Source organism: Streptomyces hundungensis (genome assembly GCF_003627815.1).
Classification (GTDB): domain Bacteria; phylum Actinomycetota; class Actinomycetes; order Streptomycetales; family Streptomycetaceae; genus Streptomyces; species Streptomyces hundungensis_A.
In genome coordinates this window covers 283,352-744,724 of the sequence record NZ_CP032698.1, presented here as the reverse complement: position 1 = coordinate 744,724, position 461,373 = coordinate 283,352, and the positions used below count along the sequence as shown (strand labels likewise).

General features: G+C 68.7%; 355 protein-coding genes, 1 tRNA gene and 24 pseudogenes (2 of these 380 only partly in view). 198 read left to right on the top strand and 182 right to left on the bottom strand.

Translation table 11 applies throughout. The features are described 5' to 3' along the window. The 4 genes from DWB77_RS03380 to DWB77_RS03365 form a co-directional block, all read left to right on the top strand. Nucleotides 1-17, top strand: partial view of a hypothetical protein gene (locus DWB77_RS03380; protein WP_120719805.1) — the 3' end only. The gene continues 199 nt to the left of window position 1, outside the view; 17 of the gene's 216 nt are visible here — the last part of the coding sequence; its start codon lies beyond the left edge, outside the window; it ends in the stop codon at nt 15-17. 4 nt (nt 18-21) lie between these two features. Beyond that, nucleotides 22-279: a hypothetical protein gene (locus tag DWB77_RS03375; protein WP_120719804.1), complete on the top strand. Its 258-nt coding sequence runs from the start codon at nt 22-24 to the stop codon at nt 277-279. Nucleotides 280-346: 67 nt separating this feature from the next. Then, nucleotides 347-2,464 (top strand): glycogen debranching protein GlgX, encoded by a 2,118-nt coding sequence (gene glgX, locus DWB77_RS03370; protein WP_120719803.1) that lies wholly within the window; start codon nt 347-349, stop codon nt 2,462-2,464. 108 nt (nt 2,465-2,572) lie between these two features. Then, nucleotides 2,573-3,019, top strand: coding sequence for a hypothetical protein (locus DWB77_RS03365; protein WP_120719802.1), 447 nt, complete (start codon nt 2,573-2,575; stop codon nt 3,017-3,019). A gap of 98 nt (nt 3,020-3,117) precedes the next feature. On the opposite strand, the gene DWB77_RS03360 is transcribed toward DWB77_RS03365, so the two are convergent. Both DWB77_RS03360 and DWB77_RS03355 read right to left on the bottom strand, forming a co-directional pair. Then, on the bottom strand, nt 3,118-3,471 hold the full coding sequence (locus DWB77_RS03360; protein WP_120719801.1) for an NTP pyrophosphohydrolase: 354 nt from the start codon (nt 3,469-3,471) through the stop codon (nt 3,118-3,120). A gap of 99 nt (nt 3,472-3,570) precedes the next feature. Then, nucleotides 3,571-4,260: a TetR/AcrR family transcriptional regulator gene (locus DWB77_RS03355; RefSeq protein ID WP_120719800.1), complete on the bottom strand. Its 690-nt coding sequence runs from the start codon at nt 4,258-4,260 to the stop codon at nt 3,571-3,573. Nucleotides 4,261-4,329: 69 nt separating this feature from the next. Here DWB77_RS03355 and DWB77_RS03350 point away from each other — a divergent pair, with 69 nt between their 5' ends. The 4 genes from DWB77_RS03350 to DWB77_RS03335 all read left to right on the top strand — a co-directional run bounded on the left by DWB77_RS03350 (nt 4,330) and on the right by DWB77_RS03335 (nt 9,780). Next, nucleotides 4,330-5,448, top strand: coding sequence for an FAD-dependent oxidoreductase (locus tag DWB77_RS03350; RefSeq protein WP_120719799.1), 1,119 nt, complete (start codon nt 4,330-4,332; stop codon nt 5,446-5,448). 176 nt (nt 5,449-5,624) lie between these two features. Continuing rightward, nucleotides 5,625-6,044, top strand: coding sequence for an ATP-binding protein (locus DWB77_RS03345; protein WP_246033387.1), 420 nt, complete (start codon nt 5,625-5,627; stop codon nt 6,042-6,044). A gap of 172 nt (nt 6,045-6,216) precedes the next feature. Beyond that, the gene (uvrA, locus tag DWB77_RS03340; RefSeq protein WP_120719798.1) at nt 6,217-8,685 is read left to right on the top strand and encodes an excinuclease ABC subunit UvrA; all 2,469 of its coding nucleotides are present in this window, start codon (nt 6,217-6,219) and stop codon (nt 8,683-8,685) included. 201 nt (nt 8,686-8,886) lie between these two features. Beyond that, the gene (locus tag DWB77_RS03335; RefSeq protein WP_120719797.1) at nt 8,887-9,780 is read left to right on the top strand and encodes a glycoside hydrolase family 19 protein; all 894 of its coding nucleotides are present in this window, start codon (nt 8,887-8,889) and stop codon (nt 9,778-9,780) included. Nucleotides 9,781-9,852: 72 nt separating this feature from the next. On the opposite strand, the gene DWB77_RS03330 is transcribed toward DWB77_RS03335, so the two are convergent. The 3 genes from DWB77_RS03330 to DWB77_RS03320 are packed head-to-tail and all read right to left on the bottom strand — an operon-like array spanning nt 9,853 to nt 14,065. After that, nucleotides 9,853-10,074, bottom strand: coding sequence for a hypothetical protein (locus DWB77_RS03330; RefSeq protein WP_120719796.1), 222 nt, complete (start codon nt 10,072-10,074; stop codon nt 9,853-9,855). A 5-nt stretch (nt 10,075-10,079) separates the two neighbouring features. Then, nucleotides 10,080-12,596, bottom strand: a complete 2,517-nt coding sequence (locus DWB77_RS38720) for a S8 family serine peptidase (protein ID WP_246033386.1) — start codon at nt 12,594-12,596, stop codon at nt 10,080-10,082. Then, nucleotides 12,593-14,065 (bottom strand): S8 family serine peptidase, encoded by a 1,473-nt coding sequence (locus DWB77_RS03320; RefSeq protein WP_162952392.1) that lies wholly within the window; start codon nt 14,063-14,065, stop codon nt 12,593-12,595. Before DWB77_RS03320 ends, DWB77_RS38720 begins: the two co-directional genes overlap by 4 nt. A gap of 91 nt (nt 14,066-14,156) precedes the next feature. Here DWB77_RS03320 and DWB77_RS03315 point away from each other — a divergent pair, with 91 nt between their 5' ends. Continuing rightward, the gene (locus DWB77_RS03315) at nt 14,157-15,104 is read left to right on the top strand and encodes a helix-turn-helix domain-containing protein (RefSeq protein ID WP_162952391.1); all 948 of its coding nucleotides are present in this window, start codon (nt 14,157-14,159) and stop codon (nt 15,102-15,104) included. A 60-nt stretch (nt 15,105-15,164) separates the two neighbouring features. On the opposite strand, the gene DWB77_RS03310 is transcribed toward DWB77_RS03315, so the two are convergent. Continuing rightward, nucleotides 15,165-16,025: a GNAT family N-acetyltransferase gene (locus tag DWB77_RS03310; protein WP_120719794.1), complete on the bottom strand. Its 861-nt coding sequence runs from the start codon at nt 16,023-16,025 to the stop codon at nt 15,165-15,167. 154 nt (nt 16,026-16,179) lie between these two features. Here DWB77_RS03310 and DWB77_RS38715 point away from each other — a divergent pair, with 154 nt between their 5' ends. From DWB77_RS38715 to DWB77_RS03295, 3 genes are read left to right on the top strand one after another with little or no spacing between them, the layout of a single operon-like run. Continuing rightward, nucleotides 16,180-16,560: a cupin domain-containing protein gene (locus DWB77_RS38715; RefSeq protein WP_120727298.1), complete on the top strand. Its 381-nt coding sequence runs from the start codon at nt 16,180-16,182 to the stop codon at nt 16,558-16,560. Continuing rightward, complete coding sequence (locus tag DWB77_RS03300) at nt 16,557-16,979, top strand: hypothetical protein (protein WP_120719793.1); 423 nt, start codon at nt 16,557-16,559, stop codon at nt 16,977-16,979. Before DWB77_RS38715 ends, DWB77_RS03300 begins: the two co-directional genes overlap by 4 nt. Before the next feature lie 31 nt (nt 16,980-17,010). Continuing rightward, complete coding sequence (locus tag DWB77_RS03295) at nt 17,011-18,816, top strand: hypothetical protein (RefSeq protein WP_162952390.1); 1,806 nt, start codon at nt 17,011-17,013, stop codon at nt 18,814-18,816. A gap of 59 nt (nt 18,817-18,875) precedes the next feature. Here DWB77_RS03295 and DWB77_RS03290 read toward each other — a convergent pair whose 3' ends face one another. The 13 genes from DWB77_RS03290 to leuA form a co-directional block, all read right to left on the bottom strand. Then, a complete protein-coding gene (locus tag DWB77_RS03290; protein WP_120719791.1) occupies nt 18,876-20,096 on the bottom strand; it encodes an NAD(P)/FAD-dependent oxidoreductase in 1,221 nt (406 codons plus the stop codon). Beyond that, nucleotides 20,093-21,490, bottom strand: a complete 1,398-nt coding sequence (locus DWB77_RS03285) for an FAD-dependent oxidoreductase (protein WP_162952389.1) — start codon at nt 21,488-21,490, stop codon at nt 20,093-20,095. Before DWB77_RS03285 ends, DWB77_RS03290 begins: the two co-directional genes overlap by 4 nt. Next, on the bottom strand, nt 21,487-23,583 hold the full coding sequence (locus DWB77_RS03280; RefSeq protein WP_120719789.1) for a molybdopterin oxidoreductase family protein: 2,097 nt from the start codon (nt 23,581-23,583) through the stop codon (nt 21,487-21,489). Before DWB77_RS03280 ends, DWB77_RS03285 begins: the two co-directional genes overlap by 4 nt. Further along, a complete protein-coding gene (locus DWB77_RS03275) occupies nt 23,576-24,955 on the bottom strand; it encodes an MFS transporter (protein WP_120719788.1) in 1,380 nt (459 codons plus the stop codon). Before DWB77_RS03275 ends, DWB77_RS03280 begins: the two co-directional genes overlap by 8 nt. 119 nt (nt 24,956-25,074) lie before the next feature. Beyond that, nucleotides 25,075-25,896, bottom strand: a complete 822-nt coding sequence (locus DWB77_RS03270) for a PAS domain-containing protein (protein ID WP_120719787.1) — start codon at nt 25,894-25,896, stop codon at nt 25,075-25,077. A 69-nt stretch (nt 25,897-25,965) separates the two neighbouring features. Further along, complete coding sequence (locus tag DWB77_RS03265; protein ID WP_120719786.1) at nt 25,966-26,706, bottom strand: SDR family NAD(P)-dependent oxidoreductase; 741 nt, start codon at nt 26,704-26,706, stop codon at nt 25,966-25,968. Further along, nucleotides 26,706-26,942 (bottom strand): acyl carrier protein, encoded by a 237-nt coding sequence (locus DWB77_RS03260; protein WP_120719785.1) that lies wholly within the window; start codon nt 26,940-26,942, stop codon nt 26,706-26,708. The genes DWB77_RS03265 and DWB77_RS03260 overlap by 1 nt, the downstream gene beginning before the upstream one ends. Nucleotides 26,943-26,972: 30 nt before the next feature. After that, nucleotides 26,973-28,064 carry a cytochrome P450 gene (locus tag DWB77_RS03255; protein WP_216826820.1) on the bottom strand — a complete coding sequence of 364 codons (1,092 nt, stop codon included), beginning with the start codon at nt 28,062-28,064 and terminating at the stop codon, nt 26,973-26,975. 74 nt (nt 28,065-28,138) lie between these two features. Beyond that, nucleotides 28,139-28,570, bottom strand: a complete 432-nt coding sequence (locus tag DWB77_RS03250) for a hypothetical protein (RefSeq protein WP_120719783.1) — start codon at nt 28,568-28,570, stop codon at nt 28,139-28,141. 76 nt (nt 28,571-28,646) lie between these two features. Further along, nucleotides 28,647-30,182 (bottom strand): amino acid adenylation domain-containing protein, encoded by a 1,536-nt coding sequence (locus DWB77_RS03245; protein ID WP_120719782.1) that lies wholly within the window; start codon nt 30,180-30,182, stop codon nt 28,647-28,649. Nucleotides 30,183-30,225: 43 nt separating this feature from the next. Then, nucleotides 30,226-30,594, bottom strand: a complete 369-nt coding sequence (locus DWB77_RS03240; protein ID WP_120719781.1) for a cupin domain-containing protein — start codon at nt 30,592-30,594, stop codon at nt 30,226-30,228. 186 nt (nt 30,595-30,780) lie between these two features. Then, complete coding sequence (locus DWB77_RS03235; RefSeq protein ID WP_120719780.1) at nt 30,781-32,010, bottom strand: MFS transporter; 1,230 nt, start codon at nt 32,008-32,010, stop codon at nt 30,781-30,783. 250 nt (nt 32,011-32,260) lie between these two features. After that, the gene (gene leuA, locus DWB77_RS03230) at nt 32,261-34,057 is read right to left on the bottom strand and encodes a 2-isopropylmalate synthase (protein WP_120719779.1); all 1,797 of its coding nucleotides are present in this window, start codon (nt 34,055-34,057) and stop codon (nt 32,261-32,263) included. A gap of 189 nt (nt 34,058-34,246) precedes the next feature. Here leuA and DWB77_RS03225 point away from each other — a divergent pair, with 189 nt between their 5' ends. From DWB77_RS03225 to DWB77_RS03210, 4 genes are all read left to right on the top strand, one after another. Then, on the top strand, nt 34,247-34,936 hold the full coding sequence (locus tag DWB77_RS03225) for a FadR/GntR family transcriptional regulator (RefSeq protein WP_120719778.1): 690 nt from the start codon (nt 34,247-34,249) through the stop codon (nt 34,934-34,936). Next, nucleotides 34,926-35,705: a thioesterase II family protein gene (locus tag DWB77_RS03220; protein WP_120719777.1), complete on the top strand. Its 780-nt coding sequence runs from the start codon at nt 34,926-34,928 to the stop codon at nt 35,703-35,705. Before DWB77_RS03225 ends, DWB77_RS03220 begins: the two co-directional genes overlap by 11 nt. Nucleotides 35,706-35,900: 195 nt before the next feature. After that, nucleotides 35,901-36,557 carry a cutinase family protein gene (locus tag DWB77_RS03215; RefSeq protein ID WP_120719776.1) on the top strand — a complete coding sequence of 219 codons (657 nt, stop codon included), beginning with the start codon at nt 35,901-35,903 and terminating at the stop codon, nt 36,555-36,557. 210 nt (nt 36,558-36,767) lie between these two features. Further along, entirely contained in the window at nt 36,768-38,633 is a 1,866-nt protein-coding gene (locus DWB77_RS03210) for an aldo/keto reductase (protein ID WP_120719775.1), read from the top strand. 60 nt (nt 38,634-38,693) lie between these two features. Here DWB77_RS03210 and DWB77_RS03205 read toward each other — a convergent pair whose 3' ends face one another. Together DWB77_RS03205 and DWB77_RS03200 are read right to left on the bottom strand one after the other, a co-directional pair. Next, complete coding sequence (locus DWB77_RS03205; protein ID WP_120719774.1) at nt 38,694-39,152, bottom strand: RrF2 family transcriptional regulator; 459 nt, start codon at nt 39,150-39,152, stop codon at nt 38,694-38,696. A gap of 103 nt (nt 39,153-39,255) precedes the next feature. Further along, entirely contained in the window at nt 39,256-40,491 is a 1,236-nt protein-coding gene (locus DWB77_RS03200) for an acyl-CoA dehydrogenase family protein (protein ID WP_120719773.1), read from the bottom strand. Between the two features lie 406 nt (nt 40,492-40,897). Between DWB77_RS03200 and DWB77_RS03195 the strand changes: the two genes are divergently transcribed. Next, complete coding sequence (locus DWB77_RS03195; RefSeq protein WP_246033385.1) at nt 40,898-41,572, top strand: restriction endonuclease; 675 nt, start codon at nt 40,898-40,900, stop codon at nt 41,570-41,572. 20 nt (nt 41,573-41,592) lie between these two features. Here DWB77_RS03195 and DWB77_RS03190 read toward each other — a convergent pair whose 3' ends face one another. Then, a complete protein-coding gene (locus DWB77_RS03190) occupies nt 41,593-42,552 on the bottom strand; it encodes a GlxA family transcriptional regulator (RefSeq protein WP_120719771.1) in 960 nt (319 codons plus the stop codon). A gap of 92 nt (nt 42,553-42,644) precedes the next feature. On the opposite strand from DWB77_RS03190, the gene DWB77_RS03185 reads away from it, so the two are divergent. From DWB77_RS03185 to DWB77_RS03175, 3 genes are all read left to right on the top strand, one after another. Beyond that, nucleotides 42,645-43,238: an MBL fold metallo-hydrolase gene (locus DWB77_RS03185; protein WP_120719770.1), complete on the top strand. Its 594-nt coding sequence runs from the start codon at nt 42,645-42,647 to the stop codon at nt 43,236-43,238. Nucleotides 43,239-43,487: 249 nt separating this feature from the next. Next, nucleotides 43,488-44,141, top strand: a complete 654-nt coding sequence (locus tag DWB77_RS03180; RefSeq protein WP_246033384.1) for a hemerythrin domain-containing protein — start codon at nt 43,488-43,490, stop codon at nt 44,139-44,141. A gap of 211 nt (nt 44,142-44,352) precedes the next feature. Further along, complete coding sequence (locus tag DWB77_RS03175) at nt 44,353-45,138, top strand: alpha/beta fold hydrolase (protein ID WP_162952387.1); 786 nt, start codon at nt 44,353-44,355, stop codon at nt 45,136-45,138. A 117-nt stretch (nt 45,139-45,255) separates the two neighbouring features. Here the strand turns inward: DWB77_RS03175 and DWB77_RS03170 are convergent, their stop codons facing one another. Then, nucleotides 45,256-46,143: a LysR family transcriptional regulator gene (locus DWB77_RS03170; protein ID WP_120719768.1), complete on the bottom strand. Its 888-nt coding sequence runs from the start codon at nt 46,141-46,143 to the stop codon at nt 45,256-45,258. Between the two features lie 341 nt (nt 46,144-46,484). On the opposite strand from DWB77_RS03170, the gene DWB77_RS03165 reads away from it, so the two are divergent. The 5 genes from DWB77_RS03165 to DWB77_RS03145 all read left to right on the top strand — a co-directional run bounded on the left by DWB77_RS03165 (nt 46,485) and on the right by DWB77_RS03145 (nt 53,127). Further along, nucleotides 46,485-47,519, top strand: a complete 1,035-nt coding sequence (locus tag DWB77_RS03165) for an AAA family ATPase (protein WP_120719767.1) — start codon at nt 46,485-46,487, stop codon at nt 47,517-47,519. Then, on the top strand, nt 47,513-49,312 hold the full coding sequence (locus tag DWB77_RS39230; protein WP_120719766.1) for a helix-turn-helix domain-containing protein: 1,800 nt from the start codon (nt 47,513-47,515) through the stop codon (nt 49,310-49,312). The genes DWB77_RS03165 and DWB77_RS39230 overlap by 7 nt, the downstream gene beginning before the upstream one ends. 209 nt (nt 49,313-49,521) lie before the next feature. Next, complete coding sequence (locus tag DWB77_RS03155) at nt 49,522-50,391, top strand: NAD-dependent epimerase/dehydratase family protein (protein ID WP_120719765.1); 870 nt, start codon at nt 49,522-49,524, stop codon at nt 50,389-50,391. After that, a complete protein-coding gene (locus DWB77_RS03150; protein WP_246033383.1) occupies nt 50,384-51,211 on the top strand; it encodes an MBL fold metallo-hydrolase in 828 nt (275 codons plus the stop codon). The genes DWB77_RS03155 and DWB77_RS03150 overlap by 8 nt, the downstream gene beginning before the upstream one ends. 437 nt (nt 51,212-51,648) lie before the next feature. After that, nucleotides 51,649-53,127, top strand: a complete 1,479-nt coding sequence (locus DWB77_RS03145) for an MFS transporter (RefSeq protein ID WP_120719764.1) — start codon at nt 51,649-51,651, stop codon at nt 53,125-53,127. Between the two features lie 95 nt (nt 53,128-53,222). On the opposite strand, the pseudogene DWB77_RS03140 reads toward DWB77_RS03145, so the two are convergent. After that, nucleotides 53,223-54,083, bottom strand: a pseudogene (locus DWB77_RS03140) (aminoglycoside phosphotransferase family protein); the annotation flags it as partial. 164 nt (nt 54,084-54,247) lie between these two features. Continuing rightward, entirely contained in the window at nt 54,248-56,251 is a 2,004-nt protein-coding gene (locus DWB77_RS03135; RefSeq protein ID WP_120719762.1) for an ABC transporter ATP-binding protein, read from the bottom strand. 499 nt (nt 56,252-56,750) lie between these two features. Here DWB77_RS03135 and DWB77_RS37565 point away from each other — a divergent pair, with 499 nt between their 5' ends. Together DWB77_RS37565 and DWB77_RS38705 are read left to right on the top strand one after the other, a co-directional pair. After that, the gene (locus DWB77_RS37565; RefSeq protein ID WP_162952386.1) at nt 56,751-57,044 is read left to right on the top strand and encodes a hypothetical protein; all 294 of its coding nucleotides are present in this window, start codon (nt 56,751-56,753) and stop codon (nt 57,042-57,044) included. A 140-nt stretch (nt 57,045-57,184) separates the two neighbouring features. Then, nucleotides 57,185-58,483 (top strand): annotated as a pseudogene (locus DWB77_RS38705) (MFS transporter); the annotation flags it as partial. A gap of 177 nt (nt 58,484-58,660) precedes the next feature. Here DWB77_RS38705 and DWB77_RS03120 read toward each other — a convergent pair. The 4 genes from DWB77_RS03120 to DWB77_RS03105 form a co-directional block, all read right to left on the bottom strand. Next, nucleotides 58,661-59,467 carry a DUF998 domain-containing protein gene (locus tag DWB77_RS03120; RefSeq protein WP_120719760.1) on the bottom strand — a complete coding sequence of 269 codons (807 nt, stop codon included), beginning with the start codon at nt 59,465-59,467 and terminating at the stop codon, nt 58,661-58,663. Between the two features lie 200 nt (nt 59,468-59,667). After that, entirely contained in the window at nt 59,668-60,834 is a 1,167-nt protein-coding gene (locus DWB77_RS03115; protein ID WP_120727292.1) for a carboxylate-amine ligase, read from the bottom strand. A gap of 82 nt (nt 60,835-60,916) precedes the next feature. Beyond that, entirely contained in the window at nt 60,917-62,671 is a 1,755-nt protein-coding gene (locus tag DWB77_RS03110) for a SpoIIE family protein phosphatase (protein WP_120719759.1), read from the bottom strand. Between the two features lie 267 nt (nt 62,672-62,938). After that, complete coding sequence (locus DWB77_RS03105) at nt 62,939-63,700, bottom strand: SDR family oxidoreductase (protein ID WP_120719758.1); 762 nt, start codon at nt 63,698-63,700, stop codon at nt 62,939-62,941. A gap of 190 nt (nt 63,701-63,890) precedes the next feature. Here DWB77_RS03105 and DWB77_RS03100 point away from each other — a divergent pair, with 190 nt between their 5' ends. The 6 genes from DWB77_RS03100 to DWB77_RS03075 all read left to right on the top strand — a co-directional run bounded on the left by DWB77_RS03100 (nt 63,891) and on the right by DWB77_RS03075 (nt 68,484). Further along, nucleotides 63,891-64,751 carry a helix-turn-helix transcriptional regulator gene (locus tag DWB77_RS03100; protein WP_120719757.1) on the top strand — a complete coding sequence of 287 codons (861 nt, stop codon included), beginning with the start codon at nt 63,891-63,893 and terminating at the stop codon, nt 64,749-64,751. Nucleotides 64,752-64,793: 42 nt separating this feature from the next. Continuing rightward, nucleotides 64,794-65,378, top strand: coding sequence for a TetR/AcrR family transcriptional regulator (locus DWB77_RS03095; protein WP_162952385.1), 585 nt, complete (start codon nt 64,794-64,796; stop codon nt 65,376-65,378). Between the two features lie 90 nt (nt 65,379-65,468). After that, nucleotides 65,469-66,449 (top strand): zinc-binding dehydrogenase, encoded by a 981-nt coding sequence (locus DWB77_RS03090; RefSeq protein WP_120727290.1) that lies wholly within the window; start codon nt 65,469-65,471, stop codon nt 66,447-66,449. A gap of 316 nt (nt 66,450-66,765) precedes the next feature. After that, nucleotides 66,766-67,185 carry a polyketide cyclase gene (locus DWB77_RS03085; protein ID WP_120719755.1) on the top strand — a complete coding sequence of 140 codons (420 nt, stop codon included), beginning with the start codon at nt 66,766-66,768 and terminating at the stop codon, nt 67,183-67,185. After that, entirely contained in the window at nt 67,182-67,610 is a 429-nt protein-coding gene (locus DWB77_RS03080) for a MarR family winged helix-turn-helix transcriptional regulator (protein ID WP_120719754.1), read from the top strand. Before DWB77_RS03085 ends, DWB77_RS03080 begins: the two co-directional genes overlap by 4 nt. A 283-nt stretch (nt 67,611-67,893) precedes the next feature. Next, nucleotides 67,894-68,484, top strand: coding sequence for a phosphodiesterase (locus DWB77_RS03075; protein ID WP_120719753.1), 591 nt, complete (start codon nt 67,894-67,896; stop codon nt 68,482-68,484). A 111-nt stretch (nt 68,485-68,595) separates the two neighbouring features. On the opposite strand, the gene DWB77_RS03070 is transcribed toward DWB77_RS03075, so the two are convergent. Next, on the bottom strand, nt 68,596-69,603 hold the full coding sequence (locus tag DWB77_RS03070) for a helix-turn-helix domain-containing protein (protein ID WP_120719752.1): 1,008 nt from the start codon (nt 69,601-69,603) through the stop codon (nt 68,596-68,598). Between the two features lie 122 nt (nt 69,604-69,725). On the opposite strand from DWB77_RS03070, the gene DWB77_RS03065 reads away from it, so the two are divergent. The 3 genes from DWB77_RS03065 (at nt 69,726) to DWB77_RS03055 (ending at nt 73,300) form a co-directional block, all read left to right on the top strand. After that, entirely contained in the window at nt 69,726-70,754 is a 1,029-nt protein-coding gene (locus DWB77_RS03065; RefSeq protein ID WP_120719751.1) for a saccharopine dehydrogenase family protein, read from the top strand. 260 nt (nt 70,755-71,014) lie between these two features. Continuing rightward, on the top strand, nt 71,015-71,806 hold the full coding sequence (locus tag DWB77_RS03060) for an alpha/beta fold hydrolase (protein ID WP_120719750.1): 792 nt from the start codon (nt 71,015-71,017) through the stop codon (nt 71,804-71,806). A gap of 141 nt (nt 71,807-71,947) precedes the next feature. After that, nucleotides 71,948-73,300: a M1 family metallopeptidase gene (locus tag DWB77_RS03055; RefSeq protein WP_246033808.1), complete on the top strand. Its 1,353-nt coding sequence runs from the start codon at nt 71,948-71,950 to the stop codon at nt 73,298-73,300. A gap of 73 nt (nt 73,301-73,373) precedes the next feature. Here DWB77_RS03055 and DWB77_RS03050 read toward each other — a convergent pair. Next, nucleotides 73,374-73,447, bottom strand: a tRNA-Met gene (locus DWB77_RS03050). 82 nt (nt 73,448-73,529) lie between these two features. Beyond that, nucleotides 73,530-73,970, bottom strand: a complete 441-nt coding sequence (locus DWB77_RS03045; RefSeq protein ID WP_120719748.1) for a MarR family winged helix-turn-helix transcriptional regulator — start codon at nt 73,968-73,970, stop codon at nt 73,530-73,532. Nucleotides 73,971-74,045: 75 nt separating this feature from the next. Here DWB77_RS03045 and DWB77_RS03040 point away from each other — a divergent pair, with 75 nt between their 5' ends. Together DWB77_RS03040 and DWB77_RS03035 are read left to right on the top strand one after the other, a co-directional pair. After that, nucleotides 74,046-74,420: a cupin domain-containing protein gene (locus tag DWB77_RS03040; RefSeq protein ID WP_120719747.1), complete on the top strand. Its 375-nt coding sequence runs from the start codon at nt 74,046-74,048 to the stop codon at nt 74,418-74,420. A gap of 383 nt (nt 74,421-74,803) precedes the next feature. Next, complete coding sequence (locus DWB77_RS03035) at nt 74,804-75,109, top strand: hypothetical protein (protein WP_120719746.1); 306 nt, start codon at nt 74,804-74,806, stop codon at nt 75,107-75,109. Between the two features lie 94 nt (nt 75,110-75,203). Here DWB77_RS03035 and DWB77_RS03030 read toward each other — a convergent pair whose 3' ends face one another. Both DWB77_RS03030 and DWB77_RS03025 read right to left on the bottom strand, forming a co-directional pair. Continuing rightward, the gene (locus tag DWB77_RS03030; RefSeq protein ID WP_162952384.1) at nt 75,204-76,268 is read right to left on the bottom strand and encodes a hypothetical protein; all 1,065 of its coding nucleotides are present in this window, start codon (nt 76,266-76,268) and stop codon (nt 75,204-75,206) included. A 68-nt stretch (nt 76,269-76,336) separates the two neighbouring features. Then, a complete protein-coding gene (locus tag DWB77_RS03025; protein WP_120719744.1) occupies nt 76,337-76,909 on the bottom strand; it encodes an RNA polymerase sigma factor in 573 nt (190 codons plus the stop codon). Nucleotides 76,910-77,642: 733 nt separating this feature from the next. Between DWB77_RS03025 and DWB77_RS03015 the strand changes: the two genes are divergently transcribed. Then, complete coding sequence (locus tag DWB77_RS03015; protein WP_120727288.1) at nt 77,643-78,284, top strand: polysaccharide deacetylase; 642 nt, start codon at nt 77,643-77,645, stop codon at nt 78,282-78,284. A 372-nt stretch (nt 78,285-78,656) separates the two neighbouring features. On the opposite strand, the gene DWB77_RS03010 is transcribed toward DWB77_RS03015, so the two are convergent. Next, a complete protein-coding gene (locus tag DWB77_RS03010; RefSeq protein WP_120719742.1) occupies nt 78,657-80,120 on the bottom strand; it encodes an MFS transporter in 1,464 nt (487 codons plus the stop codon). A gap of 174 nt (nt 80,121-80,294) precedes the next feature. Between DWB77_RS03010 and DWB77_RS03005 the strand changes: the two genes are divergently transcribed. Further along, the gene (locus tag DWB77_RS03005) at nt 80,295-80,936 is read left to right on the top strand and encodes a TetR/AcrR family transcriptional regulator (protein ID WP_246033382.1); all 642 of its coding nucleotides are present in this window, start codon (nt 80,295-80,297) and stop codon (nt 80,934-80,936) included. A gap of 507 nt (nt 80,937-81,443) precedes the next feature. Here DWB77_RS03005 and DWB77_RS38700 read toward each other — a convergent pair. Next, entirely contained in the window at nt 81,444-81,650 is a 207-nt protein-coding gene (locus DWB77_RS38700) for a CGNR zinc finger domain-containing protein (RefSeq protein WP_246033807.1), read from the bottom strand. On the opposite strand from DWB77_RS38700, the gene DWB77_RS39600 reads away from it, so the two are divergent. Beyond that, a complete protein-coding gene (locus tag DWB77_RS39600; RefSeq protein WP_246033965.1) occupies nt 81,615-81,827 on the top strand; it encodes a hypothetical protein in 213 nt (70 codons plus the stop codon). The two genes, DWB77_RS38700 and DWB77_RS39600, sit on opposite strands and share 36 nt — an antisense overlap. A 133-nt stretch (nt 81,828-81,960) precedes the next feature. Next, nucleotides 81,961-82,353, top strand: a complete 393-nt coding sequence (locus DWB77_RS02995) for an HAD family hydrolase (protein WP_162952383.1) — start codon at nt 81,961-81,963, stop codon at nt 82,351-82,353. A 170-nt stretch (nt 82,354-82,523) separates the two neighbouring features. Here the strand turns inward: DWB77_RS02995 and DWB77_RS02990 are convergent, their stop codons facing one another. Both DWB77_RS02990 and DWB77_RS02985 read right to left on the bottom strand, forming a co-directional pair. After that, the gene (locus tag DWB77_RS02990) at nt 82,524-83,336 is read right to left on the bottom strand and encodes an amidohydrolase family protein (RefSeq protein WP_120719740.1); all 813 of its coding nucleotides are present in this window, start codon (nt 83,334-83,336) and stop codon (nt 82,524-82,526) included. Nucleotides 83,337-83,594: 258 nt separating this feature from the next. Then, a complete protein-coding gene (locus DWB77_RS02985; protein WP_246033806.1) occupies nt 83,595-83,999 on the bottom strand; it encodes a MarR family winged helix-turn-helix transcriptional regulator in 405 nt (134 codons plus the stop codon). A 141-nt stretch (nt 84,000-84,140) separates the two neighbouring features. Between DWB77_RS02985 and DWB77_RS02980 the strand changes: the two genes are divergently transcribed. Then, on the top strand, nt 84,141-84,422 hold the full coding sequence (locus DWB77_RS02980) for a tautomerase family protein (protein WP_216826818.1): 282 nt from the start codon (nt 84,141-84,143) through the stop codon (nt 84,420-84,422). Between the two features lie 268 nt (nt 84,423-84,690). Here the strand turns inward: DWB77_RS02980 and DWB77_RS02975 are convergent, their stop codons facing one another. The 4 genes from DWB77_RS02975 to DWB77_RS02960 form a co-directional block, all read right to left on the bottom strand. Then, nucleotides 84,691-85,446 (bottom strand): anti-sigma factor, encoded by a 756-nt coding sequence (locus tag DWB77_RS02975; protein WP_120719738.1) that lies wholly within the window; start codon nt 85,444-85,446, stop codon nt 84,691-84,693. Beyond that, entirely contained in the window at nt 85,443-86,027 is a 585-nt protein-coding gene (locus tag DWB77_RS02970) for a sigma-70 family RNA polymerase sigma factor (RefSeq protein WP_120719737.1), read from the bottom strand. Before DWB77_RS02970 ends, DWB77_RS02975 begins: the two co-directional genes overlap by 4 nt. 210 nt (nt 86,028-86,237) lie before the next feature. Beyond that, complete coding sequence (locus DWB77_RS02965; RefSeq protein WP_120719736.1) at nt 86,238-87,224, bottom strand: MBL fold metallo-hydrolase; 987 nt, start codon at nt 87,222-87,224, stop codon at nt 86,238-86,240. Nucleotides 87,225-87,503: 279 nt separating this feature from the next. After that, nucleotides 87,504-88,412: an NAD(P)-dependent oxidoreductase gene (locus tag DWB77_RS02960; RefSeq protein WP_120719735.1), complete on the bottom strand. Its 909-nt coding sequence runs from the start codon at nt 88,410-88,412 to the stop codon at nt 87,504-87,506. Between the two features lie 83 nt (nt 88,413-88,495). On the opposite strand from DWB77_RS02960, the gene DWB77_RS02955 reads away from it, so the two are divergent. The 4 genes and pseudogenes from DWB77_RS02955 to DWB77_RS38690 all read left to right on the top strand — a co-directional run. Continuing rightward, on the top strand, nt 88,496-88,858 hold the full coding sequence (locus DWB77_RS02955) for a winged helix-turn-helix transcriptional regulator (protein ID WP_120719734.1): 363 nt from the start codon (nt 88,496-88,498) through the stop codon (nt 88,856-88,858). Between the two features lie 547 nt (nt 88,859-89,405). Beyond that, complete coding sequence (locus DWB77_RS02950; RefSeq protein WP_246033380.1) at nt 89,406-89,864, top strand: hypothetical protein; 459 nt, start codon at nt 89,406-89,408, stop codon at nt 89,862-89,864. A 978-nt stretch (nt 89,865-90,842) separates the two neighbouring features. Continuing rightward, the gene (locus DWB77_RS02940) at nt 90,843-91,883 is read left to right on the top strand and encodes a vWA domain-containing protein (protein WP_120719733.1); all 1,041 of its coding nucleotides are present in this window, start codon (nt 90,843-90,845) and stop codon (nt 91,881-91,883) included. Nucleotides 91,884-92,180: 297 nt separating this feature from the next. Then, nucleotides 92,181-92,494 (top strand): annotated as a pseudogene (locus DWB77_RS38690) (IS110 family transposase); the annotation flags it as partial. Here DWB77_RS38690 and DWB77_RS37560 read toward each other — a convergent pair. Both DWB77_RS37560 and DWB77_RS02930 read right to left on the bottom strand, forming a co-directional pair. Next, complete coding sequence (locus DWB77_RS37560) at nt 92,464-92,856, bottom strand: hypothetical protein (protein ID WP_162952280.1); 393 nt, start codon at nt 92,854-92,856, stop codon at nt 92,464-92,466. The pseudogene DWB77_RS38690 and the gene DWB77_RS37560 overlap by 31 nt on opposite strands. Before the next feature lie 134 nt (nt 92,857-92,990). Then, complete coding sequence (locus DWB77_RS02930) at nt 92,991-93,542, bottom strand: SMI1/KNR4 family protein (RefSeq protein WP_246033379.1); 552 nt, start codon at nt 93,540-93,542, stop codon at nt 92,991-92,993. Between the two features lie 286 nt (nt 93,543-93,828). On the opposite strand from DWB77_RS02930, the gene DWB77_RS38685 reads away from it, so the two are divergent. Further along, entirely contained in the window at nt 93,829-94,410 is a 582-nt protein-coding gene (locus DWB77_RS38685; protein WP_246033377.1) for a hypothetical protein, read from the top strand. 65 nt (nt 94,411-94,475) lie between these two features. On the opposite strand, the gene DWB77_RS02920 is transcribed toward DWB77_RS38685, so the two are convergent. The 3 genes from DWB77_RS02920 to DWB77_RS37555 form a co-directional block, all read right to left on the bottom strand. Continuing rightward, nucleotides 94,476-94,835, bottom strand: a complete 360-nt coding sequence (locus tag DWB77_RS02920) for a DUF805 domain-containing protein (protein WP_120719731.1) — start codon at nt 94,833-94,835, stop codon at nt 94,476-94,478. A 234-nt stretch (nt 94,836-95,069) separates the two neighbouring features. Further along, on the bottom strand, nt 95,070-95,477 hold the full coding sequence (locus DWB77_RS02915) for a hypothetical protein (RefSeq protein ID WP_246033376.1): 408 nt from the start codon (nt 95,475-95,477) through the stop codon (nt 95,070-95,072). Nucleotides 95,478-96,493: 1,016 nt separating this feature from the next. Further along, nucleotides 96,494-96,676 (bottom strand): hypothetical protein, encoded by a 183-nt coding sequence (locus DWB77_RS37555; RefSeq protein WP_162952382.1) that lies wholly within the window; start codon nt 96,674-96,676, stop codon nt 96,494-96,496. A 183-nt stretch (nt 96,677-96,859) separates the two neighbouring features. On the opposite strand from DWB77_RS37555, the gene DWB77_RS02905 reads away from it, so the two are divergent. The 8 genes from DWB77_RS02905 (at nt 96,860) to DWB77_RS02875 (ending at nt 113,085) form a co-directional block, all read left to right on the top strand. Next, nucleotides 96,860-100,138: a DUF6603 domain-containing protein gene (locus tag DWB77_RS02905; protein ID WP_120719728.1), complete on the top strand. Its 3,279-nt coding sequence runs from the start codon at nt 96,860-96,862 to the stop codon at nt 100,136-100,138. A gap of 6 nt (nt 100,139-100,144) precedes the next feature. Beyond that, complete coding sequence (locus DWB77_RS02900; RefSeq protein ID WP_120719727.1) at nt 100,145-102,373, top strand: hypothetical protein; 2,229 nt, start codon at nt 100,145-100,147, stop codon at nt 102,371-102,373. Then, nucleotides 102,373-106,014 carry a hypothetical protein gene (locus DWB77_RS39225; protein ID WP_216826817.1) on the top strand — a complete coding sequence of 1,214 codons (3,642 nt, stop codon included), beginning with the start codon at nt 102,373-102,375 and terminating at the stop codon, nt 106,012-106,014. The genes DWB77_RS02900 and DWB77_RS39225 overlap by 1 nt, the downstream gene beginning before the upstream one ends. A 26-nt stretch (nt 106,015-106,040) precedes the next feature. Then, on the top strand, nt 106,041-107,378 hold the full coding sequence (locus DWB77_RS02890) for a hypothetical protein (protein ID WP_120719726.1): 1,338 nt from the start codon (nt 106,041-106,043) through the stop codon (nt 107,376-107,378). Between the two features lie 268 nt (nt 107,379-107,646). Next, nucleotides 107,647-108,918, top strand: coding sequence for a hypothetical protein (locus DWB77_RS02885; protein WP_120719725.1), 1,272 nt, complete (start codon nt 107,647-107,649; stop codon nt 108,916-108,918). Nucleotides 108,919-109,412: 494 nt separating this feature from the next. After that, the gene (locus DWB77_RS02880) at nt 109,413-112,652 is read left to right on the top strand and encodes an RHS repeat-associated core domain-containing protein (RefSeq protein WP_246033805.1); all 3,240 of its coding nucleotides are present in this window, start codon (nt 109,413-109,415) and stop codon (nt 112,650-112,652) included. Nucleotides 112,653-112,668: 16 nt separating this feature from the next. Continuing rightward, nucleotides 112,669-112,800: a hypothetical protein gene (locus DWB77_RS39220; protein WP_281279973.1), complete on the top strand. Its 132-nt coding sequence runs from the start codon at nt 112,669-112,671 to the stop codon at nt 112,798-112,800. A gap of 93 nt (nt 112,801-112,893) precedes the next feature. Next, nucleotides 112,894-113,085, top strand: a complete 192-nt coding sequence (locus DWB77_RS02875) for a hypothetical protein (protein ID WP_120719724.1) — start codon at nt 112,894-112,896, stop codon at nt 113,083-113,085. Nucleotides 113,086-113,157: 72 nt separating this feature from the next. Here the strand turns inward: DWB77_RS02875 and DWB77_RS02870 are convergent, their stop codons facing one another. After that, nucleotides 113,158-113,400 (bottom strand): ABC transporter permease, encoded by a 243-nt coding sequence (locus tag DWB77_RS02870; protein WP_120719723.1) that lies wholly within the window; start codon nt 113,398-113,400, stop codon nt 113,158-113,160. Between the two features lie 263 nt (nt 113,401-113,663). Here DWB77_RS02870 and DWB77_RS02865 point away from each other — a divergent pair, with 263 nt between their 5' ends. Both DWB77_RS02865 and DWB77_RS02860 read left to right on the top strand, forming a co-directional pair. Next, complete coding sequence (locus DWB77_RS02865; protein WP_162952381.1) at nt 113,664-114,581, top strand: hypothetical protein; 918 nt, start codon at nt 113,664-113,666, stop codon at nt 114,579-114,581. A 15-nt stretch (nt 114,582-114,596) separates the two neighbouring features. Then, a complete protein-coding gene (locus tag DWB77_RS02860; RefSeq protein WP_120719721.1) occupies nt 114,597-115,994 on the top strand; it encodes a hypothetical protein in 1,398 nt (465 codons plus the stop codon). A gap of 219 nt (nt 115,995-116,213) precedes the next feature. Here the strand turns inward: DWB77_RS02860 and DWB77_RS02855 are convergent, their stop codons facing one another. Further along, entirely contained in the window at nt 116,214-120,218 is a 4,005-nt protein-coding gene (locus DWB77_RS02855) for a LamG domain-containing protein (protein WP_120719720.1), read from the bottom strand. A 354-nt stretch (nt 120,219-120,572) separates the two neighbouring features. Here DWB77_RS02855 and DWB77_RS02850 point away from each other — a divergent pair, with 354 nt between their 5' ends. The 8 genes and pseudogenes from DWB77_RS02850 to DWB77_RS02815 all read left to right on the top strand — a co-directional run bounded on the left by DWB77_RS02850 (nt 120,573) and on the right by DWB77_RS02815 (nt 133,358). Then, the gene (locus tag DWB77_RS02850) at nt 120,573-127,043 is read left to right on the top strand and encodes an RHS repeat domain-containing protein (RefSeq protein WP_162952380.1); all 6,471 of its coding nucleotides are present in this window, start codon (nt 120,573-120,575) and stop codon (nt 127,041-127,043) included. Between the two features lie 93 nt (nt 127,044-127,136). After that, nucleotides 127,137-127,346 (top strand): hypothetical protein, encoded by a 210-nt coding sequence (locus DWB77_RS02845; protein ID WP_120719718.1) that lies wholly within the window; start codon nt 127,137-127,139, stop codon nt 127,344-127,346. Between the two features lie 46 nt (nt 127,347-127,392). Next, nucleotides 127,393-128,331 carry an NADP-dependent oxidoreductase gene (locus DWB77_RS02840; RefSeq protein ID WP_120727281.1) on the top strand — a complete coding sequence of 313 codons (939 nt, stop codon included), beginning with the start codon at nt 127,393-127,395 and terminating at the stop codon, nt 128,329-128,331. 533 nt (nt 128,332-128,864) lie between these two features. Then, complete coding sequence (locus DWB77_RS02835; protein ID WP_120719717.1) at nt 128,865-129,068, top strand: cold-shock protein; 204 nt, start codon at nt 128,865-128,867, stop codon at nt 129,066-129,068. Nucleotides 129,069-129,399: 331 nt separating this feature from the next. Further along, the gene (locus tag DWB77_RS02830) at nt 129,400-130,938 is read left to right on the top strand and encodes a DEAD/DEAH box helicase (protein ID WP_120719716.1); all 1,539 of its coding nucleotides are present in this window, start codon (nt 129,400-129,402) and stop codon (nt 130,936-130,938) included. Between the two features lie 45 nt (nt 130,939-130,983). Then, a pseudogene (locus tag DWB77_RS02825) lies at nt 130,984-131,310 on the top strand (CBS domain-containing protein); the annotation flags it as partial. A gap of 220 nt (nt 131,311-131,530) precedes the next feature. Next, nucleotides 131,531-132,748 carry a PP2C family protein-serine/threonine phosphatase gene (locus DWB77_RS02820; protein ID WP_120727280.1) on the top strand — a complete coding sequence of 406 codons (1,218 nt, stop codon included), beginning with the start codon at nt 131,531-131,533 and terminating at the stop codon, nt 132,746-132,748. Between the two features lie 43 nt (nt 132,749-132,791). Continuing rightward, nucleotides 132,792-133,358: a hypothetical protein gene (locus tag DWB77_RS02815; RefSeq protein WP_120719714.1), complete on the top strand. Its 567-nt coding sequence runs from the start codon at nt 132,792-132,794 to the stop codon at nt 133,356-133,358. A gap of 186 nt (nt 133,359-133,544) precedes the next feature. Here DWB77_RS02815 and DWB77_RS02810 read toward each other — a convergent pair whose 3' ends face one another. After that, the gene (locus tag DWB77_RS02810; protein ID WP_120719713.1) at nt 133,545-134,237 is read right to left on the bottom strand and encodes an NAD(P)-dependent oxidoreductase; all 693 of its coding nucleotides are present in this window, start codon (nt 134,235-134,237) and stop codon (nt 133,545-133,547) included. Nucleotides 134,238-134,313: 76 nt separating this feature from the next. Between DWB77_RS02810 and DWB77_RS02805 the strand changes: the two genes are divergently transcribed. The 3 genes from DWB77_RS02805 (at nt 134,314) to DWB77_RS02795 (ending at nt 137,843) form a co-directional block, all read left to right on the top strand. Further along, a complete protein-coding gene (locus DWB77_RS02805) occupies nt 134,314-134,970 on the top strand; it encodes a TetR/AcrR family transcriptional regulator (protein ID WP_120719712.1) in 657 nt (218 codons plus the stop codon). A gap of 911 nt (nt 134,971-135,881) precedes the next feature. Then, a complete protein-coding gene (locus DWB77_RS02800) occupies nt 135,882-136,748 on the top strand; it encodes a helix-turn-helix transcriptional regulator (protein ID WP_120719711.1) in 867 nt (288 codons plus the stop codon). Between the two features lie 177 nt (nt 136,749-136,925). Then, nucleotides 136,926-137,843, top strand: coding sequence for a helix-turn-helix transcriptional regulator (locus DWB77_RS02795; protein ID WP_120719710.1), 918 nt, complete (start codon nt 136,926-136,928; stop codon nt 137,841-137,843). On the opposite strand, the gene DWB77_RS02790 is transcribed toward DWB77_RS02795, so the two are convergent. From DWB77_RS02790 to DWB77_RS02780, 3 genes are read right to left on the bottom strand one after another with little or no spacing between them, the layout of a single operon-like run. Further along, nucleotides 137,833-138,900, bottom strand: a complete 1,068-nt coding sequence (locus DWB77_RS02790) for a DUF7405 family protein (RefSeq protein ID WP_120719709.1) — start codon at nt 138,898-138,900, stop codon at nt 137,833-137,835. The genes DWB77_RS02795 and DWB77_RS02790 overlap by 11 nt on opposite strands. 9 nt (nt 138,901-138,909) lie before the next feature. Continuing rightward, nucleotides 138,910-139,542: an SDR family oxidoreductase gene (locus tag DWB77_RS02785; RefSeq protein ID WP_120719708.1), complete on the bottom strand. Its 633-nt coding sequence runs from the start codon at nt 139,540-139,542 to the stop codon at nt 138,910-138,912. Between the two features lie 2 nt (nt 139,543-139,544). Continuing rightward, nucleotides 139,545-140,489, bottom strand: a complete 945-nt coding sequence (locus tag DWB77_RS02780) for a zinc-binding dehydrogenase (protein WP_162952379.1) — start codon at nt 140,487-140,489, stop codon at nt 139,545-139,547. Nucleotides 140,490-140,593: 104 nt separating this feature from the next. Between DWB77_RS02780 and DWB77_RS02775 the strand changes: the two genes are divergently transcribed. Then, nucleotides 140,594-141,508, top strand: a complete 915-nt coding sequence (locus DWB77_RS02775; protein WP_162952378.1) for a LysR family transcriptional regulator — start codon at nt 140,594-140,596, stop codon at nt 141,506-141,508. A gap of 116 nt (nt 141,509-141,624) precedes the next feature. On the opposite strand, the gene DWB77_RS02770 is transcribed toward DWB77_RS02775, so the two are convergent. From DWB77_RS02770 to DWB77_RS02745, 6 genes are all read right to left on the bottom strand, one after another. Then, nucleotides 141,625-142,710, bottom strand: a complete 1,086-nt coding sequence (locus tag DWB77_RS02770) for a 3-oxoacyl-ACP synthase III family protein (RefSeq protein ID WP_120719705.1) — start codon at nt 142,708-142,710, stop codon at nt 141,625-141,627. Nucleotides 142,711-142,768: 58 nt separating this feature from the next. Further along, complete coding sequence (locus tag DWB77_RS02765; RefSeq protein ID WP_120719704.1) at nt 142,769-143,452, bottom strand: HAD family hydrolase; 684 nt, start codon at nt 143,450-143,452, stop codon at nt 142,769-142,771. Beyond that, complete coding sequence (locus DWB77_RS02760; RefSeq protein ID WP_120719703.1) at nt 143,452-144,516, bottom strand: ScbA/BarX family gamma-butyrolactone biosynthesis protein; 1,065 nt, start codon at nt 144,514-144,516, stop codon at nt 143,452-143,454. Before DWB77_RS02760 ends, DWB77_RS02765 begins: the two co-directional genes overlap by 1 nt. An 82-nt stretch (nt 144,517-144,598) precedes the next feature. Next, a complete protein-coding gene (locus tag DWB77_RS02755; protein WP_120719702.1) occupies nt 144,599-145,612 on the bottom strand; it encodes a ketoacyl-ACP synthase III family protein in 1,014 nt (337 codons plus the stop codon). Further along, entirely contained in the window at nt 145,609-147,120 is a 1,512-nt protein-coding gene (locus tag DWB77_RS02750) for an FAD-dependent monooxygenase (RefSeq protein ID WP_120719701.1), read from the bottom strand. Before DWB77_RS02750 ends, DWB77_RS02755 begins: the two co-directional genes overlap by 4 nt. A gap of 155 nt (nt 147,121-147,275) precedes the next feature. After that, complete coding sequence (locus tag DWB77_RS02745; protein WP_246033375.1) at nt 147,276-148,745, bottom strand: MFS transporter; 1,470 nt, start codon at nt 148,743-148,745, stop codon at nt 147,276-147,278. Between the two features lie 150 nt (nt 148,746-148,895). Between DWB77_RS02745 and DWB77_RS02740 the strand changes: the two genes are divergently transcribed. From DWB77_RS02740 to DWB77_RS02705, 7 genes are all read left to right on the top strand, one after another. Then, nucleotides 148,896-149,294: a nuclear transport factor 2 family protein gene (locus DWB77_RS02740; protein WP_120719699.1), complete on the top strand. Its 399-nt coding sequence runs from the start codon at nt 148,896-148,898 to the stop codon at nt 149,292-149,294. 35 nt (nt 149,295-149,329) lie between these two features. Continuing rightward, nucleotides 149,330-151,780 (top strand): alpha/beta fold hydrolase, encoded by a 2,451-nt coding sequence (locus DWB77_RS02735; protein ID WP_246033374.1) that lies wholly within the window; start codon nt 149,330-149,332, stop codon nt 151,778-151,780. A 128-nt stretch (nt 151,781-151,908) separates the two neighbouring features. Next, nucleotides 151,909-152,664, top strand: coding sequence for a TauD/TfdA family dioxygenase (locus DWB77_RS02725; RefSeq protein WP_120719698.1), 756 nt, complete (start codon nt 151,909-151,911; stop codon nt 152,662-152,664). 6 nt (nt 152,665-152,670) lie between these two features. Further along, the gene (locus DWB77_RS02720; protein ID WP_120719697.1) at nt 152,671-153,450 is read left to right on the top strand and encodes a TSUP family transporter; all 780 of its coding nucleotides are present in this window, start codon (nt 152,671-152,673) and stop codon (nt 153,448-153,450) included. A 63-nt stretch (nt 153,451-153,513) separates the two neighbouring features. After that, nucleotides 153,514-154,545: a UDP-glucose 4-epimerase GalE gene (gene galE, locus DWB77_RS02715; protein WP_120719696.1), complete on the top strand. Its 1,032-nt coding sequence runs from the start codon at nt 153,514-153,516 to the stop codon at nt 154,543-154,545. Nucleotides 154,546-154,786: 241 nt separating this feature from the next. After that, nucleotides 154,787-155,287, top strand: coding sequence for a hypothetical protein (locus DWB77_RS02710; RefSeq protein WP_120719695.1), 501 nt, complete (start codon nt 154,787-154,789; stop codon nt 155,285-155,287). Between the two features lie 92 nt (nt 155,288-155,379). After that, on the top strand, nt 155,380-156,060 hold the full coding sequence (locus tag DWB77_RS02705) for a PhzF family phenazine biosynthesis protein (RefSeq protein ID WP_120727276.1): 681 nt from the start codon (nt 155,380-155,382) through the stop codon (nt 156,058-156,060). Between the two features lie 231 nt (nt 156,061-156,291). Here the strand turns inward: DWB77_RS02705 and DWB77_RS02700 are convergent, their stop codons facing one another. After that, a complete protein-coding gene (locus tag DWB77_RS02700; RefSeq protein ID WP_120719694.1) occupies nt 156,292-165,576 on the bottom strand; it encodes a non-ribosomal peptide synthetase in 9,285 nt (3,094 codons plus the stop codon). Next, nucleotides 165,576-169,592, bottom strand: coding sequence for a non-ribosomal peptide synthetase (locus DWB77_RS02695; RefSeq protein ID WP_281279972.1), 4,017 nt, complete (start codon nt 169,590-169,592; stop codon nt 165,576-165,578). Before DWB77_RS02695 ends, DWB77_RS02700 begins: the two co-directional genes overlap by 1 nt. 937 nt (nt 169,593-170,529) lie before the next feature. Between DWB77_RS02695 and DWB77_RS02690 the strand changes: the two genes are divergently transcribed. Together DWB77_RS02690 and DWB77_RS02685 are read left to right on the top strand one after the other, a co-directional pair. Further along, entirely contained in the window at nt 170,530-171,108 is a 579-nt protein-coding gene (locus DWB77_RS02690) for an antibiotic biosynthesis monooxygenase (protein WP_120719693.1), read from the top strand. A gap of 239 nt (nt 171,109-171,347) precedes the next feature. Then, nucleotides 171,348-171,779 carry a VOC family protein gene (locus tag DWB77_RS02685; RefSeq protein WP_120719692.1) on the top strand — a complete coding sequence of 144 codons (432 nt, stop codon included), beginning with the start codon at nt 171,348-171,350 and terminating at the stop codon, nt 171,777-171,779. A 47-nt stretch (nt 171,780-171,826) separates the two neighbouring features. Here the strand turns inward: DWB77_RS02685 and DWB77_RS02680 are convergent. Next, nucleotides 171,827-172,424: pseudogene (locus DWB77_RS02680) on the bottom strand (helix-turn-helix domain-containing protein). A gap of 157 nt (nt 172,425-172,581) precedes the next feature. Between DWB77_RS02680 and DWB77_RS02675 the strand changes: the two are divergent. After that, on the top strand, nt 172,582-173,187 hold the full coding sequence (locus tag DWB77_RS02675) for a dihydrofolate reductase family protein (RefSeq protein WP_120719691.1): 606 nt from the start codon (nt 172,582-172,584) through the stop codon (nt 173,185-173,187). Between the two features lie 254 nt (nt 173,188-173,441). Beyond that, on the top strand, nt 173,442-174,299 hold the full coding sequence (locus DWB77_RS02665) for an alpha/beta fold hydrolase (RefSeq protein ID WP_120719690.1): 858 nt from the start codon (nt 173,442-173,444) through the stop codon (nt 174,297-174,299). Nucleotides 174,300-174,597: 298 nt separating this feature from the next. Here the strand turns inward: DWB77_RS02665 and DWB77_RS02660 are convergent, their stop codons facing one another. Next, a complete protein-coding gene (locus DWB77_RS02660; RefSeq protein ID WP_246033373.1) occupies nt 174,598-175,593 on the bottom strand; it encodes an acyl-CoA desaturase in 996 nt (331 codons plus the stop codon). A 347-nt stretch (nt 175,594-175,940) separates the two neighbouring features. Between DWB77_RS02660 and DWB77_RS02655 the strand changes: the two genes are divergently transcribed. Together DWB77_RS02655 and DWB77_RS02650 are read left to right on the top strand one after the other, a co-directional pair. Then, a complete protein-coding gene (locus DWB77_RS02655) occupies nt 175,941-178,109 on the top strand; it encodes an acetoacetate decarboxylase family protein (RefSeq protein WP_162952376.1) in 2,169 nt (722 codons plus the stop codon). 35 nt (nt 178,110-178,144) lie between these two features. After that, the gene (locus DWB77_RS02650) at nt 178,145-178,402 is read left to right on the top strand and encodes a hypothetical protein (protein WP_120719688.1); all 258 of its coding nucleotides are present in this window, start codon (nt 178,145-178,147) and stop codon (nt 178,400-178,402) included. Between the two features lie 53 nt (nt 178,403-178,455). On the opposite strand, the gene DWB77_RS02645 is transcribed toward DWB77_RS02650, so the two are convergent. Both DWB77_RS02645 and DWB77_RS02640 read right to left on the bottom strand, forming a co-directional pair. Then, complete coding sequence (locus tag DWB77_RS02645; protein ID WP_120719687.1) at nt 178,456-180,075, bottom strand: peroxidase family protein; 1,620 nt, start codon at nt 180,073-180,075, stop codon at nt 178,456-178,458. A gap of 39 nt (nt 180,076-180,114) precedes the next feature. Then, nucleotides 180,115-181,404 (bottom strand): cytochrome P450, encoded by a 1,290-nt coding sequence (locus tag DWB77_RS02640; protein WP_162952375.1) that lies wholly within the window; start codon nt 181,402-181,404, stop codon nt 180,115-180,117. 284 nt (nt 181,405-181,688) lie between these two features. Between DWB77_RS02640 and DWB77_RS02635 the strand changes: the two genes are divergently transcribed. Then, on the top strand, nt 181,689-182,375 hold the full coding sequence (locus tag DWB77_RS02635; protein ID WP_120719685.1) for a lysophospholipid acyltransferase family protein: 687 nt from the start codon (nt 181,689-181,691) through the stop codon (nt 182,373-182,375). 107 nt (nt 182,376-182,482) lie between these two features. Beyond that, nucleotides 182,483-183,736 (top strand): beta-ketoacyl-[acyl-carrier-protein] synthase family protein, encoded by a 1,254-nt coding sequence (locus tag DWB77_RS02630; RefSeq protein ID WP_120719684.1) that lies wholly within the window; start codon nt 182,483-182,485, stop codon nt 183,734-183,736. A 248-nt stretch (nt 183,737-183,984) separates the two neighbouring features. On the opposite strand, the gene DWB77_RS02625 is transcribed toward DWB77_RS02630, so the two are convergent. Next, nucleotides 183,985-184,713 (bottom strand): hypothetical protein, encoded by a 729-nt coding sequence (locus DWB77_RS02625; protein ID WP_120719683.1) that lies wholly within the window; start codon nt 184,711-184,713, stop codon nt 183,985-183,987. A gap of 479 nt (nt 184,714-185,192) precedes the next feature. Between DWB77_RS02625 and DWB77_RS02620 the strand changes: the two genes are divergently transcribed. Both DWB77_RS02620 and DWB77_RS02615 read left to right on the top strand, forming a co-directional pair. Continuing rightward, complete coding sequence (locus DWB77_RS02620; RefSeq protein WP_120719682.1) at nt 185,193-186,380, top strand: phospholipase D-like domain-containing protein; 1,188 nt, start codon at nt 185,193-185,195, stop codon at nt 186,378-186,380. Between the two features lie 367 nt (nt 186,381-186,747). Beyond that, nucleotides 186,748-187,071, top strand: coding sequence for a putative quinol monooxygenase (locus DWB77_RS02615; RefSeq protein ID WP_120719681.1), 324 nt, complete (start codon nt 186,748-186,750; stop codon nt 187,069-187,071). A gap of 351 nt (nt 187,072-187,422) precedes the next feature. Here DWB77_RS02615 and DWB77_RS38675 read toward each other — a convergent pair. From DWB77_RS38675 to DWB77_RS38360, 3 genes and pseudogenes are all read right to left on the bottom strand, one after another. Continuing rightward, a pseudogene (locus DWB77_RS38675) lies at nt 187,423-187,901 on the bottom strand (GNAT family N-acetyltransferase). Nucleotides 187,902-189,453: 1,552 nt separating this feature from the next. Continuing rightward, nucleotides 189,454-189,672, bottom strand: coding sequence for a hypothetical protein (locus tag DWB77_RS38365; RefSeq protein WP_216826816.1), 219 nt, complete (start codon nt 189,670-189,672; stop codon nt 189,454-189,456). A gap of 31 nt (nt 189,673-189,703) precedes the next feature. Next, a complete protein-coding gene (locus DWB77_RS38360) occupies nt 189,704-189,994 on the bottom strand; it encodes a hypothetical protein (protein WP_216826815.1) in 291 nt (96 codons plus the stop codon). On the opposite strand from DWB77_RS38360, the gene DWB77_RS39215 reads away from it, so the two are divergent. From DWB77_RS39215 to DWB77_RS02565, 5 genes are all read left to right on the top strand, one after another. Further along, complete coding sequence (locus tag DWB77_RS39215) at nt 189,993-190,427, top strand: hypothetical protein (RefSeq protein ID WP_120727270.1); 435 nt, start codon at nt 189,993-189,995, stop codon at nt 190,425-190,427. The two genes, DWB77_RS38360 and DWB77_RS39215, sit on opposite strands and share 2 nt — an antisense overlap. Nucleotides 190,428-191,279: 852 nt before the next feature. Next, nucleotides 191,280-191,498 carry a hypothetical protein gene (locus DWB77_RS02580; protein ID WP_120719678.1) on the top strand — a complete coding sequence of 73 codons (219 nt, stop codon included), beginning with the start codon at nt 191,280-191,282 and terminating at the stop codon, nt 191,496-191,498. Between the two features lie 104 nt (nt 191,499-191,602). Further along, nucleotides 191,603-192,271, top strand: coding sequence for a class I SAM-dependent methyltransferase (locus DWB77_RS02575; RefSeq protein ID WP_120719677.1), 669 nt, complete (start codon nt 191,603-191,605; stop codon nt 192,269-192,271). Nucleotides 192,272-192,648: 377 nt separating this feature from the next. Next, a complete protein-coding gene (locus tag DWB77_RS02570; protein WP_174248504.1) occupies nt 192,649-193,374 on the top strand; it encodes an SDR family oxidoreductase in 726 nt (241 codons plus the stop codon). A gap of 550 nt (nt 193,375-193,924) precedes the next feature. Then, a protein-coding gene (locus DWB77_RS02565; protein WP_428985093.1) for an IS5 family transposase occupies nt 193,925-194,856 on the top strand; the annotation gives its coding sequence in 2 pieces (ribosomal slippage) (nt 193,925-194,302 and nt 194,305-194,856; 930 coding nt in all). Nucleotides 194,857-194,871: 15 nt separating this feature from the next. Here DWB77_RS02565 and DWB77_RS02560 read toward each other — a convergent pair. After that, nucleotides 194,872-195,234 carry a hypothetical protein gene (locus tag DWB77_RS02560; RefSeq protein ID WP_246033332.1) on the bottom strand — a complete coding sequence of 121 codons (363 nt, stop codon included), beginning with the start codon at nt 195,232-195,234 and terminating at the stop codon, nt 194,872-194,874. An 85-nt stretch (nt 195,235-195,319) separates the two neighbouring features. On the opposite strand from DWB77_RS02560, the gene DWB77_RS39595 reads away from it, so the two are divergent. Then, entirely contained in the window at nt 195,320-195,544 is a 225-nt protein-coding gene (locus DWB77_RS39595; protein WP_428985184.1) for a Mu transposase domain-containing protein, read from the top strand. Continuing rightward, nucleotides 195,531-196,348 (top strand): annotated as a pseudogene (locus tag DWB77_RS38660) (transposase); the annotation flags it as partial. The gene DWB77_RS39595 and the pseudogene DWB77_RS38660, both read left to right, overlap by 14 nt. Nucleotides 196,349-196,355: 7 nt before the next feature. Here the strand turns inward: DWB77_RS38660 and nusG are convergent. Next, entirely contained in the window at nt 196,356-196,538 is a 183-nt protein-coding gene (gene nusG, locus DWB77_RS02545) for a transcription termination/antitermination protein NusG (protein ID WP_162952372.1), read from the bottom strand. Between the two features lie 1,076 nt (nt 196,539-197,614). Here nusG and DWB77_RS39590 point away from each other — a divergent pair. Beyond that, nucleotides 197,615-198,681, top strand: a protein-coding gene (locus tag DWB77_RS39590; RefSeq protein WP_428985090.1) for an IS630 family transposase whose coding sequence is annotated in 2 segments (ribosomal slippage) — nt 197,615-198,058 and nt 198,061-198,681 — 1,065 coding nt in all. Because the reading frame shifts where the segments join, the coding sequence is not laid out codon by codon here. A 28-nt stretch (nt 198,682-198,709) separates the two neighbouring features. Here the strand turns inward: DWB77_RS39590 and DWB77_RS02530 are convergent. The 3 genes from DWB77_RS02530 to DWB77_RS02520 form a co-directional block, all read right to left on the bottom strand. Next, nucleotides 198,710-199,948 carry a hypothetical protein gene (locus tag DWB77_RS02530; RefSeq protein WP_120719674.1) on the bottom strand — a complete coding sequence of 413 codons (1,239 nt, stop codon included), beginning with the start codon at nt 199,946-199,948 and terminating at the stop codon, nt 198,710-198,712. A 42-nt stretch (nt 199,949-199,990) separates the two neighbouring features. Then, the gene (locus tag DWB77_RS02525) at nt 199,991-200,440 is read right to left on the bottom strand and encodes an IS110 family transposase (RefSeq protein ID WP_246033804.1); all 450 of its coding nucleotides are present in this window, start codon (nt 200,438-200,440) and stop codon (nt 199,991-199,993) included. Nucleotides 200,441-200,823: 383 nt separating this feature from the next. Then, on the bottom strand, nt 200,824-201,603 hold the full coding sequence (locus DWB77_RS02520; RefSeq protein WP_246033371.1) for a barstar family protein: 780 nt from the start codon (nt 201,601-201,603) through the stop codon (nt 200,824-200,826). A gap of 661 nt (nt 201,604-202,264) precedes the next feature. Between DWB77_RS02520 and DWB77_RS38655 the strand changes: the two genes are divergently transcribed. Beyond that, the gene (locus DWB77_RS38655) at nt 202,265-202,804 is read left to right on the top strand and encodes a hypothetical protein (protein ID WP_246033370.1); all 540 of its coding nucleotides are present in this window, start codon (nt 202,265-202,267) and stop codon (nt 202,802-202,804) included. Between the two features lie 45 nt (nt 202,805-202,849). Here DWB77_RS38655 and DWB77_RS37550 read toward each other — a convergent pair whose 3' ends face one another. The 3 genes from DWB77_RS37550 to DWB77_RS37545 form a co-directional block, all read right to left on the bottom strand. After that, nucleotides 202,850-203,017, bottom strand: coding sequence for a hypothetical protein (locus DWB77_RS37550; protein WP_162952371.1), 168 nt, complete (start codon nt 203,015-203,017; stop codon nt 202,850-202,852). A gap of 333 nt (nt 203,018-203,350) precedes the next feature. Then, entirely contained in the window at nt 203,351-203,695 is a 345-nt protein-coding gene (locus DWB77_RS02505; RefSeq protein ID WP_120719671.1) for a hypothetical protein, read from the bottom strand. A gap of 39 nt (nt 203,696-203,734) precedes the next feature. After that, a complete protein-coding gene (locus DWB77_RS37545) occupies nt 203,735-204,292 on the bottom strand; it encodes a hypothetical protein (RefSeq protein ID WP_162952370.1) in 558 nt (185 codons plus the stop codon). A gap of 803 nt (nt 204,293-205,095) precedes the next feature. Here DWB77_RS37545 and DWB77_RS02495 point away from each other — a divergent pair. The 4 genes from DWB77_RS02495 (at nt 205,096) to DWB77_RS39585 (ending at nt 219,685) form a co-directional block, all read left to right on the top strand. Then, a complete protein-coding gene (locus DWB77_RS02495) occupies nt 205,096-215,988 on the top strand; it encodes a LamG-like jellyroll fold domain-containing protein (protein WP_162952369.1) in 10,893 nt (3,630 codons plus the stop codon). Between the two features lie 103 nt (nt 215,989-216,091). Further along, nucleotides 216,092-216,559, top strand: coding sequence for a hypothetical protein (locus tag DWB77_RS02490; protein ID WP_120719668.1), 468 nt, complete (start codon nt 216,092-216,094; stop codon nt 216,557-216,559). Nucleotides 216,560-217,321: 762 nt separating this feature from the next. Then, nucleotides 217,322-217,909: a hypothetical protein gene (locus DWB77_RS02485; protein WP_246033368.1), complete on the top strand. Its 588-nt coding sequence runs from the start codon at nt 217,322-217,324 to the stop codon at nt 217,907-217,909. A 1,659-nt stretch (nt 217,910-219,568) separates the two neighbouring features. Then, nucleotides 219,569-219,685 (top strand): hypothetical protein, encoded by a 117-nt coding sequence (locus tag DWB77_RS39585; RefSeq protein ID WP_120719666.1) that lies wholly within the window; start codon nt 219,569-219,571, stop codon nt 219,683-219,685. Nucleotides 219,686-220,339: 654 nt separating this feature from the next. Here DWB77_RS39585 and DWB77_RS02460 read toward each other — a convergent pair. Further along, entirely contained in the window at nt 220,340-221,032 is a 693-nt protein-coding gene (locus DWB77_RS02460) for a hypothetical protein (protein WP_162952368.1), read from the bottom strand. Nucleotides 221,033-222,185: 1,153 nt separating this feature from the next. Here DWB77_RS02460 and DWB77_RS02450 point away from each other — a divergent pair. Next, a complete protein-coding gene (locus tag DWB77_RS02450) occupies nt 222,186-222,731 on the top strand; it encodes an EF-hand domain-containing protein (protein WP_162952367.1) in 546 nt (181 codons plus the stop codon). Nucleotides 222,732-222,785: 54 nt separating this feature from the next. On the opposite strand, the gene DWB77_RS02445 is transcribed toward DWB77_RS02450, so the two are convergent. Then, on the bottom strand, nt 222,786-224,195 hold the full coding sequence (locus DWB77_RS02445; protein ID WP_120719662.1) for an AMP-binding protein: 1,410 nt from the start codon (nt 224,193-224,195) through the stop codon (nt 222,786-222,788). Nucleotides 224,196-224,381: 186 nt separating this feature from the next. Further along, the gene (locus tag DWB77_RS02440) at nt 224,382-224,870 is read right to left on the bottom strand and encodes a hypothetical protein (protein ID WP_120719661.1); all 489 of its coding nucleotides are present in this window, start codon (nt 224,868-224,870) and stop codon (nt 224,382-224,384) included. A gap of 351 nt (nt 224,871-225,221) precedes the next feature. On the opposite strand from DWB77_RS02440, the gene DWB77_RS02435 reads away from it, so the two are divergent. Then, a complete protein-coding gene (locus DWB77_RS02435) occupies nt 225,222-226,070 on the top strand; it encodes a methyltransferase domain-containing protein (protein ID WP_246033367.1) in 849 nt (282 codons plus the stop codon). Nucleotides 226,071-226,234: 164 nt separating this feature from the next. On the opposite strand, the pseudogene DWB77_RS02430 reads toward DWB77_RS02435, so the two are convergent. After that, nucleotides 226,235-227,449: pseudogene (locus tag DWB77_RS02430) on the bottom strand (cation:proton antiporter). Nucleotides 227,450-227,678: 229 nt separating this feature from the next. Between DWB77_RS02430 and DWB77_RS39580 the strand changes: the two are divergent. Continuing rightward, nucleotides 227,679-228,016, top strand: a pseudogene (locus DWB77_RS39580) (DUF7144 family membrane protein). On the opposite strand, the gene DWB77_RS37540 reads toward DWB77_RS39580, so the two are convergent. Beyond that, nucleotides 228,003-228,176, bottom strand: coding sequence for a hypothetical protein (locus DWB77_RS37540; RefSeq protein WP_162952366.1), 174 nt, complete (start codon nt 228,174-228,176; stop codon nt 228,003-228,005). The pseudogene DWB77_RS39580 and the gene DWB77_RS37540 sit on opposite strands and share 14 nt — an antisense overlap. 617 nt (nt 228,177-228,793) lie before the next feature. Between DWB77_RS37540 and DWB77_RS02420 the strand changes: the two genes are divergently transcribed. Then, on the top strand, nt 228,794-228,982 hold the full coding sequence (locus tag DWB77_RS02420; RefSeq protein WP_162952365.1) for a hypothetical protein: 189 nt from the start codon (nt 228,794-228,796) through the stop codon (nt 228,980-228,982). A 661-nt stretch (nt 228,983-229,643) separates the two neighbouring features. On the opposite strand, the gene DWB77_RS02410 is transcribed toward DWB77_RS02420, so the two are convergent. The 3 genes from DWB77_RS02410 to DWB77_RS02400 form a co-directional block, all read right to left on the bottom strand. Further along, complete coding sequence (locus tag DWB77_RS02410; RefSeq protein ID WP_120719658.1) at nt 229,644-230,003, bottom strand: hypothetical protein; 360 nt, start codon at nt 230,001-230,003, stop codon at nt 229,644-229,646. A 568-nt stretch (nt 230,004-230,571) separates the two neighbouring features. Beyond that, nucleotides 230,572-231,558: an LAETG motif-containing sortase-dependent surface protein gene (locus DWB77_RS02405; RefSeq protein ID WP_162952364.1), complete on the bottom strand. Its 987-nt coding sequence runs from the start codon at nt 231,556-231,558 to the stop codon at nt 230,572-230,574. Nucleotides 231,559-232,130: 572 nt separating this feature from the next. Next, the gene (locus tag DWB77_RS02400; protein WP_120719656.1) at nt 232,131-234,086 is read right to left on the bottom strand and encodes an APC family permease; all 1,956 of its coding nucleotides are present in this window, start codon (nt 234,084-234,086) and stop codon (nt 232,131-232,133) included. Between the two features lie 410 nt (nt 234,087-234,496). Between DWB77_RS02400 and DWB77_RS02395 the strand changes: the two genes are divergently transcribed. Next, the gene (locus DWB77_RS02395; protein WP_120719655.1) at nt 234,497-236,338 is read left to right on the top strand and encodes an APC family permease; all 1,842 of its coding nucleotides are present in this window, start codon (nt 234,497-234,499) and stop codon (nt 236,336-236,338) included. 169 nt (nt 236,339-236,507) lie between these two features. Here the strand turns inward: DWB77_RS02395 and DWB77_RS02390 are convergent, their stop codons facing one another. The 5 genes from DWB77_RS02390 to DWB77_RS39425 all read right to left on the bottom strand — a co-directional run bounded on the left by DWB77_RS02390 (nt 236,508) and on the right by DWB77_RS39425 (nt 243,162). Then, nucleotides 236,508-237,722 (bottom strand): metal-dependent hydrolase family protein, encoded by a 1,215-nt coding sequence (locus DWB77_RS02390; protein ID WP_246033365.1) that lies wholly within the window; start codon nt 237,720-237,722, stop codon nt 236,508-236,510. A 124-nt stretch (nt 237,723-237,846) separates the two neighbouring features. Further along, a complete protein-coding gene (locus DWB77_RS02385) occupies nt 237,847-239,586 on the bottom strand; it encodes a flavin monoamine oxidase family protein (protein ID WP_120719654.1) in 1,740 nt (579 codons plus the stop codon). Further along, nucleotides 239,583-241,223 carry a glutamate--cysteine ligase gene (locus DWB77_RS02380; protein WP_120719653.1) on the bottom strand — a complete coding sequence of 547 codons (1,641 nt, stop codon included), beginning with the start codon at nt 241,221-241,223 and terminating at the stop codon, nt 239,583-239,585. Before DWB77_RS02380 ends, DWB77_RS02385 begins: the two co-directional genes overlap by 4 nt. Before the next feature lie 59 nt (nt 241,224-241,282). After that, nucleotides 241,283-241,936, bottom strand: a complete 654-nt coding sequence (locus tag DWB77_RS02375; protein WP_120719652.1) for a hypothetical protein — start codon at nt 241,934-241,936, stop codon at nt 241,283-241,285. A gap of 977 nt (nt 241,937-242,913) precedes the next feature. Next, complete coding sequence (locus tag DWB77_RS39425) at nt 242,914-243,162, bottom strand: AMP-binding protein (RefSeq protein WP_120719651.1); 249 nt, start codon at nt 243,160-243,162, stop codon at nt 242,914-242,916. On the opposite strand from DWB77_RS39425, the gene DWB77_RS39210 reads away from it, so the two are divergent. From DWB77_RS39210 to DWB77_RS02350, 3 genes are all read left to right on the top strand, one after another. Continuing rightward, a complete protein-coding gene (locus DWB77_RS39210) occupies nt 243,066-243,764 on the top strand; it encodes an AMP-binding protein (protein ID WP_120727264.1) in 699 nt (232 codons plus the stop codon). The two genes, DWB77_RS39425 and DWB77_RS39210, sit on opposite strands and share 97 nt — an antisense overlap. Before the next feature lie 663 nt (nt 243,765-244,427). After that, nucleotides 244,428-245,795, top strand: a complete 1,368-nt coding sequence (locus tag DWB77_RS02355) for a pectate lyase family protein (RefSeq protein ID WP_120719650.1) — start codon at nt 244,428-244,430, stop codon at nt 245,793-245,795. 282 nt (nt 245,796-246,077) lie between these two features. Then, complete coding sequence (locus DWB77_RS02350) at nt 246,078-248,063, top strand: LuxR family transcriptional regulator (protein ID WP_162952362.1); 1,986 nt, start codon at nt 246,078-246,080, stop codon at nt 248,061-248,063. A gap of 191 nt (nt 248,064-248,254) precedes the next feature. Here DWB77_RS02350 and DWB77_RS02345 read toward each other — a convergent pair whose 3' ends face one another. From DWB77_RS02345 to DWB77_RS02335, 3 genes are all read right to left on the bottom strand, one after another. Continuing rightward, nucleotides 248,255-249,118, bottom strand: a complete 864-nt coding sequence (locus tag DWB77_RS02345) for a carbohydrate ABC transporter permease (protein ID WP_120719648.1) — start codon at nt 249,116-249,118, stop codon at nt 248,255-248,257. Then, a complete protein-coding gene (locus DWB77_RS02340; protein ID WP_120719647.1) occupies nt 249,115-250,074 on the bottom strand; it encodes a carbohydrate ABC transporter permease in 960 nt (319 codons plus the stop codon). The genes DWB77_RS02345 and DWB77_RS02340 overlap by 4 nt, the downstream gene beginning before the upstream one ends. Before the next feature lie 90 nt (nt 250,075-250,164). Next, nucleotides 250,165-251,487, bottom strand: a complete 1,323-nt coding sequence (locus DWB77_RS02335) for an ABC transporter substrate-binding protein (protein WP_120719646.1) — start codon at nt 251,485-251,487, stop codon at nt 250,165-250,167. 254 nt (nt 251,488-251,741) lie between these two features. On the opposite strand from DWB77_RS02335, the gene DWB77_RS02330 reads away from it, so the two are divergent. Together DWB77_RS02330 and DWB77_RS02325 are read left to right on the top strand one after the other, a co-directional pair. Further along, nucleotides 251,742-254,177 carry a glycoside hydrolase family 2 protein gene (locus tag DWB77_RS02330; protein ID WP_120719645.1) on the top strand — a complete coding sequence of 812 codons (2,436 nt, stop codon included), beginning with the start codon at nt 251,742-251,744 and terminating at the stop codon, nt 254,175-254,177. Beyond that, entirely contained in the window at nt 254,174-255,208 is a 1,035-nt protein-coding gene (locus DWB77_RS02325) for a LacI family DNA-binding transcriptional regulator (protein ID WP_120719644.1), read from the top strand. Before DWB77_RS02330 ends, DWB77_RS02325 begins: the two co-directional genes overlap by 4 nt. 48 nt (nt 255,209-255,256) lie before the next feature. Here the strand turns inward: DWB77_RS02325 and DWB77_RS02320 are convergent, their stop codons facing one another. Next, nucleotides 255,257-256,276, bottom strand: coding sequence for a LacI family DNA-binding transcriptional regulator (locus DWB77_RS02320; RefSeq protein ID WP_120719643.1), 1,020 nt, complete (start codon nt 256,274-256,276; stop codon nt 255,257-255,259). A gap of 90 nt (nt 256,277-256,366) precedes the next feature. Then, nucleotides 256,367-257,704, bottom strand: a complete 1,338-nt coding sequence (locus tag DWB77_RS02315; protein WP_120719642.1) for a cellulase family glycosylhydrolase — start codon at nt 257,702-257,704, stop codon at nt 256,367-256,369. Between the two features lie 523 nt (nt 257,705-258,227). Here DWB77_RS02315 and DWB77_RS02310 point away from each other — a divergent pair. Further along, complete coding sequence (locus tag DWB77_RS02310) at nt 258,228-258,440, top strand: helix-turn-helix transcriptional regulator (protein WP_120719641.1); 213 nt, start codon at nt 258,228-258,230, stop codon at nt 258,438-258,440. Between the two features lie 1,289 nt (nt 258,441-259,729). Here the strand turns inward: DWB77_RS02310 and DWB77_RS02300 are convergent. Beyond that, nucleotides 259,730-260,680 carry an EamA family transporter gene (locus DWB77_RS02300; protein WP_162952361.1) on the bottom strand — a complete coding sequence of 317 codons (951 nt, stop codon included), beginning with the start codon at nt 260,678-260,680 and terminating at the stop codon, nt 259,730-259,732. Nucleotides 260,681-260,720: 40 nt separating this feature from the next. On the opposite strand from DWB77_RS02300, the gene DWB77_RS02295 reads away from it, so the two are divergent. Further along, on the top strand, nt 260,721-261,245 hold the full coding sequence (locus tag DWB77_RS02295) for a MarR family winged helix-turn-helix transcriptional regulator (RefSeq protein ID WP_120719640.1): 525 nt from the start codon (nt 260,721-260,723) through the stop codon (nt 261,243-261,245). Between the two features lie 176 nt (nt 261,246-261,421). Here the strand turns inward: DWB77_RS02295 and DWB77_RS02290 are convergent. Next, nucleotides 261,422-262,653, bottom strand: a protein-coding gene (locus DWB77_RS02290; protein WP_120719390.1) for an IS3 family transposase whose coding sequence is annotated in 2 segments (ribosomal slippage) — nt 261,422-262,326 and nt 262,326-262,653 — 1,233 coding nt in all. Because the reading frame shifts where the segments join, the coding sequence is not laid out codon by codon here. Nucleotides 262,654-262,983: 330 nt separating this feature from the next. Between DWB77_RS02290 and DWB77_RS37535 the strand changes: the two genes are divergently transcribed. Continuing rightward, entirely contained in the window at nt 262,984-263,514 is a 531-nt protein-coding gene (locus tag DWB77_RS37535; protein ID WP_162952360.1) for an EF-hand domain-containing protein, read from the top strand. Between the two features lie 74 nt (nt 263,515-263,588). Here DWB77_RS37535 and DWB77_RS02280 read toward each other — a convergent pair whose 3' ends face one another. From DWB77_RS02280 to DWB77_RS02270, 3 genes are read right to left on the bottom strand one after another with little or no spacing between them, the layout of a single operon-like run. Continuing rightward, nucleotides 263,589-265,325 (bottom strand): AMP-binding protein, encoded by a 1,737-nt coding sequence (locus DWB77_RS02280; protein WP_246033364.1) that lies wholly within the window; start codon nt 265,323-265,325, stop codon nt 263,589-263,591. Next, nucleotides 265,322-266,599: a cytochrome P450 gene (locus DWB77_RS02275; protein WP_162952359.1), complete on the bottom strand. Its 1,278-nt coding sequence runs from the start codon at nt 266,597-266,599 to the stop codon at nt 265,322-265,324. Before DWB77_RS02275 ends, DWB77_RS02280 begins: the two co-directional genes overlap by 4 nt. Beyond that, nucleotides 266,596-266,856 (bottom strand): phosphopantetheine-binding protein, encoded by a 261-nt coding sequence (locus DWB77_RS02270; protein WP_120719637.1) that lies wholly within the window; start codon nt 266,854-266,856, stop codon nt 266,596-266,598. The genes DWB77_RS02275 and DWB77_RS02270 overlap by 4 nt, the downstream gene beginning before the upstream one ends. A gap of 103 nt (nt 266,857-266,959) precedes the next feature. Here DWB77_RS02270 and DWB77_RS02265 point away from each other — a divergent pair, with 103 nt between their 5' ends. The 3 genes from DWB77_RS02265 (at nt 266,960) to DWB77_RS02255 (ending at nt 268,901) form a co-directional block, all read left to right on the top strand. Further along, nucleotides 266,960-267,688 (top strand): SDR family oxidoreductase, encoded by a 729-nt coding sequence (locus DWB77_RS02265; RefSeq protein ID WP_120719636.1) that lies wholly within the window; start codon nt 266,960-266,962, stop codon nt 267,686-267,688. A 664-nt stretch (nt 267,689-268,352) separates the two neighbouring features. Beyond that, nucleotides 268,353-268,637 (top strand): hypothetical protein, encoded by a 285-nt coding sequence (locus tag DWB77_RS02260; RefSeq protein WP_120719635.1) that lies wholly within the window; start codon nt 268,353-268,355, stop codon nt 268,635-268,637. A gap of 18 nt (nt 268,638-268,655) precedes the next feature. Then, on the top strand, nt 268,656-268,901 hold the full coding sequence (locus DWB77_RS02255; RefSeq protein ID WP_120719634.1) for a hypothetical protein: 246 nt from the start codon (nt 268,656-268,658) through the stop codon (nt 268,899-268,901). 784 nt (nt 268,902-269,685) lie between these two features. On the opposite strand, the gene DWB77_RS02245 is transcribed toward DWB77_RS02255, so the two are convergent. The 4 genes from DWB77_RS02245 to DWB77_RS02230 all read right to left on the bottom strand — a co-directional run bounded on the left by DWB77_RS02245 (nt 269,686) and on the right by DWB77_RS02230 (nt 272,918). Then, nucleotides 269,686-269,979 carry a hypothetical protein gene (locus DWB77_RS02245; RefSeq protein ID WP_246033363.1) on the bottom strand — a complete coding sequence of 98 codons (294 nt, stop codon included), beginning with the start codon at nt 269,977-269,979 and terminating at the stop codon, nt 269,686-269,688. Nucleotides 269,980-270,494: 515 nt separating this feature from the next. Beyond that, entirely contained in the window at nt 270,495-270,887 is a 393-nt protein-coding gene (locus DWB77_RS02240; RefSeq protein WP_246033362.1) for a GNAT family N-acetyltransferase, read from the bottom strand. Between the two features lie 104 nt (nt 270,888-270,991). Then, nucleotides 270,992-271,993 carry a clavaminate synthase family protein gene (locus DWB77_RS02235; protein WP_120719632.1) on the bottom strand — a complete coding sequence of 334 codons (1,002 nt, stop codon included), beginning with the start codon at nt 271,991-271,993 and terminating at the stop codon, nt 270,992-270,994. Between the two features lie 40 nt (nt 271,994-272,033). Then, nucleotides 272,034-272,918, bottom strand: a complete 885-nt coding sequence (locus DWB77_RS02230) for a hypothetical protein (RefSeq protein ID WP_246033361.1) — start codon at nt 272,916-272,918, stop codon at nt 272,034-272,036. Nucleotides 272,919-273,495: 577 nt separating this feature from the next. Between DWB77_RS02230 and DWB77_RS02225 the strand changes: the two genes are divergently transcribed. From DWB77_RS02225 to DWB77_RS02210, 4 genes and pseudogenes are all read left to right on the top strand, one after another. Next, on the top strand, nt 273,496-273,732 hold the full coding sequence (locus tag DWB77_RS02225; RefSeq protein ID WP_162952357.1) for a hypothetical protein: 237 nt from the start codon (nt 273,496-273,498) through the stop codon (nt 273,730-273,732). Nucleotides 273,733-274,472: 740 nt separating this feature from the next. Beyond that, nucleotides 274,473-275,931, top strand: a pseudogene (locus DWB77_RS39575) (DUF4157 domain-containing protein). 1,110 nt (nt 275,932-277,041) lie between these two features. After that, a pseudogene (locus DWB77_RS02215) lies at nt 277,042-278,019 on the top strand (IS5 family transposase). A gap of 59 nt (nt 278,020-278,078) precedes the next feature. Further along, on the top strand, nt 278,079-279,224 hold the full coding sequence (locus DWB77_RS02210) for an IS701 family transposase (RefSeq protein WP_120719399.1): 1,146 nt from the start codon (nt 278,079-278,081) through the stop codon (nt 279,222-279,224). A gap of 172 nt (nt 279,225-279,396) precedes the next feature. Here DWB77_RS02210 and DWB77_RS02205 read toward each other — a convergent pair whose 3' ends face one another. The 5 genes from DWB77_RS02205 to DWB77_RS02185 all read right to left on the bottom strand — a co-directional run bounded on the left by DWB77_RS02205 (nt 279,397) and on the right by DWB77_RS02185 (nt 285,838). Further along, nucleotides 279,397-279,987: a transposase gene (locus DWB77_RS02205; RefSeq protein WP_120719629.1), complete on the bottom strand. Its 591-nt coding sequence runs from the start codon at nt 279,985-279,987 to the stop codon at nt 279,397-279,399. Then, nucleotides 279,984-280,478, bottom strand: coding sequence for a winged helix-turn-helix domain-containing protein (locus DWB77_RS02200; RefSeq protein WP_428985095.1), 495 nt, complete (start codon nt 280,476-280,478; stop codon nt 279,984-279,986). Before DWB77_RS02200 ends, DWB77_RS02205 begins: the two co-directional genes overlap by 4 nt. Nucleotides 280,479-280,736: 258 nt before the next feature. Continuing rightward, on the bottom strand, nt 280,737-281,051 hold the full coding sequence (locus DWB77_RS02195; RefSeq protein ID WP_120719628.1) for a DUF6980 family protein: 315 nt from the start codon (nt 281,049-281,051) through the stop codon (nt 280,737-280,739). A 255-nt stretch (nt 281,052-281,306) separates the two neighbouring features. Next, a complete protein-coding gene (locus tag DWB77_RS02190) occupies nt 281,307-282,524 on the bottom strand; it encodes an arylsulfotransferase family protein (protein ID WP_120719627.1) in 1,218 nt (405 codons plus the stop codon). A 1,100-nt stretch (nt 282,525-283,624) separates the two neighbouring features. Then, nucleotides 283,625-285,838 (bottom strand): MMPL family transporter, encoded by a 2,214-nt coding sequence (locus DWB77_RS02185; protein WP_120719626.1) that lies wholly within the window; start codon nt 285,836-285,838, stop codon nt 283,625-283,627. 158 nt (nt 285,839-285,996) lie between these two features. Between DWB77_RS02185 and DWB77_RS02180 the strand changes: the two genes are divergently transcribed. Then, complete coding sequence (locus DWB77_RS02180; protein ID WP_120719625.1) at nt 285,997-286,869, top strand: TetR/AcrR family transcriptional regulator; 873 nt, start codon at nt 285,997-285,999, stop codon at nt 286,867-286,869. Nucleotides 286,870-287,078: 209 nt separating this feature from the next. Here DWB77_RS02180 and DWB77_RS02175 read toward each other — a convergent pair whose 3' ends face one another. Continuing rightward, entirely contained in the window at nt 287,079-287,759 is a 681-nt protein-coding gene (locus DWB77_RS02175; protein ID WP_246033360.1) for a TetR/AcrR family transcriptional regulator, read from the bottom strand. A gap of 390 nt (nt 287,760-288,149) precedes the next feature. On the opposite strand from DWB77_RS02175, the gene DWB77_RS02165 reads away from it, so the two are divergent. The 7 genes from DWB77_RS02165 (at nt 288,150) to DWB77_RS02140 (ending at nt 293,117) form a co-directional block, all read left to right on the top strand. Further along, entirely contained in the window at nt 288,150-288,542 is a 393-nt protein-coding gene (locus tag DWB77_RS02165) for an ester cyclase (RefSeq protein ID WP_120719624.1), read from the top strand. An 84-nt stretch (nt 288,543-288,626) separates the two neighbouring features. After that, nucleotides 288,627-289,313, top strand: coding sequence for an SDR family NAD(P)-dependent oxidoreductase (locus DWB77_RS02160; protein WP_120719623.1), 687 nt, complete (start codon nt 288,627-288,629; stop codon nt 289,311-289,313). A 63-nt stretch (nt 289,314-289,376) separates the two neighbouring features. Beyond that, the gene (locus DWB77_RS37530; protein WP_162952356.1) at nt 289,377-289,553 is read left to right on the top strand and encodes a hypothetical protein; all 177 of its coding nucleotides are present in this window, start codon (nt 289,377-289,379) and stop codon (nt 289,551-289,553) included. Nucleotides 289,554-290,053: 500 nt separating this feature from the next. After that, nucleotides 290,054-290,968: an NAD-dependent epimerase/dehydratase family protein gene (locus DWB77_RS02155; protein ID WP_120719622.1), complete on the top strand. Its 915-nt coding sequence runs from the start codon at nt 290,054-290,056 to the stop codon at nt 290,966-290,968. 175 nt (nt 290,969-291,143) lie between these two features. Further along, complete coding sequence (locus DWB77_RS02150) at nt 291,144-291,548, top strand: Dabb family protein (RefSeq protein WP_120719621.1); 405 nt, start codon at nt 291,144-291,146, stop codon at nt 291,546-291,548. Nucleotides 291,549-291,703: 155 nt separating this feature from the next. After that, the gene (locus DWB77_RS39570) at nt 291,704-292,114 is read left to right on the top strand and encodes a nuclear transport factor 2 family protein (protein WP_428985097.1); all 411 of its coding nucleotides are present in this window, start codon (nt 291,704-291,706) and stop codon (nt 292,112-292,114) included. Nucleotides 292,115-292,118: 4 nt separating this feature from the next. Further along, nucleotides 292,119-293,117 carry a cytochrome P450 gene (locus DWB77_RS02140; RefSeq protein ID WP_162952354.1) on the top strand — a complete coding sequence of 333 codons (999 nt, stop codon included), beginning with the start codon at nt 292,119-292,121 and terminating at the stop codon, nt 293,115-293,117. On the opposite strand, the gene DWB77_RS02135 is transcribed toward DWB77_RS02140, so the two are convergent. Further along, a protein-coding gene (locus DWB77_RS02135; RefSeq protein ID WP_120719390.1) for an IS3 family transposase occupies nt 293,101-294,332 on the bottom strand; the annotation gives its coding sequence in 2 pieces (ribosomal slippage) (nt 293,101-294,005 and nt 294,005-294,332; 1,233 coding nt in all). The two genes, DWB77_RS02140 and DWB77_RS02135, sit on opposite strands and share 17 nt — an antisense overlap. Before the next feature lie 104 nt (nt 294,333-294,436). On the opposite strand from DWB77_RS02135, the gene DWB77_RS39200 reads away from it, so the two are divergent. Beyond that, nucleotides 294,437-294,652: a cytochrome P450 gene (locus DWB77_RS39200; RefSeq protein WP_216826897.1), complete on the top strand. Its 216-nt coding sequence runs from the start codon at nt 294,437-294,439 to the stop codon at nt 294,650-294,652. Nucleotides 294,653-295,221: 569 nt separating this feature from the next. On the opposite strand, the gene DWB77_RS02125 is transcribed toward DWB77_RS39200, so the two are convergent. Together DWB77_RS02125 and DWB77_RS02120 are read right to left on the bottom strand one after the other, a co-directional pair. Next, on the bottom strand, nt 295,222-295,752 hold the full coding sequence (locus DWB77_RS02125) for a transposase (RefSeq protein WP_162952353.1): 531 nt from the start codon (nt 295,750-295,752) through the stop codon (nt 295,222-295,224). A gap of 839 nt (nt 295,753-296,591) precedes the next feature. Continuing rightward, a complete protein-coding gene (locus tag DWB77_RS02120; protein WP_120719616.1) occupies nt 296,592-297,809 on the bottom strand; it encodes an IS110 family transposase in 1,218 nt (405 codons plus the stop codon). 414 nt (nt 297,810-298,223) lie between these two features. Here DWB77_RS02120 and DWB77_RS02115 point away from each other — a divergent pair, with 414 nt between their 5' ends. Continuing rightward, nucleotides 298,224-298,553 (top strand): DUF6192 family protein, encoded by a 330-nt coding sequence (locus tag DWB77_RS02115; RefSeq protein ID WP_216826814.1) that lies wholly within the window; start codon nt 298,224-298,226, stop codon nt 298,551-298,553. 82 nt (nt 298,554-298,635) lie between these two features. Then, a complete protein-coding gene (locus tag DWB77_RS02110) occupies nt 298,636-298,998 on the top strand; it encodes a hypothetical protein (protein WP_246033332.1) in 363 nt (120 codons plus the stop codon). A gap of 15 nt (nt 298,999-299,013) precedes the next feature. Here the strand turns inward: DWB77_RS02110 and DWB77_RS02105 are convergent. From DWB77_RS02105 to DWB77_RS38635, 5 genes and pseudogenes are all read right to left on the bottom strand, one after another. Next, nucleotides 299,014-299,945 (bottom strand): IS5 family transposase gene (locus DWB77_RS02105; protein ID WP_428985093.1). Its coding sequence is split into 2 segments (ribosomal slippage): nt 299,014-299,565 and nt 299,568-299,945, totalling 930 coding nucleotides; the frame shifts between segments, so codons are not numbered across the junction. 30 nt (nt 299,946-299,975) lie between these two features. Beyond that, nucleotides 299,976-300,173, bottom strand: coding sequence for a TetR family transcriptional regulator C-terminal domain-containing protein (locus DWB77_RS02100; RefSeq protein WP_246033359.1), 198 nt, complete (start codon nt 300,171-300,173; stop codon nt 299,976-299,978). Nucleotide 300,174: 1 nt separating this feature from the next. Then, on the bottom strand, nt 300,175-300,312 hold the full coding sequence (locus tag DWB77_RS37525) for a hypothetical protein (protein ID WP_162952352.1): 138 nt from the start codon (nt 300,310-300,312) through the stop codon (nt 300,175-300,177). A gap of 74 nt (nt 300,313-300,386) precedes the next feature. Next, a pseudogene (locus DWB77_RS38640) lies at nt 300,387-300,726 on the bottom strand (MFS transporter); the annotation flags it as partial. Between the two features lie 20 nt (nt 300,727-300,746). Next, nucleotides 300,747-300,898, bottom strand: a pseudogene (locus tag DWB77_RS38635) (IS701 family transposase); the annotation flags it as partial. Nucleotides 300,899-301,128: 230 nt separating this feature from the next. Between DWB77_RS38635 and DWB77_RS02085 the strand changes: the two are divergent. Then, nucleotides 301,129-301,734: an ALF repeat-containing protein gene (locus tag DWB77_RS02085; protein WP_120719615.1), complete on the top strand. Its 606-nt coding sequence runs from the start codon at nt 301,129-301,131 to the stop codon at nt 301,732-301,734. A 187-nt stretch (nt 301,735-301,921) separates the two neighbouring features. Here DWB77_RS02085 and DWB77_RS38230 read toward each other — a convergent pair. Then, nucleotides 301,922-302,272, bottom strand: a pseudogene (locus DWB77_RS38230) (transposase family protein); the annotation flags it as partial. A 275-nt stretch (nt 302,273-302,547) separates the two neighbouring features. Next, nucleotides 302,548-303,129 (bottom strand): annotated as a pseudogene (locus tag DWB77_RS38225) (DNA repair ATPase); the annotation flags it as partial. A gap of 138 nt (nt 303,130-303,267) precedes the next feature. On the opposite strand from DWB77_RS38225, the pseudogene DWB77_RS02075 reads away from it, so the two are divergent. Next, a pseudogene (locus DWB77_RS02075) lies at nt 303,268-304,328 on the top strand (PucR family transcriptional regulator). 353 nt (nt 304,329-304,681) lie between these two features. Here the strand turns inward: DWB77_RS02075 and DWB77_RS02070 are convergent. From DWB77_RS02070 to DWB77_RS02060, 3 genes are all read right to left on the bottom strand, one after another. Continuing rightward, a complete protein-coding gene (locus tag DWB77_RS02070) occupies nt 304,682-305,155 on the bottom strand; it encodes a hypothetical protein (RefSeq protein ID WP_120719614.1) in 474 nt (157 codons plus the stop codon). A 1,234-nt stretch (nt 305,156-306,389) separates the two neighbouring features. Then, nucleotides 306,390-306,938: a hypothetical protein gene (locus DWB77_RS02065; RefSeq protein WP_162952350.1), complete on the bottom strand. Its 549-nt coding sequence runs from the start codon at nt 306,936-306,938 to the stop codon at nt 306,390-306,392. 96 nt (nt 306,939-307,034) lie between these two features. Then, nucleotides 307,035-309,845: a DNA/RNA non-specific endonuclease gene (locus tag DWB77_RS02060; RefSeq protein WP_162952349.1), complete on the bottom strand. Its 2,811-nt coding sequence runs from the start codon at nt 309,843-309,845 to the stop codon at nt 307,035-307,037. 258 nt (nt 309,846-310,103) lie between these two features. Between DWB77_RS02060 and DWB77_RS02055 the strand changes: the two genes are divergently transcribed. The 3 genes from DWB77_RS02055 to DWB77_RS02040 all read left to right on the top strand — a co-directional run bounded on the left by DWB77_RS02055 (nt 310,104) and on the right by DWB77_RS02040 (nt 313,098). Further along, nucleotides 310,104-310,346, top strand: a complete 243-nt coding sequence (locus DWB77_RS02055; protein ID WP_162952348.1) for a hypothetical protein — start codon at nt 310,104-310,106, stop codon at nt 310,344-310,346. A 31-nt stretch (nt 310,347-310,377) separates the two neighbouring features. After that, nucleotides 310,378-311,444 (top strand): IS630 family transposase gene (locus DWB77_RS39565; protein ID WP_428985090.1). Its coding sequence is split into 2 segments (ribosomal slippage): nt 310,378-310,821 and nt 310,824-311,444, totalling 1,065 coding nucleotides; the frame shifts between segments, so codons are not numbered across the junction. A 151-nt stretch (nt 311,445-311,595) separates the two neighbouring features. Then, complete coding sequence (locus DWB77_RS02040; protein ID WP_120719610.1) at nt 311,596-313,098, top strand: hypothetical protein; 1,503 nt, start codon at nt 311,596-311,598, stop codon at nt 313,096-313,098. Between the two features lie 295 nt (nt 313,099-313,393). On the opposite strand, the gene DWB77_RS37515 is transcribed toward DWB77_RS02040, so the two are convergent. The 4 genes from DWB77_RS37515 to DWB77_RS02015 form a co-directional block, all read right to left on the bottom strand. After that, entirely contained in the window at nt 313,394-313,702 is a 309-nt protein-coding gene (locus DWB77_RS37515) for a hypothetical protein (RefSeq protein WP_162952347.1), read from the bottom strand. 887 nt (nt 313,703-314,589) lie between these two features. Then, nucleotides 314,590-315,030, bottom strand: a complete 441-nt coding sequence (locus DWB77_RS02025; RefSeq protein ID WP_120719607.1) for a hypothetical protein — start codon at nt 315,028-315,030, stop codon at nt 314,590-314,592. Beyond that, nucleotides 315,027-315,308: a hypothetical protein gene (locus tag DWB77_RS02020; RefSeq protein ID WP_120719606.1), complete on the bottom strand. Its 282-nt coding sequence runs from the start codon at nt 315,306-315,308 to the stop codon at nt 315,027-315,029. Before DWB77_RS02020 ends, DWB77_RS02025 begins: the two co-directional genes overlap by 4 nt. 1,340 nt (nt 315,309-316,648) lie before the next feature. Next, nucleotides 316,649-317,452, bottom strand: a complete 804-nt coding sequence (locus DWB77_RS02015) for a hypothetical protein (RefSeq protein ID WP_246033358.1) — start codon at nt 317,450-317,452, stop codon at nt 316,649-316,651. A 736-nt stretch (nt 317,453-318,188) separates the two neighbouring features. Here DWB77_RS02015 and DWB77_RS38630 point away from each other — a divergent pair. Next, entirely contained in the window at nt 318,189-318,998 is an 810-nt protein-coding gene (locus DWB77_RS38630) for a hypothetical protein (RefSeq protein ID WP_246033357.1), read from the top strand. Between the two features lie 15 nt (nt 318,999-319,013). Here the strand turns inward: DWB77_RS38630 and DWB77_RS02005 are convergent, their stop codons facing one another. Continuing rightward, nucleotides 319,014-319,397, bottom strand: a complete 384-nt coding sequence (locus tag DWB77_RS02005) for a hypothetical protein (RefSeq protein ID WP_120719605.1) — start codon at nt 319,395-319,397, stop codon at nt 319,014-319,016. An 80-nt stretch (nt 319,398-319,477) separates the two neighbouring features. Here DWB77_RS02005 and DWB77_RS02000 point away from each other — a divergent pair, with 80 nt between their 5' ends. Next, nucleotides 319,478-319,858 (top strand): replication-relaxation family protein, encoded by a 381-nt coding sequence (locus DWB77_RS02000; RefSeq protein WP_120719604.1) that lies wholly within the window; start codon nt 319,478-319,480, stop codon nt 319,856-319,858. 47 nt (nt 319,859-319,905) lie between these two features. Here DWB77_RS02000 and DWB77_RS39560 read toward each other — a convergent pair. Both DWB77_RS39560 and DWB77_RS01995 read right to left on the bottom strand, forming a co-directional pair. Continuing rightward, nucleotides 319,906-320,016: pseudogene (locus DWB77_RS39560) on the bottom strand (hypothetical protein); the annotation flags it as partial. Nucleotides 320,017-320,165: 149 nt separating this feature from the next. Further along, entirely contained in the window at nt 320,166-320,489 is a 324-nt protein-coding gene (locus tag DWB77_RS01995) for a replication initiation protein, RepL2 (protein WP_342777904.1), read from the bottom strand. A gap of 583 nt (nt 320,490-321,072) precedes the next feature. Between DWB77_RS01995 and DWB77_RS01990 the strand changes: the two genes are divergently transcribed. Then, a complete protein-coding gene (locus DWB77_RS01990; RefSeq protein WP_120719603.1) occupies nt 321,073-324,297 on the top strand; it encodes an RHS repeat-associated core domain-containing protein in 3,225 nt (1,074 codons plus the stop codon). Between the two features lie 932 nt (nt 324,298-325,229). Here the strand turns inward: DWB77_RS01990 and DWB77_RS37505 are convergent. Next, nucleotides 325,230-325,943: a hypothetical protein gene (locus tag DWB77_RS37505; RefSeq protein ID WP_162952346.1), complete on the bottom strand. Its 714-nt coding sequence runs from the start codon at nt 325,941-325,943 to the stop codon at nt 325,230-325,232. A gap of 528 nt (nt 325,944-326,471) precedes the next feature. Between DWB77_RS37505 and DWB77_RS37500 the strand changes: the two genes are divergently transcribed. The 3 genes from DWB77_RS37500 to DWB77_RS01960 all read left to right on the top strand — a co-directional run bounded on the left by DWB77_RS37500 (nt 326,472) and on the right by DWB77_RS01960 (nt 328,289). Next, nucleotides 326,472-326,801: a hypothetical protein gene (locus tag DWB77_RS37500; protein WP_162952345.1), complete on the top strand. Its 330-nt coding sequence runs from the start codon at nt 326,472-326,474 to the stop codon at nt 326,799-326,801. Between the two features lie 44 nt (nt 326,802-326,845). Then, on the top strand, nt 326,846-327,025 hold the full coding sequence (locus tag DWB77_RS01975; protein WP_120719600.1) for a transposase: 180 nt from the start codon (nt 326,846-326,848) through the stop codon (nt 327,023-327,025). A gap of 727 nt (nt 327,026-327,752) precedes the next feature. Next, nucleotides 327,753-328,289 carry a hypothetical protein gene (locus DWB77_RS01960; protein ID WP_246033354.1) on the top strand — a complete coding sequence of 179 codons (537 nt, stop codon included), beginning with the start codon at nt 327,753-327,755 and terminating at the stop codon, nt 328,287-328,289. A gap of 381 nt (nt 328,290-328,670) precedes the next feature. Here the strand turns inward: DWB77_RS01960 and DWB77_RS37495 are convergent, their stop codons facing one another. Next, complete coding sequence (locus DWB77_RS37495; RefSeq protein ID WP_162952279.1) at nt 328,671-328,862, bottom strand: hypothetical protein; 192 nt, start codon at nt 328,860-328,862, stop codon at nt 328,671-328,673. 22 nt (nt 328,863-328,884) lie between these two features. Between DWB77_RS37495 and DWB77_RS01955 the strand changes: the two genes are divergently transcribed. Further along, a complete protein-coding gene (locus DWB77_RS01955; RefSeq protein ID WP_120719598.1) occupies nt 328,885-329,280 on the top strand; it encodes a hypothetical protein in 396 nt (131 codons plus the stop codon). Here the strand turns inward: DWB77_RS01955 and DWB77_RS01950 are convergent. The 4 genes from DWB77_RS01950 to DWB77_RS01935 all read right to left on the bottom strand — a co-directional run bounded on the left by DWB77_RS01950 (nt 329,262) and on the right by DWB77_RS01935 (nt 332,379). Beyond that, nucleotides 329,262-329,714, bottom strand: coding sequence for a hypothetical protein (locus tag DWB77_RS01950; protein WP_120719597.1), 453 nt, complete (start codon nt 329,712-329,714; stop codon nt 329,262-329,264). The two genes, DWB77_RS01955 and DWB77_RS01950, sit on opposite strands and share 19 nt — an antisense overlap. A gap of 51 nt (nt 329,715-329,765) precedes the next feature. After that, nucleotides 329,766-329,993 carry a hypothetical protein gene (locus DWB77_RS01945; protein WP_120719596.1) on the bottom strand — a complete coding sequence of 76 codons (228 nt, stop codon included), beginning with the start codon at nt 329,991-329,993 and terminating at the stop codon, nt 329,766-329,768. A gap of 146 nt (nt 329,994-330,139) precedes the next feature. Beyond that, nucleotides 330,140-330,337, bottom strand: coding sequence for a hypothetical protein (locus DWB77_RS38355; RefSeq protein WP_216826813.1), 198 nt, complete (start codon nt 330,335-330,337; stop codon nt 330,140-330,142). Nucleotides 330,338-330,729: 392 nt separating this feature from the next. Further along, on the bottom strand, nt 330,730-332,379 hold the full coding sequence (locus DWB77_RS01935; RefSeq protein WP_120719595.1) for an FAD-dependent monooxygenase: 1,650 nt from the start codon (nt 332,377-332,379) through the stop codon (nt 330,730-330,732). Nucleotides 332,380-332,528: 149 nt separating this feature from the next. Here DWB77_RS01935 and DWB77_RS37490 point away from each other — a divergent pair, with 149 nt between their 5' ends. Continuing rightward, entirely contained in the window at nt 332,529-332,672 is a 144-nt protein-coding gene (locus tag DWB77_RS37490) for a hypothetical protein (protein WP_162952344.1), read from the top strand. A gap of 367 nt (nt 332,673-333,039) precedes the next feature. Beyond that, the gene (locus DWB77_RS01930) at nt 333,040-333,429 is read left to right on the top strand and encodes a peptidase inhibitor family I36 protein (RefSeq protein WP_120719594.1); all 390 of its coding nucleotides are present in this window, start codon (nt 333,040-333,042) and stop codon (nt 333,427-333,429) included. 202 nt (nt 333,430-333,631) lie between these two features. On the opposite strand, the gene DWB77_RS01925 is transcribed toward DWB77_RS01930, so the two are convergent. Continuing rightward, nucleotides 333,632-334,483: a COG4705 family protein gene (locus tag DWB77_RS01925; protein WP_246033353.1), complete on the bottom strand. Its 852-nt coding sequence runs from the start codon at nt 334,481-334,483 to the stop codon at nt 333,632-333,634. Between the two features lie 397 nt (nt 334,484-334,880). On the opposite strand from DWB77_RS01925, the gene DWB77_RS37485 reads away from it, so the two are divergent. The 4 genes from DWB77_RS37485 (at nt 334,881) to DWB77_RS01910 (ending at nt 338,590) form a co-directional block, all read left to right on the top strand. Further along, nucleotides 334,881-335,234: a hypothetical protein gene (locus DWB77_RS37485; protein WP_162952343.1), complete on the top strand. Its 354-nt coding sequence runs from the start codon at nt 334,881-334,883 to the stop codon at nt 335,232-335,234. Then, nucleotides 335,231-335,752: a hypothetical protein gene (locus DWB77_RS01920; protein WP_120719593.1), complete on the top strand. Its 522-nt coding sequence runs from the start codon at nt 335,231-335,233 to the stop codon at nt 335,750-335,752. Before DWB77_RS37485 ends, DWB77_RS01920 begins: the two co-directional genes overlap by 4 nt. Before the next feature lie 32 nt (nt 335,753-335,784). Continuing rightward, nucleotides 335,785-336,303, top strand: coding sequence for a MarR family winged helix-turn-helix transcriptional regulator (locus DWB77_RS01915; RefSeq protein ID WP_428985096.1), 519 nt, complete (start codon nt 335,785-335,787; stop codon nt 336,301-336,303). A gap of 184 nt (nt 336,304-336,487) precedes the next feature. Further along, nucleotides 336,488-338,590, top strand: coding sequence for an MMPL family transporter (locus tag DWB77_RS01910; protein ID WP_120719591.1), 2,103 nt, complete (start codon nt 336,488-336,490; stop codon nt 338,588-338,590). A gap of 114 nt (nt 338,591-338,704) precedes the next feature. Here DWB77_RS01910 and DWB77_RS01905 read toward each other — a convergent pair whose 3' ends face one another. From DWB77_RS01905 to DWB77_RS38620, 4 genes are all read right to left on the bottom strand, one after another. Next, nucleotides 338,705-339,169 carry a hypothetical protein gene (locus tag DWB77_RS01905; protein WP_216826812.1) on the bottom strand — a complete coding sequence of 155 codons (465 nt, stop codon included), beginning with the start codon at nt 339,167-339,169 and terminating at the stop codon, nt 338,705-338,707. Between the two features lie 767 nt (nt 339,170-339,936). Beyond that, a complete protein-coding gene (locus DWB77_RS01900; RefSeq protein ID WP_120719590.1) occupies nt 339,937-340,368 on the bottom strand; it encodes a cupin domain-containing protein in 432 nt (143 codons plus the stop codon). A gap of 31 nt (nt 340,369-340,399) precedes the next feature. After that, nucleotides 340,400-341,476 (bottom strand): protein-L-isoaspartate O-methyltransferase family protein, encoded by a 1,077-nt coding sequence (locus DWB77_RS01895; protein ID WP_246033352.1) that lies wholly within the window; start codon nt 341,474-341,476, stop codon nt 340,400-340,402. Nucleotides 341,477-341,493: 17 nt separating this feature from the next. After that, nucleotides 341,494-341,847, bottom strand: a complete 354-nt coding sequence (locus DWB77_RS38620; RefSeq protein ID WP_246033351.1) for a hypothetical protein — start codon at nt 341,845-341,847, stop codon at nt 341,494-341,496. A gap of 721 nt (nt 341,848-342,568) precedes the next feature. Between DWB77_RS38620 and DWB77_RS01890 the strand changes: the two genes are divergently transcribed. Then, on the top strand, nt 342,569-343,318 hold the full coding sequence (locus DWB77_RS01890) for a transposase family protein (protein WP_120719402.1): 750 nt from the start codon (nt 342,569-342,571) through the stop codon (nt 343,316-343,318). Here the strand turns inward: DWB77_RS01890 and DWB77_RS01885 are convergent. From DWB77_RS01885 to DWB77_RS01870, 4 genes and pseudogenes are all read right to left on the bottom strand, one after another. Then, nucleotides 343,296-343,892 (bottom strand): hypothetical protein, encoded by a 597-nt coding sequence (locus DWB77_RS01885; protein ID WP_246033350.1) that lies wholly within the window; start codon nt 343,890-343,892, stop codon nt 343,296-343,298. The two genes, DWB77_RS01890 and DWB77_RS01885, sit on opposite strands and share 23 nt — an antisense overlap. A 596-nt stretch (nt 343,893-344,488) precedes the next feature. Continuing rightward, complete coding sequence (locus DWB77_RS01880) at nt 344,489-346,045, bottom strand: FAD-dependent monooxygenase (RefSeq protein WP_246033349.1); 1,557 nt, start codon at nt 346,043-346,045, stop codon at nt 344,489-344,491. 91 nt (nt 346,046-346,136) lie between these two features. Next, nucleotides 346,137-346,217 (bottom strand): annotated as a pseudogene (locus DWB77_RS39555) (site-specific integrase); the annotation flags it as partial. Nucleotides 346,218-347,266: 1,049 nt separating this feature from the next. Beyond that, nucleotides 347,267-347,881, bottom strand: coding sequence for a hypothetical protein (locus DWB77_RS01870; RefSeq protein ID WP_120719587.1), 615 nt, complete (start codon nt 347,879-347,881; stop codon nt 347,267-347,269). 502 nt (nt 347,882-348,383) lie between these two features. Here DWB77_RS01870 and DWB77_RS01865 point away from each other — a divergent pair. The 4 genes and pseudogenes from DWB77_RS01865 (at nt 348,384) to DWB77_RS37480 (ending at nt 352,604) form a co-directional block, all read left to right on the top strand. Next, nucleotides 348,384-348,716, top strand: a complete 333-nt coding sequence (locus DWB77_RS01865) for a metalloregulator ArsR/SmtB family transcription factor (protein ID WP_120719586.1) — start codon at nt 348,384-348,386, stop codon at nt 348,714-348,716. Then, on the top strand, nt 348,713-349,444 hold the full coding sequence (locus DWB77_RS01860; RefSeq protein WP_162952342.1) for a DUF2071 domain-containing protein: 732 nt from the start codon (nt 348,713-348,715) through the stop codon (nt 349,442-349,444). The genes DWB77_RS01865 and DWB77_RS01860 overlap by 4 nt, the downstream gene beginning before the upstream one ends. 177 nt (nt 349,445-349,621) lie before the next feature. Beyond that, nucleotides 349,622-350,678: pseudogene (locus tag DWB77_RS39550) on the top strand (IS701 family transposase). An 846-nt stretch (nt 350,679-351,524) separates the two neighbouring features. Beyond that, nucleotides 351,525-352,604: a hypothetical protein gene (locus tag DWB77_RS37480; RefSeq protein WP_162952341.1), complete on the top strand. Its 1,080-nt coding sequence runs from the start codon at nt 351,525-351,527 to the stop codon at nt 352,602-352,604. 439 nt (nt 352,605-353,043) lie between these two features. Here DWB77_RS37480 and DWB77_RS01850 read toward each other — a convergent pair whose 3' ends face one another. The 4 genes and pseudogenes from DWB77_RS01850 to DWB77_RS01835 all read right to left on the bottom strand — a co-directional run bounded on the left by DWB77_RS01850 (nt 353,044) and on the right by DWB77_RS01835 (nt 359,624). Continuing rightward, nucleotides 353,044-353,634, bottom strand: coding sequence for a transposase (locus DWB77_RS01850; RefSeq protein WP_120719585.1), 591 nt, complete (start codon nt 353,632-353,634; stop codon nt 353,044-353,046). Then, nucleotides 353,631-354,125 carry a winged helix-turn-helix domain-containing protein gene (locus tag DWB77_RS01845; protein WP_428985095.1) on the bottom strand — a complete coding sequence of 165 codons (495 nt, stop codon included), beginning with the start codon at nt 354,123-354,125 and terminating at the stop codon, nt 353,631-353,633. The genes DWB77_RS01850 and DWB77_RS01845 overlap by 4 nt, the downstream gene beginning before the upstream one ends. 139 nt (nt 354,126-354,264) lie before the next feature. Continuing rightward, nucleotides 354,265-355,036 (bottom strand): annotated as a pseudogene (locus tag DWB77_RS01840) (transposase family protein). Nucleotides 355,037-355,259: 223 nt separating this feature from the next. Next, entirely contained in the window at nt 355,260-359,624 is a 4,365-nt protein-coding gene (locus DWB77_RS01835; protein WP_162952340.1) for a ricin-type beta-trefoil lectin domain protein, read from the bottom strand. A 793-nt stretch (nt 359,625-360,417) separates the two neighbouring features. On the opposite strand from DWB77_RS01835, the gene DWB77_RS01830 reads away from it, so the two are divergent. Beyond that, nucleotides 360,418-367,626 (top strand): RHS repeat-associated core domain-containing protein, encoded by a 7,209-nt coding sequence (locus tag DWB77_RS01830; protein ID WP_162952339.1) that lies wholly within the window; start codon nt 360,418-360,420, stop codon nt 367,624-367,626. Between the two features lie 5 nt (nt 367,627-367,631). After that, on the top strand, nt 367,632-368,123 hold the full coding sequence (locus DWB77_RS01825) for an SUKH-3 domain-containing protein (protein WP_120719582.1): 492 nt from the start codon (nt 367,632-367,634) through the stop codon (nt 368,121-368,123). A gap of 217 nt (nt 368,124-368,340) precedes the next feature. On the opposite strand, the gene DWB77_RS01820 is transcribed toward DWB77_RS01825, so the two are convergent. Next, nucleotides 368,341-369,134 (bottom strand): IS5 family transposase gene (locus DWB77_RS01820; RefSeq protein WP_120719581.1). Its coding sequence is split into 2 segments (ribosomal slippage): nt 368,341-368,789 and nt 368,789-369,134, totalling 795 coding nucleotides; the frame shifts between segments, so codons are not numbered across the junction. A gap of 278 nt (nt 369,135-369,412) precedes the next feature. Here DWB77_RS01820 and DWB77_RS01815 point away from each other — a divergent pair. From DWB77_RS01815 to DWB77_RS01805, 3 genes and pseudogenes are all read left to right on the top strand, one after another. Beyond that, entirely contained in the window at nt 369,413-370,162 is a 750-nt protein-coding gene (locus DWB77_RS01815) for a transposase family protein (protein WP_120719402.1), read from the top strand. A gap of 78 nt (nt 370,163-370,240) precedes the next feature. Further along, nucleotides 370,241-371,211, top strand: a pseudogene (locus DWB77_RS01810) (site-specific integrase). A 575-nt stretch (nt 371,212-371,786) separates the two neighbouring features. After that, the gene (locus DWB77_RS01805; protein ID WP_120719580.1) at nt 371,787-371,975 is read left to right on the top strand and encodes a hypothetical protein; all 189 of its coding nucleotides are present in this window, start codon (nt 371,787-371,789) and stop codon (nt 371,973-371,975) included. Nucleotides 371,976-372,559: 584 nt separating this feature from the next. On the opposite strand, the gene DWB77_RS39545 is transcribed toward DWB77_RS01805, so the two are convergent. From DWB77_RS39545 to DWB77_RS01785, 3 genes are all read right to left on the bottom strand, one after another. Beyond that, nucleotides 372,560-372,937: a ribosomal protein L7/L12 gene (locus DWB77_RS39545; protein WP_428985183.1), complete on the bottom strand. Its 378-nt coding sequence runs from the start codon at nt 372,935-372,937 to the stop codon at nt 372,560-372,562. Between the two features lie 346 nt (nt 372,938-373,283). Continuing rightward, nucleotides 373,284-373,916, bottom strand: a complete 633-nt coding sequence (locus DWB77_RS01790) for a hypothetical protein (protein WP_120719577.1) — start codon at nt 373,914-373,916, stop codon at nt 373,284-373,286. 17 nt (nt 373,917-373,933) lie between these two features. Beyond that, complete coding sequence (locus DWB77_RS01785; protein ID WP_246033347.1) at nt 373,934-378,670, bottom strand: ricin-type beta-trefoil lectin domain protein; 4,737 nt, start codon at nt 378,668-378,670, stop codon at nt 373,934-373,936. A gap of 276 nt (nt 378,671-378,946) precedes the next feature. Between DWB77_RS01785 and DWB77_RS01780 the strand changes: the two genes are divergently transcribed. Further along, entirely contained in the window at nt 378,947-379,462 is a 516-nt protein-coding gene (locus DWB77_RS01780; RefSeq protein WP_120719576.1) for a winged helix-turn-helix domain-containing protein, read from the top strand. Continuing rightward, nucleotides 379,459-380,049, top strand: a complete 591-nt coding sequence (locus DWB77_RS01775) for a transposase (protein WP_120719575.1) — start codon at nt 379,459-379,461, stop codon at nt 380,047-380,049. The genes DWB77_RS01780 and DWB77_RS01775 overlap by 4 nt, the downstream gene beginning before the upstream one ends. On the opposite strand, the gene DWB77_RS01770 is transcribed toward DWB77_RS01775, so the two are convergent. Together DWB77_RS01770 and DWB77_RS01765 are read right to left on the bottom strand one after the other, a co-directional pair. Continuing rightward, nucleotides 380,043-380,639: a hypothetical protein gene (locus tag DWB77_RS01770; protein ID WP_120719574.1), complete on the bottom strand. Its 597-nt coding sequence runs from the start codon at nt 380,637-380,639 to the stop codon at nt 380,043-380,045. The two genes, DWB77_RS01775 and DWB77_RS01770, sit on opposite strands and share 7 nt — an antisense overlap. A gap of 367 nt (nt 380,640-381,006) precedes the next feature. After that, nucleotides 381,007-381,402: a contact-dependent growth inhibition system immunity protein gene (locus tag DWB77_RS01765; protein ID WP_120719573.1), complete on the bottom strand. Its 396-nt coding sequence runs from the start codon at nt 381,400-381,402 to the stop codon at nt 381,007-381,009. A 560-nt stretch (nt 381,403-381,962) separates the two neighbouring features. Between DWB77_RS01765 and DWB77_RS01760 the strand changes: the two are divergent. After that, nucleotides 381,963-382,757: pseudogene (locus tag DWB77_RS01760) on the top strand (RHS repeat-associated core domain-containing protein); the annotation flags it as partial. Nucleotides 382,758-384,444: 1,687 nt separating this feature from the next. On the opposite strand, the gene DWB77_RS01750 reads toward DWB77_RS01760, so the two are convergent. The 3 genes from DWB77_RS01750 to DWB77_RS01735 form a co-directional block, all read right to left on the bottom strand. Then, nucleotides 384,445-385,437 carry an LAETG motif-containing sortase-dependent surface protein gene (locus tag DWB77_RS01750; RefSeq protein ID WP_120719571.1) on the bottom strand — a complete coding sequence of 331 codons (993 nt, stop codon included), beginning with the start codon at nt 385,435-385,437 and terminating at the stop codon, nt 384,445-384,447. Nucleotides 385,438-385,771: 334 nt separating this feature from the next. Further along, on the bottom strand, nt 385,772-385,945 hold the full coding sequence (locus DWB77_RS01740) for a CsbD family protein (protein ID WP_120719569.1): 174 nt from the start codon (nt 385,943-385,945) through the stop codon (nt 385,772-385,774). A 94-nt stretch (nt 385,946-386,039) separates the two neighbouring features. After that, on the bottom strand, nt 386,040-387,215 hold the full coding sequence (locus DWB77_RS01735) for a PP2C family protein-serine/threonine phosphatase (protein ID WP_120719568.1): 1,176 nt from the start codon (nt 387,213-387,215) through the stop codon (nt 386,040-386,042). Between the two features lie 85 nt (nt 387,216-387,300). Here DWB77_RS01735 and DWB77_RS01730 point away from each other — a divergent pair, with 85 nt between their 5' ends. The 7 genes from DWB77_RS01730 (at nt 387,301) to DWB77_RS01700 (ending at nt 393,610) form a co-directional block, all read left to right on the top strand. Continuing rightward, a complete protein-coding gene (locus DWB77_RS01730; protein WP_246033346.1) occupies nt 387,301-387,816 on the top strand; it encodes a MarR family winged helix-turn-helix transcriptional regulator in 516 nt (171 codons plus the stop codon). Between the two features lie 422 nt (nt 387,817-388,238). Beyond that, nucleotides 388,239-389,111, top strand: coding sequence for an STAS domain-containing protein (locus DWB77_RS01725; RefSeq protein WP_120719566.1), 873 nt, complete (start codon nt 388,239-388,241; stop codon nt 389,109-389,111). After that, the gene (locus DWB77_RS01720) at nt 389,108-389,512 is read left to right on the top strand and encodes an STAS domain-containing protein (protein ID WP_120719565.1); all 405 of its coding nucleotides are present in this window, start codon (nt 389,108-389,110) and stop codon (nt 389,510-389,512) included. The genes DWB77_RS01725 and DWB77_RS01720 overlap by 4 nt, the downstream gene beginning before the upstream one ends. Further along, a complete protein-coding gene (locus DWB77_RS01715; protein WP_120719564.1) occupies nt 389,496-389,957 on the top strand; it encodes an ATP-binding protein in 462 nt (153 codons plus the stop codon). The genes DWB77_RS01720 and DWB77_RS01715 overlap by 17 nt, the downstream gene beginning before the upstream one ends. After that, nucleotides 389,954-390,964 (top strand): SpoIIE family protein phosphatase, encoded by a 1,011-nt coding sequence (locus DWB77_RS01710; RefSeq protein ID WP_120719563.1) that lies wholly within the window; start codon nt 389,954-389,956, stop codon nt 390,962-390,964. The genes DWB77_RS01715 and DWB77_RS01710 overlap by 4 nt, the downstream gene beginning before the upstream one ends. Next, nucleotides 390,961-392,220 carry a PP2C family protein-serine/threonine phosphatase gene (locus DWB77_RS01705; RefSeq protein WP_120719562.1) on the top strand — a complete coding sequence of 420 codons (1,260 nt, stop codon included), beginning with the start codon at nt 390,961-390,963 and terminating at the stop codon, nt 392,218-392,220. The genes DWB77_RS01710 and DWB77_RS01705 overlap by 4 nt, the downstream gene beginning before the upstream one ends. A gap of 190 nt (nt 392,221-392,410) precedes the next feature. Continuing rightward, complete coding sequence (locus DWB77_RS01700; RefSeq protein ID WP_120719561.1) at nt 392,411-393,610, top strand: PP2C family protein-serine/threonine phosphatase; 1,200 nt, start codon at nt 392,411-392,413, stop codon at nt 393,608-393,610. A gap of 34 nt (nt 393,611-393,644) precedes the next feature. On the opposite strand, the gene DWB77_RS01695 is transcribed toward DWB77_RS01700, so the two are convergent. Beyond that, nucleotides 393,645-394,121, bottom strand: coding sequence for a MarR family winged helix-turn-helix transcriptional regulator (locus tag DWB77_RS01695; protein WP_120719560.1), 477 nt, complete (start codon nt 394,119-394,121; stop codon nt 393,645-393,647). A gap of 1,072 nt (nt 394,122-395,193) precedes the next feature. Here DWB77_RS01695 and DWB77_RS01690 point away from each other — a divergent pair. Further along, entirely contained in the window at nt 395,194-395,943 is a 750-nt protein-coding gene (locus DWB77_RS01690) for a transposase family protein (RefSeq protein WP_120719402.1), read from the top strand. Here the strand turns inward: DWB77_RS01690 and DWB77_RS37475 are convergent. After that, the gene (locus DWB77_RS37475) at nt 395,921-396,280 is read right to left on the bottom strand and encodes a hypothetical protein (protein WP_162952336.1); all 360 of its coding nucleotides are present in this window, start codon (nt 396,278-396,280) and stop codon (nt 395,921-395,923) included. The two genes, DWB77_RS01690 and DWB77_RS37475, sit on opposite strands and share 23 nt — an antisense overlap. A gap of 685 nt (nt 396,281-396,965) precedes the next feature. Between DWB77_RS37475 and DWB77_RS01680 the strand changes: the two genes are divergently transcribed. Both DWB77_RS01680 and DWB77_RS37470 read left to right on the top strand, forming a co-directional pair. Continuing rightward, nucleotides 396,966-397,322 (top strand): PRC-barrel domain-containing protein, encoded by a 357-nt coding sequence (locus tag DWB77_RS01680; protein WP_120719558.1) that lies wholly within the window; start codon nt 396,966-396,968, stop codon nt 397,320-397,322. Nucleotides 397,323-397,349: 27 nt separating this feature from the next. After that, nucleotides 397,350-397,520, top strand: coding sequence for a hypothetical protein (locus tag DWB77_RS37470; RefSeq protein ID WP_162952335.1), 171 nt, complete (start codon nt 397,350-397,352; stop codon nt 397,518-397,520). Nucleotides 397,521-398,054: 534 nt separating this feature from the next. Here DWB77_RS37470 and DWB77_RS01675 read toward each other — a convergent pair. Further along, entirely contained in the window at nt 398,055-399,053 is a 999-nt protein-coding gene (locus DWB77_RS01675) for a SigB/SigF/SigG family RNA polymerase sigma factor (RefSeq protein WP_120719557.1), read from the bottom strand. Nucleotides 399,054-399,691: 638 nt separating this feature from the next. Here DWB77_RS01675 and DWB77_RS39540 point away from each other — a divergent pair. The 3 genes and pseudogenes from DWB77_RS39540 (at nt 399,692) to DWB77_RS01660 (ending at nt 404,420) form a co-directional block, all read left to right on the top strand. After that, nucleotides 399,692-400,330 (top strand): sortase domain-containing protein, encoded by a 639-nt coding sequence (locus tag DWB77_RS39540; RefSeq protein WP_120719556.1) that lies wholly within the window; start codon nt 399,692-399,694, stop codon nt 400,328-400,330. Nucleotides 400,331-400,957: 627 nt separating this feature from the next. After that, nucleotides 400,958-402,763 carry a hypothetical protein gene (locus DWB77_RS01665; protein ID WP_162952334.1) on the top strand — a complete coding sequence of 602 codons (1,806 nt, stop codon included), beginning with the start codon at nt 400,958-400,960 and terminating at the stop codon, nt 402,761-402,763. 281 nt (nt 402,764-403,044) lie between these two features. Continuing rightward, nucleotides 403,045-404,420: pseudogene (locus DWB77_RS01660) on the top strand (IS1380 family transposase). A 421-nt stretch (nt 404,421-404,841) separates the two neighbouring features. Here DWB77_RS01660 and DWB77_RS01650 read toward each other — a convergent pair. Further along, a complete protein-coding gene (locus DWB77_RS01650) occupies nt 404,842-405,420 on the bottom strand; it encodes a DUF4383 domain-containing protein (protein WP_120719553.1) in 579 nt (192 codons plus the stop codon). A 457-nt stretch (nt 405,421-405,877) separates the two neighbouring features. Between DWB77_RS01650 and DWB77_RS01645 the strand changes: the two genes are divergently transcribed. Next, complete coding sequence (locus tag DWB77_RS01645) at nt 405,878-406,474, top strand: fasciclin domain-containing protein (protein ID WP_246033345.1); 597 nt, start codon at nt 405,878-405,880, stop codon at nt 406,472-406,474. Nucleotides 406,475-406,674: 200 nt separating this feature from the next. Here the strand turns inward: DWB77_RS01645 and DWB77_RS01640 are convergent, their stop codons facing one another. The 3 genes from DWB77_RS01640 to DWB77_RS01630 form a co-directional block, all read right to left on the bottom strand. Beyond that, on the bottom strand, nt 406,675-407,163 hold the full coding sequence (locus DWB77_RS01640) for a peroxiredoxin (RefSeq protein WP_120719551.1): 489 nt from the start codon (nt 407,161-407,163) through the stop codon (nt 406,675-406,677). 94 nt (nt 407,164-407,257) lie between these two features. After that, entirely contained in the window at nt 407,258-407,908 is a 651-nt protein-coding gene (locus tag DWB77_RS01635) for a fasciclin domain-containing protein (RefSeq protein ID WP_120719550.1), read from the bottom strand. Between the two features lie 101 nt (nt 407,909-408,009). Continuing rightward, nucleotides 408,010-409,602 carry a molybdopterin-dependent oxidoreductase gene (locus DWB77_RS01630; protein WP_120719549.1) on the bottom strand — a complete coding sequence of 531 codons (1,593 nt, stop codon included), beginning with the start codon at nt 409,600-409,602 and terminating at the stop codon, nt 408,010-408,012. 457 nt (nt 409,603-410,059) lie between these two features. Between DWB77_RS01630 and DWB77_RS37465 the strand changes: the two genes are divergently transcribed. Next, nucleotides 410,060-410,221 carry a hypothetical protein gene (locus DWB77_RS37465; RefSeq protein ID WP_162952333.1) on the top strand — a complete coding sequence of 54 codons (162 nt, stop codon included), beginning with the start codon at nt 410,060-410,062 and terminating at the stop codon, nt 410,219-410,221. 645 nt (nt 410,222-410,866) lie between these two features. Here the strand turns inward: DWB77_RS37465 and DWB77_RS01625 are convergent. The 4 genes and pseudogenes from DWB77_RS01625 to DWB77_RS38615 all read right to left on the bottom strand — a co-directional run bounded on the left by DWB77_RS01625 (nt 410,867) and on the right by DWB77_RS38615 (nt 415,400). Then, nucleotides 410,867-411,622, bottom strand: a complete 756-nt coding sequence (locus DWB77_RS01625; RefSeq protein ID WP_120719548.1) for an anti-sigma factor — start codon at nt 411,620-411,622, stop codon at nt 410,867-410,869. Continuing rightward, nucleotides 411,619-412,200: pseudogene (locus DWB77_RS01620) on the bottom strand (sigma-70 family RNA polymerase sigma factor). Before DWB77_RS01620 ends, DWB77_RS01625 begins: the two are co-directional and overlap by 4 nt. A gap of 327 nt (nt 412,201-412,527) precedes the next feature. Further along, nucleotides 412,528-414,210 carry a molybdopterin-dependent oxidoreductase gene (locus DWB77_RS01615; protein WP_120719547.1) on the bottom strand — a complete coding sequence of 561 codons (1,683 nt, stop codon included), beginning with the start codon at nt 414,208-414,210 and terminating at the stop codon, nt 412,528-412,530. A 911-nt stretch (nt 414,211-415,121) separates the two neighbouring features. Then, nucleotides 415,122-415,400, bottom strand: coding sequence for a hypothetical protein (locus DWB77_RS38615; RefSeq protein ID WP_246033344.1), 279 nt, complete (start codon nt 415,398-415,400; stop codon nt 415,122-415,124). A gap of 131 nt (nt 415,401-415,531) precedes the next feature. Here DWB77_RS38615 and DWB77_RS39535 point away from each other — a divergent pair. After that, a protein-coding gene (locus DWB77_RS39535; RefSeq protein WP_428985094.1) for an IS630 family transposase occupies nt 415,532-416,598 on the top strand; the annotation gives its coding sequence in 2 pieces (ribosomal slippage) (nt 415,532-415,975 and nt 415,978-416,598; 1,065 coding nt in all). 372 nt (nt 416,599-416,970) lie between these two features. On the opposite strand, the gene DWB77_RS01585 is transcribed toward DWB77_RS39535, so the two are convergent. Beyond that, nucleotides 416,971-418,260, bottom strand: coding sequence for an FAD-dependent monooxygenase (locus DWB77_RS01585; RefSeq protein WP_120727241.1), 1,290 nt, complete (start codon nt 418,258-418,260; stop codon nt 416,971-416,973). A gap of 372 nt (nt 418,261-418,632) precedes the next feature. Then, nucleotides 418,633-419,619, bottom strand: coding sequence for an MsnO8 family LLM class oxidoreductase (locus DWB77_RS01580; RefSeq protein ID WP_120719544.1), 987 nt, complete (start codon nt 419,617-419,619; stop codon nt 418,633-418,635). A gap of 418 nt (nt 419,620-420,037) precedes the next feature. Between DWB77_RS01580 and DWB77_RS01575 the strand changes: the two genes are divergently transcribed. After that, nucleotides 420,038-420,952, top strand: coding sequence for a methyltransferase domain-containing protein (locus DWB77_RS01575; protein WP_120727239.1), 915 nt, complete (start codon nt 420,038-420,040; stop codon nt 420,950-420,952). Nucleotides 420,953-421,601: 649 nt separating this feature from the next. Further along, a complete protein-coding gene (locus DWB77_RS01570; protein ID WP_162952332.1) occupies nt 421,602-422,156 on the top strand; it encodes a hypothetical protein in 555 nt (184 codons plus the stop codon). A gap of 961 nt (nt 422,157-423,117) precedes the next feature. Here DWB77_RS01570 and DWB77_RS01565 read toward each other — a convergent pair. The 3 genes from DWB77_RS01565 to DWB77_RS01545 form a co-directional block, all read right to left on the bottom strand. Beyond that, nucleotides 423,118-423,891 carry a hypothetical protein gene (locus DWB77_RS01565; protein ID WP_120719542.1) on the bottom strand — a complete coding sequence of 258 codons (774 nt, stop codon included), beginning with the start codon at nt 423,889-423,891 and terminating at the stop codon, nt 423,118-423,120. Between the two features lie 336 nt (nt 423,892-424,227). Beyond that, entirely contained in the window at nt 424,228-424,830 is a 603-nt protein-coding gene (locus tag DWB77_RS01555; RefSeq protein ID WP_120719540.1) for a YdcF family protein, read from the bottom strand. Nucleotides 424,831-425,359: 529 nt separating this feature from the next. Continuing rightward, nucleotides 425,360-425,791 (bottom strand): cupin domain-containing protein, encoded by a 432-nt coding sequence (locus DWB77_RS01545; protein WP_120719538.1) that lies wholly within the window; start codon nt 425,789-425,791, stop codon nt 425,360-425,362. 305 nt (nt 425,792-426,096) lie between these two features. Between DWB77_RS01545 and DWB77_RS01540 the strand changes: the two genes are divergently transcribed. Continuing rightward, nucleotides 426,097-426,501 carry a YunG family protein gene (locus tag DWB77_RS01540; protein WP_120719537.1) on the top strand — a complete coding sequence of 135 codons (405 nt, stop codon included), beginning with the start codon at nt 426,097-426,099 and terminating at the stop codon, nt 426,499-426,501. Nucleotides 426,502-426,519: 18 nt separating this feature from the next. Here the strand turns inward: DWB77_RS01540 and lanL are convergent, their stop codons facing one another. Then, nucleotides 426,520-429,300, bottom strand: coding sequence for a class IV lanthionine synthetase LanL (gene lanL, locus DWB77_RS01535; RefSeq protein WP_246033343.1), 2,781 nt, complete (start codon nt 429,298-429,300; stop codon nt 426,520-426,522). Nucleotides 429,301-429,451: 151 nt separating this feature from the next. Beyond that, the gene (locus tag DWB77_RS37460) at nt 429,452-429,607 is read right to left on the bottom strand and encodes an SflA family class IV lanthipeptide (RefSeq protein ID WP_162952331.1); all 156 of its coding nucleotides are present in this window, start codon (nt 429,605-429,607) and stop codon (nt 429,452-429,454) included. Nucleotides 429,608-430,410: 803 nt separating this feature from the next. Here DWB77_RS37460 and rox point away from each other — a divergent pair. The 4 genes from rox to DWB77_RS01515 all read left to right on the top strand — a co-directional run bounded on the left by rox (nt 430,411) and on the right by DWB77_RS01515 (nt 434,037). Next, the gene (gene rox / locus DWB77_RS01530) at nt 430,411-431,838 is read left to right on the top strand and encodes a rifampin monooxygenase (RefSeq protein WP_120719536.1); all 1,428 of its coding nucleotides are present in this window, start codon (nt 430,411-430,413) and stop codon (nt 431,836-431,838) included. Between the two features lie 299 nt (nt 431,839-432,137). Then, a complete protein-coding gene (locus DWB77_RS01525) occupies nt 432,138-432,641 on the top strand; it encodes a hypothetical protein (RefSeq protein ID WP_342777902.1) in 504 nt (167 codons plus the stop codon). 47 nt (nt 432,642-432,688) lie between these two features. Next, nucleotides 432,689-433,096: a hypothetical protein gene (locus DWB77_RS01520; protein WP_120719535.1), complete on the top strand. Its 408-nt coding sequence runs from the start codon at nt 432,689-432,691 to the stop codon at nt 433,094-433,096. Between the two features lie 485 nt (nt 433,097-433,581). Then, nucleotides 433,582-434,037: a hypothetical protein gene (locus DWB77_RS01515; RefSeq protein WP_120727233.1), complete on the top strand. Its 456-nt coding sequence runs from the start codon at nt 433,582-433,584 to the stop codon at nt 434,035-434,037. 183 nt (nt 434,038-434,220) lie between these two features. Here DWB77_RS01515 and DWB77_RS01510 read toward each other — a convergent pair whose 3' ends face one another. Continuing rightward, nucleotides 434,221-435,420, bottom strand: coding sequence for a hypothetical protein (locus tag DWB77_RS01510; RefSeq protein WP_120719534.1), 1,200 nt, complete (start codon nt 435,418-435,420; stop codon nt 434,221-434,223). Nucleotides 435,421-435,633: 213 nt separating this feature from the next. Here DWB77_RS01510 and DWB77_RS01505 point away from each other — a divergent pair, with 213 nt between their 5' ends. Further along, nucleotides 435,634-437,805 (top strand): TerD family protein, encoded by a 2,172-nt coding sequence (locus tag DWB77_RS01505; RefSeq protein WP_120719533.1) that lies wholly within the window; start codon nt 435,634-435,636, stop codon nt 437,803-437,805. 1,212 nt (nt 437,806-439,017) lie between these two features. Here the strand turns inward: DWB77_RS01505 and DWB77_RS01495 are convergent. Both DWB77_RS01495 and DWB77_RS01490 read right to left on the bottom strand, forming a co-directional pair. Next, on the bottom strand, nt 439,018-440,466 hold the full coding sequence (locus DWB77_RS01495; protein WP_120719531.1) for a hypothetical protein: 1,449 nt from the start codon (nt 440,464-440,466) through the stop codon (nt 439,018-439,020). A 592-nt stretch (nt 440,467-441,058) separates the two neighbouring features. Next, nucleotides 441,059-442,081 carry a hypothetical protein gene (locus DWB77_RS01490; protein ID WP_120719530.1) on the bottom strand — a complete coding sequence of 341 codons (1,023 nt, stop codon included), beginning with the start codon at nt 442,079-442,081 and terminating at the stop codon, nt 441,059-441,061. A 392-nt stretch (nt 442,082-442,473) separates the two neighbouring features. Here DWB77_RS01490 and DWB77_RS01485 point away from each other — a divergent pair, with 392 nt between their 5' ends. Genes DWB77_RS01485 through DWB77_RS01470 form a run of 4 tightly spaced genes read left to right on the top strand, consistent with a single transcriptional unit; the run spans nt 442,474 to nt 447,729 of the window. Beyond that, nucleotides 442,474-444,660, top strand: coding sequence for a HAMP domain-containing protein (locus DWB77_RS01485; protein WP_120719529.1), 2,187 nt, complete (start codon nt 442,474-442,476; stop codon nt 444,658-444,660). A 4-nt stretch (nt 444,661-444,664) separates the two neighbouring features. Beyond that, nucleotides 444,665-446,149: a poly-gamma-glutamate synthase PgsB gene (pgsB, locus tag DWB77_RS01480; protein WP_120719528.1), complete on the top strand. Its 1,485-nt coding sequence runs from the start codon at nt 444,665-444,667 to the stop codon at nt 446,147-446,149. Further along, nucleotides 446,146-446,628: a poly-gamma-glutamate biosynthesis protein PgsC/CapC gene (locus DWB77_RS01475; protein WP_120719527.1), complete on the top strand. Its 483-nt coding sequence runs from the start codon at nt 446,146-446,148 to the stop codon at nt 446,626-446,628. Before pgsB ends, DWB77_RS01475 begins: the two co-directional genes overlap by 4 nt. A 24-nt stretch (nt 446,629-446,652) precedes the next feature. Then, entirely contained in the window at nt 446,653-447,729 is a 1,077-nt protein-coding gene (locus tag DWB77_RS01470; RefSeq protein ID WP_120719526.1) for a C40 family peptidase, read from the top strand. Nucleotides 447,730-448,063: 334 nt separating this feature from the next. Here DWB77_RS01470 and DWB77_RS01465 read toward each other — a convergent pair whose 3' ends face one another. Continuing rightward, nucleotides 448,064-448,651: an alpha/beta fold hydrolase gene (locus DWB77_RS01465; RefSeq protein ID WP_120719525.1), complete on the bottom strand. Its 588-nt coding sequence runs from the start codon at nt 448,649-448,651 to the stop codon at nt 448,064-448,066. Nucleotides 448,652-448,837: 186 nt separating this feature from the next. On the opposite strand from DWB77_RS01465, the gene DWB77_RS01460 reads away from it, so the two are divergent. The 5 genes from DWB77_RS01460 (at nt 448,838) to DWB77_RS01440 (ending at nt 453,374) form a co-directional block, all read left to right on the top strand. After that, the gene (locus tag DWB77_RS01460; RefSeq protein WP_120719524.1) at nt 448,838-449,533 is read left to right on the top strand and encodes a response regulator transcription factor; all 696 of its coding nucleotides are present in this window, start codon (nt 448,838-448,840) and stop codon (nt 449,531-449,533) included. A gap of 333 nt (nt 449,534-449,866) precedes the next feature. Continuing rightward, a complete protein-coding gene (locus DWB77_RS01455; RefSeq protein WP_246033342.1) occupies nt 449,867-450,994 on the top strand; it encodes a sensor histidine kinase in 1,128 nt (375 codons plus the stop codon). A gap of 44 nt (nt 450,995-451,038) precedes the next feature. After that, nucleotides 451,039-451,455: a hypothetical protein gene (locus DWB77_RS01450; protein ID WP_120719523.1), complete on the top strand. Its 417-nt coding sequence runs from the start codon at nt 451,039-451,041 to the stop codon at nt 451,453-451,455. Between the two features lie 14 nt (nt 451,456-451,469). After that, nucleotides 451,470-451,643 (top strand): hypothetical protein, encoded by a 174-nt coding sequence (locus DWB77_RS01445; RefSeq protein ID WP_162952330.1) that lies wholly within the window; start codon nt 451,470-451,472, stop codon nt 451,641-451,643. 525 nt (nt 451,644-452,168) lie between these two features. Then, nucleotides 452,169-453,374 carry an erythromycin esterase family protein gene (locus tag DWB77_RS01440; protein WP_246033341.1) on the top strand — a complete coding sequence of 402 codons (1,206 nt, stop codon included), beginning with the start codon at nt 452,169-452,171 and terminating at the stop codon, nt 453,372-453,374. Nucleotides 453,375-454,105: 731 nt separating this feature from the next. Here the strand turns inward: DWB77_RS01440 and DWB77_RS01435 are convergent. Further along, on the bottom strand, nt 454,106-454,639 hold the full coding sequence (locus tag DWB77_RS01435; RefSeq protein WP_120719520.1) for a Repetin: 534 nt from the start codon (nt 454,637-454,639) through the stop codon (nt 454,106-454,108). A gap of 609 nt (nt 454,640-455,248) precedes the next feature. Between DWB77_RS01435 and DWB77_RS38350 the strand changes: the two genes are divergently transcribed. Continuing rightward, a complete protein-coding gene (locus tag DWB77_RS38350; protein WP_216826811.1) occupies nt 455,249-456,013 on the top strand; it encodes a toxin-antitoxin system YwqK family antitoxin in 765 nt (254 codons plus the stop codon). On the opposite strand, the gene DWB77_RS01425 is transcribed toward DWB77_RS38350, so the two are convergent. Then, the gene (locus DWB77_RS01425; RefSeq protein WP_162952328.1) at nt 455,921-458,515 is read right to left on the bottom strand and encodes a hypothetical protein; all 2,595 of its coding nucleotides are present in this window, start codon (nt 458,513-458,515) and stop codon (nt 455,921-455,923) included. The genes DWB77_RS38350 and DWB77_RS01425 overlap by 93 nt on opposite strands. Nucleotides 458,516-458,658: 143 nt before the next feature. Here DWB77_RS01425 and DWB77_RS37455 point away from each other — a divergent pair, with 143 nt between their 5' ends. Together DWB77_RS37455 and DWB77_RS01405 are read left to right on the top strand one after the other, a co-directional pair. Then, a complete protein-coding gene (locus DWB77_RS37455) occupies nt 458,659-460,482 on the top strand; it encodes a hypothetical protein (RefSeq protein ID WP_162952327.1) in 1,824 nt (607 codons plus the stop codon). A 544-nt stretch (nt 460,483-461,026) separates the two neighbouring features. Beyond that, on the top strand, nt 461,027-461,373 hold the 5' end (the start) of the coding sequence (locus DWB77_RS01405; protein ID WP_216826810.1) for a hypothetical protein. Its footprint extends 493 nt past the window's final position; the window shows 347 of its 840 coding nt (coding positions 1-347); its start codon is at nt 461,027-461,029; the stop codon falls past the right edge of the window.

Genomic DNA, 461,373 nt, shown 5'->3' with positions numbered 1-461,373 from the left:
GCGTCGTGGACGAGTAGCCGCATGTCGCCTGATCAGGGAGCGCGCCGCTCGCGCGTCGTCATGGTGGAGCCCGCGCTCACCCAGCTGGCGAAGCTCAGCGCGAGCGAGACGCACCGCTTGGACCGCGCGATCGTAGCCGTCAGCGTCAACCCGGAGCTGGGCACCGAGGTGCCGGGCACCCTGCTGCGCGACTACGCGGACGACATCGACGCGGTCCGCGTGATCTATTACGTCACCGCCCTGAGGACGATCACCATCGTCGCGTACGTCGAAGCCTGACGCCCGCGCCCCTGTCGGGGAGTGTCGTCGAGGAGTGCCGTCCAGGGTCTCGTGTTTTGATGCGTGCATGGAGACGTGGCCTGGTCGTCCTTATCCGCTCGGTGCCGTTCACGACGGCGCCGGAACCAACTTCGCCCTCTTCTCCGAGGCGGCCGAACGGGTGGAGCTCTGCCTGTTCGACGACCGGGGCGCCGAGAGACGCGTGCCGCTCACCGACGCCGACGGTTCGGTGTGGCACGCGTATCTGCCGGGGGTCGGCCCCGGGCAGAGGTACGGCTATCGGGTGCACGGGCCGTACCGCCCTTCCGAGGGCTTGCGCTGCGACCCGGCGAAGCTGCTCCTCGACCCGTACGCCACCGCCGTCGACGGGCAACTCGACGGCGACCCCTCGCTGCTCAGCGCCGACCCGGAGAACCCCGGGACGCCCAACGGCCTGGACAGCGCCGGGCACGGGATGTTCGGCGTCGTGACGGACCGCAGCTTCGACTGGGAGGGGGACCGGCGCCCGGGCCACCCCTACCACGAGTCCGTCATCTACGAAGCTCACGTACGTGGTCTGACGATGCGTCATCCGAGCGTGCCGAAGGAGCTGCGCGGCACCTACGCGGGCCTCGCGCACCCCGAGGTGATCGACCACCTCAAGGAATTGGGCGTCACCGCCGTGGAGTTGATGCCGGTGCACCAGTTCACGCAGGACGGCTTCCTCGTGGACCGCGGCCTGTCGAACTACTGGGGCTACAACACCATCGGGTTCTTCGCGCCGCACAACGGCTTCGCGGCGGCCGGCACCCGGGGGCAGCAGGTCGTGGAGTTCAAGGAGATGGTGAAGTCCCTGCACGCCGCCGGGATCGAGGTCATCCTGGACGTGGTGTTCAACCACACGGCGGAGGGCAACGATCAGGGGCCCACACTGTCGTTCCGGGGCATCGACAACGCCGCCTACTACCGTCTCGTCGACGACGACCCGGCGCACTACTTCGACACCACCGGTACCGGCAACTCCCTGCTGATGCGGCATCCGAACGTCCTCCAGCTCATCATGGACTCGCTGCGGTACTGGGTCACGGAGATGCGCGTCGACGGCTTCCGCTTCGACCTCGCGGCCACGCTGGCGCGTCAGTTCCACGAGGTGGACCGCCTTTCGGCCTTCTTCGACCTGGTCCAGCAGGATCCGGTGATCAGCCAGGTCAAACTCATCGCCGAACCCTGGGACATCGGGGACGGCGGCTATCAGGTGGGCAACTTCCCGGCCCTGTGGTCGGAGTGGAACGGCCACTACCGCGACACCGTACGCGGCTTCTGGCGGGGCGACGACGACACCCTGGCCGACTTCGCGTCCCGGCTCACCGGCTCCTCCGACCTCTACCAGCACGACCGGCGACGGCCACGTGCGAGCGTCAACTTCGTGGTGGCACACGACGGTTTCACCCTGCGCGACCTCGTCTCGTACGACAGCAAGCACAACGAGGCCAACGGCGAGGACAACCGGGACGGCGCGGACGACAACCGGTCCTGGAACTGCGGGGTCGAGGGTGAGACCGACGACCCGAACGTGCGGGAGCTGCGGTCGCGCCAGCAGCGCAACCTGCTCGCGACCCTCCTGCTCTCGCAGGGCGTACCCATGCTCGCCCACGGCGACGAGTTGGGACGCACCCAGGGCGGCAACAACAACGCCTACTGCCAGGACAACGAACTCTCCTGGGTGGACTGGGAGTTGGACGACGAGCGGCGCGGGCTGCTCGACTTCGCCCGGCGCGTGGTCGCCCTGCGCCACGCCCACCCCGGGCTGCGCCGGCGCCACTTCCCCGTGGGCCCGACCCCGGACACCCCGCCCGAGCGCGCCGAGGTGGTCTGGTTGCGGCCCGACGCGTGCCAGCTGGACGACGACGACTGGAAGCGCGGCGACGCACACGCCCTCGCGGTGTATCTGTGCGCCGACAAGCCGATGGAACGCGACGCCCGGGGACGACCCGTCACCGACGACACGTTCCTGCTGCTGTTCAACAGCTACCGGGAGCCCATTGACTTCCGTCTGCCGCCGGCGGCGTTCGGCGAGGAGTGGCAGCTGGTGTTGGACACGGCCGACCCGGCGGCGGACGCGGACGGCGCGCCGATCACGGCGGAGGCCGAATTCCCGATGGAGGCCCACAGTCTGCGGGTGCTGCGGCGCGATCGAAGGGAGTGACGGCCGCGGCAACGGCTCGTCGAACCAGCCAACCGGGCCGGCCATGCCATGCGCGGTGGCGTGGTCCAGTATGAACTCCCGCACCGACAAGGCAGGGAGAAGTACGTCGTGACCCATGAGTGGCATGTCCTCATCGAGGAGGACACCTGGACCAACGAGCGCGCCGACGGCGTCGCTCTGCGGCTGCACCGCTGGACGCTGGCGGGTACGTACCGCATCGGTCAGGACGAGGCGGAGGCGGTCGCCGCCGCCGAGGACGCGGCCCTGCACTACATACCGCGTGCCCTTGCCCGACGTGCCCGGCCCGGTGACGAGCCGGCCCGGGAGGCGTTCCTCGGGCGGGACGGCACCTGGGTGGTGCTGGTGAGGCAGCGTCAACGGGTGTGCCACATCCGGGTGTCGGCCGCCCGCCTCGTGCACGCGCGGAAGGAGGCCGAAGCGCCGCCGAAAACCCTCAAGGAGAAGCTCCGTGGCGCACTGGACGGGCCGCCGCCCCTCCCGGAGCCCTGGGCGCCCCCGGGCAGCCCTGCCCGGACGCGTCCCGAGCGCGATTGATTCCCTCCACCCGGCGTGTGCGGACGAAGACCGGCGCGGGCCGCGAATGACCCGGGCGCCAAGGTGTTGGAGGACCGGTCAAGGACCAGGACCGAGGCTCAGGCGGGCCGCACCGTACGGGGGCCGACACACTCGGCGCCGTACGCCCTGACCCGTTCGCGCAGCTCGCGGTCCGCGGTCACGACCGTGCAGGGACGGTCGGCATGGGCGGCGGCGAGTTCGACGATGAGGTCGTCCCCGCTGCCCGACGCGGACTCGACCCGCACTCCGGGCACGGACTCGACGCCCCGGGCCGCTCCTTCGACGACGAGGACGACCTCCTCGCCAACGTGCCGTTCGGCAAGTCGGTCCCGCAGGCGCTCCGCCGCTCCCTTGCGGTCGCGCCACCAGCCGTCGGGCACGGATCCGACGACGTTCGCCGCGTCGACGATCAGCACGGGGCGCCCGCTCATGACCCGGTTCCGCCCCAACGGGCCGCCTGGCGTGGCGTGCTGCGCATTCCTTCTCCGGTCATGTGCCGTGATTCTGCCACCTGCTCCTCCAGAGGGTTTTCAGGCGGGCGGGCCGATTTTGGCGGACACCGCGTCGAGGATCCACTCCAGGCCGGTCGTGAAGGATGTCTCGGCGTCCACGTGCGTACCGTCGTGGACCATCTTGGCCAGCGCTGGGAAGTCGCCCGTGGCCAGCATGTGCGTCAAGTGCGGGCCGGACGCGCGCTGCCAGTCGTGCTTGGACAGACCCGTGGCGCGCTCGGCCCGCAGGTTGGCGATCTCCCGTCGGATCGCGCCGATGTAGTAGGCGCTGACGGTCTCCACGGCGCGCATGGCGGTGTCGACGTCCACGAGGCCGTCGAAGGCGGCGAGCGTCGCCTCGGCCACGGCGAGACCGTTCGGGCCGAGGGCCGGACGGCCGCCGAGCAGGTCGGCGAGCCACTCATGACGCAGAGCGGCCTGCCTCGTGCGGTGGGCCAGGGCACTCAACGTCTCGCGCCAGTCCGCCGGTTGCCCCTCCGGGACGATCTCGCCCTGGACCTCGTTCACCATGAGGTCGAACAACTCCTCCTTGGAGGAGACGAATCTGTAGAGCCGCATCGGGCCGGCGTCCAGGCGGGCCGCCACCTTGCGTACCGACACCGCTTCAAGCCCGCCCTCGTCGGCCAGCGCCAGGGCGGCGGCGACAATGCGCTCCCGGTCGAGCGGCACGGGGCGAGTCGTCGGTTCCGGACGGTCCCACACAGTCATGCCCACACCGTACGTGCCGATCCGTCGAGCCTTGCCGTGTGTCGAAGCGTACCGATACGGTGTATCGATATGAGACAGCGTATCGGAACCATCGGGGGTGGCCCCGGCGGGCTCACCTTCGCCCGCGTCCTGCACCGCCACGGCATCCCCGTGACCGTCTTCGAACGCGATACCGCCCCCGACGCCCGACCCGCGGGCGGCACGCTCGACCTGCACGAAGGGATGGGCCAGCTCGCCATGGGAAAGGCGGGGCTGTTGGCGGAGTTCCAGGCGCTGGCCCGTCCCGAGGGGCAGGCCATGCGCATCCTGGATACGGATGGAACCGTACTGCGCGACTGGCGGCCCGGCCCGGACGAACGGGCCAACCCGGAGATCGACCGCGGACACCTGCGTGACCTGCTGCTCGGGCCCCTCGACGTCCAGTGGGGGCGAGGGGTGGCACGGGTGGAGCCGGAGGGTCGGAACGGCGCCACGGTGCACTTCGCCGACGGGCGGCAGGAGACGTTCGACCTCGTCGTCGGCGCCGACGGCGCCTGGTCCCGGACCCGCCCCGCGGTGTCACCGGCGACACCGCAGTACACCGGGGTCACCGCGATGGAGACCTTCCTGGACGACGTCGACGACCGCCACCCCGACCTCGCCCGCTTGATCGGCGGCGGCTCGGTGGCCGTGTACGGCGTGCACCGCTCCCTCGTCGCCCAGCGCAACAGCGGCGGGCACGTCAAGGTGTACGCCAGGTTCCGCGCACCGCTCGACTGGCACGCGCACCTGGACCTGACCGACGTCGAGGCCGTGCGGTCGCATCTGCTGGCCCGCTTCCACGACTGGGCGGAGCCCGTCCTCGACCTCCTGCGCCACGGCACGGCCTTCGTCCACCGCCCCCTCCACGTCCTGCCGGTGTCCCACACCTGGACGCATGTCCCCGGGGTGACGCTCCTCGGCGACGCCGCCCATCTGATGCCTCCGCTCGGAGCAGGCGCGAACCTCGCGATGCTGGAAGGCGCCGAACTCGCCGAGACCATCGCCCTGGGGCCGGACGACCTCGACGACGCCGTCCGTGCCTTCGAGGAAAGGATGTGGGTGCGGGCCGCCAGATGGGCACGCATCACGACGGCGGGCCTTGAACGCCTGGTCAGCGCGGACCCGACGGAAGCCCTCGCCCTCTTCGACCAGGTCCAGCCATCCTGATCCCTTCGAGCCGTCCTGCCGACGCGGGACCAATGGCCCGAAGCGGCGGGACCGAGACCGTCTCGATGGCCGATGTTCGCGCGGACCGCATGGCGGTGCACTGGAGAATGCCGAGTCCGGGGCGAAGGCCGGGCGCGGCAGAACACTCGCTCCTCGAAGAAGGGTGGAAGCATCCCGTGCTCGTCATCGAATCCCGTGCCGCAGACGCGGCCCAGGCCCGCCGTGCCACCGCCGACTATGTGCGGGACGCCTGCCCGTGGGTCGACCGCGACGCCGTCGTGCTGGTCGTCAGCGAACTGGTCGGCAACGCCGCACGTCACACGGAACGCGGCGACTGGCTCCTGTACCTCCGCTGCCAGGGCCCGGTCCTGACCGCCGACGTCCAGGACACCAGCACCGCTCCTCCGGCCCCGCGCCGGCCCGACCTGGCCGAGGGAGGCGGCATGGGATGGCACATCGCCGAAGACCTGACCTCCTCGCTCACCGTTCTGCCGCACCCGCACGGCAAGACCGTCCGAGCCGAATGGCACGCGGCCGACGCGGAACCGGCGAACCGTCCGGCCGGCCGTGGGTCGACCCGAATGGCACTCTGCTAGCCGCGAACGACGACTGCCGCGATCGTCAAGTCCGGTTGTTCTGGGGCGCGTTGACGTCATGGGGAGGAGCGGGGGCGCGCCGGTGTGCCGAGCACGTCCAGGGTGCCTTCGGTGCGCGCCTGCTGGCGGCGCCCGTCGCGCGGCTCGCGGCGCGATGAGGTAGTCAGGAACGGTGAACAAGGACGCGAGCGACCCCTTCGTGCACGTCAGGGCCGCCACTGAGAACAACCTGCGGAACATCGATGTCGACGTTCCGCGGGACGCGATGGTCGCCTTCACCGGCGTCTCCGGTTCGGGCAAGTCCTCGCTCGCGTTCGGCACGCTCTACGCGGAGGCCCAACGGCGCTACTTCGAGTCCGTGGCGCCGTACGCCCGAAGACTGTTGCAGCAGGTCGGCGCGCCGCACGTCCAGGAAATCACCGGCCTGCCGCCCGCCGTGGCCCTCCAGCAGCGACGCGGCTCGCCCAGCTCGCGCTCGACGGTCGGCACCCTCACCACCCTGTCCAACCTGCTGCGCATGCTGTACTCCCGCGCCGGTACCTATCCGCCCCGGGCCGACCGTCTCGAAGCCGAGTCCTTCTCACCCAACACGGCGGCCGGCGCCTGTCCGGAGTGCCACGGACTGGGCGTCGTGCACGACGTCGCCGAGGACCTGCTCGTCCCGGACCCCTCGCTGAGCATCCGCGAGGGGGCGATCGCCGCCTGGCCGGGCGCCTGGCAGGGTGCCAACCTGCGCAGTGTCGTCAACGGCCTGGGGATCGACATCGACCGGCCGTGGCGCAGGCTCAGGAAGAAGGACCGCGAGTGGCTGCTGTACACGGACGAGCAGCCCTCCGTGTACATCGAGCCGGAGGAGGAACGCGTCGACTACGGCTACCAGGGCACGTTCTGGAGCGCCCGCAAACACGTCATGCACGTCCTCGCCGACTCCAAGAGCGAGAGGATGCGCGAACGGGCGCTGCGGTTCGTCAGGAGCGTGCCCTGCCCGGAGTGTCACGGCAGCGGACTGCGGCCCGAAGCGCTGGCCGTGACCTTCGCCCGGCGTTCCATCGCCGAGGTCAACGCCATGCCGCTCACCGAGGTCGTGGCGCTGCTACGGCCCGTCGCAGGCAGGGCCAAGGCCGACGCCGCCACGTCGTCCGCCAGGTCGGGGGAGACGACCGAGGTCGCGGTCCGGATCTGCCGCGATCTGGTCGCCCGGGTCGACGTACTGCTGGAGCTGGGTCTGGGATACCTCAGCCTCGGGCGCCGCTCGACGACCCTGTCGCCCGGCGAGGCGCAGCGCCTGCGGATCGCCACCCAGCTCCGCTCGGGTCTCTTCGGCGTCGTCTACGTCCTCGACGAACCCTCCGCCGGCCTGCACCCGGCCGACGCCGAACCGCTCCTCGACGTGCTGGAACGCCTCAAGGCGGCGGGCAACTCCCTGTTCGTGGTCGAGCACGACATGGACGTCGTACGGCGCGCGGACTGGGTGGTCGACATCGGCCCCGGCGCCGGCGAGGGCGGCGGACGCGTGCTCTACAGCGGCCCGGTCGCCGGACTCGAACAGGTCCGGGAGTCGGCCACGAGCCAGTACCTGTTCGGGCGCGCCCGGCCGCTCGATCACCGCCCGCGCACACCGCACGGCCGACTGCGCCTGCGCGGAGTCTCCCGCCACAATCTCCACGACGTGTCCGTCGAGGTGCCGCTGCGCGTACTGACCGCGGTGACGGGCGTGTCCGGTTCCGGCAAATCCACGCTGGTGACACAGGTGCTCGCCGAGGTCGTCCGCGGCCACCTCGGACTCGTACCCGAGGAACCCGACGAGGCGCGCCTGGAGGTCGACGTCCAGGACGCGTCGGGGGTCGAGTCGTTCGACCGGCTGGTCCTGGTCGACCAGCGGCCCATCGGCCGGACACCCCGCTCCAACCTGGCCACGTACACGGGCATGTTCGACGCGGTGCGCAAGCTGTACGCGGCGACGGACGAGGCCAGGGCGCGCGGCTACTCCGCCGGGCGGTTCTCCTTCAACGTGCCCGACGGGCGGTGCGAGACCTGCCAGGGCGAAGGGTTCGTCGCGGTGGAACTGCTGTTCCTGCCCGGCACCTATGCGCCGTGCCCGACCTGTCAGGGCGCCCGGTACAACGCCGAGACGCTGGAGGTCACCTACCGCGGCAAGAACATCGCCGAAGTGCTGGCCCTGTCCGTCGATGCCGCCGCCGCATTCCTGTCCGCCGTCCCGTCCGCCGCCCGCAGCCTGGAGACACTGCGCGAGGTGGGCCTTGGATATCTGCGTCTTGGGCAGCCCGCGACGGAACTCAGCGGTGGTGAGGCGCAACGCATCAAACTCGCCACCGAACTCCAGCGGGCCCGCCGCGGGCACGCGCTCTACCTGCTCGACGAGCCGACGGCGGGGCTGCATCCCGCGGACATCGCGCTGCTGCTGCGACAACTGCACCGGCTCGTCGACGCCGGCAACACGGTCGTCCTCGTCGAGCACGACCTGGACACGATCGCCGGCGCCGACTGGGTCATCGACCTCGGGCCGGGCGGCGGCGACGCGGGCGGCCGCGTGGTCGCGGCAGGCCCGCCGGCCAAGGTGGCGAAGTCCCGTCGCAGCGCCACCGCGCCCTACCTCGCGGCCCGGCTCGCCCGCTCCTGACGACAGGGCGCGGCCCGCACGGCGGTTGACGCACCGGCAAGCACTGCCCTGAGCGGACGACGCCTGCGGCTGCGGCTCGCGGGGCGGGCGCGTCTCGCTGCTCGCAGGGCGCACCGCACATTGGTCTGGACCTTGACAGGTTCAGACCATTCCGCTTGAGTCTGGCGTGATCCCCCCTCAACTCCTAGAAGGAGTGGTCGCGTGTCGAGACAACGGCTCATCGCACTTCTCACCGCGTTCGCGGTCGCACTGGGGCTCGCCCTCCTCGTGCCGCTGGCGTCCACCGCCTCGGCCGCCGCCGGCTGTGTCGGCGCGTGGAGTTCCTCCTCGGTGTACACCGGCGGCATGTCCGCCTCGTACAACAGCCACAACTGGCAGGCCAAGTGGTGGACTCAGGGCGAGACGCCCGGCGTGGCCGAGGTCTGGGCCGACCAGGGCGCCTGCGGCGGCGGTTCGACCACGCCGCCCTCCAGCGGCTCCTTCGTGGTCAGCGAAGCCCAGTTCAACCAGATGTTCCCGAACCGGAACTCGTTCTACACCTACAGCGGTCTGACGGCCGCGCTCAGCGCGTACCCGGGCTTCGCGACCACCGGCAGCGACACGGTCAAGAAGCAGGAGGCCGCGGCGTTCCTCGCCAACGTCAGCCACGAGACCGGCGGCCTCGTCTACATCGTCGAGCAGAACACCGCCAACTACCCGCACTACTGCGACGCGACACAGCCCTACGGATGCCCGGCCGGCCAGTCCGCCTACTACGGGCGTGGCCCGATCCAGCTGAGCTGGAACTTCAACTACAAGGCGGCGGGCGACGCGCTCGGCATCGATCTGCTGCACAACCCGAACCTCGTGCAGAGCGACTCGGCCATCGCCTGGAAGACCGGCCTGTGGTACTGGAACACGCAGAGCGGCCCCGGCACCATGACCCCGCACAACGCCATGGTCAACGGCGCCGGGTTCGGTGAGACCATCCGCAGCATCAACGGCAGCATCGAGTGCAACGGCGGCAACCCGGCTCAAGTGCAGAGCCGGATCAACGCCTATCAGAGCTTCGTCTCGATCCTCGGAGTCCCGGCCGGCGGCAACCTGAGCTGCTGACGGGTACGGACGATGCCGGTGTGCCCCCGTCGCAAGGGAAGCGGCGGGGGCACACCGACGTGCGGACGGCGATCACAGCTTCATGCGGTGCACACCTCCCCGCACCGTGCCGACGTACAGCCAGCCGCCCGCGGTCGCCAGGCTGGTGGCGTTGAGGTTCTGTAGGCCGTTGGAGATGTTCTGCCAGCTGCGGCCGCCGTCCGTGGAGCGCAGGACGCCCCGGCCGCCACGCGGCAGGGCCGCGTCCCAGGAGCTGGTGGTGGCCGCGTACAGGGTTTCACCTACCGTGATCAAGTCGCCTACGCGCAGGGTAGTTGACCCGTGTCGGCGGTGCGGAAGGTCCGGCCGCCGTCCGTCGAGACCTTGATCGTGTCCCCGCCGGTCAGCATCTTCGAGCCGGCGAACTCGATGGTGTCGACGCGGCCGTCGGCGACCTTGGTGATGTCGTCGCCGCCGTTGTCCGAGCGGTAGAGGCCGTCGGGGGCGCCGAGCCACAGCCGCTCGGGGTTCTTCGGGTCGCCCGCGACCGCGGTGAAGTGCGTTTGGTCGTGGAGGAGGTTCTTCCAGGTGGTGCCGCCGTCCTCGGTGGCGAACAGGCCCTTGCCCAGCAGGTTGGAGTACGCGACGTACACGCGGTCGGGGTCGGCGGGGTGCACCGACAAGGCGTACACTGTGCCGTTGCTCTGGCCCTTGTCCTGCCAGGTGGCTCCCGCGTCGCCGCTGCGTTGCAGGTGGAAGTCGCCCCAGGCGCTGTACCGCACCCGCCACACGATCCGCGAGTCCTTCGCTGAGGCCTGGAGCAGCCGGGTCTCGGCGCCGATCATGCCCTCGCCGCCGGTGGTGCCCCACTCCGCGCCGGAGGCGGGCAGCGAGGTGCGGTGGGTGCCCTGCGGACCCGCCGCGAGCAGCCGATCGCCGCTGACGGCAAGGGAGTTGACCGTGCCGCCCTGTACGCCGAGCCGGTGGTAGTCCTTGCCGTCGGGGGTGCCCCGGTAGACGCCGGCCGCGTCCGCGGAGACGGTCAGTGAACCGTCGGCCCAGCGGTCGAAGTCGGAGGTGGTGGAGGCCTTGTTCGGAGAGGGGATGGCCGCCCAGCGACGGCCGTGGTCACGGCCGACCCGGATCTCCTTGCCGTAGCCGGCGTACAGGTCGCCGCCGGTGAGCGTCAGACCCGTGGCGCCGGGGCCGTGGTTGTCGAGGGTGGCCCAGCTCCGGCCGCCGTCGAAGGAGCCGACGATGCCCGAACCGATCTCGTAGACCGCCACCACCTGGCTGTCCGCCACGACGTTCACGGAGACCCTGCCGCCGGGGGAGTCGTACACCTTGGTCGCCTTGCCCAGGGCGCCCAGGGAGAGCCCGTCGCGCTTCCAGAGGGACTTGCCCGCCGAGAAGTAGAGGCTGTCACCGCCGATCGCCACGTCGTAGATCCGGTCGACGGGGAGGCCGAGCGGTTCGGTGGTCCAGGTGTCGCCGCCGTCCTTGCTGATCAGCAGGTCGGTGGCGGTGACCGCGACGAGGGTCCTGCCCGTCTCGTCGGTGAGGAAGTCCGTGAGGTACGCGTCCGGGGTGTTCAGGGTCGCCCAGGTGCGGCCGGCGTCGTCGGTGCGCAGGATCGATCCCTTGCGGGGAATGCCGGACCTGCTGTTGGCGGCGTACCACCAACGCTTGGCGTTCTTCGGGTCGATGGCGGTGAAGGCGCGGCCCGCCACGTCACCCAGCGGCAGCCGGGTGTGCTGCTGCCAGGTGGCGCCGTTGTCCGCGGTCGACCAGGGGCCGAGCTTGCCGTACTGGGTGAGCACGGCGGCGCCCGGGGCGCTCGGCGCGGTGGTGATGTCGCCGCTCTCCGAGTTCGGACCGACGGGCTGCCACCGCGAGCGGCGGCTGTTCTCGGGGGTGACCTCGAAGCCGTCCTGGTTGGCGGTGAGGGTCTTGCCGTCGAGGGTGCGGCCGCTCGCGGAGACCAGATGGGCGCCGACGCCGCGACCGGTGATCCGCGCCTCGTAGACGTTGCCGGAGCGCGGCGTGGTGGCGACCGTGTAGGGCCTGCCGTGCGGCGGCGTGACGGTCAGGACGGGCGGCTCGGCGAGCGCCGCCGGGGTGAAGACGACGGCGCTGGAGGTGCCGTCGCTGGGGTCGGGGCCGGCCTGGAGGAACAGCTGCCGTACGACCAGGAGGTACGGGACGCGCAAATCGCTGCCGTGATCCGGGGTGACGGTGACCGTGCCGGAGATCTCGGCCTCGCCCGCGGGACGGTCGGCCCGCAGAGTCACGGTCGCCGTGGCGCTGCCCCCGGCCGGGATGCGCAGGGCGTCCGGACTGACCCGGGCCCCGCCGCTCACCGCGAGCCGGACCGTACGGGCCCTGGTGCCGGAGTTGGTGACGGTGAGCTTCTTGCTGCCGCCCACCGTGCGGGTGGCGAGGTCGGCGAGCCCGTAGGAGAGGGTCGCCGGGGTGGTGGTGATGCCGGTGTCCGCCGCGTCCGCGGCCGCGGCGACATCGAGGCGCCCCGAGCCGACGGTGCTCGCGCCGTAATCCCCGAGCCGCTTGCTGGAGCCCACCAGTGCCGAGGTGATCTTCGCGGGCGCCTCACCCGGGTGCAGCTGGCGCAGCAGGGCGGCCGAGCCCGCGACGTGCGGCGCCGCCATCGACGTACCCGACATGCGGTAATAACCCGGCGCGTAAAGGGACTTGGGGATGGTGGAGCGGATGTCGTAGCCGGGGGCGACCAGGTCCGGCTTCAGGTTCCAGCGCTGGTCGGGGCCGCGCGAGGAGAACGACGCCATCCGGTCCGTGACGTCCGTACCGGTGATCGTCACCTCGACCTTGCCCCGGCGAGGCGGCGGCCGAGCTCGGCGTACTGGGTGGAGTCCATGCCGAACATGACGATGCGGTCCATGCGCAGCGAGTCGCCGGAGTCCTTGAGCGAGGTCCGCGCCACGAGCGGGACCGAACCGTCGGCGGAGGAGCGCAGCGGGCCCTGCTCCGTGGAGTGCGGCGCGGCGAACACCGGGCCGCTGTTCCCGGACGGCCCGCCGAAGAGAGCGACCGCCCCGCGCCGCTCGGCCTCACGGGCCATGTCGATCTCGGTCATGTAGAGGTCGAGCGAGGACTGGGCCACCAGCATGTCCACGCGGACGGCCTTGCCCGTGACGTCACCCGCCCTGTCCCACTCCTCCGGGGTGCCCCGGCCGACGTCGACGAGCGGGGTGGTGAGGGGCTTCACGGGCGGGTTGGCGGAGACGAGTCCGCGATAGATCTGGATCTTTCCGCTGCCCTTGTAGGCGGCGGCGGGTATCCGCAGCCCGCTGATGGAGGCGCCGACCGCGATCACGCCGTCGGCGGCGGCCGGGGTGCTGATGGTGTTGCCGCCCGGGCCCTCGTTGCCCGCGGAGGCCACGACGACAACTCCCGCCCTGACGGCGGCCGTTGCGGCCGCCCCGAGCGGATCGGTGCCGTCTCCGACGCCGCCGAGGCTCAGGTTGATGACGTCGGCGCGATGGGGGTTGGCCGGGTCGACGGCGGCCTCGATGCCGGCCACGATGTCGGAGGTGTAGCCCTCTCCGGCGTCGTCCATGACCTTGTACGCCAGGATGCTCGCCCCCGGCGCCACACCGGTCACGCCGTCCTTCTCGGCGGCCTTGCCGGCGATGATGCCCGCGACGTGGGTGCCGTGCCCGTTGTCGTCCATGGGGTCGCCGTCGCCGTTGGCGAAGTCGTAGCCGCCGACCACCTTGTGGCCCTCGCCGAAACCACCGCCGAGGTCGGGGTGGGTGTAGTCGACCCCGCTGTCCAGGACGGCGACGGTGGTGCCCCGGCCGTCGGCGCCGTGGCCCGCCGGATCCTTGCGCTGCCACACCTGCGGGGCGTTGATCAGCGGCACACTCGCGTCGGTGAGGACGCGCATCTTGGCGTCGGGGACCACGGACACCACCCCGGGCAGCTTGCCAAGGGCGGCGACCTCGGAGCTCTTCACGGTCACCGCGACCGCGTTGAGCAGCAGGTTCAGCTTGCGCGTCGACGAGGTGTGCAGCCCCGCGCCCTTGGCTCGGTCGAGGAACGACTTCTGGCGGGCGGCGATGGCGACGCGATCGGCGTCGACCCGGCCGGTGTCGGCGGAGCGCACGGCGCCCTTGCCCGCGAGGGCGGCTTCCCCGGCCAGCGTGACGATGACGCGCCGGCCGGGATCTTGTTGCGGTTCCGCGGTGGCGGACTGGGGCGCCGCGGACAGCAGACCGCCGAGGACGGCGGCTGTGAGCGCGGCGGTAAGGGTTCTTCGAGGGGTCATGCTGGACCAAGTAATCGGAATCCAGTGGTCCAGACAACGTTTTCGCCTGGCCCATTGCTGCCCCTGGCACCTAGGGGCCAAGATCCAGGGCATGTCCCAGCTGACCGCGGCCGGAATCGAGCCCTTCGACGAGAGCGTCTACCGGGCGATCCTCGTCCGCCACACCGCCTCGCCCGCCGAACTCGCCGAGGACCTTTCCTGCTCGCCCGAGCGCGTCGCCCGCGCCCTTGACCGGCTGCGCGAGAACGGCCTGGTGGGCCGGTTGTCCGGAACGCGCCGCCGCTACGCGGCCATTGTGCCCGGAGCGGCCCTCGAATCCCTGGTGCGCTCCCGCGTCGAAGACCTCGACGCCGTACGGGCGGCCGCCGGCGAGCTCTCCCTGCTGTTCACCGCGGCTCAGCGCGGCGGCGCCGAACAGATCGAAGTCATCAGCGGCGGCGAGGCGTTGGGCCGCTGGTTCGTACAGCTCCAGCAGGAGGCCCACGAGGAAGTCATCACGCTCGACAGTCCGCCGTACGCCCTCACCACCTCCAACCCAGTCGAGTCGACCGCCCTCACGCGGGGCGTCCGCTACCGCGCCGTGTACGCCCCGGAGGCCCTGGAGTGGCCCGGAGTCCTGGGCGACATAAGGGAGGTGGTGTCCCGTGGCGAGCAGGCCCGCGTCCTTCCAGGCCTGCGCGTCAAGCTGGCCATCGCCGACCGGCGCCTGGCCCTGCTGCCGCTCACCCTCGACTTCACGACGGAGGTACGGGCCGCCGTCATCCGCCCCTGCGCCCTCCTGGACGGCCTGATCGACTACTGGGAACTGTGCTGGCGGACGGCCACCCCCCTGGACGCCCCGGCCGACGACCCGCTCAGCGAGGAGGACCGCCAGATGCACACCCTCCTCGTCAGCGGCCTCAAGGACGAAGCGATCGCCCGCCAGTTGGGCTGGTCGGTACGGACGATGCGGCGCCGCATCAGCCGTCTCCACGAGGACCTGAACGCGGCGAACCGCTTCCAGGCGGGGGTGATCGCGGTGCGCCGGGGCTGGATATGAGGCGCCGGACGTTTCGGGCGGGTCGACCTCGTGCCCTCGCAGCGGGGGTCCCTACCGGCGTCACGCCTTCCGGATCCGGTCGGCGATCTCCGGCCGCGCCGCGAACCCGGCCGCCGCGTACGTGGCGACGCCGCCGGCGTTCGAGCTCGGTGTGCACACCCGCACGCTCGACGAGCCCAACTCCCGCAGCGCGGCCGCCCCGGCGACGGTGATCGCCCGGCCATGGCCGCGGCCGCGGTGGTCCGCGTGGACGCCCATCGGCTCGACGAGGCCCGGCTTCCCCGGCCCCGCCGACCAGACCGTCACCACCGCCACGGGGCTGCCCCGGTCGTCGTAGGCACCCAGACATCGGGCGTCGGCGGAGAACGGCGCCGCGGCCATCGCGTGCCGGTACGCGCCAGTGGGCCTCGCGGTGTTGAACGCGGAGCGCAGGACGTCCGCGAAGTCCCGCGCCTGCTCCAGGCCGATCGCCTCGATCCGCACGCCGGGGTCCTCCACCGGATCGGTGAGGTCGCGGATGAGCGACGGCTCGTCGAAGCCCCACCCTTCCACGGTCAACAGGTCGTGGAGCAGCAGGCCTTGCGGCGCCTCGATGGACACCGCGCCGTCCGGCAGCACGCCGCGCTCAGGCAGCGAGAGGTCCTCGACGAGCCGCCGCGCCAGGGCCTCGTCCCGGAAGGCGTCGGGCGCGACCGTCATCCGCACCACGGTCGGCGAATCCAGCAGCCCGACCGCGAGGATCCGTCCGTCCCGGCTCCACGTCCTGACCGCCGCGGCCGTCTCGGCCGTTCCCAAGCGGTAGTTCCAGCAGATGTCCCCGGGATGCAGCTGCATCGGCGCCTCGTCGTGCTGCCACTGCCGCAGCGCCGCAACCGCCTCGCGCACCCCGTCGGCCGTCGGCGTACTCAGCACCATCGTCATGGTCGGGATCCCACACCCCGTCCCGGTCGCCCGCAACCGATTAACCGGCTGACCGGGGGGCCCTCAAGCGCGGTCCGGCGTCGTGACGTCACCTTGTGACGGGGAAAGCTCACGCCTCATGGGTGACGGCATCGAAACGACACTGGAGGCCATCATGCCGCGCACACGCAAGGACGAGGCCCCGCTCCTCGTCGACACCCCGGTCATCAAGGGCCGGTACGCCGAACTCGACGACTACACGGTCTCCTTCGAGACCTTCCCCGAGGACGCCGACGGCACGCCGGCCTTCCGCGGACTGCCCGACGACCGGTGCCCGTGCCCGCACTGGGGCATGGTGATCTCCGGCCGCCTGGTGCTGCACTACCGCGACCACGACGAGAGCTACCAGGCCGGCGACGTCTACTACGCGCCGCCCGGACACATACCCGTCGTCACCGCCGGGACCGAAACCGTCGAATTCAGCCCGACCGCGGAACTCCGGCGGACGATGGAGGTCGTGGCCGCCAACATGAGCCAGGCCGGAGGTGCGTCATGAGCACCGTGCAAGCCACCGCCGAAACCACGGCACACGAGCTGGCCGACACGTTCATCACCTTCCTGGAGACCGGCGCCGCGCCGCGGGGCCTGTTCACGCCGGACACGTTCATCGACTTCACGATGCCGCAATGGCGTCTGCAAGCGCAGGGCATCGAGGAGGCCGTGGCCCTGCGGCTGGCCGGTCACCCCGGCCCCAGCCGGGTGCCCCGGTCCCGGTTCGACGCCACGACGACGGGGTTCGTCCTGGAGGTCGAGGAGCAGTGGGAGCAGGACGGCGAGTCCTGGTACTGCCGGGAGCTGTTCCGAGCCGATGTGTCCGACGGGTCGATCTCGCAGCTGTCGGTGTACTGCACCGGCGACTGGGACCGGGCCCGCGTCGCCGAACACGGACGGACCGTGCGGCTGCTCAGGCCCTGACCGCGAACCCCCACCGCAGTATGATCTGATCATGGATTCAGCGGCCCAGCGGGTCGCCGCCGCCCGAGCGGCACTGCTGGAGGCCTACTACCGAGCCCGTGACACCGGCGACGCCGACCTCATGGCGGCGGCGGCACTCGATCTGCCGTCGAGCCAGCGCTTCGGCACCCACCCGGGCCACGTACCGGCCCTGATCCACGAGGCCTACGCCGCGGCGGTCACGCCGGTCAGCCGCTGCCGGCTCGCCGCCGCGCTCGCGCGGGCCTGGGTCTACGGCGGCGACGCCCAGCGGGCGGTGACCTTCGCACGCGAGGCGGTCGCCCTCGCCGACGGCCTCGGCGAACCCGAGGTCGTCGCCGAGGCCCTCGACGCGGCGCTGGTGGCTCACTGGGGGCCCGACGACTTCACCGAACGGCTGGCCCTGTCGGCACGCCTGGCCGACGCCGCGGCCCATCTCACGGATCCCGGGCAGCGGTCCACCGCCCACCTGTGGCGCCTGACCACCGCGTGGGAATGCCTCGACGTGGTGTCGGTACAGCGCCAACTGCGCGCGCTCGACCTGCTCGCCGAGGAGTCCGGCGCCCCGCGTGACGCCTTCTTCGCCGCGTCACGCCGGGCCATGCACGCCCTGGTCACCGGCGACATCGAGGCAGTCGACCGCCTCATCGCCGTCACCGACGAGCTGGGTCGGAGGACGGCCGAACCCGACGTGGAGGCGGTCACGCACAGCCTGGCCGCCGCCCGGGCGCTGCGCGCGGGCGACATCACCTCGCTGCGGGAGGAGGCCGCCGCGTTCGCCGCTTTCGGCGCCGCCGAGGGGGTGCCCTCGGTGTCGGCGGAGGCCGCACGCCTCTGGCTGGCCGCCGAAGAACCCGACCGTGCGCTGGGGCTCCTGAACCAGCTCGCCGGCGCCGGGCTCGACACCGTGGCACGCGACGTCGACTTTCTGCTCACCGTGACCTCGCTCGTCGGCGTCGCGGCCGAGCTGCACGTCGACGACATCCTCAGCGACGGCGTCCGCCTGCTCGAACCCTTCGCCGGGCGCGCCGTGCTCAACGCGGGCGCGGTCACGTTCCACGGCGTCGTCGACGACTACCTCCACCGCGCCGGGCAGGCACTCGGCCACCCCGGTGCGACGGCTTGGCGTCATCGCGCGGCCACCTCCTATCAGCGCATCGGTGCCACCTGGTGGCAGGAGCGGCTCGTCGCCGCCCGGCCACCGAGCGCGACGGCCCGCCCGCTCACCGTGCACCTGCACCAGGACGGCAACCGCGGCTGGGTCGTCGGCACGGGCGACGCCACGGTCGGGCTGCCCGACCTCAAAGGGCTGCACTACGTACGTGAACTGCTCCGCAACCCCGGCGTCGAAAGGAGCGCGCTCGCCCTGTCCGCCGCGGCGCCGGGCCATGCGGGGACCGTCGTCGCCGACTCCGAAACCGGCGCGGTCATCGACAGGCAGGCGCTGGCGGCCTACCGCCAACGGCTGCGCGAGATCGACGCCGAGCTGGACACGGCCGGGTCCTGGAACGACGAGGCCGGGCTCGACCGGCTACGGCTCGAACGCGAGGCGCTGCTCGCCGAAGTACGCGCGGCCACCGGCCTGGGCGGACGGCGCCGCCGATTCAGCTCGACGGAGGAGCGGGCCCGGGTCGCGGTCCGCAAGGCCATCGCCGCCGCCCTCGACCGCATCCAGCAGCACGACGCCGCCCTCGCCCGGCTGCTGCGCGACACCGTCCACACGGGCGCGTGCTGCCACTACGACCCGGACCCGGCACGGCCGGTGACCTGGCTGCTCGACCCGCCCACGACGGATTCCGCAACCGGGACCCGCCCCTGAATCCGGTCGCCTTCAACGCAGACTCCTTCAGAGCGGTGTTTCGAGTCTCGAAAGGGCCGTCATGGAAGGAAGGGGAGGTCGGGAGCGAGGAGCTGTTCCAGGTCCGCGGGCGGTCGTCGGCCGAGGAAGGACGCGAGGGCGAGCGGGGAGGCGGTGCCTCCGGCGACCATTCCACCGAGGAGCGCTCCGCTGTCCCGCCGCAGGAAGAACTTGGCGTACCGGGTGCTGCCCTGGGCGAAGACGACTTCGAGGGCCTGGCCATCCGCAGGGCGGGTGGCGCCGAAGGAGGCGACGTTCACACCGAGGAGTTTCAGCGTGGTGGCGGTGTCCGAACCGTCGAAGGGCTCGGTGTCCTGGCCCATCAGCTGACGCGCCACGTTGTCCGCCATGCGGTAGCCCGGGGCGACCAGACCGTGGCAGCGCCCCTCGACGGCGGCGCATTCACCGATCGCCCAGACGCGCCCGTCCCGCGTACGGCACCGGTCGTCGACCGCGATGCCGCCGCGCTCCCCGAGTGCCAGACCCGCCGATACGGCCAGCTCGTCGCGGGGGCGGATCCCGGCGGCGAAGACCACCAGCTCCGTCTCCACAACGGTTCCGTCGGAGAGCCGCACCGCGCGCACCGTGCCGTCGGGGCGGGCCTCGATCGACGCGGTCGCGGTCGAGCAGTGCAGCCGGAGACCGAGCTCGGTGGCCTGCTGGTGGAGCACGCGCGCCGCGCCCGGGTCGAGCTGGGCCGACATCAAATGCGGCGCCGTCTCCACGATGTGCGGATGCATCCCCAGCAGACGCAGGGCGTTGGCCGCTTCCAAGCCTAGGAGACCACCGCCGATCACCAGGCCGGGCCGGCCGGCGCGGGCGGCCGCGCGAATGGCGTCGAGGTCGTCGAAGGTGCGGTAGACGAAACACCCCACGAGGTCGTGCCCCGGGACCGGGGGGACGAACGGGCGGGAGCCGCAGGCCAGTACCAGGGCGTCGTACGCGATGTCGTCGCCGTCGGCGGTTGTGACCGTACGGGACGTGCGGTCGACGGACACTGCCGGGCAGGCGAGGCGCACCTCCACCCTGGCGTCGTGACGGAGGACCGGCCCGGCGATGGTCAGGTCGTCCTTGCTCTTGCCGTCCAGATACGAGGAGAGGGAGACACGGTCGTAGGCGAGGTGGCGCTCCTCACCCAGAACCACGATGCGCCAGGTGCCCTCGGTGTCCAACGACGTCAAGCGGTCCACGAGTTGATGCCCGACCATTCCATGGCCGACGACGACGAGTCTCCGGGTCACGCCGCATCCTTCAGTTCGGTATGCCGCCCAGGTGCCCATGCCGCGCACAGTTCCCGTACGCGCTCACCGCAGCCGCCGCACCCCGTTGTGACGCGGGTCGCCGTGGCGAGCGCCGGGACCGTGCGGGCGCCCGCCTGCCAGGCCTGGCGCAGGGCCGTCTCCGTAACGCTGTTGCAGAGGCACACCAGCGACCGGGCCTCGGGCTCGGCCGCGTCGGACGCGGATCTGGGCGGCCATCCCAGGAGCAATCCCACGAGGTCGTACGGGAGTTGTTGGCTGAGCCGGTGACTGCGGACGATCGGGGCGATGGCCCCCGGAAGGCCGAACAGGACGGCGCCGACGACGCGTTCGCCCCGCAGCGCGAGCCGGGCGTACCGTCGCTCCTTCGGGTCGGTGAGGGTGACGAGGCGGGTGTCCGGGCCGTCGAAGTCGGCCGGCGTTCCTATGTGGCACACGTCCGCCGCGCGGATGCGCAGTCGGAGCACGGGCGGTGCGGCCCGGTAGGTACCGCCTCGCCCGGTGAGGATCCGCGCGAGGGTGTCGGCCTGCTCCAGAGCGGCAGCGGGGCCCTCCGTCGCCCGCCCCTCGTGCTCGACGCCGGGGCCGATGGCGTGGACGTGGGGGTCGCTGCTGCGTAGCTGGGCGTCGACAACGATCCCACTGTCCGTCAAAAGACGTGCTGCGACGGCGAGTTCAAGGTCAGGCACGACGCTGGGACACAGCACCAGGGTGTCGGCCGGCAGGACGGTTCCGTCATCGAGGTGCAGCCGGCCCGGGGTGCGCCGCACGGCGGTGCGGCCGCCGAGCACGGTGACCCCGGCCCGCTCCAGCCGCTCGGCGAGCCAGGCGGCACAGGTCTCACCCAGGCGCTCCTCCAAGGGGTGGGGGCGCTCGCACACCAGCGTGGTCCTGGTACCCCGAGCGGCCAGCGCGCTCGCAATCTCCACGGCCTGCGGCCCGCCGCCGAGCACGACGGCGCTCTCGCCGCTGATCCGCTCGCGGTCGGCCGCGGTCCGCGGGACGACGACCCCCGGGCCGAGGCGCCCGTCGGGGGCGGCGATGCCGGGAAGGCGGGGGAGGAGGGGGCGCGCCTCCAGGGCGAGGACCAGCGTGTCGTACGGGAAGACGGTCTCGGCCTCGCCGACCAGCGCCCGCACCCGGCGCTGCGCGCGGTCGATGGCGACCACCCGGGTGTCGGTGCGGACGTCGAGGCCGGGCGGGGGCGGCAGTTGAAGGTCGGCAGGGGCGAGCAGGGCGTCGAGGAACGCCTGGTGGTGGGTGGCCCCGGGTTCGGTCCCCAGGAGGGTGAGGGGCCCTTCGTGCCCGTGCTGGCGCAGCCGGTCGGCGAAGTGATGGGCTGTCGGGCCGTTGCCCAGGACGAGGACACGGTTCACGGCGCGACTCCTGACACGGGCTCGACCCGCACGGCGCACACCTTGAACGAGGGCATCCCGCTGTGCGGGTCAAGGGCCGGATGGGTGAACAGGTTGGCCCGGCCCTCGCCGGGAAAGTGGAAGGGCGCGAACACGGTGTCCAGACGCATCGTCGGATCGACCCGGACGCGGGCCGTCATGCTGCCGCGCGCGGAGATGACCCGGGCGAGGCCCGCGTCGGACACCCCGGACCGGAGCGCGGTGTCGGGGTGCATCTCGACGAAGGGCCCCGGCACGGCGTCGTTGAGTTCGGCCACGCGGCGGGTCTGCGCACCCGACTGGTAGTGCGCCAGGACCCTGCCGGTCGTCGCGTGGAGCGGGTAGTGGGGGTTGAGCTCCTCCGCCGGGCCCTGGTGGTCCACGGCGGCGAACCGCGCCCTGCCGTCGGGGTGTTCGAACCGGTCGAGGAAGAGCCGGGGCGTGCCCGGGTGGGGGTCGGGGGTGTCCGGGCAGGGCCAGTGCAGGCTCTCCCCGGCGTCGAGGCGCTCGTAGGAGATACCCGCGTAGTCGGCCCTGCCGCCCCGGGAGGCGGCGCGCAGTTCGTCGAAGACCTCCTGCGGGACCGTGGGGTAGCGGCTCGCGGGCTCGCCCAGGCGTACCGCGAGTTCGTGCAGGACCTGGAGGTCGCTGCGCACCTGCCCCGGCGGCGAAAGCCGCGCGCGGCGGCGCAGCACCCGGCCCTCCAGATTCGTCAGGGTGCCCTCCTCCTCGGCCCACTGGGTGACGGGCAGCACCACATCGGCCAGGCGGGCCGTCTCGGACGGCACGAAGTCGGCCACCACCAGCAGATCGAGGGCTGCGAGCCGCTCGGTCACCCGTGTGGAGTGCGGGGCCGAGACGGCCGGGTTCGACCCGAACACCAGCAGTGCCCGCGGGCCCCGGTCGCCGCCCAGGGCGTCCAGGAGTTCATAGGCGCTGCGTCCGGGACCCGGCAGCTCTTGCGGCGCCACGCCCCACACGGCGGCGACATGGGCCCGCGCCGCCGGATCGGTGATGGACCGATAGCCGGGCAACTGGTCGGCCTTCTGCCCGTGCTCGCGGCCGCCTTGACCGTTGCCCTGCCCGGTCAGACACCCGTATCCGCTGCCCGCGCGGCCCGGCAGGCCGAGGGCGAGGGCGAGGTTGATGAAGCCCGCCACCGTGTCGGTGCCCGTGCTGTGCTGCTCCACTCCGCGGCCCGTCAGCACATAGGCGCCGCCCGCCCTCGCGAGCATGTGTACGGCGGCGCGCTGGTCGCTCGCGGGGATGCCCGTGACGGCTTCCACCCGCTCGGGCCACCAGTCCATCGCGCGCCGCAGCGCGGCTTCGAAGCCCCGGGTGCGGTCCTGGATGTAGTTCCGGTCGAGCAGACCGTCCACGGCGGCGATGTGGAACAGGCCGAGCGCGAGCGCCAGATCGGTGCCCGGCGCGGGTTGCAGGTGCAGCGCCGCCCGCTGGGCGCTGGCGGTCCGGCGCGGATCCATGACGATCAGCTCGGCCCCGTCGAGGTGCTGCATCAGCGGCGGCATCGTCTCGGCGACGTTCGCACCCGCCAGCAGTACCGTCCGCGCACCCTGGAGGTCGGTGACCGGGAACGGCAGACCCCGGTCCACGCCGAACGCCGCGTTGCCCGCCGCGGCCGCCGACGACATGCAGAACCGGCCGTTGTAGTCGATCTGGCTGGTCCCCAGCGCGAGACGGGCGAACTTACCCAGCAGATACGCCTTCTCGTTGGTGAGCCCGCCGCCACCGAAGACCGCCACACCGTCCGGGCCGTGCTCGGCGCGGATGCGGCGCAGCTCCCCGGCCACCCTCTCCAGCGCGACGTCCCAGGACGCCTCGGCGAGCCGGCCGTCGCGGCGGCGGACCAGCGGCCGGGTCAGCCGGTCGGTGGCGGACAGGACCGCGGGGGCGGTCCACCCCTTCTGGCACAGCCGGCCCCGGTTGACCGGGAAATCGTCGGGCCGCACCACCACGCCGGTCTCCCGGTCACCGGCAAGGCGCGTACCGCACTGCAACGCGCAGTACGGGCAGTGGGTCGCCACCTCCCGCAGTGGCGGGCCGAGTTCAGACATGGCTGGCTTCCTTGACGCTCTTCGTGGTGTGCCCGCCGCCCGTGGCAGAAGGGCGCAGATAGACGAAGCGGATGATGGCGACGCACAGCGCGTAGTAGGCGAGGAAGACCACGAAGGCCGGGATGCCGGAGCTGGAGCCGTTCGCGTACGACAGCTTGAACGCGAGGTTGATGGCGGCACCGCCGAGCGCGCCGACCGCACCGGCGATCGCGATGACCGCGCCCGACAGCCGGCGGGCGCGGGCAAAGGCCCCGCTCGCGTCGTGGCCGCGAGTGATCTCGTCCTCGGCCTTCTTCGCGAACACCGCCGGGATCATCTTGTACGTCGACCCGTTGCCGAGGCCACTGAGCACGAACAGCGCGGTGAACCCCCCGATGAACAGCGCGAAGGAGTGCAGGCCCGCGGCGACGATGAGCACGACGGTGCCGGCGCCCATGCCGAGGAAGTTCCACAACGAGACCCGTGCGCCGCCCTTGCGGTCGGCCAGCTTGCCGCCCAGCGGGCGTGAGAAGGACCCGAGCAGCGGGCCGAGGAAGGTGTAGCCGACCGCCTGGAGCGGGGTGGAGCCGAACTCGTTCTGTAGGACGAGACCGAAGGCGAAGCCGTAGCCGATGAACGAGCCGAACGTGCCGATGTACAGGAGGGAGATCCACCAGGTGTCACGGTGCCGGGCCGCCTCGCGCTGGGCGCCGGGTTCGGCCCGTACGGCGTCGACGTTGTCCATCTTCCACGCGGCGAGCAGGGCCACGACCACGATCAGCGGCAGATAGACGGCCGCGACATAGGAGGGGTGGGTGTTGCCGGCGAGGGAGATGACCGCGAGGCCGACGAGTTGGACCGCCGCCACGCCGAGGTTGCCGCCGCCCGCGTTGAGCCCGAGGGCCCAGCCCTGATGGCGTTGCGGGTAGAACGCGGTGATGTTCGTCATCGAGGAGGCGAAGTTGCCGCCGCCGACGCCGGCCGTGGCGCCGATCACCAGGAACACCCACAGCGGGGTGCCGGGGCGCTGCACGAAGTACAGGGCGAGCAGCGCGGGCACCAGCAGGATCGCGGTGGCGAACACGGTCCAGTTGCGCCCGCCGAACCGGGTCACCGCGTAGCTGTACGGCAGGCGCAGCAGCGCGCCGACGACGGTCGGGGTGGCGACCAGGAGGAACTTCTCACCCGGGTTGAAACCGAGGCCGATGGCGGGGGACATGAACAGGACGAGCACGGACCACAGGGTCCACACCGAGAAGCCGATGTGCTCGGCGAGGACGGAGAGGATCAGGTTGCGGCGGGCGATGCGGTCGCCGCCCCTGTCCCAGGCGTCCTCGTCCTCGGGATCCCAGCCGGTGAGCCAGCGGCCCCGCCCGGCGGTGGTGTCAGCCATGGTGTGCTCCAGATGAGTCAGGGGTTCCGGGGCAGGGCCGGGCCCCGGCGACCAGTGGCCGCCCGGAGCCCGGGTTTCGCGGCGAACAGCGAAAGGGGGTGGTGGTGTGGTGCCGCTGCTCAGAAGTTGAGGTCCAGCGCCTTGACCTTGTCCCGCTTGCGGTCCGGGTGGCTGTCCGGGAAGACGAAGCAGCGGGTGTTCTTGAGCTTGTTGTCCTCGACCTTGGCGGTGGAGAAGATCACCACGGGCACCCGCTCGCCCTTGTTGAGGAAGTCCGCACGGAAGTCGATGATCGGAGCGTCCTCGCCCCAGCGGCCGAGGAAGTCCTCCACGACCTCCTGGTCGGCGTAGATGTGACGGATGTGGTGACCGACGTAGGTGTCCGGCTGCTCGCTGGCACCGACGATCGCGATGTCCTTCCAGTTGGCGTGGGCGACGGTGCCGTCCTCCTCGATGAGGTGGATGGCGACCGGGCAGTTGTCGTAGTACGCCCGGATGAACTTGACGGCGTCTTCGCCCACGGGGGTGTACGCCGCGTTGCTCCGGTCGACCTGGCTGATCCACGCCTGCGCGGTGGAGTTGCCCTCACCGGCCTGCGAGGAGGGGGTCGGGTGCGTGGTGACGGGGCGCAGCGCCCAGAAGCCGTAGGTGCTGCCCTCGACCTCGCCGAAACCGACGTTGGCGTAGCCGGACGCGAAGTCGGGGTTGACGAAGGTGGCGTCCAGGTTCTCCACCGGCTCACCGGCCGCGAGCAGAGCGGTGTAGCCGTTGATGCCCAGGGCGTCGGCGAGCTTGGTGCCGGAGCTCGCCCGGTCCGCGAGGAGCTCCACGGCCGCCTTGTTCGCCAGCACGACGAGACCGTCGGCGTCCGTCACCAGCATGGCGGGCGAGGCCCAGTTGAACAGGTCGAGAAGCTGCTCGGACGAAGGGTAGTTGGACATGGCTGTGCCTTTCGAAGGAGGACGGAAGAGGGGGTTGTTCGCAGGGGAAGAACGCGGGGGAGGGGCCGGTCACAGCACCTTGCGGCTGTAGTTGAAGACCTGGCCCGTGGGCCCGTTCGACGGGAACTCGGCGATGGAGACGATCCATTCGGCCACGGTGCGCGGCGCCTTGAGCCAGTCCGTGCCGAAGCCCTCGTTGATGGCGCGGATGACCTGATCGCTCACCTCGCCGTCAAGTCCCGCCAAAGTCATGGCAGTTGCGACCGGGCCCGGTCGCACCTCGTTCGCCACGACGCCGTCGTCGGCGAACTCGACCGAGCAGGCCCGCATCAGGGCGGTCATCGCGGCCTTGCTCGCCGCGTAGGCCCACCGGTCGGGCTGGTAGCCGTTGGCCAGGCTCGCCCCGACGAAGGTGAGCGAGCCGTCGCCGCCTCGCCCGAGCAGAGGTGCCGTCGCCTGGATGAGACTCAGGGCGGTGTGCACATTGTTCTCGTACGCGTCGGCCGCCACCTGCCAGTCGAGCTTGCGGAGGTCGACCGGGTCGGGCGAGACACCGGAGTTGAGCACCACGGCTCGCACACCGCCGGCCGTCGTGGACGACACCGAGTCGAGCGCCGACCGCACGGCTGAGTCGTCCCGGAGGTCGGCCACGCAGTCGACGTACCCCTTCTCCTGCGCGAGCGTGGGGTTTCCCCGCCGGGACAGGCCGACGACGGTGTAGTCCCGGTTCAGGAACTCCGTCGCGACCGCCGCACCGATCCCGGACGAGGTCCCGGAGACCACTGCGACACGGGAGGTGTCCGAGCCCATCAGGCAGCCTGGAACACGGTCGTGTTGATGGCGTCGAGGGTCCGCATGGACTCGATGTTGATGACGCCCGGGTCCAGCTTCCGGCCGTGCAGGCGCTCGATCTCGATCACCATCTGGACGAACTGGAGGCTGGTCACCACGCCCGACTCGACGAGGTCCGTGTCGCCCTGGATGCTGACGGGCTCCTCGTGCAGGTCGCCGAGCCACTCACGGAGCAGCGCTATCTTGCCTTCCACGGCTTCCTCTTTCTCTTGCTTGACATGCGATTACTTGGTCCTGAAATGCACGGAGAAACCGGCCGGGTGCGCGAACGACTGGCTCTCCATGGCCAGTTGGTCGCGGGTGACGACCACCTCCGAGCAGCGCTCGACGAGCCTCTCGACGAGCAGCGAGAACTCCGCCTTGGCGAGCATCGCTCCCGGGCAGGCGTGCGCCCCGACCGCGAAGGGGATGGAGCCCTTCAGGCTTCTGCCGGTGGTGAACCGGTCGGGATGGTCGAAGATCCGTGGATCCCGGTTGGCCCCGGCGATCGAGGCGAGCACCGCCGAGTGCCGTGGGATGTCGACGCCGTGGACCGTCACGTCGTCGGCCGCGAAGCGCACGATCGTCTGCACCGGTGGGTACAGCCGCAGGACCTCTTCGATGAACTCGTCCCGGGCCACTTCGTCACGGAGTTCGTCCAGATCGAAGATGGAACGCCCCATGCAGTACACCAGCGAGGTGATGAACGCGCTGCTGGTCTCGGTGCCGGCCAGGAAGAACAGCAGGGCCGTCGAACGCACTTCGCTGTCCGTGAGGGTGATGCCCTTGCGGTCGCGGGTCCGCTCGATGGTCTCCAGGAGGGACCGCGGGTCGGCCGCCCCCACCGCGCGCTGCTCCTCGATCAACCTCAGCAGCTCGCTGACGTTGGCATGGGTCTGGGCGGTCTCCTCGGTGGGATAGTCCAGGAGCCGGGCCAGCGGGCGGGTCAGCTTGTGGAAGCGGTCCTCCAAGGCCGGGTCGATGCCGAGGATGGTGCAGACGATGCCGTAAGGGACCTTGTGCGCGAAGGAGTTGTAGAAGTCGTCCGTCTCGGTCCCGGCGATGGCGTCCACGAGCGCGTCGATGAGCCGGGGCATCAGGGTCTGCTTGTACTCCGCGATCCGCCCCCCGGACAGGACCGGAGCGAGCAGGGCGCGAAAGGCCCGGTGGGCGGGGCCGTCGGCGTCGAGCACATTGGGCCCGAAGGCTCGGGCGCTGGCCTTGAGCGGGTGCTCGGCCACGATCCCGGGGTGGGTGAGCACCTCGTGCACGGCGGCGTTCCCGGTGGCGGCGAACAGCCCGTCGTCGAGCCGGTGCACATCGGTTCCCGGAGGCAACTCCCGGTACCAGTAAGGCCGCGCCAGCAGATTCGCGGGGCTTTCCGAGGGCCTGGCGGGAATTTCTTCGGTACTTACCCCGAGCACGTGACGTACCCTCCGACGCCCAAGCCGCTGATACCGGCCAGCAGACGCATCGCATCGAGCCATTCGGAATCGGTGAGCCCCATGGAACCGGGGGCTGTGTAAAATGCGGTGAGTGTTCCCGAGCGCCCCTCGGCGCCGACGATGTCACAGTGGAATCGGGTCGTGCCGCGGCTCCCTTCTTCGGGGGCCTTCTCATCGGTCGTGAAGGAGAGGTCACCGAAGGAAATGGAGACTTCTTCGGTGAAATTGCGGCGAATGAGTTCGAAGGCGAGGCGCAGGCGCTCTTGTGGGTCCTGCTCCTTCGCATACCTGTCGAGGAGAGCGTTCGCCGCTTCCATGACCCGCTCGATCCGGCGCTTGCTCTGTATGGATTCCAGCGCTAAGGAAAATTTCTCTTCCGTGCGGCTTTGCGTACTCAAAACGAGAGTCCTTCCCTGTATGGGACCGCCAAATGACAAGGGGAAAGGGTGGCGCGGTGCGGAGGAGAGCCGGCCCTCAGGAGACGTAGCCGAAGCGTGCCGAGAGTTCGCGCTTGTTGATCTTGGTGTTCTCCAGCAGCGGCATGGCGGAGACGAAGTGGACCTTGGCGGGCACCATGTAGGCGGGCAGCAGCTTCCCCAGCCGGCCCTTCATGTCCGCTTCCGTCATGGAGTCATCGGGGGTCTCCGCGAACAGGATGATGCGCGGGGTCCCGCTGCGGTCGGGGATCGGCATCAGGACCGACCGCCTGCTGCCCAGCGAGCGGGCCGCCGACTCGATCTCCGCAGGCTCGATCCGGTGCCCGGCGACTTTGAGCTGGGCGTCCTTGCGGCCGGCGAAACGCAGACGGCCGACGTCGTCGATCCAGCCGTGGTCGCCGGTCAGGTAGACCCGGCGCTCGTGCCCGTCGACCAGCACGTTCGTGAAGGCGGCCGCGGTCTGCTCGGGGGCGTTCAGATAGCCGAGAGCGAGCCCGGCGCCGCCGATGGCGATCTCACCGGTCTCGCCGGGGGGCACGAGGGAGCCGTCCCGTACGACATGGAGATCCGTGCTGGGCACCGGCCGGCCGGCCGGAATGCCGCCCGCCTGGGCGGTGTCGGCCTCCGTGATGCGATGAGTGCTGGCGAACACGCACGCCTCGACGGGGCCGTACCCGTTGTACAACTCCATGCCGGGATGGGCCTCGAAGAGCCTGCGGCAGCTGGCGGGTGACGGCTTGTCGCCGCCGAGGAGCACCGCGCGCAGACCGGCGAGGCAGTCGATGTCGCCGGCCGCGATCACATCGAAGAGCGACGGGGTGAGGAAGAGGTGGGTCGCGCCGAAGTCGCTGATGTAGGCGCGGATCGCAGGTGGCAGCAGGAGGTCGCCGTCGTGGACGACCGCGGTGCCGCCGGTGAGCAGCATGCCCCACAACTCCAGGGTGAAGGCGTCCCAGGCCACCGCCGCCGCATGGATCATCACCGGTCGTTCGCCGAAGTCCATGAAGGGCTCGGGAGTGAACAGCCGGGTGGTCGCCCGGTGCGGGGAGAGCACCGCCTTGGGGGTACCGGTGCTTCCGGAGGTCCAGAAGACGGTGGCGCACGCGTCGGGTGCGACCGTGGGCAGCGGGCGGGACGGAGCGCTCTGGGGCGCCGCCGGGTCCAGCAGCTCGCTGAAGGTGAGGTGACCGATGGCCGCCTGTTCCAGGCCGGCGGATCCCGCGGTGTCCGCGAGGACGACCTGGGCGCCCATGGTGTCCAGGAACTGGGCGATCCGGGCGGCCGGCCACCGCACGTCGAGGATTCCGTAGGCGCCGCCGGCCATCAGGATGCCCAGGAGGACCGCGGCCAGCTCAGAAGACCTGCGGGCCACCACGGGAACGACACTGCCGGGCCGGATCCCGAGTCCCCCCAGGTGGTGGGCGATGCGCCGGGCCTCGGCGGCCAACTCCGCGTACGTCGTCGCGCCGGCGGCCGAGACCACGGCCGGGCGATCGGGGAACTGCCGGGCCACCCGCGCGAACGCGTCGTGGATGGTCGCTTCCCCGTTGGTCGAGCCGTACATGCTGCTCATGATCGATGCCCCCGTTCGATGCAGTTGCTGGCCGTCGCCCGGCTCAGTCGAACTTCATCGACGACGGAACGATCGAGCCGGGGGCGAGGTCGAGCCGCGGAGGAGCGGAGAATTCCAGGAGCACGGCTCCCTCTTCTCCGACGAAGGTGGCGGTGTGCCGCGAACGCGCGGGGATGTAGGCCACGTCACCGGAATTGAGTTCGTACTCGGTGCCCTCGCAGACGAAGCGAATGGACCCCTCGGTGACCACGACCCACTGCTCGTTCTCGTGCCAGTGCGGCGGGAGGTTCAGGTCACCGGACTGGTCGGCCACCACCTTGAGGCAGGACATCTCCTGGCCGAATGCGAACCGCCGGGCCAATGCGATTCCTTCGGCCTTCAGTTCCTCGTGGTCGTCCCAGTTAATCTTCATCGGTCCCCCTGTGATCGTATGGCGACGTGACGGAACGGGAAAGTCGCGCGCCGGCCCTTGAGTTCCATTCGGCGGCGTTTCCCGAATCTGTTTCGACCGTACGTGGTACTTCCGGCCGTGCTCAATGCCATTTCAAATACTGGACAGTTGAGGGTGGCGGCCGACATTGGGAGGCAGGGGGTTTCCTCAGGTGTTCCGGGAAAACTCCGTGGCGTTGGCCGAGGTGGGGGCCGGGTGCTCGGTCCCGGCGGCCTTGTGGTCGGGGAGGCGCAGTGCCAGGACGACGGGAGCCACGAAGACGGCGAGCAGCGCGTAGAACGTCGCGCCAAGACCGGCCCGGTCGGCCAGCCAGCCGAACAGGGGGGAGCACAGGCCGCCCGCTGCCATGGCGAGGCCCAGGGTCAGTCCGCTGGCCGTGCCCGGGCGGTTGGGCAAGTAGTCCTGGGCGAGGGTGACTTGGGCGGCGAACGGCAGGAACATCGCGGCGCCGAACACCACCGTGCTCACCACCAGGACGGGGAACGCGGGAGCCCAGGCGATGCCCAACAGGGCGGGCAGGGCCACGAGATAGCCGATCCGGACCGAGGCCATCCGGCCGTAGCGGTCACCGACCCAGCCGCCGAGCAGGGTGCCGACAGCTCCCGCCGCGGTGTAGCAGGTGAGCACGGTGGCCCCTGCCCCGGCGGACTGCCCCAGGTCGCGCTGGGCGTGCAGGGACACCAGCGAGGTGACCGTGACGAACGGGATCGACCAGCCGATGATGACGACCACCAGGCGGGTGAAGGAGCGCCAGTCGTCCCTGCGTCCGCCGTCCTGCGCGCCCGTGCCGGCCGGGGCGCGGATGACCAGCGGTGCCGCCGGTGTGTACCCGCGCCACCGCATCCAGGGCCCGCGCAGCAGCCAGAGCGCCACCATGGCCAGGGCGGGGATGGCCAGGAGGTAGCTGCTGGAGAACCCCAGGGAGCCGATCACGAGGGTGACGAGGGCGGGGGCGAGCGAGCCGCCGACCGTGCCGCCGACGGAGAAGACGCTCATGGCCTTCTGCGAGGAGCCGCCGGCCGCACGGGCCTCGCTGGTGGCCGGCGGGTGGTAGGCCGCTATGCCGATGCCCGCGAGGGCGACACACAGCCAGGTGAGGAGGTAGTTGCCGGCAAGGCCGGCGGCCACCACGCCGAACGCCGCCGTCGCGAACCCGACGGGCACCAGCCAGGACCGTGGTTTGCGGTCGGACAGCAGCCCGAACAGCGGCTGGAACAGACTGGACACGCCGCTCGCGGCGAACGCGAGACCGGAGACGGCGGCATAGCTGTAGTGCCGCTGTGACATCAGGAGCGGCAGCATCGCGGGGATCGCGCCCTGGTACAGGTCGTTGACCACGTGCGTACCGGCCAAGAAGCCGAGTTGCCCTTTTTTCATCCTGAACCGTTCATTTCCGTCGGTAGGGGTGCGGTTGACCTCAGGTCCTCAGGTCCTCTGAGGTGTTACCTTAACGAGCGATCCGGGCGGCAGCAAAGCCCTTGCTGAGCAGGTGAGTTGGCCCCTCGTAAGGGTGTTGGTCAAGGGTGTTGCCGGTGGGACGCGCCGGGTCGGCACACCCACCGGCAACCCGCCGTCGGGCCGGGTTACGGCGCGCCGCTCACCCGGACCGAGGACACGTGGAGCACGGTCACCGTCCGGCCTGTCCGGCCCGGTTGACGGCGGCGAGCACGGCCTGCACCGACGCCGCGAGGATGGAGGTGTCCCAGCCGGCGCCCCAGAACGTTTCCCCGTCCACCCGGCACTCGGCGTACGCGACCGCGGGGCTGCCGGGCCCCACGCTGGTGGCGTGCTCGGCGTAGTTCAGGATGTCGACGGCGATGCCGGCGCTGGTGAGGACCTGGGTGAAGGCGGACAGCGGCCCGTTTCCGGTGCCCTCGTAGGACCGTTCCTGGCCGTTCGCGGTCAGGACACAGCTGAACCGGTGCTCACCGGGTCCGGTCTCCGTGGTGCTCCACGAGTTGAGCAGGACCGGACCGTCCTGGGCCGGGGCGATGTAGTGCGTGCGGAACAGGTCCCACAGGTCCTTGTGCGAGAGCTCCTGCCCGCTCGCGTCGGTGGCCCGCTGCACCGCGCCGGAGAAGTCCGGACGCATCCGCTTGGGCAGGTCCAGACCGTGGTGGGTGTGGAGCAGGTGGGCGATGCCGCCCTTGCCGGACTGCGAGTTGATGCGGATGACTTCCTCGTACGTGCGCCCGATGTCACCCGGATCGATCGGCAGGTACGGGACCTCCCACGGCGCCTGCTTCGCCGGGACGCCCAGCTCCGCCGCCCGCTTGGTGTGGTGGGCCATGCCCTTGGAGATGGCGTCCTGGTGGGTCCCGGAGAACGCCGTGTGCACGAGCTCACCGACATAGGGGTGGCGCGGGTGGATGGGCAGCCGGTTGCAGTGCTCCACCACCTCGCGCACGGCGTCGATGTCGGAGAAGTCGACCATGGGGTTCACGCCCTGCGCGTACAGGTTCAGGGCCAGCGTGACGAGGTCGACGTTGCCGGTCCGCTCGCCGTTGCCGAACAGACAGCCCTCCACCCGCTGCGCCCCTGCCAGCACCGCGAGTTCGGCGCACGCGACGCCCGTGCCGCGGTCGTTGTGGGGATGCACGGAGAGGATCACCGCGTCGCGCCGGGCCAGGTGACGGTCCATGTACTCGATCTGGTCCGCGTACACATTGGGGGTGGCGATCTCCACGGTGGCCGGCAGGTTGTGGATCACCGGCCGGTCAGGGGAGGCGTCCCACAGCTCGGTGATGCTGTTGCAGACCTCCAGGACGAAGTCCGGTTCGGTGAGGTTGAAGACCTCGGGGGAGAACTCGAACCGGATGTCGGCTCCCGACTGCTCCTCGGCGCGCCGCATCAGATAGCCGGCGGCGTCCAGGATCATCCCGTGCAGCTCGGTGCGGGAGCGGCCGAGTACCACGTCGCGCCAGGCCGGTGCGGTCGCGGTGTAGAGGTGCACGACGGTGCGGGGGAGCCCCTCGATGGAGGCGATGGTGCGGTCGATCAGGTCGTTGCGGGCGGCGGTGAAGACGGAGATGGTCACGTCCTCGGGCACGGCGCCGCTGGTGGCCAGGTGGCGCACGAAGTCGAAGTCGGTCTGGCTGGCGGAGGGGTAGCCGACCTCGATCTCCTTGTAGCCCATGGTGACCATCAGGTCGAACATCCGGCGCTTGCGCTCGGTGTCCATGGGCTCGGCCAGCGCCTGGTTGCCGTCGCGCAGATCGACCGGCACCCAGAGCGGGGCCCGCTCCAGTCGGCGCGACGGCCAGGTCCGGTCGGTCAGCGGCAGCGCCACGCGGTCGTGCGCGGGCCGGTACCGCTCGTGCGGCATCGCGCTCGGCCGCTGGGGGTTCCACGCGGGAGCACCCTCGGGAACGGGCCCCGACGGGGTGCGCAGCGTGGCGAAAGCCTGGGTGGGGGATGTAGCCATGAGACGGAACCACTTTCAGTCGGCCAACTGGTGACCGGCACGTCTCGACACCCGCTGCGGGGTGCCGGTCGATTCAGGCCCCGCAGCGGCAACCGAGAAGAAGAAGCTCGCACAGCGACATGCCGGGTACAGTAACCACAATCCAACACCTCAGACAACCCGAGATGTGAAAGCGAAGGTGAACGTCGAATGCCACTGGGCGCACTGCGGCCAACTCCCTTGGTCGAGCAGGCCACTGAGCGGCTGCGCGAGCAGATCACGCAGGGCGAGTGGAGCGTCGGGACCAAACTTCCCGGCGAGAACGCGCTCGCCCAGATCCTCGGCGTGGGACGCTCGACCGTGCGTGAGGCCCTGCGCGCGTTGGCCGGCGCGGGACTCGTGCAGCCGCGTCAGGGCGCCGGTGTCTTCGTCATCGCCACCAAGCCCCAGGAGGACTGGCCCACGAGCCTGCGGCGCGCGGCCGTCACCGATGTGTACGAAGTGCGCATGCTCATCGAGGTCGAAGCCGCGCAGATGGCCGCGCAGCGCCGCACCGACGATGACCTCGTCGCCCTCGACAAGGCGCTGGCCCACCGCAGGGACGCAGCGGAAGCGGGTGACGCGGAGTTCGTCGACGCCGACATCGCCCTCCACGCGGCCGTGGTCGCCGCGGCCCACAACCCCGTACTGACCGGCCTGTTCGCCGAGTTCGTGCCCGTACTGCGCCAGGGGCTGATCGACCTGGTGGAGCTGCTCGGCCTGCGCTCCGGGGACCCCAACCACGGCGACGACGGCCACACCCTGCTGGTGGAGGCCATCGCGCGCGCGGACGCGGAGTCCGCCGGGCGAACCCTGCGCGAAGAACTGAAGCGGACCCTCGAACGCCTTCATGCGATCTGACGCACCGTCAGGGTTCGCCCCGCACATCCGCCCCTTCCCGACCACGGCGTCCGCCGACGGCCACCCGCAGCTCCTGTTCTTCCCGCACTCGGGCAGCTCGGCCGGCTCCTACCGGGGCCTCGCAGGCCGGCTCGCCGACACCGCGCGGCCTGCCTGCGTCCAGTACCCGGGCCGGGCGGAGCGCCGTTCGAGCCCGCCCTTCACCGATGTGCACGCCCTCGCCGACGAGTTGGCCCAGGCGTTCGCCGCGTGGCACGAGGGCGGGCCCGTCGTCCTGTTCGGGCACAGCCTGGGAGCGGTCGTGGCGTACGAGGTCGTCCGCAGGACGGCCGACCAGCGGCGGCTGGTCCTCGTGGCCTCCGGGCACCCCGCGCCGTCCCGGCTCGGCCTGCCGTCCATCGTCCCGCCCGGGGACGGCACCGAGGATCCGGACCAGCCGCTCGTCGATCTGCTCCGGTCGCTGGGCGACGACTCCGGGCTCCTGGACCACCCCGTCCTGCGGAGCGTATTCCTGCCCGTCATCCGCGGCGATCTGGCCGCCCACGGCCGCTACCGGCCGGAGCCCGGGGGTACCGTCGCCTGCCCCGTCGTCGCCCTCATGGGGAACGCGGATCCGCTCACCGACCCCGCCGACGTCCAGGCGTGGGAACAGCACACGGCTGCCACCTTCCGGATGCACACCTTCCACGGCGGCCACTTCTTCACCAACGAGCGCGCCGGAGAGGTGGCGGACGTCCTACGCGCCCTGTGCGCCCGAGCGGCCTCCTGACGGCAGGGCGGCGCCAGCCCGACCCCGCCCCCGGCCGTGGCATGACGTACCGGGGACGCAACGCCTGGCATGTCTCGATCCCTCGGCGGTTTCAGTGGAATTTCATCCGTCACTGCCACGGTCGTTCATGAACTCGGCCGACCGTGCACCGCACCGGGCGGCAGACGGGCAGGCCCACTACACAGGGAGAACCGCATGCGAAAAGGAAGGATCGCGGCCGCGTTAGCCGCTCTCCTGCTGACATCCGGGCTTTCACTGGCGCAGGGATCCCCAGCACAGGCGGTCACAGCCCCGTGCGACGGCACGTACACGATCGTCGTCGGGGGCACGTGGAGCACGTGGGACAACGACCGGTTCGTCGGCAACATCCAGCAGCACGTGGGCTACGCCAGCCAGGTACCGAGCGGCCCGAGCGTCCGGCAGGGCGTCGGCGAGCTGAACCGGCTGGTCCGGGAACAGCGTGCCGCGTGCCCGTGGCAGCACGTCAAGATGGGCGGCTACTCCCTGGGTGCCGCGGTGGTCCACGTGTGGGTCAGCGAGAACTGGAGGACGTTCGACAACGTCAACGCAGTCCTCATCGCGGACCCCAAGCGGCAGGGCGGTCCCGGCACCAACGGCAGTGCCGCACCGTTCGGCGGCGTCATCGGCCCTCCGCTCTCGGGCGCTGACCGGGACTTCGGCAACGTGCCGGTGAAGTCCATCTGCTACTGGGACTACATCTGCGACGAGTCCGCCGGCTTCTGGACCTACCCGGGCAACCACAACAACAACTACTGGCCGGACTTCGACATGAACCACCACGCCGACGACTCCAACGAGCAGTGGTACAACGGCGCTTGGTACCCCTGGTAAGGGAGAGAACCGCCGGAGGCCGACCCCTTCCAGCCGCGTGGTGACTTCAATCCTCACCACGCCCCAAGGGGCCGGCCTCACGCTTGGGGCCCACGCAACCGCTATGTGGCCGGGAACGAAGTGGCCGGATTCCAGGCGCAGTTACCCGGGTTAGGGGCGTAGCTATAGGCTGGCAGACCCAGTTCCGGCTCGCGTCCGTGAGAGGACCCCATGCACGCCAACGAGCAGGCCCGGACCCCCCAGAGCAGGACGCCCCGCAAGGGCGCGGGCAGGGCCCCGGCTCCGGAGAGTGCGATACCCCCTCGGCTCCTCGCACTCCAGGGCGCCGCCGGCAACGCGGCCGTGGTCCAGATGCTTCGAGGGTCCGGCCACGCCTGGTCCCAGGACCAGCACGCCCCCACGGACGGCTGCGGGGAGCAGCAGCATGGCCAGGCAGAGGCCGTGGCGGTGCAGCGGCGCTCGGCCGTCCACGATGTGCTGCGCGCGCCCGGTCGTCCGCTGGACGACCACACCCGGACGGACATGGAAGCCCGCCTCGGGGCCGACTTCACCGGCGTACGCATCCACGACGGCCCCGAAGCCAAGGCGTCCGCCGCCGAAGTCGGAGCACGCGCCTATACGAGCGGTGACCACGTCGTCCTCGGCGACAACGGCGCCGACAAGCACACGCTGGCCCACGAGTTGACCCATGTCATCCAGCAGCGTCAGGGGCCGGTCACCGGTACCGACCGCGGCGACGGCCTGCGCGTCTCGGACCCCTCGGACACGTTCGAGCGCGCGGCGGAGGCCAACGCCCGCCGCGCGATGGCCGGTTCGGCGCCGCTCCAGCGCGCCACCGTGCCCGATGACGGCCCCCGGCACCAGCATTCCCCGGTGATCGCCCGGATGCCGGCCGACACCCACGCGTCCGAGGCAGCCAAGCCGTGGCTGGTCTTCGGCGTGGACGGACGCAGCAAGGAACAGCTCACCAGCGCCGTCGACGCGGGGTACCGGCGCTTCGACACGGCGGAGAGCTACCGCAACACCGAGCTCGTGTCCGAGGTGCTGAGCGGTCTGCCGCGCGACAGCTACGAGATCCTGTACAAGTTCGACGTCCGCTCCGGCGAGTCGACCGACGTGCTGCGCGCCCGCCTCGAACGGGTCGCCGCCCTGTTCCACGGGCGCTTCGACAGCCTCGTCATCCACAACCTCGACGGCGACAAGCGGGTGCTCGCACAGGCCTGGCAGGTCCTCACCGAGCTGAAGGGCGACCGGGTCGCCGCTCAGATCGGGCTCGGCAACGTGGGCGAGACGAACGCGGGGCTGCTCGCCGAGTTCGGCGGCGTCGACGTCGTGGAGAACTCCGTCGAAAGCGCTCTGCTCAGCGAGACCGTGCAGAACGCGATCAAGGAGTCGGGCGCGCACCTGTACTACTACGACGTCATCAGGACGGCCCGGCAGATGGAGCTCGACATCACGTCGCCGGACGACCTCAACGGCCTCATCTACACCATGGCCGGCACGTTCCACCGGCCCGACGGCACCTCCAACGCCACCATGATCAGCAGCAGCGGATCGCCCGGTACGCAAGCGGCCAACCTGGAGAACTTCGGCGGCGGCCCCGACCACGAGGACTTCACGGGGGACGAGCAGTACGGCGCGATGGAGAAGATCGACAAGTGGCGCAAGCAGCAGAGCGCCGGACAGACGAACGACACCTCGTTCGAACTCCGCCCCGAGCTCGGAACCTGGCTGGCCGGCCTCTGTGAAGGGGGTGGCGCCGACGCGCTGCGCACCGCCCTGGTGGAGGCGGCCCAGGAGAAGGGGCAGCCCGTGACCCAGTCCTTCATCGAGGAGTGGCTGGTGCAGCGGGGTCCCGTCACGGCCGAGGACCTCGGCTCGGTACGCGTCCCGTCCCGGGTGGGCCTGAAGCGGCGCTACATCGGCATGCCCCTGCGGGACACCCTGGCCGCGCTGTTCGGGGTGAAGAACTGCGACTGGAAGTGGTCCATCGAACTGGTGCAGTTGCTGTTCAGCGACGTCGACACATGGGACTGCGCCCTGCGGTTCGGGGCGGAGGGGATCGTTCAGGAGTGAGCGCCCCGGGATCCGAGTCCGTCACGCCGCGCTTGCGTCGAAGGTGAGCGGTCCGGCGCCTCAGGGGTTCGTCCACGCCCCTGGAGCGTCGGCCAACTCCGAGACGGGGGACGGGAGTTGGGCCGACGCGACATCCGCGAGGGACACGCCGTCCAGGATCTCGCGCACATTGGCCCGCAGCGCGATCCACAGGGGGAGCAGGGATGCGGCGGGCCCGGTGTAGGACAGCTCCGGAGGGCGTACTCCGCGTACCGACACCAGCGGCCCGTCCACGACGCGGATGACGTCGGCGATGCTGATGGACTCGGCGGGCTTGGCCAGCCGGTATCCGCCGTTGACGCCCCGCTGGCTGAGCACGAGACCGCCCCGGCGCATGTCGTTCAGGATGCCTTCGAGGAACTTGTGCGGGATGCTCTGGGCTTCGGCGATGGCCTCGGCCTTCAGCGGCGCGGCATCGCGTGACGCGGCGAGCTGCAACGCGGCGCGTACCGCGTAGTCGGCCCTGGCTGAGATCCTCATGTCCGCAGTATCCCGTACGGAGCCGCTCGGCGTTCAAGGCGCTGGGCGCCGCCGTGCAGAGGAGACACCGCCTCCCGTGTGACGGGCGTGGGGCTCCCGGTCCTCAAGGGCGGGCAGGGAGTGTGAACGCGGGGTGCGCGCCGTTGAGGAAGTAGTCCCCGACGTCGCGGAGCCGGGGGGCGACGGGCTCGTACAGCGTGTGGGCCCGGGTATTGCGCCAGAAGCGGTCGAAGCCCAGCCGCGCGGAGGCGGAGCGGGAGCCGATCACGTCCAGGGCACGGGTGGTCGACTCCTGCGCCGCCTTGGAAGCGGCGGCTTCCGCCATCGCCACGAGGACGGAGATCTCCGCGTACTCGTCGAAGGACAGCTCCTCGCCGCGTGCCAGCCCGGCCTGAACGCCGGTGACCGCCTGGTCGGCGAGGGCGGAGGCGGAGCGGGCCAGGACGGTCAGCTCACCGTAGGTGGTCAGGACGTGCGGGTCCTGAAGCGACCCGATCGGCCAGTCCGGGCGCCAGGGGGAGTGGGCCGCCCTGCCGTACTCCCTTGCCTCGGCGAGCATCCCCTCGGCCATGCCGAGCAGGAGCTGGGCCGAGAGGAGACGCCCGATCGGCGATGCGAGAGCGGTCCGGGGCGACAGGACGTCCTCGTCCTCGGACAGGGAGCCGAGTATGTCCTTGGTGGCGACCGGTACGGCATCGAACTCCACGTTTCCGCCGGCCGCGAGCCGCTGGCCGAAGGTGTCGGCATCGTCGTCGATCCGTACGCCGAGACAGGTGGCATCGACGACGACGGCGAAGGTCTCGCCCGTGTCGGCCCGCTCCGCCCGCACGGCGATGCGGTCGGCCACCAGGACGCCGGTGGCGTAGTTCTGCCGCCCGTTGAGCACATAGCCGGCGCCCTTCCTGGTCAGCGTGAGAGGCAGATCGTGGCCGCCGAGCCCACCACCCCAACACCACTGCTGCGCCGCGGACTTCCGCTCGACCTCCTCGGCCAGAGCCGGTCCGGCGAACAGTCGGGCACTCCACGACAGGAAGTAGTGACAGGCGAGCAGTTGACCGACCGCGCCATCGGCGGCGGAGATCTCCCGCAGGACGCCGCAGGCCGTCGACCAGTCCGCGCCGCCTCCCCCGAACTCGCGCGGTATGAGGAGCGTCAACAGCCCCGCCTCACGCAAACGGGCCACCTCGTCGAAAGGAGCCTTGCCCGCCTGCTCCCTCGCCACGGCGTCCGTGGCCAGGTCGTCGGCGGTCTCGCGGGCCACGCGCGACCAGTGTGTACGGCTGAGACCGATCCGGCCGGCATCGGAAGCGGTAACGGACGGCGCGATCGCAACGCCCATGGCGGCGCTCCTCAAGTTCGGTAGGACGGTGGGGTGTTGGGGCCGCGCACTGGTTGGATCAAGGTACGTGCATCCCTTGGCCAAGCAGCGATCCGGGCGCCCGTACGGGGCCAAGACGCGTGAGCGCGGTGCTCTACGCGTGGCGACAGGCGGCACTGGTGACGCGACCGAAGTCGACGTGCCGTCGGCGAACGAGTCGTCGCTGCGAGGGGGCCATGGCCCCATCCTGCGCACCGGACCGACGGAGCGTCAATGCTTTCCTAGTAAATCAGTGGGAAATGTGGGTGCGGGTCTTCTGGCATGAGGGCCCTCTTGCCGGGGCGTGAGAACGGCTTGCAGACTGCGGGGCAGGGTGGGGGAGTGCGGGAGTGGGGGAGTCATGGCGGCACAGCGACGGCTTTGGCGCATGAGGAAGCGGACGCTCAGGCAAGTCCAGGGCTGGAGCTCGATCGTGGGGGCGGTCGCGGTGGTGTGGCTGGCCGCGCACTGGTCGGCGGTGTGGCCTGTCCTGGTGACGGTGTTGGGCGCGGCCGTGCTGGGTTGTGTCGCGTGGGTGGTGTGGCGGGCGCACCGTACGGCGGTCTCACGGGACCGCGAATGGCGGGCTCAGGAGGAGGCGAAGGCCCGGGAGTTGTCCATGGCGCAGGTCGACGCGCTGTCCTGGCAGGAGTTCGAGACGTACATCGCCGAACTGTGTCGGCGGGACGGCTGCACGAAGGTCGTCGTCAGCGGCCGCAGCGGGGACTTGGGCGCCGATGTCATCGGTTATCTCGCCGACGGCCGCAAACTCGTCATCCAGTGCAAGAAGTACGCCCCGCACCGCAGCGTGCCGTCACAGGACATGCAGAAGTTCGTCGGCACCGCACGCCTGGAACATGGCGCGGACGTCGCCCTGTTCGTCGCGACCTGCCGCGCCTTCACCAAGGACGCCATGGGCCTGGCGCTGCGCCAGGACATCGTGGCCATCCACCGAGATCTGCTCGGCGCCTGGGTCAAGGGCGCCCCTTTGGAAACCCTGATTCCCCTGAACGGGTCGGGCGGCGGTAGCGGCGCCGGTACCCGGCGGCGCCCCTCCGCCTGAGCGTGGCTGGCACTTACGGGTCAGCGGGGCGCGGTGGTGAAGGCCTGCCGGTAGGAGCGGGGTGGGACGCCCCGGCGTCGTACGAACTGGTCGCGCAGTACGGCCGCGCTGCCGTAACCGACCTGGCGGGCGATCTCCTCGATGGCCAGGTCCGTGGTCTCCAGCAGCTCCTCCGCCCTGCTCAGCCGCAGGTGTCGTAGCCAGGCGTGCGGGGTGGTGCCGGTCGCGGCGGTGAAGCGGCGGGCGAAGGTCCGCTTGCTCAGCATGGCGCGATGCGCCAACTCCGCCACGGACTGCGGCTCGTGGAGGTTCTCCCGGGCCCACGCGAGGACCTCCGCCAGCCGTACGTCATCACCGTCCTCGGGAACGGGCGTGGCGAGATACTGGGCCTGGCCGCCGTCGCGGTGGGCGGGCAGCACCATGTCCCGGGCGATGGCATTGGCCTGCGCGGCGCCGTACTCCCGCCGCAGCAGGTGCAGGCACAGATCGAAGCCCGCGGCGGCACCCGCGCCCGTGACGATGCTGCCCTCATCTATGTAGAGGGCGTCGGCTTCGACGGTGACCCCGGGAAACCGACCGGCGAGGAGCTCGGCGAACCGCCAGTGCGTGGTTGCCCTGCGCTGGTCGAGCAGTCCTGCGGCGGCGAGCGCGAACGTACCGACGCAGTGGGCCGCGACCACGGCTCCGCGCGCGTGCGCCGTCCGCAACGCGTCGAGTACGGGTGGGGCGGGCGGTGTGCGGAAGCCGGCGCCGGGCAGGGCGATCACGAGGTCCGCTTCGGCGAGCCGGTCCACCCCGTGTCGGACGGAGAGCGGTACTCCACAGTCCGCGGCCACCTCTCCGGGCCGGTCGGTGCAGAGCGCGAAGTCGAAGCCGGGCAGCGCCGCTCCATGGGGGCCGAACACCTCGCTGACGATGCCGACGGCGAGCATGCCGACGCCGGCGGGGGCGTACGCGGCGACGGTTTTGAAGGGCGGCATGAGTGCAGTGTGGCAGAGGGTGGCACGAATCCTGCGATCATGGGCAGAGGTGCCACTCGTCACCCTGCCTCGGTCCCAGCAGGATTGCGGTCATGACAAACGCACCGCTCGGCCGCAGCGCCGCATTCAAGGTCCTGACCACCGGTTACGTGGGCTCCACCGGCCCCGGGGTCGCCGCGACCGTTTCCTATGTCTCCGACGCGGGACGCCATGTGATCTTCGACCCGGGCATGGTGGCGAGCCGCGACGACATCCTGGCGCCGCTCGCCGAACTAGGCCTCGCCCCCGAGGACATCACCGACGTCGTCCTCAGCCACCACCACCCCGACAACACCATGAACGTGGGTCTCTTCGGCCGTGCCCGGGTGCACGACCACAAGGTGGAGTACCTGGACGACCAGTGGACGAATAGGGATGCCGAGGGCTATGAACTCACCCCGTCCCTGCGTCTGATCCGCACCCCGGGCCACAGTCCTGAGGACATCACGCTGTTGGCGGGCACGGACGAGGGCGTGGTGGCCTTCGCGGGCGACCTGTGGTGGCACGCCAACGGCCCGGCGGACGACCCGGTGGCCCCGGACCGTGAAGTGCTGCGCGCCTCCCGGCTGCGGGTGATGGCCACGGCGGACCTGATCGTGCCGGGCCACGGCAGCCCGTTCCACCCGACCGACACCACGCCGGTATGAGGAGGCGTGTCCCAGAGGGCTTCTCGAGCGAGGGCGCCACGCGAAGGCGTCGCGCGAGAAGCGGAGACGGGGGAGACGGGGAGGCGGGGGAGGCGGGGCATCGATAACCGCTGAGTTATCGATGGGCTCACAAAGTCCGCGTTGATCCCGCGGTGGCTCCGGAGGAGGCTGGCATGTGCCAGGAACGACGTGTGCGTCGAGTCCTGACGCAGCCTCAACAAGCCATTGACGCCCGGGAGTTGGACCTACGTGAGCGAGAGGCTCGACATGACCGTGACCCGCGTGGTGCACAACGCGCTGCGCAGGGAGTTGGGGAACGTCGCGCGGGCAATCACCGTCCACCGCGCAGGTTTACGGCGTGCCCTGCGCGCGGCCCCGGGCTGGTGGATGTTCCAGAGCGCCCTGCACGTACACCAAGCCGCCGAGGACGAGGCGTTGTGGCCCCCGCTGCGCCGAGCCCTGGCCGGTCGCCCCTTCGACCTGACACGGCTGGAGGCGATCGAGGCCGAGCACGCCGCTCTCGTCTTCCTCGTCGGAGCGGTCGACGACGGGCTGACCGGCGTCGCGGCCGGACCGGACCTGCTCGCGGAACTCGCCGACTGCCTGGTCACCGGCCTCGACAAGCACCTCGACCACGAGGAGGAGGCGGTTTTGCCGCTGGTTCAGGCCGTCTTGAGCCAGGAGCAGTGGGAATTCTTCGGCCGCGCCCACGCCCGGTGGATCGAACCCTGCGCGGCGCGGCTCCTGCCCTGGCTCCTGGACGGCGCCGACGAGCGGACCGCCGCCTCGGTCCTGGACCAGCTCCTGCCGAAGGACGCCCACCCCACGTATGCGCACCGGTGGCGACCCGCGTACGAGGCGCTCGACCTGTGGGGCACCGGAGACACCGTCGTCGTCACCTGACCGTGAGATCCGCACGGCCCATACTCCGCGAGCTCGCCCGCCTGGTCCCCCTGCCGGAGTCGCGAGGCGAGAGGGCGGAACTTTGTCCGGAGCGCCGACCCTGTCCACGGTCCCGTCGCGTGTTGACCCGCCGACGCGCAGCCACCCGGCACCGGGACCGGCCGACCGGCCAAACCCACGTCATCGCCACAAGAAAGGAAGGCCCGTTCCCATGTCACGAGAGTTCACGGTCGCGGCAGTGGACATCCGCCTGCGCGGTGTCGACTCCCTCGGCGACGGACCCCCGCTGCTCTTCCTCAACGGAGGGTTCTCCACGCGGCGGCAGTGGAACCGGGTCATCGACCGGCTGGGCGGCGGGTACCGGACCGTCACATTCGACGGCCGCACCAGCGGCGGCCCGGGCACTCCCGCGGAGTACGCGGTGCGCGACGCGATCGACGACGTGGACCGGGTGATCGAGGCGACGGTTCTGCGACGGCCGATCCTGGTCGGCTGGTCCCACGGCGCGACGATCGCCGTGTGTTATGCGGCGGAGTACCCGGAGGTCGTCGGCGGCCTGGTCCTCGTCGACGGCGCCTGCCCGGTGTCGGTGCTCGACGAGGCCGGTAAGGACGGCGTGCGGGAAGCGTTCCGGCGATCCGGTCGGCTCACCCGCGTCACGGCCCGGCTCGGCGGTGCACCGGGGCTGTCCCCCCGGCAGAGGGCGGAGGCCGTCATCGCGACGGACGAGGTGAACGGCCAACTCGCCGCCGATTTCGCGTCCTTGCGCTGTCCGACCGCCTTCGTCGTCGGGAGCGGTGGGCATCCCGAGGCGTCCCGCGAACGGACGCGCATGCTGCGGGCCGCCGCGCGGGCCGAGGCGGACAACGCCCAGGTGACCGTGTTCGCCACGACGACCGCCGGACGTCCTGCGCACGTCCTCGCCCGGGACGCCGACCTCGTGGCCGCCGCGATCCACGAGGTCGCCCGGCGGACGACACGTCTGGCCGTCCGATGAAGGGCCAGTCCACTCGGCAGTCGGCGTACCGTCGCGGGCGCGAGCTTCGGGCCGCAGGCGTAACCGGGCGGCCCGGACCGCCATCCCGGCACCATCACCGAGCACCGCGGCAGCGCGTCAGAACTGGAACGCGCCGAGTTCGCGGACCGTGTCGGCGAGCGCCCGGATCGCCTCGTTCTCGCACTCGGTCCGCCATATCAGGACGTAGGACAGGGCGGCCAGGTCGGGGACGGGTATCCAACGGATGTTCGCCATGCCCCAGTGCCGGGTGACGTGGCTGGGGAAGCCGTGGATGGTGTCGCCCATGCCCACCTGGTTGATCAGGTCCTCGGCGTTGGTCGTGGGCCGGCCGCGCTCGATCATCCGGCCCCGCGGCGTGTTGAAGGGCAGATAGCCGTCCTCCCAGTAGTCAGGGATGCCGGGCGGCATGGCGTGCTGAAAGTCGGCCAGCGTCTCAAGGCGGACCGAGGTGCGCTGCGCGAGTGCGTGGTCGGCGGTCACGGCGAGGATCCGGGGGTCCTTCATCAGAACCGGGCCGATGGTGAAGTCCGGCTCCTCGACGGGCAGCCAGACGACCAGGACGTCGAAGTCGCCGTCGCGGAGCCGGCCGAAGGGGTCGATGTACACCAACTGACGGATCTCCAGCTCCCACTGGGGATACCGCGATCGGAAGGCTTTCCAATAGAAGTGCAGGTCGGCGACGTTGAACGGCATCATGCCGATGCGGAGGCGGCCCGTGACACCGCGGGCGGCGAGCCGGGCGCGTTCCACGGACGCGTGCAGGCCCGCGTAGACCGGCTGAAGGTCGTCGCGCAGTTGGCGTCCCACTTCGGTCAGGCGCACGGTGCGACTGGTGCGCTCGAACAGCGCGGCGCCGATGCGTCGTTCCTGCTTCCGGATGGCCTGGCTGACCCGGGCCTGGGAGACCCGCAACCGCTCGGCGGTCCGGCCGAAGTGCAATTCCTCGGACAGCACCAGAAAGATCTCGATGTCACGCAGCTCCATGATGCCCCCGTGTCCCACCCCACGCCCCCGCGGCCGTCGAGCCCCGGAAGTATATGGCGATCGTTCGCCATGGCTGAAACACTTCATCTCGCTCGTCAGGCGCCGTTCGTGGCCGGCGCCGTCGCGCCCCGGCGGCCGGTCGAGCACCTGCCTCAACTGCGCTGATGCGGCGGGGACTTGATGAGGCTGAGGCCTGTTGGCGGGTTTCTCCTTCCCTGAAGAACACCAACCTGCCCGACGCGGCCGGCCCACGACCGCGAGATTCACGACCGCGAGACCCACGCCATTGCCAACCTCGCCCACCACGACGGTGAGGCATCTGAAAGAGGAGAAGAGCGCCGATGACCGACGCGGTCCTGGCAGATGCCGCCGAGCGGAGACCCGCCGACCTCAGCGGTCGGAACGATGAACGCGAGCTTCTCGACGGGCTCTTGCGGGGAGCCCGGGAGGGCCGGGGTGGGGCCGTTGCGCTCCTCGGGGAGGCCGGATCCGGCAAGACGGCGCTCCTCGACCGGTGTGCCGCGGCGGCGGGTGGAGCTCGACTGTTGCGGTGCGCGGGCGTCCAGTCGGAGGCGGCGCTGCCGTACGCCGGTCTGCAAGTGCTCCTCCGTGGCACGCTTGATCGACCCGGCCGCCTGACGGAGCGTCAGTTGACGGCCCTGCGTGGGGTGATCACCCTGGATGCCCCGCCCGCCGGGGACCGCTTCCTCGTGGGAGCCGCGACGCTCGGCCTGCTCGACGAGTTGGCCGAGGAACGTCCGGTCGTGGTTCTGGTGGACGACGCGCACTGGCTGGACCTGGAGACCGTGGACGCGTTGCTGTTCGCGGCCCGCCGGCTCGGGATGGGGCGGGTGGCCATGGTGTTCGCCGCACACGAGGAGTCCGCGGTCTTCGACGGTGTGCCGGGCGTGCCGAATCTGCGCCTCGGTCCGCTGTCCGACGCAGAAGGAGCGGCCCTGCTCGCCGGCCGGGCGCCCCACCTGCACGCTGCCGTGCGTGACCGCATCCTCGGGCTCGCGCAGGGCAATCCCCTCGCCCTGGTCGAACTCCTCGGGGCTCTGACGACGGCCCAGCGGGAGGGGAGCGAGCCGTTGGACGCACGGGAGATCGCCGTGCTGCCGGCCTCGTGGCGGGTGCGGCGCATCTTCGACGAGCGGATCCGCGCGCTGCCCGGGCCGACCCGTTCGCTGCTGACGGTCGCCGCCGCGGACGACACGGGGGACGTGGCGCTGGTGGTGGCGGCGGGGGAGCGGGTGGGCGCGGCGGCCGGGGACTTCGGGCCCGCGGAGGCGGCGGACCTGGTGCGGGTCTCCGGGCAACGGCTGACGTTCCGGCATCCGCTGGTGCGGGCCGCGGCGTACCAGGGGCGGTGCTGAGCGAGCGGACAGCCGCTCACCGGGCGCTCGCCGAAGCGACGTCGGCCGCCGGAGACCTGGGCCGCCGGGCCTGGCACCTGGCCGCGGCCACCGTCGGCTACGACGAGGCGGTCGCGGCCGAACTGGAGCGCAGCGCCAAGCTGTTCCGCTCGCGGGGCGGCCGGGCCGCGGTCGCCGCCGCCTATCGACGGGCCGCGCGGTTGACCGAGGACCGGGAGGCCCGGTCGCTGCGCCTGGCCGCGGCGTCGGCCGCCGCGGCGGAAGCCGGACAGGCGCCGCTCGCCGAAGCGCTCGCCGACGAGGCGGGCCCGGTCAGCGGCCCCTCGGCGGCGGCCCGGATCGCCAGCGTGCGGGCGGGGCTTGAGCGGGAGCGGGGCCGCCCGGAATCGGCGCGGCTGCTGCTCGTCGAGGCGGCTTCCAAGGTGGCGGCGCGCTGCCCCGCCAAGGGGGCGCGCCTGCTGTTCGAGTCGGCCACGATGGCCTGGGACGCGCCGGACCCGGTCGCGGCGGCCCGGGACACCCGGGCGCGGGTGGCAGGCCTGGACTTCGCCGGGCACCCCGTACACCGGGGCGCGACGGGAGTGCTCGACATGCTGACGGGTGATCCGGTCGGCGGGGCGGCGGCGATACGGGAGTTCGCCGCGTACGTCGTGCGGACCCGGCAGGAGCGCAGCCTGACCGACCAGGTGCGCCTGCACGGCTGGGACATGCTGCTCGGCGAGTACCGGACGGTGCACGACGAGGCCGTGGCCCTGGAGCGGGAGTGCCGCGAGGAGGGCGCCGTCGGGGTACTGGCGCGGGTGCTGCTGCGGCTCGCGCGCCTGCGGCTGTTCCTGGGGCGGCACCGGGACGCGTACACGACCGCGATCGAGGGCCTGGAGATCGCTTGTGACACGGGTCAGCGCCATCTCGCCACCATGCTCAGCGGCGTCCTGGCGGTGCTGGCAGCGCTCGACGGGCAGGAGCCGGACACTCTGGAAGGACCGAAGGGAACCGAAGGACCGGGCGGCGGATACCGGTGGGATCCCGCCGGGCGGGCGGGGGAGCCCCGGGGTCCCGGTGTCGAGCCGATCCCCATCTGGCTGACCAGGGCACAGGGCCTGCTGGACCTCGGGCTGGGCCGCTACGACGTGGCGATGCAGCGTTTCATCGGTCTGACCGGCGGCCCGCACCGCCACCTCATGCTTTCCGTGCACAGCCTGCCCGATCAGGTGGAGGCCGCCGTGCGGATCGGCCGCGCCCCCGACGCCGGGCCGGCCGCCGACCGGTTCACGCGCTGGGCCCAGGCCACCGGGACCGCGTGGGCAGGCGCCGTGGAGCTGCGCTGCCGGGCCCTGCTCGCCGCCGACGACGGGCGGGCGGAGGAGCTCTACGAGCGGGCACTCGCCGCCCACGAGGGGGACGGCCGCCCGTTCGAGCAAGCTCGTACCCGGCTGCTGCACGGGGAGTGGCTGCGCCGTGCCAAACGCCGGGCCGCGGCCCGGGAGGCGCTGACCGTGGCGCTGGAGTCGTTCGAGCGCATGAGGGCGGCCGCGTGGGCGGACCGGGCCCGCACGGAACTGCGGGCCGTCGGCGCCGCCCCGACTGCTCCTTCGGCGGACGTGCACCGCGTCGACCGGTTGACCGCGCAGGAACTGAGGGTCGTCCTGCTCGCGGCGACCGGCCTGAGCAACCGTGAGATCGGCGCGCGCCTGTTCCTCAGCCCGCGCACGGTCGGCTACCACCTGTCCAACGCCTACCCGAAGCTCGGCGTGACGTCGCGGGCCGCCCTGGGAGCGCTCGAACTCGGCTGACGCCCACTCAACCGCCATCCCTTGAAGCCCTGTTGAGCCCGCCCATGCGGTCGGCCTCGTCACCCGCACAGGCCGGTAAGGCACCCGGTCGTTCGACGGATCCGCGATCCGGGCGCGTTCCCTACGGTTCTCCTGTTCTGAAACATCGACTCCTCCGGCACATCGACCTCTGACACATCGACTTCCGCAACATCGACTTGGGACGGTTCATGAAGGTTCTGGTACTCGGCGCCACCGGCTACATCGGCTCCGCGGTCGCGTCGCAGCTGACACGGGAAGGCCACGACGTGGTGCCCCTGGTGAAGAACAAGGCCGCGCATCCGGAGACGGCGGTGCGGGTCGGGGATCTGACGGACCCCGCGTCACTGCGCGCCGCGGTGACGGACGACGTGGACGCGGTGGTGAACCTGGCCACGCCGACCGGCGACGAGGCGGTCGACACCGCCGCCCTGGAGGCGCTGCTCGCTCCGCTGCGCGGCACGGGCCGGGCGTTCATCTACACCAGCGGCGTCTGGGTGCTGGGTGCCACGGGGGACACCGCCCTGACCGAGGACGCCGACACCGACCCGATCGCCATCGTCGGCTACCGCCCGCGGATCGAGCGGCGGGTGCTGGCCGCCGCCGAGGACGACGTACGAGCCGTGGTGATACGCCCCGGCATCGTGTACGGGCGTGACGGTGGCATCCCGGGTCTGATGACCGGGTGGGCCAGGGAACACGGCACGGGTCGCTACGTGGGGCCGGTCACGACCCGCTGGCCGATGGTGCACGTCGACGACCTAGCCGAGCTGTACGCCCTCGCGCTGACCAAGAGTGAGTCCGGCGACCTCCTGCACGGCGTGGCATGGGAGTCCGTCCCGGCGGCCGCGATCGCAGCCGCAGTCGACATCGCCGCGGGCGGCACGGGCCGCGCCGAGCCGTGGCCGCGTAAGGAAGCCGCCGAGACGCTCGGGGAGCCGTTCGCCGAGGCCCTCGCGCTCGACCAGGTGGTGTCGGGACGCCGGGCCGTCGAGGAGCTGGGCTGGCGACCGAGCCGACCGTACGTCCTCACCGAGCTCGCCGGAGGCAATCGTGGCTGACACCGCCGTCCTGACGACGACCCCGATCTGCCGCACCTGTGGTACGCAGTACGCCGCTCCGCGCCCCGACTGCCCGGTCTGTCTCGACGAGCGGCAGTATGTGGGTCCGGACGGCCAACAGTGGACGACACTGGCCGAACTGCGCGAAGAGGGCCACACCGGCCGCTTCGAGGAGCAGGGCCCCGGTGTGCTCGGCATCGGCGTCACCCCGCAGTTCGCCATCGGCCAGCGGGCCCTTCTGCTGCGTACCGCCGCCGGCAATGTCCTCTGGGACTGCACCCCCTACCTCGACGACACCATGGTTCGGGCCGTCGAGGAACTCGGCGGCATCGACCACATCGCCATCAGCCACCCCCACTTCTACTCCTCCATGGTGGAGTGGGCCCACGCCTTCGACGCCCCGGTCCACCTCCACGAGGCCGACCGCCAGTGGGTCGGCCGCCCGGACCCGGCCGTGCGCTTCTGGAGCGGCCGCACCCTCCACCTCACCGACGAACTCACCCTGATCAACCCGGGCGTCCACTTCCCCGGCAGCGCGATCCTGCACTGGAGCGCCGGTGAGGGCGCCCTCTTCACCGGCGACGTGGTCAACGTCTGCCCGGACAACCGCTGGGTCACCCTCATGTACAGCTACGCCAACCACATTCCGGAGCGCCCGCACGCGGTTCGCGCCGCCGCGGAGCTGCTCGCCGAGTACCGCTTCGAGCGGATCTACGGCGCCTGGTGGAACCGAGTCGTCACCTCTCAGGGCAATGAGGTTCTGGCCCGGTCCGTCGCACGCTATCTCCGCTTCGAGCAGGAGACGGTCCCGGGCACCTGACACGTACGTCGTTCCGGGGGACTGACGACGGGGACCTGCTGCACGTTCGGCCGCACCACGGCTCGACCCTCAGCCACCGACCTGACCGGCGGCGGTGGGGGCGCGTTAATTGCGGTGCGGCTGAGCGCGGGGTGTCGTAGCGTGGACGGGTCCCTGTGCCGCGGTGGTGGTGGCAGGGGCCCGATTTCCTGTTCCGTCTGCGTCGATCCCGAGGTGACGTCCTATTAACCAGGCCATGTAGTCGTCCGCGTTCCCCACGTGCTGTCGTGTCGCACGTGTTCGGGGGCGGACGTCGCGTCGGCCTGAGTTGCGTCACCCCCCGTTGTTCGTCTTTCCCCGGGTGCAGCTCTGCCATCTGCCCCGGGTTTCGTGCTTTCCGGCCCCGGCGCGGCTGTCGGCAGGGCTCCCCGATTCCCCCGGATCAGGAGTTTCCCGTCGTGTCTTCCTCCGCGCTCGACAGCGAGCCGCAGCACACCACCAAGCACCCGACCCGACGCACACCCGGACCGTCGAAGACGGGCTTGGCGGCCCGCATCGCCCTTGTCGTGCTGCTGACAGCCGAGCTCATGGACATCCTTGACCAGTCGGTCGTCCTGACCGCCCTTCCCGCGATCCAGGAATCGACCGGCGCCGGACCAGCCGCGGTGCAGTGGCTCACCACCGGCTATTCCCTGCCCGTCGCCATCGGGCTGATCACCGGTGGCCGCCTCGGCGACCTCTACGGCCGGCGCAGGGTCCTCCTCACCGGCACCGTCGTCTTCACCGTGGCCTCACTACTGTGCGGCCTCGCCACCGGGCCCGGCGTGCTGATCGGTGCCCGCTCCCTCCAGGGCGTGGGAGTGGCCCTGATGATCCCTCAGATCCTGGCCACCCTCCACGTCACCTTCGCGGGGCAGAACCGCAGCAAAGCCTTCGGTCTCTACGGAGCCGTCCTCTCACTCGCCAACGTCCTGGGACCGGTGATGGGCGGACTGCTCACCGAAGGTGACCTGTACGGACTGTCCTGGCGGCCGATCTTCCTGATCAACGTGCCCGTCGGCCTCGCCGTCATTGTCCTGGGGCGCCGCTTCATCCCCGAGTCGACGGCCGGGACGGCCCGCCGGCTCGACCTGGCCGGCATGGTGCTGTCCGCACTGGCCATGATCCTCATCGTCTTCCCGCTCACCGAGGGCCATCTTCGCCACTGGCCGCTGTGGTGCTTCGCCCTGCTCGCCGCCGGCCTCCTCACCCTGGGAGCCTTTCTGCGCCACCAGCGGCGCAAGCAGAACAACGCCCCCCTGCTGCCCCTCGCCCTCTTCAGGGACCTCCACTTCTCCGGCGGCACCGCCGCACAGGTGGTGCACGGGCTGCTGTGCGGGCTGTTCTTCATGACCTGGACCCTCTACCTCCAACGCGGCCTGGGCATGAGCCCCGTCCACGCGGCCGTCGCCTTCGTGCTGCTCTCCCTCGGAGAACTGGCCGGCGCGACGATCGCGGCGAAGAGCGCCGGGCGTTTCGCGCGACGGCTGCCGCAGAGCGGAGCCCTCATCGCGACCGCCGCGATGGCCGCATACGGCCTCCAGGCGGAACGGAGTCAGGGGGATCTGACCCTGCTGGCGATGACCACCCCGGTGGTCCTGATCGGTTTCGGCCTCGGCATGGTCAGCGGCCCCCTCGCCGACATGTCGCTGGCCAGGGTGGAGCACGAGGACGCCGGGGCCGCTTCGGGCCTGTTCAACACCGCCATGCACCTGGGCATCGCCCTCGGCACCGCGCTGACCGCCCTGGTGTACTTCGCCACCACCGGCGGCTCACCCGACGCCGGACTCAACCGCGACGCGTTCATCACCGTGCTGTGGTGGGTCGGCGGCCTCCTCGCCCTGCTGTGGGCCTTGTTGTTCTGCCTGCCCAGGCGAGCCGACAACCACGCCGACTGAACTCCCCGCCTGTATACGTCAATTACTCCGCCCGGCGGCCCCACCGGCGAGGTCATGCTCTCTGGTCGAGTTGGCCGGCGCCATGGCCGGAAGGGTCAGGAGTCGAGCAGTGCCTGGGCGATGGCCGTCTGCTCGGGATCGAGTGCGACCGCGCCGTCCTCGATGTCCCAGAGGCAGTTCTGGAGGACACGGCCCAGCGTCCACCCGGCCGCCCGCTCCCGGTCCAGACCGACGACTTCTGTCATCAGGTGGAAGCGATGGCGTACGGCACGGGACACGTCTGCGGTGGCGGTGACGTCGTCCCACCGGTTTCGCAACGCAGGCAGCAGCTCGAAGCCGGGGTCACCGGCAAGGGGTTTGGGATCGATGGCGAGCCAGGGAGACCGTCCCGCAACCCGCGAGGAAGGGAGTGGAGCGAGAACGTTGTCGTAGTGCAGGTCCCAGTGCAGCAGCCGGTCGCCGGGCTCGTCGAGCAGTTCCCTCATCGCCGCCGCACACGTAGCCAGCAGTCGTCGTTCGGAAGGGGCCGCGAGAGAGCGCGAGTAGGAGGGGACCTGGTCGAGCATGGCCTGAGCGATGTCGGCCAGTGGCCGCAGGCCGGCGGGGGCCGGCACCGTGGACAGGTGCGCCAGCAGCTCGGACAGCCGCTCCAGAGCCGCTGTACCGTCGGGCACCGTCGCGAGCGACCGGGCGGGGTCGAGACGTTCCAGCAGCATGACCCCGGAGTCCGGTGCGGCGTTGAGCAGTTCGACCGCGTGGCGGCCGCCCCAGACGCGCAGGGCGACGGGCTCGTCCCGTGTTTCCTCGTCGACGGGCTGGACCTTGAGTACCGCAGGCGAGGTGTCCGCCTGAAGCACCGGCAGTACGAGTGCGACGGCCCCGCGCATGGGCGGCCCATCGAGCCGCAGGTTCCAGCGGTCCAAGAACTCCTTGGCGAGCGTCGGCAGGGCGGCGATCCCGGGATCAGGCATGACCGCACACTACTGGTCAGCCGCAGACTACTCGTCGCACTCATCAACTGACCACGCTGGAACGGTGGTTGACCGTTGACCTCTTCGCATGGCGAGGCGCGCCGGCCGATGGCGGTCGATGTCCACCGGCCGAAGGTGACGAGCGCGGTTCACTGCGGCTGTCCGTGCGAGGACGGTGTGCTCGGGCGTGGGCCGGGCACGGAGTCGTCGTCCGGGAGGCTCGTGTACTCGGCGGCCTGGGCCAGGAACATGGCCCGGTAGCGACCGTCGGGGCGGGCCATCAGCTCCTGGTGGGTGCCGGACTCGATCAGGCGCCCCTGGTGCAGGACGTGGATCGTGTCGGCGTGGCGTACCCCGGACATGCGGTGGGTGACCAGGACGACCACGCGGTGGGGTGAGGCCAGAGCCCGTACGCGCCGGAACGCTTCGATCTCGGTCTCCGGGTCGAGGGCGGAGGTCGGCTCGTCGACGATGAGGACGCTGTCCGCGTCCTGAGTGACGGTCCGCCGGTGGGTGCGGCCGAGACCGATGCGCTGCCACTCGCCCCCGGACAGGTCCGCAGCACCCCGGAACATGCGCCCGAGAAGCGTCTGCCAGCCTGCCGGGAACTTTTCCCACAACCGGTCGGCGTCCGCGTGCCGCAACGACTCCATGAGCCCGTCCTCGGTGTGCTGGTGCTCGGGCCGCCCGATGCGCAGGTTCATCGCGGCGGTCAACGGCCACCTCTGGAAGTCCTGGGTAAGGACGGAGACGCGGCTGAAGACGTCACGCCGGTCGACGTCGCTCAGGTCTTGGCGACCGAAGCGGATCGTGCCGGTCCCGGGGCTCACCAGCCCCGAAAGGACCTTCATCAGCGTGGACTTGCCGGATCCGTTCTCGCCGACGACCGCGACCACCCGGCCCATCTCCAGCCGTAGCGACACCTCGTGCAGCGCCTCTTGCTCTCGGTCGGGATACCGGTAGGAGACCTTCTCCAGCTCCACCGCGCCGAGCCGACACGCGAGCGGGGCGCCGCCGGAGGGGAGCGTGCGCGTGGCGGCACCGGTCACGAAGTTCTCGTGATCGCGGACGTACAGGGCTTCCTCGTTCAACTGGTTCAGGTTCATGACGAGGGAGCCGAGCGACGCGGATCCGGACCGGATCGCCAGGATCGCGGTGCCCGCCACCGCGAGGCTCATCCACCCGGTGGTGATCATCCCGTACACCGCCGCATACGTCAGTGCCGTCGCGAGGCCGGACAAACCGGCGGCGACCAACTCGATCATGGCCTTGCGGGTCGCGAGACGCCGCTGCTCGGACTCGGCGCTCTCCGCCATCTCCTCGTACTTGATCAGCAGATAGGGCCCGACCTGGTGCACCCGGACCTCCTGCGCCGCCGTCCGCTCGGTCAGCAGATTGCCGATCAGCCGGGAGGCCCGGACGTGCTCGATCCATGTGAGCCGGGAGACGTAGCGCTCCTGGGCGACCCGCATCGCCCCCCATGCGCGCGGGGCGGCGATCAGCAGGAGCATCGGCAACAGCCGCACGTCCAGGACGCTCAACACACCCGCCGCCGACACGAGGCTGATCACCCCGTTCAGCGCCGCGATGCACGCGGAGATCATCCTGCGGGAGGCGTCCACCCCGAACTGAGCCACATCCATCAACCGCTTGAACTGCGGATCCTCGATCGCCTCCAGCTCCACCTCGGCCGCGGCCCGCAAATACTGGACGGTCGCGATCCGCTCCACCAGCGGCTCCAGCCGCCCCGCCCGCGACGTGGACAGCCCCGCCAGCAGCGACCGGACCACCGCGGCACAGGCCCCCGCCATGACCGCCGGCAACGCTTGATGCAGCCGCTCCGACGCGCTCCCGCCGCCCAGCAGCGCGTGCATGACCGAGTTCACGATCAGCAGCCCGACGGCTGCCGCGATGCCCTGACCGATCTCCGCGATCCCCAGCACCACCAAACCCGACCGGTCCGCCCGCCACGCTCGTCTCACCGTCGCCCCGACCAGACGCGGCATCGACCGCAAGGCCGACAGCAACGTCACTTCCACACGCGACCGTTCGTGCTCAGACCACGCCGCGTCGTAGCGCAACGCCCCGCCGAACAACTCCTCTTCCGCCGCCGAGACGGCCGGCTCCGTCATCCGCGCCCGCCACAGACTCATCGACAACTCCCCGAGCGCACACGGCCGGAACCCGCCGCACCGCACACCGAACAGGCCGCGCGACCAGGGTGCTGTTCGAGACGTCCGCTCCGTACGGGGGCGAGGCAGAGCACATGCATGGAGGCCTCCAGCGAGGTGGGTGAGGGGTGCAGGGCGACAGCTAAGCGCATCCGACGGGTACCGATGTGCGTTTTGAAGAGCGGACCAGTGAAAGCCAGTTCGATGAAAGGCCGACGGCCCAAGTCCCGTACGGGCAGGCCTAGTTGAAACCCGCTTATTCGAGTACCCGGCACTTGGACGGCTCGCCCGCGCGGTGCTCTTTCGGTCATCTACGGCGTGGTTCGCGCCGCGACGACGCACCCCCTGAAGCGTGACCCGCCCCGCCGCGCTGGGTCCACACATTGACCGGTTTCACCGCACCTCGCCTGCGAATACCGCTCGGACGTGCCAGGCTGACCATCGCCGACTGCGCCGCGAACTGCCCGAGACGGAGACACACATGGAGACGGAATTGGTCGGTCGTCTGGAGGAGGCGGCGACGCGTTTCGTGACCCCTTTGCGTATGAACGAGGGGTTCGATGAGCGGGCGCTCCTCCAGCTGCGTGAGGAAATCGATCGGTGCGGGTCGGCGTGGCGGGGAGCAACCCATGTACCGAAGCGTGCGGCGTTGATCCTCGCCGAACTCTCCCCAGCGATCGAGGCTTGCGCCTGGCTGTACGAAGGGGACGTGCGTCAGCGGATCCAGGAGGCCGGGGTGATGCTGTCCGAGGCGGTGATCGCCGCTCTGGACTGAGTGCCTTCCGCGCTACCGGGCCGCGTACCCCAGGCGACCCGTCCGCCCGTCCGGCAGGCGTCCGGGGTGCGACGGAGCGAGACTTGACCGCAACCCGTGCACGGGCGCGGAAATCCGGCGGTAGGGAGGGGCGGGTCACGGTGCGGGATCCGGTGCCTCAAGGCGGGGCGACGACGAGCGGGGACCGGCGGGCTCCCGGACGTTGGGCTCTGCTGGCGGCGACGGTCGGCAGCGCGGTCGAGTCGTTCGACTGGACGCTGTACGCCCTGTTGGTTCCTTATTTCTCAAGCCAGTTGGTCGCGCCGGGCGCCGGGGGAGTGCTGGTCGCGTACGGGGGGTTCGCGGTCGGCTTCCTTGCCAGGCCGCTGGGCAGTGTGCTGTTGGGCAGATGGGGAGACCGCAAGGGCCGGCGGGTGGCGATGCTGGTGTCCATGACGGTGGTGGCAGCCGGCTCCTTCGCCCTCGCGGTGCTGCCCACGGCCGCTCGCCTGGGAGCGGGTTCGGTCGTCGTGCTCCTGGTCGGGGTGCGTGTCGTCCAGGGCCTGGCCCTGGGCGCGGAGAACGCGACGGTTGCCGCGTACGTGAGCGAGACGGCGCCGCGCGGGCGGCGGATGCTCTACAGCGGAATCTCGTACGGCGGAGTGATCGCCGGCACCGCCCTCTGCTATCTGGTGTTGGCCGCCCTGCTCGCCCAGCTCGGGCCGGAGGGGCTGCGTGAGGGCGGGTGGCGGGCGGGATTCGCCGCGGGCGGCCTGCTCGGACTCACGGCCCTTCTCATCCGCGGCTGGGCCGCCGAATCTCCTGAGTTCCTGGCTCGGGCACGCCGTGAACAAGGCGACCCGCCAAGGCCCGTGCGTAGCTCTTGGCGCGCTGTCCGGCGCAATGCGGCCGCCGTCTTCCTCATGACCGCCGGGCTCACCTGCGGCTACTACCTGACGGTCACGTACTTGCCGCAGTACACGGCACACACCACCGGGACGTCCGGGGCGCAGGGGACCGCGCTGCTGATCGCACCGATCCTGGTCCTGCTCGTCGCCATGGCCGCGATGGGGGCCCTTGCGGACCGGATCGGCGCCCGGCCCGTCTTCCGCGGCGGCCTGCTGCTGACCATGCTGGCCACGATCCCGCTCTATGCGGCGATAAGCGCAGAGCGCCTGACGCCGTGGATCGCGGCCACCCTCCACCTGGCCTGCCTGGCCGGTCCACTGGCCACCGCGAACGTTTTCTTCGCGAGCCTCTTCCCGGTACGGGTGCGCGTGGTGGCTCTGGGCCTTCCCCTGACCCTCTCGATCGCCTTGTTCGGCGGCACCTTTCCCCTCGTGGCCGAAGCCCTGGCCGAGGCCGGCCACATCGGGCTCGTGCCCTGGATCGCGAGCGCCACGGCCGCGCTGTCCCTGACCTCGACGTGGCTGATCCGCACGCCCGAGACGCACGAGCAGGACGAGCAGGATGCGCAGCACGGGCACGACGGGCAGAACCGGCCGATGAGCAGAGCCGGCCCGATGAGCCGGACGAGCGGTACGGATCGATCGAGCAGATCGGGCACTGAGGCCGGGCGCACCGGACGTTCCGGCCCCGGAAGTTCCTGCCCCGGCCGTCCCGTACGGCCGAACAGATCATGCGCAACGCCCTCTACGCCCCCCGTACCACTTGCGCCCCCAGCGCCCACTTGGTTCCCCGCTGGAGTCCGGCCCTGCCGGGGCTCCGGGAGGTATGGTCCGGCCCGCCAGGAGCAGGAACCAGAGTCCGACGGACAGCAGATGCAGCCGCTGGGCAACACCTTGGCCACCCGGGTGGCCAAGCAGGGGGCCCACCGTGGCGACGGCCGCGGTGAGGGAGAACGCGAGCAGCCATCGCCCCCAGCGGTGGACGCGAAGGTGGCCTGCCGGGCCGCGAGGGCCGTGCGCGCGTGCGTCCGCGATGAACAGGACCATCGAGGCGAACAGCGACACATGGACCAGTGCGCTGGTGGTGGTGTGCCAGGCGTGGACGGGAGCGCACTGCGCGTCGACGGACGGTGCGCACTGCATCGGCACCAGCACGTCGAGGATGGAGAACGAAGCGAAGGCGACGATCGCAGCCCACCCGGCCCGGGCAAGAGTCCTTTGGTCGTCCCGGTACGCGCACAGCGCCGCGAGGATGAGCAGGCAGGCGCAGAGGAGCTCGATGCCGCTGAAGAGCACGCGGTGGGGCTGATTGGCGGCGAACGTTTCACTGACGTACGAGTTGGCCTGGTCCAGACCGGTCGGGACCAGGAATTGCAGCAGCCAGTCGTTGTACGTCAGGGCGGACACGGCCAGGAGCAGGAAGGCGACGGTACGCCGCCGCCCGGCGCGAGGGCCGTCCGGCACAGGGCTGGGGCCGTCGCTGCCGGGGTGAGGTAGGGGTGCGTGGTGGCGGCCGGACGCCGGCTCACGGGTCATGTAGAAGGAACTACCCCCCGGCTCGGGTGATCGCCGGACGTGTCATCCGTACGGGTAGTTGAACGCCCGGGCCACATGGTCCAGGCGCCCCCGTTCTCCCTCGCACCCGCACGTGACGGAGACCCGTCATGCCGGGCGGGCAGCGAACCGCATCGGCGAGGGTGTGGCGCGGCCCGAGTACCGCGGGAGACGTCCCTGAGTCAGGCGGTCGTCTGTTGGACGAGGTGGTCGACGACGTCCTGGTAGCTGTGGCGCCGACGATAGGCGGCTCGCTGTCGGTCGGCTCCGTTGCCCTGATCGGCTAGGCGTTGGCGCGCCAACTGCACGGTGGCGAGGTCGTCGGGGGGCAGCCCGGGCAGGGCCGTGTTCCAGAGGTGGTCGAGATGGCGGGTGGCGGGCTGGAGCCGACCGGTGGTCAGGTCCATGCTCTGGCCCCGGATGCCGTCCCGCGCCGCGCGCCAGTACGCGGCCCGGAGCAGTTCCACCTGGGGGCGCGGCGCGGTCCGTCCGTCGCGTACCGCTGTGAGGGCCGCGATGGCGAGGCCCTTGACGGCGGCGGCCAGGAGGAGCGTGTCGTCCGGGGTGGGGGCGGCGTCGGCGACCCGTACTTCGAGGGTCGGGACGTGGTGGGAGGGACGGATGTCCCAGTACACGCCCGCGCGGTCCAGCAGGGTCTGGCTGGTGAGGAGTGTGCTGACGAGGTCCTCGTACTGTCGGGGGGACTCGAAGTAGGGCGGTGGCCCGGCCACGGGCCAGCGGCCCCAGGTGAGGGTGCGCCAGCTGTCGTAACCGGTGTCCTGGCCGTCCCAGTAGGGCGAGTTGGCGCTCAACGCGATGAGTGCCGGAAGCCAGGGACGCAGGTGGTTGCTGACGGCGAGCGCGGTTGCCAGGTCGGGGATCTCCACGTGGATGTGGCAGGCGCACACGGTTTGTTCGTGGTCCAGGGCGCGGAACGTGGCCAGGCTCTGCGCGTAGCGTTCGCCGGCGGTGAGCGGCAGGGGAGTGTGCTGGCCCAGGACCGGAGTTCCGGTGGAGACGATGCGCAATCCCAGGCGGCCGGCGGCCCGTGCCACGGCGTGGCGGGTGTGACGCAACTCCTCGCCGAGCGCGCCGAGGCTGGTGTGGGGCCGGGTGCGGACCTCGACCTGATAGCGGGTCAGTTCGGTGGTGACGCGGGGGCCGAGTTCGGTCGCCGCTTCGGCGACGACCTTGTCCGCGCGGGTGCTCAGCTGCCGGGAGATCGGGTCCACCACGAGGTACTCCTCCTCCACACCCACCCGCACCACGGGCGGACCGGCGTGACGGGAAGGGGAGGGACTGTCGACCGGGGCAGCGTCGGAGAGGGATGTCCGCTTCTCGCTCGTCATGGTCACCAGTCTGTCGCTCAAGGTGACGAGAGGTCACGAGAGGCGGCGCGCGTTGGCCGGAAGGCGTCGAGGGGGGCGCGGGCTAGGGAGCGTCACGTCTGTGGGCGGTGTCCTGTCTGGTTCTTGCGGGTGTGCGGAGCGCCAGCACGGCGACGTCGTCGTCGTTGTCGCTCGGGCGGACCTGCTGGAGAAGTAGATCGCAGAACGATTCGAGGGGGCGGCGGGCGAGGGCGGCCGCGTGGCGGCGGAGCCGGTCCAGGCCGTCGTCGATGCAGTGGTGCGGCGATTCGACCAGGCCGTCGGTGTAGAACATGACGGTGCTGCTCGGCGGCAGGACGGTGACCGCATCGGGGCGGGGCGCGTTCGATCCGGCCCCCAGCAAAATGCCGTGACCGTCGGTGAGGTAGCGGGCTTGACCGTCGTGCTCGACGAGCAACGGCGGAGGATGGCCGGCATTCGTCCAGCGCAGTCGCCACAAACCGTCGTCCCCCATGGCGAGGGTGCCGAGGATCATGGTCGCCATGGGCACCTCGGCTATGTTTTTCAGGGCTTCGTCGAGTTGGGCGGCGACGGCGCTGGGCGCGTCGCGCGGCCGGGACCAGGCGAAGGCCCGCAGCATGTTGCGTACCTGCGCCATGCCCGCGGCGGCCGTGAGATCGTGCCCGACGACGTCACCGATGACCAGGGCATGGGTGCCCTCGGTGAGGGCGAAGGCGTCGTACCAGTCTCCGCCGACGTAGGAGGCGTGCGGGGCGGGCACGTATCGGGCCGTCATCTGGATCCCCGGTACCCGGGGCAGCTGGGGCAAGAGGTGGCGTTGCATGGTCTCGGCGACCTTGCGCTGACGCTCGTACAGGCGCGCGTTGTCCAGTGCCAGACCGGCGCGGCGGGTGATGTCCTCCAGGAGCGGCAGGTCGGTGGAGGTGAAGGCGTCGGGCCGTTCCGCGCGTCCCAAGGTCAGGGCTCCGAGCACGTTCCGCAGGCCCCGGATGGGCGCGATGATCGCGGAGTGCATCCCGGTCTCGGTGAACAGGCGAGCTTGTTCGACCGCGATCCCGGAGTCGGGAGGGCCCTGATAGGTGGCCGGCCCGGCCAGGGAAGACGCCGCTCCACGCAGAGCCCGCGAGAGCGGCATGGGGGAGTCCTCCAGCACGGGGGGCATGGGACCTTGCAGGTCCTCGCGCTCGATCAGAAGACCTTCCTTGTGTTCCACCACCAGAGCACGCCGTACTTCGTCCTGCTCCGTGAGCAGATCGATCACCGCCCAGTCCGCGAGCCGCGGCACGGTGAGGGATGCCAGGCGACGCAACGCGTCGTCCACATCCAAGGTGGAGGTCAGCTGCGTGGTCGTCTCGGCCAGCAGCGCCAGGCGGTCCAGCTCCGTCAGCCGGCCCGCATGGACATCGCCCATTTCGTCCAGGGTGACGGCATCCGCCTCGTACAGCACCACCCATGCGCCGCTCTCGCCCGAGCTCGACGTCCACGGGGTGCTGAGCCAGGAGAGCTGGACGAGAGCGCCGTCCTTGCGGACGAACCACTCCTCCTCCCCGTGCTGCGTGGCGCCGGCGAGAAGGGCCCTCCTCAATCGGCAGCGCACGCGCGGCACGGGGTGCCCGTGACTGTTGCGGTGCAGCAGGTCGTGCAGGTCCTGTCCCTGGAACTCCTCGGCGCGGTAGCCCAGCATGCTGTGCGCGGCGGGGTTGCTCGAGACGATGCGGCCGTCGATGTCGATGACGATGACAGCTGCCCGCACGACCTCCGAAGCCGTGCCGAGCAGCGCGTCCGACACCGCGGCAGGACCTGGATGGGAGGCGCCCCCAACGTCGTGACCCGTCATGTCCATCTCCCTAGCTGGCGAAAGCCGCCCTGCCACACTTGCCCGCAATGCAGCCACGCAGCCGTCAGTGGCGCGAGACGATCGCCGCTCCCAGCAAGTGTGCCAGGGCGACAACTCGCCAAACCGTGTCCGGCGACTCAGTTGTGCGCGGCAGCGCCCTCGGCACGGGGCAACCCACGGCGTGGGACCGCCCGGGTTCTCCTCGGAGCTGTCCGGGACCTGACGAGTGACGGGGTTGAGGAGGCCGCCCATCGCGGGGAACGGGGGTCAGCCCTGGCGGCCGGGGAGCATGGCCAGGGCCTGGGAGCGCTGCGCGACGAGGGCGTCGTAGGTGCCGTCGCGCTCGGCCCAGCGGTGCATGAGGACGCCCTTCACGAGGATCTCGTGCGGGGTGGGGTCCTGCGAGAGCAGGTGCATGACCTCGGTGGCGAAGTCGTCGAGCGGTAGCGCGTGCGGGTTCACCTTTTCCTGTCCTGCCGTGGCGACGGCCGGGGGGACGAGCTCGACGACACCGACGCCGGTGCCGTCGAGCTGCGCGCGCAGTGCCTCGGAGTAGGCGTGCACCGCGGCCTTCGAGGCGGCGTAGCTGGGCATGGGCGGGAACGGCAGGAAGGCGATGCCGGAGGTGACGGTGATGAGGGTGCCGCCGCCCCGCCGGATGAGGTGCGGGGTGAACGCGTCGACGACCCGGATGGTGCCGAGCAGATTGGTGTCGATCGTCGTTGCCGCCGCCTCGAAGTGCGCGGGGTCGCGCAAATCCTCAAGGAGCATGACGCCCGACATCGTCACCACGGTGTCCAGTTCGGGATACCGGGCGAGGACGGCGTCGCGGGCCGATGCGACGGAGGCACTGTCGGTGACGTCGATGGTGATCTTGCCGAAGCCTTCGTCGGCGAGCTCCGTGAGTGCCTTGGGGCTGCGGCCGCCGACGGCCACGGTGCTGCCTGCCGCGGCGAACCGCCGGGCCAGCTCCCGCCCGATGCCCGAGGTCCCGCCGACGATGAGAACGGTGCGGTTGGAGAGGTCCACGCGATCTTCCCTTCAGTCCAGGGCGCCGACGGCGTTCAGGCCCACGGCGCAGACAGTGATGCTCTCCGTCTCTTGGGAGACGGTGCTGTCGCAGTCTTGACGGCATCCACCCGGGCGCGGCAGTACCCCCGTCTTCCCTGGTCCTGCCAGGGCCCCCGCTGAGTCACGTGCACCGCATTACGGTGTCGATATGAAGGATGAGGGATCCGGTAACCGGCTCGGCAGCTACCTGCGCGCTCGACGGCAGCTGGTCTCCCCGGCGCAGGCAGGACTACCGCCCGGCGGCCACCGCCGTGTGCCGGGCCTGCGCCGTGAGGAGGTCGCCCTGCTCGCCGGAATCAGCCCCGACTACTACCTGCGGCTGGAACGGGGCCGCGACAAGAACCCCTCACCGCAGGTTCTCGAATCGCTCGCGCGCGTCCTGCACCTCGACGACATCGAACGGGCCTATTTGCTCGGCCTCGTGGCAGCACGCCCGAGGGCTCCGCGTCGCAAGCGGCCCGAACACGTACCGGCACGGGTGCACGAACTGCTAGCCCACCTTCAGATCCCCGCGTTCGTCGAAGGGCGGGCGTTCGACGTCCTGGCCTCCAACCCCATGGCCGTCGCGCTCTCCCCCCGTCTGCGGCCAGGCCAGAACCGGCTGCGTTCTCTCCTCCTCGACCCCGAGGAACAGGCCTTCCAGCAGGACTGGTTGAAGGCCACCGCCGATTTCGTCGCCGCCCTGCGCACCACCATCGGGGACGACATCGACAACCCCCGGTTCGTGGAACTCGTCGGAGAACTCGCGCTGTCCAGCGAGCGGTTCCGGAGCCTGTGGGCCCGCCACGACGTCCGCGGTCTCGACGGAGGCACGACCACGATCAACCACCCCGTCGTCGGTGAACTGCGCCTCCACCGCGACAAACTCACCATCGACGACGTCATCCTGGTCCTGTACTACCCCGACAAGGACAGTGACAGCGACGAGAAACTGCGTCTCCTCGCCGCGCTCTCACTCACCGAGTCCGCCGGCCCGGCACACGACCGCTCTGCGGGCGATCCGCGCTAGCCCGGGCTTGTTCTTGAATGAGTGCTCATGTATTTTCGTGTCATGCCCCGACCGCGCGAGTTCGAACCTGACGCCGTACTGGACCAGGCCATGCTGCGGTTCTGGCAGCAGGGCTATCGGGCCACCTCCATCGAGGATCTCGTACGGGCGACCGGGGTGAAGCCCGGCAGTCTCTACGGCGCGTTCCCCGGCGGAAAGCGCACGCTGTTCCTGAAGTCGCTGGAGCGCTATTCCACGTTGGTCGTCCCGCGGAAGCTGGGCGAGTTGACGGCGCCCGGCGCCTCGATGGACGCGCTGCGCGGCTACTTCGACGGGCTGGTGAGCGACCTGCTCAGTCCGGAGGGCCGTCAGGGGTGCCTGCTGGTCAACACCGCGATCGAGAACGCGGCCGAGGACGACGAGGCCGCCGCTGTCGTACGGGGTCACCTGGCCCGCCTGGAACAGTGCATGGCCACCGCCCTGCGCAACGCTCGCGACACCGGGGAAGTCCGCGTGTCGGTGGATCCGGTGGCCAACGCCAAGCTCTTGGTCGCGACGTGCCAGGGCCTAATGGTCGTGGGCAAAGCCAACCCTGACGAGACGGTGCTGCGCGCCATCGTCGACACCGCCTTCGCCGTCCTCGCCTGACCGTCTCCCCTCGGGCCACCGCATGTCATGCCGGTGGCTCGTTTTTCGGCCCAGTAATTGAACGCCTATTCAAGAATGGACCTCACAGCCATGAAGGCCATAGTCATCTCCGCCTACGGCGCCCCCGAGGCACTGCACATCACCGAGCTGCCCGACCCCGTCCCCGCGCCCGGTGAGGTGCTGATCCGGGTGAAGGCCTTCGGCCTCAACCACGCCGAGGTGTACATGCGCGCAGGCGCCTGGGGTGAGGTCGCGGCCGTCCCGGGGATCGAGTGCGCCGGATGGGTCGAGTCCGACCCCTCGGGTCAACTCGCCCCCGGCACAAGGGTGGTGGCGATCCTCGGTGGTATGGGACGCACCCGAAACGGCAGCTACGCCGAGCTCGTCACCGTACCGGCCACCAATGTGGTGACGGTGAACTCACCATTGGATTGGCCCGAGTTGGCGGCCGTGCCCGAGGTCTACGCGACGGCGTGGCACGGATTGTTCGGCAACCTCGGCCTGCGCCGCGGAGAGCGGGTCCTGGTCCGGGGCGCGACGTCCTCCCTCGGCCAGGCCGCCGTCAACCTCGCCGTCGACCACGGCGCGAGCGTGCTGGCCACCACCCGCAACCCCGCACACGCGCCGCTCCTGAAGGAACTGGGCGCCGAGCGCGTCCTCATCGACGACGGCGACCTGGCCGCCCAGGTCCGTAGCGGCGACCACGCCGTCGACGCGGTGTTCGACCTCGTCGGCAACAACGTCCTGCGCGACTCCCTGGCCTCGGTCCGCCCCCGCGGCCGGGTGTGCCAACTCGGCTTCCTCGGCGGCTTCGAACCCGTACGGGACTTCAACCCGATCGCCGACCTCCCCACCGGCGTGCAGCTCAGCTTCTTCGGCAGCGCGTTCGTCCTGGGCAGCCCCGAGTTCCCGCTCACCGACGTACCTCTGGACGCGATCTACGCCAAGGTCGAATCAGGAGCCGTGTCCGCTCGGCCCGTCCGCGTCTTCCGCTTCCACGAGATCGTCGAAGCCCACCGGGTCATGGAGGCGGGGGAGGCGCTGGGCAAGATGGTGGTGATCGTCGACTGATGCGCTCCAGGCGGGCGCAGGCCCCAGAGTGAGGGGCCGGCGTCCCGAGGCCCGAGGGGGTGACGCCTCCGACGGGAGCGGGCGGATACGCGCACGCAGGCCTGCGCTCATGAGCGGATCCGAGAGGGCGTTCGGAATCGGCGCCTATTTTTGGGCGCCCCTGCCCGCCCCTGCCTGCCCTGCCCGCCGGTGCAGACGGCCGAAGGTGCAGGTAGGGCGCGGAAGCAGAGAACGTGTCGACAGATATTCTTCGCACAGATAATCTGTCCGAAGACGAAATATCCAACCCGTCCGAACCAGGAAGAGTGACGTACTCATGTGGACGTATGAGCACAGCATCGAGACCGACGCCGCGCCCGAGGCGATCTGGGGCCTGTGGGCCGATGTGCCGAACTGGGGCGACTGGAACGCGGACATCGCGAACATCCGGATCAGTGGCCCCTTCGAGGCGGGCGCCGAGATCGTCATGACGCCGGCCGGGGACGACCCGGTGCACTTGCTCGTTGCCGAGACGGCTGTGAACGAACTGTTCGTGGACGAGGCACGTTTCGACGGGCTGCTCCTGCGCACCACCCATCGGCTCGACCAGGGCGAGAGCCTGCGCACTCAGGTGACGTACCGGATGGAGATCACCGGGACCGGGGCCGACGAGGTCGGCCCGCAGATCGGCCCGGCCATCACCGGGGACTGGCCGGACACCATGGCCGCCCTCGTCCAGCTGGCGCAGGCCCGATGACCCTCAAACCCGGCGACAGCCCCGGCTTCCTGCTCTGGCACGCCACACTGCGCTGGCAGCGCGACATCGCCGCGGCTCTCGGTCCCCTGAACCTCACCCACGTCCAGTTCGTTCTGCTCGCCTGCACCTGGTGGATGAACACCCACGACGAACATCCCAACCAGCTGACCCTCGCCCGTCAGGCCGGCACCGACGTCAAGATGACCTCGCAGGTGTTGCGCGCCCTGGAGACCAAGGGGCTGATCGAGCGCGAGGTCGACCCCGGCGACACCCGTGCCAAACGGCTGCGCGTCACCAGCGCCGGAGCCGAACTGGCCCCGCGCGCGATCGCGGCCGTCGAGGGCGTCGACGCACGCTTCTTCCAGCCCGTGGCGCACGGCGACGCCGTAACCCTGCTCGGCCGCCTCGCCAACCCGGAAGGCTGAACCCTTACGCAAGGTGCCGCCACGGCGGGACGAGACAGCGGGGGAGTGGGTGCTTCCGGCGGGTGCACCCGTGACCGTCCCGGCCCGTACGGGGTACTGACTTGTACGGGGTACCGAGGAGAAAGGGTTGAGGCCGGTGAAGGAACACCGCGGAGGCGGCGCGGGTCCGCAGGAGCAGCGAAAGGCTGACCGAGCGGTTCGCGCGATGGCCAGAGGGGTGGCGGCGTCGCGTCGTGGTCCCGCCCTCCACACGAGAGGGACCCGCTTCGACGCGGAGCTCGTCATGCGTCCAGAGCCGGGGCCGCTCTGGGGTGTCAACTGGCTTGATACGCCAGGGAGTTACCCGGCGACGGGCCGCTGGTCCCGCGCCCTGGGACTGCCCGACGCGCTGCCCGACGGTGCCGGAATCGCGCTGCGGACCACGGACGCCGAAGGCCACCCCCTGGACCTGCTGATGACGACAGCGGGAAGCGGCCGGCTCTCTCGGCACCTCCCGCGCGCTCGGTGGAGCGCGACCTCCGGGCCGTACTCGACGCTGCTCAGCTATGAAGTCGGGACCCGCACCTGCGTGATCGCCGCCTTCCCCGCACGCGGCACCCCTCCCGTCCCGGCCACACCCAGCCGCTTCGCCCAAGCCCTCGCGCACCTCACCCTGCGGTTCGAACTCCGCGCCCAGGATCCCTTCTCCGGGGCCTGGCGTACGTTCGGCATCCTGTCCCTACGGGAACCGGCGGACGATACGCCCATCGCGTTCGACCCCTACCGAAACCACCTTCCGGATCTTCGGCCCACCGCCCGTTTCGCCCGCCTGCGGACCACGGCGTACACGGGCTCCCGAGAAGGCCGCCATGCGCCTTCCGAACGGTTGCGGTGAAGGTGCCGCACGGAAGTCAGCGATCCTCTGGTCGAGTACTCAGGGGGTGATCGGCTGGTTCCGGCCTCCCCGACTGACCGCTCGCCGGCCCCAACTCTGCGCTGTCCCTTGTCAGTTCGCGACGGCGTGGCGGGCGGCGGGCTTTCGGTCGTCTCGGCCCGTCGGCGCATTCCGTAGGTCGATGTGGGAGCGGAAGGTGCGGCGGTAGGTGTCCGGAGCCACGCCGACGGTGCGGTGGAAGTGTCGGCGCAGGGTGGTGGAGGTGCCCATGCCGGTGGCCGTGGCGATGGCGTCGATCGTGTCGTCCGTGGTCTCCAGGAGTTCCTGGGCGTGGCGGATGCGCTGGGTGTGGAGCCACTGCAACGGCGTGGTGCCGGTGAGGGAGGTGAAGTGGCGGGCCAGGTGGCGTGAGCTCATCCGTGCCTGGCGGGCCAGGTCCTCCACGGTGAGCGGCTCGTCCAGGCGTTGCAGGACCCAGGGCAGGAGCTCGGCGAGCGGGTGGTTGCCGGGGTCGGGAACCGGGGTGCGGATGAACTGGGCCTGCCCGCCGTCCCGGTGGGGCGGAACGACGAGGCGGCGGGCGATCTTGTTGGCGTTCGCCGAGCCGTGGTCGAGGCGAACGAGGTGCAGGCACAGGTCCATGGCGGCGGCCTTGCCGGCGGAGGTGAGCACGTCGCCGTTGTCGACGTAGAGGACGTCCGGGTCCACCGTGATGTGGGGATGGCGTCGGGCGAGTGCCTCGGTGTGCGCCCAGTGCGTGGTGGCGCGTTTGCCGTCCAGCAGCCCGGCGGCGGCCAGGACGAATGCCCCGGTGCACAGGGAGGCCACGCGTGCGCCCGCCGCATGGGCGGCGCGGACCGCGTCGAGGAGCTCCACGGGCGGGTCCACATCGGTGTCGGCCCAGCCGGGGACGATCACGGTGTCGGCGTGTGCGAGGTGGTCGAGTCCGTGGTCCATTTCGAGGCGGTAGCGGTCGATCCGCACGGCACCCGGTCCGCACAGCGCGAAGTCGTACCAGGGGTCCACGACGTGGGTCAGGTCCGAGCCGAACACCTCGATCGCCAGGGACAGTTCGAAAGGCAGCATGCCGTCGGTGACGGCCAGTGCGACGGTGGGCATGTCCGAAAGTGTATGACGCGTGTCGTTCCAGACACTCCTGAGGGCTGCTGTTCCTCGACAGGATGTCCACAACGGATCACAGCGGAGCAACCGCGGATCAGCCGGATCGCAGGGAGCAACTCATGAACTCGGGCCAGCAGGTGGCGGTTTTCGGCGCGTATGGGCACACCGGACGGTTCGTCGTGGCGGAGCTGCTCCAGCGCGGATACGTTCCCGTGCCGAGCGGCCGTGACGCCGACAAGCTGAAGGCGCTGGCACACGAGGCCGGCCTGGAGGCCCGGGTGGCGTCGGCCGACGACCCGGCCTCGCTCGACCGTGCCCTGGCCGGTACGTCTGCCGTGATCAACTGCGCCGGGCCTTTCGCGTCCACAACGGCCCCCGTCATCGAAGCCGCCCTGCGGGCCGGGATCGCGTACCTGGACGTCGCGGCCGAAATCGAGGCCAACCTCGACACCTTCGCGCACTTCGCCGACCGGGCGCGGGAAGCGGGCGCGCTCGTCGTCCCGGCGATGGCCTTCTTCGGCGGCCTGGGCGACCTGCTGGCCACGGCGGCGATGGGCGACTGGACCGAGGCCGACTCGGCGCACGTGGCCTACGGGCTGAGCCACTGGCACCCCACCGCCGGCACGCGCCTGTCCGGGGCGGTCTCCCGGGAGCGGCGCGGCGACCACCGCCTTCGCTACGCCGGCGGCCAGTGGGAGCGACGCACCGACGCCGCACCCGTCCTTGAATGGTCCTTCCCCGAGCCGATGGGATCACGACAGGTGATCGGGGAGTTCACCATGGCCGACGTGGTGACCATACCCACCCATTTGTCCATCCCGGACGTGACCACGTACATGACGGCCGAGGCGGCCCGCGACGTGGTGTCGCCCGACACGCCCGCGCCGGCCCCGTCCGATGCGAGCGGCCGGTCCGACCAGACGTTCCTCATCGACGCCGTCGTGCGCTCGGGCGACACCGTGCGACGGGCCGTCGCACGGGGCCAGGACATCTACGCCGTCACCGCCCCCCTCGTGGTGGAGGCCCTCGACCGCGTCCTCGACGGACGCACCCGCGCGGTCGGCGTCGCCTCCGCGGGCCAGATGTTCGACGCACCCGACTTCCTGCACGCGCTGGCCCCGCACATCACCCTGGAACTGCATCCCTGACGATTGCCGTTCGCCGTACGGCGGCCCTGATCCCGGGAGCGGAACCGCGCGTGTAGGCGAACGCGGATCACGGGCTGTTCGCCGCCCACGCGGATCTTCAATGAGGGCCTGCGCATCTTCGCCCCCCGCCCGCGCCGGACGGTCGCTTTCCTCGAGGAGGTTGATCCCGCCTCCCCCTGCCGATTGGGCGTGCGGATCCGGACGGCGTTCGCGGAAGGACCGTCACCACGACATGCCGAACCAAGGGAGATTTGCCCGCCATGCCCGTTCAGCCGACCCGCGCCGCCCTGACCATCGATGGCCGCACCCTGTCGTACCTCGACTTCGGCGGAACCGGCCGCCCCCTGGTGACGCTGCACGGCCACCTCTCCGAAGGGGCGTCCTTCACCGCTCTCGCCGACGCCCTCGGGCCCGAGTGGCGGGTGATCGCACCCGACCAGCGCGGCCACGGCGACTCGGAGCGCGCCCGCGAATACACCCGCGCCGGTTACGTCGCCGACCTCCTCGCCCTGCTAGACCACCTCGGCATCGACCGTACGGTCCTCCTGGGCCACTCCCTCGGCGCGTACAACGCCATTCAACTCGCCGTCAGGCGAACGGAGTTGGTGGAGTCCTTGATCATCGTCGACACTGCGGTGGACCTGCCCGACCACGGCCACAGCCCCCTCGCCTTCGTCCTCGACTTCCCCTACACCGCGGCCACCCGCCAGGAGCTGGCCGCCGCCTGCGGGCCCCTGGCCGCCGCGCTCGGCCCCCTGCTGCGCCCCCTGCCCGACGGCTCCGGTTGGCGGCTGCCCTTCCACCCGCGGGACACCGTCGACTCCGAGAACCTGGTCCACGGCGACCACTGGAGCAAGTGGCTTGCCACGGACTGCCCGGCCCTGGTGATCCACGGGCTGCGCAGCCAAGTGCTGCCCGCCGAACAGGCCCTGGCCATGTGCTCCACACGCCCCGCCACGACCTACCGCCCCCTGGACACCGACCACTTCGTCCCGCAGGCCGACCCCGAGGGCTACGCCAGGGCGGTACAGGAGTTCCTCGCCAGCATCTGAACAGGGCAGCCACCCAACGGGCCGTGAGGCCGAAGGCTCGGCGGTCGACTGTCGGAGGGGTCGCGTCCGTGCACGCTTCTCCCTAGCCTCCCGCGTATGACCCCAACTCACCGCCATTTACTGCTCGTTGGGCCGTTGAGCATGCTCGCCGCCCTCCTGATCGGCGTCCCGGCCGCGCGGGCAGCCGATCAACCCGTGCGCACCCCCGACCGGATCGGCTATGACGTCGTCCTGCGTGCCGATGACTCGGGCACCCGATGGGTGGGAAGGGAGCGGATCTCGTTCACCCACACCGGCGGGGGCCCGGCCCTGCGCGAGGTGTACGTACGGCTGTGGGGCAACGGCGCCGACGGCTGCGGCAGTCCGGGAGCCCCGTCGCCCGTCAGCGTTTCCCGGGTCAGCGGTGGTGTGGCCGACGCTCCATCGGTGAACTGCACGGCCCTGCGCATCCGCCTGGCCCGTCCCCTCGCCCCTGGCGCCCGGACCTCCGTGGCCTTCGACGTGTCGCTCGCGGTGCCGGACCGGATGGCGCGCTTCGGCCGGGGTGGCGCCTACCGCTACCTTGGCAACGCGCTGCCGGTCCTGGCCGTGCGCGACGGGCGCGGCTGGCACCTGGATCCCGATGTGGGCTTCGGCGAGAGCTACTTCACGCTCGCCGCCGACTTCCGCGTCGCCCTCGACCATCCCGCCCGGCTCGCTGTGCCCGCGACCGGCACGACAACGACCCGGCCGGGCGAGCCGGGGCGTGCGGTCACCGTCTCAACGGCCCACCGAGTACGGGACTTCGCGTGGGCGGCGGGGCCGTTCCGTACCGCCACGTCGACCAGCCCGGGCGGTGTGCGGGTGCGCGCCTACTGGACCGAGAACACGGACCCGTCCGGCGTCGCGTCGGCCCGGCAGGAGAGCGCGGAGGCGGTGGACGCGTTCGGGAAGCGCTTCGGCAGCTACCCGTACGGGGAACTCGACGTCGTCCTCAGCCCGGACTTCACGTTCGGGAGCATGGAGTACGCGGGCTTCGTACTGGTGTCGACGGGCCCGGACGGCAGCGCCGTGGTCCACGAGATCGCGCACCAGTGGTGGTACGGGATCGTCGGCGACGACGAGTACGCCGATCCCTGGCTGGACGAGGCGTTCGCGACGTACGCCCAGGACCTCTTCTACGGCGACAACGCGGAGGGCTGTTGGCCCGACGTGTTCTGGCCGCGGCCCGACGCGACGGTCACCGCCGACATGGCCTACTGGGCTCGGCCTCCGGGCCACAACGGCTGGACCGCCGTCGTGTACCGGGCGGGTTCGTGCGCGCTGCACGACCTGGAGCGCGAACTCGGCACCCCGGCGATGGAACAGATGCTGCGACGCTACGCCCGCGACCACTGGTACGGCGTCTCGACCGACGACGCCTTCATGCGCGCCGCGCAGGCGGCGACCGCCAAGGACCTGACCCCGTTCTGGCAGGAGCACCGGATCCGGGCGCACGGCGAGAGCGCGCGCTAGCCCCCGGGCCGGAGCGGGCGTCCAGGACGACAAAAAGGCCCGGAGCATCGATGCTCCGGGCCTTCTCGTGCAGTAGCGGGGACAGGATTTGAACCTGCGACCTCTGGGTTATGAGCCCAGCGAGCTACCGAGCTGCTCCACCCCGCGTCGGTGAACACCACCTTACGCCACGTCTCGACCAGCCCGGACCGCGGGCCTACCCGACCTCCGGAGCGGTGGGGCCGTCGGTTCACCACGCGGGGCGGATCGGTCCTGGTGGTGCGAGGCGTGTCAGGTCGGCGACGAGTTGGCTGAAGCGCGCCTCGCCCAGTCCTTCGCGCCAGGGTGCGACGGCAGCCCGGGCCGCCTGGTCGGCGGCGCGGGTGGCGGCTCGGCCGGCCTCGGTCAGTCCCAGGAGCCGGGCGCGGGCATCGTGCGGGTGTGGATGCCGCTCCACGTACCCCTTGCGGACGAGTTCCTCGACCAGCTGGGCGGCGGCCTGCTTGGTCACCCCCAGGTGCTCCGCCAGGTCGGCCGTCGTGGCGCCGCCCATAGAGATGCGGGCGAAGGCGAAGCCGTGTGCGGGGCGTAGGTCTTCGAATCCCTGCTGGGACACATTGGCGTGGATTTCCTGCACCAGCTGTCCGGAAAGTGCCAGCACGACTGCGGAGAAGGCCAGGGCGTCGTCCATGGGCTTGACTATAGCTCGTCAATCAGCTTGTCTATCTAGACAAGAAGCTTGTCTAGAGAAGGGTTGGGTCGAAGCATGCCGTTCATCCGCAGTGAAGAGGCCGTTGTGCACGAGATTCACGGTGGTCGTTTCGCTTCCTACGTCCGTCCGGACACCGGCAGCCGGGACCTCGCCGGCTGGCGCGTTGAGATTCCGGCGGCCATGGTGGGGCCGACCCACACGATCAGCGCCGAGGAGACCTTCTACATCCTGTCCGGTTGCCTCCAACTCGCCATCGACGGTGAGAGCGCCGAACTCGTCGCGGGTGACGCCGCGGTGGCACCCGCAGGTTCCGAACTGGCGATCGCCAACACCACCGACCAGCCCGCCCACATCTGGGTAACCACACGCGTCGGCCTCACCGCCAAACTGGCAGACGGCGACACCCTCACGCCGCCCTGGGCCAACTAGCGCCAGCCACGCGCAGGTTCGCCGCCCTGGCGGAGGGCGCGTTGGCGGACGGGCGAGGGCGTGCGTGCCCGGTGTGACCAGCCTGTTTAATCGGCCGCCAACAGGTCTTGCGCTTGACGCCGGACAACAGCCCGAGCGGTTACGTGCGGGGGTGCCGGCGGTTCCATCCCGCCGGAACCAGCCCGCGATCCGGGCCATGGCCTGGCCGGACAACGCCCCCCACCGGTACGGCTCTACGCTATGGCTCGCGGCCACCGCACGATCTTCAGGAGCCCACGCGCCCCCCGATGATCACGCGGAGGCCGCTCCCGCCCCGGGCCAGGTCCTGAGCAGTGCCAACTCCTCGCTTCAATCCGGCGGCCCCGAATCCACGAAATGAGCACATGGACAACGACCCTCTTCAGATTCCGCTCGATCAGCTCCGGCACGCCTTCGAGCTGGCGCTGCACCACATCGAAGCGTCATCCGGCAACGCAGTGGTGGCGCTCGAGCACGACTACTTCTGGTCTGTTCCGGGCGACGAACTCTATGACGTCCCCAACCAACCGAGAACGATCACAATCGGGCAGCTCTCCGAGTCATGGCAGCACCTCGAGGACCTCCTCGCCGACCCGGACCGGGCCGTGGGCCAGCACCTGGTCTGGCTCGCCGATGTCCTCCGTGCGATCGGGCAAACCACCGCCCAATAGTCACCACTCGCGGCAAATGATGGGGAACTGCGAAGGCGCGCTGAGGTATTAAGGGCTCCATTCCTGCCTGGCCCAGCAACCGTGGTCACCGAGCTCATGCCAGGTCGGCGAGGCCGCGGACCGTCGCCGTACCGGTGCGGACGATGAAGAGGCCGCTGCCGGCAGGCGTCTCTTCCGACTGAATCCGCAATTCCTCCACGTCCGTCAAGGGCGGCCAACGAGTCTCGCGCTCTGACCAGCGGACCCCCGTCAGGTCGATCCCGTCGAGATGGGCGCTGCCCAGATCGGCGGTGGTGAAATCACTGAGGAGGCAGTGCAGTGCCTCTCCCGACAGCTCGGGCAGCGACATGTCCAGGCGTTCTTCGATCTCCGCTCGCAAGGCCGACACACAGACAGCGCTCAGCCCCTTCGCGGTCCGGAGTGTCTCCGCAAGGAGCTCGGCGTCACCGCGTCCATTTCCGTAACTCCGGTGAGAGGGAAAGCTGTGCGCCAGGACGTTCCTGGCCTTGCGGACGCTGACGGTGAGCTGCGCGCTCTGCGTGCTCAGGAGAACGGGCGGGTTGCCGGTCGGTCGGGACAGGAGCGGAACGATCAGGAGAGCCAGGTGCAGAGCGTGTTCCGTAGCCTGCTTCATCGCATGGTTGAAGGCCACCTGCACCAACTCATTGGGATAGGCGCCGACCATGCTGGTGACCTCGTCCAGGAGGGACATCGTCTCGTCGACCTGCACCAGCTCCCGGTCGGGGACGACGCGGCCGATAAAGGCGACCAAGGAGATCAGCCGTGGCAGCAGTTCGTGCCCCCACGGATACGGTTGCGGTTGGTTGAGCTGGGTGAGATCAACGCAGAAGTGCCACGCGAACTCGGTGCATTGCAGCAGGGCGCTGACCGAGGGGAAGCCACGGAGCCGCATGCGGTCCTCCGCTGCGACGAGTGAGTGAAGAGACCCCTCCAAGGCGGAAGACCAGACCCTGTCGGCCGCCTCCCCGAGCGCCAGGTTCTGTGAAAGGGGCGTCTGGGCCACGGACTTCGATGCGGTGGCGTCCTTGAGGATCGCGGCCAGACCGGCTTCGGTGTCGGTCAGGCGGCGCATGTCTTCCACTGAAGCGTCGTGATGCTGCTGGAGCAGAATCTCGCGGAGCCCTGCATCGACGTCCAAGTGGCTCCCAAGGGCATGAGCCAGGCGGATCTGTTCGTTCGAAAACCAGTCAGTGAAAGAAGGGGTTGTCATTTGGCGTCCCCCGTCTGCGAGAGGAACTGGGTGGCGGTACGCCGGGCCTTCTTGAGGCTGCTGCGGACGGCCTCGGCGGTCATCCCCAGCTCCTCGGCGATCTCCGTCGAGCTGTATCCGCTCAACGTCCAAGCGAGGACTTGGCGTTGGCGAGGGGGGAGCGCTCTGAGAACGCGGAGTATGTCCTGTTCCGACTCCCACGTGGCGATGGCGTCCGGCCGCGGCAGCAGAGAACTCGGTTCGGGAACGTCTTCGGCGGGCTCTTCAAGCACGGTGGCGATGTGCCGAACCAGGGCCCGGGACGCGACCCGGTGGACCCAGGCACGTGGCTGTTCGATGTCATTCCAGCGTCTGTACGCCTTCATCATGGTGTCCTGCGCGATGTCCGCGGCCAGGTGGGCATTGGCACCCTGGTTCATGAGGAACCAGACAAGCGAGCGGATCATGCTGCGGTAGAAGGCGGGGAACTCGTGCGTGCGGGCCAGGATGTTGAGGCTGTCGGCTGATGCCCCTTCCAGCGTGGCGGGCTGCTTCAGAGGTCCTCCGTCTGTGGGCTCGAGGCCACTCATCGCGAGGTGTCCTCTCGCCCAGGAGCCCCGGGGTCGAGGCGAACACGAATGCGCCGCCCGTCCCCTTGCTCGTCATCGACTTCCAAAGAGTGGGACGGAGCAGCCCGAACCAGTCCCAGCAGGTGGTCGCGGTGTGCGGTGTCGGTCTGGCTTCGCCACCGAAGCCGCAACCACAGGGTGAGGAGCGTCCCCACCTGGGCGGTCACGATTGAGACGACCGTGACGATGATGGCCGGGTCCATGGTCCCTTTTCTGTCGGATCGTTGAGCCCGCCGGGGGCCCTCGTGAAGGAGGAGCCTGGAGGACCCGCGTCCGTGAACCCCCAACTCCAAGATTTTTATCGGGAAGCCGGGACGGTCCTGATCCAACACGGCACAGGCGATTCGGTTCTGCTGCCAGGACGTGCGCGTATGTGCAGACCAGACACAGTGAGCGCTCAGGCATGTGCGTCACGTCTCGAACACGATTCCGTCATGGTCTGTCGGTCGGTGCCGAACATGAACGGGTCCCTGCACGGGACCCGGGGGTGCGCGCGCCCTGAGTCCACCAACTTCCGCACCTCGCAACGTAGTTGACCGTGAGCAGTCGAGGCACACCTACCGGTAGGGGCACAAGGTCCCGGTGCGCGCCATGCCCGGGCTGGTCTCAGCCGTAACCGGGACAAACGGTTGTTCCCGTCCTCTCCGCACAGGTACAGATATGCGCGACCAGTCAGTACAAGGAGGGGAAAGTCATGAAGAAGACCACGAAGTGGACCATGAAGAACGCTGTCGGCGTCGTCCTGGGCCTGGCGCTTGCGGGCACGCTGGGGACCGCAGGTGCTGCTGAGGCGCAGGCGCAGCCGTCAGTCGCGGCACCGGCACCGGCACCCGTGCTCGGCGCGGCGGGCGCGGCCGGTCCGGCCGTCGAGGCGCCTGCCTCGGTCGTCGCGGACCTGAAGGCGGCGACGAGCAGGGCACGCGCCGCGCTGGCACCCAACGCCCGGGTCATCTGCTACGCCGCCCACGTCCAGGACATCGGCTGGCAGTCCGCCGTATGCGACGGCGCCGTGGCGGGCACGACGGGGCAGAGCCGCCGGATGGAGGCGCTGGCCGTTTCGACCAGCGGCGTCGGCGGCGTCTGTGCCAACGCCCACCTCGCCGACATCGGTTGGCAGGGCTGGGCGTGCGGCTCGGACGGACAGGTCGTGACGGTGGGCACCACCGGGCAGTCGCGCCGTATGGAGGCGCTGGGTGTCCAGGTCGGCTCGGGCAGCGTAGGGGCGCAGGCGCACGTGGAGGGCTACGGGTGGTTGAGCTCGGTCGCCGGAAACCCGGTCTACGCCGGAACGACGGGCCAGTCCCGCCGCATGGAGGCCGTACGCATCTGGGTCTGACCCGGACTTCCTGACGGCTGACACGTGCAGGGGCAGGGGCGGTGCCTCGCGGGCACCGCCCCTGCGTCTGCCCCCCAGCCGTTTGAACGCGCTTGTCCGATGCGTCGGCAGCAGGCCCTCCGGTGGCCCGCGGGGGAGGAACTCCTGGCGAACTGGGGGCGCGCGCGGTCGGCCCTTGCCGTTTGATCCGCGCACGTTCGGTCCTCTTCACGTGCCCGGGATGCTCATCGGGGGTCTCGCCGGTGGCGGTCGGCTGGCGCGCTCAGGGGCGGCCGGTTCCGGCGCAGGAATGGTCGGCCCAGGGCGAGCGGGCCGGTGGCTAGTGGGGGTTCGCCGCCGGCCGGAGCGTGCAGAAGACAGGCCGGTTGGCAGTCAGGAATGCGCGGGCTGCTTGCGGTTGCGGAGGAAGACCGTGGCGATGAGGACACCGAGAAGGACCAAGGCGGCGTTGACGCCGATGGCGACGGTGACGCCGTGGAGGATGGCGCCTGCGGTGACGGCCCCGGAGGTGGCGGCCGTGACGACGGCCGACATGACCGGCGTGCCCATGGTGATGCCGATCTGCTGGGACATGGTGGCCAGGCCGGTGGCCAGTCCCTGCTCACTGTCCGGGAGCCCGGAGGTGGCGGTGACCATGAAGCCGACAATGACCAGCATGTTGCCGATGCCGCCGAAGAAGGTGGCGGGCAACAGCAGCCACATGGAGGCGCTCTCGGGGCCGAGCAGGAGCAGGACCGCGGTGAAGGCGGTCTGGATCAGACCGCCGGCGACCAGCGCGGTGAGGGTCGAGTACTTGGCGATGACGCGCGGGGCGAGCATGCCGCCGACGACGGTGCCCAGGCCGAGCACGCCGAAGGAGATGCCGGCGGTGAGGGCGGAGAAGTTCAGGGTCTTCTGCATGTAGAGGGTGAGGAGGTAGACCAAGGAGGTCTCGGTGACGAAGGCAAGCAGGCCGAGGATGTTGCCCCAGGTCACCGAGGGCCGCTTGAGGATCCGCAGCGGGACCAGCGGCTCTTCGACCCGGCGCTCGACGAACCAGAAGACGACCAGGAGTACGGCGCCGACGAGCAGTCCCATGAGGGCGGCCGGGTGGGCGAAGCCGTGTTCGCCGGCCTGGGTCAGGCCGTAGACGATGCCGAGCAGGCCAAGGGTGACCGACAGCGCGCCGGGCAAGTCCATCTTCGGGCGCCGCTCGGGCCGGGAGTCCTTGATGACGGCCGGGGCGATGAGGAGTACGGCCACGGCGACGGGGACGTTGATGAAGAACGCCCAGCGCCAGGAGAGCAGGTCGGTCAGGATGCCGCCAAGGATGGCTCCGGTGGTGAAACCCGCCGACATCAGGGCGCCGTTGAGACCGAGCGCCTTCTGCCGCAGCGGGCCTTCGGGGAAGGCGGTGGTGAGGAGGGAGAGGCCGGCCGGGGTGACGGCGGCGGTGGCCAGGCCCTGGGCGATGCGGGCGGCGATCAGGACTTCGGGTGTCGTGGCGAGGCCGCCGATCAGGGAGGACAGACCGAGGACGGCCAGGCCGCCCAGGAAGACGCGCTTGCGGCCCATCAGGTCGCCGATGCGGCCGAAGAAGAGGGTGAAGCCGGCGGCGGAAAGGGCGAAAGCGGTGGCGATCCACTGGAGGTTGGAGAGGGAGAAGCCGAGGCCGTCGCCGATCGCGGGAAGAGCCACGTTGAGGATGGAGAAGTCGACGGCCAGCATGAACTGGGCGACGAGGAGGACGGCGAGGACCACCTTCAGGCGGCGGGTGAGGTGCTGCGGTTCCGCCTCGAGGGTGGCGGCTGCAACCCGGGTGGTTTCGCCCCGGGACACGGTTCGAGTCGTGGACATGAGCGTGGCTTCCTTTCGCGTTCACCGGCCGGCTGGGCGGGCGGCGACGTCGGAGTGAGTGCGGGTGTGATCGATGACCGCGCGCAAGGCGCCGCGCCCCACAAACGGTTCTGTTGTTCCGTTACGCTGGAGAACGTAGCACCGTGGCCGCTTTAATGGAACTGGAGACCCGTTATGACGCTCGATGGTGAGATGGCGCCCGCCCCGACGCCGGGCAGTCTCCGCCCTGGCGGGCGTACCGCACGCGTCCGTGAAGCGGTGCTGAAGGCAGCCGGGGACACCCTCGCCGAGCAGGGCTTCGAGGGCCTCGACCTCGCCGACATCGCCCGCATCGCAGGCGTCGGCAAGACCACCGTCTACCGCCGCTGGGGTACCCCGGCCCTCCTCGCCGCCGACCTCCTGGAGGACATGGCCGAGCAGTCCCTGCCCCGCGCACACACCGGGAGCCTCGAAGGGGACCTGCGCGCCAACGCCCGTCTGGTCGCCCGCACCCTTGTCGATCCGCGCCAGGGTCCGCTCTTCCGCGCGCTGATCGCGGCGTCCCTCTGCAACTCCCAGGCCCAGCAGGCACTTCACCGCTTCTACGCCGTCCGCATCGAGGAATGGGCGGGCTGCGTCACCGAGGCCGAACAGCGCGGCGAGGTACCCGAAGGCACCGACGCCAAGGCGGTCGTCGCGGCCGTCTCCGCCCCGCTTTACTACGCGATGCTCAACACGGGTGACCCCGTCGACGAGGCTCAAGCCGACCGGGCGGCGGCCGCGGCGTGCGCGGCGGCGCGTGCGGGGCTCTACCGCGAGGTGGACCGGTCGCAGTAGGTCGGTTGTGCCCTGCGGCCGCACGGTTGCGGCTTGGCGCGGGCGGGGACCCGGCGACGTAGCGGGCGGCGAGCCGTGTGTCTCAGGCTTGATCGCGCAGATGCGGGTGCTCCTGGCCTTCCATGTGCGGGCGCAGGAACGGGAGTTGAGGACGGCACGGCCGCGGATGTCGTGACGGGGGACGAGGTTCACGGTGAGTTTGCGGCTTCTTCGCGTGGGCCGAGGCCCGCCCCGAACAGCACCGCCGCCAATCTCTACGGCCCCACCTAACTGACCATCATTTGCGCCGAGTTCACCTTGCCGCGCCGACTTAACGCACTGGCCGCACAAGGACTGGCACCGGACCGGCGACCGGGTACGCCAAGACAACCGCCGGGCTGGTCCATCTGGGACGCCTTGACCGCCAGGTCAAGACAACGGGTATCGGGTCGAGCTGGGAGAGATCGAATTTTCGCCGCGCGGGCTCGCCGCCCTGCGGAGTACGCGCGGATTCCCGCCCCCGGCCCGTCAGGCGTCGTGAGGGCTGGGCGGCACCGCCCCGGAGGGAAGGGAGGCGGACTTGCGGCGGCGATAGGCGGAGGCGTTGGCCCGGCTCCCGCAGGACAGCTTGTCGCACCAGCGCCGATTGCCCGCTCGCGAACGGTCGAGGAAGAGCCGGGTGCAGCTCGCGCCGGCGCAGTGCCGTACGAGGTGTCGGTCGTCACCGCCGAACAGTTCGCCGCCCTGGCCGCGACGGTGGCCAGCGCCTGGTCGATGCCGCCGCGCCGCTCGGCCTCGCCCAGCGCCTTGAGAGCGACGACGACCTGGGGTCCGGCAGCGTACTCCCGGATCAGGCGTACATCGGCCGCCGCGGCGCCCTCGCCGCACTCCGCCGCGAGGGCCGTGCGGTAGACGGCCTCGCGCAGCAGCCTGGCGCGGTCGAGCGCCGCGCGGCCCCACCCGGCCCGGGCGGTCGGTCAGGCCCGCCTGAGTCACCCAGGCCGCCAGATCCGCCGGCTCGGCCAGGAGCTCGATGGGGTAACTGGTGCGCGGCGCCCGCACGTTGCTGACCCGGCTCCGCGACGCGGACATCCCCACCGCCCTGGTCACCTCCGGCGGACTGGCATACGCGACCCACCACCTGGCCCGCCTCGACATCGAGGCTCACTTCGCGACGCTCGTCACGGCGGACGACGTCACGTGCGGCACACCGGACCCCGAGGGATACCTGCTGGCGTGCCGCCGACTGGGCGTGCGTCCGAGGGACGCGCTCGTCTTCGAGGACTCGGCCGCGGGCATCGAAGCGGCCCGTTCGAGCGGCGCCTCCTGCATCGCGGTCGGCACGCCGTCGGCAGCTCTCGCGGCGAAAACGCTGGCCGTGGTCGACGACCTGGCCGACACGCCCGTGATTCTGAGGGCGGCGGGTGGAACGGGGTAAGGCAACAGGCGCACGCCGCGTCCTCCCAGCTTCGCCGCGCCCTTAACTCCCGTACGTCGCGCGGCATTAGCGGCCCTGCAAGCAGCCACCGATCTCAGCGACCCCGGGCACCGCACCCTCACCCGTCAGGCCGCACTTTCCTCGCTGCTCGGCGCGCTGAGCCATCGTGGTCAGAGGCTGAAGACCCGTCGTGCGTTGCCTGACAGGAACAGCTGGGTGGCTTCCTCGTCCAGGCCCAGCTCGTCGAGGTGTTCCAGCGCCTGAGCGGGGGTGATCATGGGGTAGTTGCTCCCGAACAGCACTTTCCTGCGGCCGCGGCCACGCAGGTAGTCGGTGAGTTCGGGCGGATAGCGGCGGGTGGTGTAGGCGCTGGTGTCGATGTAGACGTTCGCGTGCTTGTCGGCCACCGCGATCATCTCCGTGGTCCATGGGTAGCCGATGTGTCCGCACACGATGGTCAGTTCGGGGAAGTCGAGGGCGACCTGGTCGATGTACGGGATGGGGCGTCCGGTCTCGGACGGACGCAGCGGACCGGTGTGTCCGACCTGGGTGCAGAACGGGATGTCGAGTTCGACGCAGGCGGCGTACAGCGGGTAGTACAGCCGGTCGGTGGGTGGAAGCTGCCACAGCCAGGGCACGATCCGCAGGGCTACGAAGCCGAGTTCCTCCACGGCCCGGCGTACTTCGCGCACGGCCTGGACCGGCCGCGTGAGATCTGCGCCGGCCACTCCGCGCAACCGGCCCTCGGACTCGGCGACGAACCCGGCCACCTCGTCATTGCTGATCAGCGGCCCCTGCGGTCCGTACCACGCGGCCGAAAGACCGATCTCGACATCGGCCGCGGCCAGCGCGGCCACCGTCGCCTTTACGGGCAACGGTTCCTCCAGCAGCCCCTGACCCGTCCACCGGCGCAACGACGCGAACATCTCGTGGTTGGAGTGACGGAGCGTGGGGTGCTGCATCCACGCATCGATGACCGGCATCGGGGCCCTGCCTCTCTGCTGGCGCTCCAGCGCGCTGCACCGGTGCGGCTAAGCGTTCGCTTACCCGGACCCTAGCCGGTACGTGCCGTCCGCAACCAGCCCTGGAGTGGCCCTGCTTCAGGCTTCGACGAGACTGGTCCCAGATGCGGTCGGCGACGCTTGAGACGCCCTTCGGCGAGTACGAGGTGGCCGGAGGCGGGAGGACGGCAACATCCATCAGCCCCGGGCAGGCGTCCGCATCACCGAGGCGCCCCTTCCTCAGTCGCCTTCATCGGCCATGGCCGCCTCGTATGCCCGCAGAGTCTGGACGAACATCTGCCGCTGTTCGGCGGTCAGGGGGTGCAGTGCCTGATGCCAGGCGCGTGCTCCCCGTGCCAACCAGGCGTCGATGGAGGGTCGTTTGCTCTCAGTGATACTGACGATGCGCCGACGCCGGTCCGATGCGTCCTCGCGCCGTTCCAGGATGTCCTTCCGGCTCAGCTCGCTGACCATGAGGCTGACGGTGGTCGGGGCGACCTCCAGACGGGCGGCCAGATCGTTCACGGTCATCGGACCGTCGAACAGCAGATAGGACAGCAGCGACAGGTGCCGCGGCGCGAGCGCGAGCGACTGGAGCTCCTCGGGCACCCGGATCCGCTTCGCGCGTCCCACCATGCGCGGCATGAGAAGCAGCAGTGCCCTGATCGCCTCGTCGACTCCCGGCTCGTGTCCCTCCCGGTTCGCCTTGCGGCCGCCGCGGCCGCTGCCGCTCTCGATTGACATCGACCATCACCGGTCAAGGTATATGGAGAGCGAGTACGCGCCATGGCGGTCGTCGAGCTGTTCGGCATTCCACGCCACCGCTGGGGCATCGGCGGCGTGCCCGCCACCATGAGCACACCGATCGTCTCGCTGAACGTGCGAGAAGCGGCGTTGCACGTGCCGGGCGTCGACAACGCCCCCACGCAACTGATCACGTCCATCACCGATGCCGTGGTCGAGGTCTTCGGCGAATCCGTCCGACGGCATGTGACTGTGTACGTCGTCGGCGTCCCCGCAGGGCGCTCCGGCGTCGGCGGCGAAGTGGACCCGCCCCCAGCGAACTGAGCAGCGAGTGGGAGCTCGTCCCTTCAGTGGGCCGACGCGCCGAACTCGGCATGCCGAGCGCGCTGTTGGAAGTCGGCGTCGTCCCCAGGCGCGTCCTTCGGAGGGGGCAGGGCGGTTCGGCGTGCTTCCTCACGCGCTCGGGACACCAGAACCCGGAACTCCTCGTCCGTCATCAGAGATCACGTCCTCCCGGCCGTCACCGCATCGGAGGCCTCACAAGGGATTCGGCGCGCCTCGGCATACGGATTGCCTGCGTCCCGTACGCGGCTCAGGCGTTGGGGAACGCCATGAGGGCGAGGGGTGCGGAGGTGGGCCGGACGGAACCGCCCGCCGGTTCGACGGTGATGCCCATGCCGGACGCCTGGTCGACGTGACCGGACAGCAGCACCGCTTCAGCGGTGTGGGCGGGGTTCATGAGGCCGGCCGACCGCATGGTGCCCGCGTCGTCGAACCAGAGCTGGTAGACCTTTCCCGCGGGCGGTCGAGCCATGTTGGACGCCAGGAACACCGCCTGGTTCCGGCTCCGGGCGACGACGAGGGTGCCGCTGGCGTCACCCGCGAGCCGACCGTGGGTCGCCTTGGCGTCGGGGGCGGCAAGGACGTCGGCCAGTTGCTGTGCCTGTCGCTGCGCGGCCTGGGCCTGCTCCCGTGCGGTGTCGGCTTGCTGATGCTGCCAGGCGGCGACCCCGCCGAGCCCGACCGCGGCGGCGAGACAGGCGGCGAGTGCGTACCGCGTCAGGGCGCGCCGGCGGCCGGTGCGTCCCCTGGCGGGGAGCGGACGTCCGGTGTGGGGGGCTTCTTGCCGTACGGTGCTGATCCTGCGCAGCACGTCCGCTTTGAGCGCCGCCGGGGGAGGGGCGGTCATGGCAAGCCCCAAACGGCCTGCGGTGGCGGCCAGTTCACGCACTTCCAGGGTGCAGGACGCGCAGACGGAGAGGTGGCGCTCGAACTCCTCGCGTTCGTCGTCAGAGAGCGCGTTCAGTGCGTAGGCACCGGTCAGCGTGTGCAGGTCGGCGCTGGTCACGCGGTCACCCCCAGGCAGTCGCGCAGTCGGATGAGTCCGTCGCGCAGGCGGGTCTTGATGGTGCCGAGCGGCACGGACAGCAGCTCGCTGACTTCGCGATAGGTCAACCCGCGGTAGTAGGCGAGGGTGACCGACTCGCGCTGGAGTTCGGTCAGGGTGCGCAGGCAGCGGCGTACGGACTCCCGTTCGAGACGGGTCTCCACTTCGTCGCTCACCTGGTCGAAGTCGGGGGTGCGGGCGAGCAGTGCCGCTTTCGTGTCGCGTTCGGCCGCGGCCTGCGCCGAGCGGACCCGGTCCACGGCCCGGCGGTGGGCGAGGGTGAGGACCCAGTTCATGACGCCTCCCCGCGCGGGCTCGTACCGGGCGGCCGTGCGCCACACGTCGACCAGTACCTCCTGAGCGACTTCCTCGGACTGGGCAGGGTCGCGCAGGACGCTGCGGACCAGCCCGAAGACGGGCCCGATGACGGCGTCGTACACGGAGGAGAACGCCTGCTCGTCACCGCGGGCGGACAGGGCCAGGAGCTCGGCCAGGTCGGGGCCGGCCTGCCGTACTCCACCGATGTGCACGGTTTCTTTCACCCGCTGATCCTCCCGGAGTTCGTGTCTACTCGGTGTCTACTCGGGTGATTCGGAGCCGGAAGGTCGCCGGATTGGTGTAATTCCCCTGATCCCCATTGACCGGCCCCGGAGCGGCCTGGGATCAGTACGTTGTCCCATTGCCTGAGAGGGTGTGCGGGCTGTGGTTCCGAGGCCGGAGGTGGGAGGACCTGGGGTAGGGGGCTCTGTCCCCTAGCGCGATCGCGAGTCCGCCGACGCGAGGTCCCATGCGATGTGCGCTGCCTGGTTCACCAGGGCGACCATGTCGACGTCGGCGGAGTCCTCGCTGAGGTGGCGGAACTCCGTGCCGAGGGTGATCGCGAGCCGCTCCGGCAGCCCCAGGCCGGGGTAGCGACCTTCCTTGATCAGGATGCGGACGGCTTCGCTCGAGGTCCGGCCCTGGGCGTACATCGTGGCCGCTTGGTCGGCCAGGTCGTCGAGGTAGGCCATGTACGCGCGCAGGTCGTCGGGGGTCATGACGGGGCCGTGGCCGGGCACGATCCACTCCGGGTCGAGTGCCAGGATGCGCGCACAGGCGTCGGAGATCCGGTGGAGGGGGCCGGCCCAGTGGGGCGGGTGATCGCCGGCGAAAGCGATGTCACCGGCGAAGACGACGCGCTGCTCGGGCAGATGGACGATCAGGTCACCTACGGTGTGTGCCGGGCCGACTTCGAGCAGCACCGCGGGTACGGCACCGACCTGCACGTCGAGCCGGCCAGCGAACGTGGTGGTCGGGGCGAGCACCCGTATGTCCGAGAAGTCGAACCGTCCGAAGTGCTGGCGGAAGTACCAGCCCAGGGGCTGGTCGGGGTCGCTGGAGCGACCAAGTGCGGTCAGTTGTGGGGGTGTTGGCTCCAGACATTGGTGTTCCAGAGTGGCCCGGGTCGCGATGATCTCGGCGTCGGGGAGCTGCTGAAGACCCCAGGTGTGGTCACCATTGGCGTGGGTGATGGCGACCCGGGTCAGCGCGTTGTGACCGGTTGCCGCGCGGGCGGCTTCGAGGAAATCGTCGGTCAGGGCGGGCGTGTAGGGGGTATCGATCAACAGCGACTCACCTTGAGACGTGATCAGACCGCAGTTGGCCAGCCCCCATACGCCGTCCTGTCCGGGTCGCCACACGAACACTCCAGGGGCGATCTGTTGCAAGTCAGATGAAGCAGGTGCCGTGGCAGGTGTCATAGCAATGCATTCTGCGCGGGTGCGCGGCCTGGCGGAAATCGCCTCCGCCAGGACCGGGCTACGGCCGCAGTCTGTTCTTCACTTACGGTGAGATGGATGGACGTCCATGGTGGCGCCCAACTCCCCTACATAGGGTAGGGAGTTCGCGAACACCGCGCCGCGACAGTGCCTGCATCACGGCGGCGAGTAGAAATGGAGGCAGACCCAGGGACTGCACCGGGGCCGGCGGGGGCTGGGCGGAGTCATGCCGAGGCGTGTGGCTACCGCCCGCGCGTTTGGTCAGCGCGGTCCGCGGATGCTGTCGATGATTCGGGTCCAGTTGTCGCTGCCGTGTCCATCCTTGATCGCGCGCCGATAGTGGGTCTGCACGGCCAGCGGGAGCGCTAGGTCGAGGCCGAGTGACGTGCTGGTCTCGACGATGTGATCGGACGTCGCACCCATCATGGTGACCGTGCTGAGGTCGCCGGGATGCTCTCCAGCATCGAGCGCGGCACCGGGGTTCTCCTCTCCAGCCCTCAGGATGTCGCCGATCGAGTCGGCGGAGGAGAGCAACTCCGGCAGTGCTTCCCGGGCCTTCATTCCTGCGGTGCCCAGCATCGCGGTGGCGTGCATCAGTCCGGACAGGGTGGTGAGGAACAAGGCGAGTTGAGCTTGGTACATCATCTGGGCGAGGCCCGGGTCATCGCCCAGATACCTTGGTGTGCCGAGCAGAGTCAACGTCGCCAAGTGACTCTTCATCGCCTCTTCGGGGCCGCTGTAGTAGACATGCGCTGCCTCGGTGCCGACCATCGGCGCGGGGACCATGACACCTCCCGTAAGGAAGGCGGCGCCGTGGCCCGCTGCCCAAGTTGCCGCCTCACGTGTGCGGTCGGGAGTGTCAGAGCTCAGGTTGACCAGCGTCCGTCCGGCGAGCGATTCGGTGGTGCTGTCGAGGACGTCGTACATGGCCCGGTAGTCGGTGAGGCTGAGGATGACGAGGTCGCCTGCTTCGACCGCCTCCCCGGGTGTCGACGCGAGCGCCGCTCCGGCGGTGACGACGCCGTCGGCCCGACTGGCGGTGCGGTTCCAAACGGTGACTGGGTGGCCGGCAGTGAGGAGGGTGCGTGTCATCGCCTGCCCCATAGGACCAAGCCCGATCACGGTGACAGGGCTCTTCTGCCTGGTGATGCGGTTCTGTTGTTCGTTCACCCCTCCATGCTCGGAGAGCGGCCGTACTCTCGGAAGTACCCACTATTTTCTGCGGTACTTACCTTTTCGTAAGGGGATCAGCGATGGCCAAGGCGCCGAGACGCGGGCCTTATATCTGCGGCATCGATGCTGCGCTCGACGTGGTGAGCGGCAAGTGGAAGGGGCTGATCCTCTGGGAACTCGATACCCATGGCGTACGCCGCTTCGCCGAGCTCCGTCGCGGTCTGCCGGGAGTGAGCGAGAAGATGCTGACGCAGCACCTCCGCGAGATGGAGGTGGACGGACTCGTGCACCGGAAGGTCCATGCCGAGGTGCCTCCGCGTGTGGAGTACTCCCTGACTGAGCACGGGCGCACGCTCAATCAAGCGCTCGGGCCGCTCGGCGCGTGGGGGACTCAGCGAATGCGTCGCGAAGGCTACGAAGCGGTCGACGTAGCCGAGACCTGAGGGTGCGCACGCGGTCAGCCTTCAACTCAGCGCCCCTGAACGGAACTTCACGGGATTCATGACTGACCGTCAGTACGTGCCGCGCAACGACAAGCGGCCACTCACCGTCACACGAACTGTCGAGTCCACATGGCTCAAGCAATAAGGGCCGGATCGGCGGCACGGCTAGCTGGACCGGCAACAGCCGCGCGGGCGTAAGGTTTTGAGCGGCCATTCGTGACTTGCACGAGGTTCCCCGCCGGGCCAGACCAGGCCTGGCCCGCCTGGTTCGCCAGCCGGAGTGTCATGGCCGCTACGGGCAGCGCCGGACGGGCTCGGCCACCGCGCCCCCAGTATTCGGTGCGGACACAGCGCGGCAAGTGTGGTCGGCAGGAGGCTTCACCTGCGGGTTGACCGTACGCATGTCCACAACCTGAAGAACCACCCATCCGAGGGTCGTGGTATCTGTCGCGTTCCGCTCGGGCTGTCCCTGTGCGAGAGTGCCGAGGGGTGCCCCTCCGCCCTCCACGGTACGGCAGAACGAGATTCCCAACAGGAAGGACCAGCGATGCGCCTGCGACGTACCGCCGCCCTGACCACGGCCACCGCGCTCGCCCTGCTCATTCCCGCCGCTGACGCGAATGCCGCCGGGGTGGCTTGTGGGGGTGGCGTCTCCAGCGGCCGGGTCGCAGTCAACGGCTGCATCAGCGCCCAGCGTTGGAAGGACGGCAAGGTCTTCTTCCGTGACATCACCGCCTACGCGAAACTTCGGAACACTGGCCCGCGCGGCGTGAACGTTGCCTACGAGGCGTTCTTCCGCATCGTGTCCGGTGGCCACTGGGTCAAGATCGGCACCGGCCGCACCTATGTGGCAGCCGGAGCGACCGAGGGGCCGATGGCGATCGGTGACACCAGCCGCGTCTGCGGGCCCTTCAACGTCAAGGCGGAGATCCGCGTGCACGCGAAGGCCGACGGCGGCGCCTGGAGTAACTGGTCGACGGCCGCCACCTCTCAGTGCCAGACGTGAGCCCCGCCGACGTTCCCCAACGGAATCCCAGCGCGAGTGAAGCCCTCGCCTGAACAAGGGGGCGCCGGCCTGACTTAGCTGTGGTTGCGCCGTGCACTGTTTCCGCTTGCCTTCGAGGCTGAGGTTGCGTTTCCACCTCGGATTGGCCTCCTGGACGGCCGATGCGGTTCCCTTCACGCGGAGGTTCCGGAACTCCCTGGGCCCCTCGTGGCGGCGCTCAACAGCGGTTCCCTGCATCAAGTGCTGCCCACGCAAGAGAGCCTGGCCGCGAAGTGGACGCAGCCCAAGCCGGCGGAGACTCTGACATCGGCTCAGGGACCGGGGTTGATCGTCGCGGCATCTGCCGACTATCTGATGGGGACGCCGGAAGCCAAGGTCTCCTTCATGGCCGCGGCTTGCATCAATGCGGAAAAAGCGCATGAATTTTCCAACGCGGTCAAGAAAGCGAATGACGATAGCGGCCGGGCGGAGGCGGACGGTCTCACTGTTCCGATGCCGAAGATCGGCGACGAGCAGTGGGCCGTGACCGCATCCGGCACCCAAAACGGCCCCGGCGGTGGCTACATCGCTCTACGTGTCGGCACAGTCGTCCCGTCCATCCGCGGCACCCGATCCCCTTCACCCCCGCCGAGCCGGGCGGGTGTGTGCTGCTCCAGTTGCTGCTCGCGGTTCCCCCATCCAGGACCGGTTCCCCGACCCTGTCGCCACCGCCACCGCCACCGCCACCGCTGCCACCGCCACCGCCACCGCTGCCACCGCCACCGCCACCGCTGCCACCGCCACCGCTGCCACCGCCACCGCTGCCACCGCCACCGCTGCCACCGCCACCGCTGCCACCGCCACCGCTGCCACCGCCGCAGCGAGCGCTCCCTCCGCTTCCCCGACCCGCGAAGGCGACCTCTCGGTCCAAGATCGATTGTCAGTGGTGGGTGCGATGATCGATGCATCGAGTCGAAGAGCCGATCGAGGGGATGGCCCATGCCCGGAGTCCAGAACTACATCAATCACGTTGCCCTGGTGCTGGACGCGAGTTCGTCCATGTCGCATCTGAGCCGGAAGGTCGTCGAGGTAGCCGACCAGCAGATCACGTATCTGGCCCGCCGCTCACAGGAGTTGGACCAGGAGACTCGTGTCACGGTGTACGTCTTCGCCGACAAGGTGGAGTGCGTCATCTATGACAAGGACGTGTTGCGCATGCCGTCCCTCAAGGAGATGTACCGGACTGGCGGGATGACGGCGCTGCTCGCCGCGACCCTCAAGTCGCAAGGGGAGCTCGGGCAGACGGCGCAGCTGTACGGCGACCACAGCTTCCTGACGTTCGTCCTGACCGACGGACAGGAGAACGCCAGCCACCGCTGTCCCGACGCCCCCAGCACCAACCCGCGGGAACTCGTGCAAGCCGTAGCCCAGTTGGTTGCGACGCAGCAGGACAACTGGACGCTGGCCGTGCTCGTGCCGGACCAGATGGGCAAGCGTGAAGCCATGCAGTGCGGCTTCCCGAAGGACAACATCGCGATATGGGACGCCACGAGCACCCAGGGCCTCGAGGAGGCGGGGCAGGTCATTCAGCAGGCCACCGAAAAGTTCATGGTGGGCCGCGCCCAGGGCATCCGCGGTTCGCGGGCGGTGTTCTCCACGGGGGCCGACGCCGTCAACAAGGACACCATCGAGGCAGCGGGTCTCACCCCGGTCGACCCGGCGAAGTACCAACTGATTCCGGTGGCCCGCGACGCGGGGATACGGGAGTGGGTCGTCGAATGTGGACACACCTACCGGACGGGGGGTGCGTACTACCAGTTGAGCAAGGCGGAGAAGATTCAGGCCGGCAAGCAGATCGCGGTGCTGGAGAAGAAGACGGACCGGGTGTTCACGGGGCCGCAGGCCCGCGCCCTGCTCGGCCTGCCCGACACGGAGGTCCGCGTCAAGGCGGACCACAACGACGACTTCACGATCTTCGTACAGAGCACCAGCGTGAACCGCAAGCTCGTTGCGCACACGCGGCTGCTGCTGATGATCTGACGTAGTTCCGGCAGAGCTCTTGCGGCGCTTGAGCGCCGACAGCCGGGATCGCCCTGCCCCCAGAAGAACGGCACCCGCCCCGCGAAATCCGCAGGGCGGAGGCCGTAGAGGAGGTGCATGCTGTAACCGAGCCATGGACCGGCCTCGCGCCCTTGCGCCCCGCCAACAGACGCACGGGCCCCAACCCGGTCGCCGACCCGGCACCGGCAGCTGCTTGACATCCCCTTGGGCGCGTTCAGTTCACCCCCTTACCTTTTTCGTGGCTCCACAATGGGGCCTCCGGCCTTCGGGTCCGGCATGACTCCCCGCCTTGTTGTTCATGATGTGGGGGGTGGTGTCACCGGGTCCGGAGGCATCAGCCTGGACGTCGGCAGGGGCGAACACCACGCCACCGCCGTCACACCGGCCGGCAAGAAAGCGTTCGACAAGCGTCTGCCCAACGCCGACGCAAGCTCCGCGAGCTCTTCGCGAAACTCCAGGCCAAGTACGGAACGGTACTGGTTGTGGTCGTGGTCGACCAGCCGGCCTCGATCGGCGCCCTGCCGCTGGCGGTCGCGAGGGACATGGGCTGGCCTGTCGCCTATCTGCCGGGGCTGACGATGCGGGAGTTGTTGCTGCCGAACAGCATGGACCGGGTACCGAACTCGTCGACGACGCCCCTCCACACGCGGTCCTCGCCTGCCCACTGGCGGACCGCACCCAGCAGGACCGCATGTTCGTCAGCGTCCAGTACGCGGTCGGGCTTGAGCCAGACGCGGTGGTGCGCGAACTCGGCATAAACCGAGGCGATGCCGTACTCGTAGTAGCGCTCCGGGATCAGATCGCGGAACACGCCCGCGACGCCGGTGCTGGACCAGGCGCCCCGCTCTTCCCAGACGCGTTGTTGCTCGGACAAAGCCCCGGACCGGCACTCCGCGAACAGCAAATGGTCCATCAGCATGCGCAGGGCCAGCTCCGACTCCTTCCCAAACATTCCGGGACGTCGCAGGGCGAGATTCAACTGGTCGGAACGTGGTCATGGGCCGGCGCCAAGCCTTTCTTCTAAGCCGCATCCGGGGCCACCCCCCGCCGGGAGCCCTCCCCATCGACCGCCTGGCCAGGGAACGGCTACAACCGCGCGGAAGCCTCGGGCCACGGCGCCATGTCGAAGCCTTCGTCCGCTACGTCCTCCTCGTACCATCCCCGGCCCGCCAGCCAGGTCTCAAGCCACTCTGCCAAACTGCCCGCATCCACAAACCACGCTCGGGACAGGTCCTGCTCGCTGATCGCATTCGGCTCGAAGAGGAGGACCGTTCCGTCGTCGTTCCGGCAGTCGACGCACGCGACCATGGCACAACCCCAGTCCAGGATGGGCAGGACGCCCTTGGGCCACGACCACCAGGTGTCCGCATCCGTAGCCGGGACCCGTCCCAAGTAGCCCTCGACCGCGGCCTCCTCGTCATCCGGATTTGAGTTACCGGACAGAGGCAGCAGCGCATCCATCGGGCCGAACCCGCCGTTGCCCACCTTCGAGTACAGCGCGGCGAGGAGAGGGTGCAGAGGAAAGCCGAGCCTCTGCTCGGCTTCGTTCAGAGCCTCCGTTGAGACCGGGGGCCGGAGCCGCTCGCTTTCGGCTGCCTTGGCTGCGACTCGTTCAACCAACTGCTTAAAGTTGTCCACGGTGGCATGCTCGCCTACGACTCCGACGGACTCACGGGCAGGCCCGCCCGGCCGGGATCCACTACCGTGAGCGGAGCCGGCCACGACGCCCCACCACCGCCGGGTGACGTCGTATCTGGTGCCCATCCGGAGCACTCAAGGTCACTGGCTGCTGCCCATAGTGTTCCCCCGATGGCTGCTACTTCACGTGAACGAAGCCGAACCTCCGCTGAGTTGCCGCGTGGCGAGGTTCCCCCGCCCGGCGTGCGCCAGTACGCGGCCACCAGCAGGGCTCGGTCCTGAAAGGGTGCACGCGTGGGCCGCCCTGGTGAGCGCCATCGAGCGCGGCTACGGCGACGACATCTACGAGTACACCAACGACCTCTACTGCCGAAACTGGCTGCACGAGGCGTGGCTTCTGCTGGACGAACACATCGTCCAGCTATGGGCCCGTCAGATCAAAGCTCTGGACGACCGGTACGAGGCCGCGACCGTCGACGACGACGGGCAAGCACTCGACCAGTTCCACAGGCTCCCCGGCCCCGACCTGTGGTGGTGGCGGCGACATCCCCGCATCCTCACCGGAGACCTCGGGTGTTCGCTTCGCTCGGCCGGCGCCATCGGCACACACAGCCTGACCGTCAGCCCCACGGGATTGCGGGACGACGCTCAGCGGGTATCGCGCTTCCAAGCGGGGCGCCGCATGTCGGGGTACTGGGTGGAGGGAATGGCGCCGTGCCGCAGCCCGAACCGAGCGGGCCCCAGCCGTGCCGCAGTCCTGCCAGGGCGCCCAGCGAGCAGCATCACACTGGGCAAGTCGACGCCTTCCGACGTCCGCGACGTGGTCGACCGCCCGCGGTCGGTGCACCAGCGGACAGCCACCGGCTGAGCAACACGTCGGGCCCCGGCGGAAGCCATGGTGGCTGTCACCGGGTCCCGACGTGTGGCGGAGGATTAGACGGCGGGCAGCGGGTCGGCGGTGCCGGGGTACGCCCCGTACGACTCGTCGGTCGAGCTTGCGCCGGCGCACATGATCAGTACTGCGAGCGCCCCGATGGGGATGATGCTCCACAGCACGTTCCAGCCGGACCGGCCGGTGTCGTGGAACCGGCGGACGGTCACGGCCATGTTCGGCAGGGCCGTCGCCAGGGTGTAGACGAGTACGGGCGTCATGCCGAGGCCCAGAGCCGGTCCGCCGAAGTAGAGCGCGGCCGTGATGATGGTGTCGATCAGCACGAACATCCAGAACTCGGCGCGGGTGGCCCGGCCCTTGAACGTGGCGTACTTCTTGAGCACATCAATGTAGTAATGCATGGTTGATCCGCCCACGGGACAGATGGATGTGCTTGTCCCGAACGGAGCAAGTCAAGGCGAGGAACATAAGCCACAAGTAAAGTGCGGGTCAATCGAGATGGACCCGGGTCGGCGGCAGGGCGTCAGCGGCCACGCGGGGATGCCTAGCGCAGTGACGAGTTCACGGACTCCGGTCGTGTGGTGCTGCTGGCGTGACCGACTCGGTGACGCCCGTTCGGACCCCGTGACGTGTTGTCAGGCGGCCACGGAACCGCCACTGTGCCCATGGTGTTGGGCAGGGCGGTGGCGCCGGGTGTAGTAGGCGTAGGTCAGCACCAGTACGAGCGGACCCCACAGCATCCCGGGGGCGATGCAGATGCGGGCCAGTGTCTGCCAGCCGGCACTGCTGAACCGGGCGGCGTCACCCACACCGAACCAGCTCAGCAGCACGGGTGCCCAGAACGCGGTCGCGCCCAGGCCGCCGAGGGTGGCGGGGATGATCGCCGCGGAGGAAGCGATCCGCTTACCGCCGATGAACGGCAGCCATGCGGGGGCGACTTCGCCCCATCCCCGCACCAATCCGAAGGACAGCAGTGCCAATCCCTCCGTGATCAAACTGAGCCCGAACACATAGGGGACGGACACCCACAACGACGACGGCATCGTCCCATCCGCGTCCAGCCCCATCTCAAAGCCGAAGGCGAACGGTAACCGCCACGAGCACTGGGGCAGCAGGAGCAGAGGGATCGCATGGGCGGTGATGGAAGCCCATGGTGGGACCGGCCGTTCGGTGCCATACGCAGTCGTGGTCGGGTGAGGTCCGTCGATCGCTGTCATGGCATCAGCCTCTTCGACGCCTCGGCGGCTGGTCATCATCCCCGAGGCGGTACCGCCGTCTGCATGGGGGAGCCTTGAGTCGGCCTTCGGGATGATGCGCGGTGAGCAGCGTCAGGACGGATGCCTCGTGGGTCAGCAGTCTGGGCCCGTGGTGGCGGAAGAACGGCTTTGCGAAAGTCCGTTGCACCCTGGGGAGTGCCGTCGTCGAGCGCCACCCCAGTGTTCCTCGAAGACGGCCGACCCCGCTCCAGCTACAGAGCCAATAAACAATCAGTAAATGCTTGTCAGGAACGGTTCGCTGCGGGCTACTTGCCTCCCCGCGCCTGTCTGCGCTCTCTCGTACCCGAGGTAATGCTGACAGTGTGGACGAATTCCGGTTCATGGACATCGAGCACCTTAAGTTTGACCTTTAGCAGCCGCGTCCCGCACTGCCGTGTGAGCCATTCCGTCCGATTTCCATCGTAAGTTAGTCAATGACCCACCGACCTATTCCACCCTCGCAAACGCAGTGCAACGTCAATCCGCTGACCGTGCCGTGCGGGAAGTGTGACCGGGGACGGCTCGGGGACCTCTGACCCGTAGAACGGCGGCGGCCCATCAACCGGAACGATGAAGTGTGCCCTCGACGCCCTCCGAGTGTCGGCCAAGGGCAACCAGGCGGCCCCGCTTGCCTGGGTCCACGCAGCTCTGCCACCCGCGGTCCCGGAGCGGAGGAGCACGTCCAAACCGAGCGTTCCCACGGGTCGCACTATCCGCCCGCCGGTCTGGACCGCCCCGCTACCTGATCAACTGACTTTGGTGCTGTCCTGGAGGTGCATGGCCGAATCCTGTAATTCGGTCATTCATTCGGGGCGGCGGATCGCGACGCGGAGAGGGTGGCGGGCAGCGGATTCGGTCGTCTGAAAATGCGCTGGCCGAATCGATTCTCCGAACGGCCCTTCGGCCGGGTGTCCGCTTCCGGTGGCCAGTACGATATCCGCAATCTCCTCCCGTGAAAGCGCGTTCGGCGGGAAAGAGGTGTCCATTTCCAGGTTCCTCGCCGGTGCTTTCCAGACATAATGGCCGGATGGCTGTACCACACACGCGCTCCGTATTGATGTTTCCGTGACCCTCGCCTATTTTATTTTCCGTAAGGGCACATAACGGCACAGGGGCCCCGCATTTCTGCGGGCGCCTCACCAAACCGTGTCTACAGGCGGGGGTCACCCATGGCGCTGACGGTCGACGAACTGGTTGCACTGTTCCCGGCGGGGGGTGCCGGTACGTTCGAGCTCGACACCGGGCGGCTCGGGCTGAGCGGCGAGTCCGAGTCCCTGGAGCACCTGCCCAGCGGCGTTCTGACCCTCACTGAGGCGGCTGCCGACAGCGCCGCTCTGACAGTGACCGGCAAAGTCACTTTGGCCGGTGAGGAGATGCCGGCCAGCGCCCGGTTCTTCGCCACCGGCACGGCGGTCGACGCGCTGCTCTTCGAGGCGAGCCCGGCGACCTGGCTGCTCCAGACCGCCGTCGCCCGCGTCGACTTGTCCGGACTGTCCGGCGGCCGGTCACTGCGGGTCCTGCTGGCCGCCGGACAGGCCGCGGCTGAGGCAGGACGGTGCCCCGGCACCGGGCCCTGGGTGGGCTTCCAGCTCGGCGGGGCGGTCGCCGACCCGCTGGAGTTCCGCGCCGAACTGCGCAAGGAGTCCATCGGCACGGCCCAGCCCCTCGACGGACCGCCGCTGCTGATCACCCCGCTGCTCGAAGCCCTCGGCGAGTACGGGGTGGAACTGCCCGGACCGCTGGTCGACTGGCTGGAGCGGGTCCAGCTGCACCAGCATCCGATGGGCAAGATGGACAACCTGATGGTCACCGCCGAAGCGCCGGTGAACCACGGCACCGGCGCGAACCCGGTGGAACTGCTGGTGCTGCGGACCACGGTGCTCGGCCGCACCGGCCAGGACGGCAAACCCAAGGCCACCACCGTCGCCATGGTCCGGGCCCGCACGGACTGGGACGGTTCCGGGCTGCCGGTGGTCGGACCGATGATCGGCACCGGGCTGCTGTCCCTGCCCGCGCTCCAGATCATGTACGTCTCCGAGAACCTCAGCGCCGAAGACGTCATCAAGATCAACCGGGTCGTCGCGGAGTACAACCTCGGCCCGCTCCAGCAGTTGCCGGTGGTGAACGAGGCGGCAGGAGTCCCGCTGGGCAAAAAGGTGAGTGCGGCGCTCTACCTGGCGGTCATGGGCAAGCCGACCCCGGCGCTGGTGATCACCGTCCCGCCGAAGTTCGGACCGGATCCGCAGAGCCCGGAGAAGCCGAAGCTCGAATACGAGTTCGTGATCGGCAAGCAGTTCGGGCCGGTCTACCTCTCGTCGATCGTATTCCGCTACGACTTCAAAAAGGGCTTGCTGATCGAGCTCCAGGGCCAGGTCACGATCGGTTCTCTCACCTGGCAGGTCGCCGGACTCGGCTTCTACGTCGGCATGAGCGGCGGCTTCCCGCTGCTGCCTTTCCTGCACGGCATGAACATCGAAGCCACCGCCGCCGACGGGCTCATCGGCTTCAAGGGCGGACTGCTCAACAAGACACCTGACGACCCCACCCTCGGCTTCGAACTCGCCGGGCTGGTCCTGGTTCAGGCGATGGCGGTCGAACTCGGCGCTCAGGCCGTGTGGGCACGCAGCGTCGAAGGCTGGCACTCAGTCTTCATCTACGGTGAGATCTCCCTCCTCGGTGGCGCCTCGGTCTTCGGTCCGCCGCCCTTCACCGTCACCGGTTTCTCCGCCGGATTCGGGATCAACAGCTCCTTCAAGAAGGTCCCCACCGGTGCCGAGATCGCCGAATTCCCGCTGGTGGCAAGGCTGGACGCGGCCCAGGCCCTGCCCGGCATGCCGGCCCCGACGCCGTACACCCCCGAGGACGCGCTCAAGGCCCTCACCGGACCCACCGGCTGGATCCGCCCCACCGAGGGCCAGTACTGGATCGCCGCCGGAGTGAAGTTCACCAGCTTCGGCTTCATCGAGACCAAGGCCCTCGCCGTCATCGAACTCGGTGACTCCGTCAAGGCCATGCTGCTCGGCCGCACCTCCGTCAGCCTGCCGCGCACCCTCAACCCGAGCGCCCGGGCCATCGCCAGGCTGAACATCGGTCTGAGCCTCGGCTTCAGCTCCGCCGAGCACTGCCTGTCCATGGACGTGGCTCTGCTGCCCGGCAGCTATGTGTTCGATCCGTCGATCGAACTCACCGGTGGCATTGCGGTCTACGTCTGGACCGGCGGAAGCCGCGCCGGGGACTTCGCCATCAGCCTCGGCGGCTACCACCCCGACTACAACGCCCCCACGCACTACCCCCGGCCCAAGCGCCTGGGGTTCGTGTGGTCCCCGGCCAGCGACATCACCGTGCGGGCCGAGGCCTACGCCGCGATCACCCCCGCCGCGCTCATGTTCGGCGGGCGCCTGGCCGCCGTCTACGACAAGGGCATCTTCTCCGCGTGGTTCACCGCACACCTCGACGTGCTGGTCCAGTGGAAACCCTTCTACCTCGATGTCCGGCTCGGCATCAGCATCGGTGTCGCGGCCACCATCAAGGTCTGGTTCGTCCGGGTCCGCATCTCCGTCGAGGTCGGCATCGACCTCCACCTGTGGCTGCCGCCCTTCGGGGGCCGGGCCACCGTCAAACTCTGGTTCATCTCCTTCAGCTTCGGCTTCGGCTCCTCCCGCGACAACACCCCCACCGTGGACTGGCCCGAGTTCCGCACCCAGATCCCCGCACCCGTCCGGATCATCCCCAACGAGGGCCTGCTCGCCGACGCCGACCAGGGCGAGATCGCCCGGCGCGCGGCCGCCAAGGAACCGACCCTCGTCTCCTCGGCCGGATTCACCTTCACCACCGAAGCCGGCATCCCCGCCTCGCACCTCTACATCAACGAACGACTGATCAAGCAGTCCGACGAGGGGACCATCGACATCCGCCCCATGCGGAAGACCGGTGTCACCTCCGCCCACCGGGTCACCATCACCAAGGACGGCAGGACCTTCCACCCCACCGACCACTACTGGGTGGTCAAGCCGGTCACCGGCACCGTCGCCCCCGGCCTGTGGGGCAAGCCCCTGGCCAAACCCGGTGATGCGCTCGACGGCGACCAACTGCTCGAAAACCGCCTCACCGGACTGAGGATCACCCTCCCCGAGCCGGACTACGGCACCGACACCGGGCCCGTCACCTCAAAGGCACTTGCGTACGAAGGACTCCCGGACGGTCGCATGCCGCTCCGCGTGTCCGACCCCGCCGGGCCCGAGCCGCGGGCCGACGACCAGAGCGTCCGGACCATCGTCAACACCATCGCCACCCCCACCGTCCAGGGCCGCCGCACCGCCGCGCTCAGCACCCTCGCCCGGCTCGGCGCGGGACCCGGCGCCGACACCGACAGTCCGCTCACCGGCTACGCCGCACTCGCCGGCCGCAGCCTGACCACCCCGCCCCTGACCACCACCGCGACGAGGTGACCGGCCGTGACCGCTGAACCGGATCTGCGCATCCACTTCCTCGACCACCTGATCCCGCGTGCCACCCCCGGCGACTACCGGGTCGTGGTCAAAAACACCCTCAGCGACCCCAGCGGCGAACTGGACGCCCAGGACAAGCTGCTCCCGTCCGAGGAGACCTTCGAGATCAAGGCCGTCCGCTTCGTGCTCAGCGAAGCGTCCGTCCACGCCTACTACCCGCCGCGCGAGAGCACCGGCGCCTACACCAGGACCCTGCCGCACATCACCCTCAGCCGGTCGATCCTGCCCTGGGAACGCAACCTCGCCGGAACCCTCGCCGAGCAGCCTCCGGCCCGCCCGCCCTGGCTGGCCCTGCTCGTCTTCGGCGAGAACGAACTGCCCGACGACCCCGCCGCGTCCGGGGACACCGTGCTGCGCACCGTCGAGGAGCTCCGCAACCCTGCCGAGGCGGGGGTCAAGGGCCCGAACCTCCCTTCCGGCGGCGTCGACGAGGCCGAGGCCCGGAGCACGTGCCAGACCATCGACGTCCCGGCGGACCTCTTCAACGCGATCGCCCCGCGCGACGACGAGATGTACTACCTCGCCCACGTCCGCAAGGTAGTCGACGCGAACAAGACCCGGGCCGACGGCGAAGTCCTCGAAGAAGGGGAGTACGCGGTCGTCAACGCCAACCGCTTCCCCCACAACCCCGGTAACTACGCCGTCCACCTCGTCTCCCTCGAAGGCTTCGAGGGCCGCCTGTCCGGCACCCTGCCCGGCGGCACCACGGCCGTCCGCCTCTGCTCGCTGCACAGCTGGAGCTTCACCAGCAGCGAAGGGCCCGCCGCCGACCCCGGAGCGCTGCTGGAGAACCTCGTCGCCCCCGGCGCCGAGGACCCCGAAGAACTAGCGTTACGGCTGCCGGTGACCGCACCGGTCACCGACGACCCCGAGGACGAATACGTCCGCGACCGCCTCGAACGCGGCTACACCGCCGTCCCGCAGGTGGCCCTCTCCGGCGAACGCACCTTCGCCTGGTACCGCGGCCCGGCCACGCCGGTCACCGCCTTTGACGTGCCCACCGAGCACAGCCCCGGCCCGCACACCACCTCCGACCACGCGCTCATCTACGAGCCCAGGCACGGGATCTTCGACGTCAGCTATGCCGTCGCCTGGACCCTCGGCCGCACCATCGGCCTGGCCGACCCCGAATACACCACCGCCGTCAGCCGGGCCCGCCGCGAACTCGCCAACCGGGCGACTACGTTGATGGCGCTGGCCGGGGATCCGGCGCGCGCCTCGCTCGACCCGGATGCCCCGCCCGCCCTCGGCGCACTGCGCGAACTCGCCTCCGCACGCTTCCGGGAGCGGCTCAGCACCGGGCTCACGAGCCCCCAGCTTCCGGACGACGCCGGACGCCGGACGCCGCAGCTGAGAGTGACACGCACACAGTCGAGGTCCGTGCTCGCGGAAGAACGCGCCGTCTCCCTGCTGCGGACCACCGCGGAACGCAACGCCGGGGCCATCGCCGCCTGGCAGGCCCGCCTCGGCCTGCTCCAGGGCGTGCCGTTCCACCACCTCGTTCCCGACCCGCGCATGCTGCCCCTCGAATCCCTCCGGATGTTCCGCCTCGACCAGGGCTGGCTCGACGCGCTCGTCGCCGGAGCCGCCGACGTCGGCGTGCACACCTCCGTCGACAGCCGCCTCGCCCCCGAGCTCAACCGGGCCACCGCCCGGTCCGGCAGCGCGAAGCGGGCCGCCGGCGGGCTGCTCATCCACTCCGAACTCATCCCCGCCTGGCCGGACATCAAGGTCACCGCCTACCTCAAGGACGGCACCGTCCTCACCGAACTGCGCCGCGCCAAACCGGACAAGAGGATCCTGCTCGTCCTCTGGGACGGCGTTCCCGACAAGGTCGTCCTCCGCGAACCGGGACAGGGCATCCACTACGGCATCGACGCCGGGAACCGCCTCGGCCTGCGCAGCCTGGCCGCCGACCCGCCGATCGGCACCCCGCTGGAGACCTACTACCCGGCCACCGGCAGCCTCTTCGACCTCCACCTGCGCTCCGACCCGGACACCGGACCCGCGGTGCTTCAGATGTTCGGCACCGGCGGCCTGGTGCCCGCCCTGGCCCGGGAGTTCGGGCTCACCGACCTGGACCCCGGACAACTGGCCCTGGAACTCGTCAACGCCCCGCTGGAACAGGAAATCCTCAGCCCCACCGGCACCGCTGCCCGGACGGAGACCGCCTGATGAGCGCCACGGACCTGATCGTCCCCGTCAAGGTGAACGCCCTTGTCGTCAACCGGCTGACCCGCGCCGCCGAGACGTTCAACCGGTGGACGCCGAACTTCGACGCCATGATCGAGGAGGGAGCGGGCGCGGAGCCGCCCCCCGGCGTCGGCACCGAGACCATGGGCCCGGACAGCGAAGGCGTCTACATCCACTGGCAGTTGCCCGAGGCGCTGACCAACGGGCACTACGACCAGACGACGGGGGAGACGACCTTCCCCTTCGTCCCCAACCGCTGGCTGGTCGTGCGCTACAGCACCACAGCGGCCTCGGCGGACCGCAAGGCCGTCGGGTGGATCGTGCAGAGCGACTACCTGGAGAGTCGCCCGGTCCAGGACGCCGACGGCAACGACGTCTACGGCACCAACAAGCACCCGAACCCCGAATCCCCGGAGGGTGCTCCGCTGGAGCTGACCTTCCTCGGCCGCCGCCACGACCTCACCCAGGCGCCGTGGACCGAACCGCCTGCCCAGAAGCCGCACCTGACCGCGGCCGGGCCCGGACTGCCCGGCTTCGCGGCCTACCAGCCGTACAACAAAGACGTGTTCTCGATCCACGACACCCTTGAGGACCTCAAAGGCGGCCTGGACAACTACCCGCCCGACGCGACGCTGAGCTACTTCGTCGTCGGCTGGTACAGCGACGACGAACTCGACTACCTCAACCGCGCCGCGGCCGTGCCCGGCCTGCTCCCACCGGACGCGCGGGGGACGGCCGACCTCCTCGAAGCCCTCGGCTGGGACACCCCCGAAGGCACCGCCGCCGACGCCCTGGACCGCACCCTCTACAGCGGTTCGGCACTGGGAGTCGACTGGCAGCGCGAAGGCGCCACCTATGAGTCCGACAAACCGAGCAACATCGAGCTCAGCGAGATCCTCACGCTGGGCAGCAGCAGCGCCGAAGCCCTCGGCCGGCTCGCCGCCCGGCAGACCCGGTCCGCGCGCACCGGGGACCTCGTACGCTCGCTCTTCCACGGCACCCTCGAAACGCTCGACACCGCCGACGGCGAAGAGGACCTCGACACCCTCACCCACCACTCCTGGTTCTCCGGCTCCGACGGCGGCCATGTGTGGAAGGTGACCGCGCGCCCCGTCGAGGGCGACGACGAGTTGCCGCCCCCGCCGCCGGAACCCGGGTGGCTGACCGAACTCAACGATGTACAACGGCAGTACGACGACCTCACGCTCAGGCTCCGCCGCTTCCAGCAGCGCCTGTGGAACATCTGGTGGCTGCGCAACAAGCCGGTTCCCCCGTTCACCCCTGAGCACCCCGCAGGGTTCGACGCCGCAGCTGATGTCCAGCTCAACGAGAGCGATGCGACGAGTCTGGCCGGGCGGACCAAGGCCTTGCTCGACGACCAGTTCGTGCTGTCGAGGCAACTGCCCACCGGCGGCACCCCGGAGGAACTCGCGGCCGACATCGGGAAGTACGCGACCGAGCGCGGACTCGACCCGCGCTACCAGCTGGAGCGCACCGCCCGCGAGTCCTACTACCGCCCCGCCGACCCGGTCGTGCTCATCAAGGACACCGGTGCCAAGGAACCCCTCACCCGGGACACCCCGCTGCCCTGCCGCCTTCCCGAGGCCCTGATCACCCGGATCACCGTCGGCGGCAAAACCTACGACCGGCCCACCACTCCGCCCAGCCCGGGACTCGCCGGACTCCCCGACGCCTGCACCCCGCTGCTCGCCGAGTTCGCCCTCCTGGACCAGGTGGCCCGGGTCCCCGGCGCTCTCGACGCGGCGCTCAAGGACCCCGCCGCCGTCGCCGGGCCCGTCCCCGAGCACACCGCGCCGTGGCGACAACCCTGGCTTCCCATGCACCTCGAGTACGAACTGAAGTACTGCCCCACGCCCTTCCATGCCGACGACACCACCTACTGGACCTTCAACGGCAGCCGCTACGAATGGTCCGGACGGGGAGCCCAGCCCGGCGGCGGCGAAGCCGACCTGCGCTGGCTCACCTTCAAGAACCGGGCGTTCCTCACCCCGAGCGCGCCGTTCGTCCTACAGAAGCAGATCGACCGCTACCTCGACACCTACTCCGGCGCCCCCACCGAAGGCCTGCTCGCCCTGCGCGAGGAACTCGGCGACCCCGGAATGCTCTCCCAGTGCCTCGACGGCTTCCACGACTGGCTCGTCCAGCAGGACGGCACCGCCAGGACCACCGTGCACGTCCCCGAGGCCACCGCCAGGCTCGTCGGCGACATCCAGAGCGTCCCGGAGGGCGGGCTGCTCGAACCGCCCGCCGGCGACCCCGGAACACCGTTCCAGCCTGTCCGCGCCGGCCAGTTCGCCTTCCACGACCTGCGCATCGTCGACCGCTTCGGCCGAACCTACGACATCGTCAACAGCAACAACTACGAACAGGTCTCCCTCACCCTCGCGGAGAGCGTTGCCCCTGACAGCGTCCTCGACGAGGACCTCATCGGCACCGCCCGCTTCGTCCAGCTCGGCCCGCGTCTTCTCCAGGGCGCCCGCGTCCGGCTGGAGACCGTACGCGCCGTGGACGGACAGCGGCTCTCGCCGATGGCCCGCGCGGCCACGACGGAAAACCCCCTGGCCGGCTGGCTGCTGCTCAACCATCTCGACCAGACCCTCGTCGTCCACGGACCCGACGGCGTCTCCCTCGGCGAACTCCGCGTCGTCAAGGACATCGACGGCGCGGACGACAGCGTGTGGCTGCCGCTCCCCGGCTCGCCGCATCCCGACGTCGACGCCCGGGAGTTCGAGGAGGCCATGCCGCACCTGGCCCGGTTCGTCCGCACCCTGAAGGACAAACCCGCCGCCGCGCTCACCGGTCTGCTCGACACCATCGACCAGACCCTCGACACCATCCTCGACGACGCGGCCCAGGAGGACGGCTCTCCGCTGCGGCTCATCGGCCGCCCGCTCGCGCTGGTGCGCGCCGATCTGGGCGTCGAGCTCGAAGGACCGCTGCTGAGCAACCCGAGCTGGGACCAGGTCCTTGGGGAGTCGGAGGAGGAGTACGACGGCTACCGCTGGCCGGTCCGCCTCGGCAACGAGAAGCGGCTCGGCGACGGCCTCATCGGCTACTTCGCCGGGGCGACCGGGCCCGACCAGGAGACTTCGTACGAGCTCTTCCACGCGGTCATGCCGGAGGGCGGCGGGGGCTATCTGACCCCGATCGGCAAGGGCCACGGCCTGGCCGTGCCCGCGCGCACCCCGGACCAGCCGGTGAAGCACCACCTGACGCTGCTGATGGATCCGTATGCGGCGGTGCATGCCACCACGGACATCCTCCCGGTGACCAAGGTCCAGCTGCCCGACGACCTGGTGTCCGAGGCGATGCGGCGGATCCGGGCGTCCTTCCGGCTCGGCCCCCTGCTCGCGGCCGAGCGGGTCGACAAGGCCGAGGAGGCCCGGCGGGCGCGGGCGGGGGAGGAACCGACGGAGGCAGGCGTGGTGCTGCCGCAGCCCGCGTCGTGGCACGGAACGTGGAGTTGGGCCGAGCCGCGCGGGTCGGAGACCGAGTGGGTGGAGCTGCCGATCGTTCCGGCTGATCCCGCGGCGCACTTCGGCGATCCGCAGGCGGAAGCCCGGTACGGATACCTGCTGCTCGACGCGACCGAGACGTCCTGAACCTCCGTTTATGGAAAGGCTGTTGCATGAGCGTCATCATGGTGAACGCCACCAACCTGCTGCCGTACGAACCGTCGACCGACCCGAAGCCGTTGCGGGTGAGCTCCGCCGAGGAAACCGAATACGGCTCCGTCAACATCAATGTCGGCGGCGGGATCACCACGTCGGCCTGGTGCAACAAAATCACCGTCCGGGTGCCGGTCGGCGCGGGGGCCGAGCACCTCACCACCGAAGGCGCCGACATCAAGACCGGTGCCAGCACCGGCTGGACGCCGTCCGCTCCCGCCGTCTCCGGCGGCTTCGCGGTCATCACCTTCACCCCGGCCCGCGCGGTGCAGTTCACCGGGCAGATCGTCACCCTCACCCTGTCCAACATCGCAGTCAACCGCACGGCGGGTCAGGTCTCCATCGCGATCGTCGAGAGTTCGTCAAGGACGAACGGGAGCTTCACCAACAAGGACGCTGCGGTCGAGGTGGACAAGTTCCCGGCCGGGTTCGTGTTCCGGAATTTCGCGCCCGAGAAGATCATGGTGGAGAACGGTGAGGTCGCCGTGCTCCGCTGGGAGGGCTCGGACGCGAAGTACACGATGCACTGGGGCGACACCCCCGCCGGAGTCTCCCTCGACAAGGAACGTGTCTGGCCCACCCCGCGCGGCCTGACCACCGTCACCGGCTTCATGCTCCGCGCCGAAGTCACAGCCGGTGGCGTCACCCTCACCCACACCCTGACCACGGCGGTCACCGTACGCATCCCTGACCTCGTCGTCAGGAACCTCACCGTCCAAGGCCCGGCCACATTCGCCGACAGCGTCAGCCTCAGCAACACCGCCAAGGACCTGACGGTCGCCGGATCGGTGCGCGGCGCGGGCAGCAACCCACTGCGGGTCAGCCAGAACGCGGGCCTGAAGGTCGACGCGGTCCTGAACGTCACCGGGGCGAGCACCTTCAACGGCGACGTGACTGCCAACGGCTCTGTCACCGCTGTCGGGGCCGGGAAGGTCGTCCGGATCGCCGACCTCCGCGGCCCGTACGGCGTACCGCTCAAAATCGACAGTCACGTCAACGTCTTGCCCGGCAACAACGTCACCGCCGCAGGGAATATCACGGCCGGAGGAAATCGGGTGCTCCGGGCGGGCGACACGCTCCGCTTCGTAAGCCACACGAATAGGCACCTGCAAGAGGGGCCCGACTATGGCGGCGAGAAGGAAGTAGCCCAAACCTCTAGGACCCTCTACGCCAACGCCGCCTGGCGGACACACCATCTCTCCTCTGCCAGCTCGCTCGGGGAGGAGCCGGAGGGAAACCAGGAGCAGGAAGACCGCGCACAGGATGAGCGGACTCTCACCACAGACCCGAAACCCTGACCCGGCCGCTGGGGTGCGCCGGCGCGACTCACGCATTGGCCCCGGTCAGTTTCTGGGTGGGAACGAGCGTTCCGTCCACGATGAGCACGGTGGCTGTACATGGGAGTGGACAGCGCTTCGACACTGGTTCGGGCGGCACCGAGACACCCAGACACCGAAGCACCGCGGCACCCAAGCCACGCCCCTAACAGCCACCCGCTCCGACGGCATCCCGGCCGGGGCGATATCGCTTGGCGTTCGGCGGTCCCCTCGGGCACGGTTCGGGGTGATGAACCATGACGACACGATGTCCCGCCGCCTGTCCTACGCCTCCCACAACTCCCTCGAAGGGTTGCTGCAACGCGGCCGTGGCCTGGGCGCGGTGCGGGCCGCGCAGGATCCGGCGGGCGCTGCGCCCCTGGTGTACGACGGGATCCGGCGGGACTGGAAGTGGCACGAGCAGGGTGATGGCCGCGCCCACTATCAAGCGCGGTTGATCCGGGACCTGGATCTGTCGCCGACGCCCGTCGTCGACCAGCTGATGGGAGACGAGGGGGAGTGGTCGCGAGCCTCGTACGTTCTCGAACTGCTGGCCCTCGCCGGATCGGACGAGGCCCGTGAGGGGCTTCGGGCGTATGTCCGGGAGGGCGAGCACTGGGTCCGTGTTCTGGAGTCGGTCGCAACCGACTGGCCGGCCGAGTGGTGGGAGGACCTGGGCGACGTTGCGCGTCGGCGAATCGACCGCGAAGAGGATCCCCTCCAGTCCTGCGAGCCGTGGATCCGGTTCGGGATGGCTCCCGCGGTTGCCCCGCGACCGTCCCTGGACGGCCTGAGTGATGAGCAGCTACTCGCTCTGCTGGCCGCCGACGGCACGGAATACAACACGAAGGTCGCCTCACTGCGGGCTCTGTGCGGTCGGCCTCCGGTCGAGGGCCTGATTCCGCTGGTGCCCTCGCTCGGCATCGCTGACGGCCGTCGGACCATGCCTTGGCTCCGGCGGACGGTGGTCGATCACCTCGGAGCCCTGGCGGTGCCGGCCGCACGGGAGTGGGCGGCGGACGAGCGGGAGTGGCTGTCGCGGCTGGGGATGGACGTCCTGGCCAACCATCCCGCGCCCGAGGCGCTGCCGGGACTCGTGACTGAACTTGCCGAGCAGTGGCAGAGACGGGACTGGTGCGGCCCGGACGAAACGGCGAAGCGGCTGGCCCGCTTCGGCTCCGCTGCCGCCCAAGCCGCCCCTGTACTGCGTCGGCTATGGCTGCGCACACCACACTCTTATGAGCGGGCCGACTACCTGACGGCGCTGGCCGCCATCGACCCGTTCGGGCTGGAGGACATGTATACCGAGTCGCTCTGGGACTGCGAAGAGCGTTCACGGCTACTGGGAATCGCTTCGGCACCCCTCCAACCCCAGACCTGGGAACGGATCACGGTGCTGCGGGACGACCCCATGGAGTTCCCTTCGGTACGGGTAGCTGCCGGAGCACGGTTGGCCTCAGTGGCCGGCCCTTGCGTTCCATCGGCCAAGACCGTGCCAGGCAGCGGCGCGAGCGCAAAGTGAGACATTGCGGGTTCCTCTGACCCTCCCCAATGCCCGGGGGCCAAGCAACCTCCCGGCGAACCGCAGGCTCGGTTTTTGGCCGACGTGGACGTGCGGCTTGAAAGGGTCTAAGGGGAGAGGCCTGCTGCAACGCCCTGGTATGGGCAGCCGCTTCCCTTTTGGCTGATGAAAGTGGCCGTAAGGGGAGGGGCTGATTCCTGCGGGGATGGGGCGCAACTTCCGGGGAAGGGGCGGCAGTTCTGTGTGGGTCCTGTGCGAACGTGTGTGCCTCTGGTGGCCGGTGGGGCTGCCGGATGTGACTTCCTAACGGGGGGAAGACCGTGCGTTCGCGTACCTTCGGCATGCCTTCTCGGCATGCGCGTTTCACAGTGAGAAGTTCTCTGATTGCTTCCATCGCGGTCCTGGGCCTGAGCGCGTCCGCGCTGCCGGCCCTGGCAGCGGGTCCCGTGCCGCCGCAAGGTTCCGTGTGGGGACAGGCCAAGGGCCACGCCGTCATGCCGGCGGTGAAGGTGGGTAAGAACAAGCCGCCGCAGAACCAGCGGAAGGCGGCCTCGGGCCCCGCTCAGCGTCAGTGGGAGGCCCGGCAGAAAGCCCGGCTCGGCGGAAAGCCGCAGGCGTCGCAGTCCGGTGGAGCCGACGCGCCGTCGGTGAAGGTGTACGTGCCCGAGGGCCAGGGCGATGTGCCGTGGCACCAGATATCCAACTTCCGCATCACGGACGCCCTGGTGGGGCGGATCGACTACTCGACCGGCAACCTGATGCTGGCCGCCACCGACTTCGACATCGCGGGTGTGGGCGACGCGCTCCAGCTCACCCGCACCTACAACTCCTTCGACGGCCCCTCCGGCCAGGTCGCCGGCCCCTGGTGGGCGGGGTATGAGCGCCGCCTGGACACCTGGTTCACCGACGAGGTGATCTGGTACGACTCCTCCGGCGCGACCGTCAGTTTCACGAAGAACGCCGACGGCACGTTCAAGACGCCGGACGGGTACAGCAAGGACTTCGCGAAGAACAGCGACGGCACCTACACCCTCACCGATCGCAAGTCCGGCTCCAAGGACACCTATAGCGCGGCGGGTGACCTCACCAAGGTGACCGACCGCAACAAGGGCACCATCTCCATCGCCGCCCACAAGGACGCCGACGGTTATGCGGCCGGATTCAAGCTGACCGAGGACCGGTCGGGCCGCACCATCGACCTCGTCAAGACGAGCGCCACGCTGTGGACCGCGACGGACAACAGCGGGCGGACCGTCAAGTACGACATCGACGCGGCCGGCCACCTCGTACGGTCCTGGGACACCACCAACAACGCCACGACCTACGGGTACGACGAGGACGGGCGGCTGATCAAGGTGACGACGCCCGAGTCCCGGGCGACGGTGTTCACCTATGACGAGCAGAGCCGCGTCACGTCGATGCGCCGCTTCACCGAATTCGGTGGCTCGGGCGGCGACGCCCCCACCTACACGTACTCCTACGACACGACCTACCGCTTGAACGCCGGCACCACGACCCTCACCGACCCGCTCCTGAACACCACCAAGTTCCAGCACAACGACGGCGCCGAAGTCACCAAGGTGACCGACGCGCTCGGGCACGAGCGGTCCACGTCGTACAAGGCGCATCTGACGCAGACCGCGACGGACGCGATGGGCGTGGGCACCAACTCCGGGAACGTGACCACGTACGGCTGGGACACGCGTGGCAACCCGACCTCGGCGAAGCTGCCGACGGGTGCGACGTCGGCGGTGGCCGGCTGGTCGACGAAGGCGGGCCGGGACGTGCCCGGTTCGGCGACCTCGGCCGACGGTGACAAGACGGACTACGGGTACGACACGGTCGGCAACACGATCTCCGTGGCGCAGAGCGGCACCGGCGGCGGCTCCGCGACCATCGACTACAACCCGGCGACCGTGACCTGCGGCGGTTTCCAGGGCCAGCGGTGCAAGGCCACCACGAAGATGAGCGGCACCCAGAACTCGGTGACGTCGTTCCACTACGACACCCGGGGCAATTTGGACTCGGTGACTCCGCCCACCCAGATCGGCAAGGTGACCTACCACTACGACGTGCTGGGCCGCGTCACCGACTCCAAGGACGGCCGAGGCGTCACCACCCTCTACACCTACGACAACCGGGGCCGGATCAAGAAGGTCGACACCGGGAGCTATGACACCGTCACCTATGTCTACGACGGTGACGGCAATCTGACCTCGCGCACCGACCGCACGGGAACCCAGAGCTACCAGTTCGACCCGCTGTCGCGAGAGACCATCCGCACGCTCCAGGACGGCTCGCAGACGGTCCTGGCCTACACGGCCAACGGCAACGTCGACACCTACACCGACCCCTCGGGCGTCATCGACTACACCTGGGACAAGGCCAACCGGCTCACCGAACTCAAGGACCAGGCGGGCCGCAAGACGACGTACGGCTACAACAACAACGACAAGCGCACCAGCACCACCTACCCGGGCAACACGGTGCAGAGCGTGGACGTCGACACGTCGGGGCGGCCCACCACCATCAAGACCACCTCGCCCAAGGGCACGCTGACCAACCTCACGTACACGTACGGCTATGGGACCGGCGCCGCGACCGACGGGACGAAGATCCGCACCGCGACCGACGTCCTGGCCGGGCTGAAGACGTCGTACACCTATGACGTGGCGGGCCGTTTCTCCTACGCCAAGGAGGAGAAGGGGAGCACCCTCAACTCGTCCTGGCAGTACTGCTACGACCTCGCCGGCAACCTGACCTCCCAGGGCGTCGACCCCGGCTGCCCGCGCGGCACCACGTACACCGTGAACGACGCGCAGCAGATCACCGGCAAGAACGGCTCCACCACCAACTGGTCGTACGACAGGGCCGGCAACGAGACCGCCGGGGCGTCCACCCCCGAAGGCACCCGCACCGCCGAGAAGTGGTCCGACTACTCGCAGCTGAAGTCCCTCACCGTGGGCAGCACCACCTACGCCGGCCAGTACGCCTCGACCGACCAGTCCGAGCGCACACAGCTTGGCCAAACCGCCTTCCACAACGGCCCGTTGGGCTTGTCGGCGGAGACCACCGGCGGCGTCGACACCGGATTCAACCGGGAGCCCGGGGGCACCCTGAACTCCATGACGACCGGGGGCAAGGCCTACTACTACCTGACCGACGCGCTCGGTTCGGTGATCGGCCTCGCCGACGAGTCCGGCACCAAGGTCAACACGTACACGTACAGCCCCCGAGGCGTGTCCCGCACCACCACCGAGAAGGCGCCGCAGCCCTACCGCTTCGCCGGCGGCCACCAGGATCCGACCGGCCTCTACCACTTCGGCGCCCGCTACTACGACCCCAACATCGGCCGCTTCACCCAGACCGACCCCTCCGGTCAGGAGAAGAACCCCTACCTCTACGCCGAAGGCGACCCGGTCAACCGCATCGACCCGCGGGGACTGCTCTCGCTCGACCTGGGCATCGAAGCCTGCGACGTGCTGTGCCTCGGCGGGGGCATCAGCATCAACGAGGACGGCAGCCTTCACCCGTACGTCTCCGTGGGGGCGGGTACGCCCGGCGTGAGCGCCGATGCCAGCCTCGCGTCGGGCAGCGCGGACTCCGGCCTCACCGGTGAGGTGGCCTGTGGGTTCGGTCCTGCGGAGCTCTCGGTGTCGACGGACGGGTCGGAGGGCGTGGGCACCGGTGGCGACAGCGGGAAGTGCTCGGCGAGCGCCAAGTACACGTTCTGAAGAGGAGAGTGACGAGATGTACGACCTGATGACACTGGCTCAGGGCAACCGTCCCGACGGCCCGTCCTGGTTCCCCTACGCCTTCCTGGCGGTGGCGGTGCTGGTCGGTATCTTCCTCGTCGTCCGTTTCCTGAACAGGCGCCGCTAGGCACGCACTTGGGCGGCCCCGAACCAGGGGCCGCCCCTTCATCCTTTTCACACCTCGAACCCCGACCCCCCCCGCCACCGGAAGGGTGCCCCGATGCACGTTCTCGTAGGAATCTTCCTCCTGGTCGGCGGCCTGGTCGCCGCCGCCTTCGCCCCCCGCCTGGCCACCTTCGGCGGCACCCGCGAGGGGCGCGCCTTCACCCCGTCCAATGTCATCGCCTTCCGCGTGATCGGCTCGCTCATCGCGCTGGCAGGACTGCTGTACGCGTGCGGAGTCATCGGCTAGGAGCGGTTGCCATCCCTCCGCGCAGGTGAATCCGCGCCCGTGCCAGGAGCGCAGGCGCGCCGGATCGGGCGGTCAAGGCGTGCGCGGTGTGCGGGCTCGGTGCCATTCGGCTCGGGCGAGGAGGGAGAGGAGGATCGTGGCGCATACGGCGAGCGCGACGACGGCCCACTCCAGGGCTCCGCTGTGCTCGTCGGGATCGACTCCGAACAGCGCCTCGATCCAGGCGGGCCACACCAGCGTCAGGAGGAAGAGTGCTGCGCTGATGGCCGCGGCGACCGCCTCGACCCAGCCCCGTATCCGGACGTCTCTCTTCATGCCGTGCTCCCTTCCGGATCGCGCGGGCAGGGACGACGACAATGCCGTCACTCTCAGTAGGTTCCTGTCCGCAGGCCCTGTCAAATGCACCTCGCGGAGCTGCCGTACCGCCCTGGCTGGCCGGGGGCCGGGGGGAGTGGAACATTGGAAGTATGAACGTAGCTGGTGCTGCCTTGCGGTGGCGCCGATGCCACTGCGGAATGCCGGAGAGCCGTTGCCGCTGTCTAGCGCGTGGCCCCTGCCGTTGGCTGCGTCTGCTGTGGGTGGCACTCGCTCTGGGCTGGCTGATCTGGCTCCTCAGAGAGCTGAAGAGGCTGTGTCGGCTGGCCGGCCGGGATCGTGGCAGACCCGCGGACGGCCGGGTGCCGTCCTGGGCCTACCGCCGGCCCGACCCGCTGATCTACAGCCAGCAGTATTTGCAGGGGCAAGGCTTCGCCGTCACCTGGGACAACCCGGACATCCATGTCCAACTGGCCTCCGCTCCGGGGGTGTTCGTGGACGCGCATGCCCTGACACCGGAAACGGAGTATCAGGTGGTCGCCCGGATCTGGAACGGTTCGACCACCGCTCCGGCCCCCGGACTGCCCGTCAGGGTGGGCTACTTGGAATTCGGTGCGGGCACCACCTGGCACGAGGTCGGCACGACGAAAGTGGATGTGCCGGTGAAGGGCGCGGTCGGGTGCCCGGCGACGGCGACGGTGCCATGGCGCACTCCGGCGGCGCCCGGCCACTACTGCCTGCAAGTCGAGCTGTTGTGGGACGACGACGCCAACCCCGACAACAACATGGGACAGAGCAACACCGATGTGAAACCGCTGAATTCACCCCATGCGGCGTTCACCTTCCCCGTCCGCAACGACAGGGCCGAGCGTGCGCTCGTCACCCTGTGGTGCGACGGCTATGCCATCCCGCCGCTCGAGTCCTGCGGTGCCTCGGAGGGTGAGGACACGCGGCGGATGCGTATGGACAGACACCGCGCGGAGCACTGGCCGGTACCGGACGGCTGGCGCGTGGAGGTGAACCCGGACCGGTTGGCACTGGCGCCGGGTGAACAGGCCGACATCTCGGTGGACATCACGGCGCCGGACGGTTTCACCGGTCGCCAGGCGATCAACGTGAACGCGGCCATCGGCGACGGCCTCCTGGGCGGGGTCACGCTGTACGTCGACGGTACGGGCTGAGAGGAGGACGCCGCCATGGTTGACTTCGGACCGGTGATCACACCACCGGGCCAGTACACCCACTGCGTCGATCGCAAGGACTATCGCGATGTGCCGAGTCCCCTCCAAGTAGGAGTGCCGAGCACGCTGAAGTTTCTGCTGTGCGAGTACCTGCTCGGTGGCAAGCTCGTCTGCCTCAGCGGCGGCGGTGACCAGTGCGTCATCGGTACGGTCGCCGGGCTCGAAGCCGTGGGAGCGGGAAAAGAGGGCCTGGACGCGCTGGACAACGACTTCTCCTTCAACCTGCTTCTCGCGCCCTTCCAGGTGCAGGACTTCGTCGGCTACCTTCCTCCGTCCCACCCCGACACCAACATCGTGGAGCCGCACCGCGTCAGGGATGACGCCGTCAAGCACGGCCCGCTGGGCTATCTCATGGTCGACTCCCCGAATCCGCAGCCACTTCCCCGTCCAGTGGACCAGAGCGGTGCCCCAGGGTGGCCGGTCGACAAGTCGCAGCCGAAGGGCAAGGCCACATGGCCGGTGGACGGCTATGGCGTGCTCTGGCATTACGCCGGCCACCACCTGCACGACAAGGGGCAGGAGGGCGACAACCTGCACAAGCTGTACGACCAGCCATCAGGAGGAGCCAAGTGGGCCGCCCCGCCCGGACCCGACACGGGCTGGTGGGTCCCGCTGCCCGTGCTGCACTGCGAGTGCGAAGGTTCCCGGATCTTCTTCGTCTGCCAGGCGATGGACCCCTTCCTCGACCTGATGCAGGGCAAGGTGCCCGGGAGCAGCGGTCCGAGCCCCGGGGAGGTGTGCCACGCGACGGCGCACAAGCTTCCGTGGCCGCTAAATGTCGTGGTCAACGCCGTGTGCACCATCGCCGAGGACCTGATCGGCCTGGCGGTCGCGGCGGCACTCGCGCCGGTGATCGCGGCGGCCTTCGGGGCCGCTTGGGAGGCGGCGCAGGCCTTCGACGACCTGTTCATCACGGGACCGGTCGCAAAGCAAATCCATGTGGGCGACGTCGTCCTCGTCCAGGGCCGCTGGGACTGGGACGCCGGTCACTCCGGTCACACCGAACTCCATCCGGTCAAGGCCATCGTGAAACTGACGACGCCGCCGCAGACGCTTCCGCCCGAGATCCGGCCCGGGGCGGCGGACTACGACCCCACCAGCGGCAACGGCATCTCCCACGCGGACAGAGCGGCGATCAGGGCCACCCATGAGCGGTGGTGCCGTCTGCTGGCAGAGGCGCCGCCGCCTCCGGACCCGCGTCAGGGCGGCGGGCTGAGCCCCGCGCAAGTGGCGTCCATGACACCCGGGCAACTCGCCGTGTGGGCCGCGCAGAACCGCCCGGAGAACTCCTGGACCACCCACCCCCTCCTCGACGGGTGCGCCCCTGACGGTCCGTCGCCCGGACTCCACTGACCACGGAGCAGCCATGCCGAATCCCGAGCGGACCTCACCGCTCTTGTGCGTGAAGTGCGTCGCCCGGATCGCCCTGGTCGTGGCGGTCGCTTCGACGGTCGTCTCCCGCTGGCGGTGTCGGCGTGCGTAACCTGTCTCCAGTGCCCTCCCACGCACGGGAACCGGCACGAGGGGCCGGCCCGCCGACGGCGGAACGACCCCTCAACCAAGCCTCACGGCCTATGAGTTGGTGTACGCCGCCTTCACCTGAGCGGCCGTGAGGGCGACGGGATAGGTGCGGACGTTCGAGACCGCGCCCGTCAGCTGGTCGTATGGGCTGGTGCTGCCCACAGTGACGTTGGCTCCGATCGTCAGCGGCCCCGACGCGTTGTAGGCGGGAGTGGCATTGCGGTCCGCCGTGTCGGTGAGGGCGCCGTTGACGTACAGGGACAGCACCTCGGTGTCGGCGTCGTACACGCCCGTCAGATGGGTCCAGGTGTCGAGGGCCGGGGCCGGCCCGCCGTAGGCCACCGGGTAGGTGGTGGTGGCGGCCTCGGTCGTCGTGGTCATGAACTGCCAGGACTTCTTGGGGTTGTTGTACCCCAGGTAGAAGGCCTGGTGGGTGGCGGTCCCCTGGCTCACCGCGACCTGGGTGGTGGCCAGCGAGCCGAGCTTGACCCATGCCGAGACGGTGTAGCTCTTGCTGGTGTCCACGGCGTGCGCGGCGGCCTTGAGGTAGCTGCCGCTCCCCGTGAAGGTGGCCGCGCCCGGCGTGGCCCCGGTGTGGTCGGCGGACCAGCCGACCGTACCGACCGCGGTGACGGCGTTCAGGCCGGCCGCGTCCGCGCCGTTGCCGTTGAGCCGCCACTGGTCGGGGGCGCCCGCGATGCTCCCGCTGTTGATGGGAGAGAGGAAGTAGTCCACGGCCGTGCCCGACGTGCCGTCCGGAGTGTGGCCGATCCACGTGTTCAGGACGCCGCCCTTGGTGACGCACCACAGATCGGCGATGCCGTCGCCGGTCAGATCACCGTCCGAGCCGATCACCGGGACGTCGGTGGCGGAGAGGTTGCCGAGCTTGGGTCCGACCGCGATACCGGTCACGGTGGGCACGGTCTCCGGGGGTGTGGTGGTGCTGCCGGGGACCGGTGTGGTGCCGGTGGTGAAGGTGTACGCGGTGATGTCACCGGTGGTGATGTTGCGCGCCCACAGTCCGGGATGCCCCGAGTGGTTCCAGTCGCCCGGAGCTATCGGCTCCAGGGTTTTCCAGCCGCTCGCGGCCAGCCGCACCGGCGAGCCCAACTGGCCGTCGGAGACGGTCGGGTAGAACCACAGCGCGGCGTCCCCGGAGGCGGTGGCCTCCTCGGTCAGCAGCCCCGTACGGTCGCGGAAGGTGCCCGCGTCCAGGGCGGTCGTGGAGACGTCCCCGAGCGCGGCGATCCGGGAGGTGGTGGACCAGTCGGCGGCGTACCCGGTGCAGTAGCTGCCCGAACCGTCGTCCTTGCAGACCGGTTTGGTGAGTGCGGCCCGCTTGTCGAAGCGGCCGTCGGTGCCGGTGTTGCCGGGGTTGTAGTAGAAGTACAGCTGGGCCGCTCCGCTCTTGTGCACGATCAGGTCGTCGACGTTCAGGCCGCCGCGCAGACTGCCGCGGTGGGCGATCTGATACCCCGCCCAGCTGTCGCCGTCGGGGGTGTTCGCGACCCGTGCGGCGAGCGAGGCGGCGGGGCTGGTGGCCTGGGTGTTCCCGGGGACGGTGTGTGTGTACAGATTGCCGTCGGTGCCGGGCGTGACGATGTCGGCGGACCCGTCACCCGTGGTGTCGCCGAACACGGGGGCCGGGCCGTTGGGGTTCCACGGCACATAGAAGGCGTAGGTCGCGAGCTGCGAGAGGTTCCCCGCGTTGTCCATCGCCTGGATGTACAGAATGTTGGTGCCCCAGTGCTGGGGGAACGCGGCGAGGAAGCCCTTCGGCAGTGCGCTGCCGCACTGCCACGCCGCGGTCGTCAGGGTGGGGTCGAACCCCCAGCGCATACAGGCGAGTTGGGAGGCGACGCCGACCGACGGGGTCGGGTCGGCGGCGGTGAAGGGGACCCAGCCGCCCTTGCCCGCGTAGATGTTGGCCGTCTGTCCGTTGCCCGCCGGAGGGAAGACGGTGTTGAGGTTGCCCACCTGGTAGTCCGGCGCGGAGGGTGTGCTGACCGTCGGCGCGGTCAGATCGACACGGAAGTGGCAGGGCGTGGTCGAGGCCGAGGAGAGCAGGCCGTCACTGGCCGACACGTCCCACGCGTAGGCGTGCCCGTCGGTGAAGTCGGCCCTGGGCACGGTGAAGGAGACCTGGCTGCCCGAGGAGACATAGCCGCCGCCGTTGCTGTACCCGGTGCCGTGAGGGGTGTCCGGAATTCCGCTGACCGAGTCGTCCCAGGTGTTGAAATAGCCGCGGACCGGCTGGCGCGGGGTGGTCGGGCTGGAGACGGTGGCCTTCAGCTGGAGACCGGAGGTGAGACCGGGTGCGCCGACGAACGCCCTGTCGGTGGGGTTGGTCGTCGCCTCGCACGGCTGGGTGGTGCCGGTGGAGGAGTAGCTGGGAACAGGTGAACTCGTCATCCCCGAGGGCATGTTGGGCGTGTGGTCATAGGTGACCGCGAGGCTCGCCTTGTTGGACAGGCGCTTGAGTCCATTGGCGTCGCTCTCGTCCCCGTACAGGCCGAAGGTGATCGTCTTCCAGTTGCCGTTGGCGGCGCCCTCGACCTGCGACTTCACGTTGTACGCGAACGCCACGTCACCGCCGCACCCCGACGAGCCGGTGCCACCCACCTGGTCGGTCAGGCCGGTCGAGGTGTCCGACGGGTGGCTGTTCCAGTCGGTGCCGGAGCCGATGGTGTCATGGGAGTAGTACAGCCGGATGCCGTACTTGTTGGTGCAGCTCCAGTCCGCCGAGTACGTCTGGGTGACGTGCAGTTCGGCGCTGCCGACCACATCGTTGTTGTCGCCGAGGGCGGCGATGTTGAACTGGTAGTAGGTGCGCTCCTTGTCGACGGGGCTGCAACTCCCGCCACCCGGGTAGGTGCCGCAGACACCGACGCCGGGCTGCTGGGAGTGCGAGGACCCGTACACGCCGTAGTTGCTGCTGCCGGTGTGGGCGGACTGGATCCATGTCCACGCGGGGTCCCCCGGGCTCCAGGGGATGTACGACGGGTCGATGTACACCGGGTAGTGGGTGGTGCTCCCGTGCAGGATGTCCGCGACCGGGGTGATGTCGACACTGCCCGACGACACGGCGGTCACCATGGTGGCGGAACGGGCGCCCGGCCCGGGACCGTCGGCGGTGCTGGCGTCGGCGGGGGAGTCCTGGGCGGCCGCCGCACTGAACGCTGTCTTCGCTGTCTTCGTCGTCTTTGCAGATGCGGCGGGTGCGGCCGGTGCGGTGGAGCTGGTGGAGGCGCCGGCCGCGGGTGCTGTGCTGGAGTCCCACATCTGTGGCGCCGGCGCGGTGAACTGCGGTCGGCCCGTCGCGGTGTCCACGGCCTGAAGGGCGCCATGGGCGTCGGAACCGAGGGTGAGGCCCGGTCCCGACGTGCCCAGATGGAGGGAGGTGAGCGCGGGGTTGGCCGCGGCGGCGGGGGTCTTGACCACCAACACCTCCCGGATCCCGCCGAGTTCGGTGGCCGTCACCGTCAGGTCGACGTCCGGCAGCACATTCGCATACGTGGCGGTGTCGCCGGACACCGTCGGCCGGGGCAGCGCGAAGGGCATCGTGACGGCGAGGCTCTTGCCGGACGCGCTGGTCAGGGTGGCGAGGGGGCCGCTGCCGCCGCCGGAGAGGGTGAGCCCGTTGACGGCCGCCTTCGGCGCGAGGGTGCCGTCACCCCGCGCCCGGAGCGTCGCGTCCACCGGGGCCCACGTGCCGCCGGTCCTCGCCCGGGTGGGAACCGCCGTCGACGTTTCGGTGAGGGTGCCGTCGGGGTTGGCGACGGTCTGCGCGTACGGCGTGGTCAGGGTGTCGATCACGACCGGGTGCCCGCTCGCGGCGGCCTGCGCCTTGGCGGTGAGTGTGGCCCGTTCGTCGGGTGGCAGTTGCTGGACGTGCTGGGCGTCGCCACCCTTCGGCTCCGGCGTGCCGCCCGCCACGGCGGGCGTCGGCAGCCCGACCACCGCGGCGGCCAGCGCGGCGGTGATGATTCCGACCGCCGCGCGCTGCCGCGGTCTGCGTCGTCGTAGGTCGCGCGAGTAGGCGCTGATACCCCCCATGAGGGCCCCTCCCGGGTATGGCGCGCTGCTGCGCGCCGATGGAGGGGGCACAGTAGCGGGGCTCGACGGACTCAGGTCAAGCAGGGATGCCGGATGTGTACGCAGTTATGACGTTGCGTCAATTGATGTCTGCCATACCGAAGTTAATGAGTGCGTCAAGTGTGAGGCACGTGCGGGTCTGGTGTTCGGATCCGGCGTTACGTTCACCCCGGTCGACGTCGCCTGTTTCGGACAGGGCGGCCAATTTTGCGTGCTTCGGGTGCGAGGGGGAACGTCGTGGGGGCTTGGGGAAGACCGGGGAACGGCTGGAGACCGGGGCGGCGAAGAGGCCGGCGATGGCTCGGGGTGGTGAGCGTGCTGGCGAGCACCGCCGCCTTGATCGCGCCGGCATCGGCCCAGGCCATGGCCGCGGCCCGGCCCGTCGACCCGAACCAGCGGTGGTCGCCGCCGCACACGGCCCTCCCGCACACCAAGCCCGTGCATGGCAAGGCGGCCCCCGGGCCGGCCGGAGCCAAGCCGCACTACTCGGTGCCGGGGGAGTGGCCGGGTCCCGCCGCCACCTCGAGCGGCTCCGCACCCACGGCGGTCACCTCCGCCGGGGTCTCGCTGAAGACCGGCGTCGTCGACACCGCCAAGGCCCAGGCGCTGGGCGAGCGGGGCCCCGTCGTCACCGTGGAACGCGGCGCCGCCGCACCCTCGGGACGCATCCAGGTGGGCGTCGACGTACGCCGCCTCGACGCCGCCTTCGGCGCCGACGCGTCCGCCCGCGCCCATCTGGTCGCCCTGCCCGGCTGCGCTCTCACCACCCCGGACGCGGACGGCTGCCGACAGCGCACGGCGCTGCCGTCCCACTACGACGCGGGCACCGGCCGGCTCCTCGCGGACGTGACCGTCCCCGCCGGGAGCTCCCACGACAGCGCCCAGCCGATGGTGTTCGCCGCCGAGACCGCCTCGGGAGGCGGTGGCGGCGACTACACCGCAAGCGCCCTCAATCCCAGCGCCGCCTGGTCCGGCGGCTCCAGCAGCGGCGGCTTCGACTACAGCTACCCCATCCAGGTGCCCCCCTCGATCGGGCAGGACGCCCCGCAGATCGCCCTGTCCTACAGCTCGTCCGCCGTCGACGGACGCACCTCCTCCACCAACGCCCAGTCCTCCTGGATCGGTGACGGCTGGGACTACACACCGGGCTTCGTGGAGCGCTCGTACAAGAACTGCGACAAGGACGGGATCAAGTACTCCGCCGACTCCTGCTGGGGCGGCCACAACGCCAGCCTCTCCCTGGAAGGGCACTCCAGCGAGCTGGTGCGCGACGACGCGACCGGCACCTGGCGGCTCAGGAACGACGACGGCTCCAAGGTCGAGTTCCTGACCGGCGCGGCCAACGGCGCCCACGACGGCGAATACGTCAAGGTCTCCACCACCTCCGGCAGCGTCTACTACTTCGGCCTCAACCACCTGCCCGGCGGCGACAAGAGCGACCCCGCCGCGAACTCCGCCTGGACCTTGCCGGTCTACTCGCCCAAGAGCGGCGACCCCTGCTACGACTCGGCCAAGGGCAACGCATCCTGGTGCCAGATGGCCTGGCGCTGGAACCTCGACTACGCCGTCGACCCGCACGGCAACGTGACGACGTACACCTACGCCACGCAGTCCAACTACTACGCCCGCGGCGGCGCCCAGAACCAGGGCAAGGGCACCCAGACGTCCTACATCCGGGGCGGCGCCCTCACCTCCATCGGATACGGGCAGCGACTCGCCGACCAGGTCACCGCCAAGGGCACCCTCAAGCCCGCGGCGAAGGTGGTCTTCACCGCGGCGCCCGAGGGCCGCTGCTCCACCGCCGGCTCCTTCACCTGCGCGGGCGCCACGCTGAGTTCGACCAACGCCGCGCACTGGCCGGACGTGCCCTACGACCAGAACTGCACCGCCACCGGCACCTGCACCCAGTACGGGCCCACCTTCTGGACCAACATCCGGCTCGCCTCGATCACCACCCAGGTGCTCTCCAACGGCGCGTACAAGAACATCGACACCTACACGCTCAGCCACAGTTACCCCGACCCGGCCGACAGCAACAAGCCCACCCTGTGGCTCGCCGGCATCCAGCGCACCGGACAGAACGGCCCCTCGCCCCTCACGCTCCCCAAGGTGTCCTTCACACCGGTCGAGCTGCCCAACCGGGTCGACGGCACCAATCTCGTCCCGGCGCCGACCGCCTTCAACCGGCCGCGCATCCAGACCGTCACCACCGAGACCGGCGAACAGATCCAGGTCGACTACAACCCGCCGGCCTGCTCCCGGGTGAAGAAAGTGATGCCGGCGTCGGCCGACACCGACACCATGACCTGCTACAACGTGAAGTGGTACCCGCCGGGCAGCGTCTACGGCGGCGACCCGGTCTCCGACTGGTTCAACCACTACACCGTGGCGAGCGTCAGCGCCAACGACCCGGTGGCGCACAGCCCCTCGCAGGTGACCAAGTACCAGTACGGGCCCGCCGCCTGGCACTACGGGACCAGTGAGGTCATCGACCCCAAGACCCGAACGTGGGACCAGTTCCGCGGCTTCGCCACCGTCATGACCACCACCGGCGACGGTCAGGACGGGCCGGTCACCCAGATGGTGACCAAGTATCTGCAAGGCATGGACGGTGACACCCTGCCGGGCGGCGCCACCCGCTCGGTCAAGGTCGCCGACGCGCTCGGCGAGCAGGTCACCGACGCCGACTGGCTCTCCGGGTCGGCCCTGGAGAGCGACACCTACGACAAGGCGGGCGGCGCACTCGCCGCGTACACCGTCACCGACGCCACCGCCCCGAGCACCACGGCGACGCACGTACGCGGCTCCGGGCTGCCCGACCTCGTGGCCCGCTACCGGGCCACCGCCGTCGCCGAGACCTCCAAGGAGCGGAAGGCGGACGGGAGTTGGCGCACCAAGACCACCACGACCAAGAGTGACGCCGGCCACGCCAACCGCACCACGAGCGTCCTCACGGCCGCCGACGGCGAGCCCGACCAGTGCACCCTCACCTCGTACGCCACGAGCGGCGACCCCCTCATCACCGGACTCGCGGACGAGGTGAAGACGCTGTACGGCGCCGGGGCCTGCACCGCGACTCCCGCCAAGGACAACACCGTCAAGGCCGATCGGACGCTCTACGACAGCCAGCCCTTCGGCAAGGCGGGCAGCCAGGGCGACGCCACGGCCGCCCAGGAACTCGACCACTACGACGCCTCGGGCAACCCCGTCTACGTCACCACCAAGACCAGTGTGTACGACGACTACGGCCGCGCCACCTCGGTCACCGATCCCAACGCCACCGACACCCAGCACCCCAACGGGGCCACCACCAGCACGAGTTACCTGCCCGCCAAGCCGGGTGAGGTGCCCGCAACCATCACCGTCACCAGCCCCGCGCCCGGCTCCGCCACCGACTGGACCGCGACCACCACCCTCGATGTGGGCCGCGACCAGGAACTCACCAGCTCCGACATGAACGGCCGGGCCACCACCAAGACATATGACGCGCTCGGCCGGCTCACCGCGGTGTGGCAGCCGGGCCGCACCACCACCCAGAAGGCGAACACCACCTTCGCGTACGCGGTGAACGGCAGCACGGCGCCGTCCGCGGTCACCACCTCCACCCTCCAGAACGACGGCGCGCACTACGCCAAGTCCGTCACCCTCTACGACGGATCGGGCCGCAGCCGGCAGACCCAGACGACGCCCGGCATCTCCGCCTACACCGGCCGCGTCATCACCGACACGCTGTACGACTCGCACGGCTGGACCGTCGAGACCCGCTCCCCTTACTACGACGACACCGACGCCCCCGGCACGGGCCTGGTCACCGTCGACGACAAGCAGGTGCCCGGCGAGACCGGCACCCTCTTCGACGGCCGGGGCCGCCCGACGGCAACCGTCTTCTCCTCGTACGCCGTCGAGCAGTGGCGCACCACCAAGGCCTACCCGGGCGCGGACCGCACCGACACCACACCGCCCCAGGGCGGCACCCCCACCACCACCGTCACCGACACCCTGGGCCGCACGCACGAGCTGTGGCAGTACACGACGCCCACGGCGACCGGCAGCCCGCTCGACGCCGACATCACCAGGCTGACCTACACACCCGACGGCAAGACGGCCGGCCGCACCGACGGCACCACCAAGAACCACTGGTCCTACGGCTACGACCTGCGCGGCCACCAGGTCGCCGCGAGCGACCCGGACACCGGCGCCGCCAGCCGCACCTATGACGCCGACGGCCGCCTCACGACGGCCACCGACGCCCGCAAGCAGGTCCTGAGCTACGACTACGACCTGCTCGGCCGCAAGACCGCCTCCTACAGCACCACGCCCCCGTCCACCGACCGGGTCCCGGTCTCGGCCTGGACCTATGACAGCGTCAGCGGCGCCAAGGGCCAGGCCGTGAAGTCGAGCCGCTTCGTGGACGGCAGGACGGACCAGGCGTACACCAGCGAGGTCACCGCCTACGACCTCGGCTACCGGGCGACCGCGACCACCGTCACCATCCCCGGTCAGGAAGGCGCCCTCGCCCGCGCTTACAAGTCGACGTCCACGTTCAACCCGTTCACCGGAGACCTCACCGCCTCGACGACGGACGCCCGCGGCGATCTGCCCGCCGAGTCACTCACCTACAGCTACGACGTCAACGGACCACTGCTCAGCTTCGGTTCGCCGACCACCACCTACGACCTGTCCAGCGACTACGACGCCTTCGGCCGGGCGGTGCGCACCACCGTCAACCCGTGGGGCACCGAGGTCGTCGTCACCGACACCTACGACCAGGCCACCGGCAACCTCCTGTCCTCCTGGGTCGACAAGCAGACCGCCGCCACCGGCGCCGTCCAGCAGACCTCCTACAGCCGCAACGCGGCCGGGCAGATCACCGCGATCCAGAACGTCCCCGACAACACCCCGGCCCAGACCGACCTCCAGTGCTTCGGCTACGACTACCTCGGCCGGCTGACCAGCGCCTGGACCGACACCGGCGGCGTCACCGCCAAACCGCAGCCCTCCGTGCCCGGCACCGGCGGCTGCAAGAACGCCACCCCCACCAGCGGGGCCCCGGCAGGCAGGACCACCGTGCGCGGCCCGGCCGCGTACTGGACGTCGTACGCCTACGACCGCACGGGCAACCGCACCGGGCTCACCCAGCACGACATCAGCGGCGACACCGGCAAGGACATCACCACCACCCAGACATTCGCCCCCGCGGGACAGAACAACCAGCCCACCACCGCCCCGAACACCGGGGGCGGCACCGGAGGCGCCCACGCCCTGCTCTCCACCGACAGCAGCGGTCCCGGCAACCCCGGCACCAGCTCCTACCAGTACGACGCCACCGGCAACACCACCGCGATCACCACCCCCTCCGGTACCACCAGCCTCACCTGGGACGCCCAGTCCGAACTGACCTCACTCACCCCCAACGGGGCCTCCACCGCGACGAGTTACGTCTATGACGCCACCGGCAACCAGCTCATCCGGCACGACCCCGGCAGAAGCACCCTCCACGTGGGGCCGGACGACCTGACCCTGGACACCACCACCGGCGCCCTCACCGCGACCCGCACCTACGCCCTGCCCAACGGCCTCACCGCCGTACGGCAGGGGACCGGCCTCACCTGGCAGACCAGCGACCACCACGGCACCGCGGTGCTCGCCCTCGACTCGGCCTCGCTGGCGGAGACGAGACGACCGGCCGACCCGTTCGGCGTGCCACGCGGCACCCAGCCCTCCCGATGGGCCGGCGAACACGGCTTCGTCGGCGGCACCCAGGACGTGGCCACCGGCCTCACCAACCTCGGAGCCCGCGAGTACCAGCCCGCCTCGGGCCGCTTCATCAACCCCGACCCCGTGCTGGACGAGAACCAGCCGCAGCAGTGGAACGGCTACTCCTACAGCAACGACAACCCGGTCAACCTCTCCGATCCGGCGGGCACCGACCCGCCCGGCACCCAGAACTCGTGCAGCTACGACCTGCGCAACTGCACCAAGGAAGAGTGCGCGGGCGTGCAGGGCGTGCCCTGCGGTCCCCAGGGCTCGTCGCACACCGGCACGATGGACAACGGCAAGAGCGACGACGGCCGACCCACCCTCGACGGGGTGCGGGTGCCGACCTACCGCGAACTGCTCAGCCGCAACCCCGGAGGCAGCAAGAAACTGCCCACGTACAAACGGCTCATCGCGGACTGGATCAGGCAGGAGTGCTCCATGTCCGCCGCCAGCGACAAGATGGCGCACTTCTGTAGCGACGCCGGTGACTCGGGCCTCCTCGGCAGCCCCAAGAAGGGCTCCAAGGCCGACCAGACCCTCAACATGATCGCGGTCATGGGAACGGGCAAGGGCAAGGAGAGCACGGACGACCCGTACACGAAGTCGGGGACGACCCTTCAGGAACAGCTCTGGGAACACGTCTATGTGAGTGGGTCGTTCTGTCTGATGCTCTGCGTCAGCGGCGGGTTCCAGAACGGCAATGTGTCGGTCGGGGTGTCGGGCGGCATGACCTTCGACACCATCAAGGGCGCCAAGTCGCTCTTCCCGGGAAAGTTCGGGGCCTACTTCGGGGTCTCCGCCGGCTGGAACACCGCCAAGCCCAGTGACCAGAAGATCCAGCTGGGCGGCGCCACCGTGGCGGACGGACCGTGGGGCGCCAGCGGCGGTGTGGGACAGCGCAGTTCCGGCGGCTACTACTACTACGGAGGCTGGGCCGGCGGCGCCGGCTGGGCTCCGCAGGGCCCGACCACGCTCGGAGGCCAGTGCAGCTTCCAGGCCGGCTGCTCATGGGTGATTCCGAAGTAGGGTTCCTCGAACCCGCACCGCGCGAGTCCGGCCCGGGAGCGACCATCGCTCCCGGGCCGGCCCGGGCCCACCCACGAAGGAAGGTAAGGAACCGTGGCGGTGCTCGTCTTCCTGATCCCGCTCTTCCTCGGTGTCGCCGTTCTCGCCGACTTCCGCGGCATCCGCACGTCGTACGCCCGACACGGCCGCACCCCGGAGAAGGCACGCCAGGTCCAGCGGACGACCATCGCGACCGGGGTCGTCGCGGTGGCGGTGTCCCTTTTCGCCTTCGCGGCCGAGGCGCACTACCTGCTCAGTCACTGACGTGATGTCTGTTCAACCAACCGCGTCCGGTGAGAAGATGATCTTCATGACGACGACGCGTGTGATCATCCAGCGAAGCATCGGCGGCTCCGACGTGCTGGAGCTCGCTGAGGTACCCCTCCCTGCGCCCGGCCCCGGCGAGGTGCTGGTCCGGGTGCGGGCCACCGGTATGAACCCGGCCGACTGGAAGGTCCGGGTGGGCAAGGTGGACTTCTTCGGGCCGCCCCCCTACGTCCTCGGCCACGAGTTCAGCGGCACCGTGGAACGGCTCGGTGAAGGCGTGGACCGCTTCGCGGAGGGCGAGGAGGTGTACGGCTGGACCGTGCCGCCGCACGGCAGCCACGCCGACCACGTCGTCGTTCCCGAGGATCGGATCGCTCCCAAGCCCCGCACTCTCGACCACGTCGGTGCGGCGGCCCTGCCCATCTCGGGCTTTACCGCCTACCAGGCACTGATCACCCTCGCGGACGTGCGGCCCGGCCAACGGGTGCTCATCCACGGCGCGGCCGGCGGCGTCGGCCACCTTGCCGTCCAGATCGCCAAGGCGCGGGGCGCGTACGTCATCGGCACGGCGAGCGCCGCCAAGCACGCGTACCTGCGGGAGCTCGGCGCCGATGAGCTGATCGACTACACGGTGGCGGACTTCGGCGCGCTCCGCGACATCGACGCCGTACTGGACACCATCAGCCACGACTACGGGCCGCGCTCCCTCGGCACGCTCAAGCCGGGCGGCATCCTGGTGGACGTGGTCGGGGTCGGCGTCGACCGCACCGAGGTCACCGCTCGCGCCGCCGAACTGGGCGTGCGCTTCGTGGAGTTCTTCCTCGAACCGACCCCTGCCGTACTGACCGACTTCGCCGCGCTGATCGACGACCACGGCATCCGGCCCACCATCTCCGAGACCCTCCCGCTCACCGAGGCGGCGAAGGCACACGAGCTCAGTGAGACCGGGCGGGTCCGGGGGAAGATCGTGCTGGTTCCGTAGAAAGTGCTTTCGAAACGCGCGCCAAGGGCTGTCCCGCAATCCCGGGAGCCTGGCCGTCGTGGCCCTTGCCGGGAGGGGGCTTGTCCCAGGAGACGGGGTTTGCCGGAGGGCAGAAGTCGACGGCGCCGGCGAGCAGGCAGGAACGGGGGCGCGCCGCCTCGCGGGGCAGGTCGCAGCCACGGAGAAATCGGGCTCTTTTTGAGGACGTGCTGCCGGCTGTCTTTTGCTGAAACGCTGCGCTTCGGCCGAGTCAATATCTATGGCCGCGAAGGCAGAGTTTGCCGCGTCACGCCGTGTATGTTTTTGCTGCAATCGGCAGGGTGGCGTCATTTACCACACTGAGGCAATTATTTCGTGCTACTGTCGATCTCAGTTGCAGTTGTGGTTCCCAAAACTTCAAGCGCCTTCGCCGGTATTTTCAGTTACTCGGCGGCGTTTTCGTATGGCCGGTCATTTTCCGGACGGGGCGTCATCGCGGCGACCCGGTATCCGCGATCGCGGATACCGGCGTACTGCCCAAGAGGAGATATGGCATGGCGTCAGGCACAGTGAAGTGGTTCAACCCGGCCAAGGGCTTCGGCTTCATCGAGCAGGACGGCGGGGGTGCCGACGTGTTCGCCCACTTCTCGAACATCGCCGCCCAGGGCTTCAGCGAGTTGCTGGAAGGCCAGAAGGTCAACTTCGACATCGCGTCGGGCCAGAAGGGCCCGATGGCCGAGAACATCGCTCTCGCCTGACGTCGACGCGCACTTCGTAGCTGGGGCCCGCATCCCTCGGGGTGCGGGCCCCAGCTACGAGCATTTTCCGCAGCAGGTCTGACCTGCGGGCGGGGAGCGCCCGCTGTCCCGTATCCAGGGGCGCGCGCTGCGTCCAAAAGCGTGCGCGGTAGGCGTCCGGAATTTCCCTTCCAATGGCGTGGGAAATTCCGTCGATGCAACCTGCGGCAGATCCACCTTATTTCACATTCTTTTCACAATTCATTCGGTTCGTTCTTGTGATTCCCCGCGCTGCTTTGTGCTGCGGGAATTCCTTGATGCGTGCCGTATGGCCGTATCAGGAAGGTTCTCGATGAACCCCGTACGTACCAACAGCCGTTCCTCCCGCCCCCGCCGGACCGAGGGTGGCGCCCCCGCAGTCGCTGCCGGCGGCGGTTCGCGGCGAGACGCGCGCTTCGGATCGTCCGCCCCTGCCCGTTCGGGCGGCCCTGCCCGCACCGGCGCCTCGAGCCGGTCGGGCGGCTATGGCCGCCGGTCCGGTGCGGTCCAGGGCGAGTTCGCCCTGCCGAAGACGATCACTCCCGCGCTGCCCGCGGTCGAGGCGTTCGCCGACCTCGACATGCCCCAGCAACTGCTGGCGGCGCTGACGACGCAAGGTGTCAGCGTGCCGTTCCCGATCCAGGGGGCGACGTTGCCCAACACCCTCGCGGGCCGTGACGTTCTGGGACGCGGGCGCACCGGTTCCGGCAAGACCCTCGCCTTCGGCCTCGCACTGCTGGCCCGCACCGCAGGACAGCGCGCAGAGCCGCGCCAGCCGCTGGCCCTGGTCCTCGTGCCGACGCGGGAGCTGGCTCAGCAGGTGACCGACGCGCTCACCCCCTACGCCCGGTCGGTGCAGTTGCGCCTCGCCACCGTCGTCGGCGGCATGTCGATCAGTCGGCAGGCCAATGCGCTGCGCGGTGGTGCCGAGGTCGTCGTCGCCACGCCGGGCCGCCTCAAGGACCTCATCGACCGCGGTGACTGCCGGCTGAACCAGGTCGCGATCACCGTCCTGGACGAGGCCGACCAGATGGCCGACATGGGCTTCATGCCCCAGGTCACCGCGCTGCTGGACCAAGTGCGCCCCGAGGGACAGCGGATGCTGTTCTCGGCCACTCTGGACCGCAACGTCGACCGCCTGGTCCGTCGATACCTCGTCGACCCGGTCGTCCACTCCGTCGACCCGTCCGCGGGTGCCGTCACCACGATGGAGCACCACGTGCTGCACGTCCACGGCGCCGACAAGCACCGCACCACGACGCGCATCGCGGCACGCGACGGCCGGGTCATCATGTTCCTGGACACCAAGCACGCTGTCGACCGGCTGACGCAGGACCTCCTGGACAGCGGGGTGCGTGCCGCCGCCCTGCACGGAGGCAAGTCCCAGCCGCAGCGCACCCGCACCCTGGCCCAGTTCAAGACCGGGCACGTCACCGTGCTCGTGGCCACCAACGTCGCCGCCCGCGGCATCCACGTCGACAACCTCGACCTCGTCGTCAACGTCGACCCGCCGACCGACCACAAGGACTACCTGCACCGCGGCGGCCGCACCGCCCGCGCCGGCGAGTCCGGCAGCGTCGTCACCCTCGTCACCCCCCAGCAGCGCCGCGACATGAGCCGTCTCATGACCACCGCCGGGATCGTGCCCCAGATCACCCAGGTCAGCTCCGGCGACGAGGCGCTCACCCGGATCACCGGCGCGCAGGCCCCCTCCGGCATCGCCGTGACGATCACCGCACCGGTCGTCGAGCGGCGCCAGCGCAGCACGTCATCGTCACGCGGTCGGCGTAGCCCCGCCTCGGCCGCCCGGCGCAGGACCGGTCGGCAGTCCTCGTTCGACACCGCGGCCTAGCAACCCCCGTCTTCAGGAACTGTCCGATATCCCCAGGAGCACCCTTTGACGATGGTTCAGATGCCTCCCCGCTCGATGGTCGCCACCCCTGTATCTCGCTCGGCGGCCGTCGCCCCCATACTCAGGACGGCGGCCGACACCTCCGTAGCGAGGGCGGCGGGCGACGTTATGGACACCGCCGGACCGCGGGTCTTCGACGACATGACCGTCGAGGTGGCCCTGTCCGTCATGGCGAGCGCCCACACCGGGCACCTGCTCGTGTGCGACAACGACGGCGTGTGCTCCGGGCTGCTCACCCGGGCCCAGCTCACCACGGTCCGCGACAGCTCCGGGTACACGGACCGGGTCCAGCTGCGGGACATCCTCGCCGACAACACCCTGGGCCCGCTCGCCCCGGGCCGCTGAACCACCGCGCTGGACGGGCTGGTTATCCGGGTGCGGGCGTGGGACACGTGATCCAATTGACCTGCTCGGTGCGGAAATGCGTCCGGTGGCGCATGTCCGGGACGCGAGTCCTGGACGGCCTTGAGCCGAGGAGCGAGGAGACGTTGTGACCGCAGGGCAGACAGGTGACAGCCGCGCGGGCGATCCGTTGACGCTGGCGAGGACGTTGGAAGCGGCGGAGGCCGCGGCCCCGGTCGAGTCGCTCGACGTGGTCGCGCGCATGCTCAAGGAGCGCCTGGGCGCGGCGTCGGTGTCCTTCCTGATCACCGACTTCAACGGCAGCTCCGTCGTACGGCTGGGCGCGGCGGGCAGCGTCGACATCGGCGAGCCGGCCGAGCGCATCGCGCTGCGCGGCACGCTGTACGACGACGTGATCCGCAGCCAGCGGCCAGGGGTCGAGGACACGGGCGAGGACGCGCTGGTGCGGATCGTCGCTCCGGTGACCAATCGTGGCGACGCCATCGGACTCCTGGAGCTGTTCCTGCCCACGGCACCGGACGCCGAGGTGATGCGGGAAATCGGCGAGACCGCGCACGCGCTGGCCTACATCGTCATCACCAACCGGCCCTTCACCGACGTCTACCAATGGGGGCGGCGTACCCGCCCGCTCAGCCTGGCCGCGGAGATCCAGCACCGGCTGCTGCCGGCCTCGCTGGCGTGCGAGGCCGCCCAGTTCACGGTCGCCGGGGCGCTGGAACCCGCCGACCACGTCGGAGGGGACACCTTCGACTACGTGATCGACCGGGACACCGTTCAGCTGTCGGTCACCGACGCCATGGGGCACGACGTCGCCGCCGCGCTGCTGGCGACCCTGGTGGTCGGCGCCCTTCGCCGGGCCCGGCGGGCCGGCGCGGACCTACAGGAGCAGGCCAGCCAGGCCGACGCGGCCATGCGCGAGCACGGGCGCGCGGGTTACGTCACCGGTCAGCTGCTGCGCATCAGCCTGCTCGACGGCACCACCGAATTCATCAACGCCGGGCACCCCTGGCCGCTACGGCTGCGAGACGGCGAAGTAACCCAGATCGTGCCGAAAATCGATCTGCCCTTCGGGGTTCTGAACCCGCACACGTACCGGGTGCAGACGTTGGACTTGCGGCCCGGGGACCGGCTGGTGATGCTGACCGACGGCATGCTGGAACGCAACGCCGACAGCGTCAACCTTCCCGACCTGATCGTCCGCACCCAGGCGCTGCATCCCCGAGAAGCCGCCCGCACCCTCATAGGGGCGATCGTCGACGCCGGCGACGGGCACCTGGACGATGATGCGACCGTGATGTGCCTGGACTGGCACGGGATCCGCCATGTCCAGCGCGCCGCCGCCACTGGTGCCGACCTCGCCGACGCCTCGCTCCCGTCAGGACAGTAGTTGACCGCGCTCAGGCGGTGGGGGACATGATGGGATTTCCCGTGTGGCCCCGACGGGCGATGCCGGGGCGACCCGGGCGGAGAGAGAGGCGGCGGCGATGAGGCGGCGAAGGCCGGACCACGAGGACGTCCATCAGCCGAGTGCGGAAGAGATCCTGGAGGCGCTGGATCTGCTGCCGGGCCCGGACGGGGAAGAGCGGATCGCGCTGGCGATCGACGCGAACCGGTGCGCGCTGAAGGGAGATGCTCCACGGACCTCGGCGGCCACCCTCCGGGCGATGCTGGAGCAGATGGAAAACGAAGGGACGGTTCAACGCTTCGCCCCTCGCACTTACGATCTTCCGGAGTGCGGCCCACGGTGGTGGTCGGCCGCCAGGGCGCGGGAAGAGGCCGAGGAGCGCCAGGCGGAAGCTGAGCGAGCGGCGGATGCCGATGCGAAACTGAAGCCGGTGCAGCGGCGCCGCCAGGCCGAGATGGCGGAAGCCCTTCAGGAGGAGCGGGCCAGGGGCGGCAGCCCGTTGAAGAGGGCCGTCGACGCCACGCTGGAGGCGAATGCGCGCATGTACCGCGAGTATCGGCGCCGATCGGGCGGTGAGGGCGGGGCGAACTGAGGCGCCCGGCCCAGCAGTTGGAGACCGCCGGCCACCTGAGCGCGGCCCCGGGCGCGGGCCGGCCTTCGGGGGTGACCCTGGCGCGCTCCGCAAGGTGGACGGCGTCCGTGCGGGCTGGTGAGGAACGCCCGTGCAATGGCTGTCAGTTGGTGGCCTCCCAGGTTCCCCGACGCCCGCCGCGTACGCTCACCTCTTCTTCACGCCCTCGTTCCAGATCAGCTTCGCGATGTTCGGCTTCACGGCCGTGGTGATGACGCCCATGGCCGTGTGGACGTACCGTTGTTCCTCCAGTTCGTGCAGCATGCTCGCGGCGAGGTCCGCGCGGGCGGTGAAGACGCCGTCGGCGCTGGTCTCAGCGGTGTGGTAGTCCGTGACGGCCGGGTGCTCGAAGAGGCCCGAAGGCCGGACGAGGGTCCAGTCGAGGTGCGTCTCACGGATCACGGCCTCCATGCGGCGCATGTCCTCGTGGAGGGTGCGGCCCAGGCGCCGGTTGACCAGCGGGTCGAGTACGTGATTGAAGAAGTGCGCGCCGGTTGGCCGCCACTTCGGGTCGGCGATGCTGGAGCTGACGGCGAGCAGGCGCTTGACGCCGTGACGGGCCATGGCCGCGGTGATGGCCGTGGCGCTCGCCGAGTACGTGGTGACGGTCTCCTTGCTGAAGCGCGAACCCAGCGCGGAGAGAACGGCGTTCGTCCCGCTGACCGCGGCGTCGACGGCCGCCGGGTCGGTGGCGTCGGCGACAGCCACGGTCAGGCCGGGCCGTGCGGGCAGAGAGCCGGGGCGGCGGGTCACGGCGACGACCTCGTGTCCGGCAGCGAGGGCCTGGTCAGTGAGGTGGCGGCCGGTCGGCCCATTGGCGCCGAAGACTGCGATGCGCATGGTGTTGGGGCATCCCTTCGTATGGATCGCGGAACGCCCTTGACTGTGCCGATCACGAAACGCAGGCTCAACGCTGATGAATAACGCCGCCCCTGCCCCCGCCCGCCCCCGAGGCCGTCCCCGCGGCAATCCGCCCACCCGTGAGTCGATTGTCTCGGCGGCCCGGTCGCTGTTCCTGGAACTCGGCTACCGGCGCACCACCTTGCGTGCGGTAGCCCGGGCAGCCGGGGTCGACCCCGCGCTGATCGCGTACCACTTCGGCTCGAAGAAGGGGCTGTTCGCGGACGTCATGCAGTTCCAGTGTGCCCAGGCGCTGACCGTGGACGATGTCCTCGACGGCGACCGGACCACCCTCCCCGACCGGCTGATCGACGCGGTGACGGACCTGTGGGAAGACGCCGACTTCCGCCGTCTCACCGCCCAGGGCGACGAGGCTGCCGAGGCCATCCGCGGATACCTGGAACGGGAGCTGCTGGCCCGGCTTGTTGAATTTCTCGGCGGCCGGGACGCGACCGCCCGCGCCACGGCCGTGGTGACGATCCTCGGCGGCCTCGTCTACACCCGTTACCTCAACCCCCTCCCCACACCCGCCGCGCTCACCCCGTCCGAGGTCCGCCACATCCTCGTCCCGACGCTCCGTGCGGCACTGGCCCCGAGGCCACGTATCGCAGCAAGTACCAGAACGGGCCACCGCGGTTCGCCGACCTTCGCCGGGGATCCCGCCCGGCCTTGACCAGCACAGCAACTCCTGCGCAGCTACGCGATGCAGAGCAGTAGTCACCCGGGTGCGCCATGCAGGTCCGCGCGACCGTGTGGGGCCTGTCGGTCTCCACGGCGTCCGCAGAGTGAAGAAGGCCGGACCACGCAGGTCTGGACAACCGTGACCGGCCGCTGCGCGGGGCCCTTGGTTCCGATGTATCTGCGCTAGGTACTGCCGTGCCTTTGTCGTTGTCGCTCGCTCCCGATTGCCCAATGCCAAAGGGACGGGAAAAGTTTGGTCGAACAATGGAAAAGCTGGCAGAACAGCACGTTCTGCCGACGCGGACACAAGCCACCTCACCAACCCCGGATGACAACGAAAGCACGGAAGTTCCACCCGGTTGAGCGGAATGTGGATCTCCGCTCCGGGTTCCGGACAGGTCTGGCGGGCGAGAGGGCGGCCCGCGGCTCACCGGCGCACCTCGCGGTTAATTGAATTCCGAATTTATTTCTTCGGTGCCGGACCCTATGCGTTGCCAGGACTGCCGATACGTGCGGGACTCGTTAACCTCCTTTGGATATAGTCGAGTTGTGACACGTTGAGGTGACGCGCCGGGTCGTGCGCAGGCCGGCGGGAGCGATGCGCTCGAGCCTCCGGTGGATCGCGACCCGAAGCGCCCGCGACGAGGACCGGTTACTGACCGGCTAACAGTCGGCGAGGTAAGGCCGATTGGCGTTTATTTGCGACGGGGGGAGTCAAATGTCGTTAGCAGACGGAATGTCAGGTGAGAGAGGGTCTCGCGGGAGATCGCGCCCGGAGGGAACAACGCGGCATTGGGGTGCCGCGTAGCGCTCGGATGGGACCCGGGCCCGGTGCTTTCCGGGCACATTCACCACCAAACGGTCGCCCAGGGGGGCGCCGTCATTCTCGAAGGGCGATTGACCATGCGCAACACCACGGGGGCACACGGGACCGCACTGGGAAGCTTCCTCCAGGCGAGACGCTCCAGGCTCAGACCTGAGGACGTCGGCCTCGACAGTGACGGCAAGCACCGGCGGGTGGCCGGGCTTCGCCGTGAGGAGGTGGCCCAGCTCGCCCGCGTGAGCGTCAACTACTACACGCGTCTTGAACAGGGACAGAACCGCAGTGCCTCACCCGAGGTCCTGGACGCCCTGGCCGGTGCGCTGCGGCTGAGCCAGGACGAACGCGCCCACCTGCACGACCTCGCCGGCAGCGCGGGCACTCAGGCCAGGCCGGAGCCCGTGGCGGAGCATGTGCGCCCGGCCGTGGCCCGCATGATCAGCGTGTACGAGCAGGGCCCGGCGGTGGTCCTCGGCCGCCAGCTGAACATCCTCGCCTGGAACGAACTGGCGCGGATCCTGTTCTCCGGGCACATCGACCTCGGCGCCACCGAGACGCTGCCCAACCTGGCCGAACTCGTCTTCCTGGAACCGGGTGCCCGCCGACTGTATCCGGTCTGGACCGACGAGGCGCATGAGCTGGCGGGCTATCTGCGCGTCATGGTGGGCCGCTATCCCGGTGATCCGGCCCTTTCCGCGCTGGTGTCGAAACTGTCCGACAACAGCCCGGAGTTCGCCAAGATCTGGTCCGGCCACGTGGTGTGGGACAAGACCCACGGAACGCGCTACCTGCACCACCCCGAGGTGGACCGCCTCACGCTGTCCTTCGAGACGCTGAGGCTGCCCGACAGTCCTGACCAGTGCGTCATCCTGTACCAGGCCGAAGCCGGTTCGGAGTCCGAACGGGCCCTGCGCTCGCTGCTCGCGGGACGGAACGGACAGAACGGGTAGCCGGCCCTGCACGGAGGGCGGCCGCATGTGTACGCGGCCGCCCATCCGCCGTTCAAACCTTCCGGGTGCAAACAGCGGGGGAGACGGCCGGAACCTGCCCCTCCATCGGCGAGGGATGATCAGCTGGGGCAGGCTGAGGGCCTGACCAGGGCCGCGTACCAGTAGAGACTTGCCGTCATGGATCTTCCCGCCTGCTTAGGAAACTTCTTGCGCTCCCAGCGCTGCCGCATCAAACCCGAGGATGTGGGGCTCGTCAGAAGCCCCGAAAGCCGCCGGGTGCCAGGACTGCGCCGTGAGGAGGTGGCGCGGCTGGCCGGCATCAGTCCGGACTACTATGCCCGTGTCGAACAGGGGCGGGCGCCGCGGGTCTCGGGCTCGGTCCTAGACCGGCTGGCCCGGGTGCTGATGCTCGACGGCGCGGGGCGGGCCCACTTCTACTGGCTCGCGCGTCGCGGGGCCGCCGCACCGGCAGGTGGGGGGCTGCATCAGATCGCCTCCTCGCTCAGCACCCTGCCGGTGGTTGTCCTCAACCGGGGTCACGACGTGGTCGAGTGGAATCCGGCGGGGCAGGCGCTGTTCGCCTGGCATCTGCTGTCGTCCAGCGACGGGACGGGGCGGCCTCACACCCGGGCGGAATCGCGGCCCAATCTGTCCCGGATGCTGTTTCTCGATCCACGCACCCGCGCTCTCTTCGGTGAGTGGCACACAGAGGCCGCGTGGAATGTCACGCTGCTGCGTCGGGCCGCCGAGCAGGAACCCCAGGACCCCGGCCTGACCGGCCTCGTCGCTGAACTGGTCGCCGAGAGCCCCGAATTCGCGGAGCTGTGGCAGCACCCCGCGAAGCGCGCGGCCGCACATCCGGATGCGGACGCTCCCACATGGTTCACCCATCCTTCTGTGGGGCCGATGCGGCTGAACCGTGCGCTCCTTGAGCCCGGCGACGCGTCCGGCACATGGGCGCTGCTGTTCAGCGCGGAGCCGGGCTCCCCTTCCCAACGGGCCCTGGACGCGCTGCTTGCCAAGCTCCCCACGGATACCGGATGCGGTCCGGACGATGCTCCGGAGAGCCCATGCCGAGGGAAGCTCAGCCGTTGAGCAGCGGATAGGCGCGTTCGCGGCGCGGCGGCACCGCGAACGTGGCCCGGCTGCGCACGTCCATCACGGAGTTGATCCCGTTGTTCCTGCGCACCCCGATGCCCGCGTGGTAGCCCGTCGCGTCGCCCGCGTTCATCACCGCGCGGGTGGCGTGGAAATCCTCCATGGTGCGTTGCAGCGACACGAAGTGGGTGCCGGGCGAGCCGTGGTCGAGAGTGGCGAAGTCGCGCCGGTTGATCCGCGGCACACCTCCTAGGCGGGCGCGCCCGGTGGCTTGCGCGTGGCCGACGCGGCCGTGGGCGGCGGCGAGTTGCGGCAGGCTGTCGGCATCGCTCTTCGCGTCGTCCACCAGTTTCTCCGCGGCGTCGGCCGTGACCAGGGGCGAGTACATGTGCGCGCTGCGGGTGTCCGGGTCCTGCTCGTACCAGCTGTCCACGTCGAGGTCGATGTAACTGACGTGCATGGTGGTGCCGCCGGCGAGGGGACCCGAGGTGATGGTGATGCGGTCCTCGGGGGCCTGGTTGCCGCGCAGCCCCGAGTGGAAGCCCAGCATGAGCGGGGCCCGGTCCGGGATGGCGCTGCCGGGGCGGCGTACGGCGGGAAGCCCGCGGCCGACGAATCCGGTGCGGATCTCCCGCAGCTCCAGGTGCTCGCGCTGGTCCAGAGGGCTGTCGCCGAAGAGTTGGCCGGTGATCTCCGCCAGCGTGCCCTCGTCGTCCGACGCGAGGTGCAGACAGGCGTCGAAGCTTTCCAGGCGAGGGTTCTCCCAGCGGGCCATCGGGACTGGGCGTCCCACCGGGGAGCGGGCGCCGGTGTGCGTCTCGAACCAGCCCGGCCCCCAGCCCAGACAGGTGAGCAAACCCTGTGGTCCATAAGGGAGTTGAGCCTCGATGTTCTGGAGCGCCTGCTCCAGGTGGGCGGCGGCTGTCGGCGCCGGACGGCCGAGGACGTCCAGCATGAGGAGTCGGTGGAAGCGCGGCGCAAGGGGGCGGCCGGCCTCGTCGGCGTGGAAGGTCGCTTCCCAGGCGTGCTGGGCGGCGGGGAGTTCGGTGGTCATGTCGGGTCCCTAGAGGTGGTGGGCGGGCGCGTCGGTGTCGCGTCGCAGCGCAGCGAAAGCCGTATGCCAGTCGCGAGGCGGGGCGCCGGGCTCGTTGAACAGGGCGAAGGTGGTGCCGCGCGCGGCGGGCTCCTCAACGGCGGCGACGATGGCCGCCGCGATGTCGGCACGGGCCACCATGCCGTCGGCGTACGCATCCTGAGTGAACGTCAGAGCATGCGAGCCCTGCGGGTCGTCCGTCATCCAGGTGGCGCGAACGATGGTGTGGGGCAGATGGCTGTCGCGCACGGCTTGCTCGGCCGCGACGCGACTGGGCAGCAGGCTCGTGGCGGTGCGGTTGAGGGGGTGGGCCGGGCCATGTCCCACCGCGAAGGAGCTGAGCAGGATGATGTGGGGTGCCGACGCGGACCGCTCTGCCTCCCGCAGCAGCGCTGTCGTTGCCTGCTCGGTGTGGCGCAGGGCGTCCCCGCGCTTGGGGACCAGGATCACGGCATCGGTGTCCGTGAGCGCGGCCCTCAGGGAGTCGGGGTCCTCGATGTCGGTGAGGGGACGGACGTCATGGCCACGCGCGGTGGCCTGTTCGGCGACGATGCGGCCGGTGGAGAGTTTGAACCAGGAGGAGGCGACGGCGATGCGGGCCATGGTCACACCGTGCCGTCGACGAGAAGGACGGCCTTGCCGGCCAGGCGGCGCTCCCGCAGGTCGGTCATCACCTCGGGCAGCCGCTCCCAGGTGTCGGTGCGGCCGATCACCGGGTCGAGCTTCCCGTCCGCGATCAGACCGAGCAGGATGGCGAGGTCTTCTCCGACCGCCTCGCCGGAGCCGAACACCCAGAAGGGATGCAGGGTCTGGCGTACGTGCGGGACGAAGGAGGAGATGGAGAGCGCGGCCGTGCGGCCCGACGACGTGCCGAGCAGCACGATGTGTCCGCGCGGGGAGAGCAACTTCAATGCGGTGACCAGGACTTCGCCGCCCACCGACTCCAGGATGAGGTCGAACTCTCCCTCGGAGTCAGCCAGTGAGCTGATCACGTGGGTGGCTCCGAGTGCGGCGAGGTCGAGTGAGCGGCGCGTTCCGCTGAGCGCGGTCACTTCGGCGCCCTCGGCCGCCGCGAGCTGCACGGCGAAGGACCCGACACCGCCGCTGGCGCCGGTGATCAGGACCCGGCGGCCGGCCAGCGGGCCGCCCCGGCGCAGCGCCCGCAGGGCGGTGAGGCCCGCGACGCCCAGGGGAGCGGCGTGCTTGGTGGCGACGCCTTCGGGGACCACGGCGATGCGGTCGGTGGGAACGGCGGTGAACTCGGCCCAGCCGCCGAAGTCGGCCATGGCGGCGACCCGCGTGCCGGCTCGCGGGCCGCTGCCGTCGGCGGCCTCCGCAACGACGATGCCGGCCAGGTCCTGGCCGGGCAGCCAGCCCTCGGCGCGCTTGGCGAACAGGTTCAGCTCTCCTCGGTTCACGGAGAACGCGCCGACGCGTACCAGGGCCTCGTTCGCGGCCTGTTGAGGAGTGGGGGCCTTGCGCAGCTCGGGGCCGGCGGGTGTACCGACGTAGGCGCGCATGGCCATGGGAACAGGGGTGATTGAGGTCATGCGGCCACCGTAGGAAAGCCACCCGTGCGAAGGGAAAGACCAGGTGGCTATCGATTCATGGGATCTGCTTATGAATGGTGCGGGGGCGGCCTAGAGTAGATCGCATGATGCCCGAGGCCAGATTGCTGCGGTACTTCCTGGCAGTGGCCGAAGAGACCAGCTTCACCCGCGCCGCGGCACGGCTGCATATCGCGCAGCCCGCGCTCAGTGCGCAGATACGCCTCTTGGAGAGCAGGCTGGGCGTGCGCCTGCTGTTCCGCACCACCCGGGTGGTGCGGCTGACCGACGCGGGGCGGGCGGTGCAGGAGCGCGGCGCCGCGGCGCTCGCCGCCCTCGACGACGTGTGGGACGCGGCACAGCGGGCGGGGCGCGGTGAATTGGGGCGGCTGCGGCTCGTGTACAGCGCGAGCACCGGTTACGGCACGGTGCCCGAACTGGTCGAGGCGGTGCGCCGGGAGTACCCGGAGATCCAGGTGAGCGCGGAGGTTCTCAGCACGCCCGACATCGCGCACGCGGTCCTCGACGGACGGGCGGACGCGGGGGTGGCACGGGCCGCCGAACCGGTCCCGGGGGTACGGCTGCGTCCGGTACGTCGCGAGCGCCGAGGCATCCTGGTGTCCCGGGAGCATCCGCTGGCGGCGACGCCGGACGGTTGCGGGGTCACCTTGGCGGCGGTCGCCCGCTTCCCGGTGCTCGTGCACGGCCGTGAGGCCAATCCCGGACACTACGACGGACTGCTCGGCCTGTTCCGCCAGGCGGAGATCGAACCGCGCCTGACCGAGCGGTCGGTGTCGTTCGATCCGACCCAGCGGCCGCTCCGGGACGGTGACGCGGTCGGGTTGGTGGGTGAGGCGGTGGGGCAGGACCAGCCCGACTGGCTGCGCTGGATGCCGCTGACAGGTGTCCCGCCGCTGGAGGCCCAGCTGGTGCTGCCCGAGGTGGCGGTCACGCCGACGGCGGCCCGCTTCGAGGAGGCCGCCGTCGCGACAGCCCGGCAGCGGGGCTGGATCGAGGAGTGAACCCCGCTGTGTGCAGGGCTCGTTGATGCGGACAGCACGTCGGCCCGGCCTTCACTCGTGGTGTCGGCCGGGCCGGTGCTGCACCGGGGCCCGCGGGGGGACGGGGGCCCCGGCGGTCAGTGTGCCCCGGCAACCGCCAAGGGGCGCTTCAGGGCGGGCGGTGCCGCATGGGCGGTGGGTGCCCAGTCCAACAGGGCCGCGCCCAGGGACATGCCGCCCCCGAAGGCGATCAGCAGGACCAGGTCGGACTCGCAGAGCAGGCCCTGGCGGTGCACCGCGTCCAGGGTGACCGGCACGGACGCGGCGCCGGTGTTCCCGTACCGTTCCAGGGACAGGTGAAGGGCCGCGGAGCCGAGGCCGAGGTCGGGCCAGACCTCCGCGAGCATCACCCCGTTGGCCTGGTGGGGCACGAAGTGGGCGACCCGGTCGGCGTCCACCCGCGCCCTGGCGAGGAGGTCGCCGACCGCGCCGGGCAGGTTCTCGTGGACGAAGGAGCGCACGGCCCGCCCGTCCATCTGGAAGAAGTGCCCACCGTCGTCGAGGGTGGCAGCCGAAGCCGGCCGCCGACTGCCGCCGGCCGGAACACTGATCAGGCCGTGAGCGTCGCCTCGGCTGCGCAGATCGGTGGTCAGCACCCCCCGTCCCGCGGGCACCGGACCGAGCACCACCGCGCCGGCCCCGTCGCCGAACAGGATGGCGGTCTTTCGGTCGCTGTAGTCGAGGATCCGGGAGTAGATGTCGGCGCCCACGACCACGCCGTACCCGGTGCCGCCGTCGGCCCGCAGCATGCGCTCGGTGACGGCCAGGGCGTAGACGAAGCCGCTACAGACGGCGTTGAGATCGAAGCACGCCGCGTTCCGCGCGCCGATCAGATCCTGCACGATGGCGGCGGTGGCCGGCTGCGGATGGTCGGGTGTGGAGGTGGCGACGACGACGTAGGAGAGAGCGGCGGGGTCCAGGCCCGCCTGTCGCAGAGCCCTTCGGGCGGCCTCGGCGGCAAGGTCGGAGGTGGCCTCGTGCGGGGCGGCACGGCGCCGCTCCCTGATGCCGGTCTTGCGGACGATCCACTCCGACGTGACGTCGGCCCGCCGGGCGATCTCGTCGTTGCCCACCACCTCGGTGGGCAGATAGGAGCCGGTACTGACGACTCCGGTAGGTCTTCCCGCAGGGCTTCTGCTTCCCGCGGGACTGGGGCTGTGCATGGTGTGTCTCCTGAAGGGTTCCTGAGGGTGCCTGGGTTCCGGTGGGTCGCGGGGAGTGTCAGAAGGGCAGTGACGCGTGCGCCTGCGGTGTCAGACGCTCCCAGCCGCGGCGCACGGCCTGGTCGGTGAGTACGGGGTCGTCACCGACCACCACGGCCGTGCCGACGGCAGTGAGCAGGTCGAGGTCGCTGCTGTGGTCCGCGTAGGCCGTACTGGCCGCGAGGTCCAGGCCGCGGACTCCCGCCACGGCGTGCGCGGCCCGGCCTTTGGCGGCGCCGATCATGGGCGTCACCACCTCACCGGTGAGAGTGCCGCGACGGATCGTCGGGTGGGTCCCGATCGCCCAGTCCGCACCGACGTGTTCGGCTACCGGATCCAGGCAGGCCGCGAAGGACCCGGAGAGCAGTACCACGAAGTCACCTGTCGCACGGTGGAGTTGGAGCCGGGAGACGGTCTCTTCGATGAACAGTCCGCCCAGCGTGCACTGTTCGTCGAACCACGCACGCCCCGCATCGGCGAGAGCGGCCGCACTCTCCCCCTCGTACAGGCGGTAGTAGCGGCGGTTGATCTCCTGACGCGGCACACCGGCCGCCGCGCCGCGATGCAGTGGCGCCGTGAGGCGGTCGTACGTGCCCTCCGGTTCGCCGCGCCGGGCGAGGTGGAAGCGGAGGAAGCTGAACATGCTCTTGGCCCGGATGAGGGTTTCGTCGACGTCGAAGAACGCCGCGCCGTGTCCGGCCATCAGCGTCTGGCCCCGACGCGTGTGAGGGAAAGCGACAGGATGCACAGGGAGTCGCCGTTCTGGGTGGCCTCGATGCGCACCGGCAGCTGGTCGACCCTCTGCGGGCCCGTCCCGCCCAGCTCCACCAGACCGCCCTGCGTGTAGTACGAGCCGGAATCGTCCGGGTCGGCAGTGCTCTGCTCACCCACCTCGGCGGTGAGGTGGGTGGCGTGCTCCAGCTCACCGAAGCGGCTGAAGACGACGGACAGGTCGGTGGGGAAGGTGCGCGAGGGAGACATGCCGCGGACGTCCAGGGCGGCGAAGAGCGCCAGCTGGCGGGCCGCCTCGGCGATAACCATGCCGGGCAGGTGGTCCTGCGGGTGGTCGAACATGCTGGGGTGGTCGGCGGGCACCCGGAGCGCGGCCCGGGCGCTGTCGGCCTGGCTCGTGGCATCGGCGAGCACCACGTTGTCGGCGTTGCCACGGCCCACGAGGTAGGGGGCGACGGGGGTGCCGGGACCCGCCGCGAGATAGGTCGCCGAGGACGGCGGGGTCTTGCCGTCCCGGTTGCGGAGCCTCAACTCCAGGTAGTCCGCAGGGGACTTGAAGCGCAGCCCGACCGAGGCGCGGCCTATGCCGACGCCCTTGACCAGGAGTTCGATGTCGTAGTCGAGGCCGGTGGTGCGGCCCTCCCGCTTGCGGTGACTGGTGACCGAGACCCGGAGGGTGAGCGCGCACGGCTCGGCGCCGACCGCGATCCGCTCGGGGCGCTCCAGGTGGATGCGCAGGTGGGTGAGGATGAACTTGTGGTCCTCCGGCACACCGTAGAAGGCGTGGGCGCCGGCCAGCGCCGATTGTCGGCAGGCCTCCAGTAGCAGCACCGGGTCGTAGGTGCTGGGGCGCAGCAGGTGGTCACCGTAGTAGGCGTGGGAGCGCGGGAGCTGGGCGGCCGCCGCGTAGTCCGACTCGGCCAGCTGCTGGAGGTCGGTGAGGAACACCTCGCCCAGCGAGTCGCGGTGCACCAGAGCTCGGTCGACGGTGCGGGTGTAGCTCAGCTCGGGGGTTTCGGGGAGGGTGGCGGTCATGTTCGGAGCCTTTCCCGTGTGGGGTCTCGTACGAGGGCGGACGGTGACGTGAGGGTGTCGGTCGGGCCGGCTTCGCTGCGGTTCAGCGGAGTTCAAGCAGGGTTCCCGTCCAGGTGAATCCGGCGCCGGCGCCCAGGAGCAGCACCCGGTCTCCGGTGGCGTACACGCCTTGCGCCGTGAGGTGGTCGAGGCCGGCGATCTGGTCGCCGCTGCCGAGGTGTCCAACGGTGCGCCCGAAGTCCCACAGGGACCGGTCGGCGCCGCCGGGCAGTTCGGGAAAGTAGTTCTCCTGAAGGAGCGGGAGCCCCAGGTTGGGGTAGACGATCCGGCGCAGCGTGGGGTGGTCGCCGTCGGGCAGCAGCTCCTTGCGGATCTCGCGGACCGCCGAGCGGGTGGTCTCGGTCAGTGCCTCGCGCCCCTTCTCCTTGAGGAACCTGCGTTTGGCCGACCGCACATCGTGCTCGTCTCGAAGCAGGTCGGGGCGCTCGGGGGCGGGGGCGTCGGCGCGGTGCAGGCCTTCGAGTTCGGGCGCGGAGACGCTGTGGGCCGCCAGCACCCGCCAGCCCGGCTGCTCCTGGCCGGTGGACAGGACGGCGGCGGACGCTCCGTCGCCGTACACGATCCCGTAGTCGGCGGTGAAGCGGTCGAAGCCGGAGGAGGCGAACTGGTCGGTGGCCACCACGAGCGCGTTGCCGCGCGGGCGGCCCGTCAGGTAGCCGCCGGCCACTTGGAGGACCAGCATCTGCCCGTTGCAGCCCTGGTTGACGGTGAGCGGAAGCGCGCCGACGCTGCCGAGCTGGGACTGGAGCCAGGATGCGGGCGACCACAGGCGTTTGTGGCCGTGTCGGTGGATGGCGGTGACGGCGATGAGATCGATCTCGTGCGGTTCGAGCGCGGCGGCCGCCAGCGCGCTCCGGGCGGCGATGAGCGCCATGTCCGCCGGGTAGAGGGTCTCCTCGGCGCATACGGTGGCGTAGCCGGTCGCGCGGATGCGGTCGGTGTCCTCGGGGTAGCCCGCGGCCGCGGCGGCCACGTCCAGGCGCGTGCCGGGAAGGTAGCTGCCCGTGCCGGTGATGGTGAGGTCGGTCAGGGTCACAGGGATGCCTCCGCATGGATTCGGTGGGCCCCGGGTGCGGGGTCCGGCTGCCGGGCCGGCAGGACGGCCGCGACATGGCGGTCGGGCCGGACCAGGACGGCACCCGCTCCCACGGGCAGCCAGGACGCCTGACGGCTCGTCAACGTGCCCTGGTGTACGGGCCTTTCGCCAGCCACCTCGGCAGGGAGCGCCCGTAGCGGGGCGGGGACTGCGGGGTGGTGGAGCAGCACGTGGTGGTCGCCGGGGGGCACCTGCCCGGGCAGGCGCGCGCCGACGTCGAGCCGGTGGGTCTCGCGGCGGGGCAGCGGCGCATCGGCGGGGCGCCCGTAGGTCGTGTAGAGCTGGCTCCACGCTTCCGCGACGCCCCCGAGCGCTTCGCGCACCCGGCGCTGGGCGTCGGCGCCCGTTGCGTCCCGCATGTCCTGGAGCAGACCGAGGACTCCGGTGGTCCGGGCCACGTCGGCCGCGGCCGCGCGCCGTTCGCGGGCGTAGTCGGCGAGCAGGTCGGTGCCGGCGCCGCGGCCGAGCGCCTCCAGACGCCAGGCGAGCGCGGCCGCGTCGGCGAAGCCGGTGTTCATCGCCTGTCCCCCGGCGGGGGAGTTGAGGTGGGCCGCGTCCCCGGCGAGGGCCGTGCGGCCCATCCGGAAGTGGTCGGCGAGCCGCTCGTGCACCTGATAGTGGGCCAGGCGGTCCACCGAGCCGAGGGCCAGCGTGTCGCCGAAGCCCAACTGGCCCACGGCGGCGGCGAATTCGGCTGCGCTCACCTGTGCGCCGCGGCCGAGCGACTGTGACGACACGGGGCCGGCGACCCGCACCGCGCCGCCGGGCAGCGGGAGCAGCGAGACGGCGCCGCCCGGGCCGATGTACATGGAGGAGGCGCCCGGCTCGGGCCGGTGCAGTGGCTGCCCCTCCGCCAGCAGGTAGCTCATGGGGTAGGTGACCCCGGGAAACGGGATCCCGAGTCCTTCGCGGACCGTGCTGCTCGCACCGTCGGCGCCGACCAGGTACGCGGCGCGCATCACCAAGAAGCCCTCAGGACCGGTCAGTTCGGCCTCGACATACGTGCCCGACGGGTCCTCGCGTTGACTGTTGTACTGCACGCCCCTGACCAGGCGGCCGCCGCAGGCCACGAAGGCGGCGGCGAGCACCTCCTCCACCTCGGGCTGCGGGACGTTGACGTAGTAGGGGAAGGGGGTGTCCAGGCCGGCGAACTCGACGGTGTGGACGGCCCCGTGGTGGGTGTGGAAGGAGACGCGCTCCTGGCGCACCCCGTGCCGCTCGACGGCGTCGCGCAGCCCGAGCGACTCCAGGGCTTCCAGGCTCGCCGCGTGGACCATGACCGCGCGGGTGCGGCGGTCGATATGCGGCGCGGCGTCGACCAAGGTGCACTCGACGCCCCGGGCCCGCAGTTCGCAGCCGAGCATCAGACCCGTGGGGCCGGCTCCGACGACCAGAACGTCGGTGGTGCCAAGGACCGCAGCGGCTCCAGCCTCGGTATGACGGTTCATCAGTTTCCCTCGCAGGTGACGGACTTGGGGATGGCCGGCCAGGTCATCGGGCGGCCGGCCGGTCTGCGGGTCCGCTGCCGGGCAGGGGGTTCCGGCAGCGGACCGCGCAGACGTCTCGCGGTGGTCCTGCTGATGCGCGGCGGGGGGTGAGGCGCTCAGTCGATGGCCGCGGCGGCGCGGCGCTTGACGAAGAGGGCCACCAGGGCGGCGACGGCCACCAGGATCAGGCCGTTGACGAGGATCGCCACGTTGATGCCGCCGAGCGTGGCGAGTTCCTGGGACTTGCCGTGCGCCGCACGGATCTGGGCGGTCGCGACGGCGCTCATGATCGGGATGCCGACCGTGATGCTGACCTGCTGGGTCAGCGTGGTGATGCCGGTGGCCAGGCCCTGCTGCTCATTGGGGAGGCCGGAGGTGGCCGTGACCATGAAGCCGACGATGGCGACGACGTGGCTGTAGCTGCTGAGGAAGGCGAGCGCCAGCACCGGGTAGAGCCAGCTGCGGCTGTCGCCGGCGAAGTACAGCGCGCCCACCGTGATGCCCTGAACGAGCAGGCCGCCCACCAGGACGGCGTGGCTGCTGCCGAGGGCGCCGATCCAGCGCGGCGCGGTGATGCCGCCGAGGAAGGCGCCGACACCGAGGACGCCGAAGGTCAGTCCGGTCGCCATGGCCGAGTAGCCGAGGACTTCCTGAAGGTACAGGGTGAGCAGGAAGATCATCGCGGTGAACCCGATGAAGGTGGCGGCGCCGCCGATGTTGCCCCAGGTGACGGTGCGGCGAGCCAGGATGCGCAGCGGTGCCAGAGGCTCGGGCGCCCGCAGCTCCACGAAGCCGAAGGCGACCAGGAGGACCACACCGATGCCGAGCGAGAGCAGCGTGGTGGAGCTGCCCCAGCCGTACTGGCCGGCCGAGGAGATGCCGTACACCAGGGCGATCAGGCCCGCGCTGACCGTGATCGCGCCGGGGATGTCGAGCTTGCCACCCTGGCGGGCCCGGCTCTTGCTCAGGAGCATCGGGGAGACCACGAGGAGCAGCACACCGATCGGCACGTTGATGAAGAAGCCCCAGCGCCAGCTCAGCACGTCGGTGAGCAGGCCGCCGACGACCGCGCCGCAGGTGAATCCGGCCGAGAGCATCGCGCCGTTGAGGCCCAGGGCCCGGTCACGCAGGGGCCCTTCGGGGAAGGACGTGATGAGCAGGGCGAGGCCGGCCGGGGTGACCATGGCGGTGGCCAGGCCCTGCGCGACGCGGGCCGCGAGCAGCGGACCCTGGGCGTCGACGAGGCCGCCGACCAGGGAGGCGAGGGTCAGCAGGCTGAGCCCTGCCAGGAAGATCCGGCGGGCTCCCACCATGTCGGCGATGCGGCCGAAGAGGAGGCTGAAGCCCGCCGCGCTGAGCGCGAAGGCGGTGGCGATCCACTGAAGGTTTTCCTGGGCGAAGCCGAGCTCCCGGCCGATGACCGGAACAGCCACGTTCATGATCGAGAAGTCCACGGCAAGGGTGAACTGGGCGCCGAGGAGCAGGACGAGGACGAGCGTCTGCCGCCGAGTCATCCGCTCGGGCGCCGGTTCCTTCGGCAGCTCCTGAAGCGTCCGGGTTTCCCCTGAACTGTTGACCGTTGACATGAGATGCCTTTCGCTTCCTGTCGGTTGATTCGTCCATGAGCCTCCGGGACAGCAGCCGTACCAGCCAGTACCCGCCTCTTCATATGGCTGCGTTGGGTACCACTGGCTGGGTCTGTCTCCCGCACGCCGACTGTGAATACGGTTCAGGACATGCCCACAAACACACAGGACGTCGTCAGCGAATACCTCCGGCGCGTCGGTAGCGGCGACATAGAAAGCGCCCTCGAACTCGTCGCGGAACCCATCGACTGGTTCACCCCCGGATCCACCGAACTCATTCCGTGGATGGGAAAGCGGACGACGCACGCGGAGATCCGTGAGTTCTTCAAGGCGGCCGGAGACAACATGACGGCCGAGGCCTTCGAGGTCACTCGCACCATCACGGTCGACCGGTTCGCCGTAGTGCTCGGACGACTTCAGTTCCGGGTCAACGCGACAGGGAAGAGCTTCTCCTCGGAATTCGCCCTCGAACTCCGCGTCACCGACGGCCTCATCGACCGCTACCACATGCACGAGGACAGCTACGCCATCTCGCTGGCCTTCCTCTGAGTCGAATCCGAAAGGCGAGCGCGCGGGAGACATTCATGTTCACCGAGAACGATTGCGACGTACTCATCGTCGGAGCGGGACCAACCGGCCTCACCGCGGCCTGCGAGCTGTTGCGGCGCGGTGTCCGGGTCCGCCTCATCGACCAGGCGCCCGGGGCGAGCGTGCACTCCAAGGCCATGCTGGTGTGGCCGCGGACGCTCGACATCCTGGAGGACCTGGGACTGGCCGACGGCGTGGACAAGTACGCCGTGAAGCTGCGCCAGATGACCTACTACTCGGAGAAGCGGCCGGTCAGCCGGATGCGCATGACCGAGGATCTGGCCCCCTTCTGCCTGCCCCAGCGCCTCACCGAGGAGATCCTCACCGACGGCCTCGCGGGCCTGGGCGGCACCATCGAACGGGAGGTCCGCCTCCTGGCGCTGCACGGAGTGGACTTCTCCGGCGCCATCACGCCGGGCCGGAACGTGACGGCCACCCTGGAACACGCGGACGGCACGGTCGAGCGGTTCACCGTTCCCTGGGTGATCGGCGCGGACGGCGCGACCAGCGTCGTGCGCAACCAGCTCGGTATCGCCTACGAGGGCGCGACGTACGAGAACCGCTTCCTCATCACCGACGCCAAGGTCGCGGACAATCCGCTGGACCCCGACGAGGTCCACTACTACCAGTCCAGGCTGGGTGTCCTCGCGATCGTGCCCCAGCCCTACGGCCTCTACCGGTTCTTCACCAACGCGCCGGCGGAGCTCGACGACGGCACCCTGGAGGACATGCAGCGCCTGGTGGACCTGCGCGGGCCCGGCGGGCTCAAGCTCGTCGACCCCGACTGGGTCACCACCTTCCGGGTGCACCGGCGCCGGGCCGCCTCCTTCCAGCTGAGCCGGGTCTTTCTGGCCGGCGACGCCGCGCACGCCCACAGCCCGATGGGCGGGCAAGGCCTCAACACCGGCATCCAGGACGCGCAGAACCTGGCCTGGAAGCTCGCCTCGGTCATCCGCGGCGACGCGCGGCCCGCACTGCTCGACTCCTACACGCCCGAGCGGGCCGCGGTCGCCGATGCGGTGGTGCGCGACACCGACCTCCAGACCCGGGCCGCGATGTGGTCCAGGAACAGCCAGGTCGCTCTGCGCGACGTCACCATGCGCACCCTGGACCGCACCCGCACCCTGGACCGCTATTACCTGCCGATCGCCGCAGGGCGACGGTGGGTGTACGACACCCCGCAGGACGACCAGGGCGCCAAGGGGCGTGCCGGCCGCACCAGTTGGTGTTCGATGAAGTCCACGCTGCGCCGCCACGCACGTGAAGGCGCCGCCCTGCCAAGGCAGTTGGCGGTTGACCTCGGCGTCGCCGGCCCCTCGGCCGACCCGGGCCTCCATACGCTCGTGGTGCTGCCGGACGCCCGCGGCGGAACGCGAGACCTGGCCGAAGCGGTGCGCCACCTGGCCGCCCCCTGGCGGGCCCAGGTCCGGGTGGTCGACGCCGCCGCCGTCCGGACCGGGACCCGACGCCGCAAGCCGGCCCTGGCCGATCGAGCCGCCCGCGAACTGCACTGCAAGCGGGCCGGCTTCCACCTCGTCCGGCCGGACGGGCACATCGTCCTGCACGGCCACCGCGAGGAACTCGACGAACTGCACCAGATGCTCGACCGCCTTTTCATCCGCCGCGACGAACCCATCGTGGACTCCCGCACCGATTCTCCTGTGGAGGAAGACATGTCCGCTCCGAGCCAGTACGTTCCGCCCGCCCACATCGTCGGAGACGGCACGCACAAGGTGATCGTGCTGCACTCACTGTTCGGCGGGCACGAGTCCTTCCGCACCTGGTGGCCCTACCTGGACGGGACGCGCTACAGCTACGCGTTCATGGACGCACGGGGTTTCGGCAAGGCGCTGGACGCGGCCGGGACGTACAGCACCGACGAAATCGCCTCGGACGTGCTCTCCCTGGCCGACAGCCTGGGCTGGCAGGAGTTCTCCCTGATCGGGCACTCCCTCGGCGGACAGCCCATCCAGCAGGTCCTGCTCAAGGCGCCGCACCGGGTGCGCAAGCTGATCGGGCTCAGCCCGGTCCCGGCAAGCGGCATGCCGATACCCGACTCCGACTTCCCGCTGTTCGCCGAAGCGGCCCACAAGGTGGAGAACCGTCGCATCATCATCGACCTCACCACCGGTAACAAGCTCACGCCCACCTGGGTCGACGCCTGGGCCGAGGCCTCGATGAAGCAGGTCGGCCCGGTCGCCTTCCGCAGCTACCTGGACTCCTTCCGCACCACCGACTTCTCGGCGCGGATCACCGGCGCCGATGTGCCCGCCCTCGCGGTCGTCGGCGAGAACGACCCCGCTGTCACGCCGGACGCCATGAACGAGACGTGGATGAAGCACTACCCCAACGCCGAACTGGCGGTCATCGGCAACTCCGGCCACTACCCCATGGTGGAGACCCCGGTCGCGCTGGCGACCCTCCTCGAGAACTTCCTCGCCAAGTAGTCACCGCCCCCTGGCGGCGATTCGCGGCGCGGAAGACGCGGCGGAGGTCCGGCGGCGCACCCCCTGTCGGTTGCCCGGACCTCCGCCGCCTCCCTGTGCCACCCACCCCCTGACCCTGGAGCTATGCCATGCCCAAACTCCCCGACAGCGTGCTTTCGTGCCACGACGTCAATGGAAAGCTGCTGCCCGATTCCGTGCTGCGGTACGCGTTCGACCAACTCCTCACCAATAACGGCTACGTCCACCTGGTCAATGTTCCCGAGAGCTTCGACCACGTCGCCTTCCTCAAGGAGATGGGGGAATTCCAGCCCACTCCCACCGGCGCCGTCGTCGGCGACCTGAAACCCGAAGCGGGAATGGAGGACGTCTACCATGCACAGAATCACCGCTCGCTCCTTCCGCACACCGAGGGGTACGAATACGAGGGGATACCCCCGCAATTCCTCGCCCTGTGGTGCGTGACGCCGGCGTCGGGACCGGGCGGCGAAACCACACTGCTCGACTCCCGGCCGCTGCTGTCCCGGCTCACCGAGGACGAACACCACGGCTTCCTCACCACCCCCTACCGGTGGAAGTCCACCGAGGGCCTGGCCCGGCACGGCGTCGAGAACACCGCCACCCACCCGGTTCTCGAGGAGTACGCGGGCCACGTGATCCTGCGCTACTCGCACAACAACCTCATCGTCCCCGAGGGCGACGAGGCAGCCGTCCAACTCCTCGCCTTCTGCGGCCAGTTGTACGAGGAGAGCCACACCGCGGTGAGCTACGCGCCCCGCGACATGGTGGTGTGGAACAACTGGCGGATGCTGCACTCCCGCAACGCCTTCGAGGACCCCGCGCGCCACCTCAAGCGCGTCCAGATCGCAGCCCCCATCGCGGGCTGAACCACCATGGACTGGCAGACCGTATGCGCACTCCTGGCCGTAGCCGCCGCCGCAGGCTGGATCGACGCCGTCGTCGGCGGGGGCGGCCTGCTCCAGCTGCCGGCCCTCCTCATCGGCGGCGCGTCCCTGCCGGTGGCTTCCGTCCTCGGCACCAACAAACTGGCCGCGACCCTCGGCACCCTGGCCGCCGCCCTGACCTACCAGCGCCGCCACCCCGCGGACCTGAGGGCCGTCGCCACCGGCGGCGCCGCGGCGGTGACGGCATCGGCCGGCGGTGCCCTCGTCGCCACCTGGATCTCCTCGGACTTCCTGCGCCCCTTCGTCCTCATCGCCCTGATCGGCGTCGCCGTCTTCGTCCTCCTTCGCCCTCAGTTCGGCCGCTCCGAACCGGCCGAGGCGGCCGTCACGGCGCCGGCCAGGCGTCGGGCGGCCCGCCTGGTGCTCGTCGCGGGCGGCGCCATCGGCTTCTACGACGGCCTGGTGGGCCCCGGCACCGGCACCTTCCTCATCATCACCTTCACGACCCTGCTCAGCCTGGAGTTCATCAAGGCCCTCGCCACGGTCAAGATGATCAACGTGGGGACCAACCTCGGCGCCCTGCTCGTCTTCGCCCTCCAGGGCCACGTGCTCTGGGCCCTCGGCCTGGCCATGGCCGTCTTCAACGTGGCGGGCGCGCTCGTCGGCGCACGCATGACACTCGCCCGGGGCAGCGGCTTCGTGCGTGTGGTGCTGCTCGCGGTCGTCGCCGTCATGGTGGTCCGCCTCGGGTATGCCCAGTTCGCCTGAGGAGAGCGCCGCCGTCGTGCGCAACGCCCCGCCCCGTGCAACCCAGTTCAAGGAAAGTCACCTATGAAGATCCTGATCTCCGGCGGAGCCGGATACATCGGCAGCACCATCGCGTCCGCCTGCCTGGACGCCGGAATCACCCCCGTTCTCCTCGACAGCCTGATCACCGGCCGACGTGAGTACACCGAGGGAAGGCTGTTCTACGAGGGAGACATCGCCGACGGCACTGTCGTCGACCACATCTTCGCCGACCATCCCGACATCGAAGCGGCCGTCCACTGCGCGGCCCTCACCGTCGTCCCCGACTCGGTCAGCGATCCGCTGGGCTACTACATCGCCAACGTCACCAAGAGCCTGTCCTTCGTGACCCATCTGCTGCGCAACCGGTGCGGCCGGCTGATCTTCAGCTCCTCGGCCTCGCTGTACGAACCGGGCGAAGACTTCAGCGTCGACGAGTCCTCACCCATCAGCCCGCAGAGCCCGTACGGCCGCACGAAGGCCCACTGCGAGGCACTGTTCGCCGACGTGTCCGCGGCCCACCCCCTGCGCACCCTGTCCCTGCGCTACTTCAACCCGATCGGAGCCGACCCCTGGATGCGGACCGGCCTCCAGTACGCCCGCCCCTCGCACGCCCTGGGCAAGATGCTCGAAGCGCGTGAAGCCGGGACGCCGTTCATCGTCACCGGGACCGACTACGCGACCAGGGACGGCTCCGGGATCCGCGACTACATCCACGTGTGGGACCTGGCCGCCGCCCACGTCCAGGCGCTGCGGAACTTCGACACCATCCTCACGGGCGCGGCGGACACCCCCCGTTCCACCGCCATCAACCTCGGCACCGGGCGGGGCACGACCGTCTTCGAGCTCCTCGACGCCTTCAACGAGGTCACCGGCGCCCAACTGACCTCACGCGAGACCGGCCGACGCCCCGGGGATGTCGCCGGGGCCTACGCGCGCAGCGAGCGGGCCGCCGAACTGCTGGGCTTGAAGCCCGAGTTCACGCTCCGCGACGCCATCCGCCACGCGCTGCAATGGGCTCCGATCCGGGAGGGGATGCTCGAAGGCGCGGCCGCCCAGCACTGCGTCGGTCCCTGACCTGCTCGTGCTCGACGAAGGGCTTCCTCCTCCAGAGGGGAGCGATGCAGCGATGCATACGTATGGGCGCACCCGCAGTCCGGCCTCCAACTGCTGGCCTGCGAGGGGGCCGGCCTGTGAGGGGCCGTTCCTCCCTTAGCCTTGGGCGTGCAGACCGTGCGCCTGATGTGGGCCGACCAGAGAGCTGGACCTGAAGTTGGACGTTTCATCAATGCCGAGCACTCCTCGGAAGGACGGGAGCATGATCGGCCTGTTCTGGGTGACCGAGGAAGACGTCCACCTGGGGCTGCCACCAGCCGCGCGGATGACAGGCGTATCCATATCCCCCAGCGGGGTGCGACGCGTCGGCCCTGATGAACGCGTGTGGACGTGGCCGGAAGTGACGGACCTACAGGTGGACCAGGTGCCGGTCCGCTCGGCCGTGGTGCGGTGGGCGACCCGCGCCGCGACTTTCGCCGCTGCCGCCCTGGACGCCTGGGTTCCCGGCACTCCCGCGGAGATGACCGTGGCGGTGAGCTCGGGTACGCACCGGACCGAAGTGCCGGTCTTCTCCGCTGCGGCCACGGCGTACACCCAGCGCGAAGTCGACCTCTCGCACGCGCTGCTCGCCCACTTCGTCCGGGGCACCGCATCGCCCGCCCTCCTGACGGACTGGTGGAAGGAAACCCGACCGGTGGGAGTCCTGCGGTCGCGTCAGCGCGAAGACCTCCTCGAATACTGGGCCGCCCCGCTTCTCTCGTAGCCCCGCAGCAGGCGAGGCCGCGCCCCGTACTTCCTCAACAGCGCCCACCTGCGCGGCAACCGGGCCCCGCCCGGTGTTTGAATACACCGGTGATCAACGGCATCGAGCGGCTGCGCGTCTTCGTCAACCCAGAGGGGCGCCACGGCAACATCCTTGCGGTGGTCCGCGATGGCGCCGCGGTCCCGGACGAGGCGTCGCGGCAGGCTCTGGCGCGGGAACTCGGCTTGAGTGAGACGGTGTTCGTCGACGACATGCAAACCGGGGCCGTCGACATCTTCACTCCCGGCTTTCGCCTGCCTTTCGCCGGCTACCCGCTGATCGGCGTGGCCTGGCTGCTCGCACTCGAACACCTCATCCTCCCGGTCGGCAAGGTCGCCGCCCGTCACGAGCACGGTCTTACCTGGATCACCGCGCGAGCCGAGTGGGCGCCACAGCGGACGCTGAGACAGCACGCGTCCGCCGACGTCGTCAGCACACTCGCCATCCCCGAGCCAGGTGAATGGATCTATGCCTGGGCCTGGGAGGACGAGGAGGCCGGCCACGTCCGAGCCAGGGGCTTCCCCGGCCGGGGTGACGGCATCGACGAAGACGAAGCCACGGGCGCCGCCGCCTTGCTCCTCACCCATCAGCTGCAACGCCCGCTGACGATCACCCAGGGCCGCGGATCCCAGCTCCTCACCCGGCCGCTACCGCATGGCCTGATCGAACTCGGCGGCAGGGTGTGCACCGAAACAGAGCCGCCCACCGCGCCGACCGCCGCCACCGATCGATAGCAGAGGTGCCGTCCAGTCCAGGGGCCTCGTACCAGGCACGGTTCGGGCCCTCCCGGACGCATGGCGAAGAGCGAGGCACGGGCCTTCCCCGTCTGGCCGAACGGCCAGCGGCGAGGTGATCTCCGCGACCAACTGCCGCGCCTCGTAGGTCTCATCGGCCGCCTCATGATGGGTGAGAGGCGGCAGCCGCACGGCCTCTCGCGCCTTGACACGCGTGAGGGGCCAAGGGGGTCATGAAGTCCTCTCGGCGGGTTCGGCCGCCGTTCCCGTCGCGGTGTTGACGGCGTTCGCCACCTCCCGCACCCATGGTGTCCTGACGACCCCATAGTGCGTGGTGTCCAGCTCGTGGAAACCGTCGAGCAGCGTCAGCCGCTCCTGCCACAGCCGCCGTTGCTCCTCCGGGGAGCCCAGCACCGGCAGACCGTCCACCGGGTGGGATGCGAGCCACAGGTGGCTTGGCGTGCGGGTGAGCCGGGGTGGCTGGTGGTGGGCCATGGCGGCTACGTTGGCCCGGCAGCAGCGCGCCAGACGTTCGGCGTACGCCAGCGCCTCCGGGCTCGGGCCGGTTCCGGTGCGGCGCTCGTCCGTGCCGTCCTGTCCGGGGCCGCTGTGGCTCAGCTCGTGTGCGAACACCGCCGCGTACCGCGCTTCGTCGTACGCCAGGAAGTGCGGCGCGGCGTTCGGCGGGGGTGGGTCGAGGAGTTGGAGCCCGGCGGCCGGGTGGCCGGCTGCCTCCGCCTCTGCGGCCACGGCGTGTGCCACCCAGGCGCCGAACGACCAGCCCGCGAGGTGCCAGCGCCACTGGCCGTGCGGGAAGCGTGCACCCAGTGCGGCGTGGTAGTGACGGGCCCGCTCGGCCAGCGACCAGGAAGGCCGGTCGGGGGTGCGCAGCGCGGGGTCGGCGATCAGACAGACCGTCAGGTGCGGGTCGAGGCCCGACACGAGTGCACGGTACGCCTGGACGTCACCGCCGACCGGATGGATCAGGCACATCACATCGCTCCCGGTGCCCTCCTGCCACACCTCGACGGGCACCTGGTCCGCAGGGGGAGCCGCGCCGGGATCGGCGGCCTCGGTCTTCTCGATGAGGGCCAGCACGCCGTTGAGGCTGATGCGATGGCCCAGTTGGGAGAGTTCGAGGACGACGCCGTAGTGCTGCTCGACCTTGGCGACGAGGTCGAGCATGGTCAGCGAATCCACGCCGTGGTCGTACAGCGAGACCGCCGGATCGATCTCGTCAAGCCCCAGCCAGCCGCACAGCCAGCCACTGAGCCGGGCGGCGATCGCTTCCGGTCGTGCCGCGACCGCGTCCTGCGTGACGTGCGCGCCCCTTGCGCGGGACGCCGTGTTCGGCGCGGCCGACGGAGCGTAGAAGGCGCGGGCCCGCTCGATGTCGGTGGTGGACACCAGAAGGTGCGGAAGCTGGAGCTGCATCGCCCGCGCGAACAGCCGCTGCCCCTCCTTGACCGCAAGACCGACCGCGAGGTGTTCCTGGTGGCGGGCGTCCGACCGCAGGGCGTCCCGGGCCATGCCGACCTCGCTCCAGATGTCCCAGCTGATGCCGATCCGCAGCGTGGTGGCGGTGTCGGTGGCGGTGGCGTCCGAGCGGTACCGGGCGAAGCCGTCAAGAACGCCGTTCGCGGCCGCGTAGTCGAACTGGCCGACCCCGCCGTACTGCGCGGCCATCGATGAGCAGTACGCCGCGAAGCCCGGCCGGTAGTGCTCGATCAGCCGCTCGACCAGGAGCGCGCCGCGCAGCTTGGCGGCCGTGGCCCGCCGCATCGCCACGGAGTCGCGCCGGGAGATCAGGCCGCCGCCCGCCGAGCCCGCGGCATGCACCACGCCGTCGATCCCGCCGGCTCCTGAGGTGTGCGAGGCGACCCGGGCGAGGATCGCATCGAGCGGGTCCTCGGCCAGATCGGCTTCGACCAGCTCGACGCGGTCCGCCCACTGCGCGAGATCCTCGGGCAGCCGCGCGCTGCGGGAGAGCAGCACGACCCGGCACTCGGAGTGCGCGAGGAGCCACGCGGCCAGGGAACGGCCGATGCCTCCCGTGCCGCCGATGACGAGATACGTGGCCGGCGCGGCGGGCAGCGCAAAGGGCGCGGTCGCGACGGGGGCGGGCACGGGCAGCAGGGCCTGCCGCCACCAGTAGCCGTGCCGCAGCGCGAGGCGCCGGGGCAGTTCCGTCGCGGCGTCGGCCCCGGAGAGCAGCGCCGCCAGCGCCCCACTCCAGTCGGCCGGGTCCGCGACGGGCAGGTCCACCCAGTGTCCTGCGAGGGCACACTCCTGTGGCGCCACTTCTCCGGCGCCCACGAGCAGCCCCAACTCCGGGCGGCGTACGGCGTCTTCGGCCGGCTGCGTCCCGTACGAAAGCCACCAGGTCCGCAGCCGCACCGGCCGCGACGACTCGCCGACCGCCCGCAGCAGGGCGGCCGGGGTGTCCAGGCACGCCCAGCGGGCGCGCTCCATCGCCTCCTCGCCGATCGGGCCGGCCACGGACAGCGGAAGGGCGTGCAGCCAGTCGACTGCGACCTCGTGCGCGTCGGTCGACGCGGGGGCCAGCACGTCGAGCAGCTGCCGTACTGAATCGGGGTCAGTCGGGTTCAACTGATAGATGTCGTGCGCTAGTTGGGCGAAGGCGTCCGCAGCGCTGACGCGTACCACCCGGTCGTAAGCCGCTTCGAAGGGGGCCAGCGTGTCGGGCGGCAGCGGGGTGGCGGTCATCGCCACCAGCACTCCCGCTGTTCGTGGCCCGGCCGCGGTGACGGCACGGCTCAGCCGGACCCAGTGCGGCTGGTGCAGCCAGTCGGCCTCGGGCAGGCGCTGCGGCCTTCCACCGTCCTCGGCCGGGGCGGTGGCGCGTTCGAAGTCGTACTCGGCGAGCGCGAAACTCGGCGGCGGCAAGTCCCAGGGGGCCTGCGCGGCTCCGGCGGGCCAGCGGACCGGCCGGCCGGCCAGCCACGCCGTCACCACATCATCGGCCGTGTGCTCCTCGGCGCGGCACTCCTCCCCGCGCGCCGCCGCCACCTCGACGCCGGACACCGTACGCAGCCAGGCCACCGCTGCGGACGCGTCGGCGCAGACCGCCGCGGCCCGCAGGCGGCGCGCGGGCCGCCCCGCCTGGAGATGGCGGAGCACCAGGGCGTACGTCTCGGGCCGTGCCTGAAGGTAGTCGGCGATGCGGGCGGCGTCGGCGCGCAGCCCGGCAACGCTGGTGCTGGACAGCAACAGGCAGGCAATGAGGGGTAGTTGGGGATCGCCCTCCTCCCGTGGTTCGTCCGCTTCGAGCACCAAATGGGCATTGGTGCCGCCGATGCCGAAGCTGCTCACCGCGGCCACCCGGGGCCGTCCCGCGGGCCAGGGCACGGCCGCGGTCGGGACGAAGAACGGCGCCGTGTCGGAGCCGATCTGCGGATTGAGCGCACGGAAACCGACGTTGGGCGGGATCAGCCCGTGATGGACGGCGAGTGAGGCCCGTACGAGACCCACCACTCCCGCCGCGGCGCCCAGGTGGCCGATCTGGCTCTTCACCGAGGTCAGGGCGCACCGGTCGGCCTCGGCCAGGTCGAACGCCTGGCGCAGCGCGCCGACCTCGACCGGGTCGCCGAGCTGGGTGCCCGTGCCGTGCGCCTCGACGTACCCCAGGTCGGCGCTGTCGCGGCCACTGCGGCGCAGCGCGGCGCGGATCACCTCGCGCTGGCCCGGCAGCGAGGGTGCGCTGTAACTGAGCTTGCCCGCACCGTCGTTGTTCAGTGCCGATCCCGTGACCACCGCGTACACGGTGTCGCCGTCGCGCCGCGCGAGGCGCAACGGCTTGAGCACCACCACACCGACACCGCTGGCGCCGATCGTGCCGTCGGCGTCGTCACTGAACGGCCGGCAGTGACCGTCCCGGGAGAAGATGTGCTGCGGGCGGTACGCGTAGCCGTCCGTGAGGAGCGTGTCGACGAGTACGCCGCCCGCCAGCATGACATCGGCCTCGCCCTGACGCAGCAGGCCCGCCGCGACGTGCACGGCGACCAGTGAACTGGCGCACGCTGCCTGCACGGTGAACGCGGGGCCCGTCAGATCGAGGTGGTAGGCGACCTTGGTGGTGAGGAAGTCCTTGTCGTGGTGGAGCGCCAGCTGGAAGCCGTCCGGCAGTTGCTCCGGTTCGGCCTCGCGCAGCAGGGACTGGAAGTAGGTGTTCTCGCCGCAGCCGGCGACGAGCCCGATGCGCTGCCCGGACGGGTCCGCGATCCCGGCATGGGCCAGCGCCTGCACGGAACTCATGAGCAGATGGCGCTGCTGCGGATCCATCAGCCGCGCCTCCTGGCGGCTGATGCCGAAGTGCTCGGGGTCGAAGGAGAGGAGCCCCGACATCTGACTGCGGGCGCCGACCAGTCCATCGGCCGCCTCGAAGTGCTCCACACCGCGTGCGCCGGTGCGCACCATTTCCCAGAAGGAGGCGAGGTCGTCGGCGCCCGGCAGCCGTACGGCCATGCCGATGACGGCGATCGGTTCGTCCGCCGCGGCGTGCGGAGGACGGCCCGTGTCGGTCGTGCACCGCGCACCGTCCAGGAACCCGGCGAGGCGGCGGATGGTGACGTGCTCGAACAGGTCGGGGACGGCGAAGCGCAGATCGGGCTCGGCGGTGCAGCGCAGCTGGAAGCGCATCAGATCGAGGCTGGAGGCGCCCGCGTCGAAGAAGCGCTCATCGGGTGCGACGGTGCGGCCGAGCACCTCGCCGAGCAGTTCGGTGAGCCGGGCCTCGCGTGGCGACAGGACCTGCGGGTCCGGGGAGGCGGATGACGGCAGTTCGTCACCGGGCGCGGTCAGGGCCGCGCGGCGGTCCAGTTTGCCGCTCGGTGTGAGCGGCAGCCTCGCCAGGCGCCGGAAGCGGTCGATCCGTACGTATGGCGGCAGCAGCGGCGCCAGATGGCGTGTCAGCTCCGCGCCGGTGGGGCCCGGAGCCGGGGCCTGGGCTGTGGGTGTCGCGCCGAACTCCAGGCAGGCAACGAGGCGTTCACCGTCCCGTACCACCACCGCGTTGACGACGTCGGGGTGGCGCAGCAGTGCCGCCTCGACCTGGCCCAGTTCCAAGCGGTGGCCGCTCAGCTTGATCTGTTGGTCGTCGCGGCCCTGATAGTGCAGCAGGCCGTCCCGGTCGAAGCGGGCCAGGTCGCCGCTGCGGTAGAAGGTTCCCAGGCCGGGCAGGTCGACGAAGCGCTCCGTGTTGAGCCGCGCGTCGCCCAGATAGCAGGGCGCGGCCATCGGGCCGCCGATGAGCAGCCGGCCGGTTCGGCCCGGCGGTAGGGGTTGGTCCGCCTCGTCGACCACCCGGAGCCAGGCAGCCGTCACCGGCCTGCCGATGGCCGGGCGCTCCGGCCACTGCGCGGGGTCGCCCTCCAGACAGAGGCCGCTGACCACATGGGTCTCGGTCGGCCCGTAGTGGTTGAACAGGCGGGCTCCGGGCAGCCTGGCGAACCAGCGGCGGATGGCGTCGGTGCACAGCAGTTGCTCGCCCGCGGTGACCACTTCGCGCAGCCGGGAGGGGTAGCGGCCGAGCCGTACGCCGTGCTCGGCGAGCAGGTTCAGGGCCACGTACGGCAGGAACAGGCGCTCGGTACCGGCCGCTTCGAGCTGGTCGAGCAGCGCGGGCGCGTCGTGGCGCCACTGCGGGTTCACCACATGCAGCGCACCGCCGCCGCACAGCGTGGTGAAGATCTCCTGGAAGGAGACGTCGAAGGACAGCATGGAGAACTGCTGAGTGACGGCGGGGGCCCGCAGGTCCCCACAGTCGCGCTGCCACTGCAACAGGTTGCACAGCGTCCGGTCGGACACCTGTACGCCCTTGGGGGTGCCGGTGGAGCCCGAGGTGAACAGCGTGTACAGCGGACGCAGGCCGTCGTGCGGCGGCAGGGCGGGGACGGCCGCTGGAAGGCGGTCCATCGAGGAAACCGGGTGACGCGGCAGACCGCTCGGTGCGATGGCGTCGAGAGCGTCCGCGTCCTGAGGGGCCACCAGTACGCACAGGGGCTCCACTTGGGACAGGATCTGCCGCAGCAACTCCTGCGGATAGGCGGGATCGAGCGGCACGATGGTCAGGTTCAGCCGGGCCAGTGCCAGCAGCGCCACCACGTGCTCCGCCGATGGCTGGAGGTACAGGGCGACACTGCGCGGGTCGCTGTCTCCCGGCTCCAGCGGGTGGAGTCGCTGGAGCTCGGCGGCGAACGCGCCTGCCCAGGCGTCGAGTTGGGCGTACGTGAGCGTGCGGCCCGCGTGCACCAGCGCGGGCGCGTCGGGTGTGCGCCGCGCCTGAAGGGCGAAGCCCTCGGCGACCGTGGCATGGGCGAGGGGTGCCGGCTCGGCGCGTCCCGGCTCGGGCAGTTGACGGCGGAACGGTGCCACCAGCTCGGACAGGGGACGGTCGACGCCGTCGGCGAGCGCCTCGATGCCGCGCTCGAACAGCGCGGCCAGCGCCGTCACTTCGGCGGCGTCGAAGTGGCCGGCGTCGTACTCCCACAGGCAGTCGAAGCCCGTCGCCCGCTCGACCACCGTCAGGGTCGCAGGACACTTCGCGTCGACCGGTGCCCGCCACTGCGGACGGACGTCGCAGCCGGGCAGCGCCAGGGTGTCGTAGTCGGTGTTCTCCAGGACGAACATGAAGTCGAACGGCGTGGTGCCGGCCGGCCCTGTCAGATCGGCGACGACGTCGGCGAGGACGACGTCCTGGCGGTCCAGGACGGCTTGCGTGGCGGCGCCGTACCGCAGGAGCTGGGAGCGCAGGTGCTCGCGCGGGGCCACGGCCAGGGGGAGCAGCACGGTGTTGGCGAACATGCCGATGCTGGACTCGAAGTCCTGCACGGGCCGGTTGGCCACCGGCGCGGCGATCCGGGGCCGGGTGCGGCCCGTCACCCCGTACAGGCTCCAGGCGTAGACGCCCAGGAGGAGTTGGAAGCGGGTGAGTCCGAGGTCGCCGCAGAGCCGGTCGAGCGCGGTGCGACGGGCCGTGTCGAGGGAGGTGTGCAACAGCCGCCCCGTGGGGCCGTCCGACGGGTGGACCGGCTCCAGGGGAGCCGGGTCCGCACCCGCCGGGTCGTGCAGCAAGTCGGCGTACAGGGCTGCCAGTTCGGACCGCTGGGAGCGATAGGCGTCGCGGCTGAACCACTCGGACTGCCAGCGGGCGTAGTCGAGCGGCGTCGGCGCCGGTCGCGTGATTGCCTCTCCCGCGCTGCCGACGGCTGCCGCGTAGTCGGCCGACACCTCGCCGAACAGCACGTTGAGCGACCAGCCGTCGACCGCGATGTGATGCATGCGCAGATACAGTTCGCCGCCGCCCGGACGGGGCAGCCAGCACGCCTGGAACAAGTGGGGCCGTGCCAGGTCGAAGGGCGTGGCGAACAGCCGGTCGGCGAAGGCTCTTCGCCCTGCCGCGTCGCGGAGGGCCGCCGCCGGGGGCTCGGTCCACGGGTCGTACGGCTCGTTCACCGTCTGGAGCAGCCCCTCGGGCGTGGCGGTGAAGGAGGTGCGCAGCGCGGGGTGGCGGGCCACGAGGCGTCGCAGCGTGTCGCGCAGCGCGGTGGTGTCGACGGCGCCCTCGACGCGGAAAACCATCGGCACGCTGTACGCGAGGGACGCCGGATCGCGCTGCTGTAGGAGCCACAGCCGCTGCTGCTCGGAGGTGGCGGGCGCGGTGCGCGGACCCGCCGCTTCGGTCGGCGCCGGTGCGGGTATCTCGGGGTAGGGGGAAGGGGTTGCCTCCGTCGCTGCCGCCAGCTCGGCGAAGTCGGCCCGCAGGACCAGGGACGGCGGCAGTTCGCAGCCCCAGAGACGGCGCGCCTCGAAGCGCAGCCGCAGCGCCTTGAGCGAGTCGCCGCCACAGGCGATCCAGCGGTCGGTGAGGTGCAGGCCCTCGGTGTCCAGGATCCGTTCCGCGAGGGCGAGAACCTCCCGCTGCCGGGCGGTGCGGACGGCACGGGTTGGGGCGGCTGTGGTGCGCCGCCAGGGTGTGACGTGGCGCCGCAGCAGGGCCTCCCGGTCGACCTTGCCGTTGGCGTTGAGCGGGAACTCCTCGACCAGGTAGGCCCGGTGGGGGCGCATGTACGCGGGCAGGGCGGCGTCCAGGTGCCGGTGGAAGTCGTCGAAGGTGAGCTCGGAGCCGGGGATGAGATAAGCGAGCAGTTCGTTGACGCCGTTTCCGTCACGGCGGGTGCACACATACGCCTGGCGCACCGCGGGGTGCGTCACGATCCGGCGCTCCAGCTCGCCCGGTTCGATGCGGAAGCCCCGCACCTTGACCTGGCGGTCGGCGCGCCCGACGTACTCGACGTGCCCTGTGGCGTCGAGCCGGACCAGATCGCCGGTGCGGTAGTGGCGCACCGGCGTGCCGTCGGGCCGCTCCAGGGTGACGAAGCGGCGTGCGGCCTCCTCGGGGAGGTTGCGGTAGCCGATCGCCAACGCCTCACCGGCCAGGCACAGTTCGGCGGTCTCGCCGGGCTCGGCGGGACGGTGACCTTCGGCCAGCACGAGGGCCTCGGTGCCCGGCAGCGCCCGCCCGATGGGCACCACATCGCCCGCGAAGTCCCGGGGCACGGGGTGACACAGCGCGAACGTGGTGGCTTCCGTGGGGCCGTAGACGTTGTAGAGCTGGGTGGCAGCGGTGACATTGGAGGCGTACCAGCGGCGGATCAGTCGGGCGTTCAGCTGCTCTCCACCCACCAGCACCTGGCCGATGCCGGCGAAGCAGTGCGGCACCTGGTCGACCACCGCGTTGAACAGCGCGACGGTGACGAAGAGGGTGTCGATGCGCAGCCGCTCCAGTTCGGCCGCCAGGACGTCGGGTGTCTGCGCCGTTTCGTCGTCGACGATCACACAGCAGCCGCCGGTCAGCAGCGGCACCCAGACCTCGAAACTGAGCGCGTCGAAGGCGGGGTTGGACAGGCACGAGTAGCGGGCGCCTTCAGGCAGAGCGATGTAACCGGGCTGGGCGAGGCGCAGGATTCCGGCGTCCCGCACCTCGACGCCCTTGGGCAGCCCTGTAGTGCCCGAGGTGTAGAAGACGAAGGAGACCGGTGCGGCGCCCTTCGGCACGGTGTGCGGGTCCGACGCGGTCAAGTCCACATCGCCGCAAAGGAGTTCGTTGACCGGCAGGGGCCGCACGCCCCTGGGAAGTCCCTCCGGTGCGACCGCGCCGTGGAGCACCGCCACGCTCGCCGAGTCGGTCAGGATGTGGTGTTGTCGCTCGGTCGGGCTCTGCGCGTCCAGGGGAACGACCACCGCGCCCAGGCGCAGGATCCCGAGCATGGCGCAGACCAGCTCCCAGGAGCGCGGCAGACAGACCGCCACCGCCTGTCCCGGCCGCACGCCGTGCCGGTGCAGGGCGTCGGCGACGGCCGCGCTCGCGGTGTCGAGGCGCGCGTAGTCCAGGGTGTGTTCGCCGTCGATGACCGCGGGGGCGGACGGGTGGCGGCGAGCGCGGTGGAGTACGGCGGCGGCGAGACCGGGGTCGGGGAAGTGCGGTGCGGCGCCCATCAGTTCTCCCGTGCGGAGCCGGCGGCGGTCCGTGTGGTGGTCTCCCGAACGGAGCCGGCGGCGGCGGTCCGTGTGGTGGCCGGCAGCGGGCGGGGTTCGGCCAGGCCCGTCAGCTCTGCCTCGATCGCCGCGGCCACCCGCAGTACCGCTTCGGACTCCAGCATCTCCCAGTGGTCACACCGCACCCGCTCCACCAGGTAGTCGCCTTCCGCGCGACGGCGCCAGAAGCCCCGCACCTCCTCGAGCAGGGGTCCCGGCGCGCCTTCGACGGCCTGCATCAGGACCGTGCGCGCGGGTGTCGGTGCCGGTATGTGGGAGGCGGCCGTGAGCCGGTTGTGGTTGTAGATGTGGAAGTACTGTGCGATCTGCCGGTCCTCGATGCCGGGGTACATCCCGTTGAACTTGACCAGCTTGTCGCGGAACTCCGCCATGTCCACCGGCGCGACGGCGGCGCGGCGCCCCGGATCGTCGGTGCCCTGCGTGTCGAGCAGCACCACGCTCACTCGGTCGTGCCCCGCCGCGGCGAGGAGGCGCCCCATCTCGTGGGCGACCAGACCGCCGTACGAGAGGCCCGTGAGGACGAGCGGTGCGTCGAGCAGCGGGGTGAGGAGTTCCACGTACGAGGCGGCCATGGCCTCGACCGTCGGCAGGAACGACTCACCCGGGTTGACGCCCGGCGACTGGATGCCGTGGACGCCCACGGAGTCCGGCAGCGCCTTGGCCAGCGAGAGGTAGCAGAAGGCGGTGCCGCCCGCCGGATGGACGCAGACGACCCGGGCGCCCCCATCTCCCGCGCGGAAGTCGAGAAGGTTGCTCGGCGGCGCCCCCGACGCGCCCCGGCGCAGCCTTCCGCCCAGATCCTCGATGGTCGGGTGCAGGAGGACGTCGCGGACCGACAGGTCCTCGCCGAAGGCCTCCCGGACCGCGTGGGCCAGTTTGATGGCGGAGATGGAGGTGCCGCCGATGTCGAAGAAGTCGTCGCGGATGCCCATCTCGGGCCGCAGTAGCAGGTCCTGCCATATCTGATAGAGCGTCAGCTCGATGTGGTCGCGCGGAGTCGCCTGGTTCACCTGGGCGGGGAGGCTGGTGTGCGCCAGAGCCAGAAGCGCCGCGCGGTCCAGCTTCCCGTTGTCGGTGACCGGCAGCCTCGGCAGCTCGACGAAGACCGCGGGGATCATGTGGCCCGGCAGGCGAAGGGCGAGCGCGGCACGCCACTCGGCCACCCGCCGCGGCGCCGCGTCGCCCACCCCGACGGCGGCCACCAGCCGCGGTTCACCGGCGGCGTCACGATCGGCGAGGACCGCGGCTTCGCGCACGCCCCGCTGTTCGAGGAGCGTCGCCTCGATCTCGCCCAACTCGATCCGGAAGCCGCGCAGTTTGACCTGGTGGTCGCGGCGGCCGACGTAGAGCAACTGGCCGTCGGGCAGCCAGCGGGCGATGTCACCACTGCGGTACATGCGCGCGCCGGGCACGAACGGGTCGGGCACGAACCGCTCGGCCGTCAGCTCCGGCCGGTTCAGATAGCCGCGGGCCAGGCCGGAGCCGGCGATGTACAGCTCGCCCGCGACACCGATCGGCACCGGCCGCAACCGCTCGTCCAGCACATACATCCGGGTGTTGGCGACCGGGCGGCCGATCGGCGCCTGGCGCGCCAGCGGCTGCGGGTCGAGATGTGCGGTGCAGTACAGCGCGGTCTCGGTGGGGCCGTACCCGTTGAGCACGCGCAGCCCGGGCAGGGCCTGCTCCATGCGGTGCAGCGCGTCCTCGGGCAGCGGCTCCAGGCCCGTGCGGACGCAGCGCAGCGCGAGGCCGGCCAGCCGCTCCTCGGGGGCCTCGCAGATCCACCGTACGAAGGAGGGCGGCAGCAGGATGTCCACGATGCGGTGCTCGCGCATCCAGGCGGTCAGCGTCTCGGGGTCCTCGCGCACGTCCCGCGGTACGAGCTGGAGCACGCCGCCCGTGGTGAGCGGCAGCAGGAACTCCTGCACCGAGGCGTCGAACGCGAAGCTCGGCCACATCGCGGACGGCAGCCCCGGCGTCGCGCCGAACTCCTCACTCCAGTAGTCCAGCAGGTTGAGGATGCCCCGGTGGGTGGCGGCGACGCCCTTGGGGTGGCCGGTCGACCCCGAGGTGTATATGACGTACGCGAGGTCGTCCGGCCGGAAAGACGTCCCGGGCGCGTCGTCGCGCGGGGCGTCGGCCTCGACGGAGGCGAGCCGCAGCCAGGGAGTCGACGGCGCGTCGTCGTCGGGACCCGGGGCGGTGTCGTCCTGTGGCCTCGCGCTCGGCGCGGGGGCGCCGTCCGTGTCGCCGAGGACCAGCACGGCCCCCGAGTCGGCCACCATGCCCGCGAGGCGTGCGTGGGGGAGCGCGGGGTCGAGCGGCAGATACGCGCCGCTCGCCTTGAGCACGCCGAGCATGGCGACCACCAGGTCGACCGAGAGGCTCATGTGCAGCCCCACGACCCGGTCGGTGCCTACGCCCCGGGCGATCAAGGCCTGGGCGACGCGGTTGGCACGCCGGTCGAGCGTCGCGTAGTCGAGCCGCTCGGCCTCGTGAACCACGGCGACCTGATCGGGCCGCTCGCGCACCCGCACCTCGAACCGCTCCACGAGCCCGGCGGGGTTCGGCACGAGCTCGGTGTCGTTGAACTCCACCAACACCTGGCGAAGCTCCCGCTCGTCCAGGAGCGTCAGGGAGGCGACGGACTGGTGCGGGTCGTCGGCCATCTGCCGCAGTACGTGCAGCAGTTGACGTACGTGGCGCTCGGCGGTCGCCGCGTCGAAGAGTGCGGTCGCGTAGTCGAGCTCCCCCGTGACGCGGCCGTCCCGCGCCGTGAGGCAGAGCGTCAGATCGAACGCGGCGGTGAAGCGAGGGAACTCCAGCGGCACGCTCTCGACGCCGGGCAGCTCCAACGTTTCCTCGGTGGCCTTCTGCCAGGCCAGCATCGCCTGGAACAGGGGGGTGTGCCCAAGGTTCCTGGGAGGGTTCACCGCTTCGACGACCTGCTCGAAAGGCAGGTCCTGGTGGTGGAGCGCCGACAGCGTGGCCGCATCCGTTCTGCGCAGCAGGTCCGCCACCGTCGGTTCGCCCGACAGATCGACGCGCAGGGCGACGGTGTTGACGAAGAAGCCGATGAGGCCTTCGAGTTCGGGGCGGGTCCGGTTGGCCGCCGGCGCCCCGATCACCACGTCCTCTGTGCCCGCCAGACGCGAAAGGGTCAGCGCCCAGCCCGTCAGCACGGTCTTGAAGAGGGTGCTGCCGTTCTGCTTGCCCAGCGCCCGCAGCGCGGCGGTCAGCTCCTTGTCGATGGCGACGGGCACCTGCGCGCCCCGGTAGTCCTGCTCGGCGGGACGCGGCCGGTCCGTGGGCAACTCGAGGAGCGCGGGGGCACCGGCGAGGGCCTTCCGCCAGTAGGCACTCTGCCGCTCCGTGGCACCCTCGGAGAGCCACTGTCGCTGCCAGGCCGCGTAGTCGGCGTACTGGACGGGCAGCGGCAGCAGCGGGTCGCCGGCGCCGGACGTGAACGCGGCGTACACCGCGCCGAGTTCCCGGTTCAAGACGGACATCGACCAGCCATCACAAACGGTGTGATGGAGCGTCAGAAGCAGTACGTGCCGTTCGGTGCCCAGCATCACCAGACGCCCCCGGGCCAACGGCCCGCGCTCCAGATCGAACGGCGCTGAGGCTTCCTCCCGTTGCAGGATGGCGAGTTGTGCCTGTGTATCGGGTGCGCCGGTGAGGTCCGCGAAGGCGAGGGGAAAGCCCGCGTCGGCGGGACCGACCCGCTGGAAGGGCACGCCGGCCACCGCGACCAGCCGAGTACGCAGCACCTCATGGCGGGCGACGAGCGCGTCCAGCGCCCTGCCCAGCGCCGCTCGGTCCAATGCGCCGCGCAGCTCCACCGCCATGGGCATGTGGTAGGCCTCGCTCGCGCCCTGCATCTGCGACAGGACCCATAGGCGCTGCTGCGCATAGGACAGCGCCAGGGGAGTGGTCCGGTCGACGGGCGGCACGGGTCCCGGTCGCGAGGATGTCGTGCCGGGCGATTCCGGGGTGGAATGCCGCAATTCCTGATTCGCGGGCAAGGCCAGCTCTTCCCCTCTGTGGGATTCCTCTTCACAGCCGTGACCTGATATCTGTCTCAGCGGGTCTTTCGAGCGTCAATGCGCCCACGCAACGCACTGAATGGTCCTGAACTGAGCACGTGAGGTGCTGCGGGAGTCGGTGCGGAAGTGGGTGCGGGAGTTGGGGGATTCCAGGGGGAATTCCGGCGCATGGTCCGATGAGCCGTACACGGGCGATCGCACGGCCGAGTTGCTGACCGACGCCGGTCCCCCGAGCGGTGGTTGAGATGATTGATCAGTGCTTCTGACTCTGTCAATGGCCGTCCGTCCGGGTGCGCCACCCTGCCACGCCGCTGACCGGGCGTTCTGCCCGAAAGGGCCAGAGGGAAGGTACGGAAGGGCAAGGTGGCCGACGGGAGATTGCATTTCGGATGCCCCTGAGGCAGGTTGAGGCGCATCTCTGAACTCGGGTGACAGGGCTGGCATTTACATGTCCCCGATGCTCTTCTCGAAGCCCCTTTGTCTCGGTAGCGTCGTCGGGAATTCCTCCGGAAAGGCGTGGAGGAATTCCGGCATCACGGGTCCCGGTGAGTGCTTGGACCGGTCCCGGCGCCTTTGCCCCCGGCCGGGTGGGCGACCTTGCGGTGCTTGAGGCGCGCGTAGGGCGGGGGGGCGTAGAAGGTGCCGTCGCGGAGCGGGGTGAACAGGCGGCGTTTGCAGGGCTTGCAGGGCGCCACGCTGGGGCGATGGCGACCGTTCCCGGGACCTCTGAGGGGATGCCGCCAACCGGCACCGCCCGCTGACTCCGACATCGCCTCCGACGGCTTGACGCAGGTGTGCACCGCGTATGGTGTGGGCGGGCGCGGTGAGATCACAAGGAGTACGTGTGACCGTCGTCAGTCTTGAGCAGCACGCTGTTCCCGCCGACTCGGGAGAAGTGACCCTCCTGATAGCCCGCCGGGTGGAACCCGGCTACGAGGCCACCTTCGAGCAGTGGGCCAAAGGCATCCTCGAGACCGCGGCCACCTTCCCCGGCCACCTCGGCTACGGCCTCTTCCGTTCCTCCGGCGGAGACGCGCCCTGGTTCCTCGTCCACCGCTTCCGGGACGCCGAGGCATGCCGCGCCTGGCAGGAGTCACCTGAGCGGGCCGCCTGGTTCGCCGACTGCGAGGGACACCACCACACCGAGATCGCCCGGCGCAGGCTGACCGGCATGGAGACCTGGTTCGCCAAGCCCGGCTCGACCCGGCCCGCGCCACCGAGGTGGAAGATGGCGATCAGCGCGACCCTGGCGATCTACCCGATCTCCCTACTCGGCAGCCTCTTCCTCACTCCCCACCTCGCGTCGCTCCCCGTCCTGCTCGCCAGCGCGATCGTGGCCTGCGTCTTCAACGTGCTCATGACGTACGTGGCGATGCCCGCCGTGAGCAGAGTCCTGCGCGGTTGGCTCATCCCTAGCGGCTGACTGTCACGCGGGGCTCGCCCGATCGCCTTGCGGATGAAGAGTCCGGATGCCCGCACATCGTCTTTCGCAGCACGAGAGTGGCTGGCCGGAATCGCATCTCAGGTTCTCCTTGCGGAGGCACTGACCACGGTTCATCCCTGCGACAGCACGACACAGCAGCGGGTAGCAGACGCTTCCTCCCGTCAACGTGCGGACCTCCCGACCTGGGGAGATGAACAGGGCCCTGTTATCGTGCGCCGATGTCAACGATCAAACAGTTCCAAGTGACCTTCGACTGCGCGGAGCCCGCGCGCCTCGCCGCCTTCTGGTGTGAGGTGCTGGGGTACGTCGTACCGACGGTCCCGGAGGGCTTCGCCACGTGGGAGGAGTACCACCTCTCGCTGCCGCCCGAGGATGAGGTCTACTTCGCGTGCGCTGATCCCTCGGGTGCGGCCCCGCGCTTGCTCTTCCAGCGAGTTCCCGAAGGCAAGATCGTCAAGAACCGGGTGCATCTCGATGTGCGGATCGGCACAGGGCTCGTGGGTGATGAGCGCCTGGCCACACTCGAGGCCGAATGCGCACGCTTGATGGCACTCGGCGCGAAACACGTGCTGACGCAGCGTGCCGATGGCATCAACGAGTCGTGCATCACGATGCAGGACATCGAGGGCAACGAGTTCTGCCTCGCCTGACTTCCTCTGAGACCCTGCGAGGTGGCAAGCCATCTCCGGCGGATTTCTCAGGGCCGCGTGCGGCCGGAGTCACCCGTGAGAGCGAGGTTGTGTAGGCGGGCAATGCCGTGCATCGCGTGGCGCACACCGTCGCCCCTCAGGCGGCAGACGCGCAGGATCTTCCAGGCCGGACTCGGCCCATGCCCGGCAGTCGTTGCGGTTCCCCGGCAGAGGCCGACCGACCACCACGACCAGGCGGGTGTCGGCGTCGATGACCACTTGGTGGTTCGTCGAGTAGCGATAGTTCTTCGACTGATCAGCGACCTAGTGGTAGCGGGTGGGTACCAGCGTCCCGTCCACGATCAGCACCGCGTCCTTGGCGGAACGCCTGCGCGGGGCCGGCGCGAGCCTGGGGCCGAGGTGGTTGATGACGCGATCGGCGGTGGACTTCGACACTCCGAAGAGCAGCGCGAGTTGGCGCAGGGTCACGTTGGTGTGCCAGTACGCGGCCACGAGTAGCACCCGGTCCTCCAGGGACAGTTTCCACGGCCGACCACGGGCCGGCACGTCGCCGCCCTCGCGGCGCAGCTGCTTCATCAACTTGAAGAAGACACGCGGGCTCAGTCCGGTGAACGGGGCTATCCAGGACAGGACCGCACTGGACACCGTGCGTGGCGCTTGCCTCCGGGCTGTCCGAAGCAGTGTCACTCCTCCGACCTGATCGCCTGAAGCGTCAAGGTTTTTCTCGCTACTCCCAGCGGAACCGATGAGTTTGTGGCCCCCGGTCGGTCCAAGCTCGTGACACCTCAGAAGGGACACCACCATGTCGGAGCTTCTCGTCGACTTCATCACCTCCCTCGACGGCTACGCGTCGGGCGAGGGATGGCCCGGGTTTTGGGGCCTTGAGGGCCCGGAGTACCTCGCATGGCTCGGCGAGCAGCCCGAGGTCACCTATCTGATGGGAGCCAACACCTACCGGCTGATGTCGGGCTTCGCCGCAGGCGAGGTTCCGCATGGCCAAGACGAGTTCAGGCCCGAGGAGGAGGCGTCGGTCGACGAGCTCACTCAAGCGTCCAAAGTGGTGTTCTCCTCCGCACTCGATGAGCCGCTGACGTGGGCCAACTCCAGGCTCGTCCGCGGCGACGCCGTCGAGGCGGTCCGCGTCATGAAGGCGAGCGGCTCGGGGCTCCTCAGTACGATCGGCAGCCTCAGCTTGTGCCGGTCCCTGCTACGGGCCGGGCTCGTCGACCGCTTCCGGGTCGTGATGTTCCCGGTGATCACCGGGGCCACGGGCGAAGAACGCATCTACGACGGCTACCCGGACGTTGCCCTCGAGATGATCGAGCACCGCACCTTCGACGGCCGCATCCAGCTGGTCGAGTACAAGCCCCGCGTGCTCGAGCACCCGCCGCTCGGCGTCCCTGCGTGACGTCGTCCCGTCCGCCGGTCTGGACGGCCGCCAAGCCGACGCCGGCGGACGGGGGACGAAGTGGTAGATCGAGCCGAACGGCGCGTCCGGCTCCGTTGCGATCCGCTTCAGGCCGGTGGCCGGGTAGCCGTGGGGGCGGAACAGCACCCTGGCGGCGCCCTGGATCCTGCCTCGCGGGTCCGTTTGTCCCATTGCCTTCCACCCCTTTTCCCTCCAAAGTCACAGGGGGAACGCTCTATCAAGCGGGGGTCGGGATGCCGAGAATCACGTTGTCTTGCGGACCGATCGACTACGAGGACACCGGCGGTGAGGGGCCAGTGCTGGTGTTCGGCCACGGTCTGCCGATGAACGAGACCCAGTGGCGCAAGGTGGTCCCGCTGCTGGACGGATACCGCTGCGTCCTGCCCACACTGCCCATGGGTGGCCACCGTCAGCCGATGCACCCGGATGCCGACCTGTCCCCGCGCGGTGTCGCCCGGATCGTAGGGGAGTTCATCGAGCAGCTCGGTCTGGGCCAGGTGACCCTCGTCCTCAATGACTGGGGCGGGGGCCAGTTCCTGGTGTCGGAAGAGCCGGGCCGGCACATCGCGCGCCTGGTGCTGGTGGCCTGCGAGGCCTTCGACAACTTCCCCCCGGGGCCGGCCAAGGCCATGGCGCAGATGTGCAGGGTTCCGGGCGGCGTCTGGTTCCTGACCCGCCTCATGCGCGTTCCCGCCATCCGCCACAGCCGCGGCGGTTACGGCGGGATGAGCCTGCGTGGGGTCCCGGACGAGATCATGGACGACTGGTTCGCTCCCGCCACCCGCAGCAGAGCCATCCGCAGGGACTTCGCCAAATTCGCCACCGGGGCACCCGGACGCAAGACCTTGCTCGCCTGGAGCGAGCGACTTCGTGACTTCGACCGCCCGGTACTCGTCGTCTGGGCGACCGAGGACCGGATGATGCCGCGTGAGCACGGCCGCCGGCTGGCCGAGCTGTACCCGCAGGGCCGACTGATCGAGATCGCCGACTCGTCCACCCTCATCCCGGAAGACCAGCCCGAACGACTCGCCCAGGTACTCACCGACTTCTTGATCCAAACAGGAGCAGAACCGGTCCGACACGCCTCCTGAGCGCGGGAATTGGTTGTCGGCGACCCCACCAAGCAGGGGCCGGTCGGCCACCGCCTCCCGTGCACCGTCCGGGACGGCCTCGGCTGCGGGCCTCGCGGATGCGAGATCGGTGGTGTCGCGCAGCAGCATCGCCGATTGGCACACCTCGCGCCGGGGTGTTCGGCCGAGCGGACCGTACTGGGCCGAGGAACGGCAACCCAACGGCCTTGCCTCAAAGCCCCGTTCACGGCCGCGAGTTCGTCCCGCTCGGCCCTCACCTGCGCCAACGGGTTGACCGGGGCAGCCCGGTGGGGCCGGGCTACTCGCCGAGGGCTCGGGTGGGCGGCGTGCGCCGGGCGGTCGTCTCCGCGCTGTGCCGTGCGGTGATCCGCCGTGTGTCCGGCCAGCGCACGTCGTGGGCCCAGCCCCACCGCTCGAACCGGGCGATGAGCCATGCCGTGAGGTCGGGCTGGCCCGGCAGGCCGCCGTGCCGGGCGCTGTTGGGGTCGGCGTGGTGGAGGTTGTGCCAGCCTTCGCCGAAGGTCAGAAGGGCCACCCAGGCCACGTCCCGGGACTGGTCGCGGGTGCGGTAGTGCCGGTTGCCGAAGGCGTGCGCCACGGAGTTCACGGACCAGGTGACGTGGTGGACGACGGCATAGCGGACCAGGCTCGCCCACAGGAGGGTGACCGCCGCCGCCCTCCAGTCGCGGGTCACCGCCAGGACGAGCGCCGGAGGGAGCCCGAGCGAGACGGCCATGGTGAGGGGGTAGCAGCGGTCCAGGCGGCGCACGTCGCGGTCGGCGAGCAGATCGGGCGCGTACCGCGGGTAGTGGGAGCGGACCGGCGACGACGCGAACCAACCCACCTGGGCATGCCAGAGACCCTTGAGCAGGGCCCGTCGGGTGGTGCCGTACTTCCACGGCGAGTGCGGGTCGCCCTCCCGGTCCGCGTACTGGTGGTGGCGCCGATGCTCGGCCACCCACATCGTCACTGGCCCCTCCAGGGCGAGCCCGCCCGCGATGCCCAGGGCGATCCGCAGGGGACGTTTCGCCTTGAAGGACAGATGGGTGAAGTGCCGGTGGTAGCCAGCCGTGATGCCCATGATGGACAGGGCGTACATCCCGGCGCCGAGGACCGCGTCGTACCAGTGCGGCCCCCAGCCGCCGGCCAGGGCGGCGGCCAGGGCCAGGGCCAGCACGGCAAGTGGTCCGACGACGAGCGTCAGCAGGTACCCGGTGCGCAGCGGGAGGCTGACCGGGACGGTGTCGGGAAGCGGGGCTCGCGGGCCTTCCGCGCGGTCGAGGGAGGCGGTCACGGCGTACCTCCCACGAGTGGGGAGGAAGACCCTCCCGGACCCGGACGCGGACGCACAAAGGACGGTGCTCTCACGAGCGGGGGAGTGGAGAGAGTCATGTGGGGCGATTATGCGGAAGAGATATGCCCTCGGAGCTCAGGCGCGGCGGCCGCGGCGGATCTTGGCGACATCCTCTACCTGGATGGATGAAGGTGCGGGCCGGGAATCTCTGCCCGACGATGGGACCCGTGACCCCGGACCCGGGACCCCGGACCCGGGACGCGTTCCGCGGGCACGGGCCCCGGTCGGCACATGTCGTCGTACGCGCGAGACGTGCCGCCGTAGGTAGTCGAGGGAGGGAGCGAGGGATGCGAGCGGACGGCCACGCACCCGGACGGCCCACGCCGGACGGAGAGGACGATCGGGAGTTGCTGCGCCGGTGCGCGCGGGACGTGGTCGAGGCCGCTGAAGGCATCCGCGCGGTGTCCGCGCGCACCAGCAGCGCGCTGTTCGCACCGCCCCTGACCGCCTCCGCACGCCGGCGGCCCCGCACCGGCCTCGCCGCCCAGTGGGCGCTGCTGCGCGCTCTGACGAACAAGCAGGGCCTGGGTGGCTCGGCGATCACCGCGCCGAAGGGCATGGGACAGGTGCTCGGCGCGGCGGGGGAGGTGCTGGGTCGGGAGAGCCTCGCCGCGTTGGTCGCCGTCACCTCGCTGCGGCTGAGAATCACCGCCGTGCTGATCGACCACCCCGAGTTCGAACGCGACCCCGGTATGCGCCGACTGATGGTCGCGGTCACCGCCGACCGCGACCTGGAGGCCGTACGGGCCCTGCGCGCCCTGTTCCGGGACCAGGGCGCCCAGCGCGCGCTGTCCGGACTCGCGCCGCTGATGGCCGAACTCCTCGCCATCCGCGCCCTGTTGGACGAGGACCCCCAGAATGACGAGACCGGCTGGGCGCTCGCCGCCGGACGGGAGCTGTCGGCGGACCCGCTGCACGGCATCAGCGCCGCCCATCTGGCGGCCATGGACAAGGGGGAGGGCGCCGCCGAGCCGGTGGACCTCTCCGACCAGGAGCAGCAGCTGATCGCCACCGAGGGGTCCTTCCTCGGGTTCCTGGGCAACATCGAGGCGCTCCGCACCGACGGACGCATCCTGGTGCAGAACGTGCGTGGCCCCGACGGCGTCGTCCGCTACGTCCTACAGGCACCCGGCATGGCCCCGGGACGCCCCCGCAACGACTCCCCGCAGGACTTCATCGGCGCTTGGCGCAACCTGTTCATGGCCGACTCGCCCTACACCCGCTCGATCCTGCTGGCCCTTGCGGACTACGACATCCCGCGGGGAGCCGAGCTCGCGCTGATCGGGCACAGCGAGGGCGGCATCGCACTGATGAACCTCGCGCAGAACGAGGAGTTCTGCCGCGCCTACCGGGTCACCCATGTGGTGACCGTCGGCTCGCCGGTCGACAACAAGAAGCCCGCCGATCCACGCACCTGGGTCGCGAGCATCACCAACCAGCACGACATCGTCCCCGTCCTCGACGGCCGGGGTGCGGGCGCCGCGTTCGACCCTCACCCGAACTGGTACGAGGTCGACTACACCGGCCCCACCCACGAGTTCCCGCTGTGCCACATGCTCCGCGAATACATCAAGCACCTCACGTCCGTCATCCCTCAGGCCCGTGAAGACGTGGACCAAGCGCTCAGTGCCTACCGCGGCGCTGTCGTACGCAGCCAGGTGTACCAGCTCAAGGACCGCGCCCGCCCGCCGGAGGGGTACCCCTTCCTCACCATGCCGACCAGCGCCTTCCCCACGACGGCCGGCCCGGTCGATGTCCCCGTGCGCTACTACGACTCCTCCGCCGCCCATCTCTGCTTCGCGGTCCGCCCCGATACGGCACGCACGCTGCTGCCCGACGTCACCTGGATGTCCCCCAGCCGACTGCCCCGACGGGCCCTGGCCGTGCTGTCGCTGTACGAGCACCGTTGCACCACGATCGGCCCGTACACGGAGATCGCCCTGTCCGTTCTCGTCGACGACCTGTGGCGGCCCCGTCCCTACGATGTCGCGGCGGACCTGCTGCGGCGGGTGGACCTGCGCCGCACCGGTCGATACGTCCTGTCGCTCGCCGTGACGAGCGAGGAGGCCCGGATCGTCGCCCAGGAGATCTGGGGCCAGCCCGCGGTATGCACGGCGGCCGAGACCGACCTGATGGGCCGGCACATCACCGCCCGCGCCCCAGGCCTCGGGCTCGCCGTCGAGGGCCGGCTCGGCCCGGGCGTGCGCTGCCTGGAGGCGGACTGGTTGCTCTACGGCCGCCGCAGCGCCAGCACCGTACGCACCCTGGTCCGGGTCCACGGCAAGCTGCGGCTGCACCCCGGCCGTGGAGTCCGGCTGCGGCTGAACAGTGCGGCGGCCGGACCGCTCGCCGGTCAGCTGCGCGAACTCGGCATCGACGGGGCCCGCCCGCTGTTCGTCCTGAGCTGCCCCCAGCTCATGCTGCACCGCAGCGCGGGCGCCGTCCTGCCACGCTGAAGTCCCGTACCGCACCGAACCGAGTGGGAGCCGCCATGGTGACCGAGTCCCCCCGAGCAGCCGCCTCCGCTTCCGACGAACTCCTCGGCAGGGTACGTACATTGCGGCAGGACGCCGACCTCATGGGGGAGTACGCGCGCCGGCTGCTCGCCACCGCCGCCACGCTCAGCGGCTGCCCGGCGGCGCCCGAGTGGAGCCGGGCCGCCCTGGAGCAGCAGGCCGCCGCGTGCGTCACGGCGGCGGAGCAACTGCGCACCGCCGCCGATGCGTTGCTCGTTCACGTCCGCGGCTGAACCGCGCGGGGCGGCCACGGGGCACTGTGGCGGCGCGCCGCGGGACGCCCCGCTCAGCGGGCCGGGGACCGAGTGTCGCCCGCGGCGCTGCCCAGCGACACGAGGTAACGTCCCGACTCCTCCGGCAGGTTGCGGTGCACCAGGTCCGAGAAGCTCCTGGTCTCCCGGACCACCTGAATGCCCTCCTGCGAGAACGTCGAGGGAGCGAACAGGCGGGGCGCGAGAAGCGGGTTGTTCAACGCCTCGGAGAACGCGTCGACGGAGATGATCCGTTCGAGGAGCCGGCCGAAGATGGCGCCGGGCTCCGGCTCCTCCGCGAACAGACCGACGTACAGGTCGATGCCGTCGACACCGCCGTACAGGTCGAGCAGTGCCTCCTGGACCCGGGAGTCACCGGTGATCTGCCGTGGATGGGTGACCGGCGGGAATCCGTAGTGGACGCGGTAGTCGTTGTACGACGCCAGCCGCAGCTCCCGGCCGACCGCGACGGAGCGCGCCTCGATGGGCAGCAGGAGCTCGTCGGTGTTGAACAACCCCGAAAGACCGGCGGGTTGTCGTGACAGATCGTCGAACAGCGGCCCGAGGCCGCGATCGAGGACGAGCTGCCCGTTGGCGATCGTCCGGGCGAGCGGCAGGTCCTGGCCCGCGATCCGGTAGGTGGACGGGATCAGGCTGTGCCAGCGGTAGACGAGGCTGAACTCGATCGTCGCCCAGTTCTCCCGGTGCCACACTCCGCGGTCGACGCGTACCGGGTCGAGGACGAAGCCGAAGTGGTACGGCGTGATGTGGTTGATGTACTCCTCCAGCATCACCCGGATCATCATCACGATCAGGGTGTTCCGGGTGGTCTGGAAGACACGCTCGTCGTCCCACTCCGGGTGAGCGGCGCCGAGGAGGCCGGCGACCCGGTTGTGCTCGCGCAGGAACAGGACGTTCAGCGCCATCGGGCCGACGTGCGCGTGCACACGATCGCCGCCGCATGCGAAGAGTGTGTCGACGCAGTCCTTGGGCACCTCGTCGAAGCGGACCGGCCGGATGGCTTTGAACTCGTCGAGGATCTCGCCGTCCCGGCACAGCGCGGGCGGGAACTCGGCTCCGTCCATCATTCGGCTCTTCAGCCTGCCGCCCTCGAAGGTACGCAGGCACGCGGTGACCTCCTCGCGGTCGCCGTAGAGCTGGCACATGTCCAGGGTGTGCGGGGAGTCCGTGCGGCGCGGGTCGCCAGTGGCGGCGTGTCCGCGCAGGAAGCCGTCGGTGAACCACTGCGCGAACGCGGGCAGCAGCGCCGTGGAACGCGCGCAGTACTTCCCCTCGCCCTCGCGGCGGAACAGCTCGGCGACTTCCTGCGGGGGCGGCATGCTCCCGGGCGGTCCGGCCGTCGGCGGCAGGTGGCGGCCCACCCAGGAGCGGTCGGTGAGAGAGTCCCAGGAGGTGTACGGGCTCTTCGTGCTCAACGGCTCCGGGCGCGGTGGCGCTTTGAGGACCGCCAGGTCGGTGAGGGTCGAGTTGAGCCTGCGGTGCAGCCACCTGCTGCGCTGGGCCGCCTGCCACACCGGACGGTAGTGGGTCAGCAGATGGGTCTCGAACCGGTTGCGCCGGCCGTCGCGGGACCTGTCTCGGGCTTCCTTGCGCGGCGCCGTCCGGCCCTCGGTCTCGCGAGACGTGGCGGTCATGGGTCCTCCGGGTGCGCGGGGCGGTGCGGTGGGCGGCGGTCAGACCGCGGGTACGGCCCGACGGCCGGAACTCACCGGGTAGTGCTGCGGGAACGGGGTGCCCGCGTAGTCGAGGGCGCGTTCACCGCCGGGTAGCGGACGCACACCGGGACGCAGCAGCACCCGTCGCACCAGCTCCGGCACGATCACCTGGGCGGCGTACTTCCCGAGGCAGTCATGGGCGCCGTACCCGAGGACGAGGTTGTGCGCAGGCGGGCGGCCGGGGCGGAACTCGCCGGGCGCGTCCAGCACCTCCTCGTCGAACATGGCGGACGCGAAGCAGGCCAGCACCACACTCTTGGCCGGGATCACCGTCTGTCGCGGCGTCCCGGCGGCCAGCACATGGTCGCGCAGGCACAGCCGGGGCGTGACGGGCACGAACGGGTGGAACCGCAGCGCCTCCCAGACATGGGCGTCGAAGCGCTCCGGGTCGCCCGCGCCCGCCGCCCGCTCGGCCTCGGCCAGCGCCTCGGGGCGCAGCGCGAGCTCCTTGAGCGCGGTGGCCGTGCACTGCGTGGCGTTCTGCTGATAACCCGTCAGATAGCCGGCCAGGTTGGCGTTGATCCGCTCGTCGTCGAAGCCGTACTCGGCGGGCAGCCGCATGCGTAGCATCCGGCCAAGGACGTCGGGGGACCCGTCGCCGCCGTCCTCGGACGCGGCCCGACGCCGGGAGATCACCTCGTCCACCCGCTCGTGCAGCTCGCGCCCGGCTGCCACCCCGGCCGCGTGGATCGCCGGGTCGCGGTCGGGATTGACGGCGAACGCCCACTGCATGCGGCGGGTGCAGGAATGCAGGGCCCCCTCGTCGACGCCGTCCAAGCCCAGGTAGGAGATGGCCACCTGGGCGGCGGCACGACGGGCGTACTCCTGGATCAGGTCGAAGGTGTCGCCCGCTTGGGCGAGAGCCTCGTCCAGGACGGCGTCGGCGACCCGCGCCGTCAGCTCGCGTACCCGGGGCGCGTCCTCGGCCGCCAGGAGCATCTGCCCGTATCCGCGCTCACGCCAGTGCAGGTCGGCGCCGTCCCGGGCGAGGACGAAGGGTGCACCGAGCACCTCCTCCAACACCGGCCCGAACACGCCGACGGTGAACGTCTCGGGCGCCGACAACACCTCCAGAACGTCTGGGTGCCGGGTGACGAACACTCCCACGGGGGTGCTGAACACCGGCCGGTGTGCCCGCAGTTCGGTGAACAGGGCTGCCTTGTCGGCTGCCATGCTCTTCCGCAGCAGGGCCACCCGCCGCGGGACGTCATCCTCCGGGAGCGCGTCGTACGCGGTGAGGAAGTCCATGACCGCCATTGACCCACCGGACGGCGGGCGTCGCACGTCGGGCAGGCATCCGGGGCAGTGTCACCGTGCGAACGAGCCGAGCCGGTGTGAGGATCGTGGCGCGGCCGGGCCCATCCACGCCAACCGGTCCTGGCGGCCGCCGGGATTCGAGCGCATCCTGGCGGGCGGGGCTCCATCCGGGCCCCCGCCGCGCGCAGTACTCGGTCTGCCGTCCGCCCTGCCGCCGCATCCCTTGCAGCGACCCGCCGCACGTTCGTCATATTCGTCGGAAAAGGAGGGCCCGGATGCTGTCCGCATGGGCCGGATCCCTGGTGCCCGTTTTCAGCGACACGACGGTGAGCGGTGTCGAGCACCTGAGCCGGGCCACGGACAGCGGGTGTGTCCTCGCCGCCAACCACACCTCGTTCTTCGACCCGGTTCTGCTGATCGGCACCCTGCACCGACTCGGCCTGCGGCCCGCCGTGCTGGCCACAGCCGGACTATGGCGGGTACCTCTGCTGTCACGGGCCCTCACCCGGGAGGGATACGTGCCGGTGCACAGGGGGAGCCGCCGCGCCGGGGACGCCCTGCACCACGCCGCCGAGGCACTCGCCGGGGGGCGCAGCGTACTCATCTACCCCGAAGGGGGCCTGCCCCGCCATCACACCTCCCACGACCGGCCGCCCGGCCCTCTCAAGACCGGTGTCGTCCGGCTCGCGCTGTCCATCGGTGCGCCCGTGATCCCGATCGGGCACGCGGGTGCCCGCAAGGTCGCTTCGGGGAGCCGGGCCAAGCAACTGGCGGGCTGGGCCACCGCGCCGGTGCGCCGGCCGCGCGTCCATGTGCACATCGGTCCGGGGCTTCGGCTCGACGCCTCGGACCAGCCGATGGAACAACTGGAGGCCGCACTCGGTGTCACCTGGTCCCGCGCGGTGCACGGGCTCCGGGGCGGGCTGCCGAGCGAAGACCCGGCCCCGCACGACCAGGGCTGATGAGGGGGCACCACCTTTCCCTCGTACGGGTGGTGCGGCTCCCGCCGCCTGAGCCGAACGAGTTGCGGTGTCCTCGCTGCCCCTGCCCCTGCCCGGACAATGACCCCATGCACCTCGTGACAGCACATGGCCCCGCGCGGCGCGCCCCCGTGGCCGTCACCGGACTGGGACTCGTCACCCCCGCTGGCATTGGCAGAGAGACTGCGTGGGCGGGCCTCAAGGCCGGACTGTCCACGGCGACCACCGACCCCGACCTCAGCGGATTGCCCGTGGCCTTCTCCTGCCAGGTGCCCGGCCTCGACGCGGCCGGTCTGCTCGGTCACCGACTCGCCCGACGCCTCGACCGCTTCACGATTTTCGCGCTGCTCGCCGCCCGGGAGGCGGTTTCCGACGCGGGCCTGATGCCCAACGGCTGGGACGGGGCCCGTATCGGCGTGGTGATGGGTGTCGGCATGGGTTCCATACAGAACTGGCAGGCCGAGTTCGACCGGCTCGGAGCCCACCTTCCCGAACGCCTCTCACCCCTGGCCCTTCCCCGCAGCCTGCCGAACATGGCCGCCGCAGAGATCGCCCTCGATCTCGGTGCGCAAGGGCCCAACCTGGTGGTCAGCGCCGCCTGTGCCTCCGGCGCCAGCGCGATCGGAATGGGACGTGACTGGCTGCTCTCCGGCAGCTGCGACGTGGTCCTGGCCGGCGGCAGCGAGTCGGCACGCCTGCGCATGACCGCAGCCTGCTTCGCCCAGATGCGCGCTCTCTCGCGCCGCGCGGACAGTCCCGCGACCGCCTCCCGCCCGTTCGACCGGGACCGCGACGGCTTCGTCCTCGGCGAGGGAGCGGCCGTCCTCGTCCTGGAACGCATCAAGGATGCCCGGGCGCGGCGCGCCCGCCCCCAAGCCTTGCTCGCGGGTTACGGAGCCTCCTGCGACGCCCACCACTTCACCGCCCCGCAGCCCGACGGCGACGCCGCCGCCAGGGCTATGCGCGCCGCTCTCTCGGACGCCGGCCTGACCCCGCAAGACATCGACCATGTCAACGCACACGGCACCGCCACCCCGCAAGGAGACGCAGCCGAGCACAACGCGCTGCACCAGGTCTTCCGGCGGCCTCCGCCCGTCACCGCCGTCAAAAGCACCATCGGACATGCCATCGGCGGCGCGGGTGCCATCGAAGCGGCGTGCACCGTGCTCACCCTGCAACACCAGCTGATTCCACCCACCGCCAACCTCGACACCCTCGATCCGACGCTGGACCTGGATGTGGTCGCCAAGGTGCCCCGCCCACTGCGAATGGAAGCCGCCGTCAGCAACTCCTTGGGCTTCGGTGGCCAGAACGCCGTACTCGCCTTCACGACGGCCCCCTGAGGGCGCCGCGCATTATGGCGTCCCGCCGTTTGCTCCTTGTGAACCGTGGCAGATCTGTGGACACCATACGAGGCCCGTCGACCTCCCCAGGCTTCCTGGCCTTACCGAAACGCCATCTGCCGTCGGGGGCCCGCTAGTTGGCGAGTCTTGGTGGCTTCCAGCCGCGATTGATGATCCTCGGTGTGATGGAGGGGGACATCGATCGCGGCCGGAAGGTGCCTTGACGGCAGGGGAGCGGGGTGGGTGGGTTACTTCTGTGTCGCGAGTTGCTTGAGGTCGACGGTCTGGTCGGCGGGGGGCTGCGGGGGATTGACGGGCTTGTTGTAGTCGGTGAAGAGGGTGGTCTCGGGGGAGGCGCCGGAGGTGGTGGCCTTGAGGATGAAGGGTTTGCCTTCGGTGGCGACGAACAGTGACTGGGTCTTGCCGTCCTTCTGCTTCGTCAGTTCCAGCGCCTTCTTGCCCTCGATGGTGGTGGAGTCGCCGCGGGACATCCCCTCACGCTCGGACTTGTCTTCGTCCATCGCCGCCAGCAGGCCCTGCTTGTCGCACAGCCCGGTCAGTTGGTCATCGTTGGCAGGCATGCGCACCCACTTGTCGGCGAGCTTCGGCACCGTCTTCTCTGCCTGCGGCTGCTGTTTGAGGCTGGCTTGCCAGTAGGCGGTGTTGCCCTTGAGGTAGAGCGTTGCGTCCTTGTGCCGGACGTCGGTTACTGCCTGGGCGTTGGTGACGGTGCCCTGACAGTTCTTCTGGCTGTCGACGGCGAGATCGATGGCCACCTTCTGCCCGCCGGACTGGGTGATATTGCCCTTGATGTGCATGGATTCGGCCTGGCGGGTGGCTTCGACCGCCTTCGCCGCGATCTGGTCGGCGCTCTGCCCCTTGAAGGCCTCGTCGTCGTCCCCGCCACAGGCGGTGGTTCCCGCCAGGCACAAGAACCCCAGGGTCGCCGCTGCTACAGACGTGCGTGTGCCGCGCATTCGCGAACACCCCTCCCGTTGACGGGCACCCGCGGGTGCCACGTGTGATGCGTGTGTGGCCCCAGCGGCCACCATGCACCTTCCGCTACCCCCGCAATCCACGGGATCACGCGGTGGCATTCATTCCGGATAAGGAATGCTGCAACGGTCGTTGCCTTGACTGGTGGCCAGTCCGGTCGTCGGGTCTGGCAGCTCCGAGGTCAGCACCGCGGCTTGCTCCGTCATGGCACCGGGCAGCCCGCATCGCTCTTCGAGGGACGGGGTGGCCCGCGGCGGCCAGGTACACGGCGCTGTAGTGATCGATGCGGACATGGCCTGTCGGCGCCCCAACCAGGGTCGCTGTAACCTCAGCGCTGCCCAAGACATCCTCGGCACGTGAGAGTAAGGCGTACGGCGCGAGCCGGCGCATTGGATAACGTGCTGCCACCCACCTAGCCGCCCGACGAGTTCGCCGACAGACCCTGCTGAGGAAAAGAACAGTGACTGCGATCGACATACGCTCCGATGCTGTTCCGGCCGAGATTCAACGGCTGCGCCGCCGACTGGAGCGCCTGATCGGCGTGGCTGCCACAGAAGGAAACGAACTCGTAGCGCTGCGCAACGGGGACGCGATCTTCCCGGCCATGCTGGAGGCCGTCCGAGGCGCCGAACACACCGTCGACATGATGACGTTCGTGTACTGGCGGGGGCAGATAGCCCGGGACTTCGCCGCCGCTCTCGCCGAGCGGGCCCGAGCCGGGGTACGCGTACGGCTGCTGTTGGACGGGTTCGGTGCCAAGGAGATCGAACAGCAACTACTGGACGAGATGGACGCCGCCGGCGTGCATGTCGCCTGGTTTCGCAAGCCGCTGTGGCTTTCCCCGCTCAAGCAGAACCACCGCTGTCACCGTAAAGCACTGATCGTCGACGAGCACACCGCCTTCACCGGCGGCGTCGGCATCGCCCAGGAATGGTGTGGCAATGCCCGCAACCCCGACGAGTGGCGCGACACCCACGTCAAAGTACGGGGACCAGCCGTGGACGGCATCGCGGCGGCCTTCGCGCAGAACTGGGCAGAATGTCACGACGACCTCTACGACGAGCGAGACCGTTTCATCGAACATGCCCAGCCCGGTACGTCGATCGTGCAGGTGGTACGGGGCTCCGCCAGCTTTGGCTGGCAGGACATGCAGACCCTCATGCGCGTCATGCTCACCTCCGCCGAGCGCCGCTTCCGCCTGGCCACCGCCTACTTCGCCCCGGACACCTACTTCGTCGACCTGCTCTGTGCGACTGCGCGCCGGGGAGTGACGGTCGAGATCGTGCTGCCCGGCCCGCACACCGATCAGCGCGCCTGCCAACTCGCCGGCCAGCACCACTACACGAAGCTACTGGAAGCCGGCATATCGATCTTCCAATACCAACCGACCATGATGCACGCCAAGATCATCACTGTGGACGGGGTGGCGTCCCTGATCGGGTCGACCAACTTCAACAGGCGCTCCATGGACCACGACGAGGAAGTCATGCTCGCCGTCCTCGACGAGGATTTCACCGCCGGCCTGGACCAGGACTTCGACGCCGACCTCGAACGCAGCACAGCCATCGACGAGGCCCGGTGGAAGCATCGCGCCGCACTGCAACGCGCACGGGAGGCCGCGGTCCTTCCCATCCGGCGGTTCCTGTAGGTCAACTGGTCCAGCAGAGGGGCGACTTCGTCGTGGTCCGCGGGCCGCAGTGCGGCGACGCGCTCGAGGGCGAGGTCATGACCGGCGAGGCCATCGTCGCCGTGCACGACCTCGCCCTGGCCCGGTGAAACAGCGGCCCAGACACCGATCTGGCCTGCCCGAAGCGGATCTTCTGCAATAAGCAACCCTTAGCCACACCTTGTGCACCGCGGGGAGTAGCTGCCCTCCCCTCGTGGGGGTGAATTGCTTTTCGCGAGCGGGGGAGTGCCCGTGTTTCGGCGGCTGCCTTGGGAAGACTGATCATGTTCGGGCGCCTGGTAACGCACTGATGTCCAGCGCAACCATCCCCAACACAGGGAGCAGTAGCATGATCCTTATTGTCGTCAAGTTCACCGTCCGGCCCGAGTACCGGGACGAGTGGCTGTCGCTGGTGGATGAATTCACGCGGGCCACACGTGATGAGCCAGGCAACCTCTTCTTCGAGTGGTCGGTCAGCGTGGACAACCCTCGCGAGTTCGTCCTCGTTGAGGGCTTCGCCGACCGCGAGGCGGGAGACGCACACGTCAACTCCCAGCACTTCCGCGCTGCCATGGACACCATGGCCGGTGCCATCGAGACCACTCCGCAGATCATCAGCACCGAGGCGCCCAACAAGGGTTGGAGTGCGATGGGTGAGCTGTCGCCGCGCTAGTCAGAGTTCACGCTGCGGCTCACCTCACCACCATCCTCAACCTGTATGGATACGGCGCGCAGGGCCAAGTACGTAACCGTTGATGGGTTGGTCAATTGATCGGACATTCCTGTCCGCTTAGTGATCACCGACGTAACTTGCCCGGATCGTGCACCGCCTGCGGCTTGCGTCACGAGATGCGTGGCAGATGTCGCAGTGTTCAGGCCTGTTTTGCGGACCGTCTTCACCAGAACCACCCCGGCCTGTCCACTGCACGGGCCGCCATCCTCGACTTGAACATGCGGGTACGACTCGTTGGCTTTGTGCACGGGAACGGGCTCTGGCCCACTTTGCGTGGTCGCGTAGGCAGGGTCATCCTGCCGGGCGCCACTCCATGAGGAGGTTGGGCCTTCCTGCGCCAGGCGTTGGAAGCCGGCCTTCTCCCAAGCGTGCACAGCCCGGAGGTTGGTTGATGCGGGATCGACGGTTACGCGCCGCCATCCACGTTCCGAACACAGATGTGTGACCAATGCATGAGCCGCATCCGGCCCCAGACCCCGGCCCCGGGCCCCAGAGGTCAGCACCAAGTCGATGCCGCCCTCGGTCGCATCAGAGTGCCAATACTGCGCGTAACCCACCGCTGTGCCCTGGGCGAGTACCAGGAAGGACTCCACCTGCGGGCGGCGCCGCCCCACATACTTCTCGGCGACCTCTTGCCGTGACAGCGGCACCCCACCCCAATGCTCTACGAAGTCGGAGTCTGCGAACCATGAGGCCAGCAAATCGAGATCGTTCTCGGTGGTCGGGACGAGGCGAGTCAGCGCACCATCGAGAGCGACGTGACTGGCCATCGGACAACCCCCATCAGAGATCCCACCCGCACGAGAAGATCAATAATCACCCGGCGTACGCGGCCACAACAAGCGGTCCATGGCGCATTCTCCCTTACGGAGACGACCCGTTACGCTTCTTCACCCGGAGAGCACCTACTTCCCTGTGTTTGACCAGTCGCCAGAGACGCGCTCGACGAAGCGCCAGGTTCTCGACCAGAGTCAGCACTCGACCGCTGCATGCTCGCGCGGCGGCCGATAACGCAGGCTTGATCCGCGACTGGAAGAGTGCGGCTTTGTCATCACCCGACATGGCACATGCTTCGCCCAAGCTCGAGATGACGAGATCGACGAAGTGCTTCTCACCCTGAACTAAAACCAGTGATCGATTGCCCCAGCAGGGGAGTGACGATCAGGCCAACCCTGGCTCCTTCACCTCCCGAGTGCCTCCGCGACTGCGGCAGAACCGAGCATCCGCAGCCTGATCACCACAGCTCACAGACGCGTTCCTGCTCCGTGAGATCCCGCAGACACCGCACTGGGGTGAAAGCCCTGGGTGAAAGCCGCTCGGGGCCCGGTGAGGGTGCCGTGGATGCTGATGCGGCGATCACGTGCGGTGTGCCTTCTCTGCCCTATACGTATAGCGGCTAGTTGGCGCGCAGGGAGGGGGGAGGGCTGCCCTCAACGCCGCAGTACCGTCTTCGTAAGTGGACCACTGGCAGCGGGGGAATGAGTCACCTTGAGTTCAGCTGGGAACTCAGTGGTAGTGGTTGGGCAACCTGCCACATCGCGTTTCGATCTTCAGCCAGTCGAAGTGAGGGGGGCTCCACCGCAGAGGCTTAGACGTTCAAGTCGCGATCTACCGGTTTCCCGACATGTCCACGGGCTTCGACGCGCCGGACCAGCCAGCCGCACTCTCGTGGACCTCCACTCAATCCCTCAGCCTTCGTGGGCACGTTGTCTTGGCGGCTGCTCGAGCGGCGGTCCGACTCCACGGGGAGGACGGGTACAGGGCGAAGTGGGTTCAGCACCCATTCCCCGTTGCTGCGCTGCACGACCTCCGTCGGCTGCACTTGCAGTACGACACATGCGAGCGCCAGCACGGCGGATTTTCCGCGTAGAGCTACGTCGGACGCAAGCGTGCTGCTCTGTGAACTGAGGGTTGGTCGGGAGCGGCTACGGAAGCCGGGGCCGTGTGCCCCCCCGGCCGCTCCCGGTGGCTTCGCCGGTGCCGGGCGTGAGCTGGGAGAGGCTGGGTCGGCCCAGGAATACGGGGGACTGCTTCAGTCTCTGGTGCTGGGCTTTGATCTGGGCGACCTTGTCTTTCGGGTTGTCGCGGATCTCTTCGAGGCAAGGCTTCTCGTCCGGGGTGACGATCAGGACCGGGCAACGGACGCAGGATTCTCGGAACTCTGGGGTCGGCGTCGAGGGAGTGCGGTGAACTGCCGCCCTAGATCAGGGCAGGTGCTGGCGTGTCTCGGCCCAGGCGCGCAGCTGATCTCGTTCGCGGCTGGGTTGCAGGTGGCCGACCAGCATTTCCAGATGAGCTGTCAGACTGCTGACCTCCGGCGGCCTATTCGCCGCCGGATGCCTTCTGCCACTGGACGGCGAAGAGGATGTGGACGCCGAGCATCCCGGCGCGGATCGCGGCGGGGAGTTCCGCGGCGAGGGTGAACAGGGCTGTGGGGCGGGCCCGTGGGGGGTGGATGATGATCTTGTGGAGCCGCTGGCCGATCTGACTGTCGCTGAGCGGGCGTCCCGGCTGGCCTCCGGGAATGAGCCAGGGGGCCAATATTCGGTGTGTCGACCGTGGCTTTGCCTCGTCAGTTAGCGATGAGTTCGCGGACCAGGGTGACCAGCGGCACGGGGAGGACGACCGGCGAAGTCCCGAAGGTGATCGCGACGGTCTCCCCGGTGATGTTGACGGCGTCCACGGCGAGTTGGCTGATGGTGGAGATCTTCTGTGCGTCGAGGATCATCAGCAGTCCGGCGATGCGATCCGCGGTGGGCAGGGCGTCGTGGTAGAGGAGGCGGCGTGCGTCGGCCCCAGCGTATGTCGCTGTCGATGGTGCCCTGCGGGCCCGTCCAGCGGGCGGTGCCGAAGGTGAGGCCATGGGCATGGCGGTGCGGCACGGACCAGCAGACGAGGTGCCCGGGTTTGAGCCCGGTGCCGCGGCTGGCGAAGCGGGCGAAGAGCCGTGCCCTACGGGCTCGAAGCGCGGCCAACCGCCCCCGCTACTTCCTACTTCTCCGCCGGCTGAAGAGCTCGCCGACCGTGCCCGACAGTCGCTCGCCACCCTCGGGCTGTACCCGACGGTCGTGGCCGGCGACGGCGAAGCCGGTTATCCCGCCCGCGGGCCGTACACCAGGATCATCTCCACAGCGGCCGTCCGGCAGGTCCCGCAAGCCTGGCTCGACCAGGCCGCACCCGACGCCGTGCTCGTCACCCCGCTCTACGGGCCCTTCGGCCACGACGCCCTGCTCCGCCTCGTCGCCGACGGACACGGAGGCGGCGAGGCCGCCTTGTCACCGGCGTCGCCTTCATGAAGATGCGCGGACAGCGCCGTACGGAGCGGTCATTCGCTGACCTCGGCTGGCCGGCGGTGGAGGGGCCGTGGCCGGCGTACGCCGATGTCGACTACCAGGTCAGCGTTCACGACAGCCACCAGAGGATCCGTATCTGCCGTGACGCATCGGCACATTGAGAGGGCGAACTTCTCACGACTGCCAGAACCATGGGTGATTGTGACGTAGGAGCGCGATGTCCCCGTGTTGACTGGGGGTGGACGATGGTGGTCCTGTTGGCTCAGCCGCCCAGTCGCTCGAACCGCATCGGACGGATGGAGGCGCGCTGTTCACGTCAAGCGCGCGGGGCCCGCCTTCTCCTTTACGTCTCGGATGCTGAGGCGCCTGTACCAGACCTGCGAGTCGGCTACTCGGTCCCGGCTCCTGGGGGCAAACCGGGGTAGACCCTCTGCCAGCGGGGTCCGAAGGCCGGTGGGAGTCGGCGCCAGGTGCAGCCGGGGCTGGGGACGAAGTCGATCGCGGCCGGCACCTCGCGGTCGAACACCCCCTCGCCGACCACAAAAGCTGGAAACAGCTCCAGGGCTGGACCCACCCCCCCGCGACCGCCTCCCCGACACCTACCGCGCCACGATGGCCGTGTCTCCGACCACACAGCCACCATCTGAAGGCAGCCGTGAGCAAGGCCAACACACCTCACCCGCTAGCACGCACCGATTCGTTGGAGAACCACCGCGGGCTCGGACCCGGACCCGTCCGACACACGTGCTATGTGGCGCCGCCGTGCGGCACGGTGGGCGGAAACGGCGCAGTAGCAGGTAGGGGATTCCCAAGTGTGCGGCTCGGTGTGAGCGTGGCGGGGCATAGCATCACGGCATGCCTTCCCCCATAGCCCGCCGCTACTGGCTGGCCACCGTCCTGGTGGTAGCGCTGATCGCGTTCAGCTACTACGCGCTGCGGCCGGTCCGGGAAGCTTGCGCGCTCACCTCCGGAGCGTACGGCTCCACCTACAGCCCAAACAGCGCCCAAGCCTCCGGCGGTGGCGGCCGGTGCGGCGAAGAGCGGACGCGCTTCATGACCTGGCTCGAGGGGTAAGCGCCCCCGAAGTGCTTCAGGAGGTCGGCCGGGCCGTAAAGGAACGGCTTGGTGCTGACCGCTTCGCCGTCCCCAAGTCCCGCGAGTGGGCCTATGGTTGGCCGATGCGCGCACACCCTATTGACCGCCCCGCCGATCTCGACGTCGTACGTGAGTCCTACGACCGGGTAGCCGACAACTACGCCGACATGGTCGTGACGACTGGAATCGGCGACATCCGCAGGGATCCGTGGCTCAAGGCGTCGATCGACGCCTTCGCCGACACCGTGCGCGGCCTCGGGCCCGTCCTCGACGTCGGCTGCGGGCCCGGAACAGTTACCGCCTACCTCGCCGAACGCGGACTCGACGTGTCCGGGGTGGATCTCTCTCCCCGCATGATCGAGAACGCGCGCCGCCTCCATCCGGAGTGCCGTTTCGCTGTCGCTTCCGCCACCGAGCTCGATCTCGGCGAAGCATCCTTGGGCGGCGTGCTCGGGTGGTGGTCGCTGTTCAACCTCCCCCGTGACGTCCTTCCCCAGGTCCTCGCCCTGTTCGCGCACGCGTTGAAACCGGGCGGACACCTCATCACCGCAACGCACGTAGGCGACGAGGACGCGGTGCGCACCGAGGCCTACGGAGGCGTACCCGTCCGCTGGACGACCCATAAGTGGCGGCCGGAACAACTCGTCAACCTGATCGAGCAGGCCGGCCTGAACCCGGTCGCCGAATTGCGGCTCCCTCCGACGGAGTACAGCGGCCCCGGCCTGGTCGTCATGGCCAAACGTCCCGAATAACGATCACGCGTTGAAGTAGCGCAGGTCCTTCGGCCGGGATGGCAAGTCCTCATGCCTACCCGCCGCAATCGGCGACGAGTTCACTACGCCGCGCCGGACTCGCCGGACGTGGCGACGCCGCCCCGGCTACCGGGGAGTTACACACCGAACGGTGGCCGGACGGTGCGGACTCGGTCTCCCAATTCGCGAGTTCGCGGGTTCGCGAGAGGCAATACGGTTCGTACGACCGTCCGCGTGGCACACCGCGTTGCGCACCGAGGGGCCCGACCGGGGCGTGGGCCATGGAGCGAAGGCCGTTGAGCGGGAGCGGTGGCGCCAGTACGTTCGAAGGCCCCGGATCGTTTTCTCGCCGACGTGGAGGAACAGTGCTCAAAGGCATGACGGCCGTCGTCACGGGCGGATCCCGCGGGATCGGCCGGGCAATTGTTGAACGCCTGTGCCGTGACGGGGCGAACGTAGTGTTCAACTACGCCACGAGTAAGGAAGCCGCGGCCGATGTGGTGCGCGCCGTTGAGGCGGTCGGTGGCAGCGTCCGGGCGGTGTGCCTTGATCTGAAGAACCCGGACGCGCCGGAGCGGCTGATGGAAGCCGCGCAGGCGCATCTCGGCGGTCTGGACATCCTGGTCAACAACGCGGCTATGGCCTTCAGCCCGGTCCCGCTCGCCGAGACCGAGGTGGAGGTGTTCGACAGCGTGATGGCGATCAACACCAGATCGGTCTTCCTGACGATGCGTTACGCAGCCCGGCAGATGCGCGATGGCGGGCGGATCGTGAACATCTCCACCATGAACACCGTGCGTCCCGTGCCTGGTATTGGGCCGTACGCCGCCAGCAAAGGCGCGATCGAGCAACTGACCGCGGTCGCCGCCCGGGAGCTCGGGCCCCGGGGCATCACGGTCAACGTCGTCTCTCCCGGCGCGACGGACACGGACATGCTCCGTGGCGCCAATCCCGCAGAGGCGCTTCGAGCAGTCGCCGGCATGACACCTCTCGGCCGCCTCGGGGAGGCATCCGACGTCGCCGCTGTCGTCGCGTTCCTCACGGGTCCGGACGGCAGGTGGATCACCGGCCAGAACCTGCGGGCGACGGGCGGACTGGCCTGACTCCGCAGGCCCTCCACAAACGAATGCTGGAAGCCGCACGCCCCGGCGGCGCGGCGGCTGAGCTGCCGCCAGCTGAGGTCGAGCAGCGGGCTCTCCCGCAATTCCAGGACTTTGCCAACCCCGCGGGGTGTCGCCGTGCGGCAGGCTAAGCAGGCTAAGAGCTGTCCCGTAAAGGCCGGTTGACGTCCAGGTCAGGTGCTGAGCTGGATGCTCACGAGACCCCGAGGCGGGGCTGTGACAGTCTGCGGACATGCCAGAGCTGCGCGTCCACGCGGGTCGTCACTATGCCGTCCAGTTCCACTACAAGGTGAGGCTGTGCATACGCAAGGACCGGCACATGCGGCGCATATCTGTTGACCGCGGTCCGGGGGCGTTCGGGGTCGAGTCGCCACACGTTGATGAGTCGGCACCCTCGCCCAGCTCAACGCAGTGTTTGAGCGGTGGGAGGAGGCGGACAACGCACGTGGATCCCGTCCCGTCCGCGCACAATCGGCTAGGAGCTGTCCGGTCGATCATGTGACTACTCCGCGCCTGTGTCGTTGATGTGGACATGGGGCGGGGCGATTTGACGGATGCCGAGTGGGAACGGCTGCGACCGTTCCTTCCGGTCAGCAACAGGCGTTGTGGCAGGTGGCGGGACCATCGGCAGGTGATCGACGGGATTCTGCACCGGGTGCGGACCGGCGTTCAGTGGCGTGACCTGCCTGAACGGTTCGGCCCGTGGAAGACGGTCTATGAACGCCACCGCATGTGGTCGGCCGACGGAACCTGGGAACGCTTGCTCCAGCAGGTCCAGGCCGAGGCCGATGCGGTCGGAGAGATCGACTGGGACATCTCGGTTGACTCCACCATCGTGCGGGCGCATCAGCACGCCGCTGGCGCCCGCACCGAACCACCGCCGGCTCCCGCCTCAAAGGGGGACGCAGCGGCAGAACACCAGGGCGAAACGCCGTGGCAGAGCCTCGTCGCCCGCCTGGTGGAGGTGGTGCAGGAGGTGAGGGCCTGGGCCGCTCGCGGGGCGGGTTCACCACCAAGCTCCACCTGAGCGCAGACGGCCGCTGCCGCCCGCTTTCCCTCATCGTCACACCGGGACAGCGGGCGGACTGCACGCAGTTCAAGCCCGTGTTGGAGAAGATTCGCGTCCCGCGGATCGGGTCGGGCAGGCCGCGCAGGAAGCCTGACAGCCTCGCGGCGGACAAGGGTTACAGCAACGGCCCGTGCCGCGAGTACCTGCGGCGCCGGGGCATCCGGCACACGATTCCGGAGAAGACCGACAGCCAGGCCGCCCGCCTGCGCAAAGGGTCATGCGGCGGACGGCCACCTGGCTTTGATGAAGAACGGTACAAGAAACGCAACACCGTCGAACGGGCGATCAACCGGCTCAAGCACGCCAGAGCCGTGGCCACCCGCTACGACAAGCGCGGCTACGTCTTCCTCGGAACCGCAACCGCAGCAGCCCTCGTCATCTGGCTCCGAACATGAGTGCCCGGGCGAGACCTACGGTGTGTTCCTGCCCTTGCCGTTCCCACCGGCGAGCTGGCCAACCATCATGACTACGAGGCCAACCAGGAGAATCACGCCACCGATCAGCGTCCCTGTCGGTCGCGTGCCGGAGTCGCTGATCACCAGTCCGAACACCAGCTGCCAGCACAGCGCGAAGGCCACCACGAGCTGCCCCCAGCCGTAGAGCTGGGGAGCACGGACATGGCGCCGGTTCATGGGGAGCACCCATCCACGGGAAACGGCAGCAATGCCGGAGGCAGCGATGAGCAACGCCATCAGCACAAGAGGTATGGCGAGGTACAGCTTCACGGTCGCTCCCTGCAGGGTCGGGCCCACGCCCGACGCCAGCGTGATCATGACACCCCTCGCATGGCAGGTCCATCCCCTTGAGGAGCTCTGTGATCGACCGGACAGCTCCTAGTACTTCACGGCTGAGCAGTCGCTGCTGGCGCCGCTGCCGGATGAGCCGTTCGCGACGGGCCGACTCTTCACCCTGGGGGCCGACCGTTACAGCCAGATCAGCGTCCGGACCAACCGTTACTCGGTGCAGGTACGGCTGATCGGTCGGAGTGTCCGCGCGATGCTACACGCGTCTCACCTGGTCGTTTACGACGGCCGGGAGGAGGTCGCCCGCCACGAGCGACTGATCGCCAAGCCTGCCGGTTGAGGTGCTGGTGCTGGGGCGGATGCGCTCGAACCGTGTCATGCGCCGACCGACGCCCACGCAGTAGGAGTACGCCGAGGCGTATCCCCGCGGCGGGCGGCCGCCGAAGCACGGCAAGAAGTTCCGCTTCGCCAAGCCCGAGTCCTGGGGGCGAGCCGAACGCGGCGACTGTCCAGGTCGCCGACCGCTACGGCACCGCACGCGCGATGGCGCGGGACCGCATCCACCCCCGGCTAACCACCCGCTCCACCTGGATCGGCCACGACGGCGAACTCCCCATTATCGAGGGGCATTGGTCAACCCTCAGCACGACCGGCTGCCTGGCGGCGGAAACCCGCTGCCGCTATGGCTGTGGTCCTCCGCCACCGCAATGACTGCCACCGCCATCGATCTGCGCTGGCAGGCGTCCCTTCGGAGGTTCGACCTGGAACACACGTTCCGCATGATCAAGCAGACACTCGGCTGGACCCACCCGAAGCTCCGCACCCCGGAAGCGGCAGACCGCTGGATGTGGCTGATCATCGTCGCGCACACCCGGCTCGGTCTCGCCCGGCCGCTCGCCGAGGACATCCGCCGGCCTTGGGAGCGACCGATGAACCGAACAGGCTCACCCCCGCCCCGGGCCGCCGGGGATTCAGAAACCTCCGCGCCGCCTTGCCTTGTCCGGCCCGTGCGCCGAAACCATCACGGATGGGTCCCGGCAGGCCGCTCGGCTCGAAGAACCAGCGGCCTGCCACCGACTACGACGTGGGTAACACCGTCCGCCGCCCCGAAACCATCAGTGAACGCGACCGGATCAGACCGTAAGGGGCAATCACACAATCCTCGCGACATCCGAAAAGGAGATGTCGATCCTGTTCGCGTCGCCGAAGATGTCCACCGTCAATTCGACACGGCCCCGAACATGGTCAATACCCACGACAGGGCTCGTGAAGTCTGTGAACGGTCCCCTTGTAATCCGCACCTCAGTCCCGATCTCGATGTCCGTCTCGTGCATCACACCAGCCCCCTTTGCGCTACTACTTCGATCAGTCATCGCTGACAGTAGCGAACCTACCCTTGGGCGGAACGGGACCCGAACGGCCCCGGCCGGCTCGGGATGCGATAGTTGGTTAAAGGTCAAGCTGAGCCTGAGAATGAACCTCAGGTCAGCACTTGATGTTCGTTATGGCCGCAAAGCTTCTGATCAGCGGGGGCTCGTCGTGCTGTGATCGGCCGCTACCAGGTTGTGAGGTATCTGCTGATGCGCCACCCGCCACGTAAGGGTTCCGGAACTCACCTGCCCCCTGGTTGAGTCGGTCTGTTCTCAGGACCGAGATGAAGCGCGGCCCGCCGCGGCAGACGCCGGCGCTTCTGCTGGGCGGCTCCAAAGCCGAATAACTCTCCCGTGTCCTCGCTGCCTTCTGCTCTGGGGGGTGGCGCGAGCGTCGGTGTAGGCCTCCCAGACTCCCAGACGGCGTCCGAGTCACCGGTCAGCCGCTCACAAGCCCTAGATGCTACGAAACCGAAGTGCTCATCGAAGATGACGTTCTGGTCCCCGCGGGCCGCCGTGATGCGTACCGCAGGATGCTCTGCGAGCGGGCCGGGACAGTCATCCACCTGCTCGTATCATTCACCTCCGAGCCCCATCAGGCCCGCCATGCAATCGCCGAATTCCGCAGTACGGGCAGTCGACCTCGTACTCCCCCGTCTGTAGACCCGCCAGGCAGCGATCCCAGACCTCAACGCTTTCGAGGAGAGAAGGAGATTGGCGCAGGTTCACGTACTCCTCGGCCTCGGCCGCCCGATTTGGGTGGCGATCGGTGAGGCGGTGCAGAACCGCGATTGGGGCCGAGCGGACCGTGCGAGGGCTGTCCGGCTCCGACAGTCCGGGCGAACACGCAGGGATCGCAGCATCGGCGGTCAGCAACACTGAAGCCAAATTTGCCGACCGCAGGCGCTCGCGATCTCGGCCAGCTGGAAGAGCTGGAACAACGCCCGCGGCGGCCCGAGCTGGCGTACGGCGGTTACTGAGGTTGAACTCGTGGTGTCGTAGGGGCTGACTACTTGTCGCCCGTGCGGTATCACCGGGGCATGCGGTATCCACAAGGGGGCGGGCTGACGGCCGAACGGCAGCAGTTTCGCGAGGAGTTACGGCTCAAGGCGGCCGAGAGGTTCGCGCAGGGCGAGGCGAGCTCGGTGATCGCCAAGGACCTGAGGGTCAGCGTCCGCTCGGTGCAGCGATGGCGACAGCTGTGGGACGAGGGCGGTCCGCGGGCTCTGCGGTCACAGGGGCCGGCTTCACTGCCGAGGCTGAGTGAGAAGCAGTTCGCCCAGTTGGAGGCGGAGCTGGCCAAGGGGCCGGCCGCGCACGGCTGGGAGGATCAACGCTGGACTCTGAGCCGTGTGAAGACGGTGATCGGCAGGCGCTTCCACCTGACCTACACCGTCCAGGGCGTGCGCAAGCTGCTGGTGCGCAACGGCTGGTCCTGCCAGGTGCCGGCCCGCCGGGCGATTGAGCGGGACGACGAGGCGGTGGCCGGGTGGGTCAAGGAGGTGTGGCCCTGCGCGGAAGACTCGCGGCGGCCCGTGGAGCCTGGCTCGTCTTCGAGGACGAGGCCGGTTTCTCCATGACGCCGCCGCAGGCCAGGACCTGGTCGCAGCGCGGCCGGACTCCGGTGGTGCGGGTGCGGGGCCGATCCCGCAGACGGATATCCATCGCGGCGCTGACCTGCTACAAACCCGGACACCGGTCCCGGCTGATCTACCGGCCGCGCCGGGACGACGGCCGACGCGACGGACGCAAGAGCTTCTCCTGGCGCGACTACCGCGACCTGCTCATCGCAGCCCACCAGCAGCTCGGCGGCCCGATCGTGCTCGTCTGGGACAACCTCAACGTCCACAAGGCCGCCGGACTGCGGGAGTTCGCCGAAGCCCGGGACTGGCTGACCATCTACTACCTGCCGCCCTACGCGCCCGATCTCAACCCTGTCGAAGGGATCTGGTCCCTTCTGCGGCGCGGCTGGCTCTCCAACGTCGCCTTCAGCACCCCCGAACACCTCGTCCAGCGCATCCGACGCGGCTTACGGCACATCCAGTACCGCAGCGAGCTCATCGACGGCTGCCTCGCCGAGACCGGCCTGAGCATCAGACCCACCTGAGCAACGACACGACACCACGAGTTCAACCTCAGTAGCTCGGAGGTGGCAGAGGTTCACTGGGAGTGTCACCAGGCGTTGACGAAGCTGGGATTGGCGCCTTCGCCGTTCCTACCAGCGGTGGCACCTGCACCGCGCTGAGAAGCGGCGTGAGGAGTGTGCGCGCGGTGGCCCTCATCTCGTCGACGGCTTCCTCGCCGGCGAGCCCTGGACGAAGAGGGAAGGGGAGGAGCCACCACCCGTCGCTCCGGGGCGCAGGGTCGACCGCGTTGGTCGGTGGATGGGACAGTTCGTGGAAGCAGCCGTCGGACAGGGCGTGCATGTGCAGGTAAACCTGGTATAAGCGGTCCAACGGGAGCCGCGCCTCGGCGACTTCGAAGCCCACGCGCAGAGGTGACCGGCAGCCCTCAAGGCCCCAGTAGGTGGTGGGCTCCAGGCAAACGGCGAATCCCGACCCGGCCGCGCGGAATCGCTGGCCATACCAGTCCCAGAGCTCCAAGGACGGCAGCACCGCGTTCTTGCTGGGCGTATGCCAGTGCGGGGCGTGGGCGGTGCCCAGTTCCTCGGCGACGATCCGGCTCAGTACCCGTGTTGTGTGCAGTGCCTTGGCGAACGTGGCCCCCAGGCCGCCCGAGGTCAGCTCCTCCGTTGTCCAGTCCAGCAACTCGTCCTCGAACTTCGCCACGAGTCCCTCCAGTTGGTGCAGGTCCGAGGTCATCGGCCCGTCGAATTCGGGTACGGCGTCGCCGAGTTCGGTGAGCAGGTACCGCCAGGACGTAACGCCCATCCGGCGACCCTCGGCCAGCGTCAGCCACATGTCCCCGGCCCGGCCTGCCCGCCATTCTTCGCCCGGGGAGGACTGACCAGCCCTTGTGGTCCGGGCGGCCAATTCGGCAAGGAGGCGGGGGATACGCGGGGCTGGACACACGAACAGGATCGAGCCGCCCTTCTCCAGTGCTCTTACGTATTCGACCGGTTGATGGGGAGTCAAGGGCGCACCAAGCTTCCCTTCGATCGACAGCCACGTTCTGCTGCCGACCCGCCCGGCGATGTCCACACGACCACTGGGCTCCGTGCCGGATGCCTCGCTGGTGAACTTGATCCAGTCCCGCACATCGTCGGGCACCGAATCCGTCGCGAGGAGTGCGATCACCGCCTCACGCGCGGCTGGGTGTCGGGTCAGTACGAAATGCAGGGCTTCGGTGAGCAGCGTCTCCGGGTGCGGCACTTTGAACCGTGCAGCCAGATGCGCCAGTACGGACGTGTTCATGGAAGCCTCCCCCCGGGCAGTTCTGGCCGCACGATAGCCCGGTCAGAACCGGAATGGAGCGAATCTCGCCCCATCGCCTCGCTCACCCCCCCCGACGCCTGACGCTTGCAGGAGGCGAGTTGGTGTAGGGGGAGGCGGCAGGCCTGGGGTGCTGGCTCTCGGCGGCCTGAAAGGGCTGCCTCGGCCAGCTGGTCGGAACGGTGGACCTCGCGGTTGCGCAGCCAGGCCTTCAGCCAATGCGGCCGATCCGGGGAGGGCGGCCGGCGTTTGGTAGCCGGTCAGCAGGACGAGTGGTCCGACGTCGGTCACGTCGAGCGCACGCTCCAGGCGCGGGGAGAGGCGTGCGAGCTGGGCGCGGAGCCGTCTGAGGGTGCGGGTGCGGTCGGCGACCAGGTCTATGCCACGACCGGTGAGGATCTTGAGATCGGTGACGGTCTCGCTGCCGGTGCGTAAAGGGTGCAGGTCGCTGCGGATGCGGGCCTGGTCAGCGATGAGGGCGGCGTCCTTGGCGTGGGTCTTTCTTTCCTCGCCGCGGTAACCCTCGGAGGCGAGCGTCTCACGTACCAGAGATCACCCAGGCGGCCTGGGCCGATTCCGCCTACGCGGACCAGCCTGTGAACTGGGCCGAGGACACTTCCCTCACATCACTCTCAAGACCGTCTCCCGCCCCAAAGGGCCAAGGGTTTGTCGTCCTCTCACGCCGCTGGCACATCGAACGCGCATAGGGATGGATCGCGAACGCCGTCGTAAGGCGAGGGACTACGAGGGGCTTCCCGGGCACAGTGAAGCGCACCTGAACTGGTCACTCATCACCCTCATGACCAAGCGGCTGACCCGCAGGCGGTCCATCTGTGAGAAGAAAACGACCCCGTGCTTCACCGCAGTACAACGTCGATGTCATGGTCGGCGAAGATCTCTAAGAGCACTTCGTAAAAGGCCCCGGCCCCGGTGTCCCTGCCTGGGCCTTGGTTGTTGACCAGCCGTGACGTCGCTATTCCTGAGGTCTGCCACTCCAGTGTGAACGGAGGTCTGGCACCGAAGCCTCCTCTGAGACAGTCGTCCACGGCAGCGAGATTCCGACCGAAGTACCCGCCGGGCCCGTTGATGGCCTCGCCCAGCGCACAGTAGAAGCTGGCCGCATCAACGACCTGCCGGCCGTCCAAGGTGAACACCTGCCCTGGTGCGGCATCCTCCGGGCGTTCGCGGCGCTGGTACTGCCGTGACGACAGAGCCACGGACAACCAGGCTTTCTGCCCTTCCGCGTCGAGAGAGTGCCACAATCCCTTCCGGTTTAGTCGCCCAGCTCGAACTGCATCCCACACCCCTGCCGAACCAGGAAGAAGCTCCTCGCACCACAGACGCACAGTGACATCGAGAAGACCCTCCCCGCGCTGTGACGGCTCGGCCGCGGTCGCGGTGACATTGCTCACGAAGTACGAACCCATCTCCACGCCTTCAGCGTCGAGGAAGGTCAGGTGCGCGCTACCGGCAGATGCGCGGCGGCCACCGAGATGACCGAGGCAGGTCAGGAGTGTTCCTTGAGGTGAGCATCCCAGGAGTGCGACTTGACGAAGACCGTCCTCACTCGGAATGAACAATCCCCTTGCCTCCTCCGCGAAGCCCCAGAAGTCGCTCTCTTCCTCGTCGCTCGTCAAGGCGTACTTGCGCCCTTCTCCTGCGCTGCCCCCTACGCCCACCACACCTCCTGATCAGCTGAAAGCCTACAGAGCGGTCCATCAGAGCGGTCCATCAGGCAGTGTCGACCAACCGACAGACAGCTCGGATCCGGTTCGAAAACACTCACTATCGGACGCCCGAGTGCGCGGACGATCCAGTCGGTACCGCGCCATATCCTGACGTTGGGTCCAGCGGCCATCCACGATCCTCGGGTGCAGTAGGCCCGCTTTCTCGACGGTGGCGACGGGCTCGGCGGAAGCACATGCCCCGTGACCTGGGAGAAAACCCTACTCATGGTGGCCGTGACGGGGCTCGTTGAAATCGGCTGCGGCGGATATTTCGTGACGGTCACCGCGCCATCCAACACAAGACTGGCCGCCGCGTAGGGTCAGCGCCATGGCCGACAGGTTCGATGTAGCTGAGGCACTGGCTGGTGGGTGCCCGACACGGGCAGACGCATGGGCATTCATCCGAGACTTTGCTGCTGCCTGGTCCACTCCGTTGTCGCCAACTGACAGATTTACATCGGCCGATGTACAACGAGCTGAGGACCGTCTCGGGTTGCGTCTCCCAGCGGCTCTCAGGGAGGCGTACGCGTTGTTCGGTCGACGGCGTGACCTGGTTGCGCGGCACAATCCGATGCTGGAGCCGGACGAGTTGCTGCTCGACCCCACGGGTGAACTGTTGGTGTTTCGCAGCGAGAACCAGGGCTGCGCCGGGTGGGGCGTGGCTCTGGCCGACCTTTCCCGTGAGGATCCACCGGTCGCCCTCTTCGGTGATCGCCTGCCCGGTTCCAGTCGGCTTGATTACCTCGACCGCTTCTCGCTGGCCTGCGTGGAAACCGTCCTCAGCGAAGCCGCGTCGGCCAGCGGGATCGAGGGCCGCACCTGTCAGGCAACGCCCGAGGTGGTTGCCTGTCTGGAGGAGGAGTTCGCTCAGGTGGCTCTGTCGCCGTATCCAGCGTGGTTCGACCCCATGGGGCCGCCCGTGCGCTGGTTCTCTGCCGCTGGGTTGCTGCTCTGTCTGGAGCCCGGCTTGGAAGGACTGGGCCTTGCTGTCATCGGCAGGACGGCGGCTGATGTCCAACGTGCAGTCGAAGCCATTCCCGGTTCCTGGCCGCCCACAGGCCCTTCAGCAACGAAGACGGTTGACGATCGCGAGTGGGTTCTGCCGTTCTGAAGCTCATGTGACGTGTGAGGTCCCGGGAGATGTTGGGCGGGTGGCTCAAGGACATGCTTGATGTCCCCGGCAGATACCGGACAGTTGCTGCTTCTCCCTGCGACTGACTGCCCTGACCTTGGTGAGCGGCTCGTCGTCATCGCGGGGGCGGGTGGACAGCTCGGTATCTCCGCCGAGGACGCGGTAGCAGGCGCCCTCCAAGATGATCGTCACGACCTTCCCAGCATGTGCCGCACCGGCTCTCAGTCGCTCTGCCTCGACCGTGATCCGGCCCGCCGCATCATCTTCGCCGGGCTCGCAGGGCCCGGCCTGCACAGAGGGCGGGATAACTAGAGTGCGCGGACTGCGAGCCCTGCTGATCTGGGGCCGCTATGTGGATATCGACCAAATGCTCTGCGGGTCAGCCCCGTTCCTGCTACGGTCTAGGTCTGTCCGACGGATCATGTGATCGCCTCGCGTGGACCATTGTGTTGGTCGTGGGGCGGGGCGATCGTCTGCCACGGCACCGTCACCGTCGCGTCGATACGCCTCTGGCTCAGGCCGTGATCAGCCCGTCTCCGGGGCCTCTGCCCGCCTCGTGAGATCTGTTGCGATGTGGTCCCAGTCCGGTCCGTGCAGCCACAGGTTCTCGGCGGCCTCTCGCATCAACGCCAGCTCGTCCGGTCGCTGCAAGAGCACCAGCCGATAGGACAGGTTGCGGACCCGAATCGGCAACCGGCCGTCAACTATGTGCGGACATAGCTCACGCAGCATGGCGACGATCGAATCCGCGTCGGCGAAGGTCAGCTCCTCGACGAAGTGGTGCTCCCGGTGTTCGAGGCCGCACTCCGGCGTGGGTCGATACTCATCTCCGTAGAGACATCGGGCATGCTCCGTCAGGGTGCTGTGCATGTCCTGGAGCCTACGACGCCCTGATCCGCCGGACAGAACCTAGTCCCGGAGCGCGCTCTCGACGGCTGAGGCCACTCGGCTGCGTACGTTGCTGTCCTTACCGGTGTCGCCCGTAAGGGAGAGGATCTTCACGTTTTCCCCGGACGGCGTCTGGCTCGGCGATGTCTTCGTGCTGTCCTTCACGACGAGGAAGCGTGTCTTCGGGAACTTCTGGCTGTTGAGGGCTACCGCGCCTTCGGGTGCCGCGCCCACCGTTAGGACGACCGTGCACTTGCGGCCCGCCAGCGCGGCAAGGTACGGCGCCGCGTTACCCGCGCTCTGCTCTCCCGCCACGGCAAGGTAGCTCACCTTGGCATGGGTTTCCGCCGAGGCATCCTGCAAGCCGCCCCACACCTGACCGGCCGCCGCCTCTGCGAGCCCACTTTCCGGCGTGAGGAGGCAGGCTTGCTGCTCGGTGTATGCGCGTGCTCGTGTGGGCGGGATGCGGGCGTCGGTCGAACCACCAGAAGTTGCTAGAGCAATGATGGCGACTGCTACTGCTATCAACCCCACCCCGCCCAGCGTCCATCGCCAGTGCGCACCGATCCATGCCTTCACGGCAATCCTCCCAAGAGCCCCGCGGCCCGCACCGCAGGCTGGTCCGCATATCGAGCGCGCAGCATACGTGTATCCGGCCGGCCCCTCTGAGGGCGGCTCCGCCTACAGGCGTGCAGTTGTCAGTTGTGGCCCGCATCCGCACCACCCGTCACTGCGAACCGAGGCTGAGCCGGCGTAGCCGGGCAGGGGGATACCTCACGCCGTGGACAGGACGTGACACGCGGCGGCAGTGTCGAAGTCGACGGCTGTGCCTGATCCAGCCGACCGGGTGCGCTGATTCGCACCGTCCGGTCCTGACGCAGCGTCCGGTCCTGACGCAGCGTCCGGTCCTGACCCAGCGTCTGGGTCTATGGACGAAGCCCGCTCAGGGAAAACCCGCTGGCCAGACATCCACCAGGCCAACCACGCGAGGCGGGCGGGTGAGTGCACTGCTGGCCACCCTCGGAGCTCTTCCCTCCGACACCGCCTGGCGTGCACCGACGCTCCGCGCCCGCCCCGGCTTCAGCCGCGAGCACCCCTCCCAGGTATCCCTGAGGCCTTGGTCCGGCAAAGATCTGTAAGTACGAAAGCGGAAGTAACAGGGCGATCTGCGAGGGATTCCAACGGCCCAGTAAACACCTGGACAAGAGGAGCCCTTGAGGGGTTTCCAAGTCGTAAGTGGAACCCGCAAGCTCTGTGAGTTTTGTGTGTCGATCTTGTCTGGAGTCCGTGCCGTGCGCGCTCGCCCCTTCCGCCGTCATCCCCGGTGGAATGCTCTACGTCGTCGGTGGCTGCGTGCCACCGCGATGATGGCGTTCGTCGCCATGGCCCTGGTTCTGACGACGGAACAGGCCTCTGCCGACGGCGCCACGCTGCCCGCGCTCTCCATGCCGCACCTGTCCTGGTCGGCCCTCGCCGACTGGTTCAAGGATCCGACGTGGGGGCACATACCCCGTCAACAGGGCGGCAGCGCGGCCGGGTTGAGTCACCGGGCCAGCACCGCGTCGACCCAGGCCGGTAAGGGTGCGGGGCGGGCCCCGGGTAAGGGCAAGGGCGAACTCGACGCCTACCACCCGTACGCGAAGGCCTCGAAGTCCGGCCCGAGCGCGGCGATCGGTGGCTTCTCCGCGAACACCAGCAAGCGAGACGCCGCCAAGTCCACCGCCACCGAGAGCGTCTTCGACAACGCTGACGGCACGACGACACGCCAGATCGCCCAGAAGCCCGTCAACTACCGTGACGCGGACGGAAACTGGCAGCCCATCGATACCCGGGTCAAGGTCGGCAGTGACGGTCGCCTGCACGAGAGTGCCAACTCGCTCGGCATCGACCTCGCGCCCCGCAGCACCGACCCCGCCGTCGTCTCGGTCAGTACCGACAGCGACCACGCCCTGTCGTTCGGGCTCCAGGGTGCGGCCGAGGTCGCGGGCAAGGCGGACGGCTCCAAGGTCACCTACCCCGGCATCCTGCCTGCCACCGATCTGACGGTCGTGCCGACCACCACCGGTGTCAAGGAAGCCGTCGTCCTGCACTCCGCGCAAGCCGCCGACTCCTGGACCTTCCCTCTTACCCTCAAAGGCCTCACCGCCGTCCAGAACAAGGACGGCGCCATCGACCTGCGAGACACGAGCGGCAAGGTCGTTGAACGGATCCCGGCCGCCTACGCCTATGACTCCAAGGTCGACCCGCGTTCCGGCGACCCGGCCACCACCTATGCCGTGAAGTACCAGCTGACCGGCGCCTCGGGCCACCAGGCACTCAAGGTCACCTTGGACGCGGCCTGGCTGCACGACCAGGCCCGTGTCTTCCCCGTCACCGTCGACCCGCCGGTCATCACCGATGGCTGGACCACGACTTACGCCGAGTCGGGCACCACCGGTGACCATTCCTTCGAGCAGACGGTGAAGATCGGCTCGTACGACTCCGGTCCTCACTCGGCGGCCGCCTACGTCAACCACTGGTACAGCGGCTGGGACGGCTCCAAGGTCACCGTGACGGCGGCCGACCTGAAGCTCTTCGACACCTGGGCCTCGACCTGCACGCCCGAGCGCCTGGACGTCGCCCAGGTCACCAAAGCCTGGACACCGACGGGAGTGACCAGCTACCCGGGCCCCTCCTACGGCGCGTCCATCGGCAACGTCACCCCGTCCGTGCCCCACGCCTGTGCCAACACCGCCGCTGACCACAGTGTGGGCGACTGGGTGGATGTCCCCCTGGCCACCGCGTCCATCCAGGGCTGGATGAACGGCACCACCGCGGACTACGGCCTCGCCGTCTACGCGGCCACCAACGACACGCTGCACTGGAAGCAGTTCGGCTCGTTCAACGACGGCACCCTTACTCCGCGCATCGTGGTGACCTACACCGGGACCACGCCGCCGCAGGTCTACCAGCAGTACCCGAACAACAACGCCACCGCCTACACCACCACGCCCGAGCTCACCGCCTGGTCCGGCGGCGCCGACTCGCAGGCCAACACCACCACCAAGTACCAGTTCCAGGTCTACGACAACACCAACGCCAAGATCGTCGACTCGGGGCTGCTCGCCACCGGCGACTACGTCGTCCCGGCGGGCAAACTCAAGTGGGGCCAGACCTATTACTGGACCGTGCAGTCCTACGACGCCGGCCTCTATTCCGGCGCCACCTGGTACTCCCTGAACATCCAGGTACCCCAGCCGCTGGTCACCTCGGGACTCTCGCAGAACGCCAGTGACCACGGCTTCGACCCGGCCATCGGCAACTACACGACCTCGGAGACCGACGCCACCATCTCCACGGTCGGCCCCTCGCTGGACGTCAGCCGCGACTACAACTCCCGCGACCCGCGCTGGACCGGTGCCTTCGGCGCCGGCTGGTCGTCCATCTTCGACTCCCGCGCCACCGAGCAGTACAACCCGGCGGGCGCCGTGGCATCCGCCGTCGTCAGCTATCCCGACGGCTCGCAGGTCGGCTACGGAAAGAACGGCGACGGCACGTTCTCGCCACCATCGGGGCGCTTCGCCACGTTCAAGCCGGTCACTGGCGGCTACACGCTGACCGACAAGAACGACACGACCTATGCCTTCACCCAGTCGCTGGGCTCCGGCGCCTACGGCCTGACCTCGGTCACCGACGCCAACGGCCGTGCCATCAACGCCACATGGACCAGCGGCCATGTCGCCAAGCTGAGCTCGGCCACCTCCGGCCGTTCGCTCACCCTGACCTGGTCCACGCCGTCCGGCGCGAACACCGCGCACGTATCGACGGTCGTCACTGACCTCGCTGATGCGGCCGACCCGACCAGTGCACAGACCTGGACGTACGGATACGCGGGCGACCAGCTCACTTCCGTGTGTGCGCCGCTGACCACGACCGAATGCACCAAGTACACCTACACCTCCGGTTCGCAGTACCAGAACGCCTCGCTCGACCTCGGCCCGCACGCCTTGTGGCCGATGGGGGAGTCCTCCGGGACCACCGCCCAGGACGCTGTCCTCGCGAACCAGGGCACCAACAACACCACCTACAGCAACGTCACCCTCGGCACTCCTGGCCCGATGGCCGGCAGCACCGGCACCGCAGCCTCGTTCAACGGCACCAGCTCGTACGCGACCCTGCCGTTCGACATGGGCAACAACACCGACTCGGGTGCGCTGTCCCTCTGGTTCAAGACCTCTGCCGGTCCCGGCGTCCTGTACTCCTACGCCTCCCAGCCGGTCACCGCCGGCAACTCGCCCGGCGCGTACACGCCCACGGTGTACGTCGGTACCGACGGCAAGTTGAAGGCCGAGTTCTGGAACAGTGCGGGCATCGCCCCGATCAGCACCAGCGGAGCGGTCACCGACGGCAAGTGGCACCACGTCGTGCTGTCCGCCGCCGGCAACACCCAGTCGCTCTACCTCGACAGCGCCAAGGTCGGCTCCCTCGCGGGCACCGTCTCCATCCAGCCGGGCGTCGCCTTCGGCAAGAACCAGCAGTACAACACGCTCGGTTCGGGCTTCCTCGGCGGCAACTGGCCCGATGAGCCGCACCAGAGCAGCAGCGACAAGACCGGTTACGCCACCTACTTCAACGGCTCCATAGCGGATGCCGCCTGGTACGACCGGCCGCTGGTGTCCGCGGACGTCACGGCGCTCTACCAGTACGGCACCCACGGGGCGAGCCTGCTCTCCTCGGTCACCCGGCCCTCCGGCAAGACGTACGCCGCCATGACGTACGACGCTGCGACCACCACACTCACTCAGCTCACCGACGAGAACGGCGGCACCTGGAAACTCGGGGCACCCACCGTTACCGGCTCCAGCCAGACCTACCGGGGCGCGGTCCTGGGCGGCGCGCCCGCCACGTACTACCGGCTGGGCGAAGCGGCCGGCGCCTCCACCGCACTGGATGAGACGAGAGGTGGCACCGGCACCTACAACGCGGTCACCCTCGGCGCCGCCGGCCCCTTCAGCGACCAGAAAGCCGCGACCTTCAACGGCACCAGCTCCTATGTGAAGGTCCCGGACGCCCAGAGCGGGAACACCTCCGCATCGGCCGAACTGTGGTTCAACACCACCCACGGCACCGCGATCCTGATGAACGCGCAGAACGCGGCCATCGGCGCCTCACCGACCAGCATGGCGCCCCAGCTGTGGATCGGGAGCGACAACAAGCTGTACGGCGGCTTCTACACCGCCACCGGCGCGGTTCAGATGGGCACCACGGGAACGGTGACCGACGGCAAGTGGCACCACGTGCTGCTCTCCGCGTCGCCCACCAGCCAGACGCTCTACCTGGACGGCGTGCAGGCCGCCACCAAGACCGGCACCGCAGCGCTCGCCTCCGGCAGCCGCACCACCGACTACCTCGGCGCGGGCACCACAGGTGCGGGCTGGACGGGTCTGCCCAACGGCACGGTCGCCTACTTCAACGGCACCCTCGCCGAAGCTGCCTCCTACCGCACCGAGCTCACCGCGCAGGACGCCGCCGCACACTTCCACGCGGGCCTGAACTCCACCGGTCTGCTGCCGGTGGAAACCGTCAAGGTGACCTCCCCGGCGAACGTGGTCTCCACGTACACCTACGACGTCGACAACAACATGCGCAAGCTGTCCGAGACCGACGGCCTGGGCAACACCCACAGCTTCGGGTACGACACCGGCGGCTTCGAGCACACCGTCACCGACCCCAACGGCGCGACCACCACCACCGGCCACGACGTGCGCGGCAACGTCGTCTCCACGACGGCCTGCCAGAACCAGGCAGCCAACGTCTGTTCCACGGACTACTTCACGTACTTCCCGGACGACACGAGCGCACAGCTCACCACGGCCGACCCGCGTAACGACATTCTGCTCACCCACCGCGACGGCCGCTCGGCGTCAGCGACGGACCCGACCTACCTGACCAGTTTCAGCTACGACGCCGCAGGGGACGAGACGGCCGTCACCGGACCGCCGGTCGCGGGCTTCCCCAAGGGGCGCACCTCGACGACCGTGTTCAGCGACGGCACCGCCGCCTATCCGGCGGCCGACTCCGGGAACGTACCCAAGGGCCTGCCGGTCAAGACCGTCTCGCCGGGCGGCGCTGTCAGAACCGTCGCCTACCTGCACACCGGTGACGTCGCCTCCACCACGGATGCCGCCGGACTCATCACCACCTACGGCTACGACGGGCTGGGCCGGGTCAAGTCGAAGAAGGTCGTCTCCGACACCTACCCCGCCGGCCTCACCACGTCGTACACCTACGACAAGGCCGGTCAGATCGTCGAGGAGGACGACCCGCAGCTTCTGAACCGGGTCACGGGCGCCACCCACGCCGCCGCCACCACCACCGTCTTCGACATCGACGGCAACGTCACCTCGCAGACCATCAAGGACACCGGCGGCGGTGACGCACCGCGTACCGAAACCCAGACCTACGACGCGTACAACCACGTCGCCACCAAAACCGACGCCAACGCCAACGCGGGCGGCACCAACGGCGGCACCGTCACCTACACCTACGACACCTCCGGCAACAAGATCCAGGAGGTGTCGAAGTCGGGCACGACGACCCAGTACACCTACGACGACAACGGCCACCTGCTCACCCAGGTGCTCACCTACACCGGTGACCCGGTCAACCCCCAGACCGCGACCCAACTGACCGAGTCGTCCCGGGCGTACGACCCGGCGGGCCGCCTCGCGTCGATCACCGACTCCATGGGCGCCACCACCTCCTACACCTACACCGACGACGGGCTCACCGCGAGCGCCACCAAGAAGAGCGCCGACGGGAGCTCCTCGACGCTGATCCAGTCGACGACTTACGACGCGGCCCGCAACCCCCTCACGCAGACCACCGACAACGGGCAGACCGTCACCAACTACACGGTGGACGCGGCTTCCCGGACCACCTCCACTGTCGTCGACCCGACCGGCGTCGACCGGGTGACCGCCCTCTCGTACACCCCGGACGACAGGGTCGCCACCCGCACCGAGCACGACTCCTCGGGCTGGGACCGGACCACCTCGGCCACCTACGACGCGGCGGGCAACCCCCTTACCCAGACGCTCTATGGTGACGCCTCGGGCCACCCGTCCGCCTGGTGGAAACTCAACCAGAGTGCCGGAACGAACGTCACCGATGTCTCCGGCAGCGGTTACACCGGCACGGCCACGGGAGTGACCTGGGGCAACGACGCGGCCACCTTCGCCGCGACCAACGGACAGCAGGTCGCCACCAACGGCCCGGTGCTCGACACCAGTGCCTCCTACACCGTCTCCGCCTGGGTCAACATGGCCTCCCTGCCGACCCACAACGCGACGATCGTCTCCCAGAGCGGCACCAACGCCAGCTCCTTCTACCTCCAGTACAACTACGCGCACACCGGCGCCCCGATGTGGAGCATGGAGCAGACGAACGGGGACACGGCTGCTCCGTCCTTCCCGTCCGCCTACGCCACCGCCGTCCCGACGGCCAACACGTGGACGCACCTGGTCGGCGTCTACAACGTCTCGAACGGCACCAGCCAGATCTACGTCAACGGCACGCTGTCCGGGACCGGCACCAACACCACTGCGTGGAACGCGTCCGGGCCGCTGACGATCGGCGCCGGCAAGTACGCGGGCGCCGCCGCCGACCTTCTGGGCGGGTCGGTCTCCAACGTTCAGGTCTATCCGCGAGCCCTGACCAACACGGAAGTCGGCTCCCTCTACGGAAACGGGCGTACCGGCGGCACGGTCGGCTCCTCCAGCCAACAGACCACCAGCTACACCTATGACAAGCGTGGCCTTCCGACGTCGATGACCGACGCCAACACCAACACCACCAACTACTCCTACGACGAGGCCGGCAACCTCGCCGTCACCACCGCGCCCGCCCTCCAGGTGGAGACGGCAGGCGGCACGCCCGTCACCCAGCGCCCGGTGACCACCGTCGGATTCAACGCCTTCGGCGAAGCCGTCGAAGAAGTCGACCCCAACGGAAACCAGACCACGACGGTCTACGACGCCAACGGCAACAAGGTCTCCGAGACCCTGCCCCCGTACACTCCCGCAGGTTCCTCGACCTCCATCACGGCGCCTTCGACGTGGACGTACGACAGCGACGGAAACCGGCTGACGGCAACCACCCCTGGCGGCCAGACCACCAGCTACCTGTACGACCAGATGGGCGACGTCGCGCAGATCACGGAACCCAACGGCGCCACCCTGCACTACACCTACGACACCAACGGCGAAAAGCTGTCGCTGACAGACGGCACCGGTGCCAGCACCCAGGCGACCTACGACTACCTCGGCCGGCAGCTCACCTCGACCCGCCTTGAGCGCTACCCGACCGCCCGGACCCTGACCACCACCAACTCGTACGCGGTCACCACGGGCAATCCTTACGGTGCGAACCTCGCCTCCACCACTACGCCCGGTGGAGTCACCACGGCCTACGGCTATGACCGGGCAGGCGAACTGACCTCCGTCACGGATGCCGCGGGCAACGCCACGAAGTACACGTACGACTTCATGGGCAACCGGCAGAAGACCACGCTGCCCGACAACACCTGGACCCAGACGGACTACGACGCCCAGGGCCACCCCACCCTCAACACGCAGTACGACGCCGCGAACAAGCAGCTCAGGCAGACACACCAGACGTACGACGCGGTGGGCAACATGGTTGCTTCCACCGACGCCAACGGAAACACCCGCCACTTCACCTACGACGCGGCGGGCACCGCCACCCAGGAGATCCAGCCGGTCACCGCCACCACGTCGATCACCACCTCCTTCGGATACGACGCCGCAGGAAACCGCACCCGGTTCACCGACGGGCGCAACAACTCCTGGCTGTACACCTACACCCCGTGGGGCCAGCAGGAGACGGCCGTACAGCCGGCCACCAGCCAGTACAACTCGGTGGCCGACTCCACCACCACCAACACCTATGACGCCAACGGCCAGCTGACGGCCACCACACAGCCCGGCGGAGTCACTACCGCCATGACCTATGACAAGGTCGGCAACCTGCTGACCGCGTCCGGCACCGGCGCCGACGCCGCGACCGCCAGCCGTAGCTTCACCTACGACCACAACGGCCAGATGCTGACCGCCGACACTGCCGAGGCGGGCACGGTCGGCGCCAAGGACCACCAGGCCGCCACCCACGAATCGTTCTCCTACGACGACCGGGGCGACCTGCTCTCCGCCTCGGGCGCGGCCGGCTCCTCCAGCTTCACCTACAACAACGACGCCTCACCCCTGACCCGCACCGACGCCGCCGGCACCACGTCCTACGGCTACGACACGGCGGGCCGCCTGTCGACCCTCAACGACGCGGCGAGCGGCACGGCACTGACCTACACCTACGGAAAGCTGAACGAGGTCGGGTCCATCAAGTACGGGACCAGCGGCCAGCTGCGTTCCTACACCTACAACAGCTCGCACGACCTCACCGGCGACACCCTCATGCAGGGCACAACAACCCTGGCCTCGATCACCTACGGGTATGACCCCAACGACAATCTCACCTCGAAAAACACCACCGGGGTAACCGGAGCCTCCAACAACACCTACACCTACGACCAGGCCGACCGACTCACCTCGTGGAACAACGGCTCCACCACCACCGCGTACGGCTATGACGCCTCGGGCAACCGCACCCAGGTCGGAGCCAACGTCTTCACCTACGACGCCCGTGACCAGGTCACCTCGGACGGAGTGCACACCTACGCGTACTCGGCCCGCGGCACCCTGACCTCGGACACCTCGGCGGCCAACGGCCAAGTCACCTACACCACGGACGCGTTCGGCAACCAGATCACCGCCGGTTCGCACTCCTACACACTGGACGCCGCCGGACGCAACATCACCGACGCGGTCACCGCGAACGGGTCCACGCGCACGTTCCAGTACTCGGGCGCGGGCAACACCATCGCCTCCGACGGCGAGTACACCTACTCCTACGACCCGTCGGGCAGCCTGACCGGCATCAACACCGGGACCACACCGGGCTCGGGCGTCCTGGCCCTCACCGACACCCACAACGACGTCATCGGCACGTTCACAGCGGGCGCCAACGCGCTGGCCGGTTCGGCGACGTACGACCCCATGGGCAATGTGACGGCCGGCGTCGGCATGACCGGCCACCTCGGCTTCCAGTCCGGCTGGACAGAGGCTGACACCGGCAAGGTCGGCACCGCCTCACGGTGGTACAACCCGGCCACAGGAACCTTCCTCAACAAGGACTCGGTCTCGCTGAACCCGATGCCGAACGAGGCCGCGGCCAACCCGTTCGCTTACGTCGGGGACAACCCCCTGGACGGCACGGACCCCTCCGGCCACTGGGGCTGGGGCTCCATCGGACACGCCCTCAGTTCCGGCTGGAACTCGGTCACTTCGTCGGTCTCCAGCGGGTGGAACTCCGCCACCTCCTGGGCGAGCAGCACGTACAACACCTATGTCGCACCGGTCGTGCACACGGTGACCAAGGTTGCCAGGCACATCGCCACCCGCACGGTGCACCGGCTCTACGACGGCTACCGCGCGACCGTCCGATTCTCGCGCCGCGTCTACCACTACGCCGTTCGCAAGGCCCGCCCCTATGTCCGAGCCGCGGTGCACATCGTGCACTCCGCCTACCACGCCGTCAGACAGGTGGCGAAGCACCCCCTGTCCTCCGCGATCCATCTAGCGAAGAGCGCGGGCAAGGGTGCGCTCAAGATAGGCAAGGCAGCGCTCAAGAACACCGTGGCGGCCGCCAAGACGGCGGGGACCTTCGTCAAGCACCATGCGGCCGCGATCACTTCGTTCGTCGTGTCCACCGCAGTGTTCATGGGCTGTGAAGCAGTCACGGTCGGCGTCGGCACGATCGGCTGCGCCGCGGTGGCCGGCGCCGCGGGCTCGCTGGTGGACCAAGGCTTCAAGTGTGCCGAACACGGCGGATCCAGTTGCAGCGTCGGGGCGTTCGCGGGTTCGGCGGTGACAGGCGCGGTCTCTGGTGCGCTCGGTGGAGCCCTCGGCTCCCTCGGCGGCAAGCTCCTGAACAAGTTCGCCCCCAAGGCGATGGAGGCAGTGGGCGGGCTCTTCGGCAAGGGCGCGAGCGAAGCGGAGGAAACAGCCGCGACGGATGCGACGGAATCAGCATCGTCACGGGCCCACGCGGACGAAGCCGGATCCAGCAGCGAGGGCGGCGGCTGCCGCATCGGAGGGCCGCACAGCTTCACCGGCAGCACCAAGGTCCTGATGGCCAACGGCACCGCGAAGGCCATTGACCAGATCAAGGTCGGCGACACGGTGGCCAACGCGGTCCCGGGCGCGAAGGGCACGCAGGCGCACAAGGTGACAGCGGTCATCGTGACGAAGACGGACCACGACTTCGTGGACGTGGCGGTGAAGGCGCGGACCAAGGCCGCGACTTCGGCCAAGGCCCTGGGAAGCAAGGCGACCCGCAAGGCAGCGCTGGGCCTGGCGGCCGCGGCGACGCTGTTCGCGACGGCGGCCCCGGCCCACGCGGCGGAGCAACCGGAGCCCACGTCGGCCTCGACATCGTCTTCGGTTCCGACTTCGGCTCCGGCTTCGGCTTCGGAGGCGACCGCGCAGGGCGACCACCTCACGACCACCTTCCACCACCCGTTCTACGACGAGACCCAGGCCGCCTTCGTCGAGGCGAAGGACCTGCACGAGGGCGACGTCCTCCAGACCCCGACCGGCACGGCCGAGGTCACGGACGTGCGGCTGTTCCATGCGAACACCACAACGTATGACCTCACCATCGGGGCTCTGCACACGTACTACGTGAAGGCGGGGAGCATTGATGTCCTTGTCCATAATGCCAATCCATGCGGCCCGGACCGGGCAGCGCCGGGGCACACATATCGAGGCGGCCAGTACAAGGGCCTGAAGGACATTGACCCGGTTACCGGAAAACTCAAGACAACAAACGTTCCAGGAACCGAGATAAACCACATGCCCTCGTTCCAAAGCGTCGAAGACTTTGGTATGCCGTACGGTGATGCGCCGGCAATCCAGATGGACTACGTCGATCACCGAGCCGTGTACACGACTGGTAGAGCGCGCGCCGCCAACGCTTTCAGGGCTCTCCAGAAGGAACTGGTGGGTAATGGTAGGATCGATGAGGCGCTCCAGATGGATATCAATGACATTCGAAATAGATTCGGCGCCAAGTATGACGGCGCTATCAAAGAAATGATTGGACAATTGCCAAACAATCCGGTATATCAGGCCTTGAGGACAGTGCCTAGCGCGGTGGGCTAGTCTGCCCCTCCCGGGTTGGCGTTGTGTTCGGCGGACGTCCGTGTGGCGTCAGCCCGGGAGAGTTCGTGGCGTTCATCCAGTTGTACCTGACGCGGGAGTACTGATGTCGATTGAGCTCAACCCTCCGGACCGGGTGGGGCCCGTGGCCGTCGGGATGTCAATGGGCGAGGCAGAGGAGGCCCTCCGTTCCCTTCCTGGCTTCGTGCGGCTGGGTACGGAGGGCGGCACTTTGGAGACCCGGGGTTTCGCGACGTACTCCGATGGCATGGCAATCGCCGCTCATCTCGGGACGGGCGGGAAAGTGGAAGCTATCGAGGTGTTTCGTCCCCTGGGTGGAACTCCAGTTATGCTGGATGGCGTCGATGTTTTTGCAGGGTTGGCCGATGAGGTAATTGCACGATTCGCCGCCCGTGGCGAGCTAGTAACCGAGGATCGAGGGCGCACCATCATTCTTCCCGGGCGTATGGTCGTATTCGGGCGGGAGGATATCCCCCGGCCTGAAAACCCCGAGGCGGGGCTGCATTTCGACTCCGTTTTGGTGGCGCGGCCCGGGTACTACGACGCACCCTGACAGGTCTTCCACACGCTGCACTCAGGGTATTGAGTGGGAACGTTGGTCTCTTTGCCACAGGTTGCAGTGAGGGTCTTGCATCCATACCGTCGCTGGGGTCGCCAGGCGAGCCCAGCGGGGCCAGCCAAGGCGACGCCGGTCGCCAGTGCGACCAGTGGCATACGTTGGTGCAGATGACGGTTGCCCCAGCCGCATCCGGTTGGTGTCGGTGTTGCACCGCGAGGCGACGGCCACCTCGAGTTTGCCTCCAGCTATCCGCTGCAACAAGACGCGAACCGACTTCGGCGGAGCGAAGTACCTTCTCGAGGATGGCTTCCTGGCCCGCGGGCGGGCGTGGCCGAAGGGTTGGGCGCGACCTGTCCAACGTAGATGCCACGGACCTATAGCCTCACCCTCGGAACTGCACATCTATTCCGCGCAGGCCGGGCTGTGCCGGTCCTCGACCACCGTTACAAGGTGGTTGGCGTGCCTGCTCGCCCGGCCTGTGACTGGATGCATGTGGTGCTCCCGCTAGTCATCTGGGCAGCAGGCCCGTAGGGACTACCAGGCTGCCTTCGATGGGTAGGGCGCCAACAAATTCACTGCTTCATCTGTTCAGCACCACGAAGGACTTTCATGCGTCTCGTACCGAGAACCGCTGCTTTGCTCGCCGTCGCGCCGCTCTCGCTGGCGCTGACCGCTTGTTCCTCAGGCGGCAGCTCAACCCCCGCCGGAGCTGTAAAGCCAACCTCTAGTGCTTCCGTGACCCCCAAGGACCCCAACATGGGCCTGGCGACCGGAGCGCAGTTGAAGGCCGCGCTCGCGCCCACGTCGTTCTTCGGTGCCGGCTATGCGGTGGATGAGTCTGGGGTACGTGACTCGGGGCCCATGTATCAGGAGCCGAGCAGCGCGCCGGCCTCCCTGGCCAAGCCGGACTGCACCAAGTTGGGGGGTACCAGCTGGATAGCGATCACCGGTGACACCGGCGTTTCCTTCGCGCAGAACGACTACGCGAACAAGAACACCTCCGCCGAGATGGCGCAGGAGATCGACGTGTTCAGGGGGACGACCGCCCCGACGGTCCTCACCCACCTCAAGAAGGCGGTCGCCGCCTGCCCGACCCTTAAGGACGAGGACACGAAGACGACGGCCAAGGTCAAGGGTGCGACCACGTCCGGCATCGGCGACGAGGCGTACACCATCACAGTCACCGACCCGGCCTGGCAGAACGGCTCTACGTTGATCGCGGTGCGGCGCGGTACGGCCGTGGTGACGGTGCTTTCGACTGCTGGCCATGACAATGGCGCCGCGAGCGCGAAGAAGCTGGCGGCGCACGTGGCGGCGGCCTTGGGTACCAAAGCGAAGGGGTAGGCGAGGCGCGAGCTCCTCGGGGTGTGGCGCCTCCTCGGCCGAGACTTGCCCTGATGAGGAACACGGATTCCTTCAGGGGTTGATGCGTGACGGGTGAGGCAGCTGGTGACCCGCCTCGCGGTCGGCGGCGGGGGTGGCGCCTGCGGCGGTGCGGTGCGCGCAGCGGCGATGCAGGCGCGGGCCATCTGCTCAGTGCCCGGTACGTACTCAGCGATCAGTTCGCGATGAGCGAGGCCTTCTGTCCACTTCCGGGAGAAGCCGTTGACCGCGACGTAGGTGTGCTGGGCGTTGGCCGGGTCGGCTTCAAGGCCCGAGATGTAGTGGTGTGGGGTCGATCGTTCCTTCGACGGGAAGGCCGAGCTGGTGCCAGCCGGTGGCGTCGGCGTTGCTGACCGCCATGCCACGGCTGAAGCACTGGTGGTTGCAGGGCCCGCACCAGCCGCCGTGCACCGTGCCGTCCGAGGAGTCGCCGCGGTGGCCACATGGCCGCTGCCGAGGCCGTAGGCGCTCTAGCCACCCACCAACCTCCTTGTGAAACCAGCAGGATCCGCAGGAGCAATGGGATCACGTGACCGCCCACCGCAGGGGCCAGCTGTGCGCCCCCTGCGGTGGGCGATCCACATGGAGGCTAGAACCAGTTCGCCCACCCGAAGGTGAAGAGATAGGACCGTCGCAGTGCGTCTGCGCCTCGGATGCCTTGCAGGAACATGACCCCCAGCGTCACGAGGGACAGAGACGCAAAGGCGCCGCCCACCAGGGCACCGACGGGTCCCGCGCCGAGACTGATCACACTCGCGACGATCACAATCCCGCTCCGGCCAGTGGATCCGGGGCCTGAAACGTCCGGGACCGGTACGAGTGCTGGGGCCGGACAATGTCTGCGGTCCCGCGCTGAGACCCAAAGGTTGATGCGACTCCTGTGACCCCCGCGATGCCGGGACCGTAGCGGCGACGAGCCCTGTCGAGGGTCGAGGGTAGCTTCGAGGGCGCCAAGTTCAAGGGAGAAGTCCGCCGTTCACGCTGCGGAGGTAGAGCCGCTGGTGCCACTCGTTGGCGTCCGGTCCGGGGTCGGTGGCCAGGACGGGGTGGGGGCCGGGTCTCGATGAGGTGCAGGAGCGTCCAGGCGACGCCGTAGCAGTCGTCGGGGCCGAAGCAGGAGACGAGCGCTCGGGCTTCCTCTCCCGTAGCCGGCTTCGGGATCGCTTCGAGTTGCGCGACGCGCCTGTCGATCTCTTCTTCGCTCGCATCCCAATCGGGGAGCGGGCCGTCGGCGACGAACGCCTGTACCTCGGGTCTCATGAGCGCATGATCAGCTTTCACCGTCACCGCAAGCAAGGTGTGTTCGCCGGTCAGGCTGCCGCAACCCCTGCCTGCGACGGCGCTGGGAAGGCGAATCGCTCGTAGAGGGGTTCGCGCTTCTGGAGGCAGGGGTAGAGCTGGCCGATCATGCGGTTGAAGAGGTTGCGTTGGGCGGGGGCGCGCCAGTCGCCTTGTTCGCGGAGGCGTCGGTAGTAGGCGTTGGCTCCGGTGGACGCTCGGAGTGAGGCAAGGCCCAGAGGTAGCCGGCGTGGTTGAGCCGGTCGTTCTTGACCAGCGTCGGCTGATGGCGGACTTCTTGTCGGAGGCTCTGGTGATGGGTGAGGCGTCGACGCCCCCGACCTGATCAACAGCGCGCCCTGCGCGAAGTGGTGGTTCTTGCGCATCAAGGCATCCGACGTACGCGACCTCGCGAAGCTCCTTGACGCCGCCTCCTACAGCGCCTCTCTCAGCGAGTAGCGGTCCCAGCCGAGATGAGGTGGGGTGCTTGGCTCATCGGAGCAGCCACGTCGCCCCTGTCAGCGTGTGGGGCCGCCAGGGGCGTATCCGCCCCAGGTCCCGCCAGCTTCGGTGACCAGGCGGGTGACGGTCCTGTCGCGATAGCCGAGTGCCTTCGCGATGACGGGGGTCGGGCCAACGAGGCGGCGACCACGGGGGTTTGGCCCCCGGCTGCGGCGGCGATCGTCGACCCGTTGGGCGACGGCAGTACAAGCCGAGGAACAAACGGGGCGCGTCGCAGCGAGGCCGGGGACAGTGACCACGGCGAAGCCTGGGTGGCCGCGCTTCGTCCCACCGCCAAGACGGCATCTACCTGTTGGGCAAAGCCCACAGCCGACTCATCCCGCCAGCGATAGGGGAACACTTGCGTGCCTGCCTCGACTGCCACGGTCACGGACGTGGTGAACGACAGCACGTCGACGACCACCAGGCACGTCACCTCACGCGCGAGTCGTTTCGCCCCCTCCGGCCCCCACTCCATACGCACACCATGGCCAGCCTGCACAAAGTCATCACCCATGGCCGACGATCATGCCACCAACTAGCTGACGTCGAGCCGCGGATCTGCTTCTCAGCTAGATCCTCAACCTCCCGGTCGCTGTTGGGACGTTGGGGTCAAGCTCTGCTGTCAGTGACTTCTCGCTGCCACCTCTGCGCCGTTTCGTTCCAGGAGATCGTCGTGGTCACTCCCTCGCCGGTGGGTGCTGCCAGGGATTCGAGGTCGGTGACGGCGAGAGCAGCCAGTGCCGCGTCGGGAAGGTCTGGCGGCACAATGAAGCGCAGGCCTGTTGCGGTCTCCTCGACGACCACCTTCTTGCGGTGGTGGATGGCAGGTGCCTCAGTGGCGTACCGGTTGATGACGCGGCGGGCCGTCGCCCGTGCCGCGTCGAAGGCCTGCTGCCCCGCCTGCGAAGCGAGTGACTGAAGGAAGGGCAGAACCGCGGCGGAGACAGTCACCCCCACGACAGCCAACACCGCATCCGGAACAGGGGAGGCCTCGGGAGGAAACGGCTCCGGCTGGAATGCTGGGTGGGAAGCGCCGAGCTCATACCAGCCGACGCCCAATTGACAGCCGATCATATGGCGATGCATCTTCCGCAGGAGCCTGGCATTCTCCTCCGTACGGTGCCCGCCGACAGCCACCACGTGATCCAGCCAGGCGCTCGCCTCCTCCACGAATATCGACTCCGCCATGACCCTTGTGTACAGCGTCAGGACAAGTGCCTGCTCCGGCTCGTCGTTCTGAGCACTCATCATTTCCCCCGGTCCGGCTGCCGCGGCCAGGTGGCCCCGGTTTCCTTGTGCCATCGGTTCAGAACGTACGGCCACTAGTACCAAAGCCGGATGAGTGCCACCAGACCGTCTTACGCCATGGACCGAGCCGAGATGATTACTCTGAGAGACGAGGGCCGATCTGTCTCCTGACCTCCAGCTGCTACCGAATGCAGGCGCCGCATTGGGTCCACGGCCACGGTTCCCCCTTAGCTTGGTTTTTCGAGAGCACCGATAGGCAACGCCATGGCCGCCAGCAACCGCCATATGCCCGGCGACTCACTGCGCTCCTGGCTGCTGGGGACACGGAGTGACCTTCCCGGGCGATGAACTGCCCGGGTGCTGCCGTACCGCGTGCGAAGGCTCGAGCCGCTCTGGCCGCGGTGGTCTGTGCGGCCGGTTTGGCGGTTGGGGCGTGGGTCGGATGCCGAGGTCGGTGAGGTGCTCTTGCTGGACGGCGGACAGGGCCGTCCATGGAGCGGCTTGCTGATAGAGCGAGGTGCCGAGGTCGTCGAACAGGGCGCCGGGCGCGATCACGCGCAGCGTGCGGTCGGGTGTGTCGGCGGCGAGCTGGCCGAGGACGGCATGGTGACAGCGTGCGGGGGAGTAGGTACGCCCCTGCGGTGAATCGGAGCGCTCCCGGGAGCGCATGGTGGCCCGTCGTCTGCCGCGCGTTGGTGAGCGGCCGCGACACGTTGCTGCTCTGCCGGAGGGCACCGGACCTGGAGTGCCCGAGGGGTCACCTTCTATTGCGTGGTTGACCGGGGCATCGTGCAGTTTCGGTCACAGTTTCGGTCACCCATGCCATGGGTCACGGCGTTGCCGTCTCGCTGCCGGCCACCCTGGTGGTGGGCCCGCTCCGTGGGGCGCGGTCTGCCGGCGTGGACCTCAAGGAGCAGGCTCGCCAGGTCGACGCGGCGATGCGGGGGTACGACCGCGCGGGCTACGGCGCAGGTCGGCTGTTGCGGTTCGGTCTGCTCGCCGGCGCCGCCGGATGTGCGACAGGGCCGTTCGTGTGCAGTGCCGTTCTGGAGCCTGTCGCTGTGCACGTGGGTCATGGCTTCGGTGGGTGGGCGCTCTCCGGGCGGGGTGGTCACCGACGTCACGACCATCGGTGACTCCGTACCGCGTTCAGACGTGTACGCTGAGTGACGATCCGGTTCATCCCCCGCAACAAGGAGAAAGCTTCATGGCCGCTGACCTTTTGACCCGCAAGATCACTCGGCACTTCGACCTGATCGACACCAACGGTGACGGCAGGATCAGCCAGGAGGACTTTGATCTGATCGTCGCCCGTATGGGACAGGAATTCGCCCAGGCTCCGGAATCGCCCAAGTACCGTGCGCTCAGCGACGCTTACCAGGCGCTGTGGGAGGGCATGCGGCAGGCCCTCGACACTGACGGTGACGGTTCGGTCAGCCGCGAGGAGTATGTGGCCGGGCTGCGGTCCGACGCCGCGACCGGCGAGGGGTACCGGCAGCACATCCAGCCGGTGGCCAAGGCCATCATCGACCTGTGCGACACCAACGGCGACGGCAAACTGGACGGCGCGGAGCTGGCCAAGGCGCACACCGGCCTGGGTATGGGCGACGCGGACCACGAGGCCGCCATGGCGCGCATCGACCTCGACGGTGACGGCTACGTCACCGAGGCCGAACTGGCCAAGGCCATCGAGGAGTTCTTCCTGAGCGAGGACGCGAACGCCGGGGGCAACCACCTGTTCGGCAAGTTCTGACCCAGCGGGCCCGGGTGTGCTGCCCCCCGTCCAAGGAGGCAGCACACCCGGGCCTCAGTGCCTCAGGGCCTGTCTGCCAGGAGTTCGCGGACCAGGCCGCGCTGCCGCGGACCAGGCCGCGCTGCCACTTGCCACTGGTGGTGCGGGGCAGCCAGCCGGGGGCAGGGGGTGGACGTGCACCGACGCCGTGCCCAGACGTTCGCAGATCGTCCGGTGTACTTGCCCGGCCACGTGGTCGGGGTCGCTGCCGGGGGCGATCTCCACCGCGACGGTGAGGCGCTCACGGACGGTGTCCGCGTAGGCGACGCACCGCCCCCGGTGCACGCCGGGCAGTACACGGGTGAGGCTCTCGGCGTCCTCGGGAAAGTGGTTCTGCCCGTTCACACTGATCATTTCCTTGCGGCGGCCGGTGACGAACAGGTCGCCGTCGAGTTGGAGTCCGAGGTCGCCGGTGCGCAGCCAGGGCCCGTCGAATGTTTCGGCGGTGGCGGCGGGGGCTCCGTAATAGCCGGTGGTGACCGCCGGCCCGGAGATTTGGATCTCGCCCAACCGCCCCGGCCCGCGTGTCGCGCCGGCCGTGTCCACCAGCCGCAGCCGGATTCCCAGCACCGGTCGTCCGACGCTGACCAGCGGCTTCGCCAGCGGGTGGTCCGAAGGCATTTCGACGGCGAGCCCGTCTTCGGACAGGTGTCGGCGGTCCAGGTGGACGATGCGCGGCGCGGTGCCCGGGGTGGGGAAGGTGATGGCCAAGGTGGCCTCGGCCATGCCGTACACCGGGTACATCGTTGACGGGGCGACGCCCGCGGCCGTCATCCGCGTGCTGAAGGCGTCGACGGTGGCGGCCCGGACCGGCTCGGCGCCGTTGAGGGCGAGCCGCCACCGTGACAGGTCCAGCTCCGCCGTCAGCTCGGATGTGGCCGCGGCTGCGAGCCGCTGGTTCAGGAGGGAGAAGCCCACACCCAGCACGATTGCCACGATCGCCGGTGCCACGAGCTGCCAGGGAACGCCGAGCCACACTGGGGGAAGCCCCACGCCGAAGGTGGCTGCCAGGTTGATGAGGAACAGCCTCTTGCCGGACCTGCGCCAGGTGAAGGGGTCGGGGCGGCGCGGCGTGGCTAGGCGTGCCGCGCCGAAGGCGAGGCTGAACACCGCGAGCAGGCCGAGGCCCGCGCCTGCGGCGGCGATCATCTGGGGCTTGTCGGGCGGCTCGTCAGAGGTCTTCTGCCGGATCGTGCCTTTGGTGAGTGCGACGATGTCGCCGCGCCAGACGCTGTCGACGGCTTTGTCGCCCTTCTGGAGCGTGTCCAGGAGCGGTCCGGGGTCGCCGAAGTCCTGCTTGCCGTGGAACCGTTTGCTGTCCACGATCGCCCGGTACTCGCGGTTCCTGCCTCTGTCGTGGACCACCGTGTTCACGACGTCGAGCTCGATCTCCCCCAGGCAGTCCTCCCGCCACGTATCCGGCATCGGGCCGGCCGGGCAACGTTCGGCCGCCCGGTATGCCTCGTATCGCACGACGTTGGCGGGCAGCCAGTCGGTGAACGCGAGGACGCAGCAGCAGCCAGGGCCACGGACACCACGATCATCAGCAGCCCCAGGACCCGCGTCACCCCGGCCCGGAAGGCCGTCACTTCTCGCAGAGGTCAGCTCGCACTAGCCGAGCACCACGTTGTGGGGCTTGAGGGCTGCGACAACGACGGCGCGGGCGTGGAGCGCGTCGAGGATGCCTGTCAACTGACCTGCCAAGAAGCTGACTTGGCGGGCCGCACCGCGGCCGCGCGCGGCATACGGGCCGCGCTGCGACACGTCGCGGCGCAGGTCCGCCGTCCCGCAGTCGGTCATGACCAGGTACTCGTCCTCGCCGTGCCGCACATGGTCGATCAGACAGGGGACACCCTCGATGCCGTCGAGCGCCCCCAGCACCCGATGCTCGTGGCGCAGCCGGCCGAGTGCGTCGATTCCTCGCGCGTCCTCCACCATGTACGCCCTGGCCTGTATGGCGACCACCCGGGCGCCGGTCACCGTGTCGACGCCCCGCAGTACGTCCCCGCGAGGAGAGCGCGCGACACCGGCGGTGATGCGGAAGTAGGTCGATGCCGCGGATGAGGCCGAGCAAACGCACTGTCCGAGACGATCCCGCATAGGTGCAGACACCACCTGCGACACCGTGCCTGCCACTGCATCGGCATACAGAGGGCCTACCGGACGCAGTGCAGTATGGGCAAGTCGCCTTCCGAGGAGGGGTGTTGGCCGCCAGAATGGGTGACGTCCTTCAGGAATGTTACGTCTTGCTCGCAGCCAAGGAGTTGTCGGCCATGACTCATCGCCAGGACTCGGACGGCCAGGTGGGCGGCCCCTACAGCTCACCGGGGGACCCGGGAAACCCGGCTCCCGAACCCGACCCCATGCCTCCACCGGAGGGCGACTAGCCGCGTGGGCAGTCACATGCCGGCTCCGGTGGATCCATCGGAGCTACGGGCGCAATGCGCCGACGTGCTGGACGCACGCGACGGCGGACACTTCCACGGTCGGCCATGGCTGCGCGAGGCGTTTCTGCGAGTGCCGCGCGAGCAGTTCATACCGGACCGGGTGTGGTGGCCGTGGCCTGGTAAGGACGGTCTGCACCCCGTCCTCGACCGCACAGTCAGGCCGCGGGAGTGGATGCGTGCCGTCTATACGGCGCAGGCCTCGTTGATCACGCAGGTGGACGACGGGCGGGTGCGGCCCGAGGAGGGTCCGACCAAGGCCGAGTTCACCTCCGCCGCCTCATGCCCCGCGGTCGTCGTCGACATGCTGCACTACCTCGACCCCGGCCCCCAGGACGTAGTTCTCGAAATCGGTACGGGGTCCGGATACAGCACCGCTCTGCTGGCTCAGCGGGTCCGGCCCGCCAACTTGGTCACCATGGAGATCGACACGCGTCTCGCCGACCTGGCCCGCGAGAAGTTGGCGGGTTTCGGGTTGCGGCCCACCGTCGTGGCCGGGGACGCAGAGCAGGGCCATGGCGAGCGGGCTCCGTACACCCGGATCATTTCCACTGCGGCGGTCCGCCAGGTCCCGCAGTCCTGGCTCCTCCAGGCCGCTCCCGGCGCGGTGATCGTGGTCCCGCTGAACGGGCCCTTCGGCCACGACGCGCTGTTGCGACTGGTCGCCGATGGCCGGGGCAACGGCGAGGGGCGTCTGGTGTCGGGCGTAGCGTTCATGAAGCTGCGCGGGCAGCGCCGCCCCGTTCCCTATGCCGACCTCGGCTGGCCGGCTATGGGCGGCCCTTGGCCCGCTTACGCCGACGCGGAGTACCGGGTGACGGTGGTTCGTGGGCGCCAGGAGATCCAGATCTGCTGATGCCCATCGGCGCCGCCGGCCGGTGTGGTCGGGCAGGTATATGGACACCACGCCCGGCTTTGCGCGGTACTGGGCCGCGTCCGCGGGGAGGAGCAGGCGGGGCGCCGAGACGACCGGGCCGATGGGGACATCGCCTCTACCACCTATCAGACCGCTGCCCCTGTTCACCAAGGCTCGTCCACCACCTCCGGGCTCGTCGGGGCCGGCGCTGCGGGCGTGCCTCCGCGTACGCGAGGAGCGATGAGGGGCAGGACGAGTACGGAGAGCATGGCTGCCCCGGTCAACGCCGCGGCGGCGCCCGTGTCGAGGGCGCCGTCCTACACCCCGATGGTGGTGACGGCCACGACCAGGGGCAGGCAGGTGGAGCAGTACAGGGCGAGCGCGCCGCGGTCTCTGCGGGAGAAGTCGGACGGCGCGAGAAGGTAGGCGGGGCCGCCGCGCACCAGGAGGAACAGGAGCAGGAAGACCGGGAGCAGCAGCAACGGTCGGCCGCCGTGGAGCAGGGCATCGAGGTCGAACTGCATGCCAGTGACGACGAAGAAGATCGGGACGAGGAACCCGAAGCCCATCGCCTCGATCTTGCCGAGGACGGCCTCACCCCCGTCGGGTGCGGATCGCCGCAGGACCAGGCGGGTGAGCAGTCCGGCCACGAAGGCGCCCAGCAGGGTGTCGACTCCGAAGGCGGCCGAGAGGCCGAGCATGCAGGCGAGAAGGAGCATCACGAATAGGACCGTGAACTGTCCGCTGCTGTGCAGGGTTTGGGTGACGACGCGGGGGAACCACGGCGGGGGCGGGCGCAGCGCCCAGATCACGGCGACCACAGTGATGAGGGCGAAGGCGAACAGGACGGCGGTGGCGCGGCCGGGGCTGCGCCCGCCGAGCCGTACGGACATCGCGACGATCGGCCCGAACTCCCCTACGGGGCCGAAGGCCATGACCACGGTCGCGAAGCGTCCGCCGAGGGCCCCGGCGTCACGCAGGATGGGCAGCACGGCGCCGAGCGCGGTGCTGGTCAGCGCGGTGCCGATGACGAAGCTCTTGCCGGCTTGGGCGCCGGTGAGCGCGAAGGCGATGCCGAGAGACAGGGCGAGCGTGACGGTCCAGGCGCCCACGGCGCGGCGCAGGGTATCGCCACGGATCGCCGCGAACTCGATCTCGTATCCGGCGAGGAAGATCAACATGGACAGGCCGAGGCTGGAGAGGGCGTCCACGAGCTGGTCGCCGTGGGCCCATCTGAGCACGTCAGGGCCGATGACGATCCCCAGAGTGATCTCGAAGACGGCTGGCGGGATGGGCAGTCGGTGTCCGACCCAGTAGGCCAGCAGAGGAGCCAGGACCGCCACGACCATGATCAGAATGAGGACGCCAGGATGCGGCATACAGCACATCTAGCATTTTTTTACCTTGGGTCAAGCAGCCCGTGATGACCGTCTGCGATGCCATGCCCGTCGGTGTCCGAGCGAACGAGGGCACCGAGAAGCGCACCTGGCACCAGCGCAGCAACCGCCGGGTGCAGCCGTGAACCGCACCTGGAAGGGACTCGTCCCATGAGCTCTGTCGGCAAGGACCGCGCACGGACCCGGTAGTGTCTGGGCTTCGGGCGGCATCATGTTCGCGGCCGTCCTGCTGCTGGTGAGGGGCGTCGTCGGCATCCTGGAGGGTGTCGTCGCCGTCGCCAAGGACGACGTGTACGCCCGGTTCGGCTCCTACGTCTACGCGTTCAACCTCACCGCGTGGGCTGGATCCACCTGGTCCTTGGAGTCCTTCTCCTCGTCACCGGCCTCGGCCTGCTCGCCGGCCCGGCGCCCTGGGCGCGCCTCACCGCTCCGGTCCTGGCGAGCGTCAGCGTCATCGCCGACTTCTTCTTCCTGCCGTACCAGCCCTGGTGGGCGCTGGTCGGCATCGCCCTCGGCATCTTCGTCATCTGGGCCCTCACCCGTAGGTGATGGTGTCCCGCGTGGTGGCGCCGCGGCCGAAGACGGTTGTGTCCGCGAGTTGCAGCAGCAGGCTCAGGCGCGGCTGGGTGGGTATGGTTCGCACGCAGAAGACCATGGCCTCGACCACGGCTTCGGCCGGGTCGGTGGTCCCTTGAAGGTGAGCGATCATCAGCTCGACGAACGACTCGGCCCCCTGGGCAGCGACCTCGGCGATGATGTCGTTGAGGCGGCTGAAGTGACGGTAGACCGTCTGGCGGGTGACGCAGAGTCGCCGACGACGTCGGACAGGGTGGTCTTGGCGACACCGTGCCGGTCGATGCAGCGAGCGGTCGCGTCGATGATGCGCTGTCGTGCCTCCGCGTCCGATGCGGGAGGTCGGCCTCCCCAGCCGTGGTGCCCCATGATTTCAGGATCGCATACGCTCCGCGGCCCGTTGGGGCGTTGTGGCGCGGAGTGCGGCCAGGATTGAGTCCGGTCGCGGGGATCGCGCACAGTGCGACGTACCAGAGGCTGCCGATCGGGGTGTGTTGCTGTGTGAGGCCGTCGGTTGCGGCGAAGCAGGCCGGCAACGCGAGGAGCCACAGGGCGATGTGAACGCCTAGGTAGATCGCTGGGTAGGTCCGCACGAACAGCGGCGATGCGACCGGGGCCGGATCGGCTCGTCCACGACGCCGTACGCCGGGAAGCGATCTGGGAGAGCGAAGGCGGGGCCTGTATGTCCCCCCTGGGAGTCCCGATGGGAACAGGCGCCCTCCCTCTGCCCGGAAAGGGCTGGAGGTGAGCGACATGGAGACCCTCGTCATCGTCGCGGTGATCGTTCTCGCGACCGGTATCGGCATGCGCCTGATCCACCTGCTCAATGCCCAGCACGATGCACGTATCGCGGCCCACCACTTCAGCGAGGCTCTGCCGAGGCCTCCGGGCCTGCCGGATGACACCCGTCGCCGAGCCCACCGCATGGATGCGGACCGGTGAGGCGCAGACCCTGCTCCGGCGAGGGGCAGCGGCCGGGCGGTACGCCGTTTCCCGCCCGTCGGCTTCCCGCCCACCCCGAAGGGGGACCCGCTCACGTGAAGTACATCGAGACTCAGACACTGCCGTCGTTCGGGCACGCCGAGGTACGGATCATCGCGCACACGCCCGAGGCCGCCCGAGCAGTCGCGGAGACCCTGCGCGGTTGCTTCGCCGGAACGGAACAGCGCAGCTATCCCGGTGTGGGCGGTGACACCCGTCTCCACCGCACCGTGAACACCGAAGCACCTGCTGGGTCCGCCCGGTCCTGGCTGTACACCGCCGGGCCCCGCAGGGACCGGCGCCTACTCCGACGAGACGTGAGAGCCCGCGAGGGACCCGAGACGCCCTGGACACGCACGCGGCCCTGGCCACGACCTGCTCTTATCTGGCGGGCGACGGCCTGATCGCCGTCGACTGACCCCCGCAACACTGCCGCGATGGTCGCTCTCACTCATGCATGAGGGAAGCCGGCGTATGGAGTCCGACGCGGAGCCGGCGGCGGTCGGGCGGAGTGGGAGAACCAGCCGCGCTTGCCACCATGCTCGGCCCGAAGTGCCGTCGGTGGGCGGCCGGTTCACCGTGCGATACCGGCCCTGCGTCGCGCTACGGACGCCTGCCGCCGTCATTGGTCGGGGCTGTTGAGCAAGAGCGTGATCGGCTGATCTTCGATGACCTTGGTTCCGGCCGCGCGCTTCGTACCCGTGACGATCCAGTCGGTGTCGTTGGCGGGGTCCTGGAGGGCATCGTGGCCGTCGGGCGCGACTGCCGCCGTGATGGTGAAGCAGAGGAGTGGACCGTCGACGGCGTCGGCCAGTGGCGTGCCCATGACCGGCGGGATGGACTGTGGCCACTTCTTGCCGGTGCAGGCCGTTCCGGGGCTGGCCACCCCCACAGTCTTGGCGGGCACCGGTTCCGGGCTGCTGCCGCATCCGGCGAGGAGCAGGCCCGCGGCGGCGAGGACGACTGTGCGGGTGCGGTTCACGAAGTCCTCCTGGGCGGGAAGGGCGCCGTCCGGTCGTCGAACGACCGTACGTGCGGCGGATGTTGCGGATGGGTGACCCTACCTGCCGTCGGTCCGCCGTTGTCTTCGGCGTCGGCTTTGGCGCGCATCTCGCCGGTGCCGTGACGGTTGCCGCTCGGGACGGCGGGTTGGTTGCCGCCTGTGTCCGCCTGAAGACGACCCACCCTCGCCGGCGGGATGTCGAGGCTCTTCGCGTGCACGCGAACCCTCGCCGGGGCGCGCGGGGACGCGCGGGAGGTCCGGGCGGAGCCGACACCGAGGGCGAAGGACCTCGCGGCAGACTGGCGGACCTCAGGCGCGAAGGAGGGCAGATGCCGCCCGGCACGGTCGTCCATACGGAAGGGCGGGGAGTACGCAACATCCCGGCCCTCGGGGCTCCGCGCGCGGTGGCGGTCCCGCTGAGCTGGGAGCGCCACCGAACCACGGCTTGGCAGCAGAAGAGAAGCATGGTCGCGGGCTGCCGCCGCGCAGCGGGCTCCGCGGCTCGGTCGTCTGATGCGGCGAGGTGCGGAGCCCGCTGCGGAACTGGCTAGCCCGCGAGGCTGTTCTTGCGGCGCTTCATCGCGAAAAGAACTCCGCCACCGGCGAGCACGGCGACACCGCCGCCGATGGCGAGCGTCGAGGTGAGCGAGGAGGAGCCTGTCTCCGCGAGGTCACCGGTCAACCGCGTCGTGTTGTCGCCGGTGGGCTTCTGCCCGGTGGCGATGGGCACTTGACCGCCCGTCTGCGGGGTGGTGCCTTCGGTCTTGGTGCCGGGCGCGACGATCTGAAGGACGACGCTGTCGAAGACGGGGTCGATGCAACCGTCGCCGGTGGTGTCCATGTAGATGCCACCGCCGATGGTGAGGCCCTCACCGATGGGGGCGTTCTTCTTGACGTCCATACGGAACTTCAAGGTGACGGATTCGCTCGGACCGAAGGTGCGCAGGTCGAGGTAGGCGCCGGAGTGGTCCCCGTCCTTGACGTCGGTCCACGTGCCGTCGACGTTCACCTGGAGTGCGACCTTGGAAGCCTCGAAAGGCAGCGGCGCGTTCGGGTCGCTGGAGCCGACGCCCGCGTAGAACAGGACATCGCTGACGGTTTTCGCAGACGTGTTGGACACCTTCAGGTCAAAGGCGTGCCAGCCGCTGCCGGCCTGAATCTTGCCAGGCAGGCCGCTGATCTTCGCTGCCAGCTTCGACTTGTAGGAGGGGTCGTCGATCTTGCAAACGCCCTCACCCGGCGCCGGCTCATCGCCGCCCTCTTCCGGTGAACTCGGCGTGGCGCTCGGCGACTTTCCGGCCGCGGGGGTCTTGTGGCCCGCGCTGCCGGGTGCGTCGCCCGCCGCAGGCGCCTTCGTCCGGTCCTCGGGTGACTTGGACGCCTCGCTCAGGGCGGGCGAGGCGTGCTCCTTGGACGAGGCGGAGGGGCTGGGCGAGGCGGTGGGGCGCGGTGACGAACCGGCCGCCTGAGCGGCCGGGACGGCCAGAAAGGCGGCGGGTGCCATAGCGGCGGTCGCGGCGGCGACAGCCACCATACGGTGAAGCTTCATGAGGTCCTCAGCGACGTCAGTCGTGTCGTACGGGAGCACGGCACGGGCGGCACGGTCCGCAGCCACAGAAATCGCAGGCGGCCTACCAGATCCGTAAGCATGATCCGCGAGGGCTTTGAATGGTTGCCCTACTGCACCGGATCTTTGTGTGATCCGCAGCACGTCTCTGCTGAAGCTCGCGCACCTTCCTCGGCGGGGAGGCTGACGGCGATGGCGAGGATGAGGTTCCCCCCGGACATGCGGGGGACGGTGGCAGAGGGCCAGATGGGACGTACGAGAGGGGTTTTGAGCACCACCCGCACGGAACTCAGGCGTGTGCGTCCGCCGCGTGAACCCCATGGACCTCAACTCCCCCTGCAATCACGGACTCCCCGCCAGGAGAGGGAGAGGCGGTCAGACTGTTATGGCCGGGGCTGCCGATCCTTGGAGATCCGGTACGAGAAGGCTGGCAGTCGTAGGCGTCCTCGTCTGATCCGATGGAGGCGGCGACTTCACGCTGCGCCTGCCCCCGCCATCCCGGACGCCACGCTGCGAGGGAAAAGACAAGGCCGCTGTTGTCAGCCCGCGTGGACCCGGGGGCGCCGGTCGCGGTCCGGTTCCGCCTCGCGCAGCACCTCGCGGGTGACCGGGGCGACCTCCCCCTGGCCGAAGAGGAAGAAGCGCAGGAAATTGCGGAATGGATTGCCCTCGGTCCACTCGAAGTAGATGTGCGGGGTGCAGCCGGTCATGTCCCGGGCGTGCAGTAGGAGCGCCGCAAGCGCGTTGGGGATGGAGGGCGACTCCAGCGTGAGGACCCGGTAACGGCCGTGCAGGACCTCGCCGCGCACGGTGAGGCTGCCCTCGAACTCCGACGGGTCGGTGACCGTCACCTCGGCGAAGACGAAGTCCTCCTGCTCCGGCATGTCGTTGTCGGCGCGGATCTGCTCCATCTTGTCGCGGTATTCCGCCTTGTCCCGCCGGGCGGGCTCGTTGGCGATGAAACGTATCCTGCGGCTGGCCATGTCGCGTATGAACCGTTCGGCCATCGGGTCGAACGACACGCTGGTCACCCGCAGTTCGAAGGCGCGCAGCAGGCGCGACAGGAGGGAGATGAGGATGATGCCGGCGATGAAGCAGGCGCCGATCTTCACACCGTCCGGGCGCTCGATGACGTTGACGACGGTGGTGTAGAGGAACACCGTCGAGATCACCGCGAAGCCGATGGTCCAGCCGCGCTGGCCGGCCTTGTGGGCGGCGATGGTCACCGCGATGGCGGCGGAGCTGATCAGTACGAGCACGCCGGTGGCGTAGGCGCCGCCCTGCTTGTCGACGTTGGCGTCGAAGAGCCAGGTGACCAGGAAGGCGACCAGGGTGAAGACGAGGACCATCGGGCGCACGGCACGCGCCCAGTGCGGGGCCATGCCGTAGCGGGGCAGATAGCGCGGCATCAGGTTGAGCAGCCCTGCCATCGCGGAGGCGCCGGCGAACCACAGGATGGCGATGGTCGAGATGTCGTAGACCGTGCCGAAGGCGCCGCCCAGGTAGTGGTGGGCGAGGTAGGCCAGCGCGCGGCCGTTGGCGGCGCCGCCCGGCTTGAACTCGTTCTCCGGGATCAGCAGCGTGGTGATGAAGCTGGTCGCGATGAGGAAGCAGCTCATGATCACGGCGGCGGTGGTCAGCAGCTTCCTGGCGTCCCGGATGCGGCCGGCCGGGTTCTCCTCCGTGTCGCTGCGGTCGCCCCTGACGTGTGGCATCACCGCGACGCCGGTCTCGAAGCCGGACAAGCCGAGTGCCAGCTTCGGAAAGACGATCAAGGCCACGCCGACCATCACGAAGATGTTGCCGTGCTCGGTGGTCAGGGCGCTGGTCCAGTCACTGACCACGTGGCCGGCGGTCAGGACGTGCCAGAGGCCGACGGCCACCACAACCACATTGAGCATCAGGTAGAGGCCGACCAGGGCGACCGCCACCCCGATGGCCTCCAGGAAGCCCTTGAGGAACACCGCGCCGAGCAGGGCCACCAGCAGCAGCGTGATCAGCACCTGCTTGTCGTGCAGGGCACCGGTCAGGTGCGGGTTCTCCACCAGGTGGGTGGAGGCGTCCGCCGCCGACAGGGTGATGGTGATCAGGAAGTCGGTGGCGGCGAAACCGAGCAGGGTGAGCACGAACAGCTTGCCCTGCCAGAACGACAGCAGCCGCTCCAGCATCGCGATCGAGCCCTCACCGTGGGGGCTCTCCGCAGCCACTCGCCGGTACACCGGGAGAGCACCTGCCAGAGTCACGATGACAAGCACGATCGTCGCGATGGGTGACAGCAGGCCGGCGGCCAGCGCCGCGATGCCCGGCTGGTAACCGAGAGTGGAGAAGTAGTCCACACCGGTCAGACACATCACGCGCCACCAGCGCTGGCCCTTGTGAGGTGGCTCAGGTTCGGCGTGGGGGCCGGTCACTCCACCCGGCTTGCCCATGTCGGACAGCCCCTCCAGCATCCAGGCGCGCAGGCGACTGGCATGGGGGCGTTCGGTCGTGGCCATCGGCGTGCTCCTGATGTGCGGCCCAGCTCTTTCCAGGCCATCACGCGGACGGCCGGCACCAGCGTATGCAGAGAGTGATGCTCAGGCCCCCGGCAGAATCCTCCGCGCGCGTCAAGCTTCCGTTAAGACGGATGAGCAGGAGCAGTATCCGCCGCCCGTCAGGACGACGCGGTGTCCATGGCGAATTCTGGCAAGGGCTTGTATTGCCCGGCCCCGTCTTTCTTGATGGTCGTTCGCTGCCACTACGGGGCTGCCAGAGGATGGCGCCCGTCAAGGGTGCGTCAAGGTCACGCGAACGGGCGCGAAGATGCCGCAAGGACCGGCCGGATGCGACGCGCAAGGACCGAACCTGATCCTCCGCGCGTTTCTCAGTCCTCATGCGCGGTTGGAGAAAGAAGGAGCACGCGCCCATGTCCCTCCTGACCACCGAGCCGGATGCCGGCCCCGACGGCGAGGAACCGCCCGACAACGGGGAACGGCACCGGCTGACCGCCGTCACCGGCCTGGCCGCGTTGTCTCTGGACGCCATGGCGTCGGTGGCCTACGGCCCGGAGGCGATCGTCGTGGTCCTGGCCGCCGCCGGCACGCACGGTCTGGGTTTCACCCTGCCCGTGACACTGGCCATCGCCGCTCTGCTGGCGGTGCTGGTCGTCTCCTACCGGCAGGTGATCGCGGCCTTCCCGGACGGCGGCGGTTCCTACGCGGTCGCGAAGAAACACCTGGGCGCCCGCACGAGTCTGGTGGCGGCGGCGTCCCTGGTGCTCGACTACGTGCTCAACGTGGCGGTGGCGGTCACGGCGGGCGTCGCCGCGCTGACATCGGCGTTCCCGAGCCTGTACGGCGACCGGGTGTGGCTGTGCCTCGCGGCCCTCGCGCTGGTCACGTGCGTCAACCTGCGTGGGATCGCGGAGTCTGCCCGCGCGTTCATCGTGCCGACCGCCATTTTCGTCGGCTTCATGTTCGTCCTCATCGGCGTCGGTCTGCTCCGTACCCATCCCGCGAGCACGCAGGCCGCCGCCGGTCACGCCTTGGTGCTCGCCGACAACGCCTCCCAGGTGGGAGCCCTGCTATTGTTGAAGGCGTTCGCCTCTGGCTGTGCCGCCCTGACCGGCGTGGAGGCCATCGCCAACGCGGTCCCGTCCTTCCGGGCGCCCCGCGCCCGGCGGGCCCAGCGTGCCGAGGTCGCTCTCGGCGCGGTCCTCGGCCTGATGCTCATCGGACTGTCCGTGCTGATCGGCCGCTTCCACCTCCAGCCGGTCGAGGGCGTCACGGTCCTCGCGCAACTGGCGGACGCCTCACTCGGCCACAACGCTGCCTTCTACGTGATCCAGTTCGCGACGATGATCCTGCTGGCGCTGTCGGCCAACACTTCGTTCGGCGGACTGCCGGTGCTGCTCAAGCTGCTGGCTCGCGACAACTACCTCCCCCATGTCTTCGCGCTGAAGGCCGACCGCCAGGTCCACCGGCACGGAGTACTCACCCTGGCCGTCGTGTCGGCCGCGCTGCTGGTGTTCTCCGGCGGGGACACCAACACGCTGGTGCCGCTGTTCGCGATCGGTGTCTTCGTCGGCTTCACCATCGCCCAAGTGGGCATGGTCCGTCACTGGTGTCTCGCCAAGGATGCCGGGTGGCGCGGCAGGGTGCTGCTCAACGGTTGCGGAGCGCTGCTCACGGGCGTCGCGGCGGTCGTCGTCACCGCGAGCAAGTTCACGGAGGGGGCCTGGCTGATCGTGATCGCTCTGCCTGTCCTCATGGCCACCTTCGAAACCGTCCACCGGGCCTACGGCCGGATCGGCGAGTGCCTCGGTCTCGGCCGTATACCCGCGCCCCCGCATCGCGAGCGCTCCCTGGTCATCGTCCCTGTGTCCTCCCTTTCCCGGCTCACGTCGGAGGCGTTGACGGCCGCCGCATCCCTCGGCGACGAGGTCCGCGCGGTCACTGTGTCCCACCCCGATCCGGAAGACCGTGCCGCCCTGCACACCCTGGAGCGGCGCTGGGCCCAGTGGGACCCCGGGGTGGAGCTGGTGCGACTGTCCTGCGCGCGCCGCAGTCTGGGGCGTCCGATCGCGGCGTATGTGCGTGAGGTGGCTGCCGCGGAACCCGGCTCGCGTATCACCGTGCTGATCGCGGAGACCGAGCCGGAGCACCTGTGGCAGCGGCTCCTGCACAACCAGCGGGGCGCCGTGGTCGCGCATTCCGTACGGCGGGAGACGGACGCGGCCATCTGCCGGCTCCGCTTCCGCCTGGTGTGAGCGGGAATCGGGCTCTCCTTCGTGGAGGGGCTTGGGACGGTCCTTGCTGTCCGATTGGGTCCGGGTGGCTTGGGAGCAGGCCGGAGACCTTGCGGAACTGATTCGGAGCCTCCGGCGGTCCTGGCCTCGGGGCCCCTACACGTGAGCCCGCGGAGGGGGGTGCGCGTGCTCAGGGCCGTCCGGGGTGCGGGCGGGTCGAGGTCCGGGCCGGTCTTTCGGTGATCAGGCGGCCTTGCTGAAGCACATACCGCGCGCGGTGGGTGGCGGTGATGTCGGTGAAGGGATCGCCTTCCAGGGCGACGAGGTCCGCCGTGGCGCCGGACGTGATGACGCCCAGGTCGGGACGGTGGAGGAGTTCCGCCGCGACGCACGTGGCTGCCCGCAGGGCGCGCAAGGGGGTGTAGCCGTGGGCGAGCATGGTGGGAAACTCGTGCCAGTTCTCGGCATGGGGGAACATGCCGGCGTCGGTGCCGAAGGCCGCCTTCACATTGGTGCGGGCGGGCCGTTGGAGCCCTTCGCGCAGAGCCTCGGCGTGTTCGCGGTAGTTCCGGCGGGTGGTGGTCATGGAGCTGTCCCAGAAGGTGTCGTCGTCGAGCCGGTCGAGGAAGTAGGTCTGGGCGTAGTGGGTGGCGACCAGGAAGGTGCCCGCGCGCTCCATCTCCTGGTAGGTCGTTGTGGTGGCGAAACAACCGTGTTCCACACTGCGGACTCCGGCCATGACGGCGCGCAGGACGGCATTGTCGCTGAAAACGTGTGCCGCGCAGGGCAACCCGAGGTCGGCTGCGGTCGAGACGATGGTGTGCATTTCGACCCGCGAGTAGGCGGTGCTGGTGGGGCTGTCGACCGGTGAGGAGAATCCGCCGCCGCCGGCGAATTTGATCCAGTCGGCTCCGGCGCGGGACTGCTCGCGTACCGCACGGCGCAATTCGTCGACGCCCTCGGCCAGGGTTCCGATCTGGTGTCCATAGCGCAGGGCCAGGTCGGGTTGCTTGTCACCGTGGCCACCGCGGGGCGAAAGGATGTTGGGGGCCGCGATGATGCGTGGACCTTGGATCAGACCGTCTTCGAGTGCTGTGCGCAGCGATACGTTCAGGGGGAGATGGGCGCTGCCCAGGTCCCGGACGGTGGTGAATCCGCTGTGCAGCAGGGCGCGCAGTACCGGGACGGCGGTGAGGGTTTGGTAGGCGGAGGGCGCAGTCTCCGCGCTCTCGTCCAGTAGGTGGACGTGACAGTCGATGAGGCCGGGCAGGAGCGTGCAGCCGGGCATCTCGATGACGTCCGTATCCGGACCGGTGGGGAGGTCGTGCGCGACCGCGGCGATCCGGCCGTCGCGCACGAGGACAGTCAGCCCGTCGACGGGCGTGTCCGCTATCGCGTCCCACACACGGTCAGGTCGCAGAAGTAGGTCTCGGCCGGCGGATGCGTGCACGGATACCTCCGGGTGGTGGCGGGCACGTGGGTGGTCGGCAGGCGCCCAGGGGGGCGGGAACGGCGGTGCGCTGTCTGTTTCAGGAGGGGATGAGTGGTGTGTAGCGGGGGTCGTTCCAGACATCGCCGGGTCCGGGATTGCCGGGGTCGGGCCGGGCACCGAGTTGGCGCAGGACTCCCCAGGCAGCGTTGAGGCCGGAGGCGAGGGCGTGGTTGAGCCAGCCTGGAGACCAGGAGGTGTCGTCACCGGCGAGGTACAGCGCGTTCGGCGGTTCGCCCGGGACGGCGGGGGAGCCGGTGAATTCCTTCATGAAGTGGGCGAACAGATCGCGCTGATAGGGGTAGTCGCCGGGACAGGACCAGCGACTCAGGCCGCGGAAGTGCTGCTCGTTCTCCCAGGACACGGTCACGGCCTCGCCTGTTCGCGCTTGGGTGCGCAGTTCGTCCGCCAGCTTGGGATGGATGGCCGCGAGTTCACGGATGAAGAGGGCGACTCGGTCCTCCAGGCCGGACGGGGCGATCTTCATGGCGTCCTGTGCCCAGGTGAAGCTGAGATCCAGCACGCCGCGGCGGCCTCCGGGTCCGCGTGGGGGCCCGTAGTCCATGGTATAGGCGGCGCGCGGCAGCCGGTCGGTGAGGGTGACCCCGTCCATGGATGTCTTCGCCCAGAACGGCTGGTCGACCACGAGTGCTGTTTTGGAGGACTGCCAGTAGTGGAGACGACGGACTGCTCTCCATAGCCGGGGGCCGAGTACGGGAACGTGTGCGCTGGTGGAACGTATCTCGACGTTCGTCTCCAGAAGCCGTAGCTGCGGAGTGAAGACGACGGCCGCGAACCGTTCACTGTGCCCGTCCGTGCTGTGCACCACGATGCCGCGGGCAGCATCCGGTTCAACGTCCAGGGCGCGCACGGCGGGTCGCGGCGAGCCCTCGTTGAGCATCTCCAGGCTGGACGGGCGTCCCTTTGGCCCGGTGGTGTGGTGGGTCCAAAAGCCCTCGGCGAGCCGGCTGATGCCGTCGGGGGCGTACAGCATGTCGCTGCCCTCGGTGCACAGCAGCAACCGCAGGATCTCCACTGTGCTGAGATCGAAGAAGGAGTCCCACACGGCGGGCCCCACCCCGGCGGTCCCCAGGAGCCGCGCCTGGTCGTGGGTGAGGCCCACCCCGTCCGGGTCCCGCAGGAAACGGTAGAAGGACCACAGTTCGAAGCGGGTGAGGATGGTGCGCCAGGAGCGGCGCACCGCGGTGAGGTCGCGGGCGGCCACATGCCGCTGGATCTCGAAGAGGCCGATGCGCGCCAGCGCCTGCTGCCAGCGCGTGTGCGCTTGGCGAAACTCGTCGTGCTGACTGTAGAGGTCCTGGATCTGTTCGGCGGGGTATTGCCGGCCGTCGACATCCAGCACGGTCAGCGGTGTGGTGGGAGCGGCGTAGTTGTCGCGGAACGGCTCCAGGGGGACTCCGAGTGTCTGAGCGTAGTGGCGCAGTAGGCGGGCGTTTTCGGGAAAGCGCAGACAGCCGAGCTCCACGACCGCGCTGTCGGCTTCTCGCAGACGTCTGCTGTACATGCGGCCTCCCAGGCGCCGCCCCCCGGGCCCGTCCTGACTCCGCTCGGCCTCGTACACGATGGGGCGGCAGCCTGCCCGCAACAGCTCGTAGGCGGCGGCGAGCCCGCTGCCCCCGGCACCGATGACCGCGATGGGCGCGCCGTCAGTCCTGTCGGGCAGCCGTCCCATGCGTCGGCCGCCGCTGACGTGGGCGGCGTAGTCGAAGGGAAAGTCGACCTGAAGATCGCTGGCGGGCGGGGGCGTGCTCGGACTCATCGCTGGCTCCTTGGTGGAAGGGCGGGCGGCTTCCAAGTGTGTACGGGGGCGGCCTCCTCGGCGAGCAGCGCATAGCGAAGCGTCAACTCCACGAGATCGGGGGGCCGTTGGGCCGCCGCGGGGCGAGGTGGATCCAGTGGTTCGGCTCGATGGTCCCCACACGCTCCCCGCTCTTTCATGGCGTCATCCCGCCCGGTCGTGGATGTGGTTCGTACGCCGGGACTGGGGGACTCGGCCGGCCCTCGGCATGCGTCGACCGCGCTCGCTCGTCGCCGTCGCAGCACCTCACGTGTTCGCTGCTGCCACCACGCTCCCGTATGTCCCGTGGTGACCCGCTGGTCGAGTACGCCCAGCAGGGTGTCGGCTTCGTCTGCGTCCACCGCGGCCAGCGCCAGTCCATCGCGGGCCCGCGGCAACAAGTCTTTGATCAGAGCGCCGGCATGGTGTTCTCGCGGCGCGGACCCGGGCGTGGGCCACCACAGGGAGGCGCGCAGGCCGTCGCGCGCGGCTCGGTAGAAGTTGGTCCTGGCGCAGGCGAAGGGAAGCTCTCGGGCCACATCGCGTCCCTCGGCTGCCAAGAAGAGGGTGAGACCGACCAGAAAGGCGGTGTTCGCGGCCATGTCCACCGGCGTTGGGCCGGAAGGCAGCGCCCGGAACTCGATCCTCAGATGCCCCAGAGGGTCGTACACCGGGCGGTTCCACCACCACACTGTGCTCAGGTGCAGGCGAAGTTCCTCCAGTACCGGATACCCGCCGGGCATGTGGGCGGCGTCGGCGCGGGCCGCCGGCAGCAGGACGTCGTAACAGCGCACGGCTTCCGCGAACGCCGCTTGCGGGCCGCCGCGCATCCAGTCACGGCCAAATCCGACTCGGGGGCGCCGGGTGCCTGCGCCAGGGTGACAGCGGTCGCCGAAGCCCCGCTCGTACAGCGGTATACGAGCCTCCTGCCATCCAGGGTGCCCGAGGGGGAACGGGGAGTTGCCCGACGCGGCCAGGGCTGGTCCGGTGGCGAGTTGGGCGGCGTTGAAAGTACGGGAGAAGAGGTTCGGGGTCACCGTCAGGTGTGTCTGCCACGAGCAGGCGGCGCCCTGGACCGCCACGGACTCGGCCCGCAACAAGCCCTGCTCTCCCACCGGCAGAATGAACGGGGTGGAGCGGCGGCGGGCCCATGCGCGTTCCAGCGCGCGGAAGCGCGGCTGGTCGGTCAGGGCCTGCGCGGTCACATCCGGCGGCGTCAGGGTGGGCAGTGTCCCCATCGGAACCGCTCTGGCCCCGTGGTGGCGCAGGGATACCGAGGCGATCCGCTTCAGTGCCTGCGACGTCTGTTCGGCCAGAGCCGTGAAGGGATGCCCGCGCACGGGGACCGGTGTCAAGTTCACCTCGAGATTGAAACGGGCCACCTCCAAGGACAGCCGGTCGTCGTCCGACGCTTCACGTACGGCTGCGGCGACCGGGACCGGACAGGCGTCCGGCCCGATCAGAGACACTTCGAGTTCCGCACCCAGCGTGGCCGGCGCCGTCCCGAAATGCGGGTGCTCGACGGCCTTTTCCAGAAGGGTGAGACCCTCCGTCAAGCGGGCCCGGAAAAGTGCGTAGTCCCGCGCCGTGAACGTCACTCGTCCGACCTCGCGGCCCATGTCACTCCCGTCTGGACTTCACATGCACCGGCCGAACCGCAGCGTGGGGCCTTGGGGGTTCAGCCGGCCGAGGCGACCGCGCTCCACCAGGCCCGCAGTGCCGGCTCCATCCGCACCGCGCTGCGGGTGATCCAGTCGTCCGGTTCGTGGTGCGTCCTGCCGTACTCGATGACTTGCAGCACTCCGTCCGCCACCTCCGGTGGGTTGTCCCGGTAGGCCTCGATGTACGCGACCGCGGCCTCCGGAATTTGTTCCGCCTCGCTCAGCACATCGGCGAGGGCCGCGCAGGAGTTGCACCACAGAGTGAAGTCGGTACGCGCCAGGAGTGCCGCCTCCGCCGCGCCGGCGTGCAGGGCGACCCACGAGATGAACTCGGTGAACCGCCGAACCGGTTCAAGGCGGGGTGCCCGGCGCATCTCGTCGGGCGACATGCCCAACGCGGGCGCGAGCCCGGTGACCATCCGGTGACGGGCCTGCACCAGCTCGTGCGCGACGAAGGAGAAGAAGCCGCCGGGCACTTCGTGCGGATACCGGGCCAGCAGCAGACCGTACGCCGTGAACTCGGCCTCCTGCGACTGGAACTCCGCGAGCGCGAAACTCTTCAGATGCTTTTCCTCGATCATTCCCTCGCGGGCCAGAGACAAGAATTCGTTGGCGCCGAGGTGGTCGGGGATATTTACTCCGACACTGTCGATGAACTCGGTGGCAGGCACAGAGGAATGTCCTTTCCGGCAGAAAAGTGCAGCCGGCCCGGAACGTCTCGGGGTGGAACCCGCAGACGCCGGACTCGGCCGATACAGACAGGCTTCCGATGGGATTCGCGGGCAGCGGTCGGGTGCCCGCCCGGCGTAATTACAGAGTTACCCACGAGAGACCTGTTTGGTGCATGCATTCGACGCCTCCGCGAATGATTCCGCCATTTCGTTGATCGTTCCATTCCTCCGTCAGGGAGTGTGCGATGCCACCCCTGGCCTGCGTGGATCCGGCGAGAGTTCCTCGTCCTGAGCCGACCGGCGCGTCGACCACCGAGCAATCGCTCATGTCCAAATCGTGCGCGACACAATTTTCGCATTGGTAGCCCCTGGCCCTCCATTTGCGCCCAGCCACGATGCGATCAACCAAACGCCGGATTAGTGCCCCCTTCGGACGGCTGGAGTCTCGCTTGACGGCCGGGTTCCGGCTCTTTCGGTCGGTGTCCGAATCATGGTCGGCCGCGGTCTGTTCGTCCCGCTCGAGCCCGGCCGGGACCAGTAGCTGGTCGCCGCGCGGGGGCCGCCAGGCGGCATCGCGTGCCACGGCGGACTGGTGGGAGCAGGGGCGCGGGTCGGCGTTTCGCGTCTTCGCTGTAGGTATGGCTGGCTGATACATAACCCGCGCATCCCGGAAATACCGGTCAACGCCCGGGGTTTTGATGAAACAGTGGCTAAATAAAAACAGAGTGGCTCCATTGAGTTCCCTTTTCGGTCACATCGAGATGGGTCGGCATACGGTGCAAGCGCCGGGGTACTTGAAGCAATGCCAGCCAGTTCGAATCTTCTCGTCCGGGGTTTCTTGACTGGGTCAGGGCTCACGGGCCGCTGCGCGTTCGGCGTACTGCTGTTGGTGATTCGACGTCGATCCCATTCGCGACATCGGATCTCCTGTGCCCGGGCGGGCTTATTCGATGAGTTCTTACCTCGCTATCGCTGTTTCATTGTTTGTGCCCCACTGCCCCCATGCGGGTGCCTGGAATCGGGTGCGTGTCGGGTATGCGCGGGACATGACCATCCCTTCCCTCTTCGCGGAGCAAGTGACGGATCTGCCCGATCCGGTCCGCCGGGTGGTGGGGGTCCAGTGGCAGGTATGTCGCGCCCGCATGCAGGACCGCGGCCACCGCGGTCGGCGAACGTTCGATCACCACGGCGACGACGTCTCCGCCGCGCACGCCATGCGATCGCAGCCCTGTGGCGCCCCAAGGGCGTGGTGTGTCCCCATCGGGGTCAGACCCGACTGGCCCGAGACGATGGCGACTTGCGCATGTTCGCCGAGGACCGGCTACTGGCGACCACGAACCTGACCTTCGACATCTCGTGCTACGAAATGTTCGTCACCCTGCTCAACGGCGCCTGTCTGGTCCTGGCCCACAGTGAGGACCTGCTGGACTCCAAGGCCTTGGAAACCGTGCTGCGGGATCGGCGGATCAGCGTGATGTGGCTGAGCGCGGGACTGTTCCACCAACACGCCCACGCCGTACCCGAGATGTTCGCCGGCCTTCGATGTCTCATCGTGGGCGGCGGCACGATCGGCCCCCGTGCCGTGCGTGCCGTGCTGAAGAGCGGTCGCCCGGGGATGTTCCTCAACGGCTACGGTCCTACCGAGAATTCCTCGCTGTCGACGACCTACCGCGTCGATGATTTGTCCGCGCGCGGAGACCGTGCCCATCGGGATCAACGTTCCCGGCTCGACGGCCTATGTGATGCGGGACGACGGAACGATCGCCGAACCCTGGGGAGACCGGCGAACTGTGTGTCGGTGGGGACGGCGTCGCACTGGGCTACTTGAGGGATCCCGAGAAGACGGCCCAGCACTTCGTCGAGGACCCGTGAACCCCCCAGGAAGTGCGGACCCGGCTGTACCGGACCGGTGACATGGCCCGCTGGCGTGCTGACGGGGTGCTCGAATACCTGGGACGCCGAGACCGGCAGGTGAAGATCCGCGGCTACCGGGTGGGGCGGATGCGGAAAGGGCAGGGCAACTGCGCTGAATCCGGCTGCATTTGGGCGCCACTCGGGTCGCTTTACCGTCACGTTTTCACCTCTGCCGCATACGCCGACACAGGGACGGCGGTGCCCGGCTCCTCACCCCCCGCAATGAGCCAGGTAGACCGAGCGCAGCGGCGTGCGCGCTTGCTCCTATCGTCGAGGTATGCGTGCGGGGCAACCACCTGGAGCCGAGAAGCGGGCCGAGCCGGGCGATGCCGGCGACCGAGCTCGCCAGCGTATCCGCGGTCAGAACGGTCGGTCGGCCTTGTCGCACGCCGAACTCCTTGATCGCGACTCCCCTTGGCCCGCGCCCGCGGATTCGTGGCCGCACACAGCACGCAGCCCCGCCCTGGGCGGCGGACGTCCAGAACGGCGACGATCTTTCGAGCAGGGACGGCAACCTTTCGAGTAGCGGCGGCAACTGAGGCACTGACAGGACGTCTCACCGAAGGAACGACATCACGTGTCTGCTTCATCGCACCGCCGCTCGCCCGCCCGTAAACGTCGGGTTCTGATCGGCGCCGCCACCGCCTCCCTCGTGGCCGCCGGACTCGCGGCCGTACCGTTGACCATGAGTGCGGGTGCCGCCGCCGTCGACCTCGCGCACGCGGTACTGCCCGCGAACGACGGCTGGGCCTCCAGTGGCACCGGCACCACGGGCGGACGGGACGCCGACGTGGCCCACACCTTCACCGTCTCGACCCGCGCCGAGCTGGCCAAGGCCCTCGGGGCCGGCCCTGCCGGAGCCCCCCGAATCGTCCAGATCAAGGGGGCGATAGACGCCAACACCGACGATTCCGGCAAGCCCCTCGACTGTGCCGACTACGCGGCCGGGACGGGCTACTCGCTGAACGCTTACCTGAAGGCCTACGACCCTGCTACCTGGGGACGCTCCAAGCTGCCGTCCGGCGCACAGGAGTCGGCGCGTGCCGCGGCGCAGGCGCGGCAGGCCGCCCGCGTGGTCCTGAGCGTTCCTTCCAAGACGACGATCGTCGGCGTGCCCGGAACCGGCGCGGCGATCGTCGGGGGCAGCCTCCAGGTGAGCAACGCGGACAACGTCATCATCCGCAACCTCGGCTTCAGCGACACCCGCGACTGCTTCCCCCAGTGGGATCCGACCGACGGCTCGACGGGCAACTGGAACTCCCAGTACGACGCGGTCTCGGTGCGCCGCTCCACACACGTGTGGGCCGATCACAACACCTTCGGCGACGGCCCGCACTACGACAGCTCGAATCCCACCTACTTCGGCCGCGAATACCAGGTCCACGACGGCGCCCTCGACATCACCAACGCCTCCGACCTCGTGACCGTCGAGTACAACCGCTTCACCAACCACGACAAGACGATGCTCATCGGCAGCAGTGACAAGGACACCAAGCTGCGGGTGACGCTGCATCACAACGTCTTCCAGGGGATCGTCCAGCGCGCCCCGCTCGCCCGGGTCGGCCAGATCCACCTGTACGACAACTACTACGACACGGCGACGCTCAACGGCTACGCCCACAGCTACAGCATCAACTCCCGGGCCCACGCCCAGGTTGTCGCCCAGAACAACTACTGGGCTCTTTCCAGCAACCGGAAGGCCTCGCAACTGCTCAGTGGGGACGGCACCGGCGCGGTGGCGGGCAGTGGCAACCTGGTCAATGGCACCGCGACCGACCTCGTCGCCGCGTACAACGCCGAACACTCCAGCAAGAAGATCGCGACGACCGTGAACTGGGCACCGAAGCTGAACGCGGGCCTGGAACCCGCGAGCGGTCTGCCTGCCAAGCTCGCCAAGACGGCGGGTGCGGGCGTGCTGAACAGCGTTGGCGGCAGCACCGGTTGAGATATGGCGCCTGCCGCGCCGGGTATCGAGCCGCTGCGGCCAGGCGGCTGGCGGCCGTGCCGGCCTCCTGGCAGTCGGGCCGGTTCCGGAAGGAACGCAAGACTCCATCCTCGCCAGCCATGACCGTGTGCGGGCTGTGAAACAGCCGGAGCGCCCGCACACGGAAGAGGGGGAATCGAAGAAAGATCACCGTGTGAGGCACCCCAACCTGTCGAGTCACCCTCTTGTCGAGTGAGTGACCATCGGGGGAGGGGAACTGTGTTCGGCGGAGCAGTGCGTGCCTTGGCCGCTGTCAGCTTTGTGGTACTTGCGGCGGGGGCCGCGGACGAGGCGGCGGCGGACGCGTGCACGCTCCCGGCCACGGCCGTCGCGAGCCCGTCCAGTGGCGCGCGCCTGGAGTTCGACTGGGACAAGGTCGAGGCGGGGGCGCAGGTCGCGGTCAGCATTACGGGCATGCCCCCGGGCTGGGACCTGGTAACCGTCTCGTCCCCCGCCCTGAAAGAGCCGGTGGAGCTGACTCCCGTGGAGTCGCCCCGGGGGAGCGCGGAAGGCGCCGGGCACCCGCCGGGCGCGCCTCTGGGCGCCCCGGAGTCCAGCCGCTTTCCCAGGGCCAAAGGAGAGGCCGTCCGGGACGACATCGCGCCGGGGGTGTATCCCGTGAGGGCCGTCAGCGGCGGCCGCCCCGTGGTGACGGCGGGACCACCGTCTTCGCCGGACACACCACCCTGCGGGACGACATCCCTGCGGGCAGGCACCTACCCGCTCGCTGTTGTCAGTCAGCACGGACAACAGACCAGCAGCGCCCAGCTCAAGGTGGCCGGCGATCCGGTGCGTCACTACCAGTCCTGGGTCAGGGGGAGCGCCTGCTGCGCGACGGGGCCGCCCGCCGAGGCGTGCCGAGAACTCTCCAGGGCGGCCGGTGTGCTCGTGGACCAGTGCCAGGAGTCTGCCGTGCGGGCGCTCATGCTGGCCGCTGAGGCCGCATGCCTCGCCGGTGACTTCGCGCAGTACTTCGCGCTGGCGCGGCGGGTGGCAGCGCTTGGGCACGACGGCGATGCCCCCGCCACGCGTCTGGTCCTCGACCACTTCGCGGGGTTGACGGCCACCTACGAAGGCCGGCACCGGGAGGCGGGACGGGCGCTGCGCCGGGCGATGCGGCTCGCCGAGGAGGTTCCGGATGCGTACTGCGCCTTATGGGCCGGGCAGGCCGCCTACACCCTGGGCGACGCCGCCCGCGCCCACGCGTTCGCCGTGGCCGCAGCCGACCGGGCCCGGCGCGAGGGAGCGGTCTCCCTCGTGCCCGCCGCGCTCGTCTACCAGGCCCTGGCCGCGTTGCTGACAGACCGCTGCGCGGCGGCCGAGGAAGCGGCCCTGGACGGTCTGCGGCCGGCGCGCCGGACGGGGCAACGCAACCTTGCCGTGGATCATCTGGTGGTGCTCGCCCTGGTGTCGGCGCTCCAGGGTGACGGGGAAGCCGCGGCGGCCCGAGTGCGGACCATCACCCATCAGGTGTCCGCGCGCGGCCAGGGCCGGCCGGCCGCGTTCGGCCGGTGGGCGTCCGCCTGTGCCGATCTCGCGGACGACCGGCCGGCCGACGCACTGATCCACCTCACCGGCATGACCGACGCCGCCGTGGGCAACCAGCCCAACCTGGGCATCCGCCAGATGGCCACACCGCACTTCGTGGAGGCCGCGGCGCGCTGCGACCGGCGCGCCAAGGCGGCTGAAGCGCTGCGCTCCTACCACGCCTGGGCGGCCAACGGGACAAGCGCCGCCCGGCTCGCCCTGGCACACCGCTGCCGCGCACTCCTGGAATGCGATGACGCGGCCGCCGACGAGCAGTTCCGGCAGGCCGCCCTGCTCCACCAACAAGACGGCGCAGCACTGGAGTTGGCCAAGACCGAGCTGTTCCACGCCCACCGGCTGCGGCGCGCCCGCAAGCCCCGCCCAGCGCGCGAGCTGCTGCGCGAAGCGTTGCAGATCTTCCAGCAGTTCGATGCCGCCTCCTGGGCCCGGCGGGCCACCGCTGAACTCCGCGCCACCGGCGCCCAGGCTCCCGCCCGCCCCGGCAGTCGCGGATCAGGAGGGGGTGTGGAACTGACGCCGCAACAGACGCGGATCTGCGAGCTGGTCGCCCGAGGCGCGACCAACCAGGAGATCGCCGAAGTCCTGATGGTCAGCAACCGAACCGTCGACTATCACCTCAGGAACGTCTTCACCCGACTTGGTGTGCGCTCCCGCGTCGAACTGGCCGCCCACTTCCGCTGACTCCGGCCGTTCGCTGGGTGCTGCCCAGAGCCTTCGGGTTGTACGAGCCGTCCGCCGTCCCGCATCCCGCCGTGGAAGACGCTGCCGGTGCCCAGGGCTCCCCGCACCCGTAATGGCTTTTCGGCCGAGAGGCAGAGCCGCGCCTTCCCCACCCGGGGGCATCGCGCGTCACCATCGCCCTGTGCCGCGCGCTATTTGGTCGCCCCTTGGGCGAAGCCGTTGTAGATGTAGCGCTGGAGGAACAGGAAGATGAGCAGGGTCGGCAGGATCACAAGGACCGCCCCCGCGCAGATGTCCTCCCAGTGCGCCCCGAAGGGCCCCTTGAACCGGAACAGGGCGGTGGAGATCGTCCCCTTGTCCTGCGAGGGCATGTAGAGGAACGGGATGTAGAAGTCGTTGTATGTCGTGATGCCCTTGACGATGACGACGGTGGCGATGGCCGGCTTGAGCAACGGCAGAATGATCCTGCGGTAGATGGTGAAGGTGTTCGCGCCGTCGAGCCGGGCCGCCTCGTCGAGCGATACCGGTATGGACCGGATGAACTGCAGGAAGATATAGATCGACACGATGTCGGTGCCCATGTAGAGCAGGATGGGCGCCCAGCGGGTGTCCACCAGGCCGAAGCTGTTGACCACGTGGAACGTGGCCACCTGTGTCGTGACGCCCGGAACGAGGGTGGCGATGAGGAACAGCGCCATGACCGTCTTCTTGAGGCGGAACTCGAACCGGTCGATGGCGTACGCCGTCATGGAGCCGATGAGCACGGTGCCGGTGATCGAGAACAGCAGGATGAACGCCGTGTTGCCGAACGCCGTCAGCATCTTCCCGTCGTTGAACGCGGTGGCGTAGTTGGAGAAGTTCAGCCAGTCGTGGGGCAGGCTCAATGCCCCGCCGTCGCTCACCTCCCGAGACGATTTCAAGGAGGTGAGGAAGACGACGACGAGCGGAACCAGCACCACGAGTGATGCCACGACCAGGGAGAGGTAGGTCAGGACCGCGCCGATGGGGGGAGGCCTGCGACTGACTGCACGGTCGGGAGTGGTGAGCGTGGTCATACGAGGTCCACCTTGTCGTCGGGCACGAGCCTCCGCTGGATCCACGTGACCATCAGGATGACCAGGAGCAGCACGACGGCGCAGGCCGAAGCCAGGCCCGTCTTGTTGAACTGGAAGGCGAGCTTGACCGACTGGATCACGAAGGTCGACGTGCCGGTCGAACCCCCGGTCATGATGTACGGGATCTCGAAGACCGCGAGGGATCCGGAGATCGCCAGGATGACGCTCAGGCCGAGGACCGGCCGGATGCCCGGCGCGATGATATGCCGGAACTGCTGCCGGCGGGTTGCTCCGTCGAGCTGGGCCGCCTCGTACAGTTCGCCGGGGATCGACTGGATCGCGCCGAGGAAGAGGACGAAGTTGAGTCCGGTGAAGCGCCAGACGGACACCCCAGCGAGGGAGGTGTTGGCGGACTCGGGTTCGCCCAGCCAGGCGTGGTCGCCGCCGGCGCCGAACCAGGAGAGGATCGAGTCGAGGGTGCCGCCGTCCTGGAAGAAGTAGAGGAAGACGAAGCCGATGGCTACGCCGTTGATCAGGTAGGGGAAGAAGAGGATCCCCTTGAAGAGGTTGCGCAGGCGCAGGTCGAAACTGAGGATCGTCGCGAAGTACAGGGCGATGACGATCTGTACCGCCGACGCCGCCAGGTAGTAGAAACTGACGAAGAACACCCGGAACAGCTCGGGTCGGGTGAACAGTTGGGCGTAGTTGTGCAGGCCGGTGAAGTTCCGGTCGGGACTGACGCCGTCCCAGTCGGTGAAGCTGTAATAGATCATGTTGCCCACGGGGACGTAGGTGAACGTCACCAGCAGCGCGAGCGGCGCCAGCAGGAAGAGCCACGGGGTGATCCTTCGCAGCGGATGATCGCGCCAGGAGCGGGAGGACACGGTGTCGTGGCGGCGCCGCCGTACGGGGGCCGGGTGCCGGGCCGGCGCCGCCTTCTGCGTTGTGTCAGTCATGTCGGACTGGACCTTTCTTAGTCCGCGGCCAGGGTCGGCGGGTGGCGGGACGGATCCGCGGGTGACGCGGTACCCCTGCGCCTGCCCGGGTCAGGAGCCCGCGACGGCGGCTGCGGCGGCCCAGCGCTTGTCGAGGTCGGCGAAGTAGCCCTGCAACGAGCCCTGTTGTGCGCCACGGGCAAGGTCGATCAGCTTCTGCCGGTAGTCCTGCTTGGCCAGGCCGATCTCGGCGGCATTGTCGATGGCATTGACCTGCTCGGTCTTCGCATCGGAGCGCTCGACCAGTTTGACATCGTTGTCTTCGTAGGGCTTGAGGACGCTGGGCAGCGCTGCGGCCTTCAGGGCGGAGACACCGCCTTCCTTCGTGGCGAAGCCGGACTTGTCGGTGAACCAGTCGAGCCAGGCCCGGGCAGCGGCCTTGTTCTTGGAGTGGGCGTTGACGGCCAGTTGGTAGTCGGAGACCAGGGTGGCGCAGAAGGCGCCGTTCTTCTGGGCGGGGAAGGGCATGAAGCCGATGTCGTCCGGGTTCTGCCCGGCCGCGGTCGCGGCGTCGCGCACCTGGTGTACGGCCCAGGAGCCGAGCAGCATGCTGCCGACCTTGCCCTTGGCCAGCTCCGTCTTGGACGTCTCCCAGTTCGTCGTCGTGGGATCCTTCTCCGACAGCCCCTCGTGGACGATGTCGTACAGCAGGGTGTCGATCACATGGAGATCGCTGCCCTCGCCCCAGGGCTTGTCGGAGCCGGCGAGGGCGTCGGACGCCTTGGCGTCGCAGCTGACCGAACCGGCGCTGTTGGTCCACTGGCTGCTGAGGGGCCAGCCGTCCTTGTAGTTCGTGTAGTAGGGCGCCGCGGCCGACTTCGCCTTGATCTCCTTGAGGTCACCGAGGAACTGGGCCGGACTGGTGGGCCAGTTGGCGATGCCGGCCTTCGTCCACAGCGCCTTGTTGTAGACGAAGCCGTTCACGCTGCCGAAGTTGGCGATGCCGTACGTCATGCCTTTGACATCGGTCTTGCCGGTGAAGCGGTACTTCTGCGACATTGCGGCCGTACTGCCCAGCGGGGCGAAGAACTTGGGATAGTCGCCCTTGGCGATCGCGGAGGGAATGAGCAGGACGTCGCCGTAGTCCGCGGTGTTCATCCCGATCTTGACCTCGCCCTCGTAGTCGGTGATGCCCTGGAACTTCACCGTCACCTTGGGATAGATGGCGTTGAACGCGGCGGCGTACCGTCCCATCGTTCCGTCCTGCACGAGGTCCGTGCGGTTGGTCAGCACGGTGATGGTGCCCGACGCCTTGGAGGCGTCCGAGGGTGCGACGGCCGTCTCGGTGGACGGCGCCGCGCCTCCACTGCACCCCGCGATCGTCAGCATCGCGGTGGCAAGCAGCGCGGCGGCGCTCAGCGGCTTTCTGCTCATGTGCCCAACTTCCTTCGAGGGGTTCGTCTCAGACCTGGCGGCTGACGCCACTATGTCAGCCATTCATGAACCGGTAAAGCTAAGATTTCGGTCGTGATGCGTAATCGTTACCGTACGTCGGGGGCAAGTTGCTTCCCAGGCGTCTTCTGTGGAGCTCGGAGTGGGGAGTTGGGGATGGACCGGTTAAGTAACACCGGTTACGGTGGCGGACGTCTCATGCCTACCGGGTCGTGACTGTCCGATTGGAGCCCCCTGTGAAGGACGCCGTCCATCTGAACGAGAGATGGAGTCTCGACTACGACGGAACACCGGTCCCCGCCCAGGTGCCCGGCTGTGTCCATACCGATCTGCTCGCCGCCGGTCTGATCCAGGACCCTCATATCGGGCACAACGAGCAGCACGTCGCCTGGGTGGGGCGCCGCGCCTGGACGTACAGTCTGGAACTGCCCTCCGCGTACACGGGGGAGGAGCACCACGAGCGGACGGATCTGGTCTTCGACGGCCTCGACACAGTCGCTTGTATCACCCTCGGCGGCCGGGAGTTGGGCCGCACACGCAACATGCACCGCTCCTACCGTTTCGATGTCACCGGCCGCTCGGGCCGGCTGTCCGTCGCGTTCGCCTCCGCCTACGAGGAGGCGGAATCCGTGCGGGCGCTGACCGGGGAGCGTCCCAACGTCTATCCGGCGCCGTCCCAGTACATCCGCAAAATGGCCTGCGCGTTCGGCTGGGACTGGGGGCCGACCGTGGTCACCGCCGGAATGTGGCGTCCGGTCCGGCTCGAACGCTGGTCCACCGCGCGCCTCGCACGCGTGCGTCCGCTGGTCACCGTCGACGGCACCACGGGACGGGTGGAGCTGCACGTCGATGTGGAGCGCACCGCGCACGGCGCCGGCCGCACCCTCGGCCTCCATGTGACGGTGGCGGGCATCGAGGCACACGCCGAGGTGCTGGGCGACAGCGCCGTGGTGGCCCTGGACGTACCGGACGCGCATCTGTGGTGGCCCCGCGGGTATGGCGAACAACCGCTGTACGACGTCGAGTTGACGCTCCGCGACGGTGACGCGCCCTTGGACACGTGGCGGCGCCGGGTGGGCTTCAGGACCCTCGAACTCGACCAGCGCGCCGACGAGCACGGCACCGGCTTCACCTTCGTGGTCAATGGCGTGAGGATCTTCGTGCGCGGGGTCAACTGGATCCCGGACGATGTGCTGCCCTCCCGGATCACCCCCGAGCACTACCGCACCCGCCTGACCCAGACCGCCGACGCCCATGTGGACCTCGTCCGGGTGTGGGGCGGCGGCATCTACGAGGACGAGGCGTTCTACGACGCCTGTGACGAACTGGGTCTGATGGTCTGGCAGGACTTCCTCTTCGCCTGCGCCGCCTATCCCGAGGAGCAGCCGCTGCGCGGTGAGGTCGAGGCGGAGGCCCGCGAGAACGTGGTACGCCTCATGCCGCATCCCAGTCTCGTCCTGTGGAACGGCAACAACGAGAACCTGTGGGGCTTTCGGGACTGGGACTGGGAGGACCCGCTCGCCGGGAACTCCTGGGGGGAGGGCTACTACCTGGGTCTGCTGCCACGCGTCGTCGCCGAGCTGGACCCCACCCGGCCGTACATCGCGGGCAGCCCCTGGTCCGGCTCCTGGGATCACCACCCCAACGACCCCGATCACGGAACGCACCACTCGTGGGAGGTGTGGAATCGGCAGGACTACACCGAGTACCGTGCTCAAGTGCCGCGTTTCGTCTCGGAGTTCGGTTGGCAGGCACCCCCGGCGCTGGCCACTTTGCACCGGGCGCTGCCCGGCGAGGACCTCGCACCGGACTCACCCGGCATGCTGCACCACCAGAAGGCCGAGGACGGCAACGGCAAGCTGAACCGCGGAGTGGCCCGCCACTTCACGCTGCCTGACGGGGACTTCGACCGATGGCATTACCTCACCCAGGTCGTCCAGGCCCGCGCCGTCGCCACCGGCATCGAGCACTGGCGCGCCAACTGGCCGCGCTGCGCCGGCACGATCGTCTGGCAGATCAACGACTGCTGGCCCGTCAGCTCCTGGTCCGCGATCGACGGCGACGGCCGTCTCAAGCCGCTCCACCACGAACTGCGCCGCGTCTACGCCGACCGTCTCCTCAGTCTCCTGCCGGGCACGGACGGCCCCGAGCTCGTGGTGGCCAACCAGGGGGCCGAAGCCTGGAACTGCGAGGTGACGCTGCGGCTCATGAGGGCCGATGGAACCCTGGCCGCGCGCGTCTCACTCGGCCTGACCGCCCCGCCCCGCGAAGTGCTGAGGGTTCCCGTGCCGCCGGACGTCCTTCCGGCCACCGGCTCCGACAAGGAGTACCTGGTCGCCGACGCCGACGCCGACGCCGACGCCGACGCCGACGGCCTGCGGGCGCTCCACTTCGAGGTGCGCGACCGCGAGTTCGCCTACCCCGAGCCCCGCTTCGAGATCATGGTCGAGGCCACCGGCCCGGACCGCGACGCGGTCGATGTCGTGGTGACGGCCCGGACCCTCGTACGCGACCTCCTGCTCCAGCCGGACCGGATAGCCCCGCACGCCACCGCCGACCGGGGCCTGATCACCCTGCTGCCCGGCGAACGCACCCGGATCCGCGTGCGCGGGGCACGGGGCGCCGGGGCCAACGCGTTCCGGGCGGCGTTGTTCTGCGTGGAACCGGCGTGAGCGCACCCGCCGCACGCGTCACCATCAAGGACGTCGCGGCCGCCGCCGGGGTGTCCAAGGGCGCGGTGTCCCTCGCGTTCAACCACCGGCCGGGGCTGTCCGAAGGTACCCGTGCACGGATTTTCGCGGTGGCCCAGGAGATGGGCTGGGCGCCGAACTCGTCGGCACGCAGCCTCTCCACACAGAAGACCGACACGATCGGCCTTGCCCTGTGCCGTCCCGCCAGGCTCCTCGGTCTTGAGCCGTTCTACATGGAGTTCATCTCGGGAATCGAGAGCGTGCTGGCCGAGCAGTCGTGCTCCCTTCTGCTGCGTCTGGTCAGCAGCAGAAGGGAGGAGATCGACGTGCAGCGGTCCTGGTGGCGCGAGCGGCAGGTCGCGGGCTCCGTGCTGGTCGACTTCGACCGGGACGATCCGCGGATCGAGCCGCTCAAGGAGCTCGGCATCCCCGCCGTGGCAGTCGCCCACCCCGACCTGACGGGCGGCCTCCCGGCCGTGTGGACCGACGACGCCCACGCCATGACCGAGGCCGTCAGGTACCTGGCCGCACTCGGCCACCGCCGGATCGCGCGGGTGGGCGGACCGGTGGCGCTGGGACACAGCGCCATCCGGGAGCAGGCGTTCCGGCGCACACTGGAGTCGTTGGGGCTGGACGGGAGCGTGCAGATGGCCACCGGGTTCGCCGGGGAGGACGGTGCCCGGGCCACCAGGTCACTGCTGCTCCACTGCGACCGGCCCACCGCCATCGTCTATGACAACGACATCATGGCGGTGGCTGGGCTCGGTGTCGCGGCCGAGATGGGCATTACGGTCCCGGACGATCTGTCCCTGCTGGCCTGGGACGACTCCCAGCTCTGCCGGCTCACCCACCCCACACTGTCGGCGATGAGCCACGACGTGCACGGCTTCGGCACGGCTGTCGCGCGCGCCCTGTTCGACGTCGTCGAGGGAAGAGACCTCGCTTCCCGTCCGATGTCCACGCCGTCGCTGACGCCACGCGCCTCCACCGCCGCTCCCCGCGTGCGCCCCTGATCGGAAGGGCGCGGCCGTACCGCTCGGACGAGCGCGCGTGCCGCCGCGTCAGCCGCGTCGTGGCGGACTGGTGCTCGCGCGCGGGACGAGCTGCGCCGCCGGAACCTGGCTGCTGGTGACGGCTCCCTTGTCGACGGCAGCGAGCAGGGTCCGCGCGGCGCACGCCCCGTAGGCGGCGATGTCCCGTGTCAGCGCGGTCAGTTGGGGCCGCACGGCCTGAGTGAAGGGCGAGTCGTCCCAGGCCACCAGGGAAAGTTCGTGCGGAACGTCGATGGCGAGTTCCTGCGCGACGGAAAGGCCGGCGACCGCCATGACGTCGTTGTCGTAGATGATCGCCGTGGGTCGCTGTTCCGCGATGAGGAGCCGGCGCGTGGCCCGCGCTCCGTCCTCGCCCGAGTAGTCGGTGTGCGTCACGACGGGGTCGGGCAGACCGGCGGCCCGGCAGGCCGCCTCGAACGCGGCATCGCGCACGGCGGTGTGGGCCAACTTCGGCAGCCCGGCCACGCGGGCGAGGGCGCGGTGACCCAGCGCGGCCAGGTAGGCGACGGTCTCGCGCATGCTCGTGGCGTCGTCGGACCACACCGTGGGCAGAGCGCCTGCCGACTGCGGCGGCCCCAGTGCCACGACGGGCAGGTCCAGGGCGGCAAGCGCGGGCACACGTGCGTCACTGACGTGCAGGTCCACCAGGAGGGCGCCGTCCACCCTGCCCTCCCCCCACCAGACGCGGTACAGCTCGATCTCGTCCGCGTGGCTGGAGACGGTCTGGAGCATCAGGGCAATGGACCGGGGGGCGAGTTCGGATTCGATGCCGCTGATCAGTTCCATGAAGAACGGCTCGACGCTCAGCGTGCGCGGAGGCCGGCACACGGCGAGACCCACCGCCCGGGCGCGGGCGCCGTTGAGTGCCCTGGCCGCGCTGCTCGGTCTCCAGCCGACCTCCTGCGCGATGGCCTTGATCTTGGCACGGGTCTGTTCGGAGACACCGGGCTGGTCGTTGAGGGCATAGGAGACCGCGACCTTGGAGACGCCCGCCTCGCGCGCGATGTCGGCGATCGTCGGCCGTTTCACGTGCCCTTCCTCTCTTCCGGTTCCATGACTGGGCGGCCGACCTTACCGGTCGGCCGCCCGAACCTATCGCGTCTGCCACACAACCAGCGTTCAGGAGACGGCGCAGGTGGTGCCGTTGAGGACGAAGGCGCCGGGAATGGTGTTGGGGCCGACGGAAGACCCACTGAGGCCGAAGCCCACCGAACCACCCGCGGGGAGGGACCGGGTCCATGCCTCGGGGGTGATGTGCACATCCGTCCCGCTCTGGACGGCCTTGGCGTTCCACACCGAGTTGATCTTCTGCCGACCGGAGAAGGTGAAGTCCAGCTTCCAGTCGAGGGTCTCCCGAGCGGAGGTGTTCCGGGTGGTGACGTCGGCGTTGAAGGAACTGCCCCAGTCGCTGAGCCGGTAGGTCACGGCGCATGAACCTTGCTGCCCCGGACCCGTACCGCCGCCGAAGACGCCGGCCTCCTTGGCGGTGGAACGGATGCCGTTGGGGCCGTCGAACAGGCGCGTGCCCCAGTCGGAGAGCTGGTTCGCGTCGAAGTTCCGGACCAGGTCCAGATACTCCACGCCACCGCCGTTGCCACTCCATGACCAGCCGAGGTATCCGATGCCGAGGGTCTGGGCCGCGGCCATGATGGCGTCCTCGTCGGGGTCGCCATCGCTGTGCTTGTTCCCGAACTCGCCGATGGTGAGGGGGAGATGGGCGGCGACGAACCGGCCGAGGTAGTCAGTGACCTTGGCCGGACTGTCGTAGACGCCGTACATGTGGATATCGAAGAGGGTGTTCCGGTCCGGGTCGGCCGCAAACACCTGGGCGGCGTTGTCACGCATCGTGAAGGACCAATCCTGGCCCCAGTTGGGGGCGTCCGCCATGAGGGCGTGGTGGATGCCCGCGGCCCGCAGGCGCCCGATCGCCGTCTTCGTCTCGGCAGTCCAGGCGGTGTAGTTCGTGTTGCCGTACGGTTCGTTGCCGATGTTGATCAGGACGTACTTCTCCTGGCCGACGAGGGCGTCCTTGACGCTCAGCCAGTAGTCCACGGCCTTGGACAGCGGCACGGCGGCCCCCGCCTCGCCGTACCCGGTGGTGTCGTGTGCCTCAAGGACGCAGACGAGCCGGTTCTGCTTGCACTGCTCAACCACGTGGGTGACGTCGGCCGTGCCGTTCTTGGCCCATCGGTCGCCGGTGGCGAGCACGACCCGGACGGAGTTGGCGCCCTTGGCCTTGATGTCCTTGAGCGCCTGGTCGGTCCTGTCCGGGTACCAGGCATGCGCGTGATTGACCCCACGCATGACGAAATCCTGGCCGGTGGCGTCCAGCAGGCGTCCGTCCTGGACGTGGAAGCCGGGGGAGTCGGCGGCTTGGGCGGAGGGGATGGCGGTGAAGAGCGAGGCACAGACGGCGAGGAGGGCACCCGTCATCGCGGCGGCTCGGGTTCGTCTCATCTACGGCTCCTGGTTCGATCGGTGCGCGCCGGCTCCGGACAGGACGGATCGACTGGGCACGGCGCGACTTGTCAGCAGGGGCTGTGCGCGGCGACACCCACGAAACGGCGGGCATCGCCACCCGGCACCCAAGACACGGTGCCGGGGCGGCCGCCACCCGGAACGCGGCTCTTTACCCGGGCAGCGGTGCGCCTGAGCGGTATGCGAGAACAGAGCAGCCCCCCGTCCTGCCTGCGCGAACGCAGTGACGGCGGGCCGCTCCGGTGCTGTTGCCCGGCGACGGCCCCGACATTAGAGGTGCCCGGGTCGGAGCACAACGCTTTCTGCGGAACCGGTTAAGCGACGCTGTTCCGTCTGTTCTTCGGCACCGGCCCCGAGGGGTGGTTGGGGATGCACTCGCCCGTCTGTGCCGGGCCGGCCGCCAGCACGGTGAACACGGTGCCCGAGACGCCGTGTGAACCCTGCCCGCCTGCCTGTAAAGCAAGCTTGACAACCACTGAAGGGTGACAAGTAAGCTTTACACGTGCGAAACAGCGTCAGGAAACTGCGGTCGTCACGAGGGCTCTCCCAGGGCCGGCTAGGCACGGCCCTGGGGGTCTCGCGGCAAACGATCAACGCCATCGAGACCGAGCGGTACACGCCCTCCCTGCCGCTGGCCATGTCCATGGCTAAGTTCTTTGAAGTCACCGTTGAGGAGATGTTTCATGCCGAAGAGAGCCCAGCAGATGACCAGTAGCACAGCCAGGCGGTCCGTCCCTGGCTTCTTCCTCGCCGTCGGAGGCGCCTGCCTCGTGGCCGCGACTTTCGGCGGCCGCCTCGCTATCGGCCTGGTGACGTCCGGGATTTTGGCGGTATGCAGTCTTGTCTTAGTGCTGCTGGGACGCCGGAGCGAGACCTATCAGGGCCTCACCGAAAAGGCTCCGGACGAGCGCTTCGCCCGGATCTCAGGGTAAAGGCGGACACGTCAATTCCCGACCTCCTTGCGCAGGGCGGCGCGCATCTCCGGGGTCGCGGCGGTTGGTACCTCCGCAGTGGGTGACCGCAGTCTGACGGGCAACGACACCCGTCTCACGGGAAAACCTCTCAAGCTGGCGAATTGTGGTTGATCAGACCTGCTCGTGAACACCCCGTTCCCTCTACTCTGCGACTCGTCCACGCTCTCAGCCACATGGCAGCCTCGGTTCGTCCCGTGCCGCAGCGGAAGCCGCCCGGTGGCGGAGAGCGGACAGGCGCCTTGCGCCGGACGGTTCAGGATGGCCGCACGCTCGTCCGTCCCACCCACCCTCGTCACCGTTCGGCAGCCAACCCCGCAGGGTCATTGAACGAGAGCAGGAAGTAAGCCTGGAGTGCTCACGCGTTGAGCTGAGGCTGCCCGAGGCCGGAATCTGCAACTGCGCGGGCCGACGAGCGCGAGGCGCGGAGGGCGTCGGTCGGTGGGTGCTCGGCCACGTCGACCCTCCAGATCGGTGTCGGGGCCCGGCCTCATCCGGCGCTGCTTAACAGGTAGAGACTGAGAACGCCGCCTGTTCCCGCCCTCTACGCGAACTGAGTGCCCCGGGCGATGGGACGATGGCCTGCCTACTCCTACCCATCGGACGCTGCGATCGCCCTGGTCAGTACAGTTCGTGCCGGCCTCGGCGGGGCTGGAAGGTATAGAGGTCGGGCAGGTCGGCGAGGCCGGCGCCGCTGACCAGCACCCGCCGCCCGGTCGCCTCGAGTTCGCGGACGGCTGTGACCTTGTCCTGGGGGAGCAGCCCTGCGCGGACGCCGCCCCGTGAAGGGGGCCGGAACGGGCGACGACCGGTCGCCGAGCCGGACCAGGACCCCGCCGTACTTGAGCAGGACGTCGTCGGTGCCGACGTTCGGCGCTACTTCCACTCCTTGGCGGAGGCGATCGCTGAAGGCAGCAGATGGCGCCCGGCGACAGCAGGCCCGTGTATCCAACGCCGCTGGCCCATGGGCTCGTTGGTGGGGCATCTCCGGGGTGGAGGACAGATCGGGCCGGCGGCGCACCGCCTTATCCGCTCACTCATCCCGGCAGGCTATCGGCGCTGCTCCCTGCTTCCGTGTCCCCTGATTTCCGCAGGGGACTGGAAGTTGTAGAGGAGCCCGACTGGCGCCCCGTCGCCCTGCGCGTGTAGGCCGTCCCAGGACAACTCCGACCAGGACGAGTGCCAGCCCGCACACCTGCTGGGCTGTCAGCGCCTCTCCGGCCACTGCCGTGCCGAGCAGTACACCTGTGACAGGGTTGAGCAGTCCGACCAGGCCCACGGTCCCGGCGGGCAGGTGCCGTAGCCCGGTGAACCAGGCGGCGAAAGCGAGCGCGGTGGCGACGAGGGTGACGTAGCCGAACGCGAGGAGCGCCGGGGTGGAGAGGGTGGGCGGAGGGCCCTCCACGGCTGCGGCGACCGGCAGCAGGAACAACCCTCCGGCGGTGAGCTGCCAAGCGGTCGAGGCGAGCACGTCGCTACCGGCGTTCCACCGCTTGGTCAGGATGTGGCCGAAGGATGACACGAGCATGGCCGCGGCCGAGGCAAGAACTCCCGGCACGCTCACCCCTCCCGTTCCCGTGAGCAGCATGAGGCAGACCCCGCCGAGCCCGATCGCGGCGCCGGCCAGGTGTGCGATGCCGGGCCGCTCGGACACCAGGACCGAGGCGATGAGCATCATCGCGAGCGGGGACACCGCCATAACGGTCGAGGCGATGCTCGACGGAAGTAGCTGTGAGGCGGCGTAGACGAGGACGAAGAAGACGCTCACGTTGAGCAGCCCGAGCACGGCGGAGCGCCACCACCACGCACCGCGCGGTCGCTGCCTGCACAGCCCCAACAGGACGAGACCGGCGGGCAGCGCTCGCAGAGCCGCCCCGTAGAGGGGGCTGTCGGGCGGCAGAAACTCATGGGTGACGTAATAGTTGGCGCCCCAGGCCACCGGTGCGACAGCGGTCAGGGCCACCCACCGAGTATTAGCTTCCATGGAAGACAATATAGCTTCCTGGGAAGCTATATTGATAGGCATGGACAATCCGCAACCCCTGGATCGAGTGGCCCGCATCCAGGCCGACTGGCGCCGCGAGCGGCCCGACCTCGACATGTCCCCGCAGGGCGTGATCGGCCGACTGCACCGCCTGGCCAACCGTCTCACCGAGGAACTTCGCCTCGTCTACGGGCGCTACGGACTCAGCGAGGGAGAGTTCGACGTCCTGTGCGCACTGCGCCGCGCCGGTGAGCCCTATGAGCGCGCGCCCGGTGAACTCGCCGCACACACCATGGTCACCACCGGCGCGATGACGAAGCGAGTCGATCGCCTGGAGCAGGCTGGACTCGTCACCCGCCGTCGTTCCGACGACGACCAGCGCGGCCGGATCGTGGCCCTGACCAAGCCCGGTCGCGCTCTGATCGACCAGGCATTCACCGACCACATGCGCAACGAACGCCGCCTGCTGAGCCTGCTGACGCCCGCCGAGGCGAAGGCGCTCGAAGGACTGCTCACCACCTGGATCTCACACGTGGAAAAGCCATGTCCGCCCGACATCAAGTGACCCGATCGGCGCGGTGCGACGGCTCCTTTTACCCCCGGCGGTGCTCTGGCCGGCCTGGATGCTTTGGGTCAAGGGGGCGGTGGCCGTGACGAGCCCGACGGGCGCATGGCCTGTGCGACCGCTCTTGTCAGCGCCACTCGGGCCTTCCCCCATGAAGGTGGGCACGCGGTTATCGATCACGCGGCGAGCGTGAGTTTAGCTTTGTGGTGTCGTCGTTCGTAGGCGTCGGGGCTGAGGTGGCCGTTGGTGGAGTGCCGGCGGCGGGTGTTGTAGCGGGTCAGCCAGGCGAAGACGGTGCGGCGGCAGGTGGTGGCGTCGCCGTAGTCGTGGTCGCCCTGGAGGGTCTCGCGTTTCAGGGAGGCGTGGAAGCTCTCGCAGGCGGCGTTGTCGGCGCTGGTGCCGACCGCGCCCATCGACCGGGTCACCCCGAGCTGGTCGCAGAGGCCGGCGTAGGCCCTGGATCCGTACTGGGCTCCGTGATCGGAGTGAAAGACCGCGCCTTCCAGTGAGCCGCGGGTGCGGGCGGCCATCCGCAACGCGTCGGCGACCAGGTCCGTGCGCATGTGGTCGGCGATGGACCAGCCGACAATTTTGCGGCTGAAGCAGTCCAGCACCGTCGCGAGGTAGAGGAACTTCCCTCCCTGGAGCGGGAGATAGGTGATGTCGCCCATGAGCTTGCGCCCGGGCTCGGTGGCGGTGAAGTCCCGGCCGAACAGGTCGGGGACGGTCCCCGCGGCCGGGTCCGGGACGGTCGTGCGGACCCGTCTGCGCAGGCGGATCCCGGTGATCGAGAACGCCCGCATGACCCGGGCGACCCGCTTCTCGTTGACTCGGTGGCCGTTCTCGCGGAGCTCGGCGGTCACCCGCGGGGAGCCGTAGGCGCCGCCGGACTCGCCGTGAACCCGGCGGATCTCCTTGACCAGGGCCACGTCCTGGCGCTGCCGGGCGGCGCGGGCTTCGGCGCCGGCGCACCACTTGTAGTAGCTGGACCGGCTGACGTCCAGGACGTGGCAGAGCCGCTTCACCTCATAGGTGTTCCGGTGGTCGTGGACGAACTGGAAGCGGCTCACCAGTTCGTCTCTCCGGCGAAATACTTGGCCGCCTTGCGCAGGATGTCCCGCTCGGTCGCGAGCTTGCGCTCACTCGCCTCGAGCTCGGCCACCCGCGCCTCCAGGCGGCGGACCCGCTCGTCCGGGTCAGCGGACGCGATCGCCGCCGGCGGAGAGGCAGGCCGCGCAGGTGCGGCGGTGACGCCACGGCGTTCGCGGTCCCGCAGCACCCACTCGCGCAGGGTCGCCCGGTTGATGCCCAGGTCAGCGGCGATGCTCTTGTACGTCGCCCCGGGTGTGGACTCGTACAGGGCCACGGCATCGGCCTTGAATTCGTCCGAGTAGTCCTTCAGCGCCATCGGCGGTCTTCTCGCTTCCTCCGGATCAAGCAGATCCAGTATCAGCGTGTCCACCACTCAGGGGGAGGCCCCCTCTCGTGGTCAGTACCCCCACACTCATCCTCGCCGTTCAGCCATTCCCTGCCGCGCGGGGCGCGAAAGCAGGTGCACAGGACCGGCACTCAGCACATTGGTGGTCACATCCACCGCGCGGGGGACGGCAATCAGCTCTTGGGCCCGTTCCGGCGGTTCCAGGGTCACCATCCTGGCGAGTCAACTCCGCTGCGCAGTCAAGCATTCACGCTACGTAACGACGTGATCCATTCCGCAGCAAGGAGCACGCTTCGTGGCTTGTCCCGCAAGATCGCCCGGCACTTCGACCTGATCGACACCAACGGCGACGGCAGGATCAGCCAGGAGGACTTCGACCTGATCGTTTCCCGGGTGGGCCAGGAGTTCGCGCAGGCTCCGAACTCGCCCAAGTACCGTGCGCTCAGCGACGCCTACCGGGCGCTGTGGCAGGGCATGCGGGAGGCGCTCGACACCGACGGGGACGGTTCCGTCAGCCGTGAGGAGTACGTCGCCGGGATGAAGGCCGACGCCGCGACCGGTGCGGGGTACCGGCAGCACATCCAGCCCGTGGCCAAGGCGATCATCTCCCTGTGCGACACCAACGGCGATGGCAGGCTGGACGGGGCGGAGCTGGCCAAGGCCCACGCCGGTCTGGGCATGGGCGACGCGGACCACGAGGCCGCCATGGAGCGCATCGACCTCGACGGTGATGGCTATGTCACCGAGGCCGAACTCGCCCAGGCCATCGGGGAGTTCTTCCTGAGCGAGGACTGCGACGCCGCAGGCAACCACCTCTTCGGCCGGATCTGACCGGCACGGGACAGAGTGCCGAAGAGATAACGAGGCCCGGGGGCACGCCGTCCGAGAGGACGGCGTCCCCGGCCTCACCGCTGCGGGGCCCCCGCCTCGTCCGCCAGCAGTTCGCGGACCAGGCCGCGCTGCCACTTGCCACTGGTGGTGAGGGGCAGCCAGCCGGGGCGCAGCGGGTGGACGTGGACGGAAGCGGTGCCCAGGCGTTCGGCGAGCGTGCGGTGGATCTGCCGGGCTACGACGTCCGGGTCACCGCCGGGAGCGATCTCCACCGCGACAGTGAGACGCTCACCTGCGATGTCCGCGTAGGCGACGCACCGCCCCCGGTGCACGCCGGGCAGGTCGCGGGTGAGGCTCTCGGCGTCCTCGGGGAAGTGGTTCTGCCCGTTCACGACGATCATCTCCTTGCGGCGGCCGGTGACGAACAGGTCTCCGTCGAGCTGGAGACCGAGGTCGCCGGTGCGCAGCCAAGGCCCGTCGAAGGCCGCGGCGGTGGCGACCGGGTCCCCGTAGTAGCCGGAGGTGACCGCCGGGCCGGAGATCTGGATCTCGCCCAACTGCCCCGGCCCGCACACCGATCCCGCCGCGTCCACCAGCCGCAGCTCCATTCCCAGCACCGGCCGGCCGACTGCGACCAGCGGCTTCGCCTGCGGGTGCCCGGGCGGCACTTCGATGGCGAGCCCGTCGTCCGACAGGCGTTGGCGGTCCACGTGGACGACACGCGGCGTGGTGCCCGGCGCCGGGAAGGTGATGGCCAAGGTGGCCTCGGCCATGCCGTACACCGGGTACATCGTCGACGCGGCGACCTTCGCGGGCGCCATCCGGGTGCGGAAGGCGCTGACGGTGGCGGACCGGACCGGCTCGGCACCGTTGAAGGCGAGCCGCCAGCGCGACAGGTCCAGCTCCGCCGCCAGCTCCGGTGTCGCGGCCGCCGCGAGCCGCTGGTAGGAGAAGTCCGGCCCGGTCAGCAGGGTGGCACCGGTCTCGGCCAGCAGCCGCAGGACCCGGCCGGGACGCCGTACGAAGTCCAGCGGCGGGATGACGTGCACGCTGCCGCCCGCGAAGAGGACGGCCAACGGGCCGAACAGACCCATGTCGTGGAAGTGCGGTACCCAGGTCACCATCACGTCGTCCCCGCCCATCCGGGCGGAGGCGGCGATCGCCCGCAGCCCGGCCAGCACGGTGGCGTGCGAGAGCATCACCCCCTTGGGAGCGGAGGTGCTGCCCGAGGTGAACTGGACCACCGCGAGGTCCTCGGGCGCGACCCGCGGCAGCCGCCCGGCGGGGGAGCGGGAGGGAGACGACTCGGTGTCCACCACCGTCAGGGCGGGGTGCAGACCGTGCAGCGCCCGTGCCGTGTCGGCGCAGTCCCGGCGCACCACCAGGTGCCGCATGCCGGCCGCCCCGACGGCGGGGGCCAGCCGCTCGGCCTCCCGCTCGGGCGTACCCGCGGTGGTCGGGAGCATGCTGGCCGCGGCCCCGGCCCGTACGATCCCCAGCAGACCCACCAGGACCTGGGGACCCGTCGGGGACAGCAGCCCCACGACGTCGCCGGGGCGCACCCCGGCCTCCACCAGGCGGTGGGCGAACCGCTCCGATGCCGTGTCCAGTCCGGCGGCATCCAGCCGCTCGCCGGTGCGCGGGTAGGACACCGACACCCCGGGGCCGAGTGCCCGGACGGCGTCGCAGAGCGTGGGGGAGTCGAGTGCGCGCAAGGTCGGCGCGGTGTGGTCGAGCGTGGGAGAGACAGGTGCGGGGGAGTCGGGTGCGGGACTGTCGAGGGTGGGGCTGTTGAGCGTGTCCATGGTCATCCAAAGAGCCAGTCGAGCCGGGCCAGGAGCGGCGCGGCGGAGGTGACGGTGGAGCCGTTGTGCGAGACGTCGCCGATCGGGAGGCCGTCAGGGGCCGTGAGACGGAACTCCCGTACGAGGCCGGAGACGATCAGCTTCGTCTCCAGCGTGCCGAGATGGATGCCGACGCAGATCCGCCGCCCGGCACCGAATGGTGTCAGCGCGAAGCGGCCGTGCCGCTCGGCTCCGGTAGACCCCTCGGCGGCATCCCCGGTGGCGCGCTCCGCGAAGCGTTCCGGCCGGAACGTGTGCGGGTCGGCGAACAGCTCGGGATCGCGCTGGGTGTTGGAGACCGAGTAGAAGACCTCGGTGCCGGCCGGGACCTGCAAGCCCCCGAGGTCGAGGTGGCTGCGTGCCCGGCGGGGCAGCCATGCGAGCGGCGGGTGCAGCCGCGCCGTCTCCTGGAACACCGCGTCCAGGCGTGGCGCCGTCGACGGGTCGCCGCCCTCTTCGCGTACCGCCTGCTGTTCGCGCGGGTGGCGGGCCAGCAGCCACAGCAGCCGGGCACTGAGGTACCCGGTGGTCTCGTACCCGGCGAGGATCAGGATCGCGATGTTCTCGCCGATCAGCTCGTCGGGCGGCGGATCGGGCAGCGCCCGCAGCCGTCGCACGGGCCCGTCCACGTCTTCGAGGCGCCCGACGGCGACACGCAGCATCTCGCGCACCCGGCGTCGTGCGCGGCCCACCCGCCGGGCGGCGCGGTTGCCACCGGGCGTACCGAGTTCCCCGGCGGGCGGCGTCCGCAACTCGCCGAACAGGGCCAGCAGTTCGTTCGCCTCGTCCTCGTCCATGCCGGCGAACAGCCGGGCCGCCACCGTGAAGGCGAGCGGCTGGGTGAAGGCGTGCAGGTCCACCGGCGTGCCCACGGGCAGCTTCCGTGCGGCCCGTGCGAGGAGTTCCGTGATGAGGTCCTGGTGGTCCTTCACCGCACTGCGTCGCAGCAGGGGTGCGAGTGCCTGGCGGCAGGAGCGGTGCCGCTCTCCGTCGAGGTTGAGGACACCGCGGCCGAACCGTCCGCCGAAGACGGCGTTCCAGCCATCGGCGTGGGACAGCTCGTCGTCCCCGGCGGCGAAGAACCGCTCCGCCACCGCGGGACCCGCGAGGTGCACCCGCCCCGGGCCCACCGGGGGACCCGCGAGGTGCACTCGGCCCGCGCCCGCCGGGCACCCGGCGCCGTGACCGGCCGCCCCTTCGCCTGCCCCGGCCGCGGGGACACCCACCGCTGGGGCGCTCACCGGCAGACGCCCTCGGCCACCACGATCTGGTCCACGAGCGCGTTGACCGTCGCGGGCGTCATGAAGATCCGCGGGTCCACCTCGTCCTCGATCCCGAACTCCTCCTCCAACACCACCAGAAGCTCCACCCGCGCCACCGAGTCCAGCCCCAGCTCCGCGCCGAGGTGCTCGTTACCGGTGAGCCGCAGTCCGGCGAACTCGGGCCGCAACTCCCGTACCGCGTCCAGGAGGACGGTCCGGACCTCCGACCTGGTCATCCGTCGCTCGCTCAACTTGCGTTCCCCTCCGCCGATTACCTGACCCCTGGAAATGCTACTCTACGCAACGTTTTGTCAACTCACTGTAGTCGGGCGGGGTCTGATGGGAAGTCTGGCGGGACGTACGGTGCTGGTCACGGGCGGCTCACGCGGAATCGGGCGGGCGATCGTCGAGCGGCTCACCACCGACGGCGCCCGGGTGGTCTTCGGCTACCACCAGGCGGAGGATGCGGCCAAGGAGGTCGCTGCGGCCACCGGAGCCCATCCGGTACGTGCCGACCTGGCCGACTCCGCCGCGGTCGCCGGACTGTTCGCCGCGGCGGAACGGGAGACCGGCCCCCTCGACGTGCTGGTTGCCAACGCGGCGGTCTGGCTTCCCCACTCGCGCATCGAGGAGGCGAGTGAGGAGACCTACGACCGAGTGATGGCCGTCAACACGAAGGGCACCTTTCTCGCCCTCCAGCACGCCTCCACCCGGCTGCGCGACGGCGGCCGCGTGATCACCATGTCCTCGATCGGAGTACGCCGCCCCACGCCGGGCAACGCCGTGTACGCCGCCAGCAAGGCCGCCGTCGAGCAGTTCACCGCGGTGGCGGCCCAGGAACTCGGCCCGCGCCGCATCACGGTGAACTGCGTGGCCCCCGGCGCCACCGACACCGAAATGCTGCGGCAGTCCCTGCCTCCGCGGCTCCTCGAACGCGCCGCCCGCAATACCGTGCTGGGCCGCCTCGGCACCGGCGACGACATCGCCGGCATCGTCGCATTCCTGGCCGGCCCTGACTCCGGCTGGATCACCGGACAGACCATCTCGGCCACCGGGGGGATGCTGTAGGCCGCCTGCCGACGCGTGAACCCTGGCGGCTGCGAGCGGCCCCCGCCGGCACGGTACGCCGTTGGCCACTCGCGGGACCGGTCGGCTCGGGCGCCGTACACCGCCGGCCCGGTCCGGCCCCGGCGCCGTACCCCTGCCGGACGGCCGCCTCCTGCACCGAGCGCCCGGGGGCAGACCTCGAACCGGCGGGCGCGCCGCTGGCGTTCGATCCGGACGGGGTCTGTACAGCCTGCCGCTCTTCCAGGGTCCTCAGATCTTTCCGGGCCCGGGATGACGCTGTCGTACACGGTCGGCAGATCACGGCGGAGGTGGCTGTAACGAATACTGCGGCCTCGATGGCGGAGACCTCGACGGCTCCGTCGTCATCACCAAGAGCTTCATGCCCTGCGTCGTCGCCCTGGTCAGCGCCGATGAGGCGCATGCTCCGCCGCGCGAATGACGACGCCTGCCCGGTCGGCGCTGGGCCGGCTCGTACACCGCATGCCCGGAACTGCGGCCCGCGGCGACTTCCGGCTGGGGTTCCGGTACTCAGTTCGCGGACAGCTTCGCGTAATAAGTTCACGGATCTCGTCGCGGACTGGATTCACGAACTGTGATTCGGATGTCTCTGGAAATTGGAAGCGATAGTCTCGAAGCAATAGTCCGTTAACGTTCGGAGGCCCTGATGAGCAGCGAGCCGTGGACCATCGAGCGGATCTGTGACGCTCTCGGCAACCCCGCCCTCGCGCAGCGCTTCCTCGGTGAGATCAACCGGGCGCCGGCCCATGACCTCCTCGCCGTGTTCGCGAAATGGCAGAGCATCGCCCAGACCACCCGCACCGCTGTCCAGCGCGGCCGCGAGATCGCGGCAGCAGAGGCACGCGGCGAAGACCCCCCCGGGAAGTGGATCGACGGGAGCGACCGCCTCCAGCAGGCATCTGCCCGAATCCGCTCCCGCGGAGCGGCGTGACCTGACACGCTGTAGCGGGTGTACGAGCTGCGCTACGACCCGATCATCGAAACGGTCTGGGATTCCCTGCCCGACCAGGCCAGAGACCGATTCGACCGCGCCATCCTCGCCGCCTGCGAAGACCCGTTCGGTACGACCGAGCCCTACGGCATCGACGACGGGATCACCCGCACCCTCGTACTGCCCGAGACTGCCGCCGTACTCCTCGTCAGCCACGCCCCTCGCAAGATCCTCCGCATCCTCCAGATCACCCACCTCGGATAGACGCTGAAACGCCCCCGACCTCCACGGCCGGGCGCGCTGTCGTGCGGGCAACTCTCGCCGCACATCGCGATCACTTGGCAAGCCCAGTCCGGCTGTTCCCCAGGAACGCGTGCATGGTCCAAACAGGCGGGGCCGCTCGCACGCCTTAAGCGTGTGCGTGACCTGACGTAGTGGTCCTGCGCGACAGGGCATGGTGGGCGGGGCGCGTGCCGTGGGCCCGGAGGCGCTGGAGCCACACGGATGCCACGCTCAGGAGGCCGGTGAAGATGGCCAGGAGCAGCGCGGAGGCCCACATCTGCCGACTGCCCGGAGACTGCCAGGTTGTCCAGGCGGTTGATGTGGCCCACAGGACAAAGCCCAGAGCGTAGAAGGCTCGAACCCGGCGCAGTTGCCGCACGGCCCGCAGGGACATGAGGAGTTCGGTCTTGGATGCCATGCCGACCCGTGTGCCCCGGCAAGCACTGTTCAATGTGGTTGGCGCTGTTACTGGGGCGACTTATGTTGGCCGCTGGGTCTCTTGGGTCTCTCGGCGGTGCTTCGGCCCGCCGTATCCCGATCATCGGCCAGACAGTCGTCGGCGGACAAGCCCAAGGCGGCGGCACAGCAGGATGCCAGCGCCTCGATCTCCGTCGTCCGTTCAGCCTGACACCGTGCCGATGGGGGCAATCTCCCGGATCGGCAGACCGATCTGCGCGTCGTCGAGGTCTTCTCCGGTGCACGCCAGCCTGTGGGGGTGCCATGGCGACCCCCACGGGCTGGCGCGAACCAGCCGAGCGAGGGGTGGTCAGGGGATAAGCACGCAGTGGTTCTCGATGAACCTGCCGCTACGGTCCAGACCACCGCAAACGGCCAGCTTCGGATACGCCCTGATCTCGCGGTTGACGATGAACCGCCACCGGGACACACCGGCCTTGCTTCCCCGGTAATCGCCCACGAAGGCGCGCAACGTCCCGGGCAGTCCCTCTCGGGTCGTGACGGTGATGTCCTGGACGTAATCGCGCCCCTCATAGGCGGTGGCCACGCAAATGTAAGTGCCGCACGTGGACTTGACCTCGGCGCTCGCCGGTACTGCGGCCACCACTCCCAAGGCACTGGCTGAGGTGCTGGGAGGTCAAGACCGTCGCCCATCGTCGTCGCGTGGTTTTCACCGACCGGACCATCCCCCTGGTGCTGGTGGATCACGAGACCTCCTCGGCCTGCTTGCGCTGGCTGCACAGCAATCCACACTGTGACTGACCGCGCGCGGCGCAGCAAGTAGCTTGACGTGCAATGCACCTGACGGGCCATCGGGCCACGGTTGCCAGATATAGCGACTGGTCGGCGCATACGGGCGGAGAGATCAGGCCGTGGACCACCGGGCGGCGGACACCGCCGCTGTGACCTGTCAGATCCGGGCATCTGGTTCTGCGGTACGGCGGGACTTGGATCCGCGACATTGATGGGCACGCCGTCAGACGCCACGAGATGGTCCCGCACGGTGTCGGGGCCGCCGCAACGGAACCGTGGATGAGGTCTTTGCGATCGCGCCCAACCGTCAGACCTCGCACGCACCCCTCCTCGGCATACCTCCCCGCCCGCACCCAAGCCAACGACCTACCGGTGGGACTGACAGAGGTTGGGCTTGCCGTCGAGGATGGCCAGTTCCCGGGTGCTGGCCTGGGTTTTCCACTCTGGGGCGACGGCGGCGTACGTGGTGACGTCATGCCAGCAACCCTGGGTGTGGAAGAGCTGGCGCAGGGTTGCCTCGGGGTGCAGACCCGCCGCGTGCATGAGCCGGGCCATGTGGTGGTGGTCGCTGCGGTGGCCGGCCCAGATGCGGTGCAGGCCCAGGCGTCCGAAGCCGTAGGCCATGAGCAGGCGGCCCGCTTCGTGGCCGTGCCCGCTCACGGATGCGCCGGGTAGCAGAGCGAGGCTGGTGAGCATGGCGTTGCTGCCGTAGTCCTCGATGAGGAGGCCCCATGTCGGTGTGCGGCTGCGGTACGTCACCGGACGGAGTTCCGGTATTCGACCGTCTTCAACTGCCCATCGTTCACGCCGTGCGTGTTCCGCGCCGTGGCGGCGCGGAAAACGCTCCGGGCTCCGCGGGTGGGTTACTGGGCGAGTACGTGGCCGTCGTGGGGGCGGTGGTCGCGTGAGCGGCGCAAATCGCTGGCGACGTAAGTGCGTTGCAGCCAGCGGTCGGCTCCGTCGTAACGGGGGTGGAAGGCGGTGCGCCCGTGGACGGTCACGCGGTTGTCGATGATGACCAGGTCACCGGGTGTCAGGCGCAGGGTGCGGGCGGTTGCCTCGCAGGCCCGGCCGAATTCGTCCAACGCGGTGGCGGCGCGGGCGGTGAGCGGGGTGGTGACGAGTTGGGCCATGCGTATGTCGGGATCGTCGGCCGCGCCGGAGAGCACCGCTCGGGGCTCGACGTCCGGTTCCGTGGCGGCGGGGCCGAAGGAGGGAGGGGGCGTGGTGCGGAACTCCGGTGTGAACAGGGCCCGGCGGCTGGCGTCGGTCAGGAGAGGCAGTGCCCGGCGGATGCCGGCGACCCGCATGCCGGCGATGCGGTCGTGATCGGCGCGCAGGCACAGGAAGACCACGTAGTCGGGCGGGTGGGGGTGGAAGCCGTTCTCGGTGTGGAAGGACAGCGGAACCGACCCGGCGTTGCCGTGGAAGGTCTCCTGCCCTGGTACGGGTACGACGTCCTGGACCAGAGCACCGGATTTCTCCGCCAGGTAGGCGAGGGGTTCGCCGAGCCCACAGGCCACCATGGTGAGCACCGCCGCCGGCATGGCGGCCTGGCGCTGGACCGAGCCGGGCACGGACGGTGTCGGGGGCAGGGCCGCCTCGTCAACGGGAAGACCGCCGATCACCAAGGTGCCGTCCGGGCCGGAATGCCTGCGAAACCGCCGCACCTCGCGGCGTATCCGTAACGGAAGATCTTCCCAGGCGTCCCGCGCCCGTGCTACCCAGTCCGGGCTGTCGACCTCATCTGTCCCGCTCGTATGCAAGGCGCGGGCCACTCGCTCGCACGCGTCGGTGTCGCCCGGGTCCAGTTGTTGGCGGGTGGTGCCGCCGCTGGTGACGCTGTCAGGTGATGTACGGGGCATCAGGATCTCCTGCCGAAGGGCCGGCGGCGGACGCGTGGATTCACTTGTGGCGCAGGCCGGCCACGGCGTCGGCGATGTAGTGGTCTCCGAACCGGATCAGCGAGGAGTACTGGGCGGCGCGGCGATGGCGCATGAGCCGTAGTTCGGCGACGGCGTTGTCGGGACCTTCGGGGTTCTGGGCGATGGAACGGTCCAGATGCACCATCGAGTACGCGAGGGTGACGTGCCGTTCACCGTCGACGATGTCGGCTTCGAGAAGAGCGCCCCGCGTCTCAGCCAGCTCGGGGTCGCGAGCCGCCAACTGCTCGTAGGAGTCGGGGACCACGGCCAGCAGGTCCCTCATCGCCGCCCGGAACAGCTTGTACCCGCGGTGCTGGCGCCCGCTCAACGGAATGTCCACCGACGGCGGCGCCATGGTGTGGCGTACCGACGCCCTGTAGTACTCGGCCGGGATCGTACTGGCGTGGGTCATGGCCGCCGGGAAGCCCCGTACGTACACCGTCGCGTCCGACAGCCGCAGCAGCGCGCTGTCCCTGTCGCCGTGGCGCAGATGGCCGGTGGCGTCGGCCACGGCGACGGCGGCGCAGACGTTGAACAGGACATGGACCTGGTGGCCGATGAGCCAGCGGGCGGTCCACGCCTCCTCCAACGAGGCCCCCGTACCAGGATCAGGGACGGTGGCGGCCGGACCGGAGTCACGGCCGGAGCCCGGCCCCGCGCCCGTGAGGTCGACCAGCGCCTGCCGCATCCCAGTCAGCTCCAGCGCCAGGTCACCGCCCGACAGCGGAGCCTCACACAGGTCCTCCAGGGCACGGTGGATCACCAACGTGCCGTGCAGGGCGGCCTGTTGATCGGACAGCTCTTCCTCGCGGACCCGGAAGAAGGACTGGCTGACCGACTCGGCCGGCAGTTCCTCACCGGCCACGGCCGGAGCCTGATCCGACAGAGCGGCTACCAGCCGACCGGTAGCCGCGGCGGCGTGCCGCAGCGTCCGGGCCCGCTCGGCAGGGCCCGCATGGGTGGCCACACCCGCCAGCACACACGCGGCCCGCCCCGCCTCGGCACCGACCCGCGGGCCCAGCGCCGGGGCCGACCGCCCGCCTCGGGGTTCACGAAAGACAGCGACAGCAGGATGACCGGCAACCGTTGATAAGCCCATAGTCGAAGTACCTCGCCATGGTTGCCCTGTTCGAAACCTCGAGTCACGCCATTCCTGCATCCTGGGCAGCTCGGCAGGTGACAAGAGAACGGCCTCGCAGCGGAGCATCCGGCAAGTGCCCCCAGTCGGGCAGGTTGCATTTCCGGCCCAAATCGCGTGAACCCGTCGAAGTGCCGTGTTCGCAGGCGTCATTGCGGCGGATGCGGACTACATCCCGAGACGCCCGCTCCGCTCGTCGGGACGGCAACCACGCCGCGAATGCCGTAGCAGTGGCGTGTGCCGCTCACGAGAGGGCGGCCCTGCGTCGAGGGGGGAGTGCGCCGTGGTGAGTGCAGTAGTGGCGGTGATCAGTGAGATTTGGCTGTTCCGGGGCGGCCAGGTGCTGCGCGTCGATTCGGCTTCGGGGAACAAGGGCACGTACAACGGGCAGACCACCAAGCACGGCACTTTCGCCGCACGGCACCTTCGCCGAGTGCCCCGAAGTTCGCCATGGGCGCTGCTGGTGGACGAGGACGGGATGGACATCCCGCAGGCTGTCTATCGCGACGACGCCCCGCCTGCTCCGCGGAAGTTGGAGTGACGCGGTGGGGCAACTGGGCTGGGGGCGGTTCAGCGCCGCGGCGGTGCTCAGGTTGTCAGGCGGCCCAGAAGCGCGGGTGGTCTGCCAGGGCCGTTTCCACCATAGGTCGGGCATGCGGCTGCACCGGAGGCGTGACCCGGGTGTGGGTCTCGTCTCGCGGCGGCGGTTTCCCGGAGCCGGTTCGGCGGTTCCGTCTGTGTCACCCGCGCATCCTCGAGAGGCCAGGACGTGGTTGTCGACCGGACAGACGCGCCATCAGAGCACCATCGAAGATCCGCTCCGAGACGGCGGGCCGGGCTTGTCGGTGCAGGAGGAAGGACGCCGCAAAAACCGGGTCCTTGTACCAAGCCAAACGCTGCCCGGTGACGAATCCGTGATGAGCAGGGCGCGCTGCCGATCCGTGAGGTGGGAGACCGTTTATGGCATCGGCCCGGCTTGCTCATCCCACCACGCCGTCAGCGCCCCGCCACAGGGCTTACGGCATGGCCGCATACTCAACGACCCGGACCCGCCGAGCCAGGCCGAGCTGCGCCGACCGGCCTGCCTTGGGATTAGCGCCCAGAAAAGGCTTCTGTTGGCCGCGAGGAAGCCAGGCGGTGCCTGTCAGAGCGTCAGGAGCGAGGCGGTACGGGCGAGCGAGGGGGCGTTGAGGGAACGCTAGGCCCGCGTTAGCTCGATGTTCGAGGCTGTCCGACGATGTCCCTCACCCCAGGTGACCCGAACATCTGGAAGGTAATCGTATGACTGCAAGGTATTCCCGGGGCGGACCGGCCCGGGAGACCGGCGACCAGGCGCGGCTTCCGTCTCGTAAGGCCGCCGAGCCGGGGCGCGGGACGGCGACGGGCTGGCTGCCGGCCCTTCAGCCGGTCGCGGGCAACGTGGCGGTGGTGCAGCTGCTGCGCCAGGCAGGCCGTGCCTGGGTCCAGGAGCAACACCAGCACGACGCCGGCTGCGGGCATGGGCAGGCCGTGCAGCGTTCAGCGGTCCACGATGTCCTCAAGGCTCCCGGCCGCCCCCTGGACGAGGCGACCCGCACCGACATGGAGTCCCGGCTGGGGGCGGACTTCTCCGACGTCCGTATCCATGACGACGCTGCGGCCCAGGCTTCGGCCGGCGAGGTCGGGGCCCATGCCTACACTTCAGGCAGTCATGTCGTCATGGGCAAGGGGGGCGCGGACAAGCACACCCTTGCCCATGAGCTCACGCATGTGATCCAACAGCGGCAGGGGCCCGTGGCGGGCACGGACAACGGCAGTGGTCTCAAGGTTGTCCGACCCGGGGGACCGGTTCGAGCGGAAGGCGGAAGCCAACGCGCGGCGGGCCATGGCGAGTTCGCCGGTGCAGCGGGACGCCGTGGAGACCGCGCAGGAGCGGACGCCCACACTTGGTCCGGCGGTCGTCCAGCGGTATCACCAGGGCATTCTCCGTGCCCCGGACCATGAGGTACTGAACCTGAAGGTGTCGGCGACCGGTCAGTACTTCATGATCGTCAACGAGTACGACACCACCACCATCTGGGGCAGTACCAATGCGGCCGCGCCGCGATACTGTAGGCCCACTGAGCAGCAGAATGTGACCCTCACGCTCCAGGTGGGAAACGACACACTCACCGGTGTCTACACGGAGTACGAGCCGGAAACGACGTTCCTGGCGGACTGTTCGCACACTGCCGAGGAAATCATGCACCGCAAGCGGCTCCTGATGGGGCAGGACGCCAGCCGGATCCGCAGCGGTGCGGTGTTCGGGGGCGACGGGCACAACGGCAACATCCGGGAAGCCGTCACCTACGCGCAGAACCGGGGAGTGGGGAACGGCGAGGAACGGCCGGATCCCGGTGAAGCGTTCTCCATCATCGAGACCCAGTGGGACATGGAGGACGCCGACCACGAGGACGCCTCTCCGATGAACGAGTCCGGGTGGCCCTACCACGTCGCCGCGGTCGTGGCCATGGACGGCGATGACCGCATCGCAATCGAGCAGACCGTGGGATCGAGCGACGCCGTCCAGCACCAAGGCTATGAAGGCATCATCGACATCTACACGTCGGGAAGCCTCGCGGGTGGCGCGGCGCTGCCGGCCAGCTTCCATGGGCGGCACGGCGGAGCGTTCTCCCAAGGGGGCGTCACCGTCACGCTCGCCCCGATCAACCAAGGCCAGGTGAGAAAGGAAACCCGTACCCGGCGGCACATGGACGGCTAGTCCGCGCCGCGGTGCCTTTATCGACATCTCCGGTCGTGCGGATGTCATCGCGGGGCAATGCGCGCCGACGCGCGGCGCACACCCACAGCGGCTCCAGGCCCTCGCTGAGCCGACCGTGTGAACCGCAGCCCGCCTGGCCGCCCGCGACGACCGCACCGCCCCCGCCGCCCGCAGAGCCGCCGTCGGACCCGACCGCCTCCCTCAGGCGGGGGTGAAGCTGGCCCGCACGCACGTCACCGGCGTCATGGTCCGTATCGACCACGCCTAGCTCCGGCAGGTGTGTGCGCAACCACGCGGCCGCGTCCGTTGGAAAGTTGCTTCGGGGGCCATTGTTGGAAACCTCTCCGTCGGCAAGATGGCCCAGGCCGTCAAGTAATATGCGGAGATACTCAAAGTTGTTGCGCGCCTGACGGGGGTATCGAGAAGTTTCTCGAGGAGTCCGCTGCCGCAAAGAAGTTGATCAAGAAGGGCGAGGACGTCCTCAAAGGCCTTCAGGGAAATACCTCCTCTTGCGTCAACGGGCAGGGCCTCGGCGTAATCGCGTTACGTCCGGTTTGTGATCATCCGAGGCCGAGGAGCGCGTGGGGCCATCGAGGATGGGATCGCGGGGGTCGCGTCGCAGGCCCGCGACCCAATGTTGGAGCACATCGTGAGCTCCGGGGGAGTGCGGGATTCGGTAGCCGTGCGTCCGTTTCCGGCCCGTCTGGGGCGTGGGTTTGCGGGAACAGTACGCACATGATGAATTCGCGGCTGGCCGCGGTGAACAGCCATCCTACGGAGCTTCCGGCGTGGGGGCAGGTGGCGTTCGTGGTCGTCTTCCTGGTCGCGGCAGTCTTCGTTGTGACCGGCTTGATCCGCAGACGAAGGAAGTAGCGCGCCCCGGTGGGGCGTTGCCGGGTGTGAGCAGTTGGCGTACAGGGGATCCCGTGAGAACGATCTTGTGTCGGACGACGTCAGAACGCCCTGCCATTGAGGGTTGGGCCGATGCGGGGGCCACATCGGGACCCTGCCGGACACGCCGCGTTCCGGAAAACTAGGGCCTGTGTGATGTCGTGATCAACTGTTGGGTTCTGCCCCGTTAGCGGGGTGGAGTCCGGTAGGACTGTTGTCGTGACGCGGAGGCAACTCACTAATGTTCAGTGGAAGTTCATCGAGCCGTATCTGCCGATCGGTAGGTACGGGCCGTATCCGGAGCGGTTGCGGGAGCAGTTCGAGGGTGTGATCTGGCGGTTCCGTTCCAGTGGGCAGTGGCGGGAGATGCCTGCCGAGTTCGGACCCTGGGCGACCGTCTACGGCCGCTTTCGCGTGTGGCGGGACGCGGGTGTGTTCACCGCTCTGCTGGAAGGCCTGATCGCCCAGGGGGCCGGCGTCGGCGGGACGGACTTGTCGCTGGTCAGTGTGGACTCCACCACGGTTCGTGCTCACCACGATGCCGCGGGCATGCGGGTCAGCAAGCACCTCATGAAGACCTTGGAAGAAGCCGTGCGGGAAGAGGAGACAGCCCGCCAAAAGGGGGCGGCTCGGAGGAACAGAACGGACAGGACGAACGCCGGCGCATCCGGCGCCGACGCAGGATCCGCCTGAAGCAAGCCTGCTCGGCAGGTCCCGGGGCGGCCTCACCAGCAAGATTCACCTCGCCGCGGACCGCCAGTGCCGTCCGCTCGCGCTGGTCCTGACCGCCGGGCAGGCCGGGGGCAGCCCGCAGTTCATCCCCGTGCTCAAGAAGGTTCGAGTTCGCCTGCCCGTCGGCCGCCCTCGCACAACGCCCGGCGCGGTCGCCGGGGACAAGGCCTACTCGTCCCGCGGCAACCGCGCCTACCTGCGCAAACGCGGAATCAAGGCCGTCATCCCAGAGAAGAGGGACCAGGCCGCCAACGCAGGAAGAAGGGCGCGCGAGGCGGCCGGCCCATCAGCCACGACCCCGGCCTCTACAAGGAACGGAACACCGTCGAGCGTCTGATCAACAAGCTGAAAGCCTGGCGAGGCATCGCCACCCGCTACGACAAAACCCCGGACAGCTACCTCGCCGGCCTCCACCTCCGCGCCGCCATGATCTGGATCGACGACCTCGTGAAAACCGCCGACTGATCACGACATCACACACGCCCTAGTACTGCAATCACACTTGTGTGTGGTTGAGTTGGTGTATGGCTGAGCTCGGGGTGGGGTTGGTTGGGCAGTGGGACGGGGTGCTGGCGGGTTTACATGCCAGGTTCGCGTCGCGTTTCGTGAGGTCGGAGCCTCGTGCGCGGGCGCTTGCGTATATGCGAGGCCTGATCGCTCCATTGGAGCGGAAGAACGGCTGGACTCTGGCGGAACGGGCTGGTGACCGGCTGCCGATCGGGATGCAGCGGCTGTTGGGCGAGGCGGACTGGGACGCGGACGCAGTCCGTGACGATGTGCGGGACTACGTTGTGGAGACGATCGGTGACAAGGACGGCGTCCTGATCGGGGACGACACTGGCTTCCTGAAGAAGGGTGTGCGCTCGGCCGGCGTCCAGCGGCAGTATTCCGGAACGGCTGGACGTACGGAAAATTGCCAGGTCGGCACCTTTCTGGCCTACGCCTCGCCGAAAGGCCGGGCTCTGATCGACCGGGAGCTGTATGTGCCCGCCTCGTGGACGGACGACCGTGAGCGGTGCCGGGACGCGGGGATTCCGGACGAGGTGTTGTTCGCGACGAAGACGGAGCACTTCAAGGCCATGCTCCTTCGTGCGGTGGAGGCCGGCGTCCCGTTCGCGTGGGTCACCGCGGACGAGGCCTACGGACAGTCGAAATCCCTCAGGTGCTGGATGGAACAGCGGGCCATCAGCCATGTGATGTGCGTGAAGACCAGCGACACCGTCATCACCCGCGGCATGGGTGAACGCCGTGTCGACGACCTCGTCACCGGTCTCGCGCCGCAGGCGTGGAAGCGCCTGTCCGCCGGGAAGGGATCCCATGGCGAGCGCATGTACCAGTGGGCGCGGATCCCGATCCGGATCTGGTGGGAGAACGGCCACGGCCACTGGGTCCTGGCCCGCCGGAGCCTCAAAGACCCCACGGACCTCGCCTACTACGTCTGCTACGGCCCCGTCGCTACCCGGCTGAAAGACCTGGTCAGGGTGGCCGGCGCCCGCTGGGCAGTCGAAGAATGCTTCCAGACCGCGAAGGGCGAGTGCGGCCTGGACCACTACCAAGTCCGTCTCTACCACGCCTGGTACCGGCACATCACCCTGGCCATGGCCGCCCTCGCGGCCCTCACCGCCGTCCGCGCCTGCGAACTCTCAAAAGGGGAAACAGCGGTGGCCTGATACCGCTGTCCGTAGCGGAGATACGCCGCCTCATCGGCCACCTTCTCCACCCCGCCCACCTCACCATCCACCACCATCTGCACTGGTCACACTGGCGAAGACTCAGCCAGACACGTGCCCGCGACAGCCACTACAAACAACGCGGACACACCCCATAACTGTGATTGCGGTACTACTGATCTTTTCGTAAGTTCGGTGGGTGTGGTGGGTGGATGGTGAGTCCGGTGTGGGTGAGGAATGACCAGGGGAGTTGTGGATTGTTGTTGATGCGGTGGATGCCTTGTTCGGTGGCGTCGGCGACGTCTGCGAGGTGGTCGCCGGCGAGGTTGGCGAGTTCACGTTTCTTGAGCGAGGACCACAACAGTTCCACCGGGTTCAGCTCGGGTGCGTAGGCGGGTAATCGCTCGAGTGTGAGCCAGTCCTGTTCGGCGACCCATGCCCGCATGGCCCGGCTCCAGTGAGCGGACAGGCCGTCCCAGACCAGAACCACGTCCTCGCCGCGGTAGAACACCTTCATCTGTTCCAGGACTTCGATGAGTCCGAGAGTGTCGTAGCTGCCGGGCTTGAGATGGAAACACAGTCGTGCCCCGCGTTCGGGGTCGGTGGAGTGGTAGCCCAGGGCGCCGGCCATCGACGCCCGCTTCCAGTTCAGGCGGTGGCGAAGGAGCGGGGTCCGTCCTCGGGGTGCGTAGGTGCGACGGACCTGCGGCAAGAGTGAGACGCCTGATTCGTCGAGGAACACGATCCAGGCACGTGTGTTCACCGCCCTTTTTTGATGCGCGGCCACTCGTGGGAGACCCAGCGGGCGATCTCCGACTCATCCCGCTCGACCGCCCGCCGCTCAGGGCGCTGAAGACTCCATCCCAGTCGGCCCGTCAGCAGCCGCCACACCGATGCCCTGGACAACACCACCCCTGTCACCCGGGCAACGATCTCTCCGACACGTTCCAGAGTCCACAAGTCGGCCTCGAAACCATGAGCCTGGGCGCCGCGGTCCAACGCGGTCCGAACCGCCTCGACCTGGGAGTCGTCCAGTTTGGGCGGGCGCCCGGTAGATGCCCGCCGCCGCAACGCGGAAGCACCGTCCTTCTCCCACACCCGACGCCATCGCCGCACGCTCTCGGCACATACCCCTACCGCCCGCGCGATCTCCGCATTCGAGACATCCTCCTCGAACAACTCCACCGCCCGAACGCGACGCGCTTCCGCCAACTGCGGCCGCGACAAAGGAGGAAGTGGCGATCCGGCGGCCATAGGCGAAGCTTGATAAGCCATCCCGACAGCGTCCCACCTACACCGCCACTATGCCCACTGAACTTACGAAAAGATCAGTAGGAGACGCAGCTCTGATCGCGGGGACGAGCCGGGGATCTTGAAGACTGAGAGGCCGGGGGCGTGGCCGACCGTCATCGTCAAGGCCCCCTTGCGCGCGCGACGTTGAACTTCCTTGCCCCTGCCTCTTGGGTAGAACCGGATCACTATCCCTTCGCCCGGCGTCTGGCTGTTGGTTCGTCAGTTGCGAGGTGGGATGGTGAGCCAGCGGTCGTCCTGGAACTCGGCTGGGACTTCGTCCTCCCCCGGGTCGATCCCGCGGCGTTCCAGTTCATCAAACCATCGGTCCCGCTGTGATTGGGGAAGGCGTCGTCCGCACCAGGGGCAGAAGTCGATGGTGCTGCTCGATGTGCCGCCGTCGTGGATGATCAGCCCGTACTCCTGGAACTTGGCACTGAACTTGATCAATGCGTCCGGACAGTCGAAGGGGTCGTTGTGCTGGTCGCAAGGCGCGTTCACGCAACGGCTCATCGCCTCGCAGCAGTGTTTGGCCATGGTCTCGGTTTCTCGTTTAGCGGCACTGTCCCCAGAAGTGGATCATGGTCTGTGATGATCACCGGATTCGCGTGGAGATCTAACCGTCTTAATCATCGGCGGCAGCGATCACGCCTGGCCGCTCGCCTTCGTTGCGGCGAGCGGGAGGTGCAGCCGACGAGTGGTCGGGTGCCGTGTCTAGCGCTGATCAGCCCGGCCGGGTGGAACACCCGAGCGAGCGATCTTCGGCAGGTTACTGTTTTTCTCGATCCTGGCCTACTTCCAGGGGGAGCGGTACGCGCGGTAGCTGTTGACGCCCGTGGGGAACTGTGCCTTGAACACGACCTTCCCCGAGGCGTTGAACTCGGAAATGTATGGGAGCGATCCCCAGCCGACGAACGTCCCTCCCCTGCGCAGTGGTTGCGCGTTGCCTTGCGAGGATGCGCTGAGGTAGTCCGGCTGGTTCGTGGACTTCACCAGCGTCGCGGTACGCGCCCTCTCATCGAGGCGGACGGTGACGACACGGCTGAACGGGAGTTCCTCCACCGCGCCGGTCCCGGTGTTTGCGGCGCCCGCGGACTCGTTGTCGAACCAGCTGTATAGGCCACCGCCGAGCGGTTCGGGATCGTGCTGCCATGAGAAGACGGTCCCCGCTGTGTTCAAGTACTGGCCGGGCGCGGCCTGTTCCTTGAATGTGCTGGCCTTGCCGCCGAGCTGCCACACAACGCTGCCGGCGTGCCGGTCGACCTTGTACGTGGCCCAGGTGTTCCGGGCGTCGATGAGCAGATCCCCATCGGCGTCGGGCTTCACTGCATTGATGTGGAACCAGTCCCATGGCTTGTCCGGTGACGCCGGCAGTGGCTGCTCGCTCTGCGCATACGGCACGTGATCGGCCGCCTTCCACTGGAACAGGACTCGGCCCGTGCGGATGTCTATCTCCTGTACCACCCCGTCGATGACTGCCTGGTGCGCGGAGCCGCCGATGCCCGTGAGATCGGCTGTCTCCTGCTTGTACGCGAGGATGAGTGCCGTGTCACGGCTGGTGATCAGGAACTCGTGCCCGTCGGCCGTATACCCGTTGCCGGCATGTACCTCGCCGACCTTCCGATACGCATCGTCATAGATGTAGTTCACCCCGCTCGCGAGGGAGCCGAGCCCCGTGCCCTGCCACCACGTCAGGACCGGCTTGCCCCGGTAGGTCTGGGCACGGAAGTCCGCGGCCTGCTGCCCGGCCGGTACCTTGTGAGACCACACGACACGCTTGCCGTCACCGGTCAGGATCTCCACGCCGCTGGAGTAGGCGCTGTTCGCCGAGTTCGGCGAGATGAAGATGTCCCCGCCGCTTGCTGTGCCCTTGTCGACAAGGACGGTCACCGGCGGCAGCGGCTTGCTGTCCGGGGCTGCGTTTGCGGTGCCGGCCAAGGGCAGCAGGCCTGTGACGACGGTGGTGGGCGCGGCGATCAGGATCCGCGCGGACAGGAAATTGCGACGCATGAAGTGTCCGTTTCTGGCAGCCCGAAGCCGAAGCGGTCGGCTCGGTCACGGGCATGCGAAGAAGGCGCACACCCGACCGGGCGTGCGAGTGAGAGAGGGCAACTACAGGAAGGCTCTACCGCGCACAGCGAAGCCAATGAGGCTGTTGGACGGGAACGGATGCCACTGGAGGCGAAACGGCTCTCAACAGGGGCGACATGCAGCAGAACACACGCGCATGTGGTCGATGTGACCGCGAGTCGTGAGGATCTTCCGCTGCTGCATGTGGCAGAAAGTAGCCGCGCCCGCACCGGGACGTCAATCATTGTCCACGCAGCGGACAGTAGGGCCTTCCGGGACCGTGACGATGTCCAGGACCGCCCTGGCGTCTTACGTGTGTGGCTCAGCGGCAATGTGAGGCTGGCGCTCCCTCGCGCACGGCCCCACCGTTCCGGCACGTTCCGGCTCTGGCGGGGGAGTGCGCGCCTGGCGTCCGATAGGCACTGTCGGCAAAACCGTCAGACGCCCCGAGACCCTCAAGGCCATCGGCAAGCCGGGCAGGTCCTGGTAGATGGAAAAGGAAGCTTAGTGCCCGGAAGGCGACGGGACTATCGGTGGGGGAGTGCCTGGCTACCGGCCCGGCTTCGCGTCCGGGCCTGGGGGAGTGCGTCGTATGGGTGTGCTCGCGCTGGGCGGTGCAGTAGGGCAGGCGGTTGTGCTTGCCGCACCAGCGGCAGTGGGCCGATGCGGGCGGGCCCGGCCTGCCCCGGTGGGCGCTGACGGCTCCGGCGGCCCACACCATGCTGGGCCTCGTCCCCCTGGGCGACCTCGGCGAGACGCTGCGCGTCCAGGTCCTGCGCGGCTGCGAGCCCCAGCTGCGGCAGGGCGGCCGCATCAGCCCCACGCAGGTCAAGGCCGCCATCCGCTGGCTGGTGGACCACTTTGGTGACCGATCTGGCCCCGACCGCGCCGGCCTCGGCCAGCGCCGACCGGCTGCCTCCAGATCATCCGCACGCCGAAAACTGCCAGGGGCGCCGCCTCGCTCGTCAACAGGCCCGCGGCCCGCTGGGCGGTGTCACCCCGGCCGGACTCCGCGCCGAGCAGGATGCTGTGGGCCGGAGTCAACCCCGTGAGACTGCGGGTTCGGGCGCGGCAGCGGGCTCGGGCGCGCTTTCGCTGAGGCCGAACCGGCTGTGGAACCTGCGCAGGAAGCGGGGCGCGTACCAGGCCGAGCCGCCGAGCAGGCGCATCGCGGCCGGGACGAGGACTCCGCGGATTGCGACGGCGTCGATGAGGATGGCCAGCCCGCTGCCGAGGCCGAACATCTGCATGAAGCTGAGCTTGGACGTACCGAAGGCGAAGAAGCTGACAGCGAGCAGGCAGGCGGCGGCGGTGACGATGCGCCCGGTGTGCCCGAGGCCGTTGGTGACGGCGGACTCGGTGTCCTCGCCCTGGTCGTGGAGTTCCTTGATCCGGCTGGTGACGAACACCTCGTAGTCCATCGACAGACCGAAGACGATGCAGAACATCAGCACGGTCATTGACATCTCCATCGGCTGCGCCGTGAAGCCGAGCAGGGAGGAGAGGTGGCCGTCCTGGAAGATCCAGGTCATGATGCCGAGCGTCGCCACCAGGGTGATCGCGTTCAGGGCCAGGGCGCGCAGCGGCTGCACGACACTGCCGGTGAACAGGAAGAGCAGGACGAACGTGGTCAGGACGACCAGGCCGATGGCGAGAAGGAGTCGGCCGCTGATGGAGTGCCTGGCGTCGACCAGTTCGGCGTCGATGCCGCCCACCAGCGGGTGGGTGCCGGGGGGCGGGGTGAGCGCCCGTACGTCGCTGACCAGGTTCTGTGCCGCGTCGGACTTCGGCGTCAAGGAGCTGACGACGCTGATGCGTTGGCCGTCGGGTCGGCTGAGGTTGGCGCTACCGGGACCGGCCGCCGATTCCTGCCCGGGGGTGTGGGTTCCGGTGCTGGTCTCGACCCGTACCACGCCCTTGAGCTGGGACAGTTGATCGGCGTACTTGTCCAGCGTGGCTTTGTCCACGTTCTGGCCGATGACGATCTGGAGGGCGGCGTTGTCGCTGCCGTTGAAGTTCTTCTGGAGCGTCGCGGAGACCTGGCGGCTCTCGGCGCCCTTGGGCAGCACGCGTTCGTCCGGGGTGCCGAAGGTGATGCCGAGCAGCGGGCTCGCCGCCACCAGCAGGACCGCGAGGACGGGCAGCGCGGTGAGCGCGGGCCGCCGCATGACGGTACGCGCCAGCCGCGCCCATAGGGAGACGCGCGTGGTGACGTTCGCGGTCTTCGCCCAGGGCATCTGCCCCTTGTTGACCCGGTGCCCCAGGACGACGAGCAGCGGCGGCATGACGAACAGCGCGCTGACGGCCGCGATGGCGACGACGCCGACCCCGGCGAAGCCGAACGAGCGCAGGAAGTACTGCGGGAAGACGAGAAGCGCCGCGAGTGCGGCGGCCACGGTGGAGGCGGAGAACGCGACGGTGCGGCCGGCGGTGTGCACCGTCCGGCGGACGGCGTCCTCCACGCTCGCGCCGGTCGCGAGCTGTGCCCTGAACCGGCTGATCATCAACAGGCCGTAGTCGATGCCAAGGCCCAGCCCGAGAGCCGTGGTGAGGTTGGTCGCCGTGTTCGAGACGCTGGTGACGTCAGCGAGCAGGGACAGTTCGGCGAACGAGCCCAGGATGGCGATGATGGCGATGACCAGCGGCAGCAGCGCGGCGACCACGCCGCCGAAAACGAACAGCAGCAGGATGAGGGTCAGCGGGATCGCGATCAGCTCAGCCAGTTCAAGGTCCTCGACCACCTGCGTCGACATGTCGTTGCCGACGGCGGCCACCCCACCGGCCCGTACCGTGAGGGCTTTGTTGTACGTGCCGTCGTAGTCGTCGAGCAGGCTCGTGGCGTTCTTCTGCTGCTGGGTCGGGTCGCCCTTGACGTGGGCGAGGACCATGGCCTCGCGGCCGTCCTTGGACAGGAGTTGGGCATTGCGCGTGTCCCAGTAGGAGACGACGTTCGCGAGCGACTTCTCCTTCCTCAGGCTCGCGACCAGTGCCTTGCCGTTCTGCTCGGCAGAAGGGGTGTCGACCCGGCCGTCGCCGGCGCGGACCAGCAGCACGAGGTTGGTCTCGCCGCCGAATTTCGTGTCGATGAGATCGCGTGCCCGGGTGGACTGGGAAGCCGGGTCATCGAAACCGCCGCCCAGCAGCTTGGTGAAGGCGCCGCTGCCGAGGGCACCCATGAGAGCTGTCGCCACAACGGCGACGATGAGTACCAGCCGGGCCCGGCGGATCGCCAGCTCGGCTATGCGTTCGAACACGCCAAATCTCCTTGCGGTCAATGTGTCTGTGGGGACGCGACGACGCTAGGGGAGACCATGTGGAAGTTGGCAGTGCGAGATCTACCTGACAGTGCTCGGTTTACCTGACGGCACTCGGTTTATGTTCGGGTGCCAGAGATGCACCGTAGGGTGGACCCATGCCCATAACCGAACGGCCGAAGACCGCCGCGCCGCCGGCTGCGTCCGCGCCGTCTGCTCCCTCCGTCCCGGTTGCTCGATCCGCCTCATCTGCTCCGCCCACGCTGCGGGAGCGGCGGCGGGCCACAGCGGTGCGGGAGATCCTGGACGCCGCCGAACTGCACATCACCGAGCACGGTCCTGAGGGGCTGTCCCTGCGGGCCGTCGCGCGCAGCCTCGGCATGACCGTGCAGGCGCTCTACCACTACTTCCCCAACCGGCATGCCCTCGTCACGATGCTCGTCGCCAAGGGGTACGAGGATCTGTTCGACGCCGTCCAGGCCGCCGTCGACTCGGCGGCCGACTCGGCTGCGGGCGTTGGGGGCACTGCGGCGGACCCGGTGGCGGACCGGCCCTTCGTGTCGCGTCTGCTGGACGCGGCCGAGGGCTACCGGGGCTGGGCCGTCAACCATCCAGAGCGGTTCAAGCTCCTGTTCGGGACACCGCTGCGGGGCTACGCGGCCCCGGCCGACGGCGCCTCCACCATGGCCGCCCGCCGGATGAGCACGATCTTCCAGCGTGAGCTCTTCGGCGGCTTCAGCCTGGAGCAGCTCGCGGCGGCCGACATGCCCCCGCTCTCGCCCCAGTTCCGGGCCTACCTGGACCAGCTGCCCCCGGACGGGCCGGGAGTCCTCCCGCCGCCCGCGGTCGCCCTGCTCATGGAGGCATGGGGGCGCATGCACGGCATGGTCATCCTTGAGGTGTTCGGACACACCGGGTTCCTCGGGGACCACGAGACTGAGCTCTTCCGCCTTGCGATGCGCAACATGCTCGCGGACATCCACCGGCGGATCCCGGGAAGCGCGGACGCCGTTGAAGCCGGGGCGGTGTGAGGTGCCTCCAGATGTGACGCGCGTCCGGGCGGTGGCGTAACAAGCGCCGCTCGTGCGGCAACGGCGCGCACGGCCCGCGCGTCCACAACTGGGCGAGGGCCGAAGTCCGCCTCCCGGCAGTTGCCCTACCGGCAGCACCGGGTGGCCGGCCGCCGCTGGGCGGCCGAGGCGTGCTTCGGGCGATACGGAGCCGCTTGAACGGAGTGAACTCACCGGGGCGCGGAACGGGCCGGGCCGTGCCGGGGAAGGGCTGTACGCCTCTCGCCCCGTATCGGCTCTGCTGGGCGTTTCTGCCCCTCGGCCATGGGCAGGACCGCCAGTGCGGTGTCTGCAATGTGCCGCAGTGTCTCCTGGTCAAGGCCGGCCTTGCCTACCGCCTCGATACCGCGGACCACCGTCAGCAGCAGTGCCGCCAACCGCTCCGGATCCGCAGCGCTATCGATGTCGCCGTGGCGCTGGGCGGCGCTGATCTCCGTCCGCAGCAGGGTCAGCAGTGCCGTCATGGTCTCGGCCGACCGTCCGGCGACCGCCGGATCGTGCTGGGCCAGTTCCGCCGCGCCCTTGGCCAACAGGCACCCGCGGCGCTCGGTGTCGGAGGCGGTGTTCTCCGCCATGAGGTGCACGTATCCCGACAGCCGGGCCAAGGCCTCCGCGTCCGGGCCACCCGCCAACCGCGCTTCGGCCACCTCAATGACTGCGGTGCACCAGTCGTCGAACACGCGGTGGAACAGCTTGCCCTTGTCGCCGAATGCGCCGTACAAGCTGCCCTTGCCCAGGCCGGTCGCCTGGGCGATGTCATCCATCCGGGTTCCCGCATAGCCCGTCGCCCAGAACTGTTCCCGGGCCCGCTCCAGGACTTGGCGTTCGTCGAATGCGCGTGGTCTCGGCATGGTCCCAACCTATCCATTCTTGACTCGATCGTCCATTATCGCCTACGTTCTTGACGATCCATTCCACAACTGAGGGGGTTCGCGGTGAGCGACCGCCAGCCCGATCCCGCTGGTCCCTCCGGTGACCACGGCCACCTTCTCCAGCAGCACGCCTGGCATGGATTGCCCGAGCCATGCCGGCCGAGGGTGCTCAGCGCACTCGCCAGCGCTTCACCGCGCTCGTAAGAACCCCGCAGCAAGGTGTCCCGGGACGACCTCCTCCGCGCGGGTCGCCCAGAGTGCAGTTCCCGCCCAATCCCCATGCCCCTCCCTCAGCCGCCGAGGGCGTCGCATGTCATCAGCATCCCGTCGCAGTTCCCATCCGGAACAGCCCCACAGAAGGGTCACCTTGTGTCCGACACAGATCTGCGCGCTTTCTACCTGCGCTACATCGAGGCGCTCAACGCCCACAAGTTCGACGGCATGGACGAGTTCATCAACGACCGGACCACCCTGAACGGTGAGCCCGCTACCCGGGACGACCTCATCGCGGTTCAAGAGCATGACGTGGACGCGGTTCCGGACCTCCGCTGGGAGCTCAAGGAGCTGCTCCTCGACGGTGACCGTCTGGCCGCGCAACTCGTCAACACGGGCACCCCGGTCAAGGAATGGCTCGGCGTGACTCCTACCGGCGCCTCCTTCGAGATCGTCGAGTACGCCATCTACCAGGTCCGCAACGGACGGTTCGTGCACATGACCGCCCTGCACGACGCCGGCGCACTTCTCTGGCAAATGACCGGCTGAGCTCCGGATCAGCGCCAGTAACTCACCGCACATACCCAACATCGCCAACGGCCCAGCCGGGCGACATGACTCGTAGGGATACGCATGACCATTACGCTGATCACCGGGGCCAACAAGGGCATCGGGTTCGAGACGGCCAGACAGCTTCTTGCGCTGGGCCACGTCGTCTACATCGGTGCTCGTGACGTCGAGCGAGGCGAGAAGGCCGCGGCGGCGCTGGGCGCACGGTTCGTGCAGCTCGACGTGACCGACGACGCATCGGTGAGCAGCGCTCTGGCGACGATCGACTCGGCCGAGGGCCGGCTCGACGTTCTGGTGAACAACGCGGGCATCCTGGGGCACGGAGTCACCGACGGTCCCACGGCACTCCGGGCCTTCAACACCAACGCGGTGGGAATCGTGCGCGTCACCGAGGCGGCGCTTCCTCTGCTGCGCAAGTCCCCGAACCCCACTGTGGTCACCGTTTCCAGCAGCGCCGGATCCTTCTGGGCAGTGACCAATCCGGAGCGACCTGAGTTCAACTTGCCGTTGGCGCTCTACTCTGCGTCCAAGGCCGCGGCCACCATGCTCACAGTCCAGTACGCCAAATCCCAGCTGGGCATCAAATTCAATGCGGTCGAACCCGGCACCACCGCGACCGACATGACCGCGGCATTCGGAGTCGGAAGGACCCCGGAGGAGAGTGCCAAGGTCGTCGTGCGTCTGGCCACCCTCGATGCTGACGGCACGACAGGAACGTTCCAGGACGAGAACGGCGAAGTGCCCTGGTAGCCGCGTGGGAATGGGCCGGGAGCCGCGCGCTTGTGCCCCCGGCCCCTTCCCAGGAAGTGCCCCTTGCGCACCCATTCCGCCTCGGTGTTCACCCGCACCCAGCGGAACCCGTCGGGCGTCATCACCGTCTTGTCGAAGTACCGGAACGGCGCCGGCGATCTGGCGCAAGCATTGCCGAAGACGCTCGCGGTGATGGTGCGCCTTGCCTCAGGGCGTGATGAGCGAGGACGAACCCGCTGACGCGTTGCGCGGTAACCGTAGCCGTTGCTGAGGAGAGAGCCGAGACCGAGGACGTCGGTGCTGTCTCGGATCGAAGGGCGCGGGCTCCTCGGTGTCGCGCATCAGTTGCGCCATCAGCCTCGTCCTCCACGGTCAGCAGTGCAGACTCCCCAGCACCAGATCACGTGTGGGCGCGAAAATGCAGATAACACCGCATTGCGGAGGAAGCCGACCTTTTGCTTTGACAGTGTCAGAAAAATCTATTGCTGCCAAATCGCGGCGAGGCCGGGATAGCGTCACGCTTGCTCGACGCCACCGCTGCCTATGTACGAAGACGGACGACACAGGTGGTACGAGCCCGTGGCTCACTGACGGACGGCATCTGCGGAAACGTACCCCTTGATCCATCAGAGGTCTGAACTGCGGCCCACACTCAGGCCGATTAGTTTCCACACGGCCATCGACGAGATTTTTCTGAACAGTTAACGAACCCGTGGCACCTCTCTACATGAAAGTCCATTATGGCCATGCATGTCATTATCGGCGCCGGCTCCATTGGTACCAATGTCGCCCGACTGCTCGCTGCCCGCGGTGAAAGCGTCCGCATCGTCACGCGCAGCGGCTCGGGCCCGGCGTATCCGCAGGTGGAACGGGTCGCCGCGGATGCTTCCGACCCGGACCGCTTGACCGAACTGACTCTCGATGCAAAGGTGATCTACCACTGTGCGAATCCGCCTTCCTACACAATGTGGGAACGGCTGCTGCCGCCCATACAGACTGCGGTCATCGAAGCCGCGACAGCAAACAAGGCCGTGTTGGCAATCACTGGCAGTATGTACGCTTACGGCCCGCAGCCTGGCGGTGTGATGAACGAATACACCCCCATGGCCGCCACCGGGCCTAAAGGTCTTCTCCGTAAACGGCTGTGGGAGCAGGCCCTTAACTCCGGAGTCCGCACCGTGGAGGTTCGCGGGTGCGACTACATCGGCAGGGACTCGAATGGCGTATTTTCCATAGTCATTGAGCCGGCAATGAAGGCGGGCCGAGCAGCCTGGGTGCCTGCCGATCTGGACGCGCCACATACCTTCACCTTCAACGGAGACATGGCCCGGGCCCTGGTCGCACTTGGAAACGATGAGCGTGCGTGGGGTCAGGCGTGGCATGTGCCGTCTCCTCCGGCCATCAGCATCCGTGAACTGGCGCGGCGCTACGCCGCCGCCGCAGGTCGGCCCCCGGTCAAGCTGATCCCGCTGCCACGCGCGGCAATGCGTACAGCTGGGCTTTTGGTACCGGCAGCCCGTGAAATGGCCGAAATGGACTATCAGTGGTACTCGCCGCTCCTCATGGACGCCTCAAAAACAGCTGACACCTTCGGTCTCACTGCCACCGACCTGGACATCATTATCAATGATCAGGTGAGCGCGGCGGCGGCCTGACCCCGCCTCCCGGGTACGACAGCAAACAGCGATTCCGGCGCCGTGCTTCGTCATGACACGTCCGGTGAATCGGCCCTTATCGCATTCGAGTGAATCCTGCGACGAGGCCCACCATCTGCGCTGTGCCGTATAAGGCGTCCCTCTTCGGCAGTAATAAACAACGACAGGAGTGGCCATGATCTACCACATCAACCGCGCGAAGGTCAAGGCCGAAGTCACGCCCGAGCAGATCGAGGCTGCCTTGGAAAGTTGGCGCAACCAAGGACGGTCCAACCCGGCCGTGAAGTCTTTCATGGTTGGCCGCGATCTCGGCGGGGACTTCGACTACAGCTGTGTCTTCGTCGTTGAGGACCTCGACGGCCTCTACGAGTACCTGACCCACCCCGCGACTATCGGAACTGACCATCTGGGCCTGGCGCTGCTCGAACGCCTCGACATCTTCGACATCAGCGACGACGACGACCCTGACCTGTACGCGAAGATCGAAGGACTGCACCGCCGCCGCAGCGCCCTGAACCCGGAGATTCCCGGCATGCTTTCGGACGTCCCAGAATTTCGCGGCGCCGGCGCGAACGACTGATCAGCACGTCATGACCGGCAGGTATACGTAGCAAGGCACACGGCGCCTGCCGGTCGTGACGCAACCACCCCTCGATAACTTTTGCGCTGGTTACGGCACGGGATCGTGAGGACCTGGCCAGACATTCCGATGCGGCCTGGCCGGGATCGAATGGCGTGCAATCCTTGAGAAGGAGTATTTCTGTGCACCTAATTGACGCGGTAGGCCGCCTTTGCGACGCCATCAACTCGCATTCGGCGCAACGAGTCGCGGACTGCTTCACCGCCGACTACGCGGCGGAGGTGCCGCACCGTCCTGCAGAAAGCTTTACCGGGCGGGAGCAAGTGCTGACGAATTGGTCGCTGATATTTACCCGAGTGCCCGATCTGAAAGCAAGAATTCTACGGACAGCAATTGCGGGGTCCGAGGTGTGGTCCGAATGGGAAATGAGTGGAACTTCTCCCGAGGGACTACCTGCCCTCTTGGCCGGACCTGTAGTCATGACCGTCCGCGACGATCGCATAAATTGGCCTCGCTTCTATGTTGGTCCGGTCTCGTCCGTCTCATCCCATCCTGGCAAGAAGTGACGTCATGACGGTCCCGGGTTTCGATGCACTACCCGTCTTCCTTCAACGCGACGGGCTGCTACCTGCCCCGGCGCTGCTCGCAGCGAGAGACCAGGCGCGCCTGACCCGAACCACGACGGTGTTCGGACAGGAGGCATGGCTGGTCACTGCCGCCGAGGACGTACGTACTGTCCTGGGTGATTCTTCGCTGTTTACCACGGGCGACTCGGCACCGATGTTCCGCAGCGGCGACCCAGACATCCTCGACATGCCCGGGGCGCTGCTGTTCATGGACCCGCCCGAGCACACGATTCTTCGTAAGATGCTGGCCCCCAGGTTCACCAGCCGAGCGCTCGCACGCTGGCAACCGCGGATTGTGGAGATCATCAGGGAACATCTCGACGCGTTGGAGGAGGCGGGCCCGCCTGCCGACCTGATGAGTCACTTCACCTGGCAGGTGCCCTCTCAGGTCATCTGCGAGATGCTCGGCGCTCCGCTGGACGAGCGCGAGCGGGTCCAGAAGCTGCTCGACGCAAGCTTCGACTTCACGATTTCGGAAGCCGAACGGGCTAGCGCGAACGAGGGGATCAACACCTATATCCACGAACTCGCCCTGCGGGCGCGCGCCAACCCCGGTGCCGGCCTGCTCAGCGAACTGGTCGTCGAACACGGTGATGAACTGACACCGAAGAACCTCGCCGCCATCGGAGCCACCTTGCTCCAGGCCGGCCACGAGACGACGGCGGACATGATGGCATCGTCTGTGGTCGCGTTGCTCGCACACCCGGACCAACTGGCGCAGTTGCGTGCGGACCCGACCCTGATCGACAAGGCTGTGGAGGAGTTGCTGCGCTACCTCTCGGTGGTACAGATCAACCCACCACGTCGCGCGACCCGGGACACGATCGTCGGCGGCCAGCCCATCAGCAGTGGCGATCTACTGCTGGTCGCGCTGCCCGCCGCCAACCACGGGCCTTCCCCCATGAAGGTGGGCACGCGGTTATCGATCACGCGGCGAGCGTGAGTTTAGCTTTGTGGTGTCGTCGTTCGTAGGCGTCGGGGCTGAGGTGGCCGTTGGTGGAGTGCCGGCGGCGGGTGTTGTAGCGGGTCAGCCAGGCGAAGACGGTGCGGCGGCAGGTGGTGGCGTCGCCGTAGTCGTGGTCGCCCTGGAGGGTCTCGCGTTTCAGGGAGGCGTGGAAGCTCTCGCAGGCGGCGTTGTCGGCGCTGGTGCCGACCGCGCCCATCGACCGGGTCACCCCGAGCTGGTCGCAGAGGCCGGCGTAGGCCCTGGATCCGTACTGGGCTCCGTGATCGGAGTGAAAGACCGCGCCTTCCAGTGAGCCGCGGGTGCGGGCGGCCATCCGCAACGCGTCGGCGACCAGGTCCGTGCGCATGTGGTCGGCGATGGACCAGCCGACAATTTTGCGGCTGAAGCAGTCCAGCACCGTCGCGAGGTAGAGGAACTTCCCTCCCTGGAGCGGGAGATAGGTGATGTCGCCCATGAGCTTGCGCCCGGGCTCGGTGGCGGTGAAGTCCCGGCCGAACAGGTCGGGGACGGTCCCCGCGGCCGGGTCCGGGACGGTCGTGCGGACCCGTCTGCGCAGGCGGATCCCGGTGATCGAGAACGCCCGCATGACCCGGGCGACCCGCTTCTCGTTGACTCGGTGGCCGTTCTCGCGGAGCTCGGCGGTCACCCGCGGGGAGCCGTAGGCGCCGCCGGACTCGCCGTGAACCCGGCGGATCTCCTTGACCAGGGCCACGTCCTGGCGCTGCCGGGCGGCGCGGGCTTCGGCGCCGGCGCACCACTTGTAGTAGCTGGACCGGCTGACGTCCAGGACGTGGCAGAGCCGCTTCACCTCATAGGTGTTCCGGTGGTCGTGGACGAACTGGAAGCGGCTCACCAGTTCGTCTCTCCGGCGAAATACTTGGCCGCCTTGCGCAGGATGTCCCGCTCGGTCGCGAGCTTGCGCTCACTCGCCTCGAGCTCGGCCACCCGCGCCTCCAGGCGGCGGACCCGCTCGTCCGGGTCAGCGGACGCGATCGCCGCCGGCGGAGAGGCAGGCCGCGCAGGTGCGGCGGTGACGCCACGGCGTTCGCGGTCCCGCAGCACCCACTCGCGCAGGGTCGCCCGGTTGATGCCCAGGTCAGCGGCGATGCTCTTGTACGTCGCCCCGGGTGTGGACTCGTACAGGGCCACGGCATCGGCCTTGAATTCGTCCGAGTAGTCCTTCAGCGCCATCGGCGGTCTTCTCGCTTCCTCCGGATCAAGCAGATCCAGTATCAGCGTGTCCACCACTCAGGGGGAGGCCCCCACGACGCCGCTCTCGTCGATAGGCCCGGCCGATTGGATATCACCGGAATACCTCCCATCACCTCGCCTTCGGGCACGGCATCCACCATTGTCTGGGAGCACCTCTGGCACGCCTCGAGCTCACCCTCGGGCTGCCCATGCTGCTGAACCGCTTTCCCGAGCTTGCACTGGCCGTGGAGCCGAGCGCGCTGAGGTTCAAGGTCGGTTCGGTGGTACACGCGCTGCGGGAGGTTCCGGTGACATGGTGAGTTGTGACGGAACAGTGATCTTCAGGGAGGTGGGCTGCTTTGGTCTGGTGTCCCCTCTCTGGAGTGGGACTCGGGATAGCTGAGGACGCTGCGTTTAGGCGTGGTGGGCGCGGTCTGGAGGCGTGTTCGGTTTGGTTGTTCGGGGGCTTGGTCTGCGGTCCGGTGGTTCCGTGGGATTGATCTTGGTTTTCTCGTAGGTGTGGTGGCACGTCTATAGGGGGCTGCGTTCTCTGGGGGTTTGGGGTTGCGGATGGTGCTGGTCAGTGGCGTGTGTGGGTGAGGAAGACGCGGAGGGGGTCGTTCGCGTTGCTGGCCAGGTGGGCAGCCCGAGTCGGTGAGCGATGAGGCTGAGAGCGTCGTCGATGGTGCGATGCGGTTGGTTCGGCAAGGTGGCGAGGGTGACGGTTTCGGGATAGGTCACCGGGTGTCGGCGTACACGTGAACGTGCCCAGTCACGTACGGACGAACGGACTCTGTCGCTGATCTTGTGACGGATGGTGGTCAGGTTCTGAGGAGGATCCGAGTTCGGAGGAGGTCGAGTTTGGCCCGGCCATATCCGGCTCGCTTGATCAGCTTGACTCTGGTGACCTGTCCTTCGACTTGGCCTGAGATCCGGGTTGAGGAGAGGCGGCGACGACGGCGTCCTGGTCGTGGAGGAGACCGCGGGCGAACTGCTGTAGCGATGGCAAGTCGCTGTTGTGGACCTGCTCGATCCAGTCGAAGACGTCTTGCCCGCGTCGGTCGTGCATGAGGGCGGCGAAGGTCCGCACGTGCTCGACGGCTGCGTCGAGCTCGGGGCAGGCGGCCCGGAGCGCCTTGAGGCCGAGGACTTCGTGTGGCCGGAGCCGGTCGGGGTGTGTCATCACCCAGCGAAGTGCCCGCCGTGGTTTGGGCAGGGCGAGTGTGGGAGGGGCGGTCTCGAGGCCCTGCTTCAGCTGGCGGATGTATCGGTTGACGCCGGTGCGTTCTCCGAGAAATCCCTGGTAACGGACTTCTCGGAAGAGCAGGCTGGCGTTGCGGCAGCCTTGGGTGAAGCGTTCGTAGAGATAGGGCTTGTAGTCGTCCAGCAGGGTGCGTCGCTGGGTGACCTTGACCAACAACGTGTCGACGTCGCGCGCGGAACATGAACGAGCTGGTGGGGCGCCATGACATAATCTGTCAAAGTGCCACCCACCCGGTGCGTGATCAACAGTGAATGGTGCATCTTGGAAATGCAGGGTGCACCATTCTTGTGCACGTGACCGCTCAAACTTCCAGGTTCAGTGGTTCAGCTGGCGGGGGGCGAGAGCCGTGAGGAGCGTGGGAGTGTGGTTCATCGATAGTCCGTTGGCCCGCTGAGTGGACGCTTCGTTGGGATGAGAACGGCCATTCAACCGGGCCAGTTGGCGGCGACGAGCCTCGCTTCTGCTAGTCCAGCGTTGTCAAGGCGGGGAGTGGTGCCTGGGGACCGAGCGGTATCGGCCCGGTGTGCCGGGGGCAAGCGCCCGCCTGGTGTTCGTTGATCTGGTCAGGCCGGAGGTGGTATTGCGAACGCCTCGCCTGAACCTTCAACACCCCTTGTTTTACAGGGTGGTTGGGGTCTTTGGGCGGTGCTTCAGGTGCTCCCGGCTCGCGCTCGGTCTGCGCCGGGCGGGCTCACGCGAGGGTGGTGGGTGACCGGGGCCGGCGCCCCTTTCGACCGGTCGCATCCTGAGCGGCCGGGCCGAGCCCTGTGAGGGTGGTGGTCGTCATGACCGAGGTGAAGGACCGGGTCGGGAACGTCACCCGGCACCGTACGAACAGCTCGTCGCGCAGGCCAAGGACCTGATCGCACAGGTCGCCCGCGCCCAGTTCGCCCTGGGCGACATGGCCTTGGAGATCGAGCTGATGCGTCCGGGGGGTGCCTCTATGTCGTTCGTCAAGGCATTCCTGTCGGGTTTGGGGTGGTTCGGGTGGTGGGTTATGCGGCGAGTTCGGCGTGATTCGTTGTCCGGGACTCGTAGAAGGTGCCGTCGCGGAGCATGGCGAACAGGACGCTGATGCGTTGGCGGGCGAGGCGGAGGAGGGCTTGTGTGTGGGTCTTGCCGCGGGCGCGTTGCTTGTCGTAGTAGGTCCGGGAGGCGGGGTCGGCGTTCATGCAGGCGAAGGCGGACAGGAACATTGCGCGTTTGAGCTGCCGGTTGCCGCCTCGGGGTGCGTGTTCGCCGTGGATTGAGGTTCCGGATTGCCGGGTGGCCGGAGCGAGGCCGGCGTAGGAGGCGAGGTGGGCGGCGGTGGGGAAGTTGGTGCCGTCGCCGACGGTGGTCAGCAGGACTGCGGCGGTCCTGACGCCGACGCCGGGCATCGAGGTCAGGACCTGGGAAAGAGGGTGGGCCTCCAGCAGGGTGTTGATCTGGGCTTCCAGGGCCCGGCGCTGTTCGTGGACGGCGGCGAGCGAGCGGGCCAGGGACGGGACCACGATGTCGAGGGTGCCGGTGCCGGGAACGATCACGGTCTGCTCGTCCAGGGCGTCGAAGACGTCGTCGATCAGCCGTGCGGCCATGCGCGGGGCCTTGGGCCGGATCAGCTCGACGAGGCGGCGTCGGCCGGCTTTGCGCAGAGCGGCCGGGGATCCGTGACGTTCCAGGAGCCAGGTCACGGCCTGGTGGTCCAGGCGGGGTCCCAGGACCCGTTCCAGCGACGGGTGGAACTGGGTGAGCAGGCCGCGTATCCGGTTGCTGGTGCGGGTGGCCTCGGCGGCCAGATCCTGGTCGAAGCCGGTCAGGACGGTCAGCTCGGCGGTGATCTCGTCGGTCAGTTCGAGCGAGCGCAGGGTGTGGGGCATGGTTCGTGCGGCGTCGGCAATGACGGCCGCGTCCTTGGCGTCGGTCTTGGCCTCGCCGGGGTAAAGGTCGGCGATCCGTCGCATTGCCAGGCCGGGCAGGTAGGCGACGCGGCAGCCGGCGTCGCGGGCGACGGCCAGGGGCAGCGCGCCGATGGAGGCGGGCTGGTCCACGATGACCAGGACGGTGCCGAACTTCGCGGTCAGCTTGTCGAACACGGTCCGCAGCTTCGGCTCGCTGTTGGGCAGCGGCTTATCGCAGATCTTCTTCCCGGTCGGGGTGAGCCCGTGTCCGTGATGGGTGGACTTGCCGACGTCCAGGCCGAGGAACACGCCCACGTCTTCGATCTCGAACATCGCGCCCTTCCGGGGGAGTTGACGGTGCCGGCCTCGGCTCGGGTGTCGTGCTCGCGCATCCACGTTATGCAGACCTGCCGCCCGCGAACTGTCCGGCATTGCGCCGGACCGGACGGTGGCCGGACCTCTCATCAGCGTCTCCGACGAACACCCCCGGACCCGGTGACACCACCCCCCAGGTCATGCCTTCGACAGGGGGACACAGTCATACCGGGCCCGGAGGCCAGCGGCCCTCTTGCAGGACCGCGAAAAACATAACGGGGGCGGGTCGATGCCCAACGGCACGGAGGACCTGTTCACCGTCGCGGAGTCGTTGCAGATCTTCGCGGACGATATCGGCGTGGAGCGGAGCACCGTGGAGGACTGGCGCTACACCGCGCCAACCGGTGGCCCAAAGGCAATCGCAAGGAAGGGGTGTCGTTCACGGTTCACCGGATCCTGGCATCGGTCGCGGATGAGGACGAGCGGTGGGCGGCGATCGAGGACGCGCCGTTCAACCCGCGCACCGGAGCCCGGCAGTGGACGCCGGACGGCGCCAAGCGCGTGGTGGGCCAGCGGGTCGACCGCCCGGTGACGCTGGCTGAGAAGGTCGCGGCCGTCGCCGACCTGACCCGGGACGACGAGGTCGCAGCCCAGGTCGCCACCGACCTGCTGAAGCGACCCAAGGTGACCGAGTACGTCACCCCGGCCGAGAAGCGCGTCCAGGTGCGTGCTTGTCGTGATGGAGTTGCAGGGAGTGGTTGAGAGCGAGCATGATCCCGACTAGGAGCTGTCCGGTCGATCACAGAGCTCCTCAAGGGGATGGACCTGCCATGCGAGGGGTGTCATGATCACGCTGGCGTCGGGCGTGGGCCCGACCCTGCAGGGAGCGACCGTGAAGCTGTACCTCGCCATACCTCTTGTGCTGATGGCGTTGCTCATCGCTGCCTCCGGCATTGCTGCCGTTTCCCGTGGATGGGTGCTCCCCATGAACCGGCGCCATGTCCGTGCTCCCCAGCTCTACGGCTGGGGGCAGCTCGTGGTGGCCTTCGCGCTGTGCTGGCAGCTGGTGTTCGGACTGGTGATCAGCGACTCCGGCACGCGACCGACAGGGACGCTGATCGGTGGCGTGATTCTCCTGGTTGGCCTCGTAGTCATGATGGTTGGCCAGCTCGCCGGTGGGAACGGCAAGGGCAGGAACACGCCGTAGGTCTCGCCCGGGCACTCATGTTCGGAGCCAGATGACGAGGGCTGCTGCGGTTGCGGTTCCGAGGAAGACGTAGCCGCGCTTGTCGTAGCGGGTGGCCACGGCTCTGGCGTGCTTGAGCCGGTTGATCGCCCGTTCGACGGTGTTGCGTTTCTTGTACCGTTCTTCATCGAAGCCAGGTGGCCGTCCGCCGCATGACCCTTTGCGCAGGCGGGCGGCCTGGCTGTCGGTCTTCTCCGGAATCGTGTGCCGGATGCCCCGGCGCCGCAGGTACTCGCGGCACGGGCCGTTGCTGTAACCCTTGTCCGCCGCGAGGCTGTCAGGCTTCCTGCGCGGCCTGCCCGACCCGATCCGCGGGACGCGAATCTTCTCCAACACGGGCTTGAACTGCGTGCAGTCCGCCCGCTGTCCCGGTGTGACGATGAGGGAAAGCGGGCGGCAGCGGCCGTCTGCGCTCAGGTGGAGCTTGGTGGTGAACCCGCCCCGCGAGCGGCCCAGGCCCTCACCTCCTGCACCACCTCCACCAGGCGGGCGACGAGGCTCTGCCACGGCGTTTCGCCCTGGTGTTCTGCCGCTGCGTCCCCCTTTGAGGCGGGAGCCGGCGGTGGTTCGGTGCGGGCGCCAGCGGCGTGCTGATGCGCCCGCACGATGGTGGAGTCAACCGAGATGTCCCAGTCGATCTCTCCGACCGCATCGGCCTCGGCCTGGACCTGCTGGAGCAGGCGTTCCCAGGTTCCGTCGGCCGACCACATGCGGTGGCGTTCATAGACCGTCTTCCACGGGCCGAACCGTTCAGGCAGGTCACGCCACTGAACGCCGGTCCGCACCCGGTGCAGAATCCCGTCGATCACCTGCCGATGGTCCCGCCACCTGCCACAACGCCTGTTGCTGACCGGAAGGAACGGTCGCAGCCGTTCCCACTCGGCATCCGTCAAATCGCCCCGCCCCATGTCCACATCAACGACACAGGCGCGGAGTAGTCACATGATCGACCGGACAGCTCCTAGCTCATATACCAGTTGGTCGGGGTCGGTATCCGGCGGCAGTTCGCCAACGGTGACCGCGTGACGGATGTGGATGCTCAGGTCACGGCGCCAGAGTGAGTCCAGGCCGGCGATGGCATCACGCACCGGTCCGCTGCGGCCGTCGAACTCCGCCGCTTCGGCGGTACTGATCATTTCAGAATGAGGTTCGCAGGCGTCGCAAGCAGATGATGCTGCGGTCCTCGCGTTCGAGCGCAAAGGCCAGGACCGCGGTCTGGTAGTCCATGACAAGAAGAGCGGTGGGGGTGGGGTCAAACACGTGGACAGTGCTCACGCGAGCGTTTCTCCCTAACGGCGCGGCCTCGTCCAATGGACGGCTGCGTTCTGAGGATGGCGAGTTGTGGTGCGTCACGAGTGGTTGCGGGACAGTTCCGTCCTGTGCTGCGACGCCCGGTCCTGTCGGGGAAGCAGGAGTGGTGTGGTCAAAATGCGCAGTCCTGCGACCGTGAGTGCAGTGCGTGGGCTGATGATGGCGGTGAGCAGCCCGGCGAGTGCGGTGAGGATGGCGATGGCTGCCTGCTGGTCCGATCGACCAGGCGGCCAGGGAGCGGGCGACGAGATGCTTGGAGCTGTGTTCGAGCCGGTAGGTGGCTAGTTCCGGGCTGTACAGCCTCATGTTGCTGATGATCGCCAGCTCGACAGCCATCACAGTCAAGACGTCGGCCACGCCGGGACGGACGAAGGCCACGCGGCAGTCAGACGGTACGCAGGGCCCCGGTGGTCTGGGGCCTGGATCGACTTGCGCCGCCCGTCCAGCTTCAGCCCCCGCGGAAAGCAGTGGCCCTTGGTCCGCTGGTACTTGCGCGGCTCCGAGGCGAACACGTCCGCCACGAACAGCGCCAACGTCGCCCGACACGCATCACTTCATGTGCGTCCGCCTGTCCTCCTCCCTCCGAAACAGACCCGCCTGGAAGACCTGACGGAGTCCTCTTAGCGGAGTTAAGTCATCCGGTAAGCGCCGTATTGGGTAGGAGTCGAGCAAGAAGATGAGGGAAAAGACTGCTTGCATGCGGCAGTGACGCGGTGTCCCGCAGCGCAGATGATTCCCCCCATCACAGTTCGATCAGTTCGATCACGGAGACAGAGACTCATGCGATCCACCCCTCGCGCCGCCCTGCTCATCGCTGCCGCCGCCCTGGCCCCGGCGCTCGCCGTAGCGACCCCGGCCGTCGCCGCGGGTACGCCGGCCCTGACGTCGTCGACCGCAGCGGTGTCCTGGACACCGACGGCCGCCACCTCCGAGGACGACGACCGCGTCGCGGTGGCCCGCATCCTGGGCACGGCTCAGCAACACGGCGACAGAGCCGTCGTCCGCGAAGCCAACAAGGCCCTCGACGCGGGCACCCCTGAGGTATTGCGCGCGTTCCTGGACACCGGCTACCGCCTGGCCCAGGCCGAGGACGACAGCGTCGCCGTCTCCCGCATCCTCGGCATCGCCCAGCAAAACGGCGACCGCGCCGTCATCCGCGAAGCCAACAAAGTCCTGAACATCCACACCCCCGAAGCCCTGCGCACCTTCATCACCACGGGCTACCGCATCGCCCAGGCCGAAGACGACAGCGTTGCCATCTCCCGCATCCTGGCCAGGCCGGGCATCAGTACTGCCCTCCGCGCGGCGTGCAACAAGGCGCTCGACGGCACCCCGGAGGACATGCGGTACTTCCTGGTGACCGGCCAGTACCACGTGGGCGACTAGCAGGTTGCCGATCGTCTGGTGAGCGGGGCGCTCGGCCATGAGCCTGCGTCCCGCGTCGTCACCGGCGACAGCGCACGCAGCCCCGCCCCAACCCAAGAGCGCGCGGGTAGTACCGTGCGACTAACGAGTTGATGTGTGATTGCGGTGGGCACGCTCTGCTGGTGCATGCATGGTGTGGCCGTTCGTTCCGCCCACCACGTTCCGCAACCGGTCGGCGACCTGAACCTCCGTGGCATCCAAGCGCAGTTCGACGCCTTTGGCCCGGACCTAGGAAAACACATCTTCCAGCGTGCGAGGCCGCAGGCCGGGCTGGTCAGGAACGGCGAAGCCCCGTTCCGCCGGCAGCTGACGCACTTCAGCGACAGCCCGAGTGACAGTAGAGCGATCACCACCGAACAACACACCCATGACTGCATGGGGCAGATCGTGCCGCAGACGGATAAGCGTGGACACCAAACGGTCCACGAAGACCAGCTGATGCCGGGCCCCGGCTTCCCGGTGCACGCTTCCTGGCTCCGCCCCTCGCCCGGACTTTCCGCCATCAGGAAGCCAGATGCGATGTCGAGGTCTTCGTGGACAACGGATGCGCCAAGACCGAAGCGATGTGACCGCAGCCCGCGCAGCGAATATCGCCGGTTGTTTTCGCCACCTCGACCCGGTTGAAGCCCTGCTGGACGACGACTGTCTGGCCCGGTTCGCGACCACCCCGTTCAGGCCGTCCCCCCCAGAAAGCCATGACCCGGAGCCCTGCCTACGGACCAACGGCCGCAGCGGATCGCCCACTTCAGCCCTGTCACGCCAATGGTGCTGATCCGTGGCCCGGGCGAAGGCGGCGAGGAGCGTCTCGTACACCCCGGTCGTCGGCGCGGTCTTGTCGGCGACCAAACGAGCGACGGGCCGGCAGTTCGAGATGCCGCGGACCAGTTCCGCATTGCCGATCAGGGCCGGAGCGCTCGCGCCGACGGGCCGGGCGGCGACGTAGCTATCGGCGACGTACGGGGGGTGCCAGCGCTGGATCGGATGGACCCGGGCCGCCTGGTCGGAGCCCGCGCGCAGTACCAGGAGCGTGCCGTCGTCGAGGAGGGCGTGCCCGTGGCAGGGGAGCGGGGTCGCGACCGCCTTGCGCATGATGTTGTACGGCAGGAGCAGGCTGCGGCCCTCAACGCGGGCGCGGAAGACGTACAGAAGGTCCTCCCCGTTGGGGGGCGCAGCATCCGAAAAAGCGACGCCGAGGAATTCACCCGTCGTGTCGCCCCGACCCGACCGTAGCCCGCTGTAGTGCCGAAACGCAGAGTCACGGCCGGGACGCGTTTCCGCTTCCCGGCATGCGGCCCACCCCCGTGTCCCCCCGTATGGCCATCCTGACCGGAGGCACGCCTGTTCGCATTGCCGCATTTGCGGCAATCTTCATGCACTCGTGATGCCGGGTGCCGACGCAGGGTGGGGGTCTGGCACCCTTGATGCCGCCGCGTCAAGGAGACGTCGGCGAGGCGTCAAGAGCCGGTATCGGCACATCAAATCTCAGGAGAGCCAGTGGCAGGCAGGGACATATCGGAGGACTACCTCGATGGCTACGACCGCATCCTCTCTGAGGTCGGCGCCACAGGCCGCCGGCTCACCCGCGACGAACTGGAGTCGCGCCGCGTCTTGGGGGAGCGGGCGGCGAAGGCCGGACACGGGCTACGTGCTGTGGTCCGTCAGCATCTGGCGATGACCCGGGCGGCCTGTCCCGACCTCCCGCGTGCCTCCTTCGGCCGCGTCCTCAGCGCGCTCGACCAGGTCGTCGATGCGCTGGCCGAGGGACACGAGCGTGCCCAGCTCCTGGCATTACGCCACGAGGAGGCGGCCCGCCGTGAGTTCATCGACGACCTGCTGTACGGACGCAGCGACCCCGGCACCCTCGCCGAGCGCGCGGAATGCTTCGGACTGCTCCTCTCGCACACCCATGCCGTCGCCGTGGCCGCCGGACCGGAGGCGTACGACGACGCGCACCCCGTGACGCAGAGCGTGGAGCGGGCGCTGTTCGGCCGCTTCGGCAACCGCCGCATCCTGTACGTCACCAAGGACGGTCGGCTCGTCTGCATCGCACCAGCAGACCAGGACGAGGTGCTGCTGAATTTCGCCAAGCAGGCGCACGCCGTGACCGACGGCGGACGGGTCGCCATCGGCCGGCCCCAACCCGGCACGGGCGGCGTCGCCCACTCGTACGAGGAAGCGCTCAACACCCTCGACCTGGCCCAGCGGATGAACCTCGACGACCGGTACTGCGAGCCGCGGACCTGCTCGTCTTCCCGGTTCTGACCCGCGACCGACAGGCCATGGCCGACCTCGTACGCAGCGTACTGGTCCCGCTGCAACAGGCCCGAGGCGGAGCCCAGCCGCTGCTGGAAACCCTCACCGCCTACTTCGATTCCGGTTGCGTCGCGGCCGAGGCGGCCCGTCGGCTCAGCCTGAGCGTGCGCGCCTTCACCTATCGCCTGGAGCGCATCCAGCACCTCACCGGTGCGAACCCCGCCGATCCGGTGCACCGCTACACCTTGCAGACCGCTGTCATCGGCGCCCGGCTGCTCGACTGGCCCGCGAAAACACTCTGACGCACGTCGTGCTGGCGTGCCCCGGCAGGGATTCGGTCCTGCTCGTGCCGGTGTGCGGCCCCCCCGAACGGGCAAGGTCTGAAATGGCCCGGCACCCGCGCGGGAGGCGATTGCCGCGGTCCCCGACTGGGTGACCCGGCGAGAGCCCCGAGCGCGGATTGTGTCGGTCTCCCGGGTGGTGGTGCGGTTGCACGGGGAGAACGACGTGAGCGCAGTTGGGACGCTCACCCGTCGGTTGCAGCATCATCTGCGGCCAGGAGTAGCCGCGTTGGAGCTGGACCTTGCGAAGGCCCAGCATCTGGGCGGCGGCACTGTGGCCTTTGCAGGGCACCGGGCACTCGGCGAAGTCCCCGTCAGTGCTGGGCAAGCGCTTCCCGCAACTTTGTCAACTGGGCTTTCACGAGGGTAGGGGACACCTCGCCCGGAGCACTCCTCTCCGAGGTGTCCTGTTCCTCGAAAACCGCGAGTACGGTTCCCGTCCGAACCAGGGTGAGTGCCCAGCGGCCACAGCGGAATGCCATCGACTCATCTTTCACGGTCGGTGCAAGGACCTTGCTGACCGTACCGAACTCCCGACCGTCGACGAGGTTGAAGCGGGAGCACTCGTCCACCGCGGAGCGGAGAGTTTCGAGTACCTCATGCGCCTCCTTGTCCGAACCGTAGGCGTCGAGATAGACGTGATACCAGTCCTCACGTCCGCCTCCGAAGTCGTACATCTCCTGACCCGTCCTGGCCCTGCGGGCCACCTGCGGACTCGTGCTGTAGATATCGGCGATGGGCTGGCAGTCCGGCACATCCGCTTTCGCCGGCTTGCCTGCCTGCTGCATCGCTCTTCCTTCGCCTCGCAGCTCATAGGTGCTGGGCAGATCCAGGCGGCTGAGCGAGGCGAGCTGGAGATCCTTCGCAGTTAGTACCGCCGGGGCTGACCCGGTCGCTGAGCCGCCGCCGCTCTGCGTGTCACTGCACGCCGAGACGAAAGTCAGGGTGCAGATGGCCAGTGCTAATCCTGCATTCCGGACACGAGTGACACGCATGGATCCCCCAAAGTGGTGAGCAGCCAGGCACGCATCATCTCGCGCCCCTGACGCCCCGGGAAGACGGCGACTATCAGGATGCTCAGTAGCTGGTGCGCTCCACAAACGTGTCATGGATCGATCGCGGCCTCAGGCGCACGGATCCGTACCATCGCCTGGCTGTTATCAGGTCTGTGGTTTGGGTTCGGGTGGCAGACGTCCTGTTGGTCACCGGCCGCGGCGGCAGAGCCCGGGCGCTCGGTCCGGCTGTCATCGGCTGGGACGTCTGCCCGTCGCAGGAACGATTCTCCGGGTGTGTGCCGGACCACCCCTCCACTGTTGAGAAGCGGCCCCGGAGCACCTGGTGGTGCGACGGCGGAGGGTGGCCGCATCCGTATGAGATGCGGGCACCCTCGTCATAGGCTCCGCAGCGGAAGTAGCGGTGTGTCCCTGCCCTGTTTCGTGATGCAGTCCCAGCGCCAGGGATGCCCCGGAGCGTGTCCGGTACCGGCGCGCTCTGAGGGGGCATGAAATCGCCGCCAACGCCGGCTTGGCGGATCCGCCTGTTCACACGCGCACACCCGGCCACGACCACCCTGGCCGCCGCCGGCCGTCTTCAGCCCGAGCCTGACCAACCCCGCTCCGATCAAGGGGCGGGACACACAGATCCCGCAGACTCGCACCCGGCCCGTTCTCGGAGCGCTCAACTCAGCCCGGCGTCTGCTCACCCCTATCCCTGCCGTGACGCACTGGCACCCCTGACCGCCGGCCCTGGGGCCTCACATCACACGACACGAGCACGGGAAGGAACTCAAGCCGGCACGTGTCAGACACGAGCAATCTGCGCGTGTTCCGGTCAAGCGCGCTGACTTCGGGGACGTCCCCGACCGGTGCCCGGGGCCGGATGCTGCGATGGGCTGTGTGCTGATCCCTCGAACTGGTAGCTCACGACGGCGAGATGCAGTCGGCCTCATGGGGCCCCACTCGCCGAAAGGACAGTAAAGCAAGGCCCGGAGATGTACCCCAGGCCTCGCTGTCCGGCGTCGTCTTACGTTCCGGCGTACGGATCGGGCTCCCCGGTCCAGGGATCCAGGCCCTGCTTCCGTATGCGTCGCTCCTCGTGTTCGTTCAGGTAGGACGCGGTCGGGATGTTCCAGAGGGAGAGGTCGCCGAGGGGGCACTTGGTGAAGTCCCCGTGCAGGATGCGGGCAAGGAATGCCACCATCCCGCAGTCGTAGCCGCGCCAGAGTCCGTCGTCTCTGTTGCGGACGAGGACCGGCCAGGTGCTCGGGTCGTCGGGAGTGGCGTCCCAGCACAGGAGGTCCGAGTTGGCGTCGGCACCCCAGGCGATCAACTGGGGGTTCGCGTCGTGCAGTTCCTGCGCCTTTTCTTCCCTTTCCCACAGGGCGCAGGCGTTCTCCGTTTCCAGGAGCATGCCTCCGTACGGGGATGCCGGCGGGGTGCCCTTGCACTCGGGCAGTTCGATCACCAGGTAGCTCTCGATCGTCCCCGGCCCGTACAGCCCCATGAACTGCCGGTAGTCAGGCGGGAACTCTTTCCCCCAGGACTCCCTCATCCGGGACCAGTCGACTGCCATGCCGCACTCGGCCGGAGGCGGCATACGCAGTTGCAGCCTTTCCCATTCTGTGACGAGATCTCTTTTGGGGTCTTCTGTCTCCACGGTGCGTCCCTCTCAGGCTTCGGATCCGGTGGGAATTTGCCGGTTGGTGTGCTGGTCGTTGAACATCCCGAGGTTCCGGCCCGCGAGAGTGTTCGAGACGAAGACGTTGATCTCAATTCCCGGACCGCCGCCCGGTGTTATGCCGTACGCGCTGATCCTGAATCCGATCGGCACGGTCCTGCGGCCACTGTAGGTCGCCGTCACCCGGTAGAAAACGTCCTGCCCACCCCTGACAGCGTCAGCTACATCCCTCTCGTATTTCTTCATGTTGTTGTCGCCCTGCTGGGAACCGGTCTGCCAGTCGTTCGCGCCCCGTGCGCAGGTAGCCAGGTTTCTCGGGTCGGTTCCTGAGCCGCTCAACTTCTTGCCGAGAAGATGGCAGGCATTGATGTTCTGATTCACGGGAAGGGCGCCGAGGTGAGCTGCCGTGCGCCCCGCCCAGTCGTATCCCGGAGGCTTCGTTATCTTGATCCTGGTCTCCGTGCCCGGGTGTTCGTCGATGTAGGACTGGGTGAGGCAGGCCGTTATTCCTGTAGCGCGGTTTCCGTTCCTCTTGTCCACGTCTTCGAGCTCGGCCCAACCACACTTGTCCTTGTTGGCGGTCCCGGTTCCGTCGGGTTGTGGCGCCAGCCTCCGGTGCTCCGGCACGCCGGCCTGGTCCGGGAGATGAGGCTTGGCGGCTCTGGCGAGCGCGATGATGGCCTGGAGCTTGTTGTACTGGGCCCGGGCCTTGTTGAGCGTGTCCAGGAACTTGGGTAAATCGCGTGCCAGGTGGTCCAGTTGTTTCTTGAGGCGGTAGGTTTTCTTGAAGGCACCAACGCCGAGCAGGGTCTGGCCGGCGTCGGCTAGGGCTTCGATACAGCTGCTGAAGTCGTGGTCTTTGACGCATTCGAGGATCGTGTTGATGCCAAGGGTGTTCAGGGACGCCTCATAGCCATTTACCTTCATCCAGTCGGTGACGCTGGTCTCGAGGATCTTTTTGGCGTCTCGGTACTCCTGAAGACAGTTCTGTCCGGGCGGGCAGTTTTCGTTGAGGAGTTTTTCGTCGAGCTGTTCCTGGATGGGGTCGGCGGGTCCGCCGATGCGGGTCCAGTCGGTGCCGGTGCCGTTCCACTGGTAGGTGGTGCTGTGGTCGGGGCTCAGACCGTAGAGGTGGGTGTCGCTGACGGCGAAGGTGGCGCCGGGGCCGCCGACTTCGGTCCACTGGTCGGGCTGGCCCTCGTATTTGTAGAGGTGGCCGGTGTCCGGGTTGGTGGCGAAGAGTCCGGCACCGCCTGCGTAGATGTTCCCGGCGGGCCCGCCAATCCGGGTCCAGGTGGTGCCCTTGCCGCTCCATTCGTAGACGGCGCTGTGGTCGGTGGCGATGCCGTAGAGGCGGTCGTGACCTGAGGCGAAGGTGGCGCCGGGGCCGCCGACTTCGGTCCACTGGTCGGGTCGGCCGTCGTACTTGTAGATGTGGCCGGTCTCGCGGTTGGTGGCGAAGAAGCCTGCGCCGCCCGCGTAGATGTTCTTCGCCGGGCCACCGATCTGGGTCCAGGTGTCCCCGTGCCACTCGGCTACTCCCGAATGGTTGGCAGGCAGGTGGTAGAGGCTGTCGCCGCTGACCGCGAAGTCGCCGCCGGCGTCTGAGATCGGCCCCCAGGGAGACGACCCGTCGGATCTGTCGTTGTACTTGTTGATCAGCCCGGTGTCGGGGTTGGTGGCGAACACCCCGAGGCGGCCGGCGTAGACCGCCATGGCGGGGCCACTCAGTTGCCTCCACCCGTCCTGTTCGCGATGCCACACGCCGCTCTGGTCGACGGCCAGCATGTAGAGCTCATCCTTGGCGGTGACGGCCAGCGAGGTGGCCGTGCCGTCCCCCTCCGCCGGGGCGTCGGCGGAGGGGGCTTGCGCGCCTTCTGGTTCGGGGTCGTCCTGTGGTTCTGGTGTGGTGGGTGCCGGGGAGGAGGCCGACGCCTGCGGCTGTTCGGCCCGAGGAGCTGCCGGGGCGACAGGTGCGCCGAGGCTGGCCCAGTCAGTGCCCTGACCGTTCCATTGATGGACGCTGTTGCCGTCGGGTGCGAGCCCGTACAGGCGGACGTTGCCGACGGCAAAGGAGCTGCCCGCTTCGCCGACGTGGTCCCAACCATCGGGCTGCCCGTTGTACTTGTAGATGTTGTGGGTGTCGGGGTTGGTGGCGAAGAGGCCTGCGCCGCCGGCGTAGAGGTTCTGGGCGGGTCCGCCGATCCTGGTCCAGTCGATGCCGGTGCCATTCCATTCGTAGACGGCGGTGCGGTCGGGGTTGAGGCCGTAGAGGTGGTCGCCGGTGACGGCGAACTCCGCGCCCGCGTTGCCGGTCTCGGACCATTGATCGGGCTGGTCGTTGTACTTGTAGATGCGGCCGGTCTCCCAGTTGGTGGCGAAGAGGCCTGCGCCGCCGGCGTATAGGTCCTGGGCGGGTCCGCCGACCTTGACCCAGTCGGTGCCGGTACCGGTCCATTCGTAGACCGCGGTCCGGTCCGTACTGAGCCCGTAGAGGTGGTCGCCGGTGACTGCGAACTCCGCGCCAGGATTGCCGATCTCGGTCCACTGGTCGGGTGCGCCGTTGTACTTGTAGATCTTGTGTGAGTCGCGGTTGGTGGCGAAGAGGCCTGCGCCGCCGGCGTACAGGTCCTCGGCGGGTCCGCCGACCTTGACCCAGTCGGTGCCGGCGCCGTTCCACTGGTAGACGGCGCTGTGGTCGGCGGCGAGCGCGAACACCTCGTCGTCGCCGATGGCGGCCACGGACACCAGCGGTATCGGTGTGGTGGCGGTGTCCGTGGCCGCGGCGGGCACGGTGGACATCAGACCCGCCGTTACAGCGCCGGCGACCATGAGGCTGATCCGCTTGACGAACGCGGGTTGCTTACCTCTACGGGGTGGGGATGGAGGGCGGCTGCGGGACAGGAGACGGATCACGGGATGCTCCAGGGTTTGTCTGGGAAGCGCTGGAGTCCCACGGTGTGACCTGATCTGATTGTCCATCAACAACGCACTTGTACGTCCGCAGGTAGAGGGGGTGCGGACAGCGGACAACGCGGACAACCACGAGGGGGATTCAGGGTGGTGAAGGCAGGCCGTCCGCAAGGCGGACCCAAGGGCCAGAGCGATGAGGCCAATGAGTTGGCGCTTTTCGTGCGGACGGTGACGAAGGATTTCACGGTCCGGGAGCTGGCCGAGCGATACAAGATCAGCAAGACGAGCTGGGGTGAATACCGTTCCGGGGCAAAGCTGATTCATCTGCACTTACTCAAGCGGCTGGTCCAGGAGTTACTGAGGTTGAACTCGTGGTGTCGTAGGGGCTGACTACTTGTCGCCCGTGCGGTATCACCGGGGCATGCGGTATCCACAAGGGGGCGGGCTGACGGCCGAACGGCAGCAGTTTCGCGAGGAGTTACGGCTCAAGGCGGCCGAGAGGTTCGCGCAGGGCGAGGCGAGCTCGGTGATCGCCAAGGACCTGAGGGTCAGCGTCCGCTCGGTGCAGCGATGGCGACAGCTGTGGGACGAGGGCGGTCCGCGGGCTCTGCGGTCACAGGGGCCGGCTTCACTGCCGAGGCTGAGTGAGAAGCAGTTCGCCCAGTTGGAGGCGGAGCTGGCCAAGGGGCCGGCCGCGCACGGCTGGGAGGATCAACGCTGGACTCTGAGCCGTGTGAAGACGGTGATCGGCAGGCGCTTCCACCTGACCTACACCGTCCAGGGCGTGCGCAAGCTGCTGGTGCGCAACGGCTGGTCCTGCCAGGTGCCGGCCCGCCGGGCGATTGAGCGGGACGACGAGGCGGTGGCCGGGTGGGTCAAGGAGGTGTGGCCCTGCGCGGAAGACTCGCGGCGGCCCGTGGAGCCTGGCTCGTCTTCGAGGACGAGGCCGGTTTCTCCATGACGCCGCCGCAGGCCAGGACCTGGTCGCAGCGCGGCCGGACTCCGGTGGTGCGGGTGCGGGGCCGATCCCGCAGACGGATATCCATCGCGGCGCTGACCTGCTACAAACCCGGACACCGGTCCCGGCTGATCTACCGGCCGCGCCGGGACGACGGCCGACGCGACGGACGCAAGAGCTTCTCCTGGCGCGACTACCGCGACCTGCTCATCGCAGCCCACCAGCAGCTCGGCGGCCCGATCGTGCTCGTCTGGGACAACCTCAACGTCCACAAGGCCGCCGGACTGCGGGAGTTCGCCGAAGCCCGGGACTGGCTGACCATCTACTACCTGCCGCCCTACGCGCCCGATCTCAACCCTGTCGAAGGGATCTGGTCCCTTCTGCGGCGCGGCTGGCTCTCCAACGTCGCCTTCAGCACCCCCGAACACCTCGTCCAGCGCATCCGACGCGGCTTACGGCACATCCAGTACCGCAGCGAGCTCATCGACGGCTGCCTCGCCGAGACCGGCCTGAGCATCAGACCCACCTGAGCAACGACACGACACCACGAGTTCAACCTCAGTAGTACGCGATGAACGCACCCGCATCCAGCACTGGGAAGACGCTCAACGCCTCCACGCCGCGGCAGTTGCCGCACAGCAGCCCATGCCCCCGGCGGACGGTGCGGCATCCGATCGGGGGGTGACGGCCTGGGAAGCGGTGGAGCAGGCGACGGCGACCTTGCGGGACACTGAGCGACTCGTCCATCTACTCCTCGGCATCATCGCCGGTCTTCAGAGGCAACTCGCCCCCGCCGAGGGCTCATCGTTCGCCAGCGCCGGCGTGCCGTCTGGCCGGGAGGGTCAGACGCCGGCGGCGGCACGAGACCTGGAGGAAGCCGAAAACCGGCTGCTACAGATCCGTCTCGTACAGAGCGCGGTGACCCGCGTACGTGACGAAGCGGCCTCCTACGACACCGGCCCCGCGGCTACGTCACCGACCCCCGCCGATCCGGCCGGGGCGGAAGAACAGACCGCAGCGCTGCCGGCCCGCTACACGGCTGCTTCCCGTGAGGCAGCCGCGATCCTTCTCGTTTCCCGCGCCGCACTGGTCGAGCAGTACAACGCCGTCCGGCAGCTCAGCGCCAGGTCGGTACAACAGGGCACGGCGCTCTACTTCCAGTCCGCATCCCCGAACACCCCGGCTCTCCCCGCCCCACCCCGCACCGGTTCTCCCCGCGCAGGCGGCCCACGCCGTTCTTGGCGACGCATGCTGGTCATAGCGACCGCGCTGGCGCTCACCGCGGTCGTCTCCGGGACCACGGTCTTCACCGTGCTCGCCCTGCGCCACGAGCAGCCCCCGGCAAGCGGCCCGGTGAACAACCCCGCACCTGTGGCCACCACTCCTTCCACGGCACCGGCCCGCACCCCGAGCCTGAGCCCGTCGCCCTCGCCTTCACCGTCGGCAGCCCCGTCGGACTCCACACCCAGCGCGCCTTCCGCCAGCACCCCCGCCCCCGCGGCGGTGCCGAAGGACTACATCGGCGCCTGGGAAGGCGAGTTCACCGAGCCCGGCGAACGGTCCCCCTCCCTGCGACGCATCGTCCTGCGCGCAGGCACCGTGGGAACCGCGGCGGCCAACATACTGACGTTGTCCCGGAATTCTCTGTGCCAGAGCCAGGGAACAGTCAGTTCCGCGGGCACACTGCTCGTCATCACGCCAGGAACGGCCACCGCCCCCTCCACGGGCCCCTGCGCCCAGACCGGTGACATCGTCCTGCGTGGCAGGGACGCCGACACGATCACCTGGAAGTCGCAAGACATCACCACCACCTTGCGCCGCGCCACCTCCAGCGACCATGCCGTGCCCGCACAATTCCTCGGCACCTGGCGGGCCCAGGACGGAAACGACCCGACCTCCTCCGTCCGCATGACCATCCTGCAAGGGCCCCTCGGCCAGGCCCGCGCCGAGTTCGCCTGGGACGGAGATGCCCACCATTGCAAGGGCGTCTCCATCCTCGCCTTCACCGGTAACGGACTGAAGTTCGGCCCCGAAGCGGTCACCGCATCAGAGCCCGCCGGGTTCTGCACCCAGACACCGAGCCGCATCATGTCCGAGCCGCACAACAACACAATGCACGTCGAATGGTTCACTCCCCCCGACGGCGCCCAACCCCGGGCCTTCACGTTCAGCCCGACAGGCTGACCGATCCTGTGCGCGGCGGAGAAACAGCACGACAAGCCGCTCCCTCAGTTCGTTGTCCGCGTCGTCCACCGCTCCACACCGTTTTGCACTCAAGGAGATCCGAGCGCAACAAAGCCCTTCTCCGCGCGGTAATCGCGGCCTGTGCGAGCTCTATCCGGGACCCGGGGGGGAATCGGGAGATGGGCAATCCAAGCAGCGGCTGAAGATTGCCCCGGCTACGACGACTCCGAGTACGACAACTAATCCCTGACGAGCACGGCCCACGCCGACCTTCGAGGGAGGAAGGCGCTGGGAGTCAGTCGTCCTTGACGGTGCCCTGCTCGGTCTCGCTGCTGCACTTGTCGTAGGAGCTTGGGAATCCGTGTTGGATGACCAGACGGTAGGAAGTCGGGAAGAAGGTGCAGCCTTGGCTGTTCCATTGGATTGCACCAAGGGTCCAAAGGATCATCGCGATGAGTGCGATCCAGCCGCCCACGCTTTGCGGCGTTCGCGACCTGCCAGGACCATCGCTGCTCTCAGGGAGGAGGGGCCGTCCCTCCTTGGGAGGTCGCCAAGGGTGCTTGCTGTCCCGCGGGCGCCAGCCGCCCTCGCCGTTGTTCGCCATCTACCGATTGTTGATGCCGAGAAACCCGTACGCCATAGGCAGGAGCCCACCAGTCCCAGCCACGTTGAGTGGGGCGGCCGAGTTCTGCACACGGACGCAAGGCTCTATGCCGAGCTCCGTCTCCGCCATCTCCACCCCGGGCAACGCCCGGGCAGTGAGATACCCCTGCGGCCGGTTGCGCCACGAACCCGTACCGGCCGCCACATAGTTCGGCAGGAGAGCGGGCCAAGAGCCTAGGGTCTGCCCGCTCACCAGCGTGATGCCCCAGCTCAGAACCTCGGGCATCACACCCCAGTGCGTGTAGAGCCTGGGGCGCGGTGCCGCTGGTCCCAGGAAGCGAAGGACCCCGGGCCGTCCAGCGTGCCCGGGTCCTGTCCGCCTGCGTCACACCGCTCCGACTTCCTGGCCGGACGGCGTGATCTGTTCTCCAGTCGTCGGGTGCGCTGTCCACCTGAGCGGTCGGCAGGCCGTGGTAGTGACGCTTGCCCGGAAGTATGGAGCCGTCAACAGCCTGAATAGTGAACCGACTTGAGGAGTTCCGGCAGGGGTGGTCTGATCTTGGTGCTTGCGCTGATCTGGTTATTCATCGCGTGGGTCCCGGCGCGATTCCCGTCACTCGATCCGGCGTGGGGATGGGGTGTCCTGGCTCTCTCTGCACTCCTCATCATTTTCTACGCTCGTAACAGTCAGTGGGCGGCCCAGACCGTCGTCATAGTCATCGCTGTGGCTCCGGGAGTGATCGTGACTCTGCTACGGATGAGAAGGTGGACCAGATGAGTGTGAAGCTGGGCGTACCACGCTCAGCGCGACGTCCAGGAAGTCACTGTCGTCCGGCCAGTGCCGCTCACCGGGTGCGGCAGCGGTCCACGGGCAGCGTTCCGCGGCCATCAGGACGTCCTTCGCGTCCAGCTCCACGGCCGGGGCCGGGCCGGGTCTCCGCCGGGGCCTCTCGCTGGGGCGGGGGAGGGCGGCTGCTGGAGGTGGGCGAGGAGCATGGCGCTGGAGGCGGCGCGCCCGCGCCCCGTGGTGGCGGTGGTGTCGGCGATGCGCAGCAGGTAGCTGGCGACGTCGCGGACTCCGGCGAACCAGCCGTCCTCGAAGCGCTGCTCGGACCCGTGCGGGGCGCTGCTCTCGGAGATCCAGGTGTGGGCGCCGGCCACCGCCCCGGCCTCCAGCTTCGCCACGATGTCGTCGGCCTGCTCATATCCGATGCCGACGGCGGCCCAGGGGAAGACCGTGAACCGCGCGTCGGTGGCCTCGTGCTGGTGGTGGCTGATGCGGGCCAGCTCCTGGCCGTACGCGTCGGCGTCGTACTGCTCGGTGCTCACGCGGTGCCTCCCTTGTCGTGGTGGGTGCGGTTGGCGACCCAGTCCGGATCGCGTACGGGCGTCGGTGCTCGGGTCTCGGTGGCCGGGGCGCGCATGATGCGCCAGCTGGTGCGCGGCGCGGTGACGGCGTGGACCAGGACGACGACGGCCTGGCGGGCGGCGCCGTGCCGCCCCGAGAGCTGCTGTCCATGCTCGGTGCGGCCCTGAGCTACCTCTGGGATGAGACGAACCGCAAGCCGTTGGCCGAGCCATTCCCGTTCGTGCGGTGATACCTGCATTCCGGCTCCGAGGTCTGGCTGACCGCCGGCCCACTCATGCTTACGCAGGTCCACCCCGCCGAACGCCGTGGCTTGATTGCACTCCCGCTCCTTCGCCAATGAACAGACACTGACGGTGCATGGCGCCTTCGACGTGCTGGAGGCGGCCGCGAGCGGAGTATGCACTGCCACGCTGGCCCGTGGCGCAGCCCCAGCACTGGCGCACGTCGGTTTTCAATGTGTGGCCGTCGTACTGGCACAGGCGCCGGTGAACGATCCCCGTTACTCCGCCGGGCACTGCCAGCAGCAGTGCTCAGCCCATGGCGCAGCCACAGCGCTGGCACACGCCAGCCGGAACCGTGGATGGGACGAAGCCGACGAGTACCAGAGGATCGGGTTGATCGCCCGCGCATACACGCAGGCCCGAGTTTCGAGGTCGGTGGTGCGCCGTCAGAGCGCGCTACGTCAGCTCCGATTGCGGGATTCGATCAGGCCAATTTCTTGCACATCGCGGTGAGTAGAGGTGGGAGGAGCGCGTGTCGGGCTGCCTCTTCCGCTAGATGCCTCAAGACCGCAAGGCTAGCGGTGAACGGCGGGTAGCTGAGGCCTCCGGTTCCGCCGGCGACGCAATCGAGGGGCTGTCCTGAGACAGTCTGGATCTCGATCGTCAGGAGTGATTGGTGTTGTGGCGTCCGTCGTTGCTGTGAGCTATTTGTGCGGCACATGACACATCCTGGTCGTCAGGACTCGTGTCACGTACGTCCCTCCTCAGGCGTACTTTCCGCGTCCTCCGCGTCTGGAAACCGGGCGGTGGTGGCGGGTGCTCTAGTTCCGTGAATGACACAGAAGCAGGGGGTTGTGACATGACGATTACTCGCAGATGGGCCGCTCGATCGGCTCTGACTGTGGCCAGCGCCGCTCTGGCCCTGGGCGTGGTGGCGGCGGGCTCCGCCGTCGCGGATATGGACCTCTACCAGTCCGGGGCGGTGCATTCCTGGAGGACCGGGCGGCTCGCCGATGTGGCGGCGGTACAGGACACCGCGAGGGACGGGAACGAGGTGTCAGGAGAAGAGTTGCAGCACAACCGCCAACGGCCACATCAAGTACTGCTTGAGCCGGTGCCAGCCGGTGCAGTAACGCTTCACGCCCCACCGGCCGCGTCGAGTGACCGGCCGCTGGCACCACCGGCACGGCCGACTGTCGTTCGTCCCCTCCATGGCCGTGACTTTAGCCGCCCCCCTTTGCGCTGAATGCGCCGGCCCCGCTGGTGCCGCCCTGAGGTGCGGCGGAAACGCGGGGAGTTCGGATGAGGCTCGGCCCTCGGGCTCCGTGAGGGTGGAGCGGCCCCCGCGAGGCGCGGATCAGTGCTGGTCGAAGACGTAGCCGTGTCCTTCTCCGGCTGGACAGGCAAAGATCCGGAAGTCGCCCCACCTGCCCACCGTGATCCCGGTGGTGTGGTCGCTGGCTACGGTGAACAGCAGGTGGCACGGGGCGCCGCAGGTCAGGCACAGGATGTCGTACGGGTCGGTCAGGTGCCACGTGGGCCACCCGCCGAACTTGATCCCGGCCACCCGGGTGATGACATCGCTTCCGTCTCCGGTCGCCTTCGCGTACTCCTGTACGGACTTGATGAGTTCTCCGTCCAGCAGGGTCTGTGGGTGGGGAAAGTCGATGAGGGGCACGGGGGTGAGCGTGCACGGCACCGGGGTGTATCCGTAGTCAGGGTCCTCCTGCCGAACGGGCAGCGGGGGTGAGGTGAGTATGCGTTTCACGTCTGCGCTGTCGCGCCAGCGGATCTCCGCGACCGGGCTGACGTCGGCATGCGGAGCCGGCGGATCCCAGTGCACGTTGGGGCACCACAGGAGCTGAAACACATCCTTGCCCTCGGGCCACCAGTCGCCCGGTGCATCCCTCCGGTACACCTGCGCCACCGCCACCATGGCGGTCGCCGGCGTACCGGAATCAGACTTCTCGTCCGGGAGGTCGCAGCACGGCCACGCCTCGTCGGCCGGCCAGAGCAACGGCCCACCCACGGAACTCTGGTGGACGGCCGGTTCTTCCGGTGCGGGGGCCAGCACCACGGCCGGCAAGGCGTACGGTGCGAGTCCGGGCTCAGCGGCGAGGATGTCCTCCGCGCAGGGCCTGGTTGTGTGGGGCTGATCCATGGCGGGAGAGTAGCCAGCCCCTCCGGCAACGACGCTGAGCGGGTCCGCCCCTCTTGGGCGAACTTCGGGGTCCGCAGGCGCAGGTGGTGGTAATGCCGGCTCGGCCACGGCGGTGCGCCAGAGTGAGCGCGGTGGCAGCGCCTGACAGGGGGCAGGGGGCAGGGGGCAGGGGGCAGGGGGACCTGGGGGGTATGGTGAGCCATGAGGTCCTCTCGGCCGGCGCGGCACCTCACCGCGTGAGCGGAGCCGCCGACAGCGATCCGTGGCGTGGGCCGGCCATCCCTTCGGTGGCTGAGTCACTGGCCGGCCCTGCGCGATCCACAGCGCCTCGCGCAACTCGTCGTCGGCGAAGACCCGCAAGGGGGCGGAGTGCTCCAGCCACTGCTCCAGTAGCCGCACCGCCCGCTTGGGCGGGTTCAGGCTCTCCTTCGCCGTCCGCCGGAAATGTGGCCGGCCCGCGTCATCCTCGCCGAAGCCCGCCGTCACGACGTGCTGATCCTGCCCGGTACCCGATCGCCCCTTGCCACCCGGCTGGAAGACCGGCCTGCGTGGCAGGTAGGACCGAGGGGGCATGGGTCACTACGTCAGCAGCATGAAGCTCTGCGGCGGCTGGATCTGACGCCCCGTGCCCTGACAAGGGCGGGTTGGGATTCCAACCCGCCTGTTGTGGCTTTTGTGCAACGTTCCGTGGCGAGTCCGGAGTATGAGGGCTCGACCGAACGGGGATGACATCTGGGTGAGAAACAGGGGGTACGGCAACGGTTGGTACCGCCGGCGGCTGCCCCAGTGGTTACGGGGGCTGCTCGTCCTCGCAGCAGGATGGGGAGTCCTGCTCTGCGGTCAGCAGGTCGTTGAAGGCTACGGAGCGACCATGCAGTACCGCGACGCACCGGACTGCCCGGGTGGGGGCCGGAGCGGAGACGGGGAACTGTGCGTGCGGCGCGAGGCGGGTACGGTGCTCGACCGGCGGACGGGTGAGCGCTGCACGTCCAACGGCACGAGCGGCGGCACGACGGGAGGCATCACCACCGGAGGCATCACGGCCGGAGGCGGTATGAGCACCGCCGGTGGCGCCATCGGCGGTGCGACCGCCGCCGGCGGCGGAGACGGCGGTACGACCTGTACGACGTACTACAGCCTGAAGATCCAACGGCCAGGAGGCTCAGCCTGGTTGGGCGTGAAGTCGCAGACATACGACGACGCCAGGAGGAGTGATCACGCCGAAGTCCGGCTGTGGCAGGGGGACGTCGTGGAGCTGAGGGTTCGCGGCCACGTCGACTCCTACGCGCCCTCCTCACAGCAGGCGGTTCTCCCATGGATCGCGCTGGGCTGCCTGATCCTGGCGGGCGGCGCATGGGCATTGCTGAGCGGGCGGCCCTCTGGCCTCTTCGCTTTCCCCAACTTCGGCTTGCTGTTCGTGGTCGTTGGGGTCGGCTGGCTCGGCTCCATGGCACTGTTCGGCGGCCACCCCGCGGTCTGGGCGTTCGCCGTCGTGTGGACGGGCTTCGCGGTCCTTTGGACCGTAAGTGCCTGGCGGGACGGCTAGGAACTGTCCGGTCGATCATGTGATGACCGCGCGCCCGCTTGTTAGGTCGAGTTCGGGGCGGGTGATCTGAGAGGACGAGTGACGTGGACAGGGTTCCTGTCCGGCATAGAACACGCTCTGATCGTCGATGGCGCCGGCGGATCCAGGCGACACGAGCGAGTCCTTGCCCTCCCTCGCGATCCCGTCGCTCCACCTCTTGTAACCGGCCGCCGCCGTCTCGGCACTGGCGAACGCCTCGGTCGCGAAGTACGCCTTGTTGACCGAGCCCGGATCCGCACCGATGTGGGCGTGGTGGATGTCCCGTCCGCCGTGCATCACCGGGGAGCTGGGCCGCGTCGACTCGTACAACCGGGTTATGTGGCGCGTGAGTTGGGGATCCGCGGCGAAGGTGGCGGCCACCTGGCGCTCCGTCTCGTCCGTGCTCGCGCTCGCCGGATCGAGGGCCTGGCGGCCCCAACGCCGCGACAGGGGAGAAGGCGATAGCTGCCGGCCTCGCCGAGTACGGCCTGGCCGTCACCGAGACCCTGGCGAACTGGAACGCCGCCCTCATGGACTGGGACGTCGAGGTCGCCCACCCCATCGACAAGGTCCGCAGCGTCATCTCCGACGCGGTGCTGTATCGCCCGAACCGTGGTGCTGAGGTCGAGTTCGTGGAGGTCGACCGCTTCACGATGTCGATGTCACGGCTCGTCGAGAAGCTGTTCGCGTACGCGGCGTACAGCCACGCGACCTACCAGGAGGGCGAGTGCGGAACGATTGGCACCACGCGCCTGCTGTGGCGACAGCGGTACCGGCGCAGCGATGGGGCGGGTTCCCCGTCGTGCGCCTGCTCCTGGACAACGGCGACGAGGACACGCTGAACCGGCGGGCCGCGCGGCTGGAATGGCGGATACCGGGACCGCCGCGACTACGTCTGGAACAACAACGGCGTCGAAGGGGTCCGGTTCCAATCGGATTGGGCTCTGTCGTTCATGCCGAGGCGTGCCTCGGCTGCCTGCTGAAGGGGCCAGCCGGATCCGTCCGGTTGGCTTCTTCAGCCGATGCGGCGGTCCCGCAGCTGGCACCCGCCCATGCACCGGCTGCGCATGTACGTGAGGCCAATGCGAACAACTCTCGGGAGCGGCACTCATTGACGTCACGTACGTGAGCGCTGTGGTGCAGAACCGTTCAGGTGGCTCGGCGTAGCGGGACGACGACGTCCTCGCCGGTGCCTTTTGCGCTGAGCCGGTAGTAGCTGATGTGCGCCGGGCACTCGGATTCCTCCAGCCAACCGGCCTCTACGGCCTGGCGCGGGATGCGGGAGAACACGGTCGGGGACATGCCGACCGGTTGGCGAGTTGGGCGCTCGTCTCGATGACCGCGCCGGCGCGGTCGGTTGGGGTGCCTCGCGTGCAGCATGACGACCAGGCGCTGGGGGGCCGTCATGCCTGTGGTGCGGTGGAGGACGTCCACGAGCTTGCACTTGTCGTTGTTGTTGACTGGGCCTCCCACAGCGTAGGGGGTTGTTGAGGCCACGGTTCCTCGGCAGCGGGAGGGCCAGCCCGTCCGGACCTCGACCTCACGCATGGCAGCTGGTCAGCAGCCTGTCACTCCAACCGGGTGCCTCAATCGAGCTGCGCCACCGCGTCGAAGCCTTCCACGTCCTGCATCCATTGTCGTGTGGAAACTTTTCGGTCGAGTTGTCGCTCCCCAGAGTCCTTGTTCTTTGATCATCTCACCCCTTCCATATCCATTCATCCCTATCCATCCGTGGAAGGGGAGGGGCTGATTCCTGAGCGCATATTCAGCAGCTTCACGGGCAGATGCCGGATCTTTGTGCGATTCCTGTGGCAGTTTGTGTGCGCCCGGCAGCCACTGGGGCTGTTGAGGTCTGCCTTCCTGTGGGGGGAAGTCCGTGCACACACGTGCCTTCGGCACGCCGCTTCGGCGTGTCCGCAAGAGATCAGCCACGACTATTACGCTCGCGGCGCTCACCTCGGCCGCTCTGGCCGCCTGCGTACTGCCCGGCGCGAGCGCAGCTTCCGCCGTAGACAAGGCCGCGTCGGCCTGGGGCAAGGGCAGCCCCGCCTTCACGATGCCGGCGGTGAAGGTCGGTGCGAACCGCCCGGTCAAGTCCGAGCCCTCGAATCTCCCGACGGACGCGGCATACCTTCCGTGGCTGCGTGAACAGCGCGACCACGCCAAACGCCCGAGTGCCGCTGCTAACTCCAAGGCGTCGACCACGCAAAGCGCCACGGCGCACGCCTCGGTGCTGAACCTCGTGCCCGAGGGGCAGGGCAACGTGCCCTGGCACCGATACACCAGCTTTGCCATCACCGACGCTCTGACGGCGAAGATCGACTACTCGACCGGCAACCTGATGCTGACGGCGACGGACTTCGACATCGCCGGCGTCGGCCAGAACCTGCGCCTGGCGCGGACATACAACTCGCTGGACGCGCCTTGGGGCAGGGTCTCTCAGCGCTGGTGGCAGGAGTACGAGCGCTACTTGTCCATCTCCTCCAGCGAAGTCGTCCTCTACGACGCCTCCGGCGCCACCGTGCGCTTCACGAAGAACAGCGACGGCTCCTTCACCACCCCGAAGGGATACTCGCAAGACCTGAAGAAGAACACGGACGGCACCTACACCCTCACGAAGTGGAAGTCCGGGGCGAAGGAGACCTACAACGCCAACGGCTGCCTGACCAGGGTCACCGACCGCAACCACGGCACCATCACCGTCACCCAGCACGACGAGAACGGCGAGAACAAGGGCTTCAAGCTCACCGAGACCCGCTCGGGCCGCTTCATCGACCTGTACAAGACCTACCCGTCGCAGTGGCAGGCCAAGGACAACACCGGCCGCACCGCCGTCTACAACCTCGACGCCAGCGGCAACCTCACCACCACGACCGACACCGAGGGGAAGACCGTCGCCTTCGGCTACGACGCCTCCGGCCGCATCAGCAAGATCACCACCGCCCAAGGCCGCGTCACCGTCTTCACCTACGACGACGTCAACCGCATCACCTCCATGCTGCGCGCGACCGGCTTCAACGCCTCCGGTGACACCGGCCCGACCTGGACCTACACCTACAGCTCCGCGTCCCCGACCGCCGCCGGCAACACCACGGCCAAGGACCCGGAACTGCACGGCACCACATACACGCACGACAGCGACGGTCAGGTCACGGACGTGACCGACGCACTCCAGCGCAAGCGGTCGACGAAGTTTGACGCCAACCACAACGTCGACACCGCCGCCGATGCGATGGGTTCGGGCACCACGCCGGGCAACGTCACCGACTACGGCTTCAACTCCCGCAACAACCTCGAGACCGTGTCCATCCCGACCGGCGGGAAGGCGGTCAACACCTGGCAGACCATTGCCGGCGGGGACGTGCCGAAGGACTCCACCAACGCCGACGGCGAGAAGACCGCCTTCACCTACGATGCCGTCGGCAACACCACGACCGTGGCGCAGACCGGGACCGGCGGCGGCAACGTCTCCTACGACTACAACCCCGCCACACCCACCTGCGGCGGCTTCGAGGGTCAGCGTTGCGCGGCCAAGACGAAGATGACGTCGACGAAGACGGTCGCGACCGACTTCCATTACGACGCCAAGGGCAACCTCGACTGGGTCAAGCCCCCCGCGCCCCTGGACAAGACGACGTTCACCTACGACGACCTGGGCCGCACGAAGACCGTGACCGACGCGCGCGGCATCACCGTCTCCTACGCGTACGACAACCGCGACCGCATCCGCACCGTCACTTCACCGAACACGGTGAAGGTCGAGTACTTCTACGACAGCGACGGCAACCTCGTACAACGCTCTGACGGCACCGGGGTCACCAAGTACGAGTTCGACCCGTTGCAGCGCGAGACGGTCCGGCACTTGCAGGACGGCTCCCAGACCCTGCTCGCCTACACCCCGGCCGGCAATGTCGACTACTACCAGGACCCGGCCGGAACGGTGGACTACACCTGGAACGAGGTCAACAAACTCACCCAGCTGAAGGACCCGCAGGGCCGGATCACCACCTACAAGTACAACAACAACGACGTCCGCACCACGACCACCTACCCGGGCGGCACTGTGCAGAGCGTCACGGTCGACAACTCCAGCCGGCCCAAGACCATCAAGGCCACCTCCGCGCAGGGCACGCTGGTCGACCTCGCCTACAGCTACGGCTACGGAACCAACGGCGCCACCGACGGAAGCAATATCCGCACGTCCACGGACAACTCCCGCGGCACCAAGCGCACGTACTCCTACGATGGGGCGGGCCGCTTCTCCTACGCCCAGGAGGAGAAGGCCCAAGTGATCACGGACTCGTGGCAGTACTGCTACGACCTGGCCGGCAACCTCACCTCCCAGGGCACCGACCCGGGCTGCCCGCGCGGCACCACGTACACCTACAACGACGCCCAGGAACTGACCGCCAAGTCCAGTACGACGGGCGCCTGGTCCTACGACCAGATCGGCAACGAGACCGCCGGAGCCTCTACCGACGACTACGCCCGCACGGGGGAGTCCTACACGGACCACTCCCAGCTGGCGTCGATCACGGTGGGCGGCAAGGCGTACGCGGGCCAGTACGGCTCCACCGACCAGAGCGAACGCATCAGGCTCGGTGACACTTTCTTCCACAACGGGCCCCTCGGCCTGTCCGCAAAGACGACTGCTGGCGTCGACATGGGCTTCAACCGCGAACCCGGGGGCACGCTGAACTCCATGACGACCGGGGGCAAGACGTACTTCTACCTCACCGACGCCATCGGCTCGGTGGTCGCGCTCGCCGACACCGACGGCAACAGGGTCGACGCCTACGCCTACAGCCCCCGCGGCGTGCGCATCCTTGCGCAGTCCACGGAGCCGGTCGCCCAGCCCTACCGTTTCGCCGGCAACTACCAGGACGCCACAGGCCTTTACCACCTCCAGGCCCGCTACTACGACGCCAACCTCGGCCGCTTCACCCAAACCGATCCCAGTGGCCAGGAAAAGAACCCCTACCTCTACGCCGAGGGCGACCCCGTCAACCGCATCGACCCGGCGGGCACCGTCAGCCTCAGCGGCGTGATGGACACCGTTGGCAAGGCGGGAGACGCCATCTCGGGCGGTCAGTTCCTGGGTCAGCTGGCGACAGGAGATTACAAGGGCGCTGCCGGTACGGCGATCAGCTTCGCCGCGGACAAGGGATTCACTGCCGGCTGCACCTACCTGACCGGGGGAGCAGGGGCGATCCCCTGCGCTGTCGGCGGCATGGCCGTCGGTAATGCCACTGAATCTGCTTACGAAGACGCCACCAGCTGAATTCTGATCCCGAACAGGAAGGCATTCTCGTGCAATCGTCCGTCACACCTACCGTACTGGCATACAAGGGGCTCGGTGGAGTGCCACTGTGGCTCTTGTTCGGAATCGCCATCGTGGCCTTCATCATCTTCGGAGTGATACAGGCCCGTAAGAAGAAATAGAGACCCAGCCCCAGTGGGCGGCGACTGGGACAAGAGCGCCGCCCACTGGACCACAGTCGGCCGGTCAGGACCCGGTGACACGAGAGGTTGGGTCGCGGGTCAGGGCACCGACCAGAGTGGCGAGGGTGCCCACCGTGGTGCCCACGCGCAGGTCATGGACGGTGCCGGCCGCAGGTCATGGGATCACCGTTGAGTTCCTCGACGCGCTCGCCGGTCTCATTAGAGGGCGTTCCTGTCGCTCATGTCTCCGCGGCCAGGGGCGAACCGCCATTCACATGGGTGGCCGGTCAGTCCTCGTTCTGACGGCCATGCCAGTCGAGGCAGACGGCGGGCAGGCTCAGCGCTTCCGCTTCCTCGGGGGGCTTGAGCACCGGATCGGCCCGTCCTTGTGTGCGGTGCGGCGTCTACAACGTCGCCTCCCCGGACGGCGAGCGCTACAGCGAGAGGGCCCTGATGCGCGCCGTCACCGGCACCCGCTGGCGCAGGGCGGCGACGCCGAACGAACTGCTGCCGTTCAAGCTGGCCCCGTTCGTGCCCCTGGACGAGGAGACCAAGCACATCCAGCGGGACCGATTCGGACTGCGCCAGAACACGCATGCTGAACCGACCGCTCCCATCACAACGCTCGCGCAGCGACGGCGTCCCAGGGTGAAAGGCTTGCAGATTGCTCCGCGAAGCCAAGGAATGTGGGCTTCTCCTCTGCTACGGGCCCGAACAAAGGGGGATCGACCAGTGAGTGCACCGTCGTAATCAATATGCCTGCCGATGTGGTTACAATGTACCCCGTGTAACCATAAAGGGGGGTAAATGGGGCTGGGCATCTACATCTTGGACCTCCGCGGTGACGCTATGAACTCCTTCACCGATGATGAATCGGATTCCATTAGGGGTGTATGCGAGAGCGCGCCTGAGGACAGCTTGCGTCACGGGGTAAACAGGTACGGCGAAACCTTGTTTAACTCTATTCAACTGAATCGGCTTGTCGCGGAATTGAAAGCGCTGCCCGAGGGCGAACAAAGCCCCGTTGTCCAAAAGGTAGTTGAGGGTGCCAATCAGGCCATTTACAGAACCGGCTATATTCGGTTCATTGGCGACTGATGTATAGCGTAGTTGCATTTCAGCCGAAAGTGTTTGGTGTCGACGCCCCGAGAACTGTGGGGTGTTGACGCCGAACACGGCTGCTCTCGGAGATTGACGTGTGGGCGCCACCACCCCGGCCTCCAGCTTCGCCATGATGTCGTCGGCCTGCTCGTGCCCGATGCCGGCGGCGGCCAGGGCCCGGAAGACCATGAACCGCGCGTCGGTGGCCTCGTGCGGCTGGCGATTGATGCGGGCCGGCTCCTCGCCGTATGCGTCAGCGTCGTGCTGCTCTGCTGCGTAGCTCTGAAGTATGACGAGAACCGGGCCGCTCCCGAGTGTGCGCCGGGGCGGCCCTTCGGTTCCCCCGCGCGGTTTGCCGCCGGTGGATGGGGTGGGTGGTTTCACGGGTCGGGCGTTGCTGTGGGGCGGGAGACAAGGGGCAGGGCGCCGGGATTGAGGTGGGTGACCAGGCGGTGGAGGAGTTGGTGCACCGAGGCTCGCTCCTGGGGCTCCAAGACCGCCAGAGCCTCTTCATTGACCCGGCGGACCAGCTCTCACCGCCCCGACGGCAATCCCAACGTGCAGCCCTGGCGGCACGTCGTCGAAGCGGGTGATTCTCCCAATGAATCTCCCTGACGGGCCACCCAGGGATTGCTGTCAACTGGCGGAACAGTTAATGGTGTTGTCGGAGCAGGCAAGAGCCCTACACTTCGGAAGCCGTAGACGTCGCCCGCCACTTGGAGATACCGGAGCACTATTAGGGTGCTTTTGATTTCGCGAAGAATAACGCACTGCGGGATGCCGAATTCCTCGAAAAATTTGACCTGGAGTCCGACGCTACCGTCAAGTTTCGGGGCCCGGGTGTAACTCTGGACGGTATCTTGAGAGGCCTGGACCGAGACTTGTAGGATTGTAAGGGTGTACATTAGGGCCATGGCAAACAACATCCCCCTCGCTCCTGAAGCGGGGGCTGTATGGCTCCTCAAGAGTGTGAGAGGAATCGTCGGGACCATAGAACTCGTGGGTATCGACCAGCCGTCCTTTAAGTGCCGATTCGTCCCGTCGCCTGCATGGGCTGACTTCTCGGACCTGTTCGAGAAGCAGGCGCGGGTCGTCGACCAAGGAATCGCTGAAGAGGCTGGTGCTGCGCTAAAGGCGGTTCAGGAACTCGAATTGATTCTGGTGCCGGTCGAGTCGGCTGGCCAAACGATTAGGCCCAGCATTATTCAAATCAGAGGAGACCGGGCATCATTTCGCTTCTAGGGTCTGGAGCGAAAGTGGATCAAGGTTGTAGATGATCACGATCCGTGGGACGTGGTGATCTGACGAACGGCCAGGGGGAGCGACTGGAGCCGTTGCTGCCCGTAGGCAAGAAGTCAGGCGGCCCGCGGACCTGGACGTGCAGGCAGTTGATCGACGGCATACGGTGGCGGACGCCCTGGCGTGACCTGCCTAAGCCTTACGGGCCGTGGGGACCGAGCCTATGACCTGTTCCGGCGCTGGCAGCCCTAGGCACTTGGCAACGGATCTTCGAGCAGTTGCAGGGGCCGAACGAAGCCCAGGCCTGATCACGTGGGACGTGAGCGTTGATGCTACGATCGCTCGCGCCCACCAGCATGCCGCTGGAGCGCGTAAAAAAGGGGGGAGCTCCAGAAGGAGCCTCCCGGCGGCGTCGACACCGAGCCTGACGACCACGGCCTCGGCCGCTCCCGAGGCGGGCTGACCACGAAGCTGCACCTGGCGGTCGAGCAGGGACAGAAACCTCTGTCCCTGCTCGTCACCGCCGGCCACGGCACGACAGTCCTCAGTTCCGACCAGTCCTGAACGCCGTCCGGATGCCCAGGATGGGACTTGGCCGCCCTTGTCCGCCCGGACAGGGTCCGGGCGGACAAGGCGTACGGCTCTCGCGCGAACCGCTCCTACCTGCGCCGATGCGGCGTGAAGTGCACCATCTCGGAGAAGGCGGACCAGATTGGCAACTGTCAAAGGCTCGGCTTCTTCGGTGGCCCCCCGCCCCGCTTCGACAAGGACGACTACAAGCAGCGGCACGCGGTCGAGTGCAGGCGGGTGCAGGACTGTCAGAGACGTTAGGGACGTTCCTTACGAGCCCGGCGATCAAGTGCGATCAGCGGCAGACAATCGTCATGCCTGTTGGGCCACTACGGACGTGGGACGATGCCTCTGATGCGTGCGTTCGATTGAAGGAAATTACCTATGTGGTGGGCGCAGGAGATCGTCACGGACTTGGACCGGCCTCAGTGGACATGGGTCCCATTCAAGAGCGTGGGGCCTCTACAGTTCGGCCAGAGCGTCGACGATGTCGCGGCGGTCCTAGGCGAGCCGATCAGCGGCTGGGATCCCAACAAGCAGTGGGCGTCATTCAGCGCTCAGGGCATTGACACCTACTACCGCAGGGAAGATCTGACGTTGGCCGCCGTCGCCGTCGACGCCTGCCGCGGCCCCCAGATCAACTACGAGGGCGTCCGCTTGGTAGGGCGGCTGCCTTCCGAGCTCTCTCCCTGGATCGAAACGACAGCGGACACACTCGAGGACATGCCGCCTGGTCTGAATGGCCTGCGCATCGGGTTGAACGGGGAGGCTGGCCTCCCCGGCCTCGGTTTGGTCATGCGTTGCCAGCAGAACGGTGACTATGCCCGAACTCGCCCCGTCCTCGTGGCCAGAGACTGGGCGGAGATGAGTACCGATAGTTGGGAGGGCCCCATTCCTGACAGGGAGTGGGGGATCTACTGAGGGGATAGAAACCTCGCCGGTCAGGCGTCGCCGAGGCGTCGGCCGCCTGTCATTCAGGTGGGTCATGTCGGCGATGTCCCTCTGCTGTGGTCTCGGATCATCTGACGAAGACTGGTGCTGGCTGCGGCGAGCTCATCTTCGAGCTTGGTCACGCGGCTCGCGAGGGCGTCAGCCTTTGCTCGTCTTGGCGTTGAAAAAGTGCCTCCAGCTCGGTTGACCGTGTTGAGTTCGCGGACTCGGGCGACGAGGTCTGCGGTTGGCTGTCTGGCGCAGGGTTGCGGTCATGATGTTGGGGCCCCTTCTTCTGTCAGTGCGCTCTGGGAGGGAAGGGGGCGCTGCTCCGGGTCGGCCGGGTTCGATGCCTGGGGCCGCCCCGGGCGTTCAACTGGCCGCGTGGAGCGCGGCGGTGGTGCGGACGGTATCCGCGAGCAGCACGGTCAGCTCGTGGCCGTGGTCGACGGCGTCCTCCAGGCGCTCGATGAGCTCCGGGGGCAGGCTGCGGTTGCACGGCAGGAGGCGGAGAGAGGCCCAGCGCCCCGAACAGACCACGCCGAATCCTGTAGCAACACCCACGCTCGCCCCTTACAGTCACCGGATGGCCACCGAGGACGAGAGCCCACGCCAGTCCAACATCGCCGCGATGCTTACCGATCAGACACGTGCCTGCCACGCAGCACGCGATGCCATCGCTGCTGGCGGCCAGGTGACGGTCTGGGACAACGAGGTGCCCCATTGGATGGTCGCTGGCATCGCTGCGACGAGGCTGAGGCGGTCGTTGAAGATCGGCCTGACGACCCTCGGCCTCGACGAGACCGTCGAGATCCTGGCTCAGCACCGCGACAAGCAGTTGCGCACGGGCATCATCGACGCAGCAGACAGGTCGTGGCACTTCACGCTGTACTTCGATGCCACGGGCACTGAGCTCTTGGCGTGCAGCGGGGTCAAACGCGAGAAGCCTTCGAAAATGCGTGGTCAGAAGCTCCAGCTGTAGAGGCCGCCACCGGTGTTCACCGCGCTGACCGCGAGCCGGGCAACTCCCCGCAGGACCGCCAGTAGGTCATCATCGGTCATGTCGTTGCCGTCCTCGGACCAGAGCCGCGTGGTCCAGCGGCCTGCAACCTCTTCAAGTTCGGTAGAGCTCGCGTTGGCCAGCGCTCGGGTCAGCCGTTTCGGCAGAGCGAACACCTCTACTCCGTCGTTCAACGGAGCGGGGACCCCCTGCGGCCACGCCCACCCAAGAAGCTGCTCAAGCGGCGGGGCCTCGGCCGAAGGCGCCTCGAAGTACATGTCCCACTCGGCGATGGCGCTGTCCGGCTCAATAAAACGGCAGGTCACAGACGCAAACGCCTCACTCGGTCCCCGCAGGCGCGTCGCGGCTGCGGTCTCGTCGTCGGCGGCGAGGAAGAACACTATGTCGTGGGCCACCCGAGCACGATGGCGGGCCGCCGAGCAGACGCGGGTGCTGCTGAGTCGGTCTCAGCCGTCTGATCGGTGGGCCACCTCGGCTGCGTAGGCGGCTCCTGCTGCCCATCGGTCGGCAGCGGCGGGGCTGATGCCGAGGAGCCGTTCGAGGACGCCCGCCGGCATCGTGGTGCAGATGTCGAGCAGGGCCGCGCAACGGCCGGACTCAGCATCATGCCTCGACGCCCACTGCCCGGCCAGTTCATCGTCACCGCCGGTCGGACCGCCACGGGGCACCTCCACCCTCGCCCTGGAGGGTGCTGAGCACATGCTGGACTGCGCTGGCCTGGCTGATGGTCAGGGCCTCTCCCTAGGCCGGTCATGCCGGGGCCGGGGGGCTCGCCTGTCAGCCAGGACGCCTTCAAGTGAGGTGCACAGGAAGGTGCGTGCTAAATACGGGGCAGAGGCGCGGAGTTCACCGGCGGGCCGGAGGCGTCGGTGCATGCGCAGATGTAGCCCAGGAGCTTGGAGGTCTCGGCCTTCGCGGGGGAGGTCTCGGCATCATTGCAGACGAACTCGTACCGGATGCTCGTGCGCGGGATGTCGTGCAGCCAGGCTCGGTTGTCCTTGCCGGGGTTGAGCTGCAACCCGCGGTGGGTGACTGCGTCGGTGTGGGTGTGGGTGGGGGTGGGGGAGAAGAAGACCAGCGCACCGGTGTCGGCGGTCTTGAGCGCATAGGCGTCGCCGCAACGGTTGGCGGCACCTGCGAATGTGCTGTTGCCCTGGTAGCCGTACTCGGTGGAAGAACGGCACGATGTTCAACGAGGCCAAGCAGCAGTGTCTCGATGCCGGCAGCTACATGAGCACCCGGCCGTGCCGCCGCCTGCCGGGTGACGTCGGAGCCGGTGTAGCCGGGCAGGTGCTGGCAGAACAGGCTGTTGATCGAGCCGAAAGTCCGCTCCACGACGCCTTCGGCAGTGGGTGCGAGCGGCGGTGCGGCCTGACCGCGGTGTCTCATCAGATCCGGCGGCTGCTCATTTCAGGCGAAGGTCCGGCGCAGGTGTGCCGTCAGGCGGTCGGGGGTGGCCGGGTGGAACCGGCCAGAGAGGTGGCCATCGGGGCGGATCAGGTAGGCCTCGCCGTCACGCGGGGCGTAGGCGTCCCTGAAGCCACCGGCCCCGTCCCGGATGACGGGCGGGCGCCGCCCTGGCGAGCCGACCGCGTCGGGGACGTCGGCCGCGAGGACCAGGTAGCTGCCGAGCAGGCCGTGGGCCGCGCGGTGGGCCGCGGCGGCGCAGTCCTGGAGCCGAGCCGCGCCTGCGCCTGAGGCGTTCTCCGGACCCGCGTACAGGAGCAGCGTGTGCCTCGGGCCGCGGAGCAGGTCGAAGAGCCGCTGCGGGTACGCGGCGAGGGCGTGGACCAGCCCCCGGCAGTCCGGCACCCGGTCCCCCGGCGCGGGTCCGCCCACCGGTGCGCCGCCCGGAGGGAGCGGCTCGACCAGAGGGCTGTCCGGGTAGGACACCAGCAGCTGCGCCTCACCCAGCAGGAACGTCTCCACACTCTCGGTGTCGTATCCGGAGCGGGCATGGCGGACCGTGCGGCCGACGACCTCCTCCCCGACGGGGTGGCGTTCGGCGTGGTAACTGTCCAGCAGGCTCTCGGCTCCGAGACCACGGACGGCCAGGGCCAGCTTCCAGGCGAGGTTGTAGGCGTCCTGCACCCCGGTGTTCAGGCCCTGCGCGCCGGTGGGCGGGTGAATGTGCGCGGCGTCCCCGGCGACGAAGAGACGGCCCTCGCGGTAGCGGTCCACCAGCCGGTGGCTGATCCTGAAAGTGGACGACCAGCGCAACCCGGACGCGGTCGTGGGCTGCGGCGACAGCCGGTCGAGCACGGCCTGGATCTGCCGGAGGTCCGGACCGCGGCTGTTGTCGATCCCGTGCGCCACGGTGTCCGCGGAGCCGGCGTCCGCTTGCTGATCGACGGTCAGTTCCGGAGGGACCTTCATCGACATTCGGTACCGGCCCCCGGGCAGGGGGATACACACCAGCACGTCGGCCACCGCGCCGTTCGCGTCCAGATGCGTCGACCGCACGGCGTAGCCGGCAGGCATCTCCCAGTCCACCTCGACGTCTCCGAGCATGTACTGCTCGGGGAAGGCGTCGCCCTCGAAGCTGAGCCCGGCCGCCTTGCGCACCAAGCTGTGCGCGCCGTCGCAGCCCACGAGGTACCGGGCGTCCACGCGCTCGATCGTGCCGTCCTCGCCGACGAGCGCGGCCTCGACCCGGTCGGGGTGCTGCATCACCTCCACGAGCCTGGTTCCGCGCTCCACCGCCGTGCCGAAGCGCGCCAGGTGCTCGGCGAGCAGCCGCTCCGTCGTGTACTGGGGAAGTGCGGCGAAGGCATAGGGAACCTCGCTCGGTAGCCGCAGCTCCATCCGCGACGCTGGTTTTCCGTCGACGAAGCCCAACTGACCGAGCAGCGGCACGGCCTCGTCCAGCGCCTCGCGGACCAGGCCCATGGCGTCCCAGACCTCGAGTGTGCGCGGCTGGATCCCGACGGCCTTGGCATAGTGCTGAGGGGTCGGCAGAGTGTCGACGACCCGGCATTCGGCGCCGTGCCGCCGCAGCTCGGCCGCCGCCGTCAGGCCAACCGGGCCGGCTCCCACCACGAGAACATCGACATCGGCCATGACCGGGCTCCTTGCTGTCCGGCGACCGGCTCCGCGGAGCCGTACATCTTCAGGTTGCGCCCGGACCACCTGCCTCGCCACCCGCGGAGCACCGCCGCAGAGCACCCGGTCGGCCTGGAGCCCAGCATGAAGTCGGCCTGGAGCCCAGGATGAACCAGCAGCTCATCACCACGATCGAGTCACTGATCACCGCCCCGCCCCGCACCCCCCTGGGAGCGGTGACCCGCCATCACCAGCAGCGACACGGCCGAAGGTCTGCGCGCGCCCTGGAATGGCAGGCTCCTTCGCACTGAAGGACAACCGTAGGGATGCCCGCGAGACTCGGAGTCGACAGCGGACTGGCGAGGGGGCGCCGGTGCGGACACCTGACGGGCTGGATGAGTTTCGTTGGCTGGGCATGCTTCTTCGCAGTCGATGGACGCAGTGGTTCCCCTGGCGCATTGGGACCAAGGCCGGCCCTCGCTTGCGGCTCTGCTCGCTGCCGGTGGCGTCGACGAAGACATCGGCTCGGGCCTTGTTTCCCCGTTGCCCGTTCGGGAGGAAACAGGAAACGGGCTTGGCGGTGTATTGCCCAGGGGATGGCCACCTCTGCCCGGCAACGGACGCCGGCGCAGTCCGCCCCATTGCGGGCACCCTCTGCAACTGATCGAAGGAGACGCCTTGTTTGTCCCACGCAAACTGCTGCTCACGGCTGTGACTCTGGCCGGTACGGTTGCTCTTGTTCAGCCGTCGTCCGCCGCCCAGTCCGCCCCGGCCCCGTCGCTCGGCTCCGCCACCGGATCTGCCGGTCCGGCGGCTGCCAGCTGGCACGCCTTCGCCTCAACGGGCTTCTCGGGCCTGGACACCTACTTCTCCGGCAACCCGGGGGAGTGCAAGTACGTCGGCGACAACTGGAACGACAGGATCCGATCCGCCCGCACAGAAGTAGCCACCCGCAGGGTCGAGTTGTGGGACAACTACAACTGCACGGGTGGCGCGATCATCATCGACGGCTCCGGCTACAACAGCATTGGCGCGTGGGTCAGCGCCTACCGCATCGTCAACGAGTAGCGCCATCTGTCATCTGTCGTGTGGCAACTGTTCGCTGTGACCTGTCGCGTGCGATCTGTCGCCTGTCACCCCGCCTTGGCTCGGGTGACAGGCGACAGATCTCAGCTCCCCCGGCGACGCCGGGGGAGCCCTCCCGGTGCGTTGCACCTTCCCCGCGATGCAGTGTTTGGGGTCAGCGCCAAATGCGGCGCGTTTGTCCAACTCAGGCCTGGGGGTGGCGCGTTGAGGCAAAGTTCTCGATGAGATCGTTCCGCTTGTTGTGGCGCGCCGCCAGGTAGCCCACCAGTACTGCGATCGGCACGATGAGAGCCAGGGTGACCGGCCCGGTGCCCCACCCGAGGCCGTGCCGGGCGGCCGGCACTCCCATCCAGTCCGCGAACGAGGCCCCTAGAGGGCGGGTCAGGATGTAGGCCCACCAGAACGCGGCCACCGAGTTGAGCCCGAAAACGCTTCTGGACAGCGCGGGCACGGCGATGAGTACGGTAAAGAGGCAGCCGGACGTGAAGTATCCGAGACCGAGTGTGCCTGCCGTGAGGTCTCCGACAGCAGTGCCCAGCGCGAAGGTGATGAGGACGGTCGCCCAGTAGAACGTCTCCCGGCGGCGGGTGCGGATGGCGTGGATCGACAATGTCCGTTCGCTGGAATACCAGGCCACAAAGACGCCGCCCAGCGCCAGCGTGAAGACGACCGTCGACACCGTGTACGGGATTCCGGCGATGACATGGATGACGTCGGCCACCATGGTGCCGAAGACGCTGACCATGACGATCGCCGACCAGTAAGTCCAGGGCTGATATCGCGCGCTGCGGAGCTGGAGCACCAGGGCGACGACCAAGCCCACGAACCCGAGACCGCCGGCCGGAATGGGGCCGAGTGAGCGTCCCAGATAGTCCGACGCGGTCTCTCCCATGCCGGTCGTCAGCACCTTGACGATCCAGAAGACGGCCGTGACCTGGGGAACCTTGCTCCAGCCGACGTGCTCCGGCGCGTCACCCGGCCGGTGATGCGCGTGTGCTTCGGCCTCGGCTGCTGACTCCGCCATCGATTGGTCCATGCTTGCTCCTCACCAAGCGGCGCGCGGCGCCCCCACCTGAAATGTCCTTGCGTGGAACGGTTTTCGGCGGTGGCCCCTTTGCGGCCGTTCGCATCTCTGCTGAATGTCTACGGGACTGTAGACGATCGGTCTGTGAGGTCGCGGGCGGGGTGGCCGGAGCGCTGCCTTGCCTACGGGGAAGGAAGCGCTCCTGGAGCTGTCCGGTCGGGACGAGGGGCTGCTCAAAGATGCGGATGAGGGCTTTCTGCACGGCTGAGACCGACCCGCCGTACCCGGTGCCGCCGTCGCGCACCCCGATGCACGTGTCCGCTCGACGGCCGCTGATACCTTCCGACCCGGGCGCACGTCCGAACAGTGGGAACGCCTGGTCCGTACCGAACCGTCCTCGAGCCGGCGCGTGCTGTGGGCCGAGCATGCTTGCGCCTGGGGAGTCGAACTCTCCGAGGACCTGTACGACGACCTGCTCACCGGCTCGTCCCGCGTCCAGGCCGCCGGACTTCCACGGCTTCCCGCGCACCGCATTCCCGGCCTCGCGGCCGACGCCGATCCTCAGGTGCGTACGGCTGCCTGCGCCAGGTGGGAGGACCTCGCCGCGCCCTTGCGAGCGCGACTGCTGGCCGACACCCGACGTGGCTGTGCGTACGACGGCTCTGCTCGCCCATCACGCCGAGGTCCCTACGCCGCGCGACGTCTCGCCGCGTTGCCCGATCCCCGGCGCGCGCTCGAACAGTGCCGTCTCTCGCCCGAGTGAAGACGCAGCTGATCCATGACGGGAACGTGGAGGTACGCCGGTCCTTGGCAGCCAACCCGCAGCTCACCGCGTACAACGTTGCCGTCCTGGCGAAGGACTCGTCCGCCGACGTCCGCTCGGCCGTGGTGCTACGGACCTCGACGAGGAGCAGCGTGCCGCGGTGCGCCACGGCTTCGACCCGACATCGATATCGCCGCGCTCTGCCCTGGGCCGTGGCCCTGCATGGTGACCCCGATGCGATGCGCCGCCTTGCCCCATCGACTCATCCGCTCATCCGCCGAAGCGTGGCCCGTGCCCGGCGCCTTCAACCGGACGTCGTGAAGCGTCTCGCCCAGGACGAGGACCGCACGGTCCGCCTGTTCCTGGCCGAACCGTGCGATGACGCGCCGGCCGAGCTGCTGCTGGAAGTCCGGCGCTGGTGGGATGGCAGGTTCAGCGCCTGTGGGTTGACCGCCTATTTGGTTGACTTGGGCGGGCCCGGATGGCGCGTACCCCCGCCGAGACAGGCACCGAGGTGAGGCGCGCCGTCCGGCACGGTTACCTTAGCCGGGTGGACAGTCGGCAAGCTGATGAGGGCCGTGCGGGCGGCGATCGAGTGGGGTCGCGGAGCGAGGGTGCGGCGCCGCACCCTGATCTCCTGGCGCTGGCTGTGCAGTTGCGGCGGCTCAATGGAGAAGTCAACCGTCTCGTCCACGGGTTCGCGGCCGATCAGGGGCTCCACCCCACCGATGTTCAGGCGCTCTCCGCGATCCTCGACTCACCCGTGCCGCTCACACCCAGTCTGCTGCGTCAGCACCTGGGACTGACCTCCGGCGCGGTGAGTGCCTGCGTGGACCGGCTGGAGCGCGCGGGGCACATCACGCGGGTGCGCGAGAGCGCCGACCGCAGAGTGGTGCACCTGCACTATGTGCCCGGGGCGCAGGCCCGCGCGCGCTCGTACTTCGGTCCGCTGGCGTCGGCGACCGAGCGGGTCCGGCGCGGCTTCAGTGACGGTGAACTCGCCGTGGTGCTGCGGTTCCTCGACCACCTCAACGAGGAGCTCGGGGAGCCCGGGCGTCTGCGGACGTAACGAAAAGCACGTAACAAAGGGCGTGGGGGCCGCCCCTTGGGCGGGCGGCGGCTTCTGTCAACTCGCTGCATCCGCAACGTCTGTCGGCATGGAACCGGGGAAGGAGCTACCTGAAGTCCATATAGTTCAATCATTGAGATACTTTCTCGTTGAGTAAGTATCTCGGCCGTCCCCGGAGAGAACCATGGTCCGCAACCCACGAGGCACCCGCTGGTTGACGCCCGTCGTTGTGCTGCTCGTCTGGCTAGTGATCGGTGGCACCCTCGGGCCCTTCGCCGGGCGGCTCGGTGAGGTCGCGACCAACGACCAAGCGGCCTTCCTGCCGCGCAACGCCGAATCCACCCAAGTCATCGCCGCGCAGCGGGCGTTCCAGCAGAGCGAGAGCCTCCCCGCCATCGTCGTATGGACCGCACCGGACAACGCCCCGCTCACAGCCGACCAGGCAAACCGGGCCACCCGCGCCCTGGCCTCGCTGCGAGGTACGCCCGGTGTCGCGGGCCAGGCATCTCCGGCGATGCCCTCCGGCGACCACCGCGCTCTCCAGGGCGTCGTACCACTCCGCCCCGACCTCGGCTCCGAGCTTCGAGCCACGCTCGACCAGATCAAGAGCACGGCGGCGCAGGTCGCCGGCACCAACGTGGCCCTGGCCGGTCCGGCCGCCAGTCAGGCGGATCTCACCGGCGCTTTCTCCGGCATCGACGGACTGCTGCTCATCGTCGCCCTGATCGCCGTCCTGGTGATCCTGCTCCTGGTCTACCGCAGCGTCCTGCTGCCCTTCGTGATCATTCTCGGCGCGGTGTTCGCCCTGGGGGCGGCGTGCGCCGTCGTCCACGCCCTCGCCGAGCACGGTCTCGTACGCGTCGACGGACAGGTCCAGGGCATTCTGTCGATCCTCGTGATCGGTGCCGCCACCGACTACGCACTGCTCCTCACCGCCCGCTACCGCGAGGAACTCGCCTCCTCCGCCGACCAGTTCGCCGCGATGCGGGCCGCGCTGCGGCGTTCGGCGGGCGCGATCGTCGCGAGCGCGGCCACCGTCGTCCTGGGGCTGCTCGCCCTGCTGCTGAGCGATCTGACCAACAACCGGGCGCTCGGGCCGGTCGGCGCCATCGGCATCGTGTGCGCGGTCCTGAGCACGCTCACCTTCCTGCCCGCGATCCTCGTCGTGCTGGGCAATGCCGCGTACTGGCCGACTCCTCCTCGTCCCGCCGAGGCTCCGGGAGGCGGCCACGGCGTCTGGCGGCGCATCGCGCACCGGGTGGAGAAGACGCCTCGCAGGATCTGGGCCATCGCACTGGCCGGACTGCTCGCCTGTGCCGCCTTCGCCCCCGCCCTGCACTCCAAGGGCGTGCCCCTCGACGAGATCTTCGTCAACGACGCGCCGTCCGTCGCCGCCCAGGCCACCCTCGCGGAGCACTTCCCCGGCGGCTCGGGCAACCCGACCGTGGTGATCGCCGACGCCGACAGCGCAACCCGCGTCGTCGAGAGGGCCAAGGCTGTCGACGGCGTCGCGAACGCCGAGGTGCTCGGCGATCAGGGCCGCCCCGGAGGGCCCGCCCGCGTCGTGGACGGCAAGGTCCGCGTGGACGTCACCTTGAAGGACCCGGCCGACAGCGACGCGGCCAAGGACACCGTCGCCCGTCTGCGCCCCGCACTGCACTCCGTCGACGGGGCCCAGGCCCTGACCGGCGGCTACACGGCTCAGCAGTACGACACCCAGCGCACCGCCGAGCGCGACAGGACGCTGATCGTGCCCGTCGTGCTCGCCATCATCCTGATCATCCTCGTCGCACTGCTGCGATCTCTCCTCATGCCGCTGATCCTCGTCGCGACCGTAGCCCTCAACTTCCTTGCCACCCTGGGGGTTTCGGCGCTCGTCTTCCAGCACGCCCTCGGCTTCACCGGGACCGATGCCTCCGTGCCGCTGTACGGATTCGTCTTCCTGGTCGCCCTCGGCGTGGACTACAACATCTTCCTCATGTCCCGGGCGAGGGAGGAGTCCATGGAGCACGGTGTACGCCAGGGCATCCGCAAGGCCCTCGTCGCCACGGGCGGAGTGATCACATCGGCCGGTGTCGTCCTGGCGGCGACGTTCGCCGCTCTCGCGGTCATCCCGCTCGCTTTCCTCGTGCAGATCGCGTTCATCGTGGCCTTCGGAGTGCTCCTGGACACCCTGGTCGTACGCTCCCTGCTCGTCCCGGCACTCGTCCACGACATCGGCTCGAAAGCCTGGTGGCCGGGACGCCTCAGCCGACGCGCGCTGAGTTCAAAGACCAGGGATGAGTAAGGGGTGGTAGTGCACGACACACGTGACGGCGCCGGGAGGCGTCTGCTCCTCGAGGTCTTGGGCACACCTGGCCTTCTCGCAAGATGGCGTGCCTCTCAGACAGGAACAGTCAGATCAGACCTGTTCCTCGTACACATCCATCTCGGCGGGTCTGCGAGCGAACAGCACCCGGAGTCGCCCCTCCATGGCGGCGAACCACTCCTCAAGGTCCGCACCGGCGTCGTGGAAGAACCAGGAGTGGAAGCTTCCCAGAGCGTCCAGGTCCCGTTCGGGCTCGTAGCGGAGTTCGCAATGGAGTTGCACGTAATGGTCGTGCTCGCTGTCGGCGTCGATGACGGCGAACTGCCGGGTGAGGTGCAGAGTGAACATCGGTCGTCCGCTGAAGGCATACGTGCCGTATTGGAAGAGCAAGCCGTCGGAGTCGGGCGTGAGGGCCGCGTTGAAGCAGCGACGCCGTCCGAAGCGCATATAGGCGAGCCATGCGTCCCGAGTGGTCCAGTCGGTCAACTCCCGCTGCTCAGCTGCCAGTTCGCTTGACAGGGTGTGGAGAGCTTCGTCCAGGTGTGGTCCGTTGGGCACGTCGGAACCCTTCATCCGGGCGGGCCGCCGGCTCGCGGAAGGCGCTGCTGCCACTGGTGTGGAGGGGGCCGGCCGTGGTGGCCGACCCGCTGGAACGCTATCCCCTCTCCGACGGCCACTTCGCTCCCGGGGCGCAACCACCGCCGGTCTGCACCTCAACACGCTGGCCCCCCTCGACCCCGTCCGGCCGCGGGGCAAGGACGTACGCCATGCGCCGCCATCACCTCACCCGCTACGACGGCACCGCGGCCGTCACCGACCCGGACGCACTCACCCATGCCCCACGGCGAGGGCCCGGATCACGTTGGTCGAGTCCACGCTGAGGCAGAGTTCCGGCGAGCCGTGCTGCCAATCGGGATGCTCCGCCGACGACAAGCCGTAGGTGAGCGCCGTCTGAAGCGCGTCCGGCAGGTTGAGGCAAACGATTTACGTCGCGCCCCGCAGCCCCTGCTTGGTCGACTCGACAGGGAAGAAGCAAGGCCCCTTTCCCTCGGAAAGTCGATCAAGGTGGGTGAGGTTTCTTCTCAACGCTGGCCATGTGTCCAGTCCGCACGATCGTCCACCGGTGCACGCTACCGGGGCCGCCACCGGTAACGCGCCGCAACAGGTCCACGGAACCTGTGCCCGAGCCTCTACAACGTGAACGGAGCCAGTCGTGGCTGCGCCGCGCGGCCCGGTGGTCGGGCCTGGCCGGTTCGTGCTCGGGGCTTGCCCGCGGGGCCCTGGTCTACGGTGCGGCGGTCAACTGCCCGCACCGGTGCTGACTCTTACGGCATTTCGAAGTCCTCGAAGTCGAAGCCCGGCGCGACAACGCACGAGACCAGGACCGGCTCGTCACCGGCCGGCTCCGCGCACTGCCATGCGCCGGCCGGCACCAAGGACTGGGGCCGCTGCCCCGAGGCAACATCGGGTCCGACGACCGAGGCGGACTCCTCCTCGGCGGTCGCACCGGTGCCACCGAGGCGGAGCGTCAACGGACCGCCCCGGTGCCACAGCCAGAGTTCGTCCGACCGCACGCGGTGCCACCGGGACGCCTCACCGGGATGCAGAAGGAAGTAGATGCCGGTCGCGAAGGAACGCTGCCCCGGATACCCGTCCGGAACGGCGCTTGCCCCGGTGCGCCACGTCTCCCGGAACCACCCGCCTTCCGGGTGCGGTTGCAGGTGAAGCAGGGCGACCAGGTCGGAGATCTCGCTCATGGGCAAACATATTGGCGCACCGCGAGGGCCATCACAACGGGCATCTCGGGCGCGGCCATCGGCCGACCTTTGTGTCGGCCCGGGGGTTGCATACAGCCGACTGTGCAGGACGGCCCGCATCGCGAGCGGTCGGGGAGTATGGGCGGCCATCCTCGATAGCGGCCACGACCCGGGGTCGAATCCCGTGCAGGCCGGGCCTTTCCCGTCGAAAATTGTGGGTGTCGCGCAGCGTCACCCATCTCTGCCGTGGTCTGTCCCGGGCGGGCGCAGGCTGCTGGATGGCATGCAGGCGCTGCTTGGGGTCATCGATCCACACGCGGTGGGTGCTGTCGGGAGTGATGGTCAGGCCATGGCGTTCGACGCCGGGGCGGCCGAAGCGTTCCCAGCGCGCGTATGCAGCTTCTGTCTCATCCCCCAGGCGGCGTCGTCCTGTCTGGGTGACGGTGAACTCGTGGGCCTGTTGTCCGTCGTAGTCAACGGCTGCGACGGAGCCGTCGGCGCTGTAGAGGGCGAACCGGATGGGGGCGTGTTCGCCAGTGGTGTCCCAATCGTATGAGGTGTTGGGCACGGTGAGGCCGAGATGGAATTCGGTGTCGGGATCTCCGCTGACGGCCCAGGGCGACAGGCAGGTCCTAAACGGCGGTGTACTTGCCCTCGCCGCGGTGCCGGATCCAAGGTGCCGGGCGGCTCCGCCGGGCGCGGCGGGGGTTTGCGCGGCCGGATGATGGGTGCGCATCGTCATGTACGAGCCCTGTGGGTGGAATCGTCCCTGCGCGGCACCGTCGGCGGCCACGGCGAGAGAGAGCATGCCGTAGGCGGTCCAGTCCGAGTACCAGGGCGTCACGATGAGGCCTTCGGGCCGGACTTGACCCCGCCACGCGTCGGGGAAGCTGTCGACGGAGAACGTGGCCAGGATCCGATCGTAGGGCGCGCCCGGGGGCCAGCCTGCGGCGGCGTCGGCCTCGATCACGGTGGGCGCGTAGCCGGCCGTCTTCAGGTTCCGCTGTGCCTGCGTGGTGAGGGAGGGGGCGAGGTCGAGGGTGGTGACCGCGTCCTGGCCGAGGAGCGCGGCCAGGAGTCCGGCGTTGAAGCCAGTCCCGGTCCCCAACTCGAGGACTTGAGGCGCTACGACACCGTCACGGTTGTCGCGTCTCCCTGGCGGGCGAGGTCGGCAATTCCGGCCAGTTCGAGCTGGTGAAGGACCATCGACGGTATCGACGCCGACGACTTCGGTGCCCCCTCGGCGAGCTGGGTGACCAGCGGCTGGTCACTGTAGGCAGCGCGAGCCCAGGCGTCGGGGTCGGCAGAGCGATCGAGGGGCCGGTATCCGCCGTGGCCGTCGCGGACCCAGATCCGGCCGGGCAGGAACAAGTGGCGGCGCACGGCGCGGAACGCGGCGGCGTACGGCGCGGGCACGGGAGAACCGCGCTGCTCGCCGATGGAGGCAAGGAGCGCGGCAGCATGTGCAGCGGTGGGCACGGGGCTACTTCTTGGGCGTGGGTGGTGGGGGCGGGGGAGGGATCGGCCGGTCAGGCTGCTGCCCGTCGTCGCCGATCGATGAGCGGTGCTTCCACTCCATCACTGACCTCCAGAGGGCCGCGGAGGGAATCCACGGTAAGCGTCCAGCCTGCTGTGGCAAGCCCCTGTCCCCGCGTGCGCGGGAGGCAGGCCTACCGCCTGGCGAAGCCGGAAGCGCACCAGGGGCCATCCCCGCGCGCGGGGATGGCCCCATGAAGGTCCGTGCGCTCGGCCCGCGCACCGTCTGCTCCCCATGTACGCGGGGATGGACCCGACGTCACATTTGAGGACACCCAGGACGTCGCCTGACCATGGCCGTACGGCACCACGCCCTGCGGCGCGAGCTGCTTGAGGAAGTGTTGCGCGGGCGACGCCCGTTCGAGCACGAGCCCGTCAGGATCACACACGGCATCCGCCGTGCGGGAGGGTGCGCGACGGAGTTCAGGTCAGGGAGCGGAGCCGGTGGCGATGGCATAGCCGATCGTGGCGGCTGCGTCGGCAATACCGGCCAGAGATACCTTGTCGTTCAAAGCGGTGACCACGTCCTGGGTCAGTGAGCGTTTTCAGCGTGGCCACTGATCGGGTGACGCCGATGAGGTCGAGGTGAGGGCCACAACGCACAAGGCCCCCGTGCCGTTGGGGGAGGTGTTCGAAGTCCCAACCCATCGGCACAGGAGCCCTGTTGGTTCCCTATCCTGCCGCACTCGACCTCCCGCATGCCCTCGTCGAGTGGGTCACGATGCTCATCGTCACCCGCGAGGGTGACCGGCGCTGCAAACTCCCGCCGCACCAGCGGGCGCTCGTCGCTCTGGTGTACCTGCGCCACCACGACACCCTTACCCGGCTCGCGTCCGGCTTCGGGATATCGGTCGGCACCGCCCACGCGTATGTCGCCGCCGTGACCGCCCTGCTCGCAGAACGGGCCCCGGGCCTGCTCAGAACGCTGCGCGAGCATGATCCGGAGTTCATCCTGCTGGACGGGACCCTTGTCGAGTGCGACCGCGTCGGCGACAGCCGGGCCGACTACTCGGCCAAGCACCGCCGGCACGGCGTGAACGTCCAGGTCGTCACCGACCCCGCCGGCGAGGTGCTGTGGATCTCGCCCGCGCTGCCGGGCCGCACCCACGACCTGACCGCCGCCCGCACCCACCGCATCATCCGGATCTGCGAACGTCAGGGCCTCCCGATCATCGCCGACCGCGCCTATCAGGGCGCCGGCCCCTGGGTCACCACAGGACTCAAACGGCCACCAGGCGGTGAACTCACACTCACCCAGCGCACCGTCAACCGGGCCCTGGCCGCGGCGCGAGCACCAGTCGAACGCGGCATGGCACGGCTGAAGTCCTGGCAGATCTTCCGCAGATCCCGCATCAGCCCCAACCGCATGACCGTCATCACCAAAGCCGTCCTCACCCTGGAGAGGCAACGCTGAAAACGCTCAGTGGGCGAAGGGCATATACGTGGCGTACCGCGTGGATGTCGACCGGGATTTCGTAGTAGTCCTCCGCGAACTTCTGGAATGCCTCCGGCGAGGGGTCGACCAGCAGGTGGAACAGCCAACCCGAGCCGTCAGGGTCGGCGTTGTCTTCAGGGAAGTCAATCTCTCCTGCCTGCCAGTGCTCGCTTCCCACCTCACGCCACATGCAGGCCGTCACCCTTGGCATTCCGTCGTCTGTGAAGGCCGGCTCTTCGACGCAATTGCGGAACACCTCGGGGACCGAGTCCACTACGCCCGGCCAAGGCACGTCGTCGACATATGGGCTCATCTCCGACTCGTGGTCGAACCCTCGGACATACGCGCCGACCGGAGAGAAGATGACGTCGAACTCGTCCCCCGAGCCGTTGCGCATGGAGGCGATCTCCTCCGTTTCGGACCAGGCCCGGTTAAACGAGTAGCGGCGCGCACCGTCAGGGTTCAGCACAGCCTCCAGCATGGCTATCGACCGACACCGGTCCCGCAGCGTCGCGATATCAGGAAGAGCTTCGGCAACGTCGTGAACAGTCATGCGGCCTATCCAAGTACACGCCACTGACAACGGGGCACGCGCTCGCCGAGCGGCAGACCCCGCAGCCCAGCCGAGGTGAGGTTCATCCCGAAGCGCCGCAGATGATCGACAACGGCAGATGACGGAAATCGGGACCAGGTAACACTGATCGCGTCACGGCACGCCACCGTCCGACCGATCCAACTTCGCTGAGACTGCTCAAGCTACGTTGAGACAGGACGCGTTGCCGGACGGCCCGGCGATGAAGCGGGCAGGGCGGTCTACGACCGCGACGGGGGCAAACGCCCGGAACGACTTCCCGAACTGCCGGGCGGCCTGCGTCCGCTGCGCGATCCGGACTCGGCCGAAGAGGTTTGACCCCGGTGCGGGTGACCGTCACCGCTGGTTGTCCCGGCGGTGACGGTTGCACTGGCGACCGGTTCGTAGGGCCCGGGAGCGGTAACACCGGTGGAGGGCGTGGCGGCGGGTACGTAGGCGGCCGGTAGCTCCGGCTGCTGCTGGGCCGGGACTGGGGCGCGGGCGGCCGCCCCACCGGGTGGGTGCGGCGGCCGTGGTGGGATCGGCTCGTGGTTCGAGTCAGTCAGCAGAGCGGCGGATCACCCCGGCGTCACTGCGCCCTCTGGCACTCCGAACCACTCCTCCAGCGCTTCCGTCAGCCCGGCCGTCGGCGCCTTCGCCCCGGCGTCGGCTGCCCAGGCCGTGAAGCCGTCCGGACGGACGAGGACCGCCGCCAGTTCCGGGCGGGACGGGCAGCCGGCCGTCAGGGTGTCGACGCGGCCGGCATATCCCGCAGCCAGGGCCCGGAGCTCCGGGTCGTCGGTGAGGTCGAGCAAAAGTGCCCGGCCGCCGTGGAGGTGGTCCGCGAGGCGGCCGCCGTCGGTGAGTTCGAGGTCCGGGGTGCTGCGGCCGGTCAGCGGGTGCTCGCCCGGCAGCTCGTACCGCACCCCGCCACCGTTGAGCCGCGCGGTGAGGTACGTGGTGCCCGCGACCGTCCCCGCCAGGTCGCTGACGATCTCGCGCAGGGCCCGGGACTGCGGGTCCGGGCGCATGGCCGCGACCTGGGACCGGGTCCAGTCCAGGACCCACGCACCGACCGGGTGCCGCTCGGCGGTGTACGTGTCCAGCAGCCCTTCCGGCGCCCGGCCGGCGATCACCGCGGCGAGCTTCCAGCCGAGGTTCATCGCGTCCCCGATACCCAGGCTCAGCCCCTGGCTGCCGAACGCGGAGTGCACGTGCGCCGCGTCACCCGCCAGCAGCACCCGGCCCTTGCGGTAGTCGGTCACCTGGCGGGCGTGGTCGGTGAAGCGGGTCGCGGTCTGCACTTGGGTGATCGTGATGTCCACGCCGGAGACGCGGCGCAGCCGCGCCTGGAGGTCCTCGGTGGTGACCGGCGCGTCCCGGTCGGCCGGCGGCCCGTCGAACTCCACGGTGACGACGCGGCCCGGCATCGGCCCGTAGGCGCACACCCCGGTGTCCGTGGCGGTCCAGCCGATCTTCAGGTCCTCGGCGCCGGTCATCTCCACGACCGCCTGGTGACAGGTGATCTCCGGTTCCGTACCGGGAAATTCGAACCCCGCGAGCTTGCGGACCGCGCTGCGGCCGCCGTCGCAGCCCACGAGCCAGCCGGCGCGTATGGCCCCGTGGCTGGTCCGCACGGTGACGGCCTCGTCGTCCGCGTCGAAGCCGGTCAGCGCCACTCCCCGGCGCATGTCGACGCCGAGCTCGTCCGCCCGCCCGCCGAGCAGCCGCTCGATGTCCTGCTGCGCCACGAAAGCGATCTCGGAGGCGGGTCCGGCGTCGCCGAGGCCCGGCTCCGTACGGTCGACCAGGTCGGCGCGCAGCATGATTCCGGCGAAGTGCCCGACGATCCCGAGCCCTTGACCCGCGCCCCCGCCTCCGTCCTCGCCGTTCTGCTCGCGCATGAATGCTTGGTAGCGGTCCATCGTCTGCCGTTGCACCTCGGCCAGCGCGGGCAGCATGCCTCGGCGGTAGAGCGCCTCGGCGCTGGGCGTGGTGATCGCCCCGCCCTTGATCGTCGGGTTCACTTCGGTGAGGCGTTCCAGGACGGCCACCCGCGCGCCTCCGAGCCGGAGCTCACAGGCCAGCATCAGTCCGACCGGGCCGCCTCCGGCCACCACTACGTCATAGTCCATGGCGCCGACTATGGCCGAGGGGCGAAGAGGCCAAAAAGGCGCAGCGGTGTCAAGGACCCGTCCCGGGCGGAGAACGTTCAAGGAACGAGGCTCATCGGCTGCTATCGCCGGGCGCGAGCAGGCTGGTCAGCTCCGAGATCGCTTCGGGGGACGACTTGAAGTGGCGGCGGACCGCCGAAGCCCATCTGAAGTTCATCACCTTCATGGCCCGCCGCCTGACCTGGGGCGGACGCACCCCGAGCTGGACGAAGAAGCCGCGGACCGCCGACAGCTAACCTGAGCCCCGGCACTGCCGCGCCGGGTCGTGTTCCAGACGGAAGGGTCGCCACCCCGGTGTCGGACGGCTTGACAGGGCTGGCATAGGCCAACCCCTCAGAAGCCGATTTCAAATTCGCTCTGCGTGCGCGCGCTGCCAGCTCGATGTTGATCTCCGGATGCTGGAGTACGGCCTCGGGGAACGACGAACCCGACGGGGGCATCGAGGGCTTCGACATCCCGATGCGGCCAGGCGACAACTAATTGCAGCTCCTGAAGGACTGACGACGCGCCTGTCTACCCGCTGCGAGACGGCGCGGCGCCTCCGGAACGGCCTGCTGAACGACACCCTAAGGGTGGTGAGTTGTACTGCCAGCGCATCACGACTGAGCCCCGGCCGCTTTCTGCGGCCGGGGCTCAGCTGGTACTCGGGCTTTCAGCCCCAGATCGAGTCGCCATCGACGCTCTAGGGGAAGTCCGGTCGGGTGTCGCTTTCGGTCTTCATACGCATCCCCTCCCTCACGATTCGGATGGGCCCGATCATGCAACAAGAGGGCTCGTCTGCCTGCAACACCCTTTCCGTCGCAGCGGACTCAGGACGGAGCCTCTTCTGGGACGAGGGTGGGAAAGGGGCGGGGGAGGAGGACGCTTTCGCTGAGGTGGGTGTCAGTGAGGGCGCTGTCGGCCAGTTCGCCGCAGTCAACTGATCCAGCAGACGGGGCAGTTCATCGGAGGCGGCAGCGCCCCGCAGTTCGAGGGGGCGTATCCCGTGCGGGACGACGCGGCACCTGATACCACGCCCACACCCGAATCTGTGGGAAGGCGGGATTTGGGGTCCTCGGCGATGTTGCGAGCCAGGTGATCGAGTATGTGCCGGTGACCGGCGGTTGCTCCTGGCCGCGCTCTGGCCCTGTCCCGGGTCAGCGGCCCGGGACAGGAAGCGTCGGCCGCGTGGGCGGCCGGCTGTCAGCGAGCGGTAACGCCGTGTGTAGCCTCGGCACGCAGCGTCTGCGCCACACGTTCCTCGACGACGCGGGCGATGGCCCAGCAGGCTCCCGCGTCCAGCCGTTTGTACGTGGCTGCCGGACGTGCCTCCACGACGGCGGCCGTCTCCAGCGACTCGGTCGTTATACGGACCTGTACGAATACCGTCGTGTCCGAGGGTCCGCGCAGAGTCAGGTCCAGGGTGCCGTGCCCGAGCGCGGTGATCGCCTCCAACCGTAGATCGGGGTCCCTCTCGACCGCGTACCGCACGCTGTCTGTCAGTTGGAAGGCGGTCCTGCCCTCAATGGCGGGTACGCGCACCTCGCGGACGGAGGGCAGGGCTACGGCTTCGGGGCCGAGCGTGAGCCCGTAGCGGCGGGCTGTGCGGGCCGCGCTCACCACTATGGAGGTGGACAGAATGACGGTGAAGGCGAGGGCGACCGCCGCGCATGCGGCCAGGGCCTGGGGAGCGGCGCCACTCCAGGGCGTGCCGTCGCCCAGGACCAGCGCGACGGTCATGGCTGCCGTGCACACCACGCCTGTCGCCAGCGCGGGCAGGGCCAGCCGTCGGACGACCCCCAGCCAATAACCGAACATCGCATCGTTCCTCTCGCGCGGTGGGAAGCCGAACCATACGGCGCCCGGAGCCCGGGACTTCTGCCGACCCCTGGCGCCAGTCGATGCATAGGCGGGGGTCCTCGCAGACCCTGTCCCAGTCGGGCTACTCCATTGACTATCCGGGTAACTCTGGGCCTCGGAGGACCAGGTTCGGCAGATCGTCATCGAGGGCCCTGTCCGGACGTACTTCCGCGCCGACAACTCCCGCGCGCACGGCTTGACGTGGAGTTCACCGACGTGGAACGGCTCGACAACGAGCGGTAGCGGGCCATGCGTACACGAACGTCGCATCTCTGACTGAGCGCGCTTCACTTGCGAGTGGAGCGCGAGGTTCGGTGGCCGTGTGCTCAGTTCGTGCCGACCGCTTCTTCAGGCGAGGGGCCGAAGCGGAGCCCGTGGCTCGTCGCGCCATGCCAGCACGTCCACTCGGGCTCTCGGACTACCCTTGTTAGGTATTTAGCTACTGTGCTAAATATTGAATATGACTCAGGACGACGACGAGGCAGGGGTGTTCCGCGCCCTCGCCGACCCGACGAGACGACAAATCCTGGAGCACCTCAGAGATGGCGAGCTCCCGGCGGGACAGATCGCGAGCCGGTTCGCGATCAGCACCCCGTCCATCTCGCGCCACCTCAGAGTGCTCAAGGAGGCGGGACTGCTTACCGAGCGTCGAGATGGCAACCGGATCATCTACGCGCTCGTGGAGGACCGGCTGGCCATCGGTGTAGGCCGGTTTCTCAGTGCCGTCTGCCCCGAACAGATCGTGCTCCGCCACACCAAATGGCGGCACGCCACAGAAAGCGACGAGACATGATGCAGCCCCACCTCTCCAGCACCATCGAACGCCGGCTCCTGGTGAACTACCGAGTTGATCCAGAGGTTGTTGCGCGACTGCTCCCCGTGCGCATGCGTCCGCGCCTGATCCACGGCCACGCCCTCGCCAGTATCTGCATGCTTCGGCTCAGCAAGGTCCGCCCCACCTGGGCCCCCAGGGGTGTCGGACTGCGCAGCGAGAACGCGGCCCACCGCTTTGCCGTCGAGTGGGACGGACCGGATGGCGTCGAAACCGGCGTTTACATCCCGCGTCGCGATACTGCCTCGCGCGTCAACGCGGCCGCCGGCGGCCGCCTCTTCCCGGGCGACTACCGCTTGGCGGAGTTCCGGGTCCACGAGACGCCGGACGAACTGCACATCGCCTTCGATGCCAGGGACGGCGCTGCCCAGTTGGAGGTCGCTGTCGCCCTGGCCGACGAGCTGAGTGGCAGTAAATTGTTCACCGACCTGAACGAAGCATCGGCCTTCTTCCAAGGCGAAGCCAACGGATTCTCCACCACCAGACCTGGCAGCCATCTCGACGGTATGGCACTCCACGCCGACACCTGGCGGATGGAGGCTTGCCGGGTGCGCTCTGCCACCTCCTCGTTCTTCGACGACCCCAACCGCTTCCCGCCCGGGACCGCGACTCTCGACTGCGCCCTGGTCATGCGCAACCTCTCCGTCCGATGGGAACCACTGCCCTCCATGGCACTGGCCGCCAACTGAAGTGTGTGCGACGCGCAGTCTGCCTCGAGAGTGCAGTGCTCGATGGCATGGGCCAAGACTGAGCGTGCCAGACATTGTTTCCCGGATCTCGTGACATGGGCGGGGGCGTTGGGGTGGGGCCTACTACTGCAACGGTGTTTGCCGTGACTGGTGGCCAGTGTGGTCGTTGGTGTGGTTATGGGTGGGGACCTTGCTGATGTCAGGCTCTGGGCGGCTGAACTGGACGCGGTGCATGAGCGGTTCATGCATCGTTTCAGCAGGTCGGAGCTGCGTGAGTCGGCTCTGGCGTATATGCGGGGTCTGATCGCTCCGTTGCAGCGCGAGAACGGCTGGACCGTGGCCGAACAGGCGGGCCGTGACGGTCCGGACCGCATCCAGCGGATGCTGAACCGGATTGACTGGAACGCCGACGAAGTCCTGAACGACGTCCGTGAGTACGTGGTGGAGAACCTCGCGGACCATAGGGCGGTCCTGATGGTGGGCGACATCGGCTTCCTGAAGAAGGGAACCGGGACGGGCGGTGTTCAGCGGCGGTATTCCGGCATGGCCGCGCGGACGGAGAACTGCCAGATCGGCGTCTTCCTCGCCTATGCCACCGAGCGAGGCAGGACGCTGATCGACCGCCGTCTGTATCTGCCCCCTTCCTGGACGGACGACCGGGCGGTGTCGCCGGGCCGCCATCGGGGACGAGACCGGTTTCAAGACGAAGGTGGCCATGGCCAGGGCGATGGTCCGCAAAGCCATCGCGGACAAGATCCCGTGCGGCTGGGTGACCGCGGATGCCGCTTACGGCTTCAGCAAGGGCTGGCGGTTCGAGCAGACGGACGTCTTCCACGTCATGGCCACCACCCGGCACGAGACCGGGGTCACCCGCTGGGCACTCGACCACCCTGTCCATGACCTGTTCACCGGCCTTGCCCGGCAGAAGTGGAAGCGCCGTTCCTGCGGCAGCGGGGCTCGCGGCCTGCGGATCTACGACTGGGCCCGCGTCGAGGTCCGGCCCTGGCACCGGCCCGACCGCTGGCGCTGGGTGATCGCCCGACGCAGCGTCGGGCGATCACCCAAGAGATTTCCTACTGCATCGCCTACTGCCCCGCCGAGACGACCATGGATGACCTGGTCCGCGTCGCGGGCAGCCGGTGGGCCATCGAGGGATGCTTCCAGACTGCCAAACAGGAGTGCGGCCTGGATGACTACCAGGTCCGCCGCTATCCCGGCTGGCACCGCCACATGACACTCGCCATGGCCGTCCACGCCTGCCTCACCGTCCTGCGGGCCCGCCAGCAGCTGGACACCGGCAAAGCAGAAACGGATTCTCCCAGCTCATCCAGGTCACGCGCCGCCGTTCGGGACCGGGCAGGGTCATTGCGGTTGATCATGTGCTGCCAGCCGAACGGTGGTTACGCCCGCACCCTCTCTGTCCTCGTAGCCCGCGACTGGGCGGAGAGGAATACCGGTGGTTGGGACAGATCCATTCGTCGCAGGTGCGGAAGGTCTACTGAGGAGACAAGGCCCAGCCGATCAGATATGGGCGAAGGAGCGGTGCCCACCTATCATCCGGTGCGGGACATGCCGGGAACGTCTCTTCGCGGCGGTCGCGGCGGTCGCGGATCGTGCGGACGGACATCGCCGGGACCGCGATGGACCGTTGGGCGCTTACATGCTGGTCGTGCGGGCCCCGTTGATGAACTGCGCTGCGGGCTCAGCGCCGATGAGGATATTCAGGGGATCGACGTAGGGCATGGTGAAGGGTGCCTTGGCTGTGGAAGGGTAGAAGGGTCCCGGGGTGTCCGGTTGGCTACGTGGCCGGTGACGGAACGGCTGCCTTAGGGCATTCAGGCGCGGGGTGCGGGCTGCGGGCTGCGGGCTGGCGACGCAGCTCACTTGCGGAGGGCGTCCGCGTGCTGCTCCGTCTGTAGGCACGTCCTCGAGGTGGTTCTTCTGGCCGCGGTGTTGGCCGGGAGGCATGAGGAGATCTAAAGAGGGCGCCCTTGGCCGGGGCGCTGGTGCAGAGTTGTGCGTACGGCTGTCCCGCGCTCGCGGGCTCTGGTTGGATGAGGCGCTTTCCTATCGTGGCCACATGACACGAGGAACACCGACAAGTGCTGATCAGCACTTAATTGACATCATGGCCACGCACGATGTGAAGCTGAGCGTCGCTCGCCTTGAGCGATGGCGGACCGCCGGCTTGATCCCGCGCCCGGGGCCCGGCACCCTCATCCGGTCCAGTGGCAAATTGATCTACCGGTGGGAGACAGTCGCGCTCGTGTCAGGGCTCTTGACCTGTGCTTCGTCAGCACGCCGTCTCGACGATCTGGTCCTATTGGCTTTCTTCAACGATGTGAAAGTGCCTGCTCAACGCGTCAAGGTGTCCCTTGCCAAGACGTTCTTCCCTCGTTACTTCGCACGACGCGAGGAAGAGCACCAAGAGCTTGAGAACATCCCGCAGGATGACCGGGACGCTGCAACGCCCGAGTACAACTGGGCTGAAGTCGCTGGCGCTCTGGACATGCGAGACGGCGCCGCAGTGAAACAGATGCGGGCAAACCTGAAGCGCCGCCCCCGGTACGAGAACGAGACGCGGTCAGAGGTGAACGGGCGCATTCATGGCATTTTGACGTGGCTGAACCATCCTGAACTCCCTCTGGATGACCAGCCATTGATGGCAGACCTACGAGCGGCGCTGGCCTTCGACGGCCCGTCTGAGGGGTCGCGGGCTGCCTGGACGCTTGCGGCGATCTGCCATAGCCAGCAGCGCGCGGTGCGAAGGGAGACCTGCGCCGAGGAGCGCCTTCATCATCTCCTGGCCGTCGAGGAGGATGATCTGCGCCGCATGCGCGAACTCGTGCTTGAGTGGTTCGATGCCATGTGGTTCACGGCCTCAGAAGGTCGCCTCCATCATCACGGAGTGAACTCTGCCGCCGAGGCGAGAGCGGCTGGAGGGATCCTGGTGGAGTGGGTCTCCCAACGGCAAGTCCATCCACCAGGTTCACGACCAGCGCAGATCTTCCTCGACAGCCTTCGCGGCCTATGGTTCTTGTGCGGGATGGGGGACTCATCGGGCGGGGAGGGTCGAGCGGCCTTCGCAGCTCGAACCGGATCCCATGGAACCCACACGAAGCGTTGGCTTGGGCCACCTCAAACTGGCGAGCAGTGGTGACACCTCAGGCATCGAAGGGGCCCTTCGAACACACTGCATTTAAGTGAGTCTGCTGCGCGGAGCGACTCGGTTCGGCGAGGATGGTCGGGTTTCCGCGCAGCCGTGACTCCGCTTCGCGGCAGGGGCAGGAGACTCTGAGTCCAAGATGTAGGCCAACTGCGCGCCCATGACTTGTTTTCGTGGCGCAAAGAATCCCTTGCCCTGTACATGCCCATTACGCCTATGGTGTGTACTGCGCACACAGTTTCTTCACAGCAACCGTGCGCGCGTCATCCGGGGGCCGGGGGGCCACCAAGGGGGAGAGGGCGCGACCACGCCCTGTACTGCGTTTCTCCACACGATCCCGTTTGCGTGGCACGTCTGAGACGTGTGGTCGAAGGTGCTGTCCCAACAGGCCTCGACTGAACCCGGTCGTCGATCTCATCTGCGTGAACGACGACTACTGATCTTTTCGTAAGTTCGGTGGGTGTGGTGGGTGGATGGTGAGTCCGGTGTGGGTGAGGAATGACCAGGGGAGTTGTGGATTGTTGTTGATGCGGTGGATGCCTTGTTCGGTGGCGTCGGCGACGTCTGCGAGGTGGTCGCCGGCGAGGTTGGCGAGTTCACGTTTCTTGAGCGAGGACCACAACAGTTCCACCGGGTTCAGCTCGGGTGCGTAGGCGGGTAATCGCTCGAGTGTGAGCCAGTCCTGTTCGGCGACCCATGCCCGCATGGCCCGGCTCCAGTGAGCGGACAGGCCGTCCCAGCCCAGAACCACGTCCTCGCCGCGGTAGAACACCTTCATCTGTTCCAGGACTTCGATGAGTCCGAGAGTGTCGTAGCTGCCGGGCTTGAGATGGAAACACAGTCGTGCCCCGCGTTCGGGGTCGGTGGAGTGGTAGCCCAGGGCGCCGGCCATCGACGCCCGCTTCCAGTTCAGGCGGTGGCGAAGGAGCGGGGTCCGTCCTCGGGGTGCGTAGGTGCGACGGACCTGCGGCAAGAGTGAGACGCCTGATTCGTCGAGGAACACGATCCAGGCACGTGTGTTCACCGCCCTTTTTTGATGCGCGGCCACTCGTGGGAGACCCAGCGGGCGATCTCCGACTCATCCCGCTCGACCGCCCGCCGCTCAGGGCGCTGAAGACTCCATCCCAGTCGGCCCGTCAGCAGCCGCCACACCGATGCCCTGGACAACACCACCCCTGTCACCCGGGCAACGATCTCTCCGACACGTTCCAGAGTCCACAAGTCGGCCTCGAAACCATGAGCCTGGGCGCCGCGGTCCAACGCGGTCCGAACCGCCTCGACCTGGGAGTCGTCCAGTTTGGGCGGGCGCCCGGTAGATGCCCGCCGCCGCAACGCGGAAGCACCGTCCTTCTCCCACACCCGACGCCATCGCCGCACGCTCTCGGCACATACCCCTACCGCCCGCGCGATCTCCGCATTCGAGACATCCTCCTCGAACAACTCCACCGCCCGAACGCGACGCGCTTCCGCCAACTGCGGCCGCGACAAAGGAGGAAGTGGCGATCCGGCGGCCATAGGCGAAGCTTGATAAGCCATCCCGACAGCGTCCCACCTACACCGCCACTATGCCCACTGAACTTACGAAAAGATCAGTAAAGCGTGTTGCAGAAGGTCGTGTCAGGATAGGTCAAGGCGGAGATTGTGGCCGGTCCGCTCATGAGACCAGGGCGAGATTGTGCATGTGGGCGACGGCCTGGACCGCGTGGTGGAGGCCGTTGCCGCGCTGTCGGCAGTCGCGGAGGATCTTGTAGTGCTTCATGCGGGCGAAGGCGTGCTCGACGCGGGCCCGTACCCGTCGGTGTTCGGCGTTGTCCTCCTCTTCGCCGGGCAGCAGGGCAGGGCCGGGGCGTTTGCGGTGTGGGACGACGAGTCCGGTGTTGATGTAGGCGCCGTCTCCTAGCACGGTCACGCCGTCGCAGGCAGCGGCCAGGCCGGAGTCCCGCCACGTTTTCGCGTCCGCGGTGTTGCCGGGCACGGGCCGGGCCGCGGCGATCACCAGTCTGGTGTCGGCGTCGATGATGACCTGCACGTTTGCCGAGAACCGGTAGTTGCGTGAGGATGCTCCGGTCTTGCGGTCGCGGACCGGGATGAGGGTGCCATCTACGATCCACAACCGGTCGACCGCGTCGGCCGACCGGGAGACGGGCTCGATCGCGAGCAGTGGCCGCAGCCGCTGGATCACCCGGCACACCGTCGCCGGCGAGACGCCGAAGAGCGGCGCGAGCTGCCGCATGGTGAGGTTCGTGCGGTAGTAGACGGCCACCAGCAGCACCCGGTCCGCCAGTGGCAGACACCAAGGGCGGCCGCCACCGGGCCCCGTTTCCGCCCCGTTCTCGCACGACCTTCAGCAGTCGCTCGAACTGCCGCATCCGCAGTCCCGTGAACGTCTCCACCCACAATGACTCGGCCTTCAACACCCCGCCCATACAGGCAAGATGCCCGAATCTAAGCCTTCTGCAACACGCTTTAGCGCCGCATCAGCGACGCTTGTGATGTGCTGAGGTGACGCACCGGTGCGGATTCCACTCCGGCGGCGCGCGTTCGGCACTGTGCCCTTAATGCGCCTGAACGGCCGGCGGCCGGTCGCTTTCCTCCTCCGAGGTAGTGACCGGCCGCCGGCTTGTCTGTGACTCGTTCAGGTGTTGGCGATTACAGGTACCAGCTCTGTGAGGGCTTGGCGTCGCCGACGCGGGCCCACTGCTGAGCGGGGGCCCCGTCGGCCTTGCTCGAGCTGTCGATCTCCAAGGTCTTGCCGCTGTTCAGGTTGGCGATGTTCCAGTTGCCGGTCGTGTCGATGGGCTTGATGGCCCACTGCTGGGTGGGGATGCCCTTGCAGGTCCACTGCTGGGCGTGGGCGCCGTCGGCGGTGTTGGAGTTGGCTATCTCCAGGCACTTCCCGCTGTTGGCGTTGAGGATCTCGTAGACGCCCACAGTGGTGGTGGGGCGGAACTGCCACTGTGCGCCGGCCTGCCCGATGCAGGCCCACTGCTGGGCGGGCGCTCCATCGTCCTTGCTGGAGTTGTTGATCTCCAGGCAGTAACGGCTGTTGACGTTGTGGAGGAGGCCGCCGGTCGGCACCGTGGGGGCCTTCCCGTTGTCGGGCAGTGGCAGGGGAGCGGGAAGGGACGCAGTGCCGAGGCTTGCGCTCGTCCAGGTCTGTGCGTCGATGTTCTTGCAGTCCCACAGTTGCAACTGCGTCTTGTTGGCCAGAGTGTTGTTGTTCCGGTCGATGCAGCGCTGGGCGTTGACGTTGAGGTAACTACCGTCTGCGCGTGCCTGCCACTGCTCGTTCGCGGTGCCCTTGCAGGTCATGAGCTGAAGCAGAGTGCCGTTGGTGGTGCCGCTGTTGACGGCGTCGACGCACTTGCCGAGGATGCGCAACGTGCCGTCGTCCCGGAGTTCGAGCTGCTGGGCAGCGGTCTGGTTGCAGGTGTAGATCTGGACCTTGGTGCCGTCCGTGTTCTGTCCGCCATCGGAATCGATGCAGGTGGTTGCCGAACTCGTGACGGTTACGGGGCCGCGGGCGTCAGGCGCTGTGATCGAGGCGGCGTACGGATAGACGGCGAGGTTGCTGGCGCCGCCGTACAGGCCCGCGCCCATCGGGTTGGATGTGCCCTTGGCCTGGTAGCGGCCGAAGACGAGCGGCCCTGTGGGTGCCGCGCTGTTGGTCCTGTTGTGGCTGCCGGACCCCACCAGCACGCCGTTGGCATAGAGGCTCATCCGGCCGGTGTCGGCGTTGTAGACGGCAGTGAGCCGGGTCCAGACATCGGGATTGACCCGGGCTTGTGAATTGACCGCTTCGGTGTTGTCGTACTGCCAACTGGTGCTCGGCTTAGTGGGGTTGGTCAGCGCGAAGCGCCAGGTGCTGCCGTCGGAATCGGGGTAGAGGAGGAAGTCGCTTCGCTGAGCCGCGGTGTTGTCCTGGCTGACGATCACCCCGCCGGCACCGGAAGCCTTCGCCCAGGCGCTGATGGTGAAGCTGTTGCGGGTGTCGACAGCGGACGCGTTGGTGGTGATCGTCGACTGTGGGCCGTTGAAGGCGGCGTAGTCATTGGGGCGGCCGTCGATGATGCCGGTTGGCCAGGTGATGTTGGCCGTGGTGCCGGGGTAGTTGCCGGTGCTGCTGGGGACGGTGCCGTCTGCGGCAGGGCCGGTCAAATTCCAGGCCGCGGTGGGCATGTTGAGGTTGCCCTGCGGAGTCAGATCCGAGGACAACCCGGTGACGTCCGGGTTGGGGAACTGGGTGGTGGGCGCGGTGCCGGTGCCGTTCCAGGAGACGAGCTGCTGGTGGGCATCGACGGCCCACAGGTCCGGGATGCCGTCACCGGTCAGGTCACCGTCGGATCCCATCCGTGGGTAACGGGCGGAATCGACCGTGCCGAGCACGCTGCCCTGGCCGGGAGCAGTGAATCCGGTCAAGTCGGGTGCGTCGGTGGTCCCCTTGACCGGGAAGGCACGGATTGTGCCGTCGGCCTTGGAGCGGGCCCACAGGGTGGGGAGGTTGGTGCCCTTGGCTCGGCCGGGGGTGATCAGGTCGTAGTTGTCCCACTGCTGGTCGTTGGCGGAGAGCAGGATGGCTGGGGAGTCCAGCGTGTTGGTGGAGGCCGGCAGGCTCAGCCACAGGCGCCCGTTCTCCACGAACAGCAGGGAGGAGCGGTGCAGGGCGTATTGGCCAGTGCTGGGCTGCTGAGTTGCGGAGTCCCCGTCCAGGGCGCCGAAGGCCGAGATCTGGGTGACCTTCGACCAGTCGCTCGTGCTGAAGCCGTAATCGGCACAGGTGATGCTGGTGGTGGCGTCCGCCAGTGCGCAGCTGGTCGGTTTGGCGATGGCGATGCGGGCCTGGCCGTCGAACCGGTTGCCAGCTGTGTCGTTGGGGTAGAGATAGAGCTTGGTATCCCCGGGCTGATGGGCAATTAGGTCGTCGACGTTCTTGTAACCGAGACTGCCGCGATGGGTGACCTGGGTGTTCGTCCAGCCGTTTCCGCTGGGTGAGGCGTGGAAACTGGCCCGGGGGTCGCTGTCGTCGGCTGTCTTGAACGACGCACTGGGTGCGATGTTGGGATCGGTGCCGCCGCTGATCCGCCGGAGGTCGCCAGCCGAGTCTGGAAGGAGGACATCCGGGATCTTGTCGCCGGTGACGTCGCCGAAGACGGGCTTGACGGGATCGTTCGGATTGGATGGCGCGTAGTAACTGTAGACGGCGGGCTGGGACATGTTGCCCGCGTCGTCCTGGGTCTGCAGGTAAACGAAATTGGTGCCCCAGTGCGAGGGCGTGATGGTGACGTCGGCCTTGCCGCCGGAGAACTTGACGATTCCGGCGCTGGTGTCGGTGCACTTCCAGCCGGTGGCCGCAGCTTTGACCGGATCCGTCGTCCATCGGGCACAGGCCAAGCCGGAGCTACGGCCCCCGGATGCGGGCACCGGGTCGGTGCCGGTGAGCGTGAACGTCCCTGGTTGACCCCCGTACTTAGGCTTGGCGTTGAGAGTGCCGGAGGCGGGGAAGTCGGCGGAGGAGACGGCAGCGGTAGGCGGAGTACGGTCGACAAGGAAGTAGCAGGTGCCGCTGACATCGCTGGTGAGGGTGTCGTCTGTGGTCAGGGCTTGCCAGCCGTAGCGGTGGCCGTCGGCCAGGGCACCCGCGTTGACGGTGGCCGTGCCGCTCGCGTTCCAGCCTGTTGCGAAGCTGGTGGTGCTGTTGTTGTTGTCGTTGTCCCAGATCTTGAACTTCGTGCTGACGGTCTCGTTGGTGGGCGAGTTCGCGTTCACGGCTAGAGCGGTGTCGGCGTTTGCACCGATCCAGCCGGCAGCGTCCCAGGTCGGACTGCATGCAGTGAAGGACCCTGTGCTGGCGAACCCGGGTGTGGGGCTGGTGCGGGGGTTGCTCACGGTGGGCTTGATGTCATACGTGATGACGAGGTGCGGTGCCTGCCCGGACTTCGAGCTGAAGCGTTGACGGTAGTACTTGTTGCTTTCGTTGTCGGGAGCGAGGCCGAAGGTGAAGTTGGGCCAGCCGTTGGCGACACCTGACTTGATGGTGTCCCGAACCCCGTAGTCGATCTCGCCGGTGCCGGAGACCGACAAGGTGCCGAGCTTGTTGCAGCCGCCCATGACGGACCCGGTTCCGCAGGGCTGGTGGTTCCAGCTGGTCGGATTGCCGATCGAACCTGTGTCGTACAGGCTCAGCGGGGTGTTGGTGGACGGGCTGGACGAGGCGATGATGGTGGCCTTCAGCCGCGCCTCAAGTACCACTGCCCCCTGGTTGTGGAGGAAGCCCGCGATGCCCACCTGGAAGTAGGCACGGGTGCGCCCTGTAGGACTGCACGGGTGCTCGGTGTCGACGTAGCCGCAGTAGCCGGTGGCCGGGGTGTCCTGCTGGTACTGAGTGCCGTTGTACTCGTTCGTGTCCGGGTATGCCTCCTGGACCTGAGCCCAGGCCTGCACCCCGCCGCTGTCGGTAGACGGGTTCCAGCCCGGGTCGATGAACCACGGCCCCGTGCCCTGACTGAGCACCTTGGCGTCGGGCACGAGGTCGATGCCCGTGCCGGTCACGGTCGCGGAGACCTTGGCGACAGCTGCCCCCGGGCCGGGGCCGTCCGTGGTCGACGTGGTAACGGGAGTGGCTGGCGTGTCCAGAGCAGAGAAGATGGAGAAGGCCGCCTTTTGGGGAGCCGGCGCCGTGCTGGGCTTAGCCGAATCCCACATGACCGGGGTGGGTGCGGTGAAGCGTGCCTTGCCCTCTGCATCGGCTGCCGTCAGGTTGCCGGATGGGTCAGCGGATACCGTCAGCCCGTCTGCCACCACATTGAAGTGCAGGTTTTTGACGGCAGGGTTGGCCGCAGCCTGGGCATTGTGCACCACCAGGACCTGGCGCCAGCCGCCCAGAGTGGTGGCGGTGAGCTCGAGGTCCACATCGGGGAGCACGTTCTGGTAGAGCGCGCTGTCGCCGTTGAGGACGGGTGCCGGCAGGGAGAAAGGCGCTTTGAGCGCCAGCTTCTTGCCGTCCCTGGTGGCCATGCTGGCCATCGCTCCCTCACCGCCACCCGAGAATGCCAGCGAGGACGGGACAACGGCGGGGACGATTGTGCCGTCAGGACTGGTGTGCAGCGTCGGGTCGATGTTCTTCCAACTGCCCCCCGCAGCCTTCACTCGCTGGGGGGAGGCAGCAGAGTCGGTGCTGAGAGTGCCGTCCGGGTTGGCAACCGTCTGCGACGCCGCAGTGGTCAGAAAGTTGACCGTCACCGGTCTGCCCGAACTCTTAGCCTGGGTCCGCGCGGCGTCGAGCGCCCTCTGCTCCTCAGACGGTGTCTTGGGTGGCGAAGCGGGCCAGCTGACGTCGGCGGGTCCCTGATCGCGGACGTCAGCAGCGGCCGCGACAGGCGTGACCAGGAGCCCGATTCCCAGCGACAGGGCCACGGCCCCGCTGAGAGGGCGCAGCCAGGATCTGACGGTGTGTATGCGTGGGGAGGCCCCCGGCCTCGGTATCCACGGAAGGGGAGTTGACGGCCTCAAGATGGAGGTCCTCGCTGTGAATGGTGTGTGGACAGAGATCAGGCGCACATTTCCTCCACACGTCTTCACTTGTCAAAGCTCACATAGCGCCAAATGTCCAATAGGCGCCATGTGTTGCCTGTTGAGCCATGTGTGACATTAGACACCTGAGAATATTCTAAGAATCTGCTGTACGCATCGAACATGCAGTCCGTAAGGTTCCGCTGACCTGGGCCTTCTCCGGCTCGGGCCATATCGTGTTTCTGCATGTTCTGTGTCCTGTGGGGGGATTCGGGTGTCTCGTCGGCGTGGATTTTTTGTGCGCTCCAGCGCTGCACGGTCGCGCATAGCCGCGGTTGCCGCGCTCTCGGTGCTGTTCGCCGGACTCGGACTCCCCGCTGTCGAAGCAGCGGAGCCCCAGCCGAAGATCTGGACCCCGCCCAACACCCCGCTGCCGACCTCGGCGCCTGTGCAGGGCACCAGTCTGGGAACGCAGGGCAAGCAAGCAACCCCGACCCAGAAGTGGATGCCACCTGCGGAAGCCGCACCATCAGGCACGGCCACTGAACCTCTGGTCAGCGGATCGGAGACTCCCCCCAGAGCTGCCAAGCAGGCGGGCAACCTGCCAGTCTGGATCGCCCCTAGCGGTGACTCGAACCGGACAGGCAAGACCTCAACTGCCCCCTCGGCGCAGGCCGATGACGCCAAGGTGCGCGTCGACGTCGCGGATGCGGGCAAGGCCGCGGCTACCGGTGTCAGCGGCGCGCTCATCTCACTGACCGACACCGGTACAGGCACCGCGCCGGGTAAGGTCCAGGTCGGACTGGACATCTCCGCGTGGGCGAAGACGGCGGGCGCCAACTGGGGGGACCGCGCCCGGCTCGTACAGCTCCCTGCCTGTGCACTGGCTTCGCCGCAGGCGGCTGGCTGTAGGACGCGTACGCCAGTGGCGTCGAAGCGGGATACCTCGGGCCGCCTGACGGCCGAGGTTGAGATGCCGTTCAGCATGGCGCGCAGCACCGTCAAGTCGCCAATGATGATGGCGGTTTCGGCGCCGCAGGGCGTGGTTCTGGCCGTGGAGCCCGGCCCGTCCGGTTCCACGGGTGATTACAAGGCCTCGCCGCTGAACCCCTCGGCGTCCTGGCAGGCCGGCGCGAACGCGGGAAACTTCACCTACGGCTACACCGTCGAGGTGCCGTCCGCGATCGCCGGGCCCGCCCCGAGCATCTCACTCGGCTATGACTCCTCCTCGGTGGACGGCAAGACGGCCTCCACCAACGCCCAGGCCAGCTGGATCGGCGACGGCTGGGACTATCACCCCGGCTCCATCTCCCGTACGTACAAGAGCTGCGACGACGCGGGCGTCAAGGACTCCGGTGACGACTGCTGGGGCGGTGACCTGCTCAACCTGTCGCTGGCCGGACATGCGGGTCAACTGGTGCGCGATGACAAGTCGTGCGCATGGCACCTTCAGGGTGAGGACGGCACCAAGGTCGAGCGCCTGACGGGCCAGGCTAACGGCGCCTGGAGCGGTGAGGGCTTCAAGGTCACCACCACCGATGGGAGCCAGTTCTACTTCGGCGCCAACCACCTGCCTGGCGGCGACGGCAGCGACCCGGCCGCCAACTCCGTCTCGACTGTGCCGGTCTACTGGCCCGGCGACGCCGACAAGTGCCTGGGCTCCGGCTCCCCGGCCAAGGGCTCCTGGTCGCAGATGGGCTGGCAGTGGAACCTCGACTACGTCGTCGATGCCCATCAGAACCTCATCACCTACCGCTACGCGCAGGAGAACAACTACTACGGTAAGGGCGGCGGCCAGAACAACGGCAACGGCACGCCCACCCTCTACCAGCGCGGTAGCTACCCGACCTGGATCGGCTACGGTCAGCGCCTGCCCGATCAGATCAAGGCCAAGGGCGCGGCGAAGCCCGCCGCCCAGGTTTGGTTCCGAACCAAGGAACGCTGCGTACCTGGTGGTTCTGTCACCTGCGCCGACGACCAGCGCACCAAGGAGAACGCCAAATATTGGCCGGACAGCCCGCTCGACCAGGTCTGCGGTGCCACAGGGCAGTGCTTGAACCTGTCGCCGACGTTCTGGACCACCAAGCAGCTCACCCGCATCGACACTGAGGTTCTCGACGGCACGTACCGCAGTGTCGACTCCTTCGCGCTCAACCAGTCCTTCCAGGACCCCAAGGACGGCACCTCGCCGTCCTTGTGGCTGGACTCTGTCCAGCGCACTGGCTCGAATGGCAAGACGCCCGTCACCCTGCCCGCGGTTTCCTTTACTCCGTTGCAGATAGCGAACCGCGTCGACGGCAATGTGGTTCGTCCCGACGGTACCGAGGCCTCCGCGCCGAGTTACAAGCGACCCCGCATCCAGACGATCACTACGGAAACTGGCGGCAAGATCAATGTGATCTACCGCCCGGCCGAGTGCTCCCGCACCAACAAGACCATGCCGTCCTCCGCGGACCAGAACACGATGGCCTGCATGCCGGTCAAGTGGTATCTGCCCGGCCAGTCTTATCCGGACCCGGTCGACGACTGGTTCAACAAGATCGTCATCCAGAGTGTTACCGAGCAGGACACGTTCGGCACCGCCGTCCCCAAGGTCACAGACTACGAGTACGGCGGCGGCATCGCCTGGCACCGCAACGACTCCGAACTGACCGACGCCAAGACCCGCACCTGGGACCAGTTCCGCGGCTACGCCACCGTCACCACCCGCACTGGCAGCGGCAACCTGACCGAGGCGCCGCGCACCAAATCCGTCAGCACCTACCTGCGCGGCATGGACGGCGACATCCTCGCCAACGGATCCAAGCGCAGCGTCTCTGTCGACGCCATACCGCCCGGCACCACGGCCAGGGTCCAGACGATTACCGACGACAACGTCCTGTCCGGCTTCGTCCGCCAGACCCAGACGTACGACAGCGACGGCGGCACCCTCGTCGGCTCGGAAATCACCACCCCGTGGCAGGGAGCGGTCACAGCCACCCGTGCCCAGTCAGGGGGCATGCCCGAGATCACCGCCCGTGCCGTCAACACGGGCAAGGTCACCACGTACTCCAAGCTCGCCGACGGCGGTTGGCGCACGGCGGAGCGCACATCCACCTACGACGACACGCTCGCCTCCCGCCCCGTCCAGGTCGACGACAAGAGCGACCTAAGCCACCCCGAGCAGCGGCTTTGCACTGCCTTCACCTACGCTACTGGACCTCTGTCCCAACTCGCCGTCCGTACGCTGACGCTTAAGGGCGCCTGCGACCAGACCCCGGACGCCACCAACACCGTCGCCGACACCCGTTCCTACTTCGACAACAAGCCGCTCGGCGAGACCGGGAGTGCAGGCGACCAGACGGCCACCGAAGTCCTGGAGCGCTACGGTTCGGACGGTAAGCCGGCCTACCGGAAGAACGTCACCTCTGCTTTCGACGTCTACGGACGGGTCGTCTCCACTACCGACCCCCAGCGCACCGACGCCGACCACCCCGGCGGCGCTACCACCAAGACCGAATACAGCCCGGACACCGGCGCCCTGCCCAACCAAGTGGTCCACACCAGCCCGCTCGGCTGGAAGTCGACCACCACCTTCGACATCGGCCGCTCCATCCCGGTGAAGCAGACCGACGCGAACAACCACATCGCCGAACAGGACTACGACGCGCTCGGCCGGGTCACCGCTGTCTGGCAGCCTGGCGCCGCGCGTGCCTCTGGTGCCGCGGCTACGCGGAAGTTTTCATACGCGATGAACGGCACCAACGCGCCGTCCACCGTTCTCAGCCAGGCGCTGACTGACGACGCTCCGACCTACACCTCCAGCTTCACGATCTACGACGGGCTCGGCCGGATCCGCCAGACTCAGGCCTCGACCCCGTCCGGTGTCTACGGCCGGACCATCACCGACGCGCTGTTCGACTCGCACGGCTGGCAGACCAAGACCAGCGCCGCCTACTACAACAACGAGGCTGCCCCGTCCGGTCAGTTGTTCCTGCCCAACGGCGGAGTCAACCCCGACAGCAAGGTCCTGGCCCAGAGCATCCAGGTCTATGACGGCCTCGGCCGCACCACAGCTACTGTCTTCCAGTCGTACGGCGTCGAGCAGTGGCGCTCCAAGTCCGAATACCCGGGCGCCGATGAGACCCGGCACATCCCGCCCACCGGCGGTTACGCCACTGCAACCCTCACCGACGGCCTTGGCCAGACCGTCGCGCTGCGCCAGTACCAGTCCAACACCCCGACCGGCGCCTACGACGAGACCACCTACGGTTATAACGCCCAGGGCAAGGAGCAGTGGCGCAAGGACCCGGCCGGTAACGAGTGGACCTCCACCTACGACCTGCTCGGCCGACTGGTGAAGACCAGCGATCCGGACGCTGGCACCGCGACTACCACGTACGACGACAGCAAGAATCTCGCGACTACCACCGATGCGCGGGGCAAGAGCGCCACCACCGTCGTTGATCTGCTTGGCCGCACCTCCGCGACGTACGAGGGCACGGCGATCGACCCGACCAAACAGGTCGGAAAGTTCACCTACGACACCCTGGCCCTCGGAAAGCCCACGGCCAGCACCCGGTTCGTCGGCGGAGCCAACGGCAGCGCATATGTCTCCGAAATCACCGGCTACGACAACGGCTACCACCCGTTCGGCACCAAGACCACCATCCCCAAGATCCAGGGCGAGGAGGGGCTGGCCGGCACCTACAGCACCAGCAACACCTACGACGCCCTAGGTCATTTGAAGAGCACCACGCTGCCTGCCATAGCAGGTATGGCTGCCGAGACCCTCAACTACGGGGTCGACATCGTCGGCAACATGACGTCGCTCGACGGCAAGATCGGCCTCACCCGCACCCCGTACGTCGTGGACCTGCGCTATGACCCGTACGGCCGCGCCATCCGCACCACGGTCGGTGGCACCGGTGCGCAAATCGTGGCCACCCAGGACTACGACAACTCCACCGGTCGGCTGATCCGCTCCACCCTGGACAAGCAGAACGCACCGAACGCCAGCGTCGACGTCACCGATTACACCTATAACCAGGTCGGCCAGATTACGTCGGTCCGCGATGCCCAGGACGGAGCGGCTTCCGACCTGCAGTGCTTTACCCACGACTACCTCGGCCGCCTCTCCCAAGCCTGGACCGACACAGGCACGCAGACCACCGCACCGCAGCCCAACGTGCGCGGCATTGGTAGCTGCGCCAATAGTGACGGACCTGCAGTCGACGGCACCGGCAAGCCGAGCGTCGGCGGCCCCGCCCCATACTGGCAGAAGTACACCTACGACAAGCTGGGCAACCGCAAGCAGCTGGTGAAGAAGGACGTCACGGGCGACACGTCAAAGGATGTGACGGTCAACCAGACCTTCGGCAGCGGCCCCAACACCCCGTCCTCCGACCCGAAGACGGGCGGCGGCACCGGCGGCCCGCACGCCCTGCTCTCTTCCACAGAGACCGGTCCGTCCGGCACGCAGGTGACGTCCTACACGTATGACGCGACCGGCAACACGGCGTCGATCACCAGCACCCCCGGCACCAAGTCCCTGACCTGGAACGGCCAGGGCAAGCTCGACAAGATCACCGGCACGGGCGAGAGCGCGGGCACCAGCTACCTCTACGACACCGCAGGCAACCAGCTCATTCGCCGCGACCCGGGCAAGACCACCCTCAACCTGGGCCCTGACCAGCCGACCCTGGACACGGCCAGCGGCAAGGTCACCAACATCCGCACCTATGGTGCTCCGGGCGGCCTGTCCATCACCCGCACCACCACTGACGGCAAGTCCACTCTCGCCTACCAGGCAGCCGATCCGCACGGCACCAATGGCGTCCAGCTCAACGCCACCGACCTGGCTCAAGTCCGCCGCCCCACCGACCCGTTCGGCAACGAGCGTGGCATGCAGCCGGCGGACGGTGCGTGGGCAGGCAACAAGGGCTTCGTAGGTGGCACCAAGGAGCAAGCCACCGGCCTGACTCTCCTCGGGGCGCGTGAATACGACGCTAAGGCGGGGCGGTTCATCAGCCCCGACCCCATCATCGACGCAAGCGACCCTCAGCAGTGGAACGCTTACGCCTACTCCAATAACAACCCCATCAACAGCGCCGACCCCGATGGAAAGTTCCTATTCGTCTTCGAAATCGGCCAGTACATCGCGACGACCCTCGCCAAGATCGTCGGGGGTACCACCAAGGGAGAGACCGACGCGCAGGCGGAGGTGGACCGCGCCGGCCAGGCTGTAGCGCAGGGTAAAAGGAAGCGCGACGAACTGCAGCACCAGGTAATCAACATCATTGGTGACCTGATTGGCTACAACGACGCCCGTGACTGCTTCACCAAGGGCGACGTCATGGCCTGCATCAACACTGCCCTTGGTGCCGTCCCCTGGGGAAAGATCTTCAAGGCCGTCAAGGTCGGAATCAAAGCCTTCAAGATCTATAAGGAAATCAACAAGACCTACAACGCCATCCGCGACGGAGAGCGCCTCGCAGCAAAGGCAGCCGAAGCCTACAGCCGGGCCAAGAAGGCCGGAGATGAGGCGCGTGCCGCTGAAAAGGCAGCAGCCAAAGCTGCCGAAGAAAAGGCCGCCAAGGAATCGGCAGAGGACGCAGCAAGTACAGAATCAAAATCTGCCAAGGCGGAATCGGACGCCGAGACCCATGGCAGCGAAAAGGGCGACGCCGAATCAGCCGGATCGTGCTCTGTCAAGACGAACAGCTTCCCCGCTGGCACTCGGGTACTGATGGCCAACGGCACTACCAAGACCATGGAAGACCTCCGCGTCGGTGACAAGGTCATGGCCACCGACCCCCAGACCGGCGAAACCCGCCCCGAAACTGTCACCGCCACCATCACCACCCCCGACGACAAGGACTTCACCGACCTCGCCCTCACCAACGATGCCAACCCCCGCGGCCCCCCTGCAAAGGTCACATCCACCTACCACCACCCCTACTGGAGCGAGACTCGTCACCAGTGGGTCGACGCTGGTGAACTCCACATCGGCGAACAGCTGCGCCAGCCTGATGGTGCCATGCTCACGGTCACCGCAGCCCGGAACTACCGATACGCGGTCACCACCCATAACCTCACCGTCGACCGACTGCACACGTATTACGTGCTGGCGGGGGCTGCGGCAGTACTGGTTCACAACTGTGGAACTGGCGACCCGTTGGTTGGGCAGGCCGATGAGCTTCGCAACGAGCCGGGGGTGAAGTTTGTTTCTGAGTACACATCTCCGTCAGGCCAAAAGTATTACGGGCGCAACAAGCATGGTCAGCAGGCGAGCGGACCCCTTGGGAAGGCGCTGGAAGATGTGGGTCACCACGGAGGTTGCGCTGAAGTGCACTGCCTCATCCAGGCTCAGGAGAAAGAGGGGGCGGATGCCATCAGGGGAGGTAACATGCGTACGGTGAAATCAAAGAATAACTCCATGCCGACGTCGAATACCGCCGGACATGGAGAACCCGCCACCCCATGTGGTCGCTGCGAACGACTCCTGGACTACCTTGATATCGGTTAGCCGCCATGCTGAGATTTGACTCACTGTGCCCTGAACTCCTGCAGGCTCTTAGTGACGCTGGCTGGGACCCCCAGAGGAGGGTGGATGTCAGCGCATGGAGCGACGCCCTGCGGCAAGAAGGCTATGTGCCGAATCAACAGGTCGATGAAGTTCTCGCCGCTCTGGGCGGGCTGACCATTGAGCCGGTAAATCAAGCTGGACCGAATTTCAGCAATGATGAGCCTTTAAATCTCGATCCAATTTCGGCTGGATCTGGCCAGCGAGCCCTGGCGTTGGAAATTGAACAGGTCCTGGGCGGGCAGTACTTCCCAATCGGTGAGTGGCTTAGCTACTCGAGCGTCTTCATGGAGGCCGACGGGAGGGTTGTCGCGGCCGGCCTTGGATGGATCTGGGAGATGGGTTCCTCTTTCGAAGATGCTTTGGAGTTGGCAATCTGTGCAGATCGCCCCCTCGTGTGTCTGTACTCCGACCCAGGACTCGACCCGTGGCCCAAGTGAATAAGCGGATGTGAATTGAAGCTCCGCCAGGTACCTGGCGAAGCTTCAACCGGCGGGAAGTAGCCGATGAAGTTGTTCCGCAGGAGACCGTGGTGAACGGTGTTCTCGCGCGCGGCGTAGCCGCCTGCGTCCTTCCTTCGACAGCCATCTTTCAACCTGTTGGGTTGCAGGGCTGAGCCAAGGCACCTTGGGCTCAGGTTGCGGTTTAGACCGTGTCCTATGTGGTGAGGCGGACGAGTCGTTTGTAGCAGCACAGGGCTGCGGCGAGTCCGAGAAAGGCGAGGTAGTTGCGGGGACTGAGTCTTCGGTAACCCGAGAGCCAGGACATGGTCCGCTCGATCACCCACCGACGACGCCCCTCGCTGGACTCGACCCCTTTGCGGGCGATGCGGATGCCGATGTGCTTACCCCATAGCCATTTTCGCAGGTGGGGAATGTCGTATGCCTTGTCCGCGTGCAGCCGCTGCGGCTTGAAGTACCGACCCCGGCAGGGGTCGTGTTGCGTTTGGTGGCCCTCGACCATGGGCTTCAGCCCTTCGCTGTCATGGACGTTGCCGACCGAGATGCCGACGACGAGGGGCAGGCCGTTCGCGTCCGACAGGATGTGCATCTTGGAGCCCGGCTTGCCTCTGTCCACCGGGCTCGGACCTGTGTGTGCGCCCCCCCTTTAGCCCTGACGTGGGCGGTATCGAGGACGACACGGGTGACATCGATGAGTCCGGCGTCGTCGAGGCGGTGCAGGACCGCTTCATGGAGGCGGCCCCAGACACCAGCTCTGGACCAGATCATGAACCGCCGGTGGGCGGTTGATTTCGAAACGCCGAAGCAGGGCGGTAGGTGACGCCAGGCACAGCCGCTGACCAGGACGTAGACGATGGCCGCGAACAGCGTCTCATCAGGCGTGTCCCGTGTTCCGCCACCCTGCGGCCGCACCCTCGAAGGTGGGATCAGCGGTTCCGCGATCTCCCACAGCCCGTCCGGAACAACCCAACTCCACGTACCCCGCCCCATAAAAAGCTCAACCTCCGCCTCACCACATAGGACACGGCCTAACAAGCCATTTCGTTTGGTGTGATCTTGCGGGATGTTGGCTGTATGGCAACGCGGATTGTTGAGCGGATGGTGCCGGACGGTTTGTGGGAGTTGTTCTAAGGTGATCACTGAGCGTTTTCAGCGTGGCCACTGATCGGGTGACGCCGATGAGGTCGAGGTGAGGGCCACAACGCACAAGGCCCCCGTGCCGTTGGGGGAGGTGTTCGAAGTCCCAACCCATCGGCACAGGAGCCCTGTTGGTTCCCTATCCTGCCGCACTCGACCTCCCGCATGCCCTCGTCGAGTGGGTCACGATGCTCATCGTCACCCGCGAGGGTGACCGGCGCTGCAAACTCCCGCCGCACCAGCGGGCGCTCGTCGCTCTGGTGTACCTGCGCCACCACGACACCCTTACCCGGCTCGCGTCCGGCTTCGGGATATCGGTCGGCACCGCCCACGCGTATGTCGCCGCCGTGACCGCCCTGCTCGCAGAACGGGCCCCGGGCCTGCTCAGAACGCTGCGCGAGCATGATCCGGAGTTCATCCTGCTGGACGGGACCCTTGTCGAGTGCGACCGCGTCGGCGACAGCCGGGCCGACTACTCGGCCAAGCACCGCCGGCACGGCGTGAACGTCCAGGTCGTCACCGACCCCGCCGGCGAGGTGCTGTGGATCTCGCCCGCGCTGCCGGGCCGCACCCACGACCTGACCGCCGCCCGCACCCACCGCATCATCCGGATCTGCGAACGTCAGGGCCTCCCGATCATCGCCGACCGCGCCTATCAGGGCGCCGGCCCCTGGGTCACCACAGGACTCAAACGGCCACCAGGCGGTGAACTCACACTCACCCAGCGCACCGTCAACCGGGCCCTGGCCGCGGCGCGAGCACCAGTCGAACGCGGCATGGCACGGCTGAAGTCCTGGCAGATCTTCCGCAGATCCCGCATCAGCCCCAACCGCATGACCGTCATCACCAAAGCCGTCCTCACCCTGGAGAGGCAACGCTGAAAACGCTCACTGACCACGGAGGACGCGCTCGTTCTTCTCCGACGCGAAGGGGACCTGTTATCTGTGGCAAGGAGTTCCGTGGCGACCGTCGTCCCTCTCAAGACCGCCTCCGGAGCTGCGACCGTGCGCACCGCCGCCGACCGGTATCTCGACTCCATCACCGTGGCCAACACCCGCCGGGCCTACACCACGGCGCTCGGCAAGGTCGTCCCCGAGCTCGGCGAAGGCCGACCGCTGTCCGTCGTCGCTGATGACGAGATCGGCCAGGTTCTCGAACAGCTCTGGGGCACGGCGGCCGCCAGCACCTGGAACTCCCGCCGGGGCGCGGTCGGCGGCTGGCTCACCTGGTGCCACGAGAGCGGGCTGCAGCCGCCGCACATCCCGGCCTGGTGCAAGCGGATGCCCGATCCCGGCTCGGACACCCCGGTCCGCTCCAAGACCGCCATCGACCGTCTGATCGCGCGGCGCGACGTCGCCCTGCGCGAGAAGGTCACGTACCGGATGCTCTACGAGACCGTCGCCCGCGCCGACGAACTGCTCGGCGTGAACATCGAGGACCTCAACCTCGCCGTCGCCAGTGCCCGGTGAAGGCCAAGGGCGCCAAGGCCGTCCGCCGCCGGGGCCACGCGCGCGAGGACTACGCCACGGAGACGGTCTACTGGGACGCCGGCACCGCCCGGCTCCTCCCCCGCCTGATCGGCGAGCAGATCCGTGGCCCGCTGCTCGTCACTCATCGAAAGCCCGGCCCCGGCAAGCTCCTCACCCCGCGCGACGTCTGCCCCGACACCGGCCTGGCCCGGTTGTCCTATGGACAACTACGCGCCCTGCTGGACCGGCACACCTGCGTCGGCGGCGAGGAGGGCACCGGCTGGGACCCACACGAGTTCCGACACTCCGGCCTGACCCACCTCGGCGAGCAGGGCGTCTTCCTGCTGCTGTTCATGGCGAAGTCGCGGCACAAGTCCGTGAGCGCCGCCCGGCGCTACTTCGAGCCCGGCGCGGCCGACCTGGCGGAGGTCACCAGCTTGCTCGCCCCCAGCGACCGCTGATCCGAGCTCTGCAAGGTCCCGCAGGGGGGACGGGAGACACATGAGGAACGCGCCCGATGCAGTTGGCCGTCCCACAGAAACGCCAAACCCGCCACCTCGATCTCTTGGCCGGAGCAGAAGTGGCGGGTTCTCAGCGAAGCGAGACCTACCTAGCAACTGCGACACCAGAGCGTCGATTTGCCGCTAGGTGACTACACACAGTGAGTTTCGGTCTCAATCCGTGATTCATCGTAGCTAGAATTGCATGACGCTAGGTATCTACAGATACGCGTCACGTAATCACCGCAGGTCGAGCCGGTGGGGGTGAGCAACATCACACTTAAGTTTTTACTATGCGTTATCTCTAGTCACTCTCCGAGCATGAAGACCTCAGTTTGCCTGTGAGTACCGTCACGCTCACTCGGGCGGAGGTCGTTGGATACAGGGCGTGTGACCTGCGTCATTAGGGGATCTTAGGCTTTTGTGCAATTACGTGCTGTGTTCAGCCGTGCACCAGAATGTCGTCACGGAAACCTCGATCTCTTTGGCCGGAGCAGGGGCGACCTGGACATATCAGCGAAGCGATTGGATCTGTCATGGCGGGTAATACCTATCCCTCCGCGCCGGACGGCGCGGAGGACAAGCGTCGCAACCTGCACATCTCGGTGGGTCGGCACCTCGACGTCACCCTCGGGGTCTACGTCTCCCCGCAGGCTCTGACCCTCCTGTGTTCCCTTGGCGCCGGGACTGGGGTCGGCACCTGGTTCGGTCTTCTGAACCATTAATCGGAGTCGACAGCTTCCTGCCTTCCTGCCTATCTCGGGGCGGAAGGCGGGGGGTCTGTCGCTTTACAAGCGGTGGTTGAGCCCTTCCCTGGTCGCGTCGGTCTGCGCTTCGCTTGCGTCCTGCGTCGGCCACAGCGCGTTGCTGCTGGAGCGCTGGTGTGGGCGGGGGCCTAGGAGCGCGGCCAGGCGGCTGGCGCCATCTCCCCCAAGGACCAGGCCGTCGTCGACCAGGCCGACGCCGTCGCGCTCCTGGACGCCGCCGTCGCAGGGGGGCGGGCGTGACCGCGCAGGCCCCTGCGCGAGAGTGAAACCGGCGAGGATGACGGGGGATCGCGCCGTCACGCGGCTTGAGCGGTCTGACCGCAACTCGCTCCACTGAAGCGCTGTCCCGGCAGTCACCGGGACAGGGCTTTTTCTGTTTTGAACGGTTCTGGGTTTCCCGTCGCCGCCGTTTCATTACGGCAGCCATCTCCCGGAGTCTGAAGGCCCAATGTGCCTCTCCGTCCGCACGGCGAAGCCCGGAGATGGTGGCATTGGGAGCATGGCTTCGGGCTCGGGCCAGGGTCAGGTCTGCCGCGGTCTGATCAAACCCTTGATCGGCTCGCGGGGCAGCCCGTCGGGGACATGAAGGGCGATGAGCACGGCCCCGGGTCCACCGGACAGTCCTCCGGAGACATCACCCGCTCACACCACCGGCAGACCAAGTCAGCTCGCGCGCCAGCAGCGTTGAGGCGCGCCGCCGCGACCGCTGCGGCCGCGAACCATGTCCGATCCACAACCGTCGTCGGGGCGGCCTCAAGCACCTGCTTGCTTCGCCACGCGCTCAGCCCCGTCACTGACCGGACCGCCAGCACAAGGTTGAGTCCCTTGCTCCCACTTGACCTCAACTGCACGTCGAACTCTGGTTCTTCCACAATCCCCCCATCTGATGCAGCCAGATCCTCTGGCGGACCGATCGCCATAACGGCGTATCGATTCATACTGCCTGGATCCATTCTCGGGCATCAAACTCAATAGTTCAGAGAAACATGCGTAGGCACTACGAAGGCCCGTGCCCCTGCGGTGTTCGCGGGGAGCACGGGCCTTTCTGCGTTCAGGTACCACGCGTCTCAGCGTGCGGAGCTATTTGCCTGCCACCCGACACCGAAACGAGGATCCTACGTGGGTTCCCGGTCCGGCGGTTGGTGCCTGAGAAGACATCCACGATTCCGTCGTCGGGATGACCTCGCTCTTCGCCATCCAGGTCACCTGACCTGTGGGCAGGGCGGCGAGTCTTTGCGGGCTCGCCGCCCTGCCCTCCCGAAGTGATCAGCCTTCGACAGAGACGAAGGTGAACTCTCCGTCGTACACGACTGCTTCGTTGTACCCGAAGCGGTTGCCGATTTCCTCATAGCGGGCGAGCTGACCGCTGGTGATGGGAATCCACAATGCCTTCAGGGCACGCAGGAAGAGGCGGAAGCCGAGGTCGGGGTCGGTTTCGGACGTAAGGTGCTGGAGGGCGGGGACGACGCCTGGTACCGAGCCATAAGGGTTGACCTGGTCTGCTGCGATCAACGCCGGCCCTGACTGCCTGATCTCGTCGAGAACGATCTCGCTCAATTCCCAGCCGACGACTGGGTCCAGGCCGGGTGTCTGGCCCAGTCGACCCAGGCAGACTTCCCTGATCTGTTGCAGCCAGTCACGAGCGTCGACTCGTACGCGGTTGATGTCGTAGTTCAGCCCCGTGGCAGCCAGCCAGAGCGCGGCAATCTCTTCCGAGGCCAGGGGGGAGTTCAGCAGACGCTGGGTGTCCTGCCAGAGCGTCGGCAGGTAGAGCCCGCCACTCCAATCGGCAACCTCAGCCACGACGTCGATGGGCTTGTTCTCCCAGGGACCCTCGAACCACCTGGTCAACCCACTGAGCCCGAAGTCGACCCAGATGTCCTGGCGCTTCTGTGTCACGTTGTCGAGTCTCCTGCTCACTGTAGTGCGCGCCAGGCCGGGGCGGATTTGGGAAGGGGGAACGAGGTGTAGACAAGGTACCCAGGTGAGTGTGGACTGCGCTTCAACACAATTCTCACTGTGGTTCCTGCCTCGTCCCACATGTTGTCGTATCTGTAGACCTTGCCCAGTGCAGATCCACCGACGTCCACGTTGATAGCGGGGAACAAGGCACCAGAACCCTTCGGGTTCTCCCGGAGCCACTTGGAGAGTCTCTGCGCGTTCTTGCCTGTGGCGATCCACTTCTCGATTGCTGCGTTGACTGTCGCCTGTGCGGTGTCCAGATCTGTCCAGATTCCGGTGATCCCCTGCCCCTTGCCCGCCGCGAGGTCCTTGGCAGCCTTCGCCACTGCTTGTGCTGCGTCGGGACGGACATGATCTGCGATGGTGTGTGCTTCCAGATCACCCTCATGCAGCGAGAGATTCGTGCAGTTGTGGACGAGGACGTCCTGTGACCCTTGGCCCTGGGGGCGGACATAGAACGTGTGGAGGCCGTCGACGGTGAGGTCATAGACCTCCTGGGATGCCGCATTGGGCCGGTCGCGCAGGCCAGTCACGGTCTGCATGGCACCAGATGGAGTGCGCAGCCGGTCACCGACACTCAGAGCGGAGACTGGCACCCAGCCACGTCCCTCGACGTAGAAGCGGTGGCCGACGGTGCTGGTCAACACGTCGCCGCCCAGGGTGATGTCGAGCAAGTGCTGGGTGTTGTGCCTGAATGCATTGGTGACAGGCTGGGGGGCCGATCGCCCGGACTGGAGGTCTGTCGCAAGCACCAGGTCGCCGATGTGAACGTCCCGGATTGGCTTGGGTTTGCGATCAGCCATTAGCACTTGAGTGCTGCCCGGAAAGCTGTTCACCTTGCAGGAGCTGAGTGCTTCCTCGTAAACGTTGACGGTTTCTTCGAGTTCGGCGGCAGTCGCTGCGTCGAGTTTCAACGTCTTCAAGGCTGCGAACGCCTCTCGGACACCGATGCCGGTGTGGAGGGCCACGTTGAACGCGTGGAGGGCATCAGCTATCGCCGAAAGAGCCTTGCCGCCGACGAACCAACTGGCAGCCCAAGCGCACGAGGTCCAGCTGCCGCCATCGTTGCCGGGGAGAACCTTTTTGGCGCATTCGATGAAGTCACCGAAAAGGATCTTGATGGGGTCGATGCCCGAGTTGAACTCGGTCATCGTGAGGGTTTTGGTGATTGTTTCTGTGAGGTCGGGGAACATCGCCGGGCCGAGGAAAACCACGTCCGAGGAGGGACACCCGGACTGTGTGGCGGGCGCGTCCTCAGCGGTGCACATATACAGGTCGACGTACTCGTTGAAGTGGATGGTTGCCGTGATCTTGCAGTCCCCGGTGTGGATGATGGGGTTGCAGTTGTCCTTCTTGACGTTGTCCGGTTCACCGATCTGCTCGATGCGGTCGACGACGAAGAAGACTCCCCCGACACCGGTGGTGGCACCGGATTGCAGCTGGCCGTTGTTGTCCTTGACCGCGGTTTGATCGGCTGCGTCCTGGGCTTCCTTGGCGAACTTGTCCGCGTCCTTCGCCGCCTGTTCGGCTTCAGTAGCTGCCGTGTTGGCGCGGTCGGCTGCGGCGCGTGCGTCCTTGGCGTCCTGGGTGGCCTTGTCCGCTGCCGCATGGGCGGCAGTGGCGTCGAGTGCGGCTTGATCGGCTGCGGTACGGGCTTCCTTGGCATAGCCCGCAGCGGCTCCGGCCGCAGTGTTGGCGGCTGCCGCGTCTTCCGTCGCCTGGCGGTCGTACTCGACGGCACGAGCTAGTGAGTCGGCAGCTTTGGACGCCGCAGTGGCGGCGTCGGAGGCATAGCCGAGGGCTTCGGTGGCGTAGCCGCGGGCGTCGGCGGCGTAGCGGGCGGCGTTGGCAGCGTGCTGGTAGGCCTCCTTGGTGTCGGCTTGGGCCTGGTCGGCGAGGGCTTGGGCTGCGGCGGCTTCTTCCTTGGCGTTTTTGGCGTGGGCGTCGGCGACGGCCTTTTGCTGCTCGGCGATCGTCTTTGACGCCTGACCGGTGAGGACCACAAGGCCGGCTGCCGAGTCGGTGGTGATGTAGGGGGAGCCGAGCTGGATGGCGTCGTTGGCGGGCTTGGCGACCTGTGAGGCGGCGTTGCCGGCGTCTTCGGCGGCCTGCGCGGTGACGTGGGCGAAGCCGGCTGCTTTGGCTGCCGCCTCGACAGCCTTGGGGACTTCCTTGCTCGCAGCGTCGGCCTCAGCCTTAGCGGTCTTCGCCTTCTCTTCGGCGTCATCGGCGAGAGCGACTGCCGCGCCGGCCTCGGCGGAAGCGTGTTGCGACGCTGCGACGGCATCGGCCTCGGCGCTGGTCGCGGTAGTCACCGCGGCGTCGGCTACGAGCTTGGCGGCCTGGGCGCCATCCGCGTCGGAGCGGGCCCGTTTGGCTGCCGCCTCGGCACGGGTGGCTGCGGCGTCCGCGTCCGCGGCGGCTTGGCTCGCGGCGTCCGCCTCGCCACGGGCCTTTCCGGCGGCGGTTTCGGCGTCGTCGGCATGCTTGGACGCCTCATCGGCCGCGGCCCGGGACGCCTTGGCCTGATCGTCGGATTCGTGTGCCTGGGCGTAGGCCTCCTTCGCGTCCGCCTTGGCTCGGGCCGCGTCGGACTTCTGCTGGGCGTCCCAGGCGTCGTCTCGCTTGGCCTTGGCATTGTCGCGTGCCGCGACCGCGCCGTTCTTCTTCTCGACCGCGGTGGATTCGGCGGCCTCGGCCTTGTCCTTGGCGTCCTTGGCCTTGCCCGCCTCGGTCTGGGCGTTCTGCCGGTGCTGGGCGGCATCGGCTTGCCTGGCGACGGCTGTTTCCTTCTCCGCCTTCGCTGTCGCCGACTCGGCCTCGGCGGCCAGCCGCTTCGCGTGCGCGTCGGCGGCGGCTGCCTTGGCCTTGGCCTCCGCTTTCACCGTGTCGGCGAGTTTCGCCTCCGCCGTCTCTTTGTCCTTCTTGGCGTTGTCGCGGTGGATCTTCGCCGCATCCGCTGCGGCCTTGGCCTGCAACTCGGCCGTCTCCGCGGCCTTTTTACGGAATTCGGTCTGCACCTGCGCCGCCTGCGCCAGCGCGCGCTGCGTGATGGTCTGGCTGTCACCCGCGGATGCCCGGGTTGCGGCCTCGGCTGTCTCGCCGGCCTTCACCATCGCCTGAAGTGCCGCGAGGGTGCCCTTGGTGACCTGGTCCTTCTGCTGACCCACCAACAGGCCACGGCCTCGGGGCGCCCCCGTCGTATCGGCACTGGTGTAGGCGGTCTGCATCGCCGTCTCCGAGGAGGCAGCGGCCTTCTGCGCCGCGGCGAGCTGAGCCTTCAGATTCGCGAGCTGTTGTTTGGCGCCCGCCTGTGCGCCTGCGGTGAGGGACTTGGCCTTGTCGAAATCGGCCTGCCCCGGCTGGTCGTCGTTGTGGTGACCAAGCGGCTTAACGTCGAACTGCTGCGCGACCGTTCCATTGCACGTCCACAGCCACGCGTCCTTGCCGTTGTCGAAGGTGTTCAGGTCCAAGCACTTACCAGAAGCAGGATTCTTCAGAGGTGTGGTGGCCCGCAGGTTGAACTGCCACTTCTGGGCCGGTGTTCCATTGCACTGGTAGGCCTGAATCTTCGTGCGGTCGTCGGTCTTACCGCCCGCCACCTCAAGGCACTTGGTCAGTATGTTGCGAGCGTCGTGGAAGGGACCTGCGTTGGCAAGCACATACTGCGAGCCGTCGGCGATGACCGTCCAGTCCTGGGCATTTGTCCCGTTGCACGGCCAAAGCTGAACGGGGACGCCGTTGCCCGTGCTGCCGCCCTCGACATCTAGGCACTTGCCTTGCGCCGCGTGCACTTGGATCACCGTGGCTGCGTCCCCGATCCAGCCGGCGCCGCCCGGAGCCCAGTAGTCCTGCCAGCGGGCGAGGCGGTCAGCCGCTGCCGAGTGGCCGAGCAACTCCCCCAATGACTTGGAGCCGGCGACCAGTGCAGCCGTGGCGTCCTTGCTGGCGTCCAGTATTTGGTTGCGTTGCGGGGCCTGTGTGGAGATCTCCTGCTGCCACTCCTGTGCGGCCGTGCCGGTTATGCCGTTCAATACCCCGTTCGGGTCGACGGGGTTTTGCCAACCGCAGGCAGCGAAACGGGACTTCAGGTCCTCGACAGCAATGCGGTACTCCGCGGTGCCGGGCTGGGGCGCGGATCGCGGGAATCCTCCTGCCGCAAGGAAGATCCGGGCATCGTCGGCACCGGCATACGCGACCCCCGAGTCGCCTGGGGACTGCATCTTCCAGTGGAAGTCGCTCCGCTCTTCGTAGTTTCCGTCGCCTTCGCTGCTGTACAGGGTGTAGCGCGGGCTGCCCAGCGTGTTGACGGCCTGACGTGTCGGTGCGTCCATTCGGGGCGTGGGGTCGTTGTAGAAGTCGAACTCGTCCTTCCACCACCGGTCTGTGATCCATTTGGTCAGCCCGGTCTGTTCGTAGAAGCTCTTGTCGCTGCCCCGCGATGCGACATCACGACTCCCTGGGGGATTCAGATAATTGCCGACCCGCTGGGCCCACTCCCACTCGACTGAACTGATGTTCTTCAGCTCTCGGTCCGCTGAGTCACGGTCCGTTTGGTACGCCGTGGCCAGGGGCGTCTGCTGCCAGAACTGCCGGTCCGCCAGTGCGTGCAATTTGTCTACGGGCTGGTTCAGGCCGTTCTGCGCTATCTGGGCCATCGCCGGGCCGCCCAGGCGCAGTACATCAGCCATCAGGCACTGGTCGCGCCGCACAGAGGAGCCGGCCTGAAGCACCGGATCCACATCAGCGACTGGCCGCGTACTAGGCCCAGGTACTACGCCAGGCTGGATGGCCAGCCCCGCAGCAACGGCCAGGGCGGCGATGGCGCTTACGGCCGATGTCAGGGCGGGTGATCTTCGGATGCCGGGTATACGGGATCGCGGAGCGGAGCGTTTCAAAGCATCCTTCTACTGATCTTTTCGTAAGTTCAGTGGGCATAGTGGCGGTGTAGGTGGGACGCTGTCGGGATGGCTTATCAAGCTTCGCCTATGGCCGCCGGATCGCCACTTCCTCCTTTGTCGCGGCCGCAGTTGGCGGAAGCGCGTCGCGTTCGGGCGGTGGAGTTGTTCGAGGAGGATGTCTCGAATGCGGAGATCGCGCGGGCGGTAGGGGTATGTGCCGAGAGCGTGCGGCGATGGCGTCGGGTGTGGGAGAAGGACGGTGCTTCCGCGTTGCGGCGGCGGGCATCTACCGGGCGCCCGCCCAAACTGGACGACTCCCAGGTCGAGGCGGTTCGGACCGCGTTGGACCGCGGCGCCCAGGCTCATGGTTTCGAGGCCGACTTGTGGACTCTGGAACGTGTCGGAGAGATCGTTGCCCGGGTGACAGGGGTGGTGTTGTCCAGAGCGTCGGTGTGGCGGCTGCTGACGGGCCGACTGGGATGGAGTCTTCAGCGCCCTGAGCGGCGGGCGGTCGAGCGGGATGAGTCGGAGATCGCCCGCTGGGTCTCCCACGAGTGGCCGCGCATCAAAAAAGGGCGGTGAACACACGTGCCTGGATCGTGTTCCTCGACGAATCAGGCGTCTCACTCTTGCCGCAGGTCCGTCGCACCTACGCACCCCGAGGACGGACCCCGCTCCTTCGCCACCGCCTGAACTGGAAGCGGGCGTCGATGGCCGGCGCCCTGGGCTACCACTCCACCGACCCCGAACGCGGGGCACGACTGTGTTTCCATCTCAAGCCCGGCAGCTACGACACTCTCGGACTCATCGAAGTCCTGGAACAGATGAAGGTGTTCTACCGCGGCGAGAACGTGGTTCTGGTCTGGGACGGCCTGTCCGCTCACTGGAGCCGGGCCATGCGGGCATGGGTCGCCGAACAGGACTGGCTCACACTCGAGCGATTACCCGCCTACGCACCCGAGCTGAACCCGGTGGAACTGTTGTGGTCCTCGCTCAAGAAACGTGAACTCGCCAACCTCGCCGGCGACCACCTCGCAGACGTCGCCGACGCCACCGAACAAGGCATCCACCGCATCAACAACAATCCACAACTCCCCTGGTCATTCCTCACCCACACCGGACTCACCATCCACCCACCACACCCACCGAACTTACGAAAAGATCAGTAGTCGGAGTAGTCGCCCCCCTCGGGGCGGCGCGGGCTGAGGACGGCGTTCACGGCTGCCGAGGCAGCGCCGATCGAGGTGAGGGGCGAGGTGTCGACCTCTTTGAGGACGATGGCCAGCGCCAGGTCCACCGCGTCCGCACCATCGGAGGCGGCGCCCACGTACTTCACGCTCCTCCTGTTCGTCGTCTCGGCGCGTTCCAGCGTGACGTTCACCCCCGGCCGTTCCAGGACGAAGGTGCGGCCGGTACGAAGCACGGTGTACGTGTACGACCGCTCCCTGAAAGTGACCGTGAGTGCCCGGGACTTGTTCCTGAAGGCCCGCCGGTTGAAGTCCAATGCCGCTCGGGTTCCGTCGATGAACAGCGAACTGTTCTCCAGGGAGAGGGGATGGAAGGACTCCGAGCGGTACCGGACCTCCGGCATGTGTGCGCCCTGGAGGCACAGTTCAGCCGCCGGGAGACTCTTTCGACCCGGCATCCTGCTCCCGGGCCGGATCGTGACGACTTTGCCGAAAGGCCCGATGATCCCCTCGAATCCCGTCTGCTTCTTCATTCGGTAGTGGTGCAGCTCAAACGTGAAGGCGTCGCTCATCTCCACCTGCCTGTGTCTCTGTGAGGTCAGAACCAGTACGAGTTTGACGGGATGAGGTGTTGGGCCACGCTCCTGGCTCCGCTGGCTATTTCACGGCCAGCTGTCGAGGCCCCGTCGGCGACCCGGTCGGCCGCCTTGCCCGCGCCGTCGTGAGCACGGTGCCCAGGTCCGCGCGACGTCCGGGGTGCCTCGGGTGCGAGACACGCTGGTGCTGTGGCTCACCGCGTCGTGGATCACGACCTGTGCACTGCTGATGCCGGACCCGGTGGCCGCGGTGTTCCGGGACTGCTTGCTGCTGTCGCGTCCGCTCCCTGTTGCAGCCGCGTTTGTGGGCAGCGGGTCACCCTGTCCAGCGGCGCCGAAGCGTCTACCGGGCCAGGAACGTTGCGGTGTCGTGCATCAGGGACGGCGGCAGGTCGGTCAACTTAGAGACGATCATGGTCAGCTCCCGGCCGAGGGAGGGCAACTGTTCCCAGACGGCCGGATTGATGGCGAGTACTGCGGACAGCAGATCGCCTTCAAACATGTCGCCTGCGGCCATCGGATCGTCTCGCAACACCTCCAGCGCGAGCGGTAGCAGATGGGCGAGTCCGACATTCTGTCTGATCAGCAGGCGCAGGTCCTCGACGGTCAGCTCGCGGATCGGCCGACGGCGCAGCTTGTGCACCGTCGCAGCAAGGCGAGTTGCCTCAGCCGGTGGGGCGGCCCAGCAGTCGCGTTCCAGCTCCTCCAGGGAACGGTCGAGGTCTGCACGTCGAGTCACCGGACGATCATCCCACGGCACAGATCGCACCACGCTGTGCGATATCCGCCGGAGCGTTCAGTGGCCGGTGAAGGCGGCGAGGCCGGCACCAGAGAGGGGAAACGGGCGGCGTGGGCCGTAGGAGCTGGAGAGTCACCAAGCCCCCATGTGACGCGCATGCCGCCCGTGTCTGGACCGTGCTGGGGTCCCCGGGCTGGGAGACGTATGGCCGGGCTGGAGTTCGGGACCAGCGGGACGGGGGCCTGCCGCCTCCTGGAGGTCACCCGCTGCCTGACCGCGATCGAGGACACCGCGGCCCCCACACCCCGGGCTGCCCCACCCGCGGGACGACACCCCGGCCGCCGCGCGCGGCCCGGCCTTCGTGGCGGCGCTCGACCGGGGCCTGGTTCGACGGGCCCTGATCGCCGTCTCCGGGCGCAGCGGTGATTGGTACCGGCGCCGGCCGCGCGCTTGTTGGCGATGCGCAGCAGGTAGTCGGCGACGTCGCGGGCGCCGGCGAAGTAGCCGTCCTCGAGCCGCGGCTGGGACCCGTGCGGGGGGCTGCTCTCAAAGATCACTACGCCCGCACAGGGGAGTCCTACACGGACCACTCCCAGCTGGCGTCGATCACGGTGGGCGGCAAGGCGTACGCGGGCCAGTACGGCTCCACTGACCAGAGCGAACGCATCCGTCTCGGTGACACCTTCTTCCACAACGGGCCCCTCGGCCTGTCCGCAAAGACAACTGCCGGCGTCGACATGGGCTTCAACCGCGAACCCGGGGGCACGTTGAACTCCATGACGACCGGGGGCAAGACGTACTTCTACCTCACCGACGCCATCGGCTCGGTGGTCGCACTCGCCGACATCGACGGCAACAAGGTCGACGCCTACGCCTACAGCCCCCGCGGCGTGCGCATCTTGGCGCAGTCCACGGAGCCGGTCGCCCAGCCCTACCGCTTCGCCGGCAACTACCAGGACGCCACAGGCCTTTACCACCTCCAGGCCCGCTACTACGACGCCAACCTCGGCCGCTTCACCCAGCCCGACCCCTCCGGCAAGGAAAAGAACCCCTACCTGTACGCCGAAGGCGACCCCGTCAACCGCATCGACCCGAACGGAACCTCCGCCCTGTCCGTCGTGGACGGAGTGGTTGGCAAGATCGGCGATGCGAAGTCGCTGTACGACGTGGGCAAAGACTTGGTCTCCGGTGATGTCGTAGGCGCTGCACGAGGGTCTGCGAGTCTGGCCGCCGGTGTCGTGGTCGGTGGTATCTGTGAAGCAGCGACGGGCCCGGAGTCCGGGTTCCTGTCGACGGCTGGATGCTATGCGGCGGGCGAACTGACCTCACAGGGCGTGGAGACCTGGCTCTCCTGATCCCTATCGCGGAAAGTGGGGACCTGCTCCCGCAGGTCCCCACCGGTGTACAACAGGAGGAACACGATGGGACGCTTGGAAGACTTCGAAGATCGCACCCGGGGCCACCCCGTGGCCAACCTAGTTGGCGCTTTCCTGGCCATCTACGTGTTGGGCGGCGTCATCATGACTTTGTCAGGGGCGTCTGCCACCAAAGCGTGGGTGGCCTCCCTTCCCGTACTTCTGGCCGTCGGCTCAGGGATAGCGGCCGTGCGCTTCCGTCGTAGGGACAAGACCGACCAATAGCTGCTCAGTGAGGTCGTCGCCCGTCCAGGCCGCGGCCCAGGACCGGCCGTCGACCCGCGCTCGGCAACCGCCGTTTCCGGCGACACCGCCACCCTGCGCGACAGCCACCAGAAGGTGCCAGGCCCGCTGGCATGTGCTCCTGACGCAACGGGGGTGCCCGGACAGCACCGCTGCCTTGTTTCGCCGTTCCCACCTCGGCGAGTTGGCGGCCGCTGTTCGGGGGAGCGGCCCTATTAGGGGGCACGGCTGGGTTTTTACGCGAGGGCGTGGGCGCTGTGATCGCTTGGGTTGTGCGAAGTTCCGCGTTCTGTCACGCGTAGGGTGTTCGCGCTTGGACTGGGCCGCTTCGCCCAGACCGACCCCTCCGGCCAGGAAAAGATCCCTACCTCTATGCCGAGGGCGTCCCCGTCAACCGCATCGACCCGGCGGGCACCGTCAGCCTCAGCGGCGTGATGGACACCGTTGGCAAGGCGGGAGACGCCATCGCGGCCGGTCAGTTCCTGGGTCAGCTGGCGACAGGAGATTACAAGGGCGTTGCCGGTACGGCGATCAGCTTCGCTGTAGACAGGGGATTCACTGCCGGCTGCACCTACCCGGCTGGGGAGCAGGGGGGATCCTGCGCCGTCGGCGGCATGGCCGTCGGTAACGCCGCTGAATCTGCTTACGAAGACGCCGCCAGCTCAGTTCTGATCCCGAGCAGGAAGGCATTCTCGTGCAATCGTCCGTCACGCCTACCGTACTGGCATACAAGGGGCTCGGTGGAGTGCCAGACTGGTTCTTGTTTGGAATCGCCATCGTGGGCTTCATCATCTTCGCAGTGGTACAGGCCCGTACGAAGAAATAGGGGCCCGACCCTCAGGGGACGGCGACTGGATGCACCGCCCGCTGGACACAGTCGGCCGGGCAGGACCCGTTGACACGAGCGGTTGGGTCGCGGGTCAGGGCGCCGGCCAGCAGGGCCTACGTTATGGGCCGCAGCCATCGCGTGATCCTCGGGGGTCCATACAACCTCCGAGGATCACGCGGTGGCCGTTCCCGTTCCTGGCCGGGATGCGGCACCACGCTTTCTCCCGTGCACGTTGTTCATGTGTTCCGGGTGGGGACAACAGGGCGTTGTATCGAGCCCTGCGATGTGGTCCGCTGCGGGGCTGGGCCCTCACCGACCGCTCCCATCACACCGGCCGCGCAGCAGCCAGGCTCTCCACGCTCACCGGCGGCTAGCCGTCCTCGCCCATCTCCATGCGGAACTGAACCTTCACGTGGTCGTCGCTGATGTTCGTCACCGAACCATCATCGAGTCCGCCGGACCGGAGTGCAGAGCACGAAGGTGTGTGCCTCCGGACCGGCTGACAGTCCGCCATGTCGCTGATCGCCGCCAGGCAAGCCGCTTCTAGAACACGGCCTAGCTGGCGAGGTTGTTCTTGCGGCGCTTCATCGCGAATAGGACGCCGCCACCGGCCAGGACCGCGATACCGCCGCCGACGGCGAGTGTCGGGGTGAGTGAGGAGGAGCCTGTCTCGGCGAGGTCACCAGTCAGCTGCGTCGTGTTGTTGTTGGTCGGCTTCTGGCCGCTGATGGGCACTTGGCCGCCCGTCTGCGGGGTGGTGCCTTCGGTCTTTGTGCCCGGTGCGACGATCTGAAGGACGACGCTGTCGAAGACGGGGTCGATGCAGCCGTCACCGGTGGTGTCCATGTAGATGCCGCCGCCGATGGTGAGGCCCTTGCCGATCGGCGCGTTCTTCTTGACGTCCATACGGAGCTTCAACGTGGCCGCTGCACTGGGGCCGAAGGTGTGCAGGTCGAGGTAGGCACCGGAGTGGTCCCCGTCCTTCACGTCGGTCCACGTGCCGTTGACGTTCACCTGGAGCGCCACCTTGGAAGCCTCGAACGGCAGTGGTGCATCCGGGTCGCTGGAGCCGACGCCCGCGTAGAACAGGACGTCACTGACCGTTTCCTTGGTCGTGTTCGACACCTTCAGGTCAAAGTTGTGCCAGCCGCTGCCTGCCTGAATCTTGCCGGGCAGGCCGCTGATCTTGGCTGTCAGCTTCGACTTGTAGGAGGGGTCGTCGATCTTGCAGACGCCCTCACCCGGCGCCGGGTCATCGCCACCCTCGTCCGGCGAACTCGGCTCGGCAACGGGCGACTTGCCGGCCGACGGGGACTTGTGGGCTGCCTTGCCGGGCGTCTCGCCTCCTTCGGAAGGTGTCTGGCTCTTAGGCGACTTGGATGCCTCACCCGGTGCAGGGGAAACGCCGTGCTTGGACGGGACGGAAGGGCTGGGCGAGGCGGTGCTGGGTATGCTCTCGGCGGCCTGCGCGGCCGGAGCCGCCAGGAAGGCAGCAGGTGCTATAGCGGCAGTCGCAGCAGCAACGGCCATGGCACGGCGAAGCTTCATGAGTCCCTCGGTGACGTCAGGCGTGCCGCACGGAAGCACGGCACGGGTGGTGGTCCGCAGCCGGAAGAGACACGGGCGGCCCACCAGTTCCATAAGCATGATCCGTGATGGCCTGAAACAGTTGCCCTATCTTCACGGAGTATTTATGTGATCCACCGCACAACCGAGCACGCTCACGCCGTCCGGCAGCTTGTGGGCATGGCTGGCGACTGGGCCCCGGCGGTTGGGAGGCGGGCGGTCGCCTTTGCGGAGTTTGCGTACTTATGCCAGTGGCCCGGTCCCGTGCGATCAGGCGCGGGAGCCGGGCCACCGGTAGACGTGCAGAAGGACGGGGTCAGTCCTTCAGGACGTCCTTGATCTTCTCCTTGGCCTGGCGGGCGTCGCCCTTGGCCTGCTCGACGCGGCCTTCGGCCTCCAGGCGCTCGTTGCCCACAGCACGGCCGGCTGTTTCCTTCACCTTGCCCTTGGCCTGCTCGACCTTGGACTTCGTCTTCTCGTCGCCTGCCATGACACCCAACTCCTTGAACCACAGGGGGGAATGCGTTCCTGTCGCTCATGTCCCCGCGGCCCGGTCCGAAACCGTCGTTCACCCGGGTGGCCGGTCAGTCCTCGTTCTGACGGCCATGCCAGTCGAGGCAGACGACCATGGCGTCGTCGTCGGCGTCGATGGGGCCGCGGTGGCCGGCGAGTTCCTGGAGGACGGCGCGGGGGACCTGGGGGGCGGGCAGCAGGCGGGTGCTGGTGAGGGCGCGCATTAGGGCCTTCTCGCTGTAGCGCTCGCCACCGGGGGAGGCGACGTTGTAGACGCCGTCGCTGACGAAGACGAGGCGGTCGCCGGGCTCGACCTGGAAGGGCTCGGTCGTGTAGGGGGTGTCCTCGAACATGCCGAGCGGCATTTGCGCCTCGAAGTGGATCTGCTCGGCCTTCCCCTGCCGCAGGCGCCACATGTGGGGGGAGCCGGCGTCCACGATCTGGGTCTGTCCCGTGTCGAGGTCGAAGCGGAGCAGCAGGGTGGAGAGGTAGGAGTGGCCGTGGTAATGCCCGTAAACGGCCTGGTCGGCGAGGTAGGCCTGGTCGGCGAGGGAGAGCCCGGCGCGGCGGGCGTTGCGCAGCGCGTTGACGGCCAGGTTGGTGAGGAGGGCGGCTTCGATGCCTTCCCCCATGCCGTTGGTGATGGCCAGGGTGAGGTGGTCGGCGGATGTGGACCAGTCGAAGTTGTCGCCGTAGATCGCGTAGGCGGGCTCCAGCTGGGCGCCGATCTCGTACTCGGGACGGGAACAGGACCTTCCGGGCAGCAGTTGCCACTGCATCTCGGCGGCCAGGGTCAGGCGGTTGGCGCGTCGGGCCTGGAGGTAGACGTCGGTGTCCCGCTCGCCGACGACGATCTCGTGCCCGAGCACTTCGGCGATGTCCCCGAGCTCCCGTTCCACGACGGGGTCGTACCTCTCTTGTGGCAGGTCCACGGCGAGGACGCCGATGCGGTCGCCGCGCACGCTGATGGGCAGGTGGGCGGTCATCCGCCCGGTCCGGTCGTCCGTCACGGCATAGGGTTGCTGCGCGCCGAAGGCTCGTCCTGGGGAGCTGGTGTGGACAGGAATCGGTTCGGCGGTGTAGGGGAGCTCGCTGACGGGTTGCAGTATGGTCATCGCGTAGTCGGCCATGAGCAGGTCGACGGATACGGCTCCGTAGTGTGCGGCGAGGGCCTCCTGCACCGCTTGCAGAAGAGCGTGCGGCGCCGCTTGACGCAGCGCGCGTTCCGTAGCCGTGAACCTGTCCACCGTTCGTATACCGCCTGTTCGAGAAGATGCAGAGGAGCGGGAGGGTCTTTTTGTGCCTCAGCGACTGCCAAGACGGTTGAAGACCGTGCCTGTTGAGAGCGACCACTTTGACGAGGGCCCCGCCGGCCACCAAGGCTCAGCTGCGGTCGCGGCCCGTGAGGTCATCGAGGTACTGGAGGTGCTGTGGGGCCAGAGCCGGGACCTGGCGCCGACGGCCCCAGTCTCGACCTCTCAGCTACGGGTTCTTTACATTCTCGCCGACAACGACGGCATCAATCTCCGCTCGCTGGGCGAGGAGCTGGGTTCGGCTCCTTCGTCGGTGAGCCGCATGTGTGATCGCCTGCATGCTCTCGACTTCATCGAGCGGGCTCCCAGTTCGGCCAGCCGGCGGGAAGTCGAGCTGCGCCTGTCCAGCAAAGGCGTGCGCTATCTCAGGGATCTCAGGGCGCGCCGGGAAGCGTCGCTGGCCGAGGTGGTAGCCGGCATGACGTCCGCCGAACAGTCGGCTTTCGCACGGGGGCTCGCCGGTTTCCGGTCGGCGGTGCTGCGCGAGAAGGGCGCCTCCGGTTCCATGCGGGGTGAGACGACGGGCACCGCTTGACGCCGATTCGCGGGCGGTGTGCCACCAGGTTCACCGTCGTCGGTCCCGCCCCTCACGGCCTCGAAGTGTCGAACCTCCGTCCATCTTGTGCCACTCCTCTGGAGATGGACTCCGGCTTCCGCCGTTGACCCCGGGGCGTCGCCCCCTGTCCGGCGATCACGTCGGACGCGAGGGGGGCGCCCGAGGGTGGGCGTCCGCTGTGTGCCCCGGGAAGTCGGCTCTCCCCAACGCCGTTGCGGCTCAGGACGTTCAGCCCCCGGAGGGGGCAATGGACCCTTTGCCGAGTCGTAAGGGGGACAGGTCTTTCATGTTTGCTTGAGGCGTGCGTATATTTGCCGCACGACAACAGTTAGCGGGCGACGTATGTTCGGCAGGACGGTGCGAGCATCCGCTCCCCGGCAGGGCCGATGAAAGGGATCCGGGTGGGTAGCAGCGAGGCCGTGGTGCGTCAGCGTGTGGCGAAGGCGTTGCAGGCGAACGCTGACACGGTAGCCGACCGGTGGGTCGAGCTTCAGATGGCGCAGGACGAGCTGAGGACCGGCATCGGCGAGCGCGAGCTGCGCGAAGAGGCCGACACGCTGATCGCCGCCCTCGTTGCGGGGCTGGACACCGAACTGCCTGTCTCCCAGGTGGTGAACACGCACGGGGAGCTGCGCCGGGCGGTGATTGATCTCTCGCTGCGCCGGGCCCGGGGTGGTGCCACGCCGACCGCGACATCGCTGGCCGTTCTGCTCCTCAAGGAGGCCGTGCTGGAGGCGGTGCAGAGCGCCACCGATGAGTCAGCCGAGTTGTTCGCGGCCGCCCTGCTGGTCAACCGGCTGCTGGACGCGGCCGGGGCGCTGTCGTTCGATACGTATGTCGAGGGCCGCGAAGAGATCATCCGCAGGCAGAGCCGACAGCTCCTGGAACTGTCGACGCCGGTGGTGCGCCTGTGGCGGCACGTCCTGGCCGTCCCGTTGATCGGCACCCTCGACACGGCCCGTACCCAGATCGTGATGGAGAACCTGCTCCAGGCGATCCAGGAACACGAGGCGCAGGTCGCGATCATCGACATCACGGGTGTGCCGACGGTGGACACGGCGGTGGCCCAGCACTTGATGCAGACTGTCAACGCCGTGCGCCTGATGGGTGCGGACTGTGTCATCAGCGGCATCCGGCCGCCGATCGCGCAGACCATCGCGCAGCTCGGCATCGACCTGTCGAAGATCCTCACGCGTGCCAGCCTGGCCGACGCGCTGTCCGAGGCAATCAAGCTGACCTCGGACACGGCCCACCAGGGGGCGGTACGTCGGTGAGGGAGCAGCCGACGGGAGGAGTCCCGATTCTGCGTTTGGGCGACGTCCTGGTCACCGGGCTGCTCAATGAGCTCGACGACAAGTCCGCGCTGGCCTTCACCGACGAACTCACGCACCGCATATCCGCGGAAGGCGCGCGGGGTGTCCTGATCGACATCTCGCGGCTGGAAATGGTCGACTCCTTCGTGGCGCGCATGCTGATGGAGATGACGTCCATGGCACGCCTGCTGGGAGCACGGGTCATCGTGGCCGGTCTGCGGCCGGCGGTGGCCATCACTTTGGTCGAACTGGGCCTCGAACTCGACGGCGTCGAAACAGCTCTGAACGCGGAACAGGGCATGGCGGCACTCGGGTGGCACCAGCAGCCCCCGGGAGGGGCACACCATGACACAACTCGCTGACCCAACCACCTCAGCCGCCGCTACGCGGACGAGGGGGCAGAACCCGGCGCCCGAGCGCCAGACTCTAAGGACGGAAGAGGACCTGCTGACGGTCCGGCACGCCGTGCGCGCGGCCACGCTGAAAGCGGGCTTCGGCATCATCGACCAGACCCGCGTCGTCACTGCCGCCAGCGAATTGGCACGCAACGCCTACGTCCACGGCGGGGGAGGCACCCTCGCGATCGAATATCTCAGCCGGGCAGGCCGGACAGGGCTGCGCCTGACCATAAGCGACGACGGCCCCGGCATCCCCGACATCGACGCCGCCCTCACCGACGGGTTCACGACCGGCGCCGGCCTTGGCCACGGGCTCGGCGGCGCGCGCCGGCTCATGCACGACTTCGAGGTCCACACCGAGGCGGGACGGGGCACGACCGTGATCGTCACCCGCTGGACCGGCCAATGATGCTGCCTCTCACTGCGGCAGCCCACGTCCGCATCGACCACTACAGCGCGGTGCACCTGGCGGCCGCCGCCGCCCGCTCCCTGAGCGAGCAGTGCGGGCTCCCTGGCGCCCTGCCGGACCAGGCGGCGGTCCTCGCCTCCGAACTCGCCAGCAACATCGACAAGCACGCCAGGGACGGCGCCCTCTACATACAGCCGCTTCCCCTGGGGCGCGGAGTGGAGATCCTGGCCGCCGACCGCGGCCCGGGCATGCCCGAACTGGAACGCTGCCTGGCCGACGGCTACACCACTGTTGGCACCCTGGGAGCAGGTCTCGGCGCGGTCAGCCGCATCGCCAGTGACTTCACCATCCGTACCCAGGTCGGCGTGGGCACCTTGGCCTGCGCCCGCCTCACCCGCCCCGACCAGCCGGCCGTGGCCCGGCAGAGCGCTGCTCTGGTGTGTCTGCCCGCCGACCGCGAGGAGCACTGCGGCGACGCCGGCGCGGTGATCGACGACGGCACCATCCGCACCGCGGTCGTCGTCGACGGTCTCGGCCATGGGATCGAAGCCGCCGAAGCCGCCCAGGCCGCCCTGCGCTCCTTCCGGGCAGCCTCCGCCCGCCCGCTGCCCGACATCCTCACCGCTCTGCACCGCACCCTGCGCCACACCCGGGGCGCGGCCGTCGCCGTGCTGCGCCTGGACGGCGAACGGGCCGTGTACTGCGGGATCGGCAACATCCGCGCGGTGGCCCTGTCCCACGAAGGCGTCCACCACCGTCTGACCGGACAACCCGGCGTCGTCGGATGGCGTATGCCGACCCCCAAGACCCACGCCATTCCGCTGCCCGCGGGCACCACGGGTGTCCTGCACACCGACGGCATCGACGCCCGCTGGACTCACGCCCCCTCCCTGTTCGCGCTGCGCCTGCCCCCGCAGTTGCTCACCGCCTCGGTGACGCACAACTACCGCAGCACCCGTGACGATGCGACCGTCCTCGCGGTCAAACCCCACCCGAGGCTCCCGTGAACGGCACGTTCTACTCCTTGCCGGCCCTGCGGTCCGCCGTGCGCGCCACCGCGCGGCGTTATGGACTGCCTCCCGAGGTCCGCTCCCGCCTCGTCCTCTCGATCTCCGATGCGGCGGAGGCCGAGGTCACCGTGGGCCGCCCCGTTACCCTCGCCGCCGGTATCGAGACGAACCTCGACGGTAGTGCTTCGTTCATGACCGCCACGCTGACCGCGCCCGGAGCCCCCGGCCCGCTCGCCAGGATCGGCCTGCCGCTGCCGCCTGCCCCGGCAGCGCCGTCCACCACACTGACCTGGCGCATCCCCCTGCCCGCCGCACACGAACCCCGCGGTGGGGGCCGCCCGGACTTCGGCGCGGCCCGGCACAGTGAAGCGGGGACCGTGGACGAGGAGTTGCGCACGGCCCTCGCGATCACGGACGCCCTCAGGGCCGAGCACCGCCGGCTCAAGCACGAACTGGCCGAGACCAACGGTGGTGTTCTCGCCCTCTACGTCCAACTAGAAGAGCGCGACGAACAGCTGCGCCAAGCGCACGGTTGCATGCTGAAGGAACTCGAAGACGCCCTGCGGCCCGCCCCGTTGAAAGTCGAGGGACTGGAACTCGGCGTCCACTACGAGCCCGCCGACCCGCACGCCCCCACCGGGGGCGACCTCTACGACTGGTTCCTTCTGCCGGACGGAACGCTCCACATCACCGTCGTGGACGCACTCGGCCACGGCGTGCGCAGCACCAGAACCGCCCTCGACGTCACCCACGCCGTCCGCACCCTCGCTCTTGAGGGGTACCCCCTGCAATCCATCCTGCGCCGCGCCCACGAACTGCTCATGCCGCTGGACCCGGGACTGATGGCAACCGTGCTCCTCGCCCGGATCGACCCCACCACCGGTGAGATGCAGCTGGCCAACGGAAGCCACCCGCCGGCCCTGCTGCTCCAGTCCGACGGCAGCGCCCGCTACCTGCAAGTGCCCGGGAGAGGGGTGGGCTTCCCGCTGCCGGGCAGCGAACGGACCCTGCGGGCCCGGCTTGACCCCGGGGATCTGTTCATCCTGTACACCGACGGACTGACCGAGAGCCGCAGAGACCCGGTCGAAGGGGAAGAGCGGCTCGTCGAAGCGGCGCGCAAACACACCGGGAAGCCGCTCGCCGACATCCCGGCCGCGATCGCCGCCGACATGCACACCGTCGTCCTCCACCCCGACGACACGCTCGCCCTGGCCATCCGCATCCCACAACCCAGGAGCGGGGCGCACCAATGAACCTTCGCCCCTGCCGTCCTCAGATGCATAATTGCCTGCTGGATATAATTGCCGGGCAGCGAGATTCTTCCTTGGGTGCCCCGCCGGTGGCCTCCCGCCGGGACGTGAGGATGATGGGCGCGGTGGACGAACACACCGCGCCATTCGGGTCCACCGGCGGCCGGACACGTTCACGTGAGGGAAGAAGGCCATGAACAGGCATTCGACAGGCTGGCTCGGTCGCGCGGAAAGCGCCCTCAGACAGGCACCCCCGACGGCCCTCCTGTCCACAACGCGCTCCCTGCTGGCCGATTGCGTACGGGCCCGGGATGTCACGCTCCTCCTGGCCGACTACGGCCTGACCGTCCTCCAGCCCGTGACGCACCTGCCCCACACCGGTGACGCGGCCAACGTCCGGGGCGGCAGCGCCGCGGGCCGCGCCTTCACCGCCGAAGCACCCGTCGTGGAGGTCACCGACAAACCGGGCATGGTGCTGGTGCACGTACCGATCACGGTACGAGGCGACCGGCTGGGCGTTCTCTCCATCCACCTCCCCGAGCCGTCGATCCAGGGCACGTCCGGCGTGCTGGAACTGGCCGCCTTCGCCACCGCCCTGGGACACGAGTTGCTGGTCGCGGACCGCGACACCGACCTCTACCTCCAGGCCCGCCGACGCAGGCGCCTCACGCTGGCCGCCGAAATGCAGTGGCAGCTCCTGCCCGGACGCGGTTTCGACGGCGACGCATTCACCCTCGGCGCCCACCTGGAGCCGGCCTACGCGGTAGGCGGTGACAACTTCGACTGGAGCGTCACCGACGACGCGCTCACCATCACGGTCACCGACGGCCAGGGACAAGGCATTGAGGCAGCCCTCCTCACCAACCTCACGGTCAACGCCCTGCGCAACGCCCGCCGCGCAGGCATCTCCCTCGAGGACCAGGCATGCCTCGCCGACCAGGCGGTCTACGGCGAATACGTGGGCAGGCTGTCGGCACCCACCCTCTTGCTGAGTATCGAATTGGCGACAGGCCACACCCACGTCGTGGACGCCGGATCTCCTCAACTGTTCCGCCTGCGCCGGGGCGTCGTGGAACGCGTTCACCTCGACGCTCAGCTGCCGCTCGGCATGTTCGAGGAGACCTTGTACCGCGCGGAACAGTTCACACTCGATCCCGGCGACCGTCTCATCATCGTGAGCAGCGGCGTCCACGCCGCCCAGAACGCCGGCAGCCATCCCTTCGGCACACAAGCGCTCCCAGAGACCATCGCTGCGGCTCGCGGTGGCTCGACCCATGAAACGGCGCGTGCTGTCGTGGACGGGCTGATGCAGTACCACGGCGGCGACGAACTGCCCACCGACGCGGCGGTCGTCTGCCTGGACTGGAGAGGGAAGCCGCCGTCAACGAACTGAACGCCCGGCCCGGCTCGTCAGCGCGCGTGCGAGTTCACGGCTCGAGGACCACATCTTCGGCCGCCGCCACGGCTTCGGAAAAGGCCCGTAGGCCCGCGAGAAGCGCCCCTCGCTGAGCTGCGGGCACCCCTCGGAGAACCCTCCTGATCGCCCCCAGGCGACGCTCGGACAGGACCTCCAGCATGTCCCGGCCCTGCGAAGTCAGCGTCAGTTCGATCTCGCGGCGGTTGGCCGAGGTACGCCGACGCTTCAGAAGACCTGCTGCCTCCAGCCTGTCGCACAGCCTGCTGGCGGCGGGGGGCGAGGCACCGATGCGTTCAGCCAGGCCCGTGAGATTGATGCCCGGGTGGCGATGGGCGACCGACAGAGCCTCCCGCTGGAGGTTGGACAGGCGCGGGACTGCCGTTTGAGTCGCCCTGTTCCAGGCCGTGATCAGATCCTCTGCGGCTTCAGACACCTGCTGGGCAACGCCATGCAGGGAATCGTCATCCGAAGACTCCGCGCTGTCCATCGGCCGTCTCTCCCACTGAGCAGGTGCACATCCCCTTCAGGAGCTCATTTCACTCGCCACCCGGCGCTCCCCGAACGGTGTCCACCTAATATGCTCTTGCTGAAGGATCTATTCCTGTTCACGTCATCTTCCACGTGCGCAGTTTCGAATCCGCCCTGTAGGACGTGCTGCCGGTGAAGCGGGGCGGCCTCCGCCTCGCCGAACACGCCTGCCCGTCCGTATGTCCCCCTCCGGACATCGCAAACGTACGCGCATCTCTCACGCACGGAAAAAAGAGAAACGGCCCGGACGTCCTTTGCGCCCGGGGTCGGCGCATACCCCTCACGGCCAGCGCTCGGGTCGCCGCATTCTCGGGTCGCGGCTGCGCAAAGGACCCCGGCTCATATCCAGAGACCCGGCCCCTGTCCGGCAGACAGAGGCGGGTCGCAGCCGGGGTCACCCTTCGGCCATGACTGGCTTCCGCGGCAGGCACAGGCCCCTGCCTGCCGGACAAGGATCCTTCTACCCGCAGTCCCACGCTCAACACCGGCTGCCTGGGCTGCTGATTGAGCTCGCGCGAGCCAGGAGAGGGAAGGTGCTTGTTCCTATCGGCACGTGGGTCGGACTCTACGAACATGCAACTCCGCAACGCCACGGCCTCCTCTGCGAGCGGGGGGTCAATTGCTTTCGGACCTCCGGTAGTTGGCTTGCCGTAGTGGCCTGCGGGCCGCGCCTATCTCTCGGCGTGCTGGGGGAGACTGAATGCGGCCAAAAGCTTTCGCGCAGCAGGGGATGGGGTTGAGTTACTTCTGTGTCGCGAGTTGTTTGAGGTCGACGGTCTGGTCGGCGGGGGGCTGCGGGGGATTGACGGGCTTGTTGTAGTCGGTGAAGAGGGTGGTCTCGGGGGAGGCGCCGGAGGTGGTGGCCTTGAGGATGAAGGGTTTGCCTTCGGTGGCGACGAACAGTGAGCGTTTTCAGCGTGGCCACTGATCGGGTGACGCCGATGAGGTCGAGGTGAGGGCCACAACGCACAAGGCCCCCGTGCCGTTGGGGGAGGTGTTCGAAGTCCCAACCCATCGGCACAGGAGCCCTGTTGGTTCCCTATCCTGCCGCACTCGACCTCCCGCATGCCCTCGTCGAGTGGGTCACGATGCTCATCGTCACCCGCGAGGGTGACCGGCGCTGCAAACTCCCGCCGCACCAGCGGGCGCTCGTCGCTCTGGTGTACCTGCGCCACCACGACACCCTTACCCGGCTCGCGTCCGGCTTCGGGATATCGGTCGGCACCGCCCACGCGTATGTCGCCGCCGTGACCGCCCTGCTCGCAGAACGGGCCCCGGGCCTGCTCAGAACGCTGCGCGAGCATGATCCGGAGTTCATCCTGCTGGACGGGACCCTTGTCGAGTGCGACCGCGTCGGCGACAGCCGGGCCGACTACTCGGCCAAGCACCGCCGGCACGGCGTGAACGTCCAGGTCGTCACCGACCCCGCCGGCGAGGTGCTGTGGATCTCGCCCGCGCTGCCGGGCCGCACCCACGACCTGACCGCCGCCCGCACCCACCGCATCATCCGGATCTGCGAACGTCAGGGCCTCCCGATCATCGCCGACCGCGCCTATCAGGGCGCCGGCCCCTGGGTCACCACAGGACTCAAACGGCCACCAGGCGGTGAACTCACACTCACCCAGCGCACCGTCAACCGGGCCCTGGCCGCGGCGCGAGCACCAGTCGAACGCGGCATGGCACGGCTGAAGTCCTGGCAGATCTTCCGCAGATCCCGCATCAGCCCCAACCGCATGACCGTCATCACCAAAGCCGTCCTCACCCTGGAGAGGCAACGCTGAAAACGCTCAGTGACTGGGTCTTGCCGTCCTTCTGCTTCGTCAGTTGCAGCGCCTTCTTGCCCTCGATGGTGGTGGAGTCGCCGCGGGACATTCCCTCACGCTCGGACTTGTCTTCGTCCATCGCCGCCAGCAGGCCCTGCTTGTCGCACAGCCCGGTCAGTTGGTCATCGTTGGCAGGCATCCGCACCCACTTGTCGGCGAGCTTCGGTACCGTCTTCTCTGCTTGCGGCTGCTGTTTGAGGCTGACTTGCCAGTAGGCGGTGTTGCCCTTGAGGTGCCTTTGCCGCGATCTGGTCGGCGCTCTGCCCCTTGAAGGCCTCGTCGTCGTCCCCGCCACAGGCGGTGGTTCCCGCCAGGCACAGGAACCCCAGGGTCGCCGCTGCTACAGACGTGCGTGTGCCGCGCATGCGCGAACACCCCTCCCGTTGATGGGCACCCGCGGGGGCGCCGCCTTCGATACGCGTGGTCCCAGCGGCCACCGTGCAGCGCCCGTTACCCCCGGAATCCACAAGATCACGCGGTGGCATTCGTTCCGTTTAGGGGGACCGGGCCGCCGTCGGCAGGTTGGGCATGGTGGTGCCGTTGATGGCCTGCCGTCCTGGCCTACCCGTAGGAGAGCGGCTCGCCTGTCCGCGCTCGCTGCGGTCGCCTGGGCTGCTCTCGCGGCTCCGTACTCCCGGTCGCCGGCTCGGCGTCGGCGGCCCGAACCCGGCACGGACGCGAGAGGCTTGACGTGCACATTTCTTTGTCATGCCGGTCCAGCCCGCTGGGAAGCGTGGTTTTCCGCTCTCGCCCCTGGAGTGTGTTCGTCACGGCGCACCGTATGGGGAGGGCAGGGGCCCTGGGGGCGTGCTCCGCAGGCCAAGCCGTGCCCGTGAATATGAGCGGTGCACGAGTCGGGACACAGGCAGCGTCGGGCCGCCTCCCCGAGGTGCACCCCGGTGGTACGGGCCCATTTTGCGGGGCATGCTGAGAAGCGTCCCCCTTCGGGGACAACCGCCGTGCGAAAGGGAAACTCCAGGATGATCCAGAGCACGGACATACGTGAGTGGCGCACTCACGACGTCGTTGACGCGGGCGGCCACAAGATCGGCACGCTGGAGGCCGTCTACGTGGACACCAGCACCGATGAGCCCGCTATGGCCACCGTCCAGGTGGGTCTGCCCACCCGCCGCCATCTGGTCTTCGTCCCGCTGAACGGCGCGGTCGTCGGGCCGGGCTACGTGAAGGTCGACTACGAGCGGTCGCTGGTGAAGAAGTGCCCCTCGCTCGGCACGGACGACGTGCTGCCTGCGGAGGACGAGGCGGCGGTGTTCGCGCATTACGGCCTGCCCTACCAGCCCGGAGCGAACGGCGAACGGCAGCTCGCCCGCCGCTGACCGGCCCCATCGAGGAGGTATCCAGTCGTGACGTTCTTCCTGCTCCTCGTCATCGCGGCGATCGTGCTCGGCATCATCGGCGTCGTCGCCAAGGGGCTCTTCTATCTGCTCATCATCGGGATCGTGGTGTTCGTCGCCGCCCTGGCGTACCTGGCCCTGCGTATCCGACGCTCGGGTCGGCACCGGCCGACGCGTTGAGAGGTGCGGACCGCTGAGCACCAGGTCGTCCGATGCCGCGCGTCCCCTGTCCCACGCCATGACGGCCTCGGGTAGCGAGCGCACCACTCCGTTCCCAGTGGGTGCCGTGGCGGCCTGGGGTCACAGGCGGGGGAGCGAAGAGGCGTCCGGTTACGGCTACAGACGTGTGGGGCGGCGCGCAGAACCCCGGGTCCGACCGGACTCGGGGTCCCGTGGACCGCCACACGTTCCTAACGGGGTGCCTCACGGGGGCCCATGGCAGTCGGCTTGCCCGCTACAGTCCGCGGGCCGGCCCCGCGTGACCTGAACACCTTGCCCACCTTGGGCGTTGCTCGCTACCGCGCGCTCAGCGTGTGGGTCTGGGGTGGCTGCGGGCGAGGATCGTCCATTCCTCGTCCGGCCGCCCGGGAACGAGACGGCCTTCAGCCTCCCACTGCTCGGCAAGCGCGGAGAAGATCGGTTCCAACGCGAGGCAGGAAACCGTTCCGCCGCTGCGCTGTAGACCGATGACAGCCGCGAACCCTGGAGTGGTGGTCACCCCCGGCTCAACGCGGTGTTGAGGCCTGGGCCAGCCGTGTGCCGGGCCGGGGCAGTCGACCGCGGCGCGGGGCCTTTCGGTGCCGGTGAGCAGGCGTCGTCGAGCATGCCCGTGCGGAGCTTGGCCAGGATGCGCGAAACCAGTCGCGAGACCTGCATCTGCGAGACTCCGAGTTCCGTGCCGATCTGCGCCTGGGTCAATTCCAGCCCGAACCTCATACTCACGATGTGACGCTCGCGCTCAGTCAGCTCCTCCAGCAGCAGACCCAGCGTCTGAAGGTTCTCGACCTTCTCCATGCCCGGGTCTTCTTCGCCGAGGATGTCAGCCAGCGCCCGGCTCTTGTCGCCAGAGGCTTGAACTGCGGCACCCGGACCAGTGGGCGTGTCGAGAGAGCTTGCGGTGAAACCATTTGCGGCGATCAGTGCCTCGACCACTCTCTCCTCGCTCAGCTCCAAGTGCGCGGCGAGCTCCTTGACGCTGGGGTCGCGGTCAAGTGTCACGGCGAGGTGCTCCTTGCACCTGGCGATGTCTACGCGGAGTTCTTGCAGCCGACGCGGGACGTGCACGGCCCACGCCGTGTCGCGGAAGAACCGCTTGATCTCACCGACGATGTACGGCACCGCGAAGGCGGAGAATTCGATCTCACGTGACAGGTCGAAGCGGTCGATCGACTTGATCAGACCGATCGTCCCTACCTGGATCACATCCTCCATGTCGCCGCCGCCGCGGTTACGGAACCGGTTTGCGGCGTAGCGGACGAGAGTCAGGTTCATCTCGATCAGGGTGTTGCGGACGTACTGGTGTTCACGGGAGCCCTCCTCCACCTTCCGGAGCCCCTCGAAGAACAACTTGGACAGTTCCCGGGCATCCCGGGGGGCGATCGCCCCGGCGTCCTCGATCCAGGGCATCTCCGCCCAGGCAGAAATGCCGGTCCTCGCCGCTGTGTTGACCCTCGTTGTTTGGCTCATCCGCTCAGGTCTCGCCACCGCTGTCATCAGGAAGTCACTCCCCAATCGTCAACACCCGGAAACAGTTGTCTCCCAGCAAACTTTCGCATCATACATCTGACGCCCAGTGGATTGGACGAGATCGGATGAGCCCCTGTCCCGTGCGAGTGCCCTCACGCGACCCACCCGGTTCAGTGCCGTCCGGCCGGCCAGCAGGGCGCACTGGATCGTCTAACAGCACGCTCCGCGCAGGCGGGGCCCGCGAACTTGAGGGGCCGGCCTGGCGTTCAAGCCCACAACGAAGCCGCTCTGGCCAACGGCAATTGACGTGCTGTGCTCACTGTGTGGACCCGCTTTTGGTCAGTCCGGCGGTCAGTCCCGGGCAACATCAGCGACCCGTCCATATCGCCTCGTGAACGCCGAGTCTGTCCAGCTCGAAGGGGTGGTCGGTGAGCGTCAACCCGTGCCGGTGCCCGACCGGTTTCATCCACGCGCCTCCGGGCAGGCCTGTCCGGCTTCCTGCCGGGGGCCGCCGCGGTGCCTGCACCGCGGCGGCCACGTCTTCGCCACCGGCGCGCTCGCACTTCTCGCCTCAGTCCTGAGCGGGCCGCCGCCTCCGACCCCGCTCAGCCCACGCCGCACCTGCCGGCGAGCACCATCCCGCGACGCAACCGCGCACCGCGGCCCTGCCCCGCGCGGAACCCGCTGAGATCGTCATCCCAACGATCGGCCTGCGCACACGCGTCGACAAAGTCACCAGGGCGACCGACGGCTCCGTCTCCCTGCCAGCAGACCCGGACCACGCCGGCTGTTACACCGGATCCGTCACGCCCGGCGAGAACGGCAACGCCATCACCGTCGGCCATGTGGACTCCCACTCCGGGCCCGCCGCCTTCTACGACCTTGGAGCCCTGCGCAAGGGGTCCCGCATCATCGTCACCCGACACGACGGAAGCACTGCCCATTTCAACGTCACCGGCCTGGACGTGTGGGCCAAGGATGCCTTCCCATCCGAACGCGTCTACGGCCTGACGACCACTCCGGTCCTGACCCTGATCACATGCACCGGCTGGGACAGCACGCACCAGACCTACCGCTCCAACCTCGTCGTCACCGCAGACTCACGCCGCCACCGAAGAAGCGAAGCGGGGCTTTCCCCTCGTCCACACGAACGGCGCCTCGACACCCCGTCCGCAGCACTGCGCCTCTTCTCTACCCCGGAACCTGAGAAATCTGGAGATTGCTCTTGTCCGCAGTTGGTATCCGTGTCCTGCCGGTGGTCAGGGCCGTGGCTGCGAGAGTGGCAGCAAGGAATTCCGAGGTGATGGAGACAAGTCCCAGCTGTTCGCTCCAGTTCCCGACGTCATCCCCGATCTGTGGGAGGGCCGTGAGCCTGGAGGCGAGGTAGGCGAGGACGGCCATCACCGTCACCACCCCTACGGCAGTCCAAAGCACCGCTGTGTCATGGCGGAGAAGGACCACGGCCAGGTACCAGAGGCGGGTTGCCGCTGGGCGGGTCAGGGGTCCTCGGGGGTGGGGGCGGGTTTCTGGCACGGCACGCGTGCCCTTCTGTCTCTGCTCCGCCGCACGGCTGAACTCGTCTTTCTGCCGTTGCCCTCTTGAGTGGGGAGGCTTGAGACTGACCTGGGAGCCGGGTCTTCGCCTGGTTTGCGATCAGACGACTGAGGAGAGGTTCCCCCTTCGCTGCGGGTGCCCACGCTCGGCGCCGCGAGGACGAAGGGCTGGCAGCATGGGGTCGGCGGACGATCAAGCGTCGGTGCGCAATGTCGCTGGAGGAGTACGGGACCTGCTGCGTGACACTGGCGCACACGCGGACAACAAGTGGCGCCGCGGCCTGCGTCAGGGCAGGCAGAGCAACGTGCTATTCGGGGTGGCACTGCGTGCCGCGGAACGGCGGGGGCTGGCATGGGTTGACCGAGCTCGAGGAGTCCGTGCTGGACATCCTCGGCGCGGTGATGACCGACCAGGAAATCGCCGTGGCGGGTTCGGAGTACCGGGCGGCGGTGAGAGACCTGGGCGGCGAGGTGTCGTTGTTGCCGCCCGTGGGGACGGCCAAGCCGGTGGCCGAGGAGTTCGGGCTCACCGATCTGATGGCGCACCTGCCCGCGATGCGTGAGGAGAACTCGGGCCGGGCGAACTGTGCGCAGGTCGGCCTTGCCGCGGTGGCGGCGGGCCAGCCGGTCGACAACACCGCCTTCACCGTGGCCCTGGGCGATGTCGGATTCGGCGCCACTGCGTTGACCGGCCCACCGCCGGCCGACCCCGACCGGCTCAATCCGACCTACAAGGCGCAGTTCCAGTTCGAGAGCTTCACGTGCAGTCGCGCGGTCGGTGACCAGTGGGGTGGCTGGGACGAGATCTTCTTCACGGCCGCCGCGCGGTCGGACAAGACCACCGGTGGTACCTACCGGTCGGAGGAGTTCGGTGCGGTCGTGGAGGGCCACACCCGCTCGTTCCGCGCGGACAGGAAGTTGGTCTTCGACGGCCCCGCCGCGGAGTTCGTGGTCATCCTCGTCCAGGTGTGGGAAGCCGACCAGAGCCCCTCCGACTGGTACGACAAGCTCTTCATGGCCTTGGAGGCGTGGCTGAAACGACCCATCTGGGTCGAACTCACTCTGACCATCCTCAAAGGAATCACCGGCGTCGGCGGCCAGATCATCGATGCGGTCGAAACGGTCCTCCAGATCTTCATCAGCCTCAAAGAGGTACTCAGGGGCCTGTTCCAGAACGGTGACGACCTGTCCTGCGAGCGAATGTTCCTCTTCGACCGCCATGCCTTGGGTACGCTGCACAGCCGTAAGGACACCGTCTGGGAGTTCAACGGCGACGGCCATCACAGCCTGCGGGTCAAGTACACCGGCGACCGGCCGGTCTTCCCTACCGGGGCCTTGGAGTACGTCACCTGGGACCCCGGCCTCTCCATCTGGAGCGCCCCGGTCACACTCGGTTGGGAAAGCGCGGCACCGCCAGCTCTGTGCTCGTTCCAAGGCAAGCTCCACTGCATGTACATTCGTCCCGGCGACCGCGCGGTGATGTGGAGTGTGCTGGAGGACGGCGACTGGCGGGTACCCGTCCAGGTGAGGAACGGCTGGAAGAGCGACTACAGGCCCGCCCTAGCCGAGTACTGGGGAATGCTGCACGCTGTCCACGTCGCGCTGGATGGTTTTTTGGTCGTCAGCCGCCTCAACGGCGACAGCTGGACCGCCGTCGACCGGCCGATCAACATCTCCAGTGACGCGCCCTGCCTGGTGCGCGCGTTCGACCAACTGCATTGCATATACAGGTCCGCCTTCACTGGCGATCCCCGAGATCTCTATTACCTGACCTATGACTACCCCTCCGGGAAATGGCTGCCCCACGCGAAGGAGATCCGCAGCGTCTTCACCAACGACCAGGTGGGGGCGGCCGGACAGACATACCTAGATCACATGGTCGTAGCCTTCCATGACAGGAACCAGAATGGTGCGCTCCGCCTGATGCACAGAAGCACAACCGAGACGGAATTCTTCGTCGAAGCCCCGCCGGGCTGGAGCACTGCGGACGATCCCGGACTCGCATCAGCCCCGGATGGCATCTGGATGGCGGTCCGCGGAGACGACGGGAGGATCGTCGCCGTGCGGACCACCAAACGGGACCACTACTACGACAAGCACGACGCCACCCACGAGCCCGTCATGCCCGGCCAGCCCGCCCTCGCCAACCACAGCGGCGTGATGCACCCGATGTACCGCCGCTGACCACTACCTCCGGCCCACTGCTGGCCCTCCTGGCCGGTCAGCCTGCGGACCCTGAGCGGCTCTGCCATCGCGCCGTCCCGAACTGAACGTCTCACGACATCCAACCGGCCAGGGGGCCGCCAGCGCCAAACCGGTGAACCTATGCGGCCAGAGCATTAGCCTCGCGCTTTCATGAAGCGGGCTGTCCGACGGGTGGTCAGGTAAGCGAAAAGTGCCCCTGACCAGCAAGAATGAGGATTGTCGAGGTCCTTGTTCCTGCCACCGCCGGAGGCACTTCCCAGGTGAAGAAGCGTATCGGGTCCTATCCACGCGTCCGCATTGAGGGCGGCGGTCATGCGGTGGTGTCCCAGGCTGGGGCCGTGCTGCTGGTCGAAACCGTCCGCAAGGCCGGGCTGGACCAGGCGATGTCGACGGCGCTGACGCCGTGGCGGCGCCCGCGGGCGGTGCACGATCCGGGCAAGGTCCTGCTGGACGTGGCCCTCGCGGTCGCGTTGGGCGGGTACTGCCTCGCGGATGTCGGGATGCTGCGGGCCGAGCCGGCCGTGTTCGGGCCGGTGGCCTCCGACCCGACGGTCTCCCGCCTCATCGACACCCTCGCCGCCGCTGGGCCGAAGGCCCTTCACGCGATACGGGCCGCGCGGGCCCAAGCCCGCGAACACGTCTGGAACGTGGCCAGAAACGCGGCCCCGGATGCCGCAGGGCAGGTGATCGTGGACCTGGACGGTGTGCTCGTGCTGGCCCACTCCGAGAAGCAGGACGCCACCGCGACCTGGAAGAAGACCTTCGGACACCATCCCCTGATGGCCTTCGTCGATCACGGAAGCAGTGGCAGCGGGGAGCCGGTGGCCGGCCTGCTCAGGCCGTGCAACGCAGGCAGCAACACCGCCGCTGACCACATCACCACGGCCCAACTCGCCCTGGCCCAACTGCCAAAGAAATACCGGCGTGGACGCCAGACGCTGATCCGCACCGACTCCGGCGGCGGCACTCACGAGTTCACAGCCTGGCTCGCGCAGCGGGGAAGGTGGCTGTCTTACTCGGTCGGCATGCCCATCACCCACGCCATCCACGAGGCCGTGCTCAAGGTCCCGCCCGCCGCGTGGACGGTGGCCGTCGAGCCGGGCGGCGAGATCCGCGACGGCGCCTGGGTCGCCGAACTTACCGGCGATGTCCTGGGGGGCTGGCCCAAGGGGATGCGGCTGATCGTCCGCAAGGAACGACCGCACCCCGGAGCCCAGTTGCGCTTCACCGACGCCGACGGACTGCGGCTCACCGCGTTCGCCACGAACACCACCGGTGTCCCGATTGCCGCGCTCGAACTGCGGCACCGCCAGCGCGCACGGGCTGAGGACCGTATCCGTGCCGCCCGCGCCACCGGCCTGCGCAACCTGCCCCTGCACGACACCGCGCAGAACCAGATCTGGCTGGAGATCGTCCAGCTCGCACTCGATCTCCTCGCGTGGATGCCCATGCTCGCCTTGACCGGAAAAACCCGAGGTGGGAGCCCCGCCGCCTCCGGCTCCGCCTCTTCTCAGCCGCCGCCCAGCTCGTCACGACCGCCCGCTGCCGGCACCTGAGATTCGCCCGCCACTGGCCCTGGACCGACGTGATCACCGACGCCCTGGCACGGCTCGAAGCTCTCCCCAGCCCCGGCTGACCAGCACTTTCCCGTCCCTGCAAGCAGCACCACCCCGACCGGAGCCGTGGAACCCGGCGCCCACCCGACGCGACAGCCGGGCCATCGGCCTGACCACCAACAGCCCGAACAACCGAAACGGTCCGCCGGTAGGAACCGACGGACCGTCACGAAAGATCGAGGCTAGATAGACAAAACGTCACTGTGCCAGGCCTCGCCCGGCCTTCCCGCCCTCGGTGGCCCGGCAGCGGTAGGACTCGGCGCCTCTCTGGATCAACGTGCAGCGGGACGTGATCCGGACGGCGATGGCCGTGCGGCGCCTCTGGGCGGCGAAGACCTTGTCCCATTCCACTTCCGCGAAGGGCGAACGGGTCGCCACCGCGGACGCTTGGATAGCCGAACGCTTCCAGGCAGGGAACCTCGACCTTGCTGCAATGGGTGATCAGGGAGAACGGACGTCGCGCGGCTTCGGCGCTGACTCTGTCGGCACAGGACAGTGGGCGGCGCGCGGGCCCTCTTCTTCTGGGTGTCGTGCCTGCCAGTAGGGGTTGTCGTGGGGGAGGGTGCCGCTGACGCGCCCGTACATGCCGAAGGTCATCAGCATGATCCCGACAATGAAGCTGAACAGAACATTCTGGAGGTGGAATGCCAGGATGTTGAAGCGGCTGTCCAGAACCGCGAGGCTTACGAACCCGGCGAGCAGGAACGCAATCCCGGTGGACATGTTGATGGTGGACGCTGTGTTGCCGCCCCGGACCGCGCCGGCCAGCAGCAGGGCGCCGACCGCGATGGACACGGCGCTGAGCGCGCCGTTGCTGTTCAGGCCCAAGACCGTGTTGGCGCCCGTACTGAAGAAGCCGATCTGGTCGATGAGCCCGAGGATGCCGAACGTGACCAGGAACAGGGCTGCGGCCCCGGCGCCGACGCGGTAGAAGCGGCTCAGGCGGTGGTCGACGGGAAGGTGCTCATCCAGCACCACGTGCCGCCGAAGTCTCAGATGCGTACTGCGGATCGTAGCCATGTCCCTGGCTCCTTCGTCCCCGCGGGTGCCGAATCGGAATATCCCAGCCGCAATATCCAGCCCGGAGCGGTGGGGTGAGCGAGCCAGGCCGCTGCCGTAAACGGTCCCGCACTCACGGATGCGGCAGCGCGCCCCGCTCAAACTGGTATTCGTTGCCGCGCGCAGCTTCGCTTGGTGCAAGACGCTCGGTTTTTCGGGTGGATTCCTACTGCGCCGACCCGGGCCCACCTGCCACCCGGAACTGATGCTGTCCCGTTCCCCGGTCGACAACTGCGCCGGGTAGTGGCAGATAATGAGGGTGTGCGTAATACGCACCGGGTTTTCTGGTCTGGATGAGGAGCGCCCCCATGGCGTGGCCCCCGGACGGCTGGACCCGGCCGCGGATGCGCCCCGGCCCCCGGGCTGGGCAGGTGTAACGGGCTGCGGCCCGCCTTTCCCCTCCGAAGGGAAGAATCCAGTGACTGCCACTCGTAAGCCTCGCGTCGCCATCTGGGCAGCGGCGCTCACTCTTCCACTCTCCGTCGCGCTCCTGGCCCCGGCAGCCCACGCCGCGGACACGGCCACGCAGCCGTTCGGACCCGCGTGCTCGTCCGTACCCAAGCAGGGCGCGGGCAGCCTGGCCGGTATGGCCAAGGACCCGGTGGCAACGGCCGCCTCCCACAACCCCGCGCTCTCCACTTTGGTGACCGCGCTCAAGAAGGCGGGGCTCGTCGACACCCTGAACAACGCGAAGAACATCACCGTGTTCGCGCCGGACAACGCCGCGTTCGCTAAGGTCCCCAAGGCCACCCTGGACAAGGTCCTGGCCAATAAGGCAGAACTGACCAAAATCCTCACGTACCACGTGGTGGGTGAGAAGCTCGCTCCAAAGCAGTTGAACAACGGCTCGTTCACCACCCTGGAGACGGGCAAACTCACCACGTCCGGGTCGGGTACGACCTACAAGGTCAACAAGACCGCCAACGTGGTCTGCGGCAACGTGTCCACCGCGAACGCCACCGTCTACATCATCGACTCCCTGCTCATGCCCCCCGGGATGATGACGAGCAAGTAACCCACAGGCCCGCAGGCCGCGTTGATCCGCCGTAGGGGGCGAATCGCACTCTGGCCGCAGAGCGCGGCCTGCGGCCCCGGGAGACTTGATCAGCCTCGCACACGCGCGAACCGAGGAGCTGGCCCGTTACGCCCAGGAGGCAGGAAGCGTTCCAGACGGGACACCGGAACGGCTCCTGTCTGGGATGGACCGCGCGCTGGTCAGCGTTCCTCTTGGAGCAGGCTGAGCTGCTGGGTCAGGGTGTCGACGCTCGGGAAGGTGGCGCCGAGCAGGGTGACATGTTTCCAGGACAGAGTGCCGTCAGGGGCGATGAGGAAGACGGACCGGCGCAGTCCGATTCCTGGGGCGGTGATGCCGTAGGAGCGGGCCACCACGCGTTCGGTATCGGCTAGTAGCGGCATGGCGAGCTGGTGTTTACGGGCGAAGGTCTCGTGGCTGTCCAGCGACTGTGGGCTGATGGCCCAGACGTCCGCGCCGCATTGGGCGAATGCTTCCAGCCCGCTGGAGTAGGAACAGAGCTGCCGGGTGCACACCGGGGTGTCGTCGCCAGGGTAGAAGGCGAGAACCAGGGGGCGGTTGCGTTCCGCGCGCAACCAGTACTCACCCCGCACGAAGGAGCCCTCCGTGAGGATGCCTCCGGGGAGGGCGAAGTCCGGCGGCGGCTGTCCCGGGGCGGGAACTGATGCCATGGTCGGTCCTCCTGAAAGACGTGTGGATGGCGCGACGGGGCAGGCCGCGGTGCGGCCTGCCCCGAGTCGTTTCTCGACAACGCTGGCGCAGAGGCTACTTGGGCATGAGGACGGAGTCGATGATGTAGACGGTGGCGTTGGCGGTCGGCACGTTGCCGCAGACGACGTTGGCGCTGTCGTTGACCTTGTACGCGGTGCCCGAGCCCGACGTGGTGACCTTCCCCTTCTCCAGGGTGTCGAAGGAGCCGTTCTCCAGCTGCTGGGGGGTGAGCTTCTGGCCGACCACGTGGTAGGTGAGGATCTTGGTGAGGGTGGCCTTGTCGTTGAGGACCTTGTCCAGATCGGCCTTCGGGATCTTCGCGAAGGCGTCGTTGGTGGGGGCGAACACGGTGATGTTCTGGGCGTTGTTGAGGGTGTCGACCAGGCCTGCCTTCTTGACCGCGGCGACCAGGGTGGACAGTGCCGGGTTGTGGGAGGCGGCGGTGGCGACCGGGTCCTTGGCCATGCCGTCGAACGAACCCGCACCGTCCTTGGGCACAGAGGCGCACGCCGAGCCGAACGGCTTGTCCGTCATCGACGAGTCGCCCGCGGCGGAGGACTGCGAGGCCGACGGCGGGGTGGCGACCTCCGACGAGGAGGCGCTGTCCTTCTTGCTGCTGTCGCCGCCACAGGCGCTGAGCGCGAAGGGCAGGACGGCGGCGGCGGAGACGGCAATCGCGGTGCGGCGGAAATGGAGGGCGTTCATGAGAGCTCCTAAGAGATAGATGAGATAGATGAGGCAGACCGTGCGGACGCGGCAGGTTGCTGCGCACGGCAGATGCAAAGGGTCACTGCGACAGGGATGAGTCAGTCCACGGTGACCACCACCGAGTGCCATCCGCTGGCGCCGTCCGGGATGGTGGGTGTGCGCCGGTCGGTCTGCGTCTGACCGGTGCGGTCAGTGGCGCGGACGGTCAGGGTGTGTCCGCCGGAGGTTGCCTTCCAGGGCAGGGACCACTGGCGCCAGGTGTCCTTGGTGTCTTCGGCGGCGAGGTCGGCCTGCATCCACGGGCCGTCGTCCACGCGTAACTCGACCCGGTCGATGCCGCGGTGCTGGGCCCACGCGACTCCGGCGATCATGACCGTGCCGGGCTTGGGGCGGGCGAACGGCTTCGGGGTGTCGATGCGCGACTCGGTCTTGATCGGCGCTTTACGGGCCCAGGAGCGCTTGACCCAGTACGAGTCGTAGGAGTCGAACGTGGTCAGTTCCAGGTCCTGGATCCATTTGCACGCCGAGACATAGCCGTAGAGCCCCGGTACCACCATGCGGACGGGAAAACCGTGCACGAAGGGGAGGGGTTCGCCGTTCATTCCGAGGGCGAGGAGCGCGGCACGGCCGTCCATGATGTCCTCGACCGGCGTGCCGATCGTCATGCCGTCCACCGAGCGAGCCACCAGCTGGTCCGCCGAGCCGCCTCGTGACGGCGGCTTCACTCCGGCCTCTTTGAGCAGGTCGGCAAGCGGAACCCCGATCCAGCGTGCGGTGCCAACGTACGGGCCGCCGACCTCGTTGGAGACGCAGGTCAACGTGATGTCCCGCTCGACGAGCTGACGCTGCAACAGATCCTGGAATGTGAGGGACAGGGGGCGGGTGACGCCTTTGCCATGGACTTTCATGCGCCACGTCGTGGCATCCACTTTGGGGATCACCAAAGCGGTGTCGACCCGGTAGAAGTCACTGTTGGGTGTCACGAACGGGCTGATTCCGGGGGTGTGCAGCACAGCTCCCGCAGGGATGGGAGCGGCCGGTGATGCGGGACGCGGCAGGATGACCTTGCCGCGGGAGGCGACAGCGTCCTGGCCACGGGAACCGTTCAGCGAGCGGCCCAGCAGCCCTGCCCCGGCCGAGGCGGCGGCAGCGGCACTCGCCGCGATGACAAACCCCCGACGGTCCCAACCGGCTGGCTCACGGCCATCGATGCCGTCACCAACTGCTGCCGAGGCAGCAGGCAATGAGGCGAGACGGCCCATGAGGAAGTAGAGCAGGGCAGCCGCCACCAGGGCACCGATCACTGAGGGAAGGGCGTCGGCCGCACTGGTGGAGTCGGCCCGGCCGGTGGCCGCGAGCGCGCCCACCACTCCGAAAGCAAGCACGCCTGCGGCGCCGACACGGCGGTAGCGCAGGGCCACGACACCCAGCGCCAGGGCGAGCAGACCGAGTACGACGAGAATGCCCAGTTGCAGGACGAACTTGTCGTTGGTGCCGAAGTGCTGGATCGCCCAGTCCTTCACCGCGGGCGGTGTCCGGTCGATCGCTGCTCCCCCGACTGCGATGACCGGGCCGGCCTCGGGACGCACCGCGGCCGACACCAGCTCCGCGACCGCCAGCGCAGCGAGCCCGGCGAGCAGACCGGACACAGCCGCCAGCGGGAGGCGGACCCCTCTGCTCAGAATTTTCATCACGGCTCCTATTCGGAGCCGGTGGGTAGCCGGATTGGTCATTCATCCCAACGCGTTGCCGCACGTCCTGGGCTGACATAGCAACAGTCATCGGGCGAGTGCTGCTGAAGACTCGTTCCCCGACTATGCGCGAGGTGTCCAAGCGTCAGTGCGCCGTGCCGCACGAGCTGTTCGGGTTCGACCCCTGTGCGGCAGCGGCACGTTTCCGCCAGTGCCGGTAACCGCGGCCGCAGTGAGGGCCGCCCCCTTCCTGGCGGGTATCGGATGCCGGGCTCCATCGACGCGATGACAGAAGCCGTCATCCCTCCTGCACGGGGTCCGGCGCCGCAAGCACCACGCACGTTGCCGCTCAAACACCCGTTACTGGCTGTGCGTGAAGTGACCGCTTTCCTCGCTTCGTCTCCTCCTGTCCAGTGCCAATCCGACGCGCCGGCGGCCACGAATCACAGGTGACCCCATGGTGCGCGAGGTGATGGCGATGACTGATCAGGAGTTCGATGCTCTGATGGCGCAGGCACGATCAGAGGCCCGGAAAATCAGCTTCCCTGTGCCGCCCCCCGAAGACCCCGACTACGCACACCGGAGCCAGCATGCCGAGTTCGGGGCCGCTGCCCACTGACGCCCCAGGCAACCACCCGCCAAGAGGCGGCCGGACCGTAGACCTGGCCGCCTCCACGCTTGCTCGCGGGCGATCGAGTGCCCGGAAGAGCCATGGCGACGGTCCCCCACCCCACTGCCGTATACGAGCACCCCCGGGCCCCTGTATGTGGTGGGGCCTGTGTCTGCCGGTGTGCGACGCCCCGGCAGCAGCGGTGTCCACCGTGATCGCCTCGGTGGTGATGTCCTTCCTCGTCACCCGTGGCAGAGGCGAGGGAACTCCTTGAGCGGCGCATGTCGGGCGGCCCGACTACAGCGCATACGTGGCCCACACCAGCGGGTTCCTCCCGCTGGCCCCGCACCGCCGGGCCCGGCGACCATCCCTCTGATCCAGCCCGATCAGCAGAACGTGTTGACCTGGGCGTTCTCCTTGGCCGCAGGGTCGCGAGGCCTCCCGCTCAACCGTGCTGAGGCGGTCCTGGCGTTCACCGCAATCGGCCTCGCCGGCCGCCTCCTTGCCGACAGCCTGCCGCCCATCGCTGTGGGCGGCCGAACGGGCCGACCCACCCGTGCCCTACAGGGACACGAAAACGGACAGCGCCTGAGAGTCATGCACCGGAAGCTCCGGGGTGAACCGCACTCCCGAGACAGTCACTCCGCCGGGCTTTCAGGTGGTGGCGAAGCTCATCAGCACGAGCGGGCCGGACGTCGGCGCAGGTGAGCCGCCGGCGGGTTCCACGGTGATGCCCATCCCCGACGCCCGGTTGACCGGACCCGCTAGCAGGACTGCTTCAGTGGTCCGGGACGGAGTCAGCAGACCCGCCGGGCGCATGGTGCCCGCATCGTTGAGCCAGAGTTGGTAGACCTTGCCGTCCGGCGGGTGGGGCAGCCCGGAGGCGACGAACACGGCCTGGTTCCTGCTGTGGGCGACCACGAGTGTGCCGGTCGCGCCGTCCTTCAACGTGCCGGTGGTGGCCTTCGCATCCGGGGCTGCGAGGACCTGTGCCAGCTGCTCGGACTGTTGTTGCGCCGCACGTGCCTGCTGCTGCGCGTCGTCGGCCCGCTGGTGCTGCCAGACCGCGATGCCGCCCAGGCCGGCCGCTGCTGCCAGGCACGCGGCCAGCGCGAAGCGCGACCAGCGTCCCGGGCGGAACCGGCGGCCCGTCGTCCTTGCCGGGGCCGGCGTCTGCGGGGGGTCCTGACGGACCGCCGCGATCCGCCGCAGTACCGCATCCTTCAATTCGAGGGGTGGGACAACCGAGACAGCAAGTCCCAGCTTGCCTGCGGTGGCCGCGAGTTCGCGCACCTCCTGAACACAGGCATCACACGCTCTCAGATGCCGCTCGAATGTCGCGTGCTCCTCATCTGACAGCGCATGCAGCGCGTACGCGCCAGTGAGCGTGTGCAGTTCGGCGGTGTTCATGCGGCCACCCCCAGGCAGTCGCGCAGCCGGATCAGTCCGTCGCGCAGTCGGGTTTTGACCGTGCCCGGCGGCACGGCCAGCAATTCGGAGACTTCCCGGTAAGTCAGTCCCCGGTAGTAAGCCAGCGTCACCGACTGGCGTTGCAGCTCCGTCAGGGTGCGCATGCAGCGCCGCACCTGCTGGCGTTCAAGCCGCGCCTCGACTTGTCCGTCACTTCGTCGAAGGTGGGGGTCTGTTCCAATAGCGCCGCCTTGTGCTCGCGCTCACTGGCCGCCTACGCCGAGCGGACCCGGTCCACCGCCCTGCGGTGGGCCAGCGTGAGGACCCAGTTCATAACCCCGCCCCGTTCCGGCTGGTAGCGGGCCGCAGTGCGCCACACATCGATCAGCGCCTCTTGAGCCACCTCCTCGGACTGGGCCGGATCACGCACCACGGTGCGCACCAGCCCCAGTACGGGACCCCCCACCGCGTCGTAGAGGGAACTGAATGACTGCTGGTCGCCCTGGGCCACGCGACCCAGCAGTTCGGGCAGGTCGGCCAGCGGAAGGGACGCCGCTGATGTGCGCCATTTCTTTCACGCGGTGATTCTCCTGAGCATTGGTGCCTGCAGGGGTAATTCGAAGCCGGCGTGCTCACGGATTGCTCCTGTTTGCGGCCGTGCGGTAGCCCTGGCACAGGCCAGGCCAACTTTGATCACCGCTGGCCCGCCACATGCTGGCGCAGCGGTCATGGCCCCCGATACGCCCGGCACGGCAATGACGGACGCCGATCAACGTGTTCGTATACTCGGCGGGACGAAACCCTTGTTCTTCAGCCCCGTCATGAAGCAGACCGCGGACGCCGCAACCGCCGTGACACGCAAAAAAGTTGGCGAAGCCGCGCAGGTGGACGGACGTCGACCGGTGCTATTGGACGGTGACGACGACGGAGTGCCAGCCGCTCGCGCCGTCGGGAATGGTAGGGGTGCGTTTCTCCGTCTGGACGGTGCCGGTGCGGTCGGTGGCGCGGACGGTGAGGGTGTGGCTGCCGGAGGTGGTGGCTTTCCAGGGAAAGGACCACTGGCGCCACGTGTCGGTGGTGTCCTGTGCGGCCAGGTCCGCCTGTTGCCACGGTCCGTCGTCGACGCGGACTTCGACCCGGTCGATGCCGCGGTGCTGCGCCCAGGCGACACCGGCGACCATCACCGTCCCCTGCGCCGGGCGGGCGAACGGCTTGGGAGTGTCGATCCTCGATTCCGTTTTGATCGGCCCCCGACGCGCCCAACTGCGCTTCACCCAGTACGAGTCGTAGGCATCGAAGGTTGTCAGCTCAATGTCCTCGATCCACTTGCACGCCGATACGTAACCGAACAGGCCGGGAACGAGCATGCGGACAGGGAAGCCGTGCTCAAAGGGCAGCGGCTGCCCGTTCATACCGACCGCGAGCACCGCGTCCCGTCCGTCCATGACGTCCTCGACCGGGCTGCCGATCGTCATCCCGTCCACCGACCTGGCCACCAGCTGATCGGCCGGTCCGCCCTTCGACGGCGGCTGAACCCCCGCCTCCCGAAGAAGATCGGCGAGCCGCACACCGATCCAGCGGGCGTTGCCGACGTAGGGGCCGCCGACCTCGTTCGAGACGCAGGCCAATGTGATGTCCCGCTCGATCAGTTCCCCGGCACGGCCCTTGATCAGGTCGTCGAAGGTGATCGTGCGCGGCCGCGTCACGCCCTTCCCGTGGATCGTCAGACGCCAGGTGGTCGCATCCACCTTCGGGACGACCAGCGCGGTGTCGACCCGGTAGAAATCCCCGTTCGGGGTGAAGAACGGGCTGACCCCCGGGATCCGCAGCTCTGCCCCCTTGGGCACAGGGGCAGCGGGAGAAGCAGGCTGGGGCAAGATCACCTTCGAACGGGATGCGACCGCGCTCTGGCCACTGGAGCCGTTGAGCGACCGGCCAAGCCAGCCCGCTCCTGTCGACGCCGCCGCGGCCACGGTGGCGGCCACGACGAAACCTCGCCGGTCCCAGCCATCGGCCGCCATGGGCGCGGCCGGAGAGCCGGACGCCTCCGCATTGGCGCTGTCGCCCGTTGAGGCGGCGCGGGGCTCGCCGGCAGTGGGAGCGGCAACGGGGCCCTGGCCGGAGCGGTGCGTTCGCAGGCGGCCGATCAGCCAGTACAGCAGCCCGGCAGCGACCACCGCTCCGACGACTGACGGCAGGGCGTCCCCCGCCCCGTTGGAGTCCGGGCGGCTTGTCGCAGCGAGCGCCCCGACGATCCCGAAGAGCAGCACCCCGGCAGCGCCGATCCGCCGATAGCGCAGCGCGATGACCCCGAGCAGCATCGCGAGTACCGCCAGCACGGCAAGAATGCCCAGCTGAAGGATCAGTTTGTCGTTCGTCCCGAAATGGCGGATCGCCCAGTCCTTGACCGGCGGAGGCGTCCGGTCGATCGCCGCACCTCCCACCGCCACCACCGGACTCGCCTGTGGGCGTACCGCAGCCGACACCAACTCCGCGACCGCCAACGCCGCATAACCGGCCAACAACCCACTCAACGCGGCCAGAGCGATACGGATCCAGGCACTCCAAGACTTCGGCATAGCCAGCATTCGACACCGCACACCAGCCCGATCAGCGGCAAGGCATGCCGGGAGACTCAGGAGCCACACGAACGGCCCTGGCGCGCAGCGCAGCGGATCGCGCGGAGGCCGCAGGATTAGCCGCCCACGCCCGAGGCTGATCGGACAGGCCCTCAGGAGACATTCACTGCCAAGAAGCAAGCCAAGGGCACGCCGGGCACGCCGTCGGGCTTGTACTGCGGGTCATGACGGACGGACTCCGGGTGGCACCGGGCCGAGGCGTCCACCCATTTGGAGAATCTGCCGTCGCAGCGGGCGCTGCGCCGCAACGGGTTCGCGCCCTATGGTGTCGCGCACTCCTAGATCTTTTCTTGGCGGGAGCTACCGGGACGCGCTCCAGTGGGAACGGTTCCTGGGTGACTGACCTCGCCGTCTCGGTTGAGATGAGGCCGGATGAAGAAAAGGCGTGCGGCGTCACCTCGGCCGAAATAGCGAATCCCGGGTACGACGGCGGCGGGTCTGGGGAGGAGCTCTCCCCAGAACAACCCGGTCATCGTCTCGTAAGGCTGGACAAGTTGATGGCACCCCTACGGGGTGGTGCGCAGCGGCTCGAGGGCCTCAGGCCGACACCGAGACCGCGGCGCGGCTCGCCGCCCTGGCAGGAGACCAGCCCATCCTGGCCGCGAAGGCCGAACACCGGCAGCCCAAGCCGGTAGAGGGTGAGACAACGGAGTCGGCCGGGAAGGTCGTCGACCTGATGGCCGCGCTCAACGCCTCCGTCGAGGCGGCGCGGGCCGGACGCGGCGAAAGCGTCGAGGACGCCACGGTGCACGACGTACCGAAGAAGCGGACGGCGAAGTCTGATCCAGGTCGCCATCACACGCCAGGTTGCCGCTCGTGCGACTGCCGTCCACATGACCCGATCGACGGCGTCGGCGCGGTCACACAGCGCAAAGGAAAGTTCGTACCGACCGCAGGCCCGCGGCAGCCGGGCCATGGCGGCCATAGGGGTTGTAGCGCTGCCCCGCCCCCCCCACGGCACGCGCGGTCCATCGCTTGTTCTCCACCCGCGCCCTCGACAAGCCCAGCACCGGGGCGACCGCGGCCCGCAGGTTGTCATGGCGCACCTTGCCGCGAGGGACGCCGCCCAGCACGCTGAGAGCGTGGACGTGGCCCTCGAAGAACGCCTCCTGGCCGCACGAGGCGAAGATGCGGTGCACCGCCTTGCCGTAGGGTTGCGCGCCTCACCAGGCTGTAATGGCCGATAGGTGGCCGTTGTCAGCGTTACTGAGGTTGAACTCGTGGTGTCGTAGGGGCTGACTACTTGTCGCCCGTGCGGTATCACCGGGGCATGCGGTATCCACAAGGGGGCGGGCTGACGGCCGAACGGCAGCAGTTTCGCGAGGAGTTACGGCTCAAGGCGGCCGAGAGGTTCGCGCAGGGCGAGGCGAGCTCGGTGATCGCCAAGGACCTGAGGGTCAGCGTCCGCTCGGTGCAGCGATGGCGACAGCTGTGGGACGAGGGCGGTCCGCGGGCTCTGCGGTCACAGGGGCCGGCTTCACTGCCGAGGCTGAGTGAGAAGCAGTTCGCCCAGTTGGAGGCGGAGCTGGCCAAGGGGCCGGCCGCGCACGGCTGGGAGGATCAACGCTGGACTCTGAGCCGTGTGAAGACGGTGATCGGCAGGCGCTTCCACCTGACCTACACCGTCCAGGGCGTGCGCAAGCTGCTGGTGCGCAACGGCTGGTCCTGCCAGGTGCCGGCCCGCCGGGCGATTGAGCGGGACGACGAGGCGGTGGCCGGGTGGGTCAAGGAGGTGTGGCCCTGCGCGGAAGACTCGCGGCGGCCCGTGGAGCCTGGCTCGTCTTCGAGGACGAGGCCGGTTTCTCCATGACGCCGCCGCAGGCCAGGACCTGGTCGCAGCGCGGCCGGACTCCGGTGGTGCGGGTGCGGGGCCGATCCCGCAGACGGATATCCATCGCGGCGCTGACCTGCTACAAACCCGGACACCGGTCCCGGCTGATCTACCGGCCGCGCCGGGACGACGGCCGACGCGACGGACGCAAGAGCTTCTCCTGGCGCGACTACCGCGACCTGCTCATCGCAGCCCACCAGCAGCTCGGCGGCCCGATCGTGCTCGTCTGGGACAACCTCAACGTCCAAAAGGCCGCCGGACTGCGGGAGTTCGCCGAAGCCCGGGACTGGCTGACCATCTACTACCTGCCGCCCTACGCGCCCGATCTCAACCCTGTCGAAGGGATCTGGTCCCTTCTGCGGCGCGGCTGGCTCTCCAACGTCGCCTTCAGCACCCCCGAACACCTCGTCCAGCGCATCCGACGCGGCTTACGGCACATCCAGTACCGCAGCGAGCTCATCGACGGCTGCCTCGCCGAGACCGGCCTGAGCATCAGACCCACCTGAGCAACGACACGACACCACGAGTTCAACCTCAGTAACCGCGCTGTGGTCCGCCGGGGCGTGCTGAAGAGCTGCGTCACATCCTCGGCGTTTGACCTCGGTCGGCTCTGACGTGCCCTTGAGGCGGCGTCGGTGGTCTGTGGCGACGGCGCTCTGCGCTGCCGTGAGTTACGTCGTGTCGGAGCAGATCGTGGTGTGCAGTTTCAACTCGGCAGTGTCCTTGGGGTGGTTGGGTGCGGTGCCGGGCTTGTGGTCGGGGAGGGCGGTTGGATCCTGTCTGCACCGTGGGGGACCGGAGGTCAGCTCATCGGCGCAATGTCGCCGAGCGGGGCCCACTGGAGGGCGGCCCCTCTCGGCACGTGGGATGCGGGATGCCTACGGCTTGTTCGAGGAGGGGATCGGCGATCCGGCCGAGGTCGCGGAGTCAGGCAACCCCCCGTATTCCGGCAGCTCGACGCCGTTGATCGCGCGCCCGACCAGATCGGTGAACCATGCGCTGGTGAAATCGGGCTGCGGTTCGGCGTCCGCCCCCGGGACGTCGCGGCTGCGGGCGTTCATACGGCCGATCTCCTGGTTGGCCTCGACGAACGAGCGCATCCGCGCCTCGTAGCGGGCGAACCCCGCCTCGGGATCCCAGTCGGCGGCGGCCAGCTCCCCGGCCAGCACGTAGGCGCCGACCAGCGCCAACCCGGTGCCCTGGCCGGACATGGGCGACGAGCTGAATGCCGCGTCCCCGAGCAGCGCCACCCGGCCGCTCGACCAGCGGTCCATCACCACCTGGGCGACCTGGTCGAGGTAGAAGTCCGGGGTGTCGTCCAGGTGCGCGAGGATGTCCGGGACCAGCCAGCCCAGACCCGCCATCCGCTCACGCAGCAGGCGCTTCTGGGCCGCGACGTCACGGTGGTCGACGTCGAAGTCGGGCGACGGGAGGTAGAACATGGCCATCGCCCGGGCGGCGTCCTGGATCGGCCGCAGGAGGGCCGAACGTCCGGACTCGTGATCCTGGTACTCAAGCAGCCAGCGGTCCAGTCCGAACTCATTGGGCACACTGTAGAAGGCCAGCATGTGGCCGAGGTGGTGCAGGAACCGCTCATGCGGACCGAAGACCATCGCCCGCAGTTCGGAGTGCAGCCCGTCGGCCCCGATCACCAGGTCGAAGTGCCGCCGGTCGCCGCCCGCGAAGAGCACGTCGACCCCGTCCGCGTCCTGGGCCAGCTCGGCGATCCGGTCGCCGAAGACGTACTCGACGCCGTCGCGGGTGTCGTCGTAGAGCACTTGGGACAGGTCTCCGCGCAAGATCTCGATGTCCGCGATGAATCCGTCGCCGCCGTCGTCGTCCGCGCGGAAGGTCTCCAACACCTTCCCGTCCGCGTCCACGGTGTGCGCTCCGGCGGTGTCGGTGCATGCCGCGCGCACTGTCGCGTCGAGCCCCATGCGTCGGATGACCTCCCTGGCGACCCCGCGCGCGTCCACCGCCTGACCGCCGGGCCGCAGCTCAGGAGCCCGCTCCACCACGGTGGCCTCGGCCCCGCGTCGGCGCAGCCAGTGGGCCAGCGCGGGGCCCGCGATGCTGGCCCCCGCCACCAACACCTTGGGGCCCCTCACCCGCGTCGCGTGTTCGCCGGTCCGGATGGTGCGCTCCTGCTCGGAGTCGTCGACGCTCATCACTGCCTCCATATGCTTCTCCTGGGCTGGAACGTCCCCAGCACAGGCCCACGGCTGTGGGTGTGTCCAGCCGTATCGACTGCGGATCGGCACACAACTCATCGGCACGGGCACGACGGAGATTAAGTCCGCGCTCCCGCGTTCGTTCGGAGCGAGGCATGTGCGGATCGGCAGCCGCGACGATCAGGGCCATTCCGTGCTGCTTCCCCTCCGCGCCCGCACGCGGACAGGGCCGGACAGTCACTTCGGCAGGGCGCAGGGCTCCAGGACACAACTCGCCCCTGGGGCCCAGGCGTTGGGCGGGAGCGAGCGGCGTGTGTGCTCACAGCGGCACTGCGGCACTGCGGCATGACGAGAGCCGAGGTGGCGCCCTCACGGGGTTGTCGTGGCCTCGCAGTACCTCTTGACGAGTTCGTACGAGCGGACGCGGGCGTCGAGATCGTAGACAGGCGTGGTCAGCATGAGTTCGTCCGCTCCGGTCTCGGCAGCCAGTTGCGCGAGCCGGCGCACCACGGTCTCGGGCGTTCCGCACGCCTGCTGTGCACGGAATCCGGCGAGCGCCTGCCGTTCCTCCGGCGTGAAGGGATGGGCCGCAGCGTCCGCAGGGGTGGGGAACGGGATGTCGCTCAGCCCCTTGAGCAGCCCGGCCTTCACCACGTCCATGGGCCCGGCTCGCCATGCCGCTTCCTGCTCCGTCTCAGCACAGATGACCTCCACACACGTCAGGACCCGGGGCTGCTCACACCATTGGGACGGCACGAACTCGGCCCGGTAGCGCTCCAGCACGGCGAAGGTGGTGTCGGGCCGGATGTGGTGGGCGACAGCGATCGGCAGACCGAGTCGCGCGGCCAGGGCGGCCCCCGCGGTGCTGGAGCACAGCAGCCAAGGCTCCGGCAGGAGGCCGAGCGCCACTTCGTCGACCAGGAGGGACAGAATCGCGGCGACGTCGTCGTGGTACTCCTGGTCCGTCGCCGACCCCGCTCCGCGGCGCAGTGCGCGCGCGGTGGCCTCGTCGAAAGTTCCAGGGCCGCGGCCGATACCCAGGTCGATACGGTCCTCATGCAGCGCGGCCAGTGTTCCGAACTGCTCCGCGAGCGTGATGGGCGCATGGTTGGGCGCCAGCACTCCGCCCGAACCGAGCCGGATCGAAGACGTCGAGGCCGCCGCGTGGGCAATCAGGAGCACGGGCGGGAACGCACCGATCGCGGGCGAATGGTGGTGCTCGGCGTACCAGATCCTTCGGTACCCCAAGGCTTCGAGCTTGCGAGCGAAGACGGCGGTGTCCCGCAGGGTCTCCACGCCGCGGGTCCCTGACTCGACCACCGCGACTTCCAGCGCTGACATCGGCACATTGATCATGCCGCCAGCATAGGGAAGGGATCGGCGGAGCGTTCCCAGCGGCGGAGACCGCGAGGGAGGCGTGAACTCCCAGCGCCAGGCGTGGCGTTGACCTGCACCGGAATCGGCGGAAGCGGAGCAGGGGGACCGACGCTATTCGTCGTCGCCCTCCCGCGTGCCCCTGCTGGGGCCGGCGCATCGTAGCTGTGATCTGGAGGGGGTGTACGGCGCATTCGCACAATCCGCAACTCGCTTGCGGCGCCGCGTAGTTGCTGGTCCCCTTGCGGTGAAGTCATCGCGTCGAGGTGCGCGCGATCGGGTGTCTTGGGGAGCGTCATGGGTGGAAGCCGCGGTGATCAGGACGGGCAGGTTGGCGGGGACTCGTCGAGCCCGGGCGACCCCGGGAACCCGATGCCGGCCCCGGAGCCGGAGCCGGATGATGATTGAGGCTCTTTCCGACGAGCTGGAGAGACTGGCGGTCGAGCTGCGGGCCGCGTGCGCGGCCGAGATCGACGGCCGGACGGTTGGGCACTTCAATGACCGGCCCTGGCTGCGTGCGGCATTCTTGGAGGTGCCGCGCGAGCATTTCGTGCCGGACCGGGTGTGGTGGCCGACGCCGCGTGCGGACGGCCTGCATCACGTGATCGACCGTCACGAGCGCCCACGGGCCTGGCTCAAGGGCGTTTACCGGCCCCGCGCTTCCCTCATCACGCAAGTCGCCGATGGCGCCGTACGGCCCGAGGACGGCCCTACAGACGCACCGTTCACCAGCGCCGTGTCCTGCTCGGCGGTCGTCGTCGACATGCTGCACCACCTCGACCCCGGCCCCAGTGACACCGCACTGGAGATTGGCACCGGCTCCGGATACAGCACGGCACTTCTGGCCCAACGCGTCCGCCCCGAGAACCTGGTGACGATCGAGATCGACGAACAACTCGCCGACCGTGCCCGACGGTCGCTCGCCGACTTCCGTCTGCGCCCGGCGGTCGTGACTGGCGACGGCGAAAGGGGATGTCCAGATCGCGGGCCGTACACGAGGATCATCTCCACCGCAGCCGTCCGGCAGATCCCGCGGGCGTGGCTCGACCAGGCCGCACCCGGCGCTGTCATCGTCACCCCGCTCCACGGGCCCTTCGGCCATGACGCCCTGCTTCGCCTCGTCGCCGACGGGCAGGGAGGGGGCGCCGGCCGCCTCGTCACTGGCGTCGCCTTCATGAAGATGCGCGGACAGCGCGCCGAGCGGCCCTTCACCGACCTCGGCTGGCCGACGGTCGAAGGGCCGTGGCCGGCGTACAGCGAAGCTTGCTATCAGGTCACGGTGCGCGACGGTCGCCAGAGGATCCGCATCTGCTGAGGCAGTGACGCCGGGGGGATCCGCGCGCCACCTGGTCCGGCCCCCGCCTTGAGAGGCAGGTACTGGAGAACCGGGCGGTATGGGCTGCCGCCGGATGGTTCGTAGTTGCTTCGGAATGACCAAGGTCCCCGACACCCAACCCGCAGCGCGTGCCGCGCGCGCGAGGCTGGCTGCCCACTTGTCCTGCGTCTGCAACAGCCCCTGGCGGGAGCGGCGCTGCGTCAGGAACGCTCCAGACGTCCGAGGTGCTCCTGGCGTTCTTTGGTGCGCCGCCCTCGGCGTGACGGCCCACACCACCTCGCGCGGCGAGGGGACCCGACCTGCTCGTACCAGGCCGCCAACCCTGACCTGCCCAAACGCAACCTTGTACAACGCGCTTTCGGGGGGAGGTTCCGAGGAGCCCCGGATGGATCTTCACTGCGTGTAGCCGAGGGCGGCGCAAGTGAATCCGGCGGGACCATTTTCGGAAACAGAATGGCCTGAAACATCACGGCGCCGCATGGATGCCATCCCGCAGAATCTAGCTCGTGATCGGCCCGTGAAGATCGCAAACTTCCGTACCTTAGGACGCTTGCCCTGCGGCTGGCGCCTTGAGTAGTACATGGTGCGCTTGGCCGTTTTACCCCAATCAAGCTGTGCGCTGCGGTGATTGACCGCGGTGCTCGGTTTTCCTTCTCTGGATCGAGGTTGCATGCGCACTAAAATGTTGGGCTGCCTGTTCGGTGTGGCCTCGATGACCGCCTTCGCACTCATCGGCGCCCCCGGCGCTCAGGCTGCTCCGTCTGCCGCCTCCGACTCCGCCCACGCGACCACCATCAGCGTGCCGGCCGGTCAGACCAGCGCGACCATGACGGTCGGCGGAAGCACAGTGACCGTCTCCAGGTCAGCCCCCTCCGTGGCCGTACTCACCTGCACCGTCAGCCCCGGCAAGCCGTATCACGGCACTGCCGGCGTGACATCCACGGTCTGGGCGTATTGCAACAGCAACGCGGCCACACTGTCGTTCGGGACAGCCCTGTACTTCTACGGATCCAGCGTCAGCCAGAACAATGTCACCAAACACAACTGCACATCGTGCTATGTGACCGTTACGGCGCCCTATCAGGCCGGTCAGTGGAAATCGGGCGCGATTCTCGGATACTTCGACAGCACCGGGAACGGGCAGTTCACCAGCGAGGCCTACAGCGCAACGGCGAGTCTGTAACGGGCCGTTGTCGTATCGATCATGGAGCTTGTCGATCGAACGGAAGCCGCTTGAAGTTTGTTGCGGGGAGGGCAGCGGCGAAGGCAGGACCCCCTGCACAGCTCCGGGCCGTTCGTGGCTCCGATCTCGCGCGGGATCCGGGCTGGCCTGGTTGCTACCGTGAAGCGCGCAGTGCTTGATCACCCATCAAAGAGCGTCCCGCATCGCTGAATTGCGTAATTCCCCCTGAAACAACCGCGGCCGGGGTGACGGCTTCACCGCCACCCCGGCCGCGACCGCAACAACAGCCGCCCGCGATTCGCTGGAACCAAACCGCATGCGGGCCGGGGGCGATGCAATCCCCTTTGGGTGCCTCGTGTTTGGGTGCCACGTGGTGATAGCGGTCGCTCTCGCAACTGTCCATGCCCAGAAGGCAGTTGAACCGCACGCCGGCCAGCAGGCCCTCGAGGGGCTCCGGCCGGTCGCCGACCTCGGCGCGGCCAGTCGTCGGTGCCGAGCAGTCATGCTGAGGCAGTCCGTAGCGTCCGCTGCAATGTCGTGCCGTATGACACCGGTCCGCCGGTTCGCAGCACGTACATCAGGCCCCGAGTGCCGGCCGGTTCGTCGAACGCGATCGCGCGGGACAGAGCTGATGACGCTCGGGATCGGCGGGCAGCAGCGGAGTCACACACTCCCGCAGATCCTCCGGTTCGAGTGCAGCCCACCCCTGGACGCTCTCCCCCCCGGAGGTCGCCACCTGAGCGCAGCATCCTGAGCCCAAGTCCTTCGGAGGTCACCGGGACGCGATAGGTGGCGTTCCGGCATGTCCGATCCAGGCCCGATCCATGTCCGATCCATGGGGGCGATGCGTCGACAGACCCGTCGGCGCTCCTCGAACCCGTAAGCAAGCGGTCCTGACAGGTTGCCAAGTGACATTGGCTGCTCGCTTTCGGTGTGCTTCCGGGGCTCCGGCTTCCGGGGGCTAACGGAGCGCGTTCGCCAGCGACTGGATCAGGACGCAGGTGAACCCGATGCCCCAGTCGTCGCCGTCGTCGCAGCGCAGCTCCCTGTCGCCAAAAGCGTCCAGCAGGTCCGCCGGCGGGATGATTGTCGCCTCGGCGTCCGGCTCCGCGACGTGCAGCACCTCGATCATGCCCGCGCGGACGAGCCGGAGCAGCGGGGCGAGTTGGGCCGCCACGTACGCCCGCAGCTCCTCGCCCGCCAGATCGGCGAGGACCCCGAACGGGCCGGTCAGCCAGCCGCTCGCTTCCATGGCACACACCCGGATCCGGTCCTCGTCCTGTGTGAGGTCCAGCTGGTGGATGGTTGGCCTGGCGTCCGGTGCGTACGCCCGGGCCTCCCAGCGGCGGTGACCCTCAGCGGTGGCCCGCAGCGAGAGGGCGGGCAGGTCGTCCTCGTTGCCCGATGGCATCAACCACGTCGCCGGGTCGGCCACCACCTGCTCCAGTTCGAAGCCCGTGACCGCCGGGCCGTCCTCCTGGACGAAGCTGCTGCTCGGAGCCCGGCGCACCGTCAACCACTCCAGCGCGACCAGCCGAAGCGTTGCCGTCGCCAGCTCCGGTACCCGCTCCAGCTCCTCCGCCGGTAAGGCGTGGCGGCGCTCGGGCACCCCGGGCGCGCCCGCCCAGCGCAGCACGGCCGTGACATGCTGCGCGCTGCCGCGAGTACTGGTGCCGTTGACAGCGCGGTGGACCAGCACCTGTTCCGTGATGGTCAGTTCGTCCCAGTTCTCCATGGCAGGCGATGCTGACACAATCGCCTGCCATGACGTGCATGATTTCCGCCCGTGGATCCGGCCCCGGCACAGCGGCCAGAGCGCCCGACTTGGGCACGGGCCGGTGGGCATCGCACGGTGCCCGCCGAGGCCTGGCTGACCACGAAAGCGGAGCCGGCCACGACAACCATGACGACGGCCGCCCAGAAACTCCGACGCGCGAACAACCGACGGCCACTCGCGCCGCAACGGTCAGCCGGCAATCCATGAAGCTTGCCTTGCTCCGGGATGCAGCATCATCTGCCGCCCTGTCGGGTCACGAGCCACCATGCGCGAGCCACGCGATAGCGCGCCCGTCTACAGCAAGACCTTCCGCTCGTTGGCCTTGAGGCCGCGGAGTGTCCAAAGTCCGTATAGGGCCAGCAGCGGTTTCACGACCATCCACTCGCCAGGGCGGTAGTCGTCAGCGCGCACCAGCCTCTCCGCAAGATCGGGCCGTTGCCGCCGCAAGTACGCTCGCGCCTTGAGCGCATGAGCCGGCTGAGAAGCGATCTTGATGCAGTCCACGTCCACGTCCTCAAGCAGCGGGATGACGTTCGTGATGTTTTCCCACGTCGTCGCGCTTCGGTCCTCGAGGAGCACTGTGCCATCGAACCCAAGAACCGATTTCGCGTAGTCAGCCATCAACTTGGCCTCCGCAGTGCCGCCGCCGGTCGCGCCGCCGCTGAAGATCACGCAGGTCGCATGCGCACCTTCGGCGCATGAGCGGATTCCGGCACGGACTCGCCATCGGTTGATCAGGTTCGCCGTCGCTTGTGGATTCCGGTACCCCAACACCACCACGGCCTCGGAGGCGCCCCTGCCGTCCCCCACGAGAACTTGAGACCAGCGCCAGTTCAACCACTCGCCCCAGGCCAGGGCTGCAACCCCAGCTATCGCCAGCCCTGTTCTTCGCAGCATGCGGCGACTCTAGGGCACCTCGGCGCCGAGCCACGGGGAACCAGCCGCGCTGCCGCTTTTCAGGAGTACGCCCCGCATCTGCTGCTGGGCCGACACGGCGGCCAGTGTGTGACCCGCGGCCCCGTTTCTCGAGTACCTGCCCGCCACAGCCCCCCATGCCGCGGGGGAGCGGCTGACCAGCCGCGTCGCCGAGCTCGCCCCGACCGGGCCACACGTGCTGGGCATGCTGCTGCGCCTGGCGGACGTCGGCGCCCTCGCCCCGGTCGGGGTGAGCCAACTGCTCACGCACGTCCTGTTTCCGGCCCTCTCGGGACGGCCGGCCGGGGAGGCGGGTGTGTGCCGCGCCACCTCGTCGCCGCCCGGGCGGGCGCCCGCCCGCTGCCGATACGGGATGGGGAATGGATCCTGGTCGGCGCGGAGTTGCTGAAGGACGCCGTCGACCTCGGGCACGCCGGCGTCCTGGACATCCCCGGTGCGGACGCCACGGACGCCACGGACACCAGGGACGCCCCGCACCGGCTACCGGCACTTACGGCATCTCGAAGTCCTCGGAGTCGAAGCCCGGGGCGACGACACACGAGACCAGGACCGGCTCGTCACCGGCCGGCTCCGCGCACTGCCATGCGCCGGCCGGTACCAGGGACTGGGGCCGTTCCCCCGAGGCGACATCAGGTCCGAGGAGCGAGGCGGACTCCTCCTCGGCGGTGGCACCGGTTCCGCCGAGGCGGAGCGTCAGAGGACCGCCTCGGTGCCACAGCCAGAGTTCGTCCGACCGCACGCGGTGCCACCGGGACGTCTCACCGGGATGCAGGAGGTAGTAGATGCCGGTCGCGAAGGAACGCTGCCCCGGATATCCATCCGGAACGGCGCTCGGCCCGGTACGCCACGTCTCCCGGAACCACCCGCCTTCCGGGTGCGGTTGCAGGTCAAGCAGGGCGACCAGGTCGGAAATCTCGCTCATGGGCAGACATCCTGGCGCACCGCGAGGGCCATCACAACGGGCCTACCGGGCGGCGCGTCACCGGCCACGCACGTCGCCTCTGGTGGTGGCGGGCGGAGATGCTCGCACGCGCTGTCGTGCGCTGTCGTGCGGGGAGCGAAGCTTCGCGCTCGCGCGGGGCCAACGGGAACAGGACGGGAGCGTGTCCGGACGGCCCGGACGGCCCGGACGGCCCGGACGACGAGGCCACACGCCGGCGCGCGGGACGGCGGGCAGCACGGTCCGCCGGCGCCCTCGTTGTCAGTGGTGGCTGCGATGGTGGGGCCATGAACCCTTGGAGTCTGCTCGACATCGAACAAGCCCTGCGGGCGAGTTGGGCCGCCGACACATGTTCCCCGGACGACATCACCCGCGCCGGTTGGGGGTCCGACAACCCGGCCTGGGGGCACTGCGACATCACGGCTCTGATCGTCCACGACATCTTCGGCGGCGACCTCGTGGTCGGCGAGGTCCACCTCGAAGGGGAGCGGCACGGATTCCACTGGTGGAACCGACTGCCCAGTGGTCTGGAACTCGACCTGACGCGCGAGCAGTTCATACGGGGACAGAGCATCACCGCGGCCCGGGTTGTCCCTCGCCCGCCGGGCCCGCTGCCGCGTCGCTGGGGCGAATACCTCCTCCTGCGCGAGCGGGTCGTCGAGCACCTGGGTCCCCTGCCGGAGCCGGTCTGACCGAGGCGGCGGGAGCGGTCATGGACGTACGGGGCCTGGCGGTGCCCACAGCCGGACGGTGTCCCGGTCGCGCAGTCGGCGCAGAAAGGTGAGCACGCCCGAACTGCCGGTGGCCCAGGCCACGTCGGAGCCGGTGAGGGTGTTGTCGGGAAACAAAGGGCGGCGTGTGGTGCCGCCGCTGCGCGTCAGGATGAGGGAGGCGACGTCCTCGGCCGCGGACCAGTACTCTGTGTCGCCCGTAGCGAGCGCCGCATCGACGAGCAGCTCACCGACGCCCGACAGGCCGCAGCACTGGGACACCAGACTCATCCGTGGAGCGATGCGGTGACAGGTCCGGGCGCCGCTCAGGCCGAGGTCGAGGAGTGCCTCGTCCTGTTCGCTGGTTCCCACGTCGATCAGGAGGGCCGCGATGCCCGCGAGTCCCCGGCACCACGAGCCGTAGCGACGGCTGGCTTCGGGGCGGCCGGCCAGGGCCAGCAGCTCCGGGAAGCGGCCCGCGAGGACATCGAGGCCGGCCAACGCGGCGGCGCGTACCGAATGGTCGGCGGTGACCCGCTGATACGCGTAGAGGAAGTGCACGATGCCCGCGGTGCCGTGAGCAAAGCCGAGTTCGTACGCCGCGTCCGACGACGATGCCGTCCGCGGGAGCTCGGGGGCCGGGTCCGCCGCGCGGGCGAGGAGCGCGGCCACATGGTCTGCGGCGAGAGCCGTGTGCCGGGCGGCATCGGCGGCGCGTCCGTCGGTTTCGGCCTGCGCTGCCAGGACCAGTTGGCCGGTGCCGGCGCCTGCGGCTCCGCCGATCTGGTCGCCGGTCCCGTCGGGAAGGGGAGGGGCCGAAGGTGCGGGGCGGGCCGGAAGGTCTGCGTATCGTGCGGCTGCGGCGTCGAGGAACACGTCGATACCGGTCCGGCCGACGTACAACGACCCGTTGAGGAACGGGAGTTGTGGATGGCGGACGGTCTGGCGGGCCAGTTCGGCGACGGCCTCCGCAACGCCCGGCCGGTCTTGGTGGTGCAGCAGCTCCAGTCCCACACCGGCCGCGCCCGCGTAGAGCGTGAGCGACGCGCCGGGATGGTGTGTGCCGGGCCGCCCGCACAGGTTCCGCGCCGCGGCCACACTCATGGTGACCGTGTGGGCGATCACTTCGTCGAGGAGGGCGGGGGAGGGGCGTGGTGGGGCCGTCGACGGGCCACCGGCACCGGCCGGCAGGGGCAGGCCCGCCATGAACCGCCTTGCGGTGGCGCTCCGTTCGGCCCCGTCGAGACTCAGCAGGCCTGCGACCAGGAGGCGCATCGGGCGCAGTGTGGCGCCGGGGGCCGCGGCGGCCAGACAGGCCAGGGTCCGGTCCCGGTTGACCGCGCGGTCGGGGTCGACGACGACCGGGTCCATGCCGGTGAGCGCGAAGTGCAGGGTCGCTCCCAGCGCATAAAGATCGTCCGCCGGGTCGGACTCGGCGTCGGGCCGGTACACCGGGAGGGAGTAACCACGCGTCGCGCCGGCGGGACGGTCGCCGTCCAGGGCACTGATGCCGAAGTCGACGACGTGGACGGCGCCGTCGGAGCCGAGCACCACGTTGTGGGGCTTGAGGTCCGCGACCACGACGGCGCGGGCGTGGATCGCGTCGAGAATGCCTATCAACTGACGTGCCAGGGAGCCTAGTTGACGATCCGAGTCGCTGCCGCGCGCGGCATACGGGCCGCGCTGCGACACGTCGCGGCGCAGATCCGTCGGCCCGCAGTCGGTCATGACCAGGTACTCGTCCTCGCCGTGCCGCACATGGTCGATCAGGCGGGGGACACCCTCGACGCCGTCGAGCGCCGCCAGAACCCGGTGCTCGTGTCCCAGTCGGCCGAGTGCGTCGATCCCCTGCGCGTCCTCCGCCATGTACGCCCTGGCCTGTTTGACGACCACCCGGGCGCCGGTCACGGTGTCGATGCCCCGGAACACGTCTCCGCGAGGCGAGCGCGCGACACCGGCGGTGATGCGGTAGCGGGCGCCGATCAGCGGGGTGGACGAGGTCTCGGCGGGCGCGGGGCGGCCGAACGGGTCGGCGGCCCAAGGAGGTTGACGGTATCGGGCTCCCGCGCGAGCGGTGAAGGTCTGCCCGTCGGGACCAGTCATGACGAGCATGCTTCCGTCGGCCCCGGCAGACCGGAACGGGCCGTACCGGTAGTGGACGGGTGCGCCGCTTCGCACACGGCGGTCGCTGAGCACGCGGGGGCCGATGCGGCCGGCCAGGACATCGGCCAGCTCATGGGCGATGGCCACGAAGTCCTGGACGCGCGGATAGATCGTGACTGCCTTGCCGACGAGTCGCGGATCCCGCTCGCCGCTGTTGAGGTCACGCAGCACGGCGGTGCTCACCGCGAACTTGGCGTCGCAGGTATGCCGCAGCAGGACCGGAGCGACCAGGCGCATGGTCTCAGCGAGTCCTTCGGCCCGGGTCGACACGTGGAGCTTCCAGCCGTGCTCGTACGAGGGCATGGCCGGGTCGAGGAGGTAGAGCCACATCTCGTCCGCGACGAGCCGTCGCGGGGCGTCTCCGAGCAACACCTCAAGGTGACGATGCAATACCGCCGCGTCGTCCACGGGCTCGTCTGGGCCCTCGCTCTCCGGCCCGCCCCCCTGGTCCGGCATGGCACCGTGTCGCGTCCCGCGGGAGTCCCCGTGCCATGGGACCGGCAGGTCGTCGCCGCGCGCGCTCTGTACGTCGCCGGGCGCGTTCCGTACGTCGTCGTCGCGCGCGCTCTGTACATCGCCGCGCGCGTTCCGTACGTCGTCTTGCTGGGCCGACCGCATGCGGTCCCCACCTCCACCCCGGTTGCCGCCACCGGATTCCACCCAACGGACCCTGGATCCCGGCCTTCCGCACCGCGTGTCTGCCGTGCCGCGCTCCGGACGCCAGCATGGCCCCGGCCTCAAGTGCCGGGGCCGTGCTGGCCGAACCGGCTCAGTCGCAGGCGAACCGTGTGGTGGCGGTGACCCACGGGTCGGCCAGACAGGCCTCGATGCGACGGGCGGGGTCCACGTCGTCCTCGAACTCGATGAGCTGCTCCTCGAGGTCGAGCGGACCCGCCTCGCGGATCTGGAGTTGCGTGGGGCTCATAGCGATCCTTCCTGCCTCTGCCAGTGAATGAACAGGTGGTCGTCCTGAATCCGTGCATGGCGTGGCGCACTGGTCGGCGGCATATGCGCAAGCGGTTGACCAGCAGAAGCCACTACACCGGAGTCGTGGCCAGAACTGAAGCCTGTTGGAAAGAAAGACGGCAGAAAACCCCGCGGCCCTGGGTGCCGGCCGCCTGCCGCCGGCCGCCGGCCGTACGGCTGCGGGCGTAGGCGCGGATCACGCAGACGGACCCGGGGCGCGAAATGCCGCGCCCCGAAGGCGCCGCCTGGCTCGTCCGCGCCGGCCAGTCCGGGCACTTCGCCGAGCCGGCCGCCCGAGCAACTGCCCTCGCCCCCCTGCCCGTTGCGGTGCGCGCCCGTGTCACGCTGCCCGCCGCCCTTGTCCGGGTGACTTGTCGACCCTTCATCCGCAATGGCAGATACTTGGCGACCACATCTCGATATCGGCTCGCGTCGCGAGCCCGACGCCGGAGGGATTTGTCCGTTCGCAACGGGCAGCAAAAAAGAAAGGCAAGGAGGTCATCTACTCCTTGCCACTTTCAACTTATATCGCAAGGGGGGCCTTGCGGCAAGGCCCGGGTGGTGGCGCAGAATCGTCGGCCGAGGCCAGGACTCGGGATGGAAACCGCCGGTGGGACTCGCCCCCCGGTGGGACTCGCCCCCGGTGGGACGCGTGGTGTGGTTGCGGGCTCGCGGCGCGCCGCGGAGGGCCGGGTGTGCGCGCCGCCGGACTGAGTAGAGCAGCAGCAGCTGGCCGACGTGAAACTCTTCTCAAGGGGGGGCATGTTTGATGTGATCGTTGTCGGCGGCGGACCGACCGGCTTGATGCTGGCCGGCGAGTTGCGGCTGCACGGCGTCCACGCGCTCGTGTTGGAGAAGGACGCGGAGCCGACCAGGATCGTCCGCTCGCTCGGCCTGCACGCGCGCAGTGTCGAGGTGATGGACCAGCGAGGTCTGCTGGAGCGGTTCCTCGCGCTCGGCAAGCGGCACCCGGTCGGTGGATTCTTCGCCGCCATTGACAAGCCGGCGCCGGACCAGTTGGACACCGCACATCCGTACACCCTTGGCATCCCGCAGACCACCACCGATCGCCTGCTTGCCGAGTACGCCATCGAACTCGGCGTCGAGATCCGGCGAGGTTGCGAACTCGTAGGGCTGAGCCAGGACGAAGACGGCGTGACCGCCGAACTTGCCGACGGTACGCGACTGCGCTCGCGCTACCTCGTCGGGTGCGACGGCGGCCGTAGCGCGGTGCGCAAGCTGCTCGGCGTCGGCTTCCCCGGTGAGCCCTCCAGGGTCGAGACACTTCTGGGCGAGGTGGAATTGACCGCGGCACCGGACACGCTGCACGCCGTGATCACTGAAGTCCGCAAGACCCAGAAGCGGTTCGGCGCCATGCCCCTCGGGGACGGGGTATACCGCATCGTCGCACCCGCCGAAGGGGTGGCCGCGGACCGCACGGTCCCGCCGACCCTGGACGAGCTGAAGCGGCAGCTACGGAAGCTCGCCGGCACCGACTTCGGCGTCCACTCACCGCGATGGCTCTCCCGCTTCGGTGACGCCACCAGGCTGGCCGAGCGCTACCGGACCGGCCGGGTGCTGCTGGCCGGCGACGCGGCACACGTCCACCCGCCGACCGGCGGCCAGGGGCTCAACCTCGGCATCCAGGACGCGTTCAACCTGGGCTGGAAGCTGGCCGCCGAAGTCAACGGCTGGGCACCGGAGGGACTGCTGGACACGTACCACACCGAACGGCACCCGGTGGCCGCCGATGTGCTGGACAACACCCGCGCGCAGATGGAGCTGATGTCCGTCGAGCCGGGTCCCCAAGCAGTGCGCCGACTGGTGTCGCAACTGATGGACTTCGAGGAGGTGAGCCGGTACCTGGTGGAGAAGATCACGGCGATTGGGGTCCGCTACGACTTCGGTGAGGGGCATGAACTGCTCGGCCGACGACTCCGGGACGTGGAACTGAAGCGCGGTCGCCTCTACGAGCTGATGCGCCGAGGCCGCGGGCTGCTGCTCGACCAGACCGGCCGCCTCTCGGTGGCAGGCTGGGCAGATCGAGTCGACCACGTCGCCGACACCAGCAAGGAACTGGACGCGCCTGCGGTGCTGCTGCGGCCGGACGGCCATGTGGCGTGGGTTGGCGACGATCAGCAGGATCTGCTCGACCGGCTTGGCCAGTGGTTCGGCGCTGCGGTCAGCTGAGCGTGCATACGGCCCGAAAGCCCGCCGGGCCCGCAGCTCACCAGGCCTGCGCGGACGGAACGGGGACGCAAAGCTGTCGCTCGTGAGGAGACGCTCTACCCGCTCCAGGCCGCAGAGCGACCAGCTCGGAAGGGTATGGCGAGGAGATATCCAGAGCATGAGTGTCTTTCATGGGCATTTCCTCAGCAGAAATACGGGCAGCACACAGCGGTGATACGTCCTCGACGCGCTGGCCGGCAGGCGGCACGCCGGGCGTGAGCGCGTCCGGAACATTGCTCTGCCACGTTCCATCCAACTCCGTGGCGCTGTTGGTGAGTTACGTCTCCGGTCCACTTCTTGTGGAGGCTCACGGCAGTGATGTCAGTGGTGGGTGGTGGAATGGCTGGACTCTGCCGTTGATCCGCTGGGAGCTGAACATGGCACTGCCCAAGAAGGGCTCACGACGCATCGTCGTCGACGGCGTCGCCTATAGGTGGAGAGTGCGACGACGGCCGACCTACGACCAAGGAATGTCCTGGTCGCCCCTGATCTACGCGGTCGAACACACGGAGGCTGCGGGCACCACGCTCATTGTTCGCACCGATCGCCCCCATCCTGGCAACTGGATGAGTGAGCTGACCAGTCCCGCTCTGCCTTCCAGCGTTGCCGCAGCCATTCAAACCGCCCGTGCCAAGGGCTGGGCGCCCGAAGCTCCCGGGTCGCCTTTCCTCCTGGACGAAGTCGAAGTCACAGTGCCAGTGCCGTTCGGCACGTCCATACCCGAAAGCGTCCTCGAGAGCTTGCGCGCGGGGTCGGATCAGTAGCCAGGGCCCGCTCCTGCCGTTCACCACCCCTCCATTGAAAGGTTCACATGAGCTGGGACGTGCTTCTCTTACATTTGCCCGACGACGTCGCCTCTGTTCAGGACATACCCGACGGCTTTAGCCCGCACCCTCTCGGATCTCAGCGCGACGTGCTCGCCGCCGTCGCGCGAGCCGCGCCTGAGGCCGATCTTTCAGATCCGGCCTGGGGCGAACTGTGCGGAGCCACCTGGTCGATCGAGCTCAACATTGGTGCCGACAGTCCAGTGGACACGGTCATGCTCCACATCCGTGGATCCGGCGACGACGTACTGACCTCTGTCACCCGACTTGGCAGGGCCTTGGGCTGCAAGGCCCTGGACTGCTCCACCGGAAAGGTGCTCGCCGACCAGGAGCCCACAGGCTGGCATGCGTTCCAGAACTACCGAGACCGGGTGACTGGCGTCCTTCCCGACTGACGGTTGCCTGCATGCGCGTCGTTGAGCAGGTAGAGGCGTGTCATGCGAGCACGGAGGTATGGGAGGGCCGTTGCGCCGCTGAGCTCCGCAGACTTGACCGTTGGTCCTGCCTGTCTCGCCCCATGGTCATCACGCTCTGAGAAACCGGGCTGCGAGTGCGGTGACCGGCCCGTCGGCTCAGCCCTTACCGCAGAATGTGCCGTAAGGGTGTGATGGGGCCGGGCTGTCGGGCTGCAGTGTGGCACTCAACGGATGCCTGGACGCCGGTTGGGCCGTAACCACCCCCGCGCAGACCAGGGAGACTTGCCGTTCTCCAGTGCTGGTGGCCCCGTTCCGGCCCCATCGCCCGGAATCTAGGGCGAGGCACTGACACTACGGCCACGCATCCTGACGACCGGGCATTGCGTACGTCCGCCTGCCCCGCTCTCTATTCTCATGACGTGAACGTGTTTGGCAGCCGCGGCCGTGAGGGCCGGTACCTGGAGATGACCAACGGCGGCACAGCGGTGTTCGTGGACGTGCTGATGCTCGCCGTGTCCGCGCTGGCCCACGAGCCGTGGGGTTTTCGCTTCGCCGCGCTGCTGACGCTCCAGGACCAGAGCGTGATGGGGCGTGGGGTGGTCGGGTTCGACCTGGCGGATCTCGACTGGGGGGACACACCACAGGAGCGGGCTGCCGCCAAGGACTTCCTGCTGCGCGTCCTCGATCTGGCGCTCTCCCGGCACCGGTGGGAGGAACTGACATACGAGCCACCCCGGGCCGAGGGGTACCTGCGCACGTACCGGGCCATGGTGGAGGAATTCGACGTCACGACCGCGCACGGCGGCACAGGAGTCCTGCCCGGGCCGCAGGAGGCCGCGATGGCCTCATGTTTACGCCACCGGGTACTGGACGCGCTGCCGTTCTGGGAGGCGTGCGTCTTCTGCACGGCCGGGGTCTGAGAGGCACAACCGGTCGGTCTTGCCCCCCACACCCCCAACACACACGGTGTTTCTCCAGTTGTGACTCGCCGTCCCGATGCGCGATGGCGAATGCCCCCAGTTGCGCGGCCTGTTGGCGGCCGAGCAATGGTCAGTGGCGGGACGCCCGCTGACCTCTCGGTGGCAGGTATGGCGCCGGGTGCCCTACGGCCGGTTCGGGAGCAGGGCGTGGAAGTGAGCCGCCGTCTGCTCTGCCACGGCTTCGACGTAGGGCTCGTACACGTCGGGGTCCGCGTGGTCGGTCATCGGGTAGGACCGGTGACCGTCGTGACCGGGGGGCCGGAAGATGATGACCCGGTTGCGGAACAGCTCCTCCGCGAATTGGTCGATGGTTCGCTTGAACCAGGTGTACGTAGTGCCGTAGCCCCCCGACGGGATCTTGGAACCGTGTTCGTCGGCCAACCCGAACTCGCCGGACCGGTACACGGCGAAAACCCGGGAGGACGGCAGGTACAGCTGGTAGTGCCAGTCCTTGTCCTCCAGGCCCACAGCGGGCACGTTCGCAGGCGGTGTCCGCAGCCGGGTCGTGTCGGGCAGGCCGGACCAGTCGAAGTGGATCCACCATCCGCACAGCACTTCGGAGGGGCGCCCCCTGATCGTGCTGATGCCCGGTCGGCCGGTCTCCTCCAGCGCGGCTGCCACCCCGTTGATCGCCTCGGTGACTTTCCGTACGGCTTGTGCGTTCGCCCGCCTGTTGCGTTCCGACGCGCGAACACTTGTCCACCAGGAGGAGGTGTCACCCACCAACGACCGCACTTCTGCCGGCCAGTTGACGGGGGCGTCCCCGCTGGCGGCCATCTCGCGGGGACTGAGTCCGCCGGGCAGCGGCCGATCAGCCACCTCCTGACGGCGCTCCCATTCCCTGAACCGGGCCGCTTCGTCCCGCCACTGACGCTCTTTCCCCTGATACGCACGCCGGGCCGCCTCGCGCGCATGGGCCTCGCGCTCGGCCAGGCGCGCTTCGATGACGTCCCGGACCGGCTGGTAGGCCGCTGCCGCCGATCGCACGGCCTCCAGGAAGGATGTCCGGGCGTCGTCGTACCTCAACTGTGCCCGTCGACGCGTCACCAGCAGACCCCAACGCCCGATAGCACGCTCCGCTTTGGCGAGCTCGCGATCCTCCGCGGCGATTCGCTGCACGAACGAGGCCGCGGCGTCGTTCCATGACACGATCTCCTGCGGGGTACCGCTCGCGTCCACGTCCCTCGGTATCGACACGCGCCATGCGCCCAGGATGTCGGAGACGTAGTGCGCGGGCCGGTCCGGCTCCCGGGGGAACCAGTAGACGGTGATGTCGAGATCCTCACCGAGCCGACCACCCCTGTACGAGATCTGCAAGGCCATATGTCAACCATGACAGCCCGCCCGCCCCCGGACCACGGGCAACGAACGGATCCCTGAGTCCGGTAGGTCCCAGGTCGAACATCGCTCTGGTCGAGCCCGTCCTCCTCGGAGACGAGCCGACCATGGCCGCCATCCACCGCCTGATCGTCGCCTCCTGTCCTGTCCGAAGAAATCCGGGTGCGACCGCTTGCCCCGCCCTGGGATCATCCCGGGATGGTCCACCGACTCGAACCCCTGGTCATCCGGCACACCCACCGCGTCCCCCGCCTCACGGGGGCCGCCGGTCAAGGCGCCGTCGCGGCGCGGCAGTTCGACGCCGCGTTGATGTCCGTGGGCTTCAAGCTCTCAGCAGAGTTGTTCGCCCACCTGTCGGGGTTCTCCGAGGAGGCGGTCGTCGACACCGCCGTGCGGACGCTGCACACCGTCCGGGAGATGGTCGGCGATCACGTCCAGCACAACGCGTACTTCATCGACTTCCCCGCCAACGTCCCGGACACCCTCGACTTCTGGATGGAGTGCATCGCCGACGCGCTCGCCGATGCCACCACGCGCACGAGCACGCTGGAGCAGCTGAGCACCGGTGTGGTGGACCTGCTCACTCTCCCCTCGTACGGGAACCCCCGGCACACCTACGCCGAGATGCTCGCCCACCACGACGAGCTGATCGCCGCGGCCGGCGACCGCATCACGGTCCTTCACCTGGGCGCCTCGCTCGGTGACGAACTGACCGCGCTTTACTTGGCGTTGGCGGGCCGTGCCACCCCACTTGGTGAGGACGGCCTGCGCGACCTGCAGGATCTCGCCGGCCACTGCGCCGACGGGCCTCAGCCGCAGGAGATCCCCGTGCGGGAGAACCGGGCCGTGGTCAACCAGGCCCGGCTGATGACCGGAGCGGCCCCGCTGCTGGACACGGTCACCGACGTTTTGCGCCTGGCTTGCGCGCTCGTCGGCGGCGACGTGACGCTGCGGGAGCCGACGCGGCTGCGGAGCCTGCCCCGTTCGATGCGCCGGGCACTGCTCGCGGGCCTCGACGCGGTCATCGCCGCGGGGCCGGCGAAACTCGCTGACGTACATGCCGACCGCGAGATGTGGAAGCGACTCGGCGAGCGGCTGCACCCGCACGAATACCCGCAGTGGCCGCACGCGGCCGACGTGTTCGCCGTTGCCCGGGGCGAGAAGACGGCACGGTCTCTCGACAGCCGGGTCGAGGAGTTGCTCGCCCGTGGCGACACCACCGCCGCGGTCGGGCTGCTCAAGGTCGCGCCCGGCAAGCTGCTGCGCGCCCTGGACCAGTTGCTGCGCGACTCCTTCACCCAGGACGAGCGCGACGCGGTCGTGGCCGCCGCCGAGCGGAGCGTTGCCGACGTCTCCGGCCGCGTCCTGTTGTCGGTGCGCCAGCACCTGCACAACCGTGAGCGGGAAACCAGTGAGCGGCGCGTGTTCATCAACCGCCTCGGCCGGGCCTGGGTCACCGACGACACCCGTCGTCCGGTGTTCGCGCCCGAGCGCGAGCGGCTGATCACCGTGCTCGACACGGAGCTGCGTCGCCGACTGGCGGCCCGCGAGCACCTGTTGATCGACCCGGACGTCCTGGACGTGGCCTTGCCGCTGAGTGGCAAGGCCACCGCGTCCGGACTCGGAGTGCTGCCGCGCGGCTCGGTCTCCCGCGTCGACGGAGAGCTGCTCCGCTTCTTCGTCCACTGGAAGCAGAGCGAGCGCACCACCGACTTCGACCTGTCCGCGGCGCTCCTCAATGCCGACTACTCGACCGCCTCCTGGCTGTCGTACACCAATTTGCGTGGTGTCGAGGGGGAGCATTCCGGCGACATCACGGACGCCCCCGACGGCGCGTCGGAGTTCATCAACCTGCGCCTGGGGGCCGTGCGCGCCCACTGCATCGTGCCGCAGATCAACATCTTCTCCGGGGAGGGCTTCGAGGAGGTCGAGGAGTCGTTCTTCGGATTCATGCTGCGCGAGGGCGAGCAGAAGGGTCTCCCGTTCGAGGCGCGCACCGTACGCATGAAGTCGGAACTGCGGGGTCCGGGCCGGGTCGCCCTGCCGTTGGTCTTCCTGCGCGGATCCGATGGCACATGGCGGGCCAAGTGGCTGCACTTGTACCTGAAGGGGGCTCCCTCGGCGAACCGGGTGGAGGAGAACCGGGTGACGGTCGCGACGCTGCTGCGCGGCATCGTCGAGCGCGAGCAGCTCACCGTTCGCTACCTCACCGAGCTGATGACCGGCAGCGCGACGACGGTCACCTCGTGGGACGGCAAGTCGGTCCCGGCGGGTCCCGTCACGTACATCGGGCTGGAGCGCCCCGACGGCCTGCACCCGCAGTCACGGATCATCACCCCTGAAAACCTGGGTGACTTGATTCCCGCCTGACTGTTAACGTGTCCGTGGCGAGGCCATGAGGGGGCTTCCTTCTCCAAACTCCTTGAAATTAGTCCCCTCGCTTTCCTCGCCCCCGACTTGAGGCCTCCGGCCCCCGCCTGTACGCGGGACGGCCGGAGGCCTTTTCGATGCCGCTGCCCATCAGTACCTCTTGGGCTACGGGTTCTGGTACCGGTCGGCCTGGCGTGGCTTCGCGGGCGTCCGCGCGCTGGATCCCGGCCATAGCGCTCCGGGCTGACCTCGCTGCGCGTGCTTGAATGCGAGAGTGATCGAACTCTTGATGGGGATGGGCGGTGCGGCTTTCGTTGGGTGGCTGATGCGCCGGAAGCAGCAGCAGAGGTCTGCCGCGATAGCCGCCGGGGAGCCTGCTGGAGTGCCGTGCATGGTGAAGTGGCCTGCCCGGAGCCCTCGTTGGCGGGCCGGACGTCTGCTGATCAGCGCTGGGTCCGTCGTATGGAAGTCTTCCTACGGTAAGCAGGAAGTTGCTCTGCCGACCGATCTGTTGCAGACCGGATTCCGCTCGCCGTCCCTGCGTGAGGCTGTGGCAATTAATCCGGGGTCCCGGATCGCGGAATGCGATTCGTCCGACGGAGAGGTCCTGATCGCGGTCATGCCGTCAGAACTGGACCACGTGGTCACCGCTCTGGATAAGGCATAGCTTGCTGGTCAGTCTGGCGGTTGGTGGGAGTCGACGATGGTGCTGGCGGCAGGCGCTCACGGCGTCGCGCACTGGTTCCGCCTCGATGACCCATGGCTGTCCCTGGCCGACAATGCGGACGGCGATGACCAGCCATCCCGCTTCGTTGCGCGTCTTCTTCAGGTGACCTTCTCCGCCTACCACCTGCCGGAACTGACCCGGGGTCCGGAACTACGGCACCGTATGGCAGTGCCGCCGCCCGGAACCGGCGCAGTCACCCGACGAGTACGACGAGCCCTATGTCATGGCGCCGTAGCCCCCCTCCGACACGGACGGGGGCTACGGGGAGGAGGGCGACGGTGAGCGAGACGCAGAGGACTGGGAGATTCTGCGCGTTCCCGTCGACGAACCTCGTGCGCTACTGCTGCGGGGTGAGGACGAGAGACTGCGGGACGTTGTGAACCGCTACCTCTACTGAGGTTTTTGGCTCGGAGTGAGGTCGTGGCGGCTCGTGATCAGTCCTGTCTCAACGATGCAAAGACGTCTGTGGGGGTGTCCCGTCGTCCTCACCCGTCCTGGCGCTCCGCCGGGAAGACGAAGAAGCCGTCGTCCGTGGTGAGGTACCCATAGCCGGTGGACCGGGAAAACAGCGGAATGCCGTCGCTCGGCAGGTCCTTGGCCAGCACCTTCTTCGTGTGGGCGTCCACCGCGAGCGCGCTCGTGCCTGACCCGCCCGCCTTGTCGGTGTCGCCGTACAACACGCCGTTCGCGGAGAAGCGGCGGGGCGTCAGCCGGGTCTCGCCCTCCGCCTGCTTCCACAGCTCCTTGCCGGTTTCGAGGTCCCACAGGGCGGTGCCGCTCTTCGTGTGCGCCGCTGCGAGCTTGTGGTCGGGAGAAAAGACCGAGGAGCCCTTCGTGTTGATCGTGTCGCCCGGGAAGTCGGCGTAGCGGTACGTGGTCGAGCCGCCGACCTGCTTCCCGCTTGCCAGGTCGTACGTCGCCGTGACGAAGGTGTCCGGCGAAAACGCACCGGCTGCCCACGCGGTGAGGATCCGCCCGTCACGTACATCGAGGACGCGGACGGCACCACTGGTGCGCTTGTGGTCCTTGTCCAGCGCCACTCCCTGGGGCGGAACGACGTCCGCTGTGCTCCACACCCTTTTCCCGGTGGCCAGTTCAGACATGACGAGCTGTTCGGGGTCGGTCGTGTACGTGGACGCGTTCTCCACGTGGAAGGCGTACGTCCCGGTGATCAGTGGGGCGTGCGCCTGCGCACCGTCGATCTCGTTGTTGCGCTGGTCGAAGGAGCAATGCGCGAGCGTGCCCGTACAGGTGACCTTGCGGGGTGCGCCGCCGTCGATGGATGTGAGCTTGAGAGTCGCATCCCCATCCTGCTCGATCAGGTGGCCTTCGTGGATCGAGACGCCCTTGCCGTCGCCCGCGTGCTCGATCGTGCCGAGCTGTGCTCCGTCGGCTCCGTAGACAGTGACCGTGATGCTGCTCTTCCCCGCGCTCAGCCCGTCGGACTCCTGGGTGCGGGTCTTGGTGACCGCCACCGCCGGAACACCGTTGTGCCAGGTCGTTGCTGCGACAGTGCCGGCCTGCACGTCGAGGGACTTGCGTACGGCTCCGGTGTTCACGTTCCTGAACTCCAGGGTCACCGCCTCAGGCTTGTCCGAGGAGTAGGCGGAGAAGAGCGTGCCGACCGTGCCGTCCAAGGGGGCGTTCTCGTATCCGCCGCGGGCGTACTCACCCTGACCGTTTTTCGCGAAGAGCAGGACGTCACCGAGGTCGATGGCCCTGGCCGGCGGCAGGCTCCACGCCTGCCGCTTGGCGAGGCCGGGCAGCGCGGGGCCGGCGTAGACCGGCCCCTTGGGAGCCTGCGTGCCGCCCTCGCCGCCACCCTGGGCCGCGCTCCCGGGGGCTGCCTTGTCGCCGTCGCCCTCGGAAGAGCAGCCCGTGACAAGGCCGAGAGCCAGGACGAGGCTTGTGGTGATCAGTGTGTGCTTCTTCATGTCCCCGCTGGTTTCGCTGAAGTGCGCATGGCAAGCGCAGATGATCATCCGGAAGCATAAGGCGTCATCCGCAGCGGCGATCCCCGTGTCCTGATACGCGGACAGCAGCCAGCCGCCGCACCGCTGGTGGCTGCTCATGGACCAGGGCCCGACGCCGACGCTCGAAGCGCCACGCGGACAGGACCGGCATCGCCTGGAGGTACCTTCCGCACGACACCCGACGGCTCACTCGTGAATCCACCCCGAGCCGGCGCGACACCTGACCATCCGTCAGCAGTCAGAGGTCATAGGGCCAGGCAGTTACGCAGCCTCGTGCCGCACGACGCGCGCTGTTGCGTGTGACATCCTCCGCTCGCTGGAGTACCCGGTCTGCGTGCCGCAGAACAACTCCCGCGTCGAGTGCGGCAGTTACCGAGGTGGCCCAGGCGTCGACCGCATGCTTCAGCGACCACAGAGCCGCAGCGGAAGCGAATTCCTTGTATGGCGCGCCTGTGTGACAAGGTCTCGGTCGCAACTGGCACGTCAACTGCCCCTGGCAGGCGGGCCCCAGCGAGCCATGACGGCTCCAGGCTGGTTCTCCGAGAGCCGGACCTCAGTCCTGCCCCGTGTTCCTCTGGCCCGCTGCCCAGCGAGCGGTGAGTGTGTTCACGGCTATGACGGCGCGTCTGGTGCGGGCGTCGTCCGTGCGCACCGTGTTGCTGAACTCGACGTGCAGGAAGGGGACGTTCTCGGCCGCCGCCTTGCGGCCCTCCACGTTCTCGGTGCCTTCCAAGGGGCAGGAGCGCGCCCACGCCCGGCATACGTCGAACCCCTCCCCTCGTAGGGCGTCCGCGAGGATCTTGCCGGCGGCGCGGCCTGCCATGCCGGTCCCGGTGGAGGCGATGGCATCGTGGTCGGGATCGGAGTCGTCGGCGAAGCCGTGGACCTGGATGCCGGGCAGGCCGCGCTCGGCGAGCTCGTCGCACACCGCCGCGAAGACCGTGTCGCGGCGGTGTGCGACGTCGGCCGAGTTGCCCCGCCCCGCGTCTCGATGGGCGCCCGCGATGACGAGGACACCGCCGGGGGAGCCCAACAGGGCCCGTGCGCCGAGCCGTTCAGTGCGGGCATCGGCCACCGGGTGGGGCGCCTGGACCGACCAGCGCACGGGTGAGGACAGATCGATGTAGACCCGGCCCCAGCCGCGGGGCGCGGGCACGGTGTCGCTGCGGTCGGACAGTTCCGCGTACGTCCGTCCCGTACCGGCATCGACGAGTGTGCGCAGCTGATAGCCGACGCGGGAGAGGGTCTGGCCGGCCTCCTCACGCTTGCCGTCGAGCACGAGCCCCACGGACTCGGCCACGGCGCGCCGGTCGGCGGGGCTTGGTACGCGATATCCGGAGTCCCCGCGGAAGGGTGCGGCGAACTCGACGACGCGCCGCTCCAGTTCATCTCGCGGCGGTCCGCTGGGGGAGGGGGTCGCGCGGGGCTCTGGGCGGTGCCTGGCCGCCTCGTCGTCCCGGCTCGTGCCGCTGCCCGAGCGGCCGTCGGTGAGGGCGAAGGCCGACGCGATCAGGGCGCCGAGCAGGACGAGCGCCGAGGCGAGGGCGATCGTTTTTGTCTTCCTGTGCACAGTCATGGCCGCACCAAAGATACGGGGCAGGGCGTGAAGGGAGGCGGGGGTCAAGAGGGGAGTGCAGTGCCCATCTACTGCTTATCTATATATGCGCTTAATTCGGACAATGATCCCCTCCTGCATTGTCTATCTGGGAGTCGCAGGCGGGTGGCCCTCCTCGCCCGCGATTTGCTAGGGATTTGCGCAAAGATCTTTTCCAATATATTTTTCAGTGAATTTTGTCCGGAGGTAGGCAACTCTTTACCTATCTCGTGGTCGGGGATCTCGCGTCGCACGCTCGTGCGTCCCGGGGTGGGACGGCCGCCTCGGGTTGGCGCCCGAAGAAGCAGAAGAGGAGCGTCGCGTTGGCGGCTTCGGGATCGAGGCGGCGGCACAAGGTCCGCCGCAGGTCGGACATGTCACTGATAGGTGGCATACGCCCGCCCATTGCTGTGCTGGCGACGCTGCTCCTGACCCTCGCGGGCATCACCGCGCTGGCCCTCGGCAAACCCGAGAACGCTCTCGTCCCCGAGGCCGTCCGCAAGTCCCAGCAGTACGTCGCCGAGGACGGGGCCATCGCGCTGCGTGCCTCTCTCGACGAATCGATCACTGATCTGACCCGCACCGCGACCCTGTTCAACCAGCAGCAACCCGCGGCCGCCGACGACGTCTTGGACAAGGTCGGCGACGTGTACCAGAAGTGGCGCGGCACCGCCGTCATGGAGATCGCTTCGGGCAAGCTCCTCGGTGCGCGCGGCGAGAACGTACCCCTCACCGCCATCGACCGAAGCCGCCTGGCCGACGAGGGAGGACTCGCTCCGCGCCTGGTCCGCCTGGAGAACGGCCAGACCCGCCTGGTCACCCTGGCCCTGCTGTCCTGGGAAGGCCGGCCCCAGCAGCTCCTGATCGCCTCCAGCAGCCTCAGCTTCCCCGGCGTGGATCTCGGTGAAGGCCGGGCCATCGGCGTCGTGGACGGCGACGGGCGCGTCCTGAACAGCCACGGCGCGCTCGGTGACAAGGGCGCCAGGGAGCAACTGCGGACCTTCGCGGGCATCGCGGCGAAGAAGGGCAAGCAGAACGCGATCTCGGCCAAGGCGCCCGGCGCGGGCGGCTACACGGGCGTCAGTGGCCACCTCACCGGGGACACGGTCGCGGACCGGCAGACCGTCGGTGGCTACGCCACGCTCGCGGCGGGCGATCCCGGCCAGACCACCCCGGCCGGCACCCTCGGCCTCACCGTCGTCACCCAGGTCGGTGTCGAAAAGCACGCGTCCCGCCTCTCCCGGCCAGCCGTCGGCCTCGTGGCGGCGGGCGCACTCCTCGTGATCGGCGCCCTCGCGGTCATGCTGCTCCTGTCCACGGTGCAGCGCCCCTTGATCCGGCTCTTTCTGGAGAGCCGCCGTCTCACCCGCGGCGATCTGGAGCGCCCCGTGTCCGTGCCGAGGTCCGGTGAGGCCGCGCGGATCGGCGCCGCCCTGGAGCGGTTGCGCGGCCAGTTGCGCGGAGCACCCGTCGACGCTGAGGGTCCACCCCGTCCCGTACGCCGCAGAAGGCCCGGCACCCGTGCACTGCTCGTCGTCTGCGCCCTGCTGCTGCTCGGATGGGCCGCGCCACTGATGCTGCTGCTCAACCGGGCCGAGGACGACGTCCGTGTGCCGACCCAGACCGTCCATGACCAGAAGGCGCGCACCGCGACGCTCAGCGACCGGGTGCGCCGCGCCCTCAACGAGGGCCACGCCGACCTTGCCGCCGTCGCGTCCCTCATCGGCGACCGCACCTCCGCCCAGGAAATGAACGCGGTCCTGGGCCGCACCCTCAAGGATCACCAGCGTTATGAGTCGGTGTACGTCCTCGGCGCCGACGGCAAGATCCTCGCCCGCGCCGGGCACGCCCCCCACCACTCCGCGGGGGAGGCCCCTTCGGAGAACGCCTTCGACGTGAGCGGCCACGGAGGCAAGAAGCCCGTCATCACCGCCACTGCCGCAGCGCCGGACCGCCAAGGGGCCGCGGTCGTAGGGGAGTTCCGCATCGAGTTCCTCAACGCACTGCTCGGGCGCCAGGGACTCGGCGAGGTCCGTGTCGTCGACACCGAGGGCCGCGTCATCGGCGGCGACTCGGGATACCGCGCCTTCCAGAAACTGCCCTCCTCACTCCAACCCCTGCTCGACCAGAAGTCCGACCACGGCGAGGTGCGGCGCGACGGCGGGAGCGTACGCGTCGTCGCCGCAGCGCCGTTCTCCGGCGGCGGGGTGGCGGACTCCCTGCGGTGGACGGTGGTCAGCTCCCAGCCGGCGTCTTGGCTCGCCATCCCCGAGTACAGCCGGCAGAACCGCACGGTCCTCGCCGGCATGCTCGGCCTCACCGCTGCCGCGGCCTGCCTCGGCTGGCTGCACATCGTCGTCGCCCGCCCGCTGCGCGCACTGGCCGACCAGGCCGAGAACCTGGCCGACGGCGACCGCAAGACAGTGCTCTACCCGCGCCACCACGACGAGGTAGGGGCCGTGGCCCGCAGCCTGGAACTGATCCGGCAACGCCTCCAGGACCAGCAACGCCAACGCGACGGCGCCACCCGCACACACGCCCCGGCCGGAAGGAACCAGTAACACCGTGCTTTTCCTCTACACCGTGCTCGTGGTGTGCGGGGCCGTCCTGCTGATCTCCGGAGTGATCGAACAGCGACGGCACTACGTCAACCTCGACCGCATCCCGACCCGCGTGCTCGTCAACGGCATCCGCGGCAAGAGCTCCATCACCCGCCTGTGCGCGGGCGCGCTGCGTGGCGGCAACCTGGTCACGGTCGCCAAGACCACCGGAACCGCCGCCCGGTTCATCCATCCGGACGCCACCGAGGAGCCGGTCTACCGCAAGTTCGGCATCGCCAACGTCGTCGAGCAGATCGGCATCGTGCGGCGCGCCAGCGCCTACCATCCGGACGCCCTGGTCATCGAGTGCATGGCCGTCATGCCCGCGCTCCAGGAGATCAACCAGTCCAAGCTGATCCGCTCGACGATCGGCGTCCTCTGCAACGTCCGCGAGGACCACCTTGCCGAGATGGGCCCCACCCTCGACGACGTGGCACGCTCGCTGTGCCGCTCGATGCCCGAGAACGGCATCTGCGTCACCGCCGAGAAGGACCGCTTCGCCATCCTCCAGGAGGAGGCCGAAGCACGGAACTGCCGCCTCGTCTACGCCGACCCGGAGATGGTCACCGACGAGGAACTGCGCGGCTTCAGCTGGTTCACCTTCAAGGAGAACGTGGCCATCGCGCTCGTCGTCGCCGAACTCCTCGGCGTCGACCGCGACACCGCGCTACGGGGCATGTACGACGCCCCGCCGGACCCCGGAGTCCTCTCCGTGGAGCGGTACGTGACCCACGAGGACAAGAAGCTCCGCTTCGCCAACGTCTTCGCCGCCAACGACCCCGAGTCGACGCTGATGAACATCAACCAGCTGCTCGACCTCGGCGCCATCCACCGCCCCCTGAACGTGGTCATCAACTGCCGGCCCGACCGCGTCGAACGCAACGGCCAGATGGGCGAGATCATCCCCGATCTCGACCCCGACCAGGTCTTCGTCATCGGCCACCCGGCCAAATCCGCCATCGACGCGATACCGGCCGCCTACCGCGACCGCGCCGTCGACCTCGGCGGAGACCGGCGCGACCCCGAGGAGTTCATGCGGGAGTTGCTCGGCAGGCTCGGGCCCGACTCCTCGCTCGTCGCCATCGGCAACATCCACGGCCAGGGCGAACTCCTCCTCGAACACCTCGCGCACCTCCCGCCGGACGACTCCGCGGAGCCCGCCGCCCCTGCCACACCCGAGCGCATCGGCCGGGACGCCGAGACGACAGCTCGGTACGCACCCCACCTCGACCCCTACCAGCCCTACCCACAGGCGTACGAGGACCGCTACGCGCCACCCCACGCGCAGCGCGCGGGGGAGCAGCCCCCGCACCCGGACCCGTACCCCCAGCAGAACCCGGCGCACCCCGCGCACCTGGAACAGGCCCGCATCCGCGGCCCGTTCGAGCCACGCGTACCTCCCGCCGACGATTCCCCGCAGTGGCACAACCCAGGAGAGCAGCACCGTTGATCCCCTCCGTCCTGACCCCCGAGATCGCCGCCATCGGCATCGCGATCGGGCTGCTCTTCTCCCTGGTCTGCTACCTGACGACCAACCTCTCACCCGGCGGCATGATCACCCCGGGCTGGCTCGCGCTGACCCTCGTCGAGGACCTGCAACGCGCCGCGATGGTCGCCGGCGTCACCGTCCTCACCTACGCCGGCACGCTCTTGATGCAGAAATTCGTGATCCTCTACGGCAAGCGGCTCTTCGCCGCCGTCGTCCTGCTCGGCGTCACCTTCCAGGCCACCGTAATGATCGTGCTCTCCCTGGAGTTCCCCCTCATGTACGCCAACCAGACCCTCGGCTTCATCGTCCCGGGCCTGATCGCGTACCAGCTGGTCCGCCAGCCCAAGGGACCCACCCTCCTCGCCACGGGATCGGTGACGCTCATGGCCTATGTCGTCCTCACCGCCGGAATCCTCCTCGGCGTCATGCCGTCCGCCTGACCTGGGATCGGAGCCGAAGCAGACATGCCCACCATGAAGAAGCGCACCTCTGTGCATGCCCTGACCGTGCTGGCCCTGCTGGCGTCCAGCGCGTACCTCACCGTGGAACTGCGCAGCGAGGAGCGGGACTCGGCGCCCGGTGTCCAGACCGTCAAGGACCGCCCTGTCGGGGCGGGCGACATCGACAAGGACAGCGGTGCGCAGCGCTGGGAACGCCTGAACAACCCCGCGCGCACCGTGCTGCGCGGCGACCAGGGCCAGATCCTCGCCACGTTCACCGACAAGGCGCGCACGGCGACCCTCAGGGGCCCCTCACGCACCTTCGCCGAACCGGCGAACACCGCGGTCCGCGTCGTCACGGAGGACTGGGTACGCCTGATGCCCCAGGCCTGGCGCCAAGGAGCCGAGAAGGAGGCGTGGTTCAAGACCTGGTTCAAGGAGGCCTCGACCACCAAGGAGGACGACCTCTTCGCGACCGCCTTCCAATACGCCGCCGGAGCGCCGGTCAAGAAGGACGCCAAGGGCCTCGCGTACGCGGGCGACGCCAACTTCGGCCCGGTCAACCCGGACCTCACCAAAAACCGCGGCACGCCCCTGCTCGAACAGTCCGACTTCTTCCACTACTTGGGCATCCCCTACACCTTCCGCGACGGCACCACCAAGCAGCCGGAACCCACCCGTGCCAAAGCCATCGACTGCTCGGGGTTCGTGCGCATGGTGTTCGGCTACCGGGCCCGCTATCCGCTGGCGTCCGACGACAACAAGGGCGACGGCCTGCCCCGCACGGCCAACGGCATGGCCCGCTCCCACCTCGGCGCGGACATCCTCCCGCTGTCGGGCCCGGCGCCCTGGTACGAACGCCCCAAGAACATCGACGTGCTCCAGCCCGGTGACCTCCTCTTCTTCAAGATGGATCACCACACCGGGGCGCGCCTCGACCACGTAGCCCTCTACCTGGGACCGGACACCGAGGGCCACAAGACGTTCATCTCCAGCCGCAAGGAGGTCAACGGCCCGACGATCGGCGACAAGGGCGGGGTCTCCCGCATCGACGGAAGCGGCTTCTACGCACAGCTGCTGCGCAGCGCGAAGCGGCTCTGACCCAGGCCGGGCCTTCTGTCCCGTCTGACGTGACGTCGGCCGCATCACGCGCGTTCGGCACGGCCTGATCGGTGTGACGGAGACGCGCTGCGTCGGACATGTCGCGCCGGCGCAGCCAGCAAGCCTCCAGACAGCAGCAAGGCTTACGGCCGGTGCGTGCCGTCTCCTGGGTGACGGTGCGGGCGCCTCGGCACAGAACGACGACACCTGCACCTCTGTCGCGCTCAGTCACAATTACGGCCGGGTTGTCGGGGCAGGGGCCATGATCGTGGTGGCGAACGACGGGAAGTCGGTCAGCAGCAACGTATCCGTATGTCGTGGTCGGCGCCGTCCGTCAGGTGGTGGGGAGGGTGGTGTCGAGCCAGTCGAAGGTGATCTGGTTGACGCGGGCCATGGCCCCCATGTGGCAGTGTTCGCCCGCGCCTTCGGCCTCGGGGAGGGTGACCAGGGTGTGGGGGCAGGTCAGGGCGGCCTGGACGCGCTGGGGCTGGCCGCGGAAGAACTGGTCGTTCTCGGCGTCCAGGACGAGAGTGGGGCAGTCGATGAGGTGGGCGGCGCCGTCGAGCGTGTAGTCGGCGGTGCGGCGGATGTAGTCCGCAAGTGATGTGGCGCCGAAGGCCCAGACACCATTGCGCAGGGCCCAGCGGAGTTGGGTGCCGCTCTGCATGAGCAGGCTCAGGACGGGGTTGGCGAGGTCGTCGCGGCCGGCCTGGATCCAGTCCCGCAGGAACGGGGGCATGAAGCGGATGTGGGCTTCGCCGTAGCTGTAAAGACCGTCGTCGAGGGTCAGGGCGGCCAGGCGGTGGTCGTGGGCGGCGGCGCGGGCGACCAGGTAGCCGCCGAGGCTGTAACCGAACCGCAGCCTTGAGGGCGCGCCGGATTCGCTCCGGCGGCGCCGAGCGTTGGGGGTGGGCTGCTGCACGCGCTCGCCGCGGGCTGCGTGATCATCGCGCTGAGCTGCACCTTCTTCCCGAAGAAGGCCGAGAAGGCGAGGCGCGGCCTTCGGCGCTCGACCGGCTCCTGAAAACGGCGTGGGACAGGTCAGGGGCCACACAGGACAGGCCCGTACGCTGACCCGGCCGTAGCCGGATGAAGTGAGGGAGCGCGGATGAGCGGGCCGAGCCGTCCCGGGGACGTTCTGGTCGTGGACGACGACGATGCGGTGCGCCGCTCGCTCGACCGGGGGCTCAGGCTGAACGGCTTCCGCGTCCGCACCGCCGACGGCGGCCGGGCCGCGCTCGCCGCAATCGAACAGAGCCCGCCCGATGTGCTGGTGCTCGATGTGTCCATGCCCGGGATGAGCGGCATCGAGGTGTGCCGGACGCTGCGGCACGCCGGGCACGATCTTCCCGTCCTGATGCTGTCGGCGCTGGACGAGACCGCCGACCGGATCGCCGGGCTCCAGGCGGGCGGCGACGACTACCTGGTCAAGCCGTTCGCGCTGAAGGAACTGGTACTGCGCCTGCACGCCCTGCTGCGGCGCCGCCCGCCCGCACCGCACGACGTGGTCCGCGCCTGCGGCCTCGTCATCGACCCGGCGGCACGCACCGCCGAGCGCGACGGCCACCCCCTCGACCTCACCCGGCGCGAGTACGCACTCCTCGAAGTCCTGGCCCGCAACGCCGGCCTCGTCCTCAGCCGCGACCAACTGCTCGAACGGGTCTGGGGATACGACGTCGACGTACGCACCGACGCGGTCGACACCTTTGTCAGCTATCTGCGCCGCAAGCTGGAGGCGGGCGGGGCGCCCCGGCTGGTCCACACGGTACGCGGCGTCGGCTTCGTCCTGCGGGAGCAGCGATGAAGCTCTCCACCCGGATCGCACTCGCCGTCGGCGTCACCGTGCCGCTCCTGGTTCTGGCCTGTGGCTGGCTGCTGTTCGCCTTGGTCGCCCGCGATCTGCACCGCGAGGAGGACAGCCACCTGCGAACCCGGGCCGGCGCGATCGCGCTGGACGCCCGCACCCTGCTGCGGGCCGCCGCCAACCATCAGCCGACCGCAGAGGAGAAACCGCCAGCGCCGCCTCTTCAGCGCCGCGCTGGATGTCGGCGTACGGCTCATCGGGCCCGACGGGACGTTCAGCGGTGGTCCTCAGCCCGATGCCTCGGTGCCACTGCCCGCGGTGGCAAGGAGTCCGGTGACGATTCGCGGCGCGGGCCGCAGTTGGCGGGCGTACGCGATGCCCGTCAAGGGGACGCAGGTTTCCGGCACCCTGTGGGTGTTCGCGCCCGACACCGCGAGCCGTACCCAGCTCGCCCTGGTCCGCAACCGCGTGGTCACCACCGCGCTGCTCGCCGCCCCGCCGTCCGCGCTGCTGGCCTGGGCCATCGCGAGCGGCGCGACCCGCCCGCTGCGCAGGCTGCGCAAGGCGGCGGCGGGGCTCGATCCCCGTGCGACCTCGGTACGTCTGGAGCACCGGCCGACCCGCGTCGCCGAGGTCGACGACCTGGCCGCCACCCTCCAGACGGTCCTCGCCCGCTACGACGAGCAGGCCACCCGTACGGCGCAGGCCCTGGACACGGCGCGGTCCTTCTCCGCAGCCGCCTCACACGAGCTGCGCAACCCGCTGATGAGCATGGGCACCAACCTCGACGTCCTGGCACACCCCGAACTCCCCGACACCGACCGCGCCGAGGTGGTCGAAGACCTGCGCCGCGAGCACGCGCGGCTGCTCGGCATGCTGGTGGCGCTGCGCGAGCTCGGACGCGGCGATCTGGTGGAGGCCGACGCGTTCCGGATGCTCGACGCGGCGGAGGTCGCCGACGCCGCCGTCGCCGAGGCCCGGCGGCGCGCCCCGGACGCGGTGATCACGCTGAGCTCCGGGTCCGCGCCGGTGCACGGCTGGGAGCCCGGCATCCGGATCCTGCTCGACAACCTCGTAGGCAACGCGCTGGCCCACGGAAGGGACGCGCGGGGCCGTGCTCGGATCGCGGTCGCCGTCGGCGCCGAGGGTGACCAAGTGCTGATCACCGTCGACGACCGGGGTCCGGGCATCGCCCCCGCCGACCGCCAAAAGGTGTTCCGCCGCTTCCAACGGGGGCCCGCGAGCACCGGCTCCGGGCTCGGCCTCACCCTCGTCGCCCAGCAGGCGGCGCTGCATGGCGGCACCGTCGAAATCGGTGAGGGGCCGGGCGGGGCAGGCACCCGGTGCACGGTCCGGCTGCCTGCCAGGGACGCGGCCCAGGAGGGCGAACTCCCGTCCCGCCGCGATTGGTTGACGGTCACCGCCCAGCGATCACAGAGTTCCCACAAAGAGCCTTCCTAGCCTCGGGACGTACCGCGAACCTGTCCTTCAGGGAGGCAGCAGCCATGCACAACGCCATCTTCAGCCACCGCCGGGTCACGGCGGCGGCCCTCGCCGCGACGGCCGTACTGGCCGTCACCGCGCCCAGCGCCTCCGCGGACTCGGCGCCCTCGCCGGCCGCCACCGCGAAGGCCCCCGCCGGCGACGGAGCCAGGAGCATCTGCAAGCGCGAGCCCAAGAGCGAGAAGCGCATCGAACGCGCCCTGAACCGGCTTGGTGGGGGAGCGGACACGCTGGGTTCGGTGGCCCGTATGCAGCAGCGCGTGGACAACGCCAAGAAGGAGGGCCACACCGCGATAGCCACCTACCTCGACCATAAACTCACCTACCGCAAAGGCCTGGTGACGACCCTTCAGCAGCGCCAGAAGGATCTCAAGGATGTGGCCTCCTGGTGCACGGCCAACAACAACGGGGCCAAGTGATGCGGGGCCGGGGCGTGCCGCTCGTTGTGGCGGCCACGGCCCTGGCGGTCGCGCTCGCCACGGGATGCGCCCCCACCCACTCCCCGTCCGGGGCGTCTTCGGGTACCGAGCAGCAGATGGAAAAGAAGGTGAGCGACGCGGAGTCGGCCGCCGCGGCGGCCGACGCGGACACGCAAGCGGACCACTAGCCGGCGCCCTGGGCTCCGTGCCAGAGCCCACAGCGGTGGTGGCCGCAGCCGCAGTCCGGGGCTGGAGTCCACCCTGCGGCCTGCCCCCGGACACTCACGTCAACGGCCGCCACGACGAAGGGCGGTCGTCAAGCGTGACGAGCACCCGCGGCACGGTGATGAAGGCCGCCGGCGTCCTGGCCGGCCGGCCGATCCGTGCCGCGAACGTCCGCGGGCGCATTTGGCTCCGCGGAGGCCACAGCGTCGTACCGGATCGCCGTTGACGGCCATGGCCTGGGGTTATCCCCAGTAAGGGCTGACGTGCGAGCCCCAGTGTGCCCGGGCCTCCCTGCACGTGACGATCTTCGTGTAGCTCATGGCACCCGGCACGTTGAGGAGTGATCACACATGATCGGCACGAGGAAGCGTTACGCAGCGACGGCTGTGGCCCTGCTCGCGGCACTGGCCCCCGCGGCGGTTGCACAGGCAGCACCGGCTGAGTCTGCGCGGACCGCCGCGTCCGACCCCGTCCGTGTTCTGGATTGGATGGCTCAGCCGCTGCGGACCACGGAGCCCGGCTCCGGCACAGCAGATCTACGCGCGCTGGGGACGATGGTGGGGAGCGCCAAGGTGGTCGGCGTGGGGGAGGCCACCCACGGCTCGCACGAGTTCTTCGCTCTCAAGGACCGCGTCTTCCGCTACCTCGTCGAGCAGAAGGGGTTCACCACTTTCGCCCTGGAGATCAGCTGGTCGGCGGGCTTGCAGATCGACGACTACCTCCAGAACCGCGATGACACCCGCGACGCGCGGCAGGTCGTGCACGAGGTCATGGCCGATTCCCCTTGGGACCGATCGGAATTCGCCGTCCTGATCCAGTGGATGCGCGACCACAACCGTCAACACCCCGACCGTCCCGTCCACTTCCTGGGAGACGACATCGGCGCGCCCAGACTCGACCAGCGGGTCCTCGACACGGTCACCAGCTACGTCCGGCAAAACCGTCCGGAGACCACGGAGCGTCTGAACGAGCTGCTCACGGCGGTGCGGCCACTCGACGACGCCATCGCCTACCTGGGACGCCCGCTCATCGAACGGCAGGAGAACGCGGCCAGGGCGCGCCAGGTCCTGGACCTGATGCAGGAGCAGAAAGGCCGCGGCGGCGCGGACTTCGAGTTCGCGCTTCAGAACGCCCGCAACATCGCCCAGACCTACACCTTCCTGACCATCGATCCTCGCGACCAGGAGTCATTGACCGCCATGGAGCGCTACCGGGATCAGGTGATGGCGGAGACCACCACGTGGTGGCACCGGCGCACCGGCGGCAAAACCGTGGTGTCGGCGCACAACGACCACGTGGGCTACGCGGCTTCCGACCCCAAGACGTATCCCAAGACCCAGGGCTCCTTCCTCCGGGACGCCCTGGGCACCGGCTACCTGGCCGTCGGCACCACGTTCGACCACGGCTCCTTCCTCTCCAAGGACCAGAGTCTGGGAGGCGAGTGGAAGAGGTTCGCCGTCGGACCGGCCGAGACCGGCACGAACGAGTACACGCTCGATCGAGTCCGCTACCGCGACTATTACGCCGACCTGCGCAAGATTCCCGCGTCGGCCCGCACCTGGTTCGCCACGCCACGGCCGACCTACAGCATCGGGACCCAGTACCCCACCAACCAGATCCTCCTGAACGCCCTCGGCACCAGCTACGACATCCTGGTCCACCTCCACAGCGTGCGGGCCGCTGACAAGCTGTAACACTGCGAGCCGGACCTGGCCGACCCCCCCGGAAAGGTCCGACTCCGGCAGCCATGCGCGGAGCAACGTCGCCGTTCGCACGGGTACGGCCCAACAGTCGGACATCCCTGCTTACCAGGGCGTCCACGGCTACGAGCTGCCCCCGACCGAGGGCGAGTGGTGCGACCCGAGGCGGCCGGCTTTCGCGGGCCCCCATGCCTTCGGCGAAAAACCCTTGGCGCAGTGCGGGTTGAAACGCCGGAACCGTACGAAGGTGACGTTCCGGTCCTAGCCGTCGTCCCCCATGCGCACCCGCGACTTTCTGGCCCGGCAGGAAGAACAGCGCCGCACCTGGTCGCCTTGCCCGAGCCTGGGCACCCGGAGCGGGAGCCCCAGGCCGTGCATCGAAACGCGATGGGGCGACGTCCTTGCCGCGGCCCTCGGCGCATGGCAGTACGAGCATCCGCGCAGGGGCGGCCCCGGAGCCGTTACCCAACGACGGGCAACTGACTACCCCAGACGCAACGCAGGCCTTGCAGCCCTCGTCGGCCGCAACTGACAACGCCGCGGCGAGAATGTCTTTGGTTCCGGGGCACGCGGAAGGCGTACGACCTCCTCCACAGGCCGGCCGCCACGCTGTTCATGGCGCCTGGGCAACGGCGCCGCGGACGAGCCCGGAATCCGTCGCCTGCGGCGCGCGGCGGCTGCGCCATCGGGTGTTCCGGACGCCCCGCCGGCGTGCAGGACGGCGTCTACAACTTCGGCTGCCATGGGACGACCGTGAAGTCGCCCGTGCCCGCCTTGACCTTCTCGAAGGGCGCCGAACTCACGCATTTGGGCATGTCGCCACTCTCCACGGGCGTGCCGGTCGCCGCCCAGCTGTAGCCGAGCCGGTCGTGGCTCCCGAGGTCGTGGACGGTGATTCCGACCTGCTTTCCCTTGGCGCCCGGCAGGTCCGAGTCGGTGATGACACCGGAGACCACGGCCACCTTGCCGCCCGTGACGAGGCAGTTGACCTTCGCCTTCGCCCACGCGCCCTGGCCGCCGCGGTAGTGGCTCCACTGGAAGGTCCCCGTCGCCTTGAGCGGATCGTCGGTGTCCTTCGTCGCCAGATGCGCGTCGAAGGAGAAGGTGATGTCGTCCCCGGCCGACCGGTTCAGCTTCGCGGTGCCGGTGAGCGCGGCTGCTTCCCGGCGGTCGTCACCGGACGCTGCGGCGGATCCCGCGCCAGCGGCGGTGAGCAGGAGCACGGCACCGAGCACGGCGGTCTTCATACGGCGGTTCATAGCGATCCTCTTGTGGTGTGTAAGTCGATCGGACGGCTTCCACACTCCCGGCTCCGCGCTCCCGCCACATCACGCCGCAGGCGGCAACAGGGTTCCCCCTCCTGGCGGAGGGACGTCCGCGGCATGCGCCTGGAGAGGGAGTCGCACGTACGACCCAGGTCGCGTACCGGCTCGCAACGGCTGCTGTCCGGCCGGACCGCAACTGCAAGAGGTCATTCCTGTGGAAGCACCCCTCGCGGCGGTGCCCTCCTGGTCCGATCCCTTCTCCTCATCTCCTGGCTGACTTCCGCCCTCCTCAACGGGAGCCGCGGCGACGACCTCGGACGGATCTCATCACTCACGTAGTCGCGCCGCCCACGCCGTCCACGACCGACGCGGAAATGGCGAACCAACCGAGCGAGGCACCCGCCCTGAACTTGATACGGACAGGTCTCTCGGTATCCGCGGGGAGCTCGGCATTTTCCAGTCACGATCGTTCGGCTGGATGCGAGCGCTGACGGCGGGCACCTCTTCCAGCACGGCGCCGAAAGTCCTCGTCAACTGGTCCTCAGTCAGCCGATCACCGCGCATCTCAGTGGCCAGGGTTTGCGGGCCTGCACTGGGCTCGACATGGCTACGGATGACGCGCTGTGGGAGATCGCCAAGTATGGTCCGGAGGCCCCTGCCGAACTCGTCGACGCCGCCCGCGCCGCCTTCGCGGGGCAACTGGACGGCAGCGACGCCGCGCGCTGGCGCGCAGAGCTCAGGCGCAAGTTCGCAGCGCGCGGGCAGCGTGCCCCCGAGCGCGAGTCAGGCCCCACCACCGAGGCTCGTGGTGGTGCCGAGTCTCCGGCGAAATTGCCCGGGGCGACGCCGACTTCGGTACGGGCGATGCGTATCAAAGGCGATCAGACCTACTTGGACGAGTGCGGACGCACCTGTCACACAGGGGAACTGTTCACCGGGGAGGTCGAGGAAGTCGCGGACAACGGGCACACCGAGTTGCTCGGCACCTATTGCTCGGGCATCGAGCACGGGCGGCAGCAGGAGTGGTGGCCGGACGGGACCAAGCGGGCCGAGGGCGTGGCCATCACGGGTGCGGCGGTAGGTGAGTGGCGGTATTGGCACGCCAACGGTCGGCCGTCGGAAGTGGTCGTCTTCGCGGGGTCTTTCGCCCCGTTCGAGCCGGCCGTTGATCTGGTCGATGCGTTCGGGGGGCGTGCACGCGATTCCGCTGACGTCGGGCCTGGGCCGGTGGAGGGCCGTACCGGCGGCTGCTGGGACGGCCCATCGCAGGGGTGGTCAGCCGGTGGTGCGGATTCCGTTGACCCAGGAGCGGTTGATGTCGGGGAAGGTCGGGATCGCGTTCAGTCCGTTCCTCCACAATTCGCGTGACGCCATCTCGTCCCTCGCCAGGACGCGCGGGGACTGGCCCGGCCGGTACTGGAGGACTTCGAGGTTCGGGTAGGCGTCGCCCGCGCGGGTCACGGTGGCGAGGCCATCCGGGCCGAGCCTGACGGTGAAGTCGGTATCGACCGCGAAGACCGGCAGCGCGCTGTTGACGCCGTGGATCTTCACGTGGAGCTCGGTGCCGTCCAGGCGTAAGGACTCGATGGTGTTGAGCCACCCGGCCGAGCGCTGCATTTTCGCGACGTTGCCGAAGGAGCCCATGACGATCGGCCGGGCCGGGATCTCAGCGCGGAAGTTTCCGTCCAGGATGCCTGCGACGCGTCCGGCTGTGGTCCTCGTCGACGGCAGCACGGTGAAGGTCGCCGCCCCGGTGGCGGTGTCCCAGAACAGCGCCATGCGGTATCCGGGTTCCCCGGGGTCGTTGGAGAATGGGCGGTCGTCGCCATGCAGGATGCCCATAGCGGCTTCCTTGGTGGGGATGAAGAAGCGGGCCATGATGATGCCGTTGTCGTTTCCCGGGCTGCCGCTGATCCTTACGCGTGTGGCTCCCGTGGGGACGGGGGCGGTGAAACCGGTCTGGCGCGCGCGCTCGTAGGAACTGTCCTCGGGGAGCCCCAGCGACGTCCAGAGGCATTGTTCGGCGCTCCACCGCGAGATCGTGGGGCGATCCGAGGACAGGGCGTACAGGTGCTTGCCGCTGACGGCGAAGGCCTTTCCGGGACCACCGACCTGAAGCCACTGGTCCGGGGTGCCTTGGTAACGGTAGACGTCTCCGGTGCCGGGACGCGTGGCGAACAGGCCCGCGCCACCGGCGAAGATGTCCTGCGCCGGGCCGCCGACCACGGTCCATTTCTCGCCCTCGCGCGTCCACTGAAGGACCTGGGACCGGTTGGGGGTGAGACCGTAGAGCTTGTCGCTCACAGCGTAGGCGGCCCCCGGACCCCCCACCCGACGCCACTGGGAGTTGGCTTCGTCGAACCAGGAGATGCTGCCGTCATTGGCGTTCGCGGCGAACAGGCCGGCGGCACCGGCGTAGATCTCCTTCACGTACCAGCCGAGCGGCTGCCCGTTCTGCCCGCCGAGCTGCACCCAGCCGGACGGCGCCTCCGCAGACCATTCGTAGACGTACGAGCGATCGGCTGAGAGCCGGTAGACGTGCTGGCCGGAGACTTCGAGATCGATGGTGCGGTCAGCGATCTCGGTCCAGCGGTCGGGCTTGGCATACCGGTAGACCTTGCCCTCGGCGCTGAGGGTGAAGACGCCGCCTGCTCCGGCGTGCACGCTCTGGGCGGCATCGCCGATCCTCGTCCAGTGGTCGCCGTCCCGCTTCCACACACTGTTGTGATCGGGAGCCACGGCGTACAGATCATCCTTCGCCGTCACCGACAGCAGGGGGCCGGTGTTCGGTTGTCCGGTGTTCTGGACGGCCGGGGCCTGCGCGGGAGCTGTATCCCCATCATGTGCGGGCTTTTCCGTGGACCCCGGCGCGGCCTCTGCCGGGGAAGTGGCCGCAGGGCCCGGGTCCGCTGCGGGTGCGGAGGCGAGTGGAGCGCCGAGGGCCGTCCAGTTGGTGCCGTCGCCGGTCCGCTGGAAGACCGCGGTGCGCTCGGGGCTCAGCCCGTAGACATGCTGATTGCTGACGGTGAAGTCCGCACCCGGCCCGCCTGCCTGGCTCCAGACCTCGGGGGCGTCGTCGTACTTGTGGAGGTCTTTGGTGTCGGGGTTGGTGGCGAAGAGGCCTGCGCCGCCGGCGTAGAGGTCTTGGGCGGGTCCGCCGACCTTGGTCCAGTCGGTGCCGTGCCCGTTCCATTCGTAGACGGCGGTGCGTTCGGGGTTCAGGCCGTAGAGGTGGTCGCTCGTGACGGCGAACTCCGCACCGGGGTTGCCGATCTCGGTCCATTGGTCGGGTGTGCCGTTGTACTTGTGGATCTTGTGGGTGTCGGGGTTGGTGGCGAAGAGGCCTGCGCCGCCGGCGTAGAGGTCCTGGGCGGGTCCGCCGACCTTGGTCCAGTCGGTGCCGTGCCCGTTCCATTCGTAGACGGCGGTGCGTTCGGGGTTCAGGCCGTAGAGGTGGTCGCTCGTGACGGCGAACTCCGCACCGGGGTTGCCGATCTCGGTCCATTGGTCGGGTGTGCCGTTGTACTTGTGGATCTTGTGGGTGTCGGGGTTGGTGGCGAAGAGGCCCGCGCCGCCGGCGTAGAGGTCCTGGGCAGGTCCGCCGACCTTGACCCAGTCAGTGCCGTGCCCACTCCACTGGTAGACGGCGCTGTGGTCGGCGGCGAGCGCGAACACCTGGTCGTCACCGGTGGCGGCCACCGATGCAAGGGGTACCGGTGGGCCTGCGGGGTCGGCCGCTGCGGGCAGGGTGGACATCAGGCCCGCCGTTACAGCGCCGGCGACGATGAGGCTGATCCGCTTGAGGAACGCGGGCTGCTTGCCTTTACGGGCCGGGGATGGAGGGCGACTGCGGGACAGGAGACGGATCACGGGATGCTCCAGGGTTTGTCTGGGAAGCGCTGGAGTCCCACGGTGTGACCTGGTCTGATTGTCCATCAACAACGTTCTTGCGTGTCCGCAGGTGGAGCGGTGCGGACAGGGGACAACGCGGACAACGACGGGGGGATTTCGGGGTGGTGAAGGCAGGCCGTCCGCAAGGCGGCCCCAAGGGGCAGAGCGAGCAGGCCAACGCGTTGGCGAACTTCGTGCGGGCGTTGACGAAGGACTTCACGGTCCGGGAGCTGGCCGAGCGATACAAGATCAGCAAGACGAGCTGGGGTGAATACCGTTCCGGCGCCAAGCTGATTCATCTGCACTTACTCAAGCGCCTGGTCCACGATTTAGTACGCGATGAACGCACCCGCATCCAACGTTGGGAGGACGCTCAGAGCCTCCATGCCGCGGCAGTTGCCGCGCAGCGGCCCGTGCCGCCGGCGAACGAGACGGCATCCGACCGGGGTGTGACACCCAGGGAAGCTGTGGAACAGGCGACCGCGACGTTGCAGGACACCGAGCGACTCGTTCACCTGCTCCTCGGGGTCATCGCTGGGCTCCAGATGCAACTCTCGCCCACAAGCAGCTCACCGCTGGATGGGACCAAGGAACAGCCCGGCGGGATGGCGGCGGCCAGCGACCTTGAGGAAGCCGAAAGCAGATTGGTGCAGGTCCGCCTCGTTCAGAGCGCGGTGACCCGCGTACGCGACGAAGCAGCCACCTACGACATCGACCCTGCCGCCGTACCCCCGGGCGCCGCAGAAGCCGGCCGTACGGAAGAAGGGACTCAGTCGCTGCCTGCCCGCTATGCGACCGCCTCCCGGGAGGCAGCAGTGATCCTTCTCGTGTCCCGCGCGGCACTGGCGCAACAGCACGAGGCCGTCCAACTGCTCAGTGCCCGCTCAGTGCAGGCAGACACCCCCCGCTCCTTACCCTCCGCTCCCTCACCGGCGCCGGCCCTTGCCGGTCCGCCCCGCACCGGTGGTGGAGCCCCCGCGGAATCTGGAACTCCACGCCGTTCCTGGCAACGGCTCCCGGTCGTAGTGGCGGCCCTGGTGCTCACTGCGACAGTCTCGGGGGCCGCGGTCTACACCGTGATCGACCTGCGCAACGCGAAGCCCCCAGCGGCCGGCCCCGCGAGCAGCCCCGCTTCCACACCGGCCTCTCCCTCAACAGCAACCGCCCGCACCCCCAGCGCGTTGCGCTCATCGCCGCCGTCACCGTCGGCAAGCCCGGCGGGCCCGGCGCCCAACGCGCCCGCCGGGGCGCCCGGGCCCGCGGCGGTGCCGAAGACTTTCATCGGCACCTGGGAAGGCGAATTCACCGAGCCCGGTGAGCGCACCCTTTCTCTCCGCCGAATAGTGGTGCGCGAAGGCACGGTCGGCACCGCCGTGGCCCACGTACTCACGCTGTCGCGGACCGCCCTGTGCCAAAGCCAGGGAACCGTTACCTCCGCAGGTGCCTCCCTCACCATCGGGCCGGGAACGGCTACCGCTCCTTCCACGGGCCCCTGCGACCCGACCGGGGACATCAGCCTCCGCAGCAACGACGCCGACACCCTCACCTGGACGTCGGGCAGCACCACCACCACACTGCACCACGCCGCCTCTGCCGACCGGGCCGTGCCCACGCCGTACCTCGGCACCTGGCGCGCCCAGGACGGCAACGACCCGACGTCCTCGGTGCGCATGACCATCCAGCAAGGGCCCCTCGGACAGGCCAGGGCGGAATTCTCCTGGGACGGAGACATCCACCATTGCAAGGGCGTCTCGATCCTCGCCTCCACTGGCGACGGCCTCAAGTTCGGCCCCGAAACGGTCACCGCATCGGAGCCCGCCGGGTTTTGCACCCAGACACCCAGCCGCATCATCTCCCCGCCGCAAGCCGACACGATGCACGTCGAATGGTTCACCCCGCCCGATGGCTCCCAGCCCCGTGCCTTCGCCTTCCACCGTGCAGGATGACCGGGGCCGCACCCGTACGAGAGAGCGCGCCCCGAAGACTCCCGCTGCGGTTGCCATCGCCGGCCCGGCAGTCTCGCAGCTCGCCTTGCCCCGCACGCAGTGACCCTGCGGCCGACAAGCACCACTTCGCACCATCACGTGGCCGTCAGGGACCCGTAGCCCCGAAACGTTGTCGAGGGGGCCCTTGGCTCGTACACCGCGGAACGCAGAATCATCCACACCGCAGGCCGCTTGCAGTCCGTTGTCCGCGTTGTCCACCACTTATCAGCCCCTGACCTGCGGGAACGCTCCACGTCCGGGACGGACAACCAGACCGGAGGGCACGATGAGCTGCCCCACGGACGGTGCGGCTTCTCCTCACGGCAACCGGCGAAGGGGCGGGGCCGCGGAGTGCGGGCTCGGCCGCTACGCGGCCGGCGTACCTGTCTCATGTCGGCGACTTCGGTGGAAGACGATCAGCGGGCGGGGCACAGTGACATGCACACGGGAGGAGAAGGCAATGACACCTTTATTCGGGCAGGCGGCTTGGTCCGGGCGCGCGAGGATGCGAGCGGCAGCCGTGGTAACCGCGGTCGTTCTGGGGGCTGTTGGTTGCGGTTCCGGGGGATCGTCGGATCCGCAAGGGGGGCAGGCCGCACAGCGATCTGCCGGGACCGCCGCGACACCTGACAGCGAGAAGGCGCTTGATGCACCTGTCGCCAAGGGAATCGCGTCGCTGACCCGAGGCAACCTCACCCTGCTTGCCTTCTACGACCCCTCGACCGGCCGCCAGACCTTCGGCACCTGGCTCCCGCAGTCCTCGGAGGACAACCCGTGGAAGCGCTACAGCTTTTCACCGGACTGGGAGCGGTACACCTGGGTCAAGGACGGCGAGCTGTTCGTCGGCAGCTT

Excerpts from the sequence above, each read along its gene's own strand:
- DWB77_RS03375 (WP_120719804.1), top strand. The coding sequence starts at position 22 with ATGTCGCCTGATCAGGGAGCGCGCCGCTCGCGCGTCGTCATGGTGGAG.
- glgX (WP_120719803.1), top strand. The coding sequence starts at position 347 with ATGGAGACGTGGCCTGGTCGTCCTTATCCGCTCGGTGCCGTTCACGAC.
- DWB77_RS03360 (WP_120719801.1), bottom strand. The coding sequence starts at position 3,471 with ATGAGCGGGCGCCCCGTGCTGATCGTCGACGCGGCGAACGTCGTCGGA.
- DWB77_RS03355 (WP_120719800.1), bottom strand. The coding sequence starts at position 4,260 with ATGACTGTGTGGGACCGTCCGGAACCGACGACTCGCCCCGTGCCGCTC.
- DWB77_RS03350 (WP_120719799.1), top strand. The coding sequence starts at position 4,330 with ATGAGACAGCGTATCGGAACCATCGGGGGTGGCCCCGGCGGGCTCACC.
- DWB77_RS03320 (WP_162952392.1), bottom strand. The coding sequence starts at position 14,065 with ATGACCCCTCGAAGAACCCTTACCGCCGCGCTCACAGCCGCCGTCCTC.
- DWB77_RS03315 (WP_162952391.1), top strand. The coding sequence starts at position 14,157 with ATGTCCCAGCTGACCGCGGCCGGAATCGAGCCCTTCGACGAGAGCGTC.
- DWB77_RS03310 (WP_120719794.1), bottom strand. The coding sequence starts at position 16,025 with ATGACGATGGTGCTGAGTACGCCGACGGCCGACGGGGTGCGCGAGGCG.
- DWB77_RS38715 (WP_120727298.1), top strand. The coding sequence starts at position 16,180 with ATGCCGCGCACACGCAAGGACGAGGCCCCGCTCCTCGTCGACACCCCG.
- DWB77_RS03300 (WP_120719793.1), top strand. The coding sequence starts at position 16,557 with ATGAGCACCGTGCAAGCCACCGCCGAAACCACGGCACACGAGCTGGCC.
- DWB77_RS03295 (WP_162952390.1), top strand. The coding sequence starts at position 17,011 with ATGGATTCAGCGGCCCAGCGGGTCGCCGCCGCCCGAGCGGCACTGCTG.
- DWB77_RS03280 (WP_120719789.1), bottom strand. The coding sequence starts at position 23,583 with ATGTCTGAACTCGGCCCGCCACTGCGGGAGGTGGCGACCCACTGCCCG.
- DWB77_RS03275 (WP_120719788.1), bottom strand. The coding sequence starts at position 24,955 with ATGGCTGACACCACCGCCGGGCGGGGCCGCTGGCTCACCGGCTGGGAT.
- DWB77_RS03270 (WP_120719787.1), bottom strand. The coding sequence starts at position 25,896 with ATGTCCAACTACCCTTCGTCCGAGCAGCTTCTCGACCTGTTCAACTGG.
- DWB77_RS03265 (WP_120719786.1), bottom strand. The coding sequence starts at position 26,706 with ATGGGCTCGGACACCTCCCGTGTCGCAGTGGTCTCCGGGACCTCGTCC.
- DWB77_RS03245 (WP_120719782.1), bottom strand. The coding sequence starts at position 30,182 with ATGAGCAGCATGTACGGCTCGACCAACGGGGAAGCGACCATCCACGAC.
- DWB77_RS03240 (WP_120719781.1), bottom strand. The coding sequence starts at position 30,594 with ATGAAGATTAACTGGGACGACCACGAGGAACTGAAGGCCGAAGGAATC.
- DWB77_RS03235 (WP_120719780.1), bottom strand. The coding sequence starts at position 32,010 with ATGAAAAAAGGGCAACTCGGCTTCTTGGCCGGTACGCACGTGGTCAAC.
- leuA (WP_120719779.1), bottom strand. The coding sequence starts at position 34,057 with ATGGCTACATCCCCCACCCAGGCTTTCGCCACGCTGCGCACCCCGTCG.
- DWB77_RS03225 (WP_120719778.1), top strand. The coding sequence starts at position 34,247 with ATGCCACTGGGCGCACTGCGGCCAACTCCCTTGGTCGAGCAGGCCACT.
- DWB77_RS03220 (WP_120719777.1), top strand. The coding sequence starts at position 34,926 with ATGCGATCTGACGCACCGTCAGGGTTCGCCCCGCACATCCGCCCCTTC.
- DWB77_RS03215 (WP_120719776.1), top strand. The coding sequence starts at position 35,901 with ATGCGAAAAGGAAGGATCGCGGCCGCGTTAGCCGCTCTCCTGCTGACA.
- DWB77_RS03210 (WP_120719775.1), top strand. The coding sequence starts at position 36,768 with ATGCACGCCAACGAGCAGGCCCGGACCCCCCAGAGCAGGACGCCCCGC.
- DWB77_RS03205 (WP_120719774.1), bottom strand. The coding sequence starts at position 39,152 with ATGAGGATCTCAGCCAGGGCCGACTACGCGGTACGCGCCGCGTTGCAG.
- DWB77_RS03200 (WP_120719773.1), bottom strand. The coding sequence starts at position 40,491 with ATGGGCGTTGCGATCGCGCCGTCCGTTACCGCTTCCGATGCCGGCCGG.
- DWB77_RS03195 (WP_246033385.1), top strand. The coding sequence starts at position 40,898 with ATGAGGAAGCGGACGCTCAGGCAAGTCCAGGGCTGGAGCTCGATCGTG.
- DWB77_RS03190 (WP_120719771.1), bottom strand. The coding sequence starts at position 42,552 with ATGCCGCCCTTCAAAACCGTCGCCGCGTACGCCCCCGCCGGCGTCGGC.
- DWB77_RS03185 (WP_120719770.1), top strand. The coding sequence starts at position 42,645 with ATGACAAACGCACCGCTCGGCCGCAGCGCCGCATTCAAGGTCCTGACC.
- DWB77_RS03175 (WP_162952387.1), top strand. The coding sequence starts at position 44,353 with ATGTCACGAGAGTTCACGGTCGCGGCAGTGGACATCCGCCTGCGCGGT.
- DWB77_RS03170 (WP_120719768.1), bottom strand. The coding sequence starts at position 46,143 with ATGGAGCTGCGTGACATCGAGATCTTTCTGGTGCTGTCCGAGGAATTG.
- DWB77_RS03165 (WP_120719767.1), top strand. The coding sequence starts at position 46,485 with ATGACCGACGCGGTCCTGGCAGATGCCGCCGAGCGGAGACCCGCCGAC.
- DWB77_RS03155 (WP_120719765.1), top strand. The coding sequence starts at position 49,522 with ATGAAGGTTCTGGTACTCGGCGCCACCGGCTACATCGGCTCCGCGGTC.
- DWB77_RS03135 (WP_120719762.1), bottom strand. The coding sequence starts at position 56,251 with ATGAGTCTGTGGCGGGCGCGGATGACGGAGCCGGCCGTCTCGGCGGCG.
- DWB77_RS37565 (WP_162952386.1), top strand. The coding sequence starts at position 56,751 with ATGGAGACGGAATTGGTCGGTCGTCTGGAGGAGGCGGCGACGCGTTTC.
- DWB77_RS03120 (WP_120719760.1), bottom strand. The coding sequence starts at position 59,467 with ATGACCCGTGAGCCGGCGTCCGGCCGCCACCACGCACCCCTACCTCAC.
- DWB77_RS03115 (WP_120727292.1), bottom strand. The coding sequence starts at position 60,834 with ATGACGAGCGAGAAGCGGACATCCCTCTCCGACGCTGCCCCGGTCGAC.
- DWB77_RS03110 (WP_120719759.1), bottom strand. The coding sequence starts at position 62,671 with ATGACGGGTCACGACGTTGGGGGCGCCTCCCATCCAGGTCCTGCCGCG.
- DWB77_RS03100 (WP_120719757.1), top strand. The coding sequence starts at position 63,891 with ATGAAGGATGAGGGATCCGGTAACCGGCTCGGCAGCTACCTGCGCGCT.
- DWB77_RS03095 (WP_162952385.1), top strand. The coding sequence starts at position 64,794 with ATGCCCCGACCGCGCGAGTTCGAACCTGACGCCGTACTGGACCAGGCC.
- DWB77_RS03090 (WP_120727290.1), top strand. The coding sequence starts at position 65,469 with ATGAAGGCCATAGTCATCTCCGCCTACGGCGCCCCCGAGGCACTGCAC.
- DWB77_RS03085 (WP_120719755.1), top strand. The coding sequence starts at position 66,766 with ATGTGGACGTATGAGCACAGCATCGAGACCGACGCCGCGCCCGAGGCG.
- DWB77_RS03080 (WP_120719754.1), top strand. The coding sequence starts at position 67,182 with ATGACCCTCAAACCCGGCGACAGCCCCGGCTTCCTGCTCTGGCACGCC.
- DWB77_RS03075 (WP_120719753.1), top strand. The coding sequence starts at position 67,894 with ATGCGTCCAGAGCCGGGGCCGCTCTGGGGTGTCAACTGGCTTGATACG.
- DWB77_RS03070 (WP_120719752.1), bottom strand. The coding sequence starts at position 69,603 with ATGCCCACCGTCGCACTGGCCGTCACCGACGGCATGCTGCCTTTCGAA.
- DWB77_RS03065 (WP_120719751.1), top strand. The coding sequence starts at position 69,726 with ATGAACTCGGGCCAGCAGGTGGCGGTTTTCGGCGCGTATGGGCACACC.
- DWB77_RS03060 (WP_120719750.1), top strand. The coding sequence starts at position 71,015 with ATGCCCGTTCAGCCGACCCGCGCCGCCCTGACCATCGATGGCCGCACC.
- DWB77_RS03055 (WP_246033808.1), top strand. The coding sequence starts at position 71,948 with ATGCTCGCCGCCCTCCTGATCGGCGTCCCGGCCGCGCGGGCAGCCGAT.
- DWB77_RS03045 (WP_120719748.1), bottom strand. The coding sequence starts at position 73,970 with ATGGACGACGCCCTGGCCTTCTCCGCAGTCGTGCTGGCACTTTCCGGA.
- DWB77_RS03040 (WP_120719747.1), top strand. The coding sequence starts at position 74,046 with ATGCCGTTCATCCGCAGTGAAGAGGCCGTTGTGCACGAGATTCACGGT.
- DWB77_RS03035 (WP_120719746.1), top strand. The coding sequence starts at position 74,804 with ATGGACAACGACCCTCTTCAGATTCCGCTCGATCAGCTCCGGCACGCC.
- DWB77_RS03025 (WP_120719744.1), bottom strand. The coding sequence starts at position 76,909 with ATGAGTGGCCTCGAGCCCACAGACGGAGGACCTCTGAAGCAGCCCGCC.
- DWB77_RS03015 (WP_120727288.1), top strand. The coding sequence starts at position 77,643 with ATGAAGAAGACCACGAAGTGGACCATGAAGAACGCTGTCGGCGTCGTC.
- DWB77_RS03010 (WP_120719742.1), bottom strand. The coding sequence starts at position 80,120 with ATGTCCACGACTCGAACCGTGTCCCGGGGCGAAACCACCCGGGTTGCA.
- DWB77_RS03005 (WP_246033382.1), top strand. The coding sequence starts at position 80,295 with ATGACGCTCGATGGTGAGATGGCGCCCGCCCCGACGCCGGGCAGTCTC.
- DWB77_RS02990 (WP_120719740.1), bottom strand. The coding sequence starts at position 83,336 with ATGCCGGTCATCGATGCGTGGATGCAGCACCCCACGCTCCGTCACTCC.
- DWB77_RS02985 (WP_246033806.1), bottom strand. The coding sequence starts at position 83,999 with ATGCCGCGCATGGTGGGACGCGCGAAGCGGATCCGGGTGCCCGAGGAG.
- DWB77_RS02980 (WP_216826818.1), top strand. The coding sequence starts at position 84,141 with ATGGCGGTCGTCGAGCTGTTCGGCATTCCACGCCACCGCTGGGGCATC.
- DWB77_RS02965 (WP_120719736.1), bottom strand. The coding sequence starts at position 87,224 with ATGACACCTGCCACGGCACCTGCTTCATCTGACTTGCAACAGATCGCC.
- DWB77_RS02955 (WP_120719734.1), top strand. The coding sequence starts at position 88,496 with ATGGCCAAGGCGCCGAGACGCGGGCCTTATATCTGCGGCATCGATGCT.
- DWB77_RS02950 (WP_246033380.1), top strand. The coding sequence starts at position 89,406 with ATGCGCCTGCGACGTACCGCCGCCCTGACCACGGCCACCGCGCTCGCC.
- DWB77_RS02940 (WP_120719733.1), top strand. The coding sequence starts at position 90,843 with ATGCCCGGAGTCCAGAACTACATCAATCACGTTGCCCTGGTGCTGGAC.
- DWB77_RS37560 (WP_162952280.1), bottom strand. The coding sequence starts at position 92,856 with ATGTTTGGGAAGGAGTCGGAGCTGGCCCTGCGCATGCTGATGGACCAT.
- DWB77_RS02920 (WP_120719731.1), bottom strand. The coding sequence starts at position 94,835 with ATGCATTACTACATTGATGTGCTCAAGAAGTACGCCACGTTCAAGGGC.
- DWB77_RS02915 (WP_246033376.1), bottom strand. The coding sequence starts at position 95,477 with ATGCCGTCGTCGTTGTGGGTGTCCGTCCCCTATGTGTTCGGGCTCAGT.
- DWB77_RS37555 (WP_162952382.1), bottom strand. The coding sequence starts at position 96,676 with ATGGACACCTCTTTCCCGCCGAACGCGCTTTCACGGGAGGAGATTGCG.
- DWB77_RS02905 (WP_120719728.1), top strand. The coding sequence starts at position 96,860 with ATGGCGCTGACGGTCGACGAACTGGTTGCACTGTTCCCGGCGGGGGGT.
- DWB77_RS39225 (WP_216826817.1), top strand. The coding sequence starts at position 102,373 with ATGAGCGCCACGGACCTGATCGTCCCCGTCAAGGTGAACGCCCTTGTC.
- DWB77_RS02890 (WP_120719726.1), top strand. The coding sequence starts at position 106,041 with ATGAGCGTCATCATGGTGAACGCCACCAACCTGCTGCCGTACGAACCG.
- DWB77_RS02885 (WP_120719725.1), top strand. The coding sequence starts at position 107,647 with ATGAACCATGACGACACGATGTCCCGCCGCCTGTCCTACGCCTCCCAC.
- DWB77_RS02880 (WP_246033805.1), top strand. The coding sequence starts at position 109,413 with ATGCCGGCGGTGAAGGTGGGTAAGAACAAGCCGCCGCAGAACCAGCGG.
- DWB77_RS39220 (WP_281279973.1), top strand. The coding sequence starts at position 112,669 with ATGTACGACCTGATGACACTGGCTCAGGGCAACCGTCCCGACGGCCCG.
- DWB77_RS02875 (WP_120719724.1), top strand. The coding sequence starts at position 112,894 with ATGCACGTTCTCGTAGGAATCTTCCTCCTGGTCGGCGGCCTGGTCGCC.
- DWB77_RS02870 (WP_120719723.1), bottom strand. The coding sequence starts at position 113,400 with ATGAAGAGAGACGTCCGGATACGGGGCTGGGTCGAGGCGGTCGCCGCG.
- DWB77_RS02860 (WP_120719721.1), top strand. The coding sequence starts at position 114,597 with ATGGTTGACTTCGGACCGGTGATCACACCACCGGGCCAGTACACCCAC.
- DWB77_RS02855 (WP_120719720.1), bottom strand. The coding sequence starts at position 120,218 with ATGGGGGGTATCAGCGCCTACTCGCGCGACCTACGACGACGCAGACCG.
- DWB77_RS02840 (WP_120727281.1), top strand. The coding sequence starts at position 127,393 with ATGACGACGACGCGTGTGATCATCCAGCGAAGCATCGGCGGCTCCGAC.
- DWB77_RS02835 (WP_120719717.1), top strand. The coding sequence starts at position 128,865 with ATGGCGTCAGGCACAGTGAAGTGGTTCAACCCGGCCAAGGGCTTCGGC.
- DWB77_RS02830 (WP_120719716.1), top strand. The coding sequence starts at position 129,400 with ATGAACCCCGTACGTACCAACAGCCGTTCCTCCCGCCCCCGCCGGACC.
- DWB77_RS02810 (WP_120719713.1), bottom strand. The coding sequence starts at position 134,237 with ATGCGCATCGCAGTCTTCGGCGCCAATGGGCCGACCGGCCGCCACCTC.
- DWB77_RS02805 (WP_120719712.1), top strand. The coding sequence starts at position 134,314 with ATGAATAACGCCGCCCCTGCCCCCGCCCGCCCCCGAGGCCGTCCCCGC.
- DWB77_RS02800 (WP_120719711.1), top strand. The coding sequence starts at position 135,882 with ATGCGCAACACCACGGGGGCACACGGGACCGCACTGGGAAGCTTCCTC.
- DWB77_RS02795 (WP_120719710.1), top strand. The coding sequence starts at position 136,926 with ATGGATCTTCCCGCCTGCTTAGGAAACTTCTTGCGCTCCCAGCGCTGC.
- DWB77_RS02790 (WP_120719709.1), bottom strand. The coding sequence starts at position 138,900 with ATGACCACCGAACTCCCCGCCGCCCAGCACGCCTGGGAAGCGACCTTC.
- DWB77_RS02785 (WP_120719708.1), bottom strand. The coding sequence starts at position 139,542 with ATGGCCCGCATCGCCGTCGCCTCCTCCTGGTTCAAACTCTCCACCGGC.
- DWB77_RS02780 (WP_162952379.1), bottom strand. The coding sequence starts at position 140,489 with ATGACCTCAATCACCCCTGTTCCCATGGCCATGCGCGCCTACGTCGGT.
- DWB77_RS02775 (WP_162952378.1), top strand. The coding sequence starts at position 140,594 with ATGATGCCCGAGGCCAGATTGCTGCGGTACTTCCTGGCAGTGGCCGAA.
- DWB77_RS02770 (WP_120719705.1), bottom strand. The coding sequence starts at position 142,710 with ATGCACAGCCCCAGTCCCGCGGGAAGCAGAAGCCCTGCGGGAAGACCT.
- DWB77_RS02765 (WP_120719704.1), bottom strand. The coding sequence starts at position 143,452 with ATGGCCGGACACGGCGCGGCGTTCTTCGACGTCGACGAAACCCTCATC.
- DWB77_RS02760 (WP_120719703.1), bottom strand. The coding sequence starts at position 144,516 with ATGACCGCCACCCTCCCCGAAACCCCCGAGCTGAGCTACACCCGCACC.
- DWB77_RS02750 (WP_120719701.1), bottom strand. The coding sequence starts at position 147,120 with ATGAACCGTCATACCGAGGCTGGAGCCGCTGCGGTCCTTGGCACCACC.
- DWB77_RS02745 (WP_246033375.1), bottom strand. The coding sequence starts at position 148,745 with ATGTCAACGGTCAACAGTTCAGGGGAAACCCGGACGCTTCAGGAGCTG.
- DWB77_RS02740 (WP_120719699.1), top strand. The coding sequence starts at position 148,896 with ATGCCCACAAACACACAGGACGTCGTCAGCGAATACCTCCGGCGCGTC.
- DWB77_RS02735 (WP_246033374.1), top strand. The coding sequence starts at position 149,330 with ATGTTCACCGAGAACGATTGCGACGTACTCATCGTCGGAGCGGGACCA.
- DWB77_RS02725 (WP_120719698.1), top strand. The coding sequence starts at position 151,909 with ATGCCCAAACTCCCCGACAGCGTGCTTTCGTGCCACGACGTCAATGGA.
- DWB77_RS02720 (WP_120719697.1), top strand. The coding sequence starts at position 152,671 with ATGGACTGGCAGACCGTATGCGCACTCCTGGCCGTAGCCGCCGCCGCA.
- galE (WP_120719696.1), top strand. The coding sequence starts at position 153,514 with ATGAAGATCCTGATCTCCGGCGGAGCCGGATACATCGGCAGCACCATC.
- DWB77_RS02710 (WP_120719695.1), top strand. The coding sequence starts at position 154,787 with ATGATCGGCCTGTTCTGGGTGACCGAGGAAGACGTCCACCTGGGGCTG.
- DWB77_RS02700 (WP_120719694.1), bottom strand. The coding sequence starts at position 165,576 with ATGGGCGCCGCACCGCACTTCCCCGACCCCGGTCTCGCCGCCGCCGTA.
- DWB77_RS02685 (WP_120719692.1), top strand. The coding sequence starts at position 171,348 with ATGTCAACGATCAAACAGTTCCAAGTGACCTTCGACTGCGCGGAGCCC.
- DWB77_RS02675 (WP_120719691.1), top strand. The coding sequence starts at position 172,582 with ATGTCGGAGCTTCTCGTCGACTTCATCACCTCCCTCGACGGCTACGCG.
- DWB77_RS02665 (WP_120719690.1), top strand. The coding sequence starts at position 173,442 with ATGCCGAGAATCACGTTGTCTTGCGGACCGATCGACTACGAGGACACC.
- DWB77_RS02655 (WP_162952376.1), top strand. The coding sequence starts at position 175,941 with ATGCGAGCGGACGGCCACGCACCCGGACGGCCCACGCCGGACGGAGAG.
- DWB77_RS02650 (WP_120719688.1), top strand. The coding sequence starts at position 178,145 with ATGGTGACCGAGTCCCCCCGAGCAGCCGCCTCCGCTTCCGACGAACTC.
- DWB77_RS02645 (WP_120719687.1), bottom strand. The coding sequence starts at position 180,075 with ATGACCGCCACGTCTCGCGAGACCGAGGGCCGGACGGCGCCGCGCAAG.
- DWB77_RS02640 (WP_162952375.1), bottom strand. The coding sequence starts at position 181,404 with ATGGACTTCCTCACCGCGTACGACGCGCTCCCGGAGGATGACGTCCCG.
- DWB77_RS02635 (WP_120719685.1), top strand. The coding sequence starts at position 181,689 with ATGCTGTCCGCATGGGCCGGATCCCTGGTGCCCGTTTTCAGCGACACG.
- DWB77_RS02630 (WP_120719684.1), top strand. The coding sequence starts at position 182,483 with ATGCACCTCGTGACAGCACATGGCCCCGCGCGGCGCGCCCCCGTGGCC.
- DWB77_RS02625 (WP_120719683.1), bottom strand. The coding sequence starts at position 184,713 with ATGCGCGGCACACGCACGTCTGTAGCAGCGGCGACCCTGGGGTTCTTG.
- DWB77_RS02615 (WP_120719681.1), top strand. The coding sequence starts at position 186,748 with ATGATCCTTATTGTCGTCAAGTTCACCGTCCGGCCCGAGTACCGGGAC.
- DWB77_RS39215 (WP_120727270.1), top strand. The coding sequence starts at position 189,993 with ATGGGCATGGCGGTGCGGCACGGACCAGCAGACGAGGTGCCCGGGTTT.
- DWB77_RS38360 (WP_216826815.1), bottom strand. The coding sequence starts at position 189,994 with ATGGCCTCACCTTCGGCACCGCCCGCTGGACGGGCCCGCAGGGCACCA.
- DWB77_RS02580 (WP_120719678.1), top strand. The coding sequence starts at position 191,280 with ATGCCTTCCCCCATAGCCCGCCGCTACTGGCTGGCCACCGTCCTGGTG.
- DWB77_RS02575 (WP_120719677.1), top strand. The coding sequence starts at position 191,603 with ATGCGCGCACACCCTATTGACCGCCCCGCCGATCTCGACGTCGTACGT.
- DWB77_RS02570 (WP_174248504.1), top strand. The coding sequence starts at position 192,649 with ATGACGGCCGTCGTCACGGGCGGATCCCGCGGGATCGGCCGGGCAATT.
- DWB77_RS02560 (WP_246033332.1), bottom strand. The coding sequence starts at position 195,234 with ATGATCACGCTGGCGTCGGGCGTGGGCCCGACCCTGCAGGGAGCGACC.
- nusG (WP_162952372.1), bottom strand. The coding sequence starts at position 196,538 with ATGCACGAGACGGACATCGAGATCGGGACTGAGGTGCGGATTACAAGG.
- DWB77_RS02530 (WP_120719674.1), bottom strand. The coding sequence starts at position 199,948 with ATGAACACGTCCGTACTGGCGCATCTGGCTGCACGGTTCAAAGTGCCG.
- DWB77_RS38655 (WP_246033370.1), top strand. The coding sequence starts at position 202,265 with ATGCTGGAGCCGGACGAGTTGCTGCTCGACCCCACGGGTGAACTGTTG.
- DWB77_RS02505 (WP_120719671.1), bottom strand. The coding sequence starts at position 203,695 with ATGCACAGCACCCTGACGGAGCATGCCCGATGTCTCTACGGAGATGAG.
- DWB77_RS02495 (WP_162952369.1), top strand. The coding sequence starts at position 205,096 with ATGGCCCTGGTTCTGACGACGGAACAGGCCTCTGCCGACGGCGCCACG.
- DWB77_RS02490 (WP_120719668.1), top strand. The coding sequence starts at position 216,092 with ATGTCGATTGAGCTCAACCCTCCGGACCGGGTGGGGCCCGTGGCCGTC.
- DWB77_RS02485 (WP_246033368.1), top strand. The coding sequence starts at position 217,322 with ATGGGCCTGGCGACCGGAGCGCAGTTGAAGGCCGCGCTCGCGCCCACG.
- DWB77_RS02460 (WP_162952368.1), bottom strand. The coding sequence starts at position 221,032 with ATGGCACAAGGAAACCGGGGCCACCTGGCCGCGGCAGCCGGACCGGGG.
- DWB77_RS02450 (WP_162952367.1), top strand. The coding sequence starts at position 222,186 with ATGGCCGCTGACCTTTTGACCCGCAAGATCACTCGGCACTTCGACCTG.
- DWB77_RS02445 (WP_120719662.1), bottom strand. The coding sequence starts at position 224,195 with ATGCCGGATACGTGGCGGGAGGACTGCCTGGGGGAGATCGAGCTCGAC.
- DWB77_RS02440 (WP_120719661.1), bottom strand. The coding sequence starts at position 224,870 with ATGCGGGATCGTCTCGGACAGTGCGTTTGCTCGGCCTCATCCGCGGCA.
- DWB77_RS37540 (WP_162952366.1), bottom strand. The coding sequence starts at position 228,176 with ATGATCGCTCACCTTCAAGGGACCACCGACCCGGCCGAAGCCGTGGTC.
- DWB77_RS02420 (WP_162952365.1), top strand. The coding sequence starts at position 228,794 with ATGGAGACCCTCGTCATCGTCGCGGTGATCGTTCTCGCGACCGGTATC.
- DWB77_RS02405 (WP_162952364.1), bottom strand. The coding sequence starts at position 231,558 with ATGGTGGCTGTCGCCGCCGCGACCGCCGCTATGGCACCCGCCGCCTTT.
- DWB77_RS02400 (WP_120719656.1), bottom strand. The coding sequence starts at position 234,086 with ATGGCCACGACCGAACGCCCCCATGCCAGTCGCCTGCGCGCCTGGATG.
- DWB77_RS02395 (WP_120719655.1), top strand. The coding sequence starts at position 234,497 with ATGTCCCTCCTGACCACCGAGCCGGATGCCGGCCCCGACGGCGAGGAA.
- DWB77_RS02385 (WP_120719654.1), bottom strand. The coding sequence starts at position 239,586 with ATGAGTCCGAGCACGCCCCCGCCCGCCAGCGATCTTCAGGTCGACTTT.
- DWB77_RS02380 (WP_120719653.1), bottom strand. The coding sequence starts at position 241,223 with ATGGGCCGCGAGGTCGGACGAGTGACGTTCACGGCGCGGGACTACGCA.
- DWB77_RS39210 (WP_120727264.1), top strand. The coding sequence starts at position 243,066 with ATGTCGCGCCCGCATGCAGGACCGCGGCCACCGCGGTCGGCGAACGTT.
- DWB77_RS02345 (WP_120719648.1), bottom strand. The coding sequence starts at position 249,118 with ATGACCACGCTCACCACTCCCGACCGTGCAGTCAGTCGCAGGCCTCCC.
- DWB77_RS02340 (WP_120719647.1), bottom strand. The coding sequence starts at position 250,074 with ATGACTGACACAACGCAGAAGGCGGCGCCGGCCCGGCACCCGGCCCCC.
- DWB77_RS02335 (WP_120719646.1), bottom strand. The coding sequence starts at position 251,487 with ATGAGCAGAAAGCCGCTGAGCGCCGCCGCGCTGCTTGCCACCGCGATG.
- DWB77_RS02315 (WP_120719642.1), bottom strand. The coding sequence starts at position 257,704 with ATGAGACGAACCCGAGCCGCCGCGATGACGGGTGCCCTCCTCGCCGTC.
- DWB77_RS02300 (WP_162952361.1), bottom strand. The coding sequence starts at position 260,680 with ATGGAAGCTAATACTCGGTGGGTGGCCCTGACCGCTGTCGCACCGGTG.
- DWB77_RS02295 (WP_120719640.1), top strand. The coding sequence starts at position 260,721 with ATGGACAATCCGCAACCCCTGGATCGAGTGGCCCGCATCCAGGCCGAC.
- DWB77_RS02280 (WP_246033364.1), bottom strand. The coding sequence starts at position 265,325 with ATGACCATGGACACGCTCAACAGCCCCACCCTCGACAGTCCCGCACCC.
- DWB77_RS02270 (WP_120719637.1), bottom strand. The coding sequence starts at position 266,856 with ATGACCAGGTCGGAGGTCCGGACCGTCCTCCTGGACGCGGTACGGGAG.
- DWB77_RS02265 (WP_120719636.1), top strand. The coding sequence starts at position 266,960 with ATGGGAAGTCTGGCGGGACGTACGGTGCTGGTCACGGGCGGCTCACGC.
- DWB77_RS02260 (WP_120719635.1), top strand. The coding sequence starts at position 268,353 with ATGAGCAGCGAGCCGTGGACCATCGAGCGGATCTGTGACGCTCTCGGC.
- DWB77_RS02235 (WP_120719632.1), bottom strand. The coding sequence starts at position 271,993 with ATGCCCCGTACATCACCTGACAGCGTCACCAGCGGCGGCACCACCCGC.
- DWB77_RS02210 (WP_120719399.1), top strand. The coding sequence starts at position 278,079 with ATGGCTGAGCTCGGGGTGGGGTTGGTTGGGCAGTGGGACGGGGTGCTG.
- DWB77_RS02200 (WP_428985095.1), bottom strand. The coding sequence starts at position 280,478 with ATGGCCGCCGGATCGCCACTTCCTCCTTTGTCGCGGCCGCAGTTGGCG.
- DWB77_RS02195 (WP_120719628.1), bottom strand. The coding sequence starts at position 281,051 with ATGGCCAAACACTGCTGCGAGGCGATGAGCCGTTGCGTGAACGCGCCT.
- DWB77_RS02190 (WP_120719627.1), bottom strand. The coding sequence starts at position 282,524 with ATGCGTCGCAATTTCCTGTCCGCGCGGATCCTGATCGCCGCGCCCACC.
- DWB77_RS02180 (WP_120719625.1), top strand. The coding sequence starts at position 285,997 with ATGCCCATAACCGAACGGCCGAAGACCGCCGCGCCGCCGGCTGCGTCC.
- DWB77_RS02175 (WP_246033360.1), bottom strand. The coding sequence starts at position 287,759 with ATGCCGAGACCACGCGCATTCGACGAACGCCAAGTCCTGGAGCGGGCC.
- DWB77_RS02160 (WP_120719623.1), top strand. The coding sequence starts at position 288,627 with ATGACCATTACGCTGATCACCGGGGCCAACAAGGGCATCGGGTTCGAG.
- DWB77_RS02155 (WP_120719622.1), top strand. The coding sequence starts at position 290,054 with ATGGCCATGCATGTCATTATCGGCGCCGGCTCCATTGGTACCAATGTC.
- DWB77_RS02150 (WP_120719621.1), top strand. The coding sequence starts at position 291,144 with ATGATCTACCACATCAACCGCGCGAAGGTCAAGGCCGAAGTCACGCCC.
- DWB77_RS02140 (WP_162952354.1), top strand. The coding sequence starts at position 292,119 with ATGACGGTCCCGGGTTTCGATGCACTACCCGTCTTCCTTCAACGCGAC.
- DWB77_RS02120 (WP_120719616.1), bottom strand. The coding sequence starts at position 297,809 with ATGTTCGAGATCGAAGACGTGGGCGTGTTCCTCGGCCTGGACGTCGGC.
- DWB77_RS02110 (WP_246033332.1), top strand. The coding sequence starts at position 298,636 with ATGATCACGCTGGCGTCGGGCGTGGGCCCGACCCTGCAGGGAGCGACC.
- DWB77_RS02100 (WP_246033359.1), bottom strand. The coding sequence starts at position 300,173 with ATGATCAGTACCGCCGAAGCGGCGGAGTTCGACGGCCGCAGCGGACCG.
- DWB77_RS02085 (WP_120719615.1), top strand. The coding sequence starts at position 301,129 with ATGCGATCCACCCCTCGCGCCGCCCTGCTCATCGCTGCCGCCGCCCTG.
- DWB77_RS02070 (WP_120719614.1), bottom strand. The coding sequence starts at position 305,155 with ATGCAGCAGGCAGGCAAGCCGGCGAAAGCGGATGTGCCGGACTGCCAG.
- DWB77_RS02065 (WP_162952350.1), bottom strand. The coding sequence starts at position 306,938 with ATGGCAGTCGACTGGTCCCGGATGAGGGAGTCCTGGGGGAAAGAGTTC.
- DWB77_RS02060 (WP_162952349.1), bottom strand. The coding sequence starts at position 309,845 with ATGTCCACCGTGCCCGCCGCGGCCACGGACACCGCCACCACACCGATA.
- DWB77_RS37515 (WP_162952347.1), bottom strand. The coding sequence starts at position 313,702 with ATGGCGAACAACGGCGAGGGCGGCTGGCGCCCGCGGGACAGCAAGCAC.
- DWB77_RS02020 (WP_120719606.1), bottom strand. The coding sequence starts at position 315,308 with ATGCAGGTATCACCGCACGAACGGGAATGGCTCGGCCAACGGCTTGCG.
- DWB77_RS02015 (WP_246033358.1), bottom strand. The coding sequence starts at position 317,452 with ATGGATCAGCCCCACACAACCAGGCCCTGCGCGGAGGACATCCTCGCC.
- DWB77_RS01990 (WP_120719603.1), top strand. The coding sequence starts at position 321,073 with ATGCCGGCGGTGAAGGTCGGTGCGAACCGCCCGGTCAAGTCCGAGCCC.
- DWB77_RS37500 (WP_162952345.1), top strand. The coding sequence starts at position 326,472 with ATGGCAAACAACATCCCCCTCGCTCCTGAAGCGGGGGCTGTATGGCTC.
- DWB77_RS01960 (WP_246033354.1), top strand. The coding sequence starts at position 327,753 with ATGTGGTGGGCGCAGGAGATCGTCACGGACTTGGACCGGCCTCAGTGG.
- DWB77_RS01955 (WP_120719598.1), top strand. The coding sequence starts at position 328,885 with ATGGCCACCGAGGACGAGAGCCCACGCCAGTCCAACATCGCCGCGATG.
- DWB77_RS01935 (WP_120719595.1), bottom strand. The coding sequence starts at position 332,379 with ATGGCCGATGTCGATGTTCTCGTGGTGGGAGCCGGCCCGGTTGGCCTG.
- DWB77_RS37490 (WP_162952344.1), top strand. The coding sequence starts at position 332,529 with ATGAACCAGCAGCTCATCACCACGATCGAGTCACTGATCACCGCCCCG.
- DWB77_RS01925 (WP_246033353.1), bottom strand. The coding sequence starts at position 334,483 with ATGGACCAATCGATGGCGGAGTCAGCAGCCGAGGCCGAAGCACACGCG.
- DWB77_RS01910 (WP_120719591.1), top strand. The coding sequence starts at position 336,488 with ATGGTCCGCAACCCACGAGGCACCCGCTGGTTGACGCCCGTCGTTGTG.
- DWB77_RS01900 (WP_120719590.1), bottom strand. The coding sequence starts at position 340,368 with ATGAGCGAGATCTCCGACCTGGTCGCCCTGCTTCACCTGCAACCGCAC.
- DWB77_RS01885 (WP_246033350.1), bottom strand. The coding sequence starts at position 343,892 with ATGACTGTTCACGACGTTGCCGAAGCTCTTCCTGATATCGCGACGCTG.
- DWB77_RS01880 (WP_246033349.1), bottom strand. The coding sequence starts at position 346,045 with ATGGACTATGACGTAGTGGTGGCCGGAGGCGGCCCGGTCGGACTGATG.
- DWB77_RS01870 (WP_120719587.1), bottom strand. The coding sequence starts at position 347,881 with ATGTTCGGTTATTGGCTGGGGGTCGTCCGACGGCTGGCCCTGCCCGCG.
- DWB77_RS01865 (WP_120719586.1), top strand. The coding sequence starts at position 348,384 with ATGACTCAGGACGACGACGAGGCAGGGGTGTTCCGCGCCCTCGCCGAC.
- DWB77_RS01860 (WP_162952342.1), top strand. The coding sequence starts at position 348,713 with ATGATGCAGCCCCACCTCTCCAGCACCATCGAACGCCGGCTCCTGGTG.
- DWB77_RS37480 (WP_162952341.1), top strand. The coding sequence starts at position 351,525 with ATGACACGAGGAACACCGACAAGTGCTGATCAGCACTTAATTGACATC.
- DWB77_RS01845 (WP_428985095.1), bottom strand. The coding sequence starts at position 354,125 with ATGGCCGCCGGATCGCCACTTCCTCCTTTGTCGCGGCCGCAGTTGGCG.
- DWB77_RS01835 (WP_162952340.1), bottom strand. The coding sequence starts at position 359,624 with ATGGCCACCAGGGACGGCAAGAAGCTGGCGCTCAAAGCGCCTTTCTCC.
- DWB77_RS01825 (WP_120719582.1), top strand. The coding sequence starts at position 367,632 with ATGCTGAGATTTGACTCACTGTGCCCTGAACTCCTGCAGGCTCTTAGT.
- DWB77_RS01805 (WP_120719580.1), top strand. The coding sequence starts at position 371,787 with ATGGCGGGTAATACCTATCCCTCCGCGCCGGACGGCGCGGAGGACAAG.
- DWB77_RS39545 (WP_428985183.1), bottom strand. The coding sequence starts at position 372,937 with ATGGCGATCGGTCCGCCAGAGGATCTGGCTGCATCAGATGGGGGGATT.
- DWB77_RS01785 (WP_246033347.1), bottom strand. The coding sequence starts at position 378,670 with ATGGCTGATGTACTGCGCCTGGGCGGCCCGGCGATGGCCCAGATAGCG.
- DWB77_RS01780 (WP_120719576.1), top strand. The coding sequence starts at position 378,947 with ATGGCTTATCAAGCTTCGCCTATGGCCGCCGGATCGCCACTTCCTCCT.
- DWB77_RS01770 (WP_120719574.1), bottom strand. The coding sequence starts at position 380,639 with ATGAGCGACGCCTTCACGTTTGAGCTGCACCACTACCGAATGAAGAAG.
- DWB77_RS01750 (WP_120719571.1), bottom strand. The coding sequence starts at position 385,437 with ATGAAGCTTCGCCGTGCCATGGCCGTTGCTGCTGCGACTGCCGCTATA.
- DWB77_RS01740 (WP_120719569.1), bottom strand. The coding sequence starts at position 385,945 with ATGGCAGGCGACGAGAAGACGAAGTCCAAGGTCGAGCAGGCCAAGGGC.
- DWB77_RS01715 (WP_120719564.1), top strand. The coding sequence starts at position 389,496 with ATGACACAACTCGCTGACCCAACCACCTCAGCCGCCGCTACGCGGACG.
- DWB77_RS01710 (WP_120719563.1), top strand. The coding sequence starts at position 389,954 with ATGATGCTGCCTCTCACTGCGGCAGCCCACGTCCGCATCGACCACTAC.
- DWB77_RS01700 (WP_120719561.1), top strand. The coding sequence starts at position 392,411 with ATGAACAGGCATTCGACAGGCTGGCTCGGTCGCGCGGAAAGCGCCCTC.
- DWB77_RS01695 (WP_120719560.1), bottom strand. The coding sequence starts at position 394,121 with ATGGACAGCGCGGAGTCTTCGGATGACGATTCCCTGCATGGCGTTGCC.
- DWB77_RS01680 (WP_120719558.1), top strand. The coding sequence starts at position 396,966 with ATGATCCAGAGCACGGACATACGTGAGTGGCGCACTCACGACGTCGTT.
- DWB77_RS01675 (WP_120719557.1), bottom strand. The coding sequence starts at position 399,053 with ATGACAGCGGTGGCGAGACCTGAGCGGATGAGCCAAACAACGAGGGTC.
- DWB77_RS01650 (WP_120719553.1), bottom strand. The coding sequence starts at position 405,420 with ATGGCTACGATCCGCAGTACGCATCTGAGACTTCGGCGGCACGTGGTG.
- DWB77_RS01640 (WP_120719551.1), bottom strand. The coding sequence starts at position 407,163 with ATGGCATCAGTTCCCGCCCCGGGACAGCCGCCGCCGGACTTCGCCCTC.
- DWB77_RS01635 (WP_120719550.1), bottom strand. The coding sequence starts at position 407,908 with ATGAACGCCCTCCATTTCCGCCGCACCGCGATTGCCGTCTCCGCCGCC.
- DWB77_RS01630 (WP_120719549.1), bottom strand. The coding sequence starts at position 409,602 with ATGAAAATTCTGAGCAGAGGGGTCCGCCTCCCGCTGGCGGCTGTGTCC.
- DWB77_RS37465 (WP_162952333.1), top strand. The coding sequence starts at position 410,060 with ATGGTGCGCGAGGTGATGGCGATGACTGATCAGGAGTTCGATGCTCTG.
- DWB77_RS01625 (WP_120719548.1), bottom strand. The coding sequence starts at position 411,622 with ATGAACACCGCCGAACTGCACACGCTCACTGGCGCGTACGCGCTGCAT.
- DWB77_RS01615 (WP_120719547.1), bottom strand. The coding sequence starts at position 414,210 with ATGCTGGCTATGCCGAAGTCTTGGAGTGCCTGGATCCGTATCGCTCTG.
- DWB77_RS01585 (WP_120727241.1), bottom strand. The coding sequence starts at position 418,260 with ATGAGCGTCGACGACTCCGAGCAGGAGCGCACCATCCGGACCGGCGAA.
- DWB77_RS01580 (WP_120719544.1), bottom strand. The coding sequence starts at position 419,619 with ATGATCAATGTGCCGATGTCAGCGCTGGAAGTCGCGGTGGTCGAGTCA.
- DWB77_RS01575 (WP_120727239.1), top strand. The coding sequence starts at position 420,038 with ATGATTGAGGCTCTTTCCGACGAGCTGGAGAGACTGGCGGTCGAGCTG.
- DWB77_RS01565 (WP_120719542.1), bottom strand. The coding sequence starts at position 423,891 with ATGGAGAACTGGGACGAACTGACCATCACGGAACAGGTGCTGGTCCAC.
- DWB77_RS01555 (WP_120719540.1), bottom strand. The coding sequence starts at position 424,830 with ATGCTGCGAAGAACAGGGCTGGCGATAGCTGGGGTTGCAGCCCTGGCC.
- DWB77_RS01545 (WP_120719538.1), bottom strand. The coding sequence starts at position 425,791 with ATGAGCGAGATTTCCGACCTGGTCGCCCTGCTTGACCTGCAACCGCAC.
- DWB77_RS01540 (WP_120719537.1), top strand. The coding sequence starts at position 426,097 with ATGAACCCTTGGAGTCTGCTCGACATCGAACAAGCCCTGCGGGCGAGT.
- lanL (WP_246033343.1), bottom strand. The coding sequence starts at position 429,300 with ATGCGGTCGGCCCAGCAAGACGACGTACGGAACGCGCGCGGCGATGTA.
- DWB77_RS37460 (WP_162952331.1), bottom strand. The coding sequence starts at position 429,607 with ATGAGCCCCACGCAACTCCAGATCCGCGAGGCGGGTCCGCTCGACCTC.
- rox (WP_120719536.1), top strand. The coding sequence starts at position 430,411 with ATGTTTGATGTGATCGTTGTCGGCGGCGGACCGACCGGCTTGATGCTG.
- DWB77_RS01520 (WP_120719535.1), top strand. The coding sequence starts at position 432,689 with ATGAGCTGGGACGTGCTTCTCTTACATTTGCCCGACGACGTCGCCTCT.
- DWB77_RS01515 (WP_120727233.1), top strand. The coding sequence starts at position 433,582 with ATGACCAACGGCGGCACAGCGGTGTTCGTGGACGTGCTGATGCTCGCC.
- DWB77_RS01510 (WP_120719534.1), bottom strand. The coding sequence starts at position 435,420 with ATGGCCTTGCAGATCTCGTACAGGGGTGGTCGGCTCGGTGAGGATCTC.
- DWB77_RS01505 (WP_120719533.1), top strand. The coding sequence starts at position 435,634 with ATGGTCCACCGACTCGAACCCCTGGTCATCCGGCACACCCACCGCGTC.
- DWB77_RS01495 (WP_120719531.1), bottom strand. The coding sequence starts at position 440,466 with ATGAAGAAGCACACACTGATCACCACAAGCCTCGTCCTGGCTCTCGGC.
- DWB77_RS01490 (WP_120719530.1), bottom strand. The coding sequence starts at position 442,081 with ATGACTGTGCACAGGAAGACAAAAACGATCGCCCTCGCCTCGGCGCTC.
- DWB77_RS01485 (WP_120719529.1), top strand. The coding sequence starts at position 442,474 with ATGTCACTGATAGGTGGCATACGCCCGCCCATTGCTGTGCTGGCGACG.
- DWB77_RS01470 (WP_120719526.1), top strand. The coding sequence starts at position 446,653 with ATGCCCACCATGAAGAAGCGCACCTCTGTGCATGCCCTGACCGTGCTG.
- DWB77_RS01460 (WP_120719524.1), top strand. The coding sequence starts at position 448,838 with ATGAGCGGGCCGAGCCGTCCCGGGGACGTTCTGGTCGTGGACGACGAC.
- DWB77_RS01450 (WP_120719523.1), top strand. The coding sequence starts at position 451,039 with ATGCACAACGCCATCTTCAGCCACCGCCGGGTCACGGCGGCGGCCCTC.
- DWB77_RS01440 (WP_246033341.1), top strand. The coding sequence starts at position 452,169 with ATGGCTCAGCCGCTGCGGACCACGGAGCCCGGCTCCGGCACAGCAGAT.
- DWB77_RS01435 (WP_120719520.1), bottom strand. The coding sequence starts at position 454,639 with ATGAACCGCCGTATGAAGACCGCCGTGCTCGGTGCCGTGCTCCTGCTC.
- DWB77_RS38350 (WP_216826811.1), top strand. The coding sequence starts at position 455,249 with ATGGCTACGGATGACGCGCTGTGGGAGATCGCCAAGTATGGTCCGGAG.